Origin of the sequence: Castellaniella denitrificans (genome assembly GCF_042653765.1) — a bacterium.
Classification (GTDB): Bacteria; Pseudomonadota; Gammaproteobacteria; order Burkholderiales; family Burkholderiaceae_B; genus Castellaniella; species Castellaniella denitrificans.
Genome location: NZ_JBHSEZ010000001.1, coordinates 800,332 through 1,173,477 on the forward strand (window position 1 = coordinate 800,332; position 373,146 = coordinate 1,173,477).

Below are 373,146 nucleotides of genomic sequence, written 5' to 3' on the forward strand. Positions count from 1 at the left end.
GCGTGCAGCGGCGACTGGCCATGCAGGACCTGGAGGAAGTAGGGCACGAAGACTTCCGTCGTCACGCCGATGCTCATCAGGCCGATCATGGCGTAGCGGCGACCCAGCGGATGGCTCAGCAACCAGGCGCCCTCGGGCAGGAAGCGCCGGCGCGCCCGGCCGTCGATGCGCGCCAGCCAGAGGACCAGCAGCAGGCCGCCCGCCACGCCGGCGAACTGGGCGATCCAGGACGTGTAGAGGCTGGCCGCCGACACCACCAGCACGGAGGCGACCAGCAGCCCCATGCGCAGCAGCGGCGCCTCCAGCTTCGCGCGGCGGTCCCGGCCCGCGGGCCCCAGTTGCGTCACCAGCAACGCACCCAGCAGCGCGCACACCGGCAGCACGGCCCAGAACGCCCAGCGCCAATGTCCGGATTCGGCGAACAGGCCGCCGATGGCCGGCCCCGACAGGGTGGCCACCCCCCACATGCCGGAAATCAGCGCCATGGCCCGCGACCACAGGGCCTGGTCGAAGACCAGGGGCACGGTGGCGTAGCTCAGGCTGAGCAGCATGCCGCCGCCCAGCCCCTGCCCCACCCGGCCGAACAGCAGCCAGGGCATGCTGGGCGCCAGCCCGCAGGCCACGGTCCCGCCCACGAACACGAGCAGGGCCAGCAGGAACGTGCGCCGCAGGCCGTGCCAGCGGATGCCCAGGGGGGCGCACGAGGAGCCCATGATCGAAGCCGCCACGAACAGGGTGGTGTTCCAGGCGTACCAGGGCAGGCCGCCGATATCCTGGACGACCGAGGGCAGAATGGTGGTGGCGATGAATACGTTGACCGCGTGCACGGCCACGCCGCCGGCCAGGGCGAGGGACCGCAGGCCGTTGCGGCCTCGCAGCAGGGCGCCCCATGAGGCGGAAGGGGATGGATTCATGCATCGACCAGGAAAAGCAGGCCCCATGGCAAAAAAATGCGGGCCGAAGCCCGCATTGTAGACAAGACGGCGCAAGGCCCGGACGGCCGCCCGGACGCGCCGGGCGGCGCCGCGCCGCTATTGCAGCAGTTGGCGCAGGGCGTACTGCAGGATGCCGCCGTGGCGGTAGTAGGCGGCCTCGGTCGGGGTGTCGATGCGCACCAGGGCGTCGAATTCGACGTCGCCCGCCCGGACATGCACGGTCTTGGGCGTGCCGCCGCCATTGAAGGCTTCCACCCCGGTGATCTCGAAGGTTTCCTTGCCCCGGATCCCCAGGGCGGCCGCGTTCAGGCCTTCCGGGAACTGCAGCGGCAGCACGCCCATGCCGATCAGGTTGGAGCGGTGGATGCGCTCGTAGGATTCGGCGATCACCGCGCGCACGCCCAGCAGCACCGTGCCCTTGGCCGCCCAGTCGCGCGAGGAGCCGGAGCCGTATTCCTTGCCCGCCAGGATCACCAGCGGCGTCCCCGCCGCCAGGTAATTCTGCGAGGCCTCGAAGATCGTGCAGACGGGCGCTCCGTCGCGAGTGAAATCGCGCGTCCAGCCGCCCTCGGTGCCCGGGGCGATCTGGTTGCGCAGGCGCACGTTGGCGAAGGTGCCGCGGATCATCACTTCGTGGTTGCCGCGCCGCGACCCCAGCGAGTTGAAGTCCTGGGGCTCGACCCCGTGCGCGCGCAGGTACTGGCCGGCGGGCGTGTCCTTGCCGATGGAGCCGGCCGGGCTGATGTGGTCGGTGGTGACCGAATCGCCCAGCAGCGCCAGCACCCGCGCGCCGCGGATGTCGGCCACCGGCCGCGGCTGGCGGGGCATGCCCTGGAAGTAGGGCGGATTGCGCACGTAGGTGGAGTCTTCCTCCCAGTGGAACAGGCTGCCTTCGGGCGTGTCCAGGTCGCGCCAGAGCTCGCCGCCGTCGAACACGCTGGCGTAGCCGCGCGTGTACATGTCGGAGGAAATGCAGGACCGGATCACGGCCTGGATTTCCTCGGCCGTCGGCCAGATGTCGCGCAGGCGGACGTCCCGCCCTTCGGCGTCCCGGCCCAGCGGGTCGTTGAGCAGGTCGATGTCCATGGTGCCGGCCAGCGCGTAGGCCACCACCAGCGGCGGGGACATCAGGTAGTTGAGCTTGACCTCGGAATGGATGCGGCCTTCGAAGTTGCGGTTGCCCGACAGCACCGAGACGACCGCCAGGTCGTTGGCGCGCACGGCCTCGGAGACTTCGGGGATCAGGGGGCCCGAATTGCCGATGCAGGTGGTGCAGCCGTAGCCGACCAGGTTGAAGCCCAACTGGTCCAGGTAGGCCGTCAGGCCGGCCTTTTCGTAGTAGTCCGTGACCACCCGGGATCCCGGCGCGAGGCTGGTCTTGACCCAGGGCTTGCGGCGCAGCCCGCGTTCCACGGCCTTCTTCGCCAGCAGGCCGGCCGCCATCATGACGGCCGGGTTGCTGGTGTTGGTACACGAGGTGATGGCCGCGATGACCACGGCGCCGTGGTCGAGCGGGAACTCGCCCGCATCCGGCAGGCGCACGACGGCCGGGTTGGACTTCGGCGCGCCGGGCAGCGCGGCCAGGGACTTGGCGAGCGCGGGCTTGGCGTCGGTCAGCGCGATCCGGTCCTGAGGCCGCTTGGGGCCGGCGATGGAGGGCACCACGGTGCCCAGGTCCAGCTCCAGGCGCTCGGAATACCGGGGTTCGTGCGCGGGATCGTGCCACAGGCCCTGGGCCTTGGCGTAGGCCTCGACCAGGGCGACCTGCTCGGCCGGACGGCCGGTGAAGCGCAGGTATTCCAGGGTTTCCTCGTCTATGGGGAAAATGGAGATGGTGGAGCCGTATTCCGGGCTCATGTTGCCGATGGTGGCGCGGTTGGCCAGCGGCACGGCGGCGACGCCGGGGCCGTAGAATTCGACGAACTTGCCCACCACGCCGTGCTTGCGCAACATGTCGGTGATGGTCAGCACCAGGTCGGTGGCGGTGGTGCCTTCCGGCAGGGCGCCGGACAGCTTGAAACCGACCACGCGCGGGATCAGCATCGAGATGGGCTGGCCCAGCATGGCGGCCTCGGCCTCGATCCCGCCGACCCCCCAGGCGACCACGCCCAGGCCGTTGACCATGGGCGTGTGCGAGTCCGTGCCCACACAGGTGTCGGGATAGGCCTCGGTCACGCCGTCGACCTGGCGCGTGAACACGCCGCGCGCCAGGTGTTCCAGGTTGACCTGGTGGACGATGCCGGTGTCCGGCGGCACGACGCGGAAATTGTCGAAGGCCGTCTGGCCCCAGCGCAGGAACTTGTAGCGTTCGACGTTGCGCCGGTATTCGATTTCCTGGTTGCGGCGGAACGACTGGTTGTGGCCGAAGTCGTCGACGATCACCGAGTGGTCGATGACCAGTTCCACCGGCGCCAGGGGATTGATGCGGTCGGGCTGGCCCCCTAGCGCCCGCATGGCGTCGCGCATGGCGGCCAGGTCCACCAGCGCGGGCACCCCGGTGAAGTCCTGCAGCACGACCCGCGCCGGCGTGAAGGCGATTTCACGGCTGGGCTCGGCGTCGGGATCCCAGCCGGCCAGGGCGCGGATCTCGTCGGCGCGGACGGCGACGCCGTCCTCGGTGCGCAGCAGGTTTTCCAGCAGGATCTTCAGGCCGTAGGGCAGGCGGCCCGGATCGAGCCCGTGGTCCTTCAGGGCGTCCAGCCGCCAGATGCGGTAGGACTTGCCTCCCACATCCAGGGTTGCGCGCGCGCCGAAGCTGTTGGGGTGTGCCATGGCATGTCCTCCTTGTCGGTTCGAACCCGGGCCCGCCGGACCGTCTCCGGACACAGGCCGCTCTGATCCGGTCCATCTTACACCGCATCCCGCCCCCGCCCGCCACCCGGCCCTGCCGGCGACACCGACTTTGTGTCCGGCCGCGCGGGCGGCGCCCAACGACCGGACGCCGTCCAGGGTTAAGCGCGGTTTTCCCGGCGCGCCGGCCTACACTGGAACGATTCCCTGTTTTCCCGGAGCGCATTCCATGGCATTTCCCGCATTCTTCGCCCAGGCCCCCCGCATCGCGCTGCACGACCCGCTCGCGCAGCTGCTGGGCGCTTCCGACGACGGCCTGATCGAATACGGCTACGAAGACGCCGTGCGCCTGGCGGGCCATTCCTGCCCCACCGTGGCCGGCGCCTGGCTGATGACGGTGCGCGCGCTGCGCGCCCTGTACCCCGACGCCCCGCCGCGGCGCGGCGACATCGAAGTCACCTTCGCCGACAGCGCGACCAACGGCGTCACCGGCGTCATCGCCAACGTGGTCGGCCTGGTCACCGGCGCCACCACCGATACGGGCTTCAAGGGACTGGCCGGCCAGCACGACCGGCGCAACCTGCTGCATTTCCAGGGCGACATCCCGGGCGAGATCGCCTTCAAGCGCCGCGACACGGGCGACCGCGTCGCGGTGTCCTTCAGCGCCCAGGGCGTGCCGGGCTCGCCCGCCGCCATGCCGCTGCTGCAAAAGATCCTGTCCGGCGGCGCCGGCGACGCGGAAAAGCGGGATTTCGCGCAACTCTGGCAGGACCGCGTGCGCCGCATCCTGGAAGCCGCCGATCAGCCCGGGCTGGTCACGGTCAGCCCGCTGCCGCGCGCCGCCTGATCCTTCTCCCCTTCCCTGCCGGATCCGGCCGGAACGCGAGACGGCCACGCGCCGTGGTCCGGCCGGATGGCCGGGCCGGTCAGTGGCGCCGCTCGTGGGTGGTGTAGTAGCGGCGCTTGTCCTCGTACAGCGCCCGGTCGGCGTCCCTCAGGGCCTGTTCCAGCGCGGCGGGATCGCGGCAGGTGGACTCCCCGGCCGAAAAGCTCAGCGGGATGCCGCCGTAGTACTGGTTGTTCAGCTCGATCAGGGAATGGATGTTTTCCAGCACCTTGCGGGTCGCCGTCTCGTCGTAGCCGGGCAGCAGCACCACGAACTCGTCGCCGCCGATGCGGGCGGCCTGGCAGGGGCGGTCGACGGCCTTGTTCAGGACCTCGCCGAAACGGCGCAGCAGGTCGTCGCCCACCGCATGGCCGCCCTCGTCGTTGGCCAGCTTCAGATTGTTCAGGTCCAGGGCGATGAAGGACACCAGCGGCGCCCGTTTGCGCTGCAGGCGGCCCAGTTCGTCGACGAAATAGGAACGGTTCTTCAGTTGGGTCAGCACGTCGTGCTTGCCCAGGTATTCCAGGTAGGCTTCGGCCTTCTTGCGGGCGGTGATGTCGGTCAGGGAAACCAGCACCAGGCTCCAGTCCTCTTCATGTCCCTGGAACACCGAGAGCTGCAGGTGGATGTGCAGGAGATCGCCCGCCAGGGTGTGGTTCTGGACTTCCTTCTGGTGGAAGAGCCGGCCATGCCACAGGTCGATCAGCTGCTCGGCGAAGGTGGCGCGGGATTCCTCGCGGAAGACGTCGCTCAGGCGCTCGATCAGCTGGTCCCTGGATTCCGCCTTGAACAGCCCCAGGGTGTAGTCGTTGACGTCGAGGACGCGGATTTCCTGGAGGCAGCGGTCGATGAAATCGGGGTGCACGTCCAGGAAAGTGCGGAAATCGCTGATATCCTGTTCGCGCAGCTCGTCGAACAGGCGCTTGATGGCGCTGAAGTCCTCGACCCACAGGGACACCGGCGCCTGCTGGAAGAATTCGCGGGCGTCCCGCTCGCTGGCCTGGGCCCGGCGCCGGGCATCTTGCAGCGGCGTGACGTCTTCCATGGCGACCAGGACCCGGTCCCAGGGCTGCCGCTCGTCGGCCAGCACCACGGCCTTCAGGGACAGGTCCAGCCGCCGGCCCGCCAGCGAATAATTCACCGTATGGCTCTGGAAGCCCCCCCGGCCGAGCCAGAGCTGGTCGAGTTCCCCCGCCAGCCCCTCGAACGTATCGTCGCGCAGCACGTCGGCCAGCCGGCCCATCAGTTCAGGCTGGGACCGGGCGCCGAACAGGGCCAGGGTCTGGCGATTGACGCGCAGGATGCGGATCAGGCTGGCGCAATGCCGCAGCCGGTCGCGGTCCTGGAGCAGCCAGGACCGCAGGTCCGTGACGCCCTCGACGCGCCAGCGGGCGAACTGCGCATGCAGGGCGCTGTAGTCTTCCAGCCACAAGGCCATGGGCGTGGCTTCGAAGAAGTCCGGCATGCCGGTCCCCGCATCCGGAGACTGCCATTCGGCCGACGCTGCCCGCCCTTCATCCATCCTGGCCCCACTCGTGCTTTGAAAGCAGGGATTCTAAATGATATCCCCCCGCGGACGGACCATTTCCGCCGCGACCGGGGGTCATTGTCCCACGCATTAGAGAAAACACCAATGGACAGAACTTCGAATAAATACATGGAGATGGACAATATGAAGGGGCCGCGATCCGGAATCCGGACCCGAGGTTCACAATAGGCCCATCGAGCCTCATGCAGGCCCCGCCCCGGCCTCCCGCCGGAGGCCGCGCCACCGGACCCGCCCGCCCTCCCGGCCCGCCCCGCGTCCGGTCCACGACGAACAACGGAGACCGCCTTGAACACACCCGCCCGCACCGCGCCGCCGCGCCCCGAAGACGAAACCCTGGGGCTGACGGCCAACCTCATGTACGGGTTCCAGCACGTCCTGACCATGTACGGCGGGATCATCGCCGTGCCGCTGATCGTCGGCCAGGCCGCCGGCCTGGGCGGCGCGGAAATCGGCGTGCTGATCGCCTCCTGCCTGTTCATGGGCGGCCTGGCCACCCTGCTGCAGACGCTGGGCATTCCGTTCTTCGGCTGCCAGCTGCCGCTGGTCCAGGGCGTGTCCTTCGCCAGCGTAGCCACCATCGTCGCCATCCTGGCGGCCGGCGGCGGCCTGCCGTCGGTCTTCGGCGCCGTCATGGCGGCGGCCCTGATCGGCCTGCTCATCACCCCGGTCTTCTCCCGCGTCATCCGCTTCTTCCCGCCGCTGGTGACGGGGTCGGTCATCACCACCATCGGCCTGTCGCTGATGCCGGTGGCCGCGAACTGGTCCATGGGCGGCAACCCCAAGGCGGACGGCTTCGGCAGCATGGCCAACATCGGCCTGGCCGCCGCCACCCTGTTCATCGTGCTGCTGCTCAGCAAGCTGGGCAACGCGACCATCTCGCGCCTGTCGATCCTGCTGGCCATGGCGCTGGGCACGGTCATCGCCTGGGCCGCCGGCATGACCGACTTTTCCCGGGCGGCCGACGGCCCGGCCTTCGCCCTGCCGACCCTGTTCCATTTCGGCTGGCCCGAATTCCACCCCGCCGCGATCGTGTCCATGTTCATCGTCATCCTGGTGGTGCTGGTGGAGACGTCGGCCGACATCCTGGCGGTGGGCGACATCATCGACACCCGGATCGACTCGCACCGCCTGGGCGACGGGCTGCGCGCCGACATGATCTCCAGCGTGGTGGCGCCCGTCTTCGGCTCCTTCACGCAAAGCGCCTTCGCCCAGAACGTGGGCCTGGTCGCCGTCACCGGCGTGAAGAGCCGCTACGTGGTCGCCACCAGCGGCCTGATCCTGCTGGCCCTGGGCCTGCTGCCGGTGATCGGCCGCTTCATCGCCGCCGTACCCACGGCGGTGCTGGGCGGCGCCGGCCTGGTGCTGTTCGGCACCGTGGCCGCCAGCGGCATCCGCACCCTGGCCCGGGTGAACTACGAAAACAACATGAACCTGATCATCGTGGCGACTTCCGTCGGCTTCGGCATGATCCCCATCGCCGCGCCCCACTTCTACGCCCACTTCCCGGCCTGGGTCGCGACGATCTTCCATTCCGGCATCAGTTCGGCCGCCATCATGGCCATCACCCTGAACCTGATGTTCAACCACCTGACCCTCGGCAACTCCGACCGGCAATCCGTGTTCGTCGCCGGCACCGGCCACGTGCCCGGCGATCACTGACCACGAGCAACAGCCTGCGCGGCGTGGGGGCGGCAAGCAGCCGCAGGCTGCGCAGCGCGGGGGCCCTTTTTCATCCGGATACGCCATCCGGGCCGGGCCGATGCTATGCTGCCCTCCCCGACACGCCCTCCATCCGCCCCGCATGGAAGCCCTGAACGACACCCTGTTCCTCTGGATCAACGCCAGCGATCCCTCGGCCGCCGCGCTGCTGCTGGGCCGCGTCCTGGCCAACGGCCTGATCTACCTGTTCCCCCTGTACCTGGGGCTGAGCTGGCTGCGGGCCGACGCCGCCGGACGCGAGGCCCTGCTGCAGGCGGCCGTCAGCGCGGCCATCGCCATGCTGCTGTCCTGGGCGATCGCCAAGTTCTGGTTCCACCCGCGCCCCTTCGTCGTCGGCCTGGGGCGCCAGTACATCCCCCACGCGCCGACCGCCTCGTTTCCCAGCAACCACCTGAGCTTCGCCTGGGCGGTCTGCGCCGGCCTGGCCCTGCATCCGGCCCGGCGCCGGGCCGCCTGGATCCTGGCCCTGGCCGCACTGCCGATCGCCTGGGCGCGCATCTACATGGGGATTCATTTCCCGCTGGACATGGCCGGCGCGCTGCTGACCGGCCTGGTGGCCGCCGGCATCGGCCTGCCGCTGCGGAACACGCTGATCCCCGTCCTGCGGCGCGGCATCGAGCCCGCCTACCGGCTGGTGTTCGCCTGGCCGATCCGCAAGGGCTGGACGCGCGCCTGAACGCGGCCATTCATCCGCCGTTCATATCCGGCGGGCGATCATGTGGCGGTTTCATCCCCGTCTCTCAGGAAGTACCGCCATGTCCGCATCCACGACACGCTACAGCGCCCCCACCATCGCCCTGCACTGGATCACCCTGATCCTGATCGCAGTGGTCTACGCCACCGCGGAACTCAAGGGCATGGTGCCCAAGGAAAGCCCCGAGGCGGGCCTGATGCGCATGCTGCATTCTTCGTGCGGACTGACGATCCTGGGACTGACGGCGATCCGCCTGATCGCGCGGCTGTTCAGCCGCGCCCCGGCCATCGTGCCCGAGCCCGCCGCCTGGGAACGGCTGTTCGCCGGCCTGATGCACGTGGCGCTGTACGCGCTGCTGCTCGCGCTGCCGCTGCTGGCCTGGTATGGCATCAGCGCCGTCGGCGGCACGCCGCACGTCTGGGGCATCGCGCTGCCCACGCTGACCGGCGAAAACAAGGAACTGGGCCGCTCGGTCCTCGGCACCCACAAGCTCATCGCCAACATCGGCTACGGCCTGATCGCCCTGCACGTCCTGGCGGCCCTGAGGCACCACTACGCGAGCAAGGACAACACGCTGCTGCGCATGCTGCCGGTCCGCGGCTGATCCCCCGCCGTCGCGGGCCGGCCCGCGGCGCGCGGTTTCACAGGTCCTGGCGCGCGATCGCCATGGCCTCGCGCAGGACCGACAGGTCGCCGATGTGGTTGGCCAGCAGCAGGATCAGGCGGGCGTTGGCCTGCGCGCTCTGCTCGTCGCTGAGATCCCGGTGCATCTCGATCAGCGCCTCGTAGAAGTCGTCGCCGGGCGTGTAGGCGCGCGCATAGCGGCGGCCGGGCTCGCCGAAATTCAGATTCAGGTTCAGTCCCATGGCATTCATTCCTGGTTGCAGGTGGCGCGGGCCAGCGCCTGGCGGACCCGCCCGGCGTCCAGGGCGCGCCAGCGGGCCGCGACGTGCTGGTCCGGACGGATCAGCCAGGCCGACCCCGGCCGGGCGTCGTAGCGTTCGGCGAAACGGCCGGTGTAGTCCTCGAAGACCCGGAAGCCGTGCGGCGAGCGCCCGCCCGCCGGCGTCACGAGGATGACGTCCACCGGCAGGGGGCCGGACATCAACGCCTGCAGGGCGTCGGCCTGGGCGACGTCGCCCGGCTTGTCCACGTAGACCAGCAGCTGGAAGCGGTTGCCCAGGCGCTCCAGCAGCCAGAAATGGTCCACCTGGGCCCGCATGGGACTGTCGTCGCAGGCCGCACCGGGCACCATGTCCCCGGCGAACGCGGCCTCGTCGGGCGTGTTCAGGGGAGAATCGGCCAGGATCGCCGGCACCGACAGGCGGCCCGAATTCACCAGCGCCCGGGCGAACGGGTAGTGGCGCGCCAGCCCCAGCACCGCGTTGCGGAAGGCCAGCGAGGTCTTCGTCTTGGGCGTGATGAAATCCGTGGACCGCGTGGAATTCAGCAGGTTCTCGTCGGCGGCGCGGACCCGCTCGTCGGAATACGTGTCCAGCAGGCGGTCGGGGGCCTTGCCCTCCATCACCAGCCGCAGCTTCCAGACCAGGTTGTCCGTGTCCTGGATGCCCGAGTTGGCGCCGCGCGCGCCGAAGGGCGACACCTGGTGGGCCGCGTCGCCGACGAACAGGGCCCGCCCATGGCGGAACTTGCCCATGCGGCGGCACTGGAAGGTGTAGACGCTGACCCATTCGAGCTCGAATTCGTGCTCTTCGCCCAGCATGGCCCGGATGCGCGGAATGACCCGTTCCGGACGCTTTTCCTCTTCCGGGTCGGCGTCCCAGCCGAGCTGGAAGTCGATACGCCAGACATTGTCGGCCTGGTGATGCAGCAGGACCGACTGGCCGGGGTGAAAGGGCGGGTCGAACCAGAACCAGCGCTCGGCGGGAAAGTCGGCCTTCATGACCACGTCGGCGATCAGGAAGCGGTCCATGAAGATCTTGCCCTCGGCCTCCAGGCCCATCATGCGGCGGATCGAGCTGCGGGCGCCGTCGGCCACGATGAGCCAGTCGGCCTCGACCGGGTAGGCGCCGTCCGGCGTCTCGACCTGCAGCGCGACGCCGTCGTCGCGCGCGCGCACGGACACGACCTTGTTGCGGAACCGCAGGTCCAGCGACGGCAGGGACCGGGCCCGCTTCACCAGGAATTCCTCCAGGTAGTACTGCTGCAGATTGATCATGCCCGGCCGGTGGTGGTCGGGCTGGGGCAGCAGATTGAAGCTGTAGACCTCCTCGTTGCGGAAGAAGGTCCGCCCCACGTTCCAGCTGACGCCCTTGCCCACGCAGGGGTCGGCCACCCCCAGGCGGTCCAGCACTTCCAGGGCGCGCTTGGCGTAGCAGACCCCGCGCGAACCCACGGAAACGGTGTCGTCGTCGTCGAGCAGCAGCACGGGCACGTTCTGCTGGGCCAGGTCGATGGCGGCCGCCAGGCCGACCGGGCCGGCGCCCACGACCACCACAGGATGGCGGACGGGCGTGTCCGATCCCAGCTCGCGCGGGGGACGGTATTCGAACTTCTGGTACTGATAGGTGCTGAGCATGTGTGTCTCCTCCGGACCGGCGCGGGCCGCGGCTTCGAGGCCACGCCGCCCGCCGCGCGATCAGTTCTCCGCTTGCAGGCCGTGCCACATCTCCCGGTCGCGCTCGGCCGTCCAGATGCGCGGATGGCGGATGCCGCCGGCCTCGTCCATGGCCCGGACCACGTCGAAGGGCAGGCAATGCTCGTAGATGAAGACCTGGGCGAACTTCGGATCCATGGCGCGGCGGATGTGCGCCATGGCCTGCTTGAGATCCATCCCCCGGGCATGCGCCTCGCAGGCGGACGAATACAGCGTGGACACGAAGTCGCGCGTGTAGGCCAGGCCCGCGGCGACCCGCTCGGGCGTGTCCAGCGCCGGACCGCGGCCCGGCACCAGCTTCTCGGCTCCCAGGGCGGCCAGCGCGTCCAGGGTGGCCGGCCAGTCGGCCAGCTGGGCGTCGCCGGTGTAACAGGCGGCGTCGTATTCGACCAGGTCCCCGGAGAACAGGACCTTCTCGGACGGCACCCACACCACGGTGTCGCCCCGGGTGTGGCCGGCGCCGGGATGGAAGACGCGGACTTCCAGGTCGCGCCCCATCCACAGGCTGATGCCGTCCCGGAAGACCAGCGTCGGCCAGGTCAGGCCCGGAATGGACTCGAAGGCCTGGAACAGGCGCGGGAAGCGCTCGTATTCGGACTGCATGTCCTGCGCGCCGCGCTCCACGATCATCTCGTAGGTGCCCTGGCTGGCGATGACTTCCTGCAGGCCCTCGTCGCGGTAGGCCGAGGCGCCCAGCACCCGCACGGCATGGTAGTGCGACAGCACGGCATACTTGATGGGCTTGTCGGTGATCTTGCGGATTTCCGCGATCAGCCGCCGCGCCATCACCGGGGTGGCGAGCGTGTCGCAGATCAGGACGGCCTCGTCGCCGATGACGACGCCGGTGTTGGGATCGCCTTCGGCGGTATAGGACCAGCAGTGCTCGGACAGGCGGGCGAAGGTGGCCTTCTTTTCCTCCAGGTCGGCGACGGATGCGAATTGCTTGCTCATGACGGATTCCTCTTGGTGTTTCACATGCCCAGGTACGCGGCGCGCACCTGTTCGTTGCGGATCATGTCCTGGCCGGTGCCCGACAGCACGATATGGCCGGTTTCCAGGACGTAGGCGCGATCGGCGATGCCCAGCGCGGCGAAGGCGTTCTGCTCGACCAGCAGGATGGTGATGCCCTGGGCCTTGAGCGTGCGGATGACGTTGAAGACTTCCTCGACCAGCAGGGGCGCCAGGCCCATGGACGGCTCGTCGAGCAGCAGCAGGCGCGGCCGTCCCATCAATGCCCGGCTGATGGCCAGCATCTGCTGCTGCCCCCCGGACAGCGTCCCGGCGGGCAGGCGGCGCTTTTCGCGCAGGACGGGGAACATCGCGTAGACGCGCTCCAGGTCCTCGTCCGCCTGGCCGGCGGGCCGCAGGTAAGCGCCCAGGCGCAGGTTGTCCTCGATCGACAGGGGCCCGAAGACCTGGCGGCCTTCGGGGCTGTGGCAGATGCCGGCCCGCACCCGCCGGTCCGCCCGCACCCGGGACAAGTCCTGTCCCGCGAAGCGGATGCGGCCGGCGCTCATGGGCTGGATGCCGGACAGCGTGCGCAGGAAGGTGGTCTTGCCCGCCCCGTTGGCCCCGACCAGGGCCACGAGCTCGCCCTTGAAGACATCCAGGCTGAGGCCCTTGAGCGCCTGGATGCGCCCGTAACAGGACTCCAGGTCCCGGACCTCGAGCAGCGGCTCGCGCGCGGCGGCCAGATGACCGAAGCCCCCCGCCTGGCTGCCTCCCAGGCCGATCGTCTCCGGGGCGAGCGACACGATGCGGTGGTAGAGCTCGCGGTATTCGGCGCGGGCCTGCTCGCCGAACAGGGGGTCGCGGTGATCGGAGAAGGCGGCCGCGATGCCCGCCCAGTCCTCGGGCTGGAGGACTTCGCGCGCCAGGGGAAAGGCATCCTTTTCCTCGGTCCGGATGTGCCGCTTGAGCTGGTCCGCGTAGCGGCGCAGGCCCTCGATGAATTCGGGCTGGTCCGCCAGCGGCCCCCCGCGCCCCAGGAAGCGGCGCAGGGCGCGCAGGCTGTCGGGCCCCTGCCGGTGCTCCGCCTCCAGGGCGTCCAGGATGGGGGCGGCGGCCTCCGGGGCGCGCCGCCGCAGCGCCAGGAACAGGTACTGGTCCTCCTTGGCGTGATGGCAGCCGTCCATGAATTCCTGGATGTAGTCGAACAGGGCGTGGAAAAAGCCCTCCTCGACCGGCTCGCCCGCCTGCAGCTCGCCGGCCACCCAGTCCATGGTGGTGGCGATGCGCCAGAGATTGCGGTGTTCTTCCTGAATGATGTCCAGTGCGTGCATGATGTCCCCGATCAGGCGTGGCCGCCCAGGTAGGCCGCGATCACGTCCGGATTGCCGCGGACTTCCGGCCCCGAGCCTTCGGCCAGCCGCTTGCCGTAGTCCAGCACCAGGATCCGGTCCGACAGGTTCATGACCATCTTCATGTCGTGCTCGACCAGGACGACGGTGACGCCGGTCCCGGCGATCCGGCGCACCAGGGCGTCGACTTCCTGGGTTTCCTTGGGATTGAGCCCGGCGGCCGGTTCGTCCAGGAACAGCAGGCGCGGCCTCATGGCCAGCGCCCGGGCGATCTCCAGGCGCTTGAGCGCCCCGTAGGGCATGCTATCGGCGCGCGCGCGGACGTAGGATTCCAGGCCCACGAATTCCATCAGCCCGGCCGCCTCCTCGCGCAGCGCCCGGTCGCGGCGCCGCAGGCCGGGCGTGCGCAGCAGCGCCTTGAACAGGCTGCCGTCCAAGTGCAGGTGGGCCCCGACCATGACGTTCTCCAGGGCGCTCATGTTCATCCAGACCTGCAGGTTCTGGAAGGTGCGCGCCATGCCCCGGCGGGCCAGCTCGTAGGGCGTGCGGCCCTGGATCTCCCGCCCGTCCAGGCGGACGGCGCCCGCCGTGGGCCGGTAGACCCCGGTGATCAGGTTGAACAGGGTCGTCTTGCCGGCGCCGTTGGGGCCGATGACGGAATACACGATGCCCTCGTCCACGGAAAAGCTGACGTCCTGGACGGCGCGGACGTTGCCGAACTGAATGGACAGGCGATCGACTTCGAGCAGGGCCATGGCGTCAGTCCTCCACGCGCAGGCGGGCCGCCAGGGTGGGCACCAGGCCGCGCGGCAGGAAGATCATGCACAGCATCAGGATCGCGCCGAAGACGACGATCTCCCAGCCCTCGAAGGTCGCCAGGGCCTGCGGCAGCGCCGTCAGCAGCACGGCCCCCAGCACCGAGCCGAAGACCGACGCCATGCCGCCCACCACGACCATGGTGACCAGTTCGATCGAGTGGAAGAAGTTGGCGACCTCGGGCGTCACGAAGCCGACGTAATGCGCCAGGACGCTGCCCATGACGCTGGCGACGACGGCCGACAGCACGAACACGGTGGTCTTGTAGCGCGGCACGTCCACCCCCACGACCTGGGAGGCGATCTCCGAGCCGTGCAGGCCCCGCAGGGCGCGGCCGAACGGGGAGTCGATCAGGTTCAGCGCGCCCCACACGCTCAGCAGCAGGAGGGTGGCCACCACCCAGTACCATTGGATGTCGCGCATGAGTTCGTGGCCGAACAGCTCCATGGACTGCACCGGCATGCCGTCGGGGCCCCCGGTCCAGGCGGCCTCGTTGCGGATCACGATGTTGATGATGATGCCCAGGCCCAGCGTCGCCATGGCCAGGTAATGCCCCTTGAGGCGCAGGATCGGCCGCGCGACCAGCAGCGCCAGCAGCCCCGTGCCCGCGGCCCCGGCCACCAGGGCCAGCAGCGGGTGCCAGCCGAAATGGGCGGGCAGCACCGCCGAGGCGTAGGCGCCCAGGCCCACGAAACCCGCGTGGCCCAGGCTGATCTGGCCCGCGTAGCCGATCAGCAGGTTCAGGCTGAGGACGATCACGGCGTTGATGCACATGCGGATGACGATGTCCAGGTAATAGCTGTTGGGCGCCAGGAAGGGCGCCGCGGCCAGCGCCAGGGCCAGGATGGCCAGGCCGATGAGGGAACGTCCGCGCATGGTCACACCCGCTCCGTGGAAAGGCCGCCGAACAGGCCGCGCGGCATGAAGAACAGGATCAGCAGGATCAGGACGAAGGGGATGGCGTCCTTGTACGCCGAGGAGACGTAGCCCGCGCCCATGGCTTCCAGCACGCCGACCAGCAGGCCGCCGACCACCGCGCCCAGGCCGCTGCCCAGGCCGCCGACCACCGCCGCCACGAAGCCCTTCAGGCCCAGCATGATGCCCACGTCGTAGGAAGTCAGCGTGATCGGCGTGATGAGGATGCCGCCCAGCGCGCCGAGCGCGGCCGCCAGGGCGAAGCTCATGAGCAGGACCCAGCCGGTGCTGACGCCCACCAGCTGCGCGGCGACCCGGTTGTAGGCCGTGGCCAGCATGGCCTTGCCCGCCAGCGTGCGGCTGAAGAAATACCAGAGCAGCGCCACCACCACCGCCGTCACCCCGAACACCCAGAAGCTCTGGGGCTGCAGCGTCGCCCCCAGGAGCGACACGGGGGCGTGGTCGGAAAACGGCGGCAGGCTGTGGGCGCCCTTGCCCAGCCAGACCTGGATCAGGCCGCGCAGCACCAGCGAGGCGCCGATGGTGATGATGATCAGGGTGACCGTGTCGGCGTCCTTGACCGGTTCGATGGCGCACTTCTCGAGCAGCACCCCGACCAGGGCCGGCAGCAGCACGGCCAGCGCGAAGGCGGGCGCCCAGTGCAGGCCCGCCTGGGTGAAGAACACCGCCAGCATGCCGCCCAGCATGATGAATTCGCCCTGGGCGAAATTGATCACGTGGCTGGCGTTGTAGATCAGGTTGAAGCCCAGGGCGGCCAGGGCGTAGGTGGCCCCGACGGTCAGGCCCGAGAACAGGAACTGCAGGAATTCCGCATGCACGGCATGTCTCCTCGCCAGGGCACGGAGCCGTTCCGCGCGCGGCGGAGGGATTCCGATCCCGATGTATTACAAATCAAATTTTTAATCATCTGATTTGGTATCGGAGAAAACATAGAGGACAAGCGCCGGATGATCAAGGGCATCTGATGAATAACCCACAGTCATTCGGGAAAACCATCAACGGAACCGGACGTCCGGCTCATCCATTCATCGGATCAGCCTCTGGATCGAGACGGTTTCCAGCAATACGAGAATCAGGATTTTTTCTTGATATTTGTATCATCACGACCTGGAACAGGCCTGCGGACGGACCGACGGCCCCGCCGCGGCGCCGGCCGGCGCGGGAATCAGAGCGAGATCGCGACCAGCGGATCGTCGGAGGGGAACCGCTCGAAGCCGTCTTCCAGGCGCGCGGGCACCGTGCCGTCGGCCAGCCGCATGTGGGCGTCCAGATGCCATTCGGACGGTTCGGCCAGGCGGCGGTACAGCTCGCGGCACACCATGCGCGCGGACTGCCCGGGCCAGTCCGCCGGCAGCAGGACTTCCGGCAGTTCCGGATCCCGCAGCAGCAGGCGGCGGTAATCGTGGATCATCAGCACCCGGGCCAGGAAGGCTTCCTCAGGTTCCAGGCGGACCCTGCGGTCGCGCCGCAGCTCGGCCAGGATCGGCAGGTAGTCGGCCACGAAGGCGGCGTAGGACTCGGCCAGCCGCTCCAGGTTCCAGGCCCGGGCCACCAGGTCGGCGTCGGACGCCGTCAGGGTGATGCGCGCGTCGGCGGCCAGCAGGGGCAGCAGGCTGCCCAGCATGTCGCCCAGGCCGTCGGCCTCGAGCGTATCGTAGGCGGCTTCCAGGTGCGTCGAAGGATGCACGAAGCAATCGTTCCCCAGGCTGCCGAAGCCCTGCCACAGCAGGGCCTGGCGCAGGCGGTCCCGCTGCCGGGCGTCGAGCTCGCCGACGACCAGGATCAGGCGCCAGCGACGGTCCCAGATCGGCGCGTGGGACGAATAGATGTGGCGCGAGGCTTCCTCGAAGCGCAGGCGCCCGGAATCGGTCAGCACGTATTCCGCGCGCCGCCCGTGCGTGTCGGCCCGCAGCCATTTTTCCTTGCCGAGGCGGAACACCGACGTGCGCACCAGGCGCTCGTTCAGGCCCAGCGGCTCGAGCAGCTGGATCAGGCTGCCCAGCCAGATCCTCCCGCCGCGCGGCAGCACGGCGTCGCCGAAGACCGACATGATCAGCGAACCCGCGCGCACCCGCTGCTGTTGACGAAAACGGTCGATGCGGTGCTGGATGGCGGGGATCAAGGCGGTCGGTGCATGGGTTTCAGGACAGGCGGCCTTCGGATCGGGCATTCTGAATGGCGAAGAATCCTTCCTTGTGGATGAGTTCGTCCTTCGCGCCCAGCGACTTGACCGCCGCGACGCAGGCGTCCACGAATTCCGGGCTGCCCGCGATGAAAATGCTGTGCGCGGACAGGTCGGGATACAGGCCGGGCAGGATGGTGTCGATGCGGCCCGCCAGGTAGCCTTCCCGCTGTTCGCGCGTGAGGGTTATTTTATAGTCGAAATTGCGGTGCTTGGTGCGCCACCAGGCCATCATCCCCTGGCCGTAGACGTCGTCGGCGGTGCGCGCCGAGAAGATCAGGTCCACTTTCTTGCGGTAGCCGCGCCGCAGCGCGGCCTCGGCCAGGTCCAGGATCGGCGCCAGGCCCGTGCCCGCCGCCAGGCAGAGCACCGGGGTTTCCGCGGACGGATCGCCGATGAACGTGCCGTAGGCGCCGCTGATCTTGACGCTGTCGCCGACCCGCAGGGTGTCGTGGATCCAGGCGCTGGTGACGCCGTCGTCGGCGCGCGCGACCTGCAGGGTGATCTCGCCGTCGGGCCGGGGCGCGTTGGCGATCGAGTAGGCCCGCCGGGGAATGTTGGCGCGCTCGTCGCCCAGGGTGACGTACTGGCCCGGCCAGTAGCGGATCGGCTGACCCACCGGGCGCAGGCGGATCTCCAGGGTGCGCCGGGCCACCTCGCGGCGCTCGATCAGCACGAACAGCGCGCCTTCCCGGGGTGGGAACAGCTTCGGCCGCGCATCGGCCGTGCCCCATTCGATCACCATCTCGTCGGAAATCGGCTTGGCCATGCACATCAGGCCGTAGCCCTGGCGGCGTTCCTCGGCCGACAGGGCCATGTCCAGCACCATCCCCTGGTCGTACTGGCCTTCCAGGACCCGGACCTTGCATTCGCCGCAGGCGCCGGCCCGGCAGTTGTTCGAAAGCGCGTAGCCGGCCTTTTCCAGGGCCATCAGGACCGTGTCGCTGTCCTTGCATTCCACGGACTTTCCGGAGGGTTGGATGATGATGCGTGACATGGGGGGTTTCCGTTTTTTTCGACTGTCTGGGGAACGGCCCCGCCGCCGGGGGGCGCGGCCGGGGCCGGGATGCGGCCGCCGGGGAAGGAGCGCGCGGCGGCGCCCTTCCCCGGGCGGTCAGAACACCGGGATGATGTCCTGCATTTCCACGTCCGAGATCTCGTGGCCGGTGATCCCGACTTCCGGGATGGCCGGGAACGGGATGTCGTAGCGGTCCAGGACGCCCTTGAGGTTCAGCATCGCGTTCTTCCAGTTCTCGAGCTTGGCCTCGTAGGTGGGGATGCCGAAACCGGCGTCGCGGGCGATGGCCTCGGCCTCGCGCTGCGTGGCGATGAAGTCTTCGGGCAGGTCCCAGAATTCCATCGGCGGTTCGAACAGGACGGCCGACAGGAACAGATAGCCCGCGCGGATCTGCTTGGTGACGACGGACTTGTGCTCTTCGCTGAGTCCCGGGTAGTCGCGCTCCATCACCGCCATGCAGATCGCCATGTGGCGGCCTTCGTCGCGGCCGATGTTCTTGAAGGCTTCCTTGAAGACCGGCTCGCGCGAGTTCTCATACATCTGCTTGAAGATGGTGGCGGCGGCGATTTCCCCCATCAGGAAAGAGCTGAACAGCACCGCCAGGTCGTACTTGGGCACGGCGTTCTTGTAGCCGTTCCAGTAGCGCGCGCCGTTGAAATACAGCCACTTGGCGTTCTTCTGCAGGCGGCGGCCGATGTCGGTCTTGGGCTCGTAGGTGATGGGGTCGGGATGGTCGAGCAGCTTGGTGATCGACAGGCCGCACATGATCTCGTGGTTCTGCTCGTCGCTGGTGACCGAGAAGAAACACTTGCGCACGGGGTCTTCCTCGTGGACCTCGTAGGTCTTGATCAGGGCTTCGGCGAAGACCGGGGGCGCGGATGCGTCGAACACCGACAGCAGCGTCCACCAGTAGGCGATGCATTCGCGCTCTTCCCAGGAATAGCTCTCGACGTCGAGCGTATCCCAGGGCAGTTTTTCGGGTTCCCAGTATTCCCTGAGCGAGGCTTCCCAGACTTCTTGCAGCTTCTGGGTCTTGCGGTGCCAGGACAGGGGGTAGACGTTGGGCTGTTCAATTTCGGGGGGAAATTCCATCTTGTCCGAAAAGCGTTCCTTGCTGGACATGAAAGGGCTCCTTTGGGTGGGTGTACGGGGGCGGACGGATCTGGTCCTTTCAGCCCGATTCAAATCGGGCATGACTCAATCATGTTACTTGAATAGCCGTTCTGTCAAATTATTTGTATCGCTTAATGCCTAGGGTTTTCCTGGATTATAGAAAGACGGAAGTACATCGAACATCCAATACCCTATGAAACCATTGATTTTCCTTGTTATACGATTATTTGATAAATCCATCACGAAATCAGATAAATTAGGCTTGATTGAAAAGTTGCTTTCCAAAAGTGATACATTAATCGTCATCAAATACAAAGTTTCGTATTTCTAAAGGACATGCCGCCCCCCACAGGCCGGCACTGGAGGCCCCCCATGTCGCACCCCCTGCTGGACCCGCACCGCCCCCTGCTCGACCGCGCGCTCGAAGCCATCGCCACGCGCGGCTACTGGTCGGCCTATGCCGAATCCCCCAGTCCGAAGGCCTATGGCGAAGGCGCGCCCGAGGCCGGCCGCGCCGCCTTCGAGGCCCACCTGGGCAAGCCCTTCGAGCTCGGCCAGCCAGGCCAGTGCGGCTGGCACGACGGCGAGACTTCGCCCTACGGTGTCCCCCTGAACATCCGCTATCCCCAGTCCGATCCCCAGGCCCTGGTGCGGGCGGCCCTGGCGGCGATGCCGGCCTGGCAGGCGCTGGGCGCCGAAGGCCGGGTCGGCATCTGCCTGGAAATCCTGCAGCGGCTGAACCGCCAGAGCTTCGAGATCGCCCACGCGGTCATGATGACCAGCGGCCAGGGCTGGATGATGGCCTTCCAGGCGGGCGGCCCCCACGCCCAGGACCGGGGGCTGGAAGCCGTGGCCTACGCCTGGCGCGAAATGTCGTTCATCCCCGCCGAGGCCGTCTGGGAAAAGCCACAGGGCAAGCACCCGGCCCTGGTGATGCGCAAGCGCTACGAAATCGTCGGCCGGGGCGTCGGCGTGATCATCGGCTGCGCCACCTTCCCCACCTGGAACACCTACCCGGGGCTGTTCGCGGCCCTGGCCACCGGCAATCCCGTGATCCTGAAGCCGCACGGCCACGTCGTCCTGCCCGCCGCCATCACGATCCGCACGATCCGCGCCGTGCTGGCGGAGAACGGCCTGGACCCGAATCTGGCCACCCTGTGCCTGCCGCCCGGCCACGAGGCCGCGCACGCGCTGTACACCCATCCCGACGTCCGCTCGATCGACTACACGGGCGGCAACATCTTCGGCCAGTGGCTGCTGGACCACTGCCGCCAGGCCCAGGTCTACGCGGAACTCGCCGGGGTCAACGGCATCGTGATCGACTCCACCGACGACTACGCGGGCATGCTGCGCAACCTGGCTTTCACCCTGTCGCTCTATTCCGGGCAGATGTGCACGACGTCCCAGGCGATCATCATCCCGGCGCAGGGCATCGACACCGACCAGGGCCGCAAGTCCTTCGACCAGGTCGGCCAGGACCTGGCCCAGGCGATCGAGCGCTTCCTGGAAAAACCGGAGGTCGCCCAGGCCGTGCTGGGGGCGATCCAGTCCGACGCCACGCTGGCCCGCATCGACGAGGCGGCCGGCGGCGGCATGGGCCGGGTCGTGCTGGCGCCCAGGGCGCCGCATTACGAGGAATTCCCGCAGGCGCGCGCGCGCACGCCGGTCCTGCTGGCCTGCGACGCGCGGGACACGGAACACTACGCCCGGGAACAGTTCGGTCCCATCAGCTTCCTGGTGCGCGCCGACGACACGGACGCCGCCCTGGCGCTGGCCGAGGACCTGACGCGCCGGCACGGCGCGCTGACGCTCGCGGTCTACAGCACCCGCGAGGCCGTGCTGGACGCCGCCGTCCAGGCGTCCTGGCGGGCCAAGGTCGCCCTGTCCATCAACCTGACGGGCGGGGTCTTCGTGAACCAGTCGGCCGCCTTCTCCGATTTCCACGGAACGGGCGGCAACCCGGCGGCCAACGCCTCGTACGCGGATTCGGCCTTCGTGGCCAACCGCTTCCGGGTCGTGCAGCGCCGCGCCCACGCCTGAAGACCGTCCACTCCGATCCGCGAAGGCCGAATCCGATGACCTATCAGAACATCCGCTTTTCCATCGAAGGGGGCGTCGCCCGCCTGACCCTGGCGCGCCCCGACAAGCTCAACAGCTTCACCGAAGCCATGCACCTCGAAGTGCGCGACGCGCTGGACCGGGTCCAGCGGGACAGCGCGGCCCGCGTGCTGGTCCTGGGCGGCGCCGGGCGCGGCTTCTGCGCGGGCCAGGACCTGGGCGACCGCGCCATGCAGATCGGCGCCGGCCAAGCCCCCGATCTGGGCGCCACCGTCGAAGGCTTCTACAAGCCGCTGATCCTGGCGCTGCAGAACCTGCGGGTTCCGACCCTGGCGGCGGTCAACGGGATCGCCGCCGGCGCGGGGGCTTCCATCGCATTGGCCTGCGACCTGGTCGTCGCCGCCGAGTCCGCCTATTTCCTGCAGGCCTTCAGCAAGATCGGCCTGATTCCCGACACCGGCGGCACCTGGCTGCTGCCCCAGCGCGTCGGCATGGCGCGCGCCATGGGCCTGGCCCTGCTGGCCGAACGGCTGCCCGCGCGCCGGGCGGCCGACTGGGGCCTGATCTGGTCCTGCGTCGCCGACGAGGCCTTCGAGGCCGAGATCGACCGGCTGGCCGCGCAATTGGCCCAGGCGCCGACCCGGGCGCTGGTGCGCACCCGCCAGGCCATGCAGGCCGCCGCCTCGCATACGCTGGAACAGCAGCTCTCGATGGAGGCCGGCATCATGCGCGAACTGGGCTGGCGGCCCGACTACGCGGAAGGCGTCGCCGCCTTCCTGGAAAAACGCCCCGCCCGGTTCACAGGGGAATGAGCGCATGACCGCCCTGGACCCCAGCATCCCCGTCGCCGTGGTCGGCGCCGGCACCATGGGCGCCGGCATCGCCCAGGTCGCCGCCCTGGCCGGCCATCCCGTCCGCCTGCACGACACCCGTCCGGGCGCCGCGGCCCAGGCGATCGCCGGCATCCGGGACGGCCTGCGCGCCCTGGCGGCCAAGGGCCGGCTGGACGCCGGCCCGGCGGAAGCCGCCGCCCGGGCACTGAGCGCCGCCGACGACCTGGCGGACCTGGCCGGCTGCGGCCTGGTCATCGAAGCCATCGTCGAGCGGCTCGACACCAAGGCCGCCCTGTTCGGCGCGCTCGAAGCCATCGTGGCGCCCGGCTGCCTGCTGGCCACCAACACCTCGTCCATCCCGGTCACGGCCATCGGCGCGGGGCTGCGCCACCCCGGCCGCCTGGGCGGCCTGCACTTCTTCAACCCCGCGCCGCGCATGCCGCTGGTCGAGGTCGTCTCGGGCCTGGACACCGATCCGGCCACGGCGCGCGCGCTGGCCGACACCGCGGCGGCCTGGGGCAAGACACCGGTGTCCGCCCGCTCCACGCCCGGCTTCATCGTCAACCGCGTGGCCCGCCCCTTCTACGCCGAGGGCCTGCGCCTGCTGCAGGAACGGGTCCTGGACCCGGCCACGCTGGACCACATCATGCGCGCCTGCGGCGGCTTCCGCATGGGGCCGTGCGAACTGACCGACCTGATCGGCCAGGACGTCAACGCCGCCGTCTCCCACAGCGTCTGGACGGCCTTCCACCACGCGCCGCGCTTCGAGCCGTCCCTGCTGCAGCAGGAACTGGTCGACGGCGGGCGCCTGGGGCGCAAGTCCGGGCGCGGATTCCACGACTACCGCCCGGGCGCGCCCGCGCCCGTACCGCGACTGGCCGCTCCGCAGCCCTGTCCGGCCGCCCTCACGATCCATGGCGAAAGCCCCCTGGCGCGGGCGCTGGCCGGGCGCCTGCGGGCGCGCGGCGTCGCGTTCGAGGCCGCCCCCGCCGCCAGGGACGGGCGCGTCGCCCGGGCCGGCGACGCCGTCCTGTGCCTGACCGACGGCCGCAGCGCCACCGAGCGCGCCCGCGACCTGGACCAGCCCGCCACGCTGCTGCTGGACCTGGCGCTGGACCCGATGACGGCCGCCTGCCTGCCCCTGGCCGCCGCACGGCAGTGCCCGGAACAGGCGCGGCGGGACGCCACCGGCCTGCTCCAGGCGGCGGGCTTCGAGGTCGCCCCCATCCGGGACGCGCCCGGCATGGTGGTCATGCGCACCGTCGCCATGCTGATCAACGAAGCCGCCGACACGGTTCATCAGGGCGTCTGCGGCGCCGCCGACCTCGACCTGGCCATGCGGCTGGGCGTGAACTATCCGCTGGGACCGCTGGACTGGTGCGACCGCATCGGCGCCGGTACGATCGGCGCGGTCCTGAACCATCTGCGCCGCAGCGACGGCGAACGCTACCGCCCCTGCGCCGCCCTGCAATCCGCCATCCACTCGGGAACCTCACTCCATGACGCATGAAGCCCTCGCCCCCCAGACCCTGGCCGAAACCGTGGCCGCCGCCATGTGGTCCCGCGACCGCGCCGCGCAGTCGCTGGACATGCGCCTGGACTCCATCGCCCCCGGCAGCGCCCGGCTGTCGATGACCGTGCGCGGCGACATGCTCAACGGCCACGGCATCTGCCACGGCGGCATGATCTTCACGCTGGCCGACACCGCCTTCGCCTACGCCTGCAACAGCGACAACCACAACACGGTGGCCTCGGCCTGCCACATCGATTTCCTGGCGCCCGCCCGCGAAGGCGACCGCCTGCAGGCGCGCGCGGAGGCCCGGACCCAGGGCGGACGCACCGGGGTGTACGACATCACGGTCCACAACCTGACGGCGGGCCGCGACGTCGCGCTGTTCCGGGGCAAGTCCCACCGCATCCAGGGCATGGTGACCGACACCCTGCCCGAGGGCGCCCCGCAGGGCCTGTCCGGCGCGAACAGGGCCTGACACGGCCCGCCCGCGACACGAATCACAAGACAAGGAGACAAACGCCATGCCCGTCAAGACCATCCAAGCCGGAGACCTGGATCCCATCGAGACCGCCAGCCGCGACGAGATCGCCGCGCTGCAGCTCGACCGCCTGCGCCAGACCCTGCGCCACGCCTACGACAACGTCCCGCACTACCGCAAGGTCTTCGACGCGCGCGGCGTCCACCCCGACGACCTGCGGCGCCTGGAGGACATCCGCAAGTTCCCCTGCACCACCAAGGAAGACCTGCGGCGCAACTACCCCTTCGGCATGTTCGCCGTGCCCCGCGAACGCCTGGCCCGCCTGCACGCCTCGTCGGGCACGACCGGCAAGCCCACCGTCGTCGGCTACACACTGAAGGACATCGACACCTGGGCGAACCTGGTCGCCCGGTCGATCCGCGCGGCGGGCGGCCGCGCGGGCGACACCGTCCACGTCGCCTACGGCTACGGCCTGTTCACCGGCGGGCTGGGCGCCCACTACGGGGCGGAGCGCGCGGGCTGTACCGTCATCCCCATGTCCGGCGGCCAGACCGAAAAGCAGGTGCAGCTGATCATGGACCTGCGGCCCGACATCATCATGGTGACGCCCTCCTATTCCCTGGTCATCGCGGAGGAATTCGACCGCCAGGGGATCGCCCCCGAGGACATTTCCCTGAAGGTCGGGATCTTCGGCGCGGAGCCCTGGGGCGAGGGCATGCGCGCCGAGATCGAGCGCAAGCTGGGACTGGACGCCGTGGACATCTACGGCCTGTCCGAGGTCATGGGCCCGGGCGTCGCTTCCGAATGCATCGAAACCAAGGACGGCCCGGTGATCTGGGAAGACCACTTCTACCCGGAGATCATCGATCCGGCCACCGGCGAACCGGTGGCCGACGGCGAGGAGGGCGAGCTGGTCTTCACCTCGCTCACCAAGGAAGCCCTGCCCATCGTGCGCTACCGCACCCGCGACCTCACCCGGCTGCTGCCTCCGACCGCCCGCAGCTTCCGCCGCATGGGCCGCATCACCGGCCGCAGCGACGACATGCTGATCATCCGGGGGGTGAACGTGTTCCCCACCCAGGTCGAGGAGCAGATCCTGCGCGACCCGATCTTCAACGGCATCTACCAGATCGTCGTCACGCGCGCCAACCACCTGGACCAGGTCGAGGTCCGCTGCGAACTGCAGCACGAGGCCGACGGCGCCAGCGCCGAGGCCGTGGAACATTCGATCCGCCGCCTGCAGCACCACATCAAGACCAACATCGGCATCTCCACCAAGGTCACCGTCCTGCGCTACGGCGAACTGCCGCGCACCCAGACCGGCAAGGCCCGCCGCGTGTTCGACGAACGCCCCCGCCAGGCATAAGGAAGGAAGACCCATGGACGCCTTTCTCTGCGACGCGGTACGCACCCCCATCGGCCGCTACGGCGGCGCCCTGGCCGGCGTGCGCGCCGACGACCTGGCCGCGCTGCCGCTGCGGGCCCTGATGGAACGCCACCCCGGCCTCGACTGGTCGGCCCTCGACGACGTCCTCCTGGGCTGCGCCAACCAGGCCGGCGAGGACAACCGCAACGTGGCCCGCATGGCCGCGCTGCTGGCCGGCCTGCCCCTGTCCGCGCCCGGCGCCACGATCAACCGCCTGTGCGGATCGGGCATGGACGCCATCGGCACGGCCGCCCGCGCCATCCGCGCGGGGGAGGCCCACCTGATGATCGCCGGCGGCGTCGAATCCATGTCGCGCGCGCCCTTCGTCGTGCCCAAGGCCGAGCAGGCCTGGTCGCGCCAGGCGGCGATGTACGACACCACCATCGGCTGGCGCTTCGTCAACCCGCGCCTCGCCCAGGCGCACGGCACGCACTCCATGCCGGAGACGGCGGACAACGTCGCCGGGGAATTCGGCATCTCGCGCGCCGACCAGGACGCCTTCGCCCTGCGCAGTCAGCAGCGCTGGGCGCGCGCCCAGGCGGCCGGCCGCTTCGCGGACGAAATCGTGCCAGTGCGCATCCCGCGCCGCAAGGCCGACGACCTGGTGATCGACACGGACGAGCACCCCCGGCCCGACACCAGCGCCGAGGCCCTGGCGCGCCTGCGCGGCATCAACGGGCCGGACCTGAGCGTCACGGCGGGCAACGCCTCGGGCGTGAACGACGGCGCCTGCGCCGTGCTGCTCGCCTCCGGCGAGGCGGCGCGGCGTCACGGCCTGACGCCCCGCGCCCGCGTCCTGGGCATGGCGGCGGCCGGCGTGGCGCCGCGCATCATGGGCATCGGCCCCGTCCCGGCGATACGCAAAGTCCTGGCCCTGACCGGCCTGGCACTGGAACAGATGGACGTCATCGAACTCAACGAAGCCTTCGCCGCCCAGTCGCTGGCGGTGCTGCGCGAGCTCGGGCTGCCCGATGACGCCCCGCACGTGAATCCGAATGGCGGCGCGATCGCCATCGGCCATCCGCTGGGCATGAGTGGCGCCCGGCTGATCACCACCGCCAGCGCCGAACTGATCCGGACCGGCGGCCGTTACGCCCTGTGCGCCATGTGCATCGGCGTGGGCCAGGGCATTGCCATGATCATCGAAAATACCCACACTCAAGGAGACACACCATGAAAGCATCGACCTGGCGCTGGATGACCGGCTTCGCGCTGGCCGCCTTCGGCTTCGCCGCCCAAGCCGCCGACCCCATCAAGATCGGCTCGGTCCTGTCGGCCACCGGCCCCGCGGCCTTCCTGGGCGACCCCGAGGTCAAGACCCTGGAAATGTACGTCGAGTCCATCAACAAGGCGGGCGGCCTGCTGGGCCGGCCGCTGCAGCTCGTGCACTACGACGACGGCAGCGACGCGAACAAGGCCAACAGCTTCGCCAAGCGCCTGATCTACGACGATCAGGTCGACGTCATCATCGGCGGCACGACGACGGGCTCGACCATGTCCATGGACCCGCTGGCCGAGAAGGCGGGCGTCCCCTTCATTTCCCTGGCGGGCGCGGTGGTCATCATCGACCCGGTCAAGAAATGGATGTTCAAGACGCCGCACACCGACCGCATGGCCGCCGAAAAGGTCTTCGAGGACATGAAGAAGCGCGGCTTCACGAAGATCGCCCTGCTCAGCGAGACCAGCGGCTTCGGCCAGTCCGGCAAGAAGGAATCCGAGCTGGTCGCGCCCAACTACGGCATCCAGATCGTGTCCAACGAGACCTACGGCCCGAAGGACACCGACATGAGCCCGCAGCTCACCAAGATCAAGAACACGCCCGACGTCCAGGCCGTGCTGATCTTCGGCCTGGGCCAGGGGCCGGCGCTGGTCACCCGCAACTACAAGCAGCTGGGCGTGAAGCTGCCGCTCTATCACGCGCACGGCGTGTGCTCGAACGAGTTCATCAAGCTGGCCCGCGACGCGGCCGAAGGCGTGCGCCTGCCCTGCGCGGCACTGGTCGTCGCCGACAAGCTGCCCGACAGCGACGCCCAGAAGCCGGTCGTCACGGCCTACGCCAAGGCGTTCCAGGAACGCTGGAAATCCGAGGTCTCGACCTTCGGCGGCCACGCCTATGACGGCCTGATGCTCTACGCCGACGCGGTCAAGCGGGCCGGCGGCACCGACAAGGCCAAGGTGCGCGACGCCATCGAGCAGACCAAGGGCTACGTCGGCACGGGCGGGGTGGTGAACATGTCCGCGACCGACCACATGGGCCTGGACCTGAGCGCCTTCCGCATGCTCGAGATCAGCAACGGCGACTGGAAGCTGGTCGACTGAGCGTGGGCTCGGCCGCCCATGCGGCCGGGCTTTCTTTTACCCCCCAATCGCCGCGGAGATGCGGCGGGCGGCGGCGCGCAGCGCCTCGGCGGCGGGGCCGTCGGGATCGGCCCGCAGGGACCCGGCGTGTCCCACCACCGTCAGGGCCAGCAGCAGCTGGCCCTGCGCATCGAACACCGGCACGCTGATCGCGTTGATGCCCGGAACGTGTTCGCCTTCCACCACCGCCACGCCGCGCGAGCGGATGTCGCGCCGCGCCGCGGCGGCGAGCCGCCGGCCCGGCGGATCCTGCCAGGCGGCGAAGACACGCCCCGTGGCGGAGGATTCCAGGTCGAACAGGGCGCCCTCGGCCACGCCGACGGACATGCCCCCCCGGCCGGGCTGGCAGACCCGGACGGCCGTCACCCCGCCCTGCCCGGGCACCGCGACGAAGCAGGTCTCGCCCAGCATCTGCGCCAACGCGCGGGCCTCCGCCCCCGCCAGCCGCAGGGGATCCTGGCGCGACAGCCAGGACAGCGCCAGGTCGCGCACGGCTGGGCCGATGTCGTACCGGCCCGTGCGCGCGTCCTGGACGACCCAGCCGGCGCGCGCCAGGCTGACCAGATAGCGGTAGGCCTTGGCCCGGTGCATTCCCGCCCGCCGGGCCAGGTCCGACAGGCCGCACGGCGTCTCGCCGTCCGCCAGCCGGCGGAACAGGTCCAGCCCCACCTCGACCGACTGGATGCCCGGCACGTCGCCCGGCCAGTCGCCCGCGTCGGCAGAAGCCGGGCCGATCGATTCATGGGGAAAAACTGTTGGACGCATCGTGTCTCAAGCCTTAGATTGAGCGTGTTGTCTTAATAATAACGCTGTTAATCATTATATAACACTTTCATTGGAGACCCCTGATGAAGAATCCGATCACCTTCCCCAAGGCCGAAGGCATCCATACCCGCCAGGCCCACTGCGACATCCCCGACGGCCTGTACGAGCGTGAGCACGGCCGCAACGGCTTCTTCGGCCCGGCCAGCCACATCCTGCACACGCACAAGCCCACCGGATGGACGAAATGGGAAGGCCCCATGGAGCTCACCCTGCTGGACCTGAACCGCCTGGACGACAGCGCCCCCTGCCCCTGGAAGGCGCGGCGCTTCATGCACAACGGCCAGACCCAGGTCTGTTTCTGGAAATTCGACGTGTCCATGCCCGACCTGGCGCGCAACGGCGACGGCGACATGATCCTGTTCTTCCACCGGGGCGAGGGCGAGTTCTTCTGCGACTACGGCCACATGAGCTACCGCGAGGGCGACTACATCAACATCCCGCGCGGCACGACCTGGCGCCTGGAAACGTCGGTGCGCAACGAGGTCCTGACCATCGAAGCCACCGAGGACCTGTTCCAGCTGCCGGAACGCGGCATCACCGGCCGCCACGCGCAATTCGACCTGGCCGTGCTGGACACGCCGAAGATCGACGACGCCTACAAGGCCCAGTACGGCGAACATGAAACCCGCGTGCGCGCCAAGCGCCGCCAGCAGGTCACGACGGTGACCTTCCCCTACAACTTCCTGGACACGGCCGGCTGGCACGGCGACTGCGTGCCGGTGAAGCTGAACTGGCGCGACATCCGCGAGCTGCTGTCGGACCGCTACCACCTGCCGCCGACGGTGCATGCGACCTTCCTGTCGAACACCATCATCGTCTGCACCTTCGCGCCGCGCCCGATCGAAAGCGACCCGGGCGCGCTGAAGGTGCCCTTCTATCACAACAACGACGAATTCGACGAGTCGATCTTCTACCACCAGGGCAATTTCTTCAGCCGCGACAACATCAAGCCGGGCATGTTCACGCTGCACCCCTCGGGCTTCCACCACGGCCCCCACCCCAAGGCCTACGCGGCCGCCGCGGCCAACAACAAGGGCGAGCGCAAATACACCGACGAGGTCGCGGTGATGATCGATTCGCGCTATCCGCTGGAACTGGATACTTTGCCCGAAGGGGTGAAGGTGCCGGGGTACCTGGATTCGTGGAAGGAGTGAATTGAGTTCTTAAGACGGGAAGCCGAGTGGAGGGGCATGGCGCCGCCCGACTCGGCGGTCCTCCCTGCGGTCGGACTGCCCGACTCCCCTCGTCCTCGCTTCATCGCCGGACACAGCGGTCGTTTTTATGGCTTTGCCGGATCGAAGTGCTTCTTCAGCCCCTGCCAGCAACGGTAGTATTCCCGCTGCCGCTGCGGGGATTCCAGGGCCTGGCGCGTGGCCTGGATCGCCACCGGCGTCTCGAACATGAACGCCATGGTATCGGCGACGTAATCGGGCCGGGAAGTGTCCGCCGCGCTGGCCTTGGCGAAGGTCTCGGCGTCGGGGCCGTGGCCCGTCATGGTGTTGTGCAGCGAGGCGCCGCCGGGCTGGAAGCCCTCGGCCTTGGCGTCGTAGCGGCCGTGCACCAGGCCCATGAATTCGCCCGCCAGGTTGCGGTGGAACCAGGGCGGCCGGAACGTGTCCCGCATCGCCAGGATGCGCGGGGCGAAGGCGACGAAGTCGATGGTGTCCACGCCCGGCACGGCGCTGGGCGCGTGCAGCACCAGGAAGATCGACGGATCCGGATGGTCGTAGGTGATCGAGCCGATCGCGTTGAAGCGGCGCAGGTCGTACTTGTAGGGCGTGTCGTTGCCGTGCCAGGCCACCACGTCCAGGGGCGAATGATCCATGCGGGCACTCCAGAAGCGGCCCTGGAACTTCGCCAGCAGCTCAAAGTCGCCCTCCAGGTCTTCGTAGGCCGCCACGGGCGCCAGGAAGTCGCGCGGGTTGGCCAGGCCGTTGGAGCCGATGACGCCCAGGTCGGGCAGCCGGAAATGCGCGCCGGGGTTCTCGCACACGTAGCCACGCGCCGCGCCGTCGGGCAGGCGCACCTGGAAGCGCACGCCGCGCGGGATGACGGCGATCTCCTGGGGCTCGACCCGCAGCACGCCCAGCTCGGTCGCCAGTTCCAGGCGCCCCTGCTGCGGCACGATCAGCAGTTCGCCGTCGGCGTCGTAGAAATAGCGGTCCCGCATCGAGCGGTTGGCGGCGTACAGGTGGATGCCGCAGCCGGCGTTGCCGCCCATGGTCACCATGCCATCCACGAAATCCGTGGCCGCGTCCTCGCCGGGCAGGGGCAGCGGATCCCAGCGCAGCGGGTCGGGCGGCGTGGGGACCTCGTCGTAGCGGCTCAGCCAGCGCGCGCCCGCGGAGGACGGCTCGAACGGTCCATGCGTGGCCGCCGGCCGGATGCGGTACAGCCAGGATCGCCGGTTGGCGTGGCGCGGCGCGGTGAAGGCCGTGCCCGACAGCTGCTCGGCATACAGGCCATAGGGGGCCCGCTGGGGGGAATTGCGGCCCGCCGGCAGCGCGCCGGGCAAGGCCTCGGTGGCGAATTCGTTGCCGAATCCGCTCTGGTATTCCAGGGAATGTGTCGTGCTCATGATGATCTCCCGAAAAACACGGCCGGCAGCCGCTTCGCGCGCGCCGGCTCCGCGGGGACCGCGGCCCGCGTCCGCGGGCGGCGCCCCGCCAGTCACTCCGCGTCCGGCTGCGCGTCCGGATGGGCGGCCCGGAAAGCCGGCAGCGATTCGCAATGCGCCGCGATCCGCGCGATCGTCGGAAAGGCCGACAGATCCACATCATAGCGGCGCGCGTTGTAGACCTGGGGCACCAGGCAGCAATCAGCCAGGCCCGGCTCGTCGCCGTGGCAGCAGCGCCCCGTCGCGGGCGATTGCAGCTGGGCCTCCAGCGAACGGAAGCCCAGCTCCACCCAATGCCGGTACCAGTCGTCGCGGACGGACTGCTCGATCTTCATTTCGTGCGCCAGCCAGCGCAGGACGCGCAGGTTGTTCAACGGATGGATGTCGCAGGCGACGTGCAGCGCCAGGGCGCGCACCCGGGCGCGGCCCGGCGCGTCGGCCGGCAGCAGGGTAGCGGGGCCGTGCGTCTCGTCCAGGTATTCCATGATCGCCAGGGACTGGGTCAGCACCCGGCCGCCCTCGGCCAGCGCCGGCACCAGGCCTTCCGGATTGCGGCGCCGGTAGTCGTCGCCGAACTGCTCGCCGCCGTGGCGCAGCAGGTGCACCGGAACGACCCGGTAGTCCAGTCCCTTCAGCGCCAGCGCGATCCGAACGCGATAGGCCGCCGAACTGCGGAAATAGGAATAGAGCTCCAGCATGGGTCCGGCTCCCCTCAAGCGTCCGCGCGGCGCTCGACCGTCTGCTCGATGACGCCGAAGATGTCCTCGCCTCGGGCGTCGCTCATGTGGATGCGCACCCGGTCGCCGAAGCGCATGAAGGGCGTGGCCGGGGCGCCGCCCTCGATGGTCTCGTACATGCGCACCTCGGCGATGCAGCAGTAGCCCACGCCGCCGTTGCGGATGCTGGAGCCGTGCAGCCCGCCCTGCTTGTTGGACACCGTGCCCGAGCCGATGATGGTCCCGGCCGCCAGCCGGCGCGTGCGGGCGGCGTGCGCGATCAGTTGCGGAAAGTCGAAGGTCATGTCCTGCCCCGCGTCCGGGCAGCCGAAGGGCTCGCCGTTCAGCTCGACCCGCAGCGGCAGGTGGACCTTGCCATCGCGCCAGGCCGGCCCCAGTTCGTCGGGCGTGACGGCGACGGGGGAAAACGCGCTGGCCGGCTTGGACTGGAAGAAGCCGAAGCCCTTGGCCAGCTCCCCGGGGATCAGGCCGCGCAGGGACACGTCGTTGACCAGCATCAGCAGGCGGATCGCACCGGCGGCCTGCGCCGGGCGCGCGCCCATGGGCACGTCGCCCGTGACGACGGCGACCTCGGCCTCCATGTCGATGCCCCAGTCCTCCGTATCGGCGACGATGGGGTCGCGCGGACCGATGAAACTGTCCGAGCCGCCCTGGTACATCAGCGGATCGGTGAAGAAGGATTCCGGCACCTGGCTGTTGCGCGCGCGGCGCACCAGTTCCACGTGGTTCAGATAGGCGGAGCCATCCGCCCACTGGTAGGCGCGCGGCAACGGGGAATGGCAGGCGGCCTGGTCGAAGGGGCGGGCCGCTCCGTCCTGGCCCGAATTGAGCCGGTCGTAGGCGGCGCGCAGGGCCGGCAGGCAGGCATCCCAGCCGTCCAGCGCCGCCTGCAGGGTGGGCGCGATCTCGGGCACGGCGACGCACTGCGTCAGGTCCCGGGACACGACGACCAGGCGGCCGTCGCGCGACTCGTTTTTCAAAGTGGCAAGCTTCATGGGTACTCCGGTTGCCGGGCCGCCGAGGCGCGCCCGGAGGCGCGGAGCGTCGGCCCCGCGCCCAGGGACAGGCTTATTTCAGTTCGGCCTGGACCTGGTCGAACAGATCCTGGCCCACGCTGGGGATGAACATCTTCCACACGGGCTGGACGCGCTCGCGCATGCGGTCGTGCTCGGCGTCGCTGACCTCGTTGATCTCCATGCCGTGCTTGGCCATGGTTTCCTTGGCCGACTGCGCCTGGGCGCGCGCCACCTGGCGCTGGTAGGTCCGGGCCTCGACGGCGGAATCCTTCAGGATCTGCTGCTGTTCGGGAGTGAGCTTGTCCCAGAAGGCCTTGGACACCAGCGGGATGAAGGCGCCGTAGCTGTGGCGCGTGATGGACAGGTATTTCTGCACTTCGTAGAGCTTGAGCGCGGCGATCACGGCGTTGGGCGTGCCCTGGCCGTCGATGGTGCGGGTCTCCAGCGCGGTGTAGAGCTCGGGCACCGCCAGCGGCACCGGATTGGCGCCCAGGGCCTTGATGGTCTCCTGGGTGATCTTGGCCTGGATCGAGCGGAACTTCAGGCCTTCGAAATCTTCGGCCTTGGCGATCGGATGCTTGCTGTTGGTGGCGTTGAAGAAGCCGTTCTCCCAATACGCCAGGCCCACCAGCCCATGCGCGGGCAGCGTTTCCAGCAGCTTCTGGCCCACCGGGCCGTCCAGCACCTTTTCCGCCTGCGCGTCGTTCTTGAACAGGAAGGGGAAATCCAGGATCTCGTAGGCCTTGACCATGCCCGTCAGGGTGGTGGTCTGGGGCACGGTGAACTCGATCGTGCCGCCCTGCAGGGCGGAGGTCACCTGCACGTCGTTGCCCAGCGCGCCGCTGTAGTAGGGCTTGATGTCGATCTCGCCGTGGCTCTTGGCCTTGACCAGTTCGACGAACTTGGCCACGCCCTGGCCCTGATGGGACTTTTCCGGCAGGGTGACGGCGAATTTCGCGGTGACGGCCGCCCAGGCGGAGCCGGACAGCGTCGCGGCCAGCAGGCCGACGAGCAGGGTGGTACGGATTTTCATGGAATGTCTCCTTGGGTGGAATCGGACGGGGCGCCGGCCGCTAGCGCCACCACTGGGCGGGCACGGTCACCAGTTCGGGGAACAGGATCAGGGCGATCAGCAGCGAGACCAGGGCCAGCAGGAACGGCCCGATGCCGCGCGTGGCCTGGGCCATGGACACCTTGCCCACGGAACTGACGACGTTCAGCACCACGCCCACGGGCGGGGTGATCATGCCGATCGAGCAGTTCATGATGAAGATCACGCCGAAATACACGGGATCGATGTCGGCCGCCTGCACGATCGGCAGGAAGACCGGCGTGAAGATCAGCACGATGGGGATGAAGTCCAGCACCATCCCGGCGAAGAACACCACGATCATCATGGCGGCCATCAGGACCATCGGATGATCCGACAGCCCCTGCAGCCAGCCGCCCACTTGGCCGGAGATGTCGGTGATGGTGATCATGTAGGACGCGACCATCGCCAGCGCGGCCAGCAGCAGCACCACCGAGGTCGTCTGCGCCGTGGACAGCAGGCATTCGTAGACCTTGCGCCAGCTGAGCTCGCGGTACACCACCAGGCCGACGAACAGCGCGTAGGCGGCCGCCACCACGGCGGACTCGGTCGGCGTGAAGATCCCGAAGCGCAGGCCGCCGATGATGATGACCGGCAGCATCAGCGCCCAGCCGCCCTGCCCCAGCAGGCGCAGGCGCTGCCCCCAGGGCACCCGGGGCGTCAGCGCCACTTTCTGCCGCCGGGCGACGAACCACCAGGCCACGGTCAGGAACAGCCCCATCAGGACGCCGGGCACGATCCCGGCCAGGAACAGGCGGGTGATCGACACATTGGCCACCACGCCGAAGATCAGAAAGCCGATCGACGGCGGGATGACCGGCGCGATGATGCCGCTGGCGGCCATCAGGCCGCAGGCGCGCGCGGGATCGTAGCCGGCCTGGCGCATCATGGGCACCAGGATCGCCGCCAGCGCCGCCGTGTCCGCCACGGCGGACCCCGACAGGCTGGCCAGCAGGATGCCGGCGCAGATCGCCACGTAGCCCAGGCCGCCGCGCAGATGGCCGACGAAGGCGCTGGCCATGTCGACGATGCGCTTGGACAGCCCGCCCGCGTTCATGAATTCGCCCGCCAGGATGAAGAACGGCACGGCCATCAGCACGAAATTGTCGGCGCCCGCGACGGCGTTCTGCACCACGATCTGGGCATCGAACTGCCCGACCAGCAGCATCAGCGCCACCCCGGCGAACATCAGGGCGAAGGCGATCGGCAGGCCCAGCGCGATCAGGCCCAGCAGCGAGCCGAGGAAGACGAGCGCGGTCATGAACGGTCTCCCTTGGAATCGCGCGCCTCGCGGCCTGCTGGCCGCTTCGATTCGCCAGGCACGGAACGGTCCGCGGAGACCGTTCCATGTCCGGCTTCCTCTTCGATCCGCTCGGCCAGCCCTTCGATGCGGTCGGCCAGGTCCTCGGTGAGGCCGTCGTCGATGCCGATCAGCGCCCGGCGGATGTTGTTGCAGACCGGAAAGATCAGCGCCACCCCGAACACCAGCGCCGTCCCGTACAGCCAGGCGTAGGAAATGCCCAGGACCGGATAGGTGTTGCCCAGGTTGATCACGGTCTGGCGCCAGCCGCCGACGATGAAGATCACGCAGCCGGCCAGGATCAGCGCGCCGGTGAAGACCACCAGCGCCCGGCGCGCACGCGGCCCGACGGCCCGCTGCAGCGTGTCGAAGCCGATGTGGATGCGCCGCGCCGAGGCCAGCACCGCGCCCATGAAGATCAGCCAGACGAACAGCAGGCGCGACAGCTCCTCGGAAATGGCGATGCCGGAATTGAAGGCATAGCGCAGCACGACGTTGCCGAAGACCAGGATGCCCATGATCGTCAGGCAGGCGACGATCAGGATCTCGAAGCCCCGGACGACCAGGCGGGCGGCATCATTGATCATCGGCGTTCATCCCTGGGAAAAGGCATGGCGTGTCTCCTGTCCGGATCCGGATGCGGGCACGGCGGCGCCGGCGCATCGCTTGTCATTGATGACCCATTAGACGCAGTTTCCAGCTATCATTCAAACAGTTTTTCTTCATCGATTCATAGGGTGATCCGATGGAAATCACACTGCGCCAATTGCGCGCCTTCACGGCGCTGGCCCGCACCGGGGGCTTCACCCGGGCGGCCGAATCCCTGCACATCACCCAGTCGGCCTTGAGTGGCCTGATCAAGGAGCTGGAATCCCAGCTGGGCGTGCGCCTGGTGGACCGCAACACCCGCCGCATCCAGCTGTCGGAGGTCGGGCGCGAATTCCATTCCGTCGCCACCCGCATCCTGCGCGACCTGGACGGCGCGCTGGAGAACATCGACAACCTCAAGCGCCTGCGGCGCGGCATCGTGCGCATCGCCGCCCCCCAGTTGATGGCCAGCACCCTGATCCCCGAAGTCATCGCCAGCTTCCGCCGGGAACATCCCGACATCCAGGTTCACCTGCTGGACTGCGCGGTCGAGAACGCCATCACCCAGGCGGTACGCGGCGAAGTGGACATCAGCATCGGCCCCCACCGCGAAGGGCTGGCCGAGCTGTCGGCCGATCCCCTGTTCGACCTGCCCTTCATGGCCGTGTTTCCGCCCGGCCACCCGCTGGAATCGCTCAAGCGCATCCGCTGGACCGACCTGGTGCGCTATCCCCTGATCGCCCTGCAGGGCCAGTTCACCGACCGGCTGGCCCTGGACCTGTACCGGATGGCCGACATTCCCGCCATCCACCCCAGCCACGAGGTGGCCTTCATGAGCACCGCCCTGAGCATGGTCAGCGCGGGCCTGGGCGTGACGGCGGGGCTGCCCTACGCGCAGACGCTGGTGGACCTGTACGGCCTGCGCATGCGCCCGCTGCTGGACCCCGTGATCCGCCGCCAGTTCTTCATCTACAGCCGCCTGCACGCCAGCCCGCCGCCGGCCACCCAGGCCTTCGTGCGGCACTTGCACGAACACGTCGGCGAACGGGACTGGGGGAATCCCGGATAAGCTGCCGTTTCCCCCGCGAAACTGCCGGTTCCGGACCGCGGCGCCGCCCTATAATCGGATCCAGATCGATCGGCATGGCACCCTCCGGCATCAGGCGACTCGCCCGGAAGGTCCCAGGGGCCCACCGGAAACGCCGATGAAAACTCGCTTCCGCTCCATCATCGCGCGCACCTGCCTGTTCTTCCTCCTGGGATTGGCCGGCCTCGCGCCGCACCCGTCCCGGGCCACGACGCTGACGATCGGCATCAGCGACATGGGCCCGCTGCTTTCGGCCGCGCCCAACGGGCAGCCGGACGGCGTCCTGGGCAACATCCTGTCAGAAATCGCGCGCCAGGAAGGCTGGACGCTGAAGACCGACCCCTGCGAATGGCAGGACTGCCTGCGGAAACTGCGGGACGGCGACATCGACCTGCTGCCCGCGGTTTCCCTGACGTCCGACCGCACGGCCTTTTTCGACTATCACCAGACGCCGGTCCTGCAGACCTGGACCCGGATCTACATCCGCCCGGGCGAGAACATCCGTTCCATCCAGGACCTGAACGGACGGCGGCTGGCAGCCCTGGCGGGATCGGCCGAATACGGATACCTGGCAACCTTGCTGCCCGGCCTTGGTGTCCGGCCCCACCTGGTTCCGGTGGACACGCTGATCCAGGGCTTCCAACTGGCGCAGGCGGGGCAGGCCGACGCCGTCGCCTCCGACTTCTTCTTCGGCAACGCCACGGCCACGCAATACGGCCTGGCGGCCACCCCCATCATCTTCCTGCCGTCCGGGATCTATTACGCCGCGCCGAAGGGCCGCAACGCCGCCATCCTGCGGGCGATCGACCGCCGCCTGGGCGCCTGGAAGGCCGATTCGGACTCCGTGTACTACCGCATCCTGACCCGCTGGGACAGCCCCAGGATGCGCCCCACCGACACGACGGCGGCGGCCGGCTACGGGCCGGCGGCCCTGGTCGCCGCCGGCCTGGCCGCGCTGGTCGCGCTGGCCTGCGCCGGATACCTCTGGCTCCGGGCACGCCGCCAGGCGAAGCGCCTGCGAGCGGCCGGTCATCGCCTGGCCGTCGTGCTCGACCACATCGACGACCTGATCTGCATCGAGGACGGCGACCGGCAATGCCAATACGCCAACAGGCCCTTCCGCGAATTCTTCGGCCTGCCCGAAGCGCCGCCATCGGCGGCGATCGACCCCGGCCAGGCCACCGGCCCCGTGCGCACCGACGGCGTCGCGGCCGCCGACCTCCCGGCCCTGGAACGGGGCGAACGCATCGTCGCCCAGGAACGGCGGCCCTCCGCCCGGACGGGCCGGGTCCACACGTTCCAGTCCGTCAAGATGCCGCTGCGCGATCCGGACGGCGCGAACGGCATGTTCTGCACGATCCTGACCGACATCACCGCCCGCGTGCAAGCCGAGGACCTGGCCCGCCACAACGCCTCCCACGATCCCCTGACCGGCCTGCCCAACCGCATCCTGCTGCTGGACCGGCTGGAACGGACGCTGCTCGACGCGCGGCTCGAAGCGGGCTGCGGCGCCGTGCTGGTCCTGGACCTGGACGGCTTCAAGAAGCTCAACGACAGCCGCAGCCACGCCATCGGCGACCAGGTGCTGAAGGAAGTGGCGCGCCGCCTGAAAGAGCACACGCTGGAGCGGGACACGGTCTCGCGCATCAGCGGCGACGAATTCATGGTGCTGCTCACCCGGCTGGACGCTGCCCCGGAAGCCGGCGCCCGCCAGGCGCTGAAGATCGCGGAAAGGCTCCGGCGCGTCCTCGCCTCGACACCGCTGGAACCCGGCGAACAGGCCTGCGTCTTCACCGCCAGCATCGGCCTGACCCTGCTGCACGCCGGCGGCGCGACGGCCGGCGACGCCATCCGCGAGGCCGATCTGGCCATGCAGCGCGCCAAGCAGCTGGGCGGCAACCAGACCGTCTTCTACGACCATACGCTGCAGACCGAATTCGAACAGCGCCTGTGGATGGAAAAGGACCTGACCCTGGCCCTGAACACCAGCCAGCTGGCCATGCACATCCAGCCCCAGTACGCGCGGGACGGCCGGATCTCGGGCGCCGAGCTGCTGGCGCGCTGGACGCACCCCGGCCACGGCCCGGTCTCGCCCGCCCTGTTCATCCCCCTGGCCGAGGAAACCAGCCTCATCAACCACCTGACGTACTGGTCGCTGGACGTCGCCTGCCGGACCTTGCTGGACCTGCAGGGCCTGGACGAGACCTATCCGGTTTCCATCAACATCAGCCCCAAGGTCCTGATGGATCCGGGATTCGGCGAGGCCGTGCGCGGCCTGCTGAAACGCACCGGCGCGCCCGGCAACCGGATGATCTTCGAAATCACGGAAGGCGTGTGGATCCAGGACGTCGAGGTCACGGCGCGGCGCATGCGCGAACTGAACCGCCTGGGCATCCGCTTTTCCATCGACGACTTCGGCACCGGCTATTCCAACCTGTCCTGCCTGATGCGCCTGCCGATCTTCGAGCTGAAGATCGACCAGAGCCTGATCCGGAACCTGCCCGACGACCCCGACAGCATCGCCATCGCCCGGCTGATCCTGGCCATGGCCGGGCAACTGGACTTCTGGGTCGTCGCCGAAGGCGTGGAAGACGAGGCCCAGGCCGACTTCCTGGCCCGGCACGGCTGCGACGCGATGCAAGGCTATCTGCTGGCGCGCCCCATGCCGATCGGCAATTGGCTGGACGCGGTCCGCCAAAGGCGCGCCGGGCCGTCATGACGGCCGCCTGACCGTCTCCCCTTGCTCCTCAGGCCTCGAACCGCAGGCTGGCCTGATGCGCCAGGGTGCCGTCCTGCTCGGCCCACAGCTCGGCCTCGTGATCGGACAGGAGACGGCCACCGACCTGGAAGGCCCGGGGCGCGATCAGCGGCCGCACGCCCCGATAGGACAAGGACCGGACCCGGGCGCCCGGATGCGCCCGCAGGAACGCATGCGCCATCGAGGTGGCGATCAGCGGGCCATGCACCACCAGGCCGGGATAGCCTTCCACGTCGCGCGCATAGGGTGCGTCGTAATGGATGCGGTGGCCATTGAACGTCACGGCGGAATAGCGGAACAGCATGACCGGGCCGGGCGCCACGGTTTCCGACCACTGGCATGCCGGGGCCGGCCGCGTGCCCTCCAGAACGGGCGGCGAGGGTTCCCGGTAGACGATGTCCTGCTCTTCAGCGATACACAGCGCATCGTCCTGAAAATGATGATGCTCCACCGTGACGAACAGCAGGCGGCCGGTGCGGCCGGTTTTTTCCGTGACGGAGGCGATGCGGGAACGCCGTTCCCCAGGCCGCCCCACCCGCAATGGACGATGGAATTCCAGCCGGCCGCCGGCCCACATGCGGTTGCGGCCGTCCGCCGGCGGCAGGAATCCGCCCCGCCGGGGATGGCCGTCCGCCCCCAGGCGGGCATACGGCTGGCCTTCGACGAAGAAGGCCCAATGCCACAGCAAGGGCAGGTGCTCGAAGGACTGCCCGGGATCGGCGTCCAGGCTCAGCGCCACCCGCCGGACGTGGCCGGGGTCCAGCGCGTCGAAGCAGGTCTCGGTGCGGCCGACCCAGGCCGCGGGATCATGATCGGACATCGTCGTCTCCATTCAGGCGGACTCCCAGGCCCAACTCCGCCAGGATGCGTCCGGTGTGTTCCCCCAGCGCCGGCACCCCCCCCATGACCGCCTGATCGGCGCGGGCGATGCCGGGCGGCAGCAGGGCGGGCAGGCGCCCGGCGGGACTCTGGACATCGACCCAGCGATTGCGCGCGCGCAACTGCGGATGCGCCCACAGATCGGCCATGTCGTTCATCCGCGCGTTGGCGATGCGGGCGGCGTCCAGGCGCGCCACGACCTGCTCGGCCGTCAGGCCGGCGAAGACTTCCAGGATCAGCGCGCGCAGCTCGGCGCGCGCCGCAGAACGGCGGGAATTGGTCGAAAAACGCGGATCGGCCGCCAGTTCCGGGCGCTCCAGCACCCGTTCGCAGAACACGGCCCATTCACGCTCGTTCTGCAGCCCCAGGATCACCGTCTTGCCGTCGCCCGCGGCGAACGGTCCGTAGGGATAGATGGTGGCATGGGCCGCCCCGCTGCGCGGCGGCGGGGGCGCACCCTCGAAGCTGTAATACATCGGGTAGGACATCCATTCCGCCATGCTTTCCAGCATGGAGACGTCGATGTGCCGGCCCAGGCCCGTCCGGCCGCGCTCGATCAGCGCCGCCAGGATGTTCGTATAGGCGTACATGCCGGCCGCGATGTCGGCGATCGAGCACCCGGCCTTGGCCGGTTCGTCGGCCGAGCCCGTCACCGACAGGAAGCCGGACTCGCTCTGGATCAGCAGGTCGTAGGCTTTCTTGTCCCGATAGGGGCCGTCATTGCCGTAGCCGGAAATGTCGCAGACGATCAGCCCCGGGAAGCGCCCGTGCAGCGCCCCGTGGGACAGGCCCAGGCGGGCGGCCGCGCCCGGCGCCAGGTTCTGCACCAGCACATCCGCCTTTTCCAGCAGGCGGTCCATGACCTCGGCGGACGCGGGCTCCTTGATGTCCAGCGCCAGGCTTTCCTTGGAGCGGTTCACCCAGACGAAATGGGATGACAGGCCCCGCACGCGCTCGTCATAGCCGCGCGCGAAATCGCCGACCCCCGGCCGTTCGATCTTGATGACGCGCGCGCCCAGGTCCGCCAGCTGGCGGGTGCAGAACGGCGCGGCGATGGCGTGCTCCAGCGTGACGACGGTGATGCCTTGCAGCGGCAGCATGGCGGTTCTCCTCAGAACGAACGCGGCATGCCCAGCACGTGCTGGCCGACATACGACAGGATCAGGTTCGTCGAAATGGGCGCCACCTGGTAGAGGCGCGTTTCCCGGAACTTGCGCTCGATATCGTATTCGCACGCGAATCCGAAACCGCCATGCGCCTGCAGGCAGGCATTGGCCGCCTCCCAGGACGCATCGGCCGCCAGCAATTTGGCCATGTTGGCCTGCGCGCCGCAGTCCTGGCGCTGATCGAACAAGGCGCAGGCCTGATAGCGCATCAGGCTCGCGGCCTCGACATTGACGTAGGCCCGGGCGATCGGAAACTGCACGCCCTGGTTCTGGCCGATCGGGCGGCCGAACACGACCCGTTCGCTGACGTATTTCCGCGCGCGATCCACGAACCAGTACCCGTCGCCGATGCATTCCGCGGCAATCAGGGTCCGTTCGGCGTTCAGGCCGTCCAGGATGTACTTGAATCCCTTGCCCTCCTCGCCGATCAGGTTTTCTTCCGGAATTTCCAGATCCTCGAAAAACAGCTCGTTGGTCTCGTGATTGACCATGTTCGGGATCGGGCGCACCGTCAGGCCGTGGCCGATGGCGCTGCGCAGATCGACCATGAAGATCGACATGCCCTCGGATTTCTTGCGCACCTGATCCAGGGGCGTGGTGCGCGCCAGCAGCACCATCAGGTCGGAATGCTGGACGCGCGAGATCCAGACCTTCTGGCCGTTGACCACATAGCGCCCGTCCTTCTTGGCGGCGGTCGTCTTGATCCGGGTGGTGTCCGTCCCCGTCGTCGGTTCCGTCACCGCCATGGATTGCAGCCGCAGTTCGCCCGATGCGATCTTGGGCAGCCACTGGCGTTTCTGGGCTTCCGAACCGTGGCGCAGGATCGTGCCCATGTTGTACATCTGGCCATGACAGGCGCCCGAATTGCCGCCGGCCCGGTTGATTTCCTCCATGATGACGGAGGCTTCGGTCAGGCCCAGGCCCGAACCGCCATAGGCTTCCGGAATCAACGCCGACAGCCAGCCGGCCCGGGTCAGCGCATCGACGAATTCGGCGGGATAGCCACGCGCCTCATCGACGCGCCGGAAATAGTCGTCGCCGAACTGGGCGCACAGGTCCCGGATGGCGTCTCGGATGTCCTGATACTGGGTTGCCGTGTCTTTCATGCGCTGCCTTCGATTCCAAGTAGCCAGTGGTCCGGCGGAAAGCCCGGACGAGAGCCCATAGAATGAAGGAGCCGTGGGGAGCAGACAATTTCGTTTTGCCAAACAGGGCCTTTCGCCTTCGGCCCGGGCGCCTTGCTCCGCTACCCGGCCGCGCCGCACGGCGCCGATGCGCAATCCGGCTCCGGCGCGGCATCGGCGACCAGGAGGTCGACCAGTTCCTGGGCGAACGCGGGCAGCGGTTCCGCGTCCCGCACGCACAGATGCAGATCCCTGCGGGACCAGGCGTCTTCGAGCGCGATGATGCGGATGGGCGTGTCGCGCGCGTAGCGGTGGGCGGCGGACGCGGGAATGACGCCGATGCCGACTTTCGCGGCGACCAGCCGGCAGACCGTCTCGAACTGGTTCCCGACCTCGACCCGGAACCGCAAGATGCGGCCCATATCCTCGGCCGCCTTGATCAGCAGCGCGTGAATGGCGCTGGACTCGGACAGGCAGATGAAATCGAAATCCAGCGTCTGCTCGAATGCGCAGGACGCCCCCCGCGCCAATGGGTGGCCCTCCCAGACGACCAGCGCGAGCCTGTCCGAGCGATACGGCAGATACCGCACGCCCGCGCCGCCGCTGCCCTGGGCCGTGATGCCGATATCGGCGGCCCCGTCGACGACCGCCTTGACCACCTGATGACTGAGCCGCTCGCGCAGCTCGACGTTGACGTCGGGATGGGTCACCAGATACCGCCCCAGCACGCCCGGTACGAACTCGTTCATGGCGGTCGTATTCGCATACAGCCTGACGCGCCCCTTGACGCCCCGGGCGTATTCCTGGATCTCGCCGCGCAGGTAATCCAGCTGCCGCAGCACGGTGCGCGCATGCTTCACGAACACCTCGCCCGACGGGGTCAGCGTCACCCCCTGGCTGCCGCGGTACAGCAGTTCGGTACCCAGGGATTCCTCGAGGCCCTTGACCCGGTTGCTGGCGGCCGGCACGGACAGGAACGTGCGTTCGGCGCCTTTGGTCAGGCTCATGGCGCTGGCCACGTTCACCATCAACTGCATATCGATCAGGTCAAAGCGAGTCGCCATGGCACGGCCATCCTTCGAATTCGTAAAGCCCATCTTAAGCAAACAATAATAGGCAAACTCGGCCTGGATCAAGCACAGTGATGCTCATGACCCGCCGGCCCGCATCGGACGCCCGCCCGGCCGCCTTCCACCAGGAATACCATGACACACCCGAGCACCGTCCTGTCCCGATTCGTGGCCGACCTGCGATATGACGACATTCCCGCGCCCGTCCTGCGCCGCGCGGAAGACCTGCTGCTGGACTGCCTGGGCTCGATCCTGGCCGGCTCCGGCGGCCGGGCGGTCCGGGTCCTGGCGCGGTACGCGCAGGCCATGGGCCCGGCCGGCGGACCGTCCGAGAACATGGTCGTCCGGCAAGGCACCAGCCCGGTCTTCGCCGCCCTGTGCAACGCCGCCGCCGCGCACATGGTGGAACAGGACGACGTGCACAACGGCTCGGTGTTCCATCCCGGCGCCGTGGTCGTGCCGCCCGTCCTGGCCGCCGCCCAGGCGCGCGGCGCATCCGGCAAGGCGGTGCTGACCGCGATGGTGGCCGGCTACGAGGCCGGAATCCGTATCGGCGAATTCCTGGGGCGATCGCACTACACCGTCTTTCATACGACCGGCACGGCCGGCACCCTGGCCGCGGCGATGGCCACCGGCAACCTGCTGGGCCTGGATCCCGCCCGGATGCGGCATGCCCTGGGCACGGCCGGCACCCAGGCCGCCGGCCTGTGGGAGTTCCTGCGCGACGGCGCCGACTCCAAGCAGTTGCACACCGCTCAGGCCGCGGCCAACGGCCTGATGGCGGCCTGGCTGGCGGAAAACGGCTTCACGGGCGCGGCCCGCATCCTGGAAGGTCCCCAGGGGATGGCCGCCGGCATGTCGCGCGACGCCGACCCGGCGCGCCTGACCGATGGCCTCGGCACCCGCTGGGCGCTGGCGGAAACTTCCTTCAAATATCACGCCTCCTGCCGCCATACGCATCCGGCCGCCGACGCCCTGCTCGCCCTCGTGCGCGAGCACCGCCTGTCGATCGGAGACATCCGGTCGGTGACGGCCCACGTCCACCAGGGCGCCCTCGACGTGCTGGGGCCCGTCATCGCGCCAACGACCGTCCATCAGTCGAAATTTTCCATGGGGACCGTGCTGGGACTGATCGCCAAACACCAGCGGGCCGGACTGCAGGAATTCGACGCCGCCGTGTCCGACCCGGACATCCGGGACTTCCTGCCCCGCGTTTCGATGCGGCTGGATCCGGAGGTCGACGCGGCCTATCCCCGGCGCTGGATCGGCAAGGTCACCGTCACGACCCGCCCGGGCCGGATCCTGGAAGGCCGGGTGGACACACCCAAGGGCGATCCGGACAACACGCTGAGCCGCGCGGAAATCGAGGACAAGGTCCGGCGGCTGGGCCGCTACCAGGACGCCGTGCCCGACGAGGAAATCGATGCGCTGATCGCCCGGGTCTGGAACCTGGCCGATACGCCATCGGTCGGGCGGTTCCTGGACGGCCGGGGGGCCTGATGCGCCCGGATCTGTCGCACTCCTTGAATGCCGCCCGCTCCTTCCTGTTCGTCCCGGGCAATCGCCCGGACCGCTACGCAAAGGCTCTGGACAGCGGCGCGGACGCGGTCGTGCTCGATCTGGAAGACGCGGTCCCGCCCGCCGAAAAGCACGCCGCCCGCGCCGCCATCGCAACCGCCTGGCCGCGCCTGCGATCCGCGGGCATCCCGGTCCTCGTACGCCTCAATCCGCCCGGACTGCCCGCCGGCGGGGAAGACCTGGACTGGCTGGCGGGCCTGGACGATCCACCCGCCGGCCTGATGATTCCGAAAGCCGAATCGCGCGCCGACCTGGCCGCCGTTCACGCGGCCCGGCCCGACGCAGTCCTGCTGCCCCTGATCGAAAGCGCGGCGGGCTACGACGCCCTGGCGGACATCGCCGGCACCCCCGGCGTCGGGCGCCTGGCGCTGGGACACATCGACTTCATGGCCGACACCGGCATCCAATGCGCGGAAGACGAGCACGAGCTCGCCCCCCTGCGCTTCGCCCTGACGATCGCCAGCCGCCGTCATCACCTGGCGCCTCCGGTGGATAGCGTCACCCTCGCACTGAAGGATGACGACCGCCTGCATCGGGATACGCTGCGGTCGTTGCGCTTCGGCTTCGGCGCCAAGCTCTGCATCCACCCGCGCCAGGTGCCCGTCATCCACCGGGCGATGCATCCCCGCCCCGACGAGATCGCCTGGGCGCGGCGGGTACTGGACGCCGACGCCGGTTCGGGGGGACAGGCCGTCCAGCTGGACGGCCGGATGATCGACCGGCCAGTGGTCCTGCGCGCGCGGCGGCTGCTGGCCCGCGTCCGATCCGAAGGCCGCTGAGTCACGGTGCCATGCGACACTCGCCGATCGAATCCTCCACTGTCACGCTCGCCGCCACGCTGACCGTCCAATCGCTGGTGTCCATGTCGCTGCTGACGCTGCCGGCGATCGCGCCGCTCATCGCCGGCCTGCTCGGCATCCCGGCGGCCTACGTCGGCACCTACGTCGCCATCGCCTACGTCGGCGCCATGGTGGCCAGCCTGCTGTCGGGCTCCGCGACGCGGCGCTTCGGCGCCATCCGCGCCAGCCAGGCCGGCCTGTGCGTGTGCGCGCTGGGCCTGGCGCTGTGCGCCGTCGAGTCGGTCCCCGCGATGGCGGCCGGCGCCCTGCTGGTCGGCCTGGGCTACGGCCCCATCACGCCCGCCAGCTCGCACCTGCTGGCCCGCACCACGCCCGCGCACCGCATGTCCTTCGTCTTTTCCGTCAAGCAGACCGGCGTGCCGCTGGGCGGCGTGCTGGCGGGACTGATCGTGCCCGGTCTGGCCCAATGGATCGGCTGGCAGGCGGCTTTCCTGGCCGTGGCCGCCGCCAATCTCTGCTGCGCCCTGGCGATCCAGCCGCTGCGCACGCCCCTGGATGCCGACCGCGACCCGACCCAGGAGCTGTCGGCCGGCAACGGTCTGGCCGGACCGCTGAGGCTGGTCTTCAGCCAGCGCAGCCTGGCCGTGCTGGCCGGGGTGTCCTTCCTGTTCTCGATCGCCCAACTCTCGCTGACTTCGTACCTGGTCACTTTCCTGCACCAGGACCTGGGCATGGAACTGGTCGCGGCCGGCTTCGCGCTGGCCGTGTCCCAGGCGGCGGGGGTCGGCGGGCGCCTGCTGTGGGGCTACGTGTCCGACCACTACCTGGGCGCGGTCCGCACCCTGATGGGGCTGTCGCTGCTGATCGCGCTCTGCGCGCTGGCGACGCCTCTGCTGCGGACGATCGATTCGGGCCTCGCCGTCCTGATCGTGCTGTGCCTGTTCGGCGGCAGCGCCATCGGCTGGAACGGCGTGTACCTGGCCGAGGTCGCCCGGCAGGCGCCCGTCAACCAGGCCAGCATGGCGACCGCCGGGACGCTGTCCATGACATTCCTGGGCGTGGTCGTCGGGCCGCCGGTCTTCGGCGCCGTGGCCTCGATGTCCGGCAGCTACGGCTTCGCCTACGCCACCCTGCTGGTGCCGGCGGGCATCTGCCTGGTCTTGCTGTGGCGGTTCCGCGGGACGTTCGCGCGTTGAAGCCCCGCCCTACCACGCGCCACGCTGCTCCGGCACGTACTTCACCAAGACCAGCGCCAGCAGCCGGATGACGGCCAGGATCGCATAGACCCACGCCAGGATCTCGCCCGGATTGCTCTGGTACGCCAGGAACGCCGCCACCATCGAGATCGTGGCGATGGAGCCGGTCTGCAGCGACAAGGTGCGCAGCGCCGCCAGCATCGAAGACGATTCGGGCGCCAGCTGCAGGCCGGCATTGCGCATGGCCGGATTGATGGTGCCGTTGCCCGCCCCCACCAGGAAGGCCGAGAAAGCCAGCCAGGCATAGGGCGTGCCCGCCAGCGGCGGCAGCGCCAGCCCCACCAGCCCCACGATGCTGACGGCGCTGCCCACGTAGAGCGGCAAGTGATAGCCGGTGCGGCGCAGCAGCGCCACCGCCGCCAGGGAACAGATCATGGCCGCGGCCCCCTGGGCCGTGAGCAGCGTGCCGGATCCCACGGCATCGATACCGTACTGGCTGGTGGCGTACAACGGCACCAGCGCCATGGCGCCCACCACGAAGCCGCTGAAGATCACGTTCACCAGATTCACGACGCCGAAGTGGCGGCCGTAGATCAGCCGGGGCGCGATGAAAGGGACGGCCGTGCGGCGGATATGGCGAAAGAAGAACATCAGCGAGATCACCGCCGCCAGCAGGAGCCCCAGGAACCCGAGCAGGCCGTCGCCGCCCCGGCGCTCGCCCAGGACGGTGGCCGCCAACATGCCCGACAGCAGGCTCAGGCCCAGCAGCACGATCCCCGGCACGTCCATCTTGCGACTGGAACGGTCCTCGGACGGCGGATCGTGGGGAATGAAGCGCAAGGCCAGGAAAAAGATCGCCAGGCCGATGGGCACGTTCACGTAGAACACGTCGCGCCAGGACGAATACGCGACGAAATACCCGCCGAAGACCGGGCCGATCATCGCACCCACCGGGAAGATGCTGCCGAACAGGCTGACGTAGCGATCGCGCGCGGCGCCGAAGTGGTCCACGATGATGCCGGTGGCCGTGGGGGTGAACCCCGCGCCGCCCGCGGCCTGGATGGCCCGCAGCACGATCAGCAGATAGATGTTGTCGGCCATGCCGCAGCCGAACGAGGCCAGCGTGAATGCCAGCGTGGAGGCCACGAAGACCCGGCGGCGGCCGAACCGCTCGGCCAGCTTGCCGCTGATGGGCAGCATCAGCACGAAACCGAAGGAATAGGCCGTGATGGTCAGGCTCGCCAGGTTGATCGAGGTATGCAGCCCCTGCTGGATCGCGTGCAGCGCCGTCGCCACGATGGTCGAATCGATCGACATCATGAGCAACGCCATGGCGATGATGGCGAAAACAGTCTTGCGGCGCACGGGCGCCGTGGCGGCACGAGCCATAGGGGCGGTCATATGAGCGCCGCCGCGCGGCGCGCGTGCGAGCAGGACACGGTCGCGCGGCCGCTCATTCCACCGTCACGCTCTTGGCCAGGTTGCGCGGCTTGTCCACGTCGGTGCCGCGCGCGCAGGCGGTGTGGTAGGCCAGCAGCTGCAGCGGCACGGTGTGCAGGATGGGCGAGAGTTTGCCGTAGTGCTCGGGCATGCGGATGACGTGCATGCCCTCGGCGCTGGCGATCTGGGAATCCGCGTCGGCGAAGACGTACAGCTCGCCGCCGCGCGCGCGCACTTCCTGCATGTTGGACTTCAGCTTTTCCAGCAGCTCGTCGTGCGGCGCGATGGTGATGACCGGCATGGCGTCGGTCACCAGGGCCAGCGGGCCGTGCTTGAGTTCCCCGGCGGGATAGGCCTCGGCGTGGATGTAGCTGATTTCCTTCAGCTTCAGCGCGCCTTCCAGGGCGATCGGATAGTGCATGCCGCGTCCCAGGAACAGGGCGTTTTCCTTGCTGGCGAAGCGTTCGGCCCAGGCGATGATCTGCGGTTCCAGCGCCAGCACGGCGGATACGGCCGCCGGCAGGTGGCGCAAGGACTTGATGGCCTGTTCCTCGGCGGCGGCGTCCAGGCGGCCGCGCGTCTGGGCCAGCGCCAGGGTCAGCAGGTACAGGGCGGTCAGCTGGGTGGTGAAGGCCTTGGTCGAGGCCACGCCGATTTCCACCCCCGCGCGGGTGATGAAGGCCAGCTTGCATTCGCGCACCATGGCGCTGGTGGCCACGTTGCAGATGGTCAGGGTCTGGTCCATGCCCAGGCCGCGCGCATGCTTGAGCGCCGCCAGGGTGTCGGCGGTCTCGCCGGACTGGGAGATGGTGACCACCAGCGTGCGCGGATCGGGCACGCTGGTACGGTAGCGGTATTCGCTGGCGATTTCCACGTTGACGGGAATGCCGGCCACGGATTCGATCCAGTAGCGCGCCGTCAGGCCGGCGTAATAGCTGGTGCCGCAGGCCAGGATCAGCACGCGGTCGATGGCCTGGAACACGGCATGCGCGCCGTCGCCGAACAATTCCGGCATGATGGTGTCGATGTCCTGCAGGGTGTCGCCCACGGCGCGCGGCTGCTCGAAGATTTCCTTCTGCATGAAATGCCGGTAGGGGCCGAGCTCGGCCTCGCCGGTATGGACCTGGACCGTGTGCACGGCCCGCTCCACGGGCTTGCCCTGGGCGTCGGCGACCCAGACCCGCGCCAGCTGCAGGTCCACCACGTCGCCGTCCTCCAGGTACATGATCTGGTCGGTGGTGCCGGCCAGCGCCAGCGCGTCGGACGCGAGATAGTTGCCGTCGGCGCCGCGGCCGACGACCAGCGGCGAGCCCTGGCGCGCGCCGACCACGCGGTGCGGCTCCTGGGCGCAGAACACGGCGATGGCGTAGGCGCCTTCCAGGCGGCGCACGGCCTGCTGCACGGCGGCGTACAGGTCGCCGTCGTACAGGTGGTCCACCAGGTGGGCGATGACTTCGGTGTCGGTCTGGCTCTGGAACACGTAGCCGGCGGCCTGCAGTTCCGCGCGCAGGTCGTCGTGGTTCTCGATGATGCCGTTGTGCACCAGCGCGATGCGCGGCGCGCCCTGGTCCGGGCCGGAGAAATGGGGATGCGCGTTGTGCGTCAGCGGCGCGCCGTGGGTGGCCCAGCGGGTGTGGGCGATGCCGGTCAGGCCCTGGACGCCGTCCTGCGCGGCCTGCGCCGCCAGTTCGGCGACCCGCTGGGTGCTGCGCACCCGCTGCAGCCCGGTGCCCGTGTGCACGGCCACGCCGCAGGAGTCGTAGCCCCGGTATTCCAGCCGGCGCAGGCCTTCGAGCAGGACGGGAACGATATTGTGCTGCGCCACGGCGCCGACGATGCCACACATAGAGGGATGCTCCTGGTTCGGGAAGACGAGGGCCGGCGGAGGCCGGGGTGGAGGCCTATCCGGTTTTGCGCTATTGTGGACCGGACGAAAGGAAATAGGATTTCCATTTACGGTCTTATATGAAATAAAATTTCATTCAATATTCAGCATGAAATTTTATTTCATATAATCGATCCTGATGCGCCGAAAGAAGCAAATGCCAGGATCCCCCGCTTGCCCTTCCTCACGCCTGTTGCGCCCCGGAAACATCTCCATGCCCGCCCTCGAACTCGACGATCTGGACCGCCGCATCCTGGACATCCTGCAACAGGACTGCGCTCTCAGCAATCAGGACCTGGCCACGCGCGTGCACGCCTCGCCGCCGACCTGCCTGCGGCGGGTGCGCCGCCTGACCAGGGCGGGCATCATCCAGCGGCGGGTGGCGCTCCTGGACCCCGCCCTGATGGGCGCGGCCCTGACGGTCCTGATCGAGGTCACGCTGGACGCGCAGGCGGCCGCCCAGGCCGATGCCTTCGAGGCCCAGTTGCTGGCCGAGCCGGCCATCCAGCAATGCTACCGGGTCAGCAGCGGGCCGGACTTCATGCTGGTCGCCCTGGTGGCGGACATGGCGGCCTACCAGGCCCTGGCGCTGCGCTGCCTGACGGGCGACCCGCGCGTGCGCAACGTGCGCAGCTTCTTCGCCACGCGGCGCAGCAAGTTCGACACCCGGATTCCGCTGGCCCCCTGACTCAGCGGACCTGGTCCAGTTCCTGCGGTTCGGGCTCGTCCGCCCAGCGCTCGCGGAATTCCAGGATGTCCGGCAGGCAACGCACGAACGCCTCGACCAGTTCGGGATCGAAATGGCGGCCGCTTTCCTTGCGGATGTGGGCCACGGCGTCCTCGACGGGCCAGGCCGGCTTGTAGGGACGCACGCTGGTCAGGGCGTCGAACACGTCGACCAGCGCGACGATGCGCGCGGCATGCGGAATGGCCTCGCCCGCCAGGCCGTCCGGATAGCCGCTGCCGTCCCATTTCTCATGGTGGCGCAGGGCGATCGTGGCGGCCAGCCGCAGCAGGCTGGACCGGTGCTCGCCGATGATCCGGGCGCCGATCACGGTGTGCTGGCGCATGATGGCCCATTCCGCCGCGTCCAGCTTGCCGGGCTTGAGCAGCACGGCGTCGGGAATGCCGATCTTGCCCACGTCGTGCATGGGCGCGGCGTTCAGCAGTTCGTCGGCCGCCTCTTCGCTGTAGCCGACCTCGCGCGCCAGGCGCCAGGCGTAATGGCTCATGCGCACGATGTGCAGTCCGGTCTCGTTGTCGCGGTATTCCGCCGCCGCGCCCAGGCAGCGGATGATCCGCAGGCGGGTTTCCAGGACCTCCCCGGCCTGCACCAGGGACAGATGGGTCCGGACCCTGGCCTGCACCACCGGCGGGTTGAAGGGCTTGGTGATGTAGTCCACCGCGCCCAGTTCCAGCCCCTTGTGCTCGTCGGCCACCTGGCTGAGCGCCGTGACGAAGATCACCGGAATGGCGCGGGTGTCCTCGTCGCGCTTGAGGATCTCGCAGACCTCGTAGCCCGACATGCCCGGCATCATGATGTCGAGCAGGATCAGGTCGGGCCGCTCCTTGCGCACCAGGGACAGCGCCGTGGGTCCGTCCTTGGCGAACAGCAGGCGGTACTGCGCCTGCAGGGTGTGCCGCAACACCTGGAGATTCGTCGATTCGTCGTCCACCAGCAGCAGGGTGCGGCGCGCATCCTTCTTGTATTCCATGGAATGTTCCATTGTTCAATCCAGCTGCCCGGCGGCGCGCTCGGCCATGTCGGCCCGGACCGCATCCAGCAGGGCGCCGGCCCGTCCGAATTCGAAGGCGTCGATGGCCGCGCGCAGAGCCTGCGCCCGGGCGCCGTCGCCACGCGCCTCCAGTCCCGCGCAGACGAGGCCCAGCGCGGCGTCGTCCAGCTCGTTGCGCTCCAGCACGGTCCGCAGCGCCGCCGCGGCCGACTCCAGGTCGGCGTCGGCAACCGGCGCTGGCGCCCCGCCCGCCGCGGCGGCATCCCCCGGGGCGGACCCGGACGCCGCGCAGGCCTCCCGGCGGGCCGCCCTGGCTTCCTGGCGCGCCGCATCCAGCAGGGCGCGCAGATGCGGCAGGCGCATCCGCACGTCGGCGAGATGCCCCGCCCGGCCCTGATCCTCCAGTTCGCCCGCCTGCTGCGACACGGCCGTCAGGGCCAGGTTGCCCGCGGCGCCGCGCAGGCCATGCAGGCTGAACAGCAGGGCCTCGGAATCCGCCTCCGCGCCCTGGTCGGGCAATGGGTACTTGCCCGGCGCCTCGTCCAGGAAGGCCAGGATCCGGTCGGCCAGCCGCGCCCGATCGCCCCAGAGCGCCACGCCGCGTTCCCAGTCGATCGCCCGCGCCGCCGCGCGGCCGGCCGGCGACGGGCCGTCGGACGCCTCGGGCCTGCCTTCCAGCACCCGGGCGATCTCCTCGTACAGCCGGGGGATGTCCAGGGGCTTGACGGCGAAGCCGCTCATGCCGGCCTGCCGCGCCTCGCGGCGATCGTTGGCCATCACGCTGGCCGTCAGGGCGATGACCGGCGTGGCCGCCAGGCCCCGGGTGCGCTCGTGCTGGCGGATCAGGCGGGTGGCCTGCAGGCCGTCGATGACCGGCATGTGCACGTCCATCAGGACCACGTCGAAACGGCCGGCCAGGAACGCCTCCACGGCCTGCTCGCCATCGCGGGCGGATTCCACCTGATGGCCGCCGGCCCGCAGCACCAGCGTCAGCAGTTCCAGGTTCTGCTCCACGTCGTCGGCGATCAGCACGCGCAGGGGCGGCAGCCGCGGAGCATCGCCCTGGGACTGCGGTTCGTCGGGCGCCCGGCCCGGCGCCAGCGGCAGCCACACGTGGAAGGTGCTGCCCCGGCCGGGCTCGCTCTCGACTTCGATCCGCCCCTTCATGGCCTCCACCAACTGGCGGGCGATCGTCGTGCCCAGCCCCGTGCCGCCGAAGCGCCGGCTGATCGAGGCGTCGGCCTGCGTGAAGGGATCGAAGATGGACTGGACCTGCGCGGGGCTCATGCCGATGCCCGTGTCGCGCACCTGCACGTGCACCACCCCGCCCTCCAGGGAAAACAGCACGTCCACCCCGCCGGTCTCGGTGAACTTGATGGCGTTGCCCACCAGGTTGGTCAGGACCTGCAGCAGGCGCAGGGTGTCGCCCTTGAAATACTCCGGCATGTCGGCCGGGTAGTGGGTCGCCAGGCGCAGCCCCCGGGCCTGCGCGCCCAGGCGCAGCGAGGACTCGATCTGCATCGCCAGGCTCCTGAGCGAAAAGTCGCGGCTTTCCAGCTCCAGCCGGCCGCTGTCCATCTTGGATGTGTCCAGGATGTCGTTGAGCAGCCGCAGCAGGCTGCGCGACGACTGGCGGATGGTGTTCAGGTGGCTGCGCTGGGCGGGCGACAGGTCCGTCTGCAGCAGCAGGTCGGTGAACCCGATGATGGAATTCATCGGCGTGCGGATCTCGTGGCTCATGTTCGCCAGGAAATGGCCCTTGGCGGCGGCGGCCTGCTCGGCGCGTTCCGCCGCCTCGCGCAGGGAGGCCTCCAGCGCCTGCTTGTCGCTGATGTCGGTCAGCATGCCGACGAACAGCATCTCCTGATTGGGCAGCGACACGCGGCCGACGGCCAGGCGCACCGGCATCAGGCTGCCGTCCTTGCGCCGTCCGACGACCTCGCGGCCCATGCCGATGATGTGCGGCACCCCGGTCGCGCGATAGCGCCGCAGGTAGCCGTCGTGCTCGGAATGATAGGGCTCGGGCATCAGCATCTTGATGTTGCGGCCGACCACTTCCCCGGCCTGGTAGCCGAACAGGCGCTCGGCCGAATGGCTGAATTCCTGCACGATGCCATGGCCGTCGATGGTGATGATGGCATCCACGGCCGTGTCCAGGATGGCCTGCAGGCGCGACTGGCTCTCGCCGACCTCGCGGTACAGTTCGCGGGTGCGGATGAGGCCGTTCAGCGACGTGACCAGCACCGCCACCGTCAGGCTGAGGGACGCCAGCCCCAGAGACGCCCAGGTGGTGCCCAGCCGGATGCCGTGCTCGGCGTCGACGATGCTCAGGTCGCCGTAGAAGCGCGCGGCCGCCATGCCGGTGTAGTGCATCCCGGCAATCGCCACCCCCATGACCGTCCCGCTGATCAGGAACCGCATCCGCCGCGGCAGCGGCGTGCGGCGCAGGCCGAAGCGGATCCACAGCGCCAGCATCGCCAGCGCCACCGCCACGACGATGGACAGGCCGAACAGCAGCGGGTCGTAGCGCATTTCCAGCGTGCTGACCATGGCCGCCATGCCGGCGTAGTGCATCGCGCCGATGCCGGCGCCGACCACCACGCCGCCGATCACGAGCGGCCAGCCGACCGGCTCGGGCCGCGCCAGCATCCACAGGGCCGTCCACGAGGCCGCCAGGCCCGGCAGCAGGGACAGCAGGGTGACGTCCGTGCGGTAATACATGGGCGCCGGCAGGTGGAACGCCATCATGCCGATGAAATGCATGGTCCAGATTCCGCCGCCCAGGGCGATGGCGCCGGTGCCGATGGCCACGTGGCGATAGAAGCGGCTGCGGGTATGGCGGGCGATGTGCGAGGTCTGCAGCGCCATCAGGGACAGGAAGATCGGCACCGCGACGGACAGCAGGACCAGGCCGGGCTGCCAGGTGCCCTCGACCAGGGGGCCGAGATCCTCGCCGCCGACGAAGAAATGGTCAAGCATCATGATGCGGGCTCAATATTTGAAACCTGAAACGAAAGGACGCAGGACGTAGCCTAACAGAATGCAACAGGCCGGATCGCCGGAATTCCGGCCGATTCGGTGCAGACCCGACACGATTCGGGAAAACGAGGGGACGGATTCAAAAAAACCATTGACCCCGGGAAATCCCTATGCAACACTTGCGGATTGCTTGTTTTCTGACCTTCTGACCTCGGTTTCACGCCAAGTGCGCCGTTTGGGTTGATTCGGTCGGCACATGCGACTGATTCTTGCCCGGCAGACATCCGCGGCAGCAACCCAGCGGGGACACCCATCCGATCCCCGCGGCACACCGCCCGCGTTCGCGGGCGCAAGGAAACCCATGTCCTTCGACTCCCTGGGGCTCGCCCCCCAGCTCGTGGCCGCCCTGCGCGACCTGAGCATCGACACGCCCACCTCCGTCCAGTCCGCCGCCATTCCCCAGGCGCTCGCCGGCCATGACCTGATGGTGTCCTCGCAGACCGGCAGCGGCAAGACCGCCGCCTTCATGCTGCCCGCCCTGCAGCGCCTGAGCCACCGCGCCGGCGCGGGCGGACGCGGCGTGCAGGTCCTGGTCCTGGCGCCCACGCGCGAACTCGCCATGCAGGTCGCCGACGCCGCCCGTTCCTACGGCAAGCAGATCGACGGCCTGCGCGTCGCCACCGTGGTCGGCGGAATGCCCTACGGCGCCCAGATCAAATCCCTGTCGCGCCGCGTGGACGTGCTGGTCGCCACGCCGGGCCGCCTGATCGATCACCTGCAGGCGCGGCGCGTGAACCTGTCCACCGTCCAGACCCTGGTGCTGGACGAGGCCGACCGCATGCTGGACATGGGCTTCATCGAGGACATCGAGACCATCATCCGCAGCACGCCGGCCGAACGCCAGACGCTGCTCTTCTCGGCCACGCTGGACGGCACGGTCGCCCATCTGGCGGCCAACCTGATGCGCGATCCGAAGCGCATCGAGGTTTCGCACGCGCACCAGAAGCACACCCACATCACCCAGCACCTGCTGTACGCGGACGACAAGGCCCACAAGCTGCGCCTGCTGGACCACCTGCTGCGCGACACCAGCCTGGACCAGGCCATCGTCTTCACCGCCACCAAGCGCGGCGCCGACGACCTAGCCGACCACCTGAGCGACGAGGGCTTCGCCGCGGCCGCCCTGCACGGCGACATGAACCAGCGCCAGCGCACCCGCACCCTGGGCCTGCTGCAGAAGGGCCAGGTGCGCGTCCTGGTCGCCACCGACGTGGCCGCGCGCGGCATCGACGTGCAGACCATCAGCCACGCCGTGAACTACGACCTGCCCCTGCAGGCCGAGGACTACGTGCACCGCATCGGCCGCACCGGCCGCGCCGGGCGCTCCGGCCAGGCCATCACCCTGGCCGTGCACGCCGAGCGCCACAAGGTCCGCCGCATCGAACACTTCATCGGCCAGGCCATTCCCATGGAAACCATTCCCGGCCTGGAGCCGCAACGGTCCGTGCGGCCCACCTACAAGGACAAGCCCACCCGCGGCGCCCGCCCGCAAGGCGGCAAGCCCCACGGCAAGCCCTGGCACAAGGACGGCCCCGCCGGCGCCGCGCCGCGCGCGCGCAAGCCCTGGCAACAGGACGCCCTGGCGGGCGACGATACCCGCCCGGCGCGCGCCCACAAGCCTTGGGAGCAGAACGGCCAGGCCGACGGCGCCCGTCCGGCCCGGGCCCGCAAGCCCTGGGAGCAGGACAAGCCGGCGTTCGCCCGCCCCGAACGTGGCGAAGGCCGCCCCTTCCATGCCAAGGCTGACCGTGCCCCCCACGGCGCCGGCCCGCGCCCGAGCCGTGACGGCGATACGCCGCGCGCGGCGCGGCCCGCCAAAGCCGGCGCCAAGCCGTCCATCAAGCGGCAGGCCCGCCAGGATCAGCCCCGCGCGGCGCGTCCCCGGTTTGCCTGAGTCCGCGAACGCCTTGCGACAGGGCCGTCTCCTGCCGTAGCGGCCCTCCACCGCGCGCCTTGCAAGGCGCGCGGATTCGCTCGGCACAGGATAGTCCTCAGGGACGGCCCCGTGTCCGCTCTCATCCCGGCCTCATGCCGGGATTTTTGTTTTACAGTCGTGGCTACTCCCCCCGCGTCGCCACTTGCAGGCGGCTCCGACTTGTCCGCACTGGACAGTCCGCAGGGGACCGTCCAATGTCCCGCTTCGCCCCATGATCGAACTGCCCGCTGTCCACACCCCCTCCGGCCTGCCGGAACCCGATGCCGACGCGCGCGCCCACGGCGCCCGCGTCCAGGCCATGCTCGAGGAGCGCATCCGCGATGCCGGCGGCTGGCTGCCGTTCGAACGCTGGATGGAGGCCGCCCTGTACGCGCCCGGCCTGGGCTACTACAGCGCCGGCAGCGCCAAGTTCCAAAACGACGGCGATTTCACCACCGCCCCCGAAACCAGCCCCCTGTTCGGCCAGGCGCTCGCGCGCCAGGTCGCCCAGGTGCTGGAGGCCAGCCGGTCCGCCCGCGTCCTGGAATTCGGCGCCGGGTCGGGCGCCCTGGCCGCCGTACTGATCCCCGCCCTGGGGGACCTGGGATTCGAGGTCGAATACGAGATCCTGGAACTGTCCGCCGATCTGCGCGCCCGCCAGAGGGACCGCCTGTCGGCCTGGGGCGACCGGGTGCGCTGGCTGGACGCGCTGCCGGCGGCCTTCAGCGGCTGCGTGATCGCCAACGAAGTCCTGGACGCCATGCCCGCCGTCCTGTTCCGCTGGAACGCCGCGGGCGCGCCCGAACTGCTGGGCGTCGCACTGGACGCCCGGCCAGAGGCCGCCGCGCCCTTCCGCTGGGCGGCGCGCGAAGCGCCGCCGCCCACCGCGGCCGCCCTGGCCGCCCGCATGCCGCCCCTGCCCGGCTACCAGTCGGAAATCAACCCTCAGGCCGAGGCCTGGGTGCGCGATCTGGGCCGCTGGCTGCAGCGGGGCGCGGCCCTGCTGATCGACTACGGTTTTCCGCGTGCCGAGTACTACCATCCCCAGCGCCTGCGCGGCACGCTGATGTGCCATTTCCGCCACCACGCCCACGACCAGGCGCTGATCCTGGCCGGCCTGCAGGACATCACCACCCATGTGGACTTCACCGCCATGGCGGACGCCGCCCTGGACGGCGGCCTGGAGGTGTTGGGCTACACGTCCCAGGCGCGCTTCCTGATGAACGCGGGCCTGACGGACCTGATCCGCGCGCCCGGCGACGACCCGGCGCAGCGCGCGCGCCAACTGACCGCCCTGAACACGCTGCTGTCAGAGGCCGAGATGGGCGAGCTGTTCAAGGTCCTGGCCGTCGGACGGGGTCTGGACGCGCCCCTGCTGGGCTTCGCGCGCGGGGACCGGCGCGACCGGCTGTAGGCGGCTGGACACGGCCAGGCATCCCAGGCCGGGGCCATCGCCCGGCTTCCCGCCCTACGCCACCTTCAAACCGAAGCTGTTCATCAGGCGCCGGGTGGCGAAATCGGGCCGGCCGCCGGTGAACAGCGCCGTATCGTCCTCTTCCGGATGCAGGGCGTCGGCGCGGCGCGGCAGCAGGCTGCGGGCGCGCCGCGCGATGGCCTCGGCCGGGTCCAGCCAGTCCACGGGCCAGGGTGCCAGCCTCCGGAAGACGTTGGCCATGAAGGGATAGTGCGTGCAGGCCAGCACCACGATGTCGGTGCGCGCGCCGCCGTCCTCCACGAAGCAGGGAGCGATCTCGGCGGCCACCGCCTCGTCGCTCACGGGCAGGCCGCGGACGTAGGCCTCCGCCATGCGCGCCAGCCGGGGCGAACCCACCAGGGTCACGTGGCATTGCGAGGCAAAGGACTGGATCAGGTCGCGGGTGTAGTCGCGCCGCACCGTGCCCGGTGTCGCCAGCACCGACACCCGCCCGGAACGCGTGCGCTCGGCCGCCGGCTTGATGGCCGGAACGGTGCCGACGAAAGTCATGCCCGGATAGGCCGCGCGCAGCGCGGCGCCCGCCACCGTGAACGCGGTATTGCAGGCGACGATGCACAGGGCCGGATCATGATCGCGCAGCAGCCCGTCGAACAGGTCCACGATCCGGTCCCGCAGGGCGTCCTCGGCCCAGCCGCCGTAGGGGAAGCCGGCATCGTCGGCCACGTAGACGAAGCGCCGCTCGGGCATCAGCACGCGGGCCTCGCGCAGCACGGTCAGGCCGCCGATCCCGGAATCGAAGACGAGGACAGGCTGGTCGTCAGGCGTCATCGCATTTGCCTTTCCGATGATGATGCCGGCAGCGCCACCCTGAACCGCCCACTGTCTTCGACAAGTCGATCTTTCAACATCCCGTCCGGACTCCCTCCAGCGCCCGCAGCCTCGCCGCGCGCAGATCGTCGCGGATGCGCGCGGCGTCGCCCCCGGCGGCGCGGGCGATGGCGCCGGCGTCCACCGCGCGCACCGCCGCCAGCCGCCGCATCCACAGGGTCGGATCGACATCGCCCCGCACGCAATCGGCCGCCGCCAGCAGCGCCTCGAAGCGATCGGGCCGGCGCAGCGCGTCGCAGGATTCCAGCAGCGCCAGCCAGGCGCCGGGGCCGCCGGAGTCCGGCGCGGAAGCCATCGGCGCGTCCCCCGGCGGCATGCCGGCCGGTTTCGTCCGCGCATCGGCGTCCGCGTCCGCCATCCGGGTCAGGCGGTCCAGGACGCCCGGCAGCAGCCGCGCCAGGTCGCGGCAGGCGGACGGCGCCCGCAGCCGGTCCTGCAGCCCGGGGGCCGAGCCCCGGCAGAGCAGCGCGTACCGCCCGGCCAGGTCCAGGCCCCGGGCGGCGCCGCGCGCCAGGCCATTGGCCACGTCGGCCCGCCACACCAGGCCGGGCGCGACCCGCCCGAGCGCCCCGCATTCGGCCAGCACGTCCAGCATGCGGCCGGGGTGGCCCGTCATCAGCCCCTTGGCGAATTCCTGCCAGACGCGCTCCGGCACCAGGGCGTCGACCTCGCCGTCGCACACCAGCGCGCGGCAGAGGGCCATGGTTTCGGGGGCGATGGAAAAATCATGGAAGCGCGCAGCGAAGCGCGCCAGGCGCAGCAGGCGCACAGGGTCCTCGACGAAGGCCGGCCCCACGTGGCGCAGCACGCGGGCGCGCACGTCGGCCGCGCCATCCAGGGGATCGATCAGCGCGCCGTCGGGCGCCCGCGCGATGGCGTTGACCGTGAGATCGCGGCGGCGAAGATCGTCTTCCAGGGTGACGTCCGGCCCGGCGTGGAACACGAAACCCCGGTAGCCCCGGCCGGACTTGCGCTCCGTGCGCGCCAGGGCGTATTCCTCGTGCGTGCGCGGATGCAGGAAGACGGGAAAATCCCCGCCCACCGGCGTGAAGCCCCGCGCCGCCATGATTTCGGGGCTGGCTCCCACCACCACCCAGTCGCGGTCCCCCGCCGTCCGGCCCAGCAGGGCGTCGCGCACCGCGCCGCCGACGATGTAGACCTCCAGGCCGGCGACGGCCGGGTCGTCCGTGTCCGGCGCACCGCCCGGCGGCGCCGCGCGGTCCCGGCCCGGTTCGGCCTCGCCGCGCACGGCGGGGCCTGCGCTGCGGCGCGGACTCACGGCCGGGCCGTCTGCGTTCCGGCCATGGGGCTGACGGTGCCCAGGCGCGCCTTCAGCGAGTCGGGCCGGCCGGAAAACAGCATCGAGTAGTAGACCGCGTTGGACAGGACATTCTTCACGTACAGGCGGGTCTCGGTGAAGGGAATGGTTTCGGCGAAGATCGCGCCCTCGACCGGCGCCGGCAGTTGGGCGCGCCAGCGCTTCGGCCGCCCCGGCCCGGCGTTGTAGCCCGCCGTGGCCAGCAGTTCCGATCCGTTCAGGTCCTGCAGCACCATGTTGAGATAGTTGGTGCCCAGGATCGTGTTGGTGTCGAAATCGTTGACCTGGCCGGGCTTGAAGTCCTTCATGCCGATCTTGCGCGCCACGTGGCGAGCGGTGGCCGGCATCAGCTGCATTAGGCCGGACGCCCCGACGCGCGACCGGGCGTCGGTGATGAAGCGCGATTCCTGGCGGATCAGGCCATAGACCCAGGCGGGATCCAGGTCGATCAGGTGCGCCTTGGCGGCCACCTGGCCTTCGAAGGGCGCGATGAAGCGCTGGCTGAAGTCGGTCACGCCCCGCGTCAGCAGGGACGTGTTCACCACCCGGTCGTAGATGTGCTGCTCGCGGGCGAATTCCGCCGCCCCCCGCAGCTGGGCGTCGCTCATGCCGCGCAGGGCGAAATTCCATTCGGGCACGGCTTCCTTGCGCCAGCCCAGGTCGAACAGCGCCACGGCGCGCCGCAGGCCGGGATTGGCCCGCGCCTGGGCGATCCAGGCCGGATCCAGGGGCCCGGGCTGGGCCGGCAGGGCCGGCGCGCGGCCCAGTTCCTCGGTCGCCAGCAGGCCGTAGAAGCCCTGTTCGCCGGCGATGGACTCGTAATACTGGCGCGCGGCCACGGCATTGCCCTGGGCCGCCAGGGCGCGGCCGTACCAATAACGCCAGACCGGTTCGTCGGCCTGGCGCGCGCTCATCTTGCGGATGGCCGCGGCCACCCGCCCCCAGTCGATGGGCGCGGCCCGCAGTTCGGCGCGGACTTCCCAGGCGTGGTTGTAGTCGGTCATGGGCACGAAGCCGGATTGCCGATACCAGCGCGCGGCCTCGGGATCGACGTTCAGCGCGGCCACCAGGCCAAACTGTCCCCAGACCCATTGCAGGTCGGCCTTCGGCATCCAGCCCGCCCAGCGTTCCTGGATGAATCGGGCGGCCTCGGACCGGTCGTCGCTGCGCGCCAGGCGCGACAGGGCGATGGCGGCCAGTTCGAAATCCACGGCGGCGCGCGGCTGGCCGCGGGATTCCAGCCATTTGCGCGGATTTTTCATCAGCGCGGCGTACTGCACCATGGCCGCGTCGTCGAACACCACGCCAGCCATGCGGTCGGCGTTGCCCTGCTTGCCGGTTTCCAGGGTGTCGCGCAGCAGGCCGTTCAGTTCCTTGCGGCTGAGGACGTGGTCGGCCGCCGCCTGGTCCAGCAGGTCCCAGCAATCGGCGTTGGGCTGGAACACGTCCAGGACCTCGGCCGAGCGGGCGCGCTTGCCGCTCTGGTGGCGCGCCAGCAGCAGGGCGCAGCGCACCGGCGCCGACGGGTCGGCCACTTCCGGGATCTGCAGGGCCAGGGCATAGTTGCCGGATCGCGTGGCCGCCAGGATCCAGTCGGCGCGGATGCGTTCGTCCAGGTAGGTGCCGGCCGCGTCGGCCAGGAATTGGCGCACCTCGGCGTCCGGGACGGGGCGGGCGCGGTCCTGCAGCCGGTTGCGCAAGGCCCAGTAGCGCGGGTACAGGCCCAGCACCGGGTCGGCGGCGGCCAGCGGCACCAGGCGGTCGAGATCGGACCAGCGCCGTTTCTGGACGGCATCGTAGGCGTCCTGGACGGCCTGACGGGCGGCGGGCGGCACCGCCACCGGTTCCGGCGCGGGGGCCGGTGGCGGCGGCGTCTCGGGCGTCATGGACGCGGGCGTGGGCGCGGGAGCCGGCGCCCGCGGATCGGCGGCCTGCGCGGCCAGGACGACGCGCGGGGCCTCGCCCGCCTGCCGCTCGGCCGCCGTGGGCGCCTGGGCGCCCGCGCAGCCCGCCAGGCCCAGCAGGGCCGCCAGGCCCCAGGCCATGCACCGATGACGCGGCCGGGACGAGGCCGGTCCTGCATCCCCCGCGAATCCCGGATATCCTATAAAACTCCGCCCCATAGTCACAAACCCCGCGAACCAGTCACCACATGAATCAGAATGCACAGGATAACGCAGCCGCCCTGCGGGCGCGACTCAAGCGGCGCCGCGCCGAAATTCCGCCCCAGGACCGCGACCGGGGCGCGCTGCTGATCCGCGGCCGCCTGTACACCTGGCTCGCGACCAGCCGCACCCGCCTGCGCGAGTCGGGCCGCCCCGACGTCCGCGGCATCGCCGCCTTCTGGCCCATGGCCGACGAGCCTGCCCTGCAGGCCCTCCTGCGCCAGTGGGCGGAAGACGAGACCCTGGCGGTTTCGCTGCCGGTCGTGACGGCGCCCGGCCAGCCGCTGCGGTTCCATGCCTGGACTCCGGACACCCCCATGAAGCCGGGGGCCTACGGCATCCTGGAACCCGATAGCCCGGAAGTCCCGCCCCCCGACGTCGTGCTGGTGCCCACGCTGGGCTACACGCGCCAGGGCGACCGCCTGGGCTACGGCGGCGGCTACTACGACCGCACCCTGGCCGCGCTGAAGGCGGCCGGCCATGCGTTCACGACGGTGGGCATCGCCTGGGCCTGCGGCGACCTGAGCGGCGAAGCCTACGCACCCGCCGCGCACGACGTCCGGCTGGACGCGATCCTGACCGACAAGGGCTGGGCCGTGCCGGCGCCGGAACTCTAGGGACGGCGCCTGCGCGGGACCCGCCCGCGGTTCGCCATGCCTTCATGGCGCCCGCGGCAACGAGGCCGGCGCGCCGGAACTCAGGCGTCGAGTCCCAGGTTGGCGCAGATCTGCGCCACCGCGTCGGCGTTGTTCAGGGTGTAGAAGTGCGCCCCCGGCGCGCCCTGCTCCAGCAGCCGCGCGGTCAGCCGCGTGACCACGTCGATGCCGAAGGCGCGGATGGACGCCTTGTCGTCGCCGAAGTCCTGCAGCCGCAGCCGCATCCAGCGCGGGATTTCCGCCCCGCACATGGACGAGAAGCGCGCCAGCTGGGTGTAGTTGGTCACCGGCATGATCCCCGGCGTGATGGGGATGTCCACCCCTTGCGCGCGCGCCCGGTCGACGAAATCGAAATAGGCGTCGGGATTGAAGAAATACTGGGTGATCGCGCCATTGGCCCCGGCGCGGACCTTGTCCACGAAATGCCGCAGGTCGGAGGCCGCGCTTTCGGCCTGGGGATGCATTTCGGGATAGGCGGCGACCTCGATGTGGAAGTGGTCGCCATAGTGCTCGCGCACGAAGCGCACCAGGTCGGCGGCGTGATGCAGTTCGCCCGTGTCGCCGCCCATGCCCGAAGGCAGGTCGCCGCGCAGGGTGACCAGGCGGCGGATGCCGCGCGCGCGGTAGTCGTCCAGGATGACGCGCAGATCGGCGCGCGCCGCGCCGATGCAGGACAGGTGCGGCGCCACGTCGACGCCCAGGTTCTGCAGCATCCGCACGGTGTCGACCGTGCCCGCGCGGGTGGAACCGCCCGCCCCGAAGGTCACGCTGACGTAGGCCGGCCGCAGGGCCGCCAGCCGCTTGGCGGAGCGCACCAGGCGTTCCTGGGCGGCGATGTCGCGCGGCGGAAAGAATTCCAGGCTGATCGTGGATGAAGAACCGTTCATGAGGCCAGCAGCCCCGCCAGCGCCGTGGACACGATGCTGTAGACGATCGCGCCGATCACCGCCCACCAGAAGCCATCCACCTGGAAGCCCTTCAGGATGGAGCCGGCGAACCAGAACACCAGGGCGTTGAGCACCAGCAGGAACAGGCCCAGCGTGACGATGGTCAGCGGCAGGGTCAGCAGGATCAGCAAGGGCTTGACCACGGCATTGAGCAGGCCCAGCACCAGCGCGGCGATCAGGGCCGAGCCGAACGAGGCCACGGTGATGCCGGGCAGGACATAGGCCACGATCAGCAGGGCCACGGCGTTCAGGATCCAGACGAGCAGCAGCATGATGGGACTCTCCTCAGTAGCGGTAGTGATCCGGCTTGAACGGGCCGGCGACCGGCACGCCGATGTAGTCGGCCTGCTTCTGCGTCAACTGCGTCAGGCGCACGCCCAGCTTCTTCAGGTGCAGGCGGGCGACCTTTTCGTCCAGGTGCTTGGGCAGCACGTAGACCTGGCCGGTCTTGTACTGGTCGCCGCGCGTGAACAGCTCGATCTGGGCGATGGTCTGGTTGGTGAAGGACGCCGACATCACGAAGGACGGGTGGCCGGTGGCGCAGCCCAGGTTCACCAGGCGGCCCTTGGCCAGCAGGATGACGCGCTTGCCGTCCGGGAAGATGATGTGGTCGACCTGGGGCTTGATTTCCTCCCATTGCAGGTCTTCCACCGAGGCGACGTTGATCTCGCTGTCGAAGTGGCCGATGTTGCAGACGATGGCCTGGTCCTTCATGCGGTACAGGTGGTCGCGGTCGATGACGTGGTAGTTGCCGGTGGCCGTGACGAAGAGGTCGGCCTGCTCGACCACGTCCGCGTCGTTCAGGTCCACGACCCGGTAGCCTTCCATCGACGCCTGCAGCGCGCAGATGGGATCGACTTCCGTCACCCACACCTGGGCGCGCAGGGCGGCCAGCGCCTGGGCGCAGCCCTTGCCCACGTCGCCAAAGCCGCAGACCACGGCGATCTTGCCCGCGACCATCACGTCGGTGGCGCGCTTGATGCCGTCCACCAGGGATTCGCGGCAACCGTACAGGTTGTCGAACTTGGACTTGGTGACCGAATCGTTGACGTTGATGGCGGGGATCTTCAGTTCGCCGCGCTGGGACATCTGGTACAGGCGGTGCACGCCGGTGGTGGTTTCCTCGGTCACGCCGCGGATCTGCGCCAGCCGCGTGGAATACCACTTCGGGTCGCGGGCCAGCTGCGCCTTGATGGCGGCGAACAGCACGCGTTCTTCTTCGTTGGTCGGGTTGGCGATCACGGAGGCGTCGCTTTCGGCGTTCGCGCCCAGGTGCAGCAGCAGGGTGGCGTCGCCGCCGTCGTCCAGGATCATGTTGGCCTGCTCGCCCGGCCAGTCGAAGATGCGGTGCGTGTATTGCCAGTAGTCCTCCAGGGATTCGCCCTTGACGGCGAACACCGGCGTGCCGCCCGCGGCGATGGCGGCGGCGGCGTGGTCCTGGGTGGAGAAAATGTTGCACGAGGCCCAGCGGACTTCCGCGCCCAGGGCCTTCAGCGTTTCGATCAGCACCGCCGTCTGGATGGTCATGTGCAGGCTGCCGGCGATGCGCGCGCCCTTCAGGGGCTGGGAAGCGGCGAATTCTTCCCGCGTGGCCATCAGGCCGGGCATTTCGGTTTCGGCGATGGCGATTTCGCGGCGGCCCCAGTCGGCCAGGGCGATGTCGGCGATGACGTAGTCGTGTGCAGTGCTCATGGTGATCCTGTAGAGCCTGCGCGCAGGGGCGGACGGCTGTGCCCACCCCCGCCCGCGCAGGGCAACGATGGGCGCCGTTCATGAAGAAGGATCCTGAGCCTGGCGGTCCGCACGCACACCCGCGCGCGGGTGGCGGGACCGGTGCAGCGCCCCTCAGGAAGGAGACGGCATTATATAACGGGACGCACCCCTCCCCTCCACGCCCCACGCGACCGGTTCGACTCTCTCGCAATCGACACTCAGAGCAAGGGTTTTCCCCTATGAAAACCCGTCCAAATCGGGCGTCCAAATTATTGACGATTTGCGTCAGATTTATGTAGACTAAAAAAATCAATCACATAGATCTGCTCTGTACCGTTTGCCTGGAGACAAAATCATGGTCATGTATTTCGATGCATTCGAGATCGGTCAGGAATTCACGACGCCCGCCCGAACCATCACTGAAGCCGATGTCGCAGCCTTTTCATCCTGGACCGGCGACGTCAACCCGATTCACACTGATGCCGTCTTCGCGTCCCAGTCCCGCTTCGGCCAACGCCTGGCACACGGCCTGCTGGGCATTTCCCATTGCATGGGCCTGATGTCCAGGATCAATATCTTCGAAGGCAGCGCCGTGGCCATGCTGGGCATCGACAACTGGCGCTTCCTCAAACCCCTGTTCATCAACGACACCATTCATGTCCGCATCCGCATCACGGAAAAGCGCCTGACGTCCAATGGCAAGCACGGCCTGATCGGCCGGCATTTTGATCTGATCAATCAAAACGGCGAAATCGTCCAGGCCGGCGAATCGAGCGTGATGGTCGCGCTCGGCCCGGAACCCGTGAAGTAAATACCCTCCAATCCACCAGATCGCCCGTCCTGTCGTCGGGCGGGCGATCTGGCGCGGGCGCCCATGAATCTCCAGAGGCGTCACACGTCATTGTGCAGACCGTGCCCCCGCGGCGCTCTGGGAAAGATATTCGGAGCATGACCCACTGGCTGCATTCTTGGCATCAAGACCTGTCAAAGCGCTGATCAAAATATGAACTACTGGGCCAACGTCGTAAACATCATCCTGATCTATTCCATATTGGGCATCAGTCTGAATCTCGTGCTCGGATTTTCAGGCATGATTTCAATGGCGCATGCCGTCTACTTTGGTATTGCGGCCTATACCGTTGCCTTGCTGACCACCGATCTGGGCATGGGATTCATGTTCGCCGCGGTCATTGCGATCGCACTGACGGGCCTTTTTGCCGCTATCACGGCATTCCCCGCGCTCCGTGTCCGCGACGAATATCTGATCCTGCTGACGCTCGCCCTGCAGATGATTGCCTCCGGCATTCTGGACGGATGGGTCAGCGTCACGGGCGGCCCCTCCGGCATCCCCGGCATTCCGCCCATCGAAATCGGCTCGCTGACGCTGTTCGACCCGACCCAGTTGCTCCCGGCACTGCTGCTCGTCACATTGGTCGTATTCCTCATTGCCTCCCGGATCACGCACTCGCCATTCGGGCGGGCGCTCAAGGCCATGCGGGAAAACGAATCCGCGGCCATCGCCGCCGGCAAGAACGTCATCTCCCTGAAGGTCATCGTCTTTGGCGTGTCGGGCGTGATCGCCGGCATCGCGGGCGCATTGTTTGCCAGCGCCCAGGGATTCATCGATCCCCTGAGCTTCAATCTGGACACGTCCATTCTGGCCATCGCACTGGTCGCACTCGGCGGCGCCGCCAACCTGTACGGCACGCTGGTCGGTGCCGTGCTGATTCTGGGCCTGCCAGAAGTGCTGACTTTCTTCGATATCGGCAGCACCGACGTCGTCAGCGCATCGCGCGGCATCATTTTCGGCCTGCTGCTCATGCTGTTCGCACGCTTTCGCCCGCAAGGCCTGGTGCCCGAGCGCTCGTTCAGCGAAACCTTGAAAGCGCAACCCGGCTCGACCGTCGCTTCGACACAGACATCCGGACCGGCCGCCGCGCGGCCGCCCGCCGGCCAGACACACGCCTCCCTCGAGGTGACCAATCTGAACAAATGGTTTGGCGGCATCGTCACCGCCAAAGACGTCAATCTGGTCCTGAAGCCCGGCCAGGTGACTGCCCTGATCGGCCCGAACGGCGCAGGCAAGACCACCATCTTCAATCTGCTGGCCGGCGTCATTCGCCCCAACAGCGGCCACATCACCGTCGGCGGCGTGGACATTACCGACATGCCGGCCTGGAAGCGGGTCTCCAAGGGTATTGGCCGCTCCTTCCAGGATGTGCGGATTTTCGAAAACATCTCGGTGATCGACAACGTGCTGGTCGCACTGCCCAATCAGCCTGGTGAAAACCTGTTCAAGCTGCTCTTCCAGCGCAAGGCCGTCCGCACAAACACGCACAACGATCATGCCTACGCTCGTCAATTGCTGGCACAGGTCGGACTGCAAGACAAGGCGCAGGATTCAGCCGGCGATCTGAGTTACGGCGAACAGAAACTGCTGGCCATCGCCCGCCTGGTGGCCACGGGCGCCGACATCCTGTTGTTCGACGAACCTGCCGCCGGTGTGGACGCCGTCTGGGCAGCCCGCATGATTGAAATCATCCGGTCGCTGGCCCAGTCCGGCAAGACCATCTGCCTGGTCGAGCACAACCTGAACGTCGTCAAGGAACTGGCCGACACCGTCTATTTCATGAATGTGGGGAACATCGTCACGAAGGGCACGCCTGACGAGATCATGCGCAACCCCGAACTGGCTGAACTTTATTTCGGCCAGGAAGCCATCAAAGACTGAGGCACCACAATGAGCGATCCTTTCCTGGTTTTATCGAACATCGAAGCCGGCTACGGAAAAAAACAGGTTCTGTTTGATGTTTCCCTGACCCTCGACAAAGGCGAAATCGTTTCGCTGATCGGGCACAACGGTGCCGGGAAAACCACGCTGCTGCGCACGATATTCGGCCATCTCGGCCCATCCCGCGGCACGGTCGTCATGGACGGCGCCACGATCAACAACTGGACCATGCCGGAACGGGTGCAACATCATCTGATGTACATCCCGCAGGAACAATTCGTCTTTGGCGACCTATCCGTGCAGGAAAACCTGGCGCTCGCCGGCTACCCCCTGCAAAGCCACCAGGACTACGAAAGACGCCTCACGGAATGTTTCGAGTTCCTGCCCATCCTGAAAGAACGCGGCAACCAGAAGGCCGGCACACTCAGCGGCGGCCAGCAACGGATTCTGACGCTCGGCATGATCATGATCGCCCAGCCCAAGATGCTGCTGCTGGATGAACCGTCCCTGGGTCTGGCACCCAGCCTGGTCGATCAGGCCATGGATCTCATGCAGGACATGGCCAAGCGGTTTGGCATGACGGTGTTGCTCGTCGAACAGAACGTCAAAAAAGCCTTTGCGGTTGCCGACACCGTGCACGTGCTGCGCGCGGGTCGCCTGATCGCACAACGCCCTGGCGGGGAACTGCCGCCCGATGACAACCTGTGGGATCTTTTCTAGGCCACACAAAACAACCCAGGAAATAATCTGCCGCTCGCAGATCCGGAGCATTTTCAATGAAATTCACGTTTGCAGACATCCTAGCCAGAACAGCACAATGGTCGCCCGACAAAACAGCATTTTCGATCGGTGGCGATTCGATCACCTACCAGGCGCTGCTGGAACGGTCCAGGCAGGTTGCCGCGCGCCTGACCAGCTACCCCGGCGAAAATGTCGGCATTCTGCTGCCGAACTCCATCGACTGGGTGGTCTGCCTGTTCGGCGCGGCGCTGGCCGGCAAGGTGGCCGTGCTGCTGAACACCCGGCTCACCACCCAGGAACTGGTCTACCAGATCGATCAGTCGGACACCACCGTGCTGATCACCAGCCTGCTGTACAAGCGTGATCCGGATGCATTGGTCACCGCCCTGCGACAGGAATGTCCCAACTGTCAGGATATCGTCTGGCAAGGGGACACCCAACCCGATCAAACCACCGGCATGCGGACCTGGCTGTCGCACACCGATGCCAATGCCGTCCTCCCGATGGTCGAGGAGTCCTCCCGGGCCGTCATCATCTACACATCCGGCACCACATCTTTGCCCAAAGGCGTCATGCTCAGCCATTACGCCGTCGTCGCCAACGCGCTCCTCGTGGGGCAGGCCTTTGGCGCCACCGAACAGGACAAGGTCTTCAGCGCAGGCCCCTTTGCCCACTCGGGCGGCTTGACGATGCATGTCATTTTGTCCGTCCTCTATGGAGCGACGGCCTATTCGGTCGCACACTTCAACCCGGCCGAAGTGCTCGACGTCATCGAAACCGAGCAATGCACCATCTACAACGGGATTGAAACGCTGTTCCTGCGCCTGCTGGATGCGCCAGGCTTCCACCGGGATCGGGTCAAGTCCATCCGCACAGGCTGGGCAACCGGCTCGCGCTCGGTGCTGCACCGGATCGCCGACGAAGTCGGCATGCCCGGGATCGTGTGCGTCTACGGCATCTCCGAAGCCGCCCCCAACGTCACGATTTCCCATCACCTGGAAACCGTCGAACACCGCCTGGATACCGTCGGCACGCCGCACCCCTGGATGCGGGCCGTCGTGCGCGACCCGCAAACGGGCCTGCCGGTTGCCGACGGCGAGGTCGGCGAACTGACCGTCAGCGGCTACAGCGTCATGCAAGGGTACTACAAGAACGCCGAAGAAACGGCCAAAGCCTTGCGCAATGGCTGGCTGTACACCGGCGACCTGGTCCGCAAACGGTCGGACGGCTATTTCGAATTTGCCGGCCGGTCAAAAGACATCATTCGTGTCGGTGGTGAAAACGTCTCCGCGCTGGAAGTGGAAGACGCGCTGCACCAGGTCTACGGCGTGGCGATTGCCGCCGTCATCCCCGCGGACGACGAGGTCTATGGCGAGGTCCCGCTCGCCGTGATTCAACCGGTCAACGGCATCGAACTGCAGGCCAGCGAAATCATGACGGCGCTCAGTCAGCAACTGGCCTCATACAAATTGCCGAAGCGCATCATTTTCCGCACCGACATGCCGCTGACGGACAGCGGCAAAGTCCAGAAACGGCAACTCCGGCAACTGCTCATGGAAAGCAACGCCTAAGTCCGCACTTGAAAACCTGAGCACACCCCATGTCATTCCGCCCTGCTCTGACCACGGACAGCGCAGGGTATTTCCCCCGCCGCTGATTACAACCCCAGGAGACAACAATGATTCCTTCAAAGAAACTGATTTCGGCATCCACTGGCGTACTGCTTGGCGTATCCGCCATGCTGGCCGCGCAATCGGCCTCGGCCGATGACAAGGTCATCCCCATCGGCACTGTTCTGGCCATGACGGGTTCTGGCGCCTACTACGGCAAGGTCATGACCCAGGGCGAACAGCTGGCGATTGACGAGATCAACAACAGCAAGGTGCTGGGCGACTACACGCTGGCCCTGCACACGGAGGACCACAAAAGTGGCGACTCCCGTGCCGCCAACAGCGGGGCCCGCAAACTGATCAATGTCGAAAAGACCAACCTCATCCTGAGTTCTTATGGCGGCATCACGCTTGCCATTCAGCCGCTCGCGGCCCAACAGAACGTCCTGCTGTTCAATGGCGGCGGCACCGCGTCCACCCTGGTCGGCAAGAAAAATCTCTACAACACGCGCATGGTGGCCAGCCAGCTGGCACCGCTGGCCGTGAAATGGGCGGTCGAGAACCTGAAAGCCAAGAAAATCGCGACCATCTATTACACCGACTCCTCGGGCACGGAAACCAATGACGCCGCCAAGGAAGCCTGCAAACAATTCCAGTGCGAGATCATCGACGAGGAACCCTACAAGCTGGGCGCCACCGATTTCAGTGTGCCGCTGGCGCGCGTGAAGGCTGCCAACCCCGACGTCATCATCGTGGGTTCGTGGGGTGCGGACGTCGGCCATATCGTCAAGCAAGCCAAAGAGCACGACATCCAGGCAAAGATCGTCGGTCTGGAACTGCTGAGCAACGAACTCAGCATCGCAGGCAAGAACATGGACGGTTATACCGCCATCTTTGACAGCTTTGATCCCGCAGCCGACAACCCGGCCACCCAGGCCTTTGTGAAGTCCTTCAAACAGGCCTACGGCAACGTGCCGGGCTACTACGAGGCCAACTATTACGAACTGGTCAAGTACATCATCGCCCCGCTGATTCAAAAGGCCATCGCCAACGGCGAGGACCCCACGAAGTCTGGCGTGCTCAACAGCCAGATGGAAAAACTGGTGGCTGAGAAATATCAGTTCGACAGTGTCTACGGGGGCACGCTGCAGCTCCACGAGAATGGTTCCATCACGAAGCCTGTCGGGGTTTACCAGGTCAAGGATGGCCAGGCAGTGAACATCGCTCACGTCGAAAACGGCAAATTCGTCATGACCCCCTGATCACCCTCCGTCCATCGACTGATCCAGTCCATCGAAGTCTCTGGAATTTCCCGGACACAGCCCCGGGAAATTCCAGGCAACACAAGCATTCCGCATTTCGTCCGACCTGCCTGGCACGCCGCAACACTCTGAGGAACTCATGGAACTTTTCTGGCAATTGCTCATTCACGGTCTGTTGACCGGCTGCCTGTACGCCTTGGTCGGCATCAGTTGGGGCTTGATCTACGCAACCTCCAAGGTTTTCCACTTTGCTCACGTCCTGACACTCCTTCTGTCCACCTATCTGGCAGTGATGGTCGTCAATCAACTGGGCACGTCCTACTGGATCGGCTTCATCATCGCCGCGGTGGTGGGCGGCATCTTCGGGGCGCTCTGCGAAGTGGTCGTGTACCGCCCCCTGCGTCGGCTGAATGCCACGCCCCTGAACATTTTCCTGGCCAGCCTGGGTTTGCTCGAGGCTGGCAAATACACCATGCAACTCATCTGGGGCGCCAACCCCATTGCCGTGCATGGAGCCCCCGCCCAGGCATTTCACCTGGGTCCGGTCAGCGTCACCCTGAACCATTTGCTGTGGCTTGCCTTCAGCATCGTCCTGATCGCCGGACTGCTGATCTGGCTGAACCGCTCACGCACCGGGCGCGCCATCCGCGCAGTCGCAACCAACCCCTATCTGTCCGCCTCCGTGGGCGTGTCCGCCAAATCGGTGTACGTCGCGGTCTTCATCATCGGTTCGGCCATGGCGGGCATCGCCGGGTACCTGCTGGCCCTGAGCCACACGGCCTCGCTGGGCATGGGCCTGATCCCCGTGCTGGCCGGTTTCACAGCCACATTCCTGGGCGGCGTCGGCAGCCTGCGCGGCACGATCCTGGGCGGCCTGATTCTGGGGCTGGCCGAACAAATGAGCGGTCTGTTCCTGTCTGGCGAATGGCAAACCGTGACCGCCTTCTCGGTGCTCGTCCTCGTCCTGATGCTGCGTCCCCAAGGCCTGTTCCAGCTCCGTCGATAACCCGGCATCGACCCCTCACATCATTCCCAGCCCCTGAGACGGGCTGACCTGTCGTCATTCTGCATCTGAGAGAAAAGCCATGGCCGCAATCGAGTCCACCGTGCATCGGACATCCGAAGATTTCAAGAAAAACAGACTTGCCATGGAGGCGCTTCTGGATCGTGTACGAAAGATCGAAAACGACACCCGGCAAGCCTCCGAAAGCTCTGGTCCGAAATTCGCCGCCCGCGGGCAGTTGCTGCCGACGGAACGCGTCGGGCTGCTGCTGGATCATGACAGCGATTTCCTGGAACTGGCCACGCTGGCCGGCTATGGCTATAAGCCCCTGGACCGGCACGGCAGGGAAGTCGCCGGTGGCGGATTGATTGCCGGGATCGGCACGATCTCCGGCACCCGCTGCATGATCTGCGCATCCGACTCCGGTATCGAAGCGGGCGCTTTTCAGCCCATGGGCCTGGAAAAGCTGCTGCGCATCCAGGAAATCGCCCTGGAAAACAAACTGCCCTTCGTCCAGCTCATCGAAAGCGGCGGCGGCAACCTGATGAACTACAAGGTCGAAAACTTCGTCATCGGCGGCGAAAAATACCGCAACCTGGCACGTCTGTCCGCGGCCGGCATCCCGGTCATTACGGTTGCTCATGGCTCGGCCACCGCTGGCGGCGCCTATCAGATCGGCCTGTCAGACTATGTCATCATGGTCGATGGCCACGCCAAGGCCTTTCTCGCCGGTCCGGCACTGCTCAAGGCCGCCACCGGTGAAGAAGCCAGCGAAGAAGAGCTGGGCGGCGCGCGGATGCACTGCTCGACCTCCGGGCTGGGCGACTATCTGGCCCACGACGACCGCGATGCCATCCGCATTGCACGCGAAGTGATCGCGCTGCTGGACTGGGAAAAGGACACCGCCGCGACCGGCACCGCCCCGGCGCCCCGCTACAGCGCCGAAGACCTGATGGGCATCATGCCGATCGACAACAACCGCGCGGTGGACATGCGCGAGATCATCGCGCGCATCGTCGACGATTCCGATTTCCATGATTTCGCCAGCCAATATGGTCGCGACACCATCTGCGGCAAAGCGCGCATCGACAATATTGCGGTCGGCATCATCACCAATAACGGCCCGATCGATCCCGCCGGCGCCGCCAAGGCCGCGCACTTCATCCAGGCCTGCTGCCAGTCCGGCACCCCGCTGCTGTATCTGAACAACACGACCGGATTCATGGTGGGGCGCAGCTACGAGCAATCCGGCAGCATCACCCACGGCTCCATGATGATCCAGGCGGTCTCCAATGCCAGCGTGCCGCAGATCACCCTGTTTTGCGGCGCCTCGTTCGGTGCCGGCCACTATGCCATGTGCGGCCGGGCTTTTTCACCCCGGTTCTGTTTTTCGTGGCCGAACGCCCGCTGCGCCGTCATGGGATCGGAACAGGCCGCCAACACCATGGAAATGGTGGCGCGCGCCAAGTCCGCCCGCAGCAACAAGCCCGTGGATGAAGAGAAGCTGAGCGAGCAGCGCGAAAAGATCATCCATAACTTTGAAAAACAGGCGGATGTATTCGCGACCAGCGCCCGCTTGCTGGATGACGGCGTGATCGACCCCCGGGACACGCGCGCCGTATTGGCCAAGGCATTGCATATCTGCCTTGATGCACAGACACGCACGACCCATCCGTTGTCGTTCTCCGTGCCCCATCCCTAAGGTTCATCGCCTCCCACATTTTGCGTCCAGTCTTATGCCAACACTTACTCCCTTCAAAAAAATCCTCATCGCGAATCGTTCAGAGATTGCACTGCGCATCATCCGGACCGCCCGCAGCATGGGTATGGCGACCGTCGCAATCTATTCCGCGGCCGACCGTGGCGCCCAGCATGTCCAGGAAGCCGACGAGGCGGTGTTCATTGGCGAATCCGAGCCCGCCGCTTCGTACCTGAACATCGACAAGGTCATCGAGGCCGCATTGGCCAGCGGTGCCGATGCGGTCCATCCGGGTTATGGCTTCCTGGCTGAGAACAAGGCATTCGCGGCGGCCTGCATTGCCCATGGTCTGGTCTTCATCGGCCCGTCGCCCGAGGTGATCGAATCCATGGGCGACAAGGCTCATGCCAAACAGCTCATGCGCGATGCCGGCGTGCCCTGCATTCCCGGCTACGACGGCGAGCAACAGGCGCCCGACGCCTTGCAGGCCGAGGCCGATCGCATCGGCTACCCGGTGATGATCAAAGCCACGGCCGGCGGTGGTGGCCGCGGCATGCGTCTGGTGGCTTCCGGCGACCAGTTCCGCAACGCGCTCGCGTCCGCCCAATCCGAGGCGCAGGCTTCGTTCGGCAACAGCCATGTCCTGCTCGAACGCGCGATCCAGCACCCCCGGCACATCGAAATCCAGATCCTGGCCGACCGCCACGGCAACGCCGTCCACCTGGGAGAGCGCGATTGTTCGGTGCAACGCCGGCATCAGAAAATCATCGAAGAGGCCCCGGCGCCCAACCTCGACCCGGCCACGCGCAATGCCATGGGACAGGCCGCCGTCCAGGCCGCTCGATCCATCGGCTACGAAGGCGTCGGCACGCTGGAGTTCCTGCTGGATACCGACGGGTCGTTCTACTTCATGGAAATGAATACCCGCCTGCAGGTGGAACATTCCGTCACCGAGGAAATCACCGGTCTGGATCTGGTCGGGCAGCAGATCCTCGCCGCCCAGGGATATCCGCTCGCGCTGACCCAGGACGCGATCCAGCTGCAAGGCCATGCCATCGAGGTCCGGCTGTGCGCAGAAGATGCCGATCAGGACTTCATGCCCCAAAGCGGCCGGGCCGCATTCTGGCACCCTCCCCGGCAGGCCCGGGTGGAATGCGCGATTCGGTCCGGCGATTCCATTTCGCCGTACTACGACTCCATGTTCGCCAAAATCATCACGCATGGCCCGGATCGCCAGGCCGCACTGTCACGCATGCGGCAAGCCCTGGACGATACCGTCATGTTCGGGCTGAAGACCAATCTGCCACTGCTCCATCGGTGCCTGAACCATCCGGACTGGATCCAAGGAGGCGTCAGCACCCGGTTCGTCGGCGACAACAAGGACAGCCTGGTCGTGCCGGCTGTGGCCCGACACGAACCCCTGGCCATTGCGGCCGCATTCAAGTGTCATCAGCCGCACGCCACGCGACTGCGCCGCGGCCTGCCGGCACTGGTCCAGCTGTCCGACCGGACACAGGATGCCGCCACCCAAGTCAAGGTCACGTGGAGCAGCAACCAGGACTATGACGTCGTGCTGGACGGCGGCACCTATGCCCTCACCATCCTGAGCGCTGACGGCGCAGCGGCCCGCATCGCCATCAATGGCAAAGAATACAAGGTCTGGCGGCACCAGGAAGGCCCCCAGTCGTATCTGCGATGGAATGGCCAGGACTATGCCTTCGTCGACAAGACCCGGGAAGCCCACAAAACACAGGATGCCGCCTCGGACGGGCTCATCCGGGCCGCATCGAGCTGCAAGATCGCTGCCGTCGCAGCCACACCCGGCATGACCGTCCGGCAGGGCGACCTCATCCTCACCACCGAGGCCATGAAGACCGAATACCAGCACCTGGCTCCCTTTGATGGCACGGTACGTGAAATCCCCGTACAAAAAGGCGATCAGGTCTCCGAGGGCGACGTGCTCGCCATGCTCGACCCGGCCTGATTCGCGGCATGCCCATTGGTCCATATTCCACGCACAGGTTCAGCCATGGATGAATTGAACATCGAAAAACAGGACGGCGTCTGGGTTCTCAAGATGAACCGGCCGACCAAGCACAACGCCCTCAATACCGCCCTGACGCAACAACTGCTGCAGACGCTCCAGGATGCCGATGCGACCAGCGAGTGCCGCGCCATCGTGCTGACGGGCACTGGCCCCTCGTTTTGCGCCGGCGCGGATACGTCCGAATTCAGGGGTTTTCAGGACGACAGGGGGGGCGCACTGCGACGCGCCGATCTGACGACGAGCGTACACAAGAGCTTCTCCAGGCTGGCCAAGCCGGTCGTCGCGGCCGTGCATGGCAACGCTCTGGGCGGCGGTGCCGGACTGGCGATTGCCTGCGACATGGTCATCGCCGAATCCAGCACCCGGTTCGGCTATCCGGAACTCAAGCACGGCATCTGCCCCGCCATCGTGATGGCGAATCTGACCAGGCAGCTTGCGCCGAAAAAGGCCTTTGAACTGGTCTCGACCGGGCGCCTGTTGAACGGCCAGGACATGGTGGACTGGGGGCTGGCCAACCAATGTGCCACGGGGCGGGACCAGGTCCTGCAACTGGCCCTGGACGTGGCCGCGCAGTGGGCAGCGTATTCGGTGTACGCCGTCAGCGCCACGAAACGCCTGTTCCACCGCTGTGCCGACCTCGGTCTCATGGAAGGCCTGGCATGCGGCCACGACACCAACGTGATGATGCGTTCGTTCCCCCGCGACTGACGCCTGCCATTTGACAAAGGAATTGCGCATGACTCAGTTCTCCGCCGACAGCGCGGCTGTCACTCTCTGCGAATGCTTCTGCCGGGACGGCCTGCAGCACGAACCGACGATCCTGGGCACCGGGACCAAGATTCAGCTCATCGATCGGCTCTCCACGATCGGCTTTAAACGCATCGAAGCCACGTCGTATTCAAACCCCGCGGTCATTCCACAATTTTCCGACGCCTCGGCGGTGCTGAAGGGCATCACGCGCCACGAGGGCATTTACTATAAGGCCACCTGCCCCAATCCCCGTGCCGTGCAACGCGCCGTCGCCGATCTGGAACAGGGATTTGGAGCCAACGAGATCAGCGTCCTGATCTCGGCCAGCGACTCCCATTCGCAAAAAAATCTCAAGCGCAGCCGCGCCGACCAATGGGACAACATCCGCCAGATGGTCGAATCCAGTGGCGGCCGCTTCCGCATCATCGGCACCATCTCCGTGGCGTTTGGATGCCCGTTCGAGGGCGCCGTCCCCATGGCGCGCGTCGTCGAGGATGCGCAGCGATTCCAGGAACTCGGCATCCAATATGTGACCCTGGGCGACACCACCGGCATGGCGACCCCGGCAACGACCCGGCGCCTGTTCACGGAAATCATGCGCGGCACCTCTGAGGTCACGCCCATCGCCCATTTCCACAATTCCCGCAACACCGCGCTGCTGAACTATGTGGCGGCCTACGAAGCGGGTGTCCGCTACTTCGACTGCGCCCTGGGCGGGGTCGGCGGCCACCCCCACCAGATCAAATACGGGGGGGGCTATACCGGCAATGCCTGCACGGAAGACCTGGTGGGCCTGTTCGAAAGCATGGGCATCCCGACGGGCATCGACAAAGACGGCCTGCTGCAGGTCAGCCGGCAATGCGAAGAAATTCTGGGCCGCCAGCTCGACAGCCATATCGCCCGGACGGGGTGGAACCCGCTGACCGCCGCATAAAGGAAGCATCGTGAGCCAGGCAAGCCATAAAGTATTGATCGCAGGCGCTTCGGGCGTCATCGGGCAGGCCACCTTGAGCCGGTTCGAACAGGCAGGATGGGATCTGGTGGCCCTGTCCCGACGCCCCCCCCGGATCACCCGCCCGGATCAGGTCACGCACCTGGCCGTCGATCTGACCGATTCCCGGGCCTGTGCGGACGCCATCGCCGCGCACCCGGACATCACGCACCTGGCATACTGCGCGGTCCAGGAAAGCGACGACCTGCGACGCGGCTGGAAAAACCCCGAGCAGATGCAGACCAATGCCCGCATGCTGCGCAATCTGGTCGAACCCTTGCTGCAGGCGGGCGGCCTGCGCCATGTCTCGCTGCTGCAGGGCACGAAGGCCTATGGCGCACATCTGCACCCCATCCCCATCGCCGCCCGGGAAAGCCTGCCGCGCGACCCGCATCCAAACTTCTACTGGCTGCAGGAAGACTACATCCGCGAAGTCTGTGCGGGGAAGGACCTCCACTTCACGATTTTTCGGCCACAAGTCGTCTTTGGCGACGTCATCGGGGTAGCCATGAATCTGATCCCGGTGATTGGCGCCTATGCCGCACTGCGCAAAGCAGAAGGCCGGCCCTTTTCTTTTCCAGGCGGTCCGGACTATTTGCTCGAGGCCGTCGATGCGCGCCTGGTGGCCGACGCACTGCTTTGGGCGGCCGAGGCGCCCACCGCCGCCGATGAGATCTTCAATATCGCCAACGGGGATCTGTTCACCTGGAGCAGCATCTGGCCCGAACTGGCCGCCATCCTGGAAGCCGATAGGGGCGAACCGGAACCGTGCGCGCTGGCACGCTGGTTCCCGGAACAGGCGCAGGCATGGGAACGGCTGGCCCGCACACACCACCTGCGATGCGCGGACCTGTCGAAACTGACCGGCCAGTCGCATCACTATGCAGATTTCTGCTTCGGATACGGAGCCAAGACCGCCATCCCCCCCGCCCTGGTCAGCACGATCAAGCTGCGCCAGGCCGGATTTCAGGGCTGCATCGGGACGCAGGAAATGTTCCGCCACGCCTTCACGTCCATGCGCGATTTGGGGTATCTGCCCTGATGCCCCTGTCAAACGGTGGGGGACATGCCCCCTTCGGCTGATACATACGGGTCGGACTCCCGTCCGTCCCGCCGGTCCGCAAGCCCGGCATTGACCCGAATGCCCAGCAGAACGGTATCCACGATATTTTCGATATACGCATCCAGCCGGCTGGCGAATTGTTCGCGCAGATGCTCCGGCGTGTTGCGCACGTGGTTGGAGACCGCTCCGGCCACCAGGTCGGCGATCAGCGCCACCGACGTATCCCGGGGTAATTCACCGCGCTCGATGCCTCTGCGGATGATCAGGCGGGTGCTGCGGACATATTCCGGATAGGGCTCCTGGTACAGCGCCTTGCGCAAGTCCGGGTAAAAACGCGCATCGACCATCAAACGATAGATCAGCACGCCTTCGTCCGTTTCCATGTGCGCATGCCAACGGTGGGCAAACTCGATCAGGTCCGAACGGATATCCCCATTGTCGATGCCGGAAATCACACAGGCACGTGACCGGACCAGCTCGATGAGCATGTGCGCCTTGTTGCGCCAGCGTAAATACAGAGAGCCTTTTCCGACACGCGCGCGCTTGGAGACCTCGTCAAAATTGAAGCCTGACCAACCTCGTTTTGCATACAAGGAGCAGGCCGCGTCAAAGACTCTCTGCTCCAGCGTGTTGTCTCGGGGCCGACCAACACCTCGTGCCATACCTACTCTCCGTTCGTGCACCGTCCGGCAGCGGGGCTCATGAAAAAACGTTTCGCTGCCGGGCCACGGGCCGAGCCTCAGGCGGCGGCCTTCAGGACCTGGACCTTGTCGGTCGCTTCCCAGCTGAATTCCGGTTCGCTGCGGCCGAAATGGCCGTAGGCGGCGGACTTGGAATAGATGGGCCGCAGCAGGTCGAGCATGTTGATGATGCCCTTGGGACGCAGGTCGAAGTGCTCGCGCACCAGGCGCGCGATCTGTTCGTCGGGGATCACACCCGTGCCTTCGGTGTAGACCGTGATGTTGATGGGTTCGGCCACGCCGATGGCGTAACTGACCTGCACCTGGCACTGGCGCGCCAGACCGGCGGCGACGATGTTCTTGGCCACGTAGCGCGCCGCGTAGGCGGCGGAACGGTCGACCTTGGACGGGTCCTTGCCGGAGAACGCGCCGCCGCCGTGCGGGCAGGCGCCGCCGTAGGTGTCAACGATGATCTTGCGGCCCGTCAGGCCGCAGTCGCCCTGCGGGCCGCCGATGACGAACTTGCCGGTGGGATTGATCAGGAACTTGGTCCTGTCCGTGAGCAGGCCGTCGGCGAAGACCGGGCGGATGATGTGCTCGATGGCGGCGTCGCGGATCTCGGCCTGGGAAATGTCGGGATGGTGCTGGGTGGACAGCACCACGGTGTCGACCTCGGCCGGCTTGCCGTCGATGTAGCGGAAGGTGACCTGGGATTTCGCGTCCGGGCGCAGCCAGGGCAGGCGGCCGTCCTTGCGCAGTTCGGCCTGGCGCTGCACGATGCGGTGCGAATACCAGATCGGCGCGGGCATCAGGTCGGGGGTTTCGTCGCAGGCGTAGCCGAACATCAGGCCCTGGTCGCCGGCGCCCTGGTTCAGGATTTCCTCCGGCGTGCGGTCCACGCCCTGGGCGATGTCGGGGGACTGCTTGTCGTAGGCGACCAGCACCGCGCAGCCCTTGTAGTCGATGCCGTATTCGGTGTTGTCGTAGCCGATGCGGCGGATCGTGTCGCGCGCGACCTGGATGTAGTCGACGTTGGCGCGCGAGGTGATCTCGCCGGCCAGCACGACCAGGCCGGTGTTGCAGAGGGTTTCGGCGGCGACGCGGGAATTCGGGTCTTGTTCGAGCAGCGCGTCGAGGATGGCGTCGGAAATCTGGTCGGCGACCTTGTCGGGGTGGCCTTCGGAGACGGATTCGGAGGTAAAGAGAAAATCGTTGTTTGCCACAGCGATGCGTCCTGTAAAAACGCCGGGTTCGCCGGCGCGAGGTTGAACGAAACGCGTTGCACCTCTTCAGGATATCGGGGCGCGACGCTTTAGCGGAAATGAGCCCGGCAAGGCTGCGCGCCGGGTGACCGCTCCGCAAGTTGTCGGTTAACTCAGCGATCCCCGCCATTTTAAGCGAAAATGGAACCCGTCCGAAAGAAAGCATATTCCCCGATGTGGTGTTTGCACGGCCCGCTCATCCGCGCGGACCGGGCGGCGCATCGGGACAGACCGCCCCGCCATTTTTCATGCCGCTGTTCCTCGTCCGCCTGCTGGCCGCGCTGCCCCTGTCCTGGCTCCAGGCCGTCGGCCGGCTGCTCGGCACCGCCGTCTACCTGTTTCCCGGCCGCTACCGCCGCCGCCTGCGGGCCAACGCCGCCCAGGCGGGCTATGCCGACCCGGCCTTCGCCCGCCGCGCGGCCGCCGAATCCGGCGCCATGATCCTGGAAATCCCCAAGGTCTGGTGGCGCACCCCGCAATGCCTGGCCCTGACGGGCGGCGACCAGGAGTCCGTGGTGCGCGAGGCCCTGGCCGAGGGCCGGGGCGTGCTCTACCTGACGCCCCACCTGGGCTGCTTCGAGATCACCGCCCGCCACCTGACGCAATACGGGCCGCTGACGGTGATGTTCCGCCCTTCGCGCAGCCCGCTGCTGGACCCCATCGTCGAATCCGCGCGCGACATGCGCAACCTGCGCGCCGTGCCGGCCAACCGCAACGGCGTGCGCGAATTCGTGCGCGCCCTCAAGCGCGGCGAGGCCGTGGGCATGCTGCCCGACCAGGTGCCGCGCGAAGGCGACGGCGTGTGGCTGCCCTTCTTCGGCCGGCCCGCCCTGACCATGACCCTGGCCGCGCGCCTGGCTCTGCAGACGGGCGTAGCCGTGATCCTGACGGCCGGCGAGCGCCTGCCGCGCGGGCGCGGCTGGCGCATCCACTACCTGCGCCTGCCCGAACCGCTGCCCGGCGACCCGACCGCGCTGGCCGCCGCGATCAACCAGGCGATGGAAACCCTGATCCGGCGCTTCCCCGAGCAATACCTGTGGAGCTACAACCGCTACAAGATCCCGGACGACGCCCCGCCCCTGCCCGACGACTCCGCTCAGGCGACCCATCGGCCGTCCTGAGCGCTGGCCTCGCCGCCCTTCCCCGCTTTCTCGACCATGGCTTTCGATAAAAAACCCCTGCTGCGCGCCGTCCTGGGCCATTTCGGCCGCTGTTCCACCGCCGCGCGGCTGCGCTGGGGACGCATCCTGGGATGGCTGACGCCGCGCCTGCTGCGCTCGCGCGCCCACATCGTCCGGGTGAACCTGGAACGCTGCTTTCCCGATCTGTCCCCGGCCGAACGCGACGCCCTGGCGCGCCGCCATTTCCGCCTGCTGGCCCAGTCCTTCGTCGACCGGGGCCTGTGCTGGTTCGGCGCGCCCGAACGCATCATGGACACGGTGGAACTGCGCGGCGAACACCACCTGCAGGCGTTGCTGGACCAGGGGCGCCGCATCCTGATGTTCGCGCCGCACTTCATCGCCCTGGACGCCGCCGCCACGCGCCTGACCCTGTTCCTGAAGGAATCGGCCACGCTGTACACGCGCCAGAGCGACGCCGACGTGGACGAGATCGTGCGCCTGGGGCGCGGACGCTTCAACCAGGTCCACCTGGTCAGCCGCCACGACGGCGTGCGCGGCCTGATCCGGCACCTGCGCAAGGGCATCCCGGTGTATTACCTGCCGGACATGGACTTCGGCCGCCAGGGCAGCGCCTTCATCCCCTTTTTCGGCGTGCCCGCCGCCACCCTGCTGTCGGCCGCCCAGATCGCCGCCTCCTGGGATGCGGTGGTGGTGCCGGTCATCAGCCGCCTGGACCCCGACACGGGCCGCTACCGGGTGGACGTCGGCCCGCCGGTGGAGCACTTCCCCGGCGACGATGGCCCCGAAGCCGCCACCGCCCGCCTGAACCGCCTGATCGAAGACGAAGTCCGCCGCGACCCGGCCCAATACTACTGGGTACACCGGCGTTTCAAGACCCGGCCTGAGGGGGAGCGGGGGTTTTACTGATGCGCCATCATCTCCAACATCTGATTTCAACAGACGCTACGACCGCTGCCGCAGCGCCTGATTGATCTGCCGTGCGGCTTCGCGCAATGATGGCAGGCAGGCATCCAGCATGGCCTCGCGCGAATAGCGGCTGGTGTGGCTGCTGACATTCATCGCACTGATCACACGGCCGCCGCGGTCCATCAGGGGCACAGCCACGGACTGCAGGCCCGGTTCGAGTTCCTGGGCCACACAGGCATAGCCATCGGCGCGGATGTCGGCCAACATGCGTTTCAGCACGCATGGATCCGTCACCGTGTCCGGCGTGTAGGCACGGATGTCGCTGGCGGCCAGCACCCGATCCTGCTCGGATTCGGGCCGACCGGCCAGCAGCACACGGCCCATCGAGGTCACCCAGGCCGGCAGCCGGCTGCCGACCGCCAGGTTGATGGTCATGACACGATGGGTGGCCACACGCAGAATGTAGATGATGTCTTCACCGTCCAGCACCGACACCGAGCAGGACTCACCGGTAGCTTCGGCCACGGCCTCCATATAAGGTTGCGCCAGATCCCACAGCGGCGTCGCCGACAAATAGGCATACCCTAGTTCGAGAATGCGCGGCGTCAAGGCGAACCGGCGATCATGGATTTCGACATAGCCCAGATGCGCCAGCGTCAGCAGGATGCGGCGCGCGCCGGCGCGCGTCAGCCCCGTGACGGCGGCGACTTCGGACAAGGTCATGCTGGGCCGTTGCGGCCCGAAAGCACGAATGACCGACAAGCCCCGCGCAAACGATTGCACATAGCTGTCGCCAGGCGTGCGCGTCCGGCCGGCGGTCTCATCCTGCGTATTACGTTCATCCGTCATGGACTCTCCTGTGGGCAATGCGGACCAGGTTATCAAGCGGCACCATGATGATCATCTTGACACACGCATCCTGCCATGAAATTATATTCATAATCCGAACATTTGTTCGTATATAGAACAAATTAAATCATATCGCCAGACTTCAGGGAATACCCATGATCTCTAAATTCGTATCCAGCGCCGCCGCCGCCCTCGCGGATGTGCCCGACGGCGCGACCGTCATGATCGGCGGTTTCGGCACGGCGGGTCAGCCCATGGCCCTGATCGACGCGCTGCTTGAACAAGGTGCCAAAGACCTGGTCATCGTCAACAACAACGCCGGCAATGGCGAGTCAGGTCTGGCGGCGCTGCTGGGCGCCAACCGGGTTCGCAAAATTATCTGTTCGTTTCCCCGTCAGGTCGATTCACAGATTTTCGATGGCCTGTACCGCCGCAAGGAAATCGAACTCGAACTGGTGCCGCAGGGCAACCTGGCCGAACGCATCCGTGCCGCCGGCGCGGGCATCGGCGCATTTTTTACGCCCACCGGCTATGGCACCCTGCTCGCCGAAGGCAAGGAAACCCGGGAAATCGACGGCCGTCAGCACGTTCTCGAATACCCGCTGCATGCCGACTATGCCTTGATCAAGGCGGATCGCGGTGATCGCTGGGGCAATCTCGTCTATCGCAAGACCGCCCGCAATTTCGGTCCCATCATGGCCACGGCCGCCAAACTGACCATCGCCCAGGTCAGCCAGACGGTCGAACTGGGCGAACTCGACCCGGAAGCGGTGGTGACCCCTGGCATTTTCGTCCAGCGCGTGGTGACGGTGAACACCACAGACGACACACAACCCGCTCAAAGCGCAGCGTGAGGAATTGACAGCATGAACAAACTGAATCGTGACCGGATGGCTGCGCGTGTCGCGCAAGACATCCCCGAAGGCGCATATGTCAATCTGGGCATCGGCCTGCCGACCCTGGTGGCCAACCACCTGCCGGCAGACCGGGAAGTGCTGCTGCACACCGAAAACGGCCTGCTGGGGATGGGGCCGGCACCGGCCCGGGGGCATGAAGACTGGGACCTGATCAATGCCGGCAAACAGCCCGTGACGGCCCTGCCGGGCGCGGCCTTTTTCCACCATGCCGATTCTTTCGCCATGATGCGGGGGGGCCATCTCGATATTTGCGTCCTGGGGGCCTTTCAGGTCTCGGTCCGCGGGGATCTGGCCAACTGGCATACCGGCGCACCGGATGCCATTCCCGCCGTGGGCGGCGCCATGGATCTGGCCAGCGGCGCCAAAAACGTGTTCGTCATGATGGATCTGCTGACCAAAACCGGGGACAGCAAACTGGTTGAAACCTGTACCTATCCGCTGACGGGCGTTGGCTGTGTCAGCCGCATCTACACCGACGTGGCCGTCTTCGACATCCGCAAGGACGGCGTGCACGCCTACGACCTGGTGGATGGCCTGTCCCTGGACGAATTGCAGCGCCTGTGCGGTGTACCCTTGATTTAAAAGCCGCCCGTACCCACCCGACCGCACGCCCGGTTTCAACGGAAAGAGAGATCCCGATATGACCCAGCAAGCCTTCATCTGCGATGCAATCCGCACACCCTTCGGCCGCTACGGCGGCGCACTGTCGTCGATCCGCGCCGATGATCTGGCCGCCATCCCCCTCAAGGCCCTGATGGCGCGCAATCCCCAGGTCGACTGGCAGGCGATGACCGATGTCCTCTTCGGCTGCGCCAACCAGGCCGGCGAAGACAACCGCAACGTCGCCCGCATGGCGACGCTGCTGGCCGGCTTGCCGCTGGAATTGCCGGGCGCGACCATCAACAGGCTGTGCGGTTCCGGGCTGGATGCACTGGGCACCGCCGCCCGGGCGATCAAATCCGGCGAGGCCTCACTGATGCTGGCCGGCGGCGTCGAAAGCATGAGCCGGGCGCCTTTCGTGATGGGCAAGGCCGAAAGCGCCTTCTCGCGCAACGCGCAGATCTACGACACCACCATCGGCTGGCGCTTCGTCAACAAGCTGATGAAACAGCAGTACGGCGTCGACTCCATGCCCGAAACGGCCGAACACGTCGCCACTGAATTCAAGATCAGCCGCGAAGACCAGGACCGCATGGCCTATGCCAGTCAGGCCAAAGCCGCTGCCGCACAAAAAGCCGGCTTCTTCGATGTCGAACTGACCCCGGTCCACATCCCCCAGAGAAAAGGGGATCCGGTCGTGCTCAACCGCGACGAGCACCCGCGAGAAACCAGCCTCGAAGCCCTGGCCAGACTGAAACCCATCGTCCGCCCCGACGGGACCGTCACCGCGGGCAATGCGTCGGGCGTCAACGATGGCGCCTGCGCACTGCTGCTGGCCAGCGAGGCCGAGGCCGCCCGCCAGGGCCTGACGCCACGCGCACGCGTGGTCGGCATGGCGACGGCGGGGGTGCCGCCGCGCATCATGGGCATGGGTCCCGCGCCAGCCACGCGCAAAGTCCTGTCACTGACCGGCCTGACCCTGGACCAGATGGATGTGATCGAATTGAACGAGGCTTTCGCCGCCCAAGGACTGGCCGTGTTGCGCGACCTGGGCCTGGCCGACGATGATGCCCGCGTGAATCCGAACGGCGGCGCCATTGCGCTGGGCCACCCGCTGGGCGCCAGCGGGTCGCGCCTGGCGACCACCGCCATCAATCAACTGCAGCGCATCGGCGGCCGCTATGCGCTATGCACGATGTGCATTGGCGTGGGTCAAGGGATCGCCGTCATTCTCGAGCGCTGCGACTGACGCTGTCGGCGACGGTGAAAGTGCCGGTCACCCCCACTGAAGCCAGGATTTCAGTGGATAATGTCCCCCATGATCTGGAACTTCACCAAAATGCACGGCGCGGGCAACGATTTCGTGGTCCTGGACGGCGTGCGCCAGTCCATCGACCTGACACCCGCCCGCGCCCGGGCCCTGGCCGACCGCCATCGCGGCGTCGGCGCCGACCAGATCCTGCTGGTCGAAGACCCCCTGCACCCGGACGCGGACTTCCGCTACCGGATCTTCAACGCCGACGGCGGCGAGGTCGAGCACTGCGGCAACGGCGCGCGCTGTTTCGTGCGCTTCGTGCACGAACAGGGCCTGTCGCGGCGCAATCCGCTGCGCGCCGAGATCGCCACGGGACTGATCGTGCTGCACGAGGCCGAGGACGGCCAGGTCAGCGTGGACATGGGCCGCACCGCCTTCGCGCCTCCGGACCTGGCCTTCGATCCGTCCGGCCTGGAAACCCGCGCCTGCGGCGATGACACCCTGTACCGGCTGGATCTCCCGCCCGAGGCGGGCGAAGCCTGGTGCTCGCTGGTGGCGATCTCCAACCCCCACGCCGTGGTCCTGGTGGACGACGTGGACACGCATCCCGTCGCCCGGACCGGTCCGGCGATCGAGTCCCATCCCCGCTTCGCCCACCGCGTCAACGCCGGCTTCATGCAGGTGCTCGACCGCCACCACATCCGGCTGAGGGTCTACGAACGCAGCGCCGGCGAGACCCTGGCCTGCGGCACCGGCGCCTGCGCCGCCGCCGTCGCCGGCATCCGGCGCGGCCTGCTGGACAGCCCGGTGCGAGTCGACACGCGCGGCGGCGTCCTGCGGATCGAATGGGACGACCGGGTCCTGCGCATGCAGGGTCCGGCGACCACGGTTTTTCATGGCCGGATCGACATCGACGCGCTGACCGCGTCCTTTTGACCGGCCGCGCCTTTTTGACTGACGGAAAGCCCACATGACGCAGGATGCCTTCACCGCCCAGGACGTGGCGGACTACCTCAGCCGCAACCCCGACTTCTTCGAGGCGCACGCCGACGTCTTCGCCTCGCTGAACGTGCCCCACCCCCACCAGGCCCGCGCGATCTCGCTCGGGGAACGGCAGATCCTGACCCTGCGCGCGCGCGTCAAGGAACACGAACACCGGCTGATGCAGCTGCTGCACAATGCCGGGGGCAACGAGCGCATCAACCAGTCGCTCATGCAGTGGTGCGCGCGCATGCTGGCCGAGCCCGACGCGGAACGCATTCCGGCCCACATCATCCGCAGCCTGTCGGACCAGTTCGACCTGAGCGCCATCGCCCTGCGGGTCTGGGACCTGCCCGCGCTGGCGGACAGCGAATTCGCCCAGGACATCGACTCCGGCGTCCGCGCCTACGCCGAGAGCCTGACGCAGCCCTATTGCGGCCCGCTCAAGGACCAGGAGCCCGCCCGCTGGCTGGCGTCCGAGCCCGCCTCGCTGGCGATCCTGCCCCTGCGCACGCTGAACGGCGCCGCGCCGGTCGGGCTGCTGGTCCTGGGGTCGGACGACGCCGGACGCTTCACGCCCGACATGGGCACGGCCTTCCTGTCGCTGATCGCCTCCCTGGCGGGCGCGGCCCTGGGGCGGCTGGCCCGCACGGCGCCCGAGGCGGCCTGAGCGGCGGATCGCCATGAGCGCGCGTTCCGGATGCCGTCGCCCGCGCGCCGGCGTCGGGGCAGCGGCCTCCGCCGCGCGGGCGACGGCATCCGCTCCCGAAGACACCGCGCCGGACGACGCCCTGGCCGAGGCCTGGCTGTCCGAACTGGGGGCGCAGCAGCGCTATTCCGACCACACGATCGCCGCCTACCGCCGCGATCTGCGGGCGCTGCGGCAATGCTTCCCCGGCGAACCGCTGGACACGCTGGGCGAAGCCCAGATCCGCCAGGCCCTGGGACGGCTGCATGCCTCGGGACTGCAGCCCCGCAGCCTGGCGCGCGCCCTGGCCGCCTGGCGCGGCTACTACGAATGGCGGGCGCCCGCCGCCGGGCTGACACGCAATCCGGCGCACGGCGTGCGCGCACCCCGCATCCCGCACAGCCTGCCCAAGGCCCTGTCCGTGGACCAGGCCCAGGCCCTGCTGGACCGCAGCCACCTGCCGCCCGCCGAAACGCCGGTGGAACGGCGCGACATGGCCATGTTCGAGATCCTGTATTCCGGCGGCCTGCGGCTGTCGGAGCTGGTCGGCCTGGACTGGCGGCCGGTACGCGCGCCCGGCCACGTCTCGCACAGCTGGATCCAGGCCGACGAGGGCGAGGCCGTGGTCCGGGGCAAGGGCGGCAAGACCCGCATCGTGCCGCTGGGCCGCCAGGCCCTGGCCGCCCTGCGGGCCTGGCTGGAAGTCCGCGACGGGCTGCTCAACCCCAAATCCGACGAGGACGCCCAAGCCGCGCTGTTCCTGGGCGAACGCGGCCAGCGCATCGGCCCGCGCGTGGTGCAGCTGCGCCTGCAGGCCCTGGCGCAGCGCGTCGGCCTGCCGCTGCACGTGCATCCGCACAGCCTGCGGCACAGCTTCGCCAGCCACCTGCTGCAGTCCGCCCAGGACCTGCGCGCCGTCCAGGAGCTGCTGGGGCACGCCAATATTTCCACGACCCAGATCTACACCCGGCTGGATTTCCAGCACCTGGCCGCCAGCTACGACCAGGCCCATCCCCGGGCGCGCCGCAAGACCAAGGATTGACGCACGCCCGGGACCGCCGCGGCCCCGGGGCCACGACGCGGGCACCAGGGCCGGCTCGCGCAGGCGCTCAGGCCAGGAACCGGCGCGCCAGCAGCACCCAGTAAGCGGCGCCGATGGCCAGGTTCTCGTCGTTGAAGTCGTAGCCGGGGTTGTGCACCATGCAGGCGCCGGCTTCGTCGCCTTCGCCGTTGCCGATCAGCAGGTAGCTGCCCGGGCGCTTTTCGAGCATGTAGGCGAAGTCCTCGCTGCCCGTCAGGGCCGGCCCCTGGCGCTCGATCCGGTCGGCCCCGAGCAGTTCCTCGCCGACCCGGCGCGCGAACTCGGTTTCTTCCGGGCTGTTGACCAGCACGGCGTAGCCGCGCCGGTAGTCGATCTGCGCGGTCACGCCGAAGCCCTCCGCCTGGGCGTGGACCAGCGCCTCGATGCGCTGCTCGACCAGCCGGCGGACCTCGGGATCGAGCGCGCGCACGCTGAGTTCCAGGCGCGCGCTCTGAGGGATCACGTTGTTGGCATGGCCGGCGCGCAGCGCCCCCACCGTCACCACGGCGGTTTCCTGGGGATCCACGTTGCGCGACACCACCGTCTGCAGCGCCATCACCAGGCTGGCCGCCGCCACCACCGGATCGGCGGCCTTGTGCGGCAGGGCGCCATGGCCGCCGCGGCCTTCGAGGGTGATGCCGACCTTGTCGGACGAGGCCATCATGGCCCCTTCGCGGAACACCAGCCGCCCCCGGGGCCAGCCCGGCATGTTGTGCATGGCGAAGATGGCGTCGCACGGATATTTCCGGAACAGGCCGTCGGCCATCATGCGCACGGCCCCGCTGTCGTCCGTGCCGTACTCCTCCGCCGGCTGGAAGATCAGGTTCAGGGTCCCGGAAAACCCGCCCGATTCGGCCAGCACCCGGGCCGCGCACAGCAGCATGGCCGTATGCCCGTCATGGCCGCAGGCGTGCATCACGCCCGGATGCCGGCTGGCGTACGGCAGGCCGGTCTCCTCCTGGATCGGCAGGGCGTCCATGTCGGCGCGCAGGCCCAGCGACCGGGTGCCGTCGCCCTTGCGCAGCCGCCCGACCACGCCGGTCCCGCCCAGGCCGCATTCGACCTCGTAGCCCCATGCCCGCAACCGGGACGCCACCAGTTCGGCGGTCCGATGCTCTCCGAAGGGCAGTTCGGGATGGCCGTGGATGTCCCGGCGCAGGTCGATGAATTCGCGGGCATAGGCCCGGACGGTATGCAGCAGGGGATGGTCGTTCATCCGGCACTCCGATCAAGAACAGACAACGGGAAAACGGGTCATGGCCGCCTCAATCCACGAGGGCCCGCTTCCCCCCGGTTTCGGGCAGCAGCACGATGCCCACGATGGTGAGGATGCTGGTGGCGACGACGTACAGCGCCGGCGCGGCGGGGTTGCCGGAGACTTCGATCAGCCAGGTGACGACGAACTGCGTGGATCCGCCGAACACCGCCACCCCGACCGCGTAGACGATCGACAGGCCCAGCGCCCGCACGTGGCGGGGGAACTGCTCGGGGATCATCACGATCGACGGCGCGCCGCTGATCGCTGTCAGGCCGGCCAGCAGCAGCGTCGTCAACGCCAGCGTCGCGAGATTGGTGTGTTCGAGCAGCAGCAGGAAAGCCGGCAGCGTCAGCACGGCCAGGGCCACGCGCGGCCACAGGATGACGGGCTTGCGACCGTAGCGGTCCGACAGCCAGCCGCCCAGCAGGGCACCCAGCCACGTCACCAGGCCGTACGTCACGGTGGCGAGCATGCCGACGACCGGCGTCAGCTTCAAGGTCACGATGGCGTAGCTCGTCATGTACGTGGAGACATAGGTCGACACCGTGCCGCCGATGACCACCAGCACCCCGAGCAGGGCCGGACGGGCGTAGTGACGCAGGCGCGGACGGGGCTGGGCGGCGGCCTGGGGCCGGCCCCCCTCGTCCATGTCCAGCGATTCGGGCATGTGGCGGCGCAGGAAGATCGCCACGAAGATCAGCACCGATCCCAGCAGGAACGGCAGCCGCCAGCCCCAGGACAGCATCTGCTCGGGCGACAGCGACAGCGTCAGCAGCACGCCGATGATGCCGGCGGCGAGGGCGGCCAGCCCCTGGCTGGCGAGCTGCCAGCTGCCGTAGAGCCCGCGCCGGCCCGGCGGCGCGACCTCGATCAGGTAGGACGTGGAAGGACCGACCTCGCCGCCCAGCGCCAGGCCCTGGATCAGCCGGCACAGCACGACGATGACGGGCGCGGCCAGGCCGATGCTGTCGTAGGACGGCGTCAGCGCCAGGCCCAGGGTGCCCACGACGATGAGCGCGATGGTCAGCAGCATCGCGGGCTTGCGGCCCGCCCGGTCCGCCAGGGCGCCGATCAGCACCCCGCCCAGGGGCCGCGTGACGAAGCCCACGCCGAACACCGCCACCGACAGCAGCAGGCTCATGAACGGCGTGGAGGCCGGAAAGAAGGTCTTGCCGATGTAGACGGCGAAGAAGGCGTAGGTGGTGAAGTCGTAGAACTCGATGGCGTTGCCCGCCACCGTGGCCGCCACGATGCGGCGCGATATTCTCGGCTGGCCGGACGCCGCGCCATGCTCCATGCCCGGGGCGCGCGCCTGCGGGGGTAAAGGGATTGCCGCCGCCGAGCGGCCCGTGCTGCTGTTGGCCATGATCGAGTCTCCTCACGTTCCGCGTCGTGCGCGTCGTTTTTTATGATTCTTGCATCTTATGAATCCGCTTTTAATTCGTCCAATGCATAGTTATCATTGAATGAATTCACAAAACTCATTATTTGACAGCTACGATGAACCTGCGTCACCTGGAGCACCTGCTGGCCGTGGCGGACACGGGATCCTTCAGCCGCGCGGCGGAACGGCACCACATCACCCAGTCCGCCCTGAGCCGCAGCATCCAGGCGCTGGAAGACGCGCTGGACGCGCGCCTGATCGACCGCGTGGGCAAGCGCAACGAACTGACGCCGTTCGGCCAGGCGGTCGCCCTGCGCGCCCGCCGCATGGTGCTCGACGCCGCCGAACTGCGCCGCAGTGCCGAATTCCTGCGGGAAGGCCACATGGGCTCCCTGCGCATCGGGCTCGGCTCGGGGCCGAGCGCCATGCTGATGCGGCCGTTCCTGGGCTACATGGCCCGGACGTTTCCCGGGGTGGAGGTCAGCGTCTCGCCCGGCGCGACCGAACTGCAGGTCCCGCAGCTGCGGCAGCGCGCCTTCGACGCGCTGGTGGTCGACATGCACCGCGTCGCGCCGGCATCCGACCTGTCCATCGAAGACCTGGGAGAAATGCGCGCGGGCTTCATCTGCCGCCACGATCATCCGCTGAGGGCATCCGGCGCGGCCGTCTCCTTCGCTGAAATGCGGCGCTATCCGCTGGCGTCGACCCCCTTGAGCGCGGAAGTGTCCCGGGGCCTGATCGCCCGCTACGGCGCCGAGGCCGACCCGCAGCGGGCGGTGACCCTGCGGTGCGACGACATCCACAGCCTGCTGGACACCATCCGGGAAAGCGACGCCATCTTCCTGGGCATCCTGGGCCCGGCCTGGCCGGACATCCGCGCGGGACGGCTGGCGGAACTGGAGATCCGCCCGGCGCTGAACGCCTCGGCCCGCTTCGCCCTCGTCACGCTGGCGGACCGGACCGAGGCGCCGGCCATGGCCATCCTGCGCCGGTTCGCGTCCGAGCGGCTGCGGGACTGAGCGCGCGGCGCGCCGGCCGCCCGGCCCGCTACGGCATCGTGAAGGCCTGCGACAGCTGCCGCGTGTTCCAGCGGAACATGCCCAGGTAGGTCGAGGCCTCGTGGCCCGGAAGATCCAGCGTGTCCGCATACAGGACGCCGCCCGGCGCCACGCCGGTCTCGGCCGCGATCTGCCGCAGGGCGCGCGCGTTGCCGCCCTGCTCCAGGAACAGCGCCCGGATGCGGTGCGCGCGGATCCGCGTCACCAGATCCGCCATGGCGCGCGCCGAGGGCTCCGCCTCGCTGGACAGACCGACCACCGACAGGACCTCGATGCCGTAGGCCGCGCCGAAATAGCCGAAGGCATCGTGCGAGGTCGCCAGCACGCGCCGGTCGGCGGGGATGGCGTCCAGCTCGCGGCGCCATGCGGCGTCGGCCTGCCGCAGCCGGTCCGCGTAGGCCTCGGCCCGCGCCTGGTAGGCGGAAGCGTGGGCCGGATCGGCCTCGGCCAGTCCGCGGGCGACGTTGCGCGCATAGATCACGCCATTGGCCAGATCCTGCCAGGCGTGGGGATCCACGTCGCCCTGGGCGTGGCCATGGCCCGCATGCTCACGCTCATGGCCCGCATCCCCGTGCGCCGCCTCGTCCCCTTCCAGGCGCCGGGGCCGCACGCCCCGCGAGACCTCGATCATGCGTCCCTCGAAACCGGCCGCCTCGACCAGGCGCGGCATCCAGGACTCGAAGCCCAGGCCGTTGACCACCAGCACCCGGGCCCGGCCCAGGGCGCGCGCGTCCTTCGGCGTCGGCTCGAAGGTATGGGCGTCGCGCATCGGCCCGACGAGGACGTCCAGGCGGATGTCGTCCCCGCCCACCTCGCGCACGATGTCTCCCAGGATCGAGAACGAGGCCACCACGGGCAGGCGCGCATCATCCGCCGCGTCCCCGGCCCGGGCGGCGGCCGGGGCGCCCGCCGCCGCGGCCAGGGCCAGGACGCACGCGGCGCCCGCCAGCCACGCGCCGGCGCGCGCCCTCATTCCGGCCCCGCGCCCTTTCATGGGTTTCCTTCCTTCACGGACTGCAGCAGCCGCGCGCGGCGCGCCCGCGCCTCGCGCAGGGCCAGCAGGACGCCGCCATGCGGCCCGAACGCCACCGAAATGAAATGGATGGCCCCCGCCGCCAGGATGATGGCGGGCGACGCGGGCACGTCGGCGTGATAGGACACCAGCAAGCCCGCGTAGGACGCCAGGGCGCCCAGGGCGGCGGCCAGCACCATCTGGGCACCCACCGGACGTGCCCAGAACCGGGCGGCCGTCGCCGGCAGCATCATGATGCCCACCACCATCAGGGTGCCCAGCACCTGGAAGCCCGCCACCAGGTTCAGCACCAGCAGCAGCAGGAAGCCGATGTGCGCCCAGGCGCCCGCGCGGCCCTCGGCGCGCAGGAAGCCGGGGTCCAGGCATTCCATCGCCAGCACGCGCAGCAGCGCGGCCAGCGCCAGCAGCGTGACGCTGCTGACGACCGTGACCAGGATCAGGGCCGCGTCGCCGAGCCCCAGGACGGTGCCGAACAGCACGTGGATCAGGTCCATGTTGGTGCCCTTCAGGGACACCAGCAGCACCCCCAGGCCGAGGGACACCAGGTAGAAGGCGGCGAAGCTGGCGTCCTCGCGCAGGGGCGTCAGGCGCGACACGAGGCCGGCCAGCACGGCTACCGCCACGCCGGTGACCAGCCCGCCGAGCGTCATGGCCGTCATGGACAGCCCCGCCGTCAGGAAGCCGACCGCCACGCCGGGCAGGATGGCATGGGCCATGGCGTCGCCCATCAGGCTGAGGCGGCGCAGCACCAGGAACACCCCCAGCGGTCCGGCGGCGAAGGCCAGCGCCAGGGCGCCCGCCAGGGCGCGGCGCATGAAGCCGAACTCGATGAAGGGCTGCGCCAGCCAATGCCACAGGTCCATCAGGCGGCCTCCCCGGCGCACAGGTGGCGGGCCAGGTGCAGGTTGGACGCGCACAGCACCTGGCCGCTGTCGCCCCAGCCCACGACCTGCCCCGCCAGCAGCAGGGCCTGCGGAAAATAGGCGCGCACCATGTCCAGGTCGTGCAGCACGACGATCAGGGTGCGCCCTTCGCCGTGCCACCGGTGCAGCAGGGCCAGCAGGTCCTCGGTCGTGGCCCGGTCCACGGCGGCGAAGGGCTCGTCCAGCAGGATCACCCGCGCGTCGCGCAGCATCAGCCGCGCGAACAGCGCGCGCTGCCGCTGTCCGCCGGACAGCGTGTTCACGGGCTGGCGGCCGAAGCCGGCCAGGCCCACGGCGCGCAGGGCGGCCTCGACGGCGTCCCGGCCCGCGTCGTCCAGGCCGCGCCAGGCGCCCAGCCGATGCCAGGCCCCCATGGCCACCAGGTCGAAGGTGCTGATGGGGAAGTCCAGGTCCAGTTCGGCCGACTGCGGCAGGCAGGCCAGCTCGCCCGCGATCTCCGGGTCGATCCGGATGCGCCCCCGGATGGGGCTCAGGCGGCCCGCCATGGCCTTGATCAGCGTGGATTTGCCGGCGCCGTTGGGCCCCACCACCGCCGTCATCGAGCCCTTCGGGAACGCGCCGCTGGCGTCGCGCACCGCGATCCGGTCGCGCCAGCCCAGCCAGACCTGCTGCAATTCGATCGCGGGCGCCGCCGCGCCGGACGCGGGCGTCACCACCATCCCAGCGCCCACCCGGTCAGCAGCCACAGGAACAGCACGGCCAGCGCGGCGCGGCACATGCGCCGGCCGGCCGACAGCAGCAGGGAAGAACCGCGATAGCGGCCCGGCCTGTCGAAGAACGGGAAATGGGACATAATCGCCTGTGACATGCGCGCAACGGCGCATCGAAACCGCTATGTTATAACATAACCATCATGACCACGAAGGCCCACTCCCACTCGCATGCCGAAATCGCCGCGCGCCTGGACACGGCCGAACGGCTTTGCGCCGAGCGCGGGTCGCGGCTGACGCCCCTGCGGCGCCTGGTGCTGGAAACGCTGCTGCGCCATCCCGGCAGCCTCAAGGCCTACGAACTGCTCGACGCCCTGCGCGCCGCCCAGCCCGGCGCCGCGCCCCCCACGGTCTACCGGGCGCTGGATTTCCTGACGGAACAGGGCCTGATCCACCGGCTGGACGCCATCAACGCCTGGAGCGCCTGCACCGACGCGGGCGGCCAGCCCCACGACGTGCTGGTCGTCTGCACCCGCTGCGGCAGCGTGGCCGAACTCAGCGACCCCGACCTGGGCCGCCGCCTGGCCGCCTGCGTCGCCCAGGCCGGCTACGCCCTGAGCGGCCAGGAAACCGAACTGCGCGCGCTCTGCCCCCGCTGCCGGCAGGCCTGAGTCACGCGTCCGGCGCGGGCGGCCGCGCGTCCGCGAACCCGCATCGCAACACGAACTGGAACACCGCCCCGGCGCCGGATTGCGGCAGCAGCCGGATCGTGCTCTCGTGCAATCGCAGGATCCGGTCCACGATCATCAGCCCGAATCCGCCCGAACGCGTTTCCTGGGCGGCCGCATAGCCCGTGAACGCGGGCCGCTCGAACAGATGCTGCGCCAGCACGGGGGAAACGCCCGGGCCGGTGTCGCGCACGGTGACTTCGATGCCGTCCCGCCCCCGCGGCTGCAGCCGCACGGTGATTTCCCCGCCCTCCGGCGTCGCCCGCACCGCGTTGTCGATCAGATTGACCAGCACGCGCTCGATCATGGCGAGATCGGCCGTCACCCGCGGCAGCCCGGGGGCGATGTCGGCCACCAGGCGCTGCCGCCTGGCCTCGGCCGCCAATTCGAACTTCTGGAATACGTCCTGCAGCAGGTCGGGCAGGAAGAAGGGCTCCATCTGCGGCCTGACGATGCCGTATTCCAGCCGCGCGAGTTCGAACATTTCCTGGGCCAGGAGGCCGACCTTGCGGCTTTGCTCCAGGGCGATGTCGAGATAGCGCAGCCGCTCGCGCGGATCCAGCGTATCGGACTTCATCCGCAAGGTTTCCAGGTAGCCGTGCAGCGACGTGAGCGGCGTGCGCAGATCGTGCGAAAGATTGGCGAACAGCTCGCGCCGCTGCCGGTCCTGGTCCCGCAGCGCCTGCCATTGCTCGTCGATGCGGCGGGCCAGATCCTCGAAGCTGCGGCTCAGCAGCGCCAGGTCGCTGCCGCTATGCGCCGCCCGACCGAGCAGCGGCCTGGCCCGCGGCAGCCAGGACATGCCATGGCGCTCGAGACCGCTCACCGCCTCGGTCAGCGCGCGCAGCGGGCGCGTGATCAGGTGAAACGCCGTCAGCCCGGCCAGCAGGCCCAGCAGGGCCACCAGGGCCATGGACCACAGCATCGCGCTGGCCGCTCCGCCGGCGTTCACGTGTTCGGCGAGCGACTCGCGGCTTTCGCCCTGCAGGATCACGTAGACGAAGCCCGCCTCGCGGCCGTCGGCCTTCAGCGGCGCGGCGCTGAAGACCTTGCGGCCGCCGGGATCGCGCGGGTCGTCGCCGAAGATCGGCAGCGTGCCGCCGCCCAGCAGCGATTCGATGGGGGCCAGGTCCACCCGCGCGCGCTTGACGGCCCCCTCGGGAGCCGAGTAGGACCGGATGCGGCCGGTTTCGTCGAGCAGGTAGACCTCGACGCTGGGGTTCACCGCCATGAGCTTGTCGAACAGGTCATGCACCGCCGAAGGGTTGAGCCCCCCGGCCGCCATCAATTCCGGATAGCCGGCGATCTGCGGGGCCAGGTCCAGGGAAAGCCGCTGGATGACTTCCTGTTCGTGCCGTTCGCTGCCCCGCATCTGCAGGGCGACCGAGGCGGCGCAGCATGCCAGCAGCAGCACGACGAACACGGCCGACAGGCGCTGCGACAGCGAAAGCCTGCGCATCATCATGACGGAGGATCCTCCGCCAGCTTGTAGCCGCGCCCCCAGACCGTCAGGATCAGGCGGGGCTCGGACGGATTGCGCTCGATCTTCATGCGCAGCCGGTTGATGTGCGTGTTCACCGTATGCTCATAGCCATCGTGCCGGTAGCCCCAGACCTGGTTGAGCAGGTCCAGGCGCGAGAACACCCTGCCGGGATGGCGGGCGAAGAAATGCAGCAGGTCGAATTCGCGCGGCGTCAGTTCCACCGGGCGCCCTTCCAGGCGCACTTCCCGCGCGATCGGGTCGATGCTCAGCCCGCCCAGCACGAGCGTCCCGGCGTCCAGCCGGGCGTTGCGCGCCAGGGCCTCGCTGCGCCGCAGCAGCGCGCGCATGCGCGCCACGAATTCCATGATGGAAAACGGCTTGGCCAGGTAGTCGTCGGCCCCCAGTTCCAGCCCCAGGATGCGGTGCACCTCGCTGGAGCGCGCGCTGGTGATGATGATGGGAATGTAGTGGGCCATGGCGCGCGCCTGCCGGCAGATCTCCAGGCCATCCACGCCCGGCAGCATCAGGTCGAGCACCAGCGCGTGCCAGCCCCCCTGGGCGAGCGCGGCGAGGCCCTGGGTGCCGTCGGCGACGCGCACGGCGTCATAGCCTTCGTCCCGCAGGTGCATGCGCAGGAGTTCGGCGATGTGATCGTCGTCCTCGACGATGAGTATCCGTTTGGGAGCGTCCATCCGGCCATTATCCGACAGGATGGCGCGGCGAATTATCACGATTTTTTGAATTCCCGGTGAGGATTCCGATATCGGCCGCATCCCATAATGCGCCCATGCAAACCGATCCGCCCCTTTCCCCCGAGCGCGGCAAGCCGCTGCAGCCCCTGTGGCTTCGCGCAACGCACTGGATCAACGCCCTGGCCGTGCTGATCATGGTCATGAGCGGCTGGCGCATCTACGACGCGTCGCCCCTGCTCGATGTCACGTTCCCCGCGGGCATCACGCTGGGCGGCTGGCTGGGCGGGGCGCTGCAATGGCATTTCGCCGGCATGTGGCTGTTCGTCCTCAACGGGCTGGCCTACCTGCTCCTCAACCTGTCCACGGGCCGGCTGGTCCGCCGCCTGTTCCCCGTGACGGCGCGCGGCGTCCTGGCCGATGCGCGGCTGGCGCTCGCGGGGCGCCTCGCGCATGCGGACCTGAGCCGCTACAACCAGGTGCAGCGCGCCGCCTACCTGTTCGCGATCCTGGACCTCGTCCTGGTGGGCCTCAGCGGCCTGGTCCTCTGGAAATCCGTGCAATTCCCGCTGCTGCGCGAACTCCTCGGGGGCTACGAGGCGGCCCGGTGGATTCATTTCTGCGGCATGGCCGCCATCGTCGCCTTCGCGCTCGTCCACATCGTCATGGCCGCGCTGGTGCCCCGATCGCTGCTCGCCATGGTGTCGGGCGGATCCCGCGCGCGCCGGCCCAGCAAGGAAACCGCATCATGAACTTCTCCCTCTGGCACAAGGACAATGCCCAGGCCGTCGTGGCCGAGGCGCGGGACCTGATCCGCAAACGGCTGCCGCAGGCTTCGCGCCGCCGCTTCCTGGCGCGCGGGCTGACGCTGGGCGGACTGTGCATGCTCAGTGGCTGCGGCATCGACGACGATGCCACGGCCGAAACGGCATTGATGCGGATCTCGCGCATCAACGACTGGGTGCAGGGCCGGCTGTTCGATCCCTCCCTGCTCGCGCCCACCTATCCGGACTCCATGATCGCGCGCCCCTTTCCGTTCAATGCCTACTACGGCGAGGACCAGGTGCCGCGCATCGATGCCGGGGGGTTCCGGCTGGAAGTCTCCGGCCTGGTCGCCCGCAGGCATCCGTGGTCGCTGGACGAACTGCGCGCGCTGCCCCGGTACACGCAAGTCACGCGCCACATCTGCGTGGAAGGCTGGAGCGCGATCGGCAAATGGGGCGGCCCCCGCCTGGGCGACTTCCTGCGCGCGGTCGGCGCCGACCTGGATGCGCGCTACGTCGGCGTCCACTGCGGGGACGACTACTACACCAGCATCGACATGGCGACCGCCCTGCATCCCCAGACGCTGATCGCCCTGGACTGGGACGACCGGCCGCTGCCGCCGAAGTACGGCTTTCCGATGAAGCTGCGCATCCCCACCAAGCTCGGCTACAAGAACCCCAAACACGTCCAGGCGATCTTCGTGAGCAACACCTTCAACCGCGGCTACTGGGAAGACCAGGGCTACAACTGGTTCGGTGGAAGCTGACGAAGACGCCCTCCCTTTTCCCACCGCGGCGTCCGCCGCCATTTCCCCCAACCTTGAAAGGAAACATCATGAAAACCACATTCGCCACCGCCGCGCTTTCCGCCTGCCTCGCCCTGGGGGCCGCCTCGGCCTTCGCGGCCGGCACGATGGGCAACGACAAGATGGGCATGGGGCAACCCCCGGCGTCCGGACAGGCCATGCACAAGGACAAGATGAGCAAGGACAAGATGGGCATGGACAAGCAGGGCATGGGCCAGGCGCCGATGGCCAAGGAAGGCAAGTCCGCCATGGACCCCATGGGCAAGAAGGGCATGGAAAAAGGAGCCATGGGCAAGGACGGCATGAAGAAGTAAGCCCCGGCGCCCACGGAACGCCGCGCCCCGGCATCCATTCCGCGCATCCGGCGCCGGGCGCGGCCGATCCTTTACTTCGGCATCGCGGAACCCTATAGTCCCGGATAAACGACAAGAAAACGGCGGCGGGCGGCCCGCGCGGGCCCGCCATCCGCCCCGCCCGGGGAGGGTTCCACCATGGCACTGGATGCGAACAGCCTGACGCGCCTGTCCATCGACCTGTACGACGCCTGCTACGACCCCGGTCGCTGGCCGCTGGCCGCCCGGGCGCTGCGCGACTGCCTGGACAGCATGGCGGCCACGCTGGTCGTGCGCCAGGGGACGGACTTCCGGACCATGCACAGCGACTGCGACGCCGACTATTCCCGCCGGTACTGGCGGGATTTCTCGTCCCGGGACCCGATGCTGGCCGGCCCCGCCCCGGCCCGCCGGATCTATTGCGACCAGACGGTCATGGACCGCGCCCGCTTCCGGCGCACCGCCCTGTTCAACGACTGGCTGCGGCCCCAGGACCGGCACAGCGTCCTGCTGGTCAAGATCCCCGACGAACGGGGCGGGACCGCGGCCATCTTTTCGCTCAACCGGGGCGGATCGCAGCCGTTCTACGGCCCGGACGACCTGGCCGCCTGCCGGCAGATCGAACCCCTGCTGGCCCACGCCGTCCGCCACCAGCGCCGCATCGCGCAGTTGCGGGCGCTTTCGGAAACCGGCCGCCCGTCCGCGAACGGACCGGGCCACCTGATCCTCGACACGGGCCGCCGCGTGCGGCACCTGGACCCGGCCGCCGCAGCGCTGCTCGACCGGCACCCGGACGTCCTGGTCATCCGCGGCGGCCTGCTGGGCGCACCGGACGGCGCCACGGCATCGCAACTGGCTCACGGGCTCCTGCGGGCCTGCGCCGGCCTCTCCGCCACCGGACGGACCGGCACCGACCTGCTGCTGCGCGACACTGCCGGCCGCCCCCGGCTGGCCTTGCACATCGCCCCGCTGCCCCACGCCCAGGTCTTCGGGCTGGAAGACGCCGGCCTGGCCTCCCTGACGCTGAGGTCCCTGCGGGCCGACGTCGACCCGGAGGTCATCCCCCACCTGCAAGCCCTGTTCGGCCTCAGCCCCAAGGAAGCCGCGCTGGCCCGGACCCTGATGCAGGGCCTGTCCCTGCGCGAGGCCGCCCTGGAACGCCACGTCGGCCTGACTACCGTGCGCAGCCAGCTCTCCAGCCTGTTCCGCAAGACGGGCACGACCCGCCAGGGCCAGTTGATCGCCCTGCTGGCGAGGGCGACGGCCGCATAGCGCCACCCTCCGGGCACGCGCAACCAGGCCCTGAGCATCGACGTCGGCCCGCAGGCCGACGCCGGCAAGCACCAGGGCTTCGGCGGCGGCGCGGCCCAGGTTTGCCCTAAACCCGGGCCTATGATGTAATCGCATGCTGATCGCCGCATCCCCAGCCCGCCGCCGGGAAGGCCAACGCCCCCCTGCATCCGGCGCGACAGGGGCGGCGCATCGCATTCGAGGCCATCATGAACACTGCTCCATCCGCCGATTCCCTGATTCCCGTCACCGTGCTCACCGGTTTCCTGGGGGCGGGCAAGACGACCCTGCTGCGCCGCATCCTGACGGAATTCCACGGCCAGCGCATCGCCGTCATCGAAAACGAGTTCGGCGAGGAAAACATCGACAACGACCTGCTGGTCCAGGACAGCGACGAACAGGTCGTGGAACTGAGCAACGGCTGCGTCTGCTGCACCGTGCGCGGCGACCTGATCCGTACCCTGGGCGACCTCGCCGCCCGGCGCGCCACCGGCGGCGTGCGCTTCGACCGCGTGATCATCGAGACCACGGGCATGGCCAACCCCGGCCCGGTCTGCCAGACCTTCTTCATGGACGACGACATCGCCGCCACCTACCGGCTGGACGCCGTCGTCACGGTGGTGGACGCCAAGCACGGCATGGCCACCCTGGACCACCAGGAAGAAGCCCAGCGCCAGGTCGGCTTCGCCGACCGCATCCTGATCTCGAAGAAGGACCTGGTCAACGAGGCCGACTACCAGGCCCTGCGCGCCCGGCTGGTGCGGATCAATCCGCGCGCCTCCATCATGCCCGCGCATTTCGGCGAAACCGACCTGAAGGCCCTGCTGGACGTCAGCGGCTTCGACCTGGACGCCATCCTGGACATCGATCCGGAATTCCTCGCCGAGGAAGCCGCCGGGCACGATCACCACAGCCACGACCATCACAGCCACGAGCACGACGACGAGGACGGCCACCACGCCTGCGGTCCCGCCTGCGGCCACGACCACCACGATCATCACCACGCCCACCACGACGACGAGATCGGCGCCTTCGTGTTCCGCTCGAACCGCGCCTTCGATCCGGAACGCCTGGAGGACTTCCTCAGCGGCATCGTCCAGGTCTACGGCCCCGACCTGCTGCGCTACAAGGGCATCCTGTACATCAAGGGCATCAACCGCCGCATGCTGTTCCAGGGCGTGCACATGATGTTCGGCGCCGAGCCCGGCAAGCCCTGGCCTGCCAGTGAAAAACCGAATACCCGCATGGTCTTCATCGGCCGTAAACTGCCTCAGGACATCTTCACCCAGGGGCTCGAACAATGCCTGGCCTGAACACCGCATCACCGCTGCCCCGCCGCGCCTTCCCGTCGCGGCAGACAGGACCCGGCACATAAAGAAGAGGACACGACATGGCTACCAAATCCAGCACCAAGCCCCAAGGCAAGCCGCTCACGGAAAAAGAGCTGCTGGCGATGCCTGAAAAGGATTACATGAACGAAGCGCAGCTGGCGTTCTTCCGCGAACGCCTGCATCAGCTCGAACACGAGATCCTGACCAACGCCGGCGCCACGACCGAGAACCTGCGCGAGACCCAGTACGTGCCCGACCCGGCCGACCGCGCGACGATCGAGGAAGAGCATGCGCTGGAACTGCGCACCCGCGACCGCGAGCGCAAGCTGCTGAAAAAGGTCCAGCAGGCCATCGCCCGCATCGACGCCGGCGAATACGGCTGGTGCGAGGAAACCGGCGAACCCATCGGCATCCCCCGCCTGCTCGCCCGCCCCACGGCCACCCTGTCGCTGGAAGCGCAGGAACGCCGCGAGATGCGCCAGAAACTCTACGGGGATTGAAGCCGGCGCCTGGACCCGTCATGCGGCGTTGCAAATCTTCGCGATAGTATGACTATCGCTGCGGTTTGCGCCTTGCCTGACAAGCCCATGCATCCAGCTTGAATTTTCCAAACATGCCCCCATGTGACCCTCTCCACCCGAGAGAACCGCATGGAACAATTTCACGCCACCACCATCGTCTGCGTCCGGCGCGGCAATGAGGTCGCCCTGGGCGGCGACGGTCAGGTCACGCTGGGCAACATCGTCATCAAGGGCACGGCCCGCAAGATCCGCCGGCTCTACCACGACCAGGTCCTGGCCGGCTTCGCCGGCGCCACGGCCGACGCCTTCACCCTGCAGGAACGCTTCGAGGCCAAGCTGGAAAAGCACCAGGGCCACCTGATGCGCGCCGCCGTCGAGCTGACCCGCGACTGGCGCACCGACCGCGTGCTGCGCCGGCTGGAAGCCATGCTGATCGTGGCCGACCGCGAACACACCCTGGTCCTGACCGGCAACGGCGACGTCCTGGAACCCGAATACGGCATCGCCGCCATCGGCTCGGGCGGCGCCTACGCCCAGGCGGCGGCGCGCGCCCTGCTGGACGCCACGGAACTGTCCCCGCCCGACATCGTCAAGAAATCCCTGGAAATCGCCGGGGAGATCTGCATCTACACCAACCAGAACCACATCGTCGAAACGCTCTAGGTCCGCCTCCATGTCTGATGCCACCCCCATGACCCCCAAGGAAATCGTCTCGGAACTGGACAAGCACATCGTCGGCCAGGACAAGGCCAAGCGGTCGGTGGCCGTGGCGCTGCGCAACCGCTGGCGCCGCCAGCAGGTGCCCGAGCCCCTGCGCCACGAGATCGTCCCCAAGAACATCCTGATGATCGGCCCCACCGGCGTGGGCAAGACCGAGATCGCCCGCCGCCTGGCCCGCCTGGCCAACGCCCCCTTCATCAAGATCGAGGCCACCAAGTTCACCGAGGTCGGCTACGTGGGCCGCGACGTGGACACCATCGTGCGCGACCTGGTCGAGGTCGCCATCAAGCAGACGCGCGAGACCGAGATGCGCCGCGTGCGCACCCAGGCGGAAGACGCCGCCGAGGACCGCATCCTGGACGCCCTGCTGCCGCCCCCGCGCAACGCGCGCGGCGAGCCCGAGCGCGAGGAAAGCAACAGCACCCGCCAGGTCTTCCGCAAGCGCCTGCGCGAAGGCAAGCTGGACGACACGCAGATCGACATCGAGGTCGCCCAGACGCCGCCGCACATGGAAATCATGGCGCCCCCCGGCATGGAGGAAATGACCGAGCAGCTGCGCGGCATGTTCGCCGGGCTGGCCCAGGGCAAGACCAAGTCGCGCAAGCTGTCCGTGAAGGAAGCCTTCCGCCTGCTGGTCGAGGAAGAGGCCGCGCGCCGCATCAACGAAGAAGAACTGCGCACCCGCGCCGTGACGCTGGCCGAACAGCACGGCATCGTCTTCCTGGACGAGATCGACAAGATCGCCGCGCGCCAGGAACAGGGCGGCGCCGACGTCTCGCGCCAGGGCGTGCAGCGCGACCTGCTGCCGCTGGTCGAAGGCACCACCGTCAACACCAAGTACGGCATGGTGCGCACCGATCACATCCTGTTCATCGCCTCCGGCGCCTTCCACCTGTCCCGCCCGTCGGACCTGATCCCGGAGCTGCAGGGCCGCTTTCCGATCCGGGTGGAGCTGGATTCCCTGACGGCCGAGGACTTCGTGCGCATCCTCGTCGAGACCGACGCCTCGCTGACCAAGCAATACGGCGCCCTGCTGGCCACCGAGGACGTCACGCTGGAATTCACCGGGGACGGCGTGCGGCGCCTGGCCGAGCTGGCCTTCGAGGTCAACGAGCGCACGGAAAACATCGGCGCCCGGCGCCTGTACACGGTGATGGAAAAGCTGCTGGAGGACCTGTCCTTCGAAGCCGCCAGCCCGGGCGCGGAAACCGTGGTGATCGACGCGGCCTACGTGAACGACAAGCTGTCCGAGGCGGCCGGCAGCCAGGACCTGGCGCGCTACGTGCTGTAGGACCCGCTCACGCCGGACGGGCCATCGCCGCGGGCCCCGCGCCGGAAGGCGGAGGGCGGCACGCCGTGCCAGCGCCGGAACGCCTGGGAGAAGCTGGACAGGCTGGCATACCCCATGCGCTCGGCCACGCGCGACAGGCTGTCCCGCTCCTCGCCCACCAGGCGGGCGGCCAGCGCCGCGCGCTCCTGCGCCGCCAATGCGCGGAATGAGGCGCCGGCACGGCCCAGGCGGCGCTTGAGCGTGCGTTCGCTGGTGTGCAGGGCATCGGCCAGCGCGCCCAGGCTGGGCGGCACCCCGGAATCGGACGAGGACAGATAGTCCCGCGCCGCCTGGGCGGCGTCCGGCAGGACCCGTTGCCGTTCGAGCTGCTCGCGGCACAGGCGCTCGCACAGCGACAGCGTCAGGGGATCGGCGTGGGGCAGGCGGCGCGCCAGGAACCCGGCGGGAAACGCCAGCCGGTAGGCCGCGCCCCGGAACGAAGGCTCGGCGCCGCCCGGCCTGGGCGGATCGGCCGGCCGTGAAAACACCCGCCCCCGGCCGGCCTTGAGCTCGAAGGCCGACAGCCGGAAATCCTCGCCGCCCACCTCCCGCAGCAGGTTCGCGCTGGCCGCCATGTCGCGTTCCGCCACGAAACGGCCCAGCGCCGCGGACAGGCCGGGCGGCGGCGCATAGTGCAGCACGGCCAGATCCCCGCGCCGCGCGAAGCGGATCGAGCAATAGGCGAAGCTGAGGCCGACGAACCGCAGCGCCCAGGCCAGCGCATCCCCCATCGTCGGGTTGTTGAGCAGGCCGTAGCCCCACAGGCCGAAGGTCGAAAAGGTGTAGTGCCGCCCCATTTCCAGGCCGAGGCCGGGCGGATGGCCCAGGGCGCGGAGCAGGTTCCCGATCACCCGGAGTTCCTGCCCTCCCAGCAGGCGGCATTCGGGATCGTCGAGCTGCGCCAGGCCGATGCCGCTGCCCGCCAGCAGGCGTCCGGCGGGCAGGCCGCGGCGCGCGCCGAATTCCAGCACCAGCCGCACGCTGCCCGGCCCGCGTGCAAAATCCCGGAAGATCATCAGGGGTTTCCCGTAAGTCCCGACCAATGGCCTGAATTCTAAAGCGAATGGCCCCGCCGCCCATTGGGATCAACCCGCCCCGGTCCGTATCATGGCCTCCGGCCCCTCCCCGTTGCCGCACACCACCGACCGAGCCCGAATCATGCCCGCCTCCCTGGAATCACTCGACGCCCTGCTCGCGCGCCAGCGCGCCGCCTTCCGCGCGGACCCCCACCCCGGGCCGGCCGTGCGCCGGGACCGGCTGGAACGCCTGCTGCTGCTCGCCGATCGCCACGAGGCGGCATTCATCCAGGCCATCGACGCCGATTTCGGCGGCCGCAGCGCCCACGAAACCCGCCTGGCCGAACTGCTGGTCGTGCGCGCCGGCATCCGCCACGCGCTGCGGCACCTGCGCCGCTGGATGCGGGTGCGGCGGATGCCCACCGCGCCGTATTTCCGGCCCGGCCGCAACCGCCTGATGCCGCAGCCCCTGGGCGTGGTGGGCATCATCGCCCCCTGGAACTACCCCTTCCAGCTCTCGATCGGCCCGGCGGTCGCCGCCCTGGCCGCCGGCAACCGCGTCCTCGTCAAGCCTTCGGAACTGGCGCCGCGATTCGCCGCGGCGCTCCAGGAGGCCGTCGCGGCGCACTTCGCGCCGGACGAGCTGGCCGTGGTCCAGGGCGGCGCCGAATTCGCCGACGCCTTCGCCCGCCTGCCGCTGGACCACCTGTTCTTCACCGGTTCGCCCGCCGTGGGGCGCCTGGTGGCCCGGGCCGCCGCGGAACGCCTGACCCCGGTCACGCTGGAGCTGGGCGGAAAATCCCCCGCCATCCTGGCGCCGGACTGCGACCTGGCCGACGCCGCGCGGCGGATCGCCTTCGGCAAGCTGCTGAACGCGGGCCAGACCTGCGTCGCCCCGGATTACCTGCTGGTCCCCGCCGGCCGGGCCGACGCGGTCGCCGCGGCGCTGGCCGACGCCATCGGCCGCCTGTACCCCGGCCTCCCGGCCACGCCCGACTACTCCGCCATCCTCGGCGAACGCCACTACGCGCGGCTGGCCGGACTGGTGGAGGACGCCCGGGCGCACGGCGCCCGCGTCCTGCAACCCGGGTGGCCGGAACGGACGGACGGCGCCGCCGCCCGCAAGTTCCCGCCGACCCTGGTCCTGGACGCGCCGCCCCAGGCCCGCCTGATGCGCGAGGAAATCTTCGGCCCCATCCTGCCGATCCTCGAATACCGCAATCCGCAGGAAGCGATCGACCGCATCAACGCCGGCGAGCGGCCGCTCGCCCTCTACTGGTTCGGCCGGGACCCGGGACTGCGCGACCACGCGCTGCGCTCGACCCACGCCGGCGGCGTCTGCGTCAACGACTGCCTGTGGCAACTGGCCCAGGAAGCGCAGCCCTTCGGCGGCGTGGGCGCGAGCGGCTTCGGGGCCTACCACGGCCGCTGGGGATTCGACCGATTCAGCCACCTGAAGCCGGTCTTCCTCCAGAGCCGCCTCGGCGGCGCCCCCCTGTTCCATCCCCCCTACGGCAGGACTTTCGAGGCGCTGCTGGCCCTGCTCAAGAAGATCGCCTGAACCCCCGGAGCACGCCATGGAGACATTCGACTACCTGATCGTCGGCGGCGGCTCCGCCGGCTGCGTCCTGGCCGGCCGGCTGACGGAGGATCCCCGCGTCACCGCCTGCCTGCTGGAGGCGGGCGGCGACGGCACCGACCGGCTCATCCGCATCCCCGCGGGCGCGGTCGCCATGGTGCCCACCCGCTACAACAACTGGGCCTTCGAGACCGTGCCCCAGCCGGGCCTGGGCGGACGCCGGGGCTACCAGCCCAGGGGGCGCGCCCTGGGCGGCTCGTCGGCCATCAACGCCATGGTCTACGTGCGCGGGCATCCCGTCGACTACGACGGCTGGGCCGCGCAGGGCGCCGCCGGCTGGTCCTTCGACGACGTGCTGCCCTACTTCGTCCGCAGCGAGCGCAACCAGCGCCTGGACGGCCCCCTGCACGGCCGCGAGGGACCGCTGTGGGTCTCGGACGCGCGCACGGACAACCCCTTCCACGAGGCCTTCCGCCAGGCGGCGCTGCAGGCCGGCTACCCGCTGAACGACGACTTCAACGGCGCGCGGCAGGAGGGGCTGGGCGTCTACCAGGTGACGCAGCGGGACGGCGAACGGTGCAGCGCCGCGCACGCCTACCTGCTGCCTCACCTGGGGCGCCCCAACCTGAAGGTCGAGACCCGGGCGCGGGCGCACCGCGTCCTGTTCGACGGCGCGCGCGCCGTGGGCGTGGAATTCCGCCAGAACGGCGCGCTGTGCACCCTGCGCGCCCGGCGCGAGGTGCTGCTGGCGGCCGGAGCGCTGCAGTCGCCCCAGCTCCTGATGCTGTCGGGCATCGGCCCCGGGGACGCGCTCTCCCGCCTGGGCCTGCCCGTGCGCGTCCACCTGCCCGGCGTGGGCGGCAACCTGCAGGATCACCCGGACTTCGTGTTCGGCCACCGGACGCGCAGCCTGGACACATTCGGCCTGTCGTTCCGCGCGGTCCCGCGCCTGCTGCGCGAGGCCTGGCGCTACCGCCGGCGGCGCCGGGGCGCGCTGACGTCGAATTTCGCGGAATGCGGCGGCTTCCTGCGCTCGGACCCCGCGCTGCCCGCGCCCGACCTGCAACTGCACTTCGTCGTGGCCCTGGTCGAAGACCATGCCCGCACCCTGCGCCCGGGCCACGGCGTGTCCTGCCACGTCTGCCTGCTGCGGCCGCACAGCCGGGGCAGCCTGGGCCTGCGCAGCGCCGACCCCGAGGCCGCCCCCCTGATCGATCCAGCCTTCCTGGCCGACCCCCGGGACGTGGACGGCCTGGCGCGCGGCTTCCGCATGACGCGGCGCCTGCTGCGGGCGCCGGCCCTGGCCGCGCACCTGGGCCGCGACCTGTACACCGAAGGCGTGGAAAGCGACGAGCAGATCCGGGCCGTCCTGCGCGCCCGCGTGGACACGGTCTACCACCCGGCGGGCACCTGCCGCATGGGAACGGACGCGCTCGCCGTGGTGGACCCCCGGCTGCGGGTGCATGGCGTCCAGGGGCTGCGCGTGATCGACGCCTCGGTGATGCCCACCCTGATCGGCGGCAACACCAACGCGCCGACCCTCATGATCGCGGAAAAGGCGGTCGACCTGATCCGCGCCCCGGACCCCGGCTGACCTATTTCTTCAGTTCGACGATCCGGTACTGGCCGCCGGCGCGCTCGGCCGTGAATTCGACCCGGTCGCCCACCGCGATCCCGGCCAGCAGCGCCGGATCGACGTGGTAGACCAGGGTCATGGCGGGCAGATCCAGCTTGTCGATGGCGCCGTGGCGGATGGCGATCTTGCCGGCGGGAGCGTTCACCCGCACCACCTCGCCGCTGGCGCGGGCCTGGACGGGCTCCGCCGCGCGCGCCGCGCCGGGCAGGCTCCAGGCGCCGGCCGCCGCCAGCGCCAGCGCGCCCGGCGACACGGCCGCCCCGCCCGCCACGGGCAGGGCGCAGGCGAGCGCCAGGAACCGGGTCCGCAAGACACGAAAACGCATGGGCTAAACTCCTGTCTGTTTCCCCGGCGACACGTCGCCGGGGCGTTCCCAGCATACCGCGAAACAGAGAAGAATCCCTTGCCCGCTCCCGCCCCCGTCCCCGGTTACGACCTGCGGCCCGCCGCCGAATCCGACATCCCGGCCATCCACGCCCTGATGCGCGAAATGGCCGAATTCGAGAAACTGACCGACATCTTCCAGGCCACGCACGACAGCCTGCGGCAGAGCTTCTTCGGTCCGGAACCGGCCGCCCGCTGCCTGGTCATCACGACCGCCGGGGACCCGGCCACGGCCATCGCCTACATCATGTGGTTCCACAACTATTCCAGCTTCCTGGACCGGCGCGGCCTGTACCTGGAGGACGTGTACATCACCCCCGCCCACCGGGGACGCGGCCTGGGCGGCTGGGTGCTCAGGCACCTGGCGGCGCTGGCCGTGGAACTGGGCTGCGGCCGCTTCGAATGGGTGGTGCTGGACTGGAACCAGAACGCCATCGATTTCTACAAGCACCACGGCGGCGAGATCCTGGACGACTGGCGCGTCGTGCGCGTCACCGGCGATGCCCTGCTGCGGCTCGCCGGCCAGGCCTGAACCGCCCCTTCCAGCATCCTCATCGGGAGCCTTCCATGTCGATCCGCGTCTCCATCGTATCCACCCGCACCGGCGACGACGGCACCACCGGCCTGGGCGACAAGACCCGCGTGCCCAAGGACGCCCCGCGCATCGCGGCGCTGGGCGACGTGGACGAGCTGAACAGCGCCATCGGCCTGTGGCGCGCCGCGTCCCCGCCCGCCGAAGTCGACGCCCTGCTGGGCCGCATCCAGCACGACCTGTTCGACCTGGGCGGGGAACTCTGCATCCCGGGCTGGACGGCGCTGAAGGACGATCACGTCCTGCGTCTGGACGAGGCCCTGGGGTACTACAACGCCGAACTGGGTCCGCTGCAGGAATTCATCCTGCCCGGCGGCTGCCCGGCCGCCGCGCACGCCCACATGGCGCGCACCATCGCCCGCCGGGCCGAGCGGTCCGTGGTGGCGCTGTCCCGCCAGGAAACGGTGAATCCGCCCGTGCTGCGCTACCTGAACCGCCTGTCGGACCTGTGCTTCGTGCTGGCGCGCTACCTGAACCGCGCGGCGGGCGTGCCGGACATCCTATGGGAGCGCGACGATCAGCGCTGATCGTCGGAATGCACCTGCAGCGCTTCCAGGAAGCGCGACACCATGTTGTAGGCCGCGACGGTGGCCGTCAGCTCGACCAGTTCCCGGTCCGGGAAATGCCGCCGCACGGCCTGGAACACGGCGTCGGGCACCTGCACGGTGCGCGTCATCGCGTCGGCGTAGGCCAGCACCGCCCGTTCGCGCGCGTCGAAGCGGTCCGCCGGGATCTCGTCCAGCGCCAGGGCGTCGAGCTGGTCCTGCCGCAACCCCTCGCGCAGGGCGATGGGCGCGTGCTGGTCGGCCTCGTAGGGCGCGCGGTTCAGGTGCGCGATGCGCATGATGACCAGTTCGCGGATCGCGCCGTCCAGGGCGCAGCGGTGGCGGATGGCGGTCAGGTAGTTCAGCCAGCCTTCGGCCGCCGGGGGGCTGTGCAGCAGCATCTGGTACAGGTGCAGCACGCTGCCGCGCTCGGCGACGATGCGATCCGCGAGCGCGGCGGCCTCGCCCCGACTCAGGTCGGCGTAGTCGATTCGGGCCATGAAGGTCTCCGTGGGGTCTGCGTGGGGTTTCCGTGGCGCCTCCCGGCCGGCGGACCGGAGGGAGGGAAAGAAGAACGGCCGGGCGCGCGCGTCATGCGCGGACGGGCAGGACCTGGCGCACCGTGCGGTCCAGGCGGGCGACGATCTCGTCGATGTCCGCCGCCGTGCAGATGAAGGGCGGCGCCAGCAGCACGTGATCCCCGTGGACGCCGTCGACGGTGCCGCCCATGGGATACATCATCAGGCCGTTTTCCATGGCCTGGCGCTTCAGGCGCGCGTGCGTCTTCAGGGCCGGGTCCAGCACGGACTTGTCGGCCCGGTCGCGCACGAATTCCACGCCCACGAACAGGCCGCGTCCGCGCACGTCGCCGACGTTGGGGTGATCGGCGAAGACTTCGCGCAGGCGCGCCCGCAACTGTTCGCCGCGCGCCAGGACGTTGGCCAGCAGGCCGTCGCGCCGGATCACCCGCTGCACCGCCAGGGCGGCGGCGCAGGCCGTGGCGTGGCCCATGTAGGTATGGCCGTGCTGGAAGAAGCCGCTGCCATTCACGATGGTGTCGTAGACCCGGCGGCTGGCCAGCATGGCGCCGATGGGCTGGTAGCCCGCCCCCAGGCCCTTGGCGATGGCCAGGATGTCCGGGGCGACGCCATCCTCGGCGCAGGCGTACAGGTGGCCGGTGCGCCCCATGCCGGACATGACTTCGTCCAGGATCAGCAGCACGCCGTGCCGGTCGCAGACCTCGCGGATGCGGCGCAAATAGGTGCGCACCGGCGGCAGCGCGCCCGCGGTGGCGCCGACCACGGTTTCCGCCACGAAGGCCGCGACCCGGCCCGCGCCGATCTCCAGGATCTTCCGCTCCAGCTCATCGGCCAGGCGGGAGGCGTATTGTTCCTCGGTTTCGCCGGGCCGCTGGTCGCGGTAGGCGTAGCAGGGCGAGACGTGATGCGCGGGCGCCAGCAGCGGCAGGAAGGGCTGGCGCCGCCAGGCGTTGCCGCCGATGGCCAGCGCGCCCAGCGTGTTGCCGTGGTAGCTCTGGCGGCGGGCGATGAACTGGCTGCGCTCCGTCTCCCCGCGTTCGACGAAATACTGGCGGGCGAGCTTCAGCGACGCCTCGATCGCCTCGGACCCGCCGGACACGAAATACACGTGGTCCAGATCGCCCGGGGCCTCTTCGGCCAGGAAGTCCGCCAGGTCCTCGCAGGCCTGGGTGGTGAAGAAGGACGAATGGGCATAGGCCACCTGGTCGAGCTGCGCCTTGATGGCGGCGATCACGTCGGGATGCCCGTGCCCCAGGCAGGACACGGCCGCCCCGCCCGAGGCATCCAGATACTCGCGGCCGTCCTGGTCGAACAGGGAAATCCCCTGGCCGCGCACGGCGCGCTTCAGCGTATGCTGGGGATTGCGATGGAATACGTGGGTCATGGCATGGCTCAACAAATGTTTCTCATATCATAGATCACGCAACGTATAATTCAAATCCTGGCCAATCAGTTTTTTCGTACCTGTCATGTCGGCACCACACTCGCTGGACGAACTCACCCGCCACATCCAGTCCCGGTATCCGGACCTCAGCCCCCAGTTCCAGGCGGGCGCACGCTACCTGATCGATCATCCGACCCAGGTCTCGACGCTGTCGGCGCGCAAGCTGGCCGCCCTGGCCGGCGTGCAGCCGGCCACGCTGGTGCGGCTGGCCCAGCACCTGGGCTACGCGGGCTGGGACGCCCTGAAGACCGTCTTCACCCAGGAGCTCCACCCGCCGGGCGCCTACGCGGCGCGCGCGCTGTCCCTGGTCCACCGGCCGGAATCCGACCAGGCCGCCTGGCAGGCCACCATCCAGCAGCAGGTCCTCGACCTGCAGGCGCTGGAACCCGCCAACCAGGCCGCCATGACCCGGGCGGTGGCCCTGCTGGCCGGCGCCGGGCGCATCGTGATCGCCGGATTCCGGTCCTGCTACCCGGCGGCCTTCAGCCTGCGCTACCTGTGCAGCCTGTTCCGCCCCGACGTGCACCTGCTGCACAACACCGGCGGCACCCTGAGCCTGGACACGCACCACCTGCGGCCCGAGGACACCGCGGTCCTGATCGGCTACGCGCCCTATTCCCGCGAGCTCGTCGAACTGGCCGAGGCGCTGCGGCCCCAGGGCTGCCGCGTGCTGGCCCTGTGCGACAGCCAGCTCGCGCCGATGGCGCTGCACGCCGACTGCGTGCTGACCTTCTCCACCCAGGGGCATTCGTTCTTTCCGACCACCGTGGCCCTCCAGGCGCTGGTGGAAATGCTGGCCCGGCAACTGCTGGTCCACCACGGCGAATCCGCCCTGGCCGAACTGAGCCGCACCGAGGCCCGCCTCCACGCCTCCGGCGCCTACCGCTGAACATTCCATGAGCGACGAGTCTTCCATGCCGACCGATCCCCGCCCGCCCGAACTGCACTGGGTCGAGGCCCGCGGTTCCCACCACGACGTCGGCCGCGCCCTGGGGCGCTGGGGGGCCGAGGCCTGCCACCGCCACCTGGTCCGCTCGGAAGCCTGGGCGCAGGTCATGGCCTGCCGCGGCCGGCCGGAGATCCCGGCCATGCGGACGCTGCTGCGCCAGGCCTTTCCCTGGATCGAGGACGAACTGGCCGGCCTGGCCGAAGGCCTGGACCTGCCGCCGGACGAGGTCTTCCTGTGGAACTGCCGCGGCGACCTGTGGGCGCTGGCGCCGGACGGCTGCACCACGGTGCTGGCGCCGCGGCGCCTGAGCCACAACGAGGACGGCGATCCCGGCTTCGCCGGCGCCTGCGGCCTGGCCGAGGTGTGGCCGTCCGGCGCGCCCGCCTTCGTGTCCTTCGTCTACCCGGGCTCGCTGCCCGGCCACACCTTCGCCGTCAACGAAACGGGCCTGGCGATGACGGTCAACAACATCCGCGCCCGCCGGACCGGGGCGGGGATGCCCCGCATGGTCCTGACCCGCGCGCTGCTGGCCGCCGGCTCGGCCGGCGAGGCGGTGTCGATCCTGCGGGCGCACCCGCGCATGGGTGCGTTCCACCTGGGCCTGGGGCAGGCCGGGGAATCGCAGACCTGGAGCGTGGAATTCAGCCGGGCGGCCGTGTCCGTCCGTCCCGTGGCGCGGGCTCCGCTGCTGCATGCCAACCATGCCGTTCACGAAGCCCAGGACGACCTGCCGCAGGTGATCACCGCCTCGTCGGCGCACCGCCAGGCGCGCGGCGAGGCCCTGCTGGCGCAGGGCGCGGAAGCGCTGGCGATCCTGGCCGACACGGGCGACGCCGCCGAACCGATCCTGCGGCGTTCGCCCGGCGACACCGACCAGGAAAACACCCTGGCCACCGCCGACATCGACCTGAACGAAAACACGGCCCGCTGGGCCGTGTACGCCCCCGGCGCGGCCGAACCGCACTACCGCTTCGAGGGATTAAACAGGACATAGGCCAGTCCCTGCGGACTGACCTATGCCTGGAGAATCCGAGCCGCTTGCAAGCGGCGAGGCGGAGAGATGCCGCAATCCGAAGCGGGCGCCTCGCGGGGGGCTTACTTCGCGCGGCTGACCATGTATTCCACGGCGGCGCGCAGGGTCTCGTCGTCGGCCTTGGTGCCGCCGCGCGCGGGCATGGCGCCCTTGCCGTGCGTCGCCACGTTCATCATCTCATCCATGCCCTTGGCGATCAGCGGCGCCCACGCCTGCTTGTTGCCCAGCTTGGGCGCATTGGCCGCCCCGGTGCTGTGGCATGCGATGCAGGCCGACTTGTACAGTTTCTCGCCCTTCTTCAGATGGTCGCCGCCATCGGACGCCATCGACAGCGCCGGCAGCACGGCCAGGGACAGGGCGATCACGCTCGTAATCTTCAACATTTTTTGTCACTCTCCGGAGTCGGGACGGCCGCCAGGCCGTCCCGGATACTATGGTTTATTTCTTGATGGGGCTGGGAGCCACGACCTGCTTCATCAGATCGTCGTTCCACTTGCCTTCGACCTTCACGTGGCCGGCGGCGCCCAGTTCGAACGCCTCGATCAGGTTGTGGTTGACGTAGGCGTAGACGCCGGGCTGCTTGAAGGTGTACATCATCACGCCGGTCGTACCGCCCGGGATGAACCAGGTTTCCAGATTGCGTTCCGGCTTGTTGATGAACTTGCCCGTGGCCCAGACGTAGTCGCCGTGGCCGCCGATCAGGTGGGGCCGGGTGTCGCGGTTGGCCGTGGAATGGACGAACAGCACGGTTTCGCCCACCTTGGCCGTCAGCGCGCCTTCGCCCATCAGCGCGCCCTTCTTGCCGTTGAACACGATGTGCGACGGGATCAGGCCGCGCATCACTTCGGTGGTGTCGCCGTAGCTTTCCAGGGCGGTGTCGTATTCCTTGTAATTGCCGTTCTCATCCTTCGGGATGTACAGGTCGAATTCGCCGATGGTATAGATCTTGTCGTAGTGCAGCGGCTTGCCGTCCTGATCCTTCAGGCCGTCGCGCGGCAGCACCATCAGGGTGCCGCTCATGCCGGACACCACGTGCCAGGGCACCATGCCTTCGGGCGCGCAATGGTAGATGAAGGTGCCGGTGCGGTCCGCCTTGAAGCGCAGCACGACCTGCTCGCCCGGCTTGATCTTGGTCAGCGCGCCGCCACCGAGCGCGCCGGTGGACGCGTGGAAGTCGATGTTGTGTTCCAGCGCATTGGAGGTCGGGTTGATCAGGGTGAGCTGGACGTAGTCGCCCTCATGCACCACCATGGTCGGACCGGGCATGGAGCCGTTGAAGGTCATGGCCTGCATCGTCGTGCCGTTTTCTTCGTCGATGACGATCTTCTTTTCTTCGATGGTCATCGTGAACTCGACCACGCGCGGCTTGGCCTTGGTCGCCTGCTCGTGCTCCATCACATGGGGCGGCGCGACGAGCACGGGCTTGATGTGCTCCAGCTTGTCGGCGGGGTCGGCCAGCGCCGCGCCCCCGGCCAGCAAGGACGCCAGAGCGGTGGCGGCCATACACAGACGAAATACCTTCATATTCAACTCCCTGATTTGATGTGTCGTCTTGTTTCGACGTTGCCATCTTGTCATGCCCTGGGTTAACCCTCATTGCGCTGGATCAAGCCGATTCAGGCAACGTTCAGACTTCATGGAAAGTGTTGATATGTCGCAAACATTCCCGGCCGCCGGCGGCGCGTCCCAGCGCCGGCGGCGGCCCGTCGCGATCATTCTTCCCGCACTAGGCGGAAGCCCAGGTTGGACGGCGGCAGGCCGATGGAGCAGGCGCCGTTGCGCGGATCGCGGATGAAGTCGGCCATGGCGGCGATGTGGGCGCCCGCTAGGATGCGCACGCCGCAGTTCTCGCGCGGCGCCAGCGGCAGCGCGCCCACGCTGTGGCTGGCGAAACAGGTGTCGGTCCATTCCCAGACGTTGCCGCCCATGTCGCTCACGCCCAGGGCGTTGACGCCGAAATGCCCGAAGGGCTGGGCGGGCTTGATCCGGCCCCGGCTGCGGACGATCTCGCGCTCGTACTCGGCCAGCCAGCGCACGGCGGGATCGGCGGGGTCCGAGGGCAGGGCGCCCTCTTCACGATAGCGGTCGGCGGCGGCGCGCACCCACTCGGCGTAGACGGGCAGCCGCCAGTGCTGGCCGGTTTCCCGCGACAGCCAGGCCGCGTAGGCGGTGGCGTCGGCCCAGCTGACGCCCACGGCCGGCAGGTCGGGCGAGTCCAGGTCCCTGAAACCCTTGTCCAGGCGCTTGCAGGCGCCCGCCTGCACGCAGCGCGCATATTCCGCCTGGCTGACCTGGCGGCGCATGATGACGAGGCCGTCCGCGACCCGGCCCTGGACGCGGGGCGCATCCACCGGCCGTCCCTGGTCCAGGAATTCGCCGGCCGCCTGATAGGTGAATTCGCCGCCCGGGATGGGGACGACGTCGATGGGGGCGATGGCGGCGGCTCCGGCCGCCGGCGGCATGCCCGCCCCGAGGGCCAGCAGCGTCGCCAGCAGGCCGGCGCGCGCCGCGCGGCTCAGGCAAGCGACAGGGGAGGATCGGGACAGCGGCATGAGGGGGACTCCGTTTCGGATGACCCCTTCATTGGAACGCAGGAGCGGGCTCCCGCGCCTTGTGGTGCGTCAATGAGACGCCGGATCAGCACCCCCGCCACTGCGGCGGACGCTTCTGCATGAAGGCGTCGATGCCTTCGCCCACGTCCTCGGCCAGCATGTTCTCCGCCATGACGCCGGCCGCATAGTCGTAGGCCTGGTCCAGAGGCAGGCCCAGCTGCCGGTAGACCATGGCCTTGCCGATGCGCACCGCCACCGGGCTCTTCGCCAGGATGGCGTCGACCAGCCCTTGCACGGCCCGGTCCAGTTCGGCGTCGGGCACGGCATGGTTGACCAGGCCGCGCTCGGCGGCCTGGCGGGCGCCGATGAACTGCCCCGTCACCAGCATCTCGAAGGCGTTCTTCAAGGGCACATTGCGCGTCAGCGCCACCGCCGGCGTGGCGCAGAACAGGCCGACGTTGATGCCGGACACGGCCAGCCGCGCGCTTTCGGCGGCCACCGCCAAGTCGCAGCTGGCCACCAACTGGCAGCCGGCGGCGGTCGCGGTGCCGTGGACCCGGGCGATGACCGGCACGGGGCAGCGCGCGATGGACTGCATCAGCCGGCCGCAGCGGCCGAACAGATCGCGGTAGTAATCGCGGTCGCCGGCGTGGCCGCGCATCTGCTTCAGGTCGTGGCCGGCGCAGAAGGCGCGGCCGTTAGCGGCCAGCACCACGACCCGCAGGCCGGTGTCGTCCATGCAGGCGTCGAAACGCGCCTGCAGCGCCGCCAGCATTTCCTCGGACAGCGCGTTGAACTGGTCGGGCCGGTTCAGCGTCAGCGTCAGGACACCGTCGCGGCGTTCATCCAGCACCGGATCGTTCGAGGCTTGCGTCATGTCGTGCGTCTCCTTGATGGCAGGCGGCCGTCCAGGCCGCCGAAAAGATCTCCGCCAGCCGGTTCCCGGTCGCGACCAGGTCGGACTCGATGCCGCAGGCCCGCAGATCGACCGTCTGCAGGCCTTCGTAGCCGCAGGGATTGATGCCGAGGAAGGGATCGAGATCCATGGCCACGTTCAGGGCCACGCCATGATAGGCGCGGCCGTTGCGGATCTTGACCCCCAGCGCGGCGATCTTGGCCAGAGCGTCGCCCCGGGGCCGCGCCAGCGCCGACTGGGGCACGTAGATGCCGGGGGCGCCGGGCTTGCGGCAGGCGCCCGCCACGCCCAGCCCGGCCAGCAGGTCGAGCACGGCCTGTTCGAGCAGGGAGACGAATTCCCGGACGAAGACCCCGTGGCGGCGCAGGTCCACCAGGGTGTAGAGCACGACCTGGCCCGGTCCGTGGTAGGTGACCTGCCCGCCCCGGTTGCAATGCACCACCGGGATGCCGTGCGGGTTCAGGATGTGTTCCGGCTTGCCGGCCTGGCCCAGGGTGTAGACCGGCGCGTGCTCCACCAGCCAGAGCTCGTCGGGAGTGTCGTCGTCGCGCCGCTCGGTGAAATCCTGCATGGCCTGCCAGACCGGCAGGTAGGGAGCGGGTCGGTCCAGCCAGCGCGCCTGCATGACCATATGGCGGCCCCGCGCCTACAGCACCACGGACACCATCTCGTGCCCGTGCAGGGCGCGGTACAGCGCATCCAGCTGCTCGCGCGAGACGACACGCACCGTCAGGGTCAGGCCCAGGTAATTGCCGCTGGCGCTGGGACGGATTTCGATGGTGGATGGATCGAAGCCGGGGTCGAAGCCGAGCGCCACCTCGGCCATGACGCGCGCGAAATCGTCGTGCGCGCGCCCCATGACCTTGATCGGAAAGTCGCAGGGATAGGTGATCAGGGAATCTTCGGGACGGATCGGTTTCATGTCGCCATTATTCGAACAACAGGCGGATCTTGTCCAGCAGCCGGCCGAAGAACCCGGCCTCGTCCACCGAATGCAGCACCAGCAGCGGCCGCTGTTCCAGTTCCTTGCCGTCCAGGCTGATCACCAGCGTCCCGGCGCGGGCACCCTCGGTCAGGGGCGCCATCAGCGGCTGGGTGTAGCGGGCCTCGGTCTTGATGTCGTCGGCGCGGCCGCGCGGCACCGTCACCCACAGGGCCTCGGGCAGGCCCAGTTCGGCGGTTTCGGTCGCGCCTTCCCAGACCCGCGCGGACACGGCCGGCTTGCCCTTGTCCAGCAGCTTGACCGTGTCGAAGTTCTTGAAGCTCCAGTTCAGCAGCTTCAGGCTGCTTTCGGTGCGGGCGGCATCGCTGGCCGCGCCCACCAGCACCGACACGACGCGCCGGCCGTCGCGCAGCGCCGTGGCCACCAGGCAGTAGCCCGCCGACTGGGTGTGGCCGGTCTTCAGGCCGTCGACGGTGGAATCGGCCCACAGCAGGCGGTTGCGGTTGCTCTGCTTGATGTTGTTGTAGGTGAATTCCTTCTGGCTGTCGTAATGCCGGTACTGCGGGAAGCGCTGGACCAGTGCCCGCGCCAGGATCGCCAGGTCCTCGACCGTGGTCATGTGGTCGGGATCGGGCAGGCCGGGGGCGTTGGTGAAGTGCGTGTGCTTCATGCCCAGGGCCTTGGCCTGCTGGTTCATGAGCGCGGCGAAGGCCGATTCGCTGCCGGCGACGGCCTCGGCCAGCGCCACGGTGGCGTCGTTGCCCGATTGCACCAGCATGCCCTGCAGCAGGTCGTCCACCGACACGTCCGTGTTCGGGTTGACGAACATGCGCGAGCCCTCGGTCTTCCAGGCCTTTTCGGAGATGTGGACCTTCTGGTCGAGCTTCAGGCGGCCGCTTTCCAGCGCCTCGAAGATCACGTAGGCGGACATCAGCTTGGTCAGGGACGCCGGCTCGACGGCTTCCTGGGGATTCTGGGCCGCGATGATCTGGCCGCTGGTGGCGTCCAGGGTCAGCCAGGCCTTGGCGCCGAGGGTCGGGGCGGGAATGTTGGACAGGCTGCTGACCATGTCGACCCCGGCCGGGGCCTGGGCGGCCGCCGGCGCGGCGGCGGGCGCAGGCGCGGGGGCCGCCTGGGACCAGGCCGCGCCGGACACCAGCAGCGAGCAGGCCAGCGCCAGGGGCGCCAGGCGGGAACGACGGAGGAGCGGCGTGAAGGCATTCATGGGCATGAGCGGCGGAAAGATTGGGTGATGAACGACAAGCGCCCATTATAGGCAGCACGAAAAACCGTCACGCCCGCGCGGCCCGGCCAATTCGAGACAAAACGCAAGCAACTGAAACGACATGCCCCCGGCCGCGCGGACGCGATTCCGGCGGCACGCCGGGCCCGCGGCCGGCTACAGCCCGGCCAGCCCGGACTGGACGATCCGGCGCAGGATCAGCAGCTTGCCGTGGAAGAAATGGCCGGCGTCCGGCACGACCGTCATGGGCAGCTGATGCGCCCGGGCGAAATCCATGCCCTCGGACAGGGGCACGACCTCGTCGTGCTCGCCGTGGATCATGAGCGTGTCGGGCGGCATGGCCAGGGGCCGGTGGCGGAAGCGCTCGACCGCGCAACCGATCAGCATCAGGCGGGCCGGCAGCGGCAGGCCCCGGTCGGCCAGCTCGGCGTACAGCTGGGCGGCCACCGCCGAGCCGAACGAGAAGCCCGCCAATATCCAGGGCCCCGAGGACGCCTGCGGCCAGGCCTGGAAGACGTGCTCGACGACGGCCGCCATGTCGGCCGTTTCGCCGACCGCCCGGTCGAACACCCCCGCCGACGCGCCCACGCCCCGGAAATTGGGGCGGATGGCCAGCAGCCCGTGCTGCACGCAGGCGCGCGACACCGTGGTGACGACCTTGTTGTCGCGGGTGCCGCCATGCAGCGGGTGCGGATGCAGCACCAGCGCCCAGCCCGAAGGCGCGTCTTCCGGGTGATCCACGGTGTACTCGATCAGGCCGGCCAGCCCCTGGCACGTGGCTTGTTCTGTGCGTAAACTCATGGCTGCTAGGGAACCTCAGAATAAGTCGAGCGGAAAGCGGACGCTGCGGATCGGGATGGGATGCAAGGCGCGAACCGCAGCCATAGCCGTAGCTATGGCGAGGATGAGCAACGCCGCAGACCGCCCGAGTCCGCAGTGTACGCGACGTGAGGACTTGTTCAGAGGCTCCCTTGGATTCTCCAGTCTGCTCCAGATCCCATTCTACCCATATGACCGGCCCATTCCCCGATCCCGCCTGTGTCCTGCCGCCTCCCGAGGCCATGGCCGGCGCCCTGCGCGAAGCCCTGCCGCAGTTCCGCCAGGTGGACTGGACCGAACAGACCGGTTCGACCAACGCCGACCTGCTGGAACGCGCGCGCCGCGACGGCGGACCGCCGGACCGGCCCTGGCTGCTCGGCGCGCACCTGCAGTCCCAGGGGCGCGGACGCGCGGGGCGCACCTGGCAGAACCGCGTCGGCGCCAACCTGATGTTCTCCTGCGCCTTCGACGTCTTCCTGCCGGCCCGCCAGCTGCCGACGCTGGCGCCCCTGATCGGCATGGCGACCTGCCAGGCCCTGCGCGCGCGCCTCGGCGCCCCCCACCGCCCGCGCCTGACCATGAAGTGGCCCAACGACCTGCTCTGGGACCAGGCCAAGCTGGCCGGCATCCTGATCGAATCCACCCGCTCGGGCACCGCCCAGGCCGCCGACCATCACCTCATCATCATCGGCATGGGCCTGAACCTGGAAGACGCCCGCGCCCTGTCGCAGTCGCTGGACCGGCGCATCGCCGACTGGGCCGAAGTCGCGGTCGACGACCCCGTCGCCGCGCGCGCCACGGCCACTGACCTGGCCGCCTGCGCCGCCCGGTCCTGGTACGACGCCCTGAACGACGCCACCGCCCGGGGCTTCGCCGACCTGCCCGCCCGCTACGCGGAAGTCGACGGCCTGGCGGGCCGCATGCTGGACGTGCTCGACGACGGCCGCCTGCGGCACACGGGCGCGGCCTGCGGCATCGACGCCGACGGCCGCCTGCTGCTGCGCAACGCCGCCGGCGTCCAGGCCATCTCGGTGGGCGAGATCTCCGTGCGGCTGCAGCGATGATCCTGCTGATCGACGCCGGCAACACCCGGGTCAAGGTTTCCTGGCTGGCCCCGGGCGCGGACCGGCGCAGCGCCCCGCCCCTGATCCTGGAACACGCGGAACTGCCCGGCCTGGCCGCGCGCCTGGACTTCGCGCCGCGACGCATCCTGGGATCCAACGTCGCCGGCGGCGAAGTGCGCGAGGCCCTGGAACGCGCCTGCCGGGCCGCCTGGGGCCTGCCCGTGCGCTGGCACGACGCCCGCGACGGGCACGACCGGCTGATGAACGGCTACCGCCAGCCGGCCCGGCTGGGCGCCGACCGCTGGCTGGGCCTGCTGGGTCTGCTGCGGCACGTCCGCGACGAACCCGCCTGGCGGGCGGGCGCCCCCTGCGTCCTGGCCAGCTTCGGCACCGCCACCACGATCGACACCCTGGCCTGGCGCGCGCAGCCCGACGGCGCGTGCCGCCCCGCCTTCATCGGCGGGCTGATCCTGCCAGGGGCGGCCCTGATGGCCCGCAGCCTGTCCCAGGGCACGGCCGGCCTGCCGCTGGCCCGGGGCGAGCCCGCCGACTTCCCGACCGACACCGACGCCGCCATCGCCAGCGGCATCGCCGCCGCCCAGGCCGGCGCGCTGCTGCGCCAGCGGCGGCTGGCCGCCGACGCCTATCCCGGCACGCGGCCCTTGCTGTTCGTCAGCGGCGGCGACTGGCCGCGCGTCCAGGGAGAACTGCGGGCGGCGCTGTCCCGCGTCGATCCGGACGGGACCGACCCGCCGCGCTGGCTGGACAGCCCCGTCCTGGACGGACTGGCCAGCCTGGCGGCCTCGAACGGCTAGGCCGGCTGGCGACGCACGAAACGGCCGCCCCGCTCCGGCAGCACGCCATCGGCCTCCGTGTAGCCGAGCACCCCGTTGACCCAGACGGCCTCCACGCCCTCGCTGACCCGCATGGGATCCTCGAACGTGGCGGTGTCCCTGATGCGGTCCGGATCGAACACGACCACGTCGGCGGCCTTGCCCGCGGCCAGCACGCCCCGGTCGCCCATGCGGAAGCGCCGCGCGGACATGCCCGTCATCTTGTGCACCGCCTGCGCGAGGCTGAGCACGCCCTTCTCCCGCCAATACTGCGCCAGCACGCGCGGGAAGGCGCCCCACAGGCGCGGATGCGGGCGCTCGTCGTTGGGCAGGCCGTCCGAGCCGATCATGGACAGCGGATGGGCGATGACGCGCCGCACGTCGTCCTCGCGCATCTGGAAGTAGCAGGCATTGCCGGGCTTGAGCCGGACGCAGGCCTCGTACTCGCCCACGCCCCATCCGGCCGCGATGTCGCGCAGGTAGCGCCCCGCCGCCTCGGGATGCGGTTCGCTGCGGGTGATGAGGATGTCGATCACGCCGTCCACCAGGTCCTCCCGCAGCACGGTCGATCCCGCCGTGTAGGGATACACGTCCATCGCCAGTTCCTGCTGGCCGGCGAGCCGGTCCACCAGCGGCAGGGTCTGCAGGGTGCGGCCCCAGTTGGCCGCGCCCGCGCATTTGTGATGCGACAGCACCAGCGGCAGTCCGGCCTGTCGGGCGGTGCCCGCGGCCTCCATCATGGCCTCCAGGATGCCTTTCAGTTCGTCCCGGATGTGCGTGGCGTACACGCCGCCCCGCTCGGCGGCCACGCGGGCCACAGCGACCAGTTCCGGCACGTCGGCGGCATAGGCCTCGCGGTAGAAGACGCCGCTGGAAAGCCCCAGGGCGCCCGCGTCCATGGCCTCCCGCATGTCGGCGGCCATCGCGGCGCGCTCCTCGGCATTGGCGGGACGGTCCAGGTCGGCCACATGCTTGATGCGCAGCGCCGTATGGCCCAGCAGCGCGGCGACGTTGATGGCGGGGCGGGCGGCATCCACCGCCGCCGCATAGTCGCGCAGAGTGGTGTAGCGGTATTGCCGGTCGCCCAGCAGCGACAGGGGCGCGGGCGGACGCGGCGTGACCACCGGCGCGAGCGAGATGCCGCAGTTGCCCGCCACCACCGTCGTCACGCCCTGCGAGATCTTGGGCAGCATGTCCGGCGTGTTCAGCACGGCGGCATCGTCATGCGTGTGCACGTCGATGAAGCCGGGCGCGATCACCTTGCCCCGGCAATCATGCGTCCGGGGCCGATCGTCCATCCAGGCCCTCGCATCGGCGCGCGCGTCGCGCTCCCGCTCGGGATACACCGCGACGATGCGATCCCCCTGCAGCCACACGTCCCCCGTGAACGAGGGTTCGCCCGTGCCATCGACCACGGTGCCGCCCTTCAGCCACACTCTGCCGCTCATCGTCATTCCACCTTGCGGCGCGCCTTCGCGCCGACCGTTCCGGACCTGCTTTCCTTGCCGTCGCCATGCCGCGCCTGCACGGGCTGCTGGAACCCCATGTACTCGTAGCTGTCGAAGCCGTGTGTTTCCAGCAGGCGCTTGTATTGCTGCATGTCGCTGACCACGCGAGGCCCCAGGATCTGCGCCAGCCGCACCATCAGGATCTCGATGACCATCAGGTGCGCCAGGTAGGCTTCCGTGCCCACGCGCATCACCGCGTCCTGCGGCACCGAGACCGGCAGCAGCAGGTCGGCCAGCTCGGCCAGCGGAGTGTCGGGCTGGGTCAGCGCCACGACGGTGGCGCCATGCTCCCGGGCGAACCGCGCCGCCTCCAGGGTGTAGGGCATGCGGCCCACGTGCGAGATCACGAAGGCCACGCCGTCCTTGCCCAGGGTGGACGCCGACACCAGCTGCTGGTGCGCGTCGAAGATCGCGTTGGCCGTCAGCCCCAGGCGGAACAGGCGGCTTTGCAGTTCCTGCGTCATGAAGGACGACGCCGCGCCGACGGAATAGCAATCGATGCGCGAGGCCCGTGCCATCGCGGCGGCCACCTCGTCGATCCTCGCCGGGTCCAGACTGCGCCCCAGATGGGTCAGCGCGCTGGCGGCCGCATGGGTGATCTTGCTGATGACCGCGTCGGTGGGATCCTCGGCCTCCACGCTGCGATGCAGGTGCGAGCCCGACACCGCCAGCGTCTGCGCCAGTGCGACCATGAACTCGCGCACCGAATCGAAACCGAAGCGGCGGCACATGCGCACGATGGTGGGCATGGACACGCCGGCCTGCGCGGCCAGTTGCTCCACCGTGGCGAGCACCGCGGCGCCCGGATCCCGCAGGATCACGTCGATCACCTGGCGCTGAGCCAGCGGCAGGGCGTCCTTTTGTCGCTGCAGAAGCTGCAGGGTCAGCATCGGGGCTGTCATCGGCATGATGTCACCGGCATGATTCAGAATCGCGTCTCGATCGCGTCGACGATCGTCCAGTCATCGTCCACCACCGGCATCCAGCGCCACTTGTCGAAGGTGGTGCAGGGATGGGAAATGCCCAGCGCGACCCGGTCGCCCACGGCCGGGCCGTCCGCCGGATCGAAACGCAGGTAGGCGTGCTGGTCGTTCAGGGCGCCGATCTTCCAGGACGCGGGCGCCGCCCGCGCCGCCACGGCGCCGCGCGGCGCCCAGCGCTGGGCGGACGGCAGCTCCAGGTCGTAGGAGATGTCGCGCCGGCCGCAGGTCAGCAGCGCCAGGCCCGGCTCGGGCACGGACTGCACCAGGGCCCAGACCTCGAGCGCGGCCCGCAGCGAGTCCCGCAGGCCCCCGCGCTGCTCCACCAGCCTGAGCAGGCGCCGATAATTGCCGTGGTCGTGCGTCACGTAGCAGCCCGAGCGCAGCACGCCCAGGAACGGCCGCGCCAGGCCCGCGCCCTGCAGCAGAGGCACCACCAGATCGAAGATGGCCGAGCCGCCGGCGCTCAGGATCGGCTCGTCCGCGGGCAGCAGCCCCCGGGCGTCGCAGGCCGCGGCGATCTCGACCACGCGGCGCACGAGCTCGGTCACGGCGGGCACGTCATGCGCGCTGTCGCACTGCGCCAGCCCGCCTTCATAGCATTCGATGCCGCCCAGGCGCGCCGACGCGCTGGCATGGATGGCCCGCGCCAGTTCCAGCGCCTCGCCGGACGTCCGCGCGCCGGTGCGCTGGCCGGAGATGCCCACTTCCAGCAGCACGTCGAAGACGCGCCGGCTGCCGCGCGCGCGCGCCCAGTCCTCGATGAGGCGCAGCTGCGCGATGGAATCGACCAGGAACCACACGCGCAGGTCCTCGTGCCGGGCGAGCAGCGCGTCGAGCCCGTCCAGGTCGGCGGGCGCCGCGACCTGGTTGGCGATGAGGGCGCGGCGCAGGCCCGCCTCCAGCCCGACGGCAAGCTGGTGGATCGTCGCGAAGGTCAGTCCCCAGGCGCCGCCCCGCAATTGCAGGTCGAACAGCTGGGGCGACATCGTGGTCTTGCCGTGCGGCGCGAAAGCGATGTGGCGGCTCCGGGCATAGTCCTGCATCCAGCGCACGTTGTGCTCCAGGGCCGACCGGCGGATCACCGCCAGCGGATAGGGCAGGTCGTCCGCGAGCACGTTCCAGCCGCGCTCGGCGATCCGCGAGGCGTGCACGGGCTGCGCCGCGAGCGGAAAGCTCTTGTGGCGGTGATCGATCAGAAAATCCGGATGCATGGTGTGGTTCTCTCTCTCGTTGCGCGCGTTCACCGCGCCTTCCAGCAGGCCTGCAGATGCCCGCCGCCCACGTCGCGCAACCGCATGTCGGCCTGGGCGCAGCGGCTTTCCGCGAGCGGACAGCGGGTCCGGAACACGCAGCCGCTGGGCGGGTTCCTGGGGCTGGGCAGATCGCCCGACAGCAATGGTATCTCGTGGCGCCGGGCCGGATCGGGAATTGGGGCCGCCGCCAGCAGGGCCTGCGTGTAGGGGTGGCGCGGCCGGGCATACAGGGCTTCGGTGGACGCCACTTCGACCACGCGGCCCAGGTACAGCACCACCACGCGGTCGCACAGGTACTCCACCACGTCCAGGTCATGGGAAATGAAGAGCAGCGTCAGGTTCAGGCGCTCTTTCAGTTCGCCCAGCAGGTTCACCACCTGGGCCTGGATGGACACGTCGAGCGCCGAGAGCGGCTCGTCCGCGACGATGAACCGGGGCTCCACCGCCAGGGCGCGCGCGATGCCGATGCGCTGGCGCTGCCCGCCGGAGAACTCGTGCGGAAAGCGCTCCGCGTGCTCGGGCCGCAGGCCGACCTGCTCCAGCAGTTCCTCGATGCGCGGCTGCCGCGCCGCGCCCGGCGCCAGGCCGTGGGTGGACAGCGCCTCGCCCAGCACGTCGCGGATGCGCATGCGCGGATTCAGGCTGGCATAGGGGTCCTGGAAGATGATCTGGAGGTCGGCGCGCAGCGGGCGCAACGCGCGCTGGCCCAGGCGCGCCAGATCGACCTCCCGCGCGCCATGCCGGTAGAGCAGGCTGCCGCCGGTCGGCTCGATCAGGCGGGTGAGCATGCGGCCGATCGTGCTCTTGCCCGAACCGGACTCGCCCACCAGGCCCAGCGTTTCCCCGGGCAGGATGTCGAACGACACGTCCTGCACCGCGCGCACCGCACCGGCGCCGGCGCCGAACTGCTTGCTCAGGTTCCGGATGCGCAGCAAAGGCTCCACGGATGCATGGTCTTGCGTCATGCCGTCTCTCCCGCGCGGATGCAGCGCACCTGGCGCATCGGCCAGCGGTCCGCGTCGATCACTTCCAACGCCGGCATCGCCGCGTCGCAGGCCTCCAGGCGCCGGCCGCAGCGCGGCGCGAAGGCGCAGCCGGGCGGCGGGGCCAGGGGGCTGGACACCTGCCCCGGGATGGCGTCCAGGCGGCGGCGCGCCGCGCCGTCCACTCGCCCTGCGGCGTTTTCCTGTTCGCGCTTGCGCGCCACGCCGGGCAGGCAGCCCAGCAGGCCCCGGGTATAGGGGTGGAGCGGCGCGGCGAACAGGTCATGCACGCTGGCCGTCTCGACGATGCGGCCCGCGTACATCACGGCGATCGCATCGGCGTATTGCGCCACCACGCCCAGATTGTGCGTGATGAACAGGATGCTCATGCCCGTCTCCCGCTGCAGCCGCCCCATCAGCGCCAGGATCTGCGCCTGGATGGTGACGTCCAGCGCCGTGGTGGGCTCGTCGGCGATCAGCAGGGTCGGATCGCAGGCCATAGCCAGCGCGATCATCACGCGCTGGCGCATGCCGCCCGAAAGCTGGTGCGGATACTCGCGCACGCGCTGCGCGGCGGCGGGGATCTCCACCAGCTCCAGCATGCGCCGGGCATGCGCCATGGCGCCGGCCCTGTCCAGCCCCTTGTGCAGGCGCACCGATTCGGCGATCTGCTCGCCCACCGTCAGCACCGGATTCAGGCTGGTCATGGGCTCCTGGAAGACCATGGCCATCTCGTTGCCGCGCAGGCCGCGCAGCGACTTGTGATCGAGCCGGAGCAGATCGACGGCCCGGCCGTCGCGCAGCACGAAACGCGCCTCGCCCTCCACCCGGGCATGCGAGGTCTTGGCGTGCAGGCCCATCAGCGACAGGCTGGTGACCGATTTGCCCGAGCCGGATTCGCCCACCAGCGCCAGCGTCTGGCCGGGCATGATGCGGAAGCTGACGTCGGCCACGCTCTGGATGCGCCCCTCTTCGGTGGCGAAGGAGGTGGACAGCGAGCGCACGTCGAGCCGGGGAGCGCCCTGCGCGGGGGCATGCTCGTGAGTCGTCATGATTTCTGCTTCAGTTTCGGATCGAGCAGGTCGCGCACGCCATCGCCCAGCAGCTGCAGCGACAGGGCGGTGAGCACGATGGCGATGCCGGGCGCCAGGATGGTCCAGAAGGCCTGGTCGGCGTACTGCAGGCTGCCCGTGATCATGGTGCCCCAGGTGGGAATCTCGGGCGGCACGCCCACGCCGAGGAAGGACAGCCCCGCCTCGGCCAGGATCGCGTAGGCGAAGATGAAGGTCACCTGCACCAGCACCGGCGAGAGCAGATTGGGCAGGATGTGGCGCCACAGGATCATCGGCGTGCGCACGCCCAGGGCCTTGGCGGCGTCGACGAACAGCAGCTCGCGCAGCACCAGGGTGGAGGCGCGCACCACGCGCGCCACGCGCGGCGTATAGACGATGACCAGCGCCAGGATCACGTTCCACAGCGACGCCCCCAGGATCGACACCAGGGCGATGCCCAGCAGGATGTCGGGGAAGGCCATCATCGCGTCCACCAGGCGCATCAGCGGCGCGTCCAGCCGGCGGAAGTATCCCGCCAGCATCCCCAGCAAGGTGCCCAGCACCACCGCGCCCAGGGCCGTGAAAAACCCGATCATCAACGAATAGCGGGCGCCGTAGACGATGCGCAGCATGACGTCGCGGCCCAGTTCGTCGCTGCCCGCCCAATACGTCCACGAGGGCGGCTGCAGCCGCATGCCGATGTTCATGTCGCCGGGATCGGCGCTGGTCAGCATGGGGTAGAACACCGCCGCGGACACGGTCAGCAGCAGCACGACGGCGGAGGCCAGCACGATCCGGCGGGAAAACAGCCGCCGCAGGGTCCTCGCCCGGCGCGCGCGCGGCCCGCCCGCGGGCCTGCCGGCCGACGGAGCCGCCGGAGCGGCGCAGGACGGCGCGCTCATTGCCCGCCCTCCAGCCGGATGCGGGGATCGACCACGGTATAGAGCAGGTCGATCGCCAGGTTGATGAACACATAGATCGCGGCGATCACCAGCAAAGTGCCCTGGATCACGGGGTAGTCGCGGCGCAGCACCGCGCGCACCACCAGATTGCCCACGCCGGGCAGGTTGAAGACGGTCTCCGTCACCACCGTGCCGCCGATCATCAGCGCCAGGGTCAGCCCCAGCACGGTGACGATGGGCACCAGCGCATTGCGCAGCACGTGCCTGAGGAGCACCACGCCCTCGGACAGGCCCTTGGCGCGCGCGGTGCGTACGTAATCCTCGCCCAGGATGTCGAGCACCGAGGCGCGCGTGAAGCGGATCACCAGCGCCGAATTGAGCACCCCCAGCACGATGGCCGGCAGGAGCAGGTGCTGGACGCGGTCGCCCAGCGGCGCCCCCGGATCGCCATAGCCCGAGGCCGGGAACCAGCCCAGGTGCACGGCGAAGACCTGGATCAGGATCAGGCCGAACCAGAAGCTGGGAATGCTGGCGCCCAGCATGGCCACGGTGCTGACGATCTGGTCGGCCCGGCTGCCGCGCCACACGGCGGCCGCCATCCCGCAGGGCACGCCGATGCCCGCCGCGATCGCCACCGAGAACAGCGCGAGGAACGCGGTCGGCTCGGCCCGCCCGGCCAGCGCCTGCAGCACCGGCATCTGCAGGAAGATCGACTGCCCCAGGTTGCCGCGCAGCACCTGGCCGACCCACAGCGCGAACTGCGTGATCAGCGGCTGGTCCAGCCCGTACTGCACGCGCGCGGCGGCGATGTCGGCGGCCGTGGCCTGGTCGCCCAGCAGCAGGGCCACCGGGTCGCCCGAGGCCAGGCGGGTGAGCAGGAACACCAGCACGGCGACGATGGTCAGCACCAGCGCCGCGCCGCCCAGGCGCTTGAGCAGGAAATGCAGCATGATGGCCCCCGCGTCCGCCTTACCTGGCGGCGAGCGAGGTGTTCCAGAAGAACGGCCAGATGGCCGGCGTATAGCCTTGCAGGCTGGCCGAGCGGGCCGACAGCCCGTTGAACCGGCCCACCTCCACGAACGGCACCTCGTGATACACCAGTTCCTGCACCTTGCCCCACAGCGGCCCGCGCTTGGTCACGTCCGGCTCGCTGTTGAAGGCCGCCAGCGCCGCTTTCTTGGCGTCGGTATCCCACCAGCCGGGCGCGCCGTCGCCCAGTTGCGGCGGCGACAGCATGGGCTCGGGAAACTGCCCCGAGTGCGTCACGTAAACGTCCCACAGCTTGGGATCGTTGCGGCGCTGCACCAGCGTCGCCCAGTCCACCACCATCAGATCGGTCTTGAAGCCGGCGCGCTTGAGGTGCTCGGCCATCACCAGCGCCATGTTGTAGTGGAACTCGTACTGGCGGCTGACCATGATGCGGACCGGCTCGGCCTTGTAGCCGGCCTTGGCGGCCTGCTCCTTGGCCAGCTTCGGGTTCTTCTGGTTGTAGAGATCGGCGCCCGCGTCGGAATAGTACGGCGTGCCCTTGGGGAAGAAATTGGGCTCGGCGATGAAAAAGCGCTTGTCGCCAAAACCGGCCTGCAGCATCTCGGCCTCGCCCATCGCGGTCTGCACCGCCTGGCGCATCGCCTGGCTGGCCAGCACGCCTTCCTTGGTGTTGAACACGATATAGGGAAAGCCGAAGTTCTTCGTCAGGATCGGCACCACGGCGGGCCCGGCCTTGTCCAGGCGGCCCATCGACTCGACCTGCAGCAGGTCGGCGTAATGGAACTGGCCGGCGAGCACGCCCTCCAGGCGCGTCGTCGCATTGGGCACCGGCACGAAGCGCAGTTCGTCGAGCAGCGCTTCCCGCTTGCCGGCGTAGCCGCTGGCGGGCTCGGAGCGCGCCGCGTACTGGTCGAAGCGCGCGAGCACCGTGTACTGGTCGGGCTTGCGCTCCTTGAGCCGGTAGGGTCCGGTGCCGACGATTTCCGTGAGCGGACTGGCGATCGATTCCTTGGGCATGACGCCGGCCATGCCGCTGGGCATGGCCAGGTGCGCCAGCAGCGGCGCATAGAGGGTCTTGAGCTGGATTTCCACCGCCAGCGGACCCTTGGCGGCGATCCCGGCCACGACCTGCCCCACGGCCTTGCCGCGCGCGGACACCTCCATCCAGCGCCGCAGGGAGGCCACCACGTCGTCGGCGCCCATGTCCTTGCCATTGTGGAACTTCACGCCCCGGCGCAGCGCGATGGAGTAGACCTTGCCGTCGTCCGAAATGGCGGGCATGGCCTCGGCCAGCATGGGCTGGATGTTCCACTGCGCATCGAAAGTGTAGAGCGGCTCGTACACGTGCTGCATCACGGTGCCCACCAGATCGGTCGGCGTGGCCATCGGATCCAGGCTCTGCGGCTCGCCGATCATGGCCAGGTTGGCCGCGCCGCCCCGCGTACCTTCCAGCGCCCACGCGGCTTCCAGGGGCAGGCTCATACAGCCGGCCCCCAGCAAGGCGGAAACCAGCAGGCGACGACGCGTCATTTGCGGAAACAGGGGATGTGCGTTCATGGTGCAGGCGCCTTCCATCGAGTCAGACGATTGAGGAAAATAAATTACATCCACAGCAGATAAAAACCGTTCTATTATTTAAAAAAGTGTTTTTTCGTGCCGTTGATGTAATGTTCTTACAGAACAGGAGCTGATGTCATGCCGGTAATTACCCTAGGTCAATCCCCCGTCGCGTCCGACCGCCTGGCGCGCCCGCTCTCGCCCGCCGTGCGCGCGGGCGATTTCGTCTTCGTTTCAGGCACCGTGCCCACCGACGACCAGGGCCAGGTCGTGCCGGGCGGCATCGAGGCGCAGACCCGCCAGGTGTTCAAGCGCCTGGAAGACGCGCTGGCGCTGGCGGGCTGCACTCTGCGGGACGTCGCCAAGGTCAACGTGTGGCTCGACGACGCGCGCGATTTCGGCAGCTTCAACCGCGTGTACATGGAATGCTTCGGCGATCATCGCCCCGCCCGCTCCACGGTGGAATCGCGCCTGATGATCGACGCCAAGGTCGAGATCGACGTGACGGCCTACAAGCCGCTGTAGGCCCTTCATCCGCATCCCGTCTCTCCCCATGTCCGACACGCCGACGCCGCGGCCGCGCGGCCCGCAGGACGCCCGCCCCCGCCTGCTCGCCATCGACTGGGGCACCACCTCGCTGCGCGGCGCGCTGATCGACGCGCGCGGCCGGATCGCCGCGCGGCGCGCACTGCCGCACGGCATCCTGCAAGTGGCGCCGGGCGACTTCGCCGCCGCCTTCGAGCGGCACTTCGGCGACTGGCTCGGACAGGCGCCCGACCTGTGCCTGCTCTCGGGCATGGTCGGCAGCCGCCAGGGCTGGCGGGAGGCGCCCTACTGCCCCTGCCCCGCCGGCTTCGACGCGCTGTGCCGGGCGCTGTCCTGGCTGCCCGCCGTGAACGGCGTACCCCTGGCCATCGTGCCCGGCATGAGCCTGGTCCCGCCCGGCGGCGTGGACCCCGTCGCCGCCGTGCCGGACGTGATGCGCGGCGAGGAGATCCAGGTGATCGGCGCACTGCGGCTCATGCGGCGTCGGGACGGCCTGCTGGTGCTGCCGGGCACGCACAGCAAATGGGTGCGCGCGCAGGACGGCGCCATCGCCCGCTTCAGGACCTTCATGACGGGCGAGCTGTTCGCCCTGCTCACCCGGCACTCCATCCTGAGCAGGACGGTGGACGGCCAGGCGCCGCTGGACGAGGCCGCCTTCGCGCAAGGCGTGCGGCGCGGCCTGCGGGACGAGGCGCTCGGCCACCTGCTGTTCGGCGTGCGCGCGCTCGGCCTGTTCGACGCGCTGGACCCTGCGCAGGCGTCCAGCCATCTCTCGGGCCTGCTGATCGGCCAGGAACTGCGCGACATGCGGCCCGCCGCCGGGGACACGGTCGCGCTGATCGGCAACGACGCGCTGGCCCTGCGCTACCGCCTGGCCCTGGCGCAGCTATCCTGCGACACGGTGGTCTTCGGCGACGAGGCCACCTGGGCAGGCCACCAGGCCATTTACGAACATTGGATGGAGACCGCCGCATGACCACCGCTCACACACCGCACCGGCGCTATGCCGAACTCAAGGCCCGCCTGCCGCTGATCGCCATCCTGCGCGGCCTGCGGCCTTCCGAGGCCGTCGACATCGGCCAGGCGCTGCACGACGCCGGTTTCTCGCTGTGGGAAGTGCCGCTGAACTCGCCCGATCCGCTGGCCAGCATCGCGGCCCTGCGCGCCGCCTTCCCCGACGCGCTGGTGGGTGCGGGCACCGTGCTCACTCCGCAGCAGGCGCGCGACGTGCACGCCGCCGGCGGGCAACTGGTCATCTCGCCCAACTGCGATCCGGAAGTGATCGCCGAGACCATCGGGCTCGGCATGGTCAGCCTGCCCGGCATCCTGACGCCGACCGAGGCCTTCACGGCGCTCGCGCATGGCGCGCACGGGCTCAAGCTCTTTCCCGCCGAGCTGGCCTCGCCCGCCGTCGTCAAGGCCTTGCTGGCCGTGCTGCCCCGGGGGTGCGACCTGTTCCCCGTGGGCGGGATCTCCGCCGGGACGATGGGGCCCTGGATCGCGGCGGGAGCCACGGGGTTCGGGATCGGTTCTTCGCTGTACAAGCCCGGGAAGAGCGCGCAGGCGGTCCGGGCGGACGCGCTGGCCTTCGCGCGGGCATGGAAGGCGCCGCGGGCGGCTTGAAGACGCGCCGGCACGCACGCCGCCAGGATGCGGCGGCCCGGAGACCCGCTGATATACTGGCGACGTTCCTTTTTTCCATCCGGGCCGACGCATGCGTTTCCTGCTGACCCTCGCCGTCATCGCCAACCTGGCGCTGCTGGCCTACGGACAAGGCTTCTTCGGCCCGCCGCCGGCCGAGCAGGGGCGCACGCCCCGGCCGCTGTCGCAGCGCAATCAGCAGGCCCTGGTCCTGGGCGCACCCATTCCTCCTGTCTTCACCCCCTGATGAAACCGATCCGCAAAGCCGTCTTCCCCGTCGCGGGTCTGGGCACCCGCTTCCTGCCGGCCACCAAGGCCATGCCCAAGGAAATGCTGCCGGTCATCGACAAGCCCCTGATCCAGTACGCCGTCGAGGAAGCACTGGCCGCCGGCATCACGGAACTGATCTTCGTCACGGGCCGCCACAAGCGAGCCATCGAGGATCACTTCGACCGCATGCCCGAGCTCGAAGCCGAACTGGAATCCAAGGGCAAGCAGGCCTTGCTGGAGACGATCAGCACGATCCTGCCGCCGCACGTCCACTGCATCTACACCCGCCAGGCCCAGCCGCTGGGCCTGGGCCACGCCGTGCTGTGCGCCGAGCCCATCGTCGGCAACGAGCCCTTCGCCGTGCTGCTGGCCGACGACCTGCTGGACGCCGGCACCTCCGTCACGCGCCAGTTGGTGGACGCCGCCCACCAGCACGACGGCAGCGTGCTCGCCATCCAGACCATCGACCCGGCCGATTCCCGCAAATACGGCATGATCGCCGGCACGGCCATCGACGCGCGCAACACACGGGTCGAGCGGATCGTGGAAAAGCCCGAACCGCGGGACGCGCCCTCGGACCAGGCCGTCGTGGGCCGGTACATCCTGGAACCCGAGATCTTCGACCACCTGCGCCGCACCCGGGCCGGGGTCGGCAGCGAGATCCAGCTGACCGACGCCATCGCCGACCTGCTCAAGCAGCGCCGCGTGCTGGCCCACCGCTACGACGGCACCCGCTACGACTGCGGCAGCAAGGAAGGCTTCTTCCAGGCGACGATCGCGCTGGGCAGGAAGTACCACGGGCTGGAACCGGCCTGAGCCGCCGGGCCGGTTCGCACGCTGGATTCAGGCCAGGAGCCGCCCGGCCATGCGCCGGGACGCCGCCTCAGGTCCCGGGCGGGCGCCGCGGCGTCCGCGCCAGCAAGTCCTCGATCCCGTCCACCACGCGCGCCACCGCGCCGGCATGCTGCCGGACCCAGTCCCGGGCGGCCTCGCCCATGCGGTTCAGGCCGGCGGGATCGTCCAGCCACCGCAAGGCCTGGCGCACCGCCTGGGCCGGATCGGCCGCCCGCGCGATGGCGCCGGCGGCCAGGGCGTCGCCGACCGCCTGCTCGAAATGGGCCGTGTGCGGCCCCACCAGGACCGGCCGCCCCTGGGCGCTGGCCTCGATGAAGTTCTGCCCCCCCAGCGGCGCGAAGCTGCCGCCCACGATCGCCACCTGCGCGCAGGCGTAGTACCAGGCCATTTCGCCCAGCGTGTCGCCCAGGATGACGGCGGCGTCCCGGCACGCCTCGACGGCCGTGCTGCCGTCGCCGCCCAGTTCCAGCAGACGGCTGCGCCGCACGTGGGACAGGCCGGCGGCCCGCAGCAGGGCGGCGGCGGCATCGAAGCGCTCGGGATGGCGCGGCACCAGGATGAACAGCAGCGGCCGGTCCGAATCGTCGCTCCGGGCGCGCCGCTGTTCGAGCTCGCGGCGGATGGCCTCGACGAAGGGCGCGTCCTCGCCTTCGCGGGTGCTGGCGATGACCACGATCCGCCGGCCCAGCCGGGCGGCGAACCCCGCGCCCCGGTCCATCCGTTCGCGGTCGAGCCGCAGGTCGAACTTGAAATTGCCCGACACGGCGACCTGCCGCGCGCCGGCCCGCTCCAGCCGCCGGGCGTCGGCCAGCGACTGGGCGTAGGTGCGCGTCAGCGCACCGTAGGCGGGCCGCAGCAGCGCGCCCAGCCGCAGCGTGACGCGCAGAGAGGCCGCCGACATGCGGGCGCTGGCCAGCACCAGCGGCACCCCGGCGCGCCCGGCGGCATGCACCAGGTTGGGCCAGACCTCGCGTTCGATCAGGACCCCGACCGCCGGACGGTGATGCCGCATGAAGCGGCGCGTCGCCCCCGGAAAGTCGTAGGGCAGCCAGTCCTGGCGCAGCCGGCCGTCGGCCAGTTCCGCCGCATAGACGCGCCGGCCTTCGGCCCGGCCGGTCGCCGTCAGGTGTGTCAGCAGCACGCGATGCCCGCGATCCAGCAGCGCCCGGATCAGCGGGTGGGCGGCCCGGGTCTCGCCCAGGCTGACCGCATGGACCCAGATGGCGCCGGGATCGCTCGCGGCCCGTCCGTAGCGGCCGAAACGCGCGGCGCCCAGCACCGACCACCGGCCGCCCGCGCGGCGGGCGCGCAGGGCCATCCAGCCCAGCAGCAGGGGGGACAGGATTCGCAGCAGCAGGGAATAGAGTCCGCGCATCAGGCGCTCCCGCGCGACCGAGCCGCTCCCGGCACGCCGCTCACTCGGCCCCGCCCATCGGGGCGGGGGAATCCGCCCGGGGCGGGTCGGCGCGGGCCTCGTCCAGGGCCTCGGCGATCGCGGCCCGCACGCGGCCGGCGTCGGGCGCCTGGCCGCGCTCGCCCAGGCTGGCGGTGTAGGCCGGCCCCTGCAGCGGCGTGCGCACCGGGGTCGAGGCCTTGTAGATGCCGATGGTCGGGCGGCCCAGGCCGGCGCTCAGGTGCGTCAGGCCGCTGTCCAGGCCCACCATGATCCGCGCCCGGGCGAGCTGGTCCGCCACCTGGCGCAGGCCCATGCGGGGCAGGACGGCCGCGTCCGCCCGCCCCCGGATCAGTTCGCGCGCGCGCGCCTGCTCAGTCTCGTTGCCGGCCAGCAGCCGCAGCGCCAGGCCGCGCCCCTGCAGGTCGTCGAAGACCTCCCGCCAGTCGGCGTCCGGCCAGAGCTTGTCGTCGCGGCTGGCCGAGGGCATGATCAGGGCGGCCGGTTCGACCGCCACCCCGTCGGTCAGGGCGCCCAGGCCGAAGTCGGGCGGGCCTTCGACCGCGTAGCCGAACGCGGCCGCGGCCAGGGTCCGCTGGCGGACGATGGCGGGCTGCCAGAATTCCACCCGGTGGCGCACGTCGTAGAACAGCGAGGCCAGCGGTTCGCGCGCGGACTTCCAGTCCAGGCCGTGGCGCACGCCGCGCGCCTGGCGGACCAGCCAGATGGATTTCATCAGGGCCTGCATGTCCAGGACGACGTCGTAGCGGCGCGCGCCCAGGGTGGCGCGCAGGGCGGCGCGCTCGCGGCGCGTGTCGGCCGCCCACCAGTGCCTGCGCCAGCGCCGGTGCGCGACCGGGATGACTTCGCGCACGGCCGGGTGCCAGGACGGGATTTCGGCGAAGGCTTCCTCGGCCAGCCAGTCGATCGAGGCGTCCGGCACGTGCCGGGCGATGTCGCTGATGGCGGGCAGCATGTGCACCAGGTCCCCGAGCGAGGACGTGCGTACGATGAGGATGCGGGTCGTCATGGCGCGATTATAGGGCCGCCCATGACGCCGGGAAGGAGCGCCGCGAGGGCGTGCTACGATCGGAACACACCCCGCCGCCCGCGCCGGCCGGCCCCCCGGACGGCTGGACGCGCACCCCGCGCGGCCCGCTGGAGACCCACCGATGACCTGTTACGCCCTGGGGGACCTGACCCCGCACATCGATCCGTCCGCCTTCGTGGCGGCCGAAGCCACCCTGATCGGCGCCGTCACGCTGGAGGCCGGCGTCAGCGTCTGGCCCGGCGCCGTGATCCGCGCCGACAACGAGCCCATCGTCGTCGGCGAGAACACCAGCATCCAGGAAGGCGCCGTGCTGCACGTGGACGCCGGCAAGCCGCTGCGCATCGGCCGCAACGTCACCGTGGGCCACCAGGCCATGCTGCACGGCTGCACGGTGGAGGACGGCGCGCTGATCGGCATCCAGGCCGTGGTCCTGAACGGCGCCGTGATCGGCCGCCACAGCCTGGTCGGCGCCGGCGCGCTGGTCACCGAAGGCAAGACCTTCCCGGAACGGTCCCTGATCCTGGGCTCGCCGGCCAAGGCGGTGCGCACCCTCGGCAACGGGGAAGTCGCCGGCCTGGAAGACAGCGCCCGCCACTACGTCGAGCGCGGGCGGCAGTACCGCGAGACGCTGCGCCCGCTGTAGCGCCCGGCGCGGCGCCCCGCAGCGCTACGTTCGCTGCAGGCCGCGATACAGGCTTTCGTAGCGCGCCACCATGGCGGGCACGGCATATTCCCGCGCCGCCATCTCCCGCGCCCGCTCGCCCATGGCCCGGGCGGCCTCCGGATGGTCCAGGACCCAAGCCACGCGCCGCGCCAGGGCCGCGGCGTCGCCCGCCGGCGCCAGCAGGCCCCGGTCGGGCGCCAGGATCTCGCGATGCCCGCCCACGTCCGTGGCGACCACCGGCAGCCCGGCCAGGCAGGCGTCCAGCACGCTGGTGCCCAGGGCTTCGAAGCGCGAACTGCTGACATAGGCCTCGGCCAGCGCCAGCGCGTCGGCCACGCGGGGCTGGAAGCCGGCGAAACGGTAGTGATCCTCCAGGCCCAGTTCGGCCACGCGCGCGCGCGCCGCGCCGGCGGCCGCGCCATCGGCGCCGCAATGCAGGCACAGCACGTCCGGGTGGTCGCGGCGCAGGACCGCAACCGCCTCGATCAGGGTGAGCGGGTCCTTTTCCGGGCTGAGTGCCGCCGCCGTGACCAGCACGCGCCGCCCCTCCAGGCCGAAGCGCGTCCGCAGTTCGCGCATGCCTTCGGGATCGGCCGGCATGGCCTCGACCGCGCTGGGAATGACGGTCACGGACAGGCCCAAGGCCCGGGGCGCCGCCGCCGCGGCCTCGCTGATCGCCACCAGCGCGTCGGCGCGCGCCCATTTCCAGCGATGGCGGCCCGCCGCGCCCGAGTCATCGAACGCCGTGCGGCGCGTGAACACCAGCGCGGCGCGCAACAGCGGCCGCAACGCCGCCAGCAGGCTCATGGCCTGGGCCGTCTGCGCGTGCAGCACGTCGTAGCGCCAGCCCGCCGTCAGCAGGACGAGCGCCAGGCCCGGGGCGCCGCCGCAGCCGAGCACCGGGATGCCCTCGGCGGCGGCGCGCTCGGCCAGCGGCCCGCCCGCGCGTGCCGCCAGGGCGACCTCGTGGCCGCCCGCGCGCAGGCCGCGCAGGGTCAGCAGGGTCTGGCGTTCGCCGCCCCGCCAGCCCTTTTCCAGGTTCAGATGCAGGATGCGCATGCAAGTCCGGACAACGCGCTGACTAAGACTTCCGCGTCGGCCGTTTCCAGCCCGGCACGGACTGCTGCCTGGCCCGCGACAGGGTCAGTTCGCCCGCGGGCGCGTCCCGCGTCAGCGTCGTGCCCGCGCCCAGCGTGGCACCCTTGCCCACCCGCACGGGCGCGACCAACTGGGTGTCCGAGCCGATGAAGGCATCGTCCTCGATCACCGTCTGGAACTTGTTGACGCCGTCGTAGTTGCAGGTGATGGTGCCCGCGCCGACGTTGACGCGCTCGCCGATCTCCGCGTCGCCCAGATAGGCCAGGTGATTGGCCTTGGACCCCCGGCCCAGCCGGGTCTTCTTCAGTTCGACGAAATTGCCCACGTGGGCCTCCGGTCCGATGTCGGCCCCCGGCCGCAGGCGGGCGTAGGGCCCGATCCGGGCCGCCTCGCCCACCCGGGCGCCTTCGACGTGGGTGTAGGCGTCCAGCGCCGTGCCCGCCCCGATGCGCGCGTCGCGGATCACGCAATGCGGCCCGATGCGCACGCCGTCGGCCAGGTGGACCTCGCCTTCGAAGACGCAGCCCACGTCGATGAAGACGTCGCGCCCGCACGTCAGCGAACCGCGCAGGTCGAAGCGCGCCGGATCCGCCAGGGTGACGCCCTGCTCCAGCAGCACGCGGGCCTGCTCGCCCTGCCAGATCCGTTCGAGCTGGGCCTGCTGGACGCGGCTGTTGACCCCCAGGGTTTCCCAGCCCGCCGACGGCTGGGCGTGCGACACGGGCACCCCGTCGGCGACAGCCAGGCCGACGATGTCGGTCAGATAGTATTCGCCCTGGGCGTTGCGGTTGTCGATCCGTCCCAGCCAGTCCCGCAGCGCCGCCGTGGGCGCGGCCAGGATGCCGGTGTTGACCTCGCGGACGGCGAGTTCGTCGGGGCCGGCGTCCTTGTGCTCGACGATGCGGCGGATGCGGCCCTGGTCATCGCGCACGATGCGCCCGTAGCCGGCGGGATCGGCCAGGGTCTCAGTCAGCAGCGCCAGGCCTTCGCCGCGCGCCTGGAGCAGCGCGCGCAGGGTGTCCGCGCGCACCAGCGGCACGTCGCCGTAGAGCACCAGGCTGACGTCGTCCGCGCCGCCTTCCAGCAGTTGCGGCAGGGCCTGCATCACGGCATGGCCGGTGCCCAGCTGGGGCTGCTGCAGGGCGAAGCACAGGTCCTGCCCGGCGAAGGCCGCCTGGACCCGCTCGGCCCCGTGGCCGGTGACGACCACGATCCGGTCGGGCGACAGGGCGCGCGCCGAATCCAGGACGTGGGCCAGCATGGGCTTGCCGGCGATCGGATGCAGGACCTTGGGCAGGTCGGACTGCATGCGCTTGCCCAGTCCGGCGGCCAGAATGATGATGTTCAGCATGAAGAAACGTGTGGGAGTGGGTGAGTCTGGACACGGGGCAGTCCCTGCGGACGGCTCCGTGCCCGACGGACCGGAGCGCCTTGCAAGGCGCGACGTGGATGAGGCGTCACAATTCGAAGAGGGCTCCAGCCTGTCGAATCCGAGCCGCCTACTGGCGGCGGGCGGTCTTCTTGGCCGGCGATTTGCGCGCGGCGGCCGGTTTCTTGCGGGCCGGGGCGCGCTTGGCGGCGGGAGCCGCCGCCTGCTCGGCGGATTCGGCCATGCCCTGCAGGCCGGCGGCGGTCGCGCTCGCCAGCTGGTCGAACTGCTGCTGCACCAGGTTCCACCAGTCGCCCGCCGCGCGGGCGTAATCCGCGCCGGCCGTGTCCGCCTTGTCGGCGGAACCGGCGGCCGCCGCCGCGCCCGGGAAGGCGCCGCCGGCGAAGGATTTCAGCGTGCTCAGGGTGCTGCGCTGGATTTCCATGCCCTGGATGGTGTTGGCCAGCATCGTGGCGTTCAGCTGCAGCCAGTTCTGCACCGTCTGCAGCTCGCGGATGCGCCGGTCGAGGTCCTCCAGCGACATCGGCGTCAGCTGCGCGGCGTCCAGGCCGCCCGCGCCCGCCATGTTCTGCCAGGCCTGGCGCATCATGTCCAGGCCGGCGAACAGCGGATTGCGGGCGGCCTCGCCCTGCTGTCCGAAACCGGGCAGCACGAAAGGATTGGTGGAGTCTTGCGCCATGATGGATTGCCTCCGCCGGCACCATGCCGGGATGATTGAATCAGGGGGTCGCCCCGCCGGACGCGGCCCGCAGGCGGTGCCGCAGCGAATCCAGGATGGCCAGCTCGGCTTCCAGCGTGAAGGCGCCATGGGTGATCATATCCCACAGTTCCGGCATCGCCAGGCAGCGGAATTCCAGGACTTCGCCGTCCATGTTGCGAGGCGAGGCGCCGGCGTCCAGCACGCAATCGCTGAGCAGCACGTTCTCGACCTGGTAGCCGTCGTCCAGGCGGCGGTGCATGCGCAGCACCGTGCGCAGCGGCCCATGGCCGGCCAGCGCTACGGCCGGCAGGCCGGCCTCTTCGAGGGTTTCGCGCAACAGCGCGGATTCCGGATCCTCGCCGGCGGCGACCAGCCCGCCCGCCAGAGTGTCCCACAGGCCGGGGTCGGTGGACTTGTCCAGGGCGCGGCGCGCCACCCACAGGCGCCCGTCCGGCGACCAGCCGTTCAGGTGGACCGCCTGCGTCAGCAGGCCCAGGGGCCGCACGGCGCCGCGTTCGATGCGCCCCAGCGGCCGGCCTTCGGCCATGACGTCCAGCAGTTCGTCGCGCCAGGCGCGGATGCAGCCCGCGTCCCGCAAGGCCAGCGCCACCCCGCGCAGCACGGCGTCGAGGCTCAGCCGCGCGGCGGGCGCGGCGGTGAAATGCACGGCTTCGGGTTCGACGTGGACGCCCGGCAGGCTGGCGACGGCGGCCAGCGCGGCCGGACCGATCCAGCCTCCGACCCGGCCCGCGATGGTGGCCGGCCGGGCGCCGGCGGGCGGCAGTTGCTGGGCGCGCCGGACCAGGCGCGCATTGCGCGCCAGGAGGTCGTCCAAGGCAAAGGCCGCTGAAGAGGAATCCATCCGCGCATTGTAGTGGATGAGTCCGGACACGGGGCAGTCCCTGCGGACTGTCCCGTGCCGGACGAATCCGAGCGGCTTGCAAGCCGCGAGGTGGATGAACCCGGGGACATTGGCAGTCCCTGCGGACTGCTCCGTGCCGGACGAATCCGAGCGGCCTGCAAGCCGCGAGGTGGATGGATGCCACGGCTGGAGATGCCTCCAAGCCTGACGAATCTGCGAATCCTCGCACGGCGGGGATTGGTGGAAACCCGGAAAAGCCGATGAACGGGAGAGGAACCCGCCTGTACAAGCCGTGGTCAGTGGCTATAATCCCTTCAGGTTTATAAGGGTACCCGGGCCGCAGCTACCGCGATTCATTTTACGGCCTGGCGATCCATCCATGTGTGCAGGACCCGGTTGTTCCCTCGCTTTTCTTTGACGAAGGTCAACCGACCCTGAAGAAATACACGCCAACCAAAGGGACAACATGAAGATGGTCAGAGGGTCGTTGGGCATGATCGCGCTGTCGTGGGCGACAGCCGCCGGGGCACAGGTTCAGGACATGCCGGGGGGCCCCGCGGTCAACCAGCTGAATCTCCACACCGGGGTCACGCCCATCGCGCGGGAAATCTATTCCCTGCACTGGATGATGCTGATCATCTGTACGCTGATCTTCATCGGCGTGTTCGGCGTGATGCTGTATTCCATCATCCGCCACCGCAAGGACAAGGGCCACAAGGCCGCCAAGTTCGAGGAACACATCGGGCTGGAGCTCACCTGGACGGTGATCCCCTTCCTGATCATCGTCGGCATGGCCATCCCGGCCACCCGCACCGTGGTCGCCATGAAGGACACCACCAGCGCCGACCTCACCATCAAGGCCACCGGCTACCAGTGGAAGTGGGGGTACGAATACCTCGACGGCCCGGCGACGGGGGTGCGCTTCCTGTCGAACCTGTCCACGCCGCAGGACCAGATCGACGGCAAGGCGCCCATCGGCAACACCTACCTGATGGAAGTCGACCACCCCATGGTGGTGCCGGTCAACCAGAAGGTCCGCGTCGTGCTGACGGCCGCCGACGTCATCCACTCATGGATGGTGCCCGAACTGGGCGTCAAGCAGGACGCCATCCCCGGCTTCCTGCGCGACACCTGGTTCCGCGCCGACAAGCCCGGAATCTACCGCGGCCAGTGCGCCGAACTCTGCGGCAAGAACCACGCCTACATGCCGATCGTGGTCGAGGTGAAGTCCCAGGAAGACTACGCTCAGTGGGCCGCGCAGCAGAAAACGGCCATGGCGGCCGCCGCCGAGGACCCGAACAAGACCTGGTCCAAGGACGAACTGATCGCCAAGGGCAAGGAAGTCTTCTCCACCACCTGCGTGGCCTGCCACCAGGCCAACGGCCAGGGCATCCCGGGAACCTTCCCGGCCCTGAACGGGGACGTCAAATTCGTGCTGGCGCCGATGAAGGGCCAGATTGAAACGGTCCTGAACGGGCATCCGGGCACGGCGATGGCCGCCTTCCGCGACCAGCTCAGCGACACCCAGATCGCTGCGGTCATCACCTATACGCGCAACGCGTGGGACAATGCCGGCAAGGGCCCCGACCCCGTCGTCCAGCCCTCGGACGTCAAGGCCCTGCGCTGATCCGGACCGCACCCCACACGGCGAATTCACACGATATTTCCTCGCGCCGCCCGGACGGCGGCGCCCCCAGGAAGGAGGCATTCAATGAGCAGCGTCACGGTCGACCACATTCCGCCCCACGCCGGGCATGACGAACACGCGCACCACGTCCCGCACGGCTGGCGGCGCTGGGTGTTCGCCACGAATCACAAGGACATCGGCACGATGTACCTGATCTTCTCGTTCTGCATGCTGCTGGAGGGCGGCACGCTCGCCCTGCTGCTGCGCACGGAACTGTTCGAACCCGGCATCCAGTTCTTCCAGCCCGAACTGTTCAACCAGTTCACCACCATGCACGGGCTGATCATGATCTTCGGCGCGATCATGCCGGCCTTCGTGGGCTTCGCCAACTGGATGATCCCGCTGCAGATCGGCGCCTCGGACATGGCGTTCGCGCGCATGAACAACTTCAGCTTCTGGCTGCTGCCGGTGGGCGCGATCCTGCTGACGACGTCGTTTTTCGTGCCGGGCGGGGCCAACGCCTCGGGCTGGACCATGTACGCGCCGCTGTCGCTGCAGATGGGCCCGGGCATGGACTTCGCCATCTTCGCCGTGCACATCCTGGGCGCGTCGTCCATCATGGGCGCGATCAACATCATCGTCACCATCCTGAACATGCGCGCGCCGGGCATGACCCTGATGAAGATGCCGCTGTTCTGCTGGTCCTGGCTGGTCACGGCCTACCTGCTGCTGGCCGTGATGCCGGTGCTGGCCGCCGCCGTCACCATGCTGCTCACCGACCGCCACTTCGGCACCCACTTCTTCAACGCCGCCGGCGGCGGCGACCCGGTGCTGTACCAGCACGTGTTCTGGTTCTTCGGCCACCCCGAGGTCTACATCATGATCCTGCCGGCCTTCGGGATGGTGTCGCAGATCGTGCCGACCTTCGCGCGCAAGCGGCTGTTCGGCTACGCGTCGATGGTGTACGCCATCTGCGCCATCGCCATCCTGTCGTTCCTGGTGTGGGCGCACCACATGTTCACCACCGGCATGCCGGTCACCGCCCAGTTGTTCTTCATGTACGGCACGATGCTGATTTCCATCCCCACCGGGGTCAAGGTCTTCAACTGGACGGCCACCATGTGGCGCGGTTCCATGACCTTCGAGACCCCGATGCTGTTCGCCATCGGCTTCATCTTCGTGTTCACCATCGGCGGCTTCACCGGCCTGGTGGTGGCGGTCGCGCCGATCGACATCCAGGTCCAGGACACCTACTACGTGGTGGCGCACTTCCACTACGTGCTGGTGGCCGGCTCGCTGTTCGCCCTGTTCGGCGCCACCTACTACTGGCTGCCGAAATGGTGCGGCCACATGTACGACGAGCGCCTGGGCAAGTGGCACTTCTGGATGACGATGATCTCGTTCAACGTCACCTTCTTCCCGATGCACTTCCTCGGCCTGGCCGGCATGCCGCGCCGCTACGCGGACTACGCCGCCCAGTTCACCGACTTCCACCAGATCGCCACGATCGGCGCCTACTGGTTCGGCCTGTCGCAGCTGCTGTTCGCCTACATCGTGATCAAGGCGTTCCGCGGCCACGGCGCCCCGGCGGCGGCCAAGCCCTGGGAAGGCGCCGAAGGCCTGGAATGGACGGTGCCCTCGCCCGCGCCCTACCACACCTTCGTCACGCCGCCCACCCTCGAGGCCGGCCGCTGAGGGCCCCCGACATGACGCCCGAGCAACGCCGCCGCAACCGCCGCACCGGATGGATCCTGGCCTTGTTCGCCGTGGCCATCCTGGTCTGGACCTTCGTGCGCGCCAATCTGTACGGGATCGCTTCATGACGGAATCGCGCAACACCTTCCTGCGCTCGATGCGCACGGTCGCCTGGGCGTTCCTGGGGCTGCGCAAGCGCTCCGGCCACGACGAGGACCTGTCGCACATCCGCCCCTCGCACCTGATCGCGGCGGGCCTGGTCGGCGGGGCGGTGTTCGTATTGCTGCTGATAGGGGCCGTGCGCCTGGCGACGGCCTGAAGACGGAAGATCAAGAGGAGAGACAACGATGACGACAGCCCACACGGCCCACGCCGGCGAGGCCCCCTACTACTACGTCCCGCCGGATTCGGTCCACCCGATCCGGGCCAGCCTGTGCATGCTGGCCACCCTGGTCGGCGCGGCCCTGTGGGTCAACAGCTATGCGATCGGCCCCTGGCTCTGCCTGATCGGCATCCTGTGCATGTTCGTGGTGCTCTACGGCTGGTTCGGCGATGCCATCCGCGAATCCGAAAGCGGCATGAACAGCCAGCGCATCGACCACTCCTACCGCTGGAGCATGACCTGGTTCATCTTCTCCGAGGTCATGTTCTTCTCGGCCTTCTTCGGCTCGCTGTGGTACACCCGCGAGGTCACCACGCCGTGGCTGAGCACCCTGGACGCCCAGACCCTGCTGTGGCCGGGCTTCAGCGGCGCCTGGCCGAACCAGGGCCCGGCGGGCACCATCGCGCCCTTCCAGACCGTGGGCCCGTTCTGGCTGCCCACCATCAACACCGCGCTGCTGCTGTCCTCCGGCGTCACCCTGACCATCGCCCACCACGCCCTGCGCGCGGCGCATCGCTCCAGGGCGATCTTCTGGCTGGCGCTGACGGTGATCCTGGGCTTCGCCTTCGTCGCCTGCCAGGCCTACGAATACCATCACGCCTACACCGAGCTGAACCTGCGCTTCACCTCGGGCGCCTATGGCGCGCTGTTCTACATGCTGACCGGTTTCCACGGCTTCCACGTGATCCTGGGCGCCACCATGCTGACCGTGATCTGGCTGCGGCTGGTACGCGGGCACTTCACCGCCGAGCACCATTTCGGCTTCGAGGGCGCCGCCTGGTACTGGCACTTCGTGGACGTGGTCTGGCTGGGCCTGTACATCTTCGTGTACTGGCTGTAGCCGATCCGCGGGGAAGCAAGCAGGGTCCGGCGTCAGCCGAAGCCGCTCTTCACCTCGCGGCTCGCAAGCCGCTCGGATTCACCCGGCGCGGGGCGGTCCGCAGGGACTGCCCCGCGTCCGGGTTCATCCCACCCGCAGCCCCGTCGCATTGATCCAGCCCAGGGCATGCGCCAGCAGCAGGAACAGGAACAACAGAATCGACAGCCCCACCCGCCACGTCAGGGCCCAGGCCATCCGGTCGGTGCGACCCCGGTCCTGCATGAGATACTTCAAGGCCGATCCCAGGCTGACCAGCACTCCCAGGAACAGCACGACGATCAGGATTTTCATGGGCATTCCCCGCAATACCAGGATGTAAGCATCGTATGACCCAGCAGCAACCCGCAACCCGCACGAAGGCCGTCCTGGCCCTGGTCCTGCTGGTGCTGCTGGGCGCCGCCTGCATCGGGGCCGGCCAATGGCAATTGCGCCGCGCCCATGAACGCGAAGCGCTGCTGGCTGCCATCGAGGCGGGCCGGCGGGCGCCGGCCCAGGCGCTAGACGCGCAACACCGCGATGGTCCCGACTGGCACCCGGCCAGCGCCCGCGGACACTGGCTGAACCCATTTACTGTACTCCTCGACAATCGCAACCTCAAAGGCCGGCCCGGCCTGTGGGTGGCGACCCCGCTGGAACTGCAGGACAGCCCCGGCACCGCCGTGCTGGTGCTGCGCGGATGGGTCGCCCGCCCGCTGCCGCCCGCGGCGCTGCCGGACCTGGGCGCGGCCGCCGGCCCGGTCCTGGTCCGGGGCACGCTGCTGCACCAGGTGCCCCGCCTGTTCGACCTGGGCAGCCTGACCGGCCGGCCCGGCACCGCCCTGCCCGAACCCTTCCCCGCCGCCGACGGCCGCCCGCCGCGCATGCAGAACCTGCCGCTGGACGCCCTGGCGGCGGCCACCGGCCTGGACCTGCTGCCGGTCGTGCTGCAGCAGGCGCCCGCGCAGGACGCAGGCCTGATCCAGGACTGGCCCGGCCCCTCGACGAACGCCGGCCAGAACTACAACTACGCCCTGCAATGGTTCAGCTTCGCCGCGATCGCGCTGATCGCGGCCGGCATCACGGCCTGGCGCACCCTGCGCCGCCCCCAACCTCCCTCGCACGCATGACGACCGCCCCCGCCCGCACCCGCTCCATCCGTCCCCTCGTCGCCATCCTGCTGGTCAGCCTGGCCCCCATGGTGCTCGCCCTGCTGGCCTACTACGTGCCGTCCCTGGGCCTGCGCCCCGACACGCGCACGCGCTACGGCCAGCTGATCGAGCCGCAACGCCCCATCCCCGGCGACCTGGCCCTGCGGGACGAACAAGGCCGGCCCTACGACCTGAACCGGCTCAAGGGCCAGTGGCTGCTGATCAGCGCGGGCCCGGGCGCCTGCCCGGAATCCTGCGTGCGCGGGCTGTTCGTGCTGCGCAATTCCCACGCGAGCCAGGGCAAGGAAGTCGACCGGCTGGAGCGCGTCTGGTTCATCACCGACGACGCGCCCGCCGCGCCCGTGGTCGGCGAAGCCTACGCAGGCACGCACGTCCTGCGCGCCGACCCCGCCCGGCTGGCGGCCTGGCTGGCCCCCGACGCCGCGGATCCCGCCGCCGCCCTGGCGCAAGGCCTCTGGATCGTCGATCCCCTGGGCCACCTGATGATGCGCTTTCCCGACGCGACGCAACCCGAGGCCGTGCGCGACGACATCCGCACGCTGCTGAAGAATTCCCGGATCGGCTGATGAACCGCCCGGCCGCCGCTCCCGCGCTTCACTCCGCCCCGCGCGCCGCCGGGCCGGATCGGCCCCGCCTGCTCGCGCGCTACCGCAGGCTGGTGTTCCTGGCCTGGTTCCTGACGCTGGACCTGATCATGTTCGGCGCCTTCGTGCGCCTGACCGATTCCGGCCTGGGCTGCCCCGACTGGCCCGGCTGCTACGGCCATCTCAGCCCCCTGGGCGCCGGGGACCACATCCGCGCCGCCCTGGAGGCCATGCCCTACGGCCCGGTCAGCGCCTTCAAGGCCTGGATCGAGATGATCCACCGCTACGCGGGCGCCATCCTGGGCATGATGATCATCGCCATCGCCGCGTGCGCCTGGCGCCTGCGCCACCTGCCGGGGCGCAGCCCGGCGCTGGCCTTCGGCGTGCTGGCGATGGTGTGCGTCCAGGGCGCCTTCGGCGCCTGGACCGTCACCCACCGGCTGATGCCGCTGGTGGTGACCACGCACCTGGTGCTGGGCATGAGCCTGCTGGCCCTGATGACCTGGCTCGCCGCCCGGGAGAAGTCCCACGACCCCGTTCCCGCCGATCCGGGCGCCGGCCGCGCCTGGATGATCCTGGGGCTGGCCGTGCTGTTCCTGCAAGTGGCGCTGGGCGGCTGGGTCAGCACCAACTACGCGGCCCTGGCCTGCATGGATTTCCCCACCTGCCACGGCGCCTGGCTGCCGCCCATGGACTTCCGCGAGGGCTACGCCCTGCTGCGCGGGCTGGGGCAGCTCTCGTCCGGCGAGCTCATCTCCCAGGACGCGCTCACCGCCATCCACTGGACCCACCGCAACTTCGCCTTCCTCGTCATCGCCCTGCTGGGCGCGCTGGCCTGGCGCTGGCGCCGCACGCCCGGCCTGGCCGGCCCGGCGCGCCTGCTGCTGGCCCTGCTGGCCCTGCAGCTGCTGACGGGGCTGACCACGATCTTCTTCCAATGGCCGCTGCCGATCGCCGTGATGCACAACGGCGGGGCCGCGGGCCTGGTCCTGGTGGGCGTCACGCTGCTGTGGCGCCTGTCCCGGGCCGGAAAACCCGCCCGCCCGGGCAGGGAAACCCATTAGCCGCGGCGCGCCCCGAAGCGCCTAGAATGCAAACATGACCACCACCGCCGCCGCCCCCCGCCGTTCCCCTTCCCTGCTGCGCCAGTACCTGGCCCTGACCAAGCCGCGGGTCACGCAGCTGGCCGTGTTCTGCGCCGTGATCGGCATGTTCCTGGCCACGCCCGGCCTGCCCGACCCCTGGCTGGCCCTGTCCGCCACGGCGGGCATCTGGCTGCTGTCGGCGGCCGCCTTTTCCATCAACTGCCTGGTCGAACGCGAGACCGACGCGCGCATGCTGCGCACGGCGCGGCGCGGCACGGCCTCCGGCCAGATCGGCAGCCACCAGGTCCTGCTGATGGCGGGCATCCTGGGCGGAGCCGGCATGTGGATCCTGTACACCCAGGTCAACGCCCTGACCATGTGGCTGACCTTCGCGAGCTTCGTCGGCTACGCCCTGATCTACACCGCCATCCTCAAGCCCCTCACGCCGCAGAACATCGTCATCGGCGGCCTGTCGGGCGCGATGCCGCCGGCACTGGGCTGGGCCGCCATGGCCAACGCCGTGCCGGCCGAGGCATGGCTGCTGGTGCTGATCATCTTCATCTGGACGCCGCCCCATTTCTGGGCGCTGGCCCTGTACCGCCACCACGACTACGAGAAGTCCGGCCTGCCCATGCTGCCGGTCACGCACGGGCAGAACTTCACCCAGCTGCACATCCTGCTCTACAGCATCGCGCTGTTCGCGGCGTCCGTGATGCCCTACGTGGTGCGCATGAGCGGCCCCGCCTACCTGGCTGCCGCCTGCCTGCTCAGCGGCCGCTTCGTGTGGCAATCCCTTGCGCTATATCGAAGCTACTCGGACGCCAGGGCGCGTAAACTGTTCCATTATTCGATCCTGTACCTGGCGCTGCTGTTCGCCGCGCTGCTGCTGGATCACTGGGTCGGCCTGGTTCTGGGGAACCTCTGAACGAGTCCTCCCGGCCCGACCCGGCGGAACCCCGACCCGGGCACGCGCCTCGGCGCCGCCCGGGCCGATTCACCGACCTGGATGATGGATCATGCCGTTCTCAATCCCGCGCCGCCGGCTTCTGGCCGCCGCGCTCTCCTCCCTGCCCCTCGCCCTGGCCCTGCCGGGCTGCACCTCGAAAGCCGAGCCCCTGCCCTTCGAGGGCAACGACATCACCGGATCCCACCTGGGGCGCGATCTGGACATGACCGACACCACGGGCCAGCGGCGCACGCTGGCGGACTTCCGGGGCAAGGTCCTGCTGGTGTTCTTCGGCTATACGCAATGCCCCGACGTCTGCCCCACCGCCATGGCGCAGGCCGCCCAGACCATGCAGCTGCTGGGCGACCAGGCCCGCGACGTGCGCGTCATCATGGTCTCGGTCGACCCCGCGCGCGACACGCCTGACATCCTGGGCGCCTACGTGCAGGCCTTCGACCCGTCCTTCATCGGCCTGACGGGCACCCCCGAACAACTGGACAAGACCGCGCGCTCCTTCAAGGCCTTCTACGCCAAGGAACCCGGGCCGACACCCGAGCACTACGCCATGAACCACTCGTCGGCCTTCTACCTGATGGACCGCGAGGGCGAGGCCCGCGCCCTGCTCGGGCCGTCCCTGACGCCCGAGGACGTGGCCCACGACATCAAGCTGCTGCTGTAAGGTCAGGCCGCCGTGGGCGGCGCGCCGGCCGGGCTCGCCGCATCCGGTTCCAGTTCCGCGGTGCCGGCCTCGCCCGAGGCCAGGGCCTCCTCCGCATCGGCCGGCGCTTCGGCCGCCGCGATCCGCTTGAAATCCGGCAGGGGCTCGTGCTGGCGCTCGCCGGACTCGAACTGCTGCCAGACTTCCACCGCCCGCAGGCGCTGGCGCACGATCAGGTCGATCTTCTCGCGCAGCATCGGGTATTGCTGCTGCAGGCGCTTGAAATCGCGCTCCTGGAGCATCAGCAGGCGGCTGTACCCCAGCGACCGCGCCCGCGCCTGGAAATCGTGATCCATGGCCAGCGCCATTTCCCCGAAGATCTGGCCGCTGCCCAGTTCGGCCGTGGTGCCGTCCGGCAGGTCCAGGACCACCGCGCCCGAGGCCACGAAATACATGGCGCGGCTGCGCCCGAACCGGGTGGGGATCGACTGGCCCGGCATGACCAGGCGGGGCTTGAGCACTCGGCGGATGGCCGCCATGGTGCGCTCGTCCATGCCTTCGAACATCGACACCCGCTGCACCAGCGCCGCCGCGCTCATGGTGATGTCCAGCACGCCGCTATCCTCCAGCGCCCCCCAGCGCATGTCCGCCTGCTGGATCAGGTCGGAATAGGTTTCCCCGCTGATGAGGTTGTGCGCCAGCATGTCGCGGTAGCGGATGCGCTCCATGGCGCGCGCCATGCGCGCGAGATAGGCTTCCTGGAGGTGCTGGGCGTAATTGGGATATTGCAGCGCCAGGGCCTGCAGCGCGCCTTCCAGCAGCGTCAGGCGGCGCTGGTGCGCGGCCACGATGATTTCGGTGACCTCCGGCCCCAGCAGCGGCTGCACGTCGGTCTTGGCGAACTGGATCAGGCGCCGCGCCACGGACCACTTGCACATCAGGTTGGTGAACCGCTGGGCCAGTTCGCGCACCAGCCAGTTCTCCCAGCCGGTCAGGTGATGCAGGCGCAGCGCCAGCTTCAGCGCGCGCGAATAGCGCAGGTCGCCGTCGATCGCGGCCTCGAAGCCGCGCAGGCCGCCCGAGCGCACCGCGTCCCCCAGCCGTTCGGCGCGCGCCAGCAGGGACTCGGCCGTGCGCCAGTCCACGACCTGGGCCTTGAGGGTCTCGAAGAACATCTCTTCCTCGCGGCCCGCCAGCATGCCCATGCCGACGGCGACCTTCTGGTCCAGGGACAGTTGATGCACCTGCCCGGCGTCCACGCCGGCCTGGCTGGCGTCGAACACCGCGTGCAGGCGCTCCAGCACCTCGCTGCCGATGTGCTCGTTGTGGGCGATGTCGTCGATCTTCAGGCGCAGGGCCTCGAGTTCGACCACCTGGGCCTGGTCGCGCAGGGTCCGGTCCACCGGCGAGAGCTGGTTCAGCCCCAGCCGGTGGATCAGCGGCCGCAGGGTCAGGCCGTTGATGAACAGGGTCATGAGCACGAAGCCGGTCGTGGCCACCGCGATGAACTGCCGCGCCTCGTGGGGCACCGCCGGCTGTTCCGTGACGGCCAGGGCCAGGGCCAGGGACACGGCGCCGCGCAGGCCGCCCAGCAGCATCACGGCCCGGTAGGACGGACTCACCTCGGTGCTGAGCCGCAGCCGCCCCAGCAGGGGCAGCAGGCCGTAGACGATCACCGCGCGCGCGCACAGCGTGACGATGAACACGACCAGGATCAGCAGGACTTCCATCCAGGTGATTTCCGCCATCATGCGCGGAATCAGCATGGCGGCGAAAAGGAAGATCAGGGAATTGGCCCAGAAACCGAATTGCGCCCAGGCGCCTTCGAGCTGCTCGAAGGTCGTGGGCGACATGCGCGTGCGGCCGCTGGAGCCCACCACCAGGCCGGCGATCACGGTGGCCACCACCCCCGACACCCCCAGGTAGTGCTCGGCGATGAAGAAGGTCAGGTAGGCCAGCGCCACGGTCAGCGTGACCTCGGCCGTGGGCCAGCCCCGCAGCCAGCGGAACAGTTCGATGGCCGACCGCCCCATGACTAGGCCGGCCAGGCCGCCGCCCAGGAAGCTGACCAGGAAGCCGCTGAAGATGTCCGCCACGGCGGGCGTGGTGCCGCCGAACAGGACGCTGAGCAGCACCGAGTACAGGGCGATCGAGGCCGCGTCGTTGAACAGGGACTCGCCCTCGACCAGGTTCGTGAGGCGGCGCGGCGCGCCGACTTCGCGGAAGATGCCCACGACCGCCACCGGATCGGTGGTGGCCACGATGGCGCCCAGCATCAGGCAGACCACCAGCCCGTAGGTGGAGATCGCCGCCAGCGAAAAGCCGACCGCCACGGTGCAGACCACGACGGCCACGATGGCCATCACCAGGATCGGGCTGATGTCGTCGAGCAACCGCCGCAGGTTCGTCGCCAGCGCCGTCTCGAACAGCAACACGGGCAGGAAGACGAACAGGAAGGTTTCGGAGGAGATCTCGAAGTGCTGCAGCGTATCCAGGAAGTCGGCCACGACGCCCGGCGCCCAGCCGTGCACGTGGATGACGACGCCCAGGACGAAGCCGACGATGGCCAGCAGGACGGAATAAGGCAGGCGCAGACGCCCCGCCAACGGTGGCATGAAGGACACCAGGGCCAGCAAGCCAGCCAGGCCGAACACCAAAAGGCCGATTTTCATGACGAGGAAACGCGTTCAGATCATCCGGGTGATATGTTACAGGCCCGGGGGACCGGCTTTCCAGCAGATGCGGCAAAAAAAAAGGGATGCCAGGCGGCATCCCGTGAACATCCGCTTCGATAGGGAGGGGAAGAGGAGAAGCAGAAGCGGACGACAGAACGGTGAGCCGGCGAGGCCGGCGCGCGCTCATGGAGGGTTGGTCCGGCCGGGGCGCAGAAAGTTCACGCTCGCCGGGAGGAAAAATGCAAAAGAGTGTGACCTGACGCCGGGATGGCTCGCGGCGCCGCCCGGACGGCCGAGGCCTGTCGCCGCCGCGCCACGGAGGCGACGACGGCCGCGCACGGGCTCAGGCGGCCTGGAAGTCCGCCTGCCGCTCGCTCAGGGCGATCCGCAGCTTTTTCAGGGCGGCGGCCTCGATCTGGCGGACCCGTTCGGCCGAGATGCCGTATTCGGCGGCCAGTTCGTGCAGCGTGGCGCCGCCGTCGTCGGCCAGCCAGCGGGCGCGCACGATGTGCTGGGAGCGCGCGTCCAGGGACGACAGGGCGTGTTCCAGGCCCTCGCCCTGCAGCGCGTCCATGCCGCGGCGCGCCAGCACCTGGGCGGGTTCCTGGGCCTCGTCGGCCAGCCAGTCGGAAGGCGCGTAGCGGTCCTCGTCGTCGCCCGGGGCGTCCAGGGCGAAGTCGCCGCCCGACAGACGGACTTCCATTTCGGCGACGTCTTCCGGACGCACGTCCAGCTCGCGAGCGATGTCGGCGACCTGGTCCGGGCCCAGGCTGTGGCCGTCGGGCCGCATGCGGCGCAGGTTGAAGAACAGCTTGCGCTGCGCCTTGGTGGTGGCGATCTTGACCAGGCGCCAGTTGCGCACCACGTATTCGTGGATCTCGGCGCGGATCCAGTGCACGGCGAAGGACACCAGGCGCACCCCGCGGTCGGGGTCGAAGCGGCGCACGGCCTTCATCAGGCCGATGTTGCCTTCCTGGATCAGGTCCGCGTGCGCCAGGCCGTAGCCCAGGTACTGGCGGGCGATGGAAACCACCAGCCGCAGGTGCGACAGGACCAGGTCGCGCGCGGCGTCCAGGTCGTTGTCGTCGCGCAGGCGGCGGCCCAGGTCGGCTTCCTGGTCGGCGGTGAGCATCGGCAGCCGGTTCACGGCGCTGATGTAGGCATCGATGGTGCCGAGCGCGCCGGGATTGGCGATCGCCAGCGACAGCTGGGACGGCGCGAGCGACAGGGCGGACGAAGAGGAGGTCATGGTGACAAGGTCCTCGTATTGGATGGGATGATGTTAGCACTCCATGGGGAAGAGTGCTAATTTCAAGGCAATAAGTGTTAGGCTGCCGCCCGGCGGGAAAGTTCCCGTCCGTCTCAGGGCAGTTCCAGGTCCGCCACCAGGGGGGCGTGGTCCGACAGCTTCTTCCAGGGCGAGCCGTGCAGCACCCGCGCGCGGCGCACGGCGAAGCCGCGCTGGTAGATGCGGTCCAGCCGCAGCCAGGGAAACACGGACGGGAAGGTCCGGGGCGGCGGCGTCAGGCGCGCATGGCCGTTCATGGACAGCTCCGGCGCCTGGCGCAGCGCCTGGCCCGGCAGCCAGGCCAGGCGTTCGCGCAGGCGCGACACGGTGCGCCGCAGCCGGTAGATCTCGTCCGACCCCTGCGGGGCGGCGGCGAAGACCTCGACCAGGCCCAGTTGCTCGACGAACAGCGGCGCCAGGCGGTTGGTCCAGTCGTTGAAGTCGCCGGCGATCAGCAGCGGCTCGTGGGCGGGCACCAGGCGCTGGATGCGGTCGGCCAGCGCCTGCACCTGGCGCGACCGCCCGCCCGCCAGCAGGCCCAGGTGCACCACCAGGCAATGCACCGGCACGTCGCCGACCCGCACCACGCCGTGCAGCAGGCCGCGCTGCTCCAGCCGGTGGTCGGAGACGTCCTGGTTCTCGTAGTACAGGATGGGATAGCGCGACAGCAGCGCGTTGCCGTGGTCGGTCGCCTGGCGCACGGCGTTGCAGCCGTAGGCGGCCTGCATGTGCAGGGCCGCCGCCAGGGACTCGTGCTGCGCGTCCAGGCTGCCATGCACCTGGTTGCGGCCCTGGACTTCCTGCAGGAACAGCAGGTCCGGCCGCAGGCCGTACAGCCCCAGCCGCAGGTCGGCCAGCGATTCCCGCCCACCCGTGGCCGAACGGCCCTTGTGGATGTTGTAGCTGACGACCCGCAGGACGGGCATGGCCGGTTCCTATTTGGCTTCCGTCTGGCGCAGGCGGATGTGCAGCTCGCGCAGCTGCTTCTCGTCCACGGCCGACGGGGCCTGCGTCAGCAGGCACTGGGCGCGCTGCGTCTTGGGGAAGGCGATCACGTCGCGGATGGATTCCGCGCCCGCCATCAGCGTCACCAGGCGGTCCAGGCCGAAGGCCAGGCCGCCGTGCGGCGGCGCGCCGTACTGCAGGGCGTCGAGCAGGAAGCCGAATTTCAGGCGGGCCTCTTCCTCGTCGATCTTGAGGGCCTTGAAGACCTTGCGCTGGACGTCGGCGCGGTGGATGCGCTCGGATCCGCCGCCGACTTCCCAGCCGTTCATGACCATGTCGTAGGCGCGCGCCAGGGCCTTGCCCGGATCGGTTTCCAGCAGGTCCTCGTGGCCCGGCTTGGGGCAGGTGAAGGGATGGTGCGCGGCGGTGTAGCGGCCCTCGCCCTCGTCGTACTCGAACATGGGGAAGTCCACCACCCACAGCGGCTTCCAGCCCGGCTCGAACAGCCCGTTGGCGCGGCCGAACTCGCTCTGGCCGATCTTCACGCGCAGGGCGCCGATGGCGTCGGCGACGATCTTGGCGCGGTCGGCGCCGAAGAAGATCAGGTCGCCGTTCCGCGCGCCGGTGCGCTCGATCAGGGCGCGCAGCGCGTCGGCATGGATGTTCTTGACGATGGGCGACTGCAGGCCTTCGGGGATCGAGGCGGCGTCGTTGACCTTGATGTAGGCCAGGCCGCGCGCGCCGTAGATGCCGACGAACTGGGTGTAGGCGTCGATCTCGCTGCGCGGCATGCTGGCGCCGCCGGGCACACGCAGGGCCACCACGCGGCTGGCCGGATCATTGGCCGGGCCGGAGAAGACCTTGAAGTCCACGTCGCGCATCAGGTCGGCCACGTCGGTGAATTCCAGTTTCACGCGCAGGTCGGGCTTGTCGGAGCCGAAGCGGCGCATGGCCTCTTCCCAGCTCATGACGGGGAAGGGATCGGGCAGCGCCACGTCCAGCACCTGGCGGTAGATCTCGCGCACCATGCCCTCGAAGATCTCGCGGATCTGGACTTCGTCCAGGAACGAGGTCTCGCAATCGATCTGGGTGAATTCGGGCTGGCGGTCGGCGCGCAGGTCCTCGTCGCGGAAGCACTTGGTGATCTGGTAGTAGCGGTCGAAGCCGGACACCATCAGCATCTGCTTGAACAGCTGCGGCGACTGGGGCAGCGCGAAGAACTCGCCCGGGTTCACGCGCGAGGGCACCAGGTAGTCGCGCGCGCCTTCCGGCGTGCTGCGGGTCAGCATCGGAGTTTCGATGTCGACGAAGCCCAGGGCGTCCAGGTAGTTGCGCGCCACCATGGACACGCGGTAGCGCAGCATCAGGTTGCGCTGCATCTGCGGGCGGCGCAGGTCCAGCACCCGGTGCGTCAGGCGCGTGGTCTCGGACAGGTTGTCGTCGTCCAGCTGGAACGGCGGCGTGACCGAGGCGTTGAGGATCTCGATCTCGCGGCAGAGGATCTCGATCTCGCCCGAGAGCAGGTCAGGGTTGGTGGTCCCGGCGGGGCGCAGGCGCACCAGGCCGGTGATCCGCAGGCAGTATTCGTTGCGGATCCGCTCGGCGGTCTCGAACGCGGCCTTGTTGTCCGGGTCCACCACCACCTGGGCCAGGCCCGCGCGGTCGCGCAGGTCGATGAAGATCACGCCGCCATGGTCGCGGCGGCGATGCACCCAGCCGAACAGGGTCACGGTCTGGTCGAGGTGGGCTTTGGACACCTCGCCGGTGTAGCAAGTGCGGTTCAAGAATGGCTCCGTCAGAGGAATTGTTCGAGTTTCAATGGGACTGCCCGCCGGGGGATTCCACGGCCGGCAGATCCATCTGTGTCTGGGGCGGCAGGCCGGGCGGCGCCACCACCCCCATGGACACGACGTATTTCAGTGCCGTCTCCACCGACATGTCGAGCACCTGGACATCGGCGCGCGGCATCATCAGGAAGAAACCCGACGTCGGGTTGGGCGTCGTGGGCACGTAGACGCTGACGAAATCGCCGTCCAGCAGCGTGGCGATCTCGGTGCAGGGAGTTCCGGTCAGGAAACCGATGGTCCAGGCGCCCTGGCGCGGATACTGCACCAGCACGGCCTCGCGGAAGGCCTGGCCGTTGGGCGCGAAGACGGTGTCGCTGACCTGCTTGACCGAATTATAAATGGAGCGCACCAGGGGGATGCGCCCCAGCAGGGATTCCCAGCGCGACAGGATGGCGCGGCCGATGAAATTGGCGCAGAACAGCCCCGTGAGCAGGATCACGGCCAGGACCAGGACCAGTTCGAACCCCGGAATCGCCACCCCGAACAGGGCCTCTGGCGAGAGGAACGAAGGCACCAGGGACATGAGGGTGCCGATCAGGACGGTCAGCACCCAGACCGTGGCCACCAGCGGCAGCCAGATCAGCAGGCCGGTGATGAAGTAGCGTTTGAGGAAGCGCATGGGTTCCGGGAATCAGCCCGACGTCGAGGCGGGCGGCGTGCCGCCGGAGGCGGGAGCCGCGCCCGGCGCGGCCCCGCCCGCCGCGTCGGCGGATTTCGGGGCGGATTTCCCGCCCCCGCGAAAATCGGTGGCGTACCAGCCGGTGCCCTTCAGGCGGAAGCCGGCCGCGGTCACCTGTTTTTCATAGGTGTCCTGGCCGCAGGCCGGGCAGGTCTTCAGCGGAGGATCCGAAATTTTCCGCAGCACGTCCTGCTCATGACCGCAGCGGCTGCAACGATAGGCATAGATAGGCACGGCAATACTTCCGAAATGATCGACCGCCTGGATTTTAATCCTTTCAACTAAACGAGTTGGGCAGCAGGAACATCACGGCGGCCACCAGCGTCGGCACGGCGGCCGCCCCCAGCAGCTTCAGCGGCGAAATCGAGCCGTCGCCGAAGCAGCCCTTCAGGATGGAGAAGCCGGCCGGGTTGGGTGCGTTGGCGATCACGGTCAGGCCGCCGCCCGTCACGGCGCCGGCCACCAGCATGTAGCGCCAGAGATCGCTGGTGCCCTCGACCAGCGAGCCCAGGTAGGTCAGGGCCGCGTTGTCGGTGACCGCCGTCAGGGCGGTGGCTCCCAGGTACAGGACGTAGGGAGACAGGCCGCCCAGCAGGTCCTGGAGCCACCATTGCTGCAGGCCGCCCAGCACCACCAGGCCCGCCAGGAAGAAGCCGACCATCAGGCCTTCGCGCAGCAGCAGGGGCGACTGGTGCCGCTTGTAGGCGTGGGCATAGCCGATGAACAGCACCAGCAGGGCCATGAAGATCTGCATGTGATGCGAGGCCAGCACGACGCACACCAGGAACAGCACGTGCACGGCCATGACCACGGGGGACACCGGCGGGCGGCGCTCGCCCTCGTCCTCCTGGACGCCGAGGCTGCCGTTGAGCAGGAAGGGCCGGCAGATCAGTGTCAGGACCAGGCCGTTGACCAGCACGGCGAGCGCGGCACGCCAGCCGAAGTGGGCCGCCATGAAAGCCGTGTCCCAGCCGAAGGTATGGGCCACCATCAGCACCGGCGGCGCGGCGTAGGCCGTCAGCACCCCGCCGATGGACACGTTGACGAACAGCACGCCGACGGTCAGGTATTTGAAGCCGTCCTGGCCGGGCCGGCGGAAATAGGCCTGGCGCAGCAGCAGGGCGGCCAGGGTCATGGCGGCCGGCTCCGTGATCAGCGAGCCCGACAGCGGCACCAGGGTCATGATGACGAAGAAGCGCGACAGTTCGCCGGCCACGGGCAGCAGGCGCGACACCACGCCGACCAGCAGGCGGACCAGCTCGATGATGGGCCGGCTGGCCGCCACCACCATGATCACGAACACGAAGGCCGGCTCGGTGAAGTTGCGCGTGTCGAGGTATTCGACCGCCCCGTGCACCCCCAGGGTCAGCCCCATCCACACGAACAGCGCACAGGCCCAGACGCCGAACACGGCCTCGACTTCGGACAGCAGGTGCCACAGGCCGGCGTGCGGCCCGCCCTTGTTGGCCAGGCGGGCGAAGACGGGTACGGAAAACGTGTGGATGATGGCGATGGCAAACAGAATGCTTGCCACGACCTCGGTATGACTGACCATGTCCGGGTCCTGTGTGAGAGGCTGAAGGGGGGGATTCAGGCGTTGCCCAGGATCAGGCGCGCGCCCTTTTCGGCAATCATGATCGTCGGCGAATTGGTGTTGCCCGAGGTGATGACCGGCATGATGGACGCATCGATCACCCGCAGGCTTTCCAGCCCCCGGACGCGCAGTTCCGGATCCACCACGGCCAACGGATCGACGCCCATTTTACATGTGCCCACCGGATGGAAGATGGTGGTGCCGATGTCGCCCGCCGCGGCTTCCAGCGCCTCCTGGGTCTGGACGGCGTCGCCCGGCAGGTATTCGCCGGGCTGGTAGCGCGCCATCGCGGGCTGGGCCATGATGCGCCGCGTCAGGCGCAGGGCGTCGGCCGCCACGGCGCGGTCTTCCGGGGTCTGCAGGTAGTTGCAGAGGATTTCCGGGGCGTCGGCGGCGTTGGGCGAGACGACGCGCACGTGGCCCCGGCTGCCGGGCTGCAGGTTGCAGACCGAGGCCGTCAGGGCCGGGAAATCGTGCAGCGGATCGCCGAACTTGTCCAGCGACAGGGGCTGGACGTGGTATTCCAGATTGGGACGGAGCCGCGACGGATCCGAACGCGCGAAGGCTCCCAGCTGCGAGGGCGCCATGGAGAGCGGCCCGCTGCGGAACAGGGCGTACTGCAGGCCCATCGAAGCCTTGCCCCACCAGGAATGGACCAGGGTGTTCAGGGTGCGCGCGCCCCGCAGGCGATAGATCATGCGCAGCTGGAGATGGTCCTGGAGGTTCTCGCCCACGCCGGGCAGGTCCAGCACCACCGGGATGCCCAGCTTGCGCAGGCGTTCCACGGGACCGACGCCGGAGACCTGGAGCAGTTGGGGCGAGCCGATGGCGCCCGCCGCCAGGATGAGTTCCCGCCGCGCCACGGCGCGCAGGCGGCCGCCGTCGGCCACGCAATCGACCCCGGTGGCGCGGCGCCCGGAAAAACGGATGCGTTCCACCCGCACACCGGTCATCACGCGCAGCGTGTCCCGGTGCATGACGGGACGCAGGAAGGCCTTGGCCGCGTTCCAGCGCACGCCCCGGCGCTGGTTGACCTCGAAGTAGTTGCAGCCGGCGTTGTCGCCCCGGTTGAAGTCGTCGGTGCGCCCGATGCCCGCCTGGGCCGCCGCGTCGCGGAAGGCGTCGAGCACGTCCCAGCGCAGGCGCTGGGGCTCGACCCGCCAGGTGCCCGAGGCGCCGTGGAATTCGCTGGCCCCGGCATGGTGGTCCTCGACGTCCTTGAACAGCGGCAGCACGTCGGCCCAGGCCCAGCCCGGATTGCCGAGCGCCGCCCAGCCGTCGTAGTCGGCGGCCTGGCCGCGCAGGTAGAGCATGCCGTTGATCGAGGACGAGCCGCCCAGCACCCGGCCGCGCGGATAGCCCAGGGAACGGTAGTTCAGGCCCGGGTCCGGCTGGGTGTGGTAGCACCAGTCGGTGCGCGGGTTGCCGATGCAATACAGGTAGCCGACGGGGATGTGGATCCAGCGCCAGTCGTCGGTGCCGCCCGCCTCGAGCAGCAGGACCCGGTGTTCGCGCGACAGGCGGTTGGCCAGCAGGCAGCCGGCCGAGCCGGCGCCCACGATGACGTAATCGAATTCCAGCGCGGCGGCGTCCGGCGTTCCTGCGGTCATGGCGTGCGGTCTCCTGCGGGGCCGTCGGGCGGCTCCGTCGTTCTTTCTGATGGAGCCCAGTCTATCCGCAACGCCGGGCCGGCGCCAGACGGCCCCGCGGAAGACCGCCCGGATCCACGGCCGCGCGCAGCGCGACGACCGGCCTGGCGGGCCCTAGAGCCAGGGGCGCAGCGCCGTGCCGGCCAGGGCGGCGACGATCAGCAGCACGCCGACCTGCATGTTGGAGCGGAACAGGCGCAGGCCGCGTTCCGGGTGGCGCACGTCGAAGACGCGCACCTGCCAGGCGAAGTGGCCGGCGATGACGGCCATGACCAGGTAATAGGGCCAGTCCATGCCCATCCCCCAGCCCGACGCGGTCCACAAGGCCGCCGTGGCGGCGTACATGCCGCCGATCCAGGCCCGGCCCTGGTCACCGAAGCGCATGGCGACCGATTTCAGGCCCAGCATGCGGTCGTCGCGCAGGTCGATGTAGGCATAGATGGCGTCGTAGCCGATCTGCCACAGCACCGCCCCCAGCCACATGGCCACGGCGTACCAGGGCACCGCGTCGCGCGTGTCGGACCAGGCCATCAGCATGCCCCAGTTGAAGGCCGCCCCCAGCACGGCCTGCGGCCAGTAGGTGTAGCGCTTGCACAGGGGATAGATCACCACCAGCGGCAGCAGCGCCAGCGCCAGCCAGCGGCTGTAGGCGTTGATGGCCAGCAGCAGCGTGGCGCTGACCAGCATCTGCGCCACGGCGAACCACAGCGCCGCCCGCAGCGTGAGCTGGCCGCTGGTCAGGGGGCGGAAGCGCGTGCGTTCGACGCGATGGTCGAAATCCCGGTCGAAGATGTCGTTGAAGGTGCAGCCCACGCCGCGCATCAGCAGCGCGCCCAGGGAAAACACCACGATGCGCCACAGGGTCGGCAGGCCATCGGCCGCCTGGACCAGCGCGGCCAGCGCCGGCAGCAGGGTCAGCCAGGTGCCGACGGGCCGGTCCAGCCGGCACAGGCGCGCGTAGGGTCCCCAGGACGCGGGCAGCCAGCGGGCCACCCAGTCGTCGAAACGCATGTCCGACAGGTCGGGGCCGGCCCGCCCCGGACGGGAGGGAGAGCCGCCCGCCGTCATGCGCGCTCGGGCGCCGGGCCGATGAGCTCGCCCAGCGTGCGCACGCCGGCGCGGATGCGGTCCTCGGGCACGGTGACGAAGCTCAGGCGCAGGGTGTTCACCGGCGCGTCGGCGCCGGCGTAGAACGGCGCGCCCGGTACGAAGGCCACGTTGCGCTGGATCGCCGCCTGCAGCAATTGCGTGGTGTCGATGGATTCGCGCAGCGTGACCCAGATGAACATGCCGCCCTCGGGGCGCGTCCAGCGCGCGTCGGACGGGAAATGGGCCTGCAGGGCATCGAGCATGTAGCCGCACTGGCGGCGGTAGAGCTCGCGCACTTTCGGCAGGTGCTCGCGCAGGAAGCCACCGCGCACGGCCTCGTACACCGCCATCTGGGTGACCGTCGCGGTGTGCAGGTCGGTGGCCTGCTTGATCTGCACGAGCTTGGAGATGATGTGGCGCGGCGCCACGACGTAGCCCAGGCGCATGCCGGGCGCCAGGACCTTGGAAAAGGTGCCCAGGCGGATCACCGTGGCGCCCGCCGGACGGCCCAGTTCGAGCAGGCCGGGCTGCGGTTCGCCCGCGTAGCGCAGTTCGCCGTAGGGATCGTCCTCGATGATGGGCAGGCCCAGGAGGGCGCAGCGTTCGACCAGGGCCTGGCGGCGCGCGCGGTCCAGCGTCAGGCCGGTGGGATTCTGGAAATTGGGCAGCACGTAGATGAAGCGCGCGTCCCGGACGAGATCGTCGTCGAGGGCTTCGGGCACCAGGCCGCGCTCGTCGGTGGGCACGGCCCGGTATTCCGGCTGAAACTGGGAGAACGATTGCAGGGCGCCGAGGTAGCTGGGGGCTTCGACCAGCACCCGCGAGCCCTGGTCGATGAACAGCTTGCCGAGCATGTCCAGCGCCTGCTGCGAACCCGACACGATCAGGACTTCCTCGGGGTCGATGTCCAGCCCCGGGCGCGACAGGTCCCGGGCCACCCATTCGCGCAACGGCGTGTAGCCTTCGGTGCGGCCGTACTGCAACGCCGTGGCGCCCTGGGTGGCCAGCACCTTGTCGAAGGCCGCCCGCAGTTCGGGGATCGGAAATCCTTCGGGCGAGGGCAGGCCGCCGGCGAACGAGATGACCTCGGGCCGTTCGGTGATCTTGAGGATTTCGCGGATGGCCGAGCTGGTGAGCTGGTTGGCGCGTTGGGAAAAAAGCGTGCGGGAGACGGACGTGTCCATGATTGATTCCGAATGGGGGCCTGCCTTGTGGGCCGGTCGATTGGAAAACGCCGGCCGGCCCGGATCCGCGGGCGGTCGGCGCAGGTGAAGTCTTCTATATTAAATCAAGCGCGCTTGCGGGGCCATGGGCCGCCCACCGGAAGATCGCACGGGCACGCCGGCTACGGCCGCCGCGCGGCCCCGATGAAAATGGCGGGATCCACACGCGCGTCGTTCAGGCTGACGTTCCAGTGCAGATGCGGCCCCGTGGCGCGGCCGGTCGCGCCCACCCTGCCCACCACGGCGCCGCGCGCGACTTCGTCGCCCGCCTTCACGCCGATGGCCGACAGGTGGCAGAACATGCTGACGAAGCCCTGTCCATGGTCGATGAACACGGTCTTGCCGTTGAAGAAATAATCCCCCACCAGCGTCACCCGCCCGGCGGCCGGCGCCTTGACGGGCGTGCCGGCCGGCACGGCGAAATCCAGGCCCGAATGAGGATTGCGTTCCTCGCCGTTGAAGAAGCGCCGCAGGCCGAACGGGCTGGACAGGCGTCCGCCGGCGACGGGGCGGTCGAGCATGACGTTGCTCGGCACGACGCCGTCCCGGTACGTGCGATAGGCGGCCAGCTGCAGGTCGAGTTCGCGCTGGATCCGCTTCAGATCGTCGGGGTCGGGCGTGACCTGCCGGCGGTTCTTCAGCGTGATGTGCTGGGCCGCGTATTGCTTGGCGCGGACCTCGAACGGGGCCGCCGGGCCGCCCTGCACCCGCAGGGACTGGCGCCCCGGCCTGGTGCCCAGGGGAATGCCCACCAGGGCGATCCACTGCCCGTCGCTGTCGCGGACCACCAGGACGCGCCGGCCTTCATAGCTGGCCCGCGGCGCCTGGCCGCCGTCCCCGAGGGACACCACCGCCACGCCGCCCGGCACGGGCGTGTCGAGCGTACGGCCGATATAGCCCCGCGCGCCGGCCGGCAGGGCCGCCAGGGCCGCGGCCAGCAGCGCCAGGCCGCCGGCCAGGCGGGACAGTCTCGGACTACTGATATGCATGCGCTCGCAATATGCCCTCTTTGGCGGGAATTGTAGCCACATCATTGCTCCAGGGCTCGATCCGGCGGGCGATGTGGGCCAGGGCCTCCTCGACCTGGTCGATCAGGATCAGGCACAGGTCGCCGGGCTCCAGGCCGTCCAGCGCGGCGTCGATGGCCAGGAATTCGCCGTGGATCTCTTCCAGGCGGCTCATGCGCCGGGCCGCTCCCAGGCCTTCGCGCAGCAGGGCCAGGACCTCGCCGTCGCCGCGCCCGCGCTGGCACTGGTCCTGGTACAGGACGACCGTGTCGAACACGTCGCCCAGGATCTCCGTCTGGCGCCGGATGTCCTGGTCGCGCCGGTCCCCCGCTCCGCTGATCACCACGGTGCGGCGCCGCGCGGGCATGGTCTCGACGGCCTCCGCCAGCGCCAGGATCGCGTCCGGGTTGTGGCCGTAGTCGGCGATCAGAGTGGCGCCCCGATGGTCGAACACGTTGAAGCGGCCCGGCACGGTCCCGGCGTCGTTGACGAACGAGGCCAGGCCCGCCTGGATGCGCACCCAGTCCACGCCCAGGGCCCAGGCCGCGGCGGCGGCGGCCATGGCGTTCTCGACCTGGAAGCCGATGCAGCCGGCGCGGGTCAGGGGCACGGCCGCCAGCTCGATGCGCGTCTCGGCGCCGGCTTCCGCGAACACCAGGTCGCCCTGGTCCACGAACGCCACCCGGCCTCCCTGGGCCCGATGGGTCTCGATCACCGGATGGCGGCCGTCGCGGGCGAAGAAGGTGACCCGGCCGGGGCAGCCGGACGCCATCTGGGCGACGATGGGGTCCTGGGCGTTGAGGACGGCCATGCCCGTCGGCGCCACGTTCTCGACGATAACGCGCTTGACGATGGCCAGGTCCTCGACCGTGCTGATGTAGTTCAGCCCCAGGTGGTCGCCGATCCCGATGTTGGTCACCACGGCCACGTCGCAGCGGTCGAAGCCCAGGCCCTCGCGCAGGATGCCGCCGCGCGCGGTCTCGAAGACCGCCATGTCCACGCCCGGGTGCAGCAGCACGTTGCGCGCGCTGCGCGGCCCGCTGCAGTCGCCCGTGTCGATGCGCCGGCCGCCGACGTAGACGCCGTCGGAATTGGTCATGCCCACGCAGGCGCCCGACTGGGCGCACAAATGCGCGAGCAGGCGCACGGTCGTGGTCTTGCCGTTGGTGCCCGTCACCGCCGCCACCGGGATGCGGCCGGTCTCGCCGGGGGGGAACAGCATGTCGATGATGGCGGCGCCCACGTCGCGCCCCGTGCCGAAGGACGGGTTCAGGTGCATGCGCAGGCCGGGCGCCGCGTTGACCTCGACGAAGCAGCCGGTTTCCGCCGTCAGCGGCTGGTAGACGTCCCGGCTCACCAGGTCGATGCCGCAGACGTCCAGGCCCACCATGCGCGCCGCCATGACGGCGCTGGCGGCCAGGTCCGGGTGCACGTGGTCGGTCACGTCCGTGGCGGTCCCGCCCGTGCTCAGGTTGGCGTTGTTGCGCAGCACCACGCAGACGCCGGGCGCCGGCACCGAATCGGGACCGCAGCCCTGGGCGGCCATCGTGTTCAGGGCGATTTCGTCGAGCCGGATGCGCGTCAGCGACGTGCCGTGGCCCTCGCCGCGCAGCGGGTCCTGGTTGATCTGCTCGACCAGTTCCGCGATGGTGCGGTGGCCGTCGCCCACCACCTGGGGCGGATCGCGCCGCGCCGCCGCGACCAGGCGGTCGCCCACCACCAGCAGGCGGAAGTCATGGCCGGGGAAATAGCGTTCCACCAGCACGCCCGAGCCATGGGCGCGGGCCACGGCATAGGCGGCCATCACCGGCTCGCGTCCCTGCACGTTCACGGCCACGCCCTTGCCCTGGTTGCCGTCCAGCGGCTTGACCACCACGGGCCCGCCGATTTCCCGGGCGGCCGCCCAGGCGTCCTCGGCATCTTCCACGCAGCGGCCCCGGGGCACGGAGACGCCTGCCGAGGCGAGCAGCGCCTTGGTCAGAGCCTTGTCCTGGGCGATGGCCTCGGCGATGGCCCCGCTGGCGTCGGTCTCGGCCGCCTGGATGCGGCGCTGGCGGCACCCCCAGCCGAACTGCACCAGGCTGCCCTCGGTGAGCCGCCGGTACGGGATGCCCCTGCGCACGGCGGCCTGCACGATGGAGCCGGTGCTGGGGCCCAGCCGCACGTCCTCGTACAGGGCCTTCAGTTCGGCGATCACCGCGCCCGGGTCGAAAGGCTCGTCGCGCAGCGTGGCCATGCACAGCGCCAGCGCCTGGTCGAACGCCAGGCGGCCGACGGCTTCCTCGACGTACTCGATCACCACCTGGTAGATGCCCGGCTCCAGGGTCTGCGCGGTGCGGCAGAAGGCCACCGGGCAGCCCGCCTGGGTCTGCAGCCGCAGGGCCGCGACCGCCAGGATGTGCGCCAGCGAATGGACGCCCTCCAGGCCCGGGGGCCGGGGCAGGTCGATGTCCGGAAAACGGGCGCGCAGGCGCGTTTCGAACGCCTCCATGTCGCCGATCGCGCGCTCGCTCTCGGAGCAGGCGACGATGGCCTCGATCGCGGTCTGGCGCGACCACAGATTGGGCCCGCGCAGGGCCCGGACTCGGGAGACTTCCATGATGACCAATGTCCTTGGAGGGTGAGGGGGTGGGGCCCGGCGGCCATCCCGCCGGACCCGGAAGGAATCAGGCGGCGAGCGGCGGCTCGTCAGGCAGCTGGCGGGCGTTCCAGATGCGCAGGCCGACACGCATGCGCTCGACGTCCATTCCCAGCGCCCAGGCCACGGCCAGGGCCGCCAGCACCGGCGCCGGACCGTCGGCGTCGATGGCCGGGGCGAGTTCGTCCAGGCCGATCACCGGGATCTGGATCCCGCCTTCGGCCAGCACCGCCACGCCTCCGTGCACGGACACGGCGCGCCCGCCGCCGTCCAGATGGGCACGCAGGGCCTCTCCGTCGGGGTCCAGCCCGTAGAACAGCACGGTCCCGTCGCACAGCGGCGCCAGTTCCGCCGTCAGGGGGTCGTCCGCGTTCAGGACGGCCGCTCCGCCCGGCAGGACGACGTCCACCTGGGTGCGGAAGATCCGCGCCAGCTGGTCCGGCGTTTCCATGTAGAACTCGGGCCAGGTCGCGTCCGGATCGATGCCGGTGACCACGCCGACCTGGCAGCGGTCGTAGGCCAGGCCCTCGCCCAGGATGGCGCGGCCGCCGTTCTCGATCACGGCGTATTCGACCGCCCGGTTCAGCAGGACGCGGCGCCCGGCCTCCCAGTGGGCGGAATCCTGCGCCGTCACCTGCGTCGCCCCCATGAACAGCCCCTCGGACGAAGCCAGGCCCACCACGCGCCCGGTCAGGCGCAGCAGGTGGGCGACCAGGTGCGCGACCGGCGCGGTGCGCCGGCTGCCGCTGATCCCGATCACCGGGATGCGCCCGTCCTCGGGCGCGGGGAACAGATCGTCGATGATGGCGCGGCCGACCGGCCGGGGCGTGCCCACGGCGGGCTTCAGGTGCATCAGCAGGCCGGGGCCGGCGTTGACCTCGACGATGGCCGCCCCCTGCTCGGCCAGGGGCCGGGAAATGTCGCGCGCCACCAGGTCGACCCCGGCGATGTCCAGCCCGACCACGCGGGCCGCCAGCGCCACCTGCTCGGCCACATCGGGATGCACCTCGTCGGTGACGTCGATGGACACGTTGCCGCTGCGCTGCACGAGCACCGCCCGGCCGCGCTCGGGGACGGCGTCGCCGTGCAGGCCCTGGCGCTCCAGTTCCAGGCGGGCCGCCGAATCCAGGCGGATGAAATTCAGGGGATGGTCCTCGTCGCGGCCGCGGCGGGGATCGGAATTGAGCTGGCTTTCGATCAGCTGCAGCACGGTGGACGTCCCGTCGCCCACCACCATCGCGGCCTCGCCACGCGCGGCGGCCACCACGCGGCCGCCCACCACCAGCAGGCGGTGCTCGTCGCCCTGGATGAATCGTTCGACCATGACGCCGCTGCCCTCGTCCACCGCCACGGCATAGGCGGCCTCGATCTGCTCGCGCGTGTTCAGGCAGGTGAAGACGCCGCGTCCATGGTTGCCGTCCGAGGGCTTGACCACCACCGGCAGCCCCAGTTCCCGGGCCACGTCCCAGGCATCGGCGGCGCTGTCGACCAGGCGGCCCTCGGGTACCGGCACGCCGCAGGCCTGCAGCAGCCGGCGGGTCAGGTCCTTGTCGCGCGAAATGCTTTCCGCGATGGCGCTGGTGCGGCTGGTTTCCGCGGTCCAGATCCGCTGCTGGCGGGCGCCGTAGCCCAATTGCAACAGATTGGCGTCGCTCAGGCGGATCGCCGGGATGTCGCGGTCGTCGGCCGCGTCGACGATGCACGCCGTGCTGGGCCCGAGGCTCAGGGTATCGGCCAGGTCCTTCAGCCGCTCGACCGCGCCCGCCACGTCGAAGGGCCGGTCCTCGATGGCGGCCATCACCAGGTCGCGCGCGATGTGCAGCGCCTCGCGCGTCAGCGGTTCGTGCCAGGCGCGCACGATCACCTTGTAGACGCCGCGCAACGGCGTTTCCCGCGCGCGCCCCAGCCCGCCCGGCATGCCGGCCAGGCTCTGCAATTCCAGCGTGACGTGCTCCAGGATGTGGGCCGGCCAGGTTCCCTCGCGCACCCGCTTGAGGAAGCCGCCGCGCTCGCCCACGCTGCAGCGGTGCTCGACCAGGGACGGCAGCCAGGCGCTCAGACGCTCGTAGAAACCGGGGATGAGATTGGACGGGCAGTCCTCGAGGTCGTGGATGTCCACCAGCGCCTCGATGACGGGCCGGTAGGCCCAGATGTTCGGCCCCCGCAAATGCACCATATTGAGAAACTCAATATCATTATTGTTCATGATCGAACCATGCGTCAGGGGGTGCCGGAACCGGCGAAAACGGCCGCTTTTTTTGCCGCCGGGCCGCCCCAAGACCCGCCCCCTTGTGGAGGAGGGGCAGCAAGCCGAAGGCGCAGCGCGGGGGCCTTTTTCAGGGGCCGCTGAAAAACATCGGCACACATATTAATCTCGCCGTTATTGCGCGGCATGAAAAAAACGTTGAAAATTGTGACGCGATTTCGTGCGCTGACAATGCCCTGAAATCGCGCTGACAGGCCCCTGAATACTGCCCGATCCCGCCCCCCGATCCGCGACCTTCCCCTCCCCTCCCGACCACCTCCATTCATGCAGGGCCCTTCCTCCGATTCCTCGCCGGCCGATCCGTGCCCGCCGGGCCTGCCCGAGCCGTGGCGCGTCGTCCTGGCCGCGCAACTGGCCGCCGGCGAACGCGTCCTGGGCTGGCTGCGCACCGACCTGGACGCCCACCTGCGCTACGGCGACGGGCTGATCGTCCTGACCGACCGCCGCTGGCTGTCCTGCGGGACCGATGCCCAGGCCAGCCGTTCCTGGCCGCTGCGCCCCGACCTGGAGGCGCGGCTGCAGGACCACGCCGGCGTGGGCAGCCTGGAGCTGGCCGACGGCCATGCCCGCCTGTCGCGCTGGCGCTACACGCTGGAACGCCAGCCCGAGGCCCAGCGCCTGGCCGCCGCCTGGCAGGCGCTGCGCGACCCGGCGCGGCCCGGCGCGCCCGCCGACGCGCCCGCCACCGCCCCGGCGCCGGCCGCACCGCGCGCCAGTTCCCTGTTCCGCCTGTGGCGCTTCGCCCGCCCCTACGGGCGGCAACTGGCCGCCGGCCTGGCCCTGACCCTGGCGGCCACGGCGGCCTCGCTGGTCCCGCCCTATCTCACCATGCCGCTGATGGACGACGTGCTGATCCCGTTCCAGAATGGAGTCCCGATCGACTATCGCCTGGTGACGCTCTACCTGGGCGGCCTGCTGGCCTCCTCGATCCTCGCCTGGGGACTGGGCTGGGCGCGCAGCGCCATCCTGGCCTGGGTCAGCGAACGCATCGGCGCCGACCTGCGCACCGCCACCTATCAGCATCTGCAGCAACTGTCCCTGCAGTACTTCGGCGGCAAGCGCACCGGCGACCTGATCGCCCGCATCGGCTCGGAATCCGACCGCATCTGCCTGTTCCTGTCCCTGCACCTGCTGGACTTCGTCACCGACGTGCTCATGATCGCGATGACGGCGGCCGTGCTGCTGACGATCGATCCGGTACTGGCGCTGGCGACCCTGGCGCCGCTGCCGCTCATCCTCTGGATGATCCACTGGGTGCGCGACCGCCTGCGCCACGGCTTCGAGAAAGCCGACCGCGTCTGGTCGGACATCACCAACGTGCTGGCCGACACCATCCCCGGCATCCGGGTGGTCAAGGCCTTCGCCCAGGAACGCCGGGAAGTCGCGCGCTTCCGCGAAGCCAACGACCGCAACCTGGCCATCAACGACCGCGTCAACGCCCTCTGGTCCCTGTTCACGCCCACGGTCACGCTGCTGACGGAACTGGGCCTGCTGGTGGTGTGGATCTTCGGCATCTGGCTGGTGTCCCGGGGCTCGATCACCGTCGGCGTGCTGACCGCGTTCCTGGCCTACATCAGCCGCTTCTACGTGCGCCTGGATTCGATGAGCCGCATCGTCTCGACCACCCAGCGGGCCGCGGCCGGCGCCAAGCGCATCTTCGACATCCTCGACCACGTCTCCAGCGTGCCGGAACCCGCCGAGCCGCACCGCGCCGAACACGTCCAGGGCCGCATCGAGCTCAGCCACGTCAGCTTCCGCTACGGCAGCCGCACGGTGATCCACGACCTGAGCCTGGACATCGCCCCGGGCGAGATGGTCGGCCTGGTCGGCCACAGCGGCTCGGGCAAGAGCACCCTGGTCAACCTGATCTGCCGCTTCTACGACGTATCCGGCGGCTCGATCCGCCTGGACGGCACGGACATCCGCCGCTACGCCATCGCCGACTACCGCCGCCACATCGGCCTGGTGCTGCAGGAGCCCTTCCTGTTCTACGGCACGGTGGCGGAGAACATCGCCTACGGACGCCCGGACGCCACCCGCGCGGAGATCGTCGCCGCCGCCCGCGCCGCCCATGCCCACGAATTCATCCTGCGCCTGCCGCACGGCTACGACTCGCTGGTCGGCGAACGCGGCCAGGCTCTGTCCGGCGGGGAACGCCAGCGCATCTCCATCGCCCGCGCGCTGCTGATCGACCCGCCCATCCTGATCCTGGACGAGGCCACCTCGTCCGTGGACACCACCACGGAAAACGAGATCCAGAAGGCGCTGGACAACCTGGTGCGGGGCCGCACGACGATCTCCATCGCCCACCGCCTCAGCACGCTGCGCGAGGCCGACCGCCTGGTGGTCATGGACCGCGGACGGATCGTGGAGATCGGCCGCCACGAGGAACTGCTGGCCCGCGACGGCGCCTACGCCCGCCTCCATCGGGCCCAGTTGCAGGGCCAGTCCCCGGTGGATCCTCCCGGCTGGGACGAGGCCGACGACGACGCCGAGGAGGCCCCGGATGCGCCCTGACACCCTGCCGGCGGATGCCGGCGCCCGCCTTTCACCGGCCCGCCAGGCGGCCGGTCCGGCACCCGTCCGCCCGGACTGGTCGCTGGCGCGCGACGCCTTCGGCCGGCTGATGCTGGTCCGCGCCGGACAGCCCGACACACCGGTGACGCCGGTCCGCGGCTTTCCCTTCACCGCGCCCGACGAGGGCATCGCCCTGGTCGGCGCGCAGGGCCCGGAACTGGCCTGGATCGAACGCCTGGACGCGCTGCCGGCCGAGACGCGGCGCCTGCTGGACGAGGAACTGGCCCAGCGGGAATTCAGGCCGGAAATCCTGCGCATCCGCCACGCCTCGACCTGGGCGACGCCCAGCCACTGGGACGTGGACACGGACCGGGGACCGACCCGCCTGACCCTGAAGGCCGAGGAGGACATCCGCCGCCTGCCGGCCTCGTCCCTGCTGATCGTCGACGCCCACGGCGTGCAGTTCCTGGTGCGCGACACGGCGGCGCTGGACAAGGCCAGCCGCCGCATCCTGGATCATTTCCTGTAGACCGCGCCGGGCGGTTCCCGCATCGGACGGCCGCGGGCCGCGTCTCCCTGCGGCTTCGCGCCCGCGAGCCGTTCAGACGGCGGCCGCCAGGCTCGGCAGCCCCAGGTCCCAGGTGCCGGGCAGCAGGCAGCGCAGCGCCTCGCGCGAAGCGTCGATGCAGCCACCCTCGGCATACACGCCGCCTGGATCGCGCAAGCGCATCATGCGCTCCAGGATGCGGGACGTCGCCGCCGGATCGGCCAGGGACTCGGCCACGCGGGCCTCGACCACCGATTCGTCCATCCACGCGCGGGCGCCGTCCCGGCGCAGGCCGTCGCGCCAGTGATGGAGCTCCACGCACTTCGACACCAGGGTGTAGGGCTGGTCGGGCTTCCAGAAATTCGTGAAGCGGCCCGAGCCCAGGTAGAACACCCAGGATCCCTCGTAGCCCTCGACCTCGGCCGAGGCGGCGTCGGGATTGCGGAACCACAGCCGGTCGCCCGGGACGTAGTAGCGGGACGGCAGCGGGGCCTGCAGCGATCCGTATTCCCGCAGGAACACGTCGTGGAAGGCGCCCGACTGGATCGCCCGCGTCCGCCATTGGCATTGCAGCGCCGCCAGGGCGGACGGATGGCTCTCGGCCAGCTCCTGGGCCAGCGCCAGCAGGAGCACGTATTCCGTCGCCCGGTAGCACGAGAAGGAGAACAGCCGGCCCGACAGGTCCGGCCAGAGCGTGCGTTCGAGCGAGGGGATCAGTTCGTGGCCCGGTTTCAGGATGAAGCCGGTTTCCTCGGTCCAGGACCAGCAGTCGGGGCGCTCGGCCTGCTCGGTGTCGAAGGCCAGCACCGTGCGCCGGGCGGCCTGGACGATGCGGCGGCGCACGCGCACGGCCGCGGCCCATTCCGCCACGCTGGGAAAATCGAAACGCACGGGCGACAGCAGCAGGGCGACGAAGATCTCTTTTTCCAGGTCCGGCTCGTGCGCTTCCGGGTCCAGCGCCAGGGTCCGCGCGATCCCGGTCGTGTCGCCGTCCGGCGCCCAGCGCCCGGCCGCATCGCGGGCCAGGCGGAAATCCCGGTACGCCCCCTGGGCGTCGATCCCGCGCGTTTCCTCGACAGCGGCGGCCCAACGCCCATCGGACAGCCAGGCCGACAGGCCATCGGCGCCAGCGCCCGCCAGGGGGCCACGGATCCGCACACCAGCAATCGCATTCACGGCCGCCGCCTTCGCTCGAAAAAGAAAAGCATCATGCTAAAGAGAAGCGGCCGGCGCGGCTGTAACCTATGGATACCGCGCCGTCCGCATGCGGAAAGACCGCCGTCACCCATCCTGGGTCCGGCCGATCACGTCCCGCAATTCCGGCAGCGCCCGCCGCGCCGCCCGCTCGCCCTCGTCGATCGCGATCGACGCGCGGTGATAGTCCATCAGGGCGAAATCCGCCAGCCGGGGCCGGATCAGCACGTCCGCCGGCTCCCCCGCGAGGCGGCCCCGCGTGATGCGCACCTGCATGATGTTCAGGCTGAGGCTCAGCACGTCGAAGATCGACGGCATGTCCGCCGACGGCGCCCCGCCCCGCGCGCCCCCGAGTCCCAGCGGCAGCCTGCTCAGCACGGACGCGAGGGCGCCGGGCACCGCGGCCTCGGACGCCTGGCGCGCCTCGTCCGGCTTGAGGCGCCGTCCGATCAGGTCCGAATTCAGGTCCACCGCGATGACGATGTCCGCCCCCATCGCGCGGCACAGGGATACGGGCACCGGATTCACCAGCGCGCCGTCGACCAGCAGGCGCTCCTCGCGCCGCGCGGGCGTGAACAGGCCCGGCAAGGCGGCCGAGGCGCGCACGGCGTCGATGACGGAGCCCTCGCGCAGCCAGACTTCCCGCCCCGTCGCCAGTTCGGTGGCGACCGCCCCGTAGACCTTGGGCAGGCTGTCGATCGTCTTGTCGTCCAGGTGCGAGCGCAGGAAGGAAAACAGCTTCTCGCCGGGGATCAGGCCGCCGCTGACGGTGAAATCCAGCAGGCCCACCACGCCCTGCCAGGTCAGGCTCCGGACCCAGGCCTCGAACTTTTCCAGCTGGCCGTCCGCGTAGGCCGCGCCGACCAGCGCGCCGATCGAAGTCCCGCACACGATGTCCGGGACGATGCCGGCCTCTTCCAGGATGCGGATGATGCCGATGTGCGACCAGCCGCGCGCCGACCCGCTGCCGAGGGCCAGTCCGATCCTGGGCTGGGAGACGCGCATGGCGGCTCTTCCCCGGAACCCGTCGGGAGGTTTCAGAACGGAATGTCGTCGTCCATGTCGGCCAGGTTGCTGGCCGGGGCCGCCGCCGGGGCGGCGGGACGCGGTTGCTGTTGCTGCTGCGGCGCGCGCCGGGCCGGCGGCTGGGAGAAGCCGCCCGAATCGCCGCCGCCCATCTCGCCGCCGCTGTCGCGCCCGCCCAGCATCTGCATCTGGTCGGCGACGATTTCGGTGCTGTAGCGGTCGGCGCCGGTTTCCTTGTCCTGCCACTTGCGGGTCTTCAGGCGGCCCTCGACGTAGACCGAGCGGCCTTTCTTCAGGTATTCGCCGGCGATCTCGGCCAGGCGGTTGTAGAACACCACGCGGTGCCATTCGGTTTCTTCCCGGCGCTCGCCGCTGGCCTTGTCCTTCCATTGGGACGTGGTGGCGATGGACACGTTGCAGATGGCGGCGCCGTCCGGGCTGTAGCGGACTTCGGGGTCGCGCCCCAGGTTGCCGACGAGGATGACTTTGTTGACGGAGGCCATGGCGGAAAATCCTGTAGTTGAACGATGTGGCTGCCATTATCGGGGACGCGGGCCGTCCCGGGCACATCGAAATGCATCAAATGATCATTATCGCCCACGCGGGTTTTCCACTACAAGCGATCCCCGCGTCAGGACTTCACGTCCTTGAACCCGCGCGCCGTATACAGCCAGACCGCCGCCAGCATGGCGCCGGCCCAGAACACCATGGAAGGACCGCCGGTACGCGCCAGGATGCCCCCCAGCACGCCGCCGGCGAACACCCCCAGGGACTGGGCGGTGTTGTAGAACCCCAGCGCCAGGCCCTTGTAGGCGGGCGGCGCCACGCGCGACACCAGCGAGGGCTGCAGGGCCTCCAGGATGTTGAAGGCCACGAAGAAGGCGACGAAGGCCGACACCACCAGCCAGAAGGAATCGGTCAGCCAGGGCAGCGCCCCCAGCACCACCGCCAGGCCCAGCACCGCCCATTCGAGCGCGGGCTTGTGGGCCTTGCGCGTCTCGGTATAGAAGACGGCCGGCACCATCAGGACGAAGGACGCCAGGATGACCGGCAGGTAGACCTGCCACAGGCTGGCGGAATCGTAGCCCCCCAGGCGGCCCAGCAGGCCCGGCGCCACCATGAACAGCGACATCAGGATGAAATGCAGGCAGAAGACGCCGAAATTCAGGCGCAACAGGTCGCGGTGGCCCAGCACGTCGTGCGCCGTGGCCTGGACGATGTCGGCTTCGGAGCGCGGCACGTCCGGCACGAAGAACATCGCGATCAGCAGACAGGCGAAGCCCAGCAGACTGATCGCCCAGAACAGCCCCGACAGGCCGAACTCGCCCACCAGCAGGGGCGAGAGCACCAGCGACAGGGCGAAGGAAACCCCGATCGACCCGCCCACCATGGCCATGGCGCGCGTGCGGACCTCGGGGCGGGTGGCGTCGGCGATCCAGGCCGTGATGGCGGCCGACACGGCCCCCAGCCCCTGCACCACGCGGCCGACCGTCACCCAGTCCACATCGTTGGTCAGGGCGCAGATCACTCCGCCCGCCACGAACAGCAGCATGCCGAAGACGATCACCGGGCGGCGCCCGTAGCGGTCGGACGCCATGCCCAGAGGAATCTGCATGATCGCCTGGGTCAGGCCGTACGCCCCCAGGGCCAGCCCCACCCGCACCGGATCGTCGCCCCCCGCCAGGGTGCGCGCCGCCACGGCGAAGATCGGCGTCAGCAGGAACAGGCCCAGCATCCGGGCGGCGAACAGGGTCGCCAGGGCGATGCTGCTGCGCCGTTCCAGGGGAGTCAGCCGGAGCGCGGGCGGGCGCGGACGGGAAGATGCGGACATGGGGAAGGCCAAAAGAAGGAGAGCTGCGCGTTATAGTATCAAGTTGGCCTTTGAAAAACCTGAACTCCCCTACCGGCATGGACGCCATCAGCATCCGCGGCGCGCGCACCCACAATCTGAAGAACGTCTCGGTCGACCTGCCCCGGCGCAAGCTGGTCGTGCTCACGGGCCTGTCCGGCTCCGGGAAATCGTCCCTGGCCTTCGACACCCTGTACGCCGAAGGCCAGCGCCGCTACGTCGAAAGCCTGTCGGCCTACGCGCGGCAGTTCCTGCAGATGATGGACAAGCCCGACGTGGACGTCATCACCGGCCTGTCGCCCGCCATCGCCATCGAACAGAAGACCGCCGGCCACAACCCGCGCTCGACCGTGGGCACGGTCACCGAGATCCACGACTACCTGCGCCTGCTGTACGCCCGGGTCGGCACCCCCTACTGCCCGGACCACGACCTGCCGTTGCGGGCGCAGAGCGTCAGCCAGATGGTGGACCAGGTCCTGTCCCGTCCCGAGGACAGCCGCGTGGCCATCCTGGCGCCGGTGGCCCGCGCCCGGCAGGACGACCTGACGGCCGAATGCCGCCGCCTGCAGGCGCTGGGCTTCGTGCGGGTCCGCATCAACGGCGTCATCCAGCCGCTGGACGGCGGCGCGCCGCCGGCCGCGACGGACGGCCCCTGGGACCTGGACGTGGTCGTGGACCGGCTGCGCGTGCGCCCCGACAGCCGCCAGCGGCTGGCCGAAAGCTTCGAGACCGCGCTGGAGCTGGCGCAGGGCCGCGCCCTGGCGCTGGACCTGGACACCGGACGGGAACAGGCCTTTTCCGCCGCCTACGCCTGCCCGGTCTGCGCGCGCGGCATGGGCGCGCTGGAGCCGCGCCTGTTCAGCTTCAACAACCCCGCCGGCGCCTGTCCGACCTGCAACGGCCTGGGCCAGGTGGAATCCTTCGACCCGGCGCGCGTCGTCGCCTTCCCCGAGCTGAGCCTGGCCGCCGGCGCCATCCACGGCTGGGACCGCCGCAACGCCTTCAGCTACGCCATGATGGCCAGCCTGGCGCGGCACTACGGCTTCGACCTGGACGCGCCCTTCCAGTCGCTGGATCCGGACGTGCGCCATCACATCCTGCACGGCTCCGACGGCCAGGAGATCGCCTTCCAGTACCTGGGCGAGGGCGGCATCCCCGCCCTGAAGCGGCACGCCTTCGAGGGCATCATCCCCAACCTGGAACGGCGCTGGCGCGAAACGCATTCCAGCGCCGTGCGCGAGGAGCTCGGCCGGCTGCGCCATCTGATCCTCTGTCCGGAATGCCGGGGCGCCCGCCTGTGCTCCGAGGCCCGCAACGTCCTCATCGGCCAGGATCCCGGCCCCGGCGAGCGGCGCGGCCGCGCCCTGTATGAAATCGAATCCCTGTCGCTGGCCGACTGCCGGCAATGGTTCCTCGACTGGTCGCCGGACGGCGCGCGGCGCGAGGTCGCCGACCGCATCATCCAGGAAATCCGCGCCCGGCTGGACTTCCTGGTCAACGTGGGCCTGGGCTACCTGTCCCTGGACCGGGGCGCCGACACCCTGTCCGGCGGCGAGGCCCAGCGCATCCGCCTGGCCAGCCAGATCGGCTCGGGCCTGACCGGCGTCATGTACGTGCTCGACGAACCGTCCATCGGCCTGCACCAGCGCGACAACCACCGCCTGATCGAAACCCTGCGGCAACTGCGCGACCTGGGCAACAGCGTGATCGTGGTCGAGCACGACGAGGACATGATCCGCGCCGCCGACCACGTGCTGGACATGGGTCCGGGCGCGGGCGAGCAGGGCGGCTGCGTGGTCGCCCAGGGCACGCCGGCGGAAATCATGGCGCACCCCCAGTCGCTGACCGGCCAGTACCTGGCGGGCACGCGGCGGATCGCCATTCCGGAACGCCGCCCGGTCGGGCCGGACCAGGCCTGGCTGCGCGTCCTGGGGTGCCGGGGCAACAACCTGCGATCCGTCGATCTGGCCATTCCGGTCGGCCGCCTGACCTGCGTCACCGGTGTGTCGGGATCGGGCAAGTCCACCCTGATCAACGATACCCTGGTGGCCGCGCTGGCCCAGGCGCTGAACCGCGCCCAGGCCGACCCCGCCCCGCACGACCGCATCGAGGGCCTGGACGCCTTCGACAAGATCATCAGCGTGGACCAGAACCCCATCGGTCGCACGCCGCGCAGCAACCCGGCGACCTACACGGGCCTGTTCACGCCCATCCGCGAGCTGTACGCGGGGGTGCCCGAGGCCCGCCTGCGCGGCTACGACCCGGGACGCTTTTCCTTCAACGTCAAGGGCGGACGCTGCGAAGCCTGCCAGGGCGACGGCGTGGTGCGCGTGGAAATGCACTTCCTGCCCGACATGTACGTGCCCTGCGAGGTCTGCGAGGGCCGCCGCTACAACCGCGAAACCCTGGACATCCGCTACCGGGGCCTGTCCATCAGCGAAGTCCTGGACCTGACGGTGGCCCAGGCCCTGGAACTGTTCCAGGCGGTGCCCGCCGTGGCCCGCAAGCTGCAGACCCTGATGGACGTCGGCCTGTCCTACATCCGCCTGGGCCAGAGCGCCACCACCCTGTCGGGCGGCGAGGCGCAGCGCATCAAGCTGTCGCAGGAGCTGTCCCGGCGCGGCTCGGAGCGCACCCTGTACGTGCTGGACGAACCCACCACCGGCCTGCACTTCCACGACATCGACGTGCTGCTGGACGTGCTGCGCCGCCTGGTGGACGCGGGCAGCACCGTCCTAGTGATCGAGCACAACCTGGACGTGATCAAGACCGCCGACTGGATCGTGGACCTGGGGCCCGAAGGCGGCGCGGGCGGCGGCCGGATCGTCGCCCAGGGCACGCCGGAGACCGTGGCCGCCACGCCCGGCAGCCACACCGGCCAATGGCTCAAGGGCGTGCTGGCGCCGCGCGGCGCCCGGGATCCCTCCTAGGATCGGGACCGGTTCAGGCCGCGGGCGTCTCCGGCCCCTCCGGCCCCGCGGCCGCGCCGGCGGTCTCGACGCGGTTGCGGCCCCCGGCCTTGGCCCGATAGAGCGCCGCGTCGGCCCGGCCGACCAGGGTCTCGGCCCCATGGGCGTCGTCCAGGTCCATTTCCGCCACGCCGACGCTGATCGTGACCCGGCCCGACAGGCCATGCGCATGCGCGATGGCCAGCGCCTCGACGCGGGACCGGATCCGCTCCGCCATCCCTTGCGCCGCGTGGACGTCCAGGCCCGGCAGGATCACGGCGAATTCCTCGCCGCCGTAGCGGGCCGCCAGGTCGCCCGGACGGCGCACGGACTCGAGCAGGACGCGGGCGATCTGGCACAGCACGACGTCGCCCGCCGGATGCCCGTACTGGTCGTTGTAATGCTTGAACCAGTCCACATCGAGCATCAGCAGGCTCATCGGCCGCCGGTCCCGGCGGGACCGGTCGCCTTCCCGCGCCAGGACCTCGTCGAAATGGCGGCGGTTCGCCAGCCCGGTCAGGCCATCGGTCAGAGACAGGCCGACCAGGCGCTGATTGGCCTGGACGAGCGCCTGCGTGCGCTCGGCCACCTGGCGTTCGAGGTCCCGGGCATGGCTGCGCTGCCGGTCGGCCATGCGGTCCAGCGCATGCGCCAGGACGACGATCTCGCGCACCGGGCTGCGGACCGACGGGCTGAACCGGCCCCCGCCTTCGGCGAGCTCTTCCGCCCAGCGGCTGAGGGACAGCAGGGGGCGCGACAGCCACCAGGCCGCCAGCAGGGCGGCCGCGACTCCGACCACCCAGAAGCCCAGGATCAGCAGGCCGACGCGGTTCAGTGCCCGCTCGGCCGGTTCGGCGTAGCGGCTTTCCGGCAGCGCCAGGGCGATCGTCAGCATGGGGCCGTCCGGCAGCTGGATCGACTGCCAGCGGGCCGAATACCTGCGGCCCTCGAATTCCAGGGACTGCCGCCCCGTGACCCGCTCCGAATGCAGGATGCGCGCGCCCAGCAGGCGGATCTCGGGAGTGTCGCTCTGGTCCGCCAGCACCCGGCGGACCTGGCCGCCCTCCAGGTGATAGATCGGCTCGCCGCCGGAACTGGCCAGCAGCGCCCCGCCGGACTCCGCCAGGAAGGCGATGCCGCCGATCCGGACCATTTCCGCGCGCAGGAACCGGCTGATCTGGGACAAGGCCACGTCGGCCGTCAGCACGCCGGTCAGGCGGCCGGCCTGGTCGCGCAAGGCGACCGACATCCCCATACCCATGCCTTCGAAAATGCCGCCCGGGTCGTGGATGGCGTAGTGATAGGCCGGATACCAGCGCAGGCTGTCGGCCTGCAGGGCGGTCAGGAACCAGGGACGGACCCGGGCGTCATAATGGGGATTGCCGATGCCGGCCGACGTGCTGCGCCGGTTGTCGTCGTCCACCCGGTCGATGCGCAGCGCCCCGCCGCCGCCCGGGCCGGCCTCCAGGATGCGCAGGCCGCGCTCGGTGCCCGCCGGAGGGCGGCCCGCCGCCAGGTAGCCGCCATCGGCCGTGCCGATGGACAGCAGCGTCAGCAGGGGCTGCTGGCGCAATTGCAGCAGGAAGCTGCGCAGCAGGTCTTCCCGCCGGTCCAGGCCGACCAGCCCGCTCTTGAACTGGCCGGCGTTGAAGGTCGCGGCCGCGCGCGGCACTTCGAAGAAATCGACGACCTTGTCCCGGAGCTGGTCGGCCAGTTCGTCGACCTGCTGCCGTTCGAGGTCCTCGACCGCCTGGATCGAGACCGTGAACACCATCCAGCCCGCCAGGCCGACCATCAGCGGCATGGGCGCCAGGGTGGCGACCAGCAGCAGCGTGCGCAGGGACGCCAGTCCGTCCCGGACGAGGCACTCGCCGGCCCGCGGGCGCCACACGCCGCGGCGATACAGCACCGCCAGCAGCAGGATCAGCGTCACGGTGGCCCCTACCCCCCGGATCAGCCAGGCGCGCGCGGGATCGTAGGCCAGGCCGCTCTTGGGCGCGGCGGCCAGTTCCCAGACGGCGTCCGGCAGCGTGATCGTCGCCGGGACGTGCGGCCGGTCGAACAGCCCCATGTCGCCGAACAGGCCGTAGGCGGGCCGGTCTTCCTCGCGGCTGCGGATCGCCAGGTCGAAAGCGGCCTCCGGGCCGATCAGCCCGGCGCGGCGCAAGGTGTTTTCCAGGTCGACCGTCAAGGCCGTCATGCCGCGGTAGCCGTCGCCGCCCGCGCCGCCGGGCGCATCGAAGATCGGCGCGCGGAAGATCAGGCCGGTGCGTCCCGTCTGCACCAGGCGGGTGGATCCGTCGATCACGGGCACGCGGTGCCGGATCATGTAGGCGATCTTGGCCATGAACTGGGGCCGCAAGCTGTAGTCCAGGCCGATGACGGGCTCGTTGCCGGCGATCGGATAGACCTGCTCGATCCGCAGCTTGCGGACGAAGACGATGCTGCGGATGTCGGGCCGGGCCTGCGTCATGCCGGGTGCGATCGAGGCGAACGGACCCGCCTCGCCGCCGGGCGCGGCCGCCAACGCGGCGGCCAGGCGCCCGTTCAGGTCCTGCAGCGCCCGCAGGTCGTCCCGGAAGCGGACGACATGGTCTTCGAACTGCTGGCGGACACTGGCCATGACGCGCGCTTCGCTGCGGGAACGGTCGTAGCGTTCCGCGCCCAGTACGGCGGCGACGCCCAGGAGCAGCAGCAGGATCACGACGGACAACGTACGCTTCAACCCGGACCTCCGGCGCGCAAGCCTTTTTTCGGCAGTTTCGCATCTGCATACATTTCGCGCCACCAGGAAACAACCATGCTTCCCGCCCACGCCGCCCGGTCTGTGCAAACCCGGGCATCCGACTCTATGATGCTCGGCATGCGCATCCTGCTGATCGAAGACGAATCGGAACTGGCCTCGTGGCTCGCCCGCGGCCTGGCCCGCCATGGCGGGTTCATGGTCGACTGGGCCGACGACGCCGAACTGGCCGAACGCCGCCTGGCGGTCGAGGAATTCGACGCCATCATCCTCGACCTGGGGCTGCCCGGGATGGACGGCCACGAATTCCTGCGCCGCCTGCGCGGGCGCGACGACCGCTGCCCGGTGCTGGTGCTGACCGCGCGCGATTCGCTGTCCGAGCGCATCGGCACGCTGCACGAGGGCGCCGACGACTTCATGCACAAACCCTTCGCCATCGAGGAACTCGAAGCCCGGCTCAACGCCCTGATCCGGCGCAGCCGGGGCCGCGAGCATCCCCGCTGGGTCCTGGGCGACCTGGTGCTGGACATCGGCAGCCAGCGCTTCCTGCACGACGACGAGGCGCTGAACCTGTCGCCCCGGGAATACGCGACACTCAAGGTCCTGATGCAGAAGGCGGGGGAGCCGGTCGCCAAGCAGCAGATCCTGGAACGCATCAGCCCGGACGACACGGCGATCAACCTGGAAGCCATCGAGGTCCTGGTGCACCGGCTGCGCAAGAAGCTGGCCGGCACCGACGTGCAGATCGTCACGCTGCGCGGCATGGGCTACTGCCTGGAGCTGAACCGTGACGCGCCCGGCTGAGCGCCGGCCCGGCAGCCTCCGGTCCCTGCTGCTGTGGGTCCTGGTGCCGGCCCAGATCACGGTCCTGAGCCTGGCCCTGTGGTTTTCCAGCAGCCAATTGCACCAGCAGGTCGACCTGGCCTACGACCGGTCCCTGGCCGGCGCCCTGCGCGCCATCGACCACAACATCTCCACCGCCAGCGGCGGCCTGGCCGTGGAGCTGCCCTACCTGATGCTCGAATTCTTCGAACTGACCGCCAACGACTCGGTCTACTACCGGATCCTGACCGAGGACGGCCTGGCCGACATCGGCAATCAGGACCTGCCGCTGCCCGACGCGCGCCTGCCCACGAACACCCCGGTGTTCTACGACCGCGAATACCTGGGCGCCTCCATCCGCATCGCCGCCCTGGCCCGGCCCATGTCGCCGCCGCTCTACGGGCAGAAGGACGGCCGGGTCATCGTCATGGTGGGCGAGGACCGCGGCGGCCGGGACCGGGTGATCCGGGACATGATGGTCCGCAACATCGTGCGCGACCTGATCGAAGTGCTGGCCTCCACGGGCCTGATCGTCGTCGGCGTGCTGATCGGCCTGCGCCCGCTCACACGCCTGTACCGCAAGCTGAAAGGCCGCGCGCCCGACGATCTCAGCCCGATCTCCGCGCCGGAACTCCCCCGGGAAGTCCAGCCGCTGGTGGACGCCGTCAACCAGCACGTCGCCCGCCACGCCCGCCAGGCGCGCCGGCAGCGCCAGTTCCTGGACGACGCCTCGCACCAGCTGCGCACGCCGCTGGCCGTCCTTCACACCCAGCTGGACTACGCCTTGCGCGAATCCGACCCCGCCGAGGCGCGCGCCGCCCTGCTGGCCATGCGCGGAGGCCTGGATCAGGCGCAGCGCACGGCCGCGCAGATGCTGGCGCTCGCCCGCGCACGCGAAGCCGACACCCGCGTCAGCCCGCCACGCGCCGTGGCGCTCACACCCCTGGCCCAGGACGTCATCCGCCAGCTCTACAGCCTGGCGCGCCAGAAGCGGCAGACCATCGCCATGGAAGGCGGCGAACTCGGCGCCACGGTGGCCGGGATCGAATGGCTGCTGCGCGAGGCGCTCGTCAACCTGATGGACAACGCCATCAAGTACACGCCCGAGGGGGGCGCCATCACCCTGCGGATCGAGCGCACGCCCGAGCACGTCGTCCTGAGCGTGCGCGACACCGGCCCGGGCATGACCGAGACCGACATCCGCAAGGCGGGACGGCGTTTCCGCCGGGGGCAGGCCGGCAAACGCGGCCACGGCGCGGGCCTGGGCCTGGCCATCGTCCACACCATCATGCAGCGGCACGGCGGCGCCCTGCGCATCGAGCCCGCCGATCCGGGCGTCCGGGTCTCGCTCGTCTTCCCCGCCGATCAGGGTTTTCCCGAGAAATCATCCTTTTGAAAGGCGGCCGAAAGCTTGGCGGCCCTAAGGTGTCGCCAACACGCGCCACCCATTCCACCGGCGCGTTCCCCCATATCCGAGGAGACCCGCCATGAAATCCCGTACCCTGTCGCTGCTGCTGGGCGGCGCCCTGCTCTCCCTGGGCCTGGCGGCCCAGGCGGCTCCGACCAAACCCGAATGCATCGCGCCGGCCAACCCCGGCGGCGGCTTCGACCTGACCTGCCGCCTGGCCCAGGAAGGCCTGAAGGCCTCCGGCGCCCTGGCCGACCCGATGCGCATCGTCTACATGCCCGGCGGCATCGGCGCCGTGGCCTACAACCACGTGATCGCCCAGAAGCCGGACGACCCCAATTCCATCGTGGCCTTTTCCGGCGGTTCGCTGCTGAACCTGGCCCAGAAGAAGTTCGGCCGCTACAACGTCAACGACGTGCGCTGGCTGGCCGCCGTGGGCACCGACTACGGCGTGGCCGTGGTGCGCGACGACTCGCCGTACAAGAACCTGAAGGACCTGATGGCGGCCTTCAAGCAGGATCCGAGCAAGATCGTCCTGGGCGCCGGCGGCACCGTCGGCAGCCAGGACTGGATGAAGGCGGCCCTGACGGCGCGCGCGGCGGGCGTGGACTACCGCAAGATGCGCTTCGTGGCCTTCGAAGGCGGCGGCGACGCGATCACCGCCCTGCGCGGCGGCCACATCCAGGCCTACATGGGCGACGCGGCCGAGGCCTTCACCATGCTCGAAGGCGGCGCCCCGATCCGCGTCCTGGCCGTGTTCAGCGACGCACGCCTGCCGGGCAAGCTGTCCTCCGTGCCGACCGCCCAGGAAGAAGGCTTCGACATCCAGTGGCCCATCATCCGCGGCTTCTACGTCGGCCCGAAGGTCTCGGACGCCGACTACCAGTGGTGGGTGAATGCCTTCGACAAGACCCAGGCCGACGCGTCCTTCGCCGCCATCCGCGACAAGCAGGGCCTGTTCCCCTTCAACAAGTCGGGCGCCGAACTGGACAAGTACGTCAAGGAACGCGTCGCCGACTACGCCAAGCTGGCCAATGATTTCGGCCTGATCCGTCAATAAGCCAACGCCCGGACCCCGCCATGAGTGATCGCACCCTGGGCTTCTGCGCCCTGATCTTCGCCAGCCTGATGGCGTGGTTCGGCCACGACCTGCAGGCCCCCTTTTCCTATGAACCGGTGGGCCCGCGGGCCTTCCCGATGCTGATCGCCCTGATCATCGCCCTGTGCGGCGCCTGGCTGATGTTCAAGCATTGGCGCGACCGCCGCGCCGGGGAACCGATCGACTGGCCGCGTCTGCTGCTGATGGTGGTCTACATCTTCGGCTACGCCCTGCTCTTCGAGACCCTGGGCTTCATCATCGCCACCGCCATCGTCACCGTGCTGATCGGCCGCCTGTTCGGCGGCGCCTGGGGCAAGATGATCATCGGCGGCGTCGTGATGGGCGTGCTGTTCTTCCTGCTGTTCGACCGGGCGCTGGACGTCGTGCTGCCCCTGGGCCTCCTGGAGTTCCTGTCATGAGCCAGATATTCGACCATCTGAGCATCGGCTTCGATGTCGCCTTTTCCTGGATGAACCTGCTGGTCGCCGCCCTGGGCGCCTTCCTGGGCACCCTGGTCGGCGTGCTGCCGGGCCTGGGGCCGATCAACGGCGTGGCCATGCTCATCCCCATCGCCTACGCCCTCAACCTGCCCCCGGAAACCGCGCTGATCCTGCTGGCCGCCGTGTACGTGGGCGCCGAATACGGCGGGCGCATCAGCGCCATCCTGATCAACGTGCCGGGCGAAGCCAGCGCCATCATGACCACCCTGGACGGCTACCCGCTGTCGCGCAAGGGCCTGTCCAACGTCGCCCTGTCGCTGTCGGGCTGGTCGGCGTTCTGCGGCTCGCTGGTGGCCACCATCGGCGTGATTCTGCTCGCCCCCCTGCTGGCCCGCTGGGCCCTGGCCTTCGGGCCGGCCGAATACTTCGTGCTGATCGTCTTCGCCTTCTGCTGCCTGACCAGCCTGCTGGGCCGCCAGCCGGTCAAGGGCACGCTGTCGGCGATGCTGGGCCTGGCCATCGCCACGGTGGGCGTGGACGCCAATTCGGGGGTCTACCGCTACACCTTCGATTCCGTCCACCTGTTCGACGGCATCGACTTCGTGGTGGTGGTGATCGCGCTGTTCGCCATCGCCGAATTGCTGGAGCTGCTGGAATCCTCCATCCGCGGCGAATCCCCGGAGGTCCCGCCCAACGAGCGCAAGCTCTTCAACCTGAAGGAGCTGCTGTTCACGAAATGGACCGTGCTGCGCAGTTCCATCCTGGGCTTCTTCATCGGCGTACTGCCGGGCGCCGGCGCCAGCGTGGCGTCCGCCGTGGCCTACTCCAACGAAAAACGCTACCAGGAAGGCCGCGACCCCAATGCGTGCTTCGGCGAGGGCGACCTGCGCGGCGTGACCGCGCCGGAAGCCGCCTCCACCGCATCGGCCGTCGGCTCCTTCGTGCCCATGCTGACCCTGGGCGTGCCCGGCTCCGGGACCACGGCCGTGATGATGGGCGCGCTGACCCTGTACAACATCACCCCCGGCCCGGTGCTGTTCGACACCAAGCCGGAACTGGTCTGGGGCCTGGTCGCCTCGCTGTTCATCGCCAACGTGCTGCTGTTCCTGATGAACATCCCGATGGTGCGGGTCTTCTCGAAGGTCCTGTCGCTGCCGAACTGGCTGCTGGTCCCCGGCATCCTGTGCATCAGCTACATCGGGGTGTACGCGATCAACGCCGGCACCTTCGACCTGACCATGGCCGCCTTCCTGGGCCTGATCGGCTACCTGCTGCGCAAGGCCGGCGTGCCCATGGCGCCGATGGTGCTGGGGGTCGTGCTGGGCGACATGATGGAACAGAACCTGCGCCGCGCGCTGTCCATCACCAACGGCGAACTGCACATCCTGTGGGACAGCCCGATCGCCCTGGGCCTGTGGATCGTGTCGCTGCTCATCGTCGTCGTCCCGCCCCTGATGCGCTGGCGCCGTGCGAAGCGGCGCCAGAAGGGCGAAGCCGTCACGCCCGACCTCGTCGCCTCCGACGACTGAGAACCGGCCGCGCGCCCCGGTCCGATCTCACCACCAGTCCGGCGGGCCGCTGCGCAGCGGTCCCGCCGGCAGGTCCCAGCCCCAGCGGGCGCCCTCCACGCGGCAGGGCGCCCGCAGTCTTTGCGCGGGGCCCCACGCGGTCGGCTCGACCGCCGGGTCGTAGGCCGGGCCGGGCGCCGGCCCGAGGACGGGCGCATCCCGCGCCGGGGTCCCGGACGCGGCGTCGGCCGCTTCCTGCAGCAAACACGCCATCCGGGCCAACGACACGCGCCAGCCGCCGCCCAGGCCGGTTTCCCGGCGCAGCGACAGGCCGCGCAGCGCGCAGGCCGCCATCAGGTACCCCGCCGACTGGTCCAGCGCCTGGACCGGCAGGGGATCGGGCGCCGCGTCCTCGCCCGCCCAGGCGATGCCGGCGCTCATCTGCACCAGGCTGTCGAACCCCCGGCGCGCCCGCCAGGGTCCGGTCCAGCCCCAAGCGTCCAGGCAGACGTCCACCAGGCCGGGCCGGATGGCCTGGCGGGCCTCGGCGTCCAGCCCCAGCGCGTCCAGCGCGCCGGGCCGGTAGCCGTGGACCAGCACGTCGGCCCGGGCCAGCAGCCGCCGGAACCGCTCCAGCCCCTCGGGGCGGCGCAGGTCCAGGAAGGCGCAGCGCTTGCCCACGGTGACTTCGGGGATCATGCCCGGCTCGTCCCAATCCTCCGGGTCCAGGCGCAGGACCTGGGCGCCATAGGCGGCCAGAAAGCGCGTGGTCGCCGGGCCGGCCAGCACGCGGGTCAGGTCCAGCACGCGGATGCCCGCCAGCGGCCGTTCGGGGTTCGGGTCGTCCAGCCACCCGGCGTCCGGCGTCCCGGCCGATCCGGGCAGGCGGTGGACCAGCGGCTCCGACGCGACGGCGCGCCCCTGGGGATGGTCGCGCCAGGCCCCGGGCGCGCGCAGGGCGGCCGCGCAGCCGCCCCGATCCACGATGGCGTCTTCCAGCGCCCCGGCGGATTCGCGCCGGACCCGCTCGGCGACGACCGCGCGGCCGGCGTCGCCGGGCAGGCCCAGCGCCTCCAGCGCCCGACGGCGATGATGGGCCGCGTTGGCGTGCAGGCGGATCCAGCCGTCCCGCGCCGCGTAGTCGCCCGTGACGGCGTCGCGCACGTTCGGCCGTTCCCAGCCCAGCGGCCGGATGCTGAAGCCGAACCACCACGAGGCCAGTGCCCGGTCGAGCAGCACGGCCGGCGAATGGACGGGATCGATCCAGCGGGACAGCATGAGCGCCGCCGTCCCGATCCCGGCGCAAGCCAGGCCGGTGACGGGATAGCGCGAGGCCAGACTCCCTTCACCCGTGATCCGGGGCCCCTCGCCCGACCAGGGCTCATCCAGCGCCGCCCGCATTGCGCGCAGGAAAAATCCGGACGCGGAATCATCAAGTGTCATGGCATGCCTCCTGTGGGGTCGCGGCGGAGGGGTGCGGAATTAATCCAGATCAACGACTTGTCGTACCGACGCGGCATACAGTCGGATTGTCCCACGCTTTCTTTCTTATAGAGTCCCGGGCCATTCGATCCCGGGATCACGAATCGTATCAGCCGGCGAGACAGGCCGGCAGCAATACACGAAGGATTATGAGCCGTCCAAGTCTTGTCTCGGGGCCGGACCATCCCCCCCTGCGGACAGAAACCATCGGCCAGGCCCTGTCGCATGCAGCCCACGCCTGGCCCGACCAGGAAGCCCTGGTTTCAGCGCATCAGGGCATCCGCCTGAACTATGCCCAGTTGAACGAACGCGCCAGCCGGATCGCCGCGGGGCTGATGGCCCTGGGTCTGCGGCGCGGGGATCTGGTCGGCCTGTGGGCGCCGAATTGCGCCGAATGGCCCCTGGTCCAGTTCGCGGTCGCCCGGGCGGGCATGGTCCTGGTCAGCATCAATGTGGCCTATGGCGCCAGCGAACTGGAATTCATGCTGCGCGAGATCCCCTGCAAGGCCCTGATCGTGGCGAACCATGCCCGGTTCGGCGATCCCACCCGGGCCATCGAATCGCTGCTGCCGGAAACTCCCTCGAGCCCCGCCGGCCAGCTCTGGTCGCGGAATCTGCCGGCCCTGCGCCACCTGATCCGCATCGGCGCCACGGAACGCCCCGGCTGGCTGCCGTTTCACGAGCTGGGAACCCGGGCCGGCCCGGATGACCTGGCGGCGCTGGATGCGGCCGCATGCCGGATCGATTGCCATGATCCGGTGGTGATCCAGTTCACGAGCGGGGCCACCGGCCTGCCCAAGGGCGTCACCCTGTCGCATCACAACATTCTGAACAACGGTTATTACGTCGGCGAACGGGTCGGCCTGCGGTCGGGCGACCGGCTATGCATCCCGGTGCCGCTCTGGCATTGCTTCGGCATGGTCATGGGTAACCTGGGCTGCCTGACCCACGGCGCCGCCATGATCTATCCCGGCGACGCGTTCGATCCCCTGGCGGTGCTGGAATGCATCGCCCGGGAACGCTGCACCGGACTCTATGGCGTGCCATCCATGTTCGCGGCGCTGCTGGCCCACCCGGGCTTCGCCGGATTCGACCTGTCCAGCCTGCGCACCGGCTGCATGGCCGGCGCCCATTGTCCGGCGGACATCCTGGCCCAGGTCATGGATGTCATGCACATGCGCGACGTCACCATCGCCTATGGCATGACCGAGACCAGTCCGGTCAGCTTCCAGACGTCCGCCGGAGACCCGCCGGGCAACCGGATATCCACCATCGGCCGCCCGCTGCCCCACCTGGAATGCAAGGTCGTCGACGCCGACGGCGACATCGTGCCGAGCGGCATGCCGGGCGAGCTGTGCATCCGCGGCTATTCGGTGATGCTGGGCTATTGGGGCAACGAACAGAAAACCGCCGGGATCCTCGACGCGGACGGCTGGCTGCGCACAGGCGACCGGGTCGCCCTGGACGGCCAAGGCTATGGCCGGGTCATCGGCCGCTCGATGGAGGAAACCTGCCTCGAGATCACCGACGAGATCTCGCGCATGAGCGCCCAGGTGCACATCCTGCAGGCGGTCGCCCGGCGGGAACCCCTGGGCACCGTGCTGGACCTGATGTGCCGTTTCGTCGAAACCCGCCTGCCCGGCAGCCATTGCGCCGTGCTGGTCCTGAAGGCCGGGAAATCCCAGGTCGCCGAGATCATCGCCCCTTGGCTGCCCGAATCCCTCCGGGCCGGCCTGGCCAGCCGAGATGTGGCCGGCCTGCCCGGCCCCTGGCATGCCGCGATCCGGCAGCGCCAGGAAATCCTCGACCGTTGCCCGCCGGACCCGGCCGGGGACACCTCCTGCCATTCTCTCCAGGCGCCGGGGATGCGGACATGCTGGGCGCAGCCGTTGATCAATGCCGATGATCACGTCACCGGACTCGTCATCCTGATGCGCCCGGGCGACGACCCGCTGCACAGCCGCGAGCAGATGATGGGACGGATGGCGGCCGACCTGGCCATCATCGCCATCGACCAGACCCGGGCCCAGCAGCAATTGCGCGATCAGGCGCTGCACGACGACCTGACCGGCCTGCCCAATCGCCGTTACATGCGCGAATGGCTGGCCGGGCATGTGTTCACGGACACGCCCGATGCGCATCCCGGCATCCGGCGCGCGGCACTGCTGATCGACCTGGACGATTTCAAGCCGATCAACGATTCCCTGGGCCACAAGGCCGGGGATTACGTGCTGCGGGTGATCGCGCGGCGGATCGTGGATGCCCTGCGCCCGCACGATATCGTGGCCCGCCTGGGCGGCGACGAATTTTCCGTGGTGCTCGACGGCATCGACGGCCGGGATTTCGTCCAGGCCTGCGCGCGGCGACTGGTCGAGCGGATCGCCGCGCCGATCGACATCCGCGGCGAGGCGATGCCCGAGGTCCATGTGCGCTGCAGCATCGGCATCGTGCTCCACCCCGGGGACAGCACGTCGGCGATCCAGTTCTTCGCCCGGGCCGACGAGGCCATGTACGCCGCCAAGGCGGCGGGCAAGAGCTGCTACCGGTTCTGGCGCGACATCCCCGGCAACGAATAGCAGGCCGGCACGCCATGCGGTCTTCCGTTCGCTGAGGCGCACCTGCCGGGCGCAGTTTTCAGGCGGATGCCCCGATGCCCCGAAACCAGGGCTTCCCGGCTTCCATTCAATCCATCCTGTAGATCGCCCGGTGCTCGCGGATCGCGTAGCGGTCCGTCATGCCGGCGATGTAGTCCGCGATCGCCCGCGCCTGCTCCACCGGATCGTCGCGCCGGTATTCGTCCGCCAGCAGCCGGGGATCGTCCAGGAACGCCTGGAACAGTTCGCGCACCACGCGCCGGGCCTTGCCCGTCATGCGCATGACCTGGAAATGCCGGTACAGGTTCTTCAGCAGGAACTGCTTGAGGGCGTCGGCCTGGGCGCGGATCTCGTCGGAGAAGGCCGCCAGCGGCGGGCCGGCCCGGACCTCGTCCGCCGACCGCGGCCGCAGCCGGGCGATGCGGTCCGCCGTGGTGCGCGTCAGGTCGAGCACCAGGGTGTTGATCATCGCGCGGATGACCTCGGACACCAGCCGCTTGGGCTCGGCGTCCGGGTGGCGGCGCAGGACCTGCTCGTGATGCGCGGCGAAGATGTCCAGGTGCAGCAGTTGCGGCACCGTGATCAGGCCCGAGCGCAGGCCGTCGTCCACGTCGTGGTTGTTGTAGGCGATCTCGTCGGCCAGGTTGGTCAGCTGCGCTTCCAGGGACGGCTGGGTGCCGTCCAGGAAACGCGCGCCGACCTCGCCCAGCCGCCGCGCATGGGCGCGCGAACAATGCTTGAGAATGCCCTCGCGTGTCTCGAAGCACAGGTTCAGGCCGTTGAAGGCCGCGTAGCGTTCCTCGAGTTCGTCGACCACCCGCAGGCTCTGGAGGTTGTGCTCGAAGCCCCCGGCCTCGGGCGCCAGTTCGCGCAGGCAGGCGTTGAGCTCGTCCTGGCCCGCGTGGCCGAAGGGCGTGTGGCCCAGGTCGTGAGCCAGGGCGATGGCCTCGGTCAGGTCCTCGTTCGCCCCCAGGTTGCGCGCCAGCGTGCGCGCGATCTGCGCGACCTCGACGCTGTGCGTGAGACGGGTGCGGAACAGGTCGCCCTCGTGGTTGAGGAAGACCTGGGTCTTGTATTCCAGCCGGCGGAAGGCGGAGCAATGGACGATGCGGTCGCGGTCGCGCTGGAAACCGGTGCGGCCGTCGGGCGGCGGCTCGGGATGGCGGCGTCCCCGGGAAGCGTCCGGGCGGCAGGCGTAGGGGGCCGGACCGATCTGATTGTTCATGCCTTCGCGACTCCTGTCGACCGGTATGGAAGGGACCTAGGATCCGGCGGCGCCCGGCAGCAGCGGACGCACCTGGTCGTCGTCGACCGCCCGGACCTCGGCCCGCCCCAGGGCCGGCAGCAGCACGTAGCGGATCCGCCGGCCTTCGTTCTTCTTGTCCACCCGCATCAGGTCCAGCCAGCGCCCGGCGCCCAGGCCGGGGGGATCGACCGGGCAGCCGATGGCCCGCACCAGCGCCCGGATGCGGTCCACGGCGCCGGCGTCCAGCCCGCAGACCCGGGCGGACAGTTCCGCCGCCATGACCATGCCGCAGCCCACGGCCTCGCCGTGCAGCCACCGGCCGTAGCCCAGGCCGGATTCGATGGCGTGGCCGAACGTGTGGCCGAAGTTCAGGATGGCGCGCAGGCCGGACTCGCGTTCGTCCTGGGACACGACCCAGGCCTTGATCTCGCAGGAACGGCGCACGGCGTGCCGGATGGCCTCGCCGTCGAGCGCGCGCAGGGCGTCGACGTGGGCCTCGCACCAGTCGAAGAATTCCGCGTCGGCGATCATGCCGTACTTGACGATCTCGGCCAGGCCGGCGGAGATTTCCCGGGCCGGCAGCGTCGCCAGGACCCCGGGATCGATCTCCACGGCCAGGGGCTGGTAGAACGCCCCGATCATGTTCTTGCCGCGCGGATGGTTGATGGCCGTCTTGCCGCCCACCGAGGAATCCACCTGGGCCAGCAGCGTGGTGGGCACCTGGACGAAGCGGATGCCGCGCATGTAGCACGAGGCCGCGAAGCCGCAGACGTCGCCCACCACCCCGCCGCCCAGGGCCACCAGCACGGCCTTGCGGTCCAGGGCCGCCGCCAGCAGCGCGTCGAAGATGCGATCCAGGGATTCCCAGGTCTTGTACTGCTCGCCGTCGGGCAGTTCGATGACCAGCAGCGGCTTGCCGGTGGCTTCCAGGGCCGCGCGCAGCCGCTCGCCATACAGGGCGCCCACCGTCGTGTTGGTGACCACGGCGATCGCCGTGGCGTCGGCCGGGATGCTGTCCGCGGCGGCGTCCAGCCGCCCCGCGCCGATGTGGATGGGATAGCGCCCGCCGGGCGTCTCGACCTGGACTGTGTGCATGGGTTCCTAGTCTAAGTGGTGTGGGCCTGGACCGCCGCCTGGACCAGCGGCAGCAGGTTGCGCAGCACCTGGGAGATCGGCAGGTCGCCCGTGTCCAGCGTGACTTCGGCCACGCTTTCGTACAGCGGCTCGCGCCGGGCGAGCAGGTCGACGATGCGCTGGCGCGGATCGGCGGTGCGCAGCAGCGGCCGGTTGCGGTCCCGGGACACGCGCCGGTAGAGTTCGTCGGCGCCGGCCCGCAGGTAGACGACGCAGCCGCGCTCGCTCAGCATGCGGCGATTGGCCTCGGCCAGCACGGCGCCGCCGCCCGTCGCCAGGACCAGGCCGGACCGGCGCGTGTATTCGTCCAGCGTGGCCGTCTCGCGGCGGCGGAAGCCTTCCTCGCCCTCGATGTCGAAGATGGTGGCGATGCGCACCCCGCAGCGCGCCTCGATGGCATGGTCCAGGTCGACGAATTCGCGCCCCAGCGCCGCCGCCAGCTGGCGGCCGAGCGTGGTCTTGCCCACCCCCATCATGCCGACCAGGAAAATCGGCCGCGCGCCGTCCGGCCCCGCGGGGGGAATCCGGGTCGGATCGGTGGCGCATTCCATCGTCATGGCGGGGTATCGGGCTGTTCGTTTGCGTGTATTATCGCATCAGCTGGCTGTCCCGCCCGGCCACTCGGCCCGCCCTCCCGCGCGCCGTCCGCGCATCATCCTGTTACACAGACCCCGTCCCCGTCTCCAGGCCCGATCCGGCCAGGGCTTACAATCGCCTCTGATGAAATCCACCAATACCTCTTCCAAGCAGAAGGCCCCGGCGGCCCGCTCCTGGTTCACGCGGTTGGTCCTCAAGGCGATCGTGCTTTTCGCCGGCCTGGGCCTGTGCGGGGCGCTGCTCATGAGCCTGGCGCTGGCGCTGGCCTGGCCGAATCTGCCGGACCTGACGGCGATGATCGACTACCGGCCCCGCGTGCCGCTGCGCATCTACACCGCCGACAAGGTCCTGATCGGCGAATTCGGCGAAGAACGCCGCAACGTCCTGCGGTTCGACGAAATCCCGGACGTCATGAAATCCGCCATCCTCGCGGCCGAGGACGACCGCTTCTACCAGCACGGCGGGATCGACTGGACGGGGGTGCTGCGCGCCGCCCTGGCCAACACCATCCACATGTCCAAGACCCAGGGCGCCAGCACCATCACCATGCAGGTGGCGCGCAATTTCTACCTGTCGTCGGAAAAGACCTACACGCGCAAATTCTACGAACTGCTGCTGACCTTCAAGATCGAGGCCACCCTGACCAAGGATCAGATCCTCGATCTCTACATGAACCAGATCTTCCTGGGCCACCGGGCCTACGGCTTCGCCGCCGCCAGCCGCACCTACTTCGGCAAGCCGCTGTCCGAGATCACCCCGGCCGAGGCCGCCATGCTGGCCGGCATCCCCAAGGCCCCGTCGCGCTTCAACCCGATCTCCAATTTCGAGCGCGCCAAGTCGCGCCAGGCCTACGTCCTCGGCCGCATGCGCAGCCTGGGCTACCTGACCGACGCCGAATACCAGCGGGCGATGGACCAGGCCATCGTGATCCGCTCGGCGGCCAATTCCCCCGGCGGGCGCTACGGCGTGCACGGCGACTACCCGGCGGAACTGGCCCGCCAGCTGCTGTACGGCGTCTACCAGGACGACATCTATTCGCGCGGCTTCAACGTCTACACCACCATCGACTCCAAGGGCCAGGAAGCCGCCTACCAGGCCGTGCGCGAAGGCATCCTGGACTACACCCGCCGCGCGCCCTACACCGGCCCCGAGGAAAACATCGACCTGCCCAAGGGCATCGAATCCGACCCCGAGGCGCTCAACGACCTGATCGACGACCAGCAGGAAAAGCACCCCGACAACGGCGACCTGCTCATCGGCATCGTCCTGTCGGCCAGCCCCACCGAGGTCCGGGTCGCGCGCAGCGCCAGCCAGATCATCGACATCACCGACAAGCGCGCCCTGCGCGTGGTGGCGCGCGGCCTGGCCGCCAACGCCAAGGAATCCGTGCGCATCCAGCGCGGCTCGGTCGTCTACGTGCACCAGACGCCGGACTACTGGGAACTGATCAACAAGCCCTCCATCCAGGCCGCCCTGGTCTCGCTGAGCGCCCAGGACGGGGCCATCCGGGCCATGGTGGGCGGCTTCGATTTCGACGAGGGCAAGTTCAACCGCGTCACCCAGGCCTGGCGCCAGCCGGGCTCGTCCTTCAAGCCCTTCATCTACGCCTCCGCCCTGGAGCGCGGCCTGACGCCGGCCACGCAGATCTCGGACGAACCCTTCTCCCTGACGGCGGAGCAGACCGGCTCCAAGGCCTGGAACCCGAAGAACTACGGCCGCTCCTACGAGCCCATGCTGACCATGCGCCAGGGCCTGTACAAGTCCAAGAACATGGTCTCGATCCGCATCATGCAGGCCGTGGGTCCCCAGTACGTGCAGGACTACGTCACCCGCTTCGGCTTCGACCGTTCGCGCCAGCCGGCCGTGCTGCCGCTGGCCCTGGGCGCCGGCAGCGTGACGCCGCTGCAGCTGGCCGGCGGCTACGCGGTCTTCGCCAACGGCGGCTACCGCGTGCCGCCCTACCTGATCGATTACGTCACCGACAGCACCGGCAAGGTCATCATGCGTTCGCGCCCGACCGTGGCCGGCGACACGCTGGCGCGGGTGATCGACCCGCGCACCGCCTACGTCATGGACGACATGCTGCGCGGCGTCGCCACCTACGGCACCGGCGCGCGCGCCCACCGCGAACTCAAGCGCAACGACATCGGCGGCAAGACCGGCACCACGAACGACTCCCAGGACGCCTGGTTCGCCGGCTTCACCCCGAAACTGGTCGCCGTGGCCTGGATGGGCTTCGACCAGCCCAGGTCCATGGGCCAGGGCGAAACCGGCGGCGGCGCCGCCCTGCCCATCTGGGCGGACTACATGCGCGCCGCCCTGGCCGGCCAGCCGGAAATCCCGCCCGGCCCCATGCCCAGCGGCCTGACGCGCACCGACGGCGACTTCTATTTCTCCGAATTCCCGCCGGGCACGGCCATCGCCCGCGTGGGCCTGCCCGCGCCGGGCGATCCGGTGCCCGGCGCGCCCGCCGACGGACTGGACGGCATCGGCACGCTGCTGGACCAGCTGCACGACGACTCCCATTCCGATTCCGACTCCGGCGGCGCCATCCCCCAACCCGTCCGCGTGCCCTTCTGATGACGACCCATTTCCCGTTCCCGAACGCCGCGCGCCTCCTGGCCGGCGCCGGCCTGGCCCTCGCGCTGGCCGGCTGCGGCATGAAAGGCAACCTGCGCCTGCCCGACCCGCCGCCGGCCGACGCCGCGCTGGCGGCTCCGCCGTCCTTCTCTCCGGTGCCCGCGCCGGACTCACCACGCCCCGCTTCGCAACCCTGACCTTCATGACCGCAGATCCCCAGTTCCCCCTCCGGGATGGCATCCTGCATGCCGAAGACATCCCGCTGCCCGAACTCGCCGACCGCTACGGCACCCCCCTGTACGTCTATTCCCGCGCGGCGCTGCGCGCCGCCTGGCACCGTTACGAGCGGGCCATCGCCGGGCACGACGCGCTGATCTGCTACGGGGTCAAGGCCAATTCCAACCTGGCCGTCCTGCACGAATTCCAGCGCCTGGGCGCCGGATTCGACATCGTCTCGGGCGGCGAACTCGAACGCATCCTCGCGGCGGGCGCCAGCCCCGATCGCGTCGTGTTCTCCGGCGTGGGCAAGCAGGGCTGGGAAATCCGCAAGGCGCTGGCCGCCGGGATCAAGTGCTTCAACGTCGAGTCGGCCGCCGAGCTCGAACGCCTGGCCGACATCGCCCAGGAACTCGGCGTGCGCGCCCCGGTGTCCCTGCGCGTCAATCCCGACGTCGACGCGCGCACCCACCCCTACATCTCCACCGGCCTGAAGGAAAACAAGTTCGGCGTCGACATCCGCCAGGCGCCCGAGCTGTACCGCCAGGCGCTGCAGCACCCCGGGCTGGAAATCGTCGGGGTGGACTGCCACATCGGCTCCCAGATCACCCAGATCGCCCCTTACCTGGACGCGCTCGACAAGCTGCTGGACCTGATCGACGCCCTGGCGGCCGACGGCATCGCCCTGAGGCACCTGGACCTGGGCGGCGGCCTGGGCATCCGCTACACCGACGAGACCCCGCCCGACCCGGCCGAACTGCTGGAGCCGGTCTTCGCCGCGCTGAAGGCCCGGGGGCTGGACCACCTGCAGCTCATCCTGGAACCTGGCCGGTCGCTGGTCGGCAACGCGGGCGTGCTGCTGACCCGGGTCGAATACCTCAAGCGGACCGAGGCGCGCAATTTCGCCATCGTGGATGCCGCCATGAACGACCTGATGCGTCCGGCCCTGTATGAAGCCTGGCACGGGGTCGTCCCGGTCGCCCCGCGCGCCGGCACCCCCGTCGAAACCTACGACGTCGTCGGGCCGATCTGCGAAAGCGGCGACTGGCTGGCGCGCGGCCGCGCGCTGCCCCTGGAACAGGGCGACCTGCTGGCCATCCAGTCCGCCGGCGCCTACGCCTTCTCCATGGCCAGCCAATACAACTCCCGCCCCCGGGCCGCGGAAGTCCTGGTGGACGGCCAGGACTCCTGGCTGATCCGCCCCCGCGAAACCATCCAGGAACTGTACGCCCAGGAGCGAATTCCTCACCGGCCCTAAACTTCTACGTCATCCGGACGTCAATCGCCCATAGCCCCGGTTTGTGCATCACGAAACCGATCTGTTGTCCCACCTCCCCGTTTCATGGCGATCAAGACGCTTCTTTCACGCCCGTCCGGTCCACCCACCCACTCCGCCGCCGGGCGCGTCTGGTCGTTCTTGCTGTACGCCGGCATCCCCATCCTGATCGGCCTGGGGCTGATCGCCTCCCTGCTGCTGCAGCCGCGCTACACCGACTCCACCGGCCAGCCGCTGACGGCCCGTTTTCTGCACGCCGACACCCGGCTCGATCCGGAACAGGCGCTGGCGCAGCTCCAGCATCGCCCCACCCGGCTCACCGAATCCGCGCCGGCCGGGCCCGTATGGCTGCTGGCCGACCTGCCGACCGGCCGCGGCGCCGCCCCGTCCGGCCGGTTCGCCCTGCTGGTGCCGACCCATCCAGCCGACCCGCCCGAGTGCTGGCTGGTCCATGGCCGGCCCGACGGCGCCGACCCGGCCGCCGCGGCGCCCCTGGAAACGGCCGACGTCCGGAACGGGCTGCTCGGGCAGCAGGTGCGGCTGCCGAACGCCTCGACGGCCGACCAGGCCCTGTGCCGGCTCGACCTGTCCATCCCCGCCCGGCTCTCCATCGAGCAATGGCGGCGCCAGGAGCTGTCCGACACCACGGCGCACACCGCCCAGGCCATCGGTCTGCTGGAAGGCGGACTGCTGACACTGGCGGCCTTCCTGATCGTCATTTCCCTGACCATGCGCGAGCAGCCCTACACGGTGCTGGCCTGCTGGATCCTCTGCAACCTGCGCCTGGGCGCCTGGGCGCTGGGCTGGGATCACCAGTTCCTGGGCGCCATCATCCCGCCCGATCCCCTGGTCTGGGTCCGCAAGCTGACCGTCCTGGCCTACTACGTCCTGACGATCCAGCTGTTCACCACGCTGTTCCAGCCCAGCCTGGACGCCACCACGGCGCGCCGCCTGCGCCTGGTCGGCCGATCGAGCGCGGCCTGCCTGCTGCTGGCCCTGCTGATGCTGCCCTACGACTGGTTCCAGCTCACGACCTTCCTGACCGCCTGGCTGGCGACGGCCCTGGTCACGGTCACCCTGATCCACGGCCTGTTCCGCTTCAACACGCGCTCCCAGCTCTGGCACACGATCGGCGTCTGCCTGGCCCTGGCGGTCCTGCTGACGGGCCTGGTCCTGATCGGCCTGGGCCGCTCGAACCTGATCGCCCCCTTTCCGGGCACGATCGCGCTGCTGCTCTGCAACCTGCTGATCGCCCTGGCGGCCGCCGACAAGATGCGCGAAGACCGGCAACTGCGCCTGCGCCAGCGCAACGACCTGATCGCCCGCGACACGCTCACGCCGCTGGGCCTGTTCACGCTGGGCGCCACCCGGCATTTCGAGCACCTGAATCCGAACGCGCGCGACATCCTCGACATCGCCCCGGAGGCGGACCTGCACGCGCTCGCCTGGAGCGACTTCTTCCCCAAGGTCGACTGGCTGGCCATCTCCGTGGCCACGGAGCAGGGCCGCGACACCGAGATCCAGCGCATCCAGTCCTCGCCGGACACGCCAGCCCGCAACTTCCTGCTGCGCGCCACGCTGGTGGGCAGCCGCATCGAAGGCTCCCTGCAGGACATCAGCGCCCGCACCGAAACCATCCGCAAGCTGCGCCTGATGGCCGACAACGATCCCCTGACCGACACGCTCAACCGCCGCGGGATCGAGAAAACCATGCAGACGGCGATCGAGAACCTGCAGCAGACCAACACGCCCTGCGCCCTGGCCTTCCTGGATCTGGACCACCTCAAGCGCGTCAACGACCTGTTCGGCCATTCGACCGGCGACACGCTGCTGCAGATGGTCTGCGAGCGGCTGAAATACTCGCTGTCCGAGGACCAGCCCCTGGGCCGCATCGGCAACGACGAGTTCATCATCCTGTTCCCGGGCATGCGGGCCGGCGAGGCCCGCCGCGCGGCCCAGGACATGATCGAAAGCCTGAACGGCTCGGCCCTGTACGTCGGGGAACGGGCCTTCCAGCTCAAGAGCGCCATGGGGCTGATCGACATCGACCGCAACATGACCCCCAAGGACGCCATCGCCGCCGCCAGCCGCGCCTGCCGCGACGCCCGCAAGCAGCACCAGGACGTCGTCCTGTACGAGGAGAACGCCCGCGAGCTGTTCGACCACATCGACGAGATGCACCTGTTCGAGCAACTGGAAAGCACCGGCACGTCCGAGGACATCTTCCTGGAGATGCAGCCCATCATGTCGCTGCGCCATCCCCTGCAGACCCTCAACTTCGAGGCGCTGCTGCGGGTGCGCAACACTGGCGCGCGCCCGCTCCAGACCGGCAAGATCATCCAGGCGGCTGAAGACAGCGGCATGGTCACCGCCATCGACAAATGGGTGTTCACGACCCTGCTCGAATGGATGTCCAAGCACCACCTGAAGCTCGGCCAGACCCGCCAGGTCAACGTCAACCTCAGCGGAGTCTCGCTGAACGACGACCGCTTCATCAACGTCCTGTTCGGCATCCTGAACCAGCAGCCGCAATTCACCCGGCGCCTGTGCGTGGAAATCACCGAGGGCGTGGCCCTGCAGGACCTGGAGCGCACCCGCCAGTTCATGCGGCGGCTGCAGCGCATGGGCGCCCGCGTGGCCCTGGACGACTTCGGCGCCGGCTACACCTCGTTCTCCTATCTGAAGGAGCTGCCGGCCGACATGATCAAGATCGACGGCACCCTGATCCGCGACATGCTGGCGAGCGAGGCCAACATCGCCATCGTCAACAGCATCGTGGACCTGGCCCACAACCTGGGCATGGAGTGCATCGCCGAATGGGTCGAGGACGTCGCCACCCTGCGCGCGCTGGCCGACATGGGCGTGGACTACGTCCAGGGCTACGTGATTTCGGGATCGCGTCCCCCGCTGGACATCCTGGCCTGCGACAACATCCTGCCGCTGGTCGGGGACCCGGCCGCCCGCGCCTACATCGAGGAAATCAGCGGGCGGCGCCTGTCGTAGGGGCCGCCGGCGGGAACCGGACGGATCGGGCCGCCGCGCCCGCCCGGCGGAGCGGCCCCCGGCGGATCACAGTTCGCCGTACGAGTGCAGGCCCGACAGGAACATGTTGACGCCCAGGAAGGCGAAGCTGGTCACCAGCAGGCCCGACAGCGCCCAGTAGGCGGACATGGCGCCGCGCAGGCCCTTCATCAGGCGCATGTGCAGCCAGGCGGCGTAGTTCAGCCAGACGATCAGCGCCCAGGTTTCCTTGGGGTCCCATTGCCAGTAGGTGCCCCAGGCGTCGGCCGCCCACAGCGCCCCCAGGATCGTGGCCACGGTGAAGAAGGCGAAGCCCACCGCGATGGCCCGGTACATGATGTCGTCGAGGATCTCCAGCGAAGGCAGCCGCCGGGCGATCGGCGCGCGGAACGCCAGGATCGTGCCCACGATCAGCGCGCCGATGCCGAAATACAGCATCCAGGTGGCCGACAGCTCGCGCGAACCGAAGATCAGCGGTTCGGCGCACAGGACCGCGCCCAGGACGAACACCGGCACCAGCGGCTTCCAGGTGCGGGTCTCGCCATGCGACTTGACCAGGTAGGCGAAGCCCACCATCGCCGCCAGGCTGAAGGTGCCGTAGCCGATGAAGTTCGCCGGGACGTGCAGCTTCATCCACCAGCTCTTCAGAGCGGGGACCAGGGGCTGGATCTGGTAGGCGTCGCGGGTGAAGGAATACCACAGCAGGAACACCACCAGGGAACTGATGACCAGCAGCACGAAGCCCCCCAGGGCGCGCGTGGCGTAACGGCGCTCGTAGTACAGGTAGAACAGCGCCGTGACCAGGCACAGCAGGACGAAGACCTCGTAGAGGTTGCTGACGGGGATGTGGCCGATGTCGGGCCCCAGCAGGTGGCCTTCGCGCCAGCGCACCAGCAGCCCGGTCAAGCCGGCGTAGACCGCCGTCCAGGTCAGGATGGTGCCCAGCCAGGCCGCCGTGCGGCTGGCGAAGCCGATCCAGTAGCAGATCGTCGCCAGGGCGAACAGGGCGCACATCCACAGGATGGCCGACTGCGAGGAAATCAGGTATTTCAGCAGGAAGACGCTTTCGGCCCGCGACAGGTCGCCCTGCAGCAGGTCGCCGCCGGGGCTGTAGAGCCAGATCGCCAGCAGCGCCGTCAGTCCGGCGGCGACCATCAGGGCGCGCAGCGGCCGCCACAGCCAGCCCATCCAGCTGAACAGGCCGACCGCGCCGATCAGGATCAGCTTCTCGTAGTAATCCATGAACGCGCCGTATTGCGTCAGCACGTGGCCGGCGCCGACCGCCAGCAGCAGGAAGAAGCCGAAGTCGGTCCAGTCGGGCCGGCCCCGCCGGCCGCGGCGGTCGCCGCTGGCGTTCATGTCATGGGGCCAGGCGGCCGCGGCGCGCGCGGCGATGGAATCAGACGTCATGATCGGGTCCTCCGGACAAGCGGCGCAGGGCATCCCGCAGCCGTTCGAATTCGTGGTTGAAATCCAGGGTGCGCCGCTGGGTGGTCATCGCGGCCAGCCAGGCGCTGCCCCCGTCCTGCGGCCGGATCCACACCCAGACGCGGCGTTCGCGGATGTAGAACATCGAGAACACGCCGAGCACCAGCAGCAGGCAGCCGATGTAGACGATGGTCTTGCCGGGGCTGCGGGCCACCTGGAAGACGCTCGCCTGGACCTGCTCGAAGCCGGTCAGCTGCAGGGCCACGGGAGCAGGATAATCCGGCAGCGACGCGAGCGCCAGCACGGCCAGGCGCATCCACTGGCGCTCGCGCTCCGCATCGGGGCCCTGGGGGGCGAGCGCGGGCTCGCCCTGCCGCGCCCGCGCCAGATCGCGCAGTTCGGTCAGGCTGAGCTGGATCATGGGCACGGCGAAATTCAGGATCTTTTCCCGCTGGTCCGCGGGCGCGGCGTCGATGATGCCGTTGAAGCCGTCGCGCGCGAAGGTGCGCAGCGCCCCGCGCGCCGCCTGGAACATCAGGTCGCGCTGCTCGCCCTCGGGCGCGTTGCGGTCCGCGAACCGCTGCGCGGCCTGGTCGCGCAGGGCGGCGTCGTCGAGCGCGGCGCGCAGCCGCATGAATTCCGCCATCGATCCCTGGTCGTCCGCGGGGACGCGCAGGTAGCGGTAGGGCTGCGAGGCATTGTCGCGCACCCCCAGTAGGAACACCGGAGCGTCGTCGATCTTCACCGGCAGCAGGTACTGGTTGAATTCGTGCGCCTGGCCGTCGGCGCCGATCAGCCGGTATTGCACGCTGGGCCCGACATTGCGCAGGCCGTCGTTGCGCGGCCGGGCCGCGCTGCCGGTCACGGCGGCCACGTGCGCGGCCACGTCGGCCGGCTGCGGGTCCCGGCCGTCACCCATGTCCTCGACGTTGATGACGCGCAGGCCGGTGTAGTCCACCGTCAGCCCGCCCAGGCTGGCGGGCAGCCGGGCCTCGCTCCCGACCGTGCCGGAGATGTCCACCGGCTGCGCGGCGGCGCCGCGCAGGGGCCAGGCCTTCAGCTGCAGGCCGCTGCCGCCGTCGTCGAAGCTGGACTGGTAGACGGTGACGCCGCGGTAGTGCAGGGGCTCGTTCACCTGGATCGTCTGGTCGAAGGTCTTGCCGGTCGCTAGGTCGGTCACCGTCACGTCGCTGCGGAAATCGCTGGGCATGCCGGTGTCGTAGTAGGCGATGTGGAACTTGTTGAGCTTCAGCGTGAAGGGCAGGGGCTGCAGCAGCACGCCCTGGCCCGCCGCCACGATGCCGACGCTGCTCTGCTTGCCGTCGGGCACCAGCATGTTGGCCCGGAAGCTGGGATTACGCGCCGACAGGCGCCCGGACTCGGGCACGTCGGAAATCAGCATGTTGCCGGTCACAGGCTGCTTGTCGAACAGCCAGGTCTGCAGCCGCACCGGCAGTTCGCTGTCCAGCAGCCCGCCCAGGCAGATCACGACGATCGCCACGTGCGCGAAGATGTAGCCCAGGCGGTTGGCCGCGCCCTTCTTCGCGGCCACCATGCGGCTGTCGCCGTCCTCGCGCACCCGGTAGCGGAAGCCCTGGGCCTGCAGCAGCGCGCCCACTTCGGCGCAGGCCCGGTCGGGCGGCAGGCCGCTGGACAGTTCGACCCGGTGATGGAAGGCCTTGAGGCTGGAGCCGCGCACGTATTCCCGGAACGAGCGCATGTCGCGCAGCATCTTGGGCGCGTTGCGCAGCACGCACAGCGTGGTGGACACCACCAGGAAGGCCATGATGAGCAGGAACCACGCGCTGTTGTAGACGTGCCAGATGGAGAACCGGTCGAAGACCGCGAACCAGAAGGGTCCGAACTGGTCGACGTAGGCGTTGGCCCCCTGGTTCTGGGGCAGCACGGTGCCGATCAGGCTGGCCACGCAGATGAACACCAGCAGGCTGATGGCGAAGCGCATCGAGCCCAGGAGTTCGATGACATCGGCGCCCAGGGCGCGGGAATGTGTGGAAGACGCCACGGCGGCTCTGCTCATGAAAATATGCCCCCCGCGCCGCGCCTTCGGCTTGCGTCCACCCCGCAGCTTGCATGCTGCCCGGATTCGTCAGGCCCGGAATGGTCCGCAGGGACTATCCCGTGTCCTGGCTCATCCCCAAGAGGGGGCGCTTTGCCGTAGCGCGGCCTGGCGGTCAAAAAAACAGGGGGTGCGCTCGCGCGTGCCCCCTCGATCTAGAAATTTTAAGTTTTAACGATACACCGGTACGCGCCGGGATCCTCCCAAGACCCTGTGCGCGACCGGGGAAATCCGCCCGCCGCCCTAGCGCAGGCCGGCGGCGTAATCGGCCACGGCGGCCAGGTCCTGATCGGTCATGCGGTCGGCGATGTCGCGCATGATGTCGTTGGCCCGGTCGCCCGAGCGGAACAGCTTGAGCTGGTCCAGCAGGTACGAGGGGTGCTGGCCGGCGAGGCGCGGGAATTCGCCCGGCAGGCCGGCGCCATTGGCCGAGTGGCAGGCCGCACAGGCCGGGACCTTGCGGTCGGCGATGCCGGCGCGCCAGATGGCCTGGCCGCGTTCCGTGGTGTTTTCGTGGGTGGCCGTGGCGGCCTTGTCCCAGTCCACCTTCTGGTGCGACAGGTACAGCGCGACGTTCTGGATGTCCGCTTCGGTGAGCGGGCCGGCCATGGGGGCCATGACCGACGGCGCGCCTTCGGCGCCGTTGCGCACCGGGGGCTTGTCGCCCACCGACTTGAAATCGTGGAGCTGCTTGGCGATGTATTCGTGCGGCATGGCCGCCAGGCTCGGATACATGGGGATGGTGCTGTTGCCGCCTTCGCCGTGACAGGTGACACAGGCCAGGACGCCACGCGACATGTCGCCATTCAGGAACAGCTGTTCGCCGGCCTTGGCATCGGGTTTGGGCGCGTCTGCGGCATGGGCGAGGCCGGGCAGGGCGCCGGCGAGAATCAGGCTGCCGGCCATGAACACACTGGAAAGCGCACGCTTCATGAGATCCTCGGTGGTGATTCGTTCACGACGCCGGAGGCCGGCGCCTGACAAGGCCGACACCGTATCCGCCCGGGACACGCGATGCGCGGCGCAACATTCAATATGAAATTATACAATAGGCTTCACCCCTCCCTCATCTCGAGTCCGCCCCCCGTGTCTCTCCTCCATCGCGCCCGGTTCACGGTCTCCGCCGCCCGGCTGGACCAGTTGCCCGCCCCGACCACCGCCGAAGTCTGTTTCGTCGGCCGCTCCAACTCGGGCAAGTCCTCGGCCATCAACGTCCTGACCAACCAGCGGCGGCTGGCTTTTTCCAGCAAGACGCCCGGCCGCACCCGCCTGATCAACCTGTTCGGCATCCCCGACCCGCTCGAACCGGACGCCTGGCTCGGTTTCCTGGTGGACCTGCCCGGCTACGGCTACGCCGCCGTGGACCGCGCGGCGCGCGACGAATGGGCCGAGGTCCTGGGCGGCTACCTGCACGAGCGCTCCAGCCTGGCGGGCGTGGTGCTGCTGATCGACATCCGCCGCGGCGTCACCGACCTGGACCGGCGCCTGGCCCGCTGGATCGCCCTGCGCGGCCTGCCGACCCTGGCCCTGCTGACCAAGGCCGACAAGCTGCCCTACGGCCAGCGCATCCAGGCCGCCGCCCGCGCGCGCAAGGACCTGGCGGACATCGGCACGCTGACCGCGCTGCCCTTCTCCGCCACCCACCGCGTCGGCCTGGACGAGGCCGCCGCCCATATCGAAAACTGGATCTCGCCCCAGGCCGTGCCCTGAGCGCGCGGGCATCCTCCCACGCCCCCTCTTCATCGTCCCGCCGCCGCGCGGCGGATGTTTTCCGGAGTTCCGCATGACCGCCTTCCTGCCCCCCGCCGATTTTCCCGCCATGCGCCTGCGCCGCAACCGGCGCGACGACTTTTCCCGCCGCCTGGTGCGCGAGACCCGCCTGTCGACGGACGACCTGATCTATCCGGTGTTCGTCTGCGAAGGCCACGGCGTGCACGACCCGGTGGCCTCGATGCCGGACGTGGCGCGGCAGTCCCCCGACGTCCTGCTGCGCACGGCCGGACAGTGCCTGGAACTGGGCATTCCCGTGCTGGCCCTGTTCCCGCACATCGACCCGTCCCTGAAGACGCCGGACGGCCTGGAGGCCGCCAACCCCGACGGCCTGATCCCGCGCACCGTGGCCCTGCTGAAATCGAATTTCCCCGAACTGGGCGTGCTGACCGACGTGGCCCTGGACCCGTACACCAGCCACGGCCAGGACGGCCTGATCGACGAGGACGGCCAGCTGCTGAACGAGCCCACGGTGGCCATGCTGGTGCGCCAGGCCCTGACCCACGCCCAGGCTGGGGCCGACATCGTCGCCCCCAGCGACATGATGGACGGGCGCATCGGCGCCGTGCGCCAGGCGCTGGACGCCCAGGACCGCATCCACACCCGCATCATGGCCTATTCGGCCAAGTACGCCAGCGCCTTCTACGGCCCCTTCCGCGACGCGGTGGGTTCGGCCGCCAGCCTGGGGGCGTCCAACAAGGCCACCTACCAGATGGATCCGGCCAACCGCCTGGAAGCCCTGCGCGAGGTCGCCGCCGACATCCGCGAAGGCGCCGACATGGTGATGGTCAAGCCCGGCCTGCCCTACCTGGACGTGCTGCGCGAGGTCAAGGACGCCTTCGGCATGCCCACCTACGCCTACCAGGTCAGCGGCGAATACGCCATGATCAAGGCCGCCGCCGCCAACGGCTGGCTGGACCACGACAAGGTGATGATGGAATCCCTGCTGGCCTTCAAGCGGGCCGGCGGCGACGGCATCCTGACGTATTTCGCGATCGCCGCGGCGAAGATCCTGCGCGGCCGGGGCTGATCCGGCGAGGCCGGTCCGGCCGCGCCGGATCAGCCGGGCCCGGCCTCTTCGGCCCCATGGACGCAGTAGCGGTTGCGGCCCTGGCGCTTGGCCCGGTAGAGCGCCTGGTCCGCATACGCCAGCAGCTTGTCCAGGCTGGCCGGCAGGCCCTGCCTGTCGTGCGCGACGCCGATGCTGACCGTGATCCGCAGGGGTTCGTCGCTGTCGTGGTAAAGGCGGATCTTCTCCACGCAGGATCTCAGCCGCTCCGCGATCTCGGCGGTGTCCTCGAGCGAACAATCGGGCAGGACGAGGCCGAATTCCTCGCCCCCCAGCCGCCCGAACAGATCCTCCGGGCGGATGGCCTCGCGGATGGTGCGGGAGAATTCGCACAGCACGTTGTCCCCGGCGGCATGGCCGTGCTGGTCGTTGAGCTGCTTGAAATGGTCGATGTCCAGCATCATCAGCCCGTTGCCATACGGGGCCGGGGGAATCCGCCGGAGATATTCCTGGGCGCCCCGCGTGAACGCCGGGCGGGACAGGGCCTGCGTCAGGTCGTCGTGGTCCAGGGCGCGGTTCAGGGACACGATCAGGTCGCCGCGCGCGGCCAGCGCGCTGGACATGAGCAGCGGCACGATCATCAGGAGCAGGACGCCCAATTGCAGGGATATCCGGGTCCAGGCGGACAGGTTCGCCAGCAGGTCCGGGACCAGGGTCCAGCCGGCGTCGAAGCCGAGCAGGACCCCCAGGGCCGAGAGCAGCGCCAGCCAGGCCGCCGTCCACTGCTGGTAGGCATGCGCGCAGTACACCAGGGCCGCGAACGGCAGCAGCAGGGCGCCGGGCCCGCCCAGCAGGAAACACAGCGCCAGGCTGGCCGCCAGCAGCAGTCCCGGCATCCGCGCGGGCCAGTTTCCCAGGTGGCGCAGCGGGCCGCGATCCCTGTGGCGGCGGTCGACCCCGGGAATTTCCATCTTGGGCAGCAGCAGGACGGGCAGCAGGAAGATGCAATAGCCGAGCCACTGCCCGAGCAGGCCGCTGGCGACGGCTTCCAGGGCCGCCGCGGCCGGCCGCCAGAAGCCGGCCAGCAGACCGATGGCCACCGTGGTCGCCGCTGCCGCCAGGCCCGCCAGCAGCATCCGGATCACGGCCCGGGGCGTGCGCAGGTTGTCCAGGGGCCAGAAGCGCGCCAGGATGATCCAGAGCACCCAGACGCCCGCCAGGTCCGCCAGGCCGTCGGCCAGCGCCCGGGGCGGGACGACGCCCAGGCCGAGACGGGCCAGGACCAGGCCGGCGCCCATCAGCGCCCACGACAGGGGGCGGATCGGCGCCTGGTGGCGCAGCAGCACCCCCGCCAGGACCGCATTCGCCGGCCACAGAACCGCGCGGCCGAACACCGGCTGGATCAGCAGGCTGGCCAGCGCCAGCAGGAACGCCGCCGCCGCGACCCACGCCGCCTGGACGATCGGCCGGGAAAAACTCGTACCTAAGGAGATGGTCTGGCTCATTGTCCGCGCGCTGTCCGAATGTCGTCCACCGGCCGGCAGCTCCCCTCGTCAGCGCCGCAACAGCCTTGACTCAAATGTAACTGTGCATGATAACTGGTTTCCGGCGCCAGGGACATCACGAATGTGGTGAGATTCGCGCCTCCTGGATGGAGAAACCGGTTTCCGGACATCCGCGCTCATGAAAACGCCAGCCGCATGGGCTGGCGTCATGGTCTGATCCTGTTGGTGCCGGCTAGAGGAATCGAACCCCCGACCTTCTCATTACAAGTGAGCTGCTCTACCAACTGAGCTAAGCCGGCCAAGGACCGTCATTCTACAGGACGGGCGCGCGCCCTATTTGACGACCTTCAGGTGGGAGGGCTTGGGGGCGTCCGGGCCGTCGTCCGGGGGCGTCGAGGGGCCCGGCGGGGGCGCCTGCGGCCCCGGCTGGTCGTCGCCGCCCGGATAGGGGCGCGAAGCCACGACCTCGAAGCCCATGCCGGCGCCGGTCTCCCGGGCGTACACCGCCGAGACCGCCCCCACGGGGATGAACAGGTGCTCCACCGCGCCGTTGAAGCGGGATTCGAATTCGATGTATTCGTTGCCCAGCGTCAGGCGGTTGGTGGCCAGGTGGCTGATGTTCAGCGTGATCTGGCCGTCGTGGACGTGGGCGCGCGGCACCACGGTGTTTTCGTCGACGGTGACCACCAGGTAGGGGGTGTAGCCGTTGTCCGTGCACCATTCGTGCAGCGCGCGGATCAGGTACGGTTTGGTCGAGGATTCCTGCATGTTCAGCGGCGCATGACCTTTTCGGACGGGGTGAGGGCCTCGATGTAGGCGGGGCGCGAGAACAGACGCTCGGCGTACTTCTGGATCGGGGCGGCGCTCTTGGGCAGCTCGATGCCGTAATGGCCCAGGCGCCACAGCAGCGGGGCGACGGCGACGTCCAGCATGGAGAATTCCTCGCCCAGCATGAACTTGTTCTTCACCAGCAGGGGGGCCAGCTGGGCCAGGCGGTCGCGGATGTTGGCGCGGGCCGCGTCGCGGATCTTCTCGTCGGTGATGCCGCGGTTTTCCAGCGTGGACACGTGGACGAACAGTTCCTTTTCGAAGTTGTACAGGAACAGGCGGGTGCGCGCCCGCATGATCGGGTCGGCCGGCATCAGCTGCGGGTGCGGGAAGCGCTCGTCGATGTATTCGTTGATGATGTTCGACTCGTACAGAACCAGGTCGCGCTCGACCAGGATGGGCACCTGGCCGTAGGGATTCATCACCGCGATGTCTTCGGGCTTGTTGTACAGGTCGATGTCGCGGATTTCGAAATCCATGCCCTTTTCGAACAGCACGAAGCGGCAGCGTTGCGAAAAGGGGCAGGTCGTCCCGGAATAGAGCACCATCATGTCGTGGGTTCCAATGCAAAAAAAGACGAAGAACACGCGCGAGCCTGAAAACGCAAGCCAGGCGTGGCAACGCCTGGCTGGCATCCCGGCCCGCGCGGCCGGAGGGTCATGCGCCCCGCGAAGGGCGCGGCCGACCCGGGGATCCTCTGATTCAGACGATCCTAGCGGACATGCTTCCAGTATGCCGCATTCATGCGGATGGCGACAAACAGGAACAGGAACAGGAACAGCAGGACCACGACACCGATCTGCTTGCGCACCAGCTGGCCGGGTTCCGCCATCCAGCCCAGGAAGTTGCTGAGGTCGGCGACGTCGCTCTCGAACTTGCCGAAGGTCTTGGCGTCGGCGGAGTCGAAGCGCGTCACGCGGGTGGCTTCGCCGGTGTAGTCCTTCAGGGGCTCGGACTTGGCGGTCGGGAAGCCGTCGGCGTCGTAGACCGTGGTGGTGCGTTCCCAGTGTTCGTTGCCCTGGGCGTCGGCGACCTGGTGGACCTCGATGTCGGTGAAGCTGCGCGGGCCTTCGAGTTCCCAGAGCACGTTGGGCATGCCGACACTGGGGAAGACGACGTTGTTCCAGCCGGTCTTCTTGGACGTGTCGCGGTAGAAGGTGCGCAGGTAGGTGTAGATGTAGTCCACGCCGGACGGGCCGAAGTTGGTGCTCTTGGCGCGGGCGATCACGGACAGGTCCGGAGGCACGACGCCGAACCATTTCTTCGCGTCTTCGGGGGTCATGGAGATCGTCATCAGATCGCCGATCTTCTCGCGGGAGAAGAGCAGGTTCTTCTTGATCTCGTCTTCCGACAGGCCCAGGTCCGTGAGCTTGTTGTAGCGCATGGCGTTGGCGCTGTGGCAGTTCAGACAGTAGTTGACGAACAGCTTGGCGCCGTTTTGCAGGGCGGCCAGGTCGGTGATGCGGTCGGGGGCGCGATCCAGCTGCGGGCCTTCGCCGGCGGCGAAGGTCAGGGAGCAGGTCAAGGACAGGGCCAGGGCACCGAGCAGTTTTTTCAGCATGATCTTTCCGTGACAGTCAGTGGTTCGGCCTTCAGTGGGCCCGGAAGGTGACGCGGTCGGGAACCGGCTTGAAGGTGCCCAGGCGGCTCCAGACAGGCATCGCCAGGAAGAACGCCAGGTAGATGACCGTGCCGATCTGCCCGAGGAGGGTGTAGGTCGGCGAGACCGGCTGGGTACCCAGCCAGCCCAGGATCAGGAAGTCGATGATGAAGATCGCGTACAGGACCTTGTGCCAGCCCGGACGATAGCGGATAGACTTGACCGGGGAACGGTCCAGCCACGGCAGGAAGAACAGGATGACGACGGCGCCGCCCATGGACACCACGCCCCAGAACTTGGCGTCCAGGACCTTCATCAGGATGGCGACCAGGACCAGGATGCCCGGCACGGCCAGGCGCCAGATGCCGGAGAGCCTGCCCTTGGCGAACAGCAGGACGGCGGCCAGCAGGGCGCCCGCCGCCATGACCCAGGTGAAGTCGCTGGTGGTGGCGCGCAGCATGGTGTAGAACGGCGTGAAATACCAGACCGGGGCGATGTGCGGCGGGGTCTTCAGCGGATCGGCCGGCAGGAAGTTGTTGTATTCCAGGAAGTAGCCGCCCATTTCGGGGCCGAAGAAGATGATCGCCGCGAACACGATCAGGAAGCCCGCCACGCCGACGATGTCGTGCACCGAGTAGTAGGGGTGGAACGGAATGCCGTCCACGGGGCGGCCGTACTTGTCCTTCGGGCCCTGCTTGATCTCGACGCCGTCGGGGTTGTTCGAGCCCACTTCGTGCAGGGCGATGATGTGCGCCACGACCAGGCCGATCAGCACCAGCGGGATGGCGATCACGTGGAAGGCGAAGAACCGGTTCAGGGTGGCGTCGGACACGACGTAGTCGCCGCGGATGAACAGGGAGAGGTCGGGGCCGATGAAGGGGATGGCCGAGAACAGGTTCACGATCACCTGGGCGCCCCAGTAGGACATCTGGCCCCAGGGCAGCAGGTAGCCGAAGAAGGCCTCGGCCATCAGGCACAGGAAGATGCCCACGCCGAAGATCCAGACCAGTTCGCGCGGCTTGCGGTAGGAGCCGTAGAACAGGCCGCGCAGCATGTGCAGGTAGACCACGACGAAGAACATCGAGGCGCCGGTGGAGTGCATGTAGCGGATGAACCAGCCGCCCGGCACTTCGCGCATGATGTATTCGACGGACTCGAAGGCGAAGCGCGCGTCGGGCTTGTAGTTCATTACCAGGAAGATCCCGGAGACGACCTGGATCACCAGCACCATCAGGGCCAGCGAACCGAAGAAATACCAGAAATTGAAGTTTTTCGGAGCATAGTACTCGGACATGTGCTCCTTGAACATTTTGGTGAGCGGGAAGCGGTTGTCCACCCAGCCCAGCAACCCGGTCGTCTCGACGTTTTTATCGGCCATGGAAGGCTCCTAGATTCAATATCGCAAAAGGATGAACGGGGGCGTCCATCAGGCCTTGTTGTCTTCGTCGACGCCGATGGTGATGCGGGTGCCATCGGCGGAAAAGACGTAGGGCGGGATTTCGAGATTGTCAGGGGCCGGCTTGTTGGCGAACACCCGGCCGGCCAGATCGAAGGTCGAGCCGTGGCAGGGGCAGAACCAGCCGCCCGGCCAGTCGCTGGGCAGCCCGGGCTGGGCGCCGGTCTGGAAGTGGGCGGTGGGCGAGCAGCCCAGGTGGGTGCAGATGCCGATGCAGACGAAGTATTCGGGCTTGCGCGAACGGTATTCGTTCTTGGCCCATTCCGGCGTGAAGCCGGGACGGTCGGAGTTGGGATCGGCGAGTTCGGCGTCGTGCTTGGGCAGGGCTTCGAGTTCGGCCTTGGTGCGGCGCACGATCCAGACCGGCTTGCCGCGCCATTCGACGGTCATCATCTGGCCTTCGGCCAGGCCGGAGATGTCGGCCTCGACCGGCGCGCCGGCCGCCTTGGCCTTTTCGGAGGGCGCGAACGAGCCGACGAAGGGCACGGCCGTGGCGACGCCAGCGACTCCGCCGAGCGTACAGGCCGAGGCGACCCAGAAACGGCGCGAAGGATCGGGGGGCAGGTTCGGGTCGACTGCGCCCTGCTCGTCGGACTGTGTCGGATGCTGACTCATTCTGTTATCCCTGGTTGCCGCCCGGGGGGCGGAGCATTTTGAACGTGATCTGCCTGTGCGTGGGGCCGCGGAACCGACGCCCCACAAGGGTCTTCAACCGCGTATTATAGCGTTACGCCCAGTGGGGTAAATGGATGGAGGAGGACCGAAATGAGCGCAACCGGGGGTTTCATCAAAGAATTCCGAGAATTCGCCATCAAGGGCAACATGATGGACCTGGCCATCGGGGTCATCATCGGGGGGGCCTTCGGCAAGATCATCGATTCGGTCGTCAACGACCTCTTCATGCCGCTGATCAATTTCATCATCGGCGGCAACGTCAATTTCGACAACCTGTTCTGGGTGCTGCGCCAGCCCGAAGGCTATGCCGGCGCCATGACGATGGCCGAACTGACCAAGGCGGGCGCGGTGGTGTTCGCCTGGGGGCATTTCCTGACCATCTTCGTCAATTTCCTGCTGCTGGCCCTGGTGGTCTTCGTGATGGTGAAACTGGTGAACAACGCCCGGCGCCGCTTCGAGGCCGAACCGGCCCCGGCGCCCGCCGCCACCCCCGAGGACGTCCTGCTGCTGCGCGAGATCCGCGACGCGCTGAAGAAATAGCTAGACGGGATTGTCGATGTCGACGAACTCGCAGGGCACGCCGAAGCGCGCCTCGATGGCCGCGCCCAGGGCCTGGACCCCGTAGCGCTCGGTCGCATGGTGGCCGGCGCTGATGTAGGCCGCGCCCGCCTCGCGGGCCAGGTGCACGGTGGGTTCAGAAATTTCCCCGCTGACGTAGCAATCCGCGCCCGCCGCCAGGGCGGCGTCCATCATGCCCTGCGCGGCGCCGGTGCACCAGGCCAGCCGCCGTATCGGGAGGCCGGGATCGCCGATCACCAGGGGTTCGCGCCCCAGCCGGCGGGCGATGTCGGCCGCCAGACCGCCCACCGTCAGGTCCCGGGCGGGCGCGCCCAGCCAGACCAGGTCGTCGGGTCCGCAGCGCCGGGGAGCGCCGTCGGGGCCGGCGTCCGGGACCCAGTCCATGACGCGCGCCAGCTGGGCGTTGTTGCCCCATTCCAGGTGGGCGTCCAGGGGCAGGTGGTAGGCGAACAGGTTGATCTCGCGCGCCATCAGGGCCGCCAGGCGACGGTGCTTGGGGCCCCGGATGCAGGGATCCTCGTTCTTCCAGAACCAGCCGTGGTGCACCAGGACGGCGTCCGCGCCCCGGGCGGCGGCGGCCTCGACCAGGGCCTGCGAGGCCGTCACGCCGGTGACGATGCGGCGGATCTCGTCGCGCCCCTGAACCTGCAGGCCATTCGGGCAATAATCGCGAAAACGTTCCGGCTGCAAGGTATCGTTCAGCCAGTCCGCCAGGGCCTGGCGGGATATCCGGACGCTCATGAGTGTGCCTTTATTCGAGTCATTCGATGTTCATTAAACGATTGTGGCTGATTTTCGCCCAGACCGTGACGGTCTGCCTGGGGATCCTCTTTCTGGTGGCGACCCTGCGGCCCCAGTGGCTGCCGGGCGGGACGCCGGAACCGGCCCCCGCGGGCGGCGCGTCCATGGCGCCCGCGGCCGGCCGGGGCGCGGCGCCGTTCAGCTACGCGCCCGCCGTCGCGCGGGCCGCGCCGTCGGTGGTCAACATCTACACCGCCAAGCACGTGGACGTGCCGCTGGTGCCCCTGCCGGCCGACCCCAGGCTGGAACAGTTCCTGCGCGGCCTGCCGGGGTTCACGCGGCGCGAGGCGTCCACCAGCCTGGGTTCCGGCGTGATCGTGCGGGCCGACGGCACGATCCTGACCAACTACCACGTGATCGAGGCCGCCGACGCGATCGAGGTGCGCCTGCACGACGGGCGCCAGGCGACGGCCAAACTGGTCGGCGCGGATCCGGAAAGCGACCTCGCGGTGCTGAAAATCGGCCTGCCCGACCTGCCCGCGATAGCCTTCGACCCCGACCCGACGGTGCGCGTGGGCGACGTGGTGCTGGCGATCGGCAACCCGTTCGGCGTGGGCCAGACCACGACCCAGGGCATCGTGTCCGCCGTGGGACGCAACCGCCTGGGGCTGAACACCTATGAAGACTTCATCCAGACCGACGCGGCCATCAATCCGGGTAATTCGGGCGGCGCGCTGATCGACGCCCGGGGCGAGCTGGTCGGGATCAACACGGCGATCTATTCCGAGACCGGGGGATCGCTGGGCATCGGCTTCGCCATCCCGGCGGCGGCCGCCCACCACATCCTGGACGAGATCCTGGAGCACGGCCGCGTGCGGCGCGGCTGGCTGGGGCTGGAACCCCAGGACATCACGCCCGACCTGGCGCGCGCCTTCGGCCTGAAAGACACGCGCGGCGCCATCGTCGCCCGCATCCTGCCGGGCGGCCCGGCGGCGCGCGCCGGGGTGCGGGTGGGCGACGTCATCCGCGCGCTGGACGGCCAGCCCGTGGAAGACGCCTACGACCTGGTCAACCGGCTGGCACCCCTGCCGGCGGATTCGACGGCCCGGCTGACGCTGCTGCGCCAGGGCAAGACCCTGACGCTGGACGCCCGGGTGGGGGTCCGGCCCCCCGCGCGCCGGCCGGGACGCTGAGGACCGACATACTCCTGTCATCTCCCTTGCCTAGACTGCGGGCTCCTCCCTCGTTTCCCAGGAAGAGCCCATGCCGCCACTCCGCACCACCGTTCTTGCCGCCCTGATCGGCTGCGCGCCCTGGGCCGTCATGGCCCAGCAGGCGGCGCCCGCCGTCCTGCAGGGCCACGCCGTGCTCCCGGCCGCCAGTTTCGTGGCGCCACCCGCCGACGCGCCCGCCGACCTGAAGGTCGCGGGCAAATACACCAGCGGGGTCCGCGTCGACGCCCCGGGCTCGGTCATGGGCCTGTCGGCCGACCGCGCCACCGGCATCGCCCTGCCCGTCCAGGGCCAGGTCCGCCAGGGCCACTCGGGCGTCAAGGCCATGCCCGACGGCACCGTCTGGGTCCTGACCGACAATGGCTTCGGCAGCAAGGCGAACTCCATGGACGCCATGCTGTACCTGAACCAGTACCGCATCGACTGGCAGGCCGGGACGCTGGCTCCGCTGGGCACGGTGTTCCTGCGCGACCCGGACCGGAAGATCCCCTTCCGCATCGTCCACGAGGACACCCCCGCGCGCTACCTGACCGGCTCCGACCTGGATACCGAAAGCTTCCAGCCGATCGGCGGGCATTTCTGGATCGGCGACGAATTCGGCCCCTACCTGGTGAAGACCGATCGCTCGGGCAAGGTGCTGGCCCTGTTCGAGACCCAGGTCGACGGACGGACCGTCCGCTCGCCCGACCACTACGCCGTGGCGTCGCCCGGCGCCCCCGGCCAGACCTACCAGGGCGTCGCGCTCAAGCGCTCGAAAGGCTTCGAGGGCATGGCGGCATCCAGGGACGGCAAGTTCCTCTACCCCCTGCTGGAAGGACCGGTCTGGGATGAAAAGACCCGGACCTGGGAACAAGCGGACGGCAAGACCGCCCTGCGCATCCTGGAATTCAGCGTCGCGGACGAACGCTGGACCGGCCGCTCGTGGCTCTACCCGCTGGAAGGCGCGGACCACGCCATCGGCGACTTCAACATGATCGACGCCACGACCGGCCTGGTGATCGAACGCGACAACGGCGAAGGCACGCCCGACTGGGCCTGCGCGCCCGGGGCCGACACGAAGACCTGCTTCTCGAGCCTGCCCCGCTTCAAGCGCGTCTACAAGATCGAGCTCTCGGACGCGAACGCGGGCAAGGCGGTACGCAAGCTGGCCTACGTGGATCTGCTCGCCATCCAGGACCCGGACAAGAAGGCCCGCAAACCCCTGACGGACGGCGCGCTGCAGTTCCCATTCTTCACCATCGAGAACGTGGACGTGGTGGACGCCGATCACATCATCGTCGGCAACGACAACAACTTCCCGTTCTCGTCCAGCCGGGAACCGAACCGCCAGGACGACAACGAGTTCGTCCTGCTGCGCACCCCCGAACTGCTGCGGAGCCGATAAAGCCATGAAAACCTGCGATCTCGACGACATCCCCGCCAACCCCTCGTCGGCCGAACCCCTGGACCGGCTGTTCGCGCGCCTGGACGGCCGCCGCCGTTTCCTGAAGGGCGGCCTGGGCCTGGGCGCCGTGGGTTTCCTGGGCGGGCTGCTGCCCGCCGCGCAGGCGCTGGCGAGCAGCGCCTCGGGCCGGCACCCGGCCACCCTGGGATTCAAGGCGGTCCCCATGAGCACGGCGGACACCGTGGTCGTGCCCGAAGGCTATGCCCACGCCGTGATCAACCGCTGGGGCGACCCGCTGGCGGCGGGCGCGCCGGCCTTCAAGGGCGACGCCAGCGACGACGGCGCGGCCCAGGCCGCGCAGGTCGGCTACAACCACGACGGCCTGCATTTCTTTCCCATCGACGGCAAGGACGGCGTCTCCGGCAGCAGCGCCGAGGGCCTGCTGGTGACCAATCACGAATACGTCACGCCCCACTATTTCTTCCCGAAGGGCGTCCAGCCCGGCGGAAAAGGCTGGTCCCCGGACTGGATCCGCAAGGCGCAGCACGCCCAGGGGGTGTCCGTCGTCCACGTCCGCCTGGACGCGCAGGGCCGATGGCAGCGGGTGGCCGATTCGCCCTACAACCGCATGATCCACGCCAACACGCCCGTCCGCATGACCGGCCCCGCGGCCGGCCATCCTTTGCTGCGGACCCGGGCGGATCCCGAGGGCACGCGGGTGCTGGGCACCTTCGGCAACTGCGGCAACGGCTGGACGCCCTGGAACACCTACCTGACCTGTGAAGAGAACTTCACCGATTATTTCGGCGTCGGCGCCCGCGACGCCGGGCAGGCGGACTATCCGGACGAGGACTACCGCCGGCTCATGCTGCGCTACAAGGGCGGCGGCAAGACGTCCGATCCCGAATACGCCTGGGACACGCACGACGCCCGCTTCGACTGGACGCAAGAGCCGAACGAATACCACCGCCACGGCTGGATCGTCGAGATCGACCCTTTCGACCCCTCGGCCGAGCCCCGCAAGCTGACCGCCCTGGGCCGCTTCAAGCACGAGAATGCCGCCCTGACGCTCGCCGACGACGGCCGGGTCGTGATCTACATGGGCGACGACCAGCGCAGCGAATACATCTACAAGTTCGTCTCGGAAGACGCGTACAAGCCCGGCGCGGCCGGCAACAGGACGCTGCTGGAGCGCGGCACCCTGTACGTGGCCCGTTTCGGGGACCACGGCCGGGGCGCCTGGATCCCGCTGACGCTGGACACGCCCGGCACGGACGGCCGGCGCCTGGGCGAGCGCTTCAACGAAAGCATGGGCGAACTGCTGATCAGGACGCGGCAGGCCGCCGACGCGGTGGGCGCCACGCCCATGGACCGGCCGGAATGGATCGCCGTGCATCCGCGCACCGGCGAAGCCTACGCGACCCTGACCAACAACACCGATCGCGGCAGCGGCAAGGCGCGCTGGCCGGGCGGACCGGAGCACCCGGGCGCCGACGCGGCCAATCCGCGCGACAAGAACATCTACGGCCACATCGTGCGCTGGCGCGAGACCGGCGGGGATGCGCACGGCGGGACATTCGAATGGGACCTCTTCGCCCTGGCCGGCAACCCGGCCCGGTACACGGACGGCGACCCGCGCCGGGGCTCGGCCAACATCACCGCCGAAAACACCTTCAACAGCCCCGATGGCCTGGGCTTCGACGCCCAGGGCCGCCTGTGGATCCTGACGGACGGCAACTACGGAAACAACGGCGATTACGAGGGCCAGGGCAACAACCAGATGCTGGTCGCCGACCCGGCGTCGGGCGAGCTGCGCCGGTTCCTGACCGGCCCGAAGGGCTGCGAGGTCACCGGCATCACCTGGACGCCGGACCAGCGTTTCGTGTTCGTCAACATCCAGCATCCGGGTGAGGGTCCGGGACTGGACGAGGCCCAGGCCGAGCCGCTCTCGGCCTCGACCTGGCCGGACGGACCCCGGGCGACGCGGCCGCGTCCCGCGACGGTCGTGGTCTGGAAGCAGGACGGTGGCGTGGTGGGAAGCTGACGGTCCCGGATGATCCTTGACCCCCATCAATACGGGGAATCAATGACCATGTTTTCATTGTGGATATAACCACTCCACAAGGGGAACACCATGAGAACGCACGCCTCCCTCCTCCTGGCCGCCGGACTGGCGCTGGGCGGACCCGCCGCCCTGGCCGCCGGCGCGCCCGCTGCCGACACGGTGCGGCAAACCGCGCGCCAGTTCTTCCAGCCCATCCCCGCGGCCGAGGCCGTGATCAAGGAACGCAACATTTCCGCCGACAGCATCGAGCTGGGCCGCTAGCTGTTCTTCGAACCGCGCCTGTCGCGCAGCCACATCATCAGCTGCAACACCTGTCACAGCGTCGGCACGGGCGGGGCCGACAACATCCAGACCTCCATCGGCCACGGCTGGCAGCACGGACCGCGCAACTCGCCGACCGTGCTCAACGCACTGTTCAACGGCGCCCAGTTCTGGGACGGCCGCGCCGCCGACCTGAAGGAACAGGCCAAGGGCCCCGTGCAGGCCAGCGTCGAGATGAACAACACTCCCGCCCAGGTCGAGGAAACGCTCAAGAGCCTGCCGGAATACGTCGCCCTGTTCCAGAAGGCCTATCCGAAGGACAAGGATCCGGTCAATTTCGAGAACATGGCCCACGCCATCGAGGCGTTCGAGAGCACGCTGCTGACCCCGAACTCGAAATTCGACCAGTTCCTGGCCGGCGCCGACAGCCTGGACGAGATCGAGCTCAAGGGCCTGGACCTGTTCATGAGCAAGGGCTGCGTGGCCTGCCACCAGGGCATCAACGTCGGCGGCCAGGGCTACTTCCCCTTCGGCGTGGTGAAGAAGCCCGGCGCGGACATCCTGCCGCCGGACGACAAGGGCCGCTTCACCGTGACCAACACCGCCAGCGACGAATACGTGTTCCGCGCGGGACCGCTGCGCAACATCGCCCTGACCGCTCCCTATTTCCATAGCGGCGACGTCTGGTCGCTGGAACAGGCCGTGGCCATCATGGGATCCAGCCAGCTGGGCCAGGAACTGAACGACGGCGAGGTCAAGGCCATCGTCAGCTTCCTGCACACCCTGACCGGCGAGCAGCCCCAGGTGGTCTATCCCACCCTGCCGCCGAGCACGGCCGCCACGCCGCGGCCGCAGAAGTAGCCCGTCCGTCGGCGCGGGCCTGTCCCCCGGGCGGCAACTCCCTTTGCGCCCCCGGGACGGGCCCACGCAGGGCGGACCACCGATGCGCGGTCCGCCATTCCTTGGCCGCCCGACGCCGGATTCCGGCGCCGGGCGGTTTTTCCGTTCGGGGCCAGCAGGCCGCGGCGCCATGGATGCCCGCGCCGCGGAGGCCGGGTCAGGGCATCCGGAGTTCGCGCTCGGCCAGGATCTCGTAGAAAGACCCCGCCGGACTCGGCGCCGAGGCCGCCAGCACGCAGCGGCGCGGCGTCCAGTCCAGGGGCTCGGGCGCCGGCAGCGCGTCCAGATCGCCCGGCGCCGCGCGGCGCAGCAGCGACACGTGCGGCCGGAAAGACTCGTCCGGCCGCGCGCAGCCCCGGCGCGCCAGCGCCCGCCACAGCCAGCCGTGCAGCGCGTCCAGCCAGGGCGGCGTCGCCGACGGGCCGGCCCAGACGATCCTCGGACCGTGGAAGCGGCCGTAGCGGTCCAGGCGCAGCGTGCCGCCGATCAATGACGCCTCGTCCAGCAGAGCCGTCAGGTCCGCAATCCGGTCGAGGGGCACCGTGCCCAGGAAGGCCAGGGTCAGGTGCAGGGTCTCGGGCCGCATGACGCGCCCGCCGAACGCCGCATGGGCCCGGCGCGCCCAGCCGGACAAGGTTGCGGCGGTCGCGGCATCCGGCCACAGGGCGAAGAACACGCGCCGGCCGCCGGCGCCGTCTCCCGGAACGCGGGCCGGATCCCGGGGCGCCGATCCGGCCATGCGGGCCGTCATGAGGCGCCCGGCGCGCGGCCGGCCGGATCCTCCGCCCCGTTCGCGTCGTCCTCGTGCAGGCCGATGACCGTCCAGCCCGCGCCGGGCTGCAGTTCCTGGTCCAGGGTGAACGGCAGCGCGTAGCCCTTGGGATTCAGCGCGAACAGCGGAATCACGGGACGGTCCGGGCGGGCGGCCAGGTACTGCGCGAAATCGAAGCTGTCCGACAGGCGCGTGGCCTTGACCCGGGCGCCGGCCGCCAGCCGGGCGGACAGCTTCCAGTAGCCCAGGTCCGGGGCGAACAGGGTGCGGCCGCGATAGGCCGCGTCCAGCAGATGCTTTTCGGACTGGCCGGCGTCCTGGGACCGGGGCAGGCTGAAGACCTTGCGCTTGCCGAATTCGTCGCTGGCGCGCGCCGTGATGAGCTGGTTGGCGTCGTCGCGCACGCCCAGGGCCAGCAGGCGCCCCAGGCCGGTGGTGTCCAGATTGCGCTGGGCGTGCTCGGACACCGGGCTGCCATGATAGGTGGGCAGGCCCATCATCCGGGCGAGCGACAGGCTGTACCAGTCGCTGTCGCACAGGCGCACCGGCACGCCCTGCTCGTGCAGCGCCTGGCCGATGGCCCGCGCCACGGGATTGGCGCCCGCGATCAGGAAGCCCACCCGGTCCGGCTCGGCCGCCTTCAGCAGGCGGGCCATGGGCCGCGCCGTCAGGCTCTGCCAGATCACCGTGCCGATGATCAGCAGGAAGGTCATCGGCAGCAGCCGGTCGGCGTGCGGGACGTCCATCTTCTCCAGGCGCAGCGCGAACAGGGCGGACACCGCCGCCGCCACGATGCCGCGCGGCGCGATCCAGGCCAGCAGGCCGCGTTCGCGCCAGTTCAGCCCCGACCCCCAGGTGGAGAACAGCACCTTCAGCGGCCGCCCCACCCACAGCATCACCGCCAGCACGGCCAGGGCGGGCCAGCCCAGGCCGTACAACTGGCCGGGCGCCACGCGCGCCGCCAGCAGGATGAACAGGGCCGACAGCAGGATCTGGCTAAGGGTCTCCTTGAATTCCAGGATGTCGCGCACCGGCACGCCGGGCCGGTTCGCCAGCCAGATGCCCATGATGGTCACGGCCAGCAGGCCGGATTCGTGCTGCACCGCGTTGGACAGGGCGAAGGCGCCGAACACCAGTGCCAGCACCGACAGGTTGACCAGGGAATCCGGCACCCAGCCGCGCCGCAGCAGCGTCCCCAGCAGCCAGCCGGCCGCCGCCCCGATGCACAGGCCCGCCGCCAGCGTGGCGCCGAAGGCCCACAGGGCATGGCTCCACTCGTGGGTCATGCGCAGGGCCACCATCAGGTCGTAGGACACGACGGCCAGCAGGGCGCCGATCGGGTCGATGAGAATGCCTTCCCAGCGCAGGGCGTGCGCCACCGGCGCCACGGGGCGCACGGTCTTGAGCAGTGGCGCGATGACGGTCGGGCCGGTGACGGCCGTGATGGCGCCGAACAGGATCGCCAGGTCCCAGGGGAAGTCCAGGAAGACATGCACCGCCACGGCCGCCACCGCCCAGGCGATCAGCGTGCCGCCCGTCACCAGCCGCCGCACCACCCGCTCCAGCCCGCGCGTCTGGTGGAACTCCAGCGTCAGGCTGCCTTCGAACAGGATCACGGCCACCGACAGCGATACGAGGGGGAACAGCAGGTCGCCGAACAGGGCGTCCGGGTCCAGCCAGCCGGCCAGCGGCCCCACGGCGATGCCCGCCAGCAGCAGGAACAGGATCGCCGGCACCCGCAGGCGCCAGGCCAGCCATTGGGCGCCCATGGCCGCCAGGCCGATTCCGGCCAGCATCAGTTCAGGATTTCGCATCGTTCGGCCCCTTTTCCGCGGCGTCCCGCCCGCCGCCCGCGCGGCGGCCGGCGCCCGGCCAGATCCGCCATCCCCGCGTCCGCATCCGCCGCCAACCCTTGAGCAGGCCATAGGAAAGATGCGTCTTTTCCTGGCTCACCGGGATGTCCGGCCGCACCCGGATCCAGGAGGACTTGGCATACCCCAGGCGCTGGTCCGGATAGACGCTGCGGTGGCCGATGATCAGGTAGGCGGCGATGGCCGGGCCGGCCGCGTACAGCGTGCCGACCGCGCCGCCGAACAGCTCCACGCCCATCAGGATGGCGGCCAGCGGCGTGTTCGACGCGGCGGCCACCACCGACACCAGCCCCACGGCGGCACCCAGGGAGGGACTGATGCCGAACAGGTGCGCGAAGGCGTTGCCCGCCACGGCGCCGATGACGAACTGGGGCGTGACGATGCCGCCGTAGAATCCCGAGCCCAGGGTCACCGCCACCAGGATCGTCTTCCACAGGAAGCCCGCGTAGGGCATGGCCTCGCCCGCCAGGGCCCGGTCCATGAGCGGCAGGCTCAGGCCCAGGTAGTCCGTCGGGATGGCGAAGGACACCAGCAGCGCCAGCGCCAGGCCGCCCGCCAGCGGCATCAGCGGCGGCCACACGTTCCATCGGGCCTGCAGCCGCTGGCAGGCGTTGCGCACGGCGTAGATCAGGTCCACGAACACGCGCGCCACCAGCCCGCACAGCATGCCGACCAGGAGGGTGCGCAGGAACAGCGATTCGGAAAACACCGGCAGCACGTCGATGGCGTACTGCTCGTAGGGAATGCCCAGGGCCTTGCTGACCTGGTACGAGGTCATCCCCGCGATCAGGGCGGGAAACAGGAAGTCGTGGCGGATGCGGCCGATGATCAGCATTTCCACGCCGTACAGGGCGCCGGCGATGGGCGTGCCGAACACGCTGGCGAAGCCGGCGCTGACGCCGCAGGCCACGACGCGCTGGCGCAGTTCGGCGTTCAGCCGGAACACCTGGCCGACCGCCGCGCCCAGCGACGCCCCCAGGTGGGAGCAGGGGCCTTCCTTGCCGGCCGATCCGCCGCTGGCCAGCGTGATGACGGCCGCCACCGGCTTGATCCACAGGGTGCGCCAGGGCATGCGGCCGCCCTGCTCGTGCACGGCGGCGAAGATGGAATCCTTCAGGCCCGAAGCTTCCAGGCGGCGGCGCGCGTGCCCCATCAGCAGGCCGTTGGCCAGCCCCGCCAGGGGCAGCAGGACCCAGTAGGCCCACAGGGGCATCGACTGGGTGCGCCCGGTCGCGAAGAACAGCGCGTGCAGGAACAGGCTGGTGCCGGCGCCGACCACCAGGCCGGTCAGGGAGGCCAAGATCAGCCATTGCAGCACCGTCGCCAGCATCACGGCGGGTTCCAGCAGATCGATACGGGGCGCGGAGGGCAGTTTCATGGAGCGGGCGGCGGACGCGCCCGATGCGGGCCTGATCCCGGGCAGTATAGCCGAGGCCGCAACCGCCTTTCCCCGGGCCTCGCCACGCCGGAAGAATCCGCGTCCGCTTTAGGGTGATTACGGAGTGGAGCGCGGAGCGACCCTTGATACCATGCTGATTCGCATCCCCATCGCAACTGAAGAGGAACCCACCATGCCCATCAACAAATGGCTGGCCGCGTGCGCCATGGCGGTCACCGCCGCCATCGCCGCCGCTCCCGCTCAGGCGGACACCAAGTTCATCAACATCCTGACCGGCGGCCAGAGCGGCGTCTACTACCCGCTGGGCGTGGCGCTGTCCCAGATCTACAACAAGCACATCCCCGACGCCAAGTCCACCGCCCAGGTCTCCAAGGCCTCGGCCGAAAACATGAACCTGCTGCAGGCCGGGCGCGGCGAACTCGCGTTCGCGCTGGCCGACACCGTGTCCGACGCCTACACCGGCAACGCCGAGGCCGGCTTCAAGGCCCCGCTGAAGAACCTGCGCGGCATGACGGCCACCTACAACAACTACATCCAGATCGTCGCCAACGGCGATTCCGGCATCAAGACCCTGGCCGACCTGAAAGGCAAGCGCATTTCCGTGGGCGCCGCCCGCTCCGGCACGGAACTCAACGCCCGCGCCGTCCTCAAGGCCGCCGGCCTGAGCTACGCCGACTTCGACAAGGTCGAATACCTGCCCTTCGGCGAGTCGGTCGAACTGATGAAGAACCGCCAGCTGGACGTGACCCTGCAGTCCGCCGGCCTGGGCGTGTCTTCCATCCGCGACCTGGCGACCTCGGTCAAGATCACGGTCGTGCCCATCCCGGCCGACGTCATCGCCAAGATCGGCAACGCGGCCTATCAGCCGGCCACCATCCCCGCCGGCACCTACGAGGGTCAGACCGAGGACACGCCCACGGCGGCGGTGCCGAACTTCCTGGTGACCGCCTCGACGGTGCCCGACGACCTGGTCTACCAGATGACCAAGGTGTTCTACGAGCAGCTCGACACCCTGAAGTCCGCCCACAACGCCGCCAAGTCGATCCAGCTCGACAACGCCCTGAAGGGCATGCCGGTGCCTCTGCATCCGGGCGCCGAGCGCTACTACAAGGAAGTGGGCCTGATCAAGTGATCGCGCGCGGGCGCTGCGCCGCCTCCGGATACGGCCGGGGCCGCCGCGCTCCCTCCCATCCCTCCGGGCGGTTCCGACCTGCGTCTGAACCGCCTTTTCAATCCCCAGGTTTCCGCTCATGAGCTCTCCCCACGATACCGCGGCCCAACCCCTGCCGCGCGGCATCTTCTGGATCGCCGTCGTCTTTTCCTGCTTCCAGATCTGGACCGCGGCCTACAGCCCCCTGTCCAGCCAGGTGGTCCGCTGCATCCACGTCGGCTTCGTGCTGCTGATGGTCTTCTCCCTGTATTCCGGCGGCGGCCGCGCGAACCGGACGCTGGGCTGGGGCCTGGGCATCCTGGGCTTCGCCCTGAGCCTGTACCACTGGGTCTTCGAATCCGACCTGACGGCGCGCGCCGGCCAGATGACCGACGCCGACATGGTGGTGGGCATCATCACCATCCTGCTGGTCTTCGAGGCCACCCGCCGGATGATGGGCTGGGCGCTGCCCATCATCTGCGGCCTGTTCCTGGCCTACGGCCTGTTCGGCCAGTACATCCCCGGCCCCTTCATGCACCGCGGCTACGGCTTCGACCAGATCGTCGGCACCCTGGGCTTCGGGGTCGAGGGCATCTACGGCACGCCGACCTACGTGTCGTCCACCTACATCTACCTGTTCATCCTGTTCGGCGCGTTCCTGGAACAGGCGGGCATGATCCAGCTGTTCAGCGACTTCTCGATGGGCATGGTCGGCCACGCGCGCGGCGGTCCGGCCAAGGTGGCGGTGATCAGTTCCGGCCTGATGGGCACCATCAACGGCTCGGGCGTCGCCAACGTCGTGACCACCGGCCAGTTCACCATCCCGCTGATGAAGCGCTTCGGCTATTCCTCCGCCTTCGCCGGCGGGGTCGAGGCCACCTCCAGCATGGGCGGGCAGATCATGCCGCCGGTGATGGGGGCGGTCGCCTTCATCATGGCCGAAACCCTCAACATCCCCTACGTGGAAGTCGTCAAGGCGGCCGTCATCCCGGCCATCCTGTACTTCACCACCGCCTTCATCACCGTCCACCTGGAAGCCGGCCGGCGCGGCCTGCACGGCCTGGCCAAGGAAGACTGCCCCGACCCCTGGAAGGCCGTGCGCGACCGCTGGTACCTGCTGCTGCCCCTGATCGGCCTGGTGGTGCTGCTGTTCTCCGGCTACACGCCGCTGTTCTCCGGCACCATCGGCCTGGGCCTGACGGTGATCCTGATCTTCGGCGCCGCCGTCATCCAGGGCGCCTCGCCGATCATCCTGCGCTACGTCTTCTGGCTGCTGCTGGGCATCGCCTGCGCGGGCTTCATCCGGTTCGGCGTCACGGACTTCTTCGTCATCGTCGCCGTGCTGGGCCTGGCGCTGCTGGTCCGCAAGCACGGGCGCGACACCCTGCGGCTGGCCCTCGATTCCCTGGCCGAGGGCGCGCGCAACGCCCTGTCGGTCGCGGCGGCCTGCGCGCTGGTGGGGGTCATCATCGGCATCATCAACCTGACCGGCGTGGCCGCCGAATTCGGCGGTCAGGTCATCGCCATCGGCGAGAACAACCTGTTCCTGGCGCTGTTCCTGACCATGGTCACCTGCCTGGTGCTGGGCATGGGCATCCCGACGATCCCGAACTACATCATCACCAGTTCGCTGGCCGCGCCCATCCTACTGAAGCTGGGCGTGCCGCTGATCATCTCGCACATGTTCGTGTTCTATTTCGGCATCATGGCCGACCTGACCCCGCCGGTGGCGCTGGCGGCCTTCGCCGCCGCGCCCATCGCCCGGGAAAACGGCCTGAAGATCAGCATCCAGGCGCTGCGCGTGGCCGTGGCCGGCTTCGTGATCCCCTACATGGCCGTCTACTCGCCGGCCCTGATGCTGCAGGGCGGCGGCGCGCTGGACGTGGCCTACATCGTCTTCAAGGCCCTGGTCGCCATCACGCTGTGGGCGGCCGGCATCACCGGCTTCCTGCTGACACCGATCAGTTGGTTCGAGCGGCTCTACGCCATCGCCGCGGCCATCCTGCTGGTGGCGGCGATCCCGCTGACCGACGACATCGGCTTCGCGGCCACGGCGCTCTTCGCGGCCTGGCACGTGGTGCGCAGCCGCCGCGCCCGCGCGGCGGGAGCGGCCGCCTGATGCTGGACGCCCTGGGGATCTGCCTGACCCTGGCGGCGGCGCCCCGGGTGCCGCCGCGCTTCGTACCGGTCCAGGCCTTCACGCTGGCCTGGACCCACTCGATCGAGAAGATCCGCTGGGAAGAGGACTACACGGTCCGCGCAGGCCCGGACGGACGGCCGGTCCTGGTCCCGGGCCAGGCGCGCATCCTGGGTTCCGGCGCGGGCATGGAGCCCCCGCAGGACGCCACGCTGCGTCCCGACGGCTGGTACGTCTACCAGCCCCGCACCGGCCCGCTGGACGAATTGCGCCTGTCGCGCTCGCCCTACACCGCCGACTACGACTGGTGCGTCGGCGGGCGCTGCGAGCCCATGCGGGGCATCATGCCGACCGACGGCGACGTGACGCTGATGCGGCCCTGCCGGGCGCCCTAGCCTCGCCCCGCATCCGCCAGGAAGCCGTCGGTCCCGGGCCGGCGGACGGACAGGCGGCCGGCTCCGGTCCGCGCCGGGTACTTCATGCGACCGCCCGGGCCCTGCCGACCGCCGGAGTCTCGTCCCATTCCTGTTCCTCCTGGGGCGTCGGTCCGGCCAGGATCAGGACAGGCTCGGACAGCGGCGCGAGCGACCGCAGCCAGGCCAGTTCCTCGGCCAGCCAGCGGCGGCGCACCGACACGATCAGGAACATGATCGAAGCCGTGACCAGGGCGACGATCATGGCGGAAAACGCCATCGACAGCCTGGCCGGCAGAGCCGAAAAGTCCCCGTCGACCAGGTCGCGCAAGGCCGGACCCATCAGGATCATGGCCGCCACCAGGCCCATCGTGGGCGCCACGATGGACACGATGCGCGGCGTTTCCAGCAGCCGGCGCACCGCCACGTCCCACTCGTCGCCCTGGGCGGCGGGGTGCCCGGCCGCCCAGCGCAGCAAATCGAAATGGCGCAGATCGTGCGTCTCGCGCCCCGGCGCGCGACCGCGCCGCCGCCACCAGCAGGCCAGGAAACTGCCCAGCGCCTGGAGCGCGTAGAGGAATAGCAGTGCGATGATCGCCAGGGTCGGAATCAGGAACATCTGGCCCACCTGGTACACCAGTGTTCCGAGCAATGGGCTCATGGGTCGACTCCTCAGGGAGCGGGCGGGTCGCACGGCGACACGCCCACGTAGATTCTATTATTGATGAGAACGATTATCAATCAATATTCAGGTATGCCAGTCAGACATACATACATACGGGCGGTGCCGGTTGCGCCCTCCTGGCGAGAGTATCGCGCAGGACTTCGAGGGGGCTTGCCATCCCAAGGAAAAAACATGATAATCATTCTCATGTATATTTGTGTATGCAACGCGATCAGCGAACGCCAGGTCCAGGACGCCATCGCCCAAGGCGCGGCGGACCTGGGCGATCTCCAGGCCCGACTGGGCGTGGCGACCTGCTGCGGCCATTGCGCCGACACCGCGACGGAATATCTGCCCGGCGGCCGCTATGCGGCCGACGTCGGTCCCGCCGCGGCGGGGCTGGTCGGGCAGGTCGAGGTCACCGTCCTGTCGCGCGTCGCCGCCCGCCGCGTCGCCTAGGGAACCGCTTCCGGCGCCGCCCCTTTCTCCCGCCCCCGGTTTCCCGGGGGCGCGGGTCGTGCTAGCCTTGTCCTTTAGACCTGTCCGATTCCGGCCGGGCCGCGCACCAAGGAGGCACAGGCCATGAAAGGCGACAAAACCGTCATCCGCTATCTGAACCAGCAGCTGAAAAACGAGCTTTCGGCCATCAACCAGTATTTCCTGCACGCGCGCATGCTGCGCCACTGGGGCTTCGAGGCGCTGGGCGAACACGAATACAAGGAATCCATCGGCGAGATGAAGCATGCCGATCTGCTGATCGAGCGCATCTTCATGCTCGACGGGCTGCCGAACCTGCAGGACCTGCACAAGCTGCTGGTGGGCGAGACCGTGCCGGAAATCCTGGCCTGCGACCTGAAGCTGGAAACCGCCGCCCAGGCCACCGTCAAGGAAGCCATGGCCTACTGCGAGTCGGTGCAGGACTTCGCCTCGCGGGACCTGTTCCTGACCATCCTGAACGACACCGAGGAACACATCGACTGGCTGGAAACGCAGATCGGCCTGGTCGAGCAGCTCGGCCTCCAGAACTACCTGCAGTCGCAGATGTAACCCCGCCAGGGGCCGGGGATACGTTCAGAAGCCCGATTTCTTCGCCGGGCAGTCGGGGACGCGGCCCCAGGCGTCGTTGGGTTCGCAGTATTTGTTGCGGGCCGCCCAGGCGCACGAGGGCCGCGAGAAGAACCCCAGCGATTCGCAGGCCTTGAGTTCCGCCTGGAAAGCGGCCTGCCATTGGCCGCCGGACGCGGCGGCCTGGGCCTGTGGCGGCGGGGGAGGCGGCGTCGTGACGTCGATGGGCTGGACCACCTGGCTGCCCCCCAGCCCCCCGAACTGGGCGATGCCCTGCAGCCCGTCGCCGAGCTGGTTCCGGGACGCCAGCGCGATGGCCTCGTCCATGGAAATCGTGGTGGTCGCCAGGGCGATCGGCCTGCCGTCCTCCATCAGGGAGTCCTGCTGGATCTTCCAGTCGACGGGAGGCGCCTGTTCCGGCACCCCCTGGCGGCCGTCCGGCAGCACCTGCGGCGCGGAGGCGACATAGGGCTTACCGTTGGCGTCCAGCACGGCAGCGGACTGGTCCAGTTCGGGATGCGGCGCCGGCATCTGGATCTGGGCCGGCCCGTGGGCGATCAGCCAATCGCCCAGCTGCAGGCCGCCCCAGGCGGATGCGCCTGCGGCCAGCAGCAGAAAAGCGAAAATCAGACGCCAGGACATGGGTGGCGTGCCTCGTCGATCGGTGCGGATGATCCTTGCATTGTATAGGAAGCCATCGCGGCGGCCGGATACCGCTTGTGTCTCGCCTGGGGCCGCCCCCACGCCGCGCAGCCTGCGGCTGCTTGCTGCCCCCCAAGGGGGCGCTTTTTGCCTTGGGACGGCCCGGCGGCAAAAAGATTACCCAAAAACCCGCCCCGCATGTTCGCGCATGGTGTGGAATTCGATGTCGGGGTAGCGTTCCTGGGCGACCCGCAGCTGGGCGGGCGAGCTGGCCAGGAAGGCGACCGCGTCCACCACGTCGCGGGCGATGTTGGCGGCGTTGGCGTCCATGAATTTCTTCAGGGCCTTGGGGTCGGGGCTGGTGATCCAGCGCGCCAGGCTGTAGCGCGACGGCATCAGGCGGGCGTCCACGCCATACTCGGTCTTCAGGCGGTGGGCGACCACTTCGAACTGGAGCTGGCCCACGGCGCCCAGCAGCAGCGCGCCGCCGGCGGCCTCGGGGCGGAACACCTGGATGGCGCCCTCTTCGCCCAGCTGCGTCAGGCCGGTGCGCAGCTGCTTGGTGCGCAGGGGATCCTTGACCTCGACCGCCTGGAACAGTTCCGGCGCGAAGAACGGCAGGCCCGTGAAGGTCAGCGATTCGCCCTCGGTCAGCACGTCGCCCAGCTGCAGGATGCCGTGGTTGGGAATGCCGATGATGTCCCCGGCGTAGGCTTCCTCGACGATTTCGCGCCGCTGCGACAGGAAGGACACGACGTTGTTCGGGCGGATTTCCTTGCCGTTGCGGGCGACCTTCAGGCGCATGCCGCGCTCGAACTTGCCGGAGCTGACGCGCACGAAGGCCACGCGGTCGCGGTGGGCCGGGTCCATGTTGGCCTGGACCTTGAACACCACGCCGGTGAACTTGGGCTCGGCCGGCAGCACGCTGCGCTCCAGCGCGGCGCGCGGGCCGGGCGCGGGCGCCAGTTCCACCAGGGCGTCCAGGACTTCGCGCACGCCGAAGTTGTTGATCGCCGAGCCGAAGAACACCGGCGTCTGGCGGCCCGCCAGGAAGGCTTCGTGGTCGAAGGCCGGCATGGCGCCGGTGATCAGTTCGATCTCCTCGCTCGCCTTGGCGTGGGCGTCGCCGAAACGCGCCGCCAGTTCCGGATTGTCCAGCCCCTGGATGGTCTCGTCGTCGTCCCGGTGGCGCTCCGAGCCCGGGCGGAAGACCCGCATCCGGTCGTGGCGCAGGTCGAAGACCCCGCCGAAATGGCGCCCCATGCCCACCGGCCAGGAAAACGGAATCGCGTCCATGCCCAGGTGGCCCTCGATCTCGGAGAGCAGGTCCAGCGGCTCGCGCACCTCGCGGTCGAGCTTGTTGATGAAGGTGATGATGGGCGTGTTGCGGGCGCGGCAGACCTGCAGCAGGCGGATGGTCTGGGGCTCGACGCCGTTGCCGGCGTCGATCACCATCAGCGCCGCGTCCACGGCGGTCAGCACCCGGTAGGTGTCTTCCGAGAAGTCCTGGTGGCCCGGGGTGTCCAGCAGGTTGATGACGCAGTCGCGGTATTCCATCTGCATCACCGAGGACGCCACCGAAATGCCGCGCTGCTTCTCGATCTCCATCCAGTCGGACGCCGCATGGCGGCTGGCCTTGCGCGCCTTGACGCTGCCGGCGATCTGGATGGCGCCCGCGAACAGCAGCAGCTTCTCGGTCAGGGTCGTCTTCCCGGCGTCGGGGTGGGAAATGATGGCAAAAGTGCGTCGGCGTGCGACTTCGTCGGTCAGGCTCATGGGAAGGTCGGATGGAGCTTCAGTGCTTGTGACTGAAGGAGGCCAGGACGGTGCCGGCCAGGATGAACATCGAGCCGAAGCCGCGGTTCAGCCAGCGGACGTGGCCCGGTTTGCGCAGCATCCGCAGGATGCGCGAAGCCAGCGAAGTATAGCAACTCATGGCCACCAGATCGGTGAAGCACAGCGTGGCGCCGATCAGGAAATACTGCAGCGACAGCGGCCGGCCCAGGTCCAGGAACTGCGGCACCACGGCCAGCAGGAACATGGTGCCCTTGGGATTGGTGACGTTCACCAGGTAGCCGCGCAGCAACTGGTCGCGGATCGGGTGCGTGCTCTTCGGCGGCCGCGCCTCGACCGCCACCGGCGCCGCGTCGGTGCGGAACTGCCGCACCCCCAGGTAGACCAGGTAGGCGGCGCCGATCCACTTGACGATCGTGAAGGCCACTTCGGACGTGGCCAGCAGGGCGCCCACGCCCAGGGCCACGATGACCAGCTGGCAGATGATGCCGGCCTGCAGGCCGAAGATGGTCCAGGCGCCGTGGCGGAACCCGTACTTCAGTCCCGAGGCCATGGAACAGATGGCGCCGGGGCCGGGCGAGAACGAGATCGCCCAGGCCGCCGCGAAGAAAGCCAGCCAGGTGGACAGGGCCATGCGTGGTCTCCAGTGCTCCGGTGCGCCGGCGGTCCGGGTCAGTCGGCCTTGTGCAGCAGCGCGGGGCGCCCGGCCGAGGCGGGACGCGCGTCCCGGCGCGGGGCCTGGGGCGCGCCGCCTTCGCGGGCGGGGCGTCCGCCCGGGGCGCGGCCGCCACCGCCGCGGCGGGCGTCCGGACCCGAGCGGCGGTCGGCCGAAGCCGAGGCCGAAGCCGGACCCGAGGCCGGGCGACGGCCGTCGCGGCCGGCCGGCTCGCGTCGACCACCGTCATTGCGCCGGCCGCCGTCGCCACGGCCGCCGAAGCCATCGCCCTGCAAGCGGGCGATGGCGCGCTTTTCGCGTGCGTCCGGAGCGGAATCAGCGGTCGCCATGGCCGGATTCCAGCCTTCCACGGTGATCGGCTCGATGGTCTGCTTGATCAGGCGCTCGATGGCGCGCAGCAGCTTGACCTCGGACGCGTCCACCAGGGACAGGGCGGAGCCGGTGCTGCCGGCGCGGCCGGTGCGGCCGATGCGGTGCACGTAGTCCTCGGGCACGTTGGGCAGCTCGAAATTGACGACCTGCGGCAGTTGGTCGATGTCCAGGCCGCGGGCGGCGATGTCGGTGGCCACCAGCACGGCCACCTTGCCGTCCTTGAACCCGGCCAGGGCCTTGGTGCGCGCGGCCTGGCTCTTGTTGCCGTGGATGGCGGCGGCGGTCAGGCCGTCCTTCGACAGCTTCTCGGCCAGGCGGTTGGCGCCGTGCTTGGTGCGCGTGAACACCAGCACCTGGTGCCAGCCGCTTTCGCGGATGATGTGACTGAGCAGGTCGCGCTTGTGCGCCTGGTCGGTCATCACCACGCGCTGGCTGACCAGTTCGGACGCGGTGTTGCGCCGGGCGACGGAGACCTCGCCCGGATTGCGCAGGATGCCCTGGGCCAGGCCGCGGATCTCGTCGGAGAACGTCGCGGAGAACAGCAGGTTCTGGCGCTTGGCCGGCAGCAGCTTGAGCACGCGGCGGATGTCGTGGATGAAGCCCATGTCCAGCATGCGGTCGGCCTCGTCCAGCACCAGGATCTCGACACCGGACAGGTCCAGCGTCTTCTGCTGCGCGTGGTCCAGCAGGCGGCCCGGCGTGGCCACCAGGATGTCCAGGGGCTTTTTCAGGGCCGCGATCTGGGGATTGATGTTGACCCCGCCGAACATCACCATCGAGCGCACGGCCGTGTGCTTGCCGTAGAGGCGCACGGATTCTTCCACCTGGGCGGTCAGTTCGCGCGTCGGGGTCAGGACCAGCACGCGGGGGCGGCCCGGGCGGCGGTCGGCGGCGGGATGGGTCAGCAGGTAATGCAGGATCGGCAGCGTGAAGCCGGCGGTCTTGCCCGTCCCGGTCTGGGCGGCGGCCAGCAGGTCGCCGCCTTCCAGGACGCGCGGGATGGCCTGGGCCTGGATCGGGGTGGGGTGGGTGTAGCCCGCGTCGTGGACGGCGCGCAGCAGGGGTTCCGCCAGGCCGAGCGAGGCAAAGGTAATCGAAGTATCCAAGAAAATGACTCCAGCGACCGCCTATCGCTCGAGCCGAGTGATACCAATCGAGGCCGACGTATGAAGAGTGTCAGGGGAGATGCCGCCGGCGCGCGAGGCGCCCGCCGGGGCCGAAAGAGGTCGCGCGGCGACTGGTTGGCCACGCGAAGCAGCGCATTATAGCGTGTCTCCCGCGCCGCGCGGCGGATACATCCGGCGCGCCGCCCGGATCTCCCCGGCGGATCCGGGCGGCGCGCCGGGCGCCCTCGAGGCCGGACACCCTTAAAATGGGGCATCCGCCCCTGCCGGGGCGCCACACGAGAGGCCCGGATGCTCCGACGTTACCTGAACCTGGCTGCGCTGGCAGCCCTGACGCTGCTGCTTTCGGGCTGCGGCTACAACGAAATCCAGCGCCAGGACGAGCAGGTCAAGGCGGCCTGGTCCCAGGTCCTGAACCAGTACGAGCGCCGCGCCGACCTGGTGCCCAAGCTGGTGTCCTCGGTCAACGCCTACATGGTGAACGAGCGCACCGTGCTGCAACAGGTCACGGATGCGCGCGCCCGGGTCGGCCAGATCCGCGTCAGCGCCGACGACCTGGACGATCCGGCCCTGATGGCCCGCTTCGAGCAGGCGCAAGGCGCCCTGTCCTCCAGCCTGTCGCGCCTGCTGGCGGTCTCGGAAAACTATCCCCAGCTGAAGAGCGACGGCCTGTTCCGCGACCTGATGACGCAGCTCGAAGGCACGGAAAACCGCATCGCGGTGGCGCGCGAGCGCTACGTCGGCGCGGTGCAGTCCTACAACCTGACGATCCGCCAGTTCCCCACCCTGATCACGGCGCGCGTGTTCGGCTACCAGCCCAAGGCCCAATACGGACTGGACAAGGCCGACGCCGTCATGCGCGACCCCGAGGTGAAGTTCGACCTACCTCAGGGGCAGAGCAAATGAGCCTGCGCCGCGCACTGGCGAACGGCCTGCTGGCGCTGGGGCTGACCGCCTGCCTGGGCACGGCGCCGGCCAGCGCCCAGGTCCACGCCGCCGCCACCGCTCCCGGGCCCGCCGCCGGGCCTGTCCAGACCCCTCGGACCGTCGCGCCCGGCGCGGACGGCGCCGTCGCCGTCCCGGCCTGGACCGGGCCGGTCATGGACCAGGCCGGCGTACTGACGCCGGAACAGGTCCGGACGCTGACCGGGCAGGTCGAAGCGCTGGAGAAAGCGCACGGCTCGCAGCTCTTCGTGCTGCTGGTGCCCGGCACCGGCGCCGAGTCCATCGAACAGTACGCGCGCCGGGTCTTCGACCAGTGGGCCGTGGGACGCGAGGGCATCGACGACGGCGTGCTGCTGCTGGTGGCCGTGCGGGACCGCCGCCTGCGCATCGAGGTCGGCTACGGGCTCGAGGGCGCCGTGACGGACGTGGACGCCGGACGGATCATCCGCGAACGGATCACGCCGCGCTTCGCCTCCGGCGACCTCTTCGGCGGAATCGAGGCCGGGGTCTCGGCCCTGTCGGGCCTGATTGCGGGCGAGCCCCTGCCGCCCCCGAAATCCTCCGATGAGGACGGCGGGCTCGATGAGCGCGTGATGTTCCTGCCCCTGACGTTCTTCGCCCTGGTGATGACGCCCCCGATCGGCGCCCTGCTGCTGGGCGGCTTCGTGTTCGTGCTGACCGAAAGCCTGCTGTGGACCGTCGTCGGCGCGCTGGCGGGGCTGGCGCTGGGCATCCTGGGCCGGGTCCTGCATATCCCCGACCGGCTCGCGCGCGGACGCGGAGGCCGGGGCGGCGGAGGCGGGGGATTCGGAGGCGGCTTCGGTGGCGGAGGCGGCTTCGGCGGCGGAGGAGGATTCGGCGGCGGCTCCTCGGGCGGCGGGGGCGGCGGCCGAGGCGGTGGAGGCGGCGCGTCCGGCAGCTGGTAGCCCGGGGCGGCCACGGCGCGCCGGCGCGCGCATCGCACGCGGCGCGCCGGAAGCAACTGCCGGAATCGCGGCTACAGGGCGGCGAACAGCGCCTGGGCCATGGCGCCGACCAGCGCCTCGCGCCGGGCGTCGGGCACGGGATCCTCGCCGATCGAGGACCAGCCCGGATGGCCGCGGGCCTCGTCCAGCATGCGCTGCACGTCGGGTGGCAGGCGGCGCAGGGGCTCGGGCGGGGTTTCGGGCGCCGGCGCCGGATCCCCGGGCGCGTCCGCCGCATCCGCTTCCGCATCTCCATCCGCCGGCGCCTCCGGGACGGGCGGCGCCATGCGCGCCAGCAGGTCGCCATCGATGGGCCGCATGGCGGCATGCCCCCGGCACTCCAGCGCACGCACCAGGGCAAGCTGGCGCAACCCCAGCAGGTGCAGCACCGGATCGTCCACCGTCATTTCCGTATTGCCCGCCAGCCGGCCCACCAGGCGCTTGCCCCATTGGCTGGCGCCCTGCCAGGCGCCGCCGATGGCGGCTCCCAGCAGCGCGGCGGCCCCCAGGCTCAGGCCCCCGGTCAGCACGTCGATGGTGGCTCCCGCCATGGCGCCGGTGGCCAGGCCCTTGCCGACCTGGATGCCGAAGGTGCGCAGAGCCTGGGGGTTGAACAGATCCATGCCCCAGCGTTCGCCTTCCAGCGGCAAGGGGTGGTGGGGAAAGGTGGACTTGCTGAAACGGTAGCGCTTCAGCAGGGCGTGCACGCAATCCTGTTCCCGGTCGCGGGTGCGCTTGCGCAGCCCCAGGGTGATGGCGGCCATGTCGGTCGGGTCCTGGGAACAGGGCAGCCGCAGGGCGGCGGCGTCCACCAGCAGTTCGGCGATCAGGCGCGTGGCGTCCTGCAGCCGGCGCAGGCGCTGCTGGCCCAGGTCCGCGCGCAGGGTCTGCAGGGCGGCCGCGTGATGGTCCAGCATCAGGGCCAGGCGGTCCAGCAGCTGGCCCTCGCCGTCCAGCGCGGGCGCCACGGTATCGAAGTCCACCGTGGCGTGCAGCCCCAGGCGGGCCAGCGCGTCGCGCCAGGCGGCCGTGTCCGACAGCGGCGTGCGGGTGAAGTTCAGCACCGGCAGGATGGGGCGGCCGCAGGCGGCCAGCAGCATGAGTTCGTCGCGGTGCTTGGGCAGGACCGGATCGCGGGTGTCGACGACGTACAGGGCGGCGTCGGTCTCCAGCACCGTGGCGAGGACCCGGCATTCCTGCTCGAAGCGGCCGGCGGCTTCCGGGCTGTCGAGCAGCCGCCGGATGCGTTCCGGGCCGTCGTGCCTTTCCTGGGGCGGGGACAGCTGGTCCAGGTAGTCCAGGACGCCCATGGCGTCCTCCAGGCCCGGCGTGTCGCGCAGCACCAGGATGGCTTGGCCGGTCTCGGTCAGCAGCTGGGCGCTTTCGACGTGGCGGGTGGTGCCGGGGCGGTCCGCGACCTCGCCGAAGGACTCGTCGCGCAGCAGCGTGCGCAGCAGCGAAGTCTTGCCGGTATTGGTATGGCCGACGACCGCCAGGTCGATGGGATTCGAGACGTCAGTCATGGCGGAAGCTTCCGATGTGTTCGAGCCAGCCGTCCAGGCTGGGTATCCGGGAAACGGCCTGTTGCGACAGGATGTCCTGCCAGGCCCGCAAGCGTTGCGGTGTGCCGCCGAGGCACAGGGCGCGCAGGTCGGGGCAGGACCGGCGCAGCTCGTCGAGCCAGGCGGCGGCGCCCCTGTCCGGGGTCAGGCGCGCGTCGCAGACGAACAGCAGGTGCGCGGGCGGCGCGCGCAGCAGCGCGCGGATGCGGGCGCGATCTTCCCGGCTGTCGCAGCGGCCCAGGTCCGCCACGCCGTCCGGCAGGCCGGCCGGAGGCCAGGCCAGGTCGGGCCCCAGTTCGTAGGCCAGCACCGCCGCATGGGCGCCGCCGGCGGCGGACGGCGCGACGGGACCGGCCGTGCCACCCGCCGCCGGCGCGGGACGGTCGATGCCCAGGCTGGCATGGGTGGGCAGCAGGCGCTCGCGCAGGTCCAGCCAGCCCGGCAGGCCCGGATCGACGGTCAGCCGGGCCAGGCGGCGGCGCAGGTGCAGGACGCAGGCGAACAGCGCCAGCAGCCGCGGCAACAGCCCCCAGACGACGATGCAGCCGATCAGCCACAGGGACCAGTCGGCCTGGACGCCGGCGGCCAGCGGCTGCGGGCCCAGGCTGGCGGCGATCTGGGCATCGTCCGGCGCCGGGAAGCCCAGCAGGCCGGGCAGATGGCCCAGCGCGCGGGTCGCGCCGACGAAGGCGTCCGGCGACAGCAGGGTGGTTTCCCAATGGAAAGTGTAGCGGCGCGCGCTCAGCAGCAGGAGCAGCGTGGGCACCGCCCCCAGAAAGGCGGCCGTCCAGGCCCCGTGGCTGATCAGTCCGATCGCGGTCTTCCAGGCCCGCGCCCGGCCCAGCAGCGACAGGAAGGCCTGGGCCGCCAGGGCGCCGTCCGGCCCCCGGACCAGGCGCCGCGTCAGCCAGAGCCACAGGCGCGACAGGGTGGTGGAGTCGGGCAGCCCCGGCAGCCAGCCGGCCAGCCAGATCAGGAAGGTGAGCGCATGCAGCCCCAGCAGCCCCAGCAGGGCCAGCGCCAGGTTCACCTGGCCCTGCCCCAGGACGGCGGCGGCCGTGCCGATGCCCGCCAGGCAGGCGCACAGCCACAGGAGCGCCAGCGCCCAGCGGGCGCCGACGGCCCACTGGACCAGGCGGTCATGCAGCTCGCCGTGTTCGGCCAGCCACGCGGCCCGCGCCAGGATGCGGTCCTGGAGATCGGCCGGCCGGCGCAGGGCGGCCTGGCAGGCGGCGCGGTCTTCCAGCGGTCCCCAGTGCGCTTCCCGCAGACGAACGGCCTCGGCCTGCCAGTACTGGAGCAGCGGGCTGGCGGCACGGGCATCGGCGGCGGACGGGCGGTTCCACATGGGGAAACGGGCGGGTGAAAACAGGATGATACCGAGTTTTACCGGATCCGGGCGCTCCGGGCCTCAGGCTCCCGCCGGCCCGCGCGCCTTGCGCACGCTGGCCGGCGGCACGCCCATGGCCTCGCGGTACTTGGCCACGGTCCGCCGCGCGATCACCACGTCCCGGTCGGCCAGCATCTGCGCCAGCCGCATGTCGGACAGGGGCTTGCCGGCCGGTTCCGACTCCAGCATCGTCCGCATCAGCGCCTGCACGGCCAGCGCCGAGGTTTCCTCGCCCGAGCGGGTCTGCACCACCGTGCCGAAGAAGAATTTCAGCTCGTGCACGCCCCAGGGCGTCTGCGCGTACTTCAAGCGCGTGGCGCGGGAAATCGTCGATTCATGGAGATCCAGCGCCTGGGCGACTTCCCGCAGGGTGAGCGGGCGCAGGGCGGAAACGCCGGACTCCAGGAACGCCCGCTGATGCCGCGCGATGTATTCCGCCACCCGCAGGATCGTCTGCCGGCGCTGGTCCAGGTTGTGGATCAGGCTGCGCGCCTGGCGCACCCGGTCCCGCAGGTCGGGCGACAGGTCCTGGCCCGCCAGGCCGTCCGCCAGCTCCGGATTCAGGCGCACGCGGGGCTCGACGGCGGGATTGAGGCTGACCCGCCAGCCGTCCGCCGCGCGATGGAACAGCACGTCGGGCACGACGTAGTGGACGGGATCGGTCTGCCAGGCGCCCGCCGGCCTGGGGTCCAGGCGCCGCAGGGCGCGGTGGGCGGCGTCCAGCAGCGCGCGGTCGCAGCCCAGCGCCTCGCACAACCGCCCCCAGCGGCCCGCGCCCAGATCCTCCAGGTGCTCCGTCAGCCGGCGGGCGCAGGCCAGCACGTCCGCCGGCCACTCGTCGGCGCGCGCCCGCAACTGCAGCCGCAGGCATTCGGACAGGTCGCGCGCGGCCACCCCGGCGGGATCGAAGGACTGCAGCAGGCGCAGCGCCGTGCGCCATTCCTCTTCCTCGACTTCCAGGCCCGGCGGCAGGCCGTCGGCCAGCGCCTCGGGATCGAATTCCAGATAGCCGCGCTCGTCCAGTTCGCCCATCAGCCGGACCACCAGCAGGCAGTCGCGTTCCGTGGCGCGGGTCGCGTGCAGCTGCTGCAGCAGGTGATCGATCAGGCTGGGCGGCTGGCCCGGTTCCGGCAGGTCGTCGGGCAGGGCGGCGCGCGCGGGCTGCGACCACAGGCGATCCAGCCGCTCGGCCTGGGCCGCCGATTCCGGTTCCGGATCGACGGTCTCGAGCAGCGGATTGTCGGCCAGCGCCTGGGCGATCTCCTGGTCCAGCTCCTGGGACGAGCATTGCAGCAGGGCCAGCGCCTGGCGCAGCTGCGGCGTCAGCGTCAGGTGCTGATGCTGGCCCAGCTCCAGGGATGGTTGCGCGCGCATGTTCAATCTAAAATAAAGCCATGAAACCGGAACGAAATGAATCCTCCAGCCGTCGGGACCACGCCTTGCTGCGCAGGATCCTGCTCAGGCTCACCGCCACGTCCAGGATCCTCGCGGCCGCCCTGGTCGTGATGGTCGTCCTGATCTGGTATGACGCGCTGAACCGGCTGCTGGCTTTCGGCAACGGCATCGATTATGCCGGAAACCGCATCGTAGGGGCGGAAGCCACCGCCTTGCTGCAGCGCTACAACCCCTACTTCTGGGGCGCGCTGGTCACGCTCTGCTCCCTGCTGCTGGCCTACCTGACCTGGCTGGCCGTGCGCGCGATCATGGCGCGCGCACGCCTGCGTCCCGTCGATCCCGCCTCCTTCCAGCAACTGGCCGACCAGTTGTCCGGCGCCACGCTGGACGTGCTGCTGTGGGCCTGGCAGACCCGCGACGAACCCCTGCGCGTGGGCGACCTGATGCTGACCCGCGACGAACTGTCCGCCGGCCGCGCCGCCCGGCTGCATCGCGCGGCCGAACAGCTCGCCGTCCTGGAAAACGCCCGCCAGCGGCAGTAACGCCCCTCGGCCGGGCTTCCCGGCCGGTCCGTGCGCACGCCATCGTCCCGGTCTCGACTTCCCTCAGGCCTCGGCTTCTCTCTTCATACAATCGCATATGAGAATAATTATCATAATCATTGATTAATGCGTTTAGATTCCCTATAGTGTGGCTCGCGCCCGGGCAATCCACGCCGCCCGGCTCCCTCGTCCCTCCCCGAGCCATGATCGCGTCCCGCCCGTCCTGTCACTGATCCACACAGGGAACCCAAAAATGAACCATGCGATCATGGGCCGGGGAGAAGCATCCGCCGCGCTGCGCGTCGGGGCGCGCGCGCTGGCGCTGGCATTCAGCCTGCCGCTGGCCGGCGCGGCCTTCGCCCAGGAAACCGGCACGCAGCACGCCACCTGGCTCGACACCATCACCGTGACGGGCACGCGCACCGAAACATCCGTCATGAACAACCCCGCCTCGGTCTCGGTCGTCGACCGGGAGCAGATCGAGCGCCAGGCGCCCGAGAGCATCGCCGAGCTGGTGCGCGACGTACCCGGCGTCGAGGTCGTCGACGCGTCCGCGCCGGGCATGAAGCGCCTGCGCATCCGGGGCGAATCCTCGCACCGCGTGACCATCCTGGTCGACGGGCAGGAAATCACCGACCACAGCGACTATGGCACGCCCATCCTGGTGGACCCGGCCAACGTCGAGCGCATCGACGTCATCCGCGGGCCGGCCTCGGTGCTGTACGGCGCCAAGGCCATCGGCGGCGTGGTCAACATCATCACCAAGCGCGGCGCGCCCAGGCCCATCCAGCTGGAAACGGGCGGCAGCTACTATTCCGGCACGCGCGGCTGGCAGGGCTGGGCCGCCGTGTCCGGCACCGTGGGCGATTTCGACTACCGCCTGTCGGGCAGCGCCGACCGCCACCACGACCGCGAAGTGCCGAACGGCCGCTACACCCAGGACGGCCGCCTGGACGGTTCCAGCTACCGCGACAGCGACGTGGCGCTGCACCTGGGCTACACCTTCGGCCAGAACCGCAACCACTACCTGGCGCTGAAGGCCGAGCAGCACATCCTGAGCACGGACAGCTGGACGGATCCGGATTACCTGCAGGACCCGATCCGCGATTTCCGCATCGAGCTGCCCAAGCGCGACCTGCGCAAGGCCGGCCTGTACTACGACGCCAAGGACCTGAGCCCCGTGGTCAGGAAGATCCACGTCGACGCCTACCGCCAGACCGTGGACCGATTGTTCGAGAACCGGGTCGAAGTGCAGCCGACCTCCTTCATGAACGTCAAGAACACCGCCACCTCGGACGACCGCAACCTGAACTACGGCGGCACCGCGCAGATCGACCTGGCGCTGCACCCCGACCACTACACGATCGCCGGCGTGCAGTACCTGATGGACGACCTGGACACCAGCAAGAACAGCATCACGACCACCTACAGGACGGTTCCGTTCCCCACGACGACCGTGAAGGTCAGCCCGACGCAGACCCGCGCCTCGATCCAGACGGCCTCGGTGTTCGCCCAGGACGAATGGTCCTTCGCCCGGGACTTCAAGCTGACCGCGGGCCTGCGGTACTACCACGTGCGCTCGACCCTGGACGAAACCACCAGCGCCGCCCTGGCGGACCAGGACGACGGCACCACCAACCGCCTGGTCAAGTCCCTGGGCCTGACCTGGAGCGGCCTGCGGCACACCACCCTGCGCGCCCTGTATTCCGAGGGCTACACCATGCCGACCCTGGCGCAGATGTACTCCGACACCACGGCCGGCAGCGGCAATCTGACGCGCGCCAATCCCGGCCTGAAGCCCGAGACCTCGCAGAACTACGAGCTGGGGGCACGCTACCAGAACGCGGGCGTGGTCCTGGACGCCGCCCTCTTCTACACCCAGGCCAAGGACTACATCGGCACGGCGCCGTGCGCCTCGACGGGCACCTGCCCGGCGGGCTACGCCGCGAGCGACCGCACCTACATCAACACCGACCGCGCCGACACCCACGGCGTCGAGCTGGCCGCCGAATACACGCTGCCCGGCACGGGCTTCACCCCCTACGTGTCCGGCGCCTGGATGCAGCGGGAGCTGAAGTACGCCGCCTATTCGACCAGGAACAGCGGCGTGCCGGCCTTCTCCGGCCGCGCGGGAGTGCGCTACGACACGGCGCTGTACGGTGCCGACGTCTGGGCCGACCTGTTCGTGCGCGCGGCGACCCCGATCAAGGAAACCACGCTCGACGGCGCCGCCTTCACGACCGAGCGCCTGCCGGGCTGGGGCACGCTGAACCTGGCCTTCGGCGGCACGCACGGCAAGGACCGCAAGATCCAGGTCGGAGTGCAGTTCAACAACATCCTGGACAAGGAATACCGGAGCTCGCTCAACACCCTGCCGGGCACCGGCCGCAGCGTGGAAGTCACCCTGCGCACGACCTTCTGAGCCCGCCGGCCCGGGCCGCGGACCGCGTGCGTCCGCGGCCCGAAAGCCATCCCGGCGCGCGCCCGGATGCCTGGACGCGCCGTTGCGCCGGCGCCGCATCCCCGCCGGGGAACCGGCCGGCGGCGGCCGCCCGTCCGGGGGAAACGGCGCGATTCCCTTGCCAAGCGGCGGAAAATATGTTTGACTTCCGTACATGAACTCCACGCGCGCTTCCTTCCGTGACTTCCCGCAGCCCTCCGCTGCGGGGCGCGCGCGTCCGTCGTTCTCCCCCCTCTCCCTGTCGGGTCTACTGCTGCTAGCGATCGGTTGCCGGGCCTAGCGCCGCGTGGCAGTTCGGCAGCCTGTTTCGCCACACCCTCGCATTTCCGCGTCCGCGATCCGGGCGCACCCGCCCAGACAGGTACCGACATGATCAAGAACCCCGCCGAAAAATACATTCCGTTCGCCGCGTTCACGCGCGACTTCTCCGAGCGCACCTGGCCCAGCCGCCGCATCTCCGCCCCCCCGATCTGGATGAGCACCGACCTGCGCGACGGCAACCAGGCGCTGATCGAACCCATGAGCGTGGAGCGCAAGCTGCGCTTCTTCGAGCAATTGCTGAAGATCGGCTTCAAGGAAATCGAGGTCGGCTTTCCGTCCGCGTCCCAGACCGACTTCGACTTCGTGCGCAAGCTGGTCGACGAAAAGCGCATCCCCGACGACGTCACCATCATCGCCCTGACCCAGGCCCGCGAGGACCTGATCCAGCGCACGGTCGAAGCCTGCGCGGGCGCGAAGCACGCCATCATCCACATGTACAACGCCTGCGCGCCGGCCTTCCGCAAGATCGTCTTCCGCATGAGCCGCGACGAGGTCCGCGCCATCGCCGTCGAGGGCACCCGGATCGTCAAGGCCGAAGTCGCCAAGCATCCGGAAACCCACTGGCGCTACGAATATTCGCCGGAAGTCTTCAGCACCACCGAACCCGACTTCGCGCTGGAAGTCTGCAACGCCGTGGTCGACACCTGGCAGCCGACCGTCCAGGACAAGATCATCCTGAACCTGCCGGCCACGATCGAGGCCACCACCCCGAACCTGTACGCCGACCAGATCGAATGGATGCACACCCATCTGGCGCAGCGCGACAAGATCGTCCTCAGCGTCCATCCCCACAATGACCGGGGTACGGCCGTGGCCGCCGCCGAATTCGCCGTCATGGCCGGCGCCGACCGCATCGAAGGCTGCCTGTTCGGCAACGGCGAGCGCACCGGCAACGTGGACCTGGTCACCCTGGCGCTGAACCTGTACACCCAGGGCATCCATCCGGGCCTGGACTTCTCCGACATCGACGAAGTCCGCCGCTGCGTCGAATACTGCAACCAGTTGCCCGTGCACCCGCGCCACCCCTACGCCGGCGACCTGGTCTTCACGGCCTTCTCCGGCTCGCACCAGGACGCCATCAAGAAGGGCTTCGCGGTGCAGCAGGCCGACGCCCCCTGGGAAGTCCCCTACCTGCCCATCGACCCGGCCGACCTGGGCCGCAGCTACGACGCGGTCATCCGCGTCAACAGCCAGTCCGGCAAGGGCGGCGTGTCCTTCCTGCTGGAGCAGGAACACGGCCTGGTCCTGCCGCGCCGCCTGCAGATCGAATTCAGCCGCGCCATCCAGCGCGTCACCGACGAGACGGGCCGCGAAGTCACGCCCAAGGACGTGTTCGAGGTCTTCTCCAACGAATACCTGGACCGCGAGACGCCGATGAAGCTGATCCGGCATCGCATCACCGGCAGCCCCAAGGCCACCGGCCAGAAGCAGTTCATGATCGAGGCCGAGCTGGAAATCGACGGCCAGGTCCGCCACCTGTCGGGCAAGGGCGACGGCGCGATCTCGGCCTTCGTCGACGCGCTGGGCATCGAGGCCCGCGTGATGGACTACCAGGAACACGCCATCGGCACCGGCACCGACACCCGCGCGGCGTCCTACATCGAGATGCGCATTCAGGACGCTCCCAGCGGCTACGGCGTCGGCATCCACGAGGACATCGTGACCTCGTCCTTCCTGGCGATCCTGAGCGCGGTCAACCGCCACGCGGCGGCGGGCGGCGACGTCCGGCCCCGCGCCTCGGTCGCGGCCTGATCCTCCGATGTGAATGTGAAGCGGGCGCTCCGTGCGGAGCGCCCGTCATCCGGAACTTCAGCGCCATCGGGCAGCGCCGCCTCCGTATCCAGGAGGTTCACCCGGCACCACAAGCGCCCGCCTCGTTCAGCCCCGTCCCACAGGATGGGGCTTTCGTTTGCGTGTGTGCGGGCGGATCAATAGACGATCGACAGGCCCGGCAGATCCACCGTCACGCGGGGCTTTTCCAGCGCCTGGACGGCATGGCCGGCGAATTCCCGCGCCAGGTCGGGCTGCGAGGACAGGCGGCTGTAGCCCAGGGCGTCGGCCACCCCCAGGATCTTGTCGAGCAGCAGCACCTTGCCGCTGACCCGCAGGGGCTCGCAGTCCAGGGATTCCCAGGTCCGTTCGAACCATTCGCGGGCGGCGCGCGCCTGTTCGGGATCCACCGGCGCCTCGACGGGCAGTTCCAGCGAGCGATGGGCATCGAAAATCACGATCACATGACCCTGCATGGGGGTTTCTCCGTGTGAAAAACGTGAATTTACCAGGACGGGGCGGGTTCCCAGGTGACGTCCTCGCCCTTTTCGCGGGCCAGGCGCAGCATGGTCAGCAGCGGCCAGGCCCGGCGGCGCATGCCGACCGGCTGGGCGATGGGATGTTCAACCGTGTCGTCGTGGTCGCCGGAGGCGTCGTCGTGACCGGGATCGGCGGCCACCAGCGCCTCGATGCCGGCGATGGCCGTGTCCAGCTGCGCCCGGGTGATGACGCCGCGTTCCGGCAGGCCGGGCGCGTCGAAGGTCTTGCCGGCGGCCAGCAGGATGGGCCGGGCATGCTGGGCGAACATCAGGACTTCCGCCGCGGATTTCGACTGGAACAAAATGAGCATGGTGGACTTCCCGCAATGGACACATTCATACACTACCTGAACTTCAACCCCCTGCCAAGCCGCACAATGAGCGCTCCGACAGGAGGTCTTCCATGCCCGAAACCCTTGCCCGCCGCCGCTTTCCGCCCTGGCTGGCCGGACTGCCGCTGGCGCTCGCCCCCTGGCCGCCGCCCGTCCCGGCACAGGCCGCGTCCGCCCTGAGCTGCCCCGCGCCCCAGGCCCAGGCGCCCTGCGGCGCGGGGTCGGCCCGGGGACCGGCGGCCGAGCCCGCGCCCGACCCGGGCATCGCCAATCCCGTGCATCTCGCCACCGGCGAGAAATTCCTGCGGGAAACCGACCTGCCCGAGCCGTTCGCGGGCGGCCATCCGTCCTTCATCCGCCTGTACCGCTCGGGATCCGTGGAGGACGGGCCGCTGGGCCGAGGCTGGACCAGCGAATACGACATCCGGCTGCGGCCGGCCCCGGACGGCTGGCGACTGGACCTGCCCGACGGCAGGCGAGTGCGCTTCGACGCCCGGGGACTGGGCTCCGGACCCACCGACGGCCGCATCCTGGCGCCGGACCGGACCGCCGCGCGGGCCATGGATGACACGGGCGGCGGGGACGCTGGAAACGCCGGGCGCGCCGGGGACGCCGCGGACACCGCGGATGCGCGCGCGGCCTGGCTGGGCGCCGACGGCGGCCGGCTGGTCTTCGACGCGCACGGCCGGCTGCGGACGATCGCCGCCCCCGGGCGGCCGGACATCGTCATCGACCGTCACGCCGGCGGCCCGCTGGACGGCCTGGCGCGGGAAATCCGGCGCGGCGCCGCCGCGCTGCGGTTCGACTACGACCCCTCGGGGCCGCGCCCCCTCCTGCGCACGCTGGACACGCCGCTGGGCGTCTTCCGCTACGAACACGCCCAAGGCGCGAACGAGGCGATACCCGCGAACGCGGCCCCGGCCGGCGAAACGCCGGCCGGCGCGATCTCGGCCAGGCATGGCCCCGGCACGGCGCCGGCCCTGCTGGTCGCGGTGCGGCGTCCCGACGGCATGCGCCGCCGCTACCATTACGAGCCCGGACGGCAGGCCGGCCACCCCGCCGCGATCACCGGCGTCACGCTCGAGGCCGCCGACGGCCGGCGCTGGCGCGCCCGCAGCTGGACCTACGACGCGCGGGGCCGCGTCGTCCTGGCGATCCCGGGCGCCCCCGGCGAGACGGCGGGCCGCCTGGACCTGCGCTATCCGGACGGCCCGCCGGGCACCGGCCCGACCCGGGTGGAATCGGCGGACGGCTGGGCGGAGGTGGACCACATCCCGCGCGGCGGCCGGGCCGTGCCGCGCACGGTGCGCACATCGGCCTGCCCCGCCTGTCCAGAAACCGTCCGGCGCATCGGCCACGACACCCAAGGCCGGCTGAGCGCGATCGGCGGCCTGCGCATCCGCCGCGCGGCGGACGGCCGGATCCGCGCGCTGGAACGGACGCGAGGCGGCTGGCCCGGCCTGCGCCTGGACTACGGTTCCGCAGGCCGGCTGACGCGCTGGTCCAGCCAGCTCACGGGCACGACCCGGCTGTCCTACGACCCGCGGGGCCGCCTGGCCGGCCGGGATCAGCCCGGCGGCGGACGCCTGGACATCCGCCGCGACGCCATCGGCCGCCCCGTCCGGCTGCTGCACACGGCGCCGGGCCGGCCGCCGCTGGAGATCGGCCTGCGCTGGCGGGGCGACCGCCCGATCCGCCTGACGCATCCCGAGGAAACCGAATACCTGCAGCACGACGCGCACGGCCGGGTGACGGCCCGCGCCGTCCGCCGGCCCCACCCGCGAGGCGCCCTCAATTACCGGGAACGCTTCGCCTACGACGCGCGGGGACGGCTGACGCGGCACGATCTACCGGAAGGCGGATCGCTACACTACGCCTGGTCCGGCTCGGACCGCCTGGACCGCCTGGACTGGGAAGCCGCCGACGGCGCGCGCCGCACCGTCGTCGACTCCACACCGGGCCGCGCCGGCTACCGCTACGGCAACGGCCTGTGGCTGCAAACGGCCGCCGGACCGGACGGACGGGCCGATACCCTGGTCCTGTCCGACGGGCCGCGCATCCTGTGGGGCGAGCGGCGGCGCCACGACGCGCGCGGCCGGGTCGAACGCCTGAGCACATGCCTGGCGCCCGGCCGCTGGCGGCATCAGGCCCTGGCCCACGACGGCCGGGACCGGCTCATCGGCTTCCAGGACGGCGCGGCCCGGACCTGGCTGGCCTGGGACGAGGACGGCAGCCTGGCCGCCCGCCTCGACCGGCCCATCGGCCCGCCGGATGCCTCGCGCGCCGGCCGCATGCGGGCCGGACCGCGAGACGCCGCGCTTCGGCCCGCTGAAACGCCGGAGACGGAAGGCGCGGGCGCGGCCCTGCCCGAGATCCCCCGCGACGCCGCCGGCCTGCCCCTCGCGGTCGGCGGCCGCGCGCTGCGCCACCAGGCCCAGGGCCGGCTGGCCGAGATCCTGGAAGGCGGCCGGCCCCTGGTCCGCTACGCCTACAACGCCCGGGGCCAGCGGATCCGCCGCGTCCGGGACGGGGAAGAAACCGAACGCTATTACCTGGACAACCGCCTGGCGGCGATCTGGCGGCGTCCGGCTCCCGAACCGCCCGGCGGCACCCGGTCCGGAACCGGGCCCGCCCCCGCGCGCTCCCCGGTCTTCGGCGTCACCCAGCGCTACCTGTACGCCGGCGAAGCCCCCGTCGGCCTGCTGCAGACGGAGGCCGACGGCCGGACCCGCCTGTATTACCTGCACGCCGACCTGCTGGGCGCGCCCGTCCTGGCGACCGACGACGAGCGCGCGGTGCGCTGGGCCGCCGCCTACGACGCCCTGGGCCGCGCGACCCGCCTGCGCGGCGACCTGGACCTGCCGCTGCGCAGGCCGGGCCAGGACGAAGATCCGGCGACGGGCTGGCACGACAACGTCTTCCGCACCTTCCTGCCAGGACGCGGCCACTACCTGGAGCCCGACCCCCTGGGGCCGCTGCCCGGCCAGCAGGCCCTGGGCTACGCCGCCCAGCAGCCCCTGCGTCACGCCGATCCCCTGGGCCTGATCCTGCTGGCCTTCGACGGCACGCGCTACGGGCCGCGCAACCAGGGCAACGTCTGGAAGCTCGCCCAGGCCTACGAGGACGGCCCGGCCTACTACCACGCCGGACCCGGCAACGCCTACTACGCCGACTGGGACGCGGTCACCGCCGCCGGCAGCCGCCAGATCCTGAGGAACCAGTGGCAGTCCCTGCTCAACGCCCTGGACCGGGCGCAGGGCGCCGCCGTGCCGGTGCCCATCGACATCCTGGGCTATTCGCGCGGAGCGGCCCTGGCCCGCGACTTCGCCAACCGCATCGCGCGGCACACCCGCGACGGCTGGTTCTCCTACGACGATCCGCTGCGCGGGACCATCGGCCTGTGCGTCGACCTGCGCTTCCTGGGCCTGTTCGACACCGTGGCGCAATTCGGGCTGCTGGGCGCGGCCAACGCCGGCTTCGACCTGGGCATCGCCGGCGCCTGGCACTGGGTGGCGCACGCCGTGGCCCTGCACGAGCTGCGCGCCCTGTTTCCCCTGGTCTCGGCGGCCGGCGACGCGGGCAACACGGTCGAAGCGCCCTTCATCGGCGCCCACGCCGACATCGGCGGCGGCCTGCTGCTCGACGAGCGGCTGCGGCCCATCCCGGACGGCGACCTGTCGGACGTGGCCCTGAACTGGATGCGCTGGCAGGCCCTGGCCGCCCTGGTGCCCCTGGCGGAACTGGCGCCCGACGACAGGACGGTGTCCAGCCCGCTGCTGCACGACGAGCGCGGCCCCGCCCTGCGCGGCCTGCCGCCGGGCGACCGGACGCTGCAGGACGCCGCCACGCGGCCGATCGGCCCCCAGGGCGCGGACCCGCGCCTGGGCGATGCGCAGCGGCGGATCGTCGAAGCCTTCATCCGTCGCGCCGACGTCCCGGACGGAAGTCCGGGGTCCGTCGCCGGCACCGTGGACATGGCGGCCTACGGCGCCTGGCTGGAAGCCGAACGCGGCCTGCCCGGGATGGCCGCCGCGGCACGGCGGCCTTGAGGAATCTCTGAACCAGTCCTCGCGCCGCGTGCCTCTGCGGATTCGCTTTCCGCCCGACTTATCCAGAGGTTCCTGAAATCGGGCTATCATTTCGGGATCCCCTCAGATACGGACACCATGCTACCCGAGCAACACACCCGGCTCATCGCCATCCTGCGCTCCGTCCTGGACACCCTGATCCCCGGCCAGCCCCTGGACATCACCCTCGAACGCCCGAAAGTCGCCGCCCACGGCGACGTGGCCAGCAACGTCGCCATGCAGGCCGCACGCGCGGCCCGGCGCAACCCGCGCGAGCTGGCCCAGGCCGTCGCGGCGGGCGTCCTGGCCCACCCGGACGCGGCCGGACTGATCGCCTCGGCCGAGGTCGCCGGACCGGGCTTCATCAATTTCCGCCTGTCGGCCGCCGCCCACCAGGCCGTCCTGGACGCCATCCAGGCCCAGGGCGAACGCTACGGCCACCGGCCCGCCACCGACGAGCGCGTGCTGGTGGAATTCGTCTCCGCCAACCCCACCGGCCCGCTGCACGTCGGCCACGCCCGCCAGGCGGCGCTGGGGGACTCCATCTGCCGCCTGTTCGCCACCCAGGGCGCCCAGGTCTCGCGCGAGTTCTACTACAACGACGCCGGCAACCAGATCCACAACCTGGCGATCAGCGTCCAGGCCCGGGCGCGCGGCATCGAGCCCGACGACCCCGCCTTTCCCGCCGACGGCTACCGGGGCGAATACATCCAGGACATCGCGCGCGACTACCTGGCCCACGCCACCGTCCAGGCCAGCGACGGCGACCCCATCCAGGCGTCCGGCGACCTCGACGACCTGGACGCCATCCGGCGCTTCGCCGTGGCCTACCTGCGCCGCGAACAGGACCTGGACCTGCAGGCCTTCGACCTGCGCTTCGACAACTACTACCTGGAAAGCTCGCTCTACACCAGCGGCCGCGTCGAACGCACCGTCCAGGCCCTGATCGACGCGGGCCACACCTACGAACGGGACGGCGCGCTGTGGCTGCGCACCACCGAACTGGGCACCGGCGACGACAAGGACCGCGTCATGCGCAAGTCCGAGGGCGGCTACACCTATTTCGTGCCGGACGTGGCCTACCACGTCGCCAAATGGGAACGCGGCTTCCGCCACGCCATCAACATCCAGGGCACCGACCACCACGGCACCATCGCCCGCGTGCGCGCGGGCCTGCAGGGCCTGGGCCTGGGCATCCCGGCCGATTACCCGGCCTACGTGCTGCACAAGATGGTGCGCGTGATGCGCGACGGTGCCGAGGTCAAGATCTCCAAGCGCGCCGGCAGCTACGTCACGCTGCGCGACCTGATCGACTGGGTCGGGCGCGACGCGGTGCGCTTCTTCCTGGCCCAGCGCCGCGCCGATTCCGAATTCGTCTTCGACATCGACCTGGCCCTGTCGCACAGCGAGGAAAACCCGGTCTACTACATCCAGTACGCGCACGCCCGCATCCACTCGCTGCTGCGCCAGCACGACGCCGGCAGCCAAGCACGGGCGGCGGACCCGTCCCTGCTGACGGCCCCCACCGAAATCACGCTGCTGCAGCGCCTGGCCGAATACCCCGGCGTGCTGACGCAGGCCGCCCGCGAACTGGCTCCGCACCAGTTGGCGTTCTGGCTGCGCGACTGCGCCGCCGACTTCCACGCCTGGTACAACGCCGAGCGCATCCTGGTGGACGACCCCGCCCTGGGCGCCGCCCGCCTGCGCCTGGCCCGCGCCACCGCCCAGGTGATCGCCAACGGCCTGGGCCTGCTGGGGGTCGGCGCCCCCGAGCGCATGTAGCATGGCCACCCGCAAGAAATCCTCGCGGTCGGGCAGCGCCTGGTTCGGCCTGGTCCTGGGCATGGTGCTCGGGGTGGCGGCCGCGGTGGCCGTGGCCCTGTTCGTCACCAAGGCCCCGATGCCCTTCAAGGACAAGGCCAGCCGCGACGCCCCGACCACCCTGTTGCCGGACGTGAAGAACGCTCCGGATCCGAACATCGCCCTGTACGGCAAGGACGGACCGGCGGGCACCCGCTCGGCCGCCCAGGGCGGCAGCGGCACCAATCCGCCGGCCCCGGCGCCGGAACCCGGCGCACCGCCGGAAAATCCCCTGTCCGACGCCATCGGCCAGATCATCGCCGGGCTGGACAAGCCCGAGGTCAAGTCCGCCCCGGCGCCAGCCGTCCCCCCGGCCGCGCCGCAGACGAGCCAGCCCATTCCGCCGCCGCCCCCCCCGCCGCCCGCCGCCCGGCCGGCGCCCGGCACGCAGACCACCTATTACCTGCAGACCGGGGCCTTCCGCTCACAGAAAGAAGCCCAGGCCATGCTGGCCCGGGTCGTGCTGCTGGGCCTGCCGGTGCGCATCGAAGCCGGCGAGTCCAACGGCACCCCCATCAACCGCGTGCGCGTCGGCCCCTTCAAGGGCATCGACGAAATGAACCGCGCCCGGGCCCGCCTGGGCGACGAAAAGATCGAATCGACCGTCGTCCGCCCCTGAACCGCCTCTCCAAGGAGCCCACCATGAAGATCGCTCTGTTTTCCCGTCTCGCGTCGGGCCTGGTCCTGGGCCTGGCCGCGCTGGCCATGACGCCCGCCCAGGCGGCGCCCTACGACACGCTCGATCCGGTCCAGCCTTCGGACACCCCGGGCAAGATCGAGGTCCTGGAATTCTTCTTCTACACCTGCCCGCACTGCAATCACATCGAGCCCCTGGTCGAGAAATGGCGCAAGACCCTGCCGGACGGCGTGGCCTTCAAGAGCGTGCCCGTGGCCTTCAACGCCGGCATGCGCGACATGCAGAAGCTCTACTACACCCTGGAAGCCCTGGACCGGCTGGACCTGCACCCGGCGGTCTTCAAGGCCATCCACGAGCAGCACAAGGACCTGACCCAGGCCAAGGAAATCATCGACTGGGCCGTCGCCCAGGGACTGGACCGCCAGGCCTTCACCGACACGTTCAATTCCTTCGGCGTGCAGACCAAGGTCTCCCGCGCCGACGAGCTGACCAAGTCCTACCACGTGGAAGGCACGCCGACGCTCGCCATCGGCGGCCGCTACCTGACTTCGCCCGCGCAAACCGGCACCTACCAGAACGCCATCGACGAGGCCGACAAACTGGTCAAGCAGTTGCTGGCCGGTAAGCAGTAAGGTTCATCGCTGTCCGCAGCCCGCGGCCGCCTGCTGTCCACCTCGCGGCCCGCGTGCGGCTCGGATACGCCAGGCGGCGGTCAAGAGGATGTAGATACGAAGTGCCCGCCTAGCCGCGCCCAGCCGCCTCGAACGCCTGCGCCAGATCCGCGATCAGGTCGGCCGGATCCTCCAGGCCGATGTGCAGGCGCAGGACCGTGCCCTTGCGCATGCGCTCGTCGGCGATCCGCGCCCAGTAGCCGTGCGAGGCCAGGGCGCCGGGTTCGACCTGCGTGACCAGGCTTTCGTAGCCGCCCCAGGAATACCCGATCCCGAACAGCCGCAGGCCGTCGATCAGGCGGCGCACCTGGGGTTCGGTGAAATCCACCGCCACGGACAGCAGGCCGTTGGCCCCCGTCGCGTCGCGCCGCCACAGCGCATGGCCCGCGTCGTCCGGCCATGCGGGGAAGAAGATCCGCGACACCTGGGGCTGGGCGTCCAGCCAGCGGCAGACCTCCATCGCGTGTTCCGCGCAGGCGCGCAGGCGCACCCCCAGGGTGCGCGCCCCGCGCAGCGCCAGCCAGGCGTCGTCCGCGCTGACGGTGCTGCCCAGGGCGTAGTGGGTCTCGTGCAGCCTGCCGACCAGCGCCGGATCGCGGGCCACGGCCGCGCCCAGCATCAGGTCGGAATGCCCGCCGAGATACTTGGTGGCCGCGGTCACCGACACGTCGGCCCCCAACGCCAGGGGCCGGTAGATGTAGCCCGCGCCCCAGGTGTTGTCGGCCACCACGGTCAGGCCCTGCTCGTGCGCCCAGCGCGCCAAGGCGGGCAGGTCCAGCATTTCCATCAGCAGCGAGCCCGGGGATTCCAGGTACAGCACCCGGGTCTCGGGGCGCAGGGCGGCCCGCAGGCTGTCGAGGTCGCCGCGCACGAAATCCATGGCCACGCCCATGCGCGACAGCACGGTCTTGTGGAAGTAGCGCACCGGCCCGTACACGCAGTCCACGACCAGGGCGTGGTCGCCCTGGCCCAGCAGGGCCATCAGCGCCATGCTGATGGCCGCCATGCCGGACGGCGCCAGGAACGCCCGTTCCCCGCCTTCCAGGCGGCACAGCAGCGTTTCCAGGGCCTCGTGGGTCTGCAGGCCGACCCGGCCGTAGGTGGGTACGCGCTCGCCGCGCTGCTTGGCCGCCTGGGCGCGGTCCAGCACGTCCATCGAGGCGAAGCGCACCGTGCTGGCGCGGTACGAGGGCAGGGCCACCGGCCCGGAGCCGGTGACGGGGTCCAGGGGGGCCTGGCCGATGTGCTGCAGCAGGGTGTCGGTGCGATCGGAATCGTGGAATGTCATGGACTCAGATTTTCTGGAAACGGTACACCCCGTCTTCGCCCAGGATGCGGCGCAGGGATCCCTGGAAGTATAGGGCGTGCAGGTGGGCGATGGATTCGCCCATGGCGAAGGACAGCTGGTGCATGTCCAGCTTGCGGCGGAACAGCACGGGCAGCAGGTCGTGGGCGCTGCGCGGCTGCGTGCAGGCGGCCAGGACCTCGTCCAGGCGCTCGGCATGGTGCGCCCGCTGCTGGGCGATGCGCCGGTGCAGGCCCCGGAAGGGCCGGCCGTGGGACGGCAGCACCAGGGTGTCCCCGGGCAGGTCGTCGTAGGCGGACAGCGAATCCAGGTACAGGCGCAGGGGATCGGACTCGGGTTCCAGGTCGAACACGCTGACGTTGGTGGAAATGCGTGGCAATACCATGTCGCCCGAGATCAGCGTGCCCAGGTCCGGACACCACAGCGAGACGTGTTCGGGCGCGTGGCCGTAGCCGACGATGACCCGCCAGCCGCGCCCGCCGATGGACACTTCCTGCCCGTGCATCAGGCGGTGGAAGCGGGACGGCATGCCGGGCACCAGGCGGACGTAGTAGTCGTGGCGGGCGCGGATCATGTCCAGCGCCTGCGGATCAGCCAGGCCGTGGCGGGCGAAATGCCGCGCCGCGCCCCCGCCGGACGGACCGCTGCCCTCGGCCGAGGAATCCGCCACCGACGATCCCGACCACAGCCGGGCCACCGCGTAGTCCGTCATGGACATCCACAGCGGCGCCTGCCAGCGCTCGCACAGCCAGTGAGCCAGGCCGACGTGGTCCGGATGCATGTGGGTGACCAGCACGCGCAGCACCGGCAGGCCGTCCAGCGCCTGGGCGAACACGGTTTCCCAGCAGTCGCGGACCTCGGCCCGGTCGATGCCGCAGTCGACCACCGTCCAGCCCTCGCGGCCGTCGACGCGGTCGCGCAGCAGCCACAGGTTGATGTGGTCCAGGGCGAAGGGCAGCGGCATGCGGATCCAGCGCACGTCCGCCGCCACGTCCCGCGCGCGGCCGGCCTCGGGCAGGGCGTCGCCCCAGGGATAATCCAGTTCGTTCTCCAGCGGATTCATGCCGTGTCTCCATGAGGATTCGGGTTTTCTCTCATCATTATGTCAGAGTTTTTGCTTTACGTTAACGTAAACGTAATTCATAATAGGCACTGATTCCACCCCCCCCGTTTCGCGCTTCATCCCACCCCATGAGCCAAGCCACCTGGACGATTTCCGAGCTTGCCCGCGAATTCGGCGTCACGCCGCGCACGATCCGCTTCTACGAGGATCAGGGCATCGTCAGCCCGGCGCGCGAAGGCCGCAACCGCGTCTACGCCCCGCGCGACCGCACGCGGCTCAAGCTCGCCCTGCGCGGGCGGCGGCTGGGACTGCAGCTGTCCGAAATCGTCACCCTGATCGATCTGTACGACCGCGGCGGCGCCAACAGCGAAGCGCAGCTGCGGCAATACGCCGAAGTCCTCGCCAACCACCGCGCAAAGCTGGAACAGCAGCGGCGCGACCTGGACGAGACCCTGAAAGAAATCCGCCGCCAGCAGGCCGAATGCGAAGCGCTGCTGCTGGCGCGCCATCCACGACACCAGGAGACCACCCCATGAACCTGCCCGGCCTGAACTTCGACCTCGGCTCCGACCTCGACATGCTGCGCGAGGCGGTCCGCGACTTCGCCCAAGCCGAGATCGCCCCGCGCGCGGCGGCGGCCGACCGCGACGACCAGTTCCCCATGGACCTGTGGCGCAAGTTCGGCGACCTGGGCCTGCTGGGCGTCACAGTGGCCGAAACCTACGGCGGCGCCAACCTGGGCTACCTGGCGCACATGATCGCGATGGAGGAAATCTCGCGCGCCAGCGCGTCCATCGCCCTGTCCTACGGCGCGCACTCCAATCTGTGCGTCAACCAGATCCACCGCAACGGCACCGAAGCCCAGAAGAAGAAGTACCTGCCCGGTCTGATCTCCGGCGAGCGGATCGGCGCCCTGGCCATGAGCGAACCCGGCGCGGGTTCGGACGTCGTCAGCATGCGGCTGCGCGCCGAGAAGCGCGGCGACCGCTACGTGCTCAACGGCACCAAGATGTGGATCACCAACGGGCCGGACGCCGACACCCTGGTGGTCTACGCCAAGACCACCCCCGATGCCCACCAGCGCGGCATCACCGCCTTCATCGTCGAAAAGACCTTCCCCGGCTTTTCCGTGGCGCAGAAGCTCGACAAGCTGGGCATGCGCGGCTCGCACACCGGCGAGCTGGTGTTCCAGGACTGCGAAGTCCCGGCCGAGAACGTGCTGGGCGAGGTCGACGGCGGGGTCAAGGTCCTGATGAGCGGCCTGGACTACGAACGCGCCGTGCTGGCGGCCGGCCCCCTGGGCATCATGCAGGCGGTCATGGACGTGGTCGTGCCCTATGTGCACGAGCGCAAGCAGTTCGGCCAGTCCATCGGCGAATTCCAGCTGATCCAGGGCAAGCTGGCCGACCTGTACACCACCCTGCAGGCCTGCCGCGCCTACTGCTACGCGGTCGGCAAGAACCTGGACAGGCTGGGCGCCGGCCACGCGCGCCAGGTGCGCAAGGACTGCGCCGGCGTCATCCTGTACTGCGCCGAAAAGGCCACCTGGATGGCCGGCGAGGGCATCCAGATCCTGGGTGGCAACGGCTACATCAACGACTACCCCACCGGCCGCCTGTGGCGCGACGCCAAGCTCTACGAAATCGGCGCCGGCACCAGCGAGATCCGCCGCATGCTGATCGGCCGCGAACTCTTCGGCGAAACCGCCTGAGCCTCGTCCAGAACGAACCGGAAGCCGAACAGCCATGGACGACACCGGCGACCACCGCCGCATTCAACCCGTCGCGCCCCGGGGCCAGTCCCCGGAGGCCGTGGCGCGCATGATCCTGACCGGATTCAACCGCCACTATTCGCTGTTCCGCTACAGCGCGCAGCGGGCCAAGGCCCTGTTCGAATCGGGCGACTGGCACGGCATCCAGCAGCTCTCGCGCGAACGCATCGAATACTACGACACCCGGGTGCGTGAATGCGCGGCGGCCCTGGGCCAGGCGCTGCGCGGCACCACGCGCGCCCACACCGCCCCGGACACGGCCCTGACCGACGAGCAGATCGAGTTCTGGCAGGCCGCCAAGACCAGCTTCATCACGCTGCTGGCCGACCACCGTCAGCCCGAATGCGCCGAAACCTTCTTCAATTCGGTGTCCTGCCGCACCCTGCACCGCAACTACTTCAACAACGACTTCCTGTTCGTGCGCCCGGCGGTGGCGACCGACTACATCGACGGCGAACACCCGTCCTACCGGGCCTACTACCCGCTGACCGAGGGCCTGCTGCCCAGCCTGATCCGCATGGCGGCCGACTTCGGCCTGGCCGCGCCCTACCACGACCTGCCGGCGGACGTGCGGCGCATGGCCCGGATGGGCCTGCGCCACCTCAGCCGCACCCTGCCGCGCGGCCTGGGCAAGCGGCTGGCGCCCGATTGCCAGATCCAGGTGCTCAACACCCTGTTCTTCCGCAACAAGGGCGCCTACATCGTCGGCCGCCTGATCAACCAGGCCGCCATCCACCCGTTCGCGGTGGCGCTGCTGCACACGCCCTCGGGCCACATCCAGTTCGACGCCCTGCTGCACACCAGCGACGACCTGAGCACGCTGTTCAGCTTCACGCGCGCCTATTTCCTGGTCGACATGGAGGCGCCGGCCGCCTACGTGGACTTTCTCTCGTCGCTGTTCCCGCGCAAGCCCAAGGCCGAGATCTACACCACCATCGGCCTGCAGAAACAGGGCAAGACGCTGTTCTACCGCGACTTCCTGCACCACCTGTCGCATTCGCGGGACGCCTTCGACTACGCGCCCGGGATCCAGGGCATGGTGATGACGGTGTTCACGCTGCCGTCCTATCCCTACGTGTTCAAGCTGATCCGCGACCGCATCGCGAAAGACGGCATGGACGAGGAAACCGTGCGCCGCAAATACCAGATGGTGAAAAAGCACGACCGCGTCGGCCGCATGGCCGACACCTGGGAATATTCCCTGGTGGCCCTGCCGCGCAGCCGCTTCTCGCCGCGCCTGCTGGAAGGCCTGCGCCGCGAAGTCCCCAGCCTGCTCGAAGAGACCGACGACCTGGTGGTGCTGCGCCACGTCTACATCGAACGCCGCATGACGCCGCTGAACATCTTCCTGGCCAGCGCCTCCGACGCCGCCCTGGAAGCCGCCGTGCAGCAATACGGCCAGGCCATCCGCGAGCTGGCCGCCGCCAACATCTTCCCCGGCGACATGCTGTACAAGAACTTCGGCGTCACCCGCCTGGGCCGCGTGGTCTTCTACGACTACGACGAGATCCAGCGCATGACCGAAATGCAGTTCCGCCGCATTCCGCCCGCCCCCAACGAAGAGGCCGAGATGTCCGGCGAGCCCTGGTACCCGGTGGGCGCCAACGACGTCTTCCCCGAGGAATTCGAGCGATTCCTGCTGGGCGACCCCCGGGTGCGCGCCGCCTTCCTGAAGCACCACGCGCCGCTTTTGGATGCACAATGGTGGCAGGACTGCCGTACGCGCGCCGCCCAGGGTCGCATCGAGGACATCTTCCCCTACGACCAGTCGCGCAGACTGCAGCCACCGGACGGCCATCCGCGGCCGGCCCGGAGCGAATCAAGGGACACCCCCTGAAAAAGGAGCAACACCATGTCCGAGTCCATCGTCATCGTATCCGCCGCCCGCACCCCCATGGGGGGCATGATGGGCAGCCTTTCCGGCCTGGCCGCGCACGAGCTGGGCGCCACCGCGATCCGGGCCGCCGTCGAGCGTGCCGGCATCGCCGGCGACGCCGTCCAGGAAGTCATCATGGGCAACGTGCTGCAGGCCGGCCAGGGCCAGGCGCCGGCCCGCCAGGCCGCCCTGGGCGCAGGCCTGCCGAAAAGCGTCGCCTGCAGCACCCTGCACAAGGTCTGCGGGTCCGGCCTGAAGGCCGTCATGCTGGCCCACGACATCATCAAGGCGGGTTCCGCCGACGTGGTGGTGGCCGGCGGCCAGGAAAGCATGAGCAACGCCCCCTACCTGCTGCTCAAGGGCCGCCAGGGCTACCGCTACGGCCATTCCACGGTCTACGACCACATGGCCATGGACGGCCTGGAAGACGCCTACCAGCGCGGCACCGCCATGGGCGTGTTCGCCGAGGACTGCGCCTCGAAGTACAGCTTCACGCGCGAGCAGCAGGACGCCTTCTCGCTGGAATCGCTGCGCCGCGCGCGCCAGGCCACCGAGGACGGCAGCTTCAAGTGGGAAATCGCCCCGGTCACGGTCAAGGGCCGCAAGGGCGACACCGTGATCGACACCGACGAGGCCCCCCTCAAGGCCATGCCGGAAAAGATCCCGACGCTCAAGCCCGCCTTCAAGAAGGACGGCACGATCACGGCGGCCAACGCGTCCTCGATCTCCGACGGCGCCTCGGCCCTGGTGGTGATGAGCGCGTCCAAGGCCAAGGAACTCGGCGCCACGCCCCTGGCGCGCATCGTCGCCCATGCCCAGTTCTCGCACGAGCCGCAGTGGTTCACCACCGCCCCGGTCGGCGCCATCCAGAAGCTGCTGGACAAGGCCGGCTGGAAGGCCGGCGACGTCGATCTGTATGAAATCAACGAAGCCTTCGCCGTGGTGACCATGGCGGCCATGGCCGACCTGAAGATTCCACACGACCGCGTCAACGTCCACGGCGGCGCCACCGCCCTGGGCCATCCCATCGGCGCCTCCGGTGCGCGCCTGCTGACCACGCTGATCGGCGCCCTGCGCAAGACCGGCGGCAAGCGCGGCATCGCCTCGCTGTGCATCGGCGGCGGCGAAGCCGTGGCCCTGGCCGTCGAAATGCTGTAAATCCCCCCGCATTCCCCACGGGATGAGTCCGGACACCGAGCAGTCCCTGCGGACTGCTCGGTGCCTGACGAATCGGAGTGCCTTGCAAGGCGCGACGTGGGGAGATGCCACGATTTGAAGCTGGCCCCACAGCCTGACGAATCCGAGCAGCATGCAGGCCTTTTTTCTTTACTTCCAGGAACCGACATGCCGGTCATCGAGTCCCGCATCAACCCACGATCCCAGGAATTCCAGGACAACGCCCGCGTCATGCGGACGCTGGTCGACGATCTGCGCGAGCGCATCGCCCGCACGGCGCAGGGCGGCGGCGAAACCGCCCGCGCCCGGCACCTGGCGCGCGGCAAGCTGCTGCCGCGCGAACGGGTCGAACGCCTGCTCGATCCCGGCACGCCGTTCCTGGAACTGTCGCCGCTGGCGGCGCTCGACGTCTACGACAACGCCTCGCCCGGCGCGGGCCTGATCACCGGCATCGGCCGGGTGGGCGGCACCGAATGCGTGATCGTCTGCAACGACGCCACGGTCAAGGGCGGCACCTACTACCCGCTCACGGTGAAAAAACACCTGCGCGCCCAGGAAATCGCCCAGCAGAACCACCTGCCCTGCATCTACCTGGTCGATTCGGGCGGCGCCAACCTGCCCAACCAGGACGAGGTCTTTCCCGACCGCGACCACTTCGGGCGCATCTTCTACAACCAGGCCGTCATGTCGTCCATGGGCATCGCCCAGCTGGCCGTGGTGATGGGATCCTGCACCGCCGGGGGCGCCTACGTGCCCGCCATGAGCGACGAATCCATCATCGTGCGCAACCAGGGCACGATCTTCCTGGGCGGCCCGCCCCTGGTCAAGGCCGCCACCGGCGAGGAAGTCTCGGCCGAGGACCTGGGCGGCGGCGACGTGCACACCCGCCTGTCGGGCGTGGCCGACCACCTGGCCGAGAACGACACCCATGCGCTGCGCCTGGCGCGCGACGCGGCGGCGCGGCTCAACCGCCCGGCCCCGCCCGCGCCCGGCCCCTGGACCGAGCCCCTGTACGACCCGGCGGAACTGGACGGCATCATTCCCCAGGACACGCGCAAGCCCTACGACGTGCGCGAAGTCATCGCCCGCATCGTCGACGGCTCCGACTTCGAGGAATTCAAGGCGCGCTTCGGCACGACCCTGGTCACCGGCTTCGCGCGCATCTACGGCATGCCGGTGGGCATCATCGCCAACAACGGCATCCTGTTCTCCGAGGCCGCGCAGAAGGGCACGCACTTCATCGAACTGTGCTGCCAGCACAACATCCCCCTGGTCTTCCTGCAGAACATCAGCGGCTTCATGGTGGGCCGCAAATACGAGAACGAGGGCATCGCCCGCCACGGCGCGAAGATGGTCACGGCCGTGTCCACCGCCTCGGTGCCGAAATTCACGGTGCTGATCGGCGGCTCCTTCGGCGCCGGCAACTACGGCATGTGCGGCCGCGCCTTCGGCCCGCGCCTGCTGTTCCTGTGGCCCAACGCGCGCATCTCGGTCATGGGCGGCGAGCAGGCCGCCAGCGTCCTGGCCACCGTGCGGCGCGACAGCATCGAACGCAAGGGCGACGCCTGGTCCGCCGACGAGGAAGAAGCCTTCAAGGCGCCCATCCGCGCCCAGTACGAGCACGAGGGCCATCCCTACTATTCCACCGCGCGGCTGTGGGACGACGGCATCATCGCGCCGTCCGACACGCGGCGGGTGCTGGGCCTGGGCCTGGCCGCCGCCCGTCACGCCCCCGCCGAAGCCACGCGCTTCGGCGTGTTCAGAATGTAAGGAAACCGCCATGTTCGACACCCTCCTGATCGCCAACCGGGGCGAGATCGCCTGCCGCATCGCCGCCACCGCCCGCCGCATGGGCATCCGCACCGTCGCCGTCTATTCCGACGCCGACGCCGACGCCCGCCACGTCCATGCCTGCGACCTGGCCGTGCGCATCGGCGGCCCTGAACCCGCCGCCAGCTACCTGCGCGCCGACGCCATCCTGGACGCCGCCCGCCGCACCGGCGCCCAGGCCGTCCATCCGGGCTACGGCTTCCTGTCGGAGAACGCCGATTTCGCCCGCGCCTGCGCCGACGCCGGCCTGGTCTTCGTCGGCCCGCCCGTGGACGCGATCGCCGCCATGGGCAGCAAGTCCGCCGCCAAGACCCTGATGTCCGGCGCCGACGTGCCCCTGGTGCCCGGCTACCACGGCGAGCGCCAGGAAGCCGGTTTCCTCCAGGAACAGGCCCGCGCCATCGGCTACCCCGTGCTCATCAAGGCCAGCGCGGGCGGCGGCGGCAAGGGCATGCGCATCGTCCACGCCGACGCCGAATTCCAGGCGGCCCTCGCCTCCTGCCAGCGCGAGGCGGCCAGCAGCTTCGGCAACGCCCAGGTCCTGATCGAGCGCTACCTGACCAAGCCGCGCCACATCGAAATCCAGGTCTTCGCCGACACGCACGGCCAGTGCGTGTACCTGTTCGAGCGCGACTGCTCGGTGCAGCGGCGCCACCAGAAGGTCATCGAGGAAGCCCCCGCGCCCGGCATGACGCCGGAACGCCGCGAGGCCATGGGCCGGGCGGCCGTGGCCGCCGCCCAGGCCGTCGGCTACGTCGGCGCCGGCACGGTGGAATTCATCGCCGAGCCCGACGGGCGTTTCTATTTCATGGAAATGAACACCCGGCTGCAAGTCGAACACCCGGTCACCGAGGCCATCACCGGCCAGGACCTGGTGGAATGGCAACTGCGCGTGGCCGCCGGCCAGCCGCTGCCGCTGCGCCAGGACCAGTTGCGCATCCAGGGCCACGCCATCGAGGCGCGCATCTACGCCGAGAACCCGGACAAGGACTTCCTGCCCAGCATCGGCCGCCTGGACGCCCTGCAATGGCCGGCGCACGTGGTCTTCCAGACCGGCCCCGTGCGCGTGGACGGCGGCGTGCGGGAAGGCGACACGATCTCGCCGCACTACGACCCGATGATCGCCAAGCTGATCGTCCACGGCCAGGACCGCGAACAGGCCCGGCGGCGGATGCTGCGCGCGCTGGGCGCGGTGCGCTGCACCGGCGTGCAGACCAACATCGCCTTCCTGGGCCGCCTGATGGACGACCCGGCCTTTGCCGCCGCCGACCTGGACACCGGTCTGATCGAACGCGAGCACGAGCGCCTGTTCCCCGCGCCCCGCGACTGCGGGGACGCCACGCTGGCCCTGGCCGCCGCCAGCCTGCTGCACCATGACGGCCTCGCCCGTCCCGGCGCCCTGGCGGCCGACGCCAGCCCCTGGTGCCAGGCCGACGGCTGGCGCGTGGGCGGCCGCTACGAGCGCGTCCTGGTCCTGAAGGACGCCCGGGGCGAACGCGCCGTGCGCCTGCGCCGCGACGGCCGGGACTGGACCCTGGCGGTGGACGAACGCCCCGCCCAGGCCTTCCACTGGCAGGCCGAGGGCCGCCACCCGGTCCACGTCCGCGTCCGCCTGGGCGACGCCGAGACGCGCGGCGACGTCCACCGCGACGGCCCGCGCCTGGACGTCTTCGCCGACGGCCGGCGCCAGACCCTGGAATGGCACGATCCGCTCGCCCTGGCGGCCGCGTCCGCCGACGACGCGGCCGGCGGCCTGACCGCCCCCATGCCCGGCAAGATCCTGTCGGTCACGGTCGCGGCGGGCGACGCCGTGACGCGCGGCACGCCCCTGATCGTCATGGAGGCCATGAAGATGGAGCACACCATCGAGGCGCCCCACGACGGCACGGTCAAGGAGATCTTCTACGCCGTCGGCGACCAGGTGACCGAAGGCGTGACCCTGATCGACCTGGAAGCCGCCGACGCCGGCTAGGGTCCGTTCCGGGCGGCCGCCCATCCAGCCGCCCGGAACGGTCGCGCCGCCGGAGGAATCCGGTAAACTGGAACGGCAACCGTTCCATGACCGCCATGTACGACATCCTGGTTTACCTGTTCGAGAATTACTACACGCCCCAGGCCTGCCCGCGCGCCGAAGTCCTGGCGAGCAAGCTGGCGGCCGCCGGGTTCGAGCACGAAGACATCGACGACGCGCTCAACTGGCTGCGCGACCTGGCCAGCACCACCGAACGCTGCCTGCCGCTGGCCGTCATGCGCGACGCCCGGCGCGACGCCGCGCGCGTCTACACCAACGAGGAATACGCCTCGCTGGGCACCGAGGCCATCGGCTTCATCAGCTTCCTGGAAAATTCCGGCAGCCTGTCCCCGGTCCTGCGCGAAATCCTGATCGAGGCGGCCCAGGCGGCGGATCACTCCCCCCTGTCCCTCGCCGAGATCAAGGTCCTGGCGCTGATGGTCCTCTGGAGCCAGGAGGCCGAAGTCGACCATCTGGTGTTCGAGGAACTGCTGACCGACGACGAAGGCCGGCTGTCGCACTAGCCGCCGGCCCCCCCGGCCAGGCCGTCCGCGTGTCCCGCCCGCTCCCGCATTCCGCCGCTCCGCCCGTCCCTCTGGACGGAGCCGGGGCCGGCCGCCGCCCCTACGTGGGCCGCTTCGCGCCCAGTCCCAGCGGCCCCCTGCACGCCGGATCGCTGGTCGCCGCCCTGGCCAGCTACCTGGACGCCCGGGCGCACCACGGCCGCTGGCTGCTGCGCATCGAGGACATCGACGAACCCCGCACCGTGCCCGGCGCCGACCGCGTCATCCAGGGGCAACTGGACGCCCTGGGCCTGCGCTGGGACGGAGAGGCGGCCTGGCAGACGCAACGCCATCCCCTGTACGAACAGGCGTTCGTCCGGCTGCGGGCCGCCGGGCGCGTCTACGGCTGCGCCTGCGTCCGGCGCGAACTGCCGCCCGGCCCGTATCCCGGCACCTGCCGGCCGCCGGCCGGCTCGCCGGCTCCCGGCACCCTCGCCGTCCCGGGCATGCGCCCGCCCGCCGCGCGGCGCCCGATCCGCAGCTGGCGCTTCCTCGTCGAGCCCGGCCTGGAAACCTTCACCGACCGCTGGCTGGGGCCGCAATCCCAGGACGTGGCGGCCGAGGTCGGGGACTTCATCGTCCGCCGCGCCGACGGCCTGTGGGCCTACCAGCTGGTCGTGGTGGTGGACGACGGCGACCAGGGCGTCACCGACGTGGTGCGCGGGGCCGACCTGCTGGATTCCACCGCCCGGCAGCGGCAACTGGCCCGCGCCCTGGGCCTGCCCATGCCGCGCGTCCTCCACGTGCCGCTGATCCTGGACGCCGCCGGCCGCAAGCTGTCCAAGCAGAACCACGCGCCCGCGCTGGACGTGTCGCGGCCCCTGGACTGCCTGCAGTCGGCCTGGCGGGCCCTGGGGTTCGCCGCGCTGCCGGCCGCCACGACGCAGGCCTTCTGGCCCGCGGCCATCGCGCAATGGGCGCGGCGATTCGGATGAAACTGGACACGGAGCAGTCCCTGCGGACCGCTCCGCGCCTGACGAATCGGAGCGGCATGCGGGCCGCGGCGTGGACGAGATGCCACCATCTGAAAATGGCACCGGCTACAGCGGCGCCCGTTCCTCGTCCAGCAGTCCGGCCAGCAGGGCGGTGCCGTCCGCCGCCACCCGCAGCGCACCGTAGCGGGCCCCGGCGTAGCGTTCGCCCTGGCCTTCGGGAAAGAACCAACTGCGGGCGCCCCAATCCATCCCATGGTCGCGCCAGCGAAAGGCCAGCGCCACCGCGCCCCCCGCCTGGACTTCGGGCGCCCCGGCCGTCACCGCCGCCAGTTGCCAGACGCCCCGTTCATCGGGCCGCAGCAGCAGCCAGCCCCGGCCGGACGCCTCCAGCGCCGCGCGCACCGGATCCCGCCCGCGCAGCCAGTCCTCCGCCTGGCGGCGCACGGCATAATCCAGGTCCATGTAGTCCCCCTGCATCAGCGAGCGGGGATCCACCGGCGCCAGGGCCAGGACGACCGGCCGCCCCTGGCTCAGGATGGTCTCGTAATGATGCACCCGGGCCTGGACCGCGCCCAGCGCCAGCACGCCGCCCGCCAGCAGCCCGGCGGGCAGGCCCCAATGCCGGCGCACGGCGGGACCGGCCGCCCGCCGCCACGGCGCCCACAGCCACAGGGCTGGCGCGGCCAGCCAGGCGGCCGCCAGGCCCAGCGCCGCCGCCTTGGCGGCCAGGGGACTGGAAGGATCGAAGTAATACAGCGCCAGCCCCGCCAGGCCCAGCAGGACCGACAGCGCCTGCGCCGGCCGGTCGCCCGACCATCGTCCCAGGACGAAACCGGCCAGGGCGACGGAACACAGCGGCGCGCCCATCCACCCCAGGCCCGCCGCGCAGCAGGCCGCCGGCGCTCCCAGGCGCAGCCCGGCGGGCAGGCCCGGCCGATGGGCGGCCATCCAGACTCCCAGCAGCAGCCCGGGCGACACCGCGCAGGCAAGCAGGGCGCCCCGGCCCGGCGACAGCCAGGATCCGGGCGGAATCCGCGCCTCCAGGGACAGCAGGACCGCCAAGCCGGCCGCCGTCGCCAGGGCCGCCCAGGCAAGGGGCCGCCAGAGCGCCCGGCGAGCCACGGCCAGGGACCCGATCCAGGCGGCCGCGCCCAGCGCCAGCAAGGCCGCCAGGCGCCAGGCCAGGCCGGCCGCCCAGGCGGCCTCCGGGCCGCCGCCCCAGCGGAACAGGAAATCCACGGGCATCGTCAGCCAGCATCCCAGCGACAGCGTCAGCCCGGCTGCCGCCAGGCGCACGGGTAACTGGCGCGTCCCCGCATAGGCCGCCACGCCCGCCGCCAGCAGGATCGGCACAGAGGATCCCCGCGCACCCTCGTCGGCCATCAGCCAGGCCCCGCCGGCGCACAGCAGCAGGCCCAGGACCGTCAGTACGCCGCCCACCTCCCGCCAGGTGGCCCCGGCCGCCCGCCGGCCGATCCACAACCCGGGCAGCATCAGCAGCAGGCCGGCACTCAGGGCGTCGGCGGCGGAATCCAGTTCCAGACCGATCGCCACCCAGACGCCCAGCAGCAGCACGACGGGCACCAGGATCCCGATCCGCAGCGCCGTGATGTACCAGGGCGCGTCGTCCGCATCGGCCCTGGCCGCTCCGGGTGTCGAATCCGGATTCGCCGCATCCGCCCGTCCGTCCCCGGCGGACGCTGACACGGCCTCCACGGCCGACGGCACCTCCGCCCGCAAGCGCAGCGCGTGCCGCGCCGCCCACAAGCCCAGGGCCAGCACCAGCAGCGCCAGGCCCAACAAGCCTTCCAGAGAGTCCACATACGGCGCCAGCACGAATCCGACCACTCCAATCCCCGCCAGCAGGGCCAGGGCCGCCACCGCCGGATCGGGCCGCCAGCGGGCATGGACGCCATAGACCGCCAGGACCGGGACCAGGCCCAGCGCCAGGAGACCGGCGTCGCCGGCGCCGTCCAGCACGGCCCCCTGCGCCGCGACGGCGACCGCCCAGGCCAGCGTCGCCGCCGCCAGGGCCCGGCGGATCAGGCGCCAGGGATCCCGCCACACCGGCCGCAGGCACTCGGCCAGCGCCAGCAGGACCCCGTCCAGGCCCAGCAGCCAGGCGCTCGGTGGCACCGGCGCGCCCCACCGCCACCAGGCGGACGGGCTCGTCCCGTCGAGAAACAGCCACAGTGCCAGGTTGAGCAACGCCGCCCACAGCAGCGCCAGGAACCAGGACCGGACCGCCGCCAGCCAGGGCAGGATCAGCACGGCCCAGGCCAGGAACAGTTCCCAGGCGTCGGCGCCCGTTTGATATATTTGACCCACGAGGGCCAGCAAGGCGCCCGTCGCCAGGGCCGCCAGGCCGGCCATCGGTTCCGCCCAGCGATTGCCGCGCCAGGCCAGGCCGGCGGCCAGGACGACGAGCAGGCCCAGCGTCCCCTGGACCCCCGCCAGCCGGGCGTCCGGCGTCATCCGGGGCCAGTTCGCCGCGACCCAGAACACCAGGGCGCCGCCGGCCAGCGCGGCGGCCAGCAACCCGGCGCCCCGGGCCAGGCTCCGGCGCCATCGGGCCGCTTCGGCGGCTTGCGATCCGGGTGCGGCGACTTGCATGGTGTGATGCCCCCTCGTATGATCCGCGCTAATGCGGCCCGAAACACGGGCCGCCACTGGAACCTCATGACCAAAACTCTGATTATTGCCGAAAAGCCCTCCGTCGCCCTGGACATTTCCCGGGCGCTGGGCGGTTTCACCCGTGAAGGCGACTACTTCGAAAGCGAGCAGTACGTGCTGTCCTCCAGCGTCGGCCACCTGCTCGGCCTGGTGGCCCCCAACGACCCGGTGCGCGGCAAATGGAGTTTCACCCACCTGCCGGTCATCCCGCCCCAGTTCGAGCTGGGACCGACCGACAAGCGCTCCGCCGAACGGCTGAAGCTGCTGGTCAGGCTGCTCAAGCGCAAGGACGTCGGCGCCGTCATCAACGCCTGCGACGCGGGCCGCGAGGGCGAGCTGATCTTCCGCTACATCATCCAGTATTCCGGGGTGAAGAAGCCCATCCAGCGCCTGTGGCTGCGGTCCATGACACAGGCCGCCATCCGCGACGCCTTCGCCAACCTGCGCGACGACGCGGCCATGAAGCCGCTGGAAGCCGCCGCCCGCTCCCGCGCCGAGGCCGACTGGCTGGTGGGCATCAACGGCACCCGCGCCATGACGGCCTTCAACAGCAAGGACGGCGGCTTCTTCAAGACCCCGGTGGGCCGCGTCCAGACGCCCACCCTGGCGATCGTGATGGAGCGCGAGGACCGCATCCGCGGCTTCGTGTCGCGCGACTACTGGGAAGTCCACGCCACCTTCGTCGCCGCCGCCGGCCTCTACGAGGGCCGCTGGTTCGACCCGGACTTCAAGAAGAACGAACAGGACACCGAGGCCCGCGATTCGCGCCTGTGGTCCGCATCCGCCGCCCATACCATCGTGGCCGCCTGCCGCGAGCAGCCAGGCAGCGTGACCGAGGAATCCAAGCCCAGCACGCAGATGTCCCCGGCCCTGTTCGACCTGACCACCCTGCAGCGCGAGGCCAACTCGCGCTTCGGCTTTTCCGCCAAGACCACGCTGTCCCTGGCCCAGTCGCTGTACGAGCGCCACAAGGCCCTGACCTACCCGCGTACGGATTCCCGCTACCTGCCCCAGGACTACGTCGGCACCGTGCAGCAGACCATGCGCGTCCTGGCCGACAGCGAATCGGGCGTGGCCCGCTCCGTGCGGCCCCACGCCGCCCAGGTCGTGAAGCAGGACTGGGTCAAGCCCAACCGGCGCATCTTCGACGACAAGAAGATCTCCGACCACTTCGCCATCATCCCCACCCTGCAGGTGCCGCGCGAACTGAGCGACGCCGAATTCAAGATCTACGAGCTGGTGACGCGCCGCTTCCTGGCGGTGTTCTTCCCGGCGGCCGAATTCCGCGTCACGACCCGCATCACCCAGGTCTCGGGCCACCATTTCAAGACCGAGGGCAAGGTGCTGGTGAACCCCGGCTGGCTCGCCATCTACGGCCGCGAAACCCAGGGCGAGGACGCGTCCCTGGTGCCCGTGGCCGACAACGAGCGCGTGCGCACCGAGGACATCGAGGCGCGCGGCCTGGCCACCAAGCCTCCCGCCCGCTTCAACGAAGCCACGCTGCTGTCGGCCATGGAAGGCGCCGGCAAGCTGGTGGACGACGAGGCCCTGCGCGAAGCCATGTCCGAACGCGGCCTGGGCACCCCGGCCACGCGCGCGGCCATCATCGAAGGCCTGCTGAACGAAGGCTACCTGCGCCGCGAAGGCCGCGACCTGATCCCCAGCGCCAAGGCCCGCCAGCTGATGACGCTGCTCTCGGGCCTGGGGGTGAACGAACTGACTTCGCCGGAACTCACCGGCGAATGGGAACACCAGCTCAAGCTCATCGAGCAGCGCAAGCTCGACCGCGAGTCCTTCATGCGCGAGATCGCCCAGATGACCCAGGTGATCGTCAAGCGCGCCAAGGAATACGAGCGCGACACCGTGCCCGGCGACTATGCCACCCTGCAAACCCCCTGCCCGAAATGCGGCGGCGTGGTGAAGGAAAACTACCGCCGCTACGCCTGCACGGCCTGCGATTTCTCCATCGGCAAGCACCCGGGCGGGCGCACCTTCGAGATCGCCGAGGTCGAGGAACTGCTGGAAAAGCGCACGCTGGGTCCACTGACCGGCTTCATCAGCAAGATGGGCCGGCCCTTCGCCGCCGTGCTGCGCATCACCGACGAATACAAGCTGGAATTCGACTTCGGCCAGCGCGAGGACGAGGACGCCGAGCCCGTGGACTTCTCCGGCCACACCCCGCTGGGCGCCTGCCCGAAATGCGGCGGCCGCGTCTTCGAGCACGGCATGAACTACCTTTGCGAACGCGCCGTGGGCCCGGAAAAGGCCTGCGACTTCCGCAGCGGCAAGGTCATCCTGCAGCAGGAAATCCCCGCCGCGCAGATGAGCAAGCTGCTGGCCACCGGCAAGACCGACCTGCTCGACGGCTTCGTGTCCAGCCGCACCAACCGCAAGTTCAAGGCCTTCCTGGTGCGCCAGGCCGACGGCAAGGTCGGCTTCGAATTCGAACCGCGCCCGGCGAAGGCGGGCGCCAAGACCGCGGCAAAGACCGCCCCCGCGACCAAGGCGGCGGCGAAGACGGCGACGAAAACCGCGACCAAAACCGCCGCCAAGCCCGCGACGAAAACGGCCACGAAGACGGCGGCCAAGAAAGCCGCCGTGAAAAAGACCGCCGCGAAGAAGGCCGCCAAGAAAGCCGCGCCCCGCGCCGCCCGGGCCGACGCGCACGAGGACGACGGCCCGGCCTTCTGAACCGCGCGCCGGTCCGGCCGACGTCCCGCCCCGGCGGGTTCGAACGTCCGGGCGCACCGGAGAGCGCGTTAGCTGCTGGCGCGGATCTTCAGTTCGAAGCCCAGGTCGACGGCGGGCGTATCCACCGGTTCGCCGCGCATCAGCCGCAGCAGCATCCGCGCCGCCGCGTCGCCGACCTCCCGGCGCGGCGTGCGCAGGCTCGTCAGCGCGGGCAGCATCTGCGCGTTGCCCGGCAGGTCGTTGAAGCCCACCACGCTGACCCGTTCCGGTACCGGAACGCCCAGTCTCAGGGCTTCCAGCAACCCGCCATGGGCCAGGTCGTCGTTGCAGAAGAACACCGCGTCCAGGTCCGGATGCGTCTCCACCAGGCGGCGGAAGGCCTCCGCCCCCAGGGCGGCCGACGAGGGCCGGGGATCGAGGATTTCCAGCCGGGGATCGTAGCAGCCCGCCTCCCGCAGGACGCCGCGAAAGCCCTCGGCGCGCTCCAGCGTGCGCGGATCCAGCTGGGCGCCGACGAAGGCGATGCGCCGCCGCCCCCGGTCCAGCAGGTGGCGGGCCACGGCCCGCGCGGCCCCGGTCTGGGAAAAGCCGACGCAATGCACGCCCGGATCGTCGCTCAATTCCATCACGTGCACGCACGGCGTGCGGCTGGCCTCGATCAGGCGGCGCTGGGCCTCGCTGCGGTCGAAGCCGGTCAGGATCAGGCCCGCCGGCCGGTGCGACAGGTAGCTGTCGAGCAGGGCGGCCTCGCGCTCGGGCCGGTACTGGGTGATCCCGACGAAGATCGGGTAGCCGGCTTCCCACATCACGTCCTGGACGGCTTCCAGCAGTTCCGTGAACAGCGTGTTGGACAGCAGCGGGATCAGCACCACGACGTGGCTGCTCTTGGCCGAGGCCAGCGCGCGCGCCGACGGGTCGGGACGATAGCCGAGACGCTCCACCGCCGCCCGCACCCGCTCGGCCAGTTCCGGACGCACGGTCGTCTTGCCCGCTACCACGCGCGACGCCGTGATGGGGCTGACGCCGGCCAGGGCCGCCACGTCGGCCAGCGTCGCCCGGCCCGTGGCCCGGCTGCGGCCCCGCGACCCGGTCGTCCGGGATCCGGTCCCGCCGTCGGAGGAAGAATCATTCATACAGGAATTCCCTAATGTCGGCCGGAATGAGATAGCGCTATCTTTGCGTCTCACCCGCCTTCGGGAAGATCGGTCGGCACAGGCCCGGCCCGACGCTCCGGGCACCATTGTACGTAAGGACCGTTTTTTTTCAATGCAAAAGATAGCGCTATCTTCTTCCCCGGAATCCCCCGGCTCGACGGCCTGCCAGCCCCGCGCGGTGGTCGTGATGGGCGTCTCCGGCAGCGGCAAATCCACGGTCGGCGAAATGCTGGCGCGGCGCCAGGGCTGGGCCTTCGTCGAGGGCGACGCATTCCACAGCGAAGGGAACCACGCGAAGATGCGCGCCGGCGTCCCGCTGACCGACGAGGACCGGGAATCCTGGCTGGAAGCGCTGGGCCGGGAACTGGCGCGCCATGCGGCCGACGGTGTCGTCCTCAGTTGCTCGGCCCTGAAGCGGGCCTACCGCCGGCGGCTGCGCGGCCACGTGCCCGGCCTGGCCTTCATCTGGCTGGAAGTCGGCCGCGACGCGGCCCACCGGCGCGTCGCCGGCCGCGGCGACCGCCACTTCTTTCCCGCCACCCTGATCGACAGCCAGTTCGCCACGCTGGAGCCGCCCCACGACGAGGCCGGCCTGCTGCACCTGGACAGCGAACGCCCCCTGGAAGAGCTGCTCGCACAAGCCGCCGAATGGCTGCAAAGGAACCCGCATGCACACCCCTGACACGCCCGCCGCCACGCCGCGCAAGCCCCTGATCCGCAAGGCCGCCGAAGCCTTCATGGCGGTCACCCTGGTCCTCATGGTGGTCGCCGTATTCAGCAACGTCGTGCTGCGCTACGCCTTCGGCACGGGCCTGGTGATCTACGAGGAATTGTCCCGCCTGCTGTTCGTCTGGCTGGTCTGCGTGGGCACGGTCGTCACCGCCTACGAAAAACGGCACCTGAGCTTCGACCTGCTGGTGGATCGCGTCGGGCCGCGCACGCGCGCCGCGATGGGCGCGCTGGCCGCCCTGGTCAGCGCGGTCGTGCTGGGCATGGTCGTCAAGGGCGCCTGGGACCAGGTGATCGCGGGCCTGCACAGCCACAGTCCCGTCATCGGCTATCCCCTGGCGATCGCCGCGGCCGCCACCCTGTTCATGGCCGCCGCCATGGAAGTCCTGCTCTTCAAGCAGGCCGTCCTGGACCGCCGCCGCGATCGAACCTAGGAGTCCCCGCATGGACACCACCCTGATCTTCCTCGCCGTCCTGTTCGCCTCCATGGCGATCGGCATCCCCATCGCCGTCTCCCTGCTGGTCTCGGGCGTGGCCCTGATGTGGCACCTGGACTTCTTCAACACCCAGCTGCTGGCGCAGAACCTGCAGGCCGGCTTCGACAGCTTCCCCCTGCTGGCCGTGCCCTTCTTCATCCTGGCGGGCGAACTGATGAACGTGGGCGGCCTGAGCCAGCGGATCATCGACATGGCGCGCGCCTTCGTCGGCCACATCCCGGGCGGCCTGGGCTACGTCGCCGTGTTCGCCTCGGTGCTGCTCGCCTCGATGAGCGGTTCGGCCATCGCCGACACCGCCGCGCTGGCCACCATCCTGCTGCCCATGATGCGCCAGCAGCACTATCCCATGGACTACAGCACGGGCCTGCTGGCCTCGGGCGGCATCATCGGCCCCATCATCCCGCCATCGCTGCCCTTCATCATCTACGGCGTGACCACCAACACCTCGATCAGCAAACTGTTCATCAGCGGCGTGGTGCCCGGCATCCTGATGGGCGGCGCGCTGCTGTTCGCCTGGCGCCGGGTCGCCCGCCGCCGCCAGCTGCCCACGGCCCCGCGCGCCACCCCGGCCGAACGCCGCCGCGCCGTGGCCGACAGCATCTGGGCCATCTTCATGCCGGTCATCATCCTGGGCGGCATCCGCTTTGGCGTCTTCACCCCCACCGAAGCCGCCGTGGTGGCCGCCGTCTACGCTTTTCTGGTGTCGCGCTTCATCTACCGGGCGCTGTCCTGGAAGGCCGCCTACGACGTGCTGGTGACGTCCAGCATCACCACGGCGGTGGTCATGTTCCTGTGCGGCGCAGCGACCGTGGCCGCCTACATGATCACCCTGGCCGACCTGCCCAACCAGTTGGCCGACCTGTTCCAGCCCATCCTGGCGCACCCCACGCTGTTCATGGCCTGCATGGTGGTCTTCCTGCTGCTGGTGGGCACGTCCATGGACCTGACGCCCATCATCCTGATCTTCGCCCCCGTCTGCCTGCCCCTGGCGCTGAAGGCGCACATCGATCCGATCTATTTCGGCTTCATGTTCGTATTCACCGGCTGCCTGGGCCTGATCACGCCGCCGGTGGGCACAGTCCTGAACGTCGCCGCCGGCGTGGGCGGCGTGAAGATGGAATCCGTCGTCAAGGGCGTCGCGCCCTTCCTGCTGGTCTACGTGCTGCTGCTAGTCCTGCTGGTGGCCTTTCCCCAGATCGTCATCGCCCCGGTCCACTGGCTGGGCTGAGGCAAAACAACGCCGCCCCGCCCGGCGGACACTTCCACCAAGGAGAATTCCCATGAAACTGAAAGCCCTGTTCCTGGCCGCCACCCTGGCGGCCGGCGCGATGGCCCTCCCGGCCGCCCAGGCCGCCGACATCCAGACCCGCCTGATCCGCTTCGGCTACGGCCTGAACCAGGATTCCAACCAGGGGCGCGCCGTCCAGGTCTTCGCCGACGAGGTCGCCAAGCTGTCGGGCGGCAAGATGAAGATCCGCGCCATCGGCGCGGCCGCCCTGGGCTCGGACGTCCAGATGCAGCAGGCGCTGATCGGCGGCGCCCAGGAAATGATGGTGGGATCCACCGCCACCCTGGTGGGCATCACCCCCGAAATGGCCCTGTGGGACACGCCCTTCCTGTTCAATTCCGGCGAAGAGGCCGACCGGGTGCTGGACGGCGAGACCGGCCAGGCCGTCATGCGCAAGCTGGAGGACAAAGGCCTGGTGGGCCTGGTCTACTGGGAAAACGGCTTCCGCAACCTGACCAACAGCCAGAAACCGGTCAACGGCCCCGAGGACTTCAGCGGCCTGAAGCTGCGGGTCATGCAGAACAACGTGTTCCTGGAAACCTTCCAGCGCCTGGGCGCCAACGCTGTGCCGCTGCCCTTCTCGGAGCTGTTCACCGCACTGGAAACGAAGACGGTGGACGGCCAGGAAAATCCCTACAACACCATCCTGTCGAGCAAGTTCTACGAAGTCCAGAAATACCTGAGCATCACCAATCACGTCTACAGCCCCTGGATCGTCACCGCCAGCAAGAAGTGGTGGGACGGCCTGAGCGCCGACGAACGCGACGTGCTGCTCAAGGCCGCCGCCGTCAGCCGCGACTTCGAGCGCAAGGACACCCGCGCGGAAGCCGACAAGGCCCTGGCGCAGTTGAAGGCCGACGGCATGCAGATCAACACCGTCAGCCCCGAGGCCGTGCAGAAAATGCGCGAGACCATCGCGCCGGTCAACGCGCAGATCGAGAAGTCGGTGGGCTCGGACCTGTGGAACGCGGTGCAGGACCAGTTGAAGGACATCCGCAAGAAAAGCTGAGCGGTCCCCACGCCGCGCAGCCTCTGGCACACGGCGGACTCCCCGGCAAGGCCGGGGATTTTTCCGCCCGGACACCGGGCGACGGCCATCAGGGCATCAGCGATACACCAGATCGCGGAAATACAGCGACAGGTCCGACCAGTAGGTGATCACCATCAGGCAGACCACCACCACGCCGACGAAGGGCAGCAGCGGCCGGATCAGGCGCTCGATGGGCACCTTGGCAACCGTGCAGGCGGCGAACAGGTTCACGCCGAAGGGCGGCGTCACCATGCCCAGGGCCAGGTTCACCACCATGATCACCCCGAAGTGCGCCGGATCGACGCCGAACTGCGTCGCCACGGGCAGCAGCAGGGGCGCCAGCACCACGATGGACGCGGAGGTCTCGATGAACATGCCGATGATGAACAGGGCGACGTTCACCCCCAGCAGGAACGTGATCTCGCTGCCGAACAGGTGGCTGAGCCATTCGCCCAACATCATCGGCACCCCGGCGCGGTTCAGCAGGAAGCCGAACACGCCCGCGTTGGCGATGATGAACATGATGATCGCCGTGGATACCACCGAGCGGTGGAACGTGCGGCCCAGCGTGGCGAAGTTCAGCCGCCGGTAGACGAAGGTGCCCACGAGCAGGGCGTACACCACGGCCACGGCCGAGGCCTCGGTGGGCGTGAAGATCCCGCCATAGATCCCGCCCAGGATGATGACCGGCATCAGCAGCGCCCACCAGGCCTTCCTGAAGGCCGTCCAGACCGGCAGGCGGCCGTCGCCGTCGTGCTTGCCCAGGCCGTTGCGGCGCGCGTACAGCCACACGTAGGCCATCAGCGCGACGACGATCAGCAGGCCCGGCCCGATGCCGGCGATGAAGACCTCGCCCACCGAGGTGTCGGTGGACACGGCGTACAGGATCATCGGAATGGAGGGCGGGATGATCACGCCCAGTTCCGCCGCCGAGGCCTGCAGCGAGGCGGCGAAGGGCGCCGGATAGCCGTGCTTGACCATGGCGGGGATCAGGATGGCCCCCACCGCGAAGGTCGTGGCCACGCTGGACCCGGCCACCGCCGCGAAGATCATGCAGGTCAGCACGCAGCTGCAGGCCAGCCCGCCCTGCACGCCGCCCACCACGCTCTTAGCGAATTCGACCATGCGCTCGGAGATGCCGCCTTCCTCCATCAGGTTGCCGGCCAGGATGAAGAAGGGCACGGCGACCAGCGGGTACTTGTCCAGGGCGGCGTAGAGCTGCTGCGCGATCACCAGCCAGGTCATGTGGCCGTCGAAGCCGACCCCGGCCATGGTGGCCAGGCCGATCGACACGGCCACCGGCACGGTCAGGCCGAAGAACAGCAGCATGGAAACGACCATCAACTGCGACATGATGTGGTTCCCCGGTCAGACGGTTTCAATGTGGACGCGCCGCGGCCCTTCGGCCCAGTAGGCCAGCGCGGCGAGCAGGGACAGCGCGGCCCCCACGGGAATGGACAGGTAGATCCACGAGATGGAGACGCCCATGCTGGGCGTGGTCTGGAAACGGACGCGCCAGGTCATGTCGGCTCCGATCCAGACCAGGAAGCCCAGGAAGCCCACGACGATCAGCAGGACGAGATGTTCCAGCATGCGCGCCCGACGCGGGGCGAGCAGGTTGTGCAGCAAGTCCACGCCCAGCATGGCGCCCTGGCGGAAGGCCAGGGCCACCCCCAGCATCACCGCCCAGATGATGGCGGCCCGCGTCCAGGCCTCGGACCAGGCCGAGGGCGATTCGAGGACGAAGCGCGCCAGGACCTGGTAGAAGCCCGCCGCGACGGCGGACCACAGCAGGCCCTGGGCGACCCAGGACACCAGCCGGGTCAGGCCCCGGTCGATCAGGCCGAGCGCGCGCATGGTTTATTGAGTGTCGCGGATGGACTCGACCAGCGCCTGGCCGAACTGCTTGTAGTACTGCGGATAGACCGGCTGGACCGCCTTGACGAAGGCGGCGTGGTCCACCGTGTTGACCTGCATGCCGTTGGACTTCAGGGTTTCGATGCCGTCCTTCTCGACCTGGTCGACGTAGGCGCGCATGGCCTTGGCGCCGGCGGCGGCGGCTTCCTTGAACTTCGCCTTGCCCGCGTCGTCCAGGCCGTCATACACGGAAGGCGCCATCAGGATCAGCGCCGGGCCGTAGACGTGCGCCGTCAGAGACAGGTATTTCTGCAGCTGCCACATCTTCACGGACACGATCACCGACAGCGGGTTTTCCTGGCCGTCGATGGTGCCCTGCTGCAGGGCGGTGGCGACTTCGGGCCAGGCCATGGGGGTGGCCAGCACGCCCAGTTCCTTGAAGGCGGCGATGTGGATCGGGTTTTCCGTCGTGCGGATCTTCAGGCCCTTGATGTCGGCGGGCTCCTTCACCGGCCGGACGTTGTTGGTCAGGTGGCGGAAGCCCTGTTCGCCCCAGGCCAGGGCCACCAGGCCGCGCTTGGGGAATTCGGCCAGCATGTCCTGGCCGATCTTGCCGTCCAGGACCTTGCGCGCGTGGGCCAGGTCGCGGAACAGGAAGGGAATGTCGAACACCCCGGTCTGCGGCACGAAATTCAGCGTGGCGCCCGTGGACACGATGGCCAGGTCGATGGTGCCCAGCTGCAGGCCCTCGATGACCTCGCGCTCGCCGCCCAGCGCGCTGTTCGGGAACTGCTGGATCTTGAAGTCCGGCGTGCTGGCTTCCAGGGTCTTGGCGAAGGCGGCGGCGCCCGCGCCATAGTGCGAATTCTCGGACAGCGCGTAGGCCATCTTCAGCGTGGTCTGCGCCAGCGCCGGCGCGGATGCCGTCACGCCGATCAGGGCCGCGGCCGCGAGCCATCCTGCGAATTTCTTGCCTTGGAACATGGTGTCGTCTCCCGAATCCGATATGGGTATTGTCCGGCCCGCGCCCGCGGCCCGGGCGCGATCCGTCGGAACCGCGCCGCGCGCAAAGCGTCAAGGCCCTGGTGTTCTAACATGAAGTCCGGCCGGGTCGCAATCGAAACCGCGCACGGATCCGGGTTATCACAGGGGGCACGGCGCGCGGCGGATCCGCGCCGGTCCCACGTTTGATTTCCAGGCGCAAAATCCGCTAGTGTGCTGCTTGCACGGCCTGTATGCTCAAACCCTCAAGCAGGCGGCGCACCGAAATCATGGCCGGACCCGGCGACACGGCCGGAACCCGTCCACCCCATCAGGGAGCACACATGACACGAAAAATCGCAGTGATTCCCGGCGACGGCATCGGCACGGAAGTCATGCCCGAGGGCCTGCGGGTCCTGGAAGCCGCCGCCGCCCGGTTCGGCCTGGACCTGGACTTCGAGTCCTTCGGCTGGGGCTGCGACCACTACCTGCGCGAAGGCCGCATGATGCCGGCCGACTGGAAGGAGCGCATCGGCGGGCACGACGCCATCCTGTTCGGCGCCGTGGGCGCGCCCGACCGTGTGCCGGACCACGTCGCCATCTGGGATTCCATCATCACCATCCGCCGCGAATTCGACCAGTACGTCAACCTGCGGCCGGCCCGGCTGATGCCCGGCGTGCCCAGCCCCCTGGCCAACCGGCGCCCCGGCGACATCGACTTCCTGGTGGTGCGCGAGAACACCGAGGGCGAATATTCCAGCCTGGGCGGGCGCATGTTCCCGGACACGGAACGCGAATTCGTGATCCAGGAATCCGTGTTCACCCGCACCGGGGTGGACCGGGTCCTGCGGTTCGCCTTCGAGCTGGCCTCGCGCCGGCCCGGGCGGCACCTGACGGCCGCCACCAAGTCCAACGGCATCTCCATCACCATGCCCTACTGGGACGAGCGCCTGAAGGCCATCGCCCGGGAATACCCCACGGTCACCTGGGACAAGTTCCACATCGACATCCTCTGCGCCCACCTGGTGCAGCACCCCGACCGCTTCGACGTGATCGTCGCCTCGAACCTGTTCGGCGACATCCTGTCCGACCTGGGACCCGCCTGCACCGGCACGATCGGCATCGCGCCGTCGGCCAACCTGAACCCGGACCGCCGCCACCCGTCCCTGTTCGAGCCCGTGCACGGCTCCGCGCCGGACATCGCGGGCCGGGGCATCGCCAACCCGGTGGGGCAGATCTGGTCGGCGGCCCTGATGCTGGAACACCTGGGGCAGGGCGATCCCGCCTGGCAGGACGCGGCCGACGCCGTCCTGCGGGCCATCGAGACCGTGCTGTCCGAAGGCCCCCGGACACCCGACATGGGCGGCGCGGCGCGCACCGCCGACATGGGCCGCGCGATCGCCGACCACGTCGCCCGCGCCCGCTGAGCGCCGCCCGCACCGCCATCCGCCAGGAGCCCGCCATGCCCGCCCACCACTTCATCGCCAACGCGCGCCAGCCCGTGCCCGACGCGCGCACCCTCCCCGTCATCGACCCGGCGGACGGCCGGGAATTCGACCGCATCGCGCGCGGCGCGCCCGAGGACATCGACCAGGCCGTGCGGGCCGCCCAGGCGGCCATGGGCGAACACTTCGACGGCCCCTGGGCGCTGACCTGCGCCCGCGACCGGGGCCGCCTGCTGGCGGCCTGGGGCCGCGCCGTGCTGGACGAGGCCGACGAGCTGGCCCGCCTGGAGGCGCGCGACACCGGCAAGACGCTGCGCACCGCGCGCAACGACGTCGCCGCCCTGGCGCGCTACTTCGAATACTACGCGGGCGCCTGCGACAAGCTGCACGGCGAGACCCTGCCCTACGACACCGGCACCCTGGTGATGACGGTGCGCGAGCCGCACGGCGTCACCGGCCACATCATCCCCTGGAACTACCCGGTCCAGATCTTCGGCCGCAGCGTCGGCGCGTCCCTGGCGGCCGGCAACGCCTGCGTGGTCAAGCCCGCCGAGGACGCCAGCCTGTCCACCCTGTATCTAGCCGAAATGGCCGCCCGCGTGGGCTTCCCGCCCGGGGCGCTGAACGTCGTCACCGGCTACGGCCACGAGGCCGGCGCGGCCCTGAGCGCCCATCCCGGCATCCGGCACATCTCCTTCACCGGCTCCACCGCCACCGGCCAGCAGGTCGCCGCGGCCGCCGCGCGGCACCACTGCCCGGTGGTGCTCGAACTGGGCGGCAAGTCGCCGCAGATCGTGTTCGAGGACGCCGACCTGGATGCCGCCCTGCCGGTGGTCGTCAACGCCATCATCCAGAACAGCGGCCAGACCTGCTCGGCGGGCAGCCGGCTGCTGGTCCACGAAAGCATCCACGACGCCTTCGTGACGCGCGTCGCCGAACGCTTCCGCGCCCTGCGCGCCGGCCCGCCCGCGTCGGACGCCGACCTGGGGCCGCTGGTCAACCGCAAGCAGTATGAACGCGTGCGCCGGATGCTGGACGCGGCCCGCGCCGAGGGCCTGGCCGAGGCCGCCCGGGGCCGCATCCTGGACGGCGCCCCGCCGGACGGCTACTACCAGGAAGCCGTGCTGTTTCGCGACGTGCCCGCGGACAGCGCCCTGGCGCGCGAGGAAATCTTCGGCCCGGTCCTGATCACGCAGGCCTTCCGCGACGAAGCCCATGCCCTGGTCCTGGCCAACTCGACCGACTACGGACTGGTGGCCGGCGTCTGGACCCGCGACGGGGCGCGGCAGCTGCGCATGGCCCGCCACCTGCGCTGCGGCCAGGTCTTCATCAACAACTACGGCGCCGGCGGCGGCGTCGAACTGCCCTTCGGCGGGGTCAAGTCCAGCGGCCACGGCCGCGAGAAAGGCTTCGAGGCCCTGCTGGGATTCACCGCGCTGAAGACCGTGGCGATCCGCTATGGACAGGATGCCCAGGGCTAGTCCACATTCATCGAGGAGACACACGTCATGCGCCTGCACGACAAGATTGCCATCGTCACCGGGGCCGGCTCCGGATTCGGCCGGGGGATCGCCTCCGTCTTCGCCCGCGAGGGCGCCCGGGTGCTCGTGGCCGACATCCACGACGGGCACGGCCGCGAGACCGTCGAGCAGATCCGCGCGGCGGGCGGCCAGGCCGCCTTCGCGCATGTGGACGTCGCCGACGCGGCCAGCATGCGCGGGCTGCTGGCGCAGGCCCTGGAGCATTTCGGCGGCCTGGACATCGTCGTCAACAACGCCGGCGCCACGCACCGCAACCGGCCCATGCTCGAAGTCACCGAGGCCGAGTTCGACCGCATCTACGCCATCAACGTCAAGAGCATCTATCTCAGCGCCCAGGCCTTCGTGCCGCATTTCCGCGGCCAGGGCGGCGGCGTGTTCGTGAACATCGCCTCCACCGCCGCCATCCGGCCGCGGCCCGGCCTGACCTGGTACAACGGCACCAAGGGCGCCGTGGTGACCACCAGCCGCTCGATGGCGGCCGAACTGGGCCCGGACCGCATCCGCGTCAACTGCGTCAATCCCGTGGTGGGCGCCACCGGCCTGCTGTCGGAGTTCATGGGCGTGCCGGACACGCCGGAAAACCGCGCCAAATTCACCGCCGGCATCCCGCTGGGGCGGTTCTCGACCCCGGACGACGTCGCCCACGCCTGCCTGTACCTGGCCTCGGACGAAGCCTCCTTCATCACCGGCGCCTGCCTGGAGGTGGACGGCGGCCGGTGTGTTTAGTCATTCTTCGACGTACCAGGTGTCCTCTGACAGCATCACCTGCTGGTGCCCGTAGCCGGCCGGCATCATCGGGAAGCAGTTCTGCAGCGGCACCACCGCCACGTCCAGGAAGTACGGGCCGTCGTGCGCCATGCAGGCGGCCAGCGCCGCGTCCAGGTCGCGCGGGTGCTCGACCCGCGCCGCCCCCCAGCCGAAGGCCCCGGCCAGCGCTACGAAGTCCGGGATCGAGGCGTTGTAGCTATGGCTGTAGCGGCCCTCGTGGATCAGCTCCTGCCACTGGCGCACCATGCCCATGTGGCCGTTGTTGCACAGGATCAGCTTGACCGGGGCGCGGTGCTGCGTGGCCGTGGCCAGTTCCTGGATGTTCATCAGCACGGACGCATCGCCGCTGACGCAGACCACCGGCTTGTCCGGATGCGCGATCTGCGCGCCGATGGCGGCCGGCAGGCCGTAGCCCATGGTGCCCGCCCCGCCGGAGGTCAGCCAGCGGTTGGGCCGGTCGATGCCGATGTACTGGGCGGCCCACATCTGGTGCTGGCCCACGTCGGTGGACACGACGGCGTCGCGCCCGGCCAGCAGCCAGTCGATGCGCCGCATCAGGTCCTGGGGCAGGATGACCTCGTCCGAGGGCGGGAATTTCAGGCAGTCGCGCGCCTGCCAGACGGCGATGCGCTGCCACCATTCGTCCAGGCGGCCGGATTCCAGCGGGTACTGGCCCAGTTCCTTGTGCAGGGCGCGCAGCAGCGGATAGCAGTCGCCCACCAGCGCCACGTCGGCGCGCACGACCTTGTCGATCGAGGCCGGATCGATGTCCAGGTGGATCTTGTCGGCGTGCGGACAGAAATCCGACAGCCGGCCCGTGATGCGGTCGTCGAAGCGCGCACCCACGCAGACGATCAGGTCCGCGTGGTGCATCGCCAGGTTCGCCTGCAGCGTGCCGTGCATGCCGAGCATGCCCAGGAACTGCGCGTCGCCCGCGGGATAGGCGCCCAGGCCCATCAGCGTCAGGGTGCAGGGCGCCCCGGTCGACTGCACCAGGCCGCGGAAGGCGTGGCAGGCATCGATGCCCGAATTGATCAGTCCGCCCCCGCCGTAGAACACCGGACGGCGGGCGCGGGCGATCAGCGCGGCGGCGCGCTTGAGCGCGGCCTCGGTCACGGGCGCCAGCGGTTCGGCGGCGGCCTCGGGCTCCGGGGCCGCGACGGCATGCTCCGGCGGCACGCGGGCGATCTGCAGGTCCTTGGGGAAGTCCAGCAGTACCGGCCCGGGGCGGCCGGCGCGCGTCAGGCGCAGGGCCTTGGCCGCCAGGTCGGCGATGTCCTCGGAACGGCGCACCTGGGCGTTCCACTTGGTGACCGGGCGCGAGATCCCGACCGCGTCGCATTCCTGGAAGGCGTCGGTGCCGATGGCGCCGGTCGCCACCTGGCCGCTGACGCACAGCACGGGGATCGAGTCGCAGAGCGCGTCCAGCAGGCCGGTGGTGGTGTTCGCCATGCCCGGGCCCGAAGTCACGAAGACCACGCCCGGACGGCCCGTGGAGCGCGCATAGCCCTCGGCGGCGTGCATGGCGGCCTGCTCGTGGCGCACCAGGACGTGGCGGATGCGCGGTTCGGCGTACAGGGCGTCGTACAGCGGCAGCACCGCGCCGCCCGGATAGCCGAACACCGTGTCCACGCCCAGGGCGATCAGGGTATCCAGCAGGACCTCGGCGCCATTGCGGTCGAGGACGGGGGCGGATGCGGCGGCATGGGCGGCGGTAGGGGCATTCACGGGCGTTCACCTGGACGGAAGGATCGGGGATGCCGCACCGGCCCTTCGCGCGCGGCGGCCCCCGGCGGGATCGCCGCCGGGGCGAGTGGACGTGAACGAAGCATCCCAAGGATAATGTGGGCCAGTTTATCCCTTTTCGATTCCGTCCCCTTCCGATCGCATCCCATGGCCACCCCCCGCTCGCCCTGGCACGCCGTGCGCGTCTCGACCCTGCACGGCACCGGCGTCTTCGCCGCGCGCGACATCCCCGCCGGCACCCGGATCCTGGACTACGCGGGGCGTCGCCTGACGGCCGGGCAGGCCGACGCCCGCTGGCCGGTCAACCCGGACGACCCCTACCACACCTTCTACTTCGCGCTCAGCGACGGCCGGGTGATCGACGGCGGCCAGCGCGGCAACGACGCCCGCTGGATCAACCACGGCTGCGCGCCCAACTGCGAGGCGCGCGAGAACGAGGCCGGCACCCGCGTGGCGATCTACGCGCTGCGGGACATCCCGGCGGGCACGGAACTGCTCTACGACTACGGCCTGGTGATCGACGAACCGCTCACCCGCGCGCTGAAGCGCAATTACCGCTGCCGCTGCGGCGCGCCCGAATGCCGGGGCACGATGCTGGCGCTGCCCGACGCGCCCTGAGCCGGCGTCCGTACTCATACCAACTGGCAAGGGCGCCGTTTCGCAGTAGGATTCAGTGTTGCCATCCGGCCCGCCATCCGCCACGCTCCGATCCATGCCCGACGACCACGCCGCCGCTTCCGCCGATCTTCCCGACTTCGTCCCGCCCCCCGATCCCCCCCTGCGCGTCCCGCTGCGATTCGAGGACTGGCTGACCGTACTGACCCTGGGCGCCCTGGCCTGCATCACCCTGGCCAACGTGATCGTCCGCTACCTGACCGCCGAATCCTTCGCCTGGACCGAGGAAATCTCCATCTTCCTGCTGGTCGTGCTCACCCTGAGCGCCAGTTCCTCGGCCTTCGTCCGCCTGCTGCACATCCGCATCGAACTGCTGGCCGACGGCGGCGGCTCCGCGCGGCGGCGGCGCTTCGCGCTGGCCGCGGGCACCGTGTCGCTGCTGTTCTTCATCGGCCTGACGGTCCTGCTGGGCCGCATGGCCCTGGACGAATACAACTGGGGCGACACGTCCCCGGCCATCGGCGTGCCCACCTGGTGGTATTCCATGTGGCTGCCCGTGCTGTCGGCGGTCATCACCCTGCGGCTGGCCGGCATCCTGCGGCGCACCTGGGAGCGGTCATGATCCCCACCCTGCTGTTCGCGCTCTTCGTCGTCCTGATGGTCATCGGCGTACCCGTGGGCATCGCCCTGGGGACGGCCGGCACGCTGGCCATCGCCCTGGCCAACCCCGACACCCACTGGTTCGGCCTGATGGCGGTCTCGCAGAGCTTCTACGCCGGCCTGGCCAAATACCCCCTGCTGGCCATCCCCATGTTCGTGCTGGTGGGCTCGATCTTCGACCGTTCGGGCGTCGCGGCCAAGCTGGTGCGCCTGGCCCAGTCCATCACCGGCAACGGCCCCGGCATGCTGGCCGTGGTCGCCATCACCGTCGCCATGTTCCTGGGGGGGATTTCCGGATCCGGCCCGGCCTGCGCCGCCGCCGTGGGCGCCATCATGATCGGCGCCATGAACCGCGCCGGCTATCCCCGCGCCTACTCGGCCAGCGTGGTGGCGGCGGGCGCGGCCACCGACATCCTGATCCCGCCCTCGATCGCCATGATCGTCTATTCGGTCCTGGTGCCGCAGGCCTCGGTGCCCGCCCTGTTCGCGGCCGGCATGTTCCCGGGCATCCTGGCCGGCATCGGACTGATCATCCCGGCCGTCTGGCTGGCGCGGCGCCACAAGATGGGCGCGGCCGCCCGGGCCCAGCCCCGCCCGCCCTTCTGGCGCAGCCTGTTCGAGGCCATTCCGGGCCTGGCCGCTCCCGTCATCATCCTGGGCGGCATGCGCATGGGCTATTTCACGCCCACGGAAGCCGCCGTGGTCGCCGTGTTCTACGGCCTGCTCATCGGCCTGTTCGTGCACCGCACCATCCACGTGCGCGACCTGTTTCCCATCCTGCGCGAGGCCGGGGAACTGTCCGCCGTCATCATGCTGATCGTCACGCTGGCGGGAATCTTCGCCTGGTCGCTGTCCACCCTGTCGATCATCGACCCGATCACCAACGCCATCGTGCATTCCGGCCTGGGGCAGTACAGCGTGCTGACGCTGCTGATCCTGCTGCTGATCGTGGCGGGCATGTTCCTGGACGGGATCTCGATCTTCCTGATCTTCGTGCCGCTGATCCAGCCGGTCGCCGTGGCCTTCGGCTGGGACCTGGTGTGGCTGGGCGTGGTGCTGACGCTGATGGTCGCGGTGGGCCAGTTCACGCCGCCGGTGGCCGTCAACCTGATGGTTTCCAGCAAGATCGCCCGGATCCCGATGGAAAGCACGGTGCCCTGGGTGCTGTGGCTGGTGGGCGGCATGCTCTGCACCCTGGTCCTGGTCGTGATTTTCCCGCAGATCGCGCTCTGGCTGCCGCATTATCTGGGATACTGACGTTCGCAAGCGGGCGGCAAGGCCCGCCGGGGATTTTTCAAAGAGGAGACCGACATGCATTTCAAGCGACTCATCGGCGCTGCCGCCCTGGCCTTCACGGCCCTGGCCGCCGCCCTGCCGGCCCAGGCCGCCGACTACAAGTCCGAATACAAGCTGTCCATCGTGGTGGGCACCAACTTCCCCTGGGGCCAGGGCGCGGTGATCTGGTCCGACCTGGTCCGCCAGCGCACCAACGGCCGCATCAACATCAAGGTCTACCCGGGCACTTCCCTGGTCCAGGGCGACCAGACGCGCGAATTCACCGCCATCCGCCAGGGCGTGATCGACATGGCCATCGGCTCGACCATCAACTGGTCCCCGCAGGTCAAGGAACTGAACATCTTCTCCCTGCCCTTCCTGATGCCCGACTATCCCGCCATCGACGCCCTGACCCAGGGCAAGGTCGGCGAGGAACTGTTCGGCATCCTGTCGAAGAAGGGTGTGGTGCCGCTCGCCTGGGGCGAGAACGGCTACCGCCAGCTGTCCAATTCCTCGCGCGAGGTCAAGGCCCCCGAGGACATCAAGGGCATGAAGCTGCGCGTGGTCGGCTCGCCGCTGTACATCGACATCTACACCGCCCTGGGCGCCAACCCGACCCAGATGAGCTGGGCCGACGCCCAGCCCGCGCTCGCCAGCGGCGCCGTCGACGGCCAGGAAAACCCGCTGTCCATCTACGCCGGGGCGAAGCTGTACGACGTCGGCCAGAAATACCTGAGCCTGTGGAACTACGTGGCCGACCCGCTGATCTTCGTGGTCAACCAGGACGTCTGGAATTCCTGGTCGCCCGAGGACCAGAAGATCGTGCGCGAGGCCGCCATCGAGGCCGGCCGCCAGGAAATCGTCATCGCCCGCAAGGGCGTGACCAACACCGACGATTCCCTGCTGAAGGAAATCGAAGGCCACGGCGTGAAGGTCACGGTGCTGTCGCCCGAGCAGATCGGCGCCTTCGCCAAGGCCACCCGGCCGGTGTTCGACAAGTGGGCCAAGCAGATCGGCCCCGATCTGGTGAAGCAGGCGCAGGCCGACATCGCCAAGCGCTGATCGGACGGTCCCGCGCGCCGCGCCCGGGCCGGTGCGCGGCGCGTGCCGTGCGCGGAGCCGCGCCGCCCCACGCGAAGACCTTCACGGCGGCGTATGATGCCGGCATGCTCCCGCCCTCCGGCATCTCATGGAAATCACCTTCGACGTCGCCGTCCTGCTGTTCTTCGTCGCGCTGCTGGCGGGCATCGTCGACGCCATCGCCGGGGGCGGCGGGCTGATCACCATCCCGGCGCTGCTGGCGGCGGGCCTGCCGCCCGGGGCGGCCATCGCCACCAACAAGATCGGCGGCATCGCCGGCTCGACCGCCGCCACGCTGCATTTCCTGCGCATGCGCCAGATCGACCTGAAGCGCAGCCGCCGGATGATGCTGGCCACCTTCCTGGGGTCGCTGGCGGGCGGGATCGCCCTGACGCGCATCGACAGCGGCGTGCTGCGCCAGGTGATCCCCTTCCTGCTGATCGGCTTCGCCCTGTATTTCCTGCTGTCGCCGCGCGTCGGCGCCGAGGACCGCGCCCAGCGCGTCACGCCCGCCCTGTACGCCGCCACCCTGGCGCCGCTGATCGGCTTCTACGACGGCTTCTTCGGCCCGGGCACGGGCACGTTCTTCGCGATCTCCTGCGTCACGCTGCTGGGCTTCAACCTGGTCAAGGCCACGGCGCACGCCAAGCTGCTGAACCTGTGCAGCAACCTGGCCTCCGTCCTGTTCTTCGCCGCCAGCGGCCACATCGTCTGGGCCTTCGGCCTGCCCATGCTGGCGGGCCAGTGGATCGGCGGCACCATCGGCGCGCGCCTGGCCGTCACGCGCGGCCACCAGCTGATCCGCGTCCTGATGGTGGCCATGGCGCTGATCGTTTCGGTGAAGATGATCCTGGAACGATAGGCCCGCATCCGCCCGTTCCGTCCGCCGCGAGGGCTTCGGGTGGCGCCGCGCACGCGGCCGATCCGCCGGTCAGCCGGTCTCGCGCAGGCAGCGCACGTCCAGGCTCACGTCTCCGCGCTCGCACGACACCCAGGCCGTGCGATCGGTGACGTTCACGCTCAAGCTCATATTGCGTTCGGCCAGGGCCGCCAGGGCACGCGTGGCCTCGGCATCCAGGACCCAGACCTGCAGGTTGGAAGCCCGGCCCAGCTTGTCGCGCACCCCGGACCACCAGACGTCCGCGCCCCGGCCGTAGGCCAGCACGATCACCTGGTCCGCCCGGCCGCAGGCCTTCAGCAGGCGGCGCTCGTCGGGCAGTCCGACCTCGACCCACTGCAGGATCGCGCCGGTCAGGTCCAGGTTCCAGAGGTCCGGCTCGTCCGTGTCGCTCAGGCCCCGGGTGAAGACCAGCCGCTCGTCGGCCTCGACCCACAGGGCATAGGCCAGCAGCCGCACCATCAGGCGCTCGTCGGTCTCGGACGGGTGCCGGGCGACGGTGACGGCATGGCTGCCGTAGTAGGCGCGGTCATTGTCCGCGACGTGGAGTTCCGCCTTGTAGACGGTGGAGCGCAAGGCCATGGTTTTTGATTACTTGAACGCGGTCTCGATGAAGCTGCGCAGTTTACGCGAGTGCAGGCGCTCGCCGGGCATCTCGCGCAGGCGCTCCAGCGCCCGGATGCCGATGTGCAGGTGCTGGTTGACCTGGGTGCGGTAGAAGGCGGTGGCCATGCCCGGCAGCTTGAGTTCGCCGTGCAGCGGCTTGTCCGACACGCACAGCAGCGTGCCGTAGGGCACGCGGAAGCGGAAGCCGTTGGCCGCGATGGTGGCCGACTCCATGTCCAGGGCGATGGCGCGCGACTGCGACAGGCGCTGCACCGGCTCCTGCTGGTCGCGCAGTTCCCAGTTGCGGTTGTCGATGGTGGCCACGGTGCCGGTGCGCATGATCTTCTTCAGCTCCCAGCCCGACAGGCCGGACACGTCGGCCACGGCCTGTTCCAGGGCGACCTGGACCTCGGCCAGCGGCGGCACCGGCACCCACAGGGGCAGGTCGTCGTCCAGCACGTGGTCCTGGCGCACGTAGCCGTGGGCCAGCACGTAGTCCCCCAGCCGCTGCGTGGTGCGCAGCCCGGCGCAATGGCCCAGCATCAGCCAGGCCGACGGCCGCAGCACGGCGACGTGGTCGGTGATGGTCTTGGCGTTGGACGGCCCCACGCCGATGTTGATCAGCGTGATGCCGGTGTGCCCCGGGCGCTTCAGGTGGTAGGACGGCATCTGCGGCAGCGGCATCGGGCCCGCGCGGGGCTCGTCCAGATTGTCGCGCGTGACGACGCGGTTGCCGGGCTCGACCAGTTCCGTGTAGCCGCCCGCGCCGGAGGCCAGGGTCTCGCGCGCCCACTGGACGAAGCCGTCCACGTAGAACTGGTAGTTGGTGAACAGCACGAAGTCCTGGAAATGCACCGGGGCCGTGGCCGTGTAATGCTGCAGCCGGTGCAGGGAATAATCGATGCGCGGCGCGGTGAAGGGCCCCAGGGGCCGGGCCTGGTTGGGGCGGCCGCGCCAGGTGCCGTTGACGATGGCGTCGTCGGTCACCGCCAGGTCGGGCACGTCGAAGTGGTCGCGCAGGGTATGGCCCGGGACTTCGGAATACTCGCCCTCGACGTACTCGCCCTCCGGGAAGGCGAAGTGCAGGGGGATGGGCAGGTCCGACTCGCCGATCTCCACCGGCACGCCGTGGTTGCGCAGCAGCAGGCGCACCTGTTCGCGCAGGTAGTCGTGGAACAGGGCGGGCTGGGTGACCGTGGTCATGTAGACGCCTGGTTCGACCAGGTGGCCGTAGGACAGGCGGCTGTCGATTTCCTGGTAGGAATGCACCCGGATGCGGATCGCCGGATAGCAGGCGCGCACCCGCTGGCCGGCCTCCAGGCCGTTGGCGCAGTATTCGCGGAAGGCGTCGCGGATGAAGGCGGTGTTGCGCCGGTAGATTTCCAGCAGCCGGTCCACCGCCGCGTCGGCGTCCTCGTAGCTGGAGAACGGGATCAGCTGCGGCAACCGGGTCGGGCGCGCGATGTCGATGAACTTTTCCATGCGCCCGATTATGGCAGGTCTTCGTGACGGCCGGGCACACGCGGCCGCAGGCTGCGCGGCGTGGGGGCCCTCTACCCGCGCCGGTGCACTTCCCGTCCCGCCGCGTAGGTGGCGGCGATGGCGCGGTCGTCGCCCAGCATCGCCAGGGCGAACAGCAGTTCCTCCAGCGATTCGGCCAGGGCGCTGCGGCGTTCCAGCAGCGGCGTGGCCTTGGGATCCAGGACGATGAAGTCGGCCTCGGCGCCCGGCTCCAGCGTGCCGATCCGGCCGGTCAGGCCCAGGTGCTTGGCCGCGCCCTGCGTGGCCTGCCAGAACATGCGCCGCGCCGTCAGGTAGTGGCCCGACAGGCGCGCGACCTTGTGCGCCTCGTTCATGGTCAGCAGCATGGAAAAGGACGAGCCGCCGCCCACGTCGGTGGCCAGGGCCACCGGCATGCCGAAGTCCTTGGCCGCCGCGAAATCGAACAGGCCGCTGCCCAGGAACTGGTTGGAGGTGGGGCAGTGGGCGGCGACGGCGCCCGCGTCGCGCATGCGGCGGCGGTCGTCGTCGTCCAGCCAGACGCAGTGGCCGTAGACCGACCGGGGCCGCAGCAGGCCGTAGCGGTCGTAGATGTCCAGGTAGCTGCGGTAGCCGGGGAACAGGCCCATGACCCATTTCACCTCGTCGCGGTTCTCCGACACGTGCGACTGGATGAACACGTCCTGGTAGCGTTTGGCCAGCTCGCCGCACAGGCCGAGCTGCTCGGGCGTGGAGGTGGGCGCGAAGCGCGGCGTCAGGGCATAGAGCTGGCGCCCCGTGCCGTGCCAGCGCCGGATCAGGTCCTCACTGTCGCGGGCGCCGGACTCGGCCGTGTCGCGCAGGTATTCGGGACAGTTGCGGTCCATCATGACCTTGCCCGCCACCATGCGCAGGTCGCGCGCGTGGCTTTCCTCGAAGAAGGCCTGGGCCGAGCCCGGATGCACGGTGCAGTACACCAGCGCGGTGGTGGTGCCGCAGCGCAGCAGCTCGTCCAGGAAGAAGCGCGCCACGTCCTGGGCGTATTCCGGGTTCTCGAAGCGCCGCTCGGTCGGGAAGGTATAGGTTTCCAGCCACGGCAGCAGGCCCGGCGCCGGCGAGGCGATCATGTCCGTCTGCGGGTAGTGGATGTGGGTGTCGATGAAGCCCGGCGTGATCAGGCGGCCGCGCCAGTCGTTGACCGGCGTGCCGGGGGGCAGGTCGCCGATCAGCCGGTCGTAGTCGCCGCATTGCTCGATGCGGCCGTCGCGCACGACCAGCAGGCCGTCGCGGATCCACTCGCAGGCCTCGTCCTCGGCCTTGGGGGTATCGCGGAAATACAGCAGCTGGGCGCGGTAGGCCTGCGGGCCGGACGCGTTCGGTCGGGCGGGCGCGGACGGGTTCGTGGACGTCATGAGGTCTCCTCGGTCGTGGTCTGCGGGCCGCGGTCCGCCTTCGCGGCGGGGCCGGCGGCCCGGCGTTCTTCAATGGGGTGCGGCAAATGAATCCGCGGGGGTCAATGGGCGGCCGCTTCGGTCCGGGCCGGCGCGGCGGCGGCCCGCCGTTCCCGTTCCGAGCGCAGGCGCAGCAGCTGGGCGGCGACCGCGACGGCGATCACGTCGGGCTGCTTGCCTTCGATGCCGGGCTCGCCGATCGGGCAGACGATGCGCGCGACCCGTTCCGGCGGGATGCCGCGCGCGCGGAAGCGGTGCTCGAACTTGCGCCGCTTGGTCTGCGAGCCGATCAGGCCGAAATACGCCACGTCGTCGCGCCGCAGCAACTGCTCGCACAGGCGCTGGTCGAGCGCGTGGTCATGGGTCATGATCAGGAAACAGCTGTCGGGCGGGGCCTCGTCGATCACGGCCTCGGGCGTGTCGGTCGCCTCGATCGACACGTTGTCGGGCACCGCGTCCGGAAACAGGTCGTCGCGCGCATCCACCCAGGTCACCCGGCAAGGCAGGGTGCCCAGGATATGTACCAGGGCCTGGCCGACGTGGCCCGCGCCGAAGATCACCACATGCAGCGGATCGGGGCGCACGGCCTCGCGCAGCGTCAGGCAGCCCAGGACGGGGTCGGGCCGCAGCAGCCGGTCGGCGTCCGGGCCGGTCGCGTCCGCCTCGTCCGGCGCGGACACGCGCACCCAGGGCGCCACGCCCATGCCGCCCAGGCCGACTTCGCGGATGCGGCCAGCCGGCGACTGCAGGCCGGCGTGCAGGGCTTCCAGCCAGCCGCGGTCGGATTCCCGCAGGCGCTCGAACAGCAGATGCACCATGCCGCCGCAGCACTGGCCCAGCGCCGGTCCCAGGGGCAGGGCCTCGATCCAGCGGTCGGGGCCGTCGTCCGCGCGCAGGCGCGCCCGGGCGAACTCGGCGGCCTTCCATTCCAGGTGCCCGCCGCCGATGGTGAGCCACTGGTGGCCGGCGGACACGAGCATCTTGGCGCCGGCCTCGCGCGGGGCCGATCCCTGGACCCAGGCGACCGTGACCAGCACCACCGCCTGCCGCCGATCCAGGCACCACAGGGCCTGATCGATCCAGGCGTGCATCAGGTCGCGCTGCGTTTCCGCAGGCCCTCGGCTGCCTTCAGGATGGCTTCCGGCGTGGCCGGCGCCCGCAGGTCGGGCGAGGTCCGCCCGTCGCCCACCGCCGCCACCGCGTCGCAGAGGGCGTTGAAGGTGCTGATGCCGTGCAGCAGCGGGGGCTCGCCCACCGCCTTGGAGCGATGCACGGTGTCCTTCAGGTTCTGCGCCCTGAACAGGCGCACGCGGAAATCGCGCGGGCAGTCGCTGATGGCGGGGATCTTGTAGGTGGACGGCGCGTGCGTCATCAGGCGGCCGTCCTCGCGCCACCAGAGTTCCTCGGTGGTCAGCCAGCCCGTGCCCTGGATGTAGCCGCCCTCGACCTGGCCCAGGTCGATCGCCGGATTGATGGACGCCCCGACGTCGTGCAGGATGTCGGCGCGCAGCAGTTTCCATTCGCCGGTCAGCGTGTCCACCACCACTTCCGACACCGCCGCCCCGAAGGCGAAGTAGAAGAACGGCCGGCCGTGCATGGTGGCCTTGTCCCAGACGATGCCCGGGGTGGCGTAGAAGCCGTCGGACCACAGCTGCACGCGGTCCCAGTAGGCTTCGTCGGCCAGCTGGCCGAACGGGATGTTGCGGCCGTTGACGTTGACCTGGCGCCAGGCGAAGACCACGTCCTCGGGCTTGCCGCCGTATTTGCGGGCGGCGAAGTCGGACAGGCGCGCGCGCAGCTGCAGCGCGGCGTCCTCGGCGGCCTTGCCGTTCAGGTCGGTGCCCGTGGAAGCCGCCGTGGCGGAGGTGTTGGCGACCTTGTAGGTGTCGGTGGCCGTCACGCGCACGCAGTCCAGGTCCAGCCCCAGGGTGTTGGCCACGACCTGGGCGACCTTGGTGTTCAGGCCCTGGCCCATTTCCGTGCCGCCGTGGTTCACCAGCACGGAGCCGTCGCGGTAGATGTGCACCAGCGCGCCCGCCTGGTTGAAGGCCGGCACGTTGAAGGAGATGCCGAACTTCACCGGCGTCAGCGCCAGGCCCTTCTTCAGGATGGGGCTGGAGGCGTTGAATTCGTTGACCGCCCGGCGGCGCGCCCGGTAGTCGGAACTGGCGACCAGCTCGGCCACCAGCGGCTCGATCAGGTTGCCCTCGACCACCTGGCCGTAGGGGGTGGTGTTGCGCGTTTCGATGCCGTAGAAATTGGTCTGGCGCACGTCCAGCGGATCGCGGCCCAGGTCGCGGGCGATGCGCTCGATCACGACTTCGGTCAGCAGCGCGCCCTGCGGGCCGCCGAAGCCGCGGAAGGCCGTGTTCGACTGCGTGTTCGTCTTGCCGCACATGGCGCGCACGTCCGCCGCCGGGATGTAGTAGGCGTTGTCGAAGTGGCACACGGCCCGGCTGGCGACGGCTTCGGACAGGTCGGCGGAAAAGCCCGAGTGCAGCGTCATGTCCAGGCGCATCCCCAGGATCCGGCCCTCGTCGTCGTAGCCGACCTCGTATTCGTAATGAAAACCGTGGCGCTTGCCGGTGATCATCATGTCGTCGTCGCGGTCCGCCCGCAGCTTCACCGGGCGCCGCAGCCGGTGCGCGGCGACCGAGGCCAGGCACGCGAAGACCGCCGACTGGGATTCCTTGCCGCCGAAGCCGCCGCCCATGCGCCGGCATTCGACCTGGACCTGGTGGGCGTGCCAGCCCAGCGTGTGGCCGACCACGGCCTGCATTTCCGTCGGGTGCTGGGTGGAGCACCAGACCAGCATGCCGTCCTTCTCGCGCGGAATCGCGTAGGCGATCTGGCCTTCCAGGTAGAACTGCTCCTGGCCGCCGCAATCGAACGTGCCCTTCAGGCGGCGCGGCGCGGCATCCAGCGCGGCCTGCACGTCGCCCTGGACCAGGCGCATGTCGGGCAGGGTGCGGGAACCGGCTTCCTTGGCCTGCACCGGCGTCAGCAGGTGGGGCAGTTCCTCGTAGTCGATCTTGCCCAGGCGCGCGGCGCGGCGCGCGGCGTCCACCGAGCGCGCCACCACCATGAACAGCGGCTGGCCGACGTACTGGACCAGGCCATCGGCCAGCAGGGGATCGTCGTGAATCACCGGGCCGCAGTTGTTCTCGCCGGGGATGTCGCGGGCCGTGAACACGGCGACGACGCCCGGGGCGCGGCGCACGGCTTCCAGGTCCATGCCGCGCACGCGGGCATGCGCCTTGGCCGACAGGCCCAGGGCGGCGTAGACGGTGCCGCGCAGTTCGGGGATGTCGTCGGTGTAGACGGCCTCGCCGGTGACGTGCAGCGCGGCGGATTCGTGCGGGCTGGACGCGCCCGCGGCGGGCTCGCCCTCGACGGGGCGGGGAATGCGGTCGTTGGCGACGGCCAGCCGGTCCAGTTCGACCGGCACATTGATGCGCATGTTCATGACGGCCTCCTCAAGCGATGTCGGCCAGCGCGGCCGTACTGACCTGATGCGTCGCCAGCGGCGCCCCAGGGGCGGTTTCCAGGTAGAAGCGGTACAGCAGGTTGCGCGAGGCCAGCAGGCGGTATTCGCTGCTGGCGCGCATGTCGGTCAGGGGCTTGAAATCCTGCCCCACGGCGTCCATCGCGGCGCGGATGCGGGTCTCGTCCCAGGGCTGGCCCTGCAGGACGGCTTCCACGGCGCGCGCGCGGCTGGGCGTGGCCGCGACCCCGCCGAAGCCGGTGCGCACGGACCGGACCACGCCGGACTCGTCCAGGATCACGGCGAAGGCCGCGCACACCGCCGAGATGTCCTGGTCGAAGCGCTTGGACAGCTTGTAGTGGCGGAACTGGCGGCCGGCCACCCGCACGGGCACGCGCAGACCCTGCACGAATTCGCCGGGCTCGGATGCGTTCTTCTGGTAGCCCAGGTAGTAATCCTCGAGCGGCATTTCGCGCACCCGGTCGCCCCGGCGCAGGACGATGCTGGAACCCAGGGCGATCAGGCCCGGCATGGAATCGCCGATCGGCGAGCCGTTGGCCACATTGCCGCCCAGCGTGCCCGCGTTGCGGATCGGGAAGGACGCGAAGCGCTGGCGCATTTCGGCCAGTTCGGGAAGATGCTCGACCAGGGCGTCGAAAGCGTCGTTCAGCAGCGCGCCCGCGCCGATGAGCAGGTCGTCGCCTTCCAGGCGGATGTCGCGCAGTTCGGCCACCTGGCCGATGTAGATCAGGTGCGGCAGGTCGCGGAACTGCTTGGTCACCCACAGGCCCACGTCGGTGCTGCCGGCCAGGATGCGGGCGTCGGGGTAGTCCAGGCGCAGTTGCGCCAGCTGGGCCAGGGTGCGCGGCGCATGGAAGGTATGGCCGTCATGCGTGTAGGTGAAGACGTCGTCGCGCCGCAGCGCGGACAGGATGCCGGCCAGGGCCGCCCGGTCGAAGGGCACGGCCGGGTAATTGAACATTTCGCCGGCCGCGCGCACGATGGGCTGGTAGCCCGTGCAGCGGCACAGGTTGCCCGACAGCGCGTCGTCGATCTCGGTGCGCGTGGGCGCCGGATCGTGCGGGCCGTGCGCCAGGTACATGCCCCACAGCGACATGACGAAGCCCGGGGTGCAGAAGCCGCACTGGGAGCCGTGGCAATCGACCATGGCCTGCTGCACCGGATGCAGCGCGCCGTCTTCCCGGCGCAGGTCCTCGACCGTGTACAGCGCCTTGCCGTCGAGCGTGGGCAGGAACTGGATGCAGGCGTTCACCGCCCGCATGGCCACGCCGCCGCGGCCATCGGGCTCGGCCACCATGACGGTACAGGCGCCGCAGTCGCCTTCGGCGCAGCCTTCCTTGGTGCCCATGCAGCCCAGGTCCTCGCGCAGGTACTGCAGTACGGTGCGGGTCGTGGGCTGACCGGAAACTTCGTGGGTCTGGCCACGATAGTGAAAGCGAATGACATCGGTCTCCATCGCATCCCTCTTTTCATTGAACAGGTGTTGCGTCCACGATATCACCACGCGACCGCCCCAGCCATTCACTCCGGATGATGAAGAACATCATGCCGGCATCCGGTGGACGGGCCGGGCACGCCCGTGAATAATAGGCCGATGCAACGAACCCGCGAACCCATGGACACGCACCTGCTGCGCATCCTGCAGATCCTGCTGACCGAACAGAGCGTCTCGCGCGCCGCCATCAAGCTGGGGCTGTCGCAGCCTGCCCTGAGCAATTCGCTGCGCCGCCTGCGCGACATCACCGGCGACCCGATCCTGGTGCGCGGCAAGACCGGCATGGTGCCCACCGGCCGCGGCCTGGAGCTGCTGGCGCACGCCAACGAGGCCCTGAGCGCCATCGAGCGCATCACCCAGCCGCCGGGCGCCTTCGATCCGGCCCGCACGACGCGGGAATTCCACCTGGGGGCGCCGGACTACCTGGACGCGATGTTCCTGCCGAACATCGCCGAAATCCTGCGCCGCGAGGCGCCGCACGCCAAATTCATCGTACACCCGATCAACGCCGATTACGACTACGCGGGCGGCCTGGAGGACGGCGGCCTGGACGTGGTGATCGGCAACTGGCTCGAACCGCCGCCGCAGATGCACATGGCGCGGCTGTTCGACGACGAGGTCGTCTGTATGATCGGCAGCCAGAACCCTGCCGCCCACCGCGAACTCACCCTGAAGCACTACCTGGAACTGCCGCACCTGGCGCCCTTTCCCCACGTGACGGAACGCCAGAGCTTCATCGACGGCCACCTGGCGTCCCAGGGCCTGAAGCGCAACATCCAGATGACCATCCCGTATTTCGGCCAGGTGGCCGGCATGCTGCTGCGCACCGATCTGATCTTCACCACCGGCCGGCAGTTCGCCCAGCACTACGCGCGCTACCTGCCCATCGCCATCCTGCCCGCGCCTCTCCCCTTCCCGCCCATGCGCTTCTACCTGCTGTGGCACCGCCGCTGCCACGGCGCCCCGGAAGTCGTCTGGCTGCGCCAGTGCATCGCCAAGGTCGCCGCCATGCTGCAGGCCAGCCTCGACGACAGCCGCCAGGACCCGGTCGCCCGGCATTCGGACAAACCCTGAGCCTCCCCAGAAGACATCATCCGGGCTTGATAGTCGTCATCAGGCCGGCGCGCACACAGCCCGAAATCACGTCCCTAGAATGGCCTGACCCATAAAGCGCCCGTCTCACCAGAAGGCGCCCACCATTCAGGAGACACCGCTCATGAGCGAACAGGAACACGCCTTGTCGGCGGGGCTTGGCGCCCCCGCAACCCCCGGATCCTCCACGCCCTGGCTCGAACGGCGCTTCCAGCTGTCGGCCCGCGGCACCAGCGCGCGCCAGGAAACCCTGGCCGGGCTGACGACCTTCCTGGCGATGGTCTATTCCGTGTTCGTCGTCCCGGCGATGCTGGGCAAGGCGGGCTTCGACACTTCCTCGGTCTTCATCGCCGTCTGTCTGACCAGCGCCTTCGGCTCGCTGCTGATGGGCCTGTGGGCCAACCTGCCGATCGCCGTGGGCTGCGCGATCTCGCTGACGGCCTTCACGGCCTTCGACCTGGTCCTGGGCCAGGGCCTGTCGCCCGCCGTCGCCCTGGGCGCCATCTTCCTGATGGGCGTGATCTTCACGGCCATCTCCGCCACCGGCGTGCGCAGCTGGATCCTGCGCAACCTGCCGGCCGGCATCGCGCACGGCACCGGCATCGGCATCGGCCTGTTCCTGCTGCTGATCGCCGCCAACGAAGTCGGCCTGGTGGTGAAGAACCCCGGCCCCGGCCTGCCGGTGTCCCTGGGCGCGATCAACGCCATGCCGGCCCTGCTGTCGGTCGCGGGCCTGGCGGCGATCTTCGGCCTGGAACGCCGGCGCGTGCCCGGCGGCATCCTGCTGGTCATCCTGGCGCTGTCGGCCGTCGGCCTGGCCTGGGATCCGGCCGTGACCTTCAAGGGCCTGTTCGCCCTGCCGTCCTTCGGCGGCGAGCACTCGCTGATCGGCGCCATGGACGTCGGCGGCGCGCTCAACGCGCTGGTCATCCCCAGCGTCCTGGCCCTGGTCATGACCGCCGTGTTCGACGCCACCGGCACCATCCGCGCCGTGGCCGGCCAGGCCGGCCAGCTGGACGAGAACGGCCAGATCATCAACGGCGGCCGCGCCCTGACGGCGGACTCGGTGAGCTCCATCGTGTCGGCCGGCCTGGGCGGCGCCCCCGCGGCGGCCTACATCGAATCGGCGGCCGGCACGGCGGCCGGCGGCAAGACCGGCCTGACCGCCACCATCGTCGGCCTGGGCTTCCTGGCCCTGATCTTCCTGTCGCCGCTGGCGGCGCTGGTGCCCGCCTACGCCACCGCTCCGGCCCTGATGTACGTCGGCCTGCTGATGCTGGGCGGCGTGCGCAAGCTGCACCTGGACGACACCGTGGACACCATGGCCGGCATGGTCTGCGCCGTGTTCATCGTGCTGACCTGCAACATCGTCACCGGCATCATGCTGGGCTTCTGCACCCTGGTGATCGGCCGGCTGTTCGCCGGAGAATGGCGCAGGCTGAACGTCGGCACGCTGGCCATCGCCGTCGCGCTGGCGGTGTTCTACCTGGGCGGCTGGGCGATCTGAGCCGCCGCCGCGCCGGCCTTGCGCCCCGGTCCGCGCCGCGCGGCCACGGGCGGGCCGGCGGATCCGGCGCGCGGGGCGCCTCAGCCGTCTCGCGCCAGCACGCCTTTTCCGCAGTCCCCCAGCAGGTGACGCAGCCATTGATGGGAGGGCGCATGATGATTGCGCGCATGCCACAACTGATAGAACCGCATCGGCGGGAACTCGATCGGCGACTCCAGGACCGCCAGCGGCAGCAGTTCCGTGTAGTAGCGGGCGAAATGCCGCGTGGTGGTGAACACCAGGTCCGTGCCCGGCAGCAGGTAGGGCGCCAGCATGAAGGACTGCGCCTCGACGCATTCCTCGCGCTGGATGCGCAGGGACGTCAGCACCGTGTCGATCATGCCGCGCTGGGTGATGGAATACGGGGTCGGCACCACGTGCGGCACGCGCCGGTAATCGTCCAGCGTCATGCCGCGCCGCGCCAGCGGGTGGTCGGCCGCCACCATGCACACGATCTCGTCTTCCAGCAGCACGGACAGGTGCATGCGGTCCGGCGGCTCGGGCCAGTTGCCGATCACCACGTCCAGCTCGCCTTCGGCCAGGGAATGCTCGAAATCGAAATCCGGCCCCAGGGAATGCAGTACCAGCCGCGCATGCGGCGCCTCGCGGCGGAAGCGCGCCACCACCGACGCGGCGAAGGCCGGCGCCAGATAGTCCGGCGAGCCGATGCGGAACACCTGGCGGCTGCTGCCGGGGTCGAAGGCCTCGCCGGCTTCCAGCATCGAATCGATCGAGGACAGCGCCGTGCGGGCGTGTTCCAGGATGGCCAGCGCCCGGTCGGTGGGGACCATGCCGCCCTTTTCGCGCACCAGCAGCGGATCCTGCAGGATCTGGCGCAGGTTCTTCAGCGCCACGCTGATGGCGGGCTGGGACTGGTTGAGTTTCAGCGCCGTGCGCGACACGCTGCGTTCGGCCATGAGGATGCTGAACACCTTCAGCAGATACGTATCCAGCGTTTCGCTACCGCGTCGCGTCGACATCGTGGGGTTCTCCGTTCGGGCGGGGGCGCGTCCGCCCGCCCCCGGGAATGCGGCACAGCATATACCACTTATACCGCGCCGCGCCCTTCATTTGGCGCACGATACACCGTAGACTTTCCATCATGATGCACTCATCCCTTCCTGTCATGACCTTGAACGAACTGTCCTCCCTGACCCAGGCCGAATTTTCCCGGGAGCTCGGTGCGATCTTCGAACACTCCCCCTGGATTCCGGAACGCGCCTGGGCCGCCCGGCCCTTCGCCGACGTGGAAGCGCTGCACCAGGCCATGATGCGCGTCGTGCGCGAAGCCGGCCCGGCCGAACAGCTCGCCCTCATCACGGCCCACCCGGAACTCGCCGGCAAGGAAGCCGCCGCCGGCACCCTGACCAGCGACTCGACCAGCGAACAGCGCGGCGCCGGCCTGGACCAGTGCAGTCCGGAAGAACTGCGGCGCCTGCGCGGCCTGAACGCCGCCTACCGCGAACGGTTCGGCTTTCCCTTCGTGATCGCCGTCAAGGGCCGCAGCCGCTACCAGATCATGGACGCCATCGAGCAACGGCTGCACAATGAACGGGATGCCGAATTCGAGACCTGCCTGGACCAGATCGGGCAGATCGCGCGCTTCCGCCTCGACGCCCGCTTCGCCGCCTGACGCCCCGGGCCGCCAGGCCTGGCGCCATCCGGCACGACCCATCGCCCGATCCCGGCGCCGCACCGGGATTTTCACGGAGCCCCTCCCATGACCGCCACCACGCAGACGTCCCTGACCATCGAACCCCTGACGCGGGAAGCCTTCGCGCCCTTCGGGGACGTGATCCAGGCGGACGACTCGGTCCGGCACTTCACCATCAACGAAGGCAACACCGAGCGCTATCACGACCTGGCCCGCATCGATCCGGGCGAGGACGGCCGCGCCATCGTCTCGATCTTCCGCGGCCTGCCGCGCACGCTGCCCTTCACCGTCACCATGATGGAACGCCACCCGAAGGCCAGCCAGGCCTTCGTGCCGCTGTCCGGGCGCCCCTACCTCGTCGTGGTCGCGGACCCCGCGTCCACGCCCACGGTCGCCGACCTGCGCGTGTTCCTGTGCCGGGGCGACCAGGGCGTGAACTACGCGCGCGGCGTCTGGCACCACCCGCTGCTGGCGCTGGGCGAAGTGTCCGACTTCCTGATCATCGACCGCGCCGGCCCGGGCGAGAACTGCGACGTCGTCCAGATGGAAGCGCCCAGCGTGATTCCCGAACCGGACTGACCCGATTCCGCGCGGGTCCGCACGGCGGGCGGACCCGATGCCGACGCGGCGGCGCCCCGGCCGGCGCGCGTGGCGGCCGCCGTCAGGCGCCCAGGTATTTTTCCCGGACGGACGGATCGGACCGGAGCGCATCCGAATCGCCCTCCCAGACGACCCGGCCCTTCTCGACGATGTAATGGCGGTCCGCCAATTGCAGCAGCGGCGCCAGGTTCTTGTCGATCACCAGGATCGCCATGCCCTCGCGGCGCAGCAGGGCCAGCGCGGCCCAGATTTCCTGGCGCACCAGGGGCGACAGGCCCTCGGTGGCCTCGTCCAGGATCAGCAGTTCCGGATTGGTCATCAGGGCCCGGCCGACGGCCAGCATCTGCTGCTCCCCGCCCGAGAGCTGGTTGCCGAAATTGCCGGCGCGCTCCCGCAGACGCGGGAACAGTTCGTAGATGCGCGCCAGCGTCCAGGGGTTGCGCTTGCCATGGCGGTCCGCGGCCGTCGCGACCAGGTTTTCCTCCACCGACAGGTTGGGGAAGACCTGGCGGCCTTCCGGCACCAGGCCGATGCCGCGCTGCGCCACCCGGTGGCTGGGCAGGCCATGGATCTCCGCGCCGCCGAACCGCACCCGCCCCCGCCAGGCCGGATGCATCCCCATGATGCTCTTGACGGTCGTGGTCTTGCCCATGCCGTTGCGGCCCAGCAAGGTCACGCATTGACCCGCGCCGATCCGCAGGCGCATCCCGTGCAGCACCTGGCTGCGCCCGTAGCCGGACACCAGATCCTCGACCTCCAGCAGCGTGTCCATGGCACTCCCCCGGCGCTGCGCGCCGCCCGCCTCGCGGTTCCCCGTGCTCATGCCGGCACCTCCTCGTCGCCCAGGTAGGCCTCGCGGACTTCGGGGCTGCGGCGGATCGTCTCCACGTCGCCGCAGCAGATGACCTTGCCGTAGAACAGCACGCTGATGCGGTCCGCCAGGGAAAACACCGCGTCCATGTCGTGCTCGATCAGCAGGATGCCGTACCGGCTCTTCAGGCGCCGCAGCAGGTCCACCATCATGTCCGAGCCGGTGTCGCCATGCCCCATGCCGGCCATGGGCTCGTCCAGCAGCAGCACCTTCGGCTCCGCCGCCAGCGCCATGGCGATTTCCAGCTGGCGCTGCTGCCCATAGGACAGCGACGCGGCCGGCGCATCCCGCCGGGCCGCCAGCCCCATCAGGCCGATGAGTTCGTCGGCCCGCTCCACCAGCGGCGGAGTCTCGACCGCCGGCGTCCAGAAATGAAACCCGTGCCCACGGCAGCCCTGGACCGCCAGGACCACGTTCTCCAGCACGGTGAACCGCTGGATCACCGAGGTGATCTGGTAGGACCGTCCGATCCCGGCGCGCACGCGCTGCGCCATGCCGAGCGCGTCGATGGGCCGGCCGCCCAGGCTGATGGTGCCGGCGTCGCTGGGGATCTCGCCCATGATCTGGCTGACCAGCGTGGTCTTGCCGGCGCCGTTGGGGCCGATGACGGCGTGGATCTCGCCGGGCAGGATATCCAGGTCCACGTGGTCCGTGACCAGCAGGCCGCCGTAGCGCTTGACCAGGCCGCGTATAGAAAGCAGGGGCTGCATGTCAGTGGTCCTCCCCGGTCGGGCCGATCATGCTCCAGAGCCCGTTGCGCAGGAACAGCACGATGAGCACGATCACCGGTCCCATGATGATCATCCAGTGGTCGGTCAGGCCCTTCAGGCCTTCTTCCAGCAACAGGAAGCCGGCCGCGCCCACCACCGGCCCGACCAGGGTGCCGGCGCCGCCCAGCAGCACCATGATGATCAGTTCGCCGGACGCCGTCCACGCCATGTAGGCGGGCGAGGCGAAGGCGGTCAGGTTCGCCAGGAAGAACCCCGCCAGGGCGCACAGCTCGGCCGACAGCACATAGGCCAGCAGGCGGTACCCCAGCGGCGAGGTGCCCACGGCCCGCACCCGCCGGGCGTCCATGCTGGACGCCCGCAGGATCAGGCCGAAGCGCGAGCGGATCACGCGGCGCAGCAGCAGCAGGCTGGCGCCCAGGCAGGCCAGCAGGGCCAGGTACAGGCCGACGTGGCTGCCGGTCAGCGTCCCGAAGCGGCTGAGCTGGCGGATCGGCAGGCCTTCGTCGCCGCCGTACTGCTTCAGGCCCACGGCCAGGAAATAGAACATCTGCGCCAGGGCCAGCGTGATCATGATGAAGGCGATCCCGTTCGTGCGCAGGGCGATCAGGCCCACGGGCGCGGCCACCAGGGCCGTCACCGCCACGACCAGCAGCAGATGCAGGACGCCGCTGTCGGCGCCGTAATGGGACGCGATGGCGACGCAATAGGCGCCGATGCCGATGTACATGGCGTGGCCGAAGCTGACCAGCCCGCCGTAGCCCAGCGCCAGGTTCAGGCCCACGGCCGCCAGGGCGAACACCAGGATGCGGCTGAACTGCAGCAGGACGTACGAACTGTCCGTGACGCTGGCGTACACCGGCACCAGCAGGAGCAGGGCGAAGATCAGGACGGTCAGCAGGACCGGCAGGGATCCGCCGGCGGAGGAACGCACCGCGCGCGCATTCATGATCGAGGATTCCATTTTCATCCGGGGCTCAGCGTTTCTTCACGGGGAACAGGCCTTCGGGCCTGACGGCCAGCACGATCACCATCAGCACGTAGACCGCCAGCGACGAAACCGCGGCCCCCAGCGTGCTGGCGAGTTCCTGTTCCAGCGCCCTGCCGAGCAGGGCCGGGGCGACCGTCCGCCCCAGGGTGTCGACCAGGCCGACCACCAAGGCGCCCAGGAAGGCCCCGCGGATCGAGCCGATGCCGCCGATCACGATGACCACCAGCGTCATGATGAGGATCGAATCGCCCATGCCGGGCTGCACCGACAGGATCGGCCCCACCAGTGCGCCGCCCAGGCCCGCCAGGCCGGCCCCCAGGGCGAAGATGAAGGTATTGAGCCAGCCGATGTTCACGCCCAGCGCCGCGACCATGGCGCGATTGCTGGCGCCGGCGCGGATCAGCATGCCGACGCGGGTGCGCTCGATCAGCAGGTACAGGCCCAGGGCCACCAGCAGGCCCGCCAGGATGATCAGCAGGCGGTACAGCGGATAGGGCGTGCCCAGCACCATGACGGTATTGCTCAGCGCGTCGGGCAGGCTCATGAAGATCGGCGCCGAGCCCCAGATCATGCGCACGGCCTCGTTGCAGAACAGCATCAGCCCGAAGGTGGCCAGCACCTGGTCCAGGTGTTCCCGGGGGTACAGGCGCGAGAACCCGCAGCGGTCCAGCGCCACCCCCAGCGCCATCGCGCCCCCCAGGCCCGCCAGGATCGACAGCGAAAAGGAATCCGTGTGGCTGAAAGTGGCGGCGGCGAAATAGGCCCCCATCATGTACAGGGCGCCATGGGCCAGGTTGATGAAGCTCATGATGCCGAAGACCAGGGTCAGGCCGGCGGCCAGCAGGAACAGCAGGATCCCGTACTGCAGGCCGTTCAGGGCCTGCATGAACAACAGCTGCGGACTCATGTCCGTCCTCCGTGGCGGGCGGCGCGCCGCCCGCCGTTCAAGGTTCGATGCGCGGGCCGATCAATACTTGCACTTCTCGAAATAGGCGTCGGCGTGGTTCGACAGGGGCTTGCCGATGGTCTTCAGGGAAACGCGGCCCTGGTCGTCCTTCGCCACCTGGAAGGCGTAGAAGTCCTCGATGGGGAAGCCGTTGACGTTGAACTTGTAGGCCCCGCGCAGGGACGCGTAATCCGCCGCGCGCAAGGCGTCGCGGAACGCCTTCTTGTCGGCGACCTTGCCGCCGGTCTTTTTCAGGGCGCTGTCGATCAGCAGCGCCGAATCATAGGACTGGGCGGCGTACTGCGAGGGAATGCGCTTGTATTTCTTCTCGAAGGCGGCCACGAAGGCCTCGCTGGCGGGGTTCTTGAAGTCGGGGCCCCAGAAGGTGCCCGCGTAGGCGCCCAGGGCGGCCTCGCCCAGGGCCGGCAGGGTGCTGCCGTCCACAGTGGACACCGTCAGCAGCGGGACCTTGCCCATCAGGCCGAACTGCTTGTACTGCTTGACGAAGTTCACGCCCATGCCGCCGGGCAGGAAGACCCAGACGGCGGCGGGATTGGCGGCCTGCAGCGCCAGCAGCTCCGCCGAATAATCCTGCTGGCCCAGCTGGGTGTAGACCTCGCCCGAGACGCGGCCCTTGTAGAAGCGCGTGAAGCCCTTCACCTGATCGCGGCCCGACTGGTAGTTGGGCGTGATCATGTAGACGTCCTTGTACTTCTGGTCGGTCGCGAACTGGCCCATGACCTCGGCCTGCCCGTCGTTCTGCCAGGACGCGAAGAAGAAGCCCGGATTGCACTGGCCGCCGGCCAGGGGCGCCGGCCCCGCGTTGGAGCCGACGAAGGTCACGTCGGCGTCGGCCATGGGCTTGGCGATCGCCATCATGACGTTGGAGAACGTCACCCCGGCCACCAGGTCGACCTTGTCCTTCTCGATGAATTTCTGGACGGCCTGCACGCCCACGTCGGGCTTGAGCTGGTCGTCTTCCTTCAGGAAGACGATGTCCTGGCCGCCCAGCTTGCCGCCGTTCTGCTCCAGCGCGAGGTTGAAGCCGTCGACCATGTCCTGGCCCAGCGCCGCGCCGGAACCGGACAGGGTGGCCAGGAAGCCGATCTTCACCTCGGCCTGCGCGGACCCGGCGGCCAGCCCCAGCGACAGGGCCATGGCGGTCGTCAGCAAGGTTGTGCGGAATGCCATGTTTGTCTCCTCAAGGATTAATAGTTTAGTTTTAAAGTATCGTCGATCTTACACGAAAGTCAGCGAGGTGCAACCCATTTCCTGCATGTGCAGCATGACGTGATCGCCGGGCTCGACCGAGACCGCCTCGGTGATGCCGCCGGAGAGGACCAGCGTGCCGGCCGGGATCTCCCCGCCGCGCGCGCCCAGGTGATTGGCGAGCATGGCCACCGCGTTGGCCGGATGGCCCAGCACCGCGGCGCCCGCGCCCAGCGCGACGACCTGGCCGTTCTTTTCCATCACCACGCCCGTGGCGCGCAGGTCCAGGTCGAGCGGATCGCGCGGGATGCCGCCGACCACGAAGCGCGACGACGAGCAGTTGTCGGCCACCACGCTCTTGAGGTCGAACTTGAAGTCGCGGTAGCGGCTGTCGATGACCTCGATGCCGGGCAGCACGAAGTCCGTCGCGGCCAGGACCTCGGCGATCGTGCAGCCGGGACCGGCCAGCGGCGCCTTGGTCACGAAGACGATCTCCGGCTCGACCTTGGGATGGATCAGGTCCGCGTGCCGGCACCGGCCGCCGTCGGGCACCACGAACGAGTCGGCCAGGAAGCCGAAGATCGGGGTCTCGATGCCCATCTGGCGCATCTTGGCGAACGAGGTCAGGCCGGCCTTCAGGCCGACGACCCGGGCGCCCCGGGCCAGCTTGCGCCGCAGGATCGCATCCTGCACGGCGTAGGCGTCGTCCCAGTCCATGTCGGGATGGTCCAGGGTGATCTTGAGGGTGTCGCGCGCCTGCAGTTCGCAGTCTTCCAGGCGTTCGGCCAGCGCCTCGACGGTCGCAATATCAAGACTCATGCCGCGCTCCTCTTGCGCGCCAGGTTCAGCGCCGTGTCCTCGATCATGTCCTCCTGGCCGCCGACCATGCCGCGCCGGCCCATCTCCACCAGGATCTCGCGCGCCGGCACGCCGTAGCGCTGCTCGGCGCGGCGCGCGAACAGCAGGAACGAACCGTACACGCCGGCATAGCCCAGCGTCAGCGCGTCGCGGCTCAGGCGCACCGGCTCCTTCATCATCGGAAAGACGATGTCCTCGGCCACGTCCTGCACCTTGAACAGGTCCACGCCGGTCTCGATGCCCATCAGGTTGCAGACGGCCACCAGCGCCTCCATCGGCGTGTTCCCCGACCCGGCCCCCATGCCCGAGCACGCGGCGTCGATGCGGTCGGCGCCCGCGTCGATGGCCGCCATGCTGTTGGCCACGCCCATGGCCAGGTTGTGGTGGCCGTGGAAGCCGATCCCGGTCTCGGGCTTCAGCGCCTGGCGCAGCGCCCCGATCTTCTCGGCCACCTGGTGCGGCAGCATGTGGCCGGCCGAATCGGTCATGTAGATGCAGTTGGCGCCGTAGCCCTCCATCAGCCGGGCCTGTGCGACCAGCCCCTCGGCCGTGTTCATGTGGCTCATCATCAGGAAGCCCACGGTGTCCATGTCCAGCTTGCGGGCCGCCTCGATGTGCTGCTGCGAGACGTCGGCCTCCGTGCAATGGGTGGCCACCCGGATGGTGCGCACCCCCAGGCCGTAGGCCATGCGCAGGTGCTCGACCGTGCCGATGCCCGGCAGCAGCAGCGCCGACACCTTGGCCCGCTTCAGCAGCGGGATCACGGTGCCCAGGTATTCCTCGTCGCTGTGCAGCGAGAAGCCGTAGTTGACCGACGCGCCGCCCAGGCCGTCGCCGTGGGTCACCTCGATCAGCGGCACGCCGGCCTCGTCCAGCCCCCGCGCCACGTCCTGCATCTGCCGCAGGGTGATCTGGTGGCGCATGGCGTGCATGCCGTCGCGCAGCGTCATGTCGTGCAGGGTGACGGTTTTCTTGTCTGTGCTCATGGTGTCCTCCTGTTACGCCGCCGACAGGTTCAGCGCGCCCTTCTGGATGCGCTCGGCGAACATCTCGGCGGTGCGCGTGGCCGACGCGGTCATGATGTCCAGGTTCCCGGAGTACTTGGGCAGGTAATCGCCCAGGCCCTCGACCTCCAGGTAGATCGAGACGCGCCGGCCGTCGAAGACCGGGCCGTTGACCAGCCGGTAGCCGGGCACGTAGCGCTGGACTTCGGCCAGCATCCGTTGCACGGATTCGGTGATGGCCGCCTCGTCCGGATCCGATTCGGTCAGGCAATGCACGGTGTCGCGCATGATCAGCGGCGGCTCGGCCGGATTCAGGATGATGATGGCCTTGCCCTTCTTCGCACCGCCCACCCGCTCGACCGCGCCGGCCGTCGTGACGGTGAACTCGTCGATGTTGCGGCGCGTGCCGGGCCCCGCCGATTTCGACGAGACGGTGGCCACGATCTCGGCGTATGCCACCGGCTGCACGCGCGAGACCGCCGCCACCATCGGGATGGTGGCCTGGCCGCCGCAGGTGACCATGTTGACGTTGGTCTCGCGCCGCTCCAGGTGCTCGCTCAGGTTGACCGGCGGCACGCAGTACGGGCCGATGGCCGCGGGCGTGAGGTCGATCATCAGCGCGCCGCGCGCGGTCACCTTGTCGCTGTTGTCCTTGTGCGCGTAGGCCGAGGTCGCATCGAACACGATCCGGACGCGGTCCCCGGCCATGTGCGGCAGCAGGCCGTCCACGCCTTCGGCCGTGGTCTTCAGGCCCAGTTCGCGGGCGCGCGCCAGGCCCTCGGACTGCGGGTCGATGCCCACCATCCAGACGGGCTCCAGCACATCGCTGCGCTTGAGCTTGTACAGCAGGTCGGTGCCGATATTGCCCGACCCGATCAAGGCACACCTGATCTTTTCCATGGTGGTTTCCTTATGCAATAAACCGTACGCCGCAGGCGCCGATGCCGCCGATCGACACCTGCAGGCTGTCCCCGGCGGCGACCGGCGTCATCGCCGCCAGCGCCCCGGACAGGATGATCTCGCCGGCCTCCAGGCCGGTCCCCAGCGTCCCCAGCGCATTGGCCAGCCAGGCCACGGCGTTGGCGGGATGCCCCAGCGCCGCGGCGCCCGCCCCCGTGCCCAGCAGCTCGCCGTTCTTCTCGAACACCATGCCGCAGGTGCGCAGGTCCAGGCCGCGTGGGCTGACCAGCCGGTCGCCCAGCACGAACACGCCGCAGGAGGCGTTGTCGGCCACGGTGTCCTGGATCCTGATCTTCCAGTCGCGGATGCGCGAATCGACGATCTCGAAGCAGACGGTCACGGCCTCGGTCGCGGCCAGCACGTCGCTGACCGTCACGCCCGGACCGCGCAAGGCCTTCTTCAGCACGAAGGCGATCTCGCCCTCGGCCTTGGGCTGGATCAGCCCGGCCATGGAGATGGCCTCGCCCGGCGCGACCACCATGTCGCTGAGCAGGTAGCCGAAGTCCGGCTGGTAGACGCCCAGCATGTCCATGACCGCCTGGCTGGTGACGCCGATCTTCTTGCCCACCACGCGGGCGCCCGCGTCCAGGCGGCGGCCCACCATGCGTTGCTGCACGCGGTAGGCGTCCTCGACGCGCATGTCCGGGTGGCGGTTCGTCAGGGGCTCGATGGCTCGGCGGTCGGCCCAGGCGGCATGCAGTTCATCGCCCAGTCGTTCGATCAGCGCGGGTTCCATGTTGGCGGGGCTCCGTTCAGGCAAGATTGAAGAAGGACCGGGCGTTCCCGGCCAGGATGCGGCGCTTTTCATCGGCGTCCAGCAGGGCGGTCTCGCCCACCAGCGCGCCGATGCGCTGTTCGCCCAGCGGGTAGGGATAATCGGACCCGAGCATCACGCGCTCGCTGCCCATCACGTCCACCAGCAGGCGCAGGGCCCTGGGATCGAAGACGGCGGAATCCACCGAGAACCGGTCGCAATAGGAAGAGGGCGGATTCGGGCAGTCCTGGCGCACGATGTCGCGGTACTTCCAGGCGTTGTCGACCCGGCCCAGGGTGAAGGCGAAGGCGCCGCCGCCGTGCGCGAAGCACAGCTTCAGGCTGCGCGGCAGCCGCTCGAAGGCGCCCGACAGGATCAGGGACAGGATCCCCAGCGACGTCTCCGCCGGCATGGCCACCAGCCAGGGCAGCATCCACTGGCGCATGCGCTGACCGCCGCCCATCATGTCCCAGGGATGGACCAGCACCGGGATGCCGCTGACGGCGCAGTGGTGCAGGAATTCCACCAGTTGCGCATCGTCCAGGTCGCGGTCGCCGACGTGGTTGCCGATCTGCACGCCCACGTGGCCCGCCGCCTGGGCGCGGGACGCCTCCCGGCAAGCCAGCTCGGTGTCCTGCAGCGGCACCTGGGCCAGGGCCTTCAGGCGGTCCGGGTGGCCGGCGCAGTATTCCAGGGTCAGATCGTTCATGCGGGCGGCCCAGTCGGCGACCTTGCGGGCGTCCAGCTCGTAGCCGAACATGATCGGCGTGGCGCTGACGATCTGCATGTCCAGGCCCAGGCGGTCCATGTCCGCCACGCGCAGGTCGGGATCCCACAGCACGGGCACGACCGGGCGGAATTCGCTGTCGCCCCTCATGATCATGCCCTCGTCCCGGCCGGTGATCTTCAGCCAGGGAGCCTGCATCGGGTCCAGCGCATGGGCCTGCTCGCGGGAGATTTCCGGAAAGATGTGCGCGTGGATGTCTATCATGTCGATCGCCTTCGTTTTCTTGTGTCCCGCTCAGAAATCCCGGACGCGGGAACTCCGCAGCTGCTCGTGCCAGATGCGATAGTCCTTGCCCGGGTGCTGGGTGCCGCAGCCGGGGCAGACGCGCTCCTCATCCTTCAGGGCATAGAACTGGCCGTAGACCTTGGGCAGGTCGTCCACCAGGCTTTCCAGCTGCTTGGAGGCCTTCCAGACTTCGGTGCCGCAATGGGCGCAATACCATTGCAGGCTGTCGTGCCTGCCCTGGGGACGGGGCAGTTCGATCAGCAGGCACAGGCCGTCGGGGTCGGGGCGCTGCGGCGAATGGATCAGGTGCGGCGGCTGCAGGAAGATGTCGCCTTCCTTCAGGTCGATGCGCTCGAAGCGCCCGCGGTCCCAGACGATCAGGAACGCCTCGCCCCGCAGCTGGTAGAAGATTTCCTCGGTCGGGTTGTCGTGGAAGTCGGTGCGCTGGTTGCCGCCGCCGACCATGTTGATGATGTAGTTGCCGTCGGGAAAGATCGCCGCGTTGCAGACCGGCGGCTTGAGCTGGTCGCGATGATCGTCCACCCAGTGCATCAGGTTTTTGGGCAAGCCGTACTTGGCATCCATGTCTGTCTCCTCGTGGTGCGCCGGCGCCTGTCGGGGGCGCCGGTCGTCGTGTCCGGCCCGGGGTCAGGCGGCCGGCGGCCTGTAGGCGATGGCCTTGATCTCGATCCGCAGGTGCGGGTGCGGCAGCTGATGGACGGCGACCGTGGTGCGCGCCGGGCCATCGAAGCCGAAATATTCTCCGTAGACCTCGTTGTAGCCGGCGAAGTCCCCCATATCGACCAGGTAGGCGCTGATCTCGACCACGTCCTCCAGGCCGGCGCCGACGCTGGCCAGGATGTCGCGGATGTTCTCGATCACGGCGCGGGTCTGCGCCCGGATGTCCATGCGCACGGCGCCCATGGCGTCCACCGTTTCCACGCCGGCCAGGCTGTTGTCGGCACGGCGCGAACTGGTGCCCGAGACGAACAGGAAGTCGCCCGCGCGCTTCACGTGGGGGAATTTCCCGCGCGGCGCGGCCTTGCCGGTGACGACCTTGGCGGATGCTGGGTTCATGGGATGCGGTCTCCTGTGGTCCGTCCTGCGTGTCTCGTCTGGCGCCCCGGGCGGCTCAGACCTTGACGCAGATGTTGGTGATCTCGGAATAGAAATCCAGGGAATGGCGCCCGCCCTCGCGGCCGATGCCGGACCGCCGCACGCCGCCGAAAGGCGTGCGCAGGTCGCGCAGGTACCAGGTGTTGATCCAGACCAGGCCGCTGCGCATGCGCGGCGCCACCCGGTGCGCGCGCGACAGGTCCCGCGTCCAGATCGCGGTCGCCAGACCGTAGTCGGAATCGTTGGCGCGAGCGACGGCTTCGTCCTCCGTGTCGAACGGCGCCACATGGCAGACCGGTCCGAAGATCTCCTCGCGCAGGCAGCGGGCGTCGTCCGGCAGGCCGGTCCAGATGGTCGGCCGGACCCAGAACCCCTGGTCGCGCGCATCGCCGAACACGGGGGCGTCGCCGCCCGTCACCACGGTGGCGCCTTCTTCGCGCGCCAGCTGGAAATAGGACAGGACCTTGGCCTGGTGCTTCTTCGAGATCATGGGGCCGATGTCGGCGGCCGGATCGTCCGGACGCCCCAGCACCAGGGCCTCGGTGCGCGCCGTCAGCGCCGCCACGAACCGGTCGAAGATCGGCCGCTGCACCAGCACCCGCTCGCTGCACAGGCAGACCTGGCCCGAATTGGTGAAGGTGGATTTCACGACCCCGTCCACGGCGGCGTCGAAGTCCGCGTCCTCGAACACGATGGCGGCGTTCTTGCCGCCCAGCTCGAAGGACACGTCCTTCACGCCGTCGGCCACGGTCTTCATGATGTGCGCCCCGGTGGCCGACGCCCCGGTGAAGGTCACGGCGTCGATGTCCGGATGGCTGATCATGGCCTGCCCGGCCGAACCGCCGCCAAAGCCCTGCAGCACGTTGAAGGCGCCCGCCGGAAAGCCGATGTCGTGCGCCACCCGGGCCAGCAGGAAGGCGGAGGACGGCGTTTCCTCGGACGGCTTGGCCACCACCGCGTTGCCCAGCGCCAGGGCCGGCGCGACCTTCCAGCTGAACAGCAGGACCGGCAGGTTCCAGGGGGAGATCGCCACGACCACGCCCAGGGGCTTGCGCACGGTGTAGTTCAGCGCCCGGCCGCCGTCGGTCGTCACGGTCTCGAAGCATTCCGTGTGGGCCTGGCGGACCAGGTCGGCGAAGAAACGGAAATTGGCGATGGCGCGCGGCACGTCCAGGGTCCGGGCCTGGCGCACGGTGCGGCCCGTGTCGCGCACCTCGGCCTCGACGAACTCGTCGAAACGCCGCTCGATGCCGTCGGCCAGCCTGCGCAGCCAGTCGGAACGCTCGGTCGGTCCGCACCGCCCCCAGTCGCCTTGCAGCGCCGCCCGGGCCGCCCGGACGGCCTGGTCGACTTCGTCCGCGGAGGCCTCGCAGACCTCGCCGACGACGGCGCCGTCCACCGGGCTGATGTTGGAAAACCGCCGGGCGCTTTCGATGAAACGGCCGCCGATGTAGTGCGTGATGAGTTCGGCCACGGTGCTTTTGTCTCTCGTGCTGTGTGAGTGTTCGTATGTGGACACTGTAGGGGGAGCCGAGATTATTTTCTAATCAAAAAAATGGTCTTTGAGATTCCATAATGGAATCTACAGGCCATGGATGCCCGTCAAGCAGAAGGCATCCAGGCCACGAGCCTAATGCCCGGCAAGGCGCGGCAGCGAGGCGTAATAGGCATTGAGGATGTCGTAATGATCGCGGCCCGGCAGCACCCGGCTCGACACCGGCGCATGGGGGGCGCACATCTGCCGCAGATGCCGTGCGAACCGGGCGCTTTGCGACCGCAGTTCAGGCAGCTCCAGGGCGCCCACGACGACTTCGCAGGGGACCGGGGCGCCATCCCGCATGCGCGCCGGGCTGTAGCGCTCGATGTCGTCATCGCTCAGTCGCAGCGCCGCATCCAGATGCGTATCCCGGATCGGCGCCAGGTCGTACACGCCGCTCAGCAGATGGACGGCGTCCACGGCGGGATGAGCCATATGGCAGGCGGCCAGATGCGCCCCGGCGGAATGCCCCGTCAGGATCAACGGCCGGCCGGCCCAGGATTGCCGCCGCAGAAAATCCAGCGCGCGGCCGACCTGCCGCACGATGTCCGCCAGCCGGCTGCGCGGCGCCAGGTCGTATTCCAGCAGGACGCAGCGATAGCGCTGCCGCCGCAGCGGCGGGACGATGAAGGCGAAATCCGCCTTGTCGCACCATTGCCAGTAGCCGCCGTGGATGAACACCACCGTTCCCACGGCATCCGGACACTCGAAAACGTCCAGCGCGCTGCGAAAACCGTCGGCGTAGGGGACGTCCCGCCGATGCGGCAGGTCCCGGTACGCCTGCCGGCTGCGCCGGGCGAAATCCGCCAGCACCGCCGCCTCGTCGGCGACGGTCCGGCTGTTGTCGTAGGGCCGCGGATCTGTCATGCCTCCTCCCGGAACAGCAAGCCCGCGCCGGGCGCGGATCAATCCCGCCCGGCCGCAGGCCGGGCGGCCCGATCGTCGCCCATCCCCCGGCGCAGGTGCCGCGCCCCGTACACCGCCAGCAGCGCCAGCATGAAGGGCACACCGAACACCAGGGTGGCGTGGAAGATGTCGATGAACCAGGTGGTGAGCAGAATCGCCAGGATCAGGCCCAGGCCCAGCAGGGTGCCCACCGGGTAGCCGATCATGCGGAATGCCAGCGTCGTCCCGTCCCGGGCCATGCGGCGGCGGAAGAACAGGTGGGTGAAGAAGATCATGCCCCAGGTGAACAGCACGCCGAACATGGACAGGGCGATCATGATGGGAAACGCCGTGTCCGGATTGGCGACATACACGGATGCCGCCACCGCTATGCCGCTGGCGGACACCGCCAGCGCGTTGAGCGGCACCCCGTTGGTACGGATCCAGCCCAGCACAGCCGGCGCGTCGCCGGCCCGCGACAGGCTGAACAGCATCCGGGTCGAGATGTACAGCATGCTGTTCATGGCCGACAGGGCCGCGACGATCACGATGAAGTTCAGGATGCTGTCGGCGTAGGGAATGCCCACGGACTGCATCACCGTGATGAAGGGGCTGGTCGTACCGTCGGCCACCAGGGTCTTCCAGGGCACCAGCATCACGATCAGGGACAGCGACAGCAGATAGAAGATCACCAGCCGCGCCACGGTCGCCTTGAAGGCCTGGCGCACGGCCCGCTCGGGATGCTCGGCCTCGCCCGCCGCCACGGCGATCATCTCGATGCTGAAATAGCTGAAGATCGAGATGATCACGCCGATCCAGACCCCGCTCCAGCCATTGGGCACGAGGCCGCCCTGGCCCGTCAGGTTTTCCGCCACCGGCACCGCACCCCGCCCGCCGGCGAGCACGCCGATCGCCAGGACGATGAAGGCCACGATGGCGAAGACCTTGATGGCCGAGAACCAGTATTCCACCGACCCGAAGGCCTTGACGCTGTAGGCGTTGACGCCGATCAGCACCGCCGAGAAACCGACGATCCAGATCCAGGCGGCGACGTCCGGGAACCAGAACTTCATGTATTCGGCCACCGCGGTGACTTCCGTGCCGACGGCCAGCACGATGCTGGACCAGTAGCAGTAACGCACCAGGAAGCCCGCCAGGGGGCTGATGTAATGCTCGGCGTAGGCGCCGAACGAACCGGACGTGGGATGCGCCACCGTCATTTCGGCCAGGCAGCCCATCAGCAGCAGCGCGATGAGGCCGCCGATGACGTAGCTCGCGACCACGCCCGGGCCGGCGAATCCGATGGCGAACTTGCTGCCCAGGAACAGGCCCGTGCCGATCGCGCCGCCGATGGCGATCATGCTCATTTGCCGCGCGGTCAGTTTCTTGTGCAGCCCCGCCTCGCGGGACTGGATCTTGTCGAATCCGTCCATGTCTCTCTCCTGATTTCCATCTTGTTTTTTTATGGTTGGCGGCCCGGCTCGAAGGCCGGGCCAGGGGTCACGCCGTCACGTCACCAGCCCGCGCTCGCGGAACTCGTCCCGGTCCCATTCGCGCCGCGCCAGCACGGCCTTCAGGTGCTGGACGGCGTCCCAGACATCGACGAAACGCAGATACAGGGGGGTGATTCCGAAGCGCATGACCTCGGGCTCGCGGTAGTCGCCGATCACGCCGCGGGCGATCAGCGCCCGCACGACGGCGTAGCCCTGGGGATGGCGGAAGCTGACGTGGCTGCCGCGGTACTTGTGGTCCAGCGGCGTCACCAGCGTCAGGTCCTGGCCGGCGCATTCCTGTTCCACCAGCCGGATGAACAGGTCGGTCAGGGCGAGGGACTTGCGGCGGATCTTCTCCATGTCGGTCCGCAGGAAGATGTCCACCCCGCACGCCACCAGGCTCATGGACACGATGGGCTGCGTGCCGCACAGAAAGCTGCGGATGCCGGGATCGGGCACGTAGTCGGTCGCCATGTCGAACGGCCGCGCATGCCCCCACCAGCCCGACAGGGGCTGCCGGAAATCGGCCCGGTGCCGGGGATGCGCCCACAGCATGGCCGGCGCGCCGGGGCCGCCGTTCAGGTACTTGTAGGTGCAGCCGATGGCGAAATCCGCATCCGCATCCTTCAGGCCGATGGGCACGGCGCCGATCGAATGGCACAGGTCCCAGACCGCCAGGGCGCCCCGCGCATGCACCAGTTCATCGACCGACCGCATGTCGTACAGGTAGCCGGTCCGGTAATTGACGTGCGACAGCACCACCACGGCGACCTGTTCCGTCACGGCCGCGTCCAGGTCTTCGGGACGGTCGATCAGCCGCAGGGCGTATCCCTGGTCCAGGAGCCCGGCCAGGCCCTGGATCACGTACAGGTCCGTGGGAAACGAGTCCCGCTCGGCCAGGATGACCTTCCGCTCCGGATGCGCGCGCCGCTGGATGTCCACGGCGTTGGCCACGACCTTGAACAGGTTCAGCGAAGTCGTGTCGGTGACGATGGTCTCGCCGGCGCCGGCGCCGATCAGCGGCGCCAGATGATCGCCCAGGCGCGTGGGCATCGTCCACCAGTCGTTCTTGTTCCAGCTGTTGATCAGGTCGACGCCCCACTCGCGGCGGATGACGTCCTGGGCGCGCGCCAGCGCGTTCTTCGGCATGGCGCCCAGCGAGTTGCCGTCCAGGTAGAGGACCCCCTCGGGCAGGTCGAACTGCTGCCTGAGGCCGGCCAGTTCGTCGGCCTGGTCGCGGGCCCGGCATTGTTCCAGTGTGATCATGATGCCTCCTTGTATTTTCCTGAAAAAAGTCTATCAAGGAAGCGCTTGGAAATTATTCGAATGTTCCAACTCAAAGTGCAAATATCGGAATATCATTCTGTTTATTCTCATAATAATCGAAGGATATTCCAGCCATGAGAATGGACCCCTTAGACGTCAAGATCCTGGGCATCCTGCAGAGGAACGGCCGCCTGAGCAATCTCGAACTGGCCGACATGGTCGCCCTGTCGCCGTCGGCCTGCCACCGGCGCGTCAAGCTGCTCGAGGAAAGCGGCTACATCGACGGCTACCACGCCGTCCTGAACGCCAAGAAGCTGGGCTTCGACATCCAGGCGCTGATCGACCTGAACATCGGCCAGCTCAGCGAAGCCGAGCACGAATATTTCACACGTGAAATCGGCCTGATGCCCGAAGTGGTCAGCGCCTACATCGTGACCGGCGAGACCAATTACGTGCTGCTCGTGCGCACCCGCAATTTCGAGGAGTTCTCCCAGTTCGTGGTCAACCGGCTGAACAAGCTCAAGGGCGTCACCAAGATCTGCTCGCAGATCGTGCTGAGCGAGCTGAAGCCGCTGAGCGGGCGCGTGCCGCTCTGATGCCCGCGCCGGGGGCTCAGCCCGCCGGCGGGATTCCGCCGGTGTCCTGCGCCCGCGCCCCGACTTCTTTGAGGATGCCGATGAACAGGGCCGCCGCGGGCACCGGCTCGCGGTCGGCCCGCAGGCTGTAGCCGATGGTGCCGAACGGCACGCGCACGCGAATGGGGACTTCGAACAGCGCCCCCGCGTGGATCAGCGGCCGGGCCGCCACGCTGGGCAGCATGGCCAGCGTGTCGGACCGCGCCAGGATGCCCAGATTGGTCAGCATCGACAGCGAGACGATCTGGTTGTGGGGAATCGGGAGGTCGTGGCCGCGAAAGAACCGGTCCACCTGCCTGCGCACCGGCGACGCGTTGGACGGCACGATCCACGGATAATCCAGCAGATCCCCGGGGGCGCAATCCGGCCGCCGCGACAGGGGGTGGCTGGCGCGCGCCACGATCATCAGCTCGTCGTCGTAGATCGGGTGCGCCTCCACCCCTTCGCCCGGGTTCTCCGGCAGGCGGCCGACGATCACGTCCAGTTCGCCCACCCGCAGCATGGGAAACAGGATGTCGTTGGTGGCCTCCTGGATCATCAGACCCACCTTGGGGTGGCGGCGCTTCATCAGGGCCACGCTTTCGGGCAGCAGCCAGGCCGACGCGGAAATCAGGGTGCCGACGGCCACCTGGCCGCCCTCGCCGCTGCGCAGCGCCACCAGTTCCTCGCTCAAGGCGCGCGCATCGCCCAGCATGGGGCGGATGCGTTCCAGCAGATGCTCGGCGAACACGGTCAGCCGCACGCCCTTGCTGTGGCGCTCGAACAGCGTGACCTCCAGCAGCTCTTCCAGCTGCCGGACGATCTTGACCACGTTCGGCTGGGTCATGTGCACGGCCTCGGCGGCCTTGTGCATGGACCCCAGGGTGGCCACCCGCTCGAAGACCAGCAGCTGCTTGAACTTCAGGTCGCGCACGCGCGACAGGCTCTGGTCCGACAGCATCGCGGCTACTTCCGCCCGCCCATCGACCGCAGGCTGATCACCGCCAGCGCCACGCCGATCAGAATCATGCCCGCCAGTTCCAGCCCGCCGGGGACTTCGCCCAGTTCCAGCCAGCCGGCCAGCACGCCGACCACCGGCACGCCCAGCGACGACAGGCCCGCCATCCCGGCGGACAGGTGCTGCAGGGCGAACAGCCACAGGTACCAGGCCAGGGCGGTCGCCAGGATCGCGTTGTACGCCAGCGCGCCGTAGAAATAGGGCACGGGCTCGATCGGCCGTTCCGGCACCACCCAGGCGGCGACGCACAGCGCCAGCGCGCCGAACAGCATCTGCCACGCCGTCAGCGGCAGCGTGTCCATCGGATGGTCGCGCTTGATCCATTTGGCCACCAGGGTCGCCAGTGCCCAGCACAGGCCCGAGGCAATGGCCAGCATCTCGCTGACGATGCCCGCGTGATGGTTCCAGGGTTCCAGGATCAGCAGCAGGCCCGCCGCCGCCAGCGCCAGGGCCAGCCACTGCAATCCCCGGATCCGCTCGCCGAACGCCACCCAGGCCAGCGGAATGACCCAGAACGGCATCGTGTACACCAGGATCGAGGTCTTGCCCGCGCCGCCATGCAGCAGCGCGATCTGGATCAGGGCGGAAAACGCCCCGGTCTGCAGCAGGCCCAGCAGCACTACCCGAGGCCAGGCCCGGATGCGCATGGGACGCCCCAGAACCTTCAGCACCAGCAGCAGCGCCACGGCGCCGAACAGGGTGCGCAGCGCGGAAAAATCGAAGGGGCCGACATACGCCAGCACCTTTTTCATGACGACCCAGTTGTAGCCCCAGACCAGCGCCATGCCCGCCAGCGCCATCAGCGCGAGCCGTTCGTTGCGGCGATTGCCGCCGCCGCGCGGCGGCGTTTTTTCAGCGTTCAAGATGATCTCTGTCCTTCCCAATAACCGGGCTCATGATAATGGCTTCTCAGGTCGTCGATGAAATAGCGCACCTTGGCCGGCAGGTAGCGCTGCTGCGGATAGACGGCCTGGATATCGTAGGCGGGCAGGGCGAACTCGTCGAGCACCGTCACCAGTTCGCCGCGCTTCAGTTCGCGCTGGATCTCCCAGGTGGATCGCCAGCCGATGCCCAGCCCCTGGCGCACCCAGCGGTACAGCAGTTCGCCGTCGTTGCAGGCCAGGTCGCCGCGCACCCGCACGGCGAAGGGCTTGCCGTCGCGCACGAAGGTCCAGCCGCGATGCTGTCCGCCCTGGAGGTTGAAGGCCAGGCAGTTGTGCCGCGCCAGGTCCTCGGGCACGCGCGGCACGCCGTGCGACTCGAAATAGGCGGGCGTGCCGCAGACCACGCGGCGGTTCGGATACAGGCGCACCGCCACGTAGTTCGGATCGGTGACCTCGCCGATGCGGATCGCCATGTCGTAGCCTTCGCGCACCAGGTCCACCACGCTGTCGGTGAAATTGAAGGACAGCGCCAGGTCCGGGTAGCGCTCGCGGAACGCCAGCGCATGCGGGGCCACGTGCAGGCGCCCGAACGAGGCCGGCGCCGACACCACCAGGTGGCCGGCGAGCGACCGGCCCCGGGACATGATGCTGGCGTCGGCGGCATCGAAATCCTGGATCAGCTGCTGGCAGTGCTCCAGGTAGCGTTCGCCCAGGTCCGTCAGCACCAGGCCGCGCGTGGACCGGTGCATCAGCTGCACCCCCAGGCGCTTTTCCAGCGCCGTCAGGCGGCGCCCCATGATGACCGGGGTCACGCCCTCGATCAGGGCCGCGGCGGCGAAGCTGCCCTGCTCTGCAATCAATACAAAACTGCGTATCTCGGTATAGCGGCTCAAGGCGACCCCCGCTGACTGGAAAGACCCGCAAAACACGACCGTACAAGAGGAATCCGGACGAAACCGGCATGTCCCGGGTCCATGGAATTCTACCCCAGACCCGCCACACAACATACAAATAGTATCGACAGAAGCGAGGGGGACTGGGATTCCTGCGCCAGGACGATTTCTTTATTCTGGTCCCGTCAACGAATGAACGTCCGATCGATCCAGGAGAAATCATGGCCAGAATGAGAGCAGTCGACGCCGCCGCCGCGGTCCTGCAGAAAGAAGGCATCACCACGCTGTTCGGCGTGCCCGGCGCCGCCATCAACCCGCTGTATTCCGCCCTGCGCAAGAACGGCGGCTTCAAGCACGTGCTGGCCCGCCACGTGGAAGGCGCCTCGCACATGGCCGAAGGCTACACCCGCGCCCATCCCGGCAACATCGGCGTCTGCCTGGGCACCTCCGGCCCCGCCGGCACCGACATGATCACCGGCCTGTACTCGGCCTCCGGCGATTCCATCCCCATCCTGTGCATCACCGGCCAGGCGCCGCGCGCGCAGCTGCACAAGGAAAGCTTCCAGGCCGTGGACATCGAGACCATCGCCAAGCCGGTCACCAAGTGGGCCGTGATGGCGCGCGAGCCCGAGCTGGTGCCGCGCATCCTGCAACAGGCCTTCCACGTCATGCGGTCCGGCCGCCCCGGCCCGGTGCTGGTGGACCTGCCCTTCGACGTGCAGATGGCGGAAATCGAATTCGACATCGACACCTACGAGCCGCTGCCGGTCTACAAGCCCGCCGCCACCCCGGCCCAGGCCGCCCGCGCCGTGGCCATGCTCAACGCCTCCGAGCGCCCGCTGCTGGTCGCCGGCGGGGGCATCTTCAGCGCCCAGGCCGAAGACCTGCTGCGGGAATTCGCCGAGCTGACCGGCGTGCCCGTCATCCCCACCCTGATGGGCTGGGGCGTGATCCCCGACGACCACCCGCTGATGGCCGGCATGGCCGGCCTGCAGACCGCGCACCGCTACGGCAACGCCAGCCTGCTGGCCTCGGACTTCGTCATGGGCATCGGCAACCGCTGGGCCAACCGCCACACGGGCTCGACCCCGGTCTACACCAAGGGCCGCACCTTCGTGCACATCGACGTCGACCCGACCCAGATCGGCAAGGTCTTCGGCCCCGACTACGGCATCGCCTCGGACGCCGGCGCGGCCCTGCGCCTGATGATCGAGGAGGCCAGGCGCCTGAAGGCCGCCGGCCAGCTGCGCGACCGCGGCGCCTGGGCCCAGGAATGCCGCGCGCGCAAGGGCGAGAAGTCCATGCAGCGCAAGACCCACTTCGACCAGTCGCCGCTCAAGCCGCAGCGCGTGTACGAGGAAATGAACAAGGCCTTCGGCCGCGACGTGCGCTACGTCACCACCATCGGCCTGTCGCAGATCGCCGCCGCCCAGATGCTGCACGTCTACGGCCCGCGCCACTGGATCAACGCCGGCCAGGCCGGCCCCCTGGGCTGGACCGTGCCCGCCACGCTGGGCGTGGTGGCCGCCGACACCGGCGACGAGATCGTGGCCCTGTCCGGCGACTACGACTTCCAGTTCATGATCGAGGAACTGGCCGTGGGCGCGCAATTCAACCTGCCCTACATCCACATTGTGGTCAATAATGCCTACCTGGGGCTGATCCGCCAGTCGCAGCGCGGCTTCGACATGGACTATTGCGTGCAGCTGGCCTTCGACAACATCAACGCGCCGGAAACCGACGGCTACGGCGTGGACCACGTCAAGGTCGCGGAAGGCCTGGGCTGCAAGGCCATCCGCGTGAAGCAGGTCGAGGACATCCAGCCCGCGATCGCCCAGGCCCGCGCCTGGATCAAGGAATTCCGCGTGCCCGTCGTCGTCGAGTTCATCCTGGAGCGCATCACCAACATCTCCATGGGCAACGACATCGACGCGGTCAACGAGTTCGAGGAACTGGCCGAACGCGGCGCGGACGCCCCCACCGCCATCACCCTGCTGGACTGAAGGAGTCACACGACATGCCCAAATTCGCCGCCAACCTGTCGATGCTGTTCACCGAGATCGACTTCCTGGACCGCTTCCAGGCCGCCGCCAAGGCCGGCTTCAAGGGGGTCGAATACCTGTTCCCCTACGCCTACGACAAGCAGGAACTGGCCCGGCGCCTGAAGGACAACGACCTGGTCCAGGTGCTGCACAACCTGCCCGCCGGCGACTGGGAGGCCGGCGAGCGCGGCATCGCCTGCCACCCCGGCCGCGTCGAGGAATTCAGGCAGGGCGTCGCCCGCGCCATCGAATACGCCCAGGCCCTGGGCTGCCCGCAGCTCAACTGCCTGGCCGGCAAGGTCCCCGCGGGCGTGGACCCCGCCACGGCTCACAGGACCTTCGTCGAGAACCTGCGCTACGCGGCCGCCGAACTGAAGAAGGCCGGCATCCGCCTGGTGATCGAACCCATCAACACCTTCGACATCCCGGGCTTCTTCCTGTCGCGCACCGACCAGGCGCTGGCCATCATCGCCGAAGTCGGCTCCGACAACCTGCGCGTGCAGTACGACATCTACCACGCGCAGCGCATGGAAGGAGAACTGGGCAACACGATCGGCAAGCACCTGGGCTCCATCGGCCACATCCAGCTCGCCGACAACCCCGGGCGCAACGAACCGGGCACCGGCGAGATCAACTACCGCTGGCTGCTGCGCCACATCGACGCCGTCGGCTACGACGGCTGGATCGGCTGCGAGTACAAGCCGGCCGGCCGCACCGAGGACGGCCTGGGCTGGATCCAGGCACTGGCCTGACCCGTCCGGGCACAGCTTACGCAACGACACGAACCCACAAGGAGAACTCACATGGCCAACATCGGTTTCATCGGTCTGGGCATCATGGGCACCCCCATGGCCGCCAACCTCATCCAGGGCGGCCACACCCTGGCCACCTTCACCCACGGCAAGACGCCGCAGAGCCTGCTGGACGCGGGCGCCAAGGCGCTGGCCAACGCGACCGAGGTCGCCAAGGCCTCCGACATCGTCATCGTCATGGTGCCCGACACGCCCGACGTCGAAGCCGTGCTGTTCGGCGAGAACGGCGTGGCCGCCGGCCTGAGCAAGGGCAAGATCGTCATCGACATGAGCTCGATCTCGCCCGTCGCCACCAAGGAATTCGCCAAGAAGATCAACGCGCTGGGCTGCGAATACCTGGACGCCCCGGTGTCCGGCGGCGAAGTCGGCGCCAAGGCCGCCAGCCTGACCATCATGATCGGCGGCAGCCAGGCCGCCTTCGACCAGTGCAAGCCGATCTTCGAGCTGATGGGCAAGAACATCACCCTGGTCGGCGGCAACGGCGACGGCCAGACCACCAAGGTCGCCAACCAGATCATCGTCGCCCTGACCATCGAGGCCGTGGGCGAAGCCCTGGTGCTGGCCTCCAAGGCCGGCGCCGATCCGGCCAAGGTCCGCCAGGCGCTGATGGGCGGCTTCGCCAGCTCGCGCATCCTGGAAGTGCACGGCGAACGCATGGTCAAGCGCACCTTCGATCCGGGCTTCCGCATCAACCTGCACCAGAAGGACCTGAACCTGGCCCTGACCACCGCCCGCCAGCTGGGGCTGTCCCTGCCCAGCACGGCCGTGGCCCAGGAACTGTTCAACGCCTGCGTGGCCCACGGCGGCGCCGGCTGGGACCACTCCGGCATGGTGCGCGCGCTGGAAATCCTGGCCAACCACGAAATCGGCCAGTCAGCGTAAGCTGAACCCCCGCACCTTGTCCGGCGGACCCGCCCATCGCGCAGGGGGCCGCTCGCCGGGCAGGGCGCAAACCCCGGCGGCCTCCCGGCCGTCGCGGCTTGCGACGCCGCTGACCCCCCTTACCCTCGGGATGGACGCACCATGAACCTCTCGCCCCGCGAGCTTCTCACCCGCATGTTCCAGGCGGCCGTACGCGCCGCCCAGCCCGAACACTGCATCCCCGCCTTCCTGCCGCAACGGCCCAAGGGGCGCACGATCGTCATCGGTGCCGGCAAGGCCTCGGCCGCCATGGCGCAGGCCTTCGAGCGGCACTGGTCCGGCCCCATCGAGGGGCTGGTGGTCACCCGCTACGGCTACGCCGTGCCCTGCGAGCGCATCGAGATCGTCGAGGCCGCCCATCCGGTGCCCGACGAGGCCGGCGAGACCGCCGCCCGGCGGCTGTTCGAACAGGTGGCCGGCCTGACGGCCGACGACCTGGTGGTCTGCCTGATCTCGGGCGGCGGCTCCTCGCTGCTGCCCGTGCCGGGCGCCGGCGTGACCCTGGCCGACAAGCAGGCCATCAACCGCGCCCTGCTGAAATCGGGCGCCACGATCTCCGAGATGAACTGCGTGCGCCGCCACCTGTCGGGCATCAAGGGCGGCCGGCTCGCGGCGGCCTGCGCCCCCGCGCGCGTGGTCAACCTGCTGATCTCCGACGTCCCAGGCGACCAGCCCTGCGACATCGCCTCCGGCCCGACCGTGGCCGACCCGAGCACCTGCGCCGACGCGCTGGAGATCGTGCGCCGCTACGGCATCGGCCTGCCGGCGGGCGCGCGCCGCCTGCTGGAATCCGGCGAGGGCGAGACCCTCAAGCCCGGCGACGCCCGGCTGGCGCGCGTCGAGACCCACCTGATCGCCACGCCCCAGATGGCCCTGGAAGCCGCCGCCTCGGTGGCCCGCGAGGCTGGCGTCACGCCGCTGCTGCTGGGCGACCGCATCGAAGGCGAGGCCCGCGACGTCGGCAAGGTCCTGGGCGGCATCGCCCTGCAGGTGCGCGCGCACGGCCAGCCGGCGCCCGCGCCCTGCGTGCTGCTGTCCGGCGGCGAGACCACCGTCACCGTGCGCGGCCAGGGCCGCGGCGGGCGCAACGTCGAATGCCTGCTGTCCCTGGCGATCGCCCTGGACGGCGCCCGGGACGTCCACGCCCTGGCCGGCGACACCGACGGCGTGGACGGCCAGGAAGAAATCGCCGGCGCCCTGATCGGCCCCGACACCCTGGCACGCGCCTGGGCGGCCGGCATGCCGCCGCGCGCGCACCTGAACGACAACGACGGCCATGGCTTTTTCGAACGCCTGGGCGATTCCCTGATCACCGGCCCCACCCTGACCAACGTCAACGATTTCCGCGCCATCCTGGTTCTCTGAACCCGGCGGCGCCCCCCAGGAGACACCTCATCATGAAGACCATCCGAGTCCTGACTCTGGAAGACGCGCGCCGCATGGCGGCGGCCGCCGAAGGCGAGGCCCGCCGCAGCGGCTGGAACGTCAGCATCGCCATCTGCGACGTCGGCGGCCACGCCCTGTGGCTGCAGCGCATGGACGGCGCACCCCTCATGAGCGCCCAGATCGCGCCGGAAAAGGCCCGCGCCTGCGTCCTCAGCGGCAAGCCCAGCAAGGTCTACGAAGACATGGTCAACCAGGGCCGCATCGCCGCCCTGTCCATGCCGGTCGTGCCCCTGGAAGGCGGCGAGCCCATCTATTTCGACGGCAGCGTCATCGGCGCGGTCGGCGTGTCCGGCGTGCAAGCCGGGCAGGACGCCCAGGTGGCCCGCGCCGGCGTCGCCGCCCTGGACGGCGCCGACCACCTCTACGCGGGAGCCCAATCATGAAGGCCGACCGTCGCGCCCGCATCCTGGCCACCCTGGGGCCGGCCAGCTCCACCCTCGAACAGATCCGCGCCCTGGCCCGGGCCGGCGCCAACGTGTTCCGCCTGAACTTCAGCCATGGATCGCACGAGGACCACGCCGAACGCCACCGCCTCATCCGCCAGGTCGAACAGGAACTGGGCCATCCCATCGGCATCCTGATGGACCTGCAGGGGCCGAAGCTGCGCGTGGGCCGGATCGCCGGAGGCAAGGCCGTCCTGGCGGCGGGCCAGTCCTTCCGCCTGGACCTGGACCCCGCCGAGGGCGATGCCGCGCGCGCCAACCTGCCGCACCCGGAAATCTTCGCCGCCCTGGAAGACGGCACCGACCTGCTGCTGGACGACGGCAAGCTGCGCCTGCGCGTGGACCGCCACGGCCCGGACTTCGCCGAGACCACCGTGCTGGTGGGCGGCCCGCTGTCCGACCGCAAGGGCGTCAACGTGCCCGGCGTCATCCTGCCGATCTCCCCGCTCACGCCCAAGGACCGCGCCGACCTGGAATTCGGCCTGTCGCTGGGCGTGGACTGGGTCGCCCTGTCCTTCGTTCAGCGCCCGGAGGACATCGTCGAGGCGCGCGGCCTGATCGGCAACCGCGCCTGGATCATGGCCAAGCTCGAAAAGCCCGCGGCCATCGAGCACCTGGACGCCATCGTGGCGCAGGCCGACGGCATCATGGTGGCGCGCGGCGACCTGGGCGTGGAACTGCCCCCGCAGCGCGTGCCCATCCTGCAGCAGCGCATCGTGCGCCGCGCGCGGGCGGCCGGCAAGCCCGTCGTGGTGGCCACCCAGATGCTGGAATCCATGATCACCGCGCCCGTGCCCACCCGCGCCGAGGCCTCGGACGTCGCCACCGCCGTCTACAGCGGCGCCGACGCCGTCATGCTGTCGGCCGAATCGGCCTCGGGCCAGTATCCGGTCGAGGCGGTCACCATCATGGAGCACATCATCCGCGAGGTCGAGTCCGACCCTTCCTGGCGCGCCGGCCTGGACGCCAGCCACAGCCCGGCCGAAGCCAACATCCCGGACGCCATCTGCTGCGCCCTGCGCCGCGTCGCGGGCCTGCTGGAGCCGGCCGCGACGGTGGCCTACACGGCCTCGGGCTTCAGCGCCCTGCGCGCCAGCCGCGAGCGCCCCTCCACGCCGATCCTGGCCCTGACCTCGCAGCCGGAGACGGCCCGCCGCCTGGCCCTGGCCTGGGGCGTGCGCCCGGTCCACTTCCCCGAGCAGCTGCGCGAATCGACCGAAATGATCGACCGGGCCACCGCCGCCGCCCGCCAGGCCGGGCTGGCCGAGGCGGGCGACACGCTGATCGTGATCGCCGGCCTGCCGTTCGGGCGCAGCGGCAGCACCAACCTGCTGCACATCGCCCAGGTACCGGAAAAATAAGCACTATCCGGACCGGCATATAGCCCGCCCGCTTCCCAGGAAGCGGGCGTTTTCTTTTGCGCGACAGGCACTTGCGCACGCATGCCGGCCCGCCGCCGGCATGCGTGCGCCCTTTAACTCTTATAGAAGACTGCCTATAATCCAAGATTGACTTCCAGCTCATCCAAGGACCATCATGACCGATCGCATCTCCAGCCATGGACTCCAGATCGCCGCCTCGCTGCACCGCTTCCTCGAACAGGAAGCCCTGCCGGGCACGGGCATCCAGCCGGCCGCCTTCTGGGAAGGCCTGTCGGCGGTCATTCATGACCTCGCCCCCAGGAACCGCGCCCTGCTGGCCGAACGCGACCGCCTCCAGGCCGCCCTGGACGACTGGTACGCCCAGCATCCCGGTCCCGTCGCCGACCCGGCCGCCTACCGCGCCTTCCTGAAGGAAATCGGCTACCTGAAGGACGCTCCCGCCCAGGTCGCCGTCACCACGGCGAACGTCGACACCGAGATCACCGCCCAGGCCGGCCCGCAACTGGTCGTGCCGGTGATGAACGCCCGCTACGCCCTGAACGCCGCCAATGCCCGCTGGGGCAGCCTGTACGACGCCCTGTACGGCACCGACGCGATCCCCGAGACCGACGGCGCCGGGCGCGCCGGCGGCTACAACCCGGTGCGCGGCGCGCGCGTCATCGCCTTCGCCCGCCGCTTCCTGGACGAAAGCTTCCCCCTGGCCAGCGGTTCGCACGGCGAAGCCACGGCCTACGCCGTCGTCCAGGGCGGCCTGCGCGTCACGCTGCAGGACGGCACGGTCACCGGCCTGGCCGACGACGGCGCCTTCCTGGGCCACCGCGGCGACGCCGCCGCCCCGCAGGCCCTGGTCCTGCGCCACCACGGCCTGCACATCGAGATCCAGTTCGACGCGAACCATCCCATCGGCAGGACCGACCCCGCCCACATCAAGGACGTGGTCGTCGAGGCGGCCCTGACCACCATTATGGACTGCGAGGACTCCGTCGCCGCCGTGGACGCGGACGACAAGGTCGTCGCCTACCGCAACTGGCTGGGCCTGATGAAGGGCGACCTGTCCGAGGACCTGGTCAAGGGCGGCAAGACCATCACCCGCCGCCTGAACCCGGACCGCGAATACACCGCGCGCGACGGCTCCGCCGCCCGCCTGCACGGCCGTTCGCTGATGTTCGTGCGCAACGTCGGCCACCTGATGACCAACCCGGCCATCCTGGACCGCGACGGGCGCGAAGTGCCCGAAGGCATCCTGGACGCCGTCTGCACCTCGCTGATCGCCATCCACGACCTGAAGGCGCGCAAGAACTCCCGCACCGGCTCGATCTACATCGTCAAGCCGAAGATGCACGGCCCCGACGAAGTCGCCTTCGCCAGCGAGATCTTCGGCCGCGTCGAGCAGTTGCTGGGCCTGGCGCCCAACACGATCAAGATGGGCATCATGGACGAGGAACGCCGCACCAGCGTCAACCTCAAGGCCTGCATCGCCGCCGCCACCGAGCGCGTGGTGTTCATCAACACCGGCTTCCTGGACCGCACCGGCGACGAACTGCATACGTCCATGCGCGCGGGCGTCATGGTGCGCAAGCACGACATGAAGGCCCAGGCCTGGATCCAGGCCTACGAACTGAACAACGTGCAGACCGGCCTGGAATGCGGCCTGCGCGGCCACGCGCAGATCGGCAAGGGCATGTGGGCGATGCCCGACCTGATGGCCGCGATGCTGGAGCAGAAGGTCAGCCAGGTCAAGGCCGGCGGCAACACCGCCTGGGTGCCGTCCCCCACCGCCGCCACCCTGCACGCCCTGCACTACCACCAGGTCGACGTGGTCGAAGTGCAGAAATCCCTGGAAAGCCACCACGAAGACTACACCGACCGCATCCTGACCGTGCCGGTCACCGCCGCGCCCACCTGGACGCCCAAGCAGATCCAGCAGGAGCTGGACAACAACTGCCAGGGCATCCTGGGCTACGTGGTGCGCTGGATCGACCAGGGCGTGGGCTGCTCGAAGGTGCCCGACATCCACGACGTGGGCCTGATGGAAGACCGCGCCACGCTGCGGATCTCCAGCCAGCACATCGCCAACTGGCTGCTGCACGGCGTCGCCACCCGCGAGCAGGTCGAGGAAACCCTGCGCCGCATGGCCGCCGTGGTGGACAAGCAGAACGCCGGCGACCCCGCCTACGAGCCGATGGACGGCCATTTCGACACGTCCTGCGCCTTCAAGGCCGCCAGCGACCTGATCTTCAAGGGCCTGGAGCAGCCCAACGGCTACACCGAGCCGCTGCTGCACCACTGGCGCCAGGTGAAGAAGGCGGAACTGGCCGCGAAGGCCTGACCGCCCGGGCCGGATCGCCGATCCGGCCGCCACGGGGAACAAACGCCCGGGTCCTTGCGGATCCGGGCGTTTTTCATGGGGCGAGGTGGCGTCGCCAACACCGGCCACTCACCGGGACGCGCGGCGCCCCGGCGATCCACCAGGACGATCAGGCGTCGCCCCAGACCTCGCGGGCGGTCTCGACCACCAGGCGCAGCTTGGCGCGCTGGTCCTCGACGGCCACGTTGTTGCCATGCACCGTGCTCGAGAAGCCGCATTGCGGCGAAAGCGCGAGCTGCTCCAGGGGCGCGTGCTTCGCCGCCTCGTCGATGCGGCGCTTGAGGTCGTCCTTGGACTCCAGCGCGCCGAACTTGGTCGTGACCAGGCCCAGCACCACGATCTTGCCGCGCGGCAGGAAGCGCAAGGGACGGAAATCGCCGCTGCGGTCGTCGTCGTATTCCATGAAATACGCGTCCAGGTGCATTTCCGACAACAGGGCCTCGGCCACCGGCTCGTAGTTGCCCTCGGCCGCATAGGTGCTCTTGAAATTGCCGCGGCACAGGTGCATGGCCAGCACCATGCCCTCGGGCTTGCGCGCCACCACCCGGTTGATGAAGCGGGCGTAGCGGTGCGGCAGTTCGTTCGGATCGTCGCCGCGCGCCTTGGCCGCCTCGCGCATGCGCCCGTCGCACAGATAGGCCAGGTTGGTGTCGTCCATCTGCACGTAGCGGCAGCCGGCGTCGTACAGGCTGCGCAGTTCCTGGCCGTAGGCCTCGGCCACGTCCTCGTAGAAATCGGGGTCGAGCTCGGGATAGGCCACGGCGTCGATGCCGGCGCGCCCGCCCCGGAAATGCAGCATGGTGGGCGAGGGGATGGTGACCTTGGGCGTGTGGCCCGCCGAGACCTGGCTCGCCAGATACTCGAAGTCGGCGCGCTGGATGTCGCGCGCATGGCGCACCTTGCCGGTCACGAGGATCGACGGCGGCGCCAGGTGCTCCTTGCCGTCCGGTCCCGTCACGACCTTGGGATCGTCGGTGGTCACGCCGTCGAGCCGCCGCAGGAAATCCAGGTGGAAATACGTGCGGCGGAACTCGCCGTCCGTCACCGATTTCAGGCCGACGTCCTCCTGGAACCGCACGATCTCGGCGATGGCGCGGTCCTCGACGGCGCGCAGGGCGGCGGCGTCGATCTCGCCCCGGGCATGGCGGTCGCGCGCCTCGAGCAGATAGACGGGCCTCAGGAAGCTGCCGACGTGGTCGGCGCGAAACGGCGGGACGGTGCGTGTGGACATCGCGGTCTCCTTGGGGGAATTATTCAGTGTGCTGAAGAATCTCCTCGGGATTCTGCGTCAAGCGCGCGCCGCTGACAAGGGCCTTCCGGCGCGCCCGGCGGCGCACGTTCCGGCCGCATCTCCTACAATCCCGCCCATCCCCCGCCGACATGCGCGACGCGGGCTTTCAAGGACGACTCCTTTGCAATCGAATCCGATTGCCGTGATCGGCGGCGGCCCGGCCGGACTGATGGCGGCTGAAACACTGGCGGCGGCGGGCGCGCGCGTCGATCTCTACGACGCCATGCCCTCGGTGGGGCGCAAATTCCTGCTGGCCGGGCGCGGCGGACTCAACCTGACGCATGGCGAACCCCTGCCCGCATTCCTGTCCCGCTACCGCGAACACACGCCCTGGGTGGAATCCTGGCTGGCCGATTTCGGCCCGCAAGCCCTGCGCGACTGGGCACAAGGCCTGGGGGTGGACACGTTCGTCGGCACTTCGGGGCGGGTCTTTCCCGCCGCGATGAAAGCCGCGCCGCTGCTGCGCGCCTGGCTGCATCGCCTGCGCGCGCAAGGCGTGCGCATCCACGCCCGCCACCGCTGGACGGGGTGGGATGAGTCAGGACAACTGCGCTTCTCCACACCCGCGGGCGAAACGAGGGTCGAGGCGGATGCCGTCATCCTGGCCTTGGGCGGCGGCAGCTGGTCCCGCCTGGGATCGGACGGCGCATGGGCGCCCATGCTGGCGGAAAAAGGTGTGGACGTCGCGCCGCTGCGGCCCGCCAACTGCGGATTCCAAGCGGACTGGAGCGCGCATTTCCAGGAACGCCACGCGGGCGAGCCCCTGAAATCGGTCGCCGCCCGTGTACTCGACACGGCCTCGCCGGACAGCGGCGGGAACGCCCCCTGGCGGCGCGGCGAGATCATGTTGACCCGGGACGGCCTGGAAGGCGGACTGGTCTACGCCTTGTCCTCGGACCTGCGGCAGGCGCTGGACCGCACCGGCGAGGCCGTGCTGGCCATCGACCTGCTGCCCGACCGCGATGCCGCCTGGGTGGCCGGGCAGGTCATGTATCCGCGCGGCGCCAAGTCCTTGTCCAGCCATCTGCGCTCGCGCCTGAACCTGCACGGGGCCAAGGCCGGCCTGCTGCGGGAATGCCTGGGCAGGGATGACTACGCCGATCCCGCCCGGCTGGCGGCGGCGATCAAGCGGCTGCCCGTGCGGCTGACCGGCATGCGCCCCATGGACGAGGCCATCAGCACGGCGGGCGGCGTCCGCCGGCAGGCGATGGATGAACGGCTGATGCTGCTCGCCCTGCCGGGCGTCTTCTGCGCGGGCGAGATGCTGGACTGGGACGCCCCCACCGGCGGCTACCTGCTGACCGCCTGCTTTGCCGCAGGCCGCGCCGCAGCCCGGGGAGCGCTGGCTTGGCTGCATTGACGCCGCCCTTGACGACGCCCACCATCCTGGTGATGGACGCCTGCGTCATGATGTCCGGCCTGCAACGCCGCCTGATGCTGGCGCTGGGCGCATGCGGCCTCTTTCAACCCGCCTGGAGCGAACGCATCGGCGACGAATGGCGGCGCAACGCCCGGCGCATCTGGGACATTCCCGCCGCAAGCCTGCAAGCGGACTGGGACGCCATGCAGTCCGCCTTTCCCGGCGCCATGGCGCATGAAGTCGATCAATACGAACAGGGGCTGCGCTACAGCGATCCCAAGGACTGGCACGTCGTCGCCGTCGCCCGGGAAATGCGCGAACGGCATCCCGGCAGTCCGGTGGAAATCCTGACGCTGAACCTGAAGGACTTCAACCGCTCCGAACTGCGCCGCCTGGGCCTGTCCGCGCTGACGCCGGATCGCAAACTGGCGGCCTGGTGGCCGACGCACGAAACGCGGATCCGCCGGGCGATCGCCGAACTCGATGCCGCCGACCCGCCCCCGGGCCGCCCCCGCCTGCCCATGCGCGAGCGGCTGGGCCGCGAACGCCTGCTCCAGCTGAACCGCCTGCTGTCGGCCTGAAGCGTGTGCCGCCGCGGACACGCCCTGCGCAAGAGGCGGGCGGGTTCGCGGCCGGAATGGGGAAGGATCGTCGAAGAACCCTGACTCAGGCGCGCGCCTTCGTGATCAGGTCGTCCAGCCAGGCCAGCATGGTATCGATCTCGTCGGCCGTCACGTTCAGGGCCGGCATGAAGCGCAGCAGGTTGCCGCGCGGCGCGTTCAGCAGCAGGCCTTCCGGCGCGCGGTCGCGCGCGGCCTGGACCAGCGCCGGGCCATCGTCGCGGTCCATCACCAGCGCGCGCAGCAGGCCCTGGCCGCGCTCGCCCTTCATGCCCCATTTGTCCGACAGCGCCGTCAGGCCGGCCGACAGCTGCCGCCCCCGGGCGTTGACCTCGTCCAGGAAGCCCGGCGCCGTCAGCGTGTCGAAGATCGCCACGCCCACCGCCGTCATCAGCGGATTGCCGTTGTAGGTACCGCCCTGGTCGCCATGCTCGAAGCAGCAGACGGCCTCGCGCGCGCACAGCGCCGACAGCGGCACGCCGCCGCCGATGCCCTTGCCCAGCGTCATGATGTCAGGCTCGACGCCGGCGTGCTGGTAGGCGTACAGCCGCCCCGTGCGGCCCATGCCGCTCTGGACCTCGTCCACGATCAGCAGCAGGCCGCGTTCGCGGGTCAGCGCGCGCAGGCCCTGCATGAATTCGCGCGTCGCGGGGATCACGCCCGCCTCGCCCTGGACCGGCTCCAGCATCACGGCGACCGTCTGGTCGTCGATCAGGGCGCGCACCGAATCCAGATCGTTCAGTTCGGCCTTGGGGAAGCCGTCGACCTGCGGCGCGAATTTCCTGTCCCAGCCGGCCTTGCCCGAGGCCGACATGGTCGCCAGGGTGCGGCCGTGGAAGCTGTGGTCGAAGGTGATGATCTTGTAGGCGCCCTGACGGTGCAGCTGGCCCCACTTGCGGGCGAGCTTGATGGCGCCCTCGTTGGCCTCGGCCCCGCTGTTGGCGAAGAACACGCGGTCGAAGCAGGACGATTCCACGATGCGGCGGGCCAGGTCGATGGACGGCTGGTTGTAGAAGGCCGGCGAAGGATTGATCAGCAGCCGCGACTGGCGCGTCAGGGCCTCGATCATGGCCGGATGGTTGTGGCCCAGACAGTTCACGGCCCAGCCCTGGATGAAATCCAGGTAGCGCTTGCCGGTGTGGTCTTCCAGCCAGGATCCCTGGCCTCGGACGAACACCAGCTCCGGACGCGAAGTGATTTCCATCAGGGCGTTCAGCCCGGCGCGATCGATCGACATGAGTGCAGATTCCTGAAAACGTGAGTCCCGGCGGCATGGCGCCGCGCAAACCGATATTCTAAGACGGACGCAGGGCTTCCCGGACCTTCGCGGCCCAGCGTCCCCCAAACAGGTTCACCGCCAGTCCGATCAGCACCACAAGTCCGCCCACCCACTGCAGCGGGCCCAGCCGTTCTCCCAGGAACCAGTCGGCGCACAGCAGCCCGACCACCGGGATCAGCAGGCTGAGCGGCGCGATGCGGGCGACCGGGTGGCGGGCCAGCAGCCGCCCCCACAGCACGTAGCCGATCAGGGTCGCGATCCCCGACAGATAGGCCACCGCCCCTACCGCGCGCCAGCTGATGTGGACCAGGCTGTCCACGATCCGGTCCGGCCCTTCGAAGACGAACGACAGCAGCAGAAACGGGATGGGAGGCAGCAGGGCGCCCCACACCACCATCGACAGCATGCGGACCTGTCCCGCGCACTTCAGCACCACATTGCCCGAAGCCCAGCTGAAGGCCGCAGCCAGGGTCAGCAGGAAACCGACCAGTGGCACCGCCGTCTCGCCGCCCGCGCCCAGGTCCAGCAGCGCCAGGCCGGCGGCGGCCAGACCGATGCCCAGGACGTGATGCGGGCGGACGGCCTCGCCCAGCACCAGCGCGGCGATCGCCACCGTGAAGAAGGCCTGCGCCTGCAGCACCAGGGACGCCAGGCCGGCCGGCATGCCCAGGTAGATCGCCAGGAACAGGAAGACGAACTGGCCCAGGCAGATGGTCAGCCCGTAGCCGGCGACGTAGCGCCAGCGCACCGCCGGCCGGGGCACGAAGAACACCGCCGGAAAGGCCACGAACAGGAAACGCAGGGCGCCCAGCAGCATCGGCGGGATCTCGTCCACGCCCACCTTGATGACAACGAAATTGGCGCCCCACACCACGATGACGACCAGGGCGGCCAGGATGTCTTTCAAGGGCATGGAATCTCTCGCTTCGAGGCTTCGGAGGCGCAAGGATGCGCGGATCCTGCATGCTACGGCATTTCAGGCCTGCATGAACGGGCGGCGGGGCCGCGCGCCGGCGGAACCGTGCCCCGGCCGGCGGCGCGCGGATGCCGACGGGCCGGCGCTCCCGCCTTAGAATGTCACTCTTTCTCCCCTCACCGGCAGACCTCCATGCGCCTGGCCATCCACAGCCTGTACAGCTACCCCGTCAAATCCTGCGCAGGCATCGCCCACGAACGCGTCCGCGTCACCGGATCCGGCCTGGACTTCGACCGGCACTGGGTCGTCGTGGACGCCCGGGGCGTCTTCATGACCCAGCGCCAGCACCCCCGCATGGTGCTGATCCGTCCCGAACCCACCGCGGACGGCCTGTGGCTGCGCGCGCCCGGCCAGGCCGACTGCTTCGTGCCGCAGCCGCCCGCGCAGGCCGAGGCCGTGCCGGTCGCCATCTGGGGCACGCCCACCCTGGGCGCCGACCAGGGCGACGAGGTTTCCGCGTGGCTGAGCGCGTTCATCGGCGTACCCTGCCGGCTGCTGCATCTGCATCCGCAGGCTCGCCGCCTGGCCAGCCTGCCGCACGTCACCCGCTGGATCCAGACCCACCCCGACTGGCCGCAATCGTTCCTGCCGGTGGACCGGCACGCCTTCGCCTTCGCCGACGGCTTTCCCTTCCTGGTGACCAACCTGCATTCGCTGGAAGAACTGAATGGCCAGTTGGGCGCCCAGGGCATCGCGCCGGTGGACATGATCCGGTTCCGCCCCAACATCGTGCTCCAGGGCCTGGAGCCCTACGACGAGGATCACCTGGCCGGGTTCCGCACGGGCGGCGCCGGCTTCGCCTTCGTCAAGGCCTGCGCCCGCTGCCCCATCCCCAACGTGGACCCGCTGACGGGCGGCACGGCGGCCGAACCGGGCCGCACCCTGGCGCGGCACCGGCAGTTCGAGCAAGGGGTGCTGTTCGGCATGAACGCCGTCGCAGCCCTCCCGGACGGGGAGACCTGGCTCCAGACGGGCGACGCCATCGAGCCCGAATACGATTTCTGAGATCAGTACAGGTCCAGCTGCACCGGATGCGGCCGCCCGTCCGCGTCCGCCGGTTCCAGCTTGCTGACCCGCACGCCCAGCAGTCTCAGGCGCCGCTCCAGCGGCACCCGCTTCAGGCACTGCCCCGCGGCCCGGTGAATGGCCCCGGCATCCCCGACCGCCTCGTCCAGCGTCAGGTCGCGCGTCACCACCCGGAAATCGTCGAAGCGCAGCTTGATGCCCACCGTCGCCCCGCGCACGCCCTTGCGGGCCAGGTCTTCCGCCAGGCGCTCGCACAGATCCAGGAAGATCCGCGACAACAGCGGCCGGTCGCGGCGCACGTGCAGATCCCGCTCGAACGTCGTTTCCCGGCTGAGGGACTTGGGCTCGGATTGCGTCACCACCGGGCGGTCGTCGATGCCATGCGCCACGTCCAGCAGCCACTGCGCCGTACCCAGCCCGAAATGCCGCTGCAACAGCGCCGGCGCGGCCTGCGCCAGCTGGCCGACCGTCTCGATCCCCAGGTCCCGCAGCTTGCGCGTGGCCTTGGGGCCGATGCCGTTGACCTTGGACACCGGCAGCGGCCAGATGCGCCGTTCCAGATCGCCCGGACCGATCAGCGTGATGCCGTCGGGCTTGTCCAGGTCCGAGGCGATCTTCGACAGCAGCTTGTTCGGCGAAACGCCGATCGAACAGCTCAGCCCCGTGGCCTCGCGCACCGCCCGCTTCAGGGCGCGGGCCAGTTCGGCGGATTCCCCGGGCTGATCGGTCAGGTCGATGTAGATCTCGTCGATGCTGCGGTCCTCGATGCGAGGGGCGATCGCCGCCACGGCAGCCTTGAACAGCCGGGAATAATGGCGATAGGCCGGGAAATCCACCGGCAACAGCACGGCGTCGGGCGCCAAGCGCGCGGCCTTCATCATGCCCATGGCCGAATGCACACCCAGCGCGCGGGCCTCGTAGGTGGCCGTCGTGATCACTCCGCGCCCGACGTAGTCCCGCAGCCGGGCGTATGTCCCATCCTCGCTCCGGCGGCCGCCCCCGCCGATCACCACCGGCTGGCCGCGCAGATCCGGATGGCGCAGCAATTCCACGGACGCGTAGAACGCGTCCATGTCCAGATGCGCGATACGGCGGGCGGGGGATGCGGCGGGCATGGCACGAAAAGGCGACGACCCTGCTATACTAGCCGGCCTAGAAGATGTATTTCAAATAGATCTATAACCCTGCCCTCGTCGAGGGCATTCCCCGCTTGCGAGGACCCCATGGAAGCAGCAACCCTGAAGCGTTCTTCCCAGAAAACCGCCACCCTGCGGCTGGTCGGCCTGCGCGGCCCGTCCTGCGCCGACGCGGTGGACCGGGCCCTGGCCGCCGTGCCCGGCGTCTCCGAAGTCACGGTCTCCCTGGCCGACGAAAAGGCCACCGTCACCTTCGACACCGCCCAGGTCTCCGTCCAGCGCCTGCAGGTCGCCGTCCAGGACGCCGGCTACGAGGCCCTCAAGCCCGTCCACGGCGAAGACGGCAACTGCTGCGGCGGATGCGGGGGATGAGACAGGACATGGAATAGCCCCTGCGGGCTATTCCATGCCTGTCGAATCCGAGCGGCTTGCAAGCCGCAAGGTGGAGGGATGCCGCAAGCCAAGAGCGGTCCCTGCGGACTGCCCCGTGCCGGAATTATCGGAGCCACCTGCAGGTGGCGACGTGGAGGGATGCTCCGGCTTGAGAGCCCCTACAACGCCTCGACCCGCGGATAGAATTCGGTGTTCTCGCGCTGGATCCTCCGATGCAGCGCCTTGAGCACCGTGTTGCAATCGTTTCGGAAGCCCTCCGGGTCGCCCCCGAGCGCCGACTCCGCGCCCCAGCGCTCCACGAAGCGGCCGAACCCGTCGGCCAGCGCCGTCATTTCTTCCCGGTATTCCCGCGCCAGGCGGGCGATCTGCCCATCGGGCCGCTTTTCCAGACGCGGATAGAGAATGTCGTTCTCGATCGAAAGATGCAGGGCGACCTTGGACTTCATCAGCCGGATCTCACGCGCCAGCCCCGAGGCGTTTTCCGCGACGCCGGCCGCGGCCAGTTCGCGCATTCGATGAATGATCTGCAAAATCTGGACATGCTGCTGCTTGAAGCGTTCGATATCCATGGAGCACCTGTTTTCGTGTGGGAAGGCGATCAGGGGTGTCGTCCGGTCCGTTCGCATGCGCGGGCCGGACGAGCGCACACTAGCACGGCCGCTTTTGCGGCCACCACATTTCCCACCACGACCGTAATGTCTTTGTATGCGGCAGACGGACCATGCCGCGGAGCAGCATGAAAACGCCGGAACGGCCCCGCCGGACCTGAAGCAGCACGGAACGCACAGCAAAAAAGCGGCCGGTTGAACACCGGCCGCCTTCGTCCGCATCCGCATCCGCATCCGCATCCGCATCCGCATCCGCATCCGCATCGCGGCGGAACGATCGCCTCGCGACCGTTCCGCCATGACCCCATGCGCCTGCGGGCTTACTGCACCGTCAGCTTGACGTCCACGTTGTTGCGCGTGGCGTTCGAGTAGGGGCACACCACATGCGCTTTCTGCACCAGGCCTTCCAGCGTGGCGCGATCCACGCCGGGGGCGGAGATCTTCAGTTCCACGGCGATGCCGAAACCGGTGGGGATGGGGCCGATGCCCACGGAACCGGACACCTCGGTCGCGTCGGGCAGCTTCACGCCGTCCTTGCCCGCGACCAGCTTCAGCGCGCCCAGGAAGCAGGCCGAATAGCCCGCGGCGAACAGCTGTTCGGGATTGGTGCCGTCGCCGCCGGCCCCGCCCAGTTCCTTCGGCGTGGACAGCTTGATGGCCAGGCGGCCGTCGGACGACTTGGCGCTGCCTTCGCGGCCGCCGGTGGCCGTGGCGTGGGCCGTGTAGAGAACGTTTTCGACTGTCATGCTTGGACTCCTTGTGGTGCGATTCCAGGGAGGCCGCCGGCACCACGATCGGCGACGTCCCGTGAACGGGCCGGTCAGTCCGGCGCCGCGCGGTTTTCCAGGGTTGCGGACGCGGCCAGCAAGTGCGCGCGCAGCTCTTCCAATTCGGCCTTCAGCACCCGGGCGTGGTCGGGCGAACAACCCGTGGCGCACAACACGCCTCGCGGAATATCGCCGGCACGGTGCCAGAGATCGCGCCCCGCCTGGGTCAGCGTCACCCGCACCTGGCGCTGGTCATCGGCCGCGCGATCGCGGCGCAGCAGGCCCATGGCCTGCAGGCGCTTGAGCAGCGGCGTCAGCGTGGCCGAGTCCAGGTACAGGCGTTCGCCCAATGCCGTGACCGTCGTCCCGTCGGCTTCCCACAGCACCAGCATCACCAAGTACTGCGGATAGGTCAGCCCCAGGTCCGCCAGGTGCTTCCGGTAGATCTTGCCCATCGCCAGCTGCGCCGAATACAACGCGAAGCAGAGCTGCGCATCCAGCGTCAGGCTGGCGGGCGATGTGGCGGCGAAGGATTGAGCGGGGCGATTCATGGCCTTATTTTATATAGCGCGCTATTTAATAGCAAGCTATATTCTTAGAAGGGGATCCAGGCGGTGGATATTCCAGGCAGCGAACGGGCCGCGTGCGCGAGCGGACACACATGGCCGACCCGCCAGCCGGGGCCGGGCCGCCGCACCGCCGCGCGCACCGGGCGCGCCACCGGCAAAGCGGCGATACACTGCCCCGCATACACTCGCAAGGAACTCACCATGACGGACCGTATCGACTGCGTCGTCATCGGCGCCGGCGTCGTCGGCCTGGCCGTGGCGCGCGATTGCGCGCGGGCCGGTCTGGAAACCCTGGCGCTCGAGGCCGAATCCGCCGTCGGCACCGCCACCAGCGCGCGCAACAGCGAAGTCATCCACGCCGGCCTCTACTACCCGCGAGGTTCGCTCAAGGCCCGGCTCTGCGTCCAGGGCCGCCAGGCCCTGTACGACTACTGCGCATCCCACGGCATCGCCCACCGGCGCTGCGGCAAGCTCATCGTCGCCACCCGCGACGAACAGACCGACGCCCTGCGGCGCATCGGCGCGGCCGCCGAAACCAACGGCGTGCACGACCTGCGCTGGCTGGACGCCAACCAGGCGCGGACACGCGAACACGCGCTGCGCTGCGTCGCCGCGCTGGAATCGCCGTCCACCGGCATCATCGACAGCCACGGCCTGATGCTCGCCCTGCTGGGCGATCTGGAATCCGCCGGCGGCCTGCTGGCCCTGCGATCCCCCGTCCTGTCCGGCCGGGTCCTGAGAGACGGCATCCTGCTGCGCGTCGGCGGCGACGAGTCCATGGAGCTCATCGCCCGCCACGTCGTCAACTGCGCCGGCCTGCATGCCCAGGCCGTGGCCGCCACGATCGACGGCCTGCCGTCCGCCAGCATCCCGCCCGGACGCTACGCCAAGGGCAACTACTACGCCCTGTCGGGCAAGGCGCCATTTTCCCGCCTGATCTACCCTGTCCCCGAACCCGGCGGCCTGGGCGTGCACCTGACCCTGGACCTGGGCGGACAGGCCCGCTTCGGCCCCGACGTCGAATGGATCGACGCCATCGACTACAGCGTCGATCCCGCCCGCGCCGACGGCTTCTACGCCGCCATCCGCCGCTACTGGCCCGACCTGCGCGACGGCGCCCTGCGCCCCGACTACGCCGGCATTCGTCCCAAGCTGGCCGTGCCCGCGGGCCAGGACGCCGACTTCGTCATCCAGGACGTCCGCGCGCACGGCGTCCCCGGCCTGGTCAACCTGTACGGCATCGAATCCCCGGGCCTGACCGCCTGCCTGTCCATCGCCGGCGAGGTGATGCGCCGGCTGGAAGCCCCCTGAACCAGCGCCCACCGCCCCACCCGCCCGGAAACGCCCCAGGCGGGCGTCGGCCCGGGCATCGACCGGCATGGCGCATGACACGGTGCATAATCATGGCATCGTCCTCAACCTTCACCCACAGGAACCCGAAATGATCCGCGAAATGGCCCACATCACCGTGAAACCCGGCTCCCAGCCCGACTTCGAGGCCGGCGTCCGCAAGGCGCTGCCGCTCTTTCACCGCGCCCGGGGCTGCAAACGCGTCGAGCTGCACCACATCATCGAAAAGCCCGAGCAATACGTGCTGATGGTGTATTGGGAAACGCTGGACGACCACATGGTCCATTTCCGCCAGTCGGAAGATTTCCAGGCCTGGCGCGGGCTGGTCGGCGGGTTCTTCGAAAAGGCGCCGGAAGTGGTGCACTCGGAAGTGACGATCGAGGAATAAGCGCCGCCGGCCGCAGCGGGGCGGGCATCCGGCACACCGCCTCCATCTACTTCCCGATGCAAAACCGAGAAAAAATCTCCCCCAGCAGATCATCGCTCGTAAATTCCCCCGTGATCCCGCACAGCGCCTCGTGCGCCAGGCGCAGTTCCTCGGCGAACAGGTCCAGCACCTGATCGCTGTGCGCGGCATGCCCGGCGGCGGCCTGCAGATGCCCGCGCGCCTCCTCCAGCGCATGCACGTGCCGTTCGCGCGCCAGCCAGGGGGACTCCGTCCCCGGCGTCCAGCCGGCGATAGCCAGCAGCCGGGCGCGCAACATATCCAGCCCGGCGCCCGTGTGCGCGGAAATCAGCAAGGGCGCACCATCCCCCCCCGGAACCGCGACACCCATACCCGGCTCTAGCAGATCCGCCTTGTTCCACACCCTCAGCACCGGCACGCCCGCCGGCAATCGCCGCACGATCTCCGCGTCCAGCGGGTCATCCGGATGGCGCGCATCCTGCAGGTGCAGGATCACCTGGGCGCGGGCGATCTCGGCCCAGCTGCGCTCGATGCCGATGCGCTCGACCGTATCCTCGGTCTCGCGCAGGCCGGCCGTGTCCACGATGTGCAGGGGGATGCCGTCGATATGGATCTGCTGCACGACCCGGTCGCGCGTGGTGCCGGCGATGGGGGTGACGATGGCGACGTCCTCGCCCGCCAGGGCGTTCAGCAGGCTGGACTTGCCGACGTTGGGCTGGCCCGCCAGCACCACGTGCAGGCCCTCGCGCAGCACCAGCCCCTGGCGGGCGGTGCGCAGGACGCCGTCCAGCGCGGCGGTCACGGCGGCCAGGCGCTCAGCGGCCTGGTACTTTTCCAGGAAGTCGATTTCCTCCTCGGGAAAATCCAAGGTCGCCTCGACCAGCATGCGCAACTGGACGATGCGCTCGCTCAGCGCATCGATCTCGGCGGAGAAGGCACCCGACAGGGACGCCATGGCGCTGCGCGCCGCGGCGGCGGAGCTGGCCTCGATCAGGTCCGCCACGGCTTCGGCCTGGGCCAGGTCCAGGCGGTCGTTCAGGAAGGCGCGCTGGGTGAATTCGCCCGGCTGCGCCAGGCGCAGGCCGATGTCCGCGCCCCGCGCCAGGCAGTCCTCCAGCACGCGCCGCAGCACGGCGGGGCCGCCGTGGCCCTGCAGTTCCAGCACGTCTTCTCCGGTATACGAATGCGGACCGGGAAAGAACAGCGCCAGCCCCTCGTCCATGGTCTCGCCGTGCCGATCCTTGAACGGCAGGTAATGGGCATGGCGGGGCCGCAGGGCCCGTCCGAACAGGCGCCGGGCATAGTCCGCCAGATCGGGGCCCGAAAGGCGCAGCACGCCGATTCCGCCCCGGCCGGGGGCCGTGGCGATGGCGACGATGGGGTCGGTGGAAAAGGCACTCATGCGATCACCGGAAGCGGATGTCGGTCTCTTCAAAACAAAAACGGCGCCCCGAAGAGCACCGTTCAGAAGGCAAGACGCAGTCTAGCATCAGCTCGATGCCGCGGCCGCCTTTTCCCGGTCCAGCCGCACCATGATGATGCGCTGCTGGATGATGGAAACGATGTTGTTCACGCACCAGTACAGCACCAGGCCGGCCGGGAACATGAACATCATCCCGCCGAACACCAGCGGCATGATCATCATGATCTTGGCCTGGGTCGGATCGGGCGGCGTCGGGTTCAGCTTGATCTGCAGGAACATCGTCGCCATCATGATCGCCGGCAGGATGAACCAGGGGTCGCGCACCGACAGGTCGTGGACCCACAGGATCCACGGCGCGCCGCGCATCTCCACGCTGCCCAGCAGCACCCAGTACAGCGCGATGAACACGGGGATCTGCACCACCATCGGCAGGCAGCCGCCCAGCGGATTGATCTTCTCCGTACGGTACATCTCCATCATGGCGGCGTTCAGCTTGGCCTTGTCGTCGCCGAACTTTTCCTTCAGGTGCTGCATGCGCGGAGCGACCAGCTTCATCTTCGCCATCGAGCGGTAGCTGGCGGCCGACAGCGGGTAGAACACGGCCTTGATCAGCAGCGTCAGCACCACGATGGTCCAGCCCCAGTTGCCCAGCAGCGAGTGCAGCCAGGTCATGAACTTGAACATGGGCTTGGCGATGATCGTCACCCAGCCGTAGTCCACCACCAGTTCCAGGCCCGGCGCCACGGCGCTCATCGCCCGCTGGTCCTGCGGGCCGACCCACAGGTTGGCCTCGACCGAGCGCTGGGCGCCCGGAGCGATGGTGCCGACCTGCTCGATGGTGCGGATGGCGTACAGGTTGTCCGCTAGGCGCAGCGCCTGGTTGGTGCGCACCGTGCCCTGGGGCGGCACCCAGGCGCTGGCGAAATAATGCTGCACGATGCCGATCCAGCCGTTGTCGGCCTGGTGGATGTAGCTGGCCTTGCCCTTGGCGATCTCGTCGAACTTCACCTTCTGGAACTTGTCTTCCGACGAATACACCGCCGCGCCCGTGAAGGTGCTGTAGAAGCCCGAGGTGTTCGGGGGATCGTTGCCGTCGCGCGTCAGCTGCAGGTACAGCGAAGGATCGATCGGCTGGTCGCCCAGGTTGGTGATGTCGTGGCGCACGCGGATATCGTAGCCGTCGCGCGGCACGATGAAGGTCTTGACCACCTTCACCTGGCCGGCGGTGGCCTCGAAGGCGATCTCCACCGTGTCGCCCTTGGCGACGGGCTCCGGCGTCACCAGCGAGAACGGCGTCAGGTGGGTCGGGTAGCCGCTGCCCTGCGGGGCGCCGACCACGCCGGTCTGGGCGACGTAGATGTCGCCCGGCTGGTCGTTCAGCAGGTACATCGGGGCGTCGTCGCCCTTCAGGGACTTGTAGCGCAGCAGCTCGGCCTGCACCAGCTGGGCGCCGGTGGTGTCGAAGGTCAGGTCGTAGACGTCGGTCTTGAGGTGGACCTTCTGCCCCTGGGGCTCGGTGGACGAGCCCGGCACCGTCGCGGGTGCCCCGGACTGGGCCGCGGCGGCGGCCGGCACGCCGGTGGACGGATGGCCGTCCTCGGACTTGGCGGTCTTGGACTGCTCGGCGGCGGGCGGCGTCAGGGAAAACAGCGACGGATGGCCCTGGTAGACCTGCCAGTTGTTCCACAGCAGCAGCAGCGAGAAGGAGAAGATCATCCAGAGGATGGTGCGTCGAATGTCCATTGGCGCCTGTTTATTCGTATGGGTTCGGAGCAAAAGCTCATCAGTTTAACGTAGCAATCCTGACTGCGGCCCTAAGGATGCCCTGAACAAGTCCCTGTCGGGAAACGGAATGCCGGAATCACGGACGATCCGCGCCGCGCGCGGGCGGGACCGGATCGTGGCCGCCCTGGCACCAGGGATGGCAGCGGGCGATGCGCCGCGCGCCCAGCCACAGCCCCCGCGCCACCCCGTGGGTCTCGATGGCCTCGATGGCGTAGGCCGAGCACGTGGGGGTGAAGCGGCACTGCTGGCCCACCCAGGGGCTGAGGAAGTACCGGTAGAAGCGGATCGGGGCGATGAACAGCGCGCGCATCATGACGCGATCCGCGCCAGCAGGGCGTCGGCCTCGGCCCGGACCTGGCGCTTCAGGGCGGTCAGGCCGAGAGCGGGCGGGCGGTTCACCAGCCGGAACACCAGGTCCCCGTCGGGCAGCGCGCCCCGGCGCAGGCGGAAGGCTTCGCGCAAGACCCGCTTGATGGCGTTGCGGGTCACCGCCAGGGGAGCGTGGCGCTTGGGCACCACCAAGCCCAGCCGGGCGGGGCCTTCGGCCGGCCCGCGCGGGCCGGATACCACGAACAAAGCCCCTCGGGCGATACGCCGCCCCTTCAGGGCAGCCGCGTATTCCGAGGGGCGATGCAGCCGGGCCGCCGGAGGAAAAGCGGTTGGCATGGCGATCGTTCCGGGGCCGCGCCGGGCGCGGTGCGGCCCCGCAAGGAAAATCAGACGGCCAGGCGCTTGCGGCCCTTGGCGCGGCGGGCGCTCAGGACGGCGCGGCCGGCACGGGTCTTCATGCGCACGCGAAACCCATGGGTGCGCTTGCGACGGGTAACGGAAGGCTGGAAAGTGCGTTTCATGGTGGATCCAAAAGAGCTCGGGGCAAATGGCCAGGGGCAGGCCCGGGGCGATGTCAAGACCGCCGCACGGCCGACACCCCGGGGTGAAACCGACAGGCACAATCTGCCCACGGCATCGAAAAGCCCATTATTTCATCAAATTCTCGAAGCCGTGTCAATCACTTGGACACATTCGCCCGCCCGCCAAGCCCGCGCGGCACGGTCGGGCTGTGGATAACTTCGGGCGGGAAAGGGTAGAATCGAGGTTTCGCACGATGACCCCTATGAATGAATTCTGGCAGTCCTGCGTCCAGAGACTGGAACAGGAGCTCCCCCCGCAACAGATCAACGCCTGGATCCGGCCCCTGGTGCCCCTCGACTACGACGAGGAACTCGCGGTCCTGAGGATCGGCGCGCCCAACCGCTTCAAGCTCGACTGGGTCCGCAAGAACTTCTCCACCCGCCTGGAATCGATGGCCTCCGACTGGTATTCCCAGGCGGTGCAGGTCCAGTTCGAACTGGCCGCCCCGGCCGGCCGTCCCATGGCGCCCGCCGCCCGGCCCGCGCCGACGCCGTCCGCCCCCATCCGGGCCGCCGACGCCGTGGCCGCCGCGCCGGCCGTGGCCGCGGCGCCCCAGCCCGCCCCCGTCCAGGCCGCCACCGAAGACTCCATCCAGGACCACTCCCGCCTGAACCGGGACCTGACCTTCGACAACTTCGTCATCGGCAAGGCCAACCAGCTGGCCCGCGCGGCGGCCATGCAGGTCGCCGAGAACCCCGGCGTGTCCTACAACCCGCTGTTCCTGTACGGCGGCGTCGGCCTGGGCAAGACCCACCTGATCCATGCCATCGGCAACGCCCTGCTGGCCAGCGGCGCCAGCACGCGCGTGCGCTACGTCCACGCCGACCAGTACATTTCCGACGTGGTCAAGGCCTACCACCGCCGCGCCTTCGACGACTTCAAGCGCTACTACCATTCGCTGGACCTGCTGCTGATCGACGACATCCAGTTCTTCGCCGGCAAGAACCGCACCCAGGAAGAATTCTTCTACGCCTTCGAGGCGATGGTGGCCCAGCGCAAGCAGATCATCATCACCTCGGACACCTACCCCAAGGAACTGTCGAACATCGACAACCGCCTGATCTCGCGCTTCGACTGGGGCCTGACCGTGGCGATCGAGCCGCCCGAGCTCGAAATGCGCGTCGCCATCCTGCTGCGCAAGGCCCAGGCCGAGCGCATCGTCATGCCCGAGGAAGTCGCCTTCTTCATCGCCAAGCACCTGCGCAGCAACGTGCGCGAACTCGAGGGCGCCCTGCGCAAGGTGTCGGCCTACGCCAACTTCCACGGCCGCGACGTGCTGACCGTCGAAGTCTGCAAGGAAGCCCTGAAGGACCTGCTGTCAGTCTCCAACAGCCAGATCACGGTGGAGAACATCCAGAAGACGGTGGCCGATTTCTATAAAATCAAGGTCGCCGACATGTATTCCAAGCGTCGGCCCGCGAACATCGCCCTGCCCCGTCAGATCGCCATGTACCTGGCCAAGGAACTCACCCAGAAGAGCCTGCCGGAAATCGGCGACCTGTTCGGCGGGCGCGACCACACCACCGTGCTGCACGCGGTGCGCAAGATCACCGACCTGCGCGCCAAGCAGACCGAGCTGAATCACGCACTCCACGTACTCGAGCAAACTCTCAAAGGATGACAAGAAGATGCAACTCATTCAAGCGACCCGCGATGCCGTGCTCAAACCCCTGACGATGGTGGTGGGGATCGTCGAACGGCGCAACACGCTGCCGATCCTGGCCAACGTGCTGATCCGCAAGCAGGGCAGCCAGCTCGAGTTCCTGGCCAACGACCTGGAAGTCCAGATCACCACCCGCGCGGACTTCGGCGTGGGCGACGAGGCCCAGGCCACCACCGTGGCCGCCCGCAAGCTGCTCGACATCCTGCGCGCCCTGCCCGAATCGGGCGACGTCCGGCTGTCCCTGGACGAGGCCAAGCTCACCGTCCAGGCCGGCCGCAGCCGCTTCGCCCTGCAGACCCTGGACGCGGCCGACTACCCCACGGTCACCCAGGCCGAACAATGGTCCGCGTCCTTCTCCATGCCCCAGAAGGCCCTAAAGAACCTGTTCAACCAGGTGCACTTCGCCATGGCCCAGCAGGACATCCGCTACTACCTGAACGGCCTGCTGCTGGTGCTCGAACCCGGCCGCGTGCGGGCCGTGGCCACCGACGGCCACCGGCTGGCCCACGGCGGCGTCGCCGTCGAAGGCCAGGAATCCACTCTGGACGTGATCATCCCGCGCAAGACGATCCACGAAATGCAGCGCCTGCTGTCCGACGACGAACAGGCCGCCGTACGGATCGACGTCGCCGCCGGCCAGATCCGCTTCCGCTTCGACGAAATCGAGGTCGTCTCCAAGCTGGTCGAGGGCAAGTTCCCCGACTACCGCCGCGTCATCCCCGCCGGCTACACCCGGCACTTCGACATCGCCCGCGACGTCCTCCAGGCGGCCCTGCAGCGCACCGCCATCCTGACGACCGACAAGCTCAAGGGCGTGCGCCTGCAGCTGGGCGACAACCTGCTGCGCCTGTCCTCGTCGAACGCCGAGCAGGAAGAGGCCCGCGAAGAACTCGAAGTCGACTACGCCCAGGAATCCCTGGACGTCGCCTTCAACGTCAGCTACCTGCTCGACGTGCTGTCCAACATCAAGACCGACTCCGTGCGCTGGTCCGTCCAGCCCGACGCCAACGCCTCCGTGCTGATCACGCTGCCCAACGACGAGGAATTCAAGTACGTCGTCATGCCGATGCGCATCTGAGCGCCCTCCGGGCGCCCGCTCCGCCGACGGACTCAACCACAGGATTTTCATGTCAGACCTCACCTCCCAGAACACCGCGGCCGCCGGCTACGGCGCCGATTCGATCAAGATGCTCAAGGGCCTGGAAGCCGTGCGCAAGCGGCCCGGCATGTACATCGGCGACACGTCCGACGGCACCGGCCTGCACCACATGGTCTTCGAGGTCGTGGACAACGCCATCGACGAGGCGCTGGCGGGCTACTGCGACGACATCGTCGTCACGATCCACGCCGACAACAGCATCTCGGTCACGGACAACGGCCGCGGCATCCCCACCGCCATCCACAAGGACGACGAGCAGCACCGCAGCGCGGCGGAAATCGTCATGACCGAACTGCACGCCGGCGGCAAGTTCGACCAGAACTCCTACAAGGTCTCCGGCGGCCTGCACGGCGTGGGCGTGTCCTGCGTCAACGCCCTGTCCGAATGGCTGCGCCTGACGATCTGGCGCAACGGCGAAGAGCACCAGATGGAATTCCGGCGCGGCGAACGGGTCGCCCCGCTGGCCGTCACCGGGCCGACCGAGCGCACCGGCACCCGGGTCCAGTATCTGGCCGACGCCGAGATCTTCAACAACATCGACTACACCTACGAAATCCTGGCGCGGCGCCTGCGCGAGCTGTCCTTCCTGAACAACGGCGTGAAGATCCGCCTAGTGGACGAGCGTACCGGCCAGGACGAGAACCTGGCCTTCCTGGGCGGGGTCAAGGGCTTCGTCCAGTACATCAACCGCGCCAAGACCGTCCTGCACGACAACGTCTTCGCCGTGACTACCGAATCCGAAGCGGGCGGCGTGCGCGTCAGCGTCGAAGTCGCCATGCAATGGAACGACAGCTACGCCGAGACCGTGCTGTGCTTCACCAACAACATTCCGCAGCGCGACGGCGGCACCCACCTGACCGGCCTGCGCGCCGCCATGACCCGGGTGCTGAACAAGTACATCACCGACAACGAGCTGGCCAAGAAGGCCAAGGTCGACACCACCGGCGACGACATGCGCGAAGGCCTGGCCTGCGTGCTCTCGGTCAAGGTGCCCGAGCCCAAGTTCAGCAGCCAGACCAAGGACAAGCTCGTTTCCAGCGAAGTCCGCCCCGCGGTCGAGGAAGCCGTCAGCCGCACCCTGGAAACCTGGCTGCTCGAGAATCCCAACGACGCCCGCGCCCTGTGCGCCAAGATCGTCGAGGCCGCGCGCGCCCGCGAGGCCGCCCGCAAGGCCCGCGAAATGACCCGCCGCAAGAGCGTCCTGGAAGGCGCGGGCCTGCCCGGCAAGCTGGCCGACTGCCAGGAAAAGGACCCCGCCCTGTGCGAACTCTACATCGTGGAGGGCGACTCGGCCGGCGGTTCCGCCAAGCAAGGCCGCGACCGCAAGTTCCAGGCCATCCTGCCGCTGCGCGGCAAGGTCCTGAACGTCGAAAAGGCGCGTTTCGACCGTCTGCTGTCCAGCGAGCAGATCACCACCCTGATCACCGCCCTGGGCACCAGCATCGGGCCCGACTTCAACATCGACAAGCTGCGCTACCACCGCATCATCATCATGACCGACGCGGACGTGGACGGCGCCCACATCCGCACCCTGCTGCTGACCCTGCTCTACCGCCAGATGCCGGCGCTGATCGAGCGCGGCTACGTCTACATCGCCCAGCCGCCGCTCTACAAGGTCAAGGTCGGCCGCGAGGAACGCTACCTGAAGGACGACGCCGAGGAAGCCCAGTTCATGCTGCAGCTGGCGCTCAAGGACACGGAACTCACGCCCCGCGCCGGCGCCACGCCGATCGCCGGCGACGCCCTGATGGACCTGGCCCGCCAATACGTCACCGCCGACTCGGTCATCGCCCGCCTGGCGCGCACGCTGGACGCCGAGGCCCTGTCGGCCATGGCCGAGGGCGTGCAGCTCAGCCTGGTGGACGAGGCCGCCGCCCGCGCCAGCGCCGCCGCGCTGGAACAGGCCCTGCGCGACCCGGCCGATCCCCACGGCGTCCACGTGGAAGCCCAGTACGACGAGATCGAGGAAGCCTGGCGCCTGGCGGTCATCCGCCCGCACTTCGGCAACCTGCGCGTCAGCGTGTTCGACCGCCATTTCGTGCGCGGCGGCGACTACGCCGTCCTGGCGCGCGCCGCCAGGACCTTCCTGGGCCTGATGGGCGAAGGCGCCGTCGTGCGCCGAGGCGCCGGCGACAAGCTCAAGGAAAAGCCCGTCTCCGACTTCCGCGAAGTCATGCAATGGCTGCGCGCCGAGGCCGAACGCGGCATCAGCAAGCAGCGCTACAAGGGCCTGGGCGAAATGAACCCAGAACAGCTCTGGGAAACCACCATGGACCCGGCCGTACGCCGCCTGCTGCGCGTGCAGATCGAGGACGCCATCGCCGCCGACGAGATCTTCGTCACCCTGATGGGCGACAACGTCGAACCGCGCCGCGCCTTCATCGAGACCCACGCCCTGCAGGCGGGGAACATCGACGTGTAAAGCCCCATCCGGCCCACACGGGACGCGGGAAGACGGCGTCCCGAAACCAGATGAATCCTCGTCCGGTTTCGGGGCGCTTTCCATTCACAAATCGCAACCTATCTCCTTGAATCCTTGGTATTTGGCTCACACTCCGTCACTAAACTGGGTCCAGGTGTCAAACCATCAGGAATTCAGCGAGGTCGGATCATGAAGGCCATTCGGAACACATCGAAACACCGCATGGCGGCCCGCCTGCGCACCCTGTCGTTCGCTCTGGCCGCCGGCCTGGCGGCCGCCCCGCTGCTGATGCTGCCGGGGTCCGCAACAGCAGCCGTCAGCGTCGGCGTGGCGATCACCCTGGCCCCGCCGCCCCTGCCGGACGTGGTCCAGCCCGTCGCACCCGGCCCCGGCTACATCTGGACCCCGGGCTACTGGGCCTGGGGTCCGAACGGCTACTACTGGATCGACGGCGCATGGCTCGTCCCGCCCGCCGTCGGGCTGTTGTGGACCCCCGGATGGTGGGGCTGGTCCGACGGCTACTACCGCTGGCACAAAGGCTACTGGGGGCCGCAGGTCGGCTTCTACGGCGGCATCGACTACGGATTCGGCTATTTCGGCGTCGGCTACGTCGGCGGCCACTGGCGCGGCAGGGATTTCTACTACAACCGGGCCGTCACGAACGTCAACATCACCCACGTCCACAACGTCTACGTGGACAAGACGGTGATCCACAACGCCCCCCCGGACCGGCGCCACGTCAGCTACAACGGCGGCCAGGGCGGCATGCCGTCCCGGCCGACGCCCGAGCAGCGCACCTACGCGCGCCAGCCGCATCCGGCCAATGCGCCGGGACAGCATGAACCGGACAGGAACGCGCCCGCGCATGCCGGCGGTCCCGGCCCGGGCGCAACCCACCGTCCCGACGGATCGCGTCCGCCTTCCACGCCAGGCCGCCAGGAAACGCACGCGCCACGCCAACCACCGGGATCCTCCTGGCAGGCAGGTCCCGGTCCGGCCGCTCGGCCGGACCAGACCCGGGGAGAATTCCGCGAACGGCCGCAGGACCAGGTCCGGGCGGCGGGCCGTCCCGAAGCGGGGCGCCCGGATGCCGGTCCCGGCCAATGGCGCCGCGCCCAGGATGAGGGGCCTCGCGCCGAGGCCCGGGGCCGCGAAGACCGCGGCCGCCACGGACAGGGCGGGCCGGGGCGGGAAGAGCGCCACCGCTGATATGATGCCCGCATCATGATCCTGCGCACGCTGAATACCGCCGACCTGCCCGGCCTGGACGCCATCCAGACCCGCTGCTACGCCCCGTCCATGCTCGAATCGGCGGCCGTCTTCGCCGGCCGCCTGCGGGCCGTCCCGGACTGGATCTGGGGCATCCAGGACGACGAAGGCCTGTGCGCCTACCTGTTCACCTATCCGACGCGCCTGGGCCACCTGTCGCCCCTGAACGGCGACTTCCACCCGGCCCCCGACGGCGACACCCTGTACCTGCACGACCTGGCCATCCATCCCCGGGCGCGCGGCCGCGGATTGGCGCAGCGGCTGATCCGGCACGCCTGGGCCCGGGCCCGGACGGCCGGACTGCGGCACTCGGCGCTGATCTCGGTCCAGGATTCCGAACGCTTCTGGTCCGCGCACGGCTACCGTACCCGCATGGACCTGGACGACCGCCAGCGCGCCTGCCTGGCCGGCTACGAACAGCCGGCCCGCTACATGACGCGCGCGCTCGGCTGAAACCGGGCTTTCCGGATGCCGGCGCCGGACGATCGCCGGACGCTCGAAAAGCGGATGAAACCCGCTCCGTATCAGGCGCCCGTCGAGCGGCGCGCCACCAGGGCCGGCGCCGGAATGCCGACCGGCGGGTCCTGGGTCTCGTGTCCCAGCATCCGCAAGAGCCGCTGCACCGCGGCATGCGACACGGCGTCCAGATGCAGGTCCACGGCCGTCAGGGGCGGCTGGCACGTCCGGGCCCGCACGCCGTCGTGGCGGGTGGCCAGCAACAGGTCCTCGGGAACCCGCAGCCCGGCCTCGCCGATGGCGCGCAGGGCGCCGCTGGCGAAAGTATCGATCGGAATGCATAGCGCATCCAGCCGCGGATGCCCGGCCAGCAGCCGCGCGGCGGCCTGACGGCCGGCCTCCTCGCCTTCTTCCTCGGCCGCCAGGGCCACCACGGGCGCGAAGCCATGGGCCTCGGCCATCGCCAGGTAGCACTCGTGAAAGCTGCGCTGGGACGCCCGGCCGCTGGCTCCGAGGATCAGCCCCGGCCGCCGCGCGCCCGATTCGAGCAGATGCCGCAGCAGCAGGTCCGCCGCCGCCGCATGCCGCAGATCGATGTTGTCCGGTCCGGGCTCGCCGCCGACGGTGACGCAGGGCACCGCCTGCTCGTCCAGTTCGCGGGCGATCGGATCGTCCGGCGCGGGCTCGAGCAGGATGGCGCCATCGATGTCCATCAAGGCCAGGGGATCGCACTGGTCCATGGGCGGCGCGAGCAGGAGCACATAGCCGCTCAGCAAGGCTTTCCTGGCCAGGCCCATCGCCAGTTCGGTGAAGAACCCCAGCTGGGATTCCCCGGCCGAGACCGCGGCCGGCATGGAAGACAGCAGGGCGATCGCATGGGACCGGCCGGTCCGCAGGCGCTGGGCGCGCACGCTGGGGCGGTATTTCAGGCGGGCCGCCACGTCCTTGACGTGCTGGCGGGTGCGGGGATCCACCTGGCCGATCCCGTTCAGGGAATGGGAGACGGTCGTAGGCGACAGGCCCGCTTCGCGGGCGACGTCGGCGATGGTGACTCGTTTGTGCGTGCGATGGTCGTTTGTCACGGCGAAAAAGGGATTCAGGCCTGCAGGATCACCACGATTCCGGAAATACAGGAAAAGCTCAGGACGAGATAGCGCAGCAAGGGGCCATCGAGCCGGTGATGCACGAATTTGCTCGCATACGATCCTAGCACCAAAAACGGCAGCATCCGCGCCGAAGCCAGCAGGGAATCGGCGCCGACCTTGCCGCCGATCGCCAGGACGACCAGGGAGATGACTTCGCCCACCAGGAAGCACAGGGCAACGGTCGAACGCAGGACGGCGCCGCTCTTGTGCTGGTAGGCCAGTGCCAGCGGCGGCCCTCCCACGCCGGTCGAGGTCTCGGTCACTCCCGTGATCAGCCCGACCAGGCCCAGGCCCTTCCTGCCCAGTTCGAAGGAAGGCGACAGCAGCGCCACCACGGCGGCGACCAGGGTGGACCAGCCGATCAGCAGGGAAAGCTGATGCAGGTTGACCACCAGCAGGATCCACAACCCCAGGAAAGTGCCGGCGAACCGGCCGATGCTGATCAGCTTCACCCCGCGCCAATCGATCGCGGCGCGCTCGCGCCAGCCCACGTAGGCATTCAGCGGAATCATCAGGACCAGCAGCAGGACCGGGATCAGTCCGGGTTCAAACAGGGTCACGATGGGCGCCGCCAGCATGGCGAACCCCATGCCGCTGCAGCCCTGTGCGAAGGCCGAGACGAACACGGCCAGCCCGATCAGGAGGAAGGCGGTCGTGCTCATGGGCGGCGGGCCCTCCACTGGACGCGATGTTCGCTGGCGAAGGGGTCCACGCGCCGGACCGGCGCGTTCGCCACGATGCGTTCCGACAAGGCTCGGGCCCGGTCCATCAGCGCCTCGCCGTCCCAGTCCACGGGCATGCCGCTGTCGAGCCGCAGGCGGCCCTGCACGATCACGGACTCGATCTGGTCCCGGTTCGCCAGCCGCACCAGCTCCCATTCCAGGTCCCAGGAAGGCGCCAGCTCGGGGACGTCCAGCCTCACGACCAGCAGGTCGGCGAAGGCGCCCGGAACGATTTCACCGACTTTTCCGGCCAGGCCGACGGCATCCGCCCCGCCGCGCAGTCCCATGTCCAGCCAGCGCCAGCCGCCGCCTGAGGAAGAATCTCCGCTCGCCATGGCGGTCGTCAGGCGCTGCGCGGTCTCCGCGGCGTCCAGCAGCCGGAAGGCGTCGCTGCGCGTGCCGTCAGTCCCAAGCCCCAGGCGCACGCCCAGTTCGCTCAGCAGCAGGGCCGGAGCGACCGCGTTACCCTTCCAAGCGCTGGCCACCGGGTTGTAGCTGACGGCGGCGCCGCTGTCGCGCAGCAGCGTGATTTCGTCCGGCGTCAGCAGGGTGGCGTGCGCGGCCAGGAGTTCGGGGCCGATGGCGCCCAGACGGCCCAGGCGCTGCAGGGGCCGCAGTCCCGTGGCGACCAGTGAACGCTCGACGGCCGCCAGATGTTCGTTCAAATGTGTCTGGAAAGGCACGCGGGCCTCGCGGGACAACCGTGTGACCGCCACCAGGACTTCGTCGCTGGCGGCCTCGGGAATGGAGATCGCCAGCGACGGATGGATCAGCGCATGCCGATCCCATCGGGTCAGGTGATGCTGCGCCAGTTGCAGGATCTGCGGCTTCGTGGCGACGGCCTGGCCGCCCTGCAGGTCGTTGCAGATGGCACCCAGCACGCACCGCAGGCCCACCTCGGCGACCGCGCCGGCCACGATTTCCATGCCGACCGTGGCGCGGGTGCCCGCGTCGGCCACCGTGGTGAATCCGCCGCGCAGGGATTCCCAGGCGGCCAGGCGGGTGGCGACGTCGATGGCCTCGGCGTCCATGTGCTGCTCCATCGGCACCCAGACGCGCCTGAAAATTTCCGAGGGTTCGCCGAACACCAGCGACTTGCCGAATGTCTGCGTGACGTGGTGGTGCGCATCGACGAATCCCGGCATCAGCAACCGCCGCGACAAGGAAACGGCGGGCAGGGCTTCGGCGGAAAACCGCTCCACCGGCCCGACGTCCGTGATCACCCCCTTCTCGACGCGCACCCCCAGGCCGGAACGCACGCCATCGGGCAGTAGGACCTTGTCGGGCACCAGCAGGACGGCCCGTTCGTGCATGTCCCTCAGTATGTTCATCCAGATATCCTCGATGGCGATCCGGGATGGCACGAGCCGCGGAATGCTTCCCGCAGTTCATGATCCATGATTCCAAAATCGATTTGTGTCGTGGAATTCTACTCGCCAAACCAACTGGCGGCAATCCGCGGCCTCGCGGGCGGCCGCCACGCCGGAGCATGCGGATGAACACGCGCCCCGGCGGCGCGGAAACGGCTTCGCCCATCCGTCCCCCGGCCCGGGAAAACCCGGTGTTGACAGGATTTCCAGCAAGCCGGAGCATTTACATAAATCGATTTGGGAAACATAAATACAAAACCCAAACCGTTTTGGAACCAGACAACCCATACGCAGAGGCCAGCAATGGAGACAACCCATCCTCACCACGACGGCTCGCCGGCGCAAGAAGTCCACCCAGTGGATCAGATACGCCCCGTCGGCAAGCTGTTCCTGTTCGCCATCCAGCACATCCTGGTGATGGTCGCGGCGCCCGTTTCGTCCGTCTTCCTGATCGCCAAGGCCCTGAACCTGTCCGAAGCGCTTTCCTCGGCCCTGCTGTCCAGCGTCTTCGTATTCTGCGGCCTGGGATCGATCCTGCAGTCCGTCGGCGTCGGCAGGATCGGCGTCCGGCTGCCGTTCATCATGCTGCCCGGCGGAGCCGCCACCATCCTGTTCATCTCGATCGCCCAGGGCACCGACCTGCAGACGGCGGCCGGCGCCGTCATCCTGACCGGCATCTTCTACATCCTCGCGGTCACCCTCTTCGTCCGCATCCTGAAGTACTTCCCGCCGCTGGTCATCGGAACCATGGTCGTGGTCATCGGCATCAGCCTGGTCAAGGTGACGGGCCTGCTGTTCACCGGAAGACCCGGCACCGAGCACTTCGGCGATCCGCGGCAGCTCCTGCTGGCGCTGGTCACCATCGTGCTGACGGTCCTGTGCTTCAGGTTCCTGCGCGGCTTCCTGCGCCAGCTCTCCGTGGCCCTGGGCCTGGTGGGCGGCACTCTCTTCGCCATGGCGCTGGGCGAAACCCATTTCATCTCATTGATCGCGGGACCGGTCATCAGCACCCCGGCCCTGTTCCCCTTCGGCATGCCGCATCTGGACCTCGTGGCCGCCATCCCGATGCTGGTCTGGAGCCTGGCCTCCATGGCGGAAGCCACCGGGCAGACAGTGATCAACGGGGAAATCGTCGGCCGCGAAGTGGACCCGCCCCGGGACGTGCCGCGCGTCATCCGTTCCGACGGCATCATTTCCATCATCGGCGGCCTGTTCGGCACGCCCGTCATGGTGACCAGCGGCGAGAACATCGGCATCGTCCGCGCCAGCGGCGTGCGTAGCCGCTATGTCACGGCGGTCGCCGGCGCGCTGCTCATCGTGATCGGTTTCACGCCGCTGGCGCGGATGCTGAACGGCATTCCGCCCGCCGTCGTCGGCGGCACGGCCGTCGTCGTGTTCGCCATCATCAGCGTGCTCGGCATCCAGATGCTGGCCCGGGTCGACTTCACGCGCACCGGAAACCTGGTCACCTGCACGCTGGCCCTGGCCCTGGGACTGCTGCCCGTGCTGATTCCAGGCATGTACCACAGCCTGCCCGCCAACGTGCAGACGATCTTCGGCAGCGGCGTGGCCATGAGCGCGCTGGTCGCCGTTCTGCTCAACCTGCTGTTCCACCACTGCGGGGGAAAACGGGATTGCGACGACCCCGCCGAAAAGCCGGACGCGCGTCCCCAGGCCCGGCCCGCCAACTACCGGATCTGAAACCCGCGCGAAAAATCGCCGGCTCGGGTCCGGGCCTGCCGGCGGCCTCGCTCTTGGCCGGGCTCAGGCCGGCTCGTCGCCCGTCTGCTGGATCAGAAGCACCGGCCGCCGCGTCATGGCCAGCACCCGGCCCGCGACCGACCCGATCACCGCGTCCAGCAGCACGCCGCGGCCGTGCGCCCCCATCACGATCATGTGGGCGTCGACTTCGTCGGCATAGTGCGTGATTTCCTGGGGAGCGAAGCCGATCCGGGACTCGGTCGCATACGGCACGCCCGCCTGGCGCAGGACGTCGGCCGTGGGATCCAGGACCTTGGCGGACTCCTCGTCATACCAGCTCTGGACAGCCGCGTCATCGACGTAACGGCTCACCCGGGCGGGCAAGGCGGCCATCACATGCAGGATCCGCACGACCCCGCCATCGGGCAGCAGCCCGGATTGCGCAATGTAGCGCGCCGCCTGAAGACTGTACGCGGAGCCGTCCGTCGCCAGCACGATGTCCTTAGCCATAGGGCCTCCTGTCATCAATGTACGGACGCATGCGCGCCCACTCATAATCTACCGTGTGCCCGGGTCCCGAAGACCGGCCGGCCGGAAGAAACCTTGAACTGACTCAATCAAACGCATCCATTGTCCCGATCCTCGTACCGAAGGACAATAGGACAATGAACCCGACCCTACTCCACACCCTGGACGCCCAGCCCCTGGCCGTCATCGGCGACATCCACGGCGAGATCCAGGCGCTGGATGCCTTGCTGGACCAATTGCGCCAACGCCCCGAGACACGGGACCGCCTGATGGTATTCATCGGCGACCTGTGCGACCGCGGCCCGGACAGCGTGGGCGTCATTCGCCGGGTACGGGAACTCGTGGACCAGGGGCGCGCGCTCGCCATCCTGGGCAACCACGAAATCAACCTGCTGGCCAACGACGCGAAGGACGGTTCCGGCTGGTTCTTCGATAGCCGGGAAGCCTCCGATACCCCTTTCTACGCGCCGTTTTCCCGCGCCTCGGCCCGGGAACGGCCGGAAATCCGCGATTTCCTGCGCAACCTGCCCCTGGCGATCCGCATGCCGGGACTGCGCATCGTGCACGCGGCCTGGGATCCCGCTTCCATCCAGGCCATCGCCGACTTTCCCCGCGGCTGCATCCTGGAACTGATCCACGAACAGGAATTGAATCTCATCCGGGCGGCCGGCGCCGACGACCTCCATGCCCGCTACCGCGCGGAACTCGACCGCTGGGGCAAGCAGCTCGAGGATCCCGACGATCCTCCCCCCTACCTGGACGCCGTGGCGGATTTCGAAGCGCTCGAACAGCGCCTCAACCCCATCAAGCGCCTGACTTCCGGCATCGAAGCCCGCAGCCCGCAGCCCTTCTTTTCGGGCAACCGCTGGCGCTATTCCGACCGTACGGCCTGGTGGAACGAGGACGACGATCCCACCCCCGTGCTGATCGGGCACTACTGGCGCCTGTTCGAATCCCCGGACCGGGGCGCGGGCTGGCGATACGGCCGCCTGTTCGAAGGCGTCGCTCCCGCAGCCTGGCATGGGCGGCACCGGCAGGCGTTCTGCATCGACTACTCCGCCGGCGCCCGCTGGCGATCCAGGAAATCCACCGATACGGGCAAGGAAAGCCGCTATCGCCTGGCCGCCATGCTCTGGCCGGAACGCACCCTGCTGTTCGACGACGGCGCCCTGATTCCCACGGTCGACGGGCCTTCATCCCCCTGATTTCCGGGTAACCGCCTTGTGGATAAGTCCAGAGGCGGCTTCATGTGTCTATCCTGTCGACAAGTTGTTCATAAGCGGCACAGTTTTCCCGGTCCCGAAAACCATCCCCAAAGCATGCCTCGGCCGCGCACAGGAACACCCACAAGGAAAATCACCATAATCCTTTGATTTTTAACGGATTTAAATGTTTTCCGAGTTATCCACAGACTCCCATCATTCCTACCGGTTTTATATAAAAGAAAAGAGAAAAACATAAAGACTCATCCAGCCACCCAGGTGTTCAAACCCCGCAGACGTTCCAGCGCCTGGTCCAGGGTGGCGTCCAGCTTGGCGAAACACAGGCGCAACAAACCGTGGTTGGATTCGGGCCGATTCGGGTCGGCATAGAAGGCCGACACCGGAATGCTGGCGACGCCGATTTCCCGGGTCACGCGGACGGACAGTTCCTTTTCCAGTCCGGAACCCAACGCGGCGGTATCCACCAGCAGAAAGAACGTGCCTTCCGAATGCAGCGGACGAAGCAAGGTTTCCTTCAGGCCGGAAAGCAACCGGTCCCGTTTTTTCTGGTAAAAGCCCGACAGTTCCGACAGCGTGTCCGACTCCCTCAGGTACCGGGCGATGCCCGCCTGCATGGGCGTACTGACGGAAAAAACGGTGAACTGGTGTACCTTGCGGGTTTCCGCCATCACCGGTTCCGGAGCGCAGCAGTAGCCGATCTTCCAGCCGGTGGCATGGAAAGTCTTGCCGAAGGACGACACCAGAACGGTGCGATCCGCCAGCAAGGGGCGCGAGACGGGGCTCAGGTGCGTGAATCCGTCAAACACAATGTGTTCGTAGGCTTCATCCGACAACAGCAGGATCGGATGCCTGGAAACAATGGCCTCCAGGGCATCCAGGTCTTCGGGCTTCAGTGTCAGTCCGGTCGGATTGTGGGGAAAGTTCAGGACCAGCATCCGTGTTTTCGCCGTGATGGCGGATTCGATCCGGTTCCAGTCGACGCGAAACATCGGGTCGTCCGTTTCCGGCGGGCGCATGGGAACGCGCACCGCTTCGGCGCCCGCCAGCCGGATCGAAGGCGCGTACAAATCGTAGGCCGGGTCGATCAGGAGGACTTCGTCTCCCGGGTGCGTCAATGCCAACAAGCTGCTCATCAGCGCTTCCGTCGCACCGGAAGTGACCGTGATTTCGGATTCCGTCGAGTAGATCCGTCCGTGCTGCGCCTGGACCTTGGATGCGATGGCTTCCCGAAGCTGGGGCAAGCCGGCCATGGGGGCGTACTGGTTGTGTCCCTGCGACATGGCTTCGCTGACAGCCTGGATCAGGGGGCCGGGCGGTGGATAGTCCGGGAAGCCCTGCCCCAGGTTGATGGCCTGGCATTGCAATGCCAGCGCACTCATCTCGGTGAAAATGGTGCTGCCGATGTCGGGCAGCTTGGATGGCAGCGTGTTCAGCATATGTGATCCGGATGATGGATTTGTGTTGGTTTTACGACGCGTTTTTAAGCACGGCGGCTTGAGTTGCGGATACAATCGCGCCTAAGGGAAAACTATGATTTGACTTTTCATGTTGCGTAGTTATGCTCCCTGTTGCAATGCAATCTAGCAGTACGCACGTCTCGCACACGGCATGCCTTGTTGCTATCCGCACTCCGGCACGATCTGTTTCGTTTCAGCGTTCTTGATTCATTGTTTTCATTCATTCATTTAGGACGTTTCAGATCATGGCTCAAACGGGCAAAGTCAAATGGTTCAACGCTGAGAAGGGCTTCGGCTTCATCACGCCGGACGCCGGTGGCACCGATGTGTTCGCGCACTTCTCCGCCATCGAAGGTCGCGGCTATCGCAGCCTGAACGAAGGCCAGGCCGTGCAGTACGAAGTCAAGGATGGCCCCAAGGGTCCCCAGGCTGCTGAAATCCGCCCGCTGTAATCAGCCGCGCGGTTTTCTCGAAAGGCACTCTTCGGAGTGCCTTTTTCATTCTGGCCCGGGGTTTTCCAGCCAAGGAAACTTGTACCCCTCTTGTCCAGGGCTTGTCCACAGCTTTGTTCACATTGGGTATGTGCTTATATCTTGGACAATGTTCCACGTGGAACATCGGTGTACATTCATTGTTTTGGGTATTGTTTGATTGTTGGTGGGCGGCGGTCCGTCAATGCGGATGAGTTTGACCTGCTTGACGATTGCCATGTCTTGAATGCCCTGATGGGATCAAGAATCCGGTGCAAGATTTCTATAAGCATGGTTATTCTTGGCTTGAAGCATCAAGGAATCTTTGAACAAGTTCTCGCGCCGCGTGCACCTGTGGACTCGGGCGGTCTACCCTGTTGTTGATTCACGTCGCGGTCTGCAGGCCGCTTCGATTTACTGAGTATGGTTATTGTCCGCAGGGTCTGCCCATGGGCCCATCCTGCAATAACATTGGCTATTGCTATAGTTCGCGTCTTGAATGCTATCAAGATCCGTAGTGCCCGCTTGCCGCTCGACTTGTCCAAAGGTTTCCTGACTGGAATTCAAGGAGTATTTTTCTGCTCTGAAATCAGCTTGCCAGAATGTTCCACGTGGAACATACCTAAACTCTGTTTCACGTGGAACATTTCCCCGAAGGCGCACGAAGTATAATTTCGTGAACCTCTCAGTTTCTCCCTATGAATTACTCTGAAGAATTCGACGTCCTCGTGATCGGTGGTGGTCATGCCGGGGCCGAGGCCGCATTGGCCGCGGCCCGTATGGGTGCGTCCACGCTTTTGTTGACCCACAACATGGATACCCTGGGGCAGATGTCCTGCAATCCTTCCATTGGGGGTATCGGCAAGGGACACCTGGTAAAGGAAGTCGATGCCTTGGGGGGCGCCATGGCCTGGGCTACGGATCAGGCAGGTATTCAATTCAGGATATTGAATCGTTCCAAGGGGCCCGCGGTGAGGGCGACTCGCGCACAGGCGGATCGGTCCCTGTATCGCCGCGCCATCCGGATGATCCTGCAGGAGCAGAAAAACCTGATGATTTTCCAGCAGGCGGTGGACGATCTGATCCTTGAAGGGGATCGCGTCGTAGGGGCTCGAACCCAGATCGGACTGGTGTTTCGTGCGCGGGCCGTGGTCCTGACGGCGGGCACGTTCCTGAACGGGCTCATGCACGTCGGGCTGTCTCATTACGCGGCGGGCCGCGCGGGTGATCCGCCGGCAACCAGCCTGGGGCAGCGGCTCAAGGAACTGAAGTTGCCCCAGGGGCGCCTGAAGACCGGCACGCCGCCGCGCATCGATGCAAACACCATCGATTTTTCCAGGACGGAGGTCCAGCCAGGGGATACGGATCCGGTGCCGGTATTTTCCTTCCTGGGCCGGGCCGACATGCATCCGGAACAGGTGCCGTGCTGGATCACGCACACCAATGAGCGGTCCCACGAGATTGTGCGTTCCGGCCTGGATCGTTCACCCATGTATAGCGATCAGGGAACGATCGAAGGAATCGGTCCGCGATACTGTCCCTCGATCGAGGACAAGATCCATCGCTTTGCCGACAAGACCAGCCATCAGGTGTTCCTGGAGCCTGAAGGGGAATCCTCTCGTGAAATCTATCCGAACGGGATTTCCACCAGCCTTCCGTTCGATATCCAGTTCGCCCTGGTCCGCAGTTTGCCCGGTCTGGAAAATGCCCGCATCATGCGGCCCGGCTATGCGATCGAATACGATTACTTCGATCCCAGGCATTTGCATTCCTGGCTGGAAACCCGGTCGATCCGGGGCCTGTTCTTCGCTGGCCAGATCAACGGCACCACGGGTTACGAGGAAGCTGCCGCCCAGGGGCTGCTGGCGGGCGCCAACGCGGCCTTGCAGGCGATGGGCCGCGAACCCTGGACGCTGGATCGCAGCCAGGCCTATCTGGGCGTATTGGTGGATGATCTTGTAACAAGAGGTGTTACTGAACCTTACAGAATGTTTACTTCGCGGGCGGAGTATCGCCTCAGCCTGCGCGAGGACAACGCCGACCTGCGCCTGACGGAAATGGGGCGGACGCTGGGCCTGGTGGACGATGTGCGCTGGGATGCCTTTTGCCGCAAGCGCGACGCCGTCGAGGCCGAAGTCCAGCGCTTGCGGGAAACCCGCGTCAATCCGGCGGTGCTGGACGCCCATGCCCGCGAGCGCCTGGCCCTGCGGCGGCTGGATCGCCATCCCAGCCTGCTGGATCTACTGCGCCGTCCCGACGTCGAATACGACGCCCTGATGGCCCTGCGGGACGAGCAGGGGGCCTTGCTGGCGGGCCCGGGGCTGCAAGATCCCGTGCAGGCCGAGCAGGTCGGCATCCAGGCCAAGTATGCCGGCTATGTGGACCGCCAGCGCGACGAGATCGAACGCCAGAAGGCCCAGGCGGACCAGGCCGTGCCGGACGACTTCGACTATGCCTCCGTCGCCGGCCTGTCGACCGAAGTGCGCCAGCGCCTGGAAACCGCCCGCCCCGCCACCGTCGGCCAGGCGGCGCGGATTTCCGGCGTCACGCCGGCGGCGGTGTCCCTGCTGCTGGTCCACCTGAAGCGGCACGCCCGCGGGCGCCAGGCGGCATGACCGATATTCCTTTTCCCGAATTCCAGGAACGCCTGGAAAAAGCCCTGGACGCCCTGGGGATGCGGGCCGACCACGTCCGCATTCCCGCGCTGCTGGGCTACCTGCAGCAGTTGCGCCATTGGAACAAGGCCTACAACCTGACCGCCGTCCGCGACCCCGCAAAGATGCTGGTGCAGCACGTGTTCGACAGCCTGGCCATCGTGCCCGAGTTGCGGGCCCGCTGGCCGCGCCGGGACCTGCGCGTCGCGGACATGGGGTCGGGCGCCGGTTTACCGGGTATCATTCTGGCCATCTGCCAGCCGGAATGGTCCGTCGTCTGCGTGGATGCCGTGGGCAAGAAGACCGCGTTCATCCGCCAGGCGGCCGGCGTTCTGGGGTTGAAGAATGTGCGCGCGGAACATGGCCGCATCGAAGCCATGGACAGCCTGCGGGCGGATCTCGTGATTTCGCGCGCCTTCGCCTCGCTGTCGGATTTCGTGCGCGTCGCCGCGCACCATCGCGCCCCGGGCGGCACGATGCTGGCCATGAAAGGCCTGGATCCCGTGGCCGAACGGGCCGCCCTGGAAGCCGACACGGGCTGGTTCGTGAAAAGCGCCGTTGAACTGAGCGTGCCGGAAATGGATGCGCGCCGCTGTCTGCTGGAACTCGATTCAAGTCCCGAAGGAACCCCATGACCGCCGATCGTCCGAAATCCGCCCGCGTGTTCTGCATCGCCAACCAGAAGGGCGGCGTGGGCAAGACCACCACGGCCATCAACCTGGCCGCGTCGCTGGCCCTGCACGGACAGCGCGTCCTGCTGGTCGATCTGGACCCCCAGGGCAACGCCACCATGGGCAGCGGCATCGACAAGAACGCGGCTTCCGTCAACCTGTACCAGGTGCTGATCGGCGAGGCCGACGTCGCCCGGGCCCGCATCCGTTCCGAGAGCGGTGGCTACGACGTGCTGCCCTCGAACCGGGAACTGTCCGGCGCCGAGATCGACCTGGTGCAGATGGACGACCGCGAGATGCAGCTGAAGCAGGCCCTGTCCAAGGTCGCCCAGGACTACGACTTCATCCTGATCGACTGCCCGCCGACGCTTTCCCTGCTGACCCTGAACGGCCTGGCGGGGGCGCATGGCGTGATCATTCCCATGCAATGCGAGTATTTCGCGCTCGAAGGCCTGTCCGACCTGGTCAACACCATCAAGCGGGTCTACCGCAACCTGAATCCCGACCTGGAGCTGATCGGCCTGCTGCGCGTCATGTTCGACACGCGGATGACGCTGCAGCAGCAGGTCTCCGCCCAGCTGGAGTCGCATTTCGGGAACAAGGTCTTCAAGACGGTCGTGCCGCGCAACGTGCGCCTGGCCGAGGCGCCCAGCCATGGCCAGCCCGGCGTGGTCTACGACAAATCGTCCCGGGGCGCCCGGGCCTATCTCGCCTTCGGCGAGGAACTCATCCGCCGTGTCGGCGGCCAGATTCGCCCGCGCGCGGCCTGAGCGGCCCGCCCGGCATCATCCATAGGAAACACACACGATGGCCACTCGCAAAAAAGGACTCGGACGCGGCTTGGACGCCCTGCTCGGCGCCGACAACGGCGCGCTGGACGCGGTGGGACGCCAGAAGGACGACTCCCCCAGCCAACTGCCGATCGACGTCCTGCGCGCGGGCCGCTACCAGCCGCGCACCCGCATGGACGAAGGCGCGCTGAACGACCTGGCCGAATCCATCCGCGTCCAGGGCATCATGCAGCCCATCCTGGTGCGTCCCCTGGAGGACGAGCCCGGCCAGTACGAGATCATCGCCGGCGAACGCCGTTTCCGCGCCGCGCGGCTCGCCGGCCTGGATGCCGTCCCCGTCCTGGTGCGCCGGGTGGCCGACGAGAACGCCGCCGCCATGGCGCTGATCGAAAACATCCAGCGGGAAGACCTCAATCCGCTCGAGGAAGCCCATGGCGTGCGCCGCCTGCTGGACGAATTCGGCCTGACCCACGAACAGGCCGCCACCGCCATCGGCCGCTCCCGCTCGGCCACCACCAACCTGCTGCGCCTGCTGAACCTGGCCGATCCCGTGCAGACCATGCTGCTGGCCGGCGACATCGACATGGGCCATGCCCGCGCCCTGCTGGCCACCGACGCCGCGCAGCAGATCCTCTTGGCCAACGAGGTCGTCGCCCGGCGGCTGTCCGTGCGCGAGACCGAGAAACGCGTCGCGCGCGCCCTGCGCGAAGCCGACGAACCCCTCTCCACGCCCGCCGGCCGCGCGGCGGCCCGGGGCGCGGCCGGCGCCCGCTCCGGCGACCTGGACCGGCTGGAAAAAGCCCTGTCCGATCATCTGGCGACCCAGGTGAGGATCCGCACGGGCGCCCGCAAGGGCGGGCAGCTGGTGATCGAGTTTTCCGACTGGGAACACCTGGACGCCTTGCTGGAACGCCAGGGCCTGGGCGGCGTCCTGGCGGGTCGGGATGCCGTCGCTTGACATCAAGTTCGAATATCTTCATAATTCGAGATTCGCTTCGGTGGGGTGCCCGAGTGGTTAAAGGGGGCAGACTGTAAATCTGTTGGCCTTGCGCCTACGTTGGTTCGAATCCAACCCCCACCACCATGCGAGCGATGTCCCGCGCTGATGCAGGGACGTCGGCAGGGATCCGAATCGCGGGTGTAGCTCAATGGTAGAGCAGAAGCCTTCCAAGCTTACGACGAGGGTTCGATTCCCTTCACCCGCTCCAGCGGGTCCGGTTCGACGGATGTCGAAATGAATACCGCCCATGTGGCTCAGTGGTAGAGCACTCCCTTGGTAAGGGAGAGGTCATGCGTTCGATCCGCATCATGGGCACCACAACATCTTGGATCATTCCACAGTCAGGAGTCAGCCATGGCAAAAGGCAAGTTTGAACGGACCAAACCGCACGTGAACGTGGGTACGATCGGCCACGTTGACCACGGCAAGACGACGCTGACGGCGGCGATCACG

At 69.2% G+C, this 373,146-nt stretch carries 328 protein-coding genes, 4 tRNA genes, 2 pseudogenes and 1 riboswitch (1 of these 335 only partly in view); of the genes and pseudogenes, 164 read left to right on the forward strand and 170 right to left on the reverse strand.

The features are described from left to right. Both ACFO27_RS03790 and acnA read right to left on the reverse strand, forming a co-directional pair. Nucleotides 1-914 carry the 5' portion of an MFS transporter gene (locus ACFO27_RS03790; protein ID WP_376816072.1) on the reverse strand. Its footprint begins 481 nt before the window's first position, so only the first 914 of its 1,395 coding nucleotides appear in the window; it begins with the start codon at nucleotides 912-914; its stop codon lies off the left edge, out of view. Nucleotides 915-1,031: 117 nt separating this feature from the next. After that, a complete protein-coding gene (gene acnA / locus ACFO27_RS03795; protein WP_376816073.1) occupies nucleotides 1,032-3,707 on the reverse strand; it encodes an aconitate hydratase AcnA in 2,676 nt (891 codons plus the stop codon). Between the two features lie 247 nt (nucleotides 3,708-3,954). Here acnA and ACFO27_RS03800 point away from each other — a divergent pair, with 247 nt between their 5' ends. Then, nucleotides 3,955-4,572 (forward strand): FmdE family protein, encoded by a 618-nt coding sequence (locus ACFO27_RS03800; protein WP_376816074.1) that lies wholly within the window; start codon nucleotides 3,955-3,957, stop codon nucleotides 4,570-4,572. 79 nt (nucleotides 4,573-4,651) lie between these two features. Here the strand turns inward: ACFO27_RS03800 and ACFO27_RS03805 are convergent, their stop codons facing one another. Further along, nucleotides 4,652-6,076, reverse strand: coding sequence for a sensor domain-containing diguanylate cyclase (locus tag ACFO27_RS03805; RefSeq protein WP_376816075.1), 1,425 nt, complete (start codon nucleotides 6,074-6,076; stop codon nucleotides 4,652-4,654). Between the two features lie 369 nt (nucleotides 6,077-6,445). Here ACFO27_RS03805 and ACFO27_RS03810 point away from each other — a divergent pair, with 369 nt between their 5' ends. From ACFO27_RS03810 to ACFO27_RS03820, 3 genes are all read left to right on the forward strand, one after another. After that, on the forward strand, nucleotides 6,446-7,819 hold the full coding sequence (locus ACFO27_RS03810) for a nucleobase:cation symporter-2 family protein (RefSeq protein ID WP_376816076.1): 1,374 nt from the start codon (nucleotides 6,446-6,448) through the stop codon (nucleotides 7,817-7,819). 142 nt (nucleotides 7,820-7,961) lie between these two features. Next, nucleotides 7,962-8,555 (forward strand): phosphatase PAP2 family protein, encoded by a 594-nt coding sequence (locus tag ACFO27_RS03815; RefSeq protein ID WP_376816077.1) that lies wholly within the window; start codon nucleotides 7,962-7,964, stop codon nucleotides 8,553-8,555. Nucleotides 8,556-8,634: 79 nt separating this feature from the next. Further along, nucleotides 8,635-9,177, forward strand: coding sequence for a cytochrome b (locus tag ACFO27_RS03820; RefSeq protein WP_376816078.1), 543 nt, complete (start codon nucleotides 8,635-8,637; stop codon nucleotides 9,175-9,177). 37 nt (nucleotides 9,178-9,214) lie between these two features. Here the strand turns inward: ACFO27_RS03820 and ACFO27_RS03825 are convergent, their stop codons facing one another. The 11 genes and pseudogenes from ACFO27_RS03825 to ACFO27_RS03875 form a co-directional block, all read right to left on the reverse strand. Then, nucleotides 9,215-9,439, reverse strand: a complete 225-nt coding sequence (locus ACFO27_RS03825) for a DUF2783 domain-containing protein (protein ID WP_376816079.1) — start codon at nucleotides 9,437-9,439, stop codon at nucleotides 9,215-9,217. Between the two features lie 5 nt (nucleotides 9,440-9,444). Then, complete coding sequence (locus tag ACFO27_RS03830) at nucleotides 9,445-11,112, reverse strand: FAD-dependent oxidoreductase (protein WP_376816080.1); 1,668 nt, start codon at nucleotides 11,110-11,112, stop codon at nucleotides 9,445-9,447. A 60-nt stretch (nucleotides 11,113-11,172) separates the two neighbouring features. Next, nucleotides 11,173-12,141 (reverse strand): MBL fold metallo-hydrolase, encoded by a 969-nt coding sequence (locus ACFO27_RS03835; RefSeq protein WP_376816081.1) that lies wholly within the window; start codon nucleotides 12,139-12,141, stop codon nucleotides 11,173-11,175. A gap of 20 nt (nucleotides 12,142-12,161) precedes the next feature. Further along, on the reverse strand, nucleotides 12,162-12,863 hold the full coding sequence (locus ACFO27_RS03840; protein ID WP_376816403.1) for an ABC transporter ATP-binding protein: 702 nt from the start codon (nucleotides 12,861-12,863) through the stop codon (nucleotides 12,162-12,164). 210 nt (nucleotides 12,864-13,073) lie between these two features. Continuing rightward, nucleotides 13,074-13,472 (reverse strand): annotated as a pseudogene (locus ACFO27_RS03845) (hemerythrin domain-containing protein); the annotation flags it as partial. 11 nt (nucleotides 13,473-13,483) lie between these two features. Beyond that, the gene (locus tag ACFO27_RS03850) at nucleotides 13,484-14,245 is read right to left on the reverse strand and encodes an ABC transporter ATP-binding protein (protein WP_323030141.1); all 762 of its coding nucleotides are present in this window, start codon (nucleotides 14,243-14,245) and stop codon (nucleotides 13,484-13,486) included. 4 nt (nucleotides 14,246-14,249) lie between these two features. After that, a complete protein-coding gene (locus ACFO27_RS03855) occupies nucleotides 14,250-15,182 on the reverse strand; it encodes a branched-chain amino acid ABC transporter permease (RefSeq protein ID WP_376816082.1) in 933 nt (310 codons plus the stop codon). 2 nt (nucleotides 15,183-15,184) lie between these two features. Continuing rightward, nucleotides 15,185-16,060, reverse strand: coding sequence for a branched-chain amino acid ABC transporter permease (locus ACFO27_RS03860; RefSeq protein ID WP_376816083.1), 876 nt, complete (start codon nucleotides 16,058-16,060; stop codon nucleotides 15,185-15,187). Between the two features lie 347 nt (nucleotides 16,061-16,407). Continuing rightward, the gene (gene paaX / locus ACFO27_RS03865) at nucleotides 16,408-17,412 is read right to left on the reverse strand and encodes a phenylacetic acid degradation operon negative regulatory protein PaaX (protein WP_376816084.1); all 1,005 of its coding nucleotides are present in this window, start codon (nucleotides 17,410-17,412) and stop codon (nucleotides 16,408-16,410) included. After that, complete coding sequence (locus ACFO27_RS03870) at nucleotides 17,384-18,421, reverse strand: 2Fe-2S iron-sulfur cluster-binding protein (protein ID WP_376816085.1); 1,038 nt, start codon at nucleotides 18,419-18,421, stop codon at nucleotides 17,384-17,386. Before ACFO27_RS03870 ends, paaX begins: the two co-directional genes overlap by 29 nt. 117 nt (nucleotides 18,422-18,538) lie before the next feature. Continuing rightward, on the reverse strand, nucleotides 18,539-19,564 hold the full coding sequence (locus ACFO27_RS03875) for a hypothetical protein (RefSeq protein ID WP_376816086.1): 1,026 nt from the start codon (nucleotides 19,562-19,564) through the stop codon (nucleotides 18,539-18,541). A gap of 363 nt (nucleotides 19,565-19,927) precedes the next feature. Between ACFO27_RS03875 and paaN the strand changes: the two genes are divergently transcribed. From paaN to ACFO27_RS03910, 7 genes are read left to right on the forward strand one after another with little or no spacing between them, the layout of a single operon-like run. After that, nucleotides 19,928-21,595 carry a phenylacetic acid degradation protein PaaN gene (paaN, locus tag ACFO27_RS03880; RefSeq protein WP_376816087.1) on the forward strand — a complete coding sequence of 556 codons (1,668 nt, stop codon included), beginning with the start codon at nucleotides 19,928-19,930 and terminating at the stop codon, nucleotides 21,593-21,595. Nucleotides 21,596-21,630: 35 nt separating this feature from the next. Next, nucleotides 21,631-22,425 carry a 2-(1,2-epoxy-1,2-dihydrophenyl)acetyl-CoA isomerase PaaG gene (gene paaG, locus ACFO27_RS03885; RefSeq protein ID WP_376816088.1) on the forward strand — a complete coding sequence of 265 codons (795 nt, stop codon included), beginning with the start codon at nucleotides 21,631-21,633 and terminating at the stop codon, nucleotides 22,423-22,425. Nucleotides 22,426-22,429: 4 nt separating this feature from the next. Then, nucleotides 22,430-23,956 (forward strand): 3-hydroxyacyl-CoA dehydrogenase, encoded by a 1,527-nt coding sequence (locus tag ACFO27_RS03890; protein WP_376816089.1) that lies wholly within the window; start codon nucleotides 22,430-22,432, stop codon nucleotides 23,954-23,956. After that, nucleotides 23,946-24,434, forward strand: coding sequence for a hydroxyphenylacetyl-CoA thioesterase PaaI (gene paaI, locus ACFO27_RS03895; protein WP_376816090.1), 489 nt, complete (start codon nucleotides 23,946-23,948; stop codon nucleotides 24,432-24,434). Before ACFO27_RS03890 ends, paaI begins: the two co-directional genes overlap by 11 nt. A gap of 46 nt (nucleotides 24,435-24,480) precedes the next feature. Next, entirely contained in the window at nucleotides 24,481-25,803 is a 1,323-nt protein-coding gene (gene paaK / locus ACFO27_RS03900; protein ID WP_376816091.1) for a phenylacetate--CoA ligase PaaK, read from the forward strand. Between the two features lie 13 nt (nucleotides 25,804-25,816). After that, nucleotides 25,817-27,040 carry a 3-oxoadipyl-CoA thiolase gene (gene pcaF, locus ACFO27_RS03905; protein ID WP_376816092.1) on the forward strand — a complete coding sequence of 408 codons (1,224 nt, stop codon included), beginning with the start codon at nucleotides 25,817-25,819 and terminating at the stop codon, nucleotides 27,038-27,040. Beyond that, complete coding sequence (locus ACFO27_RS03910) at nucleotides 27,037-28,182, forward strand: ABC transporter substrate-binding protein (protein WP_376816093.1); 1,146 nt, start codon at nucleotides 27,037-27,039, stop codon at nucleotides 28,180-28,182. Before pcaF (ACFO27_RS03905) ends, ACFO27_RS03910 begins: the two co-directional genes overlap by 4 nt. A 36-nt stretch (nucleotides 28,183-28,218) precedes the next feature. Here the strand turns inward: ACFO27_RS03910 and ACFO27_RS03915 are convergent, their stop codons facing one another. Beyond that, nucleotides 28,219-28,986: an IclR family transcriptional regulator gene (locus tag ACFO27_RS03915; RefSeq protein ID WP_376816094.1), complete on the reverse strand. Its 768-nt coding sequence runs from the start codon at nucleotides 28,984-28,986 to the stop codon at nucleotides 28,219-28,221. Between the two features lie 83 nt (nucleotides 28,987-29,069). Here ACFO27_RS03915 and ACFO27_RS03920 point away from each other — a divergent pair, with 83 nt between their 5' ends. Continuing rightward, nucleotides 29,070-30,200, forward strand: a complete 1,131-nt coding sequence (locus tag ACFO27_RS03920) for a homogentisate 1,2-dioxygenase (RefSeq protein ID WP_376816095.1) — start codon at nucleotides 29,070-29,072, stop codon at nucleotides 30,198-30,200. A gap of 125 nt (nucleotides 30,201-30,325) precedes the next feature. Here ACFO27_RS03920 and hmgA read toward each other — a convergent pair whose 3' ends face one another. From hmgA to ACFO27_RS03950, 6 genes are all read right to left on the reverse strand, one after another. Further along, nucleotides 30,326-31,624, reverse strand: coding sequence for a homogentisate 1,2-dioxygenase (hmgA, locus tag ACFO27_RS03925; protein ID WP_376816096.1), 1,299 nt, complete (start codon nucleotides 31,622-31,624; stop codon nucleotides 30,326-30,328). A 92-nt stretch (nucleotides 31,625-31,716) separates the two neighbouring features. Beyond that, nucleotides 31,717-32,358 carry a maleylacetoacetate isomerase gene (gene maiA, locus ACFO27_RS03930; protein WP_376816404.1) on the reverse strand — a complete coding sequence of 214 codons (642 nt, stop codon included), beginning with the start codon at nucleotides 32,356-32,358 and terminating at the stop codon, nucleotides 31,717-31,719. 17 nt (nucleotides 32,359-32,375) lie between these two features. Beyond that, the gene (locus ACFO27_RS03935; protein ID WP_376816097.1) at nucleotides 32,376-33,395 is read right to left on the reverse strand and encodes a fumarylacetoacetate hydrolase family protein; all 1,020 of its coding nucleotides are present in this window, start codon (nucleotides 33,393-33,395) and stop codon (nucleotides 32,376-32,378) included. Between the two features lie 73 nt (nucleotides 33,396-33,468). Next, nucleotides 33,469-34,449, reverse strand: coding sequence for a TRAP transporter substrate-binding protein (locus tag ACFO27_RS03940; RefSeq protein ID WP_376816098.1), 981 nt, complete (start codon nucleotides 34,447-34,449; stop codon nucleotides 33,469-33,471). A gap of 40 nt (nucleotides 34,450-34,489) precedes the next feature. Beyond that, complete coding sequence (locus tag ACFO27_RS03945) at nucleotides 34,490-35,767, reverse strand: TRAP transporter large permease (RefSeq protein ID WP_376816099.1); 1,278 nt, start codon at nucleotides 35,765-35,767, stop codon at nucleotides 34,490-34,492. Beyond that, entirely contained in the window at nucleotides 35,764-36,393 is a 630-nt protein-coding gene (locus ACFO27_RS03950) for a TRAP transporter small permease (RefSeq protein WP_376816100.1), read from the reverse strand. Before ACFO27_RS03950 ends, ACFO27_RS03945 begins: the two co-directional genes overlap by 4 nt. A gap of 158 nt (nucleotides 36,394-36,551) precedes the next feature. Between ACFO27_RS03950 and ACFO27_RS03955 the strand changes: the two genes are divergently transcribed. Next, nucleotides 36,552-37,463, forward strand: coding sequence for a LysR family transcriptional regulator (locus ACFO27_RS03955; RefSeq protein WP_376816101.1), 912 nt, complete (start codon nucleotides 36,552-36,554; stop codon nucleotides 37,461-37,463). Between the two features lie 136 nt (nucleotides 37,464-37,599). Then, a complete protein-coding gene (locus ACFO27_RS03960; protein WP_376816102.1) occupies nucleotides 37,600-40,200 on the forward strand; it encodes an EAL domain-containing protein in 2,601 nt (866 codons plus the stop codon). 28 nt (nucleotides 40,201-40,228) lie between these two features. On the opposite strand, the gene ACFO27_RS03965 is transcribed toward ACFO27_RS03960, so the two are convergent. The 4 genes from ACFO27_RS03965 to ACFO27_RS03980 all read right to left on the reverse strand — a co-directional run bounded on the left by ACFO27_RS03965 (nucleotide 40,229) and on the right by ACFO27_RS03980 (nucleotide 44,472). Next, nucleotides 40,229-41,059: an HTD2 family dehydratase gene (locus ACFO27_RS03965; RefSeq protein ID WP_376816103.1), complete on the reverse strand. Its 831-nt coding sequence runs from the start codon at nucleotides 41,057-41,059 to the stop codon at nucleotides 40,229-40,231. Beyond that, nucleotides 41,046-42,218, reverse strand: a complete 1,173-nt coding sequence (locus ACFO27_RS03970; RefSeq protein WP_376816104.1) for a CaiB/BaiF CoA transferase family protein — start codon at nucleotides 42,216-42,218, stop codon at nucleotides 41,046-41,048. Before ACFO27_RS03970 ends, ACFO27_RS03965 begins: the two co-directional genes overlap by 14 nt. A gap of 11 nt (nucleotides 42,219-42,229) precedes the next feature. Beyond that, the gene (locus ACFO27_RS03975; protein ID WP_376816105.1) at nucleotides 42,230-43,390 is read right to left on the reverse strand and encodes an acyl-CoA dehydrogenase family protein; all 1,161 of its coding nucleotides are present in this window, start codon (nucleotides 43,388-43,390) and stop codon (nucleotides 42,230-42,232) included. A 140-nt stretch (nucleotides 43,391-43,530) separates the two neighbouring features. Beyond that, nucleotides 43,531-44,472, reverse strand: a complete 942-nt coding sequence (locus ACFO27_RS03980) for a LysR substrate-binding domain-containing protein (protein ID WP_376816106.1) — start codon at nucleotides 44,470-44,472, stop codon at nucleotides 43,531-43,533. A 141-nt stretch (nucleotides 44,473-44,613) separates the two neighbouring features. Here ACFO27_RS03980 and ACFO27_RS03985 point away from each other — a divergent pair, with 141 nt between their 5' ends. From ACFO27_RS03985 to ACFO27_RS03995, 3 genes are read left to right on the forward strand one after another with little or no spacing between them, the layout of a single operon-like run. Continuing rightward, nucleotides 44,614-45,978 carry an MmgE/PrpD family protein gene (locus tag ACFO27_RS03985; protein ID WP_376816107.1) on the forward strand — a complete coding sequence of 455 codons (1,365 nt, stop codon included), beginning with the start codon at nucleotides 44,614-44,616 and terminating at the stop codon, nucleotides 45,976-45,978. Then, complete coding sequence (locus tag ACFO27_RS03990; protein ID WP_376816108.1) at nucleotides 45,978-46,835, forward strand: HpcH/HpaI aldolase/citrate lyase family protein; 858 nt, start codon at nucleotides 45,978-45,980, stop codon at nucleotides 46,833-46,835. The genes ACFO27_RS03985 and ACFO27_RS03990 overlap by 1 nt, the downstream gene beginning before the upstream one ends. 11 nt (nucleotides 46,836-46,846) lie before the next feature. Next, nucleotides 46,847-48,052, forward strand: coding sequence for an MFS transporter (locus ACFO27_RS03995; RefSeq protein WP_376816109.1), 1,206 nt, complete (start codon nucleotides 46,847-46,849; stop codon nucleotides 48,050-48,052). A 9-nt stretch (nucleotides 48,053-48,061) separates the two neighbouring features. Here the strand turns inward: ACFO27_RS03995 and ACFO27_RS04000 are convergent, their stop codons facing one another. Both ACFO27_RS04000 and glmS read right to left on the reverse strand, forming a co-directional pair. Next, nucleotides 48,062-49,441, reverse strand: a complete 1,380-nt coding sequence (locus ACFO27_RS04000; RefSeq protein ID WP_376816110.1) for an MFS transporter — start codon at nucleotides 49,439-49,441, stop codon at nucleotides 48,062-48,064. A gap of 64 nt (nucleotides 49,442-49,505) precedes the next feature. Further along, nucleotides 49,506-51,338 (reverse strand): glutamine--fructose-6-phosphate transaminase (isomerizing), encoded by a 1,833-nt coding sequence (gene glmS / locus ACFO27_RS04005; protein WP_376816111.1) that lies wholly within the window; start codon nucleotides 51,336-51,338, stop codon nucleotides 49,506-49,508. A 253-nt stretch (nucleotides 51,339-51,591) separates the two neighbouring features. On the opposite strand from glmS, the gene ACFO27_RS04010 reads away from it, so the two are divergent. Continuing rightward, nucleotides 51,592-52,065, forward strand: a complete 474-nt coding sequence (locus ACFO27_RS04010) for an Lrp/AsnC family transcriptional regulator (protein ID WP_376816112.1) — start codon at nucleotides 51,592-51,594, stop codon at nucleotides 52,063-52,065. Nucleotide 52,066: 1 nt separating this feature from the next. Here ACFO27_RS04010 and ACFO27_RS04015 read toward each other — a convergent pair whose 3' ends face one another. After that, nucleotides 52,067-53,104: a response regulator gene (locus tag ACFO27_RS04015; RefSeq protein ID WP_376816113.1), complete on the reverse strand. Its 1,038-nt coding sequence runs from the start codon at nucleotides 53,102-53,104 to the stop codon at nucleotides 52,067-52,069. Nucleotides 53,105-53,107: 3 nt separating this feature from the next. Further along, the gene (locus ACFO27_RS04020; RefSeq protein WP_376816114.1) at nucleotides 53,108-56,095 is read right to left on the reverse strand and encodes an MHYT domain-containing protein; all 2,988 of its coding nucleotides are present in this window, start codon (nucleotides 56,093-56,095) and stop codon (nucleotides 53,108-53,110) included. Nucleotides 56,096-56,453: 358 nt separating this feature from the next. On the opposite strand from ACFO27_RS04020, the gene ACFO27_RS04025 reads away from it, so the two are divergent. Then, a complete protein-coding gene (locus ACFO27_RS04025; protein ID WP_376816115.1) occupies nucleotides 56,454-58,046 on the forward strand; it encodes a DEAD/DEAH box helicase in 1,593 nt (530 codons plus the stop codon). Nucleotides 58,047-58,299: 253 nt separating this feature from the next. Further along, entirely contained in the window at nucleotides 58,300-59,481 is a 1,182-nt protein-coding gene (locus tag ACFO27_RS04030) for a class I SAM-dependent methyltransferase (protein WP_376816116.1), read from the forward strand. A 54-nt stretch (nucleotides 59,482-59,535) separates the two neighbouring features. Here the strand turns inward: ACFO27_RS04030 and murI are convergent, their stop codons facing one another. From murI to ACFO27_RS04045, 3 genes are all read right to left on the reverse strand, one after another. Then, complete coding sequence (murI, locus tag ACFO27_RS04035) at nucleotides 59,536-60,330, reverse strand: glutamate racemase (protein WP_376816117.1); 795 nt, start codon at nucleotides 60,328-60,330, stop codon at nucleotides 59,536-59,538. 73 nt (nucleotides 60,331-60,403) lie between these two features. After that, nucleotides 60,404-61,639 carry a hypothetical protein gene (locus ACFO27_RS04040; RefSeq protein ID WP_376816405.1) on the reverse strand — a complete coding sequence of 412 codons (1,236 nt, stop codon included), beginning with the start codon at nucleotides 61,637-61,639 and terminating at the stop codon, nucleotides 60,404-60,406. A 26-nt stretch (nucleotides 61,640-61,665) separates the two neighbouring features. Then, complete coding sequence (locus ACFO27_RS04045; RefSeq protein ID WP_376816118.1) at nucleotides 61,666-63,753, reverse strand: transglycosylase SLT domain-containing protein; 2,088 nt, start codon at nucleotides 63,751-63,753, stop codon at nucleotides 61,666-61,668. Between the two features lie 107 nt (nucleotides 63,754-63,860). Here ACFO27_RS04045 and ACFO27_RS04050 point away from each other — a divergent pair, with 107 nt between their 5' ends. Beyond that, the gene (locus tag ACFO27_RS04050) at nucleotides 63,861-64,490 is read left to right on the forward strand and encodes a 5-formyltetrahydrofolate cyclo-ligase (protein WP_376816119.1); all 630 of its coding nucleotides are present in this window, start codon (nucleotides 63,861-63,863) and stop codon (nucleotides 64,488-64,490) included. Between the two features lie 80 nt (nucleotides 64,491-64,570). On the opposite strand, the gene metF is transcribed toward ACFO27_RS04050, so the two are convergent. Genes metF through ahcY form a run of 3 tightly spaced genes read right to left on the reverse strand, consistent with a single transcriptional unit; the run spans nucleotide 64,571 to nucleotide 67,168 of the window. Continuing rightward, nucleotides 64,571-65,416 carry a methylenetetrahydrofolate reductase [NAD(P)H] gene (gene metF, locus ACFO27_RS04055; RefSeq protein WP_376816120.1) on the reverse strand — a complete coding sequence of 282 codons (846 nt, stop codon included), beginning with the start codon at nucleotides 65,414-65,416 and terminating at the stop codon, nucleotides 64,571-64,573. After that, nucleotides 65,413-65,751 (reverse strand): phage holin family protein, encoded by a 339-nt coding sequence (locus ACFO27_RS04060; protein ID WP_376816406.1) that lies wholly within the window; start codon nucleotides 65,749-65,751, stop codon nucleotides 65,413-65,415. The genes metF and ACFO27_RS04060 overlap by 4 nt, the downstream gene beginning before the upstream one ends. Nucleotides 65,752-65,761: 10 nt before the next feature. Then, nucleotides 65,762-67,168 carry an adenosylhomocysteinase gene (gene ahcY, locus ACFO27_RS04065; protein WP_376816121.1) on the reverse strand — a complete coding sequence of 469 codons (1,407 nt, stop codon included), beginning with the start codon at nucleotides 67,166-67,168 and terminating at the stop codon, nucleotides 65,762-65,764. A gap of 62 nt (nucleotides 67,169-67,230) precedes the next feature. Beyond that, nucleotides 67,231-67,329, reverse strand: a riboswitch (S-adenosyl-L-homocysteine riboswitch). A 221-nt stretch (nucleotides 67,330-67,550) separates the two neighbouring features. Between ahcY and ACFO27_RS04070 the strand changes: the two genes are divergently transcribed. The 11 genes from ACFO27_RS04070 (at nucleotide 67,551) to ACFO27_RS04120 (ending at nucleotide 81,065) form a co-directional block, all read left to right on the forward strand. Beyond that, nucleotides 67,551-68,000 (forward strand): MaoC/PaaZ C-terminal domain-containing protein, encoded by a 450-nt coding sequence (locus tag ACFO27_RS04070; protein WP_376816122.1) that lies wholly within the window; start codon nucleotides 67,551-67,553, stop codon nucleotides 67,998-68,000. Nucleotides 68,001-68,192: 192 nt separating this feature from the next. Next, nucleotides 68,193-69,920, forward strand: coding sequence for a branched-chain amino acid ABC transporter ATP-binding protein/permease (locus ACFO27_RS04075; protein WP_376816123.1), 1,728 nt, complete (start codon nucleotides 68,193-68,195; stop codon nucleotides 69,918-69,920). A 9-nt stretch (nucleotides 69,921-69,929) separates the two neighbouring features. After that, nucleotides 69,930-70,640 carry an ABC transporter ATP-binding protein gene (locus tag ACFO27_RS04080; protein WP_376816124.1) on the forward strand — a complete coding sequence of 237 codons (711 nt, stop codon included), beginning with the start codon at nucleotides 69,930-69,932 and terminating at the stop codon, nucleotides 70,638-70,640. A 56-nt stretch (nucleotides 70,641-70,696) separates the two neighbouring features. After that, on the forward strand, nucleotides 70,697-72,232 hold the full coding sequence (locus ACFO27_RS04085) for a class I adenylate-forming enzyme family protein (protein WP_376816125.1): 1,536 nt from the start codon (nucleotides 70,697-70,699) through the stop codon (nucleotides 72,230-72,232). A gap of 107 nt (nucleotides 72,233-72,339) precedes the next feature. After that, on the forward strand, nucleotides 72,340-73,533 hold the full coding sequence (locus ACFO27_RS04090; protein ID WP_376816126.1) for an ABC transporter substrate-binding protein: 1,194 nt from the start codon (nucleotides 72,340-72,342) through the stop codon (nucleotides 73,531-73,533). Between the two features lie 139 nt (nucleotides 73,534-73,672). Then, complete coding sequence (locus ACFO27_RS04095; protein WP_376816127.1) at nucleotides 73,673-74,539, forward strand: branched-chain amino acid ABC transporter permease; 867 nt, start codon at nucleotides 73,673-73,675, stop codon at nucleotides 74,537-74,539. A 79-nt stretch (nucleotides 74,540-74,618) separates the two neighbouring features. Then, nucleotides 74,619-76,238, forward strand: coding sequence for an acyl-CoA carboxylase subunit beta (locus ACFO27_RS04100; RefSeq protein ID WP_376816128.1), 1,620 nt, complete (start codon nucleotides 74,619-74,621; stop codon nucleotides 76,236-76,238). Between the two features lie 34 nt (nucleotides 76,239-76,272). Next, the gene (locus tag ACFO27_RS04105; RefSeq protein ID WP_376816129.1) at nucleotides 76,273-78,219 is read left to right on the forward strand and encodes an acetyl/propionyl/methylcrotonyl-CoA carboxylase subunit alpha; all 1,947 of its coding nucleotides are present in this window, start codon (nucleotides 76,273-76,275) and stop codon (nucleotides 78,217-78,219) included. Between the two features lie 45 nt (nucleotides 78,220-78,264). After that, a complete protein-coding gene (locus ACFO27_RS04110) occupies nucleotides 78,265-78,990 on the forward strand; it encodes an enoyl-CoA hydratase/isomerase family protein (RefSeq protein ID WP_376816130.1) in 726 nt (241 codons plus the stop codon). A gap of 28 nt (nucleotides 78,991-79,018) precedes the next feature. Next, nucleotides 79,019-79,966 carry a hydroxymethylglutaryl-CoA lyase gene (locus tag ACFO27_RS04115; RefSeq protein ID WP_376816131.1) on the forward strand — a complete coding sequence of 316 codons (948 nt, stop codon included), beginning with the start codon at nucleotides 79,019-79,021 and terminating at the stop codon, nucleotides 79,964-79,966. 10 nt (nucleotides 79,967-79,976) lie between these two features. After that, on the forward strand, nucleotides 79,977-81,065 hold the full coding sequence (locus tag ACFO27_RS04120; protein WP_376816132.1) for an SDR family oxidoreductase: 1,089 nt from the start codon (nucleotides 79,977-79,979) through the stop codon (nucleotides 81,063-81,065). 8 nt (nucleotides 81,066-81,073) lie between these two features. Here the strand turns inward: ACFO27_RS04120 and ACFO27_RS04125 are convergent, their stop codons facing one another. Both ACFO27_RS04125 and metK read right to left on the reverse strand, forming a co-directional pair. Beyond that, nucleotides 81,074-81,748, reverse strand: coding sequence for a TetR/AcrR family transcriptional regulator (locus ACFO27_RS04125; protein WP_376816133.1), 675 nt, complete (start codon nucleotides 81,746-81,748; stop codon nucleotides 81,074-81,076). 77 nt (nucleotides 81,749-81,825) lie between these two features. Further along, nucleotides 81,826-82,989 (reverse strand): methionine adenosyltransferase, encoded by a 1,164-nt coding sequence (gene metK / locus ACFO27_RS04130; RefSeq protein ID WP_323030188.1) that lies wholly within the window; start codon nucleotides 82,987-82,989, stop codon nucleotides 81,826-81,828. Nucleotides 82,990-83,276: 287 nt separating this feature from the next. Here metK and ACFO27_RS04135 point away from each other — a divergent pair, with 287 nt between their 5' ends. Then, nucleotides 83,277-84,149: a lysophospholipid acyltransferase family protein gene (locus tag ACFO27_RS04135; protein ID WP_376816134.1), complete on the forward strand. Its 873-nt coding sequence runs from the start codon at nucleotides 83,277-83,279 to the stop codon at nucleotides 84,147-84,149. Nucleotides 84,150-84,185: 36 nt separating this feature from the next. Beyond that, a complete protein-coding gene (locus tag ACFO27_RS04140; RefSeq protein ID WP_376816135.1) occupies nucleotides 84,186-85,076 on the forward strand; it encodes a lysophospholipid acyltransferase family protein in 891 nt (296 codons plus the stop codon). A gap of 36 nt (nucleotides 85,077-85,112) precedes the next feature. On the opposite strand, the gene ACFO27_RS04145 is transcribed toward ACFO27_RS04140, so the two are convergent. Continuing rightward, on the reverse strand, nucleotides 85,113-85,925 hold the full coding sequence (locus ACFO27_RS04145) for an IclR family transcriptional regulator (RefSeq protein ID WP_376816136.1): 813 nt from the start codon (nucleotides 85,923-85,925) through the stop codon (nucleotides 85,113-85,115). Nucleotides 85,926-86,080: 155 nt separating this feature from the next. Here ACFO27_RS04145 and ACFO27_RS04150 point away from each other — a divergent pair, with 155 nt between their 5' ends. The 6 genes from ACFO27_RS04150 to ACFO27_RS04175 all read left to right on the forward strand — a co-directional run bounded on the left by ACFO27_RS04150 (nucleotide 86,081) and on the right by ACFO27_RS04175 (nucleotide 91,408). After that, a complete protein-coding gene (locus ACFO27_RS04150; RefSeq protein WP_376816137.1) occupies nucleotides 86,081-86,779 on the forward strand; it encodes a 3-oxoacid CoA-transferase subunit A in 699 nt (232 codons plus the stop codon). A 12-nt stretch (nucleotides 86,780-86,791) separates the two neighbouring features. Next, entirely contained in the window at nucleotides 86,792-87,424 is a 633-nt protein-coding gene (locus ACFO27_RS04155; protein ID WP_376816138.1) for a 3-oxoacid CoA-transferase subunit B, read from the forward strand. Between the two features lie 58 nt (nucleotides 87,425-87,482). After that, the gene (gene pcaF, locus ACFO27_RS04160; RefSeq protein WP_376816139.1) at nucleotides 87,483-88,691 is read left to right on the forward strand and encodes a 3-oxoadipyl-CoA thiolase; all 1,209 of its coding nucleotides are present in this window, start codon (nucleotides 87,483-87,485) and stop codon (nucleotides 88,689-88,691) included. Between the two features lie 69 nt (nucleotides 88,692-88,760). Next, the gene (gene dapF, locus ACFO27_RS04165) at nucleotides 88,761-89,633 is read left to right on the forward strand and encodes a diaminopimelate epimerase (RefSeq protein ID WP_376816407.1); all 873 of its coding nucleotides are present in this window, start codon (nucleotides 88,761-88,763) and stop codon (nucleotides 89,631-89,633) included. Between the two features lie 34 nt (nucleotides 89,634-89,667). Continuing rightward, entirely contained in the window at nucleotides 89,668-90,348 is a 681-nt protein-coding gene (locus ACFO27_RS04170) for a DUF484 family protein (RefSeq protein WP_376816140.1), read from the forward strand. A 13-nt stretch (nucleotides 90,349-90,361) separates the two neighbouring features. Further along, nucleotides 90,362-91,408 (forward strand): tyrosine recombinase XerC, encoded by a 1,047-nt coding sequence (locus ACFO27_RS04175; protein WP_376816141.1) that lies wholly within the window; start codon nucleotides 90,362-90,364, stop codon nucleotides 91,406-91,408. 67 nt (nucleotides 91,409-91,475) lie between these two features. Here the strand turns inward: ACFO27_RS04175 and ACFO27_RS04180 are convergent, their stop codons facing one another. Next, nucleotides 91,476-92,663 (reverse strand): M20 aminoacylase family protein, encoded by a 1,188-nt coding sequence (locus tag ACFO27_RS04180; protein ID WP_376816142.1) that lies wholly within the window; start codon nucleotides 92,661-92,663, stop codon nucleotides 91,476-91,478. Nucleotides 92,664-92,712: 49 nt separating this feature from the next. Continuing rightward, on the reverse strand, nucleotides 92,713-94,071 hold the full coding sequence (locus ACFO27_RS04185) for an MFS transporter (RefSeq protein ID WP_376816143.1): 1,359 nt from the start codon (nucleotides 94,069-94,071) through the stop codon (nucleotides 92,713-92,715). Between the two features lie 134 nt (nucleotides 94,072-94,205). Between ACFO27_RS04185 and ACFO27_RS04190 the strand changes: the two genes are divergently transcribed. Continuing rightward, nucleotides 94,206-95,108, forward strand: coding sequence for a LysR family transcriptional regulator (locus ACFO27_RS04190; RefSeq protein WP_376816144.1), 903 nt, complete (start codon nucleotides 94,206-94,208; stop codon nucleotides 95,106-95,108). Between the two features lie 28 nt (nucleotides 95,109-95,136). Here ACFO27_RS04190 and ACFO27_RS04195 read toward each other — a convergent pair whose 3' ends face one another. Genes ACFO27_RS04195 through ACFO27_RS04210 form a run of 4 tightly spaced genes read right to left on the reverse strand, consistent with a single transcriptional unit; the run spans nucleotide 95,137 to nucleotide 97,917 of the window. Then, the gene (locus ACFO27_RS04195; protein WP_376816145.1) at nucleotides 95,137-96,120 is read right to left on the reverse strand and encodes a metal ABC transporter solute-binding protein, Zn/Mn family; all 984 of its coding nucleotides are present in this window, start codon (nucleotides 96,118-96,120) and stop codon (nucleotides 95,137-95,139) included. A 17-nt stretch (nucleotides 96,121-96,137) separates the two neighbouring features. Further along, entirely contained in the window at nucleotides 96,138-97,043 is a 906-nt protein-coding gene (locus ACFO27_RS04200) for a metal ABC transporter permease (protein WP_376816146.1), read from the reverse strand. Further along, a complete protein-coding gene (locus ACFO27_RS04205; protein ID WP_376816147.1) occupies nucleotides 97,043-97,783 on the reverse strand; it encodes a metal ABC transporter ATP-binding protein in 741 nt (246 codons plus the stop codon). The genes ACFO27_RS04200 and ACFO27_RS04205 overlap by 1 nt, the downstream gene beginning before the upstream one ends. After that, on the reverse strand, nucleotides 97,774-97,917 hold the full coding sequence (locus tag ACFO27_RS04210; protein ID WP_376816148.1) for a hypothetical protein: 144 nt from the start codon (nucleotides 97,915-97,917) through the stop codon (nucleotides 97,774-97,776). Before ACFO27_RS04210 ends, ACFO27_RS04205 begins: the two co-directional genes overlap by 10 nt. Nucleotides 97,918-97,977: 60 nt before the next feature. On the opposite strand from ACFO27_RS04210, the gene ACFO27_RS04215 reads away from it, so the two are divergent. Beyond that, nucleotides 97,978-98,445, forward strand: a complete 468-nt coding sequence (locus ACFO27_RS04215; protein ID WP_323025285.1) for a Fur family transcriptional regulator — start codon at nucleotides 97,978-97,980, stop codon at nucleotides 98,443-98,445. Between the two features lies 1 nt (nucleotide 98,446). Here the strand turns inward: ACFO27_RS04215 and ACFO27_RS04220 are convergent, their stop codons facing one another. Both ACFO27_RS04220 and ACFO27_RS04225 read right to left on the reverse strand, forming a co-directional pair. After that, nucleotides 98,447-99,967, reverse strand: coding sequence for a sensor histidine kinase (locus tag ACFO27_RS04220; protein WP_376816149.1), 1,521 nt, complete (start codon nucleotides 99,965-99,967; stop codon nucleotides 98,447-98,449). After that, nucleotides 99,964-100,677 (reverse strand): winged helix-turn-helix domain-containing protein, encoded by a 714-nt coding sequence (locus tag ACFO27_RS04225; RefSeq protein ID WP_376816150.1) that lies wholly within the window; start codon nucleotides 100,675-100,677, stop codon nucleotides 99,964-99,966. The genes ACFO27_RS04220 and ACFO27_RS04225 overlap by 4 nt, the downstream gene beginning before the upstream one ends. Before the next feature lie 95 nt (nucleotides 100,678-100,772). Between ACFO27_RS04225 and ACFO27_RS04230 the strand changes: the two genes are divergently transcribed. The 8 genes from ACFO27_RS04230 (at nucleotide 100,773) to hslU (ending at nucleotide 107,729) form a co-directional block, all read left to right on the forward strand. Beyond that, on the forward strand, nucleotides 100,773-101,426 hold the full coding sequence (locus ACFO27_RS04230) for a cytochrome b/b6 domain-containing protein (protein WP_376816151.1): 654 nt from the start codon (nucleotides 100,773-100,775) through the stop codon (nucleotides 101,424-101,426). Further along, nucleotides 101,423-102,205: a molybdopterin-dependent oxidoreductase gene (locus ACFO27_RS04235; protein WP_376816152.1), complete on the forward strand. Its 783-nt coding sequence runs from the start codon at nucleotides 101,423-101,425 to the stop codon at nucleotides 102,203-102,205. The genes ACFO27_RS04230 and ACFO27_RS04235 overlap by 4 nt, the downstream gene beginning before the upstream one ends. Nucleotides 102,206-102,273: 68 nt before the next feature. Further along, the gene (locus ACFO27_RS04240; RefSeq protein ID WP_376816153.1) at nucleotides 102,274-102,558 is read left to right on the forward strand and encodes a hypothetical protein; all 285 of its coding nucleotides are present in this window, start codon (nucleotides 102,274-102,276) and stop codon (nucleotides 102,556-102,558) included. A 177-nt stretch (nucleotides 102,559-102,735) separates the two neighbouring features. Continuing rightward, the gene (locus ACFO27_RS04245) at nucleotides 102,736-103,848 is read left to right on the forward strand and encodes a helix-turn-helix transcriptional regulator (protein ID WP_376816154.1); all 1,113 of its coding nucleotides are present in this window, start codon (nucleotides 102,736-102,738) and stop codon (nucleotides 103,846-103,848) included. 227 nt (nucleotides 103,849-104,075) lie between these two features. Then, a complete protein-coding gene (locus ACFO27_RS04250; RefSeq protein WP_376816155.1) occupies nucleotides 104,076-105,179 on the forward strand; it encodes a CobW family GTP-binding protein in 1,104 nt (367 codons plus the stop codon). A 77-nt stretch (nucleotides 105,180-105,256) separates the two neighbouring features. Beyond that, a complete protein-coding gene (gene dksA, locus ACFO27_RS04255; RefSeq protein ID WP_376816156.1) occupies nucleotides 105,257-105,697 on the forward strand; it encodes an RNA polymerase-binding protein DksA in 441 nt (146 codons plus the stop codon). A gap of 150 nt (nucleotides 105,698-105,847) precedes the next feature. Then, complete coding sequence (hslV, locus tag ACFO27_RS04260; RefSeq protein WP_376816157.1) at nucleotides 105,848-106,381, forward strand: ATP-dependent protease subunit HslV; 534 nt, start codon at nucleotides 105,848-105,850, stop codon at nucleotides 106,379-106,381. Nucleotides 106,382-106,409: 28 nt separating this feature from the next. Continuing rightward, a complete protein-coding gene (gene hslU, locus ACFO27_RS04265) occupies nucleotides 106,410-107,729 on the forward strand; it encodes an ATP-dependent protease ATPase subunit HslU (protein WP_376816408.1) in 1,320 nt (439 codons plus the stop codon). On the opposite strand, the gene ACFO27_RS04270 is transcribed toward hslU, so the two are convergent. After that, nucleotides 107,717-108,784, reverse strand: a complete 1,068-nt coding sequence (locus ACFO27_RS04270; protein ID WP_376816158.1) for an AraC family transcriptional regulator — start codon at nucleotides 108,782-108,784, stop codon at nucleotides 107,717-107,719. The genes hslU and ACFO27_RS04270 overlap by 13 nt on opposite strands. Before the next feature lie 139 nt (nucleotides 108,785-108,923). Here ACFO27_RS04270 and ACFO27_RS04275 point away from each other — a divergent pair, with 139 nt between their 5' ends. Together ACFO27_RS04275 and ACFO27_RS04280 are read left to right on the forward strand one after the other, a co-directional pair. Further along, a complete protein-coding gene (locus ACFO27_RS04275; protein ID WP_376816409.1) occupies nucleotides 108,924-110,345 on the forward strand; it encodes a coniferyl aldehyde dehydrogenase in 1,422 nt (473 codons plus the stop codon). A gap of 16 nt (nucleotides 110,346-110,361) precedes the next feature. After that, nucleotides 110,362-111,957, forward strand: coding sequence for a GMC family oxidoreductase (locus ACFO27_RS04280; protein ID WP_376816159.1), 1,596 nt, complete (start codon nucleotides 110,362-110,364; stop codon nucleotides 111,955-111,957). Between the two features lies 1 nt (nucleotide 111,958). Here ACFO27_RS04280 and ACFO27_RS04285 read toward each other — a convergent pair whose 3' ends face one another. Next, nucleotides 111,959-112,324 carry a copper-binding protein gene (locus tag ACFO27_RS04285; RefSeq protein WP_376816160.1) on the reverse strand — a complete coding sequence of 122 codons (366 nt, stop codon included), beginning with the start codon at nucleotides 112,322-112,324 and terminating at the stop codon, nucleotides 111,959-111,961. A 156-nt stretch (nucleotides 112,325-112,480) separates the two neighbouring features. Here ACFO27_RS04285 and ACFO27_RS04290 point away from each other — a divergent pair, with 156 nt between their 5' ends. Further along, nucleotides 112,481-112,915 carry a GNAT family N-acetyltransferase gene (locus ACFO27_RS04290; protein WP_376816410.1) on the forward strand — a complete coding sequence of 145 codons (435 nt, stop codon included), beginning with the start codon at nucleotides 112,481-112,483 and terminating at the stop codon, nucleotides 112,913-112,915. Between the two features lie 35 nt (nucleotides 112,916-112,950). Continuing rightward, entirely contained in the window at nucleotides 112,951-113,502 is a 552-nt protein-coding gene (locus tag ACFO27_RS04295; protein WP_376816161.1) for a cob(I)yrinic acid a,c-diamide adenosyltransferase, read from the forward strand. Here ACFO27_RS04295 and ACFO27_RS04300 read toward each other — a convergent pair. Both ACFO27_RS04300 and ACFO27_RS04305 read right to left on the reverse strand, forming a co-directional pair. Next, nucleotides 113,493-114,020, reverse strand: coding sequence for a carboxymuconolactone decarboxylase family protein (locus ACFO27_RS04300; RefSeq protein WP_376816162.1), 528 nt, complete (start codon nucleotides 114,018-114,020; stop codon nucleotides 113,493-113,495). The two genes, ACFO27_RS04295 and ACFO27_RS04300, sit on opposite strands and share 10 nt — an antisense overlap. A gap of 91 nt (nucleotides 114,021-114,111) precedes the next feature. Beyond that, nucleotides 114,112-115,443: an aspartate aminotransferase family protein gene (locus ACFO27_RS04305; protein WP_376816163.1), complete on the reverse strand. Its 1,332-nt coding sequence runs from the start codon at nucleotides 115,441-115,443 to the stop codon at nucleotides 114,112-114,114. A gap of 85 nt (nucleotides 115,444-115,528) precedes the next feature. Here ACFO27_RS04305 and ACFO27_RS04310 point away from each other — a divergent pair, with 85 nt between their 5' ends. Both ACFO27_RS04310 and ACFO27_RS04315 read left to right on the forward strand, forming a co-directional pair. Beyond that, a complete protein-coding gene (locus tag ACFO27_RS04310; protein WP_376816164.1) occupies nucleotides 115,529-116,392 on the forward strand; it encodes a MurR/RpiR family transcriptional regulator in 864 nt (287 codons plus the stop codon). Between the two features lie 25 nt (nucleotides 116,393-116,417). After that, nucleotides 116,418-117,446, forward strand: a complete 1,029-nt coding sequence (locus tag ACFO27_RS04315; RefSeq protein WP_376816165.1) for a C45 family autoproteolytic acyltransferase/hydolase — start codon at nucleotides 116,418-116,420, stop codon at nucleotides 117,444-117,446. A 101-nt stretch (nucleotides 117,447-117,547) separates the two neighbouring features. Here ACFO27_RS04315 and ACFO27_RS04320 read toward each other — a convergent pair whose 3' ends face one another. The 8 genes from ACFO27_RS04320 to ACFO27_RS04355 form a co-directional block, all read right to left on the reverse strand. Further along, nucleotides 117,548-117,868 (reverse strand): c-type cytochrome, encoded by a 321-nt coding sequence (locus ACFO27_RS04320; RefSeq protein ID WP_376816166.1) that lies wholly within the window; start codon nucleotides 117,866-117,868, stop codon nucleotides 117,548-117,550. Nucleotides 117,869-117,923: 55 nt separating this feature from the next. Continuing rightward, on the reverse strand, nucleotides 117,924-118,988 hold the full coding sequence (nirK, locus tag ACFO27_RS04325) for a copper-containing nitrite reductase (RefSeq protein ID WP_376816167.1): 1,065 nt from the start codon (nucleotides 118,986-118,988) through the stop codon (nucleotides 117,924-117,926). Between the two features lie 209 nt (nucleotides 118,989-119,197). After that, the gene (locus ACFO27_RS04330) at nucleotides 119,198-120,037 is read right to left on the reverse strand and encodes a formylglycine-generating enzyme family protein (protein ID WP_376816168.1); all 840 of its coding nucleotides are present in this window, start codon (nucleotides 120,035-120,037) and stop codon (nucleotides 119,198-119,200) included. An 85-nt stretch (nucleotides 120,038-120,122) separates the two neighbouring features. Beyond that, nucleotides 120,123-120,914 carry an enoyl-CoA hydratase gene (locus ACFO27_RS04335; RefSeq protein ID WP_376816169.1) on the reverse strand — a complete coding sequence of 264 codons (792 nt, stop codon included), beginning with the start codon at nucleotides 120,912-120,914 and terminating at the stop codon, nucleotides 120,123-120,125. Then, a complete protein-coding gene (lipB, locus tag ACFO27_RS04340) occupies nucleotides 120,880-121,584 on the reverse strand; it encodes a lipoyl(octanoyl) transferase LipB (protein WP_376816170.1) in 705 nt (234 codons plus the stop codon). The genes ACFO27_RS04335 and lipB overlap by 35 nt, the downstream gene beginning before the upstream one ends. A 15-nt stretch (nucleotides 121,585-121,599) precedes the next feature. Beyond that, nucleotides 121,600-121,875: a DUF493 family protein gene (locus tag ACFO27_RS04345; protein WP_376816171.1), complete on the reverse strand. Its 276-nt coding sequence runs from the start codon at nucleotides 121,873-121,875 to the stop codon at nucleotides 121,600-121,602. Nucleotides 121,876-121,882: 7 nt separating this feature from the next. Then, nucleotides 121,883-123,127 carry a D-alanyl-D-alanine carboxypeptidase family protein gene (locus ACFO27_RS04350; protein WP_376816172.1) on the reverse strand — a complete coding sequence of 415 codons (1,245 nt, stop codon included), beginning with the start codon at nucleotides 123,125-123,127 and terminating at the stop codon, nucleotides 121,883-121,885. A gap of 168 nt (nucleotides 123,128-123,295) precedes the next feature. After that, nucleotides 123,296-123,940 (reverse strand): alpha/beta hydrolase, encoded by a 645-nt coding sequence (locus ACFO27_RS04355; RefSeq protein WP_376816173.1) that lies wholly within the window; start codon nucleotides 123,938-123,940, stop codon nucleotides 123,296-123,298. A gap of 209 nt (nucleotides 123,941-124,149) precedes the next feature. Between ACFO27_RS04355 and ACFO27_RS04360 the strand changes: the two genes are divergently transcribed. Together ACFO27_RS04360 and ACFO27_RS04365 are read left to right on the forward strand one after the other, a co-directional pair. After that, nucleotides 124,150-125,022, forward strand: a complete 873-nt coding sequence (locus ACFO27_RS04360; protein WP_376816174.1) for a biotin--[acetyl-CoA-carboxylase] ligase — start codon at nucleotides 124,150-124,152, stop codon at nucleotides 125,020-125,022. Then, nucleotides 125,019-125,837, forward strand: a complete 819-nt coding sequence (locus tag ACFO27_RS04365; protein WP_376816175.1) for a type III pantothenate kinase — start codon at nucleotides 125,019-125,021, stop codon at nucleotides 125,835-125,837. The genes ACFO27_RS04360 and ACFO27_RS04365 overlap by 4 nt, the downstream gene beginning before the upstream one ends. Here ACFO27_RS04365 and ACFO27_RS04370 read toward each other — a convergent pair. From ACFO27_RS04370 to ACFO27_RS04405, 8 genes are read right to left on the reverse strand one after another with little or no spacing between them, the layout of a single operon-like run. Further along, complete coding sequence (locus tag ACFO27_RS04370) at nucleotides 125,834-127,303, reverse strand: N-acyl-D-amino-acid deacylase family protein (protein ID WP_376816176.1); 1,470 nt, start codon at nucleotides 127,301-127,303, stop codon at nucleotides 125,834-125,836. The genes ACFO27_RS04365 and ACFO27_RS04370 overlap by 4 nt on opposite strands. A gap of 2 nt (nucleotides 127,304-127,305) precedes the next feature. Then, nucleotides 127,306-128,271 (reverse strand): MurR/RpiR family transcriptional regulator, encoded by a 966-nt coding sequence (locus tag ACFO27_RS04375; RefSeq protein ID WP_376816177.1) that lies wholly within the window; start codon nucleotides 128,269-128,271, stop codon nucleotides 127,306-127,308. Nucleotides 128,272-128,288: 17 nt separating this feature from the next. Continuing rightward, nucleotides 128,289-129,557 (reverse strand): amino acid deaminase, encoded by a 1,269-nt coding sequence (locus ACFO27_RS04380; protein WP_376816178.1) that lies wholly within the window; start codon nucleotides 129,555-129,557, stop codon nucleotides 128,289-128,291. Between the two features lie 29 nt (nucleotides 129,558-129,586). Then, complete coding sequence (locus tag ACFO27_RS04385; RefSeq protein ID WP_376816179.1) at nucleotides 129,587-130,564, reverse strand: ABC transporter ATP-binding protein; 978 nt, start codon at nucleotides 130,562-130,564, stop codon at nucleotides 129,587-129,589. After that, nucleotides 130,561-131,634, reverse strand: coding sequence for an ABC transporter ATP-binding protein (locus ACFO27_RS04390; RefSeq protein WP_376816180.1), 1,074 nt, complete (start codon nucleotides 131,632-131,634; stop codon nucleotides 130,561-130,563). Before ACFO27_RS04390 ends, ACFO27_RS04385 begins: the two co-directional genes overlap by 4 nt. Next, entirely contained in the window at nucleotides 131,631-132,536 is a 906-nt protein-coding gene (locus ACFO27_RS04395; RefSeq protein ID WP_376816181.1) for an ABC transporter permease, read from the reverse strand. Before ACFO27_RS04395 ends, ACFO27_RS04390 begins: the two co-directional genes overlap by 4 nt. Beyond that, the gene (locus ACFO27_RS04400; protein WP_376816182.1) at nucleotides 132,533-133,486 is read right to left on the reverse strand and encodes an ABC transporter permease; all 954 of its coding nucleotides are present in this window, start codon (nucleotides 133,484-133,486) and stop codon (nucleotides 132,533-132,535) included. Before ACFO27_RS04400 ends, ACFO27_RS04395 begins: the two co-directional genes overlap by 4 nt. 19 nt (nucleotides 133,487-133,505) lie before the next feature. After that, a complete protein-coding gene (locus ACFO27_RS04405) occupies nucleotides 133,506-135,083 on the reverse strand; it encodes an ABC transporter substrate-binding protein (RefSeq protein WP_376816183.1) in 1,578 nt (525 codons plus the stop codon). A gap of 138 nt (nucleotides 135,084-135,221) precedes the next feature. Between ACFO27_RS04405 and ACFO27_RS04410 the strand changes: the two genes are divergently transcribed. The 5 genes from ACFO27_RS04410 (at nucleotide 135,222) to galU (ending at nucleotide 138,356) form a co-directional block, all read left to right on the forward strand. Further along, nucleotides 135,222-135,608: a RidA family protein gene (locus ACFO27_RS04410; protein WP_323025247.1), complete on the forward strand. Its 387-nt coding sequence runs from the start codon at nucleotides 135,222-135,224 to the stop codon at nucleotides 135,606-135,608. A 28-nt stretch (nucleotides 135,609-135,636) separates the two neighbouring features. Next, nucleotides 135,637-136,605, forward strand: coding sequence for a 2-dehydro-3-deoxygalactonokinase (locus ACFO27_RS04415; RefSeq protein WP_376816184.1), 969 nt, complete (start codon nucleotides 135,637-135,639; stop codon nucleotides 136,603-136,605). Further along, nucleotides 136,602-137,252, forward strand: coding sequence for a 2-dehydro-3-deoxy-6-phosphogalactonate aldolase (locus tag ACFO27_RS04420; RefSeq protein WP_376816185.1), 651 nt, complete (start codon nucleotides 136,602-136,604; stop codon nucleotides 137,250-137,252). The genes ACFO27_RS04415 and ACFO27_RS04420 overlap by 4 nt, the downstream gene beginning before the upstream one ends. A 91-nt stretch (nucleotides 137,253-137,343) precedes the next feature. Beyond that, nucleotides 137,344-137,517 carry a hypothetical protein gene (locus ACFO27_RS04425; RefSeq protein ID WP_376816186.1) on the forward strand — a complete coding sequence of 58 codons (174 nt, stop codon included), beginning with the start codon at nucleotides 137,344-137,346 and terminating at the stop codon, nucleotides 137,515-137,517. Beyond that, the gene (galU, locus tag ACFO27_RS04430) at nucleotides 137,517-138,356 is read left to right on the forward strand and encodes a UTP--glucose-1-phosphate uridylyltransferase GalU (protein ID WP_376816187.1); all 840 of its coding nucleotides are present in this window, start codon (nucleotides 137,517-137,519) and stop codon (nucleotides 138,354-138,356) included. Before ACFO27_RS04425 ends, galU begins: the two co-directional genes overlap by 1 nt. Nucleotides 138,357-138,423: 67 nt before the next feature. Here the strand turns inward: galU and ACFO27_RS04435 are convergent, their stop codons facing one another. Together ACFO27_RS04435 and waaC are read right to left on the reverse strand one after the other, a co-directional pair. Then, nucleotides 138,424-139,770: a 3-deoxy-D-manno-octulosonic acid transferase gene (locus ACFO27_RS04435; RefSeq protein WP_376816188.1), complete on the reverse strand. Its 1,347-nt coding sequence runs from the start codon at nucleotides 139,768-139,770 to the stop codon at nucleotides 138,424-138,426. A 40-nt stretch (nucleotides 139,771-139,810) separates the two neighbouring features. Next, nucleotides 139,811-140,818 (reverse strand): lipopolysaccharide heptosyltransferase I, encoded by a 1,008-nt coding sequence (gene waaC / locus ACFO27_RS04440; protein WP_376816189.1) that lies wholly within the window; start codon nucleotides 140,816-140,818, stop codon nucleotides 139,811-139,813. A gap of 142 nt (nucleotides 140,819-140,960) precedes the next feature. Between waaC and ACFO27_RS04445 the strand changes: the two genes are divergently transcribed. Next, complete coding sequence (locus tag ACFO27_RS04445) at nucleotides 140,961-141,482, forward strand: gamma carbonic anhydrase family protein (protein ID WP_376816190.1); 522 nt, start codon at nucleotides 140,961-140,963, stop codon at nucleotides 141,480-141,482. A 24-nt stretch (nucleotides 141,483-141,506) separates the two neighbouring features. On the opposite strand, the gene ACFO27_RS04450 is transcribed toward ACFO27_RS04445, so the two are convergent. The 4 genes from ACFO27_RS04450 to ACFO27_RS04465 all read right to left on the reverse strand — a co-directional run bounded on the left by ACFO27_RS04450 (nucleotide 141,507) and on the right by ACFO27_RS04465 (nucleotide 145,526). Continuing rightward, entirely contained in the window at nucleotides 141,507-142,562 is a 1,056-nt protein-coding gene (locus ACFO27_RS04450; RefSeq protein ID WP_376816191.1) for a glycosyltransferase family 4 protein, read from the reverse strand. 22 nt (nucleotides 142,563-142,584) lie between these two features. After that, nucleotides 142,585-143,952, reverse strand: coding sequence for a bifunctional UDP-N-acetylglucosamine diphosphorylase/glucosamine-1-phosphate N-acetyltransferase GlmU (glmU, locus tag ACFO27_RS04455; RefSeq protein WP_376816192.1), 1,368 nt, complete (start codon nucleotides 143,950-143,952; stop codon nucleotides 142,585-142,587). A 148-nt stretch (nucleotides 143,953-144,100) separates the two neighbouring features. Beyond that, the gene (locus ACFO27_RS04460; RefSeq protein ID WP_376816193.1) at nucleotides 144,101-144,670 is read right to left on the reverse strand and encodes a PhaM family polyhydroxyalkanoate granule multifunctional regulatory protein; all 570 of its coding nucleotides are present in this window, start codon (nucleotides 144,668-144,670) and stop codon (nucleotides 144,101-144,103) included. Nucleotides 144,671-144,710: 40 nt separating this feature from the next. Continuing rightward, a complete protein-coding gene (locus ACFO27_RS04465; RefSeq protein WP_376816194.1) occupies nucleotides 144,711-145,526 on the reverse strand; it encodes an NUDIX hydrolase in 816 nt (271 codons plus the stop codon). A gap of 493 nt (nucleotides 145,527-146,019) precedes the next feature. Between ACFO27_RS04465 and coxB the strand changes: the two genes are divergently transcribed. From coxB to ACFO27_RS04490, 5 genes are all read left to right on the forward strand, one after another. Then, nucleotides 146,020-147,180, forward strand: coding sequence for a cytochrome c oxidase subunit II (gene coxB / locus ACFO27_RS04470; RefSeq protein WP_376816195.1), 1,161 nt, complete (start codon nucleotides 146,020-146,022; stop codon nucleotides 147,178-147,180). An 84-nt stretch (nucleotides 147,181-147,264) separates the two neighbouring features. Further along, the gene (gene ctaD / locus ACFO27_RS04475) at nucleotides 147,265-148,875 is read left to right on the forward strand and encodes a cytochrome c oxidase subunit I (RefSeq protein ID WP_376816196.1); all 1,611 of its coding nucleotides are present in this window, start codon (nucleotides 147,265-147,267) and stop codon (nucleotides 148,873-148,875) included. Nucleotides 148,876-148,886: 11 nt separating this feature from the next. Beyond that, complete coding sequence (locus tag ACFO27_RS04480) at nucleotides 148,887-149,003, forward strand: cytochrome oxidase small assembly protein (protein WP_323025233.1); 117 nt, start codon at nucleotides 148,887-148,889, stop codon at nucleotides 149,001-149,003. Then, nucleotides 149,000-149,194 carry a DUF2970 domain-containing protein gene (locus ACFO27_RS04485; RefSeq protein WP_376816197.1) on the forward strand — a complete coding sequence of 65 codons (195 nt, stop codon included), beginning with the start codon at nucleotides 149,000-149,002 and terminating at the stop codon, nucleotides 149,192-149,194. Before ACFO27_RS04480 ends, ACFO27_RS04485 begins: the two co-directional genes overlap by 4 nt. Before the next feature lie 28 nt (nucleotides 149,195-149,222). After that, complete coding sequence (locus tag ACFO27_RS04490) at nucleotides 149,223-150,098, forward strand: cytochrome c oxidase subunit 3 (protein WP_376816198.1); 876 nt, start codon at nucleotides 149,223-149,225, stop codon at nucleotides 150,096-150,098. Between the two features lie 123 nt (nucleotides 150,099-150,221). Here ACFO27_RS04490 and ACFO27_RS04495 read toward each other — a convergent pair whose 3' ends face one another. After that, nucleotides 150,222-150,428, reverse strand: a complete 207-nt coding sequence (locus ACFO27_RS04495) for a twin transmembrane helix small protein (RefSeq protein ID WP_376816199.1) — start codon at nucleotides 150,426-150,428, stop codon at nucleotides 150,222-150,224. Between the two features lie 35 nt (nucleotides 150,429-150,463). Between ACFO27_RS04495 and ACFO27_RS04500 the strand changes: the two genes are divergently transcribed. The 5 genes from ACFO27_RS04500 to ACFO27_RS04520 all read left to right on the forward strand — a co-directional run bounded on the left by ACFO27_RS04500 (nucleotide 150,464) and on the right by ACFO27_RS04520 (nucleotide 154,579). Continuing rightward, nucleotides 150,464-151,243: an SURF1 family protein gene (locus ACFO27_RS04500; RefSeq protein WP_376816200.1), complete on the forward strand. Its 780-nt coding sequence runs from the start codon at nucleotides 150,464-150,466 to the stop codon at nucleotides 151,241-151,243. Beyond that, nucleotides 151,240-151,851 (forward strand): SCO family protein, encoded by a 612-nt coding sequence (locus tag ACFO27_RS04505; protein ID WP_376816201.1) that lies wholly within the window; start codon nucleotides 151,240-151,242, stop codon nucleotides 151,849-151,851. Before ACFO27_RS04500 ends, ACFO27_RS04505 begins: the two co-directional genes overlap by 4 nt. Next, nucleotides 151,851-152,933 carry a COX15/CtaA family protein gene (locus tag ACFO27_RS04510; RefSeq protein ID WP_376816202.1) on the forward strand — a complete coding sequence of 361 codons (1,083 nt, stop codon included), beginning with the start codon at nucleotides 151,851-151,853 and terminating at the stop codon, nucleotides 152,931-152,933. The genes ACFO27_RS04505 and ACFO27_RS04510 overlap by 1 nt, the downstream gene beginning before the upstream one ends. Nucleotides 152,934-152,967: 34 nt before the next feature. Beyond that, on the forward strand, nucleotides 152,968-153,879 hold the full coding sequence (gene cyoE, locus ACFO27_RS04515) for a heme o synthase (RefSeq protein WP_376816203.1): 912 nt from the start codon (nucleotides 152,968-152,970) through the stop codon (nucleotides 153,877-153,879). Between the two features lie 88 nt (nucleotides 153,880-153,967). After that, nucleotides 153,968-154,579, forward strand: a complete 612-nt coding sequence (locus ACFO27_RS04520; RefSeq protein ID WP_376816411.1) for an SCO family protein — start codon at nucleotides 153,968-153,970, stop codon at nucleotides 154,577-154,579. 2 nt (nucleotides 154,580-154,581) lie between these two features. Here the strand turns inward: ACFO27_RS04520 and ACFO27_RS04525 are convergent, their stop codons facing one another. The 13 genes and pseudogenes from ACFO27_RS04525 to ACFO27_RS04585 all read right to left on the reverse strand — a co-directional run. After that, nucleotides 154,582-157,230, reverse strand: coding sequence for a cation:proton antiporter (locus tag ACFO27_RS04525; RefSeq protein WP_376816204.1), 2,649 nt, complete (start codon nucleotides 157,228-157,230; stop codon nucleotides 154,582-154,584). A 346-nt stretch (nucleotides 157,231-157,576) separates the two neighbouring features. Continuing rightward, complete coding sequence (gene rpoH, locus ACFO27_RS04530) at nucleotides 157,577-158,482, reverse strand: RNA polymerase sigma factor RpoH (protein WP_376816205.1); 906 nt, start codon at nucleotides 158,480-158,482, stop codon at nucleotides 157,577-157,579. 113 nt (nucleotides 158,483-158,595) lie between these two features. Further along, a complete protein-coding gene (locus ACFO27_RS04535; RefSeq protein ID WP_323025223.1) occupies nucleotides 158,596-159,447 on the reverse strand; it encodes an endonuclease/exonuclease/phosphatase family protein in 852 nt (283 codons plus the stop codon). 9 nt (nucleotides 159,448-159,456) lie between these two features. Further along, nucleotides 159,457-161,250, reverse strand: coding sequence for an aspartate--tRNA ligase (aspS, locus tag ACFO27_RS04540; RefSeq protein WP_376816206.1), 1,794 nt, complete (start codon nucleotides 161,248-161,250; stop codon nucleotides 159,457-159,459). Between the two features lie 31 nt (nucleotides 161,251-161,281). Continuing rightward, nucleotides 161,282-161,932, reverse strand: coding sequence for a DUF502 domain-containing protein (locus tag ACFO27_RS04545; protein ID WP_376816207.1), 651 nt, complete (start codon nucleotides 161,930-161,932; stop codon nucleotides 161,282-161,284). Nucleotides 161,933-161,944: 12 nt separating this feature from the next. Further along, nucleotides 161,945-162,178, reverse strand: a complete 234-nt coding sequence (locus ACFO27_RS04550; RefSeq protein WP_323025220.1) for an FmdB family zinc ribbon protein — start codon at nucleotides 162,176-162,178, stop codon at nucleotides 161,945-161,947. A gap of 91 nt (nucleotides 162,179-162,269) precedes the next feature. Beyond that, complete coding sequence (locus ACFO27_RS04555) at nucleotides 162,270-163,547, reverse strand: putative Na+/H+ antiporter (RefSeq protein WP_376816208.1); 1,278 nt, start codon at nucleotides 163,545-163,547, stop codon at nucleotides 162,270-162,272. Between the two features lie 35 nt (nucleotides 163,548-163,582). After that, nucleotides 163,583-165,196 (reverse strand): GMC family oxidoreductase, encoded by a 1,614-nt coding sequence (locus ACFO27_RS04560; RefSeq protein ID WP_376816209.1) that lies wholly within the window; start codon nucleotides 165,194-165,196, stop codon nucleotides 163,583-163,585. Nucleotides 165,197-165,349: 153 nt separating this feature from the next. Next, a complete protein-coding gene (ubiA, locus tag ACFO27_RS04565) occupies nucleotides 165,350-166,303 on the reverse strand; it encodes a 4-hydroxybenzoate octaprenyltransferase (protein ID WP_376816210.1) in 954 nt (317 codons plus the stop codon). Continuing rightward, nucleotides 166,300-167,508 carry an aminotransferase-like domain-containing protein gene (locus ACFO27_RS04570; RefSeq protein ID WP_376816211.1) on the reverse strand — a complete coding sequence of 403 codons (1,209 nt, stop codon included), beginning with the start codon at nucleotides 167,506-167,508 and terminating at the stop codon, nucleotides 166,300-166,302. The genes ubiA and ACFO27_RS04570 overlap by 4 nt, the downstream gene beginning before the upstream one ends. 161 nt (nucleotides 167,509-167,669) lie before the next feature. Continuing rightward, nucleotides 167,670-168,536 (reverse strand): peptidoglycan DD-metalloendopeptidase family protein, encoded by an 867-nt coding sequence (locus tag ACFO27_RS04575; protein WP_376816212.1) that lies wholly within the window; start codon nucleotides 168,534-168,536, stop codon nucleotides 167,670-167,672. After that, nucleotides 168,523-171,153 carry a cyanophycin synthetase gene (gene cphA, locus ACFO27_RS04580; RefSeq protein WP_376816213.1) on the reverse strand — a complete coding sequence of 877 codons (2,631 nt, stop codon included), beginning with the start codon at nucleotides 171,151-171,153 and terminating at the stop codon, nucleotides 168,523-168,525. Before cphA ends, ACFO27_RS04575 begins: the two co-directional genes overlap by 14 nt. A 94-nt stretch (nucleotides 171,154-171,247) precedes the next feature. Beyond that, nucleotides 171,248-173,398: pseudogene (locus tag ACFO27_RS04585) on the reverse strand (cyanophycin synthetase); the annotation flags it as partial. A 324-nt stretch (nucleotides 173,399-173,722) separates the two neighbouring features. Here ACFO27_RS04585 and ACFO27_RS04590 point away from each other — a divergent pair. Next, on the forward strand, nucleotides 173,723-175,975 hold the full coding sequence (locus tag ACFO27_RS04590; protein WP_376816214.1) for a cyanophycin metabolism-associated ABC transporter: 2,253 nt from the start codon (nucleotides 173,723-173,725) through the stop codon (nucleotides 175,973-175,975). Continuing rightward, on the forward strand, nucleotides 175,965-176,504 hold the full coding sequence (locus tag ACFO27_RS04595; protein WP_376816215.1) for a cyanophycin metabolism-associated DUF1854 family protein: 540 nt from the start codon (nucleotides 175,965-175,967) through the stop codon (nucleotides 176,502-176,504). The genes ACFO27_RS04590 and ACFO27_RS04595 overlap by 11 nt, the downstream gene beginning before the upstream one ends. A 72-nt stretch (nucleotides 176,505-176,576) precedes the next feature. Here ACFO27_RS04595 and ACFO27_RS04600 read toward each other — a convergent pair whose 3' ends face one another. From ACFO27_RS04600 to ACFO27_RS04615, 4 genes are all read right to left on the reverse strand, one after another. Next, nucleotides 176,577-177,698 carry a hypothetical protein gene (locus ACFO27_RS04600; protein ID WP_376816216.1) on the reverse strand — a complete coding sequence of 374 codons (1,122 nt, stop codon included), beginning with the start codon at nucleotides 177,696-177,698 and terminating at the stop codon, nucleotides 176,577-176,579. Between the two features lie 105 nt (nucleotides 177,699-177,803). Continuing rightward, a complete protein-coding gene (locus ACFO27_RS04605) occupies nucleotides 177,804-178,721 on the reverse strand; it encodes a patatin-like phospholipase family protein (RefSeq protein WP_376816217.1) in 918 nt (305 codons plus the stop codon). 32 nt (nucleotides 178,722-178,753) lie between these two features. Beyond that, nucleotides 178,754-179,245, reverse strand: a complete 492-nt coding sequence (gene ssb, locus ACFO27_RS04610; RefSeq protein ID WP_376816218.1) for a single-stranded DNA-binding protein — start codon at nucleotides 179,243-179,245, stop codon at nucleotides 178,754-178,756. Nucleotides 179,246-179,373: 128 nt separating this feature from the next. Next, nucleotides 179,374-180,573 carry an MFS transporter gene (locus ACFO27_RS04615; protein WP_376816219.1) on the reverse strand — a complete coding sequence of 400 codons (1,200 nt, stop codon included), beginning with the start codon at nucleotides 180,571-180,573 and terminating at the stop codon, nucleotides 179,374-179,376. Nucleotides 180,574-180,650: 77 nt separating this feature from the next. Here ACFO27_RS04615 and uvrA point away from each other — a divergent pair, with 77 nt between their 5' ends. Then, nucleotides 180,651-183,521 carry an excinuclease ABC subunit UvrA gene (gene uvrA, locus ACFO27_RS04620; protein ID WP_376816220.1) on the forward strand — a complete coding sequence of 957 codons (2,871 nt, stop codon included), beginning with the start codon at nucleotides 180,651-180,653 and terminating at the stop codon, nucleotides 183,519-183,521. Between the two features lie 13 nt (nucleotides 183,522-183,534). Here uvrA and ACFO27_RS04625 read toward each other — a convergent pair whose 3' ends face one another. Continuing rightward, nucleotides 183,535-186,264, reverse strand: coding sequence for a diguanylate cyclase (locus ACFO27_RS04625; RefSeq protein WP_376816221.1), 2,730 nt, complete (start codon nucleotides 186,262-186,264; stop codon nucleotides 183,535-183,537). A gap of 138 nt (nucleotides 186,265-186,402) precedes the next feature. Between ACFO27_RS04625 and ACFO27_RS04630 the strand changes: the two genes are divergently transcribed. The 5 genes from ACFO27_RS04630 (at nucleotide 186,403) to ACFO27_RS04650 (ending at nucleotide 191,580) form a co-directional block, all read left to right on the forward strand. Further along, the gene (locus ACFO27_RS04630) at nucleotides 186,403-187,086 is read left to right on the forward strand and encodes a response regulator (protein ID WP_376816222.1); all 684 of its coding nucleotides are present in this window, start codon (nucleotides 186,403-186,405) and stop codon (nucleotides 187,084-187,086) included. 25 nt (nucleotides 187,087-187,111) lie between these two features. Then, nucleotides 187,112-188,500, forward strand: coding sequence for a sensor histidine kinase (locus ACFO27_RS04635; protein ID WP_376816412.1), 1,389 nt, complete (start codon nucleotides 187,112-187,114; stop codon nucleotides 188,498-188,500). A 91-nt stretch (nucleotides 188,501-188,591) separates the two neighbouring features. Continuing rightward, nucleotides 188,592-189,572 (forward strand): Bug family tripartite tricarboxylate transporter substrate binding protein, encoded by a 981-nt coding sequence (locus tag ACFO27_RS04640; RefSeq protein ID WP_376816223.1) that lies wholly within the window; start codon nucleotides 188,592-188,594, stop codon nucleotides 189,570-189,572. A 20-nt stretch (nucleotides 189,573-189,592) separates the two neighbouring features. After that, entirely contained in the window at nucleotides 189,593-190,030 is a 438-nt protein-coding gene (locus ACFO27_RS04645; RefSeq protein WP_376816224.1) for a tripartite tricarboxylate transporter TctB family protein, read from the forward strand. After that, complete coding sequence (locus tag ACFO27_RS04650) at nucleotides 190,027-191,580, forward strand: tripartite tricarboxylate transporter permease (RefSeq protein WP_376816225.1); 1,554 nt, start codon at nucleotides 190,027-190,029, stop codon at nucleotides 191,578-191,580. The genes ACFO27_RS04645 and ACFO27_RS04650 overlap by 4 nt, the downstream gene beginning before the upstream one ends. Nucleotides 191,581-191,607: 27 nt before the next feature. Here the strand turns inward: ACFO27_RS04650 and ACFO27_RS04655 are convergent, their stop codons facing one another. After that, nucleotides 191,608-193,002 carry a CoA transferase gene (locus ACFO27_RS04655; protein WP_376816226.1) on the reverse strand — a complete coding sequence of 465 codons (1,395 nt, stop codon included), beginning with the start codon at nucleotides 193,000-193,002 and terminating at the stop codon, nucleotides 191,608-191,610. A gap of 188 nt (nucleotides 193,003-193,190) precedes the next feature. On the opposite strand from ACFO27_RS04655, the gene ACFO27_RS04660 reads away from it, so the two are divergent. Beyond that, entirely contained in the window at nucleotides 193,191-195,617 is a 2,427-nt protein-coding gene (locus ACFO27_RS04660; protein WP_376816227.1) for an AMP-binding protein, read from the forward strand. Nucleotides 195,618-195,723: 106 nt separating this feature from the next. Here the strand turns inward: ACFO27_RS04660 and ACFO27_RS04665 are convergent, their stop codons facing one another. Genes ACFO27_RS04665 through ACFO27_RS04675 form a run of 3 tightly spaced genes read right to left on the reverse strand, consistent with a single transcriptional unit; the run spans nucleotide 195,724 to nucleotide 198,566 of the window. Next, a complete protein-coding gene (locus ACFO27_RS04665) occupies nucleotides 195,724-196,860 on the reverse strand; it encodes a deoxyguanosinetriphosphate triphosphohydrolase (protein ID WP_376816228.1) in 1,137 nt (378 codons plus the stop codon). A 36-nt stretch (nucleotides 196,861-196,896) separates the two neighbouring features. Continuing rightward, a complete protein-coding gene (gene aroB, locus ACFO27_RS04670; protein WP_376816229.1) occupies nucleotides 196,897-197,976 on the reverse strand; it encodes a 3-dehydroquinate synthase in 1,080 nt (359 codons plus the stop codon). Nucleotides 197,977-197,987: 11 nt separating this feature from the next. Beyond that, nucleotides 197,988-198,566, reverse strand: a complete 579-nt coding sequence (locus tag ACFO27_RS04675) for a shikimate kinase (RefSeq protein ID WP_376816413.1) — start codon at nucleotides 198,564-198,566, stop codon at nucleotides 197,988-197,990. A gap of 169 nt (nucleotides 198,567-198,735) precedes the next feature. Between ACFO27_RS04675 and ACFO27_RS04680 the strand changes: the two genes are divergently transcribed. The 4 genes from ACFO27_RS04680 (at nucleotide 198,736) to ACFO27_RS04695 (ending at nucleotide 205,687) form a co-directional block, all read left to right on the forward strand. Then, the gene (locus ACFO27_RS04680; protein WP_376816230.1) at nucleotides 198,736-201,192 is read left to right on the forward strand and encodes a penicillin-binding protein 1A; all 2,457 of its coding nucleotides are present in this window, start codon (nucleotides 198,736-198,738) and stop codon (nucleotides 201,190-201,192) included. Continuing rightward, a complete protein-coding gene (gene lptM, locus ACFO27_RS04685) occupies nucleotides 201,192-201,389 on the forward strand; it encodes an LPS translocon maturation chaperone LptM (RefSeq protein ID WP_376816231.1) in 198 nt (65 codons plus the stop codon). The genes ACFO27_RS04680 and lptM overlap by 1 nt, the downstream gene beginning before the upstream one ends. A gap of 5 nt (nucleotides 201,390-201,394) precedes the next feature. Then, a complete protein-coding gene (gene lysA, locus ACFO27_RS04690; RefSeq protein ID WP_376816232.1) occupies nucleotides 201,395-202,666 on the forward strand; it encodes a diaminopimelate decarboxylase in 1,272 nt (423 codons plus the stop codon). An 84-nt stretch (nucleotides 202,667-202,750) separates the two neighbouring features. Next, nucleotides 202,751-205,687 carry a putative bifunctional diguanylate cyclase/phosphodiesterase gene (locus ACFO27_RS04695; RefSeq protein WP_376816233.1) on the forward strand — a complete coding sequence of 979 codons (2,937 nt, stop codon included), beginning with the start codon at nucleotides 202,751-202,753 and terminating at the stop codon, nucleotides 205,685-205,687. 66 nt (nucleotides 205,688-205,753) lie between these two features. Here the strand turns inward: ACFO27_RS04695 and ccsB are convergent, their stop codons facing one another. From ccsB to ACFO27_RS04710, 3 genes are all read right to left on the reverse strand, one after another. Beyond that, on the reverse strand, nucleotides 205,754-207,064 hold the full coding sequence (ccsB, locus tag ACFO27_RS04700) for a c-type cytochrome biogenesis protein CcsB (protein WP_376816414.1): 1,311 nt from the start codon (nucleotides 207,062-207,064) through the stop codon (nucleotides 205,754-205,756). Nucleotides 207,065-207,104: 40 nt separating this feature from the next. Then, a complete protein-coding gene (locus ACFO27_RS04705) occupies nucleotides 207,105-209,171 on the reverse strand; it encodes a cytochrome c biogenesis protein ResB (RefSeq protein WP_376816234.1) in 2,067 nt (688 codons plus the stop codon). 282 nt (nucleotides 209,172-209,453) lie between these two features. Beyond that, nucleotides 209,454-210,143 carry a c-type cytochrome gene (locus ACFO27_RS04710; protein ID WP_376816235.1) on the reverse strand — a complete coding sequence of 230 codons (690 nt, stop codon included), beginning with the start codon at nucleotides 210,141-210,143 and terminating at the stop codon, nucleotides 209,454-209,456. Nucleotides 210,144-210,296: 153 nt separating this feature from the next. Here ACFO27_RS04710 and yihA point away from each other — a divergent pair, with 153 nt between their 5' ends. Together yihA and hemB are read left to right on the forward strand one after the other, a co-directional pair. After that, on the forward strand, nucleotides 210,297-210,920 hold the full coding sequence (yihA, locus tag ACFO27_RS04715) for a ribosome biogenesis GTP-binding protein YihA/YsxC (protein WP_376816236.1): 624 nt from the start codon (nucleotides 210,297-210,299) through the stop codon (nucleotides 210,918-210,920). 73 nt (nucleotides 210,921-210,993) lie between these two features. Then, nucleotides 210,994-212,010 (forward strand): porphobilinogen synthase, encoded by a 1,017-nt coding sequence (gene hemB, locus ACFO27_RS04720; protein ID WP_376816237.1) that lies wholly within the window; start codon nucleotides 210,994-210,996, stop codon nucleotides 212,008-212,010. 29 nt (nucleotides 212,011-212,039) lie between these two features. Here hemB and ACFO27_RS04725 read toward each other — a convergent pair whose 3' ends face one another. From ACFO27_RS04725 to petA, 7 genes are all read right to left on the reverse strand, one after another. After that, on the reverse strand, nucleotides 212,040-213,494 hold the full coding sequence (locus ACFO27_RS04725; protein ID WP_376816238.1) for a GGDEF domain-containing protein: 1,455 nt from the start codon (nucleotides 213,492-213,494) through the stop codon (nucleotides 212,040-212,042). A gap of 223 nt (nucleotides 213,495-213,717) precedes the next feature. Beyond that, nucleotides 213,718-213,793 (reverse strand) — tRNA-Thr (locus ACFO27_RS04730). Nucleotides 213,794-213,827: 34 nt separating this feature from the next. Next, entirely contained in the window at nucleotides 213,828-214,262 is a 435-nt protein-coding gene (locus ACFO27_RS04735; protein WP_376816239.1) for a ClpXP protease specificity-enhancing factor, read from the reverse strand. Between the two features lie 2 nt (nucleotides 214,263-214,264). Then, nucleotides 214,265-214,873 carry a glutathione S-transferase N-terminal domain-containing protein gene (locus ACFO27_RS04740; RefSeq protein WP_376816240.1) on the reverse strand — a complete coding sequence of 203 codons (609 nt, stop codon included), beginning with the start codon at nucleotides 214,871-214,873 and terminating at the stop codon, nucleotides 214,265-214,267. A gap of 161 nt (nucleotides 214,874-215,034) precedes the next feature. Next, entirely contained in the window at nucleotides 215,035-215,883 is an 849-nt protein-coding gene (locus ACFO27_RS04745; protein ID WP_376816241.1) for a cytochrome c1, read from the reverse strand. 31 nt (nucleotides 215,884-215,914) lie between these two features. Further along, the gene (locus ACFO27_RS04750) at nucleotides 215,915-217,300 is read right to left on the reverse strand and encodes a cytochrome b (RefSeq protein WP_376816242.1); all 1,386 of its coding nucleotides are present in this window, start codon (nucleotides 217,298-217,300) and stop codon (nucleotides 215,915-215,917) included. A gap of 48 nt (nucleotides 217,301-217,348) precedes the next feature. Then, nucleotides 217,349-217,993 (reverse strand): ubiquinol-cytochrome c reductase iron-sulfur subunit, encoded by a 645-nt coding sequence (petA, locus tag ACFO27_RS04755; protein ID WP_376816243.1) that lies wholly within the window; start codon nucleotides 217,991-217,993, stop codon nucleotides 217,349-217,351. A gap of 150 nt (nucleotides 217,994-218,143) precedes the next feature. On the opposite strand from petA, the gene mscL reads away from it, so the two are divergent. Further along, on the forward strand, nucleotides 218,144-218,593 hold the full coding sequence (gene mscL / locus ACFO27_RS04760; protein WP_376816244.1) for a large conductance mechanosensitive channel protein MscL: 450 nt from the start codon (nucleotides 218,144-218,146) through the stop codon (nucleotides 218,591-218,593). On the opposite strand, the gene ACFO27_RS04765 is transcribed toward mscL, so the two are convergent. Beyond that, nucleotides 218,594-219,373 (reverse strand): Nif3-like dinuclear metal center hexameric protein, encoded by a 780-nt coding sequence (locus tag ACFO27_RS04765; RefSeq protein WP_376816245.1) that lies wholly within the window; start codon nucleotides 219,371-219,373, stop codon nucleotides 218,594-218,596. A gap of 32 nt (nucleotides 219,374-219,405) precedes the next feature. On the opposite strand from ACFO27_RS04765, the gene ACFO27_RS04770 reads away from it, so the two are divergent. The 5 genes from ACFO27_RS04770 (at nucleotide 219,406) to ACFO27_RS04790 (ending at nucleotide 225,176) form a co-directional block, all read left to right on the forward strand. Then, nucleotides 219,406-220,566, forward strand: coding sequence for a trypsin-like peptidase domain-containing protein (locus tag ACFO27_RS04770; RefSeq protein WP_376816415.1), 1,161 nt, complete (start codon nucleotides 219,406-219,408; stop codon nucleotides 220,564-220,566). Nucleotides 220,567-220,636: 70 nt separating this feature from the next. Continuing rightward, entirely contained in the window at nucleotides 220,637-221,989 is a 1,353-nt protein-coding gene (locus tag ACFO27_RS04775) for an esterase-like activity of phytase family protein (protein ID WP_376816246.1), read from the forward strand. Between the two features lie 4 nt (nucleotides 221,990-221,993). Next, nucleotides 221,994-224,033, forward strand: a complete 2,040-nt coding sequence (locus tag ACFO27_RS04780; protein ID WP_376816247.1) for a PhoX family protein — start codon at nucleotides 221,994-221,996, stop codon at nucleotides 224,031-224,033. A 90-nt stretch (nucleotides 224,034-224,123) separates the two neighbouring features. Further along, on the forward strand, nucleotides 224,124-224,315 hold the full coding sequence (locus tag ACFO27_RS04785) for a hypothetical protein (RefSeq protein ID WP_376816248.1): 192 nt from the start codon (nucleotides 224,124-224,126) through the stop codon (nucleotides 224,313-224,315). Further along, on the forward strand, nucleotides 224,316-225,176 hold the full coding sequence (locus ACFO27_RS04790; protein WP_376816416.1) for a cytochrome-c peroxidase: 861 nt from the start codon (nucleotides 224,316-224,318) through the stop codon (nucleotides 225,174-225,176). Nucleotides 225,177-225,372: 196 nt separating this feature from the next. On the opposite strand, the gene thpR is transcribed toward ACFO27_RS04790, so the two are convergent. The 3 genes from thpR to ACFO27_RS04805 are packed head-to-tail and all read right to left on the reverse strand — an operon-like array spanning nucleotide 225,373 to nucleotide 229,236. Next, a complete protein-coding gene (thpR, locus tag ACFO27_RS04795; RefSeq protein WP_376816249.1) occupies nucleotides 225,373-225,966 on the reverse strand; it encodes an RNA 2',3'-cyclic phosphodiesterase in 594 nt (197 codons plus the stop codon). After that, the gene (locus ACFO27_RS04800) at nucleotides 225,963-227,801 is read right to left on the reverse strand and encodes a cation:proton antiporter (protein WP_376816250.1); all 1,839 of its coding nucleotides are present in this window, start codon (nucleotides 227,799-227,801) and stop codon (nucleotides 225,963-225,965) included. Before ACFO27_RS04800 ends, thpR begins: the two co-directional genes overlap by 4 nt. Then, nucleotides 227,788-229,236, reverse strand: coding sequence for a chloride channel protein (locus ACFO27_RS04805; protein ID WP_376816251.1), 1,449 nt, complete (start codon nucleotides 229,234-229,236; stop codon nucleotides 227,788-227,790). Before ACFO27_RS04805 ends, ACFO27_RS04800 begins: the two co-directional genes overlap by 14 nt. A 193-nt stretch (nucleotides 229,237-229,429) precedes the next feature. Here ACFO27_RS04805 and ACFO27_RS04810 point away from each other — a divergent pair, with 193 nt between their 5' ends. The 3 genes from ACFO27_RS04810 (at nucleotide 229,430) to ACFO27_RS04820 (ending at nucleotide 232,939) form a co-directional block, all read left to right on the forward strand. Beyond that, complete coding sequence (locus ACFO27_RS04810) at nucleotides 229,430-230,389, forward strand: TAXI family TRAP transporter solute-binding subunit (protein ID WP_376816252.1); 960 nt, start codon at nucleotides 229,430-229,432, stop codon at nucleotides 230,387-230,389. Nucleotides 230,390-230,507: 118 nt separating this feature from the next. Beyond that, entirely contained in the window at nucleotides 230,508-232,526 is a 2,019-nt protein-coding gene (locus ACFO27_RS04815) for a TRAP transporter permease (protein WP_376816253.1), read from the forward strand. Further along, nucleotides 232,526-232,939, forward strand: a complete 414-nt coding sequence (locus tag ACFO27_RS04820; protein WP_376816254.1) for a DUF1850 domain-containing protein — start codon at nucleotides 232,526-232,528, stop codon at nucleotides 232,937-232,939. The genes ACFO27_RS04815 and ACFO27_RS04820 overlap by 1 nt, the downstream gene beginning before the upstream one ends. An 82-nt stretch (nucleotides 232,940-233,021) precedes the next feature. Here ACFO27_RS04820 and ACFO27_RS04825 read toward each other — a convergent pair whose 3' ends face one another. Further along, nucleotides 233,022-233,618, reverse strand: coding sequence for a MotA/TolQ/ExbB proton channel family protein (locus tag ACFO27_RS04825; RefSeq protein ID WP_376816255.1), 597 nt, complete (start codon nucleotides 233,616-233,618; stop codon nucleotides 233,022-233,024). Between the two features lie 210 nt (nucleotides 233,619-233,828). On the opposite strand from ACFO27_RS04825, the gene ACFO27_RS04830 reads away from it, so the two are divergent. Together ACFO27_RS04830 and bfr are read left to right on the forward strand one after the other, a co-directional pair. Further along, nucleotides 233,829-234,080, forward strand: coding sequence for a (2Fe-2S)-binding protein (locus ACFO27_RS04830; protein ID WP_376816417.1), 252 nt, complete (start codon nucleotides 233,829-233,831; stop codon nucleotides 234,078-234,080). Nucleotides 234,081-234,203: 123 nt separating this feature from the next. After that, nucleotides 234,204-234,668 (forward strand): bacterioferritin, encoded by a 465-nt coding sequence (gene bfr / locus ACFO27_RS04835; protein ID WP_376816256.1) that lies wholly within the window; start codon nucleotides 234,204-234,206, stop codon nucleotides 234,666-234,668. 24 nt (nucleotides 234,669-234,692) lie between these two features. Here bfr and ACFO27_RS04840 read toward each other — a convergent pair whose 3' ends face one another. The 4 genes from ACFO27_RS04840 to ACFO27_RS04855 all read right to left on the reverse strand — a co-directional run bounded on the left by ACFO27_RS04840 (nucleotide 234,693) and on the right by ACFO27_RS04855 (nucleotide 239,276). Further along, entirely contained in the window at nucleotides 234,693-235,328 is a 636-nt protein-coding gene (locus ACFO27_RS04840) for a hypothetical protein (RefSeq protein ID WP_376816257.1), read from the reverse strand. 177 nt (nucleotides 235,329-235,505) lie between these two features. Further along, a complete protein-coding gene (locus ACFO27_RS04845; RefSeq protein WP_376816258.1) occupies nucleotides 235,506-237,104 on the reverse strand; it encodes a peptide chain release factor 3 in 1,599 nt (532 codons plus the stop codon). Between the two features lie 19 nt (nucleotides 237,105-237,123). Beyond that, nucleotides 237,124-237,756, reverse strand: a complete 633-nt coding sequence (locus ACFO27_RS04850; protein WP_376816259.1) for a LysE family transporter — start codon at nucleotides 237,754-237,756, stop codon at nucleotides 237,124-237,126. A gap of 38 nt (nucleotides 237,757-237,794) precedes the next feature. After that, a complete protein-coding gene (locus tag ACFO27_RS04855; RefSeq protein WP_376816260.1) occupies nucleotides 237,795-239,276 on the reverse strand; it encodes a DEAD/DEAH box helicase in 1,482 nt (493 codons plus the stop codon). Between the two features lie 309 nt (nucleotides 239,277-239,585). Between ACFO27_RS04855 and ACFO27_RS04860 the strand changes: the two genes are divergently transcribed. Then, nucleotides 239,586-240,200, forward strand: coding sequence for a LemA family protein (locus ACFO27_RS04860; protein WP_376816261.1), 615 nt, complete (start codon nucleotides 239,586-239,588; stop codon nucleotides 240,198-240,200). Next, complete coding sequence (locus ACFO27_RS04865; RefSeq protein WP_376816262.1) at nucleotides 240,197-241,165, forward strand: TPM domain-containing protein; 969 nt, start codon at nucleotides 240,197-240,199, stop codon at nucleotides 241,163-241,165. Before ACFO27_RS04860 ends, ACFO27_RS04865 begins: the two co-directional genes overlap by 4 nt. Nucleotides 241,166-241,236: 71 nt before the next feature. On the opposite strand, the gene ACFO27_RS04870 is transcribed toward ACFO27_RS04865, so the two are convergent. The 3 genes from ACFO27_RS04870 to rpoN form a co-directional block, all read right to left on the reverse strand. Then, nucleotides 241,237-242,727: a GTPase/DUF3482 domain-containing protein gene (locus ACFO27_RS04870; RefSeq protein ID WP_376816263.1), complete on the reverse strand. Its 1,491-nt coding sequence runs from the start codon at nucleotides 242,725-242,727 to the stop codon at nucleotides 241,237-241,239. Beyond that, complete coding sequence (locus ACFO27_RS04875) at nucleotides 242,720-244,114, reverse strand: DUF2868 domain-containing protein (protein WP_376816264.1); 1,395 nt, start codon at nucleotides 244,112-244,114, stop codon at nucleotides 242,720-242,722. Before ACFO27_RS04875 ends, ACFO27_RS04870 begins: the two co-directional genes overlap by 8 nt. Nucleotides 244,115-244,177: 63 nt before the next feature. Then, the gene (rpoN, locus tag ACFO27_RS04880) at nucleotides 244,178-245,530 is read right to left on the reverse strand and encodes an RNA polymerase factor sigma-54 (RefSeq protein WP_376816265.1); all 1,353 of its coding nucleotides are present in this window, start codon (nucleotides 245,528-245,530) and stop codon (nucleotides 244,178-244,180) included. A 20-nt stretch (nucleotides 245,531-245,550) separates the two neighbouring features. Between rpoN and ACFO27_RS04885 the strand changes: the two genes are divergently transcribed. The 3 genes from ACFO27_RS04885 to leuA all read left to right on the forward strand — a co-directional run bounded on the left by ACFO27_RS04885 (nucleotide 245,551) and on the right by leuA (nucleotide 250,627). Next, nucleotides 245,551-246,093, forward strand: coding sequence for a hypothetical protein (locus ACFO27_RS04885; protein ID WP_376816266.1), 543 nt, complete (start codon nucleotides 245,551-245,553; stop codon nucleotides 246,091-246,093). A 253-nt stretch (nucleotides 246,094-246,346) separates the two neighbouring features. Beyond that, nucleotides 246,347-248,515, forward strand: a complete 2,169-nt coding sequence (locus ACFO27_RS04890) for a TonB-dependent receptor plug domain-containing protein (protein WP_376816267.1) — start codon at nucleotides 246,347-246,349, stop codon at nucleotides 248,513-248,515. 408 nt (nucleotides 248,516-248,923) lie between these two features. Further along, entirely contained in the window at nucleotides 248,924-250,627 is a 1,704-nt protein-coding gene (gene leuA, locus ACFO27_RS04895) for a 2-isopropylmalate synthase (protein ID WP_376816268.1), read from the forward strand. 176 nt (nucleotides 250,628-250,803) lie between these two features. On the opposite strand, the gene ACFO27_RS04900 is transcribed toward leuA, so the two are convergent. Then, nucleotides 250,804-251,121: a hypothetical protein gene (locus tag ACFO27_RS04900; protein ID WP_376816269.1), complete on the reverse strand. Its 318-nt coding sequence runs from the start codon at nucleotides 251,119-251,121 to the stop codon at nucleotides 250,804-250,806. A 29-nt stretch (nucleotides 251,122-251,150) separates the two neighbouring features. Further along, entirely contained in the window at nucleotides 251,151-251,495 is a 345-nt protein-coding gene (locus ACFO27_RS04905) for a DUF1840 domain-containing protein (protein WP_376816270.1), read from the reverse strand. A 92-nt stretch (nucleotides 251,496-251,587) separates the two neighbouring features. Here ACFO27_RS04905 and ACFO27_RS04910 point away from each other — a divergent pair, with 92 nt between their 5' ends. The 4 genes from ACFO27_RS04910 to ACFO27_RS04925 all read left to right on the forward strand — a co-directional run bounded on the left by ACFO27_RS04910 (nucleotide 251,588) and on the right by ACFO27_RS04925 (nucleotide 258,712). Then, the gene (locus ACFO27_RS04910) at nucleotides 251,588-255,565 is read left to right on the forward strand and encodes a DUF6531 domain-containing protein (RefSeq protein WP_376816271.1); all 3,978 of its coding nucleotides are present in this window, start codon (nucleotides 251,588-251,590) and stop codon (nucleotides 255,563-255,565) included. A 117-nt stretch (nucleotides 255,566-255,682) separates the two neighbouring features. Continuing rightward, nucleotides 255,683-257,365 (forward strand): arginine--tRNA ligase, encoded by a 1,683-nt coding sequence (argS, locus tag ACFO27_RS04915; RefSeq protein WP_376816272.1) that lies wholly within the window; start codon nucleotides 255,683-255,685, stop codon nucleotides 257,363-257,365. A gap of 1 nt (nucleotide 257,366) precedes the next feature. Next, the gene (locus ACFO27_RS04920) at nucleotides 257,367-258,062 is read left to right on the forward strand and encodes an SPOR domain-containing protein (RefSeq protein WP_376816273.1); all 696 of its coding nucleotides are present in this window, start codon (nucleotides 257,367-257,369) and stop codon (nucleotides 258,060-258,062) included. Nucleotides 258,063-258,085: 23 nt separating this feature from the next. Then, a complete protein-coding gene (locus tag ACFO27_RS04925) occupies nucleotides 258,086-258,712 on the forward strand; it encodes a thiol:disulfide interchange protein DsbA/DsbL (protein ID WP_376816274.1) in 627 nt (208 codons plus the stop codon). Nucleotides 258,713-258,821: 109 nt separating this feature from the next. On the opposite strand, the gene metC is transcribed toward ACFO27_RS04925, so the two are convergent. Together metC and ACFO27_RS04935 are read right to left on the reverse strand one after the other, a co-directional pair. Beyond that, complete coding sequence (metC, locus tag ACFO27_RS04930; RefSeq protein ID WP_376816275.1) at nucleotides 258,822-260,039, reverse strand: cystathionine beta-lyase; 1,218 nt, start codon at nucleotides 260,037-260,039, stop codon at nucleotides 258,822-258,824. Nucleotides 260,040-260,043: 4 nt separating this feature from the next. Then, nucleotides 260,044-261,120 (reverse strand): MBL fold metallo-hydrolase, encoded by a 1,077-nt coding sequence (locus tag ACFO27_RS04935; protein WP_376816276.1) that lies wholly within the window; start codon nucleotides 261,118-261,120, stop codon nucleotides 260,044-260,046. Between the two features lie 128 nt (nucleotides 261,121-261,248). Between ACFO27_RS04935 and ACFO27_RS04940 the strand changes: the two genes are divergently transcribed. The 8 genes from ACFO27_RS04940 (at nucleotide 261,249) to gluQRS (ending at nucleotide 271,282) form a co-directional block, all read left to right on the forward strand. Continuing rightward, entirely contained in the window at nucleotides 261,249-261,656 is a 408-nt protein-coding gene (locus ACFO27_RS04940) for a MerR family transcriptional regulator (RefSeq protein WP_323030034.1), read from the forward strand. After that, on the forward strand, nucleotides 261,653-262,831 hold the full coding sequence (locus ACFO27_RS04945) for an isovaleryl-CoA dehydrogenase (RefSeq protein WP_376816277.1): 1,179 nt from the start codon (nucleotides 261,653-261,655) through the stop codon (nucleotides 262,829-262,831). Before ACFO27_RS04940 ends, ACFO27_RS04945 begins: the two co-directional genes overlap by 4 nt. Before the next feature lie 34 nt (nucleotides 262,832-262,865). Continuing rightward, a complete protein-coding gene (gene aceK / locus ACFO27_RS04950) occupies nucleotides 262,866-264,728 on the forward strand; it encodes a bifunctional isocitrate dehydrogenase kinase/phosphatase (RefSeq protein ID WP_376816278.1) in 1,863 nt (620 codons plus the stop codon). Nucleotides 264,729-264,743: 15 nt separating this feature from the next. Then, entirely contained in the window at nucleotides 264,744-265,925 is a 1,182-nt protein-coding gene (locus ACFO27_RS04955; protein WP_376816279.1) for an acetyl-CoA C-acyltransferase, read from the forward strand. A gap of 186 nt (nucleotides 265,926-266,111) precedes the next feature. Next, on the forward strand, nucleotides 266,112-267,713 hold the full coding sequence (locus tag ACFO27_RS04960) for a carboxyl transferase domain-containing protein (protein WP_376816280.1): 1,602 nt from the start codon (nucleotides 266,112-266,114) through the stop codon (nucleotides 267,711-267,713). Between the two features lie 10 nt (nucleotides 267,714-267,723). Beyond that, complete coding sequence (locus ACFO27_RS04965) at nucleotides 267,724-269,745, forward strand: acetyl/propionyl/methylcrotonyl-CoA carboxylase subunit alpha (protein WP_376816281.1); 2,022 nt, start codon at nucleotides 267,724-267,726, stop codon at nucleotides 269,743-269,745. Between the two features lie 95 nt (nucleotides 269,746-269,840). After that, a complete protein-coding gene (locus tag ACFO27_RS04970; RefSeq protein WP_376816418.1) occupies nucleotides 269,841-270,308 on the forward strand; it encodes a Smg family protein in 468 nt (155 codons plus the stop codon). A 71-nt stretch (nucleotides 270,309-270,379) separates the two neighbouring features. Further along, nucleotides 270,380-271,282 carry a tRNA glutamyl-Q(34) synthetase GluQRS gene (gluQRS, locus tag ACFO27_RS04975; RefSeq protein WP_376816419.1) on the forward strand — a complete coding sequence of 301 codons (903 nt, stop codon included), beginning with the start codon at nucleotides 270,380-270,382 and terminating at the stop codon, nucleotides 271,280-271,282. Nucleotides 271,283-271,387: 105 nt separating this feature from the next. On the opposite strand, the gene ACFO27_RS04980 is transcribed toward gluQRS, so the two are convergent. Further along, complete coding sequence (locus ACFO27_RS04980; RefSeq protein ID WP_376816282.1) at nucleotides 271,388-273,895, reverse strand: GDYXXLXY domain-containing protein; 2,508 nt, start codon at nucleotides 273,893-273,895, stop codon at nucleotides 271,388-271,390. 66 nt (nucleotides 273,896-273,961) lie between these two features. On the opposite strand from ACFO27_RS04980, the gene ACFO27_RS04985 reads away from it, so the two are divergent. After that, entirely contained in the window at nucleotides 273,962-276,646 is a 2,685-nt protein-coding gene (locus tag ACFO27_RS04985; RefSeq protein ID WP_376816283.1) for a DNA topoisomerase III, read from the forward strand. 68 nt (nucleotides 276,647-276,714) lie between these two features. Here ACFO27_RS04985 and gntR read toward each other — a convergent pair whose 3' ends face one another. Beyond that, entirely contained in the window at nucleotides 276,715-277,779 is a 1,065-nt protein-coding gene (gntR, locus tag ACFO27_RS04990) for an HTH-type transcriptional regulator GntR (RefSeq protein WP_376816284.1), read from the reverse strand. Between the two features lie 133 nt (nucleotides 277,780-277,912). On the opposite strand from gntR, the gene ACFO27_RS04995 reads away from it, so the two are divergent. The 4 genes from ACFO27_RS04995 to ACFO27_RS05010 are packed head-to-tail and all read left to right on the forward strand — an operon-like array spanning nucleotide 277,913 to nucleotide 281,323. Then, the gene (locus ACFO27_RS04995; RefSeq protein WP_376816285.1) at nucleotides 277,913-278,482 is read left to right on the forward strand and encodes a gluconokinase; all 570 of its coding nucleotides are present in this window, start codon (nucleotides 277,913-277,915) and stop codon (nucleotides 278,480-278,482) included. Continuing rightward, nucleotides 278,469-278,963, forward strand: a complete 495-nt coding sequence (locus ACFO27_RS05000) for a TRAP transporter small permease (RefSeq protein WP_376816286.1) — start codon at nucleotides 278,469-278,471, stop codon at nucleotides 278,961-278,963. The genes ACFO27_RS04995 and ACFO27_RS05000 overlap by 14 nt, the downstream gene beginning before the upstream one ends. Before the next feature lie 10 nt (nucleotides 278,964-278,973). After that, nucleotides 278,974-280,254, forward strand: a complete 1,281-nt coding sequence (locus tag ACFO27_RS05005; protein WP_376816287.1) for a TRAP transporter large permease — start codon at nucleotides 278,974-278,976, stop codon at nucleotides 280,252-280,254. Between the two features lie 52 nt (nucleotides 280,255-280,306). After that, nucleotides 280,307-281,323 (forward strand): TRAP transporter substrate-binding protein, encoded by a 1,017-nt coding sequence (locus ACFO27_RS05010; protein ID WP_376816288.1) that lies wholly within the window; start codon nucleotides 280,307-280,309, stop codon nucleotides 281,321-281,323. 96 nt (nucleotides 281,324-281,419) lie between these two features. Here the strand turns inward: ACFO27_RS05010 and ACFO27_RS05015 are convergent, their stop codons facing one another. The 3 genes from ACFO27_RS05015 to ACFO27_RS05025 are packed head-to-tail and all read right to left on the reverse strand — an operon-like array spanning nucleotide 281,420 to nucleotide 284,185. Next, nucleotides 281,420-282,697: a TRAP transporter large permease gene (locus ACFO27_RS05015; protein ID WP_376816289.1), complete on the reverse strand. Its 1,278-nt coding sequence runs from the start codon at nucleotides 282,695-282,697 to the stop codon at nucleotides 281,420-281,422. A 15-nt stretch (nucleotides 282,698-282,712) separates the two neighbouring features. Then, nucleotides 282,713-283,201 carry a TRAP transporter small permease gene (locus tag ACFO27_RS05020; RefSeq protein WP_376816290.1) on the reverse strand — a complete coding sequence of 163 codons (489 nt, stop codon included), beginning with the start codon at nucleotides 283,199-283,201 and terminating at the stop codon, nucleotides 282,713-282,715. A gap of 3 nt (nucleotides 283,202-283,204) precedes the next feature. Beyond that, entirely contained in the window at nucleotides 283,205-284,185 is a 981-nt protein-coding gene (locus ACFO27_RS05025) for a TRAP transporter substrate-binding protein (RefSeq protein WP_376816291.1), read from the reverse strand. Nucleotides 284,186-284,526: 341 nt separating this feature from the next. Between ACFO27_RS05025 and ACFO27_RS05030 the strand changes: the two genes are divergently transcribed. Genes ACFO27_RS05030 through ACFO27_RS05040 form a run of 3 tightly spaced genes read left to right on the forward strand, consistent with a single transcriptional unit; the run spans nucleotide 284,527 to nucleotide 287,894 of the window. Beyond that, complete coding sequence (locus tag ACFO27_RS05030; protein WP_376816292.1) at nucleotides 284,527-285,609, forward strand: tartrate dehydrogenase; 1,083 nt, start codon at nucleotides 284,527-284,529, stop codon at nucleotides 285,607-285,609. A 35-nt stretch (nucleotides 285,610-285,644) separates the two neighbouring features. Further along, a complete protein-coding gene (locus ACFO27_RS05035; protein ID WP_376816293.1) occupies nucleotides 285,645-287,108 on the forward strand; it encodes an aldehyde dehydrogenase family protein in 1,464 nt (487 codons plus the stop codon). Between the two features lie 27 nt (nucleotides 287,109-287,135). Further along, nucleotides 287,136-287,894: an SDR family oxidoreductase gene (locus ACFO27_RS05040; protein ID WP_376816294.1), complete on the forward strand. Its 759-nt coding sequence runs from the start codon at nucleotides 287,136-287,138 to the stop codon at nucleotides 287,892-287,894. Here ACFO27_RS05040 and ilvB read toward each other — a convergent pair whose 3' ends face one another. Further along, entirely contained in the window at nucleotides 287,895-289,664 is a 1,770-nt protein-coding gene (ilvB, locus tag ACFO27_RS05045; protein ID WP_376816295.1) for a biosynthetic-type acetolactate synthase large subunit, read from the reverse strand. A gap of 165 nt (nucleotides 289,665-289,829) precedes the next feature. Between ilvB and ACFO27_RS05050 the strand changes: the two genes are divergently transcribed. The 5 genes from ACFO27_RS05050 to ACFO27_RS05070 all read left to right on the forward strand — a co-directional run bounded on the left by ACFO27_RS05050 (nucleotide 289,830) and on the right by ACFO27_RS05070 (nucleotide 294,174). Continuing rightward, nucleotides 289,830-290,300 carry an SET domain-containing protein gene (locus ACFO27_RS05050; protein ID WP_376816296.1) on the forward strand — a complete coding sequence of 157 codons (471 nt, stop codon included), beginning with the start codon at nucleotides 289,830-289,832 and terminating at the stop codon, nucleotides 290,298-290,300. A 94-nt stretch (nucleotides 290,301-290,394) separates the two neighbouring features. Next, nucleotides 290,395-290,919 (forward strand): TRAP transporter small permease, encoded by a 525-nt coding sequence (locus ACFO27_RS05055; RefSeq protein WP_376816297.1) that lies wholly within the window; start codon nucleotides 290,395-290,397, stop codon nucleotides 290,917-290,919. Next, the gene (locus tag ACFO27_RS05060; RefSeq protein WP_376816298.1) at nucleotides 290,916-292,214 is read left to right on the forward strand and encodes a TRAP transporter large permease; all 1,299 of its coding nucleotides are present in this window, start codon (nucleotides 290,916-290,918) and stop codon (nucleotides 292,212-292,214) included. Before ACFO27_RS05055 ends, ACFO27_RS05060 begins: the two co-directional genes overlap by 4 nt. Nucleotides 292,215-292,268: 54 nt before the next feature. Continuing rightward, nucleotides 292,269-293,294 (forward strand): DctP family TRAP transporter solute-binding subunit, encoded by a 1,026-nt coding sequence (locus tag ACFO27_RS05065; protein WP_376816299.1) that lies wholly within the window; start codon nucleotides 292,269-292,271, stop codon nucleotides 293,292-293,294. Nucleotides 293,295-293,421: 127 nt separating this feature from the next. Next, on the forward strand, nucleotides 293,422-294,174 hold the full coding sequence (locus ACFO27_RS05070; protein ID WP_376816300.1) for a TSUP family transporter: 753 nt from the start codon (nucleotides 293,422-293,424) through the stop codon (nucleotides 294,172-294,174). A 69-nt stretch (nucleotides 294,175-294,243) separates the two neighbouring features. On the opposite strand, the gene ACFO27_RS05075 is transcribed toward ACFO27_RS05070, so the two are convergent. The 6 genes from ACFO27_RS05075 to xdhA form a co-directional block, all read right to left on the reverse strand. Then, entirely contained in the window at nucleotides 294,244-294,792 is a 549-nt protein-coding gene (locus ACFO27_RS05075) for a YaeQ family protein (protein WP_376816301.1), read from the reverse strand. Nucleotides 294,793-294,801: 9 nt separating this feature from the next. After that, entirely contained in the window at nucleotides 294,802-296,298 is a 1,497-nt protein-coding gene (locus ACFO27_RS05080; RefSeq protein WP_376816302.1) for an AMP nucleosidase, read from the reverse strand. 71 nt (nucleotides 296,299-296,369) lie between these two features. Further along, nucleotides 296,370-297,707, reverse strand: a complete 1,338-nt coding sequence (gene guaD, locus ACFO27_RS05085; RefSeq protein ID WP_376816303.1) for a guanine deaminase — start codon at nucleotides 297,705-297,707, stop codon at nucleotides 296,370-296,372. A 101-nt stretch (nucleotides 297,708-297,808) separates the two neighbouring features. Next, nucleotides 297,809-298,837: a xanthine dehydrogenase accessory protein XdhC gene (gene xdhC / locus ACFO27_RS05090; protein WP_376816304.1), complete on the reverse strand. Its 1,029-nt coding sequence runs from the start codon at nucleotides 298,835-298,837 to the stop codon at nucleotides 297,809-297,811. Then, a complete protein-coding gene (gene xdhB / locus ACFO27_RS05095) occupies nucleotides 298,837-301,200 on the reverse strand; it encodes a xanthine dehydrogenase molybdopterin binding subunit (protein ID WP_376816420.1) in 2,364 nt (787 codons plus the stop codon). The genes xdhC and xdhB overlap by 1 nt, the downstream gene beginning before the upstream one ends. A gap of 22 nt (nucleotides 301,201-301,222) precedes the next feature. Next, entirely contained in the window at nucleotides 301,223-302,707 is a 1,485-nt protein-coding gene (xdhA, locus tag ACFO27_RS05100; RefSeq protein WP_376816305.1) for a xanthine dehydrogenase small subunit, read from the reverse strand. Between the two features lie 138 nt (nucleotides 302,708-302,845). Between xdhA and ACFO27_RS05105 the strand changes: the two genes are divergently transcribed. Together ACFO27_RS05105 and ACFO27_RS05110 are read left to right on the forward strand one after the other, a co-directional pair. Then, complete coding sequence (locus tag ACFO27_RS05105; protein ID WP_376816306.1) at nucleotides 302,846-303,820, forward strand: LysR family transcriptional regulator; 975 nt, start codon at nucleotides 302,846-302,848, stop codon at nucleotides 303,818-303,820. A gap of 142 nt (nucleotides 303,821-303,962) precedes the next feature. Further along, nucleotides 303,963-305,345, forward strand: a complete 1,383-nt coding sequence (locus ACFO27_RS05110) for an NCS2 family permease (RefSeq protein WP_376816307.1) — start codon at nucleotides 303,963-303,965, stop codon at nucleotides 305,343-305,345. An 80-nt stretch (nucleotides 305,346-305,425) separates the two neighbouring features. Here the strand turns inward: ACFO27_RS05110 and ACFO27_RS05115 are convergent, their stop codons facing one another. Then, complete coding sequence (locus ACFO27_RS05115; protein WP_376816308.1) at nucleotides 305,426-306,364, reverse strand: LysR substrate-binding domain-containing protein; 939 nt, start codon at nucleotides 306,362-306,364, stop codon at nucleotides 305,426-305,428. A 146-nt stretch (nucleotides 306,365-306,510) separates the two neighbouring features. On the opposite strand from ACFO27_RS05115, the gene uraD reads away from it, so the two are divergent. Continuing rightward, the gene (gene uraD, locus ACFO27_RS05120) at nucleotides 306,511-307,017 is read left to right on the forward strand and encodes a 2-oxo-4-hydroxy-4-carboxy-5-ureidoimidazoline decarboxylase (RefSeq protein ID WP_376816309.1); all 507 of its coding nucleotides are present in this window, start codon (nucleotides 306,511-306,513) and stop codon (nucleotides 307,015-307,017) included. Nucleotides 307,018-307,104: 87 nt separating this feature from the next. Further along, nucleotides 307,105-307,617, forward strand: a complete 513-nt coding sequence (locus ACFO27_RS05125) for an ureidoglycolate lyase (protein WP_376816310.1) — start codon at nucleotides 307,105-307,107, stop codon at nucleotides 307,615-307,617. Between the two features lie 82 nt (nucleotides 307,618-307,699). Here ACFO27_RS05125 and ACFO27_RS05130 read toward each other — a convergent pair whose 3' ends face one another. The 16 genes from ACFO27_RS05130 to kynU all read right to left on the reverse strand — a co-directional run bounded on the left by ACFO27_RS05130 (nucleotide 307,700) and on the right by kynU (nucleotide 323,268). Further along, entirely contained in the window at nucleotides 307,700-308,410 is a 711-nt protein-coding gene (locus ACFO27_RS05130; RefSeq protein ID WP_376816421.1) for an ABC transporter ATP-binding protein, read from the reverse strand. 47 nt (nucleotides 308,411-308,457) lie between these two features. Beyond that, nucleotides 308,458-309,219, reverse strand: coding sequence for an ABC transporter ATP-binding protein (locus ACFO27_RS05135; protein ID WP_376816311.1), 762 nt, complete (start codon nucleotides 309,217-309,219; stop codon nucleotides 308,458-308,460). A 1-nt stretch (nucleotide 309,220) separates the two neighbouring features. Continuing rightward, nucleotides 309,221-310,186, reverse strand: a complete 966-nt coding sequence (locus tag ACFO27_RS05140; protein WP_376816312.1) for a branched-chain amino acid ABC transporter permease — start codon at nucleotides 310,184-310,186, stop codon at nucleotides 309,221-309,223. A gap of 28 nt (nucleotides 310,187-310,214) precedes the next feature. After that, nucleotides 310,215-311,135 carry a branched-chain amino acid ABC transporter permease gene (locus ACFO27_RS05145; RefSeq protein ID WP_151024081.1) on the reverse strand — a complete coding sequence of 307 codons (921 nt, stop codon included), beginning with the start codon at nucleotides 311,133-311,135 and terminating at the stop codon, nucleotides 310,215-310,217. A gap of 60 nt (nucleotides 311,136-311,195) precedes the next feature. Next, nucleotides 311,196-312,365: an ABC transporter substrate-binding protein gene (locus tag ACFO27_RS05150; protein WP_376816313.1), complete on the reverse strand. Its 1,170-nt coding sequence runs from the start codon at nucleotides 312,363-312,365 to the stop codon at nucleotides 311,196-311,198. 48 nt (nucleotides 312,366-312,413) lie between these two features. Next, entirely contained in the window at nucleotides 312,414-313,202 is a 789-nt protein-coding gene (dmpH, locus tag ACFO27_RS05155; protein ID WP_376816314.1) for a 2-oxo-3-hexenedioate decarboxylase, read from the reverse strand. After that, nucleotides 313,199-314,227: a 4-hydroxy-2-oxovalerate aldolase gene (dmpG, locus tag ACFO27_RS05160; RefSeq protein WP_376816315.1), complete on the reverse strand. Its 1,029-nt coding sequence runs from the start codon at nucleotides 314,225-314,227 to the stop codon at nucleotides 313,199-313,201. The genes dmpH and dmpG overlap by 4 nt, the downstream gene beginning before the upstream one ends. A 12-nt stretch (nucleotides 314,228-314,239) precedes the next feature. Further along, nucleotides 314,240-315,145, reverse strand: a complete 906-nt coding sequence (locus tag ACFO27_RS05165; protein ID WP_376816316.1) for an acetaldehyde dehydrogenase (acetylating) — start codon at nucleotides 315,143-315,145, stop codon at nucleotides 314,240-314,242. A 10-nt stretch (nucleotides 315,146-315,155) separates the two neighbouring features. Then, nucleotides 315,156-315,941 carry a 2-oxopent-4-enoate hydratase gene (gene dmpE / locus ACFO27_RS05170; RefSeq protein ID WP_376816317.1) on the reverse strand — a complete coding sequence of 262 codons (786 nt, stop codon included), beginning with the start codon at nucleotides 315,939-315,941 and terminating at the stop codon, nucleotides 315,156-315,158. 16 nt (nucleotides 315,942-315,957) lie between these two features. Next, the gene (locus ACFO27_RS05175) at nucleotides 315,958-316,950 is read right to left on the reverse strand and encodes an amidohydrolase family protein (protein ID WP_376816318.1); all 993 of its coding nucleotides are present in this window, start codon (nucleotides 316,948-316,950) and stop codon (nucleotides 315,958-315,960) included. Between the two features lie 30 nt (nucleotides 316,951-316,980). Continuing rightward, entirely contained in the window at nucleotides 316,981-317,556 is a 576-nt protein-coding gene (gene nbaC, locus ACFO27_RS05180) for a 3-hydroxyanthranilate 3,4-dioxygenase (RefSeq protein ID WP_376816319.1), read from the reverse strand. Between the two features lie 63 nt (nucleotides 317,557-317,619). Continuing rightward, nucleotides 317,620-318,048, reverse strand: coding sequence for a RidA family protein (locus ACFO27_RS05185; RefSeq protein ID WP_376816320.1), 429 nt, complete (start codon nucleotides 318,046-318,048; stop codon nucleotides 317,620-317,622). A gap of 55 nt (nucleotides 318,049-318,103) precedes the next feature. Beyond that, the gene (locus ACFO27_RS05190) at nucleotides 318,104-319,561 is read right to left on the reverse strand and encodes a 2-hydroxymuconic semialdehyde dehydrogenase (protein ID WP_376816321.1); all 1,458 of its coding nucleotides are present in this window, start codon (nucleotides 319,559-319,561) and stop codon (nucleotides 318,104-318,106) included. A gap of 156 nt (nucleotides 319,562-319,717) precedes the next feature. After that, entirely contained in the window at nucleotides 319,718-320,491 is a 774-nt protein-coding gene (locus ACFO27_RS05195) for an alpha/beta hydrolase (protein ID WP_376816322.1), read from the reverse strand. A gap of 38 nt (nucleotides 320,492-320,529) precedes the next feature. Next, nucleotides 320,530-321,942: an amino acid permease gene (locus ACFO27_RS05200; protein ID WP_376816323.1), complete on the reverse strand. Its 1,413-nt coding sequence runs from the start codon at nucleotides 321,940-321,942 to the stop codon at nucleotides 320,530-320,532. A gap of 75 nt (nucleotides 321,943-322,017) precedes the next feature. Then, a complete protein-coding gene (gene kynU / locus ACFO27_RS05205; RefSeq protein ID WP_376816324.1) occupies nucleotides 322,018-323,268 on the reverse strand; it encodes a kynureninase in 1,251 nt (416 codons plus the stop codon). A 140-nt stretch (nucleotides 323,269-323,408) separates the two neighbouring features. Here kynU and ACFO27_RS05210 point away from each other — a divergent pair, with 140 nt between their 5' ends. After that, the gene (locus ACFO27_RS05210) at nucleotides 323,409-323,864 is read left to right on the forward strand and encodes an Lrp/AsnC family transcriptional regulator (protein WP_376816325.1); all 456 of its coding nucleotides are present in this window, start codon (nucleotides 323,409-323,411) and stop codon (nucleotides 323,862-323,864) included. A 16-nt stretch (nucleotides 323,865-323,880) separates the two neighbouring features. Here the strand turns inward: ACFO27_RS05210 and ACFO27_RS05215 are convergent, their stop codons facing one another. Genes ACFO27_RS05215 through ACFO27_RS05225 form a run of 3 tightly spaced genes read right to left on the reverse strand, consistent with a single transcriptional unit; the run spans nucleotide 323,881 to nucleotide 326,677 of the window. After that, a complete protein-coding gene (locus tag ACFO27_RS05215) occupies nucleotides 323,881-324,843 on the reverse strand; it encodes a LysR substrate-binding domain-containing protein (protein WP_376816326.1) in 963 nt (320 codons plus the stop codon). A gap of 5 nt (nucleotides 324,844-324,848) precedes the next feature. Next, complete coding sequence (locus ACFO27_RS05220; protein ID WP_376816327.1) at nucleotides 324,849-325,763, reverse strand: DMT family transporter; 915 nt, start codon at nucleotides 325,761-325,763, stop codon at nucleotides 324,849-324,851. Beyond that, nucleotides 325,760-326,677, reverse strand: coding sequence for a LysR family transcriptional regulator (locus tag ACFO27_RS05225; protein WP_376816328.1), 918 nt, complete (start codon nucleotides 326,675-326,677; stop codon nucleotides 325,760-325,762). Before ACFO27_RS05225 ends, ACFO27_RS05220 begins: the two co-directional genes overlap by 4 nt. Before the next feature lie 221 nt (nucleotides 326,678-326,898). Between ACFO27_RS05225 and gcl the strand changes: the two genes are divergently transcribed. The 7 genes from gcl to ACFO27_RS05260 all read left to right on the forward strand — a co-directional run bounded on the left by gcl (nucleotide 326,899) and on the right by ACFO27_RS05260 (nucleotide 336,052). Further along, nucleotides 326,899-328,680: a glyoxylate carboligase gene (gene gcl, locus ACFO27_RS05230; RefSeq protein WP_376816329.1), complete on the forward strand. Its 1,782-nt coding sequence runs from the start codon at nucleotides 326,899-326,901 to the stop codon at nucleotides 328,678-328,680. A 14-nt stretch (nucleotides 328,681-328,694) separates the two neighbouring features. Next, on the forward strand, nucleotides 328,695-329,471 hold the full coding sequence (gene hyi / locus ACFO27_RS05235; protein WP_376816330.1) for a hydroxypyruvate isomerase: 777 nt from the start codon (nucleotides 328,695-328,697) through the stop codon (nucleotides 329,469-329,471). Between the two features lie 51 nt (nucleotides 329,472-329,522). Then, on the forward strand, nucleotides 329,523-330,413 hold the full coding sequence (gene glxR, locus ACFO27_RS05240) for a 2-hydroxy-3-oxopropionate reductase (protein WP_323026171.1): 891 nt from the start codon (nucleotides 329,523-329,525) through the stop codon (nucleotides 330,411-330,413). Between the two features lie 141 nt (nucleotides 330,414-330,554). Further along, the gene (locus tag ACFO27_RS05245; protein WP_376816331.1) at nucleotides 330,555-331,817 is read left to right on the forward strand and encodes a glycerate kinase type-2 family protein; all 1,263 of its coding nucleotides are present in this window, start codon (nucleotides 330,555-330,557) and stop codon (nucleotides 331,815-331,817) included. Nucleotides 331,818-331,849: 32 nt separating this feature from the next. Then, nucleotides 331,850-332,281, forward strand: coding sequence for a GlcG/HbpS family heme-binding protein (locus ACFO27_RS05250; RefSeq protein ID WP_376816332.1), 432 nt, complete (start codon nucleotides 331,850-331,852; stop codon nucleotides 332,279-332,281). Then, nucleotides 332,278-333,702, forward strand: coding sequence for a pyruvate kinase (pyk, locus tag ACFO27_RS05255; RefSeq protein ID WP_376816333.1), 1,425 nt, complete (start codon nucleotides 332,278-332,280; stop codon nucleotides 333,700-333,702). The genes ACFO27_RS05250 and pyk overlap by 4 nt, the downstream gene beginning before the upstream one ends. Before the next feature lie 175 nt (nucleotides 333,703-333,877). After that, nucleotides 333,878-336,052 (forward strand): malate synthase G, encoded by a 2,175-nt coding sequence (locus tag ACFO27_RS05260; RefSeq protein WP_376816334.1) that lies wholly within the window; start codon nucleotides 333,878-333,880, stop codon nucleotides 336,050-336,052. Nucleotides 336,053-336,200: 148 nt separating this feature from the next. Here ACFO27_RS05260 and ACFO27_RS05265 read toward each other — a convergent pair whose 3' ends face one another. Then, nucleotides 336,201-337,322: a 5-methyltetrahydropteroyltriglutamate--homocysteine S-methyltransferase gene (locus ACFO27_RS05265; protein ID WP_376816335.1), complete on the reverse strand. Its 1,122-nt coding sequence runs from the start codon at nucleotides 337,320-337,322 to the stop codon at nucleotides 336,201-336,203. Nucleotides 337,323-337,503: 181 nt separating this feature from the next. Here ACFO27_RS05265 and ACFO27_RS05270 point away from each other — a divergent pair, with 181 nt between their 5' ends. Further along, the gene (locus ACFO27_RS05270; RefSeq protein WP_376816336.1) at nucleotides 337,504-338,742 is read left to right on the forward strand and encodes a TIGR03862 family flavoprotein; all 1,239 of its coding nucleotides are present in this window, start codon (nucleotides 337,504-337,506) and stop codon (nucleotides 338,740-338,742) included. Next, nucleotides 338,730-339,323: a PIN domain-containing protein gene (locus ACFO27_RS05275; protein WP_376816337.1), complete on the forward strand. Its 594-nt coding sequence runs from the start codon at nucleotides 338,730-338,732 to the stop codon at nucleotides 339,321-339,323. Before ACFO27_RS05270 ends, ACFO27_RS05275 begins: the two co-directional genes overlap by 13 nt. Nucleotides 339,324-339,408: 85 nt before the next feature. Here ACFO27_RS05275 and ACFO27_RS05280 read toward each other — a convergent pair whose 3' ends face one another. Beyond that, the gene (locus tag ACFO27_RS05280) at nucleotides 339,409-340,599 is read right to left on the reverse strand and encodes an acetylornithine transaminase (protein ID WP_376816338.1); all 1,191 of its coding nucleotides are present in this window, start codon (nucleotides 340,597-340,599) and stop codon (nucleotides 339,409-339,411) included. A 58-nt stretch (nucleotides 340,600-340,657) separates the two neighbouring features. Then, entirely contained in the window at nucleotides 340,658-341,554 is an 897-nt protein-coding gene (locus ACFO27_RS05285) for an EamA family transporter (RefSeq protein WP_376816339.1), read from the reverse strand. A gap of 195 nt (nucleotides 341,555-341,749) precedes the next feature. On the opposite strand from ACFO27_RS05285, the gene ACFO27_RS05290 reads away from it, so the two are divergent. Next, nucleotides 341,750-342,622 carry an MOSC domain-containing protein gene (locus ACFO27_RS05290; RefSeq protein WP_376816340.1) on the forward strand — a complete coding sequence of 291 codons (873 nt, stop codon included), beginning with the start codon at nucleotides 341,750-341,752 and terminating at the stop codon, nucleotides 342,620-342,622. 2 nt (nucleotides 342,623-342,624) lie between these two features. Here ACFO27_RS05290 and dinB read toward each other — a convergent pair whose 3' ends face one another. Continuing rightward, nucleotides 342,625-343,758: a DNA polymerase IV gene (gene dinB, locus ACFO27_RS05295; protein ID WP_376816341.1), complete on the reverse strand. Its 1,134-nt coding sequence runs from the start codon at nucleotides 343,756-343,758 to the stop codon at nucleotides 342,625-342,627. Nucleotides 343,759-343,866: 108 nt separating this feature from the next. On the opposite strand from dinB, the gene ACFO27_RS05300 reads away from it, so the two are divergent. Then, nucleotides 343,867-344,151, forward strand: coding sequence for a heavy-metal-associated domain-containing protein (locus ACFO27_RS05300; protein ID WP_376816342.1), 285 nt, complete (start codon nucleotides 343,867-343,869; stop codon nucleotides 344,149-344,151). A 179-nt stretch (nucleotides 344,152-344,330) separates the two neighbouring features. Here ACFO27_RS05300 and ACFO27_RS05305 read toward each other — a convergent pair whose 3' ends face one another. The 3 genes from ACFO27_RS05305 to ACFO27_RS05315 all read right to left on the reverse strand — a co-directional run bounded on the left by ACFO27_RS05305 (nucleotide 344,331) and on the right by ACFO27_RS05315 (nucleotide 346,098). Beyond that, a complete protein-coding gene (locus ACFO27_RS05305) occupies nucleotides 344,331-344,741 on the reverse strand; it encodes a hemerythrin domain-containing protein (RefSeq protein WP_376816343.1) in 411 nt (136 codons plus the stop codon). A gap of 359 nt (nucleotides 344,742-345,100) precedes the next feature. Continuing rightward, nucleotides 345,101-345,526, reverse strand: a complete 426-nt coding sequence (locus ACFO27_RS05310; protein ID WP_043679176.1) for an organic hydroperoxide resistance protein — start codon at nucleotides 345,524-345,526, stop codon at nucleotides 345,101-345,103. Nucleotides 345,527-345,600: 74 nt separating this feature from the next. Then, complete coding sequence (locus ACFO27_RS05315) at nucleotides 345,601-346,098, reverse strand: MarR family winged helix-turn-helix transcriptional regulator (RefSeq protein WP_376816344.1); 498 nt, start codon at nucleotides 346,096-346,098, stop codon at nucleotides 345,601-345,603. 219 nt (nucleotides 346,099-346,317) lie between these two features. Here ACFO27_RS05315 and ACFO27_RS05320 point away from each other — a divergent pair, with 219 nt between their 5' ends. Further along, on the forward strand, nucleotides 346,318-347,427 hold the full coding sequence (locus ACFO27_RS05320; protein WP_376816345.1) for an NAD(P)/FAD-dependent oxidoreductase: 1,110 nt from the start codon (nucleotides 346,318-346,320) through the stop codon (nucleotides 347,425-347,427). Between the two features lie 130 nt (nucleotides 347,428-347,557). Then, the gene (locus ACFO27_RS05325) at nucleotides 347,558-347,854 is read left to right on the forward strand and encodes an antibiotic biosynthesis monooxygenase family protein (protein ID WP_376816346.1); all 297 of its coding nucleotides are present in this window, start codon (nucleotides 347,558-347,560) and stop codon (nucleotides 347,852-347,854) included. A gap of 46 nt (nucleotides 347,855-347,900) precedes the next feature. Here the strand turns inward: ACFO27_RS05325 and mnmE are convergent, their stop codons facing one another. The 5 genes from mnmE to rpmH form a co-directional block, all read right to left on the reverse strand. Further along, nucleotides 347,901-349,274 carry a tRNA uridine-5-carboxymethylaminomethyl(34) synthesis GTPase MnmE gene (gene mnmE, locus ACFO27_RS05330; RefSeq protein ID WP_376816347.1) on the reverse strand — a complete coding sequence of 458 codons (1,374 nt, stop codon included), beginning with the start codon at nucleotides 349,272-349,274 and terminating at the stop codon, nucleotides 347,901-347,903. 87 nt (nucleotides 349,275-349,361) lie between these two features. Further along, nucleotides 349,362-351,038 carry a membrane protein insertase YidC gene (yidC, locus tag ACFO27_RS05335; RefSeq protein ID WP_376816348.1) on the reverse strand — a complete coding sequence of 559 codons (1,677 nt, stop codon included), beginning with the start codon at nucleotides 351,036-351,038 and terminating at the stop codon, nucleotides 349,362-349,364. Between the two features lie 118 nt (nucleotides 351,039-351,156). Further along, nucleotides 351,157-351,393 carry a membrane protein insertion efficiency factor YidD gene (yidD, locus tag ACFO27_RS05340; protein WP_323026190.1) on the reverse strand — a complete coding sequence of 79 codons (237 nt, stop codon included), beginning with the start codon at nucleotides 351,391-351,393 and terminating at the stop codon, nucleotides 351,157-351,159. Further along, nucleotides 351,390-351,746: a ribonuclease P protein component gene (locus ACFO27_RS05345; protein WP_376816349.1), complete on the reverse strand. Its 357-nt coding sequence runs from the start codon at nucleotides 351,744-351,746 to the stop codon at nucleotides 351,390-351,392. The genes yidD and ACFO27_RS05345 overlap by 4 nt, the downstream gene beginning before the upstream one ends. A 50-nt stretch (nucleotides 351,747-351,796) precedes the next feature. Beyond that, nucleotides 351,797-351,931: a 50S ribosomal protein L34 gene (rpmH, locus tag ACFO27_RS05350; RefSeq protein ID WP_043679136.1), complete on the reverse strand. Its 135-nt coding sequence runs from the start codon at nucleotides 351,929-351,931 to the stop codon at nucleotides 351,797-351,799. 263 nt (nucleotides 351,932-352,194) lie between these two features. On the opposite strand from rpmH, the gene dnaA reads away from it, so the two are divergent. The 5 genes from dnaA to ACFO27_RS05375 all read left to right on the forward strand — a co-directional run bounded on the left by dnaA (nucleotide 352,195) and on the right by ACFO27_RS05375 (nucleotide 358,958). Then, nucleotides 352,195-353,613, forward strand: a complete 1,419-nt coding sequence (gene dnaA, locus ACFO27_RS05355) for a chromosomal replication initiator protein DnaA (protein WP_376816350.1) — start codon at nucleotides 352,195-352,197, stop codon at nucleotides 353,611-353,613. 7 nt (nucleotides 353,614-353,620) lie between these two features. Then, nucleotides 353,621-354,733 (forward strand): DNA polymerase III subunit beta, encoded by a 1,113-nt coding sequence (dnaN, locus tag ACFO27_RS05360; protein ID WP_376816351.1) that lies wholly within the window; start codon nucleotides 353,621-353,623, stop codon nucleotides 354,731-354,733. A 49-nt stretch (nucleotides 354,734-354,782) separates the two neighbouring features. Further along, nucleotides 354,783-357,236: a DNA topoisomerase (ATP-hydrolyzing) subunit B gene (gene gyrB, locus ACFO27_RS05365; protein ID WP_376816352.1), complete on the forward strand. Its 2,454-nt coding sequence runs from the start codon at nucleotides 354,783-354,785 to the stop codon at nucleotides 357,234-357,236. A 222-nt stretch (nucleotides 357,237-357,458) separates the two neighbouring features. After that, the gene (locus ACFO27_RS05370) at nucleotides 357,459-358,445 is read left to right on the forward strand and encodes a YXWGXW repeat-containing protein (RefSeq protein ID WP_376816353.1); all 987 of its coding nucleotides are present in this window, start codon (nucleotides 357,459-357,461) and stop codon (nucleotides 358,443-358,445) included. 15 nt (nucleotides 358,446-358,460) lie between these two features. After that, nucleotides 358,461-358,958 (forward strand): GNAT family N-acetyltransferase, encoded by a 498-nt coding sequence (locus tag ACFO27_RS05375; RefSeq protein ID WP_376816354.1) that lies wholly within the window; start codon nucleotides 358,461-358,463, stop codon nucleotides 358,956-358,958. A gap of 71 nt (nucleotides 358,959-359,029) precedes the next feature. On the opposite strand, the gene ACFO27_RS05380 is transcribed toward ACFO27_RS05375, so the two are convergent. Genes ACFO27_RS05380 through ACFO27_RS05390 form a run of 3 tightly spaced genes read right to left on the reverse strand, consistent with a single transcriptional unit; the run spans nucleotide 359,030 to nucleotide 362,159 of the window. Further along, entirely contained in the window at nucleotides 359,030-360,043 is a 1,014-nt protein-coding gene (locus tag ACFO27_RS05380) for a substrate-binding domain-containing protein (protein WP_376816355.1), read from the reverse strand. A 14-nt stretch (nucleotides 360,044-360,057) separates the two neighbouring features. Then, a complete protein-coding gene (locus tag ACFO27_RS05385; RefSeq protein ID WP_376816356.1) occupies nucleotides 360,058-360,768 on the reverse strand; it encodes a sulfite exporter TauE/SafE family protein in 711 nt (236 codons plus the stop codon). Beyond that, nucleotides 360,765-362,159 carry an amidohydrolase family protein gene (locus ACFO27_RS05390; RefSeq protein WP_376816357.1) on the reverse strand — a complete coding sequence of 465 codons (1,395 nt, stop codon included), beginning with the start codon at nucleotides 362,157-362,159 and terminating at the stop codon, nucleotides 360,765-360,767. The genes ACFO27_RS05385 and ACFO27_RS05390 overlap by 4 nt, the downstream gene beginning before the upstream one ends. Nucleotides 362,160-362,555: 396 nt before the next feature. On the opposite strand from ACFO27_RS05390, the gene ACFO27_RS05395 reads away from it, so the two are divergent. Next, a complete protein-coding gene (locus tag ACFO27_RS05395) occupies nucleotides 362,556-363,899 on the forward strand; it encodes a uracil-xanthine permease family protein (RefSeq protein ID WP_376816358.1) in 1,344 nt (447 codons plus the stop codon). A gap of 63 nt (nucleotides 363,900-363,962) precedes the next feature. On the opposite strand, the gene ACFO27_RS05400 is transcribed toward ACFO27_RS05395, so the two are convergent. Continuing rightward, nucleotides 363,963-364,409, reverse strand: coding sequence for a universal stress protein (locus tag ACFO27_RS05400; RefSeq protein ID WP_376816359.1), 447 nt, complete (start codon nucleotides 364,407-364,409; stop codon nucleotides 363,963-363,965). 155 nt (nucleotides 364,410-364,564) lie between these two features. Here ACFO27_RS05400 and ACFO27_RS05405 point away from each other — a divergent pair, with 155 nt between their 5' ends. Continuing rightward, nucleotides 364,565-365,632, forward strand: a complete 1,068-nt coding sequence (locus ACFO27_RS05405) for a metallophosphoesterase (RefSeq protein ID WP_376816360.1) — start codon at nucleotides 364,565-364,567, stop codon at nucleotides 365,630-365,632. A 260-nt stretch (nucleotides 365,633-365,892) separates the two neighbouring features. On the opposite strand, the gene ACFO27_RS05410 is transcribed toward ACFO27_RS05405, so the two are convergent. Further along, a complete protein-coding gene (locus ACFO27_RS05410; protein ID WP_376816361.1) occupies nucleotides 365,893-367,086 on the reverse strand; it encodes a methionine aminotransferase in 1,194 nt (397 codons plus the stop codon). A gap of 266 nt (nucleotides 367,087-367,352) precedes the next feature. Between ACFO27_RS05410 and ACFO27_RS05415 the strand changes: the two genes are divergently transcribed. From ACFO27_RS05415 to ACFO27_RS05455, 9 genes are all read left to right on the forward strand, one after another. Further along, nucleotides 367,353-367,559 (forward strand): cold-shock protein, encoded by a 207-nt coding sequence (locus ACFO27_RS05415; RefSeq protein WP_043679103.1) that lies wholly within the window; start codon nucleotides 367,353-367,355, stop codon nucleotides 367,557-367,559. A 716-nt stretch (nucleotides 367,560-368,275) separates the two neighbouring features. After that, nucleotides 368,276-370,192, forward strand: a complete 1,917-nt coding sequence (gene mnmG, locus ACFO27_RS05420; protein WP_376816362.1) for a tRNA uridine-5-carboxymethylaminomethyl(34) synthesis enzyme MnmG — start codon at nucleotides 368,276-368,278, stop codon at nucleotides 370,190-370,192. Beyond that, nucleotides 370,189-370,866 carry a 16S rRNA (guanine(527)-N(7))-methyltransferase RsmG gene (gene rsmG / locus ACFO27_RS05425; protein ID WP_376816363.1) on the forward strand — a complete coding sequence of 226 codons (678 nt, stop codon included), beginning with the start codon at nucleotides 370,189-370,191 and terminating at the stop codon, nucleotides 370,864-370,866. Before mnmG ends, rsmG begins: the two co-directional genes overlap by 4 nt. After that, nucleotides 370,863-371,672 (forward strand): ParA family protein, encoded by an 810-nt coding sequence (locus tag ACFO27_RS05430; protein ID WP_376816364.1) that lies wholly within the window; start codon nucleotides 370,863-370,865, stop codon nucleotides 371,670-371,672. The genes rsmG and ACFO27_RS05430 overlap by 4 nt, the downstream gene beginning before the upstream one ends. A 37-nt stretch (nucleotides 371,673-371,709) precedes the next feature. After that, a complete protein-coding gene (locus ACFO27_RS05435) occupies nucleotides 371,710-372,651 on the forward strand; it encodes a ParB/RepB/Spo0J family partition protein (protein ID WP_376816365.1) in 942 nt (313 codons plus the stop codon). A 39-nt stretch (nucleotides 372,652-372,690) separates the two neighbouring features. Continuing rightward, nucleotides 372,691-372,777 (forward strand) — tRNA-Tyr (locus ACFO27_RS05440). A gap of 50 nt (nucleotides 372,778-372,827) precedes the next feature. Further along, a tRNA-Gly gene (locus ACFO27_RS05445) sits at nucleotides 372,828-372,901 on the forward strand. 35 nt (nucleotides 372,902-372,936) lie between these two features. Further along, nucleotides 372,937-373,011: transfer RNA gene (locus tag ACFO27_RS05450), tRNA-Thr, on the forward strand. A 36-nt stretch (nucleotides 373,012-373,047) separates the two neighbouring features. Continuing rightward, nucleotides 373,048-373,146, forward strand: a 99-nt coding sequence (locus tag ACFO27_RS05455; protein ID WP_033453371.1) for a GTP-binding protein, incomplete at its 3' end; no start/stop codon positions are given.

Coding starts and splice junctions, on each gene's coding strand:
- acnA (WP_376816073.1), bottom strand. CDS start 3,707: ATGGCACACCCCAACAGCTTCGGCGCGCGCGCAACCCTGGATGTGGGA.
- ACFO27_RS03800 (WP_376816074.1), top strand. CDS start 3,955: ATGGCATTTCCCGCATTCTTCGCCCAGGCCCCCCGCATCGCGCTGCAC.
- ACFO27_RS03805 (WP_376816075.1), bottom strand. CDS start 6,076: ATGCCGGACTTCTTCGAAGCCACGCCCATGGCCTTGTGGCTGGAAGAC.
- ACFO27_RS03815 (WP_376816077.1), top strand. CDS start 7,962: ATGGAAGCCCTGAACGACACCCTGTTCCTCTGGATCAACGCCAGCGAT.
- ACFO27_RS03820 (WP_376816078.1), top strand. CDS start 8,635: ATGTCCGCATCCACGACACGCTACAGCGCCCCCACCATCGCCCTGCAC.
- ACFO27_RS03825 (WP_376816079.1), bottom strand. CDS start 9,439: ATGGGACTGAACCTGAATCTGAATTTCGGCGAGCCCGGCCGCCGCTAT.
- ACFO27_RS03830 (WP_376816080.1), bottom strand. CDS start 11,112: ATGCTCAGCACCTATCAGTACCAGAAGTTCGAATACCGTCCCCCGCGC.
- ACFO27_RS03835 (WP_376816081.1), bottom strand. CDS start 12,141: ATGAGCAAGCAATTCGCATCCGTCGCCGACCTGGAGGAAAAGAAGGCC.
- ACFO27_RS03850 (WP_323030141.1), bottom strand. CDS start 14,245: ATGGCCCTGCTCGAAGTCGATCGCCTGTCCATTCAGTTCGGCAACGTC.
- ACFO27_RS03855 (WP_376816082.1), bottom strand. CDS start 15,182: ATGCGCGGACGTTCCCTCATCGGCCTGGCCATCCTGGCCCTGGCGCTG.
- paaX (WP_376816084.1), bottom strand. CDS start 17,412: ATGCCCGATCCGAAGGCCGCCTGTCCTGAAACCCATGCACCGACCGCC.
- ACFO27_RS03870 (WP_376816085.1), bottom strand. CDS start 18,421: ATGTCACGCATCATCATCCAACCCTCCGGAAAGTCCGTGGAATGCAAG.
- ACFO27_RS03875 (WP_376816086.1), bottom strand. CDS start 19,564: ATGTCCAGCAAGGAACGCTTTTCGGACAAGATGGAATTTCCCCCCGAA.
- paaN (WP_376816087.1), top strand. CDS start 19,928: ATGTCGCACCCCCTGCTGGACCCGCACCGCCCCCTGCTCGACCGCGCG.
- paaG (WP_376816088.1), top strand. CDS start 21,631: ATGACCTATCAGAACATCCGCTTTTCCATCGAAGGGGGCGTCGCCCGC.
- ACFO27_RS03890 (WP_376816089.1), top strand. CDS start 22,430: ATGACCGCCCTGGACCCCAGCATCCCCGTCGCCGTGGTCGGCGCCGGC.
- paaI (WP_376816090.1), top strand. CDS start 23,946: ATGACGCATGAAGCCCTCGCCCCCCAGACCCTGGCCGAAACCGTGGCC.
- paaK (WP_376816091.1), top strand. CDS start 24,481: ATGCCCGTCAAGACCATCCAAGCCGGAGACCTGGATCCCATCGAGACC.
- pcaF (WP_376816092.1), top strand. CDS start 25,817: ATGGACGCCTTTCTCTGCGACGCGGTACGCACCCCCATCGGCCGCTAC.
- ACFO27_RS03910 (WP_376816093.1), top strand. CDS start 27,037: ATGAAAGCATCGACCTGGCGCTGGATGACCGGCTTCGCGCTGGCCGCC.
- ACFO27_RS03915 (WP_376816094.1), bottom strand. CDS start 28,986: ATGCGTCCAACAGTTTTTCCCCATGAATCGATCGGCCCGGCTTCTGCC.
- ACFO27_RS03920 (WP_376816095.1), top strand. CDS start 29,070: ATGAAGAATCCGATCACCTTCCCCAAGGCCGAAGGCATCCATACCCGC.
- hmgA (WP_376816096.1), bottom strand. CDS start 31,624: ATGAGCACGACACATTCCCTGGAATACCAGAGCGGATTCGGCAACGAA.
- ACFO27_RS03935 (WP_376816097.1), bottom strand. CDS start 33,395: ATGAAGCTTGCCACTTTGAAAAACGAGTCGCGCGACGGCCGCCTGGTC.
- ACFO27_RS03940 (WP_376816098.1), bottom strand. CDS start 34,449: ATGAAAATCCGTACCACCCTGCTCGTCGGCCTGCTGGCCGCGACGCTG.
- ACFO27_RS03945 (WP_376816099.1), bottom strand. CDS start 35,767: ATGACCGCGCTCGTCTTCCTCGGCTCGCTGCTGGGCCTGATCGCGCTG.
- ACFO27_RS03950 (WP_376816100.1), bottom strand. CDS start 36,393: ATGATCAATGATGCCGCCCGCCTGGTCGTCCGGGGCTTCGAGATCCTG.
- ACFO27_RS03955 (WP_376816101.1), top strand. CDS start 36,552: ATGGAAATCACACTGCGCCAATTGCGCGCCTTCACGGCGCTGGCCCGC.
- ACFO27_RS03960 (WP_376816102.1), top strand. CDS start 37,600: ATGAAAACTCGCTTCCGCTCCATCATCGCGCGCACCTGCCTGTTCTTC.
- ACFO27_RS03965 (WP_376816103.1), bottom strand. CDS start 41,059: ATGTCCGATCATGATCCCGCGGCCTGGGTCGGCCGCACCGAGACCTGC.
- ACFO27_RS03970 (WP_376816104.1), bottom strand. CDS start 42,218: ATGCTGCCGCTGCAAGGCATCACCGTCGTCACGCTGGAGCACGCCATC.
- ACFO27_RS03975 (WP_376816105.1), bottom strand. CDS start 43,390: ATGAAAGACACGGCAACCCAGTATCAGGACATCCGAGACGCCATCCGG.
- ACFO27_RS03980 (WP_376816106.1), bottom strand. CDS start 44,472: ATGGCGACTCGCTTTGACCTGATCGATATGCAGTTGATGGTGAACGTG.
- ACFO27_RS03985 (WP_376816107.1), top strand. CDS start 44,614: ATGACACACCCGAGCACCGTCCTGTCCCGATTCGTGGCCGACCTGCGA.
- ACFO27_RS03990 (WP_376816108.1), top strand. CDS start 45,978: ATGCGCCCGGATCTGTCGCACTCCTTGAATGCCGCCCGCTCCTTCCTG.
- ACFO27_RS03995 (WP_376816109.1), top strand. CDS start 46,847: ATGCGACACTCGCCGATCGAATCCTCCACTGTCACGCTCGCCGCCACG.
- ACFO27_RS04000 (WP_376816110.1), bottom strand. CDS start 49,441: ATGGCTCGTGCCGCCACGGCGCCCGTGCGCCGCAAGACTGTTTTCGCC.
- glmS (WP_376816111.1), bottom strand. CDS start 51,338: ATGTGTGGCATCGTCGGCGCCGTGGCGCAGCACAATATCGTTCCCGTC.
- ACFO27_RS04010 (WP_376816112.1), top strand. CDS start 51,592: ATGCCCGCCCTCGAACTCGACGATCTGGACCGCCGCATCCTGGACATC.
- ACFO27_RS04015 (WP_376816113.1), bottom strand. CDS start 53,104: ATGGAACATTCCATGGAATACAAGAAGGATGCGCGCCGCACCCTGCTG.
- ACFO27_RS04020 (WP_376816114.1), bottom strand. CDS start 56,095: ATGATGCTTGACCATTTCTTCGTCGGCGGCGAGGATCTCGGCCCCCTG.
- ACFO27_RS04025 (WP_376816115.1), top strand. CDS start 56,454: ATGTCCTTCGACTCCCTGGGGCTCGCCCCCCAGCTCGTGGCCGCCCTG.
- ACFO27_RS04030 (WP_376816116.1), top strand. CDS start 58,300: ATGATCGAACTGCCCGCTGTCCACACCCCCTCCGGCCTGCCGGAACCC.
- murI (WP_376816117.1), bottom strand. CDS start 60,330: ATGACGCCTGACGACCAGCCTGTCCTCGTCTTCGATTCCGGGATCGGC.
- ACFO27_RS04045 (WP_376816118.1), bottom strand. CDS start 63,753: ATGGCCTGGGGCCTGGCGGCCCTGCTGGGCCTGGCGGGCTGCGCGGGC.
- ACFO27_RS04050 (WP_376816119.1), top strand. CDS start 63,861: ATGAATCAGAATGCACAGGATAACGCAGCCGCCCTGCGGGCGCGACTC.
- metF (WP_376816120.1), bottom strand. CDS start 65,416: ATGAACGGTTCTTCATCCACGATCAGCCTGGAATTCTTTCCGCCGCGC.
- ahcY (WP_376816121.1), bottom strand. CDS start 67,168: ATGAGCACTGCACACGACTACGTCATCGCCGACATCGCCCTGGCCGAC.
- ACFO27_RS04070 (WP_376816122.1), top strand. CDS start 67,551: ATGTATTTCGATGCATTCGAGATCGGTCAGGAATTCACGACGCCCGCC.
- ACFO27_RS04075 (WP_376816123.1), top strand. CDS start 68,193: ATGAACTACTGGGCCAACGTCGTAAACATCATCCTGATCTATTCCATA.
- ACFO27_RS04080 (WP_376816124.1), top strand. CDS start 69,930: ATGAGCGATCCTTTCCTGGTTTTATCGAACATCGAAGCCGGCTACGGA.
- ACFO27_RS04085 (WP_376816125.1), top strand. CDS start 70,697: ATGAAATTCACGTTTGCAGACATCCTAGCCAGAACAGCACAATGGTCG.
- ACFO27_RS04090 (WP_376816126.1), top strand. CDS start 72,340: ATGATTCCTTCAAAGAAACTGATTTCGGCATCCACTGGCGTACTGCTT.
- ACFO27_RS04095 (WP_376816127.1), top strand. CDS start 73,673: ATGGAACTTTTCTGGCAATTGCTCATTCACGGTCTGTTGACCGGCTGC.
- ACFO27_RS04100 (WP_376816128.1), top strand. CDS start 74,619: ATGGCCGCAATCGAGTCCACCGTGCATCGGACATCCGAAGATTTCAAG.
- ACFO27_RS04105 (WP_376816129.1), top strand. CDS start 76,273: ATGCCAACACTTACTCCCTTCAAAAAAATCCTCATCGCGAATCGTTCA.
- ACFO27_RS04110 (WP_376816130.1), top strand. CDS start 78,265: ATGGATGAATTGAACATCGAAAAACAGGACGGCGTCTGGGTTCTCAAG.
- ACFO27_RS04115 (WP_376816131.1), top strand. CDS start 79,019: ATGACTCAGTTCTCCGCCGACAGCGCGGCTGTCACTCTCTGCGAATGC.
- ACFO27_RS04125 (WP_376816133.1), bottom strand. CDS start 81,748: ATGGCACGAGGTGTTGGTCGGCCCCGAGACAACACGCTGGAGCAGAGA.
- ACFO27_RS04135 (WP_376816134.1), top strand. CDS start 83,277: ATGCCGCTGTTCCTCGTCCGCCTGCTGGCCGCGCTGCCCCTGTCCTGG.
- ACFO27_RS04140 (WP_376816135.1), top strand. CDS start 84,186: ATGGCTTTCGATAAAAAACCCCTGCTGCGCGCCGTCCTGGGCCATTTC.
- ACFO27_RS04145 (WP_376816136.1), bottom strand. CDS start 85,925: ATGACGGATGAACGTAATACGCAGGATGAGACCGCCGGCCGGACGCGC.
- ACFO27_RS04150 (WP_376816137.1), top strand. CDS start 86,081: ATGATCTCTAAATTCGTATCCAGCGCCGCCGCCGCCCTCGCGGATGTG.
- ACFO27_RS04155 (WP_376816138.1), top strand. CDS start 86,792: ATGAACAAACTGAATCGTGACCGGATGGCTGCGCGTGTCGCGCAAGAC.
- pcaF (WP_376816139.1), top strand. CDS start 87,483: ATGACCCAGCAAGCCTTCATCTGCGATGCAATCCGCACACCCTTCGGC.
- dapF (WP_376816407.1), top strand. CDS start 88,761: ATGATCTGGAACTTCACCAAAATGCACGGCGCGGGCAACGATTTCGTG.
- ACFO27_RS04170 (WP_376816140.1), top strand. CDS start 89,668: ATGACGCAGGATGCCTTCACCGCCCAGGACGTGGCGGACTACCTCAGC.
- ACFO27_RS04175 (WP_376816141.1), top strand. CDS start 90,362: ATGAGCGCGCGTTCCGGATGCCGTCGCCCGCGCGCCGGCGTCGGGGCA.
- ACFO27_RS04180 (WP_376816142.1), bottom strand. CDS start 92,663: ATGAACGACCATCCCCTGCTGCATACCGTCCGGGCCTATGCCCGCGAA.
- ACFO27_RS04185 (WP_376816143.1), bottom strand. CDS start 94,071: ATGGCCAACAGCAGCACGGGCCGCTCGGCGGCGGCAATCCCTTTACCC.
- ACFO27_RS04190 (WP_376816144.1), top strand. CDS start 94,206: ATGAACCTGCGTCACCTGGAGCACCTGCTGGCCGTGGCGGACACGGGA.
- ACFO27_RS04195 (WP_376816145.1), bottom strand. CDS start 96,120: ATGAGGGCGCGCGCCGGCGCGTGGCTGGCGGGCGCCGCGTGCGTCCTG.
- ACFO27_RS04200 (WP_376816146.1), bottom strand. CDS start 97,043: ATGGACCTGTGGCATTGGCTGGCGCAGCCCTTCATCGAGTTCGGCTTC.
- ACFO27_RS04205 (WP_376816147.1), bottom strand. CDS start 97,783: ATGGTGGTGACGCCCGCGTCCGGCGCGGCGGCGCCCGCGATCGAATTG.
- ACFO27_RS04210 (WP_376816148.1), bottom strand. CDS start 97,917: ATGTCCCATTTCCCGTTCTTCGACAGGCCGGGCCGCTATCGCGGTTCT.
- ACFO27_RS04215 (WP_323025285.1), top strand. CDS start 97,978: ATGACCACGAAGGCCCACTCCCACTCGCATGCCGAAATCGCCGCGCGC.
- ACFO27_RS04220 (WP_376816149.1), bottom strand. CDS start 99,967: ATGATGATGCGCAGGCTTTCGCTGTCGCAGCGCCTGTCGGCCGTGTTC.
- ACFO27_RS04225 (WP_376816150.1), bottom strand. CDS start 100,677: ATGGACGCTCCCAAACGGATACTCATCGTCGAGGACGACGATCACATC.
- ACFO27_RS04230 (WP_376816151.1), top strand. CDS start 100,773: ATGCAAACCGATCCGCCCCTTTCCCCCGAGCGCGGCAAGCCGCTGCAG.
- ACFO27_RS04235 (WP_376816152.1), top strand. CDS start 101,423: ATGAACTTCTCCCTCTGGCACAAGGACAATGCCCAGGCCGTCGTGGCC.
- ACFO27_RS04240 (WP_376816153.1), top strand. CDS start 102,274: ATGAAAACCACATTCGCCACCGCCGCGCTTTCCGCCTGCCTCGCCCTG.
- ACFO27_RS04245 (WP_376816154.1), top strand. CDS start 102,736: ATGGCACTGGATGCGAACAGCCTGACGCGCCTGTCCATCGACCTGTAC.
- ACFO27_RS04250 (WP_376816155.1), top strand. CDS start 104,076: ATGAACACTGCTCCATCCGCCGATTCCCTGATTCCCGTCACCGTGCTC.
- dksA (WP_376816156.1), top strand. CDS start 105,257: ATGGCTACCAAATCCAGCACCAAGCCCCAAGGCAAGCCGCTCACGGAA.
- hslV (WP_376816157.1), top strand. CDS start 105,848: ATGGAACAATTTCACGCCACCACCATCGTCTGCGTCCGGCGCGGCAAT.
- hslU (WP_376816408.1), top strand. CDS start 106,410: ATGACCCCCAAGGAAATCGTCTCGGAACTGGACAAGCACATCGTCGGC.
- ACFO27_RS04270 (WP_376816158.1), bottom strand. CDS start 108,784: ATGATCTTCCGGGATTTTGCACGCGGGCCGGGCAGCGTGCGGCTGGTG.
- ACFO27_RS04280 (WP_376816159.1), top strand. CDS start 110,362: ATGGAGACATTCGACTACCTGATCGTCGGCGGCGGCTCCGCCGGCTGC.
- ACFO27_RS04285 (WP_376816160.1), bottom strand. CDS start 112,324: ATGCGTTTTCGTGTCTTGCGGACCCGGTTCCTGGCGCTCGCCTGCGCC.
- ACFO27_RS04290 (WP_376816410.1), top strand. CDS start 112,481: ATGCGCGAAATGGCCGAATTCGAGAAACTGACCGACATCTTCCAGGCC.
- ACFO27_RS04295 (WP_376816161.1), top strand. CDS start 112,951: ATGTCGATCCGCGTCTCCATCGTATCCACCCGCACCGGCGACGACGGC.
- ACFO27_RS04300 (WP_376816162.1), bottom strand. CDS start 114,020: ATGGCCCGAATCGACTACGCCGACCTGAGTCGGGGCGAGGCCGCCGCG.
- ACFO27_RS04305 (WP_376816163.1), bottom strand. CDS start 115,443: ATGACCCACGTATTCCATCGCAATCCCCAGCATACGCTGAAGCGCGCC.
- ACFO27_RS04310 (WP_376816164.1), top strand. CDS start 115,529: ATGTCGGCACCACACTCGCTGGACGAACTCACCCGCCACATCCAGTCC.
- ACFO27_RS04315 (WP_376816165.1), top strand. CDS start 116,418: ATGCCGACCGATCCCCGCCCGCCCGAACTGCACTGGGTCGAGGCCCGC.
- ACFO27_RS04320 (WP_376816166.1), bottom strand. CDS start 117,868: ATGTTGAAGATTACGAGCGTGATCGCCCTGTCCCTGGCCGTGCTGCCG.
- nirK (WP_376816167.1), bottom strand. CDS start 118,988: ATGGCCGCCACCGCTCTGGCGTCCTTGCTGGCCGGGGGCGCGGCGCTG.
- ACFO27_RS04330 (WP_376816168.1), bottom strand. CDS start 120,037: ATGCCGCTGTCCCGATCCTCCCCTGTCGCTTGCCTGAGCCGCGCGGCG.
- ACFO27_RS04335 (WP_376816169.1), bottom strand. CDS start 120,914: ATGACGCAAGCCTCGAACGATCCGGTGCTGGATGAACGCCGCGACGGT.
- lipB (WP_376816170.1), bottom strand. CDS start 121,584: ATGGTCATGCAGGCGCGCTGGCTGGACCGACCCGCTCCCTACCTGCCG.
- ACFO27_RS04345 (WP_376816171.1), bottom strand. CDS start 121,875: ATGAAACCGATCCGTCCCGAAGATTCCCTGATCACCTATCCCTGCGAC.
- ACFO27_RS04350 (WP_376816172.1), bottom strand. CDS start 123,127: ATGCCCATGAATGCCTTCACGCCGCTCCTCCGTCGTTCCCGCCTGGCG.
- ACFO27_RS04355 (WP_376816173.1), bottom strand. CDS start 123,940: ATGAGTTTACGCACAGAACAAGCCACGTGCCAGGGGCTGGCCGGCCTG.
- ACFO27_RS04360 (WP_376816174.1), top strand. CDS start 124,150: ATGACCGGCCCATTCCCCGATCCCGCCTGTGTCCTGCCGCCTCCCGAG.
- ACFO27_RS04365 (WP_376816175.1), top strand. CDS start 125,019: ATGATCCTGCTGATCGACGCCGGCAACACCCGGGTCAAGGTTTCCTGG.
- ACFO27_RS04370 (WP_376816176.1), bottom strand. CDS start 127,303: ATGAGCGGCAGAGTGTGGCTGAAGGGCGGCACCGTGGTCGATGGCACG.
- ACFO27_RS04375 (WP_376816177.1), bottom strand. CDS start 128,271: ATGCCGATGACAGCCCCGATGCTGACCCTGCAGCTTCTGCAGCGACAA.
- ACFO27_RS04380 (WP_376816178.1), bottom strand. CDS start 129,557: ATGCATCCGGATTTTCTGATCGATCACCGCCACAAGAGCTTTCCGCTC.
- ACFO27_RS04385 (WP_376816179.1), bottom strand. CDS start 130,564: ATGACGCAAGACCATGCATCCGTGGAGCCTTTGCTGCGCATCCGGAAC.
- ACFO27_RS04390 (WP_376816180.1), bottom strand. CDS start 131,634: ATGACGACTCACGAGCATGCCCCCGCGCAGGGCGCTCCCCGGCTCGAC.
- ACFO27_RS04395 (WP_376816181.1), bottom strand. CDS start 132,536: ATGAGCGCGCCGTCCTGCGCCGCTCCGGCGGCTCCGTCGGCCGGCAGG.
- ACFO27_RS04400 (WP_376816182.1), bottom strand. CDS start 133,486: ATGCTGCATTTCCTGCTCAAGCGCCTGGGCGGCGCGGCGCTGGTGCTG.
- ACFO27_RS04405 (WP_376816183.1), bottom strand. CDS start 135,083: ATGAACGCACATCCCCTGTTTCCGCAAATGACGCGTCGTCGCCTGCTG.
- ACFO27_RS04410 (WP_323025247.1), top strand. CDS start 135,222: ATGCCGGTAATTACCCTAGGTCAATCCCCCGTCGCGTCCGACCGCCTG.
- ACFO27_RS04415 (WP_376816184.1), top strand. CDS start 135,637: ATGTCCGACACGCCGACGCCGCGGCCGCGCGGCCCGCAGGACGCCCGC.
- ACFO27_RS04420 (WP_376816185.1), top strand. CDS start 136,602: ATGACCACCGCTCACACACCGCACCGGCGCTATGCCGAACTCAAGGCC.
- ACFO27_RS04425 (WP_376816186.1), top strand. CDS start 137,344: ATGCGTTTCCTGCTGACCCTCGCCGTCATCGCCAACCTGGCGCTGCTG.
- galU (WP_376816187.1), top strand. CDS start 137,517: ATGAAACCGATCCGCAAAGCCGTCTTCCCCGTCGCGGGTCTGGGCACC.
- ACFO27_RS04435 (WP_376816188.1), bottom strand. CDS start 139,770: ATGCGCGGACTCTATTCCCTGCTGCTGCGAATCCTGTCCCCCCTGCTG.
- waaC (WP_376816189.1), bottom strand. CDS start 140,818: ATGACGACCCGCATCCTCATCGTACGCACGTCCTCGCTCGGGGACCTG.
- ACFO27_RS04445 (WP_376816190.1), top strand. CDS start 140,961: ATGACCTGTTACGCCCTGGGGGACCTGACCCCGCACATCGATCCGTCC.
- ACFO27_RS04450 (WP_376816191.1), bottom strand. CDS start 142,562: ATGCGCATCCTGCATCTGAACCTGGAAAAGGGCTGGCGGGGCGGCGAA.
- glmU (WP_376816192.1), bottom strand. CDS start 143,952: ATGCTGAACATCATCATTCTGGCCGCCGGACTGGGCAAGCGCATGCAG.
- ACFO27_RS04460 (WP_376816193.1), bottom strand. CDS start 144,670: ATGGCGCAAGACTCCACCAATCCTTTCGTGCTGCCCGGTTTCGGACAG.
- coxB (WP_376816195.1), top strand. CDS start 146,020: ATGAAGATGGTCAGAGGGTCGTTGGGCATGATCGCGCTGTCGTGGGCG.
- ctaD (WP_376816196.1), top strand. CDS start 147,265: ATGAGCAGCGTCACGGTCGACCACATTCCGCCCCACGCCGGGCATGAC.
- ACFO27_RS04480 (WP_323025233.1), top strand. CDS start 148,887: ATGACGCCCGAGCAACGCCGCCGCAACCGCCGCACCGGATGGATCCTG.
- ACFO27_RS04485 (WP_376816197.1), top strand. CDS start 149,000: ATGACGGAATCGCGCAACACCTTCCTGCGCTCGATGCGCACGGTCGCC.
- ACFO27_RS04490 (WP_376816198.1), top strand. CDS start 149,223: ATGACGACAGCCCACACGGCCCACGCCGGCGAGGCCCCCTACTACTAC.
- ACFO27_RS04495 (WP_376816199.1), bottom strand. CDS start 150,428: ATGAAAATCCTGATCGTCGTGCTGTTCCTGGGAGTGCTGGTCAGCCTG.
- ACFO27_RS04500 (WP_376816200.1), top strand. CDS start 150,464: ATGACCCAGCAGCAACCCGCAACCCGCACGAAGGCCGTCCTGGCCCTG.
- ACFO27_RS04505 (WP_376816201.1), top strand. CDS start 151,240: ATGACGACCGCCCCCGCCCGCACCCGCTCCATCCGTCCCCTCGTCGCC.
- ACFO27_RS04510 (WP_376816202.1), top strand. CDS start 151,851: ATGAACCGCCCGGCCGCCGCTCCCGCGCTTCACTCCGCCCCGCGCGCC.
- cyoE (WP_376816203.1), top strand. CDS start 152,968: ATGACCACCACCGCCGCCGCCCCCCGCCGTTCCCCTTCCCTGCTGCGC.
- ACFO27_RS04525 (WP_376816204.1), bottom strand. CDS start 157,230: ATGAAAATCGGCCTTTTGGTGTTCGGCCTGGCTGGCTTGCTGGCCCTG.
- rpoH (WP_376816205.1), bottom strand. CDS start 158,482: ATGACCTCCTCTTCGTCCGCCCTGTCGCTCGCGCCGTCCCAGCTGTCG.
- ACFO27_RS04535 (WP_323025223.1), bottom strand. CDS start 159,447: ATGCCCGTCCTGCGGGTCGTCAGCTACAACATCCACAAGGGCCGTTCG.
- ACFO27_RS04545 (WP_376816207.1), bottom strand. CDS start 161,932: ATGCGCTTCCTCAAACGCTACTTCATCACCGGCCTGCTGATCTGGCTG.
- ACFO27_RS04555 (WP_376816208.1), bottom strand. CDS start 163,547: ATGGTCAGTCATACCGAGGTCGTGGCAAGCATTCTGTTTGCCATCGCC.
- ACFO27_RS04560 (WP_376816209.1), bottom strand. CDS start 165,196: ATGACCGCAGGAACGCCGGACGCCGCCGCGCTGGAATTCGATTACGTC.
- ubiA (WP_376816210.1), bottom strand. CDS start 166,303: ATGACGGCGGGCGGCTCTCCCTCCCGTCCGGGGCGGGCCGGCCCCGAC.
- ACFO27_RS04570 (WP_376816211.1), bottom strand. CDS start 167,508: ATGGACACGTCCGTCTCCCGCACGCTTTTTTCCCAACGCGCCAACCAG.
- ACFO27_RS04575 (WP_376816212.1), bottom strand. CDS start 168,536: ATGCATATCAGTAGTCCGAGACTGTCCCGCCTGGCCGGCGGCCTGGCG.
- cphA (WP_376816213.1), bottom strand. CDS start 171,153: ATGGAAGTCTCCCGAGTCCGGGCCCTGCGCGGGCCCAATCTGTGGTCG.
- ACFO27_RS04590 (WP_376816214.1), top strand. CDS start 173,723: ATGCAGGGCCCTTCCTCCGATTCCTCGCCGGCCGATCCGTGCCCGCCG.
- ACFO27_RS04595 (WP_376816215.1), top strand. CDS start 175,965: ATGCGCCCTGACACCCTGCCGGCGGATGCCGGCGCCCGCCTTTCACCG.
- ACFO27_RS04605 (WP_376816217.1), bottom strand. CDS start 178,721: ATGCGCGTCTCCCAGCCCAGGATCGGACTGGCCCTCGGCAGCGGGTCG.
- ssb (WP_376816218.1), bottom strand. CDS start 179,245: ATGGCCTCCGTCAACAAAGTCATCCTCGTCGGCAACCTGGGGCGCGAC.
- ACFO27_RS04615 (WP_376816219.1), bottom strand. CDS start 180,573: ATGTCCGCATCTTCCCGTCCGCGCCCGCCCGCGCTCCGGCTGACTCCC.
- uvrA (WP_376816220.1), top strand. CDS start 180,651: ATGGACGCCATCAGCATCCGCGGCGCGCGCACCCACAATCTGAAGAAC.
- ACFO27_RS04630 (WP_376816222.1), top strand. CDS start 186,403: ATGCGCATCCTGCTGATCGAAGACGAATCGGAACTGGCCTCGTGGCTC.
- ACFO27_RS04640 (WP_376816223.1), top strand. CDS start 188,592: ATGAAATCCCGTACCCTGTCGCTGCTGCTGGGCGGCGCCCTGCTCTCC.
- ACFO27_RS04645 (WP_376816224.1), top strand. CDS start 189,593: ATGAGTGATCGCACCCTGGGCTTCTGCGCCCTGATCTTCGCCAGCCTG.
- ACFO27_RS04650 (WP_376816225.1), top strand. CDS start 190,027: ATGAGCCAGATATTCGACCATCTGAGCATCGGCTTCGATGTCGCCTTT.
- ACFO27_RS04655 (WP_376816226.1), bottom strand. CDS start 193,002: ATGACACTTGATGATTCCGCGTCCGGATTTTTCCTGCGCGCAATGCGG.
- ACFO27_RS04660 (WP_376816227.1), top strand. CDS start 193,191: ATGAGCCGTCCAAGTCTTGTCTCGGGGCCGGACCATCCCCCCCTGCGG.
- ACFO27_RS04665 (WP_376816228.1), bottom strand. CDS start 196,860: ATGAACAATCAGATCGGTCCGGCCCCCTACGCCTGCCGCCCGGACGCT.
- aroB (WP_376816229.1), bottom strand. CDS start 197,976: ATGCACACAGTCCAGGTCGAGACGCCCGGCGGGCGCTATCCCATCCAC.
- ACFO27_RS04675 (WP_376816413.1), bottom strand. CDS start 198,566: ATGGAATGCGCCACCGATCCGACCCGGATTCCCCCCGCGGGGCCGGAC.
- ACFO27_RS04680 (WP_376816230.1), top strand. CDS start 198,736: ATGAAATCCACCAATACCTCTTCCAAGCAGAAGGCCCCGGCGGCCCGC.
- lptM (WP_376816231.1), top strand. CDS start 201,192: ATGACGACCCATTTCCCGTTCCCGAACGCCGCGCGCCTCCTGGCCGGC.
- lysA (WP_376816232.1), top strand. CDS start 201,395: ATGACCGCAGATCCCCAGTTCCCCCTCCGGGATGGCATCCTGCATGCC.
- ACFO27_RS04695 (WP_376816233.1), top strand. CDS start 202,751: ATGGCGATCAAGACGCTTCTTTCACGCCCGTCCGGTCCACCCACCCAC.
- ccsB (WP_376816414.1), bottom strand. CDS start 207,064: ATGAACGCCAGCGGCGACCGCCGCGGCCGGCGGGGCCGGCCCGACTGG.
- ACFO27_RS04705 (WP_376816234.1), bottom strand. CDS start 209,171: ATGAGCAGAGCCGCCGTGGCGTCTTCCACACATTCCCGCGCCCTGGGC.
- ACFO27_RS04710 (WP_376816235.1), bottom strand. CDS start 210,143: ATGAAGCGTGCGCTTTCCAGTGTGTTCATGGCCGGCAGCCTGATTCTC.
- hemB (WP_376816237.1), top strand. CDS start 210,994: ATGACCGCCTTCCTGCCCCCCGCCGATTTTCCCGCCATGCGCCTGCGC.
- ACFO27_RS04725 (WP_376816238.1), bottom strand. CDS start 213,494: ATGAGCCAGACCATCTCCTTAGGTACGAGTTTTTCCCGGCCGATCGTC.
- ACFO27_RS04735 (WP_376816239.1), bottom strand. CDS start 214,262: ATGCAGGAATCCTCGACCAAACCGTACCTGATCCGCGCGCTGCACGAA.
- ACFO27_RS04740 (WP_376816240.1), bottom strand. CDS start 214,873: ATGATGGTGCTCTATTCCGGGACGACCTGCCCCTTTTCGCAACGCTGC.
- ACFO27_RS04745 (WP_376816241.1), bottom strand. CDS start 215,883: ATGCTGAAAAAACTGCTCGGTGCCCTGGCCCTGTCCTTGACCTGCTCC.
- ACFO27_RS04750 (WP_376816242.1), bottom strand. CDS start 217,300: ATGGCCGATAAAAACGTCGAGACGACCGGGTTGCTGGGCTGGGTGGAC.
- petA (WP_376816243.1), bottom strand. CDS start 217,993: ATGAGTCAGCATCCGACACAGTCCGACGAGCAGGGCGCAGTCGACCCG.
- mscL (WP_376816244.1), top strand. CDS start 218,144: ATGAGCGCAACCGGGGGTTTCATCAAAGAATTCCGAGAATTCGCCATC.
- ACFO27_RS04765 (WP_376816245.1), bottom strand. CDS start 219,373: ATGAGCGTCCGGATATCCCGCCAGGCCCTGGCGGACTGGCTGAACGAT.
- ACFO27_RS04775 (WP_376816246.1), top strand. CDS start 220,637: ATGCCGCCACTCCGCACCACCGTTCTTGCCGCCCTGATCGGCTGCGCG.
- ACFO27_RS04780 (WP_376816247.1), top strand. CDS start 221,994: ATGAAAACCTGCGATCTCGACGACATCCCCGCCAACCCCTCGTCGGCC.
- ACFO27_RS04785 (WP_376816248.1), top strand. CDS start 224,124: ATGAGAACGCACGCCTCCCTCCTCCTGGCCGCCGGACTGGCGCTGGGC.
- thpR (WP_376816249.1), bottom strand. CDS start 225,966: ATGACGGCCCGCATGGCCGGATCGGCGCCCCGGGATCCGGCCCGCGTT.
- ACFO27_RS04800 (WP_376816250.1), bottom strand. CDS start 227,801: ATGCGAAATCCTGAACTGATGCTGGCCGGAATCGGCCTGGCGGCCATG.
- ACFO27_RS04805 (WP_376816251.1), bottom strand. CDS start 229,236: ATGAAACTGCCCTCCGCGCCCCGTATCGATCTGCTGGAACCCGCCGTG.
- ACFO27_RS04810 (WP_376816252.1), top strand. CDS start 229,430: ATGCCCATCAACAAATGGCTGGCCGCGTGCGCCATGGCGGTCACCGCC.
- ACFO27_RS04815 (WP_376816253.1), top strand. CDS start 230,508: ATGAGCTCTCCCCACGATACCGCGGCCCAACCCCTGCCGCGCGGCATC.
- ACFO27_RS04820 (WP_376816254.1), top strand. CDS start 232,526: ATGCTGGACGCCCTGGGGATCTGCCTGACCCTGGCGGCGGCGCCCCGG.
- ACFO27_RS04825 (WP_376816255.1), bottom strand. CDS start 233,618: ATGAGCCCATTGCTCGGAACACTGGTGTACCAGGTGGGCCAGATGTTC.
- ACFO27_RS04830 (WP_376816417.1), top strand. CDS start 233,829: ATGTATATTTGTGTATGCAACGCGATCAGCGAACGCCAGGTCCAGGAC.
- bfr (WP_376816256.1), top strand. CDS start 234,204: ATGAAAGGCGACAAAACCGTCATCCGCTATCTGAACCAGCAGCTGAAA.
- ACFO27_RS04840 (WP_376816257.1), bottom strand. CDS start 235,328: ATGTCCTGGCGTCTGATTTTCGCTTTTCTGCTGCTGGCCGCAGGCGCA.
- ACFO27_RS04845 (WP_376816258.1), bottom strand. CDS start 237,104: ATGAGCCTGACCGACGAAGTCGCACGCCGACGCACTTTTGCCATCATT.
- ACFO27_RS04850 (WP_376816259.1), bottom strand. CDS start 237,756: ATGGCCCTGTCCACCTGGCTGGCTTTCTTCGCGGCGGCCTGGGCGATC.
- ACFO27_RS04860 (WP_376816261.1), top strand. CDS start 239,586: ATGCTCCGACGTTACCTGAACCTGGCTGCGCTGGCAGCCCTGACGCTG.
- ACFO27_RS04865 (WP_376816262.1), top strand. CDS start 240,197: ATGAGCCTGCGCCGCGCACTGGCGAACGGCCTGCTGGCGCTGGGGCTG.
- ACFO27_RS04870 (WP_376816263.1), bottom strand. CDS start 242,727: ATGACTGACGTCTCGAATCCCATCGACCTGGCGGTCGTCGGCCATACC.
- ACFO27_RS04875 (WP_376816264.1), bottom strand. CDS start 244,114: ATGTGGAACCGCCCGTCCGCCGCCGATGCCCGTGCCGCCAGCCCGCTG.
- rpoN (WP_376816265.1), bottom strand. CDS start 245,530: ATGCGCGCGCAACCATCCCTGGAGCTGGGCCAGCATCAGCACCTGACG.
- ACFO27_RS04885 (WP_376816266.1), top strand. CDS start 245,551: ATGAAACCGGAACGAAATGAATCCTCCAGCCGTCGGGACCACGCCTTG.
- ACFO27_RS04890 (WP_376816267.1), top strand. CDS start 246,347: ATGAACCATGCGATCATGGGCCGGGGAGAAGCATCCGCCGCGCTGCGC.
- leuA (WP_376816268.1), top strand. CDS start 248,924: ATGATCAAGAACCCCGCCGAAAAATACATTCCGTTCGCCGCGTTCACG.
- ACFO27_RS04900 (WP_376816269.1), bottom strand. CDS start 251,121: ATGCAGGGTCATGTGATCGTGATTTTCGATGCCCATCGCTCGCTGGAA.
- ACFO27_RS04905 (WP_376816270.1), bottom strand. CDS start 251,495: ATGCTCATTTTGTTCCAGTCGAAATCCGCGGCGGAAGTCCTGATGTTC.
- ACFO27_RS04910 (WP_376816271.1), top strand. CDS start 251,588: ATGCCCGAAACCCTTGCCCGCCGCCGCTTTCCGCCCTGGCTGGCCGGA.
- argS (WP_376816272.1), top strand. CDS start 255,683: ATGCTACCCGAGCAACACACCCGGCTCATCGCCATCCTGCGCTCCGTC.
- ACFO27_RS04920 (WP_376816273.1), top strand. CDS start 257,367: ATGGCCACCCGCAAGAAATCCTCGCGGTCGGGCAGCGCCTGGTTCGGC.
- ACFO27_RS04925 (WP_376816274.1), top strand. CDS start 258,086: ATGAAGATCGCTCTGTTTTCCCGTCTCGCGTCGGGCCTGGTCCTGGGC.
- metC (WP_376816275.1), bottom strand. CDS start 260,039: ATGACATTCCACGATTCCGATCGCACCGACACCCTGCTGCAGCACATC.
- ACFO27_RS04935 (WP_376816276.1), bottom strand. CDS start 261,120: ATGAATCCGCTGGAGAACGAACTGGATTATCCCTGGGGCGACGCCCTG.
- ACFO27_RS04940 (WP_323030034.1), top strand. CDS start 261,249: ATGAGCCAAGCCACCTGGACGATTTCCGAGCTTGCCCGCGAATTCGGC.
- ACFO27_RS04945 (WP_376816277.1), top strand. CDS start 261,653: ATGAACCTGCCCGGCCTGAACTTCGACCTCGGCTCCGACCTCGACATG.
- aceK (WP_376816278.1), top strand. CDS start 262,866: ATGGACGACACCGGCGACCACCGCCGCATTCAACCCGTCGCGCCCCGG.
- ACFO27_RS04955 (WP_376816279.1), top strand. CDS start 264,744: ATGTCCGAGTCCATCGTCATCGTATCCGCCGCCCGCACCCCCATGGGG.
- ACFO27_RS04960 (WP_376816280.1), top strand. CDS start 266,112: ATGCCGGTCATCGAGTCCCGCATCAACCCACGATCCCAGGAATTCCAG.
- ACFO27_RS04965 (WP_376816281.1), top strand. CDS start 267,724: ATGTTCGACACCCTCCTGATCGCCAACCGGGGCGAGATCGCCTGCCGC.
- ACFO27_RS04970 (WP_376816418.1), top strand. CDS start 269,841: ATGTACGACATCCTGGTTTACCTGTTCGAGAATTACTACACGCCCCAG.
- ACFO27_RS04980 (WP_376816282.1), bottom strand. CDS start 273,895: ATGCAAGTCGCCGCACCCGGATCGCAAGCCGCCGAAGCGGCCCGATGG.
- ACFO27_RS04985 (WP_376816283.1), top strand. CDS start 273,962: ATGACCAAAACTCTGATTATTGCCGAAAAGCCCTCCGTCGCCCTGGAC.
- gntR (WP_376816284.1), bottom strand. CDS start 277,779: ATGAATGATTCTTCCTCCGACGGCGGGACCGGATCCCGGACGACCGGG.
- ACFO27_RS04995 (WP_376816285.1), top strand. CDS start 277,913: ATGCAAAAGATAGCGCTATCTTCTTCCCCGGAATCCCCCGGCTCGACG.
- ACFO27_RS05000 (WP_376816286.1), top strand. CDS start 278,469: ATGCACACCCCTGACACGCCCGCCGCCACGCCGCGCAAGCCCCTGATC.
- ACFO27_RS05005 (WP_376816287.1), top strand. CDS start 278,974: ATGGACACCACCCTGATCTTCCTCGCCGTCCTGTTCGCCTCCATGGCG.
- ACFO27_RS05010 (WP_376816288.1), top strand. CDS start 280,307: ATGAAACTGAAAGCCCTGTTCCTGGCCGCCACCCTGGCGGCCGGCGCG.
- ACFO27_RS05015 (WP_376816289.1), bottom strand. CDS start 282,697: ATGTCGCAGTTGATGGTCGTTTCCATGCTGCTGTTCTTCGGCCTGACC.
- ACFO27_RS05020 (WP_376816290.1), bottom strand. CDS start 283,201: ATGCGCGCGCTCGGCCTGATCGACCGGGGCCTGACCCGGCTGGTGTCC.
- ACFO27_RS05025 (WP_376816291.1), bottom strand. CDS start 284,185: ATGTTCCAAGGCAAGAAATTCGCAGGATGGCTCGCGGCCGCGGCCCTG.
- ACFO27_RS05030 (WP_376816292.1), top strand. CDS start 284,527: ATGACACGAAAAATCGCAGTGATTCCCGGCGACGGCATCGGCACGGAA.
- ACFO27_RS05035 (WP_376816293.1), top strand. CDS start 285,645: ATGCCCGCCCACCACTTCATCGCCAACGCGCGCCAGCCCGTGCCCGAC.
- ACFO27_RS05040 (WP_376816294.1), top strand. CDS start 287,136: ATGCGCCTGCACGACAAGATTGCCATCGTCACCGGGGCCGGCTCCGGA.
- ACFO27_RS05050 (WP_376816296.1), top strand. CDS start 289,830: ATGGCCACCCCCCGCTCGCCCTGGCACGCCGTGCGCGTCTCGACCCTG.
- ACFO27_RS05055 (WP_376816297.1), top strand. CDS start 290,395: ATGCCCGACGACCACGCCGCCGCTTCCGCCGATCTTCCCGACTTCGTC.
- ACFO27_RS05060 (WP_376816298.1), top strand. CDS start 290,916: ATGATCCCCACCCTGCTGTTCGCGCTCTTCGTCGTCCTGATGGTCATC.
- ACFO27_RS05065 (WP_376816299.1), top strand. CDS start 292,269: ATGCATTTCAAGCGACTCATCGGCGCTGCCGCCCTGGCCTTCACGGCC.
- ACFO27_RS05070 (WP_376816300.1), top strand. CDS start 293,422: ATGGAAATCACCTTCGACGTCGCCGTCCTGCTGTTCTTCGTCGCGCTG.
- ACFO27_RS05075 (WP_376816301.1), bottom strand. CDS start 294,792: ATGGCCTTGCGCTCCACCGTCTACAAGGCGGAACTCCACGTCGCGGAC.
- ACFO27_RS05080 (WP_376816302.1), bottom strand. CDS start 296,298: ATGGAAAAGTTCATCGACATCGCGCGCCCGACCCGGTTGCCGCAGCTG.
- guaD (WP_376816303.1), bottom strand. CDS start 297,707: ATGACGTCCACGAACCCGTCCGCGCCCGCCCGACCGAACGCGTCCGGC.
- xdhC (WP_376816304.1), bottom strand. CDS start 298,837: ATGCACGCCTGGATCGATCAGGCCCTGTGGTGCCTGGATCGGCGGCAG.
- xdhA (WP_376816305.1), bottom strand. CDS start 302,707: ATGGAGACCGATGTCATTCGCTTTCACTATCGTGGCCAGACCCACGAA.
- ACFO27_RS05105 (WP_376816306.1), top strand. CDS start 302,846: ATGCAACGAACCCGCGAACCCATGGACACGCACCTGCTGCGCATCCTG.
- ACFO27_RS05110 (WP_376816307.1), top strand. CDS start 303,963: ATGAGCGAACAGGAACACGCCTTGTCGGCGGGGCTTGGCGCCCCCGCA.
- ACFO27_RS05115 (WP_376816308.1), bottom strand. CDS start 306,364: ATGTCGACGCGACGCGGTAGCGAAACGCTGGATACGTATCTGCTGAAG.
- uraD (WP_376816309.1), top strand. CDS start 306,511: ATGACCTTGAACGAACTGTCCTCCCTGACCCAGGCCGAATTTTCCCGG.
- ACFO27_RS05125 (WP_376816310.1), top strand. CDS start 307,105: ATGACCGCCACCACGCAGACGTCCCTGACCATCGAACCCCTGACGCGG.
- ACFO27_RS05130 (WP_376816421.1), bottom strand. CDS start 308,410: ATGGACACGCTGCTGGAGGTCGAGGATCTGGTGTCCGGCTACGGGCGC.
- ACFO27_RS05135 (WP_376816311.1), bottom strand. CDS start 309,219: ATGCAGCCCCTGCTTTCTATACGCGGCCTGGTCAAGCGCTACGGCGGC.
- ACFO27_RS05140 (WP_376816312.1), bottom strand. CDS start 310,186: ATGAATGCGCGCGCGGTGCGTTCCTCCGCCGGCGGATCCCTGCCGGTC.
- ACFO27_RS05145 (WP_151024081.1), bottom strand. CDS start 311,135: ATGAGTCCGCAGCTGTTGTTCATGCAGGCCCTGAACGGCCTGCAGTAC.
- ACFO27_RS05150 (WP_376816313.1), bottom strand. CDS start 312,365: ATGGCATTCCGCACAACCTTGCTGACGACCGCCATGGCCCTGTCGCTG.
- dmpH (WP_376816314.1), bottom strand. CDS start 313,202: ATGAGTCTTGATATTGCGACCGTCGAGGCGCTGGCCGAACGCCTGGAA.
- dmpG (WP_376816315.1), bottom strand. CDS start 314,227: ATGAGCACAGACAAGAAAACCGTCACCCTGCACGACATGACGCTGCGC.
- ACFO27_RS05165 (WP_376816316.1), bottom strand. CDS start 315,145: ATGGAAAAGATCAGGTGTGCCTTGATCGGGTCGGGCAATATCGGCACC.
- dmpE (WP_376816317.1), bottom strand. CDS start 315,941: ATGGAACCCGCGCTGATCGAACGACTGGGCGATGAACTGCATGCCGCC.
- ACFO27_RS05175 (WP_376816318.1), bottom strand. CDS start 316,950: ATGATAGACATCCACGCGCACATCTTTCCGGAAATCTCCCGCGAGCAG.
- nbaC (WP_376816319.1), bottom strand. CDS start 317,556: ATGGATGCCAAGTACGGCTTGCCCAAAAACCTGATGCACTGGGTGGAC.
- ACFO27_RS05185 (WP_376816320.1), bottom strand. CDS start 318,048: ATGAACCCAGCATCCGCCAAGGTCGTCACCGGCAAGGCCGCGCCGCGC.
- ACFO27_RS05195 (WP_376816322.1), bottom strand. CDS start 320,491: ATGACAGATCCGCGGCCCTACGACAACAGCCGGACCGTCGCCGACGAG.
- ACFO27_RS05200 (WP_376816323.1), bottom strand. CDS start 321,942: ATGGACGGATTCGACAAGATCCAGTCCCGCGAGGCGGGGCTGCACAAG.
- kynU (WP_376816324.1), bottom strand. CDS start 323,268: ATGATCACACTGGAACAATGCCGGGCCCGCGACCAGGCCGACGAACTG.
- ACFO27_RS05210 (WP_376816325.1), top strand. CDS start 323,409: ATGGACCCCTTAGACGTCAAGATCCTGGGCATCCTGCAGAGGAACGGC.
- ACFO27_RS05215 (WP_376816326.1), bottom strand. CDS start 324,843: ATGCTGTCGGACCAGAGCCTGTCGCGCGTGCGCGACCTGAAGTTCAAG.
- gcl (WP_376816329.1), top strand. CDS start 326,899: ATGGCCAGAATGAGAGCAGTCGACGCCGCCGCCGCGGTCCTGCAGAAA.
- hyi (WP_376816330.1), top strand. CDS start 328,695: ATGCCCAAATTCGCCGCCAACCTGTCGATGCTGTTCACCGAGATCGAC.
- glxR (WP_323026171.1), top strand. CDS start 329,523: ATGGCCAACATCGGTTTCATCGGTCTGGGCATCATGGGCACCCCCATG.
- ACFO27_RS05245 (WP_376816331.1), top strand. CDS start 330,555: ATGAACCTCTCGCCCCGCGAGCTTCTCACCCGCATGTTCCAGGCGGCC.
- ACFO27_RS05250 (WP_376816332.1), top strand. CDS start 331,850: ATGAAGACCATCCGAGTCCTGACTCTGGAAGACGCGCGCCGCATGGCG.
- pyk (WP_376816333.1), top strand. CDS start 332,278: ATGAAGGCCGACCGTCGCGCCCGCATCCTGGCCACCCTGGGGCCGGCC.
- ACFO27_RS05260 (WP_376816334.1), top strand. CDS start 333,878: ATGACCGATCGCATCTCCAGCCATGGACTCCAGATCGCCGCCTCGCTG.
- ACFO27_RS05265 (WP_376816335.1), bottom strand. CDS start 337,322: ATGTCCACACGCACCGTCCCGCCGTTTCGCGCCGACCACGTCGGCAGC.
- ACFO27_RS05280 (WP_376816338.1), bottom strand. CDS start 340,599: ATGTCGATCGATCGCGCCGGGCTGAACGCCCTGATGGAAATCACTTCG.
- ACFO27_RS05285 (WP_376816339.1), bottom strand. CDS start 341,554: ATGCCCTTGAAAGACATCCTGGCCGCCCTGGTCGTCATCGTGGTGTGG.
- ACFO27_RS05290 (WP_376816340.1), top strand. CDS start 341,750: ATGCGCCTGGCCATCCACAGCCTGTACAGCTACCCCGTCAAATCCTGC.
- dinB (WP_376816341.1), bottom strand. CDS start 343,758: ATGCCCGCCGCATCCCCCGCCCGCCGTATCGCGCATCTGGACATGGAC.
- ACFO27_RS05300 (WP_376816342.1), top strand. CDS start 343,867: ATGGAAGCAGCAACCCTGAAGCGTTCTTCCCAGAAAACCGCCACCCTG.
- ACFO27_RS05305 (WP_376816343.1), bottom strand. CDS start 344,741: ATGGATATCGAACGCTTCAAGCAGCAGCATGTCCAGATTTTGCAGATC.
- ACFO27_RS05310 (WP_043679176.1), bottom strand. CDS start 345,526: ATGACAGTCGAAAACGTTCTCTACACGGCCCACGCCACGGCCACCGGC.
- ACFO27_RS05315 (WP_376816344.1), bottom strand. CDS start 346,098: ATGAATCGCCCCGCTCAATCCTTCGCCGCCACATCGCCCGCCAGCCTG.
- ACFO27_RS05320 (WP_376816345.1), top strand. CDS start 346,318: ATGACGGACCGTATCGACTGCGTCGTCATCGGCGCCGGCGTCGTCGGC.
- ACFO27_RS05325 (WP_376816346.1), top strand. CDS start 347,558: ATGATCCGCGAAATGGCCCACATCACCGTGAAACCCGGCTCCCAGCCC.
- mnmE (WP_376816347.1), bottom strand. CDS start 349,274: ATGAGTGCCTTTTCCACCGACCCCATCGTCGCCATCGCCACGGCCCCC.
- yidC (WP_376816348.1), bottom strand. CDS start 351,038: ATGGACATTCGACGCACCATCCTCTGGATGATCTTCTCCTTCTCGCTG.
- yidD (WP_323026190.1), bottom strand. CDS start 351,393: ATGATGCGCGCGCTGTTCATCGCCCCGATCCGCTTCTACCGGTACTTC.
- ACFO27_RS05345 (WP_376816349.1), bottom strand. CDS start 351,746: ATGCCAACCGCTTTTCCTCCGGCGGCCCGGCTGCATCGCCCCTCGGAA.
- rpmH (WP_043679136.1), bottom strand. CDS start 351,931: ATGAAACGCACTTTCCAGCCTTCCGTTACCCGTCGCAAGCGCACCCAT.
- dnaA (WP_376816350.1), top strand. CDS start 352,195: ATGAATGAATTCTGGCAGTCCTGCGTCCAGAGACTGGAACAGGAGCTC.
- dnaN (WP_376816351.1), top strand. CDS start 353,621: ATGCAACTCATTCAAGCGACCCGCGATGCCGTGCTCAAACCCCTGACG.
- gyrB (WP_376816352.1), top strand. CDS start 354,783: ATGTCAGACCTCACCTCCCAGAACACCGCGGCCGCCGGCTACGGCGCC.
- ACFO27_RS05370 (WP_376816353.1), top strand. CDS start 357,459: ATGGCGGCCCGCCTGCGCACCCTGTCGTTCGCTCTGGCCGCCGGCCTG.
- ACFO27_RS05375 (WP_376816354.1), top strand. CDS start 358,461: ATGATCCTGCGCACGCTGAATACCGCCGACCTGCCCGGCCTGGACGCC.
- ACFO27_RS05385 (WP_376816356.1), bottom strand. CDS start 360,768: ATGAGCACGACCGCCTTCCTCCTGATCGGGCTGGCCGTGTTCGTCTCG.
- ACFO27_RS05390 (WP_376816357.1), bottom strand. CDS start 362,159: ATGAACATACTGAGGGACATGCACGAACGGGCCGTCCTGCTGGTGCCC.
- ACFO27_RS05400 (WP_376816359.1), bottom strand. CDS start 364,409: ATGGCTAAGGACATCGTGCTGGCGACGGACGGCTCCGCGTACAGTCTT.
- ACFO27_RS05405 (WP_376816360.1), top strand. CDS start 364,565: ATGAACCCGACCCTACTCCACACCCTGGACGCCCAGCCCCTGGCCGTC.
- ACFO27_RS05410 (WP_376816361.1), bottom strand. CDS start 367,086: ATGCTGAACACGCTGCCATCCAAGCTGCCCGACATCGGCAGCACCATT.
- ACFO27_RS05415 (WP_043679103.1), top strand. CDS start 367,353: ATGGCTCAAACGGGCAAAGTCAAATGGTTCAACGCTGAGAAGGGCTTC.
- mnmG (WP_376816362.1), top strand. CDS start 368,276: ATGAATTACTCTGAAGAATTCGACGTCCTCGTGATCGGTGGTGGTCAT.
- rsmG (WP_376816363.1), top strand. CDS start 370,189: ATGACCGATATTCCTTTTCCCGAATTCCAGGAACGCCTGGAAAAAGCC.
- ACFO27_RS05430 (WP_376816364.1), top strand. CDS start 370,863: ATGACCGCCGATCGTCCGAAATCCGCCCGCGTGTTCTGCATCGCCAAC.
- ACFO27_RS05435 (WP_376816365.1), top strand. CDS start 371,710: ATGGCCACTCGCAAAAAAGGACTCGGACGCGGCTTGGACGCCCTGCTC.